Source organism: Gottfriedia sp. OAE603 (assembly GCF_040543965.1).
GTDB lineage: Bacteria > Bacillota > Bacilli > Bacillales > Bacillaceae_G > Gottfriedia > Gottfriedia solisilvae.
In genome coordinates, this window is the sequence record NZ_JBEUNN010000001.1 from 230,686 (window position 1) to 640,000 (window position 409,315).

The following is a 409,315-nucleotide window of genomic DNA, read 5'->3' on the forward strand; positions in this document are numbered from 1 at the left end:
ATTGATCACAAAAGACGGTGCCCCGGTTAAGAATCTAACATTTGGTTACTTAGCAGGATATGCTCTTGAATCAACAACAAATAGCCAAGGTATTGCTTATGTACCACAAGATGGTGAAGTAAGTGATCTTTCTTTAACTCTATTAAAAATGGCAGAAGGCTATCCAGTTCCATTTAAAATGAAACTTCCTTCAGTAGGAAACTATGAAATTAAAGTAGAGTTAGTAGACCACAAAGCAAATGATGCTGCAGTTGAGGGTGCTAGTTACAAATATGCTTTAAAGTAAATAAAAAAAGCTAAAGGAATGATGTTTCCTTTAGCTTCTTTTTTTAATTTATTGTGACTGATTGTTTGAATGTAAATCAGTTACATTAATCTCTGAACTAACCATATTAATCCAAGGGTCAAAATGAAAACTGAACCTATTTTTACATATTTTTGGTATTTTGATAGAGCTTGTAGCTTTAATAAGATTGGCACGATTAGAAGTGCAATACATAGTTGGATAAACTCAATTCCAAGATTGAAATTTAATAGTGCTGCTGCTAGATTGGATTTCGGAAGTTCCATTTCTTTTAAAATGCTAGCGAACCCCATTCCGTGAATTAATCCGAATATAAATGTTATTGCCCATCTATAGTTAATCTTTTCTTTGAATATATTTTCTATAGCAACATAACAAATACTTAGTGCGATGACTGATTCAACAAATTTAGAAGGTAGGTCAACAATTCCTAAAACTGCTAGGGTCAATGTAATACTATGAGCAATGGTGAAAGCAGTGATTGTTCCGATAAATTGTTTTATTGACTGCCTGCTTAGTAGTAATGCAAATAAAAATAATAAATGATCATAGCCAGTTAGTATATGAAGCATGCCTAGTTTGAAAAATGATAGCCAAGAAGAAGTATCTTCTTCAGATTTAGAATCAGTTACTTGTTTCGTATCTTGTGCTTGTCCATCGGTTGATTGTTGATCTTGCTGAACTTCTGTTAAAAGGATTGTCCATGTTCTGCTTTTACCTTGTAGGGCAGCTTGGCTCGTTTCAGATCCATAAGTAGCTGTTAATAGATTTACATAATTCGTTGTTCCTGAGTCACCTGTGTAGAATCCATCATTTAAGCTGATTGTGTCGCCAGGTGCAAATGCAGGAAAAAGAACTGTAAACTCTATATATTCTACATCCTCTTTTTTTATCTTCTTCATTTTTTCAACGGTTGGTGTTTGTTCTTCGTTGTTCTTATCAAGAGAAAGTTTTTCAGAAACGATTTCTTCTAAATGGTGTTCCTCTTTTTTTAATTCTGATTTTTCAAGTTTAAAATTATGATTCGGATCAATCCCATTAATTAATTCAATAAGAGACATTGAATCAATTGTGAATGTCAATTCAGTTTGTTCTTTTTCAAACTTAATATTTGTAAAACTAGCGCTATAATTATGTGCTGATGCGTTATGTGGTAGGGCAATAAATGATAGTAAAGCTATTGAGATAAGGCATAAAAATAAATTATTGGATTTCTTTCTTAGTTTAACTTTTTTTAGATTACCAAAAAAATGAAGCACGAAATATCCCCCTGTATTCTCTTCTTATATTAATCAATTGGGTCTGCTTTTAAAAAATGAAACAACTTAATATAAACATAGTATAATTGAATTTGTATAGTAGTAATAAATAATTTACAGAAAATGTAAATTAATTTTAAAATAAAGTTATTTCTTTACATTTAAAAATTTCATATAATATTCTAGGCAATATATCTTTATAAAATTTCTGATATATTACACGTTTGAAGAGGAAGGGAAAATACTGTTTTTTAGCAATAATTATTTCACCAAATTTATAAAAGGATGTTGATGAAATGAAGTTAAAAACAAGAAAGATTAAGCGCTGGACAAGCGTGGTCATGTCAGCCTTATTATTAACAAGCACGTTTTTGCCGAGTGGGTTAATAAATAGAGCTGAGGCAGCAATCGCAGACCATGTGGTAATTAGTCAAGTATATGGTGGCGGAGGAAACACAGGAGCAACATATACGAATGATTTTATTGAACTTTATAATCCAACAGACAGTGATGTTGTATTAGATAATTGGTCGGTTCAATATGCTAGCTCAACTGGAAGTGGTTGGACATTAACTACTTTAACTGGAACGATCAAAGCTCATGGTTATTTTTTAGTACAAGAAGCAGCAGGATCTACAGTAAAGGATAAACCTTTACCAACTCCTGATAATACTGGTTCTTTAACTATGGCAGGAGGAGCTGGAAAAGTAGCGTTAGTAAACAATAATAATGCACTTTCGGGTACAAATCCAACTGGATCAAATATCATTGATTTTGTAGGTTATGGAAGTGGCACAAATGCGTTTGAAGGGACTGGTCCAACAAATCCATCTCTTTTAAGCACTACAAGTGCACAACGTAGACCATATGCAAACGTTTCTCCAGGTGGTGGAAAAGGAAATGCATGGGATACTGACGATAATGCTAAGGACTTTGTTGCAGCAACGCCTGTACCAAAAAACACGGCAAGCCCAACTGAAGCTCCAATGGTTTCAAACACAAGCTTACAACCAATTGGGAACAATATTCAATTGAAGAAACAAGGTACTGAATGGAAAGTAAGTGGTCTTACTAGTGCTGTTCCAAGTGGTGCAACAGTAAATATATATGATAGTGTTACGAAAACTACTAAACTATCATCAATCGTTGCTTCTGCTGATGGCAGTTTTGAAGTAAATTTTTCTGCTGGGGAATTAACTTCAGTATTTGTAAGTGCTACTGAAACTGCTAAAGATGAAAGTGACGTAATAGAGATTTTAAAAGCAACTGAAAGCGCTTTAATTGATGGAACCAAATTAAGTTACATGGTAGACGGTAATGGTGTAGGTACACTAATTGGTAATAATGGTGCTGGCGTTGCATCTTCAATTATTAATATCTATCCAAATGCTAATGCTACTGTATCTGAAAGACTATTAAATGAAGAAGTAAAAGTAAGTGCAACAGGTGCTTTTACAGCTAAGATCAATAATGCGCCGAATACGATTTATGTAACACAGCAATCAAACAGTGCAAAAGGGATCAAACTTGAAAGTACGACAGTTTCAATTACTAAAACAGTTACAGATCAAGTTACACCAGTAAAAGATGTACGCGTATCTGATTCGACAACTGGGAAACCAGTTAATCTGAATAAGTATTATACAATTGAAGGTGTAGTAACTGTTGACAATGGAATTCTTGGGACACAGAAGCAAAACTTCTATCTTCAAGATGCAACAGGTGGAATTAATGTATTTAGTACTTCATACGATGTCTGGGTTTAATGTTGTAAAAGGTGACAAAGTCCGTGTGACAGGAAAGGTCATCTACTACAATGGGTTAACTGAATTTGATACGACTAGTATTGTAAAGTTAGATGAAGGTAATGCTTTACCAGTTGCAAAAGATGTATCAATTTTAGATTTAACAACTTTTGCTGTTGCAGAGCCACTTGAGGGTAGCTTAGTAACACTAACTGGAAAAGTATCTGCAACGACAAGTACACCACCAAATTACAATGTAACGTTAGTTGATGAAAATAATAAAGCAACTACTTTAAGAGTAATGAGTAATACGGGTATTACGCCGGATACTGATTTAGTTATCGGTAAAACATACACAATTACTGGGATTTTAGGGCAATATACGACAAATGCAAATGCGACAAATGGTTACCAATTGTATCCACGAGGTAAAGGCGATATTGCATCTGTTTTAAATATTTCACATACGCCTATTACGGAAGACTATAAAGATACTAATATAGAATTCGAGGCAACTGTTGATGGTGCAGAATCTGTGAAAGTTTACTATAGAGCAACAGGTGGTACAACTTATACAGCATTACCGATGATAAAAGGTAGTGAAGGTCGTTATACAGTTACGTTAGAAGCGAAAAACGTTCCTTCAAACGGATTTGAGTACTATATCGAGGCGATTGCAGGTGGAAGAACTGTAACTTCTGGTTCAAGTACTGCACCTCATAAAGTATCTTTAAAAGAAGACTTAGTAGGTCCATCTTTTAATGGAGAAACACCACAAGATCAAACGAAAGTGGAAACACCACAACCAGAAATTTCTGTATTAATGAATGACCCAAGTGGAGTAGATGTTGATACTGTTCATTTATGGGTTGATGGGATTGAAATTAAGTCTCCAGCAGCAACGATTAATAAGAGCCAAGTGAAATATGCAGTAACTCAAGATCTAGCAATCGGAAATCATACTGTAAAAGTATCGGCAAAAGATAGCAAAGGGAATAGTAGTGTAAAAGAATGGACTTTTGAAGTTGTTCAACGTTTTACTGGTGGTAAACATTATCGTGGAACAACACATAACCATACGAATATTTCACATGATGGAGCAGGGACACCAGAGGATGCTTTAAAAGCAGGTAAAGCACATAATTATGATTTCTTTGCATTTTCTGATCACTCGCATGATATTGATGCAAGTCTTTCAGGTACAGATAATGTTGACCGTAAAGGTATGACAGAACGTACAGGCGGAGAGCAATGGCAATTAACAAAGGATTTAGCAAAACAGTATACAAAAAATGGTGATTACGTAGTATTCCCGGCATTTGAAATGACTTCTACAACATGGGGACATTCAAATATTTTTGGAACTGAAAACTTTATTGACCGTAATATCAATGGAAAACAGTATCAAGATTTAAACAAGTATTATTCATGGGTACTAACTTATGATGATATTGTTGGTCAGTTTAACCATCCAGATATGTCAGCAAATGCTTTTAATAATTTTAAACCGTATGACGCTAAAGTAGATAAACTGTTCACAATGCTTGAAGTGGGTAATGGTTCAGGTCACTACGGATATGCAAATGCTGATAAAAAGTTCTATTCAACATTAGATTTAGGATGGCATGTTGCACCAACTTACGGTGAAGATAACCATGAAGGTTCATGGGGACAAACAAATGCGCGTACAGTTATTGTTGCGGATGATCTATCTCAAGATTCATTAATGCATTCAATGAGAAATATGCGTGTCTACATGGAAGAGGATCCTAACTTTACATTAGATGTGTTAGCAAATGGTTACTACATGGGATCAACAGTTGATAGCAAAACACTTAATTTTAATATTTCTGGTAGTGATTTAGTAACAGAATCACGTACAGATAGCGATTATAGTTATCTTTCATCAAGCTACCAATCTGATGATCGTGTTGCAAAAGTAGAATTAATTACAAATGGTGGTAAGGTAGTAGATTCAATTCAACCAATGACGAAGGATTTTACATGGAAACCAACATTTACTGTTCCAAGTGGACAACAATGGTTTGTTGTAAAAGTAACTCAAATGGATGGTGAGAGAATTTATTCTTCTCCAATTTGGTCAAAAGAACAATCAGTAGATGTAAAAGTGAGCGGAATTGATATTGTGGGCGATGTGATTGTTGGAGGGAATCCTGCGACTTTAAAAGCTACAGTTGCTAATAACGGAACACAAACAACCAACAATTTAAAAGTAGATTTTTACTATGATGAAGTAAAACAAGACAATTTTATTGGCACAAATAATATTTCATCAATCCTATCAAAAAGTTCAGCAACTGCAACAGCGACTTGGAATACTCCACTCGTCGGAGACCATCAAATAATCGCAGTTGTGACTTCACTAGATAATTTAGATGTTGGTGATGTTAAATTTAATTTACCAGTAAAAATAAAAGAACCATTAGGCATCAAGGTGTTAATAGATGCATATCACGGTAATGAAAATACGTCTGGTGATAGCGGAACGTATAGAGATAATTTAAAATCTTATACAGTTCAACTGCAAAAAGAAGGATACACAGTTGTAGAAAATAAACAAACATTAACAGATGCTGTGCTAAGTAATGTTCAAGTCCTAATGATTACTGCGACTAGAACAGCTTTATCAGCAGACGAAAGAACAGCTGTTGCTAATTTTGTGAAGAATGGTGGTTCTTTACTACTTACAAGTAAGAGTAATAACAGTTCTGATCCAACAATTAGTAATCCATTACTTGCAGACATTGGAACGAAAATTAGAATTAATAATGACGGAGTATTTGATGACAGTAAGTCAGGTAACTTCTGGAGCGACCCAAAAGTATCACCATATGCTGTCAGAATTCACCCAGGCTTAGTTTCAAATTATATTACAGACAGAGTCTCATTCCTTGATTATTATAGTGGAGTTAGTCTTGCCGGAGAAAATAACGGACCACTTGTTGAAGGTGGTAAAGTTGTCATCCTTGGTAAAGGAAATGAAACGACATATGAAGGAAATATTAAAGGTGGATACACATATGATAATATTTCCGATGAAACAGGTGGATCAGCAATTCCATTAATCGCATCTGAGGAAATCGGTGAAAAAGGTCGTATCATCGTTTCGGGAATGAATATCTTTAATGATAAACAAATGGATGAGTCATACGAACCTAAAGGTAATAATGAGTTTTCTCTAAATGCAATCAACTGGTTAGCTCATCGTGAAACGAAGGTTTCTAAAATTGGTGATGTACGTAAGCTTGAAGAGGATAAAGAAGCAGTGATTGAAGGAACAGTAACGACTGCTGCAGGTGTATTCTTCGATGCATTTTATGTACAAGATGAAACAGGTGGTATCATGGCATTTAAAGAAGCCCCAGAAGGATCTTTAGAAGTCGGTGATAAAGTCAGAATTTATGGCCATATCAAAACGTTTGAGAACAATAAAGAATTTGAGTTTAATAGTTTTGCTACAGATGTCATAAAAGTTGGTAAAACGACGCCGATTACACCTAAAGAAGTGACGACTGGTGCTGCTACATCAGAAGAAAACCAAGGACTTCTTGTTAAAGTGAAGGGTAAAGTAGTATCTAAGTATGACGCAAATTCTTATATCATTAATGATGGCTCAGGGGATACTCTTGTATTTACGGATGGATACATTACGAATCAAAGTGGACCTGTACCTGACTTAAAAGTAGGCGATACATTAGAAGCAGTCGGTTTGTCTGGTAAATTTACAGATGGTAGCCGAGTTCGTGTACGAGACACAAAGGAACTAGTAGGGTCAGATACAACTAGCCCAATCTTACAAGTTAATACTTTAAATGATAAAGATGTAACAATTAGCGGAACAACTGAAGCAGGAGCTAAAGTATCTGCAAAAGTAGAGGATTTAGAAATTGGTAAGGCTACAGCAGACAGTACGGGTAAATTCGAAATGAATATTACAAAGCTGGCTGCAGGTACAAAGGTTAAGGTAACAGCCGTTGACGAAAACGGTAATGCTAGCGACAGTGTAGATGTAATTGTAATTGACGTAACTCCACCTTCTGCACCAGTTGTAAATGATGTGAAAGATTTTGAAACAAATGTTTCAGGTAATGCAGAAGCAGGCTCAACAATTATCGCTTATGTTGGAGAGCAAATTCTTGGTCAAGGTGTAACAAACCAAGACGGACATTTCAACATTTCAATTGGCGAGAAACAAAAAGCAGGATTGGTAATCACTGTCGTTGCAGTTGATAAAGTAGGAAACAGAAGTACTCAGACTGAAGTAACTGTTATTGATGCTACTGCGCCATCTGCACCTGTTGTAACTGAGATTAAAGATTACAGTACAGTAATTGGAAAAGCAGAAGCAGGCTCAACAATCATTGTTTCAGTAGGAAATTCAATTCTTGGTCAAGGTATAGCAAATCAAGCAGGAAATTTCTCTATTATATTAAGTTCTAAACAAAAAATAGGAACAATTTTATCTATTGTATCTGTCGACGATGCAGGAAACAGAAGTTCTGTAACGCATGTAACAGTAGTTGACACGACTCCACCAGATTCACCGATTGTAAAGGGAGTTGTAAAAGATAATGATAAAAAAATCATGGGAACAGCTGAAGCGAATTCTTTAGTAGTAGTAAAAATTGGTGATGAAATCTTTAGTGCTGATACTGCGGATTCAAAAGGAAAGTTCACATTAGAGATTCCAAGACAAAAAATAGGAACAGTTCTATATGTAATTGCAATTGATGAACAAGGTAACGAAAGTACACCAGTAAAAGTAGTTGTACAGAAGTAAAATAGTCGATTTAAAAACCAGGTGCCATTATTGGCATCTGGTTTTTTTTATACTTAAAAATATTTTGATGATAATTGATATATTTGCTATTAAACATTAATTAGATTCATATAAATTAAGATAACAGTTACATAGAAATTTAAAGGAGAAGACTAAATGATTGATATACATTGTCATATTTTGCCTTACTTGGATGATGGGCCACAAATAATGGATGATGCACTTCAATTAGCAACAATAGCAGTAGACCAAGGTATCAAAAAAATTATTGCAACACCACATACGCAAAATGGAGAGTACTCTATTTCTGTTGCGCATGTAAAAGAAACAGTAGATCTATTTAATCAAGAACTAGCAAAGCATCAAATACCGTTAGTTGTATCTCCTGGCCATGAAATTCGAGTAACAAGTCAATTTGAAACTGACTTAACACAAGGTAAATATTTATTTTTAGATGACAAGCAAAAATATATTCTAATCGAATTTTCTTCAAGCTTTGTCCCATCAAATGCTAGTCAATTAGTTCATAATTTAGTTTGCAATGGAATTGTACCGATTATTGCACACCCTGAAAGAAATGCGGTTTTTCATCGGAATTCTAACCTTTTATACGAACTAGTTGAAAAAGGTGCGCTAACTCAAATTACTGCAAATAGTGTAGTCGGCAAATTTGGAAGCAAAATTCAAAAATACACTAATAAACTACTAAAAAACAATCTAACTCACTGTATAGCTTCAGATGCTCATAACACGAAAAATAGAGTCTTCTTCTTAAAAGAAGCCCACCAAGAAATAGAAAAAAGATTTGGTTCAAAAATGAATGGCTATTTATTAGAAAACAGCAAAAAGATCGCTGTAGGTGAAGATTTTCTAAAACGTTCACCATCCTATATAAAAAGTATATTCTTTCCGTTTCAATTTAAAAAATAGCATTTGTGACTGACATATATTTACGTTTACCTAATACATTTAATAATGAAAACAAATATATTATGTGTGGTAGGGTGTGAATTGATGAAAAAGAAAAACAATAAACAACTCGGCTTCTTATTAATGACCTCAGGACTACTCATCATGCTGATTAGCACAATTGCTTACTACACCTTTTCTTCCACTGTAAGTACAAGCCCGTACACAACTGTACAGTTGGATATGTCAAATAAAGAAATCACAAAAACAACGGATTTAATCTATGTGAGAGAAAAAGAAAAAAATGGCTCACTGTATGAAATCAAACACATACTGAAAAATACAGGTAGAAAAGATATCACGAGAATTACTTTGAAAGGGCTTTTATTGCAAAAAAAGAGGCAAAATGAAGCACAATATATTAACATTCAAATGATAAAATTTGGTGACCAAATATACACTCCTACATTCCTTATAGACCTTGGTTTTGATCTCAACAAAAATCAAAAAGTCTCATTAGACGAATTTTCAAAAGGTAGTTTCCCTTTGGGAAGTCTAGTAAAAAATAGAGAGAGAGAATTTACTCTGCAAGGTAAGTATGAAAAAGGATTAGCACCATTTAATAGTGATAATCCAGAATCTAGAATTATTATGGATATATCGTATCATTTAGAATAAAATTCATATAAGAGATAGACATTTTGACCGATAAAATGTCTATTTTTTTGGTTTTATGAACATGATAGAGTCGGATGCATACTATAATAGGACAGGAACTGGAATTGAATAAGTATAGTTGTAGTTTTTTTATAACAACTTCTTTAAAGAAGGTTGAGGGGATATGAAAGTATTTGGAAAGTTAATTAATATTCTATTGATTGTTATGCTACTCATAACGTCATTTATGATAGTAGAAGCAAAGATGAAAGATTTGCCTCCAACTATATTTGGCCATCAAGTTTATTATGTATTATCAGGTTCGATGGAACCTACTATAAAAACGGGTTCGATAATACTCGTAAAAAAGCGAACAAAACAGACAAAAATTACAACTGACGAGATTATTACTTTCAAAATGCCCTATAATGAACAAATTCTTGTGACACATAGAATTATTGGTATCATTAATAATAATGAACAACTGTTCTACACAACAAAAGGTGATGCAAATCCAGTAAAGGATCCATGGATCATTGATGAAAATAGTATTGTATCAGTATATAGTGGAGTAACAATTCCGTTTATAGGGCATATTTACAAAGAGATTCATAATAATTTCACTATTTACTTTTTACTCATTATTTTAAGTTTCATTCTAATATCTTATGGAATTAGGTTGATTAAAAAGCAATAATTGCGTAAAAAGGAATCTGCCAATTGGGTAGCCAGTGCAGACAATTTGAAGAAAATTAATTATAGGATAATTTTCTAAGAGGAGTTCTAACCGAGAATAAAAGAAAACCACTCCATATTAAATGAAGTGGTTTTTTTGTGTGCGAATATTTCCCAATCTAAGATGAGTTACATTTAGACTGATATCCCATATTCATTATTGATTTTTTGTTACCATTTGTTGAGGCTTTATCCTATTTCTTTGGCTGGCACTAACCCGATCTGCCAATGATCTTCCTAAGCGCATACTTGGAAGCTCAACAAATTTCCAGGCAATATAAGCTGCTAATATAGAGAATCCAATTGTAATTATAAAAATGCTCCAGAGTGGCAATGTGTAATAAAAAAGATGAATGGAACTTAAAAGAACTAAAGGGTGGTATAAGTAAAGGCTAAATGAAATTTTTCCAAGAAAAGAAATAGGCTTTTTCTTTAAGAATTTCTCGGCTCTTGCTGAACTGATTGCAATAATAAAGAATCCGATTGCTCCTAAGCCCATACCGTATTCTTGCATAATTAAAGCAAATTTTGAGAACGCAGTAAGTTTAGTTACTTCGTAAAGATCAAATAATGCTAACCCCGAGAAATTAAATAAAAGTATGGATATTATAAAGAATATCACTTTATTTATTTGTTTTAGTTTTTGAAAATAGCCTATGGCTTCAACCCTATGTTTTGCTAAAAGAATTCCCATAATAAAAAGTGAAAGGTAAGATAAAGTATCAATATAAGAAATATGAAACCCATTTGATTTTTCTAAATGAAATACAATGTCTAGTCCTTTTATGGTGGTTAAACCAAAGCAAATTAGAACACTTACTTTCCAGTTTAACCGTTTAATAAATATAACTATAAATGGAAAAATCAATGCTATTCTTAGTTCGTGTATTAGTGTCCATATGACACCGTTAAACGAATCAGCGTGGATATTTCCTATAAAGTAAATATGTTCTAGAATCAACTTTCCGTTAAGAACTGTTTTCCATTGACTATCAATATAACCACTGACATTTCCTATTTTATAAGATAGGAAGATTTGAGATAAGATAATTGCAAATGATATAGCAACAATATAAGGAACATAAATTCTAAATAGTCTTCTAATTATGTATGGGGTGTATTCAATCTTATCATTTTTTAAAAATGGAAGTGCCAGAACGAACCCGCTTAATACGAAAAATAACATTAGAAAACCATGCCCATTGAGAACGCCAGTTGCTTTAAGCAGTTTATCAGCTGTAAGGGGTATTGTTAGTAATGGGATTGCATGACATATTAATACGCTCATTGCTCCTATTCCACGAAAAGAGTCTAATTGTTCAATTCGATTTTTCATCATAATCTCCCCTAAAAATCTATTGTTATTAAAGTGTATTCTTTATTAAGAACGTAATTCCTCTTTTATAGACCTAATATTTTAGTACTTAGATTATTAGATTCATTTTATCTAGTATTTTTTATATAAAATAATTAGCAGAATAAGTGATACTGTTCAGCATTAGCAAGCAAAAAATATTGTATTTAATTGTCAGAAAAAACAGAAAAGTTGATTTGACTTGTTCGTTATAAAGAATTATCATTTAAACATACACTGTTATTACTATTATTATTCAAACAGACATTATTTTTATATCTGTCTGTTCGTTAAAAAGAACAAAATAAAAGAACAAAATAAAAAAAAAGTGGTGGGAAATGTGGAGAATGAATTAAGTTTAAAAAAGATTTTAGAACTTATAAAAAAACGAATTTGGCTCATCATTTTATTTTCTTTCTTTTTTTCTACACTAGGTGGAGGATATAGTTTATTTTTTACCAAGACGCAATATGAGACATCTTCTAAATTAATAGTTAATGCAACCTCACCTGAAATGATGAATACACTTTTGGTCATGATAAAAGAACCGTCATTATTGCAAAATGTCGTTGATGATCTTGATCTAAACGTATCTGCAGAAGAGTTAAGTAAACAAATATTTCCTGAAAGTATTGGAGGTTCTTCAATTGTAAGAATTTCGGTAGTTTATTCAGATCCTAAATTAGCGGTTGAAATTGCTAATTCCACAGCCAATGCTTTTGTGAGCCAGATACCACAAATATTAGGATTTAAAGATACAAGGCTGTTATCAGAAGCACATATGAATAATATCCCTATAAACGATGATTTATTGAAAAATATACTTCTTGGATTATTAGTAGGTTTAATTGCAGGCCTTGGTTATGTATTTTTACTAGATTTCCTGGACGATTCAGTGAGGTCAGAACAGGATGTTGAAGTCTTAATCGGAATTCCAGTTTTAGGAGTTATTCCTAAAATGAATAAAAAAAATACAACACTTAAAAAGAGTGACGTGTTAAGAGTAGAAGCTAGGGAGGATTCTTATGCGAATAATGAACAGAAAGTCATCTCACTTAACTAACAAAGTAAACTTAGTAACAGCTAATAATAAAAGATCCAAAGTTTCAGAGGAATACCGTTCAATCCGTACAAATTTCCTCTCATTAATTAAGGATAAAGAAAGCCAAACATTTATCATAACTTCACCTAATCGACGTGAAGGGAAAACGACTACAGTTGCAAACCTTGCTATATCCTTAGCACAACTAGGAAAAAAAGTACTTTTAATTGATGCAAATTTAAGAAAAGCAACTTTGCATTTTTCATTTAAAGTGAGCAATTATGTGGGACTAAGTAGCATGTTGTTAAGTAAAACAGTGTTTGAGGATGCCATAATAGAAACTGAAATACAAGGTTTAGACTTGTTAACTAGTGGCCCGGATACTTATAATCCAGCAGATTTACTCGGATCAAAAGTAATGAAGTCAATAATCGAGTCAGCGACCGAAAAATACGACGTGATCTTGATTGACTCTCCTTCAGTATTAGAATACACGGATTCAAAAATCATTGCTAGTCACTGTGATGGACTAATATTAGTGATTCAATGGGGAAAAACAAAAAGCAATGATGTTATTCTTGCACAAAAAATCATATCTGATAGTACTCAGTTGGTTGGAGTAATTTTAAATGATAGAAAGTAATAGGTTTATTTGAAAAAATAGAGGGAAATTATAATGTTTTGTTCTTAATTAAGAATTATAGGTTTTCTTATATAATATTGGGTGATGTCTTCTTACCTTTATCAATGAAGGCACTCGGTTATGCTGTGGGTTGAAAGAAACCTTAGACGCAAGTCGTCGGAAGTGTGATGTGAGGGCAGGTTAGATGCCTATCTTTAATTAAATTCTTTAACTATATTGTTTTTAATAAGACAGCATAGTTAAGGACTTTAATTTTTACTGGGAATTAAGGTTTCTAATATTTAAAAAGTGGTGAGCGATTTATAGTACAAAATTTTAAAAAAAGTTAGTTAAGTATATGCTTAAAGATTCGAAAATTTTAAAAGTGATTGAGTAGAAAGGAAGGAGATTTATGACATTCAGGCAGAGAGTTTCTTTTATTATTTGTATGGATTCCTTTATTGTTTTAACATCCATTTACTTTAGTCGATTTTTAGTAAATGCAACGATTGATATTATAACTACCCCGATAGTCATTAGCTCCATTACATTATTATTAAGCCATCATTTATTTTCATTTATATTTAAGCTATATAAAAAGGCATGGGAATATGCGAGTATCGGAGAACTTATCATTATATTAAAATCTATAACTTATTCAATTATTTGCACAGCTATAGTACAGGAAATTACGATTTCTGATACATACTATCGTTTACTTACCGTTACATGGTTTTTACATATTTTGTTAATTGGTGGAGCACGATTATGTTGGAGAATATATAGGGACTCATCTCATAACAGTGGTTTAAACAAAAAGCCAACACTTATTATTGGTGCCGGTGCTGCAGGTACTATGGTAGCTAGACAATTACTAAACAATATTGACTCAGAGCTTCTTCCTGTTGCATTTATTGATGATAATGTCAGAAAGCAAAATCTCCATATTTTAGGGATTCCAGTAGTAGGTGGAGTTGAACAGATTGAAACAACAGTTAAAAAATTAAATATCGAAAACATAATTATAGCAATTCCTTCACTTCGTAAAAAAGAATTAAATATGATTTTACAAGAATGTACGAAGACAAAAGCTAAAACAAAGATTCTTCCTATGTTAGAGGATCTTGTAACTGGAAAAGTATCAGTAAACCAATTCAGAGAAGTGCAAGTTGATGATTTATTAGGTCGTGAAGCAATTGAATTAGATATTGAAATGATATCAGATTCAATTACAAATAAGGTCGTATTAGTAACTGGTGCAGGGGGGTCAATCGGCTCAGAGATATGTCGCCAAGTTTCAAAATTCAACCCAAAAACTTTAGTGTTACTGGGTCATGGTGAAAACAGTATCTATACAATTGAAATGAATCTAAAAGAACAGTATGGAAACTGTCAGATTGAATTTGTTACTGAAATTGCTGATTTACAAGATGAGATGAAAATGAGATTGGTTATGGAAAAGTATCGACCAACTGTAATATATCATACCGCAGCTCATAAACACGTACCATTAATGGAGCGAAATCCTGAAGAAGCGGTTAAAAATAACTTGATTGGAACAGTAAATGTTGCAAATGCAGCTAAATTATCTGGTGTTGAAACGTTTGTGATGATTTCAACAGATAAAGCGGTTAATCCAACAAGTGTCATGGGAGCAACAAAGAGATTAGCGGAAATGATGATTCAAGATATGAATAAAAATAGTAGTACAAAATTCGTTGCTGTTCGCTTTGGTAATGTATTAGGAAGCCGTGGTAGTGTGATTCCCCTTTTCAAAAAACAAATTGAAAAAGGTGGTCCGGTAACTGTAACCCATCCCGATATGGTCAGATATTTTATGACAATTCCAGAGGCCTCAAGATTAGTTATCCAGGCTGGGGCATTAGCTAGAGGAGGAGAAATCTTCATTTTAGATATGGGTGAGCCAGTCAAAATCGTAGAGCTTGCCAAAAATTTAATAAAACTTTCTGGTAACTCAATTGAAGAGGTTGGGATTGAATTTACTGGAATTCGTCCAGGAGAGAAACTATTTGAAGAACTGTTAAATAAAGATGAAGTACATGAAAAGCAAGTATATCCAAAAATCTATATTGGAAAAACGGCAAATCTATTAGTTGAAGAAATTAATGAACTAATTTTAACTTATGCGACTGAAGATAAAGAAGTACTTAAGAATAGACTGCTAAACATTGCGAATAATCGAGTGGAATCTCGTAAACTGATCTCAATTTCTAGTTAATGATTAAGGAGGAATTGTTCATGAAAGTTAAAAAGGCTATCATTCCAGCAGCAGGGTTAGGAACTAGATTCCTTCCGGCAACAAAAGCAATGCCAAAAGAAATGTTGCCAATTGTAGACAAACCGACGATTCAATATATTATCGAAGAAGCAATTGAATCAGGGATAGAGGATATTATTATTGTGACAGGAAAAGGGAAAAGAGCAATTGAAGACCATTTTGATCATTCGTTTGAGTTAGAGCAAAATTTGTTTGATAATGGAAAATTTGATTTATTAACAGAAGTTCAAAAGTCGTCTCAAATGGTTGATATTCATTATATTCGTCAGAAAGAGCCTAAGGGATTGGGTCATGCGATATGGTGTGCACGTAAGTTTATAGGCGATGAGCCATTTGCGGTTTTATTAGGCGATGATATTGTTCAAGCAAAAAAACCTTGTTTAAAGCAATTGATTGACCAATATGACCAGTATAACTCGTCAATTATCGGTGTCAAAACGGTCCCAAACGATGATGTTGCTAGATATGGAATTGTTGATGGAAAACTAGTTAGCGATGGTTTTTATAAGGTTAGTAATCTAGTAGAAAAACCAAAAAAAGAGGAAGCACCATCAAATCTTGCAATTATGGGTCGCTATATACTTAATCCAAGAATTTTTGAAATACTAACTAATCAGAAACCTGGAGCTGGGGGAGAGATACAACTTACCGATGCCATTAAAGGGCTCAACCAATATGAAGATGTTTATGCATACGACTTCGAGGGTATCAGATATGATGTAGGAGAAAAAATTGGATTTATTAAAACGGTAACAGAATTTGCACTACAGCGTGAAGAACTAAAAGGTGATTTATTGAAATATTTAACTGACTTAGTGGAAAAAAACAAAGTAAGTATATTTTAATATTTAGCAAAGCTGGTGAATATTATGAAAAAAATACTATATATAACGACTCTAAGCAGAACGATAAACGCTTTTTTAGTTCCACATATAGAAAAACTTATTAAAGAGGGGAATATTGTAGACTGTGCCTGTTCAGAAGATGTAATAGTTGATAAGAATCTTACTGACAAGGGTGTTAAAATTTTTGATATCCCGTTTACAAGGAACCCATTACATCCTATAAACATTAAAGCCTTTAAAGAACTGTTAAGAATACAGGCAGAGAATAACTATGATATTGTTCATGTCCATACTCCTATAGCATCATTGTATGGAAGGCTTTTGAAAGTGAAGTTTCCTAAATTAAAAACGATCTATACGGTTCATGGATTTCACTTTTATAAAGGAGCTCCAATTGTAAACTGGGGTATCTATTATCCAATCGAAAAGATTATGGCTAATCTTACTGATACGATGATTACAATGAACTCTGAAGATTATGAGAGAGCTAGAAAGTTTAAGGTAAAGAACACTCAAAAGATAAATGGTGTTGGTGTGGATTTAAAAACATATAATCTTGAATTATTCGATAAGAATGAGGCAAGAAAAAAACTGAATTTAGCAAAAGATGATTTTGTAATTCTCATGATTGCTGAATTAAATCAAAATAAAAATCACAAACAGATGGTTAACGCTCTAGATATTCTTAAAAAGAGAGGAATAAATGTCAAGGTGATCTGTGCCGGTGATGGGCCATTAATGGAGGATTTAAATAAAGATATTACAAATAGAAAGTTAAATGAAAATATACGGTTCCTAGGTAATAGAAGAGATATAAATGAATTGATAATTGCTTGTGACATCGGAATACTAACTTCTTTTAGAGAAGGTTTACCAAGAAATATTATGGAATTAATGGCTTGTGAAAAGCCAGTTATAGGTACAAATATACGTGGGATAAGAGATCTTATAAATGATAGTTTTAATGGATATCTAGTGAATGTTAATGATTCAACTGAAACTGCTAAAAAAATAGAAGTTCTTTTTAAAAACAGAGAGCTATTAGAAAGTATGGGAAGTAACGCTTATAAATTTATTAAAGATTATGATGTTGATAATGTGATAGAAAGTCTAGTCGAAGTTTATGTATAAGGTAAAATATAATTCGTATATGGAAAATAAATTAATACTACAGAAGGATATTACATTTAATTTTCAAAATATATTAATCTTGGTAATGTTACTGTTTTTTGGTTTTACTTCACTAAGATTTGGTATGTTTGGAGTTGGTGAAATTATCTTACTGTTTTTTTGCATTCTTCAGCTAAATAACCAACAAACTATACTCCTATCAATACGTAATCACATGTTCACTCTATTTTGGTTCTATTACATAAGTATAATTATGATAGGCTATAGTTTTAATACTTTTTTCAAAATTAAATCACAATTAATACATTTTGATCTGATGGCGTATATCGTGATCTTATTTTTATGTTTTACTTTTGAATTAGCCTTTAAAGGGAGTAGTTTTTCTTATCTATATAGGTTAATACGGTTTATTTATTTTGGTGGTTTATTTGCAGTAGGATTCTTGTATTTCCTTTACTTATGTGGCCTGAGAAATTTTTCTGTTTTCTCTTTAGCATATGGAGGAGCGGATATATTTTCTCCATTTGCCAATGACTATCATCAGTTTGCCTATTTTGTAGCACCTTTACCATTTATTGGACTGTTTATATTTGGAAAAGAAAGAAGAAAAATAGTTAAATTTCTTTCTCTCCTTTGTATTTTGTTATGTATAAAAATTGGGCTAGCCACTACATCCTCCACTTTAGTTTCATCATGGGCAATTTCAGCCTTTTTATTTTGCACTTTGAAGGTTTTAGAATTTTTGAATAAATTAAATAGATCAAGGAGTATCATTCTAGCTTTCTTTTGTCTAATTCTTATTATTTTTATTTTCAATTACGAAAGTTTTTTGACTTTAATCAGTAATTTTTTTAAAGGTGATTCGAACGGAGAAAATAGGCTAGTAATTTGGAGTAACGCTATAAAAGCATGGGGATATTCGCCAATCGTAGGGTTAGGACCTGGTTCATTTAGTGGAACTAAAGTATTTTTCGGCTACGAAGCTCATAATACTTTTCTTCAAATTTTAACGCAAGGAGGCATTTTGGGAGGTACCGCATATATACTATTAATTTCAAAATTAACTAAGTCCATTTCTGTAAATGTTTATATATTATGTGCTGTCATTGCACTAGTTATATACGGATTAGGAATAAATGATTTAAGAAGAACGGTTTTGTGGTTTTATTATATTTTATTTTACTTTCTTAACCTCAAAGGCGAAGAAGAAAAAAGTGAAGGAACCACTGTTAATACAGTAATAAAGCCAGCTTTACGGGCTAAAAAGTCAATAAATTAAGCTAGAAAATGGTTTAGACTGATCTATTTCTTGAGTTTGTAAAAAAAGGAGAAAATTGAATGCATGTTCCATTTCTTTCAATAGTAATCCCGGTATACAATGCTGAACATACAATTAGCCGTGCGATAAAAAGTATTACCTCTCAAGAATTTGATAATCTTGAAATTATTATTGTTAATGATGGTTCAACTGATCAAAGCTTTCAAATTTGTAAGAAACTTTCATTAAATAATCAAATAATAAGACTTTTCCATAGAGAGAATGCTGGTGTGAGCACCGCAAGAAATTACGGTATTGAACAGGCTAGAGGAAAGTATATTACATTCCTAGATGCTGATGATTATTACAGTGAAAACTTTTTTAAAATAATTACATCTGAAATAGAAGAGAATACTCAATTGCTTTTATATGGATATAACATAGTTCGCAACGGAGTACCAATGGTTAGTAGACTTCCATTAAAAGAAAATGTTCAGTTTAGTAATAAATATGAATTTAGGGAAACTGCAGTGACTCTTATTAGTAATGAAATGATAAATGCTCCATGGAATAAGATTTACCTAACAAGTTATATAAAAAATAATCAATTTGAATTTCCTACTGATATAGATATTGGTGAGGATTTAAGCTTTAATTTATTAGTCATAAAGGGGGTAAAATTTGTAAAAGTATGTAATCAAACTTTGGTAAATTACACGGTGAAAAAAGGAGAAGGTCTAGTATCTCGGTTTAGACCTAATCGATTAGAAATACGCATATCACTTTTAGATCAAATAAAAGGGACGTTAGATTGCTGGAATATATTATCTGAAAACCAATCTATGTTGGATCGATTGATGATCAGGGACTATATGGCAAGTTTTATTGATCTATACAAAAAAACTTGTAAGTTCTCAAATAAAGAAAAATTGAATTTTATTAAAAATGTTTTGATAAGAGAAGATATTAAATTGAAGAAATGCAGCACGCCAGATTTAAGTACTTATATTCTGAAAGTAATATTAAGAACAAAAAATAGTGTGATCATTTTATTCTTTGCAAAACTATTGAGCTTGAAAAGAGGGTTTAGATGAAAATAAGTTTAATAATAGCAGCATATAATGTTGAAAACCATATAGAAAAATGTCTAGAATCTATTATTTCACAAACACACAAAGATTTAGAAATAGTGGTAGTCAATGATGGTTCAACAGATAATACTCTTAAATTAATCAAAAACTTTTCTGAAATTGACAATAGAATTATTATAATTGATAAGGCAAATGGAGGGCTAAGTTCGGCTAGAAATGCAGGGTTAGACATAGTAACGGGTGATTATATTGGATTTATTGATGGTGATGATTATATTAAAGAGGAAATGTATGAAAAGTTACATGAATTATGCAATGTATCACAATGTGATATAGCAGTGTGTGGATACATTAGAAAATATTCAAATAGAGAAGTTTTATCAAATACTAAAAAAATAATTCATTATTCTTCTCAACAAGCATTAGAGGAATTGATCGCGAGCAAGAACCTACATGATTATGCATGGGATAAACTATATAAAAAAGAATTGTTTGAAGACATTAGATATCCTATCGGGAAGATGTATGAAGATGTATTTACGACTTATAAATTGTTCTTTAAGGCTAATAAAGTTGTATATATCGATGAACCTTTATATTATTACATTCAGCGTGATGGTAGTATTTTAAGAAAGGGTTTTAGCGAAAAACAGTTTGATCAACTTGAAGCATTAGAAGAAATTAAAAAGTTTTTTAAAGAAAAACAACTAACAATTTACAATGAAATAATAGAATCAAGAATTTTAAATGTAAAATGTAGGATGTTATTCGATATCAGCGCTGGAAATGCATTAAACAAAACATCGCTTCACAAGAGTACTGCAACAGTTCTAGCTAAAAGTATTCAAAAAAAATCAATTCATAAATTACTGAACCAAAGAATTACATTGCTAAGTAAAATAATCATCATTTTATCACTACCTGGTAATTGGTTAGTTCGCCTGACCATGGGTTTTTATCCAGTTAAAAACCTAATTGAAAGAAGGGTAGGCTTAAAGTAATGAAAAAGAAGGTATTATTTGTACTTGATCGTATGGTAATGGGTGGTGTTGAAATACTCTTACTCGATATATTAAATAGTTTAGATACAAAGAAATACAGTGTAACCGTAATGACATTATTTGATGGTGGAGAGCTTAAACATGAATTACCTAAGACGGTAAAGCATGTTTTTTTATTTGCAAAACAATATAAAGGTATTTATAGAGTTTTACGATTCATTAATCCAAGTCTCATTTATAACAAATTGATTCGTGAGGAGTATGACATCGAAATATCGTTTAAAACAGGAATGCCTGAAAAAATTGTAGCAGCCTCCCGCAATCCTCAGTCAAAAAAATTAGCATGGATTCATGGTGATATGGAATATCAGAATTTTGGACTAGAGAGCCATTTAACCACATTTAAACAAAGAGAATGCTATAACAAATATGACCGTATCATTACTGTATCTGATAAATGTAAAAAGGCATTTTTAAATGTAACGAAAACAGAAACGCCCGTTGAAAAAATCTATAATGCAATTAAGTCTGAAAAAATAGTTATGAAGTTGAAAGAAGATCCAGATATATGTATGGATAAAAGTATGATAAACCTAATAACTATTGCTCGATTGCATGAGGATAAAGGGATTGATAGATTATTAAGAGCATTTGCTGAGGGTTATAAGATTAATAATAAGATACGATTGCATATTATTGGTCATGGACCTGAAGAAGATAAGCTTAAAAAACTTGTAAAAGAGCTAAATGTGAACGATGTAGTCTATTTTCTTGGAAAACAATTGAACCCGTATGTTTATTTAAGAGAGGCAAGTATTTATATACACTCCGCTATTAGTGAACCTTTTGGCATCGTATTACTTGAAGCACTATATTTAGGCCTTCCAGTAGTATCGACAAAATGTGGAGGACCAGAGGAAATATTGGATAACGGAACCTATGGATTACTAACCGAAAATTCCCAAGAAGGCTTAAATAAAATACTAATAAAAATTGCACAGGATCATGAACAACTCTTAAAGTTTAGCAAAATATCAAAATTACGAGCGAATGATTTCGGTATGGATGTCATGATGGAACGGGTTCTTAGTTTAATAGATGAAGTATAGAATCTTCATCTAAAAATATTATTAAGGGAAGAAAGCTATGAAATATAATATTTTAGTAACTGTAATTATCCCTATTTACAATGCTGAAACGTACTTATCAAGATGTATTGAAAGTATTCTAAACCAATCACTCACTTCGTTTGAGGTCATTCTTATAAACGATGGCTCAACTGATAACAGTGTTGAAATTTGTAATGCTTATGCTGCTAAAGATAAAAGATTAAGAGTATTACAATTAGATAATCATGGACCAGGTTATGCGCGCAATATTGGCCTGCAAAATGCAAAGGGGAAATATATTCAGTTTACGGATAGTGATGATACGTTGCCTGTTAACTTTTTAGAAGCAATGCTATATCGGATTGAAGATGAAAATGCTGATTTGGTCGTTTGTGGTATTAAAAATGTAAAAAATAATAATACGATAAACGAACTTACAGTTAAAGAAGAATTGGCTGATCCTAAAAAAATGTATATTGAGTTGTTTGTTAGTTTGCTAGAAAAAGGTCTGGCTTATTCACCATGCAACAAATTATATCGAAACGAAATTATTAAAAGTAACAATATTAGTTTCGGCACGGAGTTTAACATAGGTGAAGATGCAATATTTAACCTATCATATATAAAACAATCAAAAAGGATTTCTTTTGAGGAAAGTGTATTTTATGAATACCATCAAAACGATGGAAGCCTCATTCATAGCTATTTTCAAAAAAAGTTTGAAATACAAACTTTACTATATGAAAACCTAAAAAAACTAGTCAAAGAAGTGACGAATACCAATTCGATTGAAAGCATGTATCTTTATTATCAATATGAATTTGCCTTTGTATTCATAAATTATTATTTGCCAGATTGCCCAATGAGTTCATTAGATCGAAAAAAAATGATCAGTAAAATTATACAAAATGAATTAGTACAAGAAGTTTACGAAATACCTAATCGCCGTAGTAATTTACAAAAAATAATAAGAATACTAGTTCGTTTTAAAAGTGTAACTATAATGGATGCATTTTTAAGAACATTTAGAAGGAGATATTTATAATGCAATTTATAAATAAACCCCTAATAACGATTATTATTCCTGTTTATAATGCTGAGAAATACCTTAAACGATGTGTAGATTCTATTTTAAACCAAAGTTTCAAGGACTTGGAATTAATTCTTGTAAATGATGGTTCGACCGATGGTAGCGGTGAAATTTGTGACTTTTACAGTGAGTATGATAAACGCGTTCAAGTTCACCATTTGTTAAATGGAGGACCTTCACGTGCTCGTAACCACGGTTTGAATCAAGCAGTCGGAAAATACGTAACGTTTATTGATGCAGATGATTATATTAACAATTATTTTTCAGATGCTGCAAATAAAGTTAGTATAAATGATTATGACTTAATCGTAGTGCCTTTTAACGTTGTAAATACTGAACTAGAACCACTAAACCATAACCATTATAAAGAAAAATCATTCCTGAAGAATGAAAAAAAGGATGATTTTTTGAGGGGAATTTGGTTAGGTGAGCCCTTGTTTGGTAGTTGCGGAAATAAATGGTTTAAAAATACGGTTATCAAGAAATATAATTTTAGTTTTAATAATGATTTTTATATCGCCGAAGATTACTTATTTAATTTGCATTTTTATCGTGAATGCCAATCTGCAGTTTTAGTTGATTTTCCGTATTATAATTACGTCCAATATGAAAATAGTTTAACTTCTAGAATCTTTTATAATCGATTTGAAATTGCTAAAACGGTCTATGTAGAGTCATTAAGACTAATAAAATCTTTAAATATAAACGATTCTTATTCTCGGAATTTTGTAGAGGAATCTTATCTTAGTGGTGTTTTAAGAGCTATGTTTGAGATAGCGAAGAAAGGAAATAAACTAACACTAAAAGATAAAATTATGGAGTTAAAGCGATATATATCTGATAAGGATGTTCGTAAGTTATTAAGAAGCAATAATAGATATAAATTCAATCGTTTGGCTTTTTACTGTTTAAAATATCAGTGGCCAATTGTATATTATACAGTTTTTAAACTTAGATACTTATTGAAAGGTTGGTTGTATGAATAGTCCAAAGATTAGTCTAATTGTCACAATCTATCAAGTGGAACAGTATCTAGAGCGGTGTATCCAGTCGGTTCTTAATCAAACATTTAAAGATTTTGAATTAATCTTAGTTGATAATGGATCTACTGATGGTTCTACTGAAATTTGCAAAAATTACAAGGAAAAAGATGAGAGGATTAAATTTTTCCAAAAAAGTCATGGATCGATTGCATCTGGACGAAATTTTGGATTAAAAAATGCTACAGGACAGTTTATCCAGTTTATGGATGCTGATGACTTAATAGCTCCGAACATGTTACAGAAAATGTATTCAATTTACATTCAAAGTAATTCAGATTTAATAACATGTGGATATCAAAAAATGTATTTAAATGAAAAAGATGAAGAGTACTTTGTTAAATGTGAAGTTGAAGATCAAACGTATAGCAAAAAGGACTTTTTATTAGTTTGTGCAAAGTATTGTCAAAACTTTATACTTTATTTTGTATGGAATAAACTGTATCGAGCTGATGTGATAAGAAATAAGGGTATTTGGTTCGATGAAAGTATTACAAGAAGTGAAGATGTTCTTTTTAATTTAGAATATATAAAACACGCGAATAGTTTTAGTTTTATAAAGGAACCACTCTATATTTATAACCGTTCAAATGTTAACTCAATAACTAAGGGCTTTGAAATGAAAGATGTAGAAATGCAGAATATAACCTATGGGCGATTTCGCGATTACTTATATGAACAAGGGGTATACCATAGTAACGAGCAGTATTTAGAACACCAATATGCAGTTACAATGTTTTCGCTAGTTGCCCAAGCTTATATGACTAGTAAGGATGTACCGAATAAAGTTAGAAAGGCATATTTAAAAAGTATCTTAGATAATCAATGGACACAAAAAGCATTGAGATATTTCTCTTATAGTGGACTTTTAACAAATATAATTAAATATAAAATATATAAATCGATCAATACAACAGATTCTATTTTTAGAGTCTATTTTTATTTAAAGAGAGGTAAGCTTGTTGACTAACCTTTCTTTTTTTTATCTAAATTGTGATCTCATTTGAAAGAGACCCTAACATTTCATAGATGTTAAGAATGGAGGAACTAGCATGAAAGTTGTCATTTTAGCGGGTGGTTTTGGAACTAGGATTAGTGAAGAAAGTCATTTAAAGCCTAAACCAATGATTGAAATAGGAGGAAAGCCTATTCTTTGGCATATTATGAAATACTATTCTTCATTTGGCTATAATGATTTCGTCGTTTGTTGTGGCTATAAACAGTATGTAATAAAAGAGTTTTTTGCTGATTATTACCTACATATGTCTGATGTAACGTTTGACTTTACTGCTGAAAATAAAATGATTATTCATAATAATAATACTGAACCATGGAAAGTTACTCTAGTGAACACTGGACTTAATACAATGACAGGCGGTCGTATTAAAAGAGTTAAAGAATATATTGGAAATGAGCCTTTTATGCTTACTTATGGTGATGGAGTAGCAAATGTTGATATTCAAGGATTAGTACAATTTCATAAATCTAGTGGGAAAATGGCTACAATTACTGCGATACAACCAGGTGGTCGCTTTGGGATGCTAGATATTGATAAAGAAGAACAGATTAATAAATTTAAAGAAAAATCAAAAGAAGATGGTGGTTGGATTAACGGAGGATTTATGGTGTTAAATCCTGAGGTTATTGATTATATTGATGGAGATTCCACGGTTTTTGAAAACGAACCATTGGAGACATTAGCCATCATAGGAGAATTAAAGGCTTACAGACATTATGGTTTTTGGCAATGTATGGATACGTTACGTGATAAAGAGCTCTTAGAACGTTTGTGGGAAAATGGGAAAGCCCCGTGGAAAGTGTGGGATATTTATGCTGGATTTTTACAAAGGTAAAAAAGTATTTGTTACCGGTCATACAGGTTTTAAAGGAACATGGCTATGTAAAATGCTTATTAATGCAGGGGCAGAAGTAACGGGTTATTCCTTAAAACCACCAACTGATCCGAATTTATTTTCACTTAGTGGAATAGAGAGCCAAATGAATTCAATAATAGGTGATGTAAGAAATTTACAATTACTAAAGCAGACGTTCCTTGAAGCAGAACCAGAAATAGCTATTCATCTTGCCGCACAACCCATTGTAAGAGATTCTTATAGCGATCCTCACTTAACTTATGAGACAAATGTGATGGGTACAGTAAATTTTCTTGAATGTATAAGGGAAAGCACAACTGTAAAATCCGTATTAAACGTAACAACAGATAAAGTTTATCAGAACAATGAATGGGATTGGGGATACAGAGAAATAGATGTATTGAACGGATATGATCCATATTCTAATAGTAAATCATGTTCTGAAATCATAACACAATGCTATAAAAACTCTTTCTTTCTAAATACAGATATTTCAATATCGACTGCGAGGGCAGGTAATGTAATTGGAGGAGGGGACTTCGCAAATGATCGCGTAATCCCTGATTGTATAAGGGCAGCAACGAATAAAGAATATATCATTTTAAGAAATCCTTTATCTATTAGACCATATCAACATGTTTTGGAGCCACTTAATGCTTATTTACTAATCTGCGAAAAGCAGTTTCAAAACAAAAATTATGAAGGCTACTATAATGTTGGGCCTAATGAAAATGACTGTGTTACAACCGAGAGATTAACAGAGTTATTTTGTGAGACTTGGGGTGAGGGTTTATTTTGGGTAAATCAGTCCGATAGTGGGGTACATGAAGCCAATTTCTTAAAGTTAGATTGCTCCAAAATAAAAAATACATTTAGATGGGAACCGAGATGGAATATAGAAAAAGCAATTGAGAAGACGATTGAATGGACAAGAGCATACCTTAGTAAAGGTAATATAGCTCTTACGATGGAAGAGCAAATAGAAGAGTTTATGACAAATCGCGATTATATAAAAATTAAGAATAGGTGATTCATATGAAAAAAGCTATCGTTACAGGGGCAAATGGTTATATAGGAACATGGCTTATTAAAGAATTACAAAAAAATAATGTAGAAGTTATTGCTGTAGTAAGAAACAGAGATTCAAAGATTGATACTCTTCCAGAAAACGTAAAAATTCTATATGTTGAGCTAAATTCTATTTCAACTTTAGTAGATTTAGTAGTAGATAGAGATATTGACGTTTTTTACCACTTAGCTTGGGATGGAATAAATGGTAGTGATCGAGCAGATTATCAATTACAGTTGTTAAATGCCCGATATGCTTGTGATAGTGCCGTAGTTGCAAAAAAATTAAATTGTAAAAAATTCATATGTACAGGAACAATAACAGAAGAAATAGCAAAGAATATTCTAAATCTCGATATAAATGCAATGAATTCTATTTATGGTGTTGCCAAACATACTACGCACTGTTTATTAGAAATTTTATGTAAAAATCTAGATTTACCATTTGTATGGGCCAGGTTGTCAAATATTTATGGTGGCAATAACCTTACGGGTAATATCATTAGTTACACTCTCAAAGAACTACAACAAGGTAACAAGCCTTCTTTCTCTAAGGCCGAGCAGCCATACGATTTAATGTACATTAAAGATGCAGCCAAAGCTTTATACCTTATAGGTAAGGAAAATACAAATGAATCTTGTTATTTTATCGGAAGCGGCTCTCCTCGTATTTTGAAAGAGTATCTTCTAACTATTAAAGAAATTTATGGTAGTAATGCTGAAATTGGTCTAGGAGAAAGGCCTGAAGATGGTCTGGAGTATGATATGGAATGGTTCGATACAACCAGTTTAAAAAGAGATACTGGATTTACAATTAAAAATACTTTTAAACAAAATATCCAGGAAACTATTAATGCTTTGCAGGAAGTAAAAATGTAAACAAATTTGAAGGGGGTTAATCGAATGATTCAACAGTTTCAATTTGAGGAGTTAGATTTAAAAGGTGCATATATAATTAAGCCCTTTGTAGCAAAAGATGAAAGAGGCGATTTTATTAAAGATTATTCCGAAGAAGTGTTTAAAGAAAACGGGTTTGACCATGAGTTAAAAGAAGTATTTTATACTAGCTCAGAAAAGGGTGTTATGAGAGCAATACATTTCCAAAGAGTAAAGGAACAAGCTAAATTAGTTCGTTGCTTAACAGGGAAAATATTTGATGTAATTGTCGATTTAAGAAAAACCTCGCCAACTTTTGGAAAGTGGAGAGGTTTTTATCTTTCTGGAGATCGAAAAGAATCTCTATATGTCCCTGAACATTTTGGGCACGGGTATTTGGTCATTGAACCATCAATTGTTTCTTATAAGTGTTCAGAAAAATTTTATGGAGACTTAGACGATGGAATCATTTGGAATGACCCAGATTTAGGAATTACTTGGCCATTAGAGTTGGTAGATCATAAAATTATTCTTTCTGAAAAGGATAAGAATCTTCAGAGTCTTGGAAAGTTTATAGGGAAAATTACTACGAATATTTAAAGTCTATATTAGATCGAACCTTACATTTTGCTAAATGAAAATAATATTTATAAAAATGCACCTTAATTAGATAACTAAGTGAGATGCATTTTTATATATGATTAATATTTTATGTATTCCATAGAAATAAACTGTTGAAACCTAAAGGGGACAGAATAATGAAAATTTTAATAACAGGTGGATCAGGCTATATTGGTAGTCATACTTGTGTAGAGCTGTTAAATGCAGGTTATGAAATAGTGGTGGTAGATAATTTTTTAAATAGTAAAGCAGAATCTTTGAGTCGCGTTCGAACAATTACCGGTAAGGACTTTAAATATTATGAAGCGGATTTATTAAATAAAGATGCTTTAGATGTTATTTTTTCTGAAAATAAAATAAGTGCTGTTATTCATTTTGCTGGGCTTAAAGCAGTTGGGGAATCTAATAATTTCCCTCTTAAGTATTATCAAAATAATGTAACTGGCACAATTAACCTATGCGAAATAATGAAAAAATATGGAGTAAAGAAACTTGTATTTAGCTCATCAGCTACGGTATATGGATCAACAAATCAGATTCCAATTAGTGAAGAAACAGTTTTAGGAGCTGAGAATCCATATGGTCGCACGAAACTGATGATTGAGGAAATCTTAAGAGACTTATATCATTCGGATCAGTCTTGGAGTATTGCTTTATTACGATATTTTAATCCGATTGGAGCCCATGAAAGTGGTCTTATTGGAGAAGATCCAAAAGGAATTCCAAATAATCTTATGCCGTATATTGCACAGGTGGCAGTGGGGAGGTTATTGAGTTTGAGTGTATATGGAAACGATTATCCTACGATAGACGGAACAGGAATAAGAGATTATATACATGTGGTTGACTTGGCGATTGGTCACCTCAGAGCTTTAGAGAAAGTGCAGTGTATCCATGGTATAAATGCTTATAATCTCGGTACAGGGATGGGATATAGTGTGTTAGAGATGGTAAAAGCATTTGAAAAAGCTTCTGGTATAAATATTCCATATGTAATGAAGGATCGCCGTCCAGGTGACGTGGCAATATGTTTTGCTGATGTTACAAAGGCAAGAATTCAACTCGGTTGGAAAGCTAGTAGAGGAATTGAAGCAATGTGTAGAGATATATGGAGATGGCAAAAGAACAATCCTAACGGATATAACGAAGAGTTGGAAAATCAACATAGTGAGAAACAACCGGTTCTAACTAAAGCAGCGGATTTTTAGTTTTTTTTAAGTGAGGGGTACCATTGGAATCGATTAATTTAACCCAAAAGCAGTTTCAAGAATTACTTGAAGATTTTTATAAAAAAGGAAATGAGCAGAGTGAGATAAAAACTAAAGAGTTTTTAAACGAGATGATTAAGTATATACAAACAACTTGTTCTACTAACAGGTAAATACTAAATAGCCTAAAAATAGGGGTAAAGTTTATATGAAACGAGTAATAGATTTATTCATTTCTCTGACTCTCTTAATATTGTTTTCTCCAATTTTAGTTGTAGTATCCTTATTGGTGAGATTCAAAATGGGGGCACCAGTACTTTTTACTCAACAGCGACCTGGATTGCATGGAGAGTCATTTTATCTATACAAATTTCGTACAATGAAAAATATACAAGATGAACATGGAAATCAACTTTCAGATGATTTACGCTTAACCAAATTTGGAGAATTTCTAAGAAAATATAGTGTAGATGAATTTCCCCAACTGGTTAACGTAGTAAAAGGCGAGATGAGTTTAGTAGGTCCTAGACCTTTCTTAATGGAATATTTACCTCTGTATACGAAAGAACAAATGGCTCGTCATAATGTGAAGCCGGGAATCACTGGTTGGGCTCAAGTAAATGGTAGAAATGCACTTACATGGGAGGAGAAATTTAAAATGGACGTATGGTATGCAGAAAATCATAATCTACTTTTAGATTTAAAAATCCTTACGATGACTGCTAAAAAAGTTTTAAAGAAAGAAGGAATATCGCAGCAAGGCCAAGTAACAATGGAAAAATTCACGGGATCTAATGAAGTGATGTAAGATGAGAATTATTATTTTAGGTAATGGTGGACATAGCAAGGTCATCCAAGATATGATTTCTTCTTTAAAGAACCATGAAATTTTAGCAGTTTTAGATGAAAAGTATACAGATGAAAAACAAGAAAATGGAATCATCTATGCGCCTATCTCTTACTTACAAAAATTTTTAGATGATGATGTCAAAGTTGTAATTGCTGTAGGTGATAATAAGATAAGAAAACAAATCGTTTATACAATCAATTTAAAAAATGAAAAATATGTTACTGTAGTTCACCCATCGGCAATTGTAAGCTCTTCATCCAAAATTGGAAATGGAACAGTTGTCATGCCAAATGCAATCATCAATGCAGATGCGACAATTGGTGAGCACTGCATTATTAATACTGGTGCAATTATAGAGCATGACAATAATATCGGTCATTATACGCATCTCTCACCAAATACGACATTAACCGGTAATGTTTTAGTAGAAGAAGGAGCCCATATCGGGGCTTCGGCGACAATCATACCTGGAATAAAGGTTGGAAATTGGTCGATTGTTGGGGCAGGTTCAACGGTCATTCATCATATTCCTTCATATAGTACAGCGGTCGGGAGTCCTGCAAGAATTATAAAAAATATAGATTTGGGTATAGAAATCTCCTAAAAAGGTGGTCATATTGAAGTGTCTTTATCAAGAATCTATTTATCTCCGCCACATATGAGTGGTAACGAACAAAAGTATATACAAGATGCGTTTGATACAAATTGGGTTGCTCCTTTAGGACCTAATGTAGATGAATTTGAGAAAGAAATTATAAACTATTTGGGAGCCAGTGAAGCCATTGCCGTCAGTTCAGGAACGGCTGCTATTCATTTGGCTCTTTCTTTATTAGGAGTTTCAAAAGGTGATAAAGTATTTTGCTCAAGTCTTACTTTCGTAGCAAGTGCTAATCCTATTATTTACCAGGGCGCAGAACCGGTTTTCATTGATTCAGAACCAGATACATGGAACATGTCCCCACCAGCACTTGAAAGAGCACTAAGGGAAGCTTACTTAGAAAGAAATTTACCAAAAGCTGTCATAGTTGTGAACCTTTATGGTCAAGTAGCAAAGATGGATGAGATATTATCTTTGTGTACTGAATATGGCGTTCCAATGATTGAGGATGCAGCTGAATCATTGGGCTCTACATATAAAGGAAGACCAAGTGGTACATTTGGTGAATTTAGTATCTTTTCTTTTAATGGTAATAAAATTATTACGACTTCTGGTGGAGGAGCGCTTATATCTGAAAATGCAGAGGCTATAAAAAGAGCTAGATTTTTAGCAACCCAAGCTAGAGATCCTGCTCAACATTATCAGCATAGTGTTACAGGTTATAATTACCGACTGAGCAATATATTAGCTGGAATTGGAAGAGCTCAATTGCAAGTTTTAGAAGAGCGCGTAGAAGCAAGAAGAAGAATATTCAAACGTTATTATCAAGAATTAGTACATTTACCAGGTGTTACATTTATGCCTGAGTTAGAGAATACACGTAGTAATCGGTGGCTAACTACTTTAACGATAAATGAAGGGCAGTCAGGAGTTTCTGCAAAAGAACTGATTGAAATGTTTAATGAAAATAATATTGAAGCTCGACATGTGTGGAAACCGCTTCATCTTCAACCTATCTTTCTAAATACCCGTTATTATTCCCATTCGAAAGGCGAGCATGTTGCTGAGCAATTGTTTGAAACAGGGATCTGTCTTCCTTCCGGTTCTAATCTATTGGAAGACGAACAAAACAAAGTCATTAGTTGTCTTAAACATACAATACAAAGTATGAGTAAACAAGGCGTTGAGTGACGGAAAGAATGAGGTATAGAAAAATGATTGGAAAAAACATTTATGAGATTCGTAAAAAAAAGGGACTTACACTGACCGAACTCGCTGAACAAGCCAATATCTCCAAGTCTTACTTGAGCAACATTGAACGTGAAATAAATCATAATCCTTCAATACAAGTAATGGGGAAAATATCCAAGGTTCTAGGAGTAGATTTGAAAAACTTGTTAGCCAATAAACCCGAAAATCCAATACTTCCAGAAAGCGATTGGCTTGATTTAGTAAAGGAACTAAAAAAATCAGGAATTGAAATTGAAAAACTACATGAATATAGGTCAGTTTTTGAATTTATAAAATGGCAAAATAATGAACATAAAAGAGAATAAAAAGACCAAAGCGGACATTTAGAAGGAAAAGGTGAATAAAATGATTGATAATACCAAAAAAGTGCTTTTGTTATTTAACAAAGGAGAAAAGAAAAAATTATTACTCATATTTTTTATGATGATCGTTTCCGCCCTATTTGAAACTTTTGGTATAGGGGTCATTGTTCCTTTTGTGGGGATAGTAACAAATCCATCTATGATAACTGAACAAGCTAGCATCAATTATTTATACAAATTCTTCAATTTTCAATCTACAACTACTTTTATGATTTTTGCAGTAATCGCTTTACTTTTTATTTTTATTGTTAAAAATCTCTATATTCTCCTCTTTCTATATGTGCAAAATAGGATCGTTTTAAATCAACAAGTTAAACTATCAAAAAGACTATTTGAAACATATTTATCCAAACCCTATACCTTTCATCTACAAAGAAATACAGCAGATCTACTTCGAAATGTAAATATAGAAGTACCGAATTTGTTTCAAGGAATTATTATGTCAGCATTTATGTTAATAACAGAAATCTTAGTAATTGCATGCATAATGGGTTTGTTGTTATATACGACATCTATATCAACAATTATAGCTTCAGGCCTTTTAGGAGGAAGCGTATTCCTATTTTTTAAAATTTTTCGTAAAAAAATTAATAAATTAGCAAAACAGCAACAAGTTGTTGATGGAATGATGATTAAATGGGTCAATCAAGGGCTTGGTGCGTGCAAGGAAGTTAAGGTCACTGGTAAAGAAAGTTATTTTGTTAGTGCCTACACTAGTAAGAGTCAGATAAACGCAAATATTAAGCGATATAGAATGATGCTAGAACAATCTCCAAGGCTTTTTATCGAAACAATACTAGTAATGATCGTACTAATAATGGTATTAATCATTATTTTTCAAGGGAAAAATACAGCCAATATAGTATCTACAATGGCATTATTTGGAATGGCAGCATTTCGCCTGATGCCATCAATTAATCGTGTAATGAATATGATAACAGCTATCCGTTTTAGTAAGCCTGCATTAACAGTTGTTTACGAGGATTTGTTTACAAATAATGAAACTTATTCAAATAAAGGGACAATAGAATCGGCTGTAAATAAGAGTGATATTGGAAAGTTTACGGATTCTATAAAGTTAAATGAAATCTCTTTTCGTTATCCAAATCAAAAAGAGTATTCTTTAAAGGATATTTCTTTAACAATACCAATCGGTCAATCAGTAGCATTCATTGGAGAGTCGGGTGCTGGGAAGACTACATTGGTTGATATGATACTTGGACTATTTCAACCAGAAAAAGGTAGTATTTTAGTAGATGGTGAAAATATAAGTGAAATTAAATCTATATGGCAACAAAAAATAGGATATATCCCCCAATCTATTTTTCTTACAGATGATTCGATCAGAGAAAACGTTGCATTTGGCGTACCGAAGGATCAGATTGACGATCATGCAGTGTGGAATGCTTTAGAACAAGCTCAGTTAAAAGACTTTATAGAAGGCCAACCAAATCAGTTAGACACAACGGTAGGAGAAAGGGGAATTAGACTTTCTGGAGGTCAACGTCAACGGATTGGAATTGCTAGGGCTTTATATCATAATCCTGAAATTATTTTTATGGATGAAGCTACATCAGCTCTAGATAATGAAACTGAAAAGGACATTATGAGTGCTATTGATGATTTGAAAGGTGAAAAGACTTTAATCATTATAGCTCACAGATTAAGTACGATTAAAAATTGCGATAAGGTATTCAAAATTAATAAAGGTAGATTAGTATCTGTTGAGGATAAATTAGGGATGCCTGCAATCTAAAGAATTAAAATAAATGAATAGTGAGGAATCAAATGAGAGTACTAATTAAAGAATATCTTAGGGAGCGTATTTCAACATATTATAAAAGGAAGTTTTGGAAAAGGTTAATCAAAGATATTAATAAAAGTTCTAATATGCACATACAAAGTGAAGACAAATACATTCCATATATTAATAAACCTGGTATAGCATTTTCATTTGATGATAGCTTTAGAATAAATGATTGGTACAAATATGGAAAAGATTTATTTGGATTTTACGATGTAAAGGTTACTTTTAATATCAATGCTTTTCATCACTTTGAAGGACAGCGGGAACATACTCAAAAAGAAATAGATATGTTGATTGATTTACAGTCAAATGGCCATGAAATTGCACATCATGGATTTAAACATGAGAATGCTGTTAATTACGCAAAAGAGTTTGGATTAAATAACTGGGTAGAACATGAAATTAAACCATTATTTAAATGGATAGAAAAGCAAAGCCATTCTAAAACAAAAGAAAAATTCAAGAAACCCGTTACTTATTCTTTCCCTTATGTTAATTACACTGAAAGCCACATTTTAGAATTGGTTTCTAAATATTTTAAAGTTGTGAGAGGTGGATTTAGCGATAAAAATAATTTAGTCGAATTTAATCAAACAGGTTATGTACCTTCTATTGGAATTGATGAAATTGTATTAAGTGATGTAGAGTACGTAAAAAAAATATTGAGAATCGCTAAAGAATCAGGTACGAATGTAATCTTTATGTGCCATTCTATTTTACCTGATGAGATAGATTGGAGTGATTTTGGTTGGGAAGAACAGTCTTTGGAAAGTGGTAAATATAGAATCTCGCCTGAAACGATTCAAGACATTATTGATGAGGCAAAAAATATCGATTTAGAATTCTATACTACAGCTGAAATTGCTGGGGTGGCTACATTTATTGATCGTAATATGGAAAGTTCGATTAGAGAAATAATCTCGAATCCACTTGAACAATGGATATCTATTTCAGAACTAAGTAAAATAACAGAATTAGACTTAAGTGGGAAAAATATTTCAAATTTAGACGGTTTACAATATTTTTTGAATCTAGAAAAACTCAACTTAAGTAATAATAATATTACAGATTTTAGACTTTTAGAAAAGCTTCCAAAGTTAAAAAAGATAGATCTTAGTAATAACTTAGAAAGTAAAAATGAAACATTCTATCATTCTAAAAAGATTGCAGAATGAGAAAGAATTTTCACTAAAAAGGTAAAAGTTTTTAATTAAAAGAGGTGATAAATAGTGACATTAATCAATACTTTAAGCAAAAATAAATTCACACACTTTTTTATTTACCATATAAGTAGAACAAAATCTAATATTCGATTTCACTTGATTCCAAGGATTTATTTCAATATAAATAAGTTCTTTCGTGTAATGAACATTAATAAAAGCAGCCAATATGAAAAAATGAAATTATTTAAAAATACACATAAAGGCCAAAGATGCTTTATTGTTGCTACAGGACCGAGTTTAACAATTGATGACCTTAAAAAATTAAAAAATGAAACAACCATTAGTATGAATTCAATCTGTTTATCTTTTGATGAAACTGATTGGAGACCCACCTACTATGGTATACAAGATGTAAAGGTCTTTAATTTACTAGAAAATTCAATTGAAAAGTATGATTTAAAAAATAAATTTATTAGTGACTCGATTTCAAAAGAAAAGAATATTTCAGATGGTTATTTTGTATTTCCGTTAAATTATTTAAACCATAATACTTTTCATAAAAATTATCGTACAAAATTTAGTAATGATTCATATTCAGTGGTCTATGATGGTTATTCAATTACGTATTCAATGATTCAGTTAGCAGTTTATATGGGATTTAGTGAAATTTATTTAGTGGGTGTTGACTGTAATTACTCAATTAATGGTGCACAGCATTTTAAAGATTATGGATTAATAGAACAGTCATCGGAAGCTGTAAAAAGAATGATTAGTGCTTTTAAGGAAGCAAAGAAATTTTCAGATCGGAGTCAAATCAAAATTTATAATGCTACAAGAGGCGGGATGCTCGAAGTATTTGAGAGAGTAAATCTTGACGAAGTATTATCAATAAATAAAGAGTTAGAAGAATTAATGGAAAGAACTATATAAGTTATTAAAATAAATGGTTGGTTACAGCAAATTTATGCAATTTATAAGATTGTTTTAAATTCTGAAAATTCTATTTTATTTAATTGACACACTTATTAATAAGTGTTAGTTTTATTTTATAGTTCGTTCGTTATTACGAACGCATAAGGGATTTTACCTTGTACTCTCAGTTTAATTTTGTTAAATAATTAGTGTTATGAATAGAAATAACTCTATTTTTTTATATTTCCGTTCGTTATAAGAAACAAATATTCGTTAAATAGGAGGAAACGCTATGAAAATTGTTGGAGTTATTCCAGCTAGGTTTAATTCTTCAAGATTTAAAGGGAAACCATTAGCAGATATATGTGGGAAACCAATGATATGGTGGGTACACCAGCAGTTGAAACTGGTAAATGAACTTTTTGAGGTTTATGTAGCTACAGATGATGTAAGAATTAAAAATGTCTGCGAAGAATATGGGATTAAAACTGTAATGACCTCCGAAAGTCACAAAACACATCTAGATCGACTACATGAAGTTTCTACAAAGATTGACGCAGATTTTTACGTGAATGTAAATGGAGATGAGCCTTTAATTGAGTCTCAAGCGATTTCTAAAATATTACCAAAAGACGTTGATCCAAACTCAATTTATATATCAAATCTTATGACAGTGTTAAAGAATCCATTAGAAGCAGTTGATTTTTCGAAAATAAAAATTGCGACAGATGTATTTGGGTATGGACTATATATGGCTAGAAGTCCAATTCCTTATCCAAAGGGAACTTATGAATTTAACTATAAAAAATTTGTTGGTGTGCAATGTTTTACTAAAAGTGCACTTGAATTTTGCAATAAGTCTAAAAGGGGACCAATTGAAGAAGCAGAGGATATTGATGAATTTAGATTTTTGGAGAATGGACAAAAAATTAAATTTATCGAAGCTGATGTAAATACTTTATCTGTTGATACACCAAAAGATCTTGAAAAAGTCAAAATGATCATAAAAAATCGACTTGAATGCGTGGTGTAAACGTGAATAATATTAGGTTGCTCGATTGTACGTTACGAGATGGTGGGTATATTAATAATTGGAATTTTGGACAAAAAAGCATTAAGAAGATCATTGAAAAGTTAGCAATATCTAACATTGATATTATCGAATGTGGATTTGTTAGAGATGTTGAATTTACTAATAATAAGTCGATTTTTAATGATGTCGAGACTATTAAAGAATTTATTAGCTCGAAGAATAGAAATATTACTTATGTAGGTATGATTGATCAACCGTATATTCCAATTGATAGAATTAAAGAGTACGATGGAACTTCTATTGACGGATTTCGACTAACCTTTCACGAGAATGAAAAAGAAATTGAAGAGGCATTAGCCTATGGCAAAATATTAATGGAGAAAGGCTATAAAGTCTTTATTCAACCGGTTGGAACTACAAGCTATTCAGATGAAAGCCTCCTAGAACTTATTAAAAAAGTTAATAAGTTAAAACCATACGCTTTTTATTTGGTGGATACTCTTGGACTCATGTATAAAAATGATCTTTTAAGAATGTATCATCTGATTGACCACAATCTGGATGAATCAATCAGTATAGGATTTCATTCACATAATAATCTCCAATTATCATTTTCAAATGCTCAAGAGTTATTAATGCTACACACTAAGAGAAATATAATCATAGATTCTTCCGTATTTGGAATGGGAAGAGGTGCAGGCAATCTATGTACAGAGCTTGTAACTCAATATATTAATGAAAACATAGAAGAAAAATATAATGTGGTTCCATTATTAGAAATCATTGATGAGCATCTAAGTAAATTTTCATCTGAATCTCAATGGGGTTATTCAGTTCCATATTTTATTGCAGCGATCAATTATTGTCACCCTAATTACGCTTCTTTTTTAATGAATAAACAAACGATATCAGTAAAATCCATTAATACGATATTAAAACAGCTTCCATTGAAAAAAAGGGATATTTACGATGAGTTATATATTGAGGATTTATATATTAATCATCAAATCCATTTAATTGATGATGCAGAAAATCTTGATGCATTAAATCGGCTTATTGCTAATCAAAAAGTACTTATAATCGCACCTGGAAAATCTGTTGAAACACAAGTAGAAAAAATAAGGGAGTTTATAAAAGGGTATAATCCTTTTATTGTTAGTGTGAATTTTAACCCAGATAGTTATAAGAGTGATGCTATATTTATTAGCAATTTAAAAAGATTCGATGGTATAGCAGATACCATTAAAGAAATTACAGATAATACATTATTAATAACTACATCAAATATTACTAAATCAAAGGTGAATAATTCTTTAGTCGTAAATTACTCTGATTTACTTCTAGATAATCCAACAATATCGGATAATGCCGGTTTAATGTTATTAAATCTTCTGAACCGTTTATCTGTAAAACAGGTGTATCTAGCTGGATTTGATGGCTTTAGTCTCGATAAATCGACAAACTACTACTCTACTGAATTGATTAATAATATTGAAATGGAAGAACTTGTGAAGAAAAACGAAGTGATTAGAAAGCAATTAGCTTTCCTTGAGAAAAACATGGAAATAAATTTTGTAACGACTACTATTTATCATGATTTAGATCCAAATGATAAAACTTCATCATTAATTGAGCTGGAGGCAAAATGAAATATTCCACTGTAATTTTTGACTTAGATGGAACATTATTAGATACTTCCGAGGGAATAATGGTAGGTGCTAGTTATACAGCTAGTAAAATGGGAGTTTCAGAATTAACAAGCGAACAACAAAGAAGTTTTATTGGTCCGTCACCTTATCATTCTTTTATTCGCGAATGTGGTTTTACTGAGAGTAAAGCGAGAGAAGCTGTTGAAATTTATAGACAAAGATATAAAGAAAAAGGTCTTTATGAGGCAAAATATTATGGTTTTGTAAAGGAGTTATTAAAAGCATTAAAAGACAAAGAATATAAAACCGGAGTAGCAACTTTAAAAAGAGATGATTTAGCGAAAGATATTTTAATGAATTTCGAATTATCGATGTACTTTGACTCGATAAATGGAATTGATGACATGGATACGCTTAGTAAATCTGACATTATATTAATGTGTTTGAACGAATTAAGACAGGATGATTTATCTAAAGTAGTCTTAATCGGTGATAGTGTGCATGATGCGATTGGTGCTGAACAGGTGGGGATTGACTTTATTGCTGTAACGTATGGATACGGGTTTAAAAATAAAGAAGAAGTAAGCGCAAGTAAAAATGTATTTATCGCGGAAAGTGTTGAAGAGATCATAAAATACTTAAATTTATAAATAAAAATACATTCACTTACACATCTCTGTTCTTAATAAAGAATAAATTTCTAATGATAATACCACTTATTTAATAAAAGAGTGGTTATTTTCATTTGCAAATTTTAAGTGAAAAAGGGGCATAGGATCGTGAATTGGAAAAAAATCTTGTTAAAAGCGGGTTTAACTTTACTCAGTCTAGCTTTAATCGTTGGAGTACTTGGAATGTATATATATCATGAGGTAGTCAGTACATCTAAAGTGATTTATCAACCAATTAAGAAGTCAGTTAGACGAGTTGAACCGATTAATGTAGTGGAAAAAGATCCGTTTTCTGTATTGCTTTTGGGTGTTGATAAACGCGAAGGTGATAGAGGACGTTCTGATTCTTTAATGTTATTAACAGTTAATCCTAACAATGACACAACAAAGATAATTAGTATTCCGCGTGATACGAGAACCCTTATAGTTGGTAAAAATCGTATAGATAAAATTAATCATGCATATGCATTTGGTGGCGTACAAATGACGGTTAATACGGTCGAAAAATTCTTAAATATACCAATTGACTACTATATGGAAGTTAATATGGAAGGGTTCAAGGATGTGGTAGATGCAATTGGTGGTGTAAAGGTTAATAATACGTTGGATTTTACAAATGATGGTGTTCATTTTAAAAAAGGAAGCCTTTTTCTTGATGGTAGCGATGCACTTAGTTTTACTCGTATGCGATACGATGATCCGAATGGTGATTTTGGAAGAGAAGCTAGACAACGTCAAATTATTGAAGCTGTCATTACGCAAGGAGCAAAGATAGAAAATTTAATAGGTTATGATGAGATATTAAAATCGATTAAAAACAATTTAGTAACAAATTTTACAATACAAGAAATTTATAAAATTCAAAGAGAGTACCGTCAAGCAAGTGGAAATATTGAACAAGAACAACTACAAGGAAGTGGAAAACTAATCAAAGGTATTTATTATTACCAAGTGCCAGAAAAAAACCGTCTTACACTTTCACATGAGTTACGTAAACAACTTTCATTAGAATGAAAATAGAAAATCCTATTATTACGAATGGTCATTAATACTAAATAGTCCATAAAAACCTACCATTACATTTTTAGTAGGTTTTTTTGGACTATTTTTTTACCAATTTATTAATTTTTCATTTTCCTTGTTTAAACTTATTGAATTCAATAAATTTTTTTAACTCCTCTTTTGGAATTCCTGAATCAATAGCCTCCTGCAATATAGTCATCCATTCCGAATCTATTACATTGATTACATCATCATCTTCTTTAAGTAGGTTTTCTGCTGTTGTATTAAAAACTTCTGATATTTTATCTAGTACTTGAATAGAAGGGTTAGTTTGAAGCTGACGTTCGATTGAACTAATATAAGACTTAGCAACACCTGCTCGTTCGGCAAGCTCCGTTAAAGATATTCCATGTTGTAAACGTAGTTTTTTAATCCGTTCTCCGATCATACATGTTACCCCACATCTGTTAGCTATAATAAAAAAGTATATCATATAAGTTTCGAGTAAATTAAATAAATTTCTGTGAATTAAAATGAAAACAAGCGAATCAATTTAGGATTCGCTTGTTCTTTGAAATGAAGTGATTGCTAAACTGAAAGATAAAAGGTACGAGGCTTGTCTTATTTGTTTGTTAATTGAAGATATTATTTTTAACATAAGGAAGTAATACACTTGGTACAGTAATCTTATTAACAACGTTTGCAGTTAACGTATTATTAGTAATTGATACATTTGTTGGGATCGTAGAGTTTTTGTTTAATTCAACTGCTGCACCAGTATGCCATGTGTCACCTGGATCAGTAGTGTTTGAAATGCGATTTCCTGTAATCAATAAACCATTTAAGGAGCCTTTTGTACCGCTCGAAGTTTGGAAAATACCATTTTTTCCACCTGAAATCGTATTATTTGTAATGGATATGTTCGCCATAGGTCCATCTTGTACAGTAATGAAAACACCGGAAGAATTAGTGATGGTGTTTTGATCTACTGTCACATTTTTTGTCGTCCCTTTTATATAAAGAGAATAGTAACTAGTGTTCTTAAACGTATTGCCGCGAACAAGTAATCCATCTATTTTTAGAACGTCATAATAATCCGTAATAATTCCGACTTCGAAATTTGTAAACGTATTATCAATGAAAGACGTATCTTTGATATCAGTTACAGTAGCAAAAATATAAGCGGCTGCCCCTTGACCATTACCTGTAAATGCGTTTCTTGAAAAAGTTGTTTTTTCTGCTCCAGCTATAATAGAAACGGCGTCCCCAGTTGCCGAAACAGTGTTATCGTAAATCTGTGTATTAATGGAATTTATTCCCCAAGTGCCCTCGATTTTAAATCCGTCTACTGAATTGATTGTATTTCTGTAGATTTCGAGATCCTTATTTTTAATCCAAACAAATATTTGACTAACATTTAATTTATTATCAAAAATTTTCGCACCATTTGTCTCCATCACTAGGAATCTGCCTGTTGGACAATTGACGGTATTATTATTGAACTCTACATGATTAAAATAATTGTTATCATTTTTTCCGCCTTCAAGTTGGACGCAGTAGTCACCATTGGATGCATTTGATGTAAAAGTGTTATTGTAAATTTTCGCATCATCAAAATTCATTTCTTCCCATGGCTCGAAGTGTAGAGCTGGGCGTCCCAAAGTATTTGTACTAATATTATTGTAGATTTTTAAATGATTTACTTGTTCTATAACAATATTAGAACGTCCATTATTTTCTAAAATATTGTTTGAAATTGTTACATTATCACTTGCTGCAGTAGATCCTGAAATTGAGATACCATCTGCAACCGCATTTTTTAATCGATTGTTATCAATTACAATACGATCCGCATCGAATGCAAAGATACAATGCATATGCTCGATTCCATCTGGATGTTTAAGCGCATTGCCATCACATGTGATATTTTGTATTTTTGTATCATTTGCCATATTAATGACGCGATAGTAACCTGAGCCACTTGTATCAGATAGTTTTAGTGTAACAGTATCACGATTTTCACCGACTATATTTACAAATGGTTTTAGATAGATTGGACGTAAACTGTACGTTCCCGCAGGAATATACACATTCCCTCCACCTCTAGAACCTAGATAATCGATAGCTGATTGAAAAGCAGCTGTGTCATCTGAGCTACCGTTACCGACTGCGCCAAAATTTTTGACATTCACTTGATTTGTTTCTAAAGCTGTTACAGTTACTAATACAGATTGTGTTTTTCCTCCATAGCTAGTTGAAATTGTAGCAGAACCAGGATTGATGGCTGTTATGACACCATTAACATTAATTGATGCAATATTTGGATTTGAGGAAGAATATTGGCTGTTAGTTGTAACATTTGCAACCGATTGATCAGAATAATTCGCTTGAACTGCTAGAGCTTTGGACTCATTGGTTTTTAAGTCAATTGAATTAGGTATAACAGTTAAAGAGACAAGTTCTTTGACTGGAGAACTGTTGACCGTAATCGTGCTAGTGGCTTTTACACCATTTAGAGTAGCTGAAACTGTAGCTAAACCATTATTTTTAGCTGTAATGATACCTGAATTACTAATCGTTGCAATTGTATTGTTTGAGATAGAATATGTTACTAAATTTGTTACATCTTTTTTCGTTAGGTTTGTATAAGTAGCTGTTACTTTCACTTGTGTGGTTTGGTTGATATTGCTGAAACTATAATTTGGTAAATTAAACGAGAGGGACTTAATACTACTTAACTTAGATTTAGCAATTTTAGAGGTTTTTGGTGTGAAATTTAGGGGATCTTTAATTGCAACTACTTGAACTACAACAACAGCTATTAATAATAAAGTGCTTATGAAGAGTAGAAGCATTTTTTTCAACTAATAAACATCTCCAATTGTATTTAATTATTTATATAGTATAGTATGGGACAAGTCTATCAATGTGATAGTAGAAAAGTGGAAGTTTTAAAAATTGAATAATTTAAAGTAATTAAATAAAAAAACCCATCAATGTTTCCATTCTTAGGAAACGTTGATAGGGTTTGCTATTTCATGTTTTATTATGTAATTACTTTCAGCTAGACTTGTTTTACAGAAGAAGATGATTGTGTTAGAAATGCTTGAACTTCAGATGGCGAGATACCCGCATCAATACAGTCTAATATTAAATCTAACCAGCTGGGTTCATTTGAACTGTCTAGTAAACTTTCTTTCATACAATCTTCCTCCTAAAAATATAAATATGAGCCTACATAATTCAATCATATTTTAAATAAGAATGGACAAGTATTGACCCATAGTTTATTTATACGTTGAATGATTATAAATCATTCTTAGAAAATGTGGGGAAATTGATTCAATATGCATTCAGTAGGATATAAAAAAACGATTGCAGGTGTGGACCTATGATGAAGGAACTTTATTTTTTTAGGTCCCATACAAAGCCAATTATATGAGGACTTTCGCCTATATTAAGAGAGGTTAAATCTTGTACAATTAGCCTAGGACGGTCTCTTTTTTTATCAATTTTCAACAAAGAATGATTCGAAAAAGTCGATATTTGTTTTATTTTATTTGGAATAAAGGTGTTGTAATTAGGAAATTCGTTCTATATAATGAAGCTTGTGAGGTTGTTCATTATAAAGAACAGAATGTGATGAAAGGGGTAAATACTAAATGATTACCCGGAAGAAAAAATATAAAAAACAATCAAAGAAAACTAAAATTATTGTTAGTATGATAGCAGCTGGTGCAATTGTAGTATCATCCACAAGTATTGCTTTTGGTGAAGCTGATGTATCTACTTTACTATCTAACTGGTACCAAACAAAAATAACAGAAGAAAAAAACAAGATTACCGAGGCAGCTATCGTAAAAACTGAAGTGGAGAAAGCGAAGTTAATAGAACAAATTCGAACTGATATTGAAACTTCTGCTTCGGAAATCGTTCTTTATTCAGAACGAAAGAGTGCAGAAATTCAACTGGCGATTGAGCAAAAAAGGAAAGAGCTAGAAGAAGAAATGATCAAAAAGAATAGTGAAGATAAAAATAAGGTAAAAGAAGAAATTGAACAATCTACCGAAGCTCAAATTGAAAGAAATAAAAAAAGACAATGATAATAAAAAATCAGATGATCAGTTAAATGATTCAAAAAATGAGAATGAACAATCCATTGACGATTCAAAAGAACAAGATGATCATTCGAAGGATAAACCAAAAAATTAAGAAGAACACGCCATAGAGTATTCAAATAAAGACAATCAATAAAATTAAACAAATAGGAGAACCATATGAGCCAGATTAATATGAGTAGTGTTCAATTAAATAAAAGTACTGAAAAATTTACTAGTAAACTAGTAAGCTGGATTAAATATATTATTATATTAATATTTGTGTTTTTTATCTTCCATAATGTAATTGGATTAACGAAAGTAAGTGGCAATTCAATGAATCCTACTTTTCAAGATGGTGGATTGATATTGGTAAATAAAATAGCAAAACTATATAAAGAGCCAAAGCTTGGAGATATTGCTATTATAAGTCAACCGGATCAAGGAATTGATATTGTAAAACGAATTATTGGTGTAGCTGGTGATGTAGTGAAAATTCAAGAAGGTATTGTATATGTGAATAATGAGCCAATACCGGAAGTAATAGCATTAGGCAAATCCACTGATTTGGCAGAGCAGACTATACCTGATGGTTCAGTATTTGTTATGGGGGATAATCGTACACCGGGAGAAAGCCTAGATAGTAGAGACCCAAGTGTTGGACCAATCTCAGTTAACTTCATTAAAGGATATGTTGTTTATTCATTACTACCATTCCATAGTATTCCTAGACCATTGGTACTCCAATAATATTGATTAAGAGGTGGGAATATGAAGAGGCTACTAAATTATAAAAGAGCTTTTGCTTGTGTATTCATTGGACTTGCCATGGCAATAAGTATGGGAAGTGTGTATGCTAACACAGATGTAAAAACACTGTTTACTCAATGGGCTGATAGAAAAATTAATCTAGTCAAAAGTAAACTAAATGTTGAACAAGAGAAAGCTTTAAATAAAGAACAAGAAGCAATCATTAAGCAAGTAACTGGTTTAAACGTAAACACTTTAAAAGAAATTGAAAACTCTCAATCTAAAATTCAAAAAGAAGTAATATCTGATATTCAGAAAGAACTTTCATCTCTTGAATCAAGATTAGATAATTCATATAAAGTGAAAAAACAAAAAGTAACTGGAGATTTTGACTTAGCTGTTGAGGAAGTAACTGGTAAAATTCATAATGAATTAAATACAATTTATGAAGATCCACAATTAGTTCCAAGTGATAATACTCATAAAGTTGATTTTCCTTCATATGAAGACGCTCATTTATTAGTAAACGAAGAAATAGAAAAGACGAAGAAAACAATTAATCAATTGAAAAGTATGGCTGACCAATCACAAGACAGTCATGTGAAAAAATATTTATTTGATAAAGCATTGGTATTAGAAATCATCATTCAAAATATCGAAAAAAGTGAACACTGATATGTTTCGTCGTTCGTTATAAAGAACGGTACTAATATATAAAATACATAAATAAGGAGAGTTCGCAATGAAAAAAGTACTTACATTAAAAGGGAAAATTGCAGTAGGCTTAGCATCAGCTACATTATTAGGTTCTACAGGAGTTGCATTTGCAAGTAGTAACGCAGGTACACAATTTGGTATTTGGGCAGATGCACGTATCCAAGCAGCACAAACAACGATTACAACAGCATTAGGATTATCGAAAGCAAGTGCACTTACTACACTTCAAAATGAAACTAATGCAAAGAAAACGAGTGCAGTAACTGAAGTGAATACAGCAGCTCAAACTGAATCAAACGCAACTCAAGCTGCAATTCAAGCTAAACTTGATGAGCATGTAGCTAGTTTGCAAACTGCTTTCAACTCATATTCATCAACTCTTGGTTCTAAATTCGATACATTCGTATCACAACAAAATGCTGCAACTCAGTCATCATTTACTCAAAAAATAGCTGATTTAACAACTCAATTAACAAGTGCAATCTCAACAGCGCAAAATGCTGGCGTAAATAAAATTACTGAGGAGGCACTGTTAAAGAAAAGCCAAGCAACTACTGATTTAATTTCAAAAATTAATCAAGTAAAAGCAGATCTTCAAGCAATTATTACGTATGAACAAAATATCGCCCAAGGTGAAGTAAACGCATTTTTAGCTGCTCAACTAACAGAAGCAACGAATACGCTAAACGCTTTAATTAACACATTAAAAACAAATGCGATTAATGTGATTAATCAAACTGGCGATCCAATCGTTACGCAAGCAGAAGCAGATTTACAAGCAATTGTAAATGGAATTCCAAACAATTAAGTAGTAATTGGTATTTTGTGTAAAATCCATATAATGCCATTCTTAATAGAGAACAAAAATAAAAAATATAAATTTTAGGGAGAGATTATTTATGAAAAACGCACTATCATTAAAAGGGAAAATCGCAGTTGGTCTTGCAGCAGCAACATTATTAAGCTCTACTGGAGTAGCATTTGCAAACAGTAATGCAGGAACACAATTTGGAGTATGGGCAGATGCTAGAATTCAAGCAGCTCAAAACGCAGTTGGACTTGCATTAGGTTTATCAAAAGCAAACGCATTAAACACGCTTCAAAATGAAACGAACACAAAGAAAAATACAGCTGTAAGTGAAGTAAATACAGCAGCTCAAACTGAATCAAACGCAACTCAAGCTGCAATTCAAGCTAAGCTTGATGAGCATGTAGCTAGCTTACAAAGTGCATTTAACTCATATTCATCAACTCTTGGTGCAAAGTTTGATGCATTCGTAGCGCTACAAAATGCTGCAACTCAATCTTCATTTAGTCAAAAAGTAGCTGAGTTAACTGGTCAATTAACTACAGCAATTACATCGGCACAAGCTGCAGGAGTTGAAAAAGTAACTGAAGAGTCTTTATTAAAGAAGAGCCAAGCAACTTCTGACTTAATTGCAAAAATCAATAAAGTAAAAGCAGATTTACAAGCATTAATTAATGCTGAGCAAAATACAGCTACAACAGAAGTAAATGCATTTTTAACTTCACAAGTTAATGGAGCAAATACTGCATTAAATAACACGATTGAAACTTTAAAAGCTAATGCAGTTGCGGCATTCGCAGTAGCTGGTCAAGATGTTGAAGATAGTGCAATCTTAAACTTCGATAAAGTAATTAGTCGTTTAGATAAAGAAACACCAATTAAAGTTGATGTACAAAAGTTAAAAGTTATTGATCTTGGAATTATCGATGGCAACAGAACTTATAAAGTTGAAAATACAAATGAATTTGACGTCGTTTACAAATGGAAATTAACTTTCACAAACGCTGATGGTGTAAGTGAAACTAAATCTAAAGAAGGTAGTGCGGCTATGGGTGTAAGTTACTTTAATACACCAGTACTTGGTGGGGTTGTATTAATTCAATGGCAAAATGAAAATGGTGATTGGGTAACTGGATCTATTTATAACTAATATAAAATCAAAAATGCAATGGCAATTAGCCATTGCATTTTTTTATTGTGTCACAGTAAAACTTTTACTTCCAAAGCTACCAACTACTCCTTCTTTATATGCTTTAATGAGGACCAAATAATTACCTATTTCAGAAGTTTGATATCCAGTATAACTTTGTAGGGTAATAGTAGCCAGTCCTTGACGGTTTGTCGTAGATGTTACAATACTCATCATTCCAGTAGAAGGAGCTTGTGAGTTGAAATAAATCGAAGCATTGCTAACTGGTTTATTAGATTGGTCAGTTACTTTTATTGTAAATGAAATAATATCTTTCGGTTTAATGATTTCACTACTTTTCGTAACAGTTAACTTCGTTTTTAAAGGCAGCGTTACTGAACCATCATTACCATAGATAGGTAAACCATATCCATAGAAAGCATCCACACCTGAATTGCCTAAATCGAAGGCTAAATTTGTTAAACGGTTGCGAATTGCTTGTACAGTATCAGTTGGATATTTTTGTTTTAAAAGACTTAGTTCTCCAACAATATATGGTGATGCCATAGAAGTCCCACTAAGTGTTGTATAGCTATTATTAAGATAAGTACTGTAAACATCCACCCCAGGTGCAGCAACATCTACTTCTGGTCCAGTGCTTGAGAAATCAGCACGTAAATAATAACGATCCATTGCTGCAACTGCAATTACATTTTCATATTCGGCCGGATATGAAACAGTGAAAGGAAAACCAGTATAGTTTCCACTATTTCCAGCAGCTGCAACTACTAGGATTCCTTTACCAACTGCATTGTTAATAGCAGCTTCAAGTGCAGGTGAATCATAATAAAATCCTAAGCTCATATTGACGATGTCCATTTTATTCGTAATCGCCCAATCAAGACCTTTAATAATATCAGAAACATAACCACTTCCTGTATTATCTAATACCTTTACTGCATAAATGCTTGTATCAGGCGCTACACCGACAACGCCAAGACTATTATTCTCTGCACTGATCATACCAGCTACATGTGTGCCATGGCCGTTATCATCTGCATAAGAAGTTGTATAAGGTACAAAGGATATTCCACCTGAAACAATAACATCTTCATGAGGACCCACTCCTGTATCAATCACAGCAACTTTCACCCCTTTACCTGTCAAGCAAGAACTCCAAGCAGAAGGTGCTTTTACTTTATCAATACCCCAGTCACGAGATTGAGCCATAGCTTGTACACTTTTCATATCTATAGAAGAAACTACTGAAATTTGAACTTTTTGATCCTTTTCAATAGATGCAACTTGATCATTTTTTGCCAAAGTCTCAATTTGATTTTTAGAAAGTGAAGCTGTTACGACAGATGAATCTTTTAAAGAGTTCACTTTTTCATTTTTTAATGAACTAATTTTACGAATAGATGTTTTTTTCTTAAATGTAATAATTACCTTAATTTCATCTTGTTTTAATTGGTCCATTTTGAAATTTGTTAGTTTATAAGCTGAAGGGTTAGCGGTAGTAGAATAAAGAGGAATATAGATAGCAAGTAATATAATCGCACTTAAGAGAAATCTAGTTATCTTTTTCAAATCTTTTATCATCTCCAGATAGTTAATTTTGCGTACAAATCATCATATGGAATATGTGGTGCTTTTGAAAGGGGGGTTAGTGGAATTTGCTAGGATAAAAGATCTATTTAATAGATTTGCTTTTTAATAACAACAAAAATCCATCAAACTAGATATAAGTTCTATATCTAAATTTGATGGATTATTTACCTTGTTTATACTTATTAAACTCTATAAACTTCATTAATTCTTCTTTTGGAATACCAGAATTAATTGCTTCTTGAAGGATATTCATCCATTCAGAATCAATCGTCTTTGTTGGTGAAATATCATCTTCTTTTAAAAGGTTTTCGGCCGTCGTGTTAAAGACACCAGCTATTTTCTCTAGCACTTGAATTGAAGGGTTACTTTGTAAGCCTCGTTCAATTGAACTGATGTAAGATTTTGCGATGCCTGCGCGTTCTGCAAGCTCAGTTAAAGACATTCCATGTTGTAAACGTAGTTTTTTTATGCGTTCTCCGATCATATTTCTACTCCATATCTTTTGACTATTACAAAAAGTATATCATAGTAGAGAGTAGATCACCTAGTTTTGACATGAATCCTTAATGCAATTGTAAAGAAATGTGCGAACTTCTTCAGGTGTAATTCCTGCTTCAATACATTCTAATAATAAATCCGTCCAGCTTGATTCAATATGATATTCCTTTAACTCTACTTGCATTGAATTAAACCTCCCAAAATTAAGGTATATGATACCCAGGTAACCCTGCCATCTTTGTTCAGTAAAATATATATAATATTAGATCGTTTATATCATGTTTGAACAGAAGATCAGTGGTTTTGCGTCCCAATTTTTCAAGTGGTTTGCCTTTTTCTGGGGGATAATTTCTTGACTTTTTAATATATTCTTAGTTCTAGTAGAAATTATATACTGAATTACATTCACAGATTGTAGGAATTTGTAACTACACAATAAATTAAAATAATTTCAATAATATTATTTTCATGTGATAAATAAAGGGAAATTTGTTAATTACGTAATAAAATTTGAAATTTTCACAAAAAATCTTTTCGACATCTAGTAAAAAGATACTCGAATAAAGGAAATCTAGTAATATATAGTGAATTTAATGGTTTTAAGTAGTAGGTAAGAAGCATCATATTTAATTTTTGAAATTTTTAAAATTCCTGAAAAGCTGCCGATATAATACTTAGAAGATATATGGGGTTAAAAATAGGATAAAAGTTTTATATAAAGGAGACAATTATGAGCGATTCAATGATCATTACCAAATTGTTAAATAGTGCAGTTCAATCAATTAAAACTGTTATCCCATTAGCGTTTACAATAGGCGAACCGAAAAAGCTTAATGGAAATGTTGTAGAAGCGCATTTAGGTGTACTTGTTGGAATGACTGGAGATTGTAAGGGGCAAACGATTTTAAAGGGACCAACGAATACATTTAGCCAACTAGCACTAGCCATGTTCGGAATGCCAGTAGAAAATGAAATATTGATCTCATTTACGGGTGAGTTAGGTAATATGATTGCTGGTAATTTAAGTACGTTTGCATCAGAGCAAGGAGTTGAGATGGATATCACACCACCAACTGTTTGGGAAGGAAATACAACGCTACATAATATTAAAACACCAATCGAATTAACAATGAATTTCGAAGGTGCCGGAGAAATGTCTTTAATCATTTCTGTTGCGTAAGTAAAAGAGTAATCATATGATTACTCTTTTTTTTATGCTAACTTAACCCTGTGTTTTTTGTTTCCTTAATCTTTTTAAAGCATAAAGATAACTTGATCGAACGCTAGCTTCTGGCATATTACATCTAATTGCAATCTCACTAAACGATTTACTCAAATAAAAGCGATCTACTAATATTTGTTTTTGTAGTGGAGAAACGCCGTCTAAGTGGCTCATAAATTGCTCAAATAGGAATGCTTCGTCAAAATAATGTACTTCTTCCTGGTACGAATCTACTACAACAAAACGTTGATCATACTTACTTTGTTTTGTCATTTCGTTTAATAAATGGCCACGAACAGTTGTATAAGCATGATTAGAAAAACTGCCTTTTTTCTCCTCAAAATGTTCATATGCGTGCCACAAAGCAACTAAGCCAACTTGATAATAATCCTCGTAGTTTTTATAGATCCTAAGTGTTTTGATGAGTGATTTAACCATAGGTGAGTATTGAATCAAGCAGTCCTCAAATGATTTAGGCTTGATTCTTCCTGAATTCGTTTGTTTTAGAGTTTTCATTTTTTCGCCCTTTTTAGGCGCGCCAATTGTTATTCCGCGGTGATGTAACTATATAAAATAAAATTGTATACCTCATCTGAGTAAACTTTAAAAATCAAATAGAAATAATATGTAAGTTTATATTTTGAGGATGAAACTTAATGTTTGAGTGGAATTATTTGAGAAAAATTGATAAATGAAGTGATTTTTTGAAAGAAATTGTTTTCTTCCCTAGAAGGATTTTCTTTGGTCAAGAGAACTGTCATAAATTAAATGACATGATTTTGATATAATTTTAAGTAAGGAAATACAATTAAAGGGAGGTAAAAATGTCAAAGTTAGATTACGTTATTTCATATGAAACAATGTTACTTGAACCTGCAGACCACCCAGAATATTTAACGAAAATTACAGATAAAAACAAAGGAATCATTTATTCAAAACGAACAGCAAAATCACTTATTAATGAATCAGCACTTACGTATCATTACTCAGTAAAAGGTCATTTAGAGATAGTGAAAAATAAGTATCCAACAATGAAAAAAATTCCTCTCATGGTTAATCCCACATTATCTATTCTAATGATTCCTACAACATCACCAAATCAGTCTTCCTGTAAATGGTTAAACTTTATTCAAATTGATCAATATCGACCGACGAAAAAGCAAACGAAAATAAGATTTCGAAATGGAGAAGATGTTATTCTTCCAATTTCTTATTAAACATTTGATCAGCAGATGAGTAAAGCAGCAAAATTAATTGGAATATATATTCATCAAAAAGTGGAATGCGAATTGAAGTCAGAAGAAGAAAAGTTGCTATTAATAAAAGAGCTAGTAGACAATTATTATGAGACAAAAAAAAGCTAGAGAACAAGTATACTGTTCTCTAGCTTATACTTTATATCATTTGTTGGTTTGGAATTCTTACACTCCATTTAGTAAATTCTTGCTTTTCAACTAAGCTAGCAGGGAAGATAAACGTCCATGGCTTGCTTGTATTCGGCAAAATAGTAAGAGGGGCAAGTGTAAATGAACCGCGTGCGATGATTTCAAAGTTCTCATCAAATAATTCTAATGGTAATACTTCAAGATTTACTGCTTGTTTTGATCCATTTCGAATTAATAATGTTGCAGCTAAGTTTCCATCCTCTTTTAAACTAGCAGAAATTGAATGCAAACTAAGTTCGTTTTCACCAAGCTTAGGTAATGAAGCAACAAGTTTCGTTAATTCCTCTTTTTGCACATCTGATAGTTGTGCTTCCCAAGTTGGTTCTAGGTCTAACTTATGCTCATTTTTTGTTAAATCAAATGCTAATTGGAATCCTGATTTAGGAAGTTCTTCTTTTAATAGTGTTTCACGCTCAAAGTAGAAACGCCAAGGACGACTACTAGAAGCAGGTAATTCCCCAAGCTCTTCTAAGCTAAATTCTTTTCTAGCTAATAGCTCTCTTTCTTCGCTTAAAAGCAATAAGTTAACATCTTGTAATAGAATAGATTTTGCCAAGCTATTTCGAATGAATGCCGTTACCATTGCACCTTCTTCATCAACTTCAATATCAATGGCTGACAATGACAATTGGTTAGGTTGTAATGGCGGCAATTCATTATTTAAAAATTGATAAACATAGCGAGTTTCATCCTCAATATACATTAATGGATGAAATGAGATTTTAGGAAAAATTTCTTCCACTGCTTCATGTTCAGTTTGTTCAGGCAGAGCATTAGAAGAATCGTGTAATAAATCATTCGAAGAAACAGTTGAGTCTTTACCTTTTTGTAATAAACGCTTAATCGATGAAAACATGTTCTTCTTCCTCCTCAATAGCTGGGTTACTTAAATCTTGAAAAGTTGAAGCAAGATTTACAGAAATTTCTCGTTGAATATGATAAAAAGTTGTTTCAAATAATTTGAAACCATCGAACTCATATAGACGAATTGGATCCTCTTGTTGATATTGTCTTAAATGAATTCCTTCTATTAGATTTTGTAAATGGTCTAAATGCTCAGTCCAATATTGATCAACAATCTCTAATGCTGAATATTTCATTAAACTCACAACAGCTTCTTTTGATTCTTCATCAAGATTATTTAGAAGGTCTTTATAAACAGCAAGCGCTTCGCTAACAACTTGCCAAGCATCTTGTTCATCTTCTAAATGCTCAGTATCAATACGAAGTGGTGGAATTAGTTGTTCAAGAGCAGTTTTACCTTCCAATTGATCCCATTCTTCCATAACACTATTTTCTGGATAGTAGATCTTCAGTGACTTTTCAATTGTTTGGTCTACTTGCTTTGTTAACCATTCTAAATCGATATCGTTAATTAGTAGATTGTTACGGAATTCGTACATAACACGACGATGTTCATTTGCAACGCCATCTAATTTAAGCTGCCATTCACGAATAGAGTATTGATTTCCTTCACATAAACGTTGTGTTGTAGAAACAAACTCTTGAATCGTAGAATTTAGTACTTTTCCATTTTCATCTACTTTTACTTGTTTCACATATTTTTCTAGTTTTTCATGATTGTAACGGACAAATAATTCATCCTCTAATGATAAGTAGAATTGTGATGAACCAGGATCGCCTTGACGACCAGCACGGCCTTTTAATTGAAGATCAATACGTTCACTTTCATGACGCTCTGTCCCAATAACATGTAATCCGCCTAGCTCTGCTACACCTTCACCAAGTGAAATGTCAGTACCACGACCAGCCATATTTGTAGAAATGGTAATCATTCCTTTTTGACCAGCCAGTGCAATCATCTCTGCTTCTTTTTCAACGTGCTTAGCATTTAGTAATTGGAATGAGATACTTTCCTTTTCTAATAACTCAGCAACAATTTCAGATTGGCGAATAGATGTTGTCCCAATTAATATTGGTTGTCCTTTTGCATGACGTGTTTTCACATCTGTAATAACAGCTTTCAGCTTTTGCTCTGTTTTCGCAAAAATCGCATCTTCATGATCGATACGAATAACCGGGCGATTTGTTGGAATTTGAATAACTTCCATATTATAAACTTGTAAAAATTCTTTCGCTTCTGTTTTACCAGTTCCTGTCATACCAGAAAGGATCGGATACATACGGAAGTAATTTTGAATTGTTACAGAAGCAACAGTATGGTTTTCTTCAGTTGATTCTAATCCTTCCTTTGCTTCGATCGCTTGATGTAATCCATTGCTTAGTGAACGACCTTCCATAATTCGTCCAGTGAATAAATCAATTAATTGAATTTCTCCATCACGAACAATATAGTCAACATCACGTTCAAACAATACTTCAGCACGTAAAGCATTATGAACATAATGGAAAAGAGTCATATGTTCTAAGTCATATAAGTTATCAATTGAGAAAGCTCTTTCTACTTTTGATATTCCATCCTCTGTTAAAGCAATTGCTTTTGACTCTTCATCATATAAATAATCCGTATCTTTTTTAAAAGTACGAATAAATCTGGCACATAGTAAATATAAATGTGATTGTGCTGATTTTTTACCAGCAATAATTAATGGTGTTTTTGCTTCATCTATTAATACGGAATCAATTTCATCAATGATTGCATAATTGAACGGGCGTTGTACTTGTTCCTCAGGTGAACTCACCATATTGTCACGTAAATAGTCAAATCCAAATTCGGTACCGATACCATATGTAATATCAGCGTTATATGCAGATTTTTTTTCTTCTATTGAAAGGTCTGGAATATTTAATCCAACAGTTAGTCCTAAAAATTCATGAATTTGGCCAATTTGCTCAGAATCACGACGAGCTAAATATTCATTTACAGTAATAATGTGAACGCCTTTTCCTTCAAGTGCACGAGTATACGCTGGTAATGAAGAAACTAATGTTTTTCCTTCACCAGTCGGCATTTCAGAAATGTTTCCATCTAATAATGAAAGTCCACCGATTAACTGTACATCATAGTGACGCATGCCAAGTACTCGTTTTGAAGCTTCACGTACTAAAGCAAATGCTTCAACTTTCAAATCATGAATCGTTGCTTCATTATTAGTAATTTTTTGTTTCCATGTATAAGTAAGTTCACGTAAAGCTTCATCAGTTTGATCTTCATAGAATGATTCAAGTGCATTTATATCAGAAACTAATTTTTCATATTCTTTTAATTTTCGATTGCCAATTATTTTTTGCAATGATTGGATCAAGGATGTTCCCTCCTAAGATGGTAATCTATATCGTTTCTATTCTATTAATGTAACATAAGTTCTGCTCTTCTCGAACTAGAAAAAATTTGAATTCGGTGAAAATAGTGAAAAAGGGAACTGATTTCACAAATATTTTTCGACAAAAGTAGGAGAATGGACTTATCTTTTAGAATTTAATAAAAAAGTTTAAAAAAAGACTACAAATATGACTATTAATGACGATGTATTAAGTGTACAGCAAAGTGTTTGTAACAAAACTGAAAAGTTTGTAATGTAAAATTATTACTAATATTTAAAATTTTTTGTACAAATTTCGAATTAATTGTTGTATACTAGCGTTGTTAACCATTTAGTAAATTATGTCAAAATCTTACATAATTTGTAAATTTGGCAGTAGGGGATAGAGATATTGACCTACAATTGAGTTAATACCTAGAGTAGGAGAATGCATCTTTTATTCTAGTAAAATACTACATAAGATCACAGGGAGGAACACTAGAATGGCATTTAACAAAAACAAAAAAATCGTTACTACAGCTTTAACAGCTGCAATGGTAGCATCTGCTGTAGCTCCTGTAGCTGCTGCAACAAAAGCTGTAACACCAGTTCAAGCTGCAACGAAAGCAGTTGACGCTTACTACAAATTATCAGTAAAAACTAAAGCGGACGTACAAAACTCTGCTAAAGTTAAAAAGGTTGCTTTAACTGCAATCGCTAAATTAGGCAAAAAAGACGCTAAAGTAAAAGCTTCTTTAACTGCTAAAGTAGCTAAGAAATCTGCTGCTATCAACAAATACTACCAAACAGTAATCGTTGCTGCTGAAAACGAAGCGAAAGCAATCGCTGCTGTAGAAGCTTTCATTAAATTAGCTTCTTCAACTCCAGTAACTGCTGAAACTACTAAAGAACAAGTAGAGCAAGCTTATGCTCAAGCACTTGCTTTAATCGCTAAAGTTAAAACAGAAGCTAAGAAAACTGAATTCAAAGCTGCTGCTGACAAAATGAAAGCTGACGCTTTAGCTAAAATTGAAGAATTAGCTACTCCAAAAGTTGCTAGTGTAACTGCAATTAACGCTAAACAATTAGTTGTTACATTTAATAAAGAACTTCAAGCTGGTTTAGCAACTGGTGGTGCAGAAGTTGTAACAAACTATACACTTGGTTCTGCTAACCCATCTCGTGTAACTTTAAACGAAGATAAAAAATCAGTAACTTTAACTTTTGCTGCTGGATTTGTTGCAGACTTAAACAAATATGTTGAATTCAAAGTTGAAAACGTTAAAGATGCTAAAGGTGTTGCAGTTCCAAAATACCAAGCACCTTTATATTTAGAAGATAAAGTAGTTCCTGCTGCTTCAGTTTCATTCAGTGCTCCAGTAGCATCTGTTAAATTCTCTGAGCCAGTAAACCTTGCTTCAGCTACAGTTTCTTTAGATGGCGTAGCAAAAACTGCTGGTGCTGACTTTACAGTAACTGAAGATTCAGTTGACGCATTAAAAGGAGCAGTTAAATTAGCATTTAGCGGATTAGCAACAGGTACTCATAATATTGCTATCGTTGGTGCTAAAGATTTAGCTGGTAACTTCTTACCTGACACAGTATTAACAGTAACTGTAGGTTCTGATAATGTTGCTCCAGAAGTAACTTCTGTTGTTGCTGAAGGATCAAATGTTCGTGTAACTTTCAGCGAGTCAGTTGATCAAGCAGTATTAAAAGATGGTGTAACTACTGTTGGTACTGTATTAAAAGCAGCTTCAGTTGATGGAGCTGGAAAAGAATTTGTAATTGATGCAAGTGCACTAATCACAGGTTCTAATACTTTTGTTACAAAAGAATTAACTGTTGCTGCTGGTTCAGCTGATGCTAGTGGTAATACTAGTAAAGAATTAAAGAAAACTTTAACTCTTACTTTAGATAAAGTTGCTCCTAAAGTAACTTCAACAACAATTAAAAGTGATAAAATCATCGTTAAACTTGATGAAGCTATCGTAGCTGGCGATACTCCAATTGCTGCAAGTGTTGATTATGATTTCACGACTGCTGACGGTATTGTAAAACCTACTGCTGCACTAGCTTTAGATGGTGTTGCATATGTTTATGATGCTAATAATGATGGAGACACTACTGATGCTGGTGAAAACCAATATTTAGTACTTGATGCTTCAGCTGCACTTGCTGCTGGTAAATATAAAGTATCAGTTCCTGAAAAAGCAATTAAAGATACAAAAGGAAATAATATTGGAGCAACTACATTAACATTCGAAGTATCTCCTACTTCAAATGTTCTTGAAACGTTAAATGCAACTCCAACTCAAGTTTCACCTGGTGTATTACAGTTTGTTTTCAGTGCAGAAGTAACTGATGCTGCATTAAATCCAAATAACTTTACAATCAATGGAGCTACAGTTCCTGCAGGATCTAAAATTTACTTCTATGGTGATAAAACTACTGTACGTGTTGAATTACCAGAAGGATTTGTTGCTGTTGATGGAAGCAGAACAGTAGCAGTTAAAGATATTAAAGATAAAAATGGAAATCTTTTAACTACAGCTGCTAAAAATGGTTCATTAGTTGTACTTAAAGAAAACATTAAAATCGCTGCAACAAAAGTTACTTTAACAAGCAGCAAAACTCTAGAAGTAAGTTTCTCTGAAGCTATTAAAGCTGGATTAACACTTTCTGGAATTGAAGTTAAGAAAAATGGTGTAGTAATTCCTACAGCTGATGTAGCGATCACTTACACTGGAAGTACTGTTACATTAACAACAACTTCTGCATCATTTGATTTAGCTGATACAATCACTGTTGGATTTGTTTCTTCAAATGTTCAAGATGCTAATGGAAATACAATTAAAGATGTTGTAGTTTCAAAATAATAGCAAAAGGGTCTACTCCACTTGGAGTAGACCCTTTTTTTGTATCTAAATCAATTTATAAGAAATTAATATTGTTACGCGGTATAAAATAGGCTTTTATAAGAGCTTACTTATAAAGATTAAAATAATAAAAAAAATTTTCAACTTCATGCATACATATTTAAATGCTTCTTTGAAATACTAATTTTGTTTTATTTATAAATAAATCTTATTACTAATCTAGTTAAGTTAAAGAATTGTAACTTATTAATTTATAAAAGAGGTGTGATTTTAGAATATGCCAGTTATAGGTATTAGTTATTGTAGAAAGTCTATAACAGTCAAAGAAGCACATTTAGGCCAAAGTGTGAGTTATCAGCAATCAACAATTGAAGAGTATGCAAAAAGAAATAAGATAGAAATAGTTAAAACATATAATGATATTGGTTCTTAAGTAAAACAATTGATAAATCAGATTTACAAGAGATGTAAATGGATTTGAAAAATAAAATGATCGATGTTTTAGTCGTTTGTGATAAGTGTGTTCAAAATTTTAGGCAACACACAGACCATTAGTGAAATTGTGAAAAAATACACTTAAACTAACTGGCAGTATAGTTGAACAAGGAATTATAAATTAATATCATCTCTTCTTTTGTTTTAACTTCATATACATAATTCAAAGGTTGCAAATAATTGTTAAATTATTCCAAAATTATCCGATACCTAATGTGAGGTGATCATAAATGAATATAACCACACAAATTGGGATTCGCTCGAGTATTACTATCGAAAACGAAAACGTAAGTAAACCATTCGGCGAAATAAACGTGCAACCATCCCCAGCGATCGACCAACTAACGATCGAAGAATCTGTTACAAAAAGTGTTCTACACGATATCAAAGGAATGGAAACCTACTTACTAAAATACACCACAACGAATGACTTAACCGTTGACACCACAAACTTGGTCGTAAAACATGCCTATTTACGCGATCAAATACTGCGTCATTTTGAAGGCGACGAACAAACAAAACGACTAGACAAATTAGAACAAATACTCACGAAACGAATTTCGTCCATCTCGGAGTCAAAGGCAGAATATATGGGGAATCTGTTGAATTTACAATCAGATAATCTTTACGAGGATGGCTATGTTTGTGAAGCATTAAACGGGAGTATCGAGGCGTATGTTGAAGAAGAAAAGAAAAAACAATCAGGAGAAATCGTTGTAGACAAAAATGACTTGAAAACAAAAATAGCACAAGGCATACGAGACCAGATTGCTTCTTTCCAAAATGTCATCGAAACAAACCAAAAAGAGTGGCAAAAGGTCTTGGAAACTGGTGGGGCGGGCATGGATCCCTTCTATCAAACTGTATTAGACAATATCAAGTCAAAAAGTACTCCATCGAATTCAATTGAAGACTTAGGATTTAACGAAATTAATACATTAAGCGAAGCGCTCGATACCATGCGAAAAGGCATTTATATTGTTGGCTCAGCTGATCAGGTACTTGCTTATTTGGGCTTTGCGAAAGCAAAACTAAACGTATTCTTGGAACATAAAGAAATGCCTGATTTTTTACGGAACACTATACGTGAAAAAATGAACGAAGCAGCTACTATCAAAAAGAAGAGTGTGCTAGAGGGTGAGTCACTATGGCAAAGTCTACGTAGCTGGTCGATCGAAAATAGTGCGCGAGAGCGAAATGGTATGCCGAAACTTTCCATCGACGACCTTCGCATCAATCAAACGGATACACAAAAAGCGGATACCAAAAAGATGCTAGCTTTTCAGCAGGCATTTGAAGACTTAGGGAACGTCAAAAGTGCGCTATTTAGTCAAACGTTCCTTGCTTTATTGGACTCATTCAACGATTATCTATCAAACAAATACAAACAGGTTGATCCAGGACCAGAACCAATCGAAAGAGCGAAGAGGGCTCGTCAACATGCTAAAGAGTCTATGATCAATGATTGGAATGCATTTGCCGAAAAACTCTTTTCATCTAACGAGCAATTAAAGAAAGACTATACGGTACAAGTCAATCCGGGGGACAAAATCGATCGAACGGTGTGACATTATAGTGATATTAAACAATATCTATCAGATATAGCAAGTTTAATTGCAAACCAGTAAAAAAAAGACTAGTACATAATAAAGTACAACTAACTGGCGCGTTAGTTGAATAATCGGAATTGATTTTGGAAGCATGAATGAAAAACTTAATGGAATCTGCATATAGATTAAGATGGAGGAAGTCATGGGTTATCTAATAGAGGTTTGTATATTTTATTGGCCAATTACACTTTTAGTAATAATAGGCTTAATATTATTCATGAAGTTTAAACCGAAAGATTGGTATTAATACAGGTACATATCTTGCGAAATTAGATCATACAATCTACTCTTCTAAAAAATAGGGATATATAGTTAATTATATAGGTCTTGTTCAACTAAAGTATGCGTTAGTTGGACTACAAGAAGGCTACTTTGGTAGCCTTTTTATTATGGAAAATGGATAAATGATTATGGTTTTAAATTAAAAAAAATTATTAATTTAATCGATATATAGTTAAAAGAATATTTCAAATTTGCTAATGCTGGTACTGACTTGGAGGTATTCCAAGGAACTAGTACAACTGCTTTAGGTGAAGTATCTGAAACAATTTCAGGTAATAAAGAAATAATCGAACTTACTACTCCACTAACTTCATTAAGTGGACTTCAAGTTAAAGCTCATAGCACAATTGATTTAGTAGATCTTAACAACAACGCTATTAACTTCACTGGCGTTGCTGTACAATAATATTTCTGAATACTAGTATTTTCTAAGAAAATACATTGCTATTAAGCCCTGTTGAGAGAAATCTCAACAGGGCTTTTATTATTCAGTGAATAATGTTAATGATTATTTGCTTATATAAGAAAATTTTTAAATGGTTAATTTTTAATATTTATTACTATTCAGGTCCAAAAACCGTTAGTAATTTGTTAATATTTACCATGTATTTTTATGGTAAAATTTTCCTACACTGAGTTAATTTAACCTTAACTCATATAATCAAATTCTAATATCCTAAGAATCTCTGTTTATATCATAAGGTTACTGTGCTCTTACATAGGAGGAAAGAAATGAAAAAACTGTTAATGATTTGTGTTTGTGCATTATTGTTTAGTTTTTCTGTTTTTTCACCACAGGCTTCTGCAGCAGGTATTAAATTAACAATGAAACAAACGAAGTATAGTTTGGAAGTTGGTAAGAGTGTTAAAGTTGGTCTTTTTGTTTCGGGGACAAAGCTTTCTAAAGTCAAATGGAAGTCTAGTTCGAGTGCAATCATAACGGTGAATCAATCTGGTACTGTTAAGGGGATGAAAGAAGGTTCTGCAAAGGTTACTGCATATCTTCCTAATACAAAATATAGTGCAGTGACAAATGTAACTGTATCTAAGAAAGCTATGACTACACAAGCGGTATTCCAAAAGGTAAATCCTTCTATTGTGTATATTGAGCTATATGATGCGAAAGATAAGTTATTAAAAACAGGTAGTGGTGTCATTACAACATCCGATGGTGTTGTTGTAACAAATCACCATGTTATTACTAATATTGTTGAACCAAGTTACGTCGTAATTGTATTAAGTGATGGAAGAAAGTTTAAAACGAACCAAGTGATTGGGTTTGATGCCGATCGAGATTTAGCTGTATTGAAGATTAATGGCGTTTCTAATTTAAAAGCAGTTACATTAGGTGATTCAAGTTCAATTAAGACAGGTGAAAAGAGTTTTGCTTTAGGTAGTCCTTTAGGAATTAGTAATACAATTACTGAGGGAATCATTAGTAATAAATCTGTGAAATTGGATGGCGATTCAACACCATATATTCAAAGTACTGCACCAATTAGTAGTGGAAATAGTGGTGGTGCACTTGTGAATAAGTACGGTGAGGTAATTGGTATTAATGTAGCCACTTTAGTTGAGGGTCAGAATATGAACCTTGCGATACCAATCAATTACTATAAGAAGATAAAATTAACATCTCCGAATACATTGTTGTCTGTGAATCGTTTGTATTATGTTCCATTAAGTGGTGAAGGGACTATAGAAGAGGAAGAACCAAATGATTTACCGAAGGATTCTGATCTACTAGAGTTTAAGAAAAATCACATTAAAGCTACGATTAGTAATAATGATGATTTTGATTATTATGCGTTCCTTTTAACTGAAGAGTCTACAGTAAAAATAGAATCATATGCACTAGATGCTAATTTACAGGGAGAATATTCTTTTGAAATATATGATGTAAATGGTGAAACAGTTGATTGGGGAGAAGAAGAAAGAGACACAACGGGGAAAATCGTTTCAAAATCTGAGACTAAATTGCCTCCTGGGATTTATATCATAGAATTTGCAACGTATTTAGATACTACTCAAGTGTTCTCAAACTCTGCCTATAACACAACGGTTGAAGTGATTACTCAATAATTGTAGGTTTATTATTTAACAAAGCCTGTTCTTAAACATAGAACAGGCTTTGTTTATTTTTAATTAATATGAATAATTATCATAATAGTAATCTTCATCGATTACATCTTCTGAATCTTCATCAGTATATTCATCGTCTTCATATCCATCATATTGCTCAACAATATAATAAAGTGTCTCATTTAAATATTCTTCAGCTTCAGCTACGTTATTAAGTTCACTTACAAGTTTATAGTATAATTTAACTTGTTCATTTCTAATTTTTAAAGCTGAGTCAAATTTTTTCGCTTTCACTTCAGCTACGTATTTTTTTTCATATTCATTTATTTTTGCATTTATTTTATTCGTATTCGAGTTTGTTTTTGCTACGTCATCAATGTAAGTTGAAAGTTCATCAATTTCATAAGATTCTAAGTAATCTTCTAGACCACTATTATCAGCTGTTAAATCTGAAATATGCTTTAGATAAAATGTTACTAATTCATCCTCAGTTAGATCAATTGTTTCTTCCTCAAATAGACTTCCGAACATTTCTGCATTTGCTGAGCGATACTCAGTAATATAAGCATTCCATTCTTTAACATATTGCTTATACTCTTTAATTGTTCTACCTAATTCTGCTACTTTTTTGTTAAATTCTTGTTGTGTAAGTGGTTTTTGTTTTTTAGCTTCTGCAACGTTTGATTGGCCGATTAGCTTTGATATACTTGTTGAAACTGGTGCTAAAGTTAGACCAAGGCTCATCGTAGCAACAATCAGCAAATTTGTTTTTTTCAATTTTCCCACCATCACTTCCAGGTATTTTTGTCATGTCCTTAGTTAAAAAGAATTAGACTCATACTTATATCGGTAATATATAATCAAATTTTAATTGTTTTTTAACTAGTTTAGGATTATGGGTCTAGAAAAACATGATTTAAATGATCCGTTTTAATGCCTTTTTACATGTTTACGAGTTCATTAAAATGATAAGATGGTAGACGATAATGGGTAAAATTAAATCTATTAAATTATCTTAATTTAACTTAAAATAGTACCGAAAGAAAAAATTTCAGAATATCAACAAAGGGAGAGTACAACGTGAAGAAATTATTATCTTATGTAACTGCTTTTGCACTTGCTTTGTCTGCCTTTGGTGGGTTTGCTACAGTCGGATCTGCTGAAACAACAGAAGTAGAACAAAATGGGACAAAGGAAACTGCAACAAATATTAGTTTTTCATCAACTGGAGATGAACTATATCCATATGAGACTTACGGTACTGGAACATTTGAAACAGCTGAGGATGTTGATACTTATAAGTTTACATTAAGCAAAGCTGGTGGAATTAAAGTACAAACATCAGTATTAAGAACTGCTGTTACTTCAATAGAGCTTTACAATGAACAGGATGAAACGCTGCAAAGCTGGTCTTTAGCAGAGGGTGAAGAATCAATTGATGCGTTTTATGAGGGGTTACCTGCTGGAACATACTATATTAAAATGTCAGTTGAAAGTGGAACTGTAGATAATAATTCAAATATGTATAGTATGCGAGTTCTATACTGGACTGATAACTATTTAGAAAAAGAATCAAATAATGATCCAACTACTGCAACACCAATGACGCTAAATAAATATTACACTGGTTTTACTGATATTGAAACGGATGATATTTTTAAAATTACGACTCCGTCAACTGGTAAATTAACAATCCGTGGAAGCTATTCTCCAAACGTAGCTTTAAATTACTTATTAGTAAATTCTAAGTATGAAGTTGTTGAAGATTGGACGATTGAACCGAATGAAACTGATGAAGTTGATGATATCTTTACAGTTGGTGTAGCCGCAGGAACTTATTATGTGGTAGTTACACATGATCCTGAAGATGAAGACGCAAACGAGTATTACATGACACAAGCGAAGTTTGTTGCTGATAATTACACAGAAAAAGAGAATAACGAAACAACAACTACTGCAACACCAGTCGCATTAAAACGTGCTTATAATGGGATTTTATCTTGGAAATCTGATGTTGATACGTACAAGTTAAATATGCCAGCAACAGCAAATGTAACATTAAACATGTCACAAGCTCCAAACACTGCATTTAAAGCAGTTTTAGTAGATAGTAAAAACAAAGTAGTAAAAACATTCTATACAAAAACTGGTAAATCTAATAATGTTTCACTTGGAAATATCAATTTAGCAAAAGGAACTTACTTCTTAAAGGTTTCACACTACAAAGGTGACTATGAGCAAGTGCCTTATAAATTAAATCTTCAACCAAAAGTAATGTGGGGTAAGATTGAATACAAACCAGGTATGACAGGTAAAACTGTTGCTGTGGCAACAACGAAAATCTACAAGCTAAAATCTGGTAAATTAGTTTATTATAAAACAATCGCAAAAGGCACTGAAAATGGTGTTTATGGTACTGACAAATATGGATACAAATTAGGTAATAGTTTGTATATCAAGAAAAGTACGACTGTTAAGTACTATACAGTACCTACTTCAATTAAAACTAGTTATACATTAGTAAATAAATAAGAGAATGACGAAGCCTTTAAAAGAGGTTTCGTCTTTTTTTTGTACTTCAATTATCTTTTCAAATAAGTCATTTAAGTGCGATTGTAAGTAGTAGTAACAACAAAAGTAGTAAATGATAAAAATTATATATTACAAAAGATTTTATTAAAAATTTTAATCATCAGGTTTAAATTATTAGTAAATGTTTCACTTATATTACTATAAACATTACAACCGGTTGATTATGTTTAAATAAATTTAAGGAGAGGATTGCATGCCAGTACCAGGAGAGACGTTTTTTGTTGAAACTATAAGTAATATTGACAAGACATATAAACAATTAAATAACGAATTTATTAGAGTAAATTCTGGAGGGTATAAAGATATCGTTTCTGCACTTAGTTCAGGAGCAACTGGAATAGTTTTGACAATAATAGGTCTATTCTATGCAGGTGCTATTTGCGCAATTTCAGGAATAGTACTAACAGCAGCAACCGTAGCAAGTCAAGTAAAAAAAGAATTGCAAAATGCAAATTATGTCTCAAATATGTCTAAGCTAAAAAGTGGAACATATAAATATTTAAGAATTAAAACTAGTGTTTATAAGACTTTTACAGGTTCTGCATCAGGTAATATGTGGAGCTATACATCAAAACAAACTGCACAATTTATTTAAGGATTAAGAAATGTCATTGAATTAATTCAATGACATTTTTTTGACGAAATTTTAGTAAAATTTAATTATAAAATCATAGTAAAATAATAGTATTAATAAAATATGGGAGGTATTTATGAGAAGTTTTGAGAAAGAATTTACTAGTATTGGGCTTGAAGATTATGATTTTAAATTAGTTGAAAAATTTCACAGTCTAAACTTTGAAGTTATAGGCAACTTTAATGTCTATAATGGTAAGGTAATAGTTATTGAAAAGTTTTTATATTCATTAGGGTGTAAATTGGTATCTACAATAGTAATAACTACACAGAAAAACTTAACAAAAGTTAATGTGGTAACGGCCGGGGGGAAAGTACGTGAGTTTCTTGATCTTGGTGCAAATAAAAACACTCATAATGAAGTAATAATGAACATTGAAGAATTATTTAGAGAAGAGATTTTGTAGTAACATAGTAGGAAGAAAGGAATTTAACTTAACAAAAAAAGTTTGGTCCAATATAAAAAGTTAAGGATCAAACTCGATAAAACCATTATTTTACTTTATAAATGCAATTTGAAGAGATTGTTCAAATTCTATCTTTCCACTTTTATCTTCAGTTTTATACACACATAGATTATATTTTAAGTATCCTCTACTTTTGATAAATTTTAGCTTATTATATAATTCTTTATCTTTTAGCGTATAATAGAAAATTGAGATTATACCATCTAAATTAGATATTTTTAATTCCTGATACATATTAAAATTACATTTTGCTCCAAGTAATTTTGAAAATATCTGGATGATTCTTTCTTCTCCAAAGATATCAATATCTTTAACTAAATCTCTAGTTTCAGGAGAAATTTTTAAAAAAATATGGTATAGCTCTTGTAAATTATTATAATTTAGATAAACTGTTGGGAATTTTTTATAAAGACTTCTAGTTATCTCCATGCAATATCTCCTTATAATTTTTGGATAATTACTTCTTTTATTTGGTCTATTGATTTAGTTAAGAACTCTATTTTTTTTTCAAATCTATATAATAAATAAACGGTTACTGCTATTGGAAACCCAAAATTATTAATTATATTTATAAATTCCGTCATAAACTTTCCTCCATAGAACACTTAGATTTACTCTTCTTCATTAAAAAAGTCAAAAAAGCCTGGTGGCTCAGCAATAATATTGTCTATATCTAAATATTTTTCATAAATTAATATCTTTATTTCTTGTTCTAAATCGTCTTGGTAAACTATTGGTAGTTTTTTCACATTTCTATAAATATAGGGCTCTAGTTCCTTTAATAAGGCATGAAATTCCTTCTGGCTATTATTTTCATTCATGTTATCCCCTTCTAGCTTAATGATGAAATATAATATTTTTTTATTTGGTTTAACGCATTTTTATGAATTTTATTAATATTTTGAGGTGTAGAGCCTATTTTTAAAGCTATTTCAGTTTGTGATAGGTTATGAAAATACATAAGTCTAATGACTAATCGTTGTTTTGAGGTTAAAATTTTTAATGCTTTTTGCAATCCATCATTTTCGATATTTTCCATTGGATCGCCTACTTGAAATGAAACAACATCTTCACTAATTAGAAGTTCTTTTGAAGTTAATGAAGTATCAACAAATTTTAGGGGAGCATCTAAAGTTAGAGGATAACGCTTATTTAATTTATAATAGCGTTTACTAAAGTCTATAGATTTTAAGCGTACTAATTTAGAAAAATAACATTTTTTTCTAAATTTTAATAGAAAGCTTTTAAAGGCTGTATCTAATAATTTTTGTTTTTCAAAATCAGGATAATTAAGATATGATTTCAATAATATTAGATTTTCATCCTCCTCTAAAAATTTATTAATAATAAATCTTTTCTGTACCTGCACATTATTGACGTATTGTTTAACTAAGTCATTTTCGTATTCCATACAAAAATACCATCCTTCTTTAGTAATAAAATCATTTTTGCTCTATTAATATAGTGATATCATTCTTAAGAAATTAAACCTGATATAAGAATTGTTGAAAAGTGTTGGAAATTTTTATGACTGTTTTAAAGAAAAATATCAATAAAAAAGAAGCGTAGAAGGTAAGAACCTGGCAATTACCAATATAGTTAGAGTTTAGGGGATTTAAAATTTGGAGTATAAAATGCTTGAGGGTACGGTAAAAAAAATTTAGAAGAAGAATAATAAATATCCCAGAATCATAGTTTGATTCTGGGATTTAATATATCAACTATTTTTACTAATCTTCTCAACAAATTCCTCAGAATACATCTTACTAATCGCAGTAGTCAAAACACCCATTACCGTAAACAAAAGAAACACAGTAAGTGCAGTCCCAGCAACTTTTCTGCCGATATTCTTTTCTTTAAATAGTGGTAGTTTATTGCGGATGTCTTTTATGTTTGTAATCAGAATAAACGGAAGGATAATCATACATAAAACTACAACGAAATTGTTAATGCCTAAAAGAATGCCATCACGAGCTGAGGCTACGTGATTCATTTGGTAACTCATGTAAACATAAGATAGTACGAAAAGAATGGGGTATCCAATTAAAGCGGCAAGTTGTTTCCAAGGTGTGCTAGTTCGAAATCCAGGCATTTGAGTTGCTAACTTGGATGAAGCTAAGAAAAACTGAATTTGTTTTAACATATGTTCTCCTCCGAATACTTGTATAGATTACTAGATAAGTATAGTATACAACCTTGAGTATGCGCTTACAATCTGGCATGGGAAACATTTCAATTTTAAACGTGATTTCCAATATAAAAGTAGGAAAAAATAAATATTACATTTTGTAATATTTGTATTTATTTTGTAACAATTATGTAATATAATTCATATTGTGGTTTATTTGGAATATTTTAGAAGAAAATTAATCGGTTGAAGGAGGGGGATGGTCAGCAGAATACATCAGAGGTTTCTTTTAAATATATCTATTTCCTAGTTTATTAATGCGACTTATTTTCAAATATTCTCAGGTTTTATAAAACCCTTACTTTAAAATCCTTAAATAATACAAATATATATAACTACTAAATGTTCTTGTACTTTCCACAAAAAATTAACCCAAAATAAAGGAGACCAATACAAAATGAAGAAAATCCTATGTGCTTTTTTAGCAGCAGCACTGACTTTTGCTTTAGTTAAGCCATTACCTATGAGTGCAAAAGAGAAAATGAGTAGTAATACACAAGTAGTAGTGAAACCTGTAACTGTAACGAAAGTAAAAATTAAGAACAAACCAGTTACATATCCACAAATTAGTAAAGTGAAAGATCAAAATGCTCGTAAGAAAATTAATGAGTTTTTAAAAACGAAAGGTTTAAATGCTGCGAAAGCTTATATTAAATTTAAGGCAACAGAAGCAAAGGATAAAGCAGAGTGGGATGACAGCCTTGGTGATTGGTGGGGCTATGAATACGATTATTCTTATAAGGTGAAATACAACGAGAATAATCAATTAAGTATTATTTTTTATACTTACACTTACTTAGGTGGAGCACACGGAATGACAACAGGTCAAAGTTATAATTTTGATGTAAAAACAGGGAAATTATATAAATTATCATCAACTATCAATGGTAAGATGGCATCAGTAAAAGATGCTGCTTTTAATACTTTATCCGAAGAATACGGAGATGGTTTATTTATTTCGAAAGCTAGTGAGATTGTATTGAATGATCGTAGCACACTATGGACTTTTGATAAAAAAGGAATCAGACTTATTTTTAGTCAATATGAAGTTTTACCTTATGCAGCGGGAATGCCAGAAGTGGTTATTCCATCTAGCGTATATTTAAATTAAAGGCTCGGAAATGTTAGAGTATGAAAAGAGAATAGTTGGTTCGAGAGTAATTGGAATGGAAGGTGCGAAGACTCCTATGGAAGATGCGGGAAACTTGAGACCCCGCAGGCTTGCCGAGAAGGCTCAGGGTCACGCCCCATGGAAAGCGAAGTACCTGAAATGGAAATCAACATTCTTTTTTAACAAGCCAAATTAAAAAGAAAAAGTAGAGTCTACATGACTCTACTTTTTTTATGTAGTTACTTCATTCCACGCTAAGTTTTAACTCCGGTCCGTCTACCACATTTTTCAACGTATCACTCATGTAAACTTTAATTGAAATATCCTCGGCTTGCTGAAAATATTTCTTTGTAATAAAGAATTGAATTTTTGTTGGCGTTCGGGAAGATAAACCAACCGTTTGGTTATTGACTTTCACTTTAGTTAAGTTTGAAAAGCCTGTCCCTGTAATTGTAACTAATTGCTTACTTTCTTTAGCTTTGAGTTTTTTAGGTGAAACATCTTTTACCGTGAAATTTGGGTTTCCTAAAAAATAGGATAGATTCTTTAACTTGTTTTCATTTTGATACAAATACTGCTTACCCTTTAGAATATCGTATTGTAAAATCTCATAATTCGTTAAAAACTTCTTTGATTCCTTCGATTTCTTTTGGAACTTTGAAGGGAGTATTTTTGTTTGTCCATTCTGAATAGAATCGGCTAAATATGAGAAATTCGTATTCATTTTGATATTTGCTAAGTCAAAAACGTATGGCGTTAAGAAATTACTACTAATCTCAATAGGTGACTGTTTTTGTAGCGTATTACTCCATATTAGTAATGGAACTGTATGCATTTTGATATAATCAGACTTTGATTCAGCATTCTTAATATAATTAGCATCCAAATATACACTCATCTCATCACCAAGCATAGGCAGGTGATCTCCATAAAATACAACAATCGTAGGTTCATCTAATTTTTTTAGCGATTCAATTAATAATTTCAGCGCATGATCGATGTTTACTAAATTATGGGCATACGTATTTAAAATGTTCTTATTTCCTTCTTCTAATGGTAAATTCGTAGCGTAATCATTAAACTGCTTTTTCGGTTGATCGTAAGGGCCATGATTTTCCATTGTAACTGAATAGATATAGTCAGGCGTTGGTGTGTCTTTTATCGTTTGAATGATACGTTTACTAATTTCAGTATCCGATATGAATTTTGTTGTATCAGAAAGCTGTGCTTTCGTGAATGTTTCTCTTGTCTGAAACGAATTGAAGCCTAGCTTTTGATAAAGTTCATCCCTGTGATAAAACCATGAATGATAAGTGTGAATACTCGTAGCTGTATAACCTTGGTCACGTACGATTCTTGCTGCGGAGTTTACTGGTTTATCAATGTAATTTTGAAATCCTAACGAGACAGAAGGAATAAAGTTTGTTGAAAGTCCTGTTAAAATTTCCAATTCGGTATTAATTGTTCCTCCACCATATACTGGTGTAATCATCTGTCCAGTTGTGTGTTCCTTTTGTAGTGAATGGAAATACGGCAAAGGATCATTCTTAAACACATTCTCACCTAATACGGTCGGGTCAAAAAATGCTTCACTTTGGATAAATAAAATATTTGGTTTCTGCTCGTTAGTCTCATCTGATTTAGAGCTTTTAGTAGATTCCATAATTGAATCAATTGTTTTCTTTGTATAACTTGATGGTTCCTTAATAGATGAATTAATACTATTTAAAACGAATCCAAGCACACTGCCGTTTGTCAGTGAATTTACTTTTTGGCTCCAGCCGATTGATTCTATTTTTAAATGAGAATACAGATTGAATGGAATACCACCAATTAAAAAGCAGGCCAAAAGGATAGATATAATAGAAGAAATAAAATTTACTTTCTTACTTTCTTTATCTTTTTTAAGTAAAAAACTGAAAATGAATCCGATGAAAGTGATGATCAAGAGTATTCCAATTGTGAAGTATAATCCTTCAATTGAAATATACTGCGATATGTTCAGTGCTTCATTACGTAATAAGAAATCACTTGGAACAATAGGTTCACCACGTTTTTGTGTTTTTACTAAGCTAGCAAGCGCGAAAAAACTAAAGATCAAAAACAATATGGATTGCATGAACAGATAAGCTCTTTTTTTCAAAAAATAAAAGCTATTCATACATACAAATAAAATTAAATATTCAAAAGTAAAGTTCAGTGGAAATTCTTTTATCCAAATCCATACTTTTAGTAGTTGTTCTCTATATATACTCTCAATAAATAGTAGCGTCAGTAATGGCACAAAAATTGCTAGAATTATTTTACTATTTAATGTAAATTTTTTTCTCGAACTGTTCATTAAATCCCCCATCAATCCAATCGAAATCCTTTTCATTAATTTATTAATATAATTTACACTTAATTAACATTCCTATTATACCAAATAAAAACGCTTTAATTGACTGCACATTTATTTTTAGGAATTAGGTTACAACACGCTATATGGAATCGAGCATCCAAGAGCGAAAACCTTTGTGTTGCCTTTTTATAAAAAGGTTCCTATTATATTAACGAAATTGCATATTTATATTGCATATCTTTCTAAACTTTAGGAACTTACTAAAAAATTTCAATATAATGAATAATGATTGTATAGCAGATTTAATGCATGATAGAATGGAGATGGTAAAATTTTCTTCTTTTTGGAAAGGTTTTTGATATGAATGTTAGCTTTTCGTAAACTGTTTAAAGGTATTAAAATTGTGGGTATTAGTTGTATGGCACTTACGTCTGTTTTTTACATAGCAGAAAAAGTATCAGGTTCTAGTAGCTTCAGCTTTCTATCTTCGCAAGTACCTCAAAGTCAAATCAAACAAAGAGGCGGAGTCATCCGTTTTGATCCTGATGGGATCTATCTTCACGCAAATGAAACTCATCATAGTGTCGGCATCATTAACGCATACATAAATCATAAGGGTGATTTAGAAATTGTCACTGAATCAGTCGCTCCAATTATTACAGCTAGTGCAAATCCAGATGAAACATTAGCTGCAAGGGGAATTTATGCAGGCTTAAGTGTAGGAAACCAGAAGACGATTGTCTCGTTTTCACAAAATGGAAGAAGATTAAATTTAAATAGCCCAAATGATTATGAGAAGATATCTGGTTCTAGTTCAAATGTTTGGGTTAGTTGGACTAGTAAACAAGGTTCATAGAAAAAAAGGATATGAGAAATCATATCCTTTTTACTTGTTTAATAGTTTTAATATCTCTGTAGCTTCATAATATTTTGCAAAATCTTTGATCGTATCCCCATCGTCGTTCACAATCATTAAATTCGCGCCTTTGTCTTCTAAGTGCTTAAACGTTACTGCATTGTCTTCATAAATTGTTTCGAAAATTGGCGTCTGTCCGTAAGAATCTTTTATATTAATATCAGCTTTGTATTCTAGTAATAAATCGATTGCATCCATATCTGACATAGAGGCAGCCGCATGTAGCACTGTATAACCATCTTCATCTCCAATAGCTGGATCTGCTCCATTTTCAAGTAACAGTTTTAACATATCTAAATCAATATAGTCTGTGCCAAGATAAGTTGTTGCAATGATTGGTGATTCACCCAAGACATTTTTCTCGTTGACGTCTGCACCTTCGTCGATTAATTTTTTAGCTTTTTTAAGGTCATTATCTAAAACAGCAAGTGTTAATGGAGTTTCTTCATCTGGATCTATTTCGGTTTCGATTAAACCTTCCTCTTCAGCAGTTATTTCTTGTGACACTTCTTCAAAAAATGTAACAATTTTATCTACTGAAAGTGTAATGAGTACAACTCCTCCAATTGCTACAGAAACAGCCAGTATGCCAACTGCCATCACTCGTTTAGGCGTTTTAAAAACGACGTTATTTTCAATATTATTAAAATGATATAGTGCCGAAATTCGTTTCGGTAATGTCGGGTGTGACATTAGTCTTTCACTTAACCAAATAAAAAATCCTTTTTCTCTACTGCTTTGGTGCATATATTCCTGAATATCAATTGTATTGTAATACTTTCTACCAACTGCAAGCATTGATAAAGCACGAGTAGATGCCTCAAAATCATTTATATAATGATTTGCCATGCGGTCACATGTATATTCGCATGCGCGAGAATAAGCAGAACCTAAAAAAGGAATCCAATTCCCTGGTAAAATTAAAGAGTTTTTAATGACATGACTTCGTTTAATATGAGTAAGTTCATGTGCGATTACAAAATCAACTACTTTTGGATCTGTTTCTTTCATTTCAAATAGGTCAGCATATAATACAATCATATTTCGTCCAAAAAATCTTGTGGCAAAAGCATTTAGAAAGCCACCAGACTCCATTACATAAATATCAGGAAGTATATAAAAGCCCATTTCTTTTGCAATTTCCTTCGTTCGTTCAAATATCTCAGGAAACTGCTTTTCAGTAATTCTTACACCATTTGTTCGGATATGAGCAGTGTAAATTAAGTGTGCAATAATAGGGATGATTACTAAAAATCCTAAAACAAAAATACCTATAATGCTCACGAATAGCATAATATACATTGGTATACTCGCTAGTAATAATAATATAAAATAGATGGTTTCTTTACGATTAACTAATGACTTCAAGCCACTTCCTCCTTTATTCACCATTCTTTAAGTTTACCAAGCAACAGTCAGCCTGTCATTGAATTATTAAATTTTGATTAGACCAATTACTACCAAAGTCAAAATTACATCAAAAAAGATAAAGATTTCTTTTTACCATGCTTATAAAATCTAGTATGATAGTTAATAGCTTTTTAAAAATATGAACTATTTCTACGGTTCTTAAAATATAACTCAATGAAAAGAAATTTAACTTGCGAATTAAGGGGAAAGTATAATAAATGAATAATCAACTAAGAGAGCAGGAAAAGAATTCGATTTCTCGAACGAGTATTCGGAATCATAAAATTAAAAAATCGTTGCCTCAAAATAAGAAAAAATGGATGATCTCGATTGCAGCATTCATTATCATTTTGATTAGTGGGCATTTGATCGTAAAATCAATGTTTACACCTGAACGAATGGTTAAATCATTCGAAAAAGCCGTTTCTGAACATAATTATAAAGAAGTTTCACATATTTTAGAGGAAGGTGGTACACGTGCCACACTTAATGAAGATTCAGTAAAAGCATTTATGGAGTATATGAATAGTTCTGAATTGATTAACCAAGTAGATGATTTAGTAAAAGATGGTGCAATTCAAAATGCTCAGTTAGTTGATAAACACGGTAATCACGTGCTGACAATTGCTAAAGGAAATAAATTTTTAGGAATCTATCAAACTTATACGATTAGTGCGGAGCCATTTGAGTTAACAGTAACGTCTCCAATTGATGAGTTAGAGCTTCAGTTAAATAATGAAACGACTCGTTTAAATAAAGACGAGTATGAAAAATCATATCAGAAAATTTTGCCTGGTAAATATTCATTATCTGCAATTTACCAAGGTGAATATAGTGAGGTAGAAGAAACAGTAGACTTAGATTTTTCTAAAGCTACTAAAAATAAATTAGAACAAGAGTTAACATTTAATGTTAGTTATGTACAAGTTTATTCGAATGAGCCGAATGCAAAGCTGTTCGTAAACGGGAAAGATACTGGTAAAAAAATAAGTGAAGTTGAGAAGTTTGGTCCGTTTTTATTAAATGGACAAACGATCGTGCATGCAGAAATAGAATTAAATGGTGAAGTAATCAAAACAGATGAAGTGCCGATTAATGGTAAATACATCGATTTATTGTTCAATACACCTACACAAAATGAAGAAAAGACCGAGGAAGATGGTGGATTTTTTGCAGGTATTAAAGACTTTTTTGATCGATACTTACCTGAAACAAAACCATCAACAAATAATTTAGAAGAGAAGCAATTCATTGACGGATTATTTAACCAAAATGGTCAGGCCTTTTTAGAATCAGAAGAATATCAGAAAAAAATTAAAAAGAAAAATACAACACAAAAGCTTGTTAGCTTTGCGATGAAAAACTCAAAGCAAGACGATTCGGGTATGGTGATCGTGACAAATGAAACATATGAGATAACTGATAAAAAAGGAAAAACAAAAACGAAGTCATTTGAAATTACGTATCATTTTTCAAGAGTGGATGATGAATTAAAAATGGATCGTATTGAAGAAGTTAAGGAAATTAAATCATAAAATTATATTTTTGACATAATAGTTTCTCCAGGGAAACCTTTCAAAAATATGCTGAATGGCAACTAATTAGACTGTTAATTAGTTGCCATTTTTTATTAACCATAAAGACATTAGTATGTAGAAAGAATGAAATGTATATATATTTTCAAAGGATAAATATGCAATTTTAATCAATGTTCACTTGTAAAAATAGTGAGATTGGAGCGAGGGTTATTTTGTGGAAGTGAGAAAGGTGAGAGCACGCGGAAATCGTATAGCTGGATTCAAAATGTAAGAATTTCTTTTGAAAAATGGCTCTTTTTTCTGTATAGTGTCAATTATTAATAAATACCAATATACAGATAGTACATTTTACTGATATATTACTAATATGTAATGTAACTTTTTTCTCAATTCGATTTCATTTTTATGTAGTTTTCTAACATAGCTTTTTAATATGAAAATATACGTTATAATGAATAAAAAGACAGTAAATGGAGGTATTGAATTAGGGTTATAATGTTGAAATTTCTTAAGAATCTTTTATTATTAACATTTCTATTAACGGTCGTTGGATCGTTTGCTATATATCGTTATTACTTTCATGATGTTTTGAAATATGAAACACAAATCTATTCAGAGCTGCAGTCTGTTGGCTTGGAGCAGTATACCCCATTACTACTAGGTCTTATGATGCAGGAAACAAAGGGGAAAGGAACTGATCCAATGCAGGCTTCCGAATCACTTGGGCTAGCTAAGGACAGTATTAAAAGCTCCTCAAAAAGTATTCAGCAAGGTGTCATTCATTTTGCAGATGTTTATCAATATGGGAAAAAACAAGGTGTAGATTTAGAGACAATTATACAAAGCTATAATATGGGGATATCTTATATTGATTTTGTAAAAGGGCACGGAGGGAAACATTCGGTACCACTTGCGAAGTCGTACTCGCTTTCAATGGTCGATACAAATCCGGAGCTATACACATGTAATAATGATAAGGAAAATTTCAGATATCCATATTGTTATGGAGATTTTACTTATAGTGACAAAGTATTAAAGAAAATAAAGTACTTTGAACTGTACGAAGCATTAAAGCATAGAGAAGCATAGTTCTAATGGTAAGAAATGAGATCTTACTATTAGAGCTATTTTTTTATGTAAACAGTATGTCAAATTGATTACATTTTGTGATAAGCCAAAACATTTTTCGATTTTTTCCGATATAATTGGTAAATATACATAATTTATCCAATTTTTTTTTGTAAAAGTCAACTTTGTAGATTTAACTGTTATTCTATAAAACTACTAACATGAATCTCAACTTTACTTAATTTTTTAAAGTAAAAAGGCTTTTATTTCTTAATGACGGTTGGAGAAAGGGGAGAGTGATTACATGAAAAATATTAGTAAAGCACTGATTGTGTCAGCGGGTATATTAGTGGGCACTTCTAGCATTCCTTTTCCTACAATGGGAATCGAAAAAACAGAGGCAAGTACTACGATTGAAAAAATGAATGGAAAGTTCCAAAATACTTCCAATCTAGTAATGAGAGAAAAACCAGGTACAAATTATAAAAAACTTCTAACAATACCAAAGGGCGCTATTTTAACAGTTACGTTAAAACAAGATAGATGGTATAAAGTTTCTTATACGTACCAATACAAAGGTAAAAATACAACTAAAACTGGTTGGGTAGATGGTACATATTTAAAGGAATATAATAAGTACACAACTCAGCCAACGAAGTATTATTTTACTAATAAAACAGCCAAGCTTTATTCGACTCCAGACACAAAGAAAAAAGAAGTCTACACGGTCGCTAGTAATAATGGATTTAGTAGCACACAAGTAGTCCTAAATAGTAGCGGACAAACTTGGTACCGTGTTTATTACAAAGGTAAATACTTATACATCAACAATACTGATGTTGTTAATAACGCGTTTACTACATTTAAGAATACAAAATATAAAGCAACGAAAGACACATACGTATATCAATATTACGGTACAATTTTCACGAAACTTGTAAACGTACCAAAAAACACAATTATTTCAACAAGTAAAAAAATCGGACATTTTTATTATGTATCCTATGGTGGCAAAAAAGGGTATATCAATATTGCTGATTTTACAAACAACATCAATGAAGTGAAATATGAAACGACACCTACGACCTACTACTTCACAAAAAATCTTACTAAATACTATACTGCTCCTGGAGATACGCAGGAAGTAGCCTCTATCGAAGGAAATAACGGATTTGCTTCTACACAAAAAGCAACTGATCAATTAGGGAAAGTGTGGTACCGCATTTCTTATAATGGACAAGATTACTATATTAATAGTGTAGATGTAACCGTAAATACTTTCTCGACTTTTACAAATACAAATTATAAAGCTACAAAAGAAACATATGTATACGAATCGTTCGGTAGCCAGTTTAGAAAGCTAGTAACAATTCCAATAGATACTGTAGTGGCATCAAGCAAAAAAATCGGAAATTGGTATAGCGTTACTTACAATGGCCAAACAGGATATATCAATATAGGTGACTTTATTAAAAGTGACGGTGTTACAGTAACAGATATTCCAGATAAGAACTTTACAACAACAGCTGAATTAAATCTAAGAGCTTCATATGATGCATCATCTGCGATCCTGACAGTTATTCCAAAGTCAGCGACAGTTGTTGCGACACATAAAGCTTCAAATAACTGGTACAAAGTTAATTATAATGGTCAAACGGGATTTGTATCTGGTGCGTATTTAAAAGAAGTCACAACTGATCCGGGAATCAATCGTGATACTTACCAGTTTGTTGATTTACGAACTCAGTCATCTGTTACAGCAAAGCAAATTAATGATTATATAGCTGCCTATGTTAACTTAAAAGGTAAGAAAAGTGTGCTAACTGGCCAAGGACAATTATTTATTGACGCTGGAAAGCAATACGGTGTAAATGCACTTTACTTAGCTGCTCACGCCATCCATGAAAGTGGGTACGGTACTTCAGCGATCTCTTTAGGTAAATCAAATTTATTTGGATTTGGATCGTATGATGCCACTGCGTACATTGCTTCATACAAATTTACTTCAGTTAAAGAGAATATAGCTTATATTGCTCGTGAAATGAAAACGACTTATTTGAACCCGAATAACTGGAAGTATAATGGCGCGTATCTTGGATATACGACAAAAGATGCAAATGGGAAAAGAATTGACGCTAAAAGTGAAGGTATGAATTTTTATTATGCTAGTGACTCAAACTGGGGAAAAGCAATTTCACAGCATATGGAAAAAATCCTTCCTTATGATAAGAACTATTATAAATCAGCACAAATTAATACAACGATTCCTTCAGCTCCAGTAAAACCTGAAGGCAGTGATGTATTCCCAGTCGGTATACAAGCAGTAGCAGACAGCAGTCTAAACCTATTCGCCAATAAAGGGGATACAACAAAAGTAACTGCAATCACAACAGGAACAAGCTTCATTCTTTTAGAAAAAACGAACGACTACTGGGTTAAATTGATGATAGATGATACTGTCTATTGGACAAACTCAATTAAATTTGATGTATATAATAGATACGTTTCAGTTAAAAACCTAGGCAGGATTCTAATAGATGGACTAAATGTTCGCTCAGCTCCATCAACCTCAGGAAATAACATTATTGCACAATTTAGTCTAAATGATTATGTAAACATAGTGACATTACCAAATGGAAGTCTAGAAATGGACTACACAAAAAGCTGGTATAAAGTCCAAATCGGAAATGGAATGATGGGCTGGATTTCAACTAGCTATGTGGCGCAAGAATTGAAATAAAGGAATCTTATTAAGATCGATGGTTCGTAGATTTCCACTCCAGGATACTCGCTTTCCGCGGGGTGGGCGCTGAGCCTCCTCGGCACATTCGTACCTGTGGGGTCTCAGCTGTCCCACAGTTCCCGCAGGAGTCTCGCACCTTCCGTTCCAATCAATTTCTTTTACAATTAATGTGAAGAAACAGTAAAAAAGTATAAGTAATCGAGTATAAAACAGCGAAGTTTTTGTACTCGATTTTTATTTGTTTAAAAAAATATTTTCTGTCGAGGTGAATCCTTTGTTATTCAATGTATTGTTAGGAATTGAAGAACTAAATAAACAGAAAGTTAGTATGAAATATAGAGAAGCCGTCAGGGCTGTTATTATTCAGGATCATAAGATTCTTCTCATCCATTCAAATTTGGGGGATTATAAATTCCCAGGAGGAGGATTGGAAAAGAATGAAAGTCATAACGATGGACTTATACGAGAAGTGGCAGAAGAAACTGGGTACATAAACTGTAAATTGAAAGAAAAAATGGGTGTTGTGATCGAAAGGCACATAGATGAGTATGATGAAAATGTTTATTTCGAAATGGCCTCTCACTATTATTTATGTGAATTAACCAACAGTAAAAAAATTGCTCAGCAATTAGATGATTATGAAGCTATTCAAGAATTTATGCCCAAATGGCTGACAATTGATGAGGCCATAAAGCAAAATCAAAACGTATTAAATCGATCCGAGAAGAATAGATGGATCCATCGTGAAAATTTTGTTTTAAAAGAACTGAAGAAATTCATTAAATAAATATAGTTTAAACATAAAACACTCAGAGATTACTCCCCTGAGCTTTTTTTTTTGAAGATATCTTTTTGAAAACAAACCTAACAACGTTGAATTCACTTTTCCCTATTTTTAGTGATGAAATAAAAATTACATGATACTATTAAAATTGGAAACTTAAAGACTAAAAAATATGGTAAAATTTTCTTATTATTTACTATTTTAATAGATTGGAGAAAGTGTCATGAAATCGTTCTTACTAAAAGTAGGTATCTTATCAGCTTTAACCGTTAGTCTATTTAATGGAACAGCCTCAGCTGAAACAGCTTCTGTTGATACAACATGGTCATCAAAGTGTTCTACTCTTGGTCAATTAAAACAAAATGTTAATCCTTCATTTCAACATATCAATTGTTTATTAACGAATGCTGCGATTAATGCGGATATTCCACCAGAAGTAGTAAAGGCAATTGCTTGGAAAGAATCAGGTTGGAAACAGTTTGTAGGTGACAAACCACTTATTTCTGATGACAATGGAATTGGAATCATGCAAGTGACAGATGGTGGCTATGACACAGAAAGATTAAAAAATGATATTGCCTATAATATTCAGATTGGTGTTAACATTTTAAACAGCAAATACAGTTTAAAAACACTGCCGAAAATTAAAGGTGCAAATCGTCATATGATTGAAAACTGGTACTTCTCAGTGATGGCTTATAATGGAATTAAACCGGTGAATAGCCCACTACACCAAGATACTGGGGAGATTAATAATGAAGCTTATCAAGAGGAAGTCTTTAGAATCATCGAAGAGCAAAGCTTTATAAATGAAACGAAATTAGCTCGTTATCCATTCAAAACTACAGACTTTGATTATGTACCAACGAGCGATGAAAATATTAAATTCTTAAATTTAGAATATACTTTAACTAGTGAACTTCATCAATCGGCTTATTTTTATAAATTGGGTGAAAAGGTACTGATAGCTGGAGATAAAGTGAATTTGAGATCTTTACCAACTAAAACTCCTACTAGTCTAAAACAATTCGTAAATCACACACCTGTGATAATGAATGGTGCATTTGAATACGATAAAACAAGTACTTCTAATCAATTTGTATGGATTCCAGTTAAAACAGTTGATAGGAAAGTAGGTTATGTTGCTTCTCCTTATATCTATAAGATGAGTCCCGTCGTTAGTGGTGTCACAGATGGTAAGTCTTATGGTAAAGCTGTAACAGTTCGTTTTAACGAAGGAACTGCAACATTAAACGGTAAAGCTTTTGCAAATGGTGGAGTTGTCAATAAAGCAGATAGCTATACTTTAATTGTAAGAGACGCAGCGGGGAAAACAACGACTGTTAAATTTACAATTGATTTAACACCACCAGCACTTCCAACTGTAAACAAAGTTACAAGTAAAACCATCAAAGTAACTGGAAAAGCTGAAAAATATTCAACTGTTGAAGTTTATAGAGGTAGTTCACTTATTGGTACTGCTACAACTAAATCAACAGGAAGCTTTACAGTAAAAATAACAAAAGCTCAAAAAAAATCAACTATTTTAAAAGTCTACGTAAAAGATAAAGCAGGCAATGTAAGCAAAAAAGCCATTACAGTTTTATAAAAAATAGAAATGCGATGTAAAAGTGAATGTGCACTTTACATCGCATTTTTTTGTCATAAAGTGTAACCAGCGGAGAGAACAAAAAAAGAGAAGGTTGTTAACCTTCTCTTTTTCATATTACTGCTTTTTAATTAATAATTGATACTCGTCGAAGTCAGCAACACCGTTTGCTTCTTCTACTTTGAAGTAATAATTACCTTTTTTAAGAGCGATTTGTCCAACTTCAGCATCGTTAAATGTGTAGCGGTCAAAAGTTGCAAGACGTTTTCCTTTGCTATCATAGATTGATAGTTTTCCATTCATGCCAGGAGCCGGCATGTCTAATGTGAATGAAACAGTACGTGCTTTATCGTTTACAAATCTAAAGAAATCTTTATCTCCATTTGCTACATTCGCATTTAAATAGCCATAACCTGCATATGTGCTAGAGCCAGCATATTTTAACGGAAGCACAATAGATGGTAAACCATTGCGATATTTTGCTTTAGCATCTTCATCAGCTCTTGTCATTGAATAGAAGCGGAATCCATATTCATGAATGTTTGGAATATCAGTGTAAGCATTCGCTACTTCTATAAAGTAACCATGGTTTGGTTTTGCTTGGAATGAACCTTTCGTAAAGTCACCGTAGTTTTGATAGAAATTACCTTTTTCTTGTTCAGTTCCATCTAATTTTTTATTACCATTTGAATCTTCGTAAACAGTGATATTAATTGGTAAATCTTCTGTTAATACTTTTGGTATTGTCCCTGATTCGTCTTCAGAAAGAGCGAATGCCATAAATTCGAAGCCTTTTAACACTGTACTTGTACTAGTATTTTTAAAGTAGTAATAATCAACATCATTTGATGACGAGAAGTTTCCAGTTAGTTCATTATAGCTTTTAATTGAACGGGCAGTTTCAAAGCTGTTGTTTGGTTCAAAATCATCATCAGCAACTTCACCATGTGGTTTAAATGACAGTTTATAAGATAAGTCAGTAACACCATTAAATGATGAAACTCGAACATAATACGTTACACCATTACCAAGTCCAGTAAATATGTCTTGATTATTTTCATTATAAGTACGATCTGTGAAGTAGTTATTTGAAGATGAAATATACTCAAACACTTTCTTTTCTGCGTTATATGCATATAAAGATGCAGTTAATTGCTGTTCTTTTTTTGCATTTAAATTTAATTGTACAAATTGATTTTTTGTAGTCGTGAATTTATACCAATCGGCATCGTTATCTGATTGAATATATGCTGTTTGAGATGCGTTTTGGCTAATCGTACGAGCATTCTCTACTATTTGTCCTACATCGCTTGAGTCCACGAAACCAACATTTTGAGTTAAGAAGTTTGTATCATCAACATTCACACTGTTTGTTAATCCGTCTTCATCATTTGGAAGTGATAAATTAGACATTGTAAAATGAACATTTTCTAATGAACCCGTAAATGGAACAACTGAATCAGGTTGCTCATCATATTTTGGTAAAGTAAATACAGTACTTGATGCACTTGATAATTCAATTACATAAGATGTATCTTTTGAGAATGAATAAGCTGCTTTTTCTCCATCGCTTTTTCCGTTATTATCGATTGAAAATAAAGGTAATGGTTGTACTGTAGCAGACGAAGCAACATAATCATCCCAAGTTGATTTTTCATATACATTAATTGAGCTATTTACACCAGGAATTGCATCAAGACCCATTAAGACCGATTGATCATCAGTTGGTTGGAATGCAAGATATTTAGTGCCTGTTGCGCCTTTATTAAATAGTTGAAGTGATAAGTTATCCGTATTGAATGGTAACTGCGTAACAGGTAAAGGATTCGTTTTTGTTGCAGTATCTTCATTCGTATTAGCTTTTTGTTTAATGCCTAAAGTAAATGTAGATTTACCTTGAAGACTATATCTAGCATTTTTATCACTAACTTCGATAACTAGCGTACCATCCTTAGTTGCTTCATAAACTGTTCCTTCAGTTTTTCCAGCAAGTACTTCATCAATTACGATTGGTTTTGACGATTTTGTACTTGTGCCTTCATAAAAACGAAGTGAAAGCTGATCATCATAATCATTCGCCATTTTTAAAGTTAGTCCAATCGCATCGCCACTCTTAACGTTTACTTTATAGCGATTTGTTTGATGTGGTTTTGTAATTGAACCGTTAAATGTTGCTACATCGCTTCCTGTTAAAGTAACATTTGATGCACTTGATAAAATCCCTGCATCAGATATTTTTTTATAAGAAACTAAATTCTTTATATTATAAGACAATGCTTTTACAGGATCGATTAAACCATACCCGTACTTAATATCATATCCAGTTGTGCCACGGTCAGTAGCAGTTTCTTCTAATATTTGCTCTACATCATAAGATGATAGATTTGGATATTTAGTTTTTAATAGAGATGCAATTCCACTGACAACTGGAGTTGCCATTGAAGTACCACTTAAATAGTAATATGTGCTACCTAGTGTTGGGTCGTAAATTGTACTATAAATAAACTCCCCAGGAGCAACAACATCTACACCAGGGCCAAAAGTAGAAAATGAAGCTAGCTTGCGTTGGTCATTAGTAGCACCGACTGAAATGACACCGTCATAAGAAGCAGGATAGCTATATTCATTAATTCCACTATTACCAGCGGCAGCAACGACTACTACACCTTTGCTAACTGCGTATTGGATTGTATCATCAAGTAATTGGCTGTACATTGATCCACCAAGACTCATATTAATGACTTTAGCGCCCTTAGAAACTGCGTACAGTATTCCCTCTGAAATTGTATAATCCGATACATACTCATTTCCATCAAATACATTCACAGAAAGAATTTTTGCATTTGGGTTCACGCCATATGCACCTAATTTATTGTCCTTAGTTGCGGCAATAATACCAGCGACATGTGTACCATGATATTCTCTAGCTCCAACTGTAGCAGGATTCACTACATTATAAGACCCTTGAATTCTACCTGCTAAGTCAGGATGTTTCGTATCGACACCTTGGTCAATAACAGCTACTGTTATAGGCTTCTTCGCTACTAGCTTTTGAGCAGAAGATATTTTAAGCTGCGATAAATGATAAGCTTCACTTTCTTTTGGATTAGCAGTAGTAGACATAGCTTTATATTGTACACTTGGTGAAACAGACGTAACATTTTCATATTTATTATAGACTGATAGAGCAGTAGCTAGTTTTTTGCCATTTTGAATCTTCACAATATCATAGCCAAGTGATGGGAATGATTTAACAACATTCATCCCTGCACTTCTATGTATAGATGAAGAAACAGCACTTTTATATTTAACGACATATGTTGTTTCACTAGTTTGGTTTTTGTTATTTAAAAAAGGTAGTGGAGCGCTTTTTTTAACGAAGTTTGCTTTAAATGGTTCTTTTTTTGTAGCTGCATAGATTGAGTTAGTTGAAAGTAAACTAGCTGCAAGTGTAAATGCAGTAGTATACTTAAGGATTTTTCTCAAACATACCCCTCATTTCAAATTTTTTCTAATATAAGAATTAGTAGACTTAATTATACTAAATTATTTGATAAAGCCGTTATACTTTTATGAAATAATTTTTTTAATGATTGTAATGATAGAGTTTGAGTTTTATGGCAATAAGGGGATAGAAACAAAGAAAAGATAGCTGTAAACATAATGATGATGGATATGTGGATAAAAATGTGGATAAATAAAGTGGATAAGTAATGATAACAGTGGATAGGTCTAATGTAGTTTATTTAGTGAAAACATCTGAAAATTCGTCAAAATAATCTGAAGTAAACATGACGTTAGAACTATCATTGGATTTACATAACCAGGATTGAACTTTTTGATCAATAAGAGAAAGATCAACTTGTTAACATTTTACAAACTTATAAACAATTTACTTGTGGATAAACTGTACTATTTATCCACATAATGTGTATAACTGTGGAAAAATGTATCAGAATTGTGGAAAACATATTTTAGGCAAATTAAAAAGAGAGCATTTATGCTCTCTTTTTGTCTAATCATGTCAATTTTAAAAATTATACTGTTTTAACTATCTTGCACCTTCGCCAGTTAAAACGACTTTAATTGTTTTAAACATAATTCTAATGTCTAACAAAATTGATTGGTGTTCGATATAGTATAAATCTAAATCTAATTTTTCTTTTGGTGTTAACTCATAACCACCATTCACTTGTGCCCAACCTGTTAGACCTGGTTTAACAGCTAAACGATTAGTGAATCCAGGTACTTCGTGATTGAATTTCACTAAAAAGAAAGCTCGTTCCGGTCTAGGTCCAACAAGACTCATATCCCCAAGGATTACGTTCACAAATTGAGGTAGTTCATCAATGCGTGTCTTTCTAAGAAAGTGACCTAATTTAGTGATTCGAGGATCATCTGTACTTGCCCATTGTGGCCCATTAACTTCTGCATCTAAACGCATCGTTCTTAATTTGTATATTTTAAAGATTTTACCGTTTAATCCAACTCGTTCTTGAATGAAAAGAGCAGGTCCTGGTGAATCAATTTTAATTAATGCAATAAAGAACAAAACGAATGGAGCAGTAATGATAAATGCCATTAATGCAAGGATTAGATCCATTGATCTTTTTATAAATGAATAAACAATACTTTTTCTTTTAATGGATTCAAATACTTGAAATGAATAACCTGTTTCAAGTTTTTGCTGAGTATTCTGTAAGGCCATATAAACACCCCAGTTAATAATTTAGGCCATCTTTTGCAAATGTGTGCAACCTGTCCTAATGTATAACGTCACATATATTTAACATCATACCAATTATATAGGTTAACAGAAAAAAATCAATTGTTTTTCTGTTACAACTTTATTACTATGCCTCAAAAAGCTAACACAAGGGTACCTTACAGCCATAGTGTGTCCATTAACTGTAGTACTCAGCATGTCATTTTATAGAAATTGTTGAATGGCGACTTTTTGGATAGTATTACTATCTTTACATACAATAATGTAAATCATACATCAATGATGAAATTTCTAATAAAGTCGATAGCTTGACACATCACTACCTTTTGACTCAAAAAAGTCTAAAATGCCCATGTAAATGGCTTCAGCTGCAATTTGTCTCCAATATGGAGAGCCTAATTTATTAGCATCATTTTTATTCGTAATGAATCCCAATTCTGTTAATACTGCAGGTAAATTGTTTGATCGAATGACTTGGAAATTACCGTGCTTTGCACCGCGATCTTGTAATTGATAGGATGCAACCATTCGCTTTTGGATAAAATTTGCTAATGATTTACTATCAGTAATATACGGGTTTGTTTTAGAAGCTGCTGGTTCAAGTACCGATGTGATTGAGCTTTCTTTTGAAAAGAAAGTAGGGTAATTCGTCTTTGATGCATTTATATTTGTTTTGTTGATAGCTGATGATTTAATACCGTAATAGTATGTTTCAAGGCCACTTGCAGAAGAGCTACCTGCATTAGCGTGAATGCTCACAAATGCATGTGCTTTTTTTGAAATCGCAAGAGCTGGACGCTGATTCAAAGGGATGAAAATATCCTTTGATCTAGTTAAATAAACATTGTAAGGGGTCAAATCATTAAATAATGTCTCAACTCGCTGACTAACATCTAAAACAACATCCTTTTCCTTTAATCCGCCAATTCCAATCGCACCAGTATCCTTACCTCCATGACCAGGATCAATTACAATCGTTTTTATTTGTGTATCTGGACTCTCAATAGAAGGTTTGAATGACAGAAATAAGTCTTGTGGGCTTTTTCGGTTATAAGTACGAACTGTCAGTTGATGTATATCCTTTGAATTTGAATAGAGCGTATCATTACTTACATTAACTGAGAGCTTTCTTAAAGGTTTCTTGCCATCTTTCCATTCATATGCAATTTGCTTACCATCCAGCCAAACACCAACCCCTTCGCCTGATTTATATTCTAGATGATAAGTTCCTGCTGGCAATCTTTTATATGTAATATACCTAGCACTATAATAATTTTTGGCAACGACACTTGGAATCGTACTACTGCTCTCATTATTAGCCTTTAATAGTATATTTGGACTTTGACTGGTAATGACTTGCTTACTTACAGGTAATCCAATTGAGCTTGTATTGTTAAAATAATAAGCGACCCAATTAGAAAATGGTGTTATTGCTGAGTGAATAGCGGCTTCACCACCGTTAGAGTCAGCATAGTTCGTTTTCACAATATGTTCTCCAACGGATACATTTTCAATAACTGCATTATTAAGCATATTAGTGCTTGTTGGATTTGATTCTAAAATTTTTTGTTCATCGAAAAATATGCTTGCAAGATCTTCTGTATAAAGTGTTGCAAAATAGTCTCCTTGTTTATACATACTTGAATGAATAAAATTCAGATGAAAAAAGTCGAATGCTTGACCAATTGGAGAATAATAGCCCCAATTATATGAAATATCTTTTTCATTTAAATTAACAGTTTGCTGTATAGGTTTAAGTGTGAAGTTTAAAGTAGGAATGCTTTGAAAATTTGAATGAACTAATTGAATTGTATGGATATCACGTGATGTGGGTTTATTTAAAAGCTCTGTAATCAATATTGATTTCTTAATTTTCTTTGAGGTTGATATAGCTTCGTCTTTAAGGAATAATTTATTATCGACATAAATTTCTAATGTTCCTAGGAATTCTCCCGATACATAATATTTACCACTATGGATCTTGGTGGTTGTAGTAGATTGAATTGATTTCAAATTGTTCAATTGTGACTGATCAAATTTAGGATACGAAAATTTGATTGGAGATGCAGCAGTCGTTGTAGTCGAAGATTTTATTGTATTCCCATTGTTTAACAATAAAATATCCCAATTAGCTAAAGGTGCTTCAGTTACCTTATTGCTAGCTATAGGTTCTTCATATTCTAAAGGACTAGCTTTGGATGGAAGTGGATAATTAATGAAACATAAACAGACTAAAAGCGTTAAAAACCCGTAATTTCGAAGCTGTAAAAAAATCATTTTTATATCTACGTATTTCTTCATTTTACTTTTTCAAATGACTCCCTTCGTTTATTTTTTAGAATCTTCTTACTATTATGTTACTGTATCAAACCTTGTCAGTAAATACTAAGATTTGTCGATTATTAGTGTTTTTTAAGGAAGGGAATCAATAATTGTAGTAATATAATGAAGTGTGCCGATGGTTTGCGAATATGTATGCTTTTTTATCAGGTTAATTTGAAAGGTTTGGTGTTTAAATGCTACCGAATTATTTTACAGTCCGTGGCTTTGGTAGTCATGAAATTGAAATCGAAAAATCTAGATTTATTTGTTATATAAATGAAGCAAAGACTGAACAAGATGCTCAACAATTTATTTTAGAAATTAAGAAAAAGCATTCGGATGCAAATCACAATTGTTCTGCCTATTTAATTGGTGAGAAAGATGAAATCCAAAAGGCAAGTGATGATGGTGAACCTAGTGGAACAGCAGGAGTACCAATGCTAGAGGTTTTAAAAAAACGAGGATTAAAAGATACAGTCGTAGTAGTAACGAGATATTTTGGTGGTAAAAAACTAGGTGCTGGTGGACTAATAAGAGCTTATGGTCAATCAGTTAGTGAAGGTTTAAACGAAATTGGAATTGTAGAACGTACTTTAGTAAAGGTTATTAATGTAAGAGTAAGTTATAAATTATTAGGAAAAGTAGAACATGCTCTGCGTAACTCAAACTACCATTTAGAAAAAGTTAATCATCTTGAAGAAGTTGAGTTTGAACTTTGGATAAAGATTAATGAAGTGAATACTTTTACCGATTGGATGGTTGAACTCACAAATGGTAGTTGCCATATATCTGAAAGTATTGTTAAATACATGTAGAAGTTTTCACATTTTGATCAATTATGACAATTTATGACTTTAATCTATATCGTACATTTATATTATCGTTAAAGGAGGTCTATTCGTAAGATGAATCAGTCTCGAAAAATGACCAAAAAAAGAAGGAAACGTAAAAAAAGCTTTATAGGTAGATTATTTTTATTGATTTTGATTGCTGCATTAGCATTTATTGGATATCAAGGCGTTAAAACATATCTTGAATTAAATAAAGCTACAAATGGTGAAGATATTAGTTCAAAATTACGAGATAAGGAAGTAAAAATATCAAAGGATCCAATCTCGATTCTATTTTTAGGTATTGAAAATTATTCTACTGGAGGAAAAGGTGGACGTACTGACTCAATGATTCTTGCTACCTTTAATCCGAAAGAAGAAACGATTAAAACGATGAGTATACCACGTGATACGTATGTGAATATCCCTGGTTATAGTGAAAAAACGAAAATCAATCACGCGTATTCTTATGGTGGATTACAGCTTACAGTTGAAACAGTTGAGGATTTCTTAAATGTTCCAATCGACTACTATGTAACGGTTGATTTTAAAGGATTTAAAAATATTGTTGATGCTGTTGGTGGTATTGATGTTGAAGTACCATTCGATTTCTGGGAATATACAGATACGAATCCACGTCAGAAGCTTTATTTCGAAAAAGGGATGATGCACTTAAATGGACAAGAAGCTTTAGCGTACTCTCGTATGCGTAAGCGTGATCCACGTGGTGATTTTGGACGTGAAGAGCGTCAACAACAAGTGATTAAATCGATTTTAAGTGAAATAAAATCACCTGAAACAATTGTTAAAATGGATGATTATGCAAAAGTGTTTAGTGATAACATTAGCACAAATATGAAAATTTCTGGTGGGATTTCATTAGCGAAACACTTACCAAACATAAATGATAAAGACTTCGAAACGTTAAAAATTGAAGGGTACGATGATACAATAAATGGAATCTATTACTATGTTCCTTATGAAGATAACATCAATGAGGTATCAAGTAAGTTCCGAGTTCATCTCGATTTAGATAAACCTTCGCCAAATAATTCAGTTGATGATAGTAGTTCTTCAGAAAATACAAATCAATAAGTGAGAAAAGGACCAGATTCATTTTTGAATCTGGTCCTTTTTGCACTTGCCTATGTAATACTTTTGTAATCTTTGTGAATCATTTGTTAAAAATGTCATGATGAACCTTGTATTTTTTAAAACTTATTATAAAATAACAATGTTAGGTAGCAGAGAATAAAGTATAATCAAAATATATTTAAATTTTTGTTTAGTTTAAATTTTTGTACAATTATATTAAAGATTGCATTATAATGAATACATATACATAAATTAGCAGGGCTCAATGTTTTGGCTAATGGGGGATTTGTAAATGACAACAAGAAAAATGGACAAGCAAACGCTAGATGAAGTTATGAATAATATGATTACAACTGTTATTGATAGTAAGTCACAGGTGTTTGATATTGTTGAAGACACTCGGTCAGAATATGAGAGATTGAGGATTGAACTTGAGGAAGTAAAAGTACAGGTAGTAGAAAAAATTGAGAACACTGCAAGATTGGATAATCTTGTAAGAGCTGCAAGGCATAAGTTAATGGAAGTAGATGGAGATTTTAAGAGATATACAGAGTCACAAGTAAAAGACGCTTATGAAATGGCTCAAAATATTCAAGAACAACACATTCTTTCGTTAAAAGAAGAAAAAGTGTTAATCCATCGCCGAAATGAATTGGAGCGCAGACTACAAACTTTACTTGAACAGTTAAGAAGAGCGGAGTTATTAGTTGCACGTATTTCAATTATCTTAAACTATTTAAAAACAGACTTCCAACAAGTAAGTCAAATGCTTGAAGATGCAAAACAAAAGCAAGCTTTTGGTTTCCAGCTGATCCAAGCGCAGGAAGAAGAGCGCTTAAAACTTTCTCGTGAGATTCATGATGGTCCTGCTCAAATGTTAGCCAATATATTAATGAGATCAGACTTTTTAATTAAAACTTATCGTCAAAGACCGGAAGAAGATGCGATTAAAGAATTAAGAGATATGAAGGAACAAGTACGTAGTGCTTTAGGTGAAGTACGACGAATTATCTATGATTTACGTCCAATGGCATTAGATGATTTAGGCTTAATTCCAACTTTAAGTAAATATTTGAAATCACTAGAAGACTATAACCATATATCAATACAGTTCGATTATTGTGGCAATAATGAAAGAAGACTTGATACCAAGTTAGAAGTAGCTATTTTCAGATTGATCCAAGAAGCAGTTCAAAATGCTTGTAAACATGCGAGTCCATCAACCGTCATTGTTAAAATAGAATTTTTAAAAAATAAAATTAATGTGCTAGTAAGAGATGATGGAGTTGGCTTTAATATTGAAAGTGGTGAAAAAGAAAATTCTTTTGGTTTAGTCGGAATGAAAGAACGCGTAGAACTGTTAAATGGTGATTTTAAAATTGACTCAAAATTAAATTTCGGTACAACAATTCGAATCACTTTAGAAATCGAAATAGATGCAGAACAAAAGATAGAAGTATAAGAAGAAACGTCTGAAAATTTATAAAAGTGAATTTTCAGATCGAACATTTTGCAGATTTAAGTCGAATAATTTGTAAATATATGTTAAAATATACTATATTTTAGAAATAATTACCAAAATTACCATATAAACAAACTAGAATAATAGCAGAGGAGTAATAAAATGAAAACTAGAATCGCCATAGTGGATGATCATAAACTATTTCGTGAAGGAATTAAAAGAATTCTAGATTTTGAAGAAAGTTTTGATGTTATTGCAGAAGGTTCTGATGGTACTGAGGTTGTCGCAATTATGGACGATCATCAAGTAGATGTATTTATTATCGACATCAACATGCCAAATATGAATGGTGTAACAGCAACAAAAGCTTTATTAGAAAAATACCCTGATGCTAAAGTAATCATTCTTTCAATTCATGATGATGAATCATATGTAACTCATGTTCTTAAAGTAGGAGCTAGAGGTTATTTATTAAAAGAAATGGATTCGGATACGCTTATTGAGGCAATTAAAGTTGTAACAAAAGGTGGATGCTACTTGCATCCGAAAATTACTCATAACTTAGTTGAAGAATTTCGTCGTCTTTCATTAAAAGAGCAATTATTTAAATCACGTGAGGTAGAGGTTCGTCGACCATTACATTTACTTACAAGAAGAGAATGTGAAGTTCTTCAAATGTTAGCTGATGGAAAAAGTAATCGTGCAATTGGTGAAGCGTTATTTATTAGTGAGAAAACTGTAAAAAACCACGTAAGTAATATTTTACAGAAACTAGAAGTAAATGATCGTACACATGCTGTAGTTACGGCGATCCGTAACTCATGGGTTGAAGTGAAATAGTTTGAATAAGAAAATATGTAAAGCAGAGTATCGTTATGGTGCTCTGTTTTTATTTTCATCATTTATCGTGTTAAAGTATAATAAGTACTTCTGATCAAGTGAGTTGTCGAAATGACTCATAGTAAAGAGAATAAATTACAATGATTTTACATACTAAATTGTGTAAAATGAAACTATTAAATACATAGTGCTAGATTACATTCGCAAGAAAGGATATAACAATGAGAACTGCAATCGTTACAGATAGTACGGCGTATATACCTCAAGAGCTGAGGGATTCTTTAGATATTCACATGCTTCCTCTTAACGTTATTTTTGGTGATGCATCTTACCAAGAAGAAGTTGAGATTACAGCAGAACAATTCTTTTTAAAAGTTCGAGAACAAGAAGAGTTACCCAAAACCTCTCAACCAGCATATGGTGAGATTATTAATAAATTTGAACAACTTTCAAAGGAATATGATGCAGTTGTAGCAATCAGCTTATCAAGTGGGATTAGTGGTACATATCAAAGCTTTGTATCAGCTGGTTCAATGTTTGATAACTTAGAAGTAGTAGCTTATGATTCTGAAATTAGCTGCATGGTTCAAGGTTTTTATGTAATTGAAGCTGCACAGATGGCGGCTAAAGGTGCAGGGCCAACTGAAATCATTGAGCGATTGGACGAAATGAAAAAAACAATTAATGCTTATTTCATGGTAAATGATTTAGGTCATCTCCAAAGAGGCGGACGCCTTTCAAGTGCACAAGCATTTGTTGGTAGTCTACTCCAGGTAAAACCTGTCCTTACATTTGAAAATAAACAAATCGTTGCTTTTGAAAAGATACGTACAGAAAAGAAAGCGATGAAACGGATATTTGAATTGTTCGGTGAGGTTGCCTCAAAGGGTGAAAAAATGAAAGCTGTTGTTATTCATTCAAGTCGTGAAGCAGACGCTAAGGAGATTGCCGAACAGCTTCAAGAACAATACCCAAATGTCGAAATTGAAATTTCATATTTTGGACCAGTTATTGGAACGCATCTTGGAGAGGGTTCGTTAGGACTAGGCTGGTACGTAATCTGATTTATTTTACTTAATTTGGAATGCCCCTTAAATAGGGGCATTTTTTTATTGTAAAAATTAAATTTAGTTCTTCATCTTCTTCTGATTACGAATGCGTGTTACAGTTCAACTAATTTCTAAGAAAGAAGGCGAACGAATGAACCAAGAAACTGCTCAAAATCAATACCAATATGTCGGAAGAAAGCTCCCTTATCCTCAAATGATGAATCCACAAGAAATTCCTTCAACAAGTAAGATTATCCAAGCTGTTCAAAAAAATAAGACGACATATCAATGCTTTCGATGTGGAAATCGTGATCAAAACTATTTTTATCGTACTTTTTGTGCAAAATGCTCTTCAATGTGTACATACTGTCGAAAGTGTATCGTGATGGGCAAAATGACAACTTGTACAAGATTGATCGTAAACGAATTAGATATGAAAAAGGAAGATAAAAGAGGTGGCTTAGAATGGGAAGGAAAACTATCCCCGCAGCAAAAAGAAGCATCACTTAAAGTGATGGAAGCAGTAAAGGGACATACAGATTTACTGTTATGGGCAGTATGTGGAGCAGGGAAAACAGAGATGCTATTTGAAGCGATTGATGTTGCCTTAAAAGAAGGGAAATTTGTTTGTATTGCAACTCCTCGTGTAGACGTTTTAATAGAATTAACGAAAAGAATTCAAATGGCATTTCCGAATACTTCTATAGCGACACTTTATGGTGGGAGTGAAGATAAATGGGATGGGCAACGAATCACAATTAGTACAGTTCATCAATTGATGAATTTTAGATATACATTTCATCTCCTCATAATCGATGAGGTTGACGCTTTCCCATATAATATTGAAGAACATCTGCACTGGGTAGCTGATGAAGCAAGAACGAAAATCGGTTCAACTATTCAATTGACAGCAACGCCCTCAACGAAACAACAACACTTGGCGCTTCACCAAAAAATCGAATGCGTTATGGTCCCCGCTAGATATCATCGACAGCCACTACCTGTTCCCGACTTTCAATGGATTGGTAATTGGCGAAAAACAATTCAAAAAAACAATAAATTACCAACTCCATTAATGAAGTGGCTCCAAAGAATATTGAAAGGAAATTCCTCTATTTTTTTATTTATTCCAACGATAGATATAAGTAGTGCTGTTGAAGAAGCTGTGAAAAAGTTAACGGTTAAAACATCATCAGTTCATAGTCAAGATCCACTTAGACATGAAAAAGTCAGTGCGTTTCGAAAGGGAGATGTCAGCGTTTTAATTACAACAACCATTTTAGAGCGTGGCGTAACAATTAAGAACAGCCAGATAGCTGTACTAGGTTCTGATGAAGAAATTTTTACGGAAAGCGCACTAGTCCAAATTTCGGGAAGAGCAGGACGACATATTGATTATCCCTCTGGGGAAATCATGTTTTTTCATAATGGCATTAGTGAAGAAATGGTACGAGCAAAAAAACAAATATTGCAAATGAATCAAATTGGATTTGAAAAAGGATGGTTAGATAAAAAATGATTTGTATCTACTGTGATCGTAAATTTACAGAAACATTTGCTCTACATCAATTATTCTTCAAGCGTAAAGAGACTGCTTGTATTCAATGTTTAGCTAAATTTGAAAAAATAGTTGGAGCTGTTTGTGAAAAGTGTGGTACTGTTACAGACCATGAGAAGATATGTGAGCAATGTCAGGAATTTGTAAAAAGTAAATTTCATCTATCTTTAACATCAAATCGTTCAATTTTTCTATACAATCCTGAAATGAAAATTTGGATGAACCGTTATAAATTTTACGGTGATGTTACATTAGCAACAATGTTTATTACAGATTTGCAAGAATACTATGAAAAGTATTTTAAACGGTTTAAAATAATAGTTCCTATTCCTCTTAGTGAGGAAAGGTTACAAGAAAGAGGCTTTAATCAAGTTGAAGTGCTTGCGGAGCTTGCAGGGTTCACATTAACGAAATGTCTTCAGAGGGTTCATACAGAAAGGCAAAGTAAGCTGAATCGAACTGAGCGATTGAACCGTGAACAAATTTTTTCATTCTGCGGAGGGGAAAAATTTCAAAATGTGCCGATATTACTTTTAGATGATGTCTATACAACTGGGAAAACAGTCGGAGATGCTGCAATCGTTTTGTTACAAAATGGTGCTAGCGAGGTATTTTCACTCACATTAATTCGTGCGTAAAAATTGGTAATTTGTCATGTGAAAAATGACTTAATTTTGGATTCAGTTTGCCGATATAAATAATGATACATCGAAAAACGAGGTGAAATAAATGGGAGATTTACGTAATTGCCCAACTTGTAATAGCATATTTGTAAAAACAAATTTAAGAGATGTATGTGAAAATTGTTATAAGGCTGAATCGAAACAATTTGATACAGTATATAGTTTTATTCGCAAAAGTGAAAATCGAAAAGCAACCATAGATGAAATTGTAACTGCTACAGGAGTAGTGGAAGAATTAATTATGAAATGGATTCGAAACGGTAAACTACGTGTTACTGGTTTCCCAAATTTAGGATATCCATGTGAAAAATGTGGAATACTAATTCAAAAAGGATCTATTTGCACAGACTGTTCGACGGGATTAAAAAAAGATTTATTTAAAGTCGAAGAAGAAAAAAGAAGAATTCAAGAATTACGAAAAAGAGATAAATCAACTTATTTCTTAGATGATAAGAAGAAATAGGATTAAAAGAGGGTATGAAACGATTGACAATGAGGTGAAAAAAATGAAGATTAACTCAAACTCTACAGGTATTGATCGAATTCAATTATATCAAAATCAAATAAACAAGATTGAAAATGACAAACCGAAACAAAAAAGTGCGGACAAACTAGAAATTTCCTCTCAGGCAAAAGATCTTCAATTAGCTGCTCAGTTAAAGTCAGAACGTGAAGAGCGCGTTCAACAAATTCAAAAGCAAATTGAAGAAGGCTCCTACAAAGTACAACCATCACTTGTAGCCGAGAAGATGCTTCAATATTTCAGCAAGAACTAACAACTAGAAGGAAGAAGGATCGGCATGAATACATCTTTTTTACTTACTACACTCCAACAACAATTAGAAGAATACACAGAATTATATCAATTATCAGTTGCAAAAACTGATTTAATTAAGAAAAATGACATATTAAATTTAAATGAAATCATTAATAAAGAAGCGAAATATTTACTATCACTTGATGTTTTAGAGAAGAAAAGAGTTGAAGCAGTTTACGCTGTTTTAAGTGGACATGAATGGAGTGGGGATCTCCCTACTCTTTCGGATTGTCTGAATGTTGTTTCTGATGAGGAAGCTACTAAGCTACTAAATATTCAATCTGAATTAAAAGTAATCATAGAAGAACTTAAAGAAAGAAATTATTTAAATCAAGAGCTTATCTATCAATCTATGCAGTTTGTATCTATGTCGTTGTCTATGATAAAGCCAAAACAACCGGCACCAAATTACGGTCCAACTTCTAAACAACAATCACCAAAGATAGATACATTATTTGACTCACAGATATAGATAAAATTAGGGGGTTCCAAATCTATGCGCCCAACATTTATGGGATTAGAAACTGCGAAAAGGGGTATGTATACCCAACAAAGCGCCTTAAGCGTATTAGGACATAACATAGCAAATGCAAACACTGAAGGTTATACTCGTCAACGTGCGAATATGCAACAAACTTCACCTTTTCCAGGTCCAGGAATGGAAAGACCATATATACCAGGTCAAATTGGAACAGGTTCTGAAGTCACTTCAATACAACGAATTAGAGAATCATTTTTAGATATTCAATATCGTAATGATAATAGTCAATTAGGATATTATGCTAGTCGTAATGATGCTCTACAAAAAATGGAAGATATTATGAATGAACCTTCTGAACAAGGTCTTTCAAAAACATTAGACCGTTTTTGGCAATCTCTTCAGGATTTATCGTTAAACCCATCTAACTCAGGGGCAAGAGCAGTAGTTTTAGAACGAGGTAAAGCCGTTGCTGAAACATTTAACTATTTATCAACTTCTTTAAAAACTGTTCAAAACGATCAAAAAAATCAAATAGAAGTTGAAACAAAAAATATTAATTCGCTTCTAAATCAAATTCAAAACGTAAACCGCCAAATTGCTGACGTGGAACCTCATGGTATGCTACCTAATGATTTATACGATGAGCGTGATCGCTTAATCGATAAATTATCTAATTTAGTAAATATCAAAGTTACGTATTCTTCAAGCGGAGGACATTCATTACCAACAGCTGAAGGAAAAGCAACGATTGATTTAGTTGCTGAGGACGGAACGGTTATTGAATCTGGTCGTGTAATTGATGGAATAGATATAAAAACAGATCCAAAATTCCTAAAGGTAAACTATGATTCAATGACGGGATTAGTGGACACTGTTTCAATTGGGAATAATACAATTGAGGTTGAAAAATTTAATGGGATAGGTAAGCTTAACAGTTTAATTAAATCATTCGGATATTTGGATAGCACGAATGCACAAGTAGGTTTATACCCTGAAATGTTAAAAAATTTAGACGATATTGCAAATACATTTGCTACTACATTTAATACAGTCCATTCAGGTGGAATTACATTAGGTGATGTAAATGGTGGAAACTTCTTTGGTTCAAGCGCTGGTCCAATTAATGCAAGTAATATTAAGGTTCTAATCACAAATATCAATGATATCGCTGCCGGATCATCTACTAGTGATGGCGATGGAAAAAACGCTTCATTATTAGCTGATGTAATGAGAAGAACGGACTTATCAATCGGTACAACGACTAATACTAGTATTACAGCTTATTACCAAGGTATTATTGGTGGAATGGGTGTACAATCTCAAGAAGCAAATAGATTAATGACAAATAGCGGCATCTTAGTTGACTCGGTTGATCAACATCGAAAATCTGTAAGTAGTGTTTCACTTGATGAGGAAATGACTGATATGGTGAAATTCCAACATGCATATAATGCTGCTGCACGAAACATCACTGTAATTGATGAAATGCTTGATAAAATAATTAATGGTATGGGTATAGTTGGGAGGTAATGATTAATGCGCGTTACGCAGACGATGATTAGTAATAATATGCTTCGTAATTTAGGCTCAAGTTACTCAAAGCTTGATAAATATAATGAACAACTTGCATCAGGTAAAAAAATTAGCCGTCCTTCAGATGACCCAGTAATTGCTATGAAGGGTATTTATTATCGTTCAGATGTTACGCAAGTTGAACAATATAAACGTAATTTATCAGAAGGCTATATGTGGATTGAATCGAGTGATGATGCTCTTGATAAAGTAACGCAGTCACTTCAACGAGTAAGGGAGCTAGCCGTTAATGGGGCGAATGAAACAAATAGTGTTGGTTCACGCCAAGCTTTAGCCGCAGAGGTAAAACAATTAATTACACATATAGGTTCACTTGGTAATACGCAAGTTGGAGATAAATATATTTTTAATGGTTTAAATACGACGCAGGAACCTATTGATATGACCGTTAATACAGCGGCAGATGGTCAAATTACAATCACAGGTACATACCCTGATGGAACAACATATAGTCCTTTTAATGTGGAGGTTTCAAGAGGGGTAAGTGTTTCCGTAAATACTGATCCTAATAATATATTCGATCAAGCAACATTGAACAAATTAGTTGCTCTTCATAATGGGTTACAGACCAATAATACAGCAGCTATCAATACTTCTATTCAAGATTTAGATAGTATCCTAAATAGTGTTCTAACTGCTCGAACAAAAATTGGTGCCACTGAAAATCGAGTAGAGATGATTGATGACCGATTAGGAACACAAGAAATAATCGCAAATCGCGTCATGTCAGATAACGAAGATGCTGATATTGAAAAAGTTATTACAGATTTAAAAACACAAGAGAGTGTGCATAATGCAGCATTAGGCGTTGGTGCACGTATTATTCAACCATCTTTATTAGACTTCTTACGTTAAGCTATCAATTATGATAGCTTTTCTTTTAGAAAAATTAAAGAATAAGAATGAGAGGAAGAGGAGTATGCATTTCCCTCAAATACGTTTACAGTCTACTTTTGCAAAAATAGGTTTACAATCTGAAAATCCAATACTGGATTTTCAACAACCAAAAGCAGAAATAAAAATCCACCAGGAAAATGCAGAAATGGATATCCAAAGAGTTGCACCTACATTAGAAATGGACTCCTATGAAGCAAGAGCAGATATCGATATGAAAAGTGTTCGCCGTCGAATTGAAGATGCCTTTAACGATGGTTATCAAGCTTGGCTAGATGGTCTTGCAAGAGTATCGCAACAAGGTGACCAAATGATGAAAGTACAACATAATAAGAATGCAATAGCTGATATCGCAAAATCAAATAGTTCGAACCCAGTTTATGATGTTAATATTAGTTTTTTACCTAGATGGGGTAGTTTTAAGATGTCCTATGATCCAGGTAGTTTAGAGATTAATTGGACAACACATGAAAAGCCTGAAATTGAGGTTAATCCTCAAAAAGCAACTACGAATATTACTCCTGGTAAAGTAAGTGCTTATATGGATACATGGAATGATTTAAAAATAGATTATACTGGCATTACAATAGATCAAAAAGGATAAGGTGGAAGTTATGAATATTCAAACGAAATATCACGGAGAGTTAGTTGTTCAGCAAGAAGATATAGTAACCTTTCCTAATGGAATTCCTGCATTTGAAGATGAAACGAAGTTTATTAATTTACCTCTTCAAAATGGAACGCCTTTTTCAATTCTTCAATCTGTTCAAACGCCAACTTTAGCATTTGTTATTGGTGATGTGTTTACTCTATTCCCAGACTATGAAATTGAATTAACCCAAAATGCGATTGATGTATTAAAAGTAGATGAACCAAAAGATACCATAGTATATTGTATCATTACGGTTAAGGAACCATTTGTAAATTCAACTGCAAATTTACAAGGACCGATTGTAATCAATTCATCAAATAATATTGGTAAGCAAGTCGTATTAAACCAACCAAACTATAAAACGAAACATGAACTAGTTGGATCTCCGGCTTTCGCTCAGGAGGGCTAATTGTATGTTAATACTTACAAGAAAACTCAAAGAAGCGATAAAGATCGGTGATGATATTGAAATTTCAATTGCGTCAATTGAAGGAGATCAAGTTAAACTTGCAATTTCTGCGCCGAAACACATTGAAATTCATCGGAAAGAAATCTATTTATCTATTAAAAAGGAAAATGAGGAAGCTGCAACTGGTTTAGTCGATATAAATAATATTTTTAATCAAAAAGAGTAGAGACAATTAAAAGTTTCTACTCTTTTTCTAATTAAATTTGTTAAATTATTTTTTTAAAAAGTTCTTAATATCCTCTGCAACAAATTCAACTTTCGTACCGATAATTACTTGTAAACTAGATGAACCAAGTCTTAGTACACCAAGTGCACCTGTTTTTTTAATAGCTACTTCATCTATTTTACTTGTGTCTACGAGCTCCAATCGTAATCTTGTCGCACAATTATCAACAGATACTATATTTTCAGTACCACCTAAGGCAATTACATATGATTCAGCATTTCCTGTTCCATTAGAAATAATTTCTTCGATAGCTGAATCTTCGTCTTCTCGTCCAGGTGTTTTTAAATCAAACTTCTTTATAAAGAAAACAAAGACAAAGTAATAGATGACTCCATAGACCAAGCCTTGGAGTAAAAGGAGTAATGGTTTTGTGGCGATGCCATAATTTAATAGATAATCTATAGCTCCAGCTGAAAAAGTGAAACCATCATGAATGTCTAAAAGATTCGCAATATAAAGTGAGCTTCCGGTTAAAATAGCATGGATAAAGTATAAAACAGGTGATAAAAACATGAATGAGAACTCAATCGGTTCAGTGATACCAGTTAAGAATGAAGTGAACGCTAAACTAATCATTGCTCCTAATACAACTTTACTGTTTTCTTTTTTAGCAGTTGTTGCAATTGCAAGTGCTGCTGCAGGTAGTCCGAACATCATAATAGGGAAAAATCCCGCCATATAAATTCCTGCGCTAGGATCATTGGCAAAGAAACGATTCAAGTCGCCAGTTACACCATTAAAGTCACCGAAAACAAACCAGAAAATATTATTTAATACATGATGCAAGCCGAGTGGAATTAATAATCTATTAAAGAATCCAAATAACCCAGCTCCAACCGCACCTAAATCAATCATATTATTTCCAAATGTATTTAACGCATCTTGAATTGGTGGCCAAACATAGCCAAATAATCCAGCTAGTATAAACATTACTGCTGCTGTCACGATTGGAACGAATCTGCGACCACTAAAGAATCCTAAAAAGTCCGGTAGTTTAAATTCTTTATAACGATTATATAAAAGTCCAGCAATCACCCCGGATAAAATACCTCCGAGTACACTCATATTAATATCTTTATTGATAACTTTTGCACCTTCAACTAAAATAAAATATCCAATTGCACCTGATAGACCCGCAGCCCCGTTTTGATCTTTTGCTAATCCTACCGCAACACCAATCGCAAATAAAAGTGCTAAATTAGCGAATACTGCATTTCCTGCAGCCGCCATAAAAGGAATGTCGAGTAAATCTCCTTGCCCAAATCTAAGTAATAAACCAGCTGCAGGAAGTACTGCAATCGGAAGCATCAATGCCTTCCCAATTCGTTGCAGGAACTTTAACAAAGTAATTCCCCCTTTTTAATAACATAGTAGAAACAAAACGATTATTTGCTTCATAACAAGTCTATGAGACAAAAAGGTAGTTAGTACAAAAAAGAGGGAGAATGAGTAAGTGGAAATACCTATTTTTTAGAAGAGGTATATCAAGAAATACCATAAAATGTTGTTAAATGAAGGTTTATTTGGATTGAGGTGTAGGTCAAAAGTACCGATATTCATTTTGTCGAAAAATCTATTAATAAAAATGACTAAAGTTTATAAAAATTTCGTCGATATAATTTGTGTAAGGAACTTAAAATGAAAAGCTCGAGATTTTCTATTAAGTTTCAATAAAAATGGTGTTCACAAGGAAGTGGACCGACACATTCAAGGAGGAAAAATAAAATGAGAATTAATCACAATATCGCTGCTTTAAACTCACACCGTCAATTAACTGCTAACAATGCAAATGCTAGCAAAAACATGGAGAAATTATCATCTGGTTTACGCATCAACCGTGCTGGTGATGACGCTGCAGGTCTTTCAATTTCTGAAAAAATGCGTGGACAAATCCGTGGTTTAGATCAAGCATCTCGTAACTCACAAGATGGTATCTCTATGATTCAAACTGCTGAAGGTTCATTAAATGAAGTACACTCAATCTTACAACGTATGCGTGAACTAGCTGTACAATCTTCAAATGATACAAACGTACAAGCTGACCGCGATGCTCTTGATTTAGAGTTCAAACAATTAGGTTCAGAAGTTAAACGTATTTCAACTGATACAGAATTCAATACTCAAAAATTACTAAATGGTGCTGCTGGTGCTGCTGGTAAAGTTGAAATTCAAGTTGGTGCTAACCAAGGCCAATCATTCCAATTAGACTTTAAACAAGCTGGAATCGATTTAACAGCTACTAACACTGCTCTTGGTGCAATGGACATTAAGTCTCAAACAAATGCAGATAGTGCAATTGGTAACTTAGATACAGAAATCGCTAATGTTTCAACTGGTCGTTCAACACTTGGTTCTTGGCAAAACCGCTTAGAGCATACTGTTGCTAACTTAAATAATGCTTCAGAAAACTTAACAGCTTCTGAATCTCGTATTCGTGACGTTGATATGGCTAAAGAAATGATGGAGTTTACTAAAAACAACATCTTAACTCAAGCATCTCAAGCTATGCTTGCTCAAGCAAACCAACAACCACAAGGCGTACTACAACTTCTTCGTTAATACTTAAAAATGAGCGAGTATCCTAGTTAGGATACTCGCTTTTTTAAATACATTATATAGGTATATTTTCATATTTGAATTTTGTATTTATGACATTTATAAATATTAAGAAACAAGACAAATTACTATGGAGGATTCAAATGAGTAAAATAATAAAGTTTAGTACAATACTATTCTTTTTAATTAGTATATTACTACCAGTAAATACAAAAGCTGCCTCATTTAACTTTATTAATGCTTCGAGAACTATAGCACCTAGTACAATTTTAACAGATGAAGAAACAGAAGTTACCTTAAACGTAACAGGTACTCCACCTGTAAATGTTGTAAAACCAAACGATATTATTCTGGTGCTCGATAAATCTGGAAGTATGCAAACAGATAATCGTTTTAATTCGATGATTAGTGCTGCAAAAAGTTTTGTTGATTTAATCGATTTAACGAAGCATTCAGTTGGTATTGTTGATTTCAGTACAAGTACAAGCACTTTTCCTTTAAGTACTGATGCGAATGCCGTTAAAGGATATATAGACCAAGTTAGGTTAGGCGGAAATACAAATACTGCTCAAGCATTAAATGAAGCTACTAACTTACTAGCTAATCATCGTCCAGATGCTCAACCAGTAATCGTTTTATTAACAGATGGACAAGCAAATGATTCAGAAGCTGCAAAAACAGCTGCAATGGCTGCGAAAGATGCAGGGATTGTATTTTACACAATCGCTTTATTAGGTCCTAATGAAGATCCGACATCAAGTCCTCCTAATCTATTGTTAGAAGATATGGCAACAACAGCACACCACCATCACTTTGTATTAGGCTCAGTTGGACTGCAACAAGTATATGAAGCAATTGTTGAAGAAATAGGTTTAGCTAGTGCGTACGATGTAACTATTACTGAGACAGTTGACCCAAATTTTGAAATTGTACCTGGCTCATATGATAGTAATATACCCCAACCGACTGTAACAGGAAATAAACTTGTATGGAATATTGAGGAATTAAAAGCAAATACCTTGCAATTACATTATAAAATTCGATTGAAGCAAGGAGCTAAAGCGGGTGCATATAATACTGCTACAGGATTTATAACTTATAAAGATTATACAGGTTCATTAAGATCATATAATGTTGGAAATACAGGGATATTTGTAAAAAATCATGCACCAGTTATTGATTCGATAACTGATTCAAAAAGTAATGTAATTGGTGGAGAGACAGTAACAATTAAGGGGAAATACTTCCTTCCAGGTGTAAAGGTATTCTTTAATGATGTTGAAGTTACAACAGCACAATTAGTAGATAGTCAAACGATTACCTTAACAACGCCTGCTGGTAAGCAAGGAGATATAGTGGTAAAAGTTGAAAATAATGATTCTCAATTCGCAACTACTAACTTTAATTACTGGGCTAAACCTGAGTTGGCGCAAATAACGCCTAATTCTGGACCTTTTGAAGGTGGGAATAGAGTTTCAATTAGTGGTAAATTTTTCTTGAATGGTGCGAAAGTTAAGTTCGGTGATAAATATGCAAATGTAAACTTTGTTAATTCAGAAAATTTAAATGTAGTTGTACCACAAGCGACTAAACAAGGGATTGTTGACGTTGTAATAGAAAATCCAGATGGAACTAATACTACGTTAACAAATGCTTATACCTATGCTTCTCCTGTTGTTGTAGATGTACAAGTATCTCCAAGTAATTTAACAATGACTCCAGGAGAGTCAAAACAATTAGCTATTACTGGTGTGCTTAGTGATAGCACAATAAAAGATATTACTAACCAAACTGATGGAACGATTTATAAAAGTAGCTCAATTTCAACAGCGTTAGTAAGCCAAGATGGTTTAGTTACAATTCCAAACGATGCAAAAGATGGCTGGAAAACTACGATTCTAGTTACGAACAATGGAATTCAAAAATTAATAAACGTGACAGTTAAAGATACCAGTGTAATACTAACAGACCTAGTAGTAAACCCAATGAATTTGGATTTATCTCCAGGAAATACAAAACAATTGTCTGTAAGTGCAGTCTATAGTGATGGAAGTACAAAAGATGTTACGTTCGCAACTGAAGGAACAAGTTACACAAGTGGTTCAAGTCAAACAGCAACAGTTGACGCAAACGGTTTGATTACAATTCCAAGTGCGGCTAAATATGGATATAACACTACAGTAAAAGTACAATATAACGGGATTTTAAAGGTTGTAACTGTAAACGTTGTTGATCCAAGACCTAAGGTTACCTCGTTAACAGTCACTCCAGATGCTATCACTGTTGAACCTGGACAAACTATTCAATTGTCTGTAGTTGGAAACTTAGAAGATGGAACTACGAGAGATGTGACTTCATCAACAGAAGGAACTAAATATGAAAGTAAAGCGGTTTCAACAGCGACTGTTAGTCCTGAAGGAAATATTACAGTTTCAACTCATGCTACTACGGGAACAAATGTAGTTATAGCAGTTACAAACAATGGAATCATTAAAAATGTAACTCTGACAGTTGTAGATCCAGCACCTAAACTAACAAAGTTAGATGTTACACCTTTAGCACCAACTATCGATATTGGAAAAACTCAAAAACTAACAATTTTAGGAACATACAGTGACGGAAGTACAAAGGATATTACTCTTGGTAGCGAAGGGACAATTTACAAAAGTAATACACTTTCAATTGCAACTGTTGACGCTGATGGGTTAATTACAATCTCTACAAGCGCTAAGGAAAATGATGTTGCTAGTATCGTAATTAGTAATGGCTCTGTTAGCAAAATAATAACAGTTACTGTTACAGATCCATCACCAAAAGTAACTGGATTAACAGTAAATCCTTCTTCACTTATAATGGCACCAGGAGAACAAAAACAGTTAATCGTTACAGCAACATTGAGTGATGGAAGTACAAAAGATATAAGTTCAGTAAGCCAAGGTACAGTATATTTAACTGGTGGCTCTTCATTTATGAATGTAAATTCTACAGGTTTAGTTTCTGTTTCAAATAGTGCAATTGATGGCTCAAAGGCATATATTACTGTTTCTAATAATGGATTTAATAAAGTAATTGTACTAAATGTTGTAGATCCTACTCCTAAGGTACAGTCAATTTCTAGTAATCCTGCAAGTGTTACTATTGCTCCTGGAGGAACATTCCAACTTTCTTTAACCGGTACTTTCACCGATGGAAGTACAAAAGATATTACTTTAGGAAGTACAGGTACTTTATATAATAGTAATAATAAAAGTGCAGTTACTGTTGATGCTAACGGATTATTATCTGCACCAAGTAATGCTACAGACGGGGCAACAGCGTCTATATTTATATCTAATAATGGTGTCGGTCTTTATGTTATCGTTAATGTAGTAGACCCATCCATAAAAGTTACTAATTTTACAGTTACTCCTTCGACATTCACTATGGTAACTGGAACAACTAAACAATTAAGTGTTCTTGGAACATTCAGTGATGGAAGTACTAAGGATATAACTCATGGTAGTGATAAAACTACGTATTCAAGTAATTCAAGTTATGCAACAGTGAGCGCGGATGGATTAATTACATTATCTAGTAGTGCTAAAGATGCAATCGTAATACAGATTGCAGTTCGAAATAATGGAATTACTAAATATGTATCGATTAATGTGACTACTAATCCTAATAAGTTAATTGCATTAGAATCAGTTCCTACAACTATTTCATTAAAAGCTGGGACATCTGGACAATTAACGATTATGGGCACATTGGTTGATGGTACGCAAAAAGATGTTACTCAATCATCTAATGGAACTACTTACAGTTCAAATAATCTGTCTACGGCGACAGTAACCGCGAATGGACTTGTAACAATCCCATCTTCAGCAAAAGTTGGTTATACAACGAATATAAGGGTAGTATGTGATGGAATTACAATTCTTGTTGCGGTAAGAGTAATAAGTTAATAATAAAAAGTAAAAAGGAGTAACTATTGTTACTCCTTTTTATACTTTATTTATTGATTAAATTTTAAAAATTAGCAATTTAATAAAATGACTACGGATGCTAAATCGTTCATTTGATTGTCCTTAGCATATTCTAAAATACTGTTTACATAAGACTTTCTGTGTAATGATGATCGAACATAGAGGTATACTGCATTTATTATGTCTTCATCTTCTAGTGAGCTAGTTTCACTAATAATACTCATAAAGTGAACTTTTATGATTGTATAATGGAAAATTAAAGATAAATAATGGTCCCACATAGTATTTTTTCCAAATGGGAACCAATCTTTGAAAATTTCGTTTACTAGGAAATTTTCAAGTATATATTCTTTGGAATTAATTAGTTTATCGGATTTATGCTTTATGGTTGTATAACTGGATGTCCAATCACTAATTTGACCGTTAAGCCATTCGAAATTATTTAATAAATTTGATACTAATAGCTTATATTCTTTATAAATATTCTCAATATCGTTTCTAGTTGAGAAATAAGCTTGAATAAAACCTACAAATCGAGATTCATTTCCTTTTGTACCATCTAATAAAGTATCTATAGTACCAGATTTTATATGAGCTGAGTAAGTGGTAATGAAACTAGCCCACTCTTCTTTTAGGTCAGAATCGGATAAAGTTATATTCTCTAATTTTTCTAATCTTTGAATCCAAAATCCTAATAATAATAATCTAGTTTTTAAATCCCATGTACGCTCTTGCATTAGTTCAATTGCAAATGAACGCAACTGAAAGAAATGTGGTGACAAATTACTCAAATGACTAATGTCATTAGTCTTCTTTGAGATTGAATTTAAGATAACACGATCTGATGTTTCAATATCGAATTCCATAGGATTTGGATCTAATAAAGCAATTCTAGCGGCTTCAGGACACGAAAGGTAGAGTGATTGTTCCAACACATCGTTATATATGTTTTTTACACGTGGAAAAACGGAACAAACTGAACTAAGCATTTCTTCACCATATTTTGCATGAATATAACATAGTCCATTCTCTGTTAAAAATGGGCAAGTTCCACATTCTTTCATCTTTATAGTTGCATAAGGCATACCTTTATCATTACCCTTATACCTCTTTAAATTTTTTGCCAAGGCAGGGTCATTAGAATTTTGGTATTTTTTATATGTTTTTTTATCAATAGATACTACCCATCCTTGGCAACAGTGATTCTCACAATCACTTCCAATACATGAGAATTTCTTATAATGACTCGGAACTAGTTGTGTAGAAGTCATGTTTTATCCTCCGGTTAAAAGAAAATTTTTGAATTAAAATAAAAAAAATATTTAGTTAATTACATTAATAGATTCTTAACTTACTATCTTGATTTATTTCGGAGATTACTAAATGAATTTGAATAAATTGTATTAAATTCATTAAATTTAACTTTAATTTAATATTATTAAATATAAAAAGTGATTTAAATAAGTAGCTAATAAAATAATTAAAAGTAAATAGGAACTTCACTTAGTTAATTTCCATCTACACTTTTTATTTTTTTTACCGATATATTAATAGAAGAGGATTAATTATTTAAAGGGAGGAAGTCGAATGATAAACAATATATCTACTTCGACTTTGGCTAAGAATGTCCCAAACATCCCTGTACAACAACAAGGCCAAGAAGTTAAAGATTATGGTGAAAAAGTCTCTGTTAATGAGAATGGAGATTTTAAAGTTTCAAAAAAAGATTTAGAAAAAGTTATTGATGGAATGAACAAGTTATTAGAACCATCACAAACATCCTTAGAATTTAAATTACATGATAAAACTCATAGTTATTATGCGGTTTTAGTAGATAAAGATACAAAAGAAGTTGTTAAAGAAATTCCTTCAAAAAAACTATTAGACTTTTATGCAGCGATGAAAGAATTTATAGGTTTAATGTTTGATAAAAAAATTTAAGGGTGATATTTTATGGTAAACCGTATAACAGGTTTTTCTGGCGCACTTGATATTGATGCTACAGTCAAAAAATTAATGGATGCTGAAAAACTACCGTTAAATAAATTAAAAGCCCAAAAGCAAATAAATGAATGGCAAACACAACAATATCGCGATTTAAATTTGCTGATGGAAAATTTCCGAAAACAAGTTACTGATGGTGTAGGTTTAGTTTCAACTTTTAATGCTAAGTCAGTATCTAGTTCGAATGAAAGTGTAGTAACTGCAACTTCGACTAATACAACTAGTAATGTAGTAAATTCAATCGATGAAATTACTTCATTAGCAACAAGTGTAAGATGGACATCAAATGCAGTTTTAAATAGTGGTGGAGGATCAATTGATCCTACTGCAAAATTAAATACAATTACATTTAATGGTGGCTACCAGCTATCCGGTACACAAAAATTGCAATTTGATGTAACATCACCCGATGGGGTAAGCTCAACAGTATCGATTGATATTGATGGTTCGACGGACTCACTTAATGATGTTATTAAGAAAATTAACAATTCTAGTGTTGGAGTATCAGCATTTTATGATTCTGCAACACAAAAAATGGTTATTACAAATAAAGCAACAGGTTCAGGAGCGGGTATTAAAATCAATGAGTCTGGTACAGGGGCGGGAACTAAGAGCTTTATGCAAGCAATAGGATTTTCTGCTGACGGTTCCAATAACCTAATACCTTCATCAAATGGTTCCGATGCGAGTTTTAAAATCAATGGTCTTACAACAACACGTAAATCAAACACTTTCACAGTTGGCGATGTTACTTATACTTTAAAACAAACTTCAGCAACCCCAGTTACTATTTCAACTACTACTGATGCTAATAAAGTGTTTGAAAGTGTAAAATCGTTCGTTGACTCATACAATGAATTAATTGCTAATATTAGTAATAAAGTAACTCAAAAACGTTATCGCGACTTTCAGCCTTTAACAGACGAACAAAAAGAATCAATGAAAGATGATCAAATTAAACAATGGGAAGATAAGGCCCAAAGTGGATTACTTCGAGGAGATAGCGTTTTACGTGATGTTTTAAATAAAATGCGATCAAATTTAGGGAATCCGGTTTCAGGTTCAGCTACTAAATTGTTAAGCAGTATTGGAATAACTACAAGTGATGACTACCTAAATGGCGGAAAACTAATTATCAACGAAGCAAAGTTAAAACAATCGATTCAAGACGATCCAAATAAAGTTGCAAATTTATTTATACAACCTGGAACTGATCCAAAGGTTACTAGTGATCAAGGGTTAGCTGTTCGATTAAAAAATACATTGAAAAATGCAGTTGATGATATTACAAAAAAAGCAGGAAAGTCATATAATACTTCCAATCAATTTACTTTAGGTAAAAATTTACTAGACTTAAATAAACGTATAGGAAATTTTGAAGATCGATTAATAAAAATAGAAGATCGTTATTATCGTCAATTTAATGCAATGGAAAGTGCAGTGCAAAGAGCAAATGCTCAAAGTGCACAATTAATGCAATCCTTTGGTGGACAATAATCGTTGAGGTGGACAAAAAAATGGCAATGAAAAACCCTTATGAACAATACCAACAAAACTCAGTAAACACAGCATCTCCAGGTGAATTAACGTTGATGTTATATAATGGTTGTCTTAAATTTATTCACTTAGCGAAAGGTGCAATTGCACAAAAGAACTTTGCAGAACGAAATAAGAATATCATAAAAGCACAAGATATCATTCGTGAATTAATGGTCACTTTAGATATGGAACAAGAAGTTTCCCAAAATTTAATGCAGCTTTATGATTATTTGAATCGTCAATTGATTCAAGCGAATATTAAAAATGATGTTTCAATTCTTGAAGAAGTGGAAGGATTCGTGACAGAATTCCGTGATACATGGAAAGAAGTTATTCAAATCAATCGCCAAAAAACGTTTGCTAATGGCGGACAAGCATAATGGATGTGAACCAAACACTTTTTTCGGTTACTACACAGCTTGCAGAACTAACATCAGAAGTTCCGTCTCAGGAAAAACGTGATGAAATCATAGAAAAAATCTTTTCTTTATTAGATGAAAGAGATGGGTTGCTACCGAGTGTGCAGCCACCTAAAGATGAGAATGAACGACAATTGATGAAGAAGATTGTTGATTTAAATGTTCGAATTAATCATTCAATGAATATCATTTTATCTGATATTAAGAAAGATCTTTCAGGATTAAAAGAACAAAAAAAGGTACACACCCAGTATATTAATCCGTATAAATCATTAAATAATCTTTCAGCTTTTTTCGATAAAACGGAATAAAAATCAAAGTATCCCGTGGGAACGGGATACTTTTTTGTTTTGTAGTATTTTATTTAAGAATAGAGGTAACTTAATAGTAATTAATTTACGTAAAGTGTAATAAATATTGGTATTATTTTCATGAATTTAACACAATTTTTGCCATTTTTGTGATAAACTCAAATGGTTTAGTTTCATACTTATTATGTAGAGGTGTACTTATGTTATCGATCTTAAAACGATACTTAATCGGTAAGCCACTTAAGACAACAGAGTTAGGGGAGCAAAAGCTCTCGAACACAAAGGCATTGGCAATTTTATCGTCAGATGCATTATCTTCTGTTGCTTATGGACCAGAGCAAATATTAATTGTGCTAGCAACTGTTGGTGCTGTCGCATATTGGTATTCAATTCCAATCGGTATTGGCGTACTTATTTTATTGTTAGCTTTAATTTTGTCTTATCGCCAGATTATTTATAGCTATCCACATGGTGGTGGAGCTTATGTAGTATCTAAGCAAAATCTCGGTGTTATTCCAGGTTTAGTTGCTGGTGGTTCATTACTTGTCGATTATATTTTGACTGTAGCAGTTAGTGTGTCTGCTGGAACGGATGCGATCACGTCAGCAATCCCAATCTTACATAGTCATACAGTGTTTATATCAGTTTTACTTGTTATTTTTATTACGATTCTAAATTTACGTGGATTGACTGAATCAGCATCTATTTTAGCGTATCCAGTTTATTTATTCGTGGTTGCACTTGTCATTATCATAGTTGTGGGACTCTTTAATGTCATAACTGGTCATGGACCACAAGTAACTCATGCATCAAGTGGACCTATTCCTGGTGGGATTGCATTATTTTTACTATTAAAAGCATTCTCGTCGGGTTGTTCAGCGTTAACAGGGGTAGAAGCGATTTCGAATGCCATTCCAAACTTTAAAGAACCATCTGAACGTAATGCAGCAAAAACATTAACGATGATGGGTCTAATACTAGCGGTTCTATTTTCAGGTATTATGTTCTTAGCTTATTGGTATAGCATCACGCCGAATGCAGAAGAAACAGTTATGTCTCAACTAGGATCAGAAATTTTTGGCCGTAATATTATTTACTACTTCATTCAAGGAACAACAGCTTTAATTCTTGTTTTAGCAGCAAATACAGGTTTCTCAGCATTCCCATTACTTGCTTACAACTTAGCAAGTGATAAGTTTATGCCAAGAATGTATTTACTTCGTGGAGACCGTTTAGGTTATTCAAATGGAATAATCACACTTGGTGTTGCATCAATTCTTTTAATCATTGCTTTCCAAGGGAAAACAGAGCAATTGATTCCATTATATGCAGTCGGTGTATTTATACCATTTACGCTTTCTCAAACAGGTATGGTTATTAAATGGTTAAGAGAAAAACCGGCAAATTGGTTCCCAAAATTAATCACAAATTTAATTGGTGCATTAATTTCTGCATTAGTTTCAATTATTTTCTTAACAACTAAATTCAGTCAAGTTTGGTCAATTCTTATTTTCTTACCAATCATCGTGTATCTATTCTTGAGAATTAGAAGTCATTATGAGGCAGTGGGAGATCAGCTTAGATTAAATAATGATATTCCTGATAAAATTAAAGGGAATATCATGATTGTACCAGTTGCTGGTATTACAAAAGTTGTAGAGCGTACGATGCAGTATGCACAGGGTATTGCAGATGAGGTTTACGCAGTTTATATTTCATTTGATAAAGAAAGTGAACAGCAAATGAGAGATAAATGGGAAGCTTGGAATCCAAATGTAAAGCTAATTGTTGTTCATTCTGAGTATCGAGAAATTACTAGACCGTTATTAAAAGTAATTGATCAAATGGAAACAAAAGCACATGAAAATGGGTTTGAAATCACAGTTTTAATTCCACAATTTATTACAAAGAAAAACTGGCATAATGTTTTGCATAATCAATCTAGTTTATTACTTCGTGCATATTTACTGCACAAACGAAGTGTAATTGTAACGACAGTACCTTATCGATTTAAAGTGTAAAATGCTTGTCAAATAAAGGGTTAAGGGAAATATAAGGTCGGAAATTACTTGTTTCAACCCTCATCCCCTTAACCCTTTTATCTTGAATTTAGAATTTGTCGAATTGTCGGAAAAAAAGGCGACAAGACATTTTTGACTTGCCCCACTTTTTTGATGTATAGTTGAATTGTGGAGAAGATTCACAAGTTTTCGACTGAAGGGAATGGATTTGAATGCAAGGTAAAGTAAAATGGTTTAATGCAGAAAAAGGTTTTGGATTTATCGAGCGCGAAGATGGAGACGATGTATTCGTGCATTTCTCAGCGATCAATGCTGATGGTTACAAATCTTTAGAAGAAGGCCAAGCAGTTAGCTTCGAAATCGTTGAAGGTAACCGTGGACCTCAAGCTGCTAACGTAACTAAAATCTAATATCCGTTAATAAGTAAATATTTGCTTATATAGATTCGGAACACAAAGGCTTACTCAATTGAGTAAGTCTTTGTTTGTTTTTATCTTGTTTCCTGTGCCTAGTCCCTTGAAGTTATTGGACAGTTTGGATAAGTTTCTTCTATATTTACTAATTGGAAAAAAATACAGTGAATCTTTAACGAAATCTTTAAATATAATCTCTTGTAAAGATAAAAAAGTTCTGATATTGGACAAATATTCTTTGAAGGAATATATCAATCTAGTGTAGAATATAAGTATAGACAGCTTTCATTTTTGGAGCTTGATGAAGGAGGAAACCCATATGATGCTAAACATCCGAGGCGAAAATATTGAAATTACTCCAGCAATTCGTGAATACGTAGAAAAGAAATTATCACGTTTTGATCGTCACTTTAATGAGGATCTAACAGCTCGAGTAAACGCAAAGGTATTCCACGACAAGCAAAGAATTGAAGTCACTATTCCAGGTACGTATATGTTATTACGTGCAGAAGAAGAACATGCTGATCTTTATGCAGCTGTTGATCTAGTCATTGATAAGCTAGATCGTCAAATTAGAAAGCATAAAACAAAAGTAAACCGCAAACTTCGTGAAAAAGGATCTTTAAAATATATGTTTGCGACATCTTCTGAAGCTGCAGTTGCAGTTGAGGATCAAGAACATGAAATTGAATTGGTTCGTACGAAACAATTTGATTTAAAACCAATGGATGCAGAGGAAGCAGTATTACAAATGAATATGTTAGGTCATAACTTCTTCGTATTCTTAAATGGTGAAACGAACAAAACGAACATCGTGTATTCAAGAAAAGATGGTCGTTATGGATTGATTGAAGCTAAATAATAGAATAATAGAGTGAAAAGGACTAAGCAGAATTTTCTTGCTTAGTCCTTTTTTGTTTAAAGATTTGATATGTTTATTGGATAAATTTTAATTATTATTTTTATCTAGAAGATTGTTGTTTATAAAGAGGGTTTCTATAAGTAAACTAACGACTTATTAAGAAGTTGATTGGAACGGAAGGTGCTCGACTCCTGTGAGAGTAGCGGGACAGGTGAGACCCCTCAGACGCGAAGGCGTCGAGTAGGCTCAGCGCATGCCCCACGGAAAGCGAGCATCTTGAAGTGGAAATAACCCCCTTTTTTAACAGAGTTTCTCATCATAATTAGGCGAAAATACTAATAAAAACGATTATTTTCGAAAGAATTAAACAATTCTAATGGTACATTGTGTCCATAAGGTTGTCACTTGTCTTCATTTAATGATAAAATTAGAAATAGTATCTAAATCTAATCAATTAAGACATTTGTTTATGACTTTAAAATAGAGGAGCGTTACGAATGCTTGGAATGTTAAAAAAGGTGTTTGACCTTAATCAACGACAATTAAATAAAATGCAAAAGCAGGTTGATCAAGTAGTAGCATTACAGGATCAGTATGCAAAGTTATCAGATGATGAATTAAGAGCAAAAACAGAAGAGTTTAAAGCACGTGTTCAAAAAGGTGAAACGCTTGATGATATTCTGGTTGAAGCTTTTGCGGTAGTTCGTGAAGGTGCAACTCGTGTGCTTGGTATGACACCTTATCCAGTTCAGGTATTAGGTGGAATTTCATTACACGAAGGTAATATCTCAGAAATGAAAACTGGGGAAGGTAAAACATTAACGTCTACTTTACCAGTTTACTTAAATGCATTAAGTGGTTTAGGTGTTCACGTTGTTACAGTAAATGAATACTTAGCGAGCCGTGATGCGCGTGAAATGGGTCAATTATATGAATTTTTAGGTCTATCTGTAGGCTTAAATTTAAATAGTATGGAGTCAGATGAAAAACGTGAAGCATATGCATGTGACATTACGTACAGTACAAACAATGAACTAGGTTTTGACTACTTACGTGATAACATGGTTGTTTACGCTGAGCAACGAGTTCAACGTCCTTTAAACTATGCAATTATTGATGAGGTTGACTCAATCTTAATCGATGAAGCACGTACTCCTTTAATTATTTCTGGACAAGCAAAACAATCAGCTCAAGCTTATATCGCAGCGAATGCTTTTGTTGGGATGCTTCAAAAGGATCAAGATTTTACGTATGATGTAAAAACGAAATCTGTATTATTAACTGAAGAAGGTATTTCTCGTGCTGAGCGTTCGTTTGGCGTTGAAAACCTATTCGATTTAAAAAATGTAAACTTAAACCATCATATTAATCAAGCGCTACGTGCACACGTTACGATGACAAATGATGTTGATTATGTTGTTCAAGACGGTGAAATTGTAATCGTTGACCAATTTACTGGACGATTAATGAAAGGTCGTCGATACAGTGAAGGTCTTCACCAAGCAATTGAAGCAAAAGAAGGTTTAAAAATTCAGAATGAAAGTATGACTCTTGCTACGATTACTTTCCAAAACTATTTCCGTATGTACAAAAAGTTATCTGGTATGACTGGTACTGCGAAAACAGAAGAAGAAGAGTTCCGCAATATTTACAATATGAACGTACTAGTTATTCCGACAAACCGTCCGATTGCTCGTAATGATAAGCCGGATTTAGTTTATAAATCTATGACTGGTAAATTTAATGCTGTAGCTGAAGAGATTGCAGAGCGTCACAAAGCTGGCCAACCAGTTCTTGTTGGTACTGTTGCGATTGAAACTTCTGAATTAATTTCTCAGTTATTAAAGCGTAAAGGGATTAAGCATGAAGTATTAAATGCAAAAAACCATGAGCGTGAAGCAGATATTATCGCATTAGCAGGTCATAAAGGTGCTGTTACAATTGCGACGAACATGGCTGGTCGTGGTACGGATATTAAATTAGGTGAAGGTGTTCGTGAACTTGGTGGATTAGCAGTAATTGGTACTGAACGCCATGAAAGCCGTCGTATTGATAATCAGTTACGTGGACGTTCTGGTCGTCAAGGAGATCCAGGGGTTACAACTTTCTATCTTTCTATGGAAGATGAATTAATGCGCCGATTTGGCTCAGATAATTTATCAATTATGATGGACCGTTTAGGTTTAGATGATTCTCAACCAATTGAAAGTAAAATGGTTTCTCGTGCAGTAGAATCTGCACAAAAACGAGTTGAGGGTAATAACTTTGATGCTCGTAAACAATTATTACAATATGATGATGTATTACGTCAGCAACGTGAAGTAATTTATGCTCAACGTTCTGAAGTAATCGATTCAGATGATTTACAACCAATAGTGAAGAGCATGATCGAAGGAACGATTAATCGTGTCGTTTCAGCCCATACACCAAATGAACAACTTCAAGAAGAGTGGAACTTAGAGGGTATTGTAGACTTCGTAGAAGCTACATTACTAAATGAAGATGAAATTAGTGTTGAACAATTACGTTTAATCGAGCCGGATGAAATGGTTGAACTAATTCAAAAGGCAGTATTTGAACGTTACGATGAAAAACAAGAACTTTTACCAGTTGAACAAATGCGTGAGTTTGAAAAAGTTGTCTTATTACGTACTGTTGATAGCAAGTGGATGGCTCATATTGATGCAATGGATCAACTGCGTGAAGGTATTCATTTACGTGCATATGCACAAATTGATCCTCTTCGCGAATATCAAATGGAAGGCTTCGCAATGTTTGAAGAAATGATTGCTTCTATTGAAGAAGAAGTTTCTCGTATTATTATGAAGGCTGAAATTGAAGCAGATGTTGAACGTGAAGCAGTTCAAGGTGAAGCAATTCATGTAGGAACTGATGAAGGTGAAGTTAAGAAAAAACCAGTTGTAAAAGGCGAAGAAATTGGCCGAAATGACGATTGTCCTTGTGGTTCAGGTAAGAAGTATAAAAACTGCCACGGAAAAGGAATCTAATAGTATAGAAACTGTATGAAAAAGGGGCAAGGGCAAGTAGTTATTAGGGAATCAGTGACTTCCTAATTACTTGTCTTTACCTGCTTTTTATTGTTCATAAAATTTTAATTGAGGTGTAAGTAATGGAATTAGTAGAAGTAAAGCAAGAATTAGAAAAGATGGCGAAACGCCTTCAAGCATTTAGGGGGTCTCTTTGACGTAGAAACAAAGCAAGGTAGATTAGACGAGCTTGAGGCATTTATGTCAGAACCGACATTCTGGGATGACCAAAAAGCAGCTCAAGTCGTAATTAGTGAAGTAAGTGGATTAAAAGAAGTCATTAATGAATTCAATGATTTAAATGACGGCTATGAAAATCTTGAATTAACATATGAGTTAGTGAAAGAAGAAAACGATGACGAACTTTTTGAAGAGTTAGTTTCTGAAGTAAAAGTATTAACGGTTAAACTAAATGATTTTGAACTTCAATTATTATTAAGTGAACCTTATGATAAAAATAATGCAATATTAGAACTTCACCCAGGTGCAGGTGGTACTGAGTCACAAGATTGGGGCTCAATGTTATTACGTATGTATACTAGATGGGCTGAAAAACGTGGCTTCAAAGTGGAAACTTTAGATTACTTACCAGGTGATGAAGCTGGAATTAAAAGTGTTACTTTAGCGATCAAAGGTCACAATGCTTATGGTTATTTAAAAGCGGAAAAAGGTGTTCATCGTTTAGTGCGTATCTCTCCATTTGACTCTTCTGGTCGCCGCCATACTTCATTCGTGTCATGTGAAGTTATGCCTGAATTCAATGAAGAAATTGAAATTGAAGTTCGTACAGAAGACTTGAAAATTGATACGTATCGTGCAAGTGGAGCGGGTGGTCAGCATATTAATACGACTGATTCAGCAGTTCGTATTACTCATACACCAACGAACACTGTTGTTACATGTCAATCTGAGCGTTCACAGATTAAAAACCGTGAAGCAGCGATGAAAATGTTGAAAGCTAAGTTATATCAACGTAAATTAGATGAGCAACAAGCTCAACTAGATGAAATTCGTGGTGAGCAAAAAGAAATTGGTTGGGGTAGCCAAATACGTTCATACGTATTCCACCCATATTCAATGGTTAAAGATCATCGAACAAGTGCTGAAGTAGGTAATGTACAAGCAGTAATGGATGGTGGACTTGATCCATTTATCGATGCTTACTTACGTTCAAAAATTTAATATAAATAGATAAGTCTTGTAGAAATTCTGATATGACTAAAAAAATTGGCTGTTAAGAATACAGGGGAAAGTTTGCGTTCTTAACAGCCATTTTATTGAGGTTTAACTGAAGTCTTCAAAGTAAACATCTTCTTATTGAAGATGTTCTCTTTATGATGTTTTCTCTCTCGGGAGATAGCAACTAGCTATATTGGGGATTATTTAAATATTATTGCAATTATATTTTTTAAACAAAAATTAAAAAGTAAATTTTCATTCATTAAGTTAGATCGCTTTTAGTCTTTTTGATTAATAAAAAATAGAGATATAGACCTTATAAAAGGTTACAAAATTTAAAATTATCAACTAGAGAAAGTTTGGGGGATTACATTGAGGAAAGTAAAGTATGGAACCACTTTATACGTAGGGTGGGGGAAGACGGTTATCGATTATCTTTTAGTTTTATTAGGTTCAGCAATTATTGCCGTAGCATTTAGCGTCTTTTTATTACCAAATAATATCGCTTCAGGTGGAGTAAGTGGTATTTCAACAATTCTAAAAAGTACACTTGGATTTAAACCAGCAATTGTACAATGGGCTTTTAATATTCCATTATTTATTGCAGGTGTTGTATTATTAGGTCGCCAATTTGGCATAAAAACATTAGCAGGTACAATTTTCTTACCACTTGTCGTGCTTTTAACGGAAGATTTAAGCCCTGCTACAGATAATCCATTACTAGCAGCAATTTTTGGAGGTCTTTGTATTGGATTAGGTCTAGGGATTGTATTCCGTGGAAAAGCATCAACGGGTGGTACAGACTTAGCAGCTCAGATTGTTCATAAATATTCAGGATTATCACTTGGTATTTGTGTAGCGTTTATCGATGGATTAATCGTATTAACAGCCGCAATCGTATTTGATTTAGAAAGTGGTATGTACGCATTAATCGCATTGTTTGTAACGAGTAAAACAATCGACTTAGTACAAATCGGTCTTGCTAGATCGAAAATGACATTAATTATTACTTCGGAAGAAGAACTAGTTACAAATGCTATCGTACATGAATTAGATAGAGGTGTAACAAAATTAAGTGGGGTTGGTGGTTACACGAATGAAAACCGCCCTGTATTAATGTGTGTTTTAGACCAATCAGAATTTATAACATTACGAGATATTGTACAATCAATTGATAGAAATGCCTTTATAACTGTAGTCGATGCAACTGAAGTACTTGGCGAAGGTTTCACAAATTTGACATAAAAAGGAAAAGTTGTGACATCCTATCAGTAGTACACTAAAAGTATAAGACTTTATTGGGTTTATTAAAGGGGCGATTTTTGTGAAAAAGCTATTGCTTGCTTTTGTCACTGGTGGAATGCTGTTAACAGTAGCAGCTTGTGGTTCAAATAATAATGCTGGAAATAAGGACTCGGGTGAGCCTGTATCAGCAAGTGCTGGAGAGAAACTTTTCAAACAAAACTGCTCAAGCTGTCACGGTGGACAACTTGAAGGTGGAATTGGACCATCATTAAAGACGGTTGGTGCAAAGTACTCTGAAAAGGAAATTGAAACCATCATTCATGAGGGCAGGGGACAGATGCCTGATGGTATAGTTCAAGGAAATGATGCAAAAAGTGTTGCAAAATGGTTAGCAACTAAGAAATAAATAAAAAACAGACCAATTATCTAATTACTTAGAATTGGTCTGTTTTTTTCATTTATATTACAAATACCACTATTGTTAAAAGAGTGGTTAGAAATAGGTCGAAATAAATATTGACTATTAAACAAAATGTAACATAAATTTATCAGTAGTGACAATTTTTAAGTGGTATAATAGAGGAGCTTAGCAGAAAAATATCGAATTATGTAGATTAGAACAGATTTGAGATTATGGTTCAGTAGGCATGAAAGCTCGTGAAAAGTGAAGTTAAGACATCAATAAAATCGATCTTATCCGATCCAATCTATAAATAATAAGGAACAATTACTATAAGGAGAATGTCATGATTGAATTAAAAGAAGTTTATAAGACGTATCCTAATGGTGTTCTTGCGGTAAATGGTATTAATGTAAAAATTCGCCAAGGTGAATTTGTATATGTCGTTGGACCTAGTGGAGCTGGGAAATCGACTTTCATTAAAATGATGTATCGTGAAGAAAAACCATCAAAAGGAACGATATTAATTAATGGTATTGATTTAGCACAAATGAAGGATAGCAAAGTACCTATATTACGAAGAAATATAGGAGTTGTTTTCCAAGATTATAAATTATTACCGACTTTAACTGTTTATGAAAATATTGCATTCGCACTTGAAGTTATAGAAGAAAATCCGAAAACAATAAAGAAGAGAGTTATGGAAGTACTTGATCTTGTAAAGTTAAAGCATAAAGCTCGATTCTTACCAACAGAACTATCTGGTGGTGAGCAACAACGTGTTTCGATCGCTCGTTCAATCGTTAATAAACCAAAAGTTGTTATTGCCGATGAGCCTACAGGTAACCTTGACCCTGAAACTACTTGGGAGATCATGGATATTTTTAAAGAGATTAATGATCGTGGCACAACTATTGTAATGGCCACACACAATAAGGATATAGTGAACAACTTAAAGAGACGTGTTATTGCAATTGAAGGCGGAAAAATTGTACGCGACCAAGCGAGAGGAGTGTACGGTTATGAAAGCTAGAACTGCGAGAAGACATGTTCGTGAAGGACTACGAAATTTAAGACGTAATGGCTGGATGACATTTGCATCTGTTAGTGCTGTTGCGGTTACTCTAATGCTTGTTGGTGTATTTTTAACTGTAATTTTAAACGTTAACCATATTGGTACAACACTAGAAAAAGATGTTGAAATACGTGTTTTAGTAGATTTAACGGCTACTAAAGAACAACAAAGAGCATTAAAAGATGAAATTAAAAAAATTGATCATGTAACGACAGTTAAATTCTCGTCAAAAGATCAAGAATTAGATAATTTGATTAAGAGTATGGGTCAAGATGGACAAGCGTTTGAGCTTTTCGAACAAGAAAACCCATTAAATGATACGTATATTGTAAAAACAGATTCACCTGATAAAATCGCACCAGTTGCGAAAAAAATTGAAGGTTTCCATTATATCGATGAAGTAATATACGGTAAAAAACAAGTTCAAAAACTGTTTAATGCAGTTTCAGTTGGTCGAAATATTGGTTTAGTACTAATTGTTGGTCTACTGTTCACTGCAATGTTCTTAATTTCAAACACAATCAAAATTACAATTATGGCAAGAAGACGTGAAATTGAGATTATGAGATTAGTAGGTGCAACTAATAACTTTATTCGTTGGCCATTCCTTTTAGAGGGATTATTACTAGGCGTTATGGGAGCGATACTACCAATCGCATTAATCTTAACTGGCTATAATGTTGTTTATAATATGTTAATGCCAAAATTAGCAGGAACAATGTTTACATTACTTCCATTCTCACCATTTGTTTATCAAATTGCTGCCATTCTAATTGGAATCGGCGCAGTTATTGGTATGTGGGGTAGTGTCATGTCAATTCGAAAATTCTTACGTAAATAATATAAATGCATTGAAAAGTTTTATTGTTTTAATAGAGTAATGAAATGATGAGCTTTAGTGTCTATTTTTAACGTCTAGCTGAGTTGATTAAGGTACTAAAGCTTTTCTATATACATAAGGAGGGATCTTAGATGAAAGAGAATAAAAAATCGAAAGTAATGATTATGGTGTTAAGCAGTACTTTCATCATCGGGGCCATCCCATCCGTTTCTTTTGCTGAGAGTAAATACCAAACACAAATTGACAGTATCGAAAAGAAACGTAGTGAGGTTAAAGAAAAGTCAGAAGCAACAAAAGACAAGATTGATGATTTACAACAAGATCAAGCAAATGTTGTTAAAAAACTTGAACAGCTTGACGTAAAAATGAAAGAAACAAAACGTCAAGTTAACCAAACACAGGATGCAGTTGAGAGTGGTAAAAAAGAAATTAGCAAATTGAAGGAAGAAATAAAGTTTATTGAGAAACGCATTGAGTCTCGACAAGAATTATTAAAAGATAGAATGCGATCCCTTCAAAAGTCTGGCGGAATGCTATCTTACATCGATGTTATTTTAGGATCTAATAGTTTCGGAGATTTAATTCAAAGAATGAGTGCTGTACAAGTAATCATGGAAGCAGATGAAGATATTATTAAACAGCAAAACTTAGATTTAAAGATTGTAAACAGTAAAAAAGATGAAATGACAGTCAAACAAGCAAAAATAGAGCGAGATTTAGCGAATTTAGAAAGCTTAAATAAACAGCTATCAAATCAAGTCAATGAACAAAACAATTTAATGGCGTCTCTAAAAGAACAAGAAAAAGAAGCACATGAAGATGTTTTAAATTTAAAAGAGCAGGATGAGTTATTAGCCAGCCAGCAAATTGCGCTGAAAAAAGCAGCAGAAGAAGCAAAACGAAAAGCTGCAGAAGAAGCAAGATTAAAAGTTGAAAGAGAAAAAGAGAAAAATGACAATAAACCATCAAATGGTGGTTCTGGTAATTCAGGAAACTCTGGGAACTCTGGAGGGGGAAGTACGCCACCTATTTCAAGTGGAAACTTTACAAGACCAGCTGCAGGTTATATTTCTTCAGGATTTGGTAACAGATCTTTTGATGGTGGAGGATTCCATGATGGAGTTGATATAGCAGGTAGTGGAACAGTCCCTGTTGTTTCAGCGGGTGATGGCGTTGTAATCAGAGCATATACTTCTTCATCATATGGTAACTGCGTATTTATTACACATAATATTGATGGACAAGTATGGACAACGGTATATGCGCATTTAGATAGCTTTAACGTGTCAACTGGACAATCTGTCTCAAAAGGTACAAAAATTGGTTTTATGGGTAACACTGGTCATTCTTTTGGTCAGCATTTACACTTTGAACTTCATAAAGGTGAGTGGAATGCTAGCAAATCAAATGCCGTTGATCCACAAAAATATATTAATTTCTAATATATATTCTATGAACCTATCTCCAAAACATCGGAGATAGGTTTTTTTGTGTTCATTTAAGTTCTCATTAATTTCTTATGCTAAAAAATAAACCAATGAAATAGATATAAATAGACAGGGTTCCTTGTAGGCAGAAATAAGCATTTAGTAATGTTGATACATAGTAAAGAGGTGGTGGAAACTCCTAAAATTTTCCTAGTTTATAATAATTATAGTTTAATATTGATTTTCATTCTAAATTACATTATCATATAATTAATACTAAATAATAATAATTCTAATTAAGGAGACAAAATATGACAAATAATCGCTTAACAACAAATCAAGGTGTACCAATTGGAGATAACCAAAATTCGTTAACTGCAGGACGAAGAGGTCCAACTCTTTTAGAAGATTATCAACTGATTGAAAAGTTAGCTCATTTCGACCGCGAGAGAGTACCTGAGCGTGTAGTTCATGCACGCGGGGCAGGTGCACATGGTGTGTTTATTACAAAAAATAGTATGAAGAAATATACGAAAGCAAAATTCTTACAGGATGCTGGAACAGAAACACCAGTATTTGCACGTTTCTCAACAGTAGTCCATGGTATGCATTCTCCTGAAACATTACGTGATCCACGTGGATTTGCAGTGAAATTCTATACTGAAGATGGAAATTACGATTTCGTTGGTAATAACTTACCTGTATTCTTTATTCGTGATGCTATGAAATTCCCTGATATGGTTCATGCATTAAAACCAGATCCAAGAACAAACCTTCAAACAGGTAATCGTTACTGGGATTTCTGGTCTTTAACGCCAGAAACAACAAATATGTTAGTACATTTATTCTCTGACGAAGGAATTCCAGCAAACTACCGTCAAATGAGAGGTTCAAGTGTTCATTCATTTAAATGGGTTAATGAATACGGAAACACAGTATATGTAAAACTTCGTTGGGTTCCTAAGCAAGGTGTTAAGAATCTTTCAATGGAAGAAGCAAGTGAAATTCAAGCGAATGATTTTAACCATGCTAGTCGTGATTTATTTGATTCAATCGAAAATGGAGATTACCCAGAATGGGATTTATATGTGCAAGTCCTGAATCCAGCTGATATGGATGATTTTGATTTTGACCCACTAGATCCTACAAAGGATTGGTTTGAAGATGTGATTCCACGTCAATTAGTAGGAACAATGATCTTAAATCGTAACCCTGAAAATGTTTTTGCTGAAACAGAATCTGTTGGTTTCAATCCAGGCGTATTAGTTCCTGGTATGCTACCATCTGAAGATAAATTATTACAAGGAAGATTATTCTCTTATTCTGATACACAAAGATACCGTATTGGAGCAAATTATCAACAGTTACCAATTAACTGCCCATTTGCAAAAGTAGCGAACAATCAACGTGATGGACATATGCCATTTGGCCAACAAACGCATCCAATTAATTTTGAGCCAAACAGCTATTCAGATACTCCTAAAGAAGATCCAGCTTATGTAGAAGTTGATCAACCACTTGTTGGTGTGTCAGCTCGTAAGAAAATCGAAAAAACAAACGACTTTGGGCAAGCAGGAGAAGTTTGGAATAGATATAGTAAAGAAGAGCAAGATTCTGTCATTAAAAACATTAGTGCAGATATTGCGTCTGTTGATGAAAAGATTAAGCTTCGTGCAGTATGCAACTTCTACCGTGCGAATGTACAATTAGGTGAAAGACTTGCAAATGAGTTAGGTTTGGATTTATCTCCATATTTACAACACCTTACGACAAAATAATTAAAACCTTTTAATAAAATTTTATTAATTAGTGTTCTACTTGCAAACATAAGTGATACAGGCTTATCATATAATAGAACAGAAAAGGCATCGCACGTCTGTGTGATGCTTTTTCAATACATACACTAAATAGTAGATTGATACGTTCAAGCATGAACGGATAGGAGGTTCTATATGAATCGTAAAACATCAGCACTACTTGCATCAGCAACATTTGTTGTTGGAATTGGAGTGGGCTCATTAGCATTTAATAATAGTACAAGTTCAATTGTTTCAAACTTAACACAAAGCAAAGAAATAAAAGCGTCTGAGGACGAAAATATTGCGAAAATACAAAAAGCTTACGAGATTATTGCAAATCAATATGTGAAAAAAATTGATCCTGATAAATTAACTGAAGGTGCAATTCAAGGAATGGTGACGACATTAGATGATCCATTCTCGTCTTATATGGATGGGAAAACTGCGCAGCAATTCCATGAATCATTAGGTTCATCGTTTGAAGGAATTGGAGCCGAAGTATCGAAGGATGGAGAAAAACTAATCATCGTATCACCTATTAAAAATTCTCCAGCTGAAAAAGCAGGCATTAAACCAAAAGATGAAATCCTGACAGTTGATGGGAAAAGTATTAAAGGGTTATCACAATATGATGCTGTATTAAAAATTCGTGGTAAAAAAGGAACAAATGTAACACTAGAGATTAAACGACCAGGTGTTGCAGATCCGATCACATTTAACATTAAGCGTGATGATATTCCAATGTACACAGTTTTTGGGTCAGTTAAGAATGTAAATAACGAAAAAATTGGATATATTCATATCACCTCATTTAATGAAAAGACTGCTGATGAATTTAAAAAGGAATTAGATAAACTAGAGTCTCAAAATATCGAAGGCTTAACAATAGATGTGCGTGGTAATCCTGGTGGCTACTTACAAGCTGTCGAAGGTGTACTAGAAGAATTAGTTGTTAAAAATGAACCATATTTACAAGTTGAAAATAGAGAAGGTCAACGTGAGAAGTATTATACAAAATTAAACAAAGCGAAACCTTATCCTATTAATGTATTAATAGATAAAGGAAGTGCATCAGCAGCAGAAATCCTAGCAGCAGCATTAAGTGAAGCTGGAGATTATCAACTAATTGGTGAAAAATCATTTGGTAAAGGTACAGTACAGTCGACACTTGACTTTAAAGATGGTAGTAACATTAAGTTAACGCAGTTTAAATGGTTAACACCAGATGGTACTTGGATTCATAAAAAAGGAATTAAGCCAGATATAAAAATAAAACAACCTGATTATTTCTATGTAACACCAATTGATAAAACGAAGACATTTAAATATGACGACAATAACGAAAATATTAAATCAGCTCAAATTATGCTAAAAGGATTAGGGTATGATCCTGGACGTGAAGATGGATATTTTAGTGAAGACACAGAAGCTGCAATTAAAAAATATCAAAAAGCAGTTGGTATTACTGTAAATGGTAAACTTGATCAACTAACTTCTGAAAAATTAGAAGCATCTTTAATTGAAAAAATACGTGATGAGAAGAACGACACTCAATTAGAGGAAGCTTTAAAATTAGTATCTGAATAAGGATTTTGTGAAAGAGGACGATGAATTTCGTCCTCTTTTGACATAATTCCCGGGAAATAGCTACTATGCTACATACTAGGCAGGAGAATGGAAGATGTTTGTCGAAAAGTACACTTTAGGGGAAAGTGTGCTTTTTTAGTTGTATATTATATATTCCCCTTTGAAAAAAATGATATAAACCGATAACATAAATATATATGAATCTATTAAATCTTATAAAAGGTGGTGAAAGTTATGTGGTCAAATGTAATATCGGAATTACTAATTGGTTTTGCTAAATTATTTTTACATCCATTTGTTTATTTGTTTTTTATCGCTGCATTATTTAGCGGGTATTTACGTGTGAAAAGAGAACGAAAACATTTTTCTACACGTATTTTTAATGTTTCGTTTGAATGGAAGACATCTTTATTGTATGGGTTATCTTTAGGTGCAATATTATCAGTCGTTTCATTACTTGTGGGTATCAGTATTCCATTTGAGATGGTTACCTTAATTAGTACCATAACAATTATATGTACAATAACTTTACAATTTCGTTGGATGTCGCCTGCATATACAATTGGACTAGCACTGATTGCTATTCCATTGCTAAATAAAGGCGTATCATCACTGTCAATATTAGAAAATGTTGTTCCAAAAGATATGAATGGAATGCTATCAGCAGTTACAATTTTATTAAGCTTGTTATTGTTAGCTGAAGGTGTTTTAGTACAAAGGAATGCTGCGAATTATACATCACCCTTATTTGTAGAAAGTAAACGTGGTAAAAGAGTTGGTGCGCATGAAGCGAATAAACTTTGGATCGTACCATTATTTTTACTGATTCCAAATGGAACAATAATGAGTGATTTTGCATGGTGGCCAATCCTATCATTAGGAGATAGTGGTTATTCAATTTTATGTGTACCTTTTGGAATTGGTTTCTACCAACTAATTAAAGGAATGGTTCCAAAAGAATCAATTAAACTGGTTGGCAAACAAATTGTTACACTATCATTATTAATTTGTATTGGTGGAGTTGTAAGCTACTTTGTTGGATTTGTCGCATTCGTCACAGTTGCATTAGCAATTGTTGGACGTGAAGCTATTTCCTATATTCATAAAAATAGAGACTTCAATACACCATCATACTTTACATCAAAAGCTGTTGGTCTAATTGTATTAGGCATTTTACCAAACTCAGTAGCGGATAAAATGGACATACATGTTGGCGAAAGCATAACAAAAGTAAACGGGCAAAGCGTATCCACCGTTGATGAATTCTACAATGCACTCCAAATCAACCGAGCATACTGCAAGGTTGAAGTAATCGACTTCAACGCAGAAATCCGTATTACACAATGTGCAGTATACGAAGGAGAACACCATGAACTAGGCTTCATCTTCCCTGAGGAAGAAACGAAGTATAGTGGTGAGGTTGGATAGAAGCGTGATTTTGCATATTAAACAGAACTTAGAATAAGAAAGAAAAAGTGACTGATTCATTTAATTTTTGAATCAGTCTTTTCCATTCTTCCACGGTATTATATTCTGTTTCAAGAGCGTGCACCTTCCCTACAAGTACTCCTATTAAAATAAATTATTGAAGATGTGTAAAGCAATTATTCCTCTTTCAACTTCCTTTAACCCTTCGTTTACCAAAATTTTTTACTTTATCCAAACGTCTGGAGTTTTGTCAAAAAATTGGGTTAGTATGACCGTAAATATTCCTTTCAGTTGCCGCATCTGCTTTTGTTACATGGACGGTACCAAATGGATGATTAGGTGGCGCATAAATTGAGTAAAGTTTTAATGGTATATTACCGGTATTTATTACATTGTGCCAAGTTCCTGCAGGGACCATTATTGCCGTATCATGAGTAATGTTTCTTTGGAAGTTTAATTTTTCTTTATTTTTTCCCATTTGAACTATACCTTGCCCCTGTTCAATCCGTAAGAATTGGTCAACGTTAGGATGAATTTCTAAACCAATATCTTCACCAACATTAATACTCATTAAAGTAACTTGCAAATGTTTTCCTGTCCATAATGCAGTTCGATACGTATTGTTTTGCGTAGTAGCGTCATGAATATTAATGACAAACGGTTCTGTACCATAATCTCTTATTAAGACTCTGTTTGCATATTCAAACCTACTAGGAGTAGTAAAGTAGACAGGCTGTCTGTAATAGTTATAGGGTGCATTAGAATAGTATAAATAAGGATTTTGATATGGATATAAATTAGCTCTATAATACATTCATTTCAATCCCTTCAAATCTTACTAAAAATATACTATGCACTTTATTAGATGAATGTACTTAGTAACACTTGAATTCATATGAATAATAAGCAATTCATTTAATCGACATTTAAAAGCAAAAAGGAACGTATTTTTCATAATTGCAATATGTTCCTTTCTTTATGATTTCTCATTAAAAGAAATGGCAGTCTTGTGGAATAAGAATAATCATTGGAAGAAAACTATAATGTCGATCACATTAATTTAGAATGCGTATCGAAAGGCTTTGGTTAATAAGGAAAGGATGATTTAACGATGGATATGGACATTCCGAAAGATGATGATATTGAAATGGAAGAAACGGTGGAGCTAAGTGGCAGTATTGATAAAATAACAGAGCATAAAGTTTGGGGCGCACAAGGTTTCATTGATATTCCAGATCAAAGCAAGTCGTACAGGAAAAGATATTTAGGAAATCGATATCAATAAGAAAGTATAGTCTGTGTCATGGATTATCAAGTAATCTATGACACATGCTCAGTAATTAATTGTACTTAGATAATTTGTCACCAGCTGACTTAAAAGTCGCTAAATAAAAAACTTAATTAGATTGTATAAGTTAATACTAATAAATCTGAGGTTCTTTCTATTATTGTTTGTAAGTATCATTCATTTTAAGAATGATTCTACCTGTACCATGACCTGTTTCACTTAATTTGTGTGCCTCTCTGGCTTCATGTAAAGAAAACCTTTTAAATATTGTTGATTTATATTTCTTTTGAGCGATTAAATTAGCTATTTTAGAAAACACCTCTTTCGAAGGTAGTTGTGATGGTTTAATTGCTTGAACACCTAATTGCTCTGCCTTTTTTGCATTTGGAATTTCAACGATCGATACAATTTTCCCACCAGGCTTAACAACGGACCATGATCGTTCTAATGTTTTTCCGCCGACAGTATCAAAAACAAAGTCCACTTCATTTAGTTCATTTTCAAACTGAGTTTTTGTATAATCAATTACTTGATTTGCACCTAAGTTTTTTACAAATTCTATATTTTTTGTAGAGGCAGTTCCAATTACTTCGGCACCGATCTGTTTAGCAATTTGAATAGCGTATTGTCCTACTCCGCCAGCAGCGCCATGGATTAATACTTTCTGACCACTTTTTATATGTCCCTCAGTTATTAATGCATTCCAAGCAGTTGCAGCTCCTCCTGAGATTGTCACAGCATCTTCGAAAGATAGTCCATTCGGTAATGGAATTAATTCTTTCTCAGAAATCGTTAAATATTCCGTGTAAGTACCTTTAGTGCTTCTACCAAAAACAAATTGACCAATTTCATATTCTTTTACTGATTCGCCTACAGCAATGACTTCACCCGAAAATGAAGAACCTGGAGTATATGGGAAACTGACTGGAAAAAAGGATTTAAATAATCCCTTTCTAATCTTCCACTCAATGGGAAGTACTGCAGAAGCATAAACTCGAACTAATACTTCTTTTTCATTAGGAACTGGCACAATCACTTCTTCGTATTTTAAAACATCAATATCACCATATTCATAGACTTGTATAGTCTTCATTAATTTAGGTTTCATGATTTACTCCTTATACTTAAATTTTTTACAAAGTATATATAAATTGTGTAAACTCAGTAAATAAAGAAACTTAATAAAATAATGAGTATGCTCACTAATTATTATTGAGTATACTCAGTAAAAAAACGAATCGTCAAGGAGTTTAATAATGATGCGCAAAAATAAATCAGGTGAAGTATTAGAAACATTGTTTAAAACAACACACCAGTTACATCGTTTGTTTGAGAATAATTTAAGTAAATATGAAACACCAGTTGTATTAACTGGACCTAGACTAAGATTACTAGTTACTGTATTAGAAGCCGGAGAAATAAGAATGAGTGATATAGCGTTAAAATTAGGCATTCAACCAAGGACTGTCACTCAATTTGTAGATGCATTGGAAAAAGAAAAGTATTTAATAAGAATGCCTGACCCAGTGGATCGACGTGCAACCTTATTAAAGGTGGCTGATCATGCCATTAATGATATAAATCAAGCAAGAGCCTCAATGAGTCTTGCAGCTGAGGAAACGTTAAAAAATATATCACAAGAAGATCAGGAGCAAATTTTAAATATACTTAAATTGATAGGGAACATAGAGGATATTAATTAGTTAAAAAAATGTTAGTTTAACACCATATGGCTGCTTATGCAGTCATTTTTTATAATGCGAAAAGGCATGATATACTTTTTACGCTCGCCTTTAGCACTCTCTATGTTTGGTAAAGCTTATTGATGTATATGTTTTGATATTTGTTTCAATTAATGGACTTAAGAAAAATTTAAGATTTACCCTACTCTTTTTTTAAATAGTTTTTCCTATCATATATGAAAATACCGCTTGTTGGGAACATCCGAAGAAGAAATGAGAGTGTATTGATTACAACTAGACGTACATTGAGTTTTAGATATAGCCGAAGTGAAAAAGCATTGTTTCAGGGTGTTGTGGCAAGAATCGGAGGAAAAACTATTGGGAAATAAAAAATTGACATTCGTATTATTCATAATCTATTTATTAGCACTTAATTGGTTAGTCCTATTTAAGTTACATTTTTCTTTTGATCAAATAGACAGAGTGCGAGTAATTAATATGATTCCACTTAATGATTTTGTCTTTTCAGAGGTGTATAACAATATTAGGATTTTTGTGCCATTAGGTATCTATATTTGCATTTTTAAAAGTAAGTGGTCTTTTAGTAAAAAACTTCTTTCAATTTTCGGTATAACTCTGGCATTTGAGACGACACAATTTGTTTTAGCGATTGGAAGAAGTGACATTACTGATATACTGGCCAATACACTTGGAGGTGCAATTGGTATTGGAATTTATGAGCTTTTATTCAAAATTCTAAAACACAGAACAAATACATTTATAAATTTATTTGCTGGAGTGTTAACTTTTTGTGCATTATTTTTTATTATCTTTATTTTTAATAGACTCGTGATACTTAATTTATAGAGATTAGTAAGCGAATATAGTTACAATAAGTAAAAAATAAGCCCCGGCCAAATTTTGGAAGGGGCTTGTTTGATATCGTTTAATTGTAAATTTATATAGTTTAAAGACTTAAGCTAACATAAAGCATAAGTGAGAAAATGAGATATGGAAAGAGGATTAAAAACCATACAAAAGGCTTTTTCCACTTATCGATATTATCATAGATTGCTATAGTGATTAATAAGATAACCCCAAATGGAATTAATAAGAAGCTATACATACCAGTATAGGGGAATTTCTCTAAAATAAAGGATAAAAATAATAGTGCAGTACAGCTAAAAAGCTTAAAGACTGTACTTTTATTGATAATCAGTTTAGTAACAATAGATGTAATCAGCAAGATTGCAATAAAAAATCAAATAGATTGTAAAGTAAAAAGATCCTGATAAATCATTACCAGCCTCAGTACCGTCGGCGTCAGTAGACATCCCAAATAAAAAAAACAACATTGGAAAGATAAACGGACTTGTTACGAGTATTGTAAAACCAATTGATGCAGATACTTTCTTAAATAATTCTTTCAAGATGAACACTCCTAGTTTAATTCTCTAGTTTCATCTTACGAGATGGAATAAAAAAATATATAGGAGAAATGAACTCTACATTCTTCAGCGATCTTATTTTATTACTTTTAAAGTAGAATATAGAAGACTATTTTAGGTGAAGAGATGAATTTTCATTGGATGTAGTGACGTTGGTTAATTTAGGATTAAGTATAATATTTTTATTTATTCCAATTTTCTTTATTGAAAAGGATTTAAAGAGAAATTTTCAGTAACATAAAATTGAACAACATGGTCGACTGCATAGTCGATTTTTTAATTGATGTAACTGTGCATCAATCATAATGATGAAAATTGCTTTAGAAAGTTTCATTTTATGTAGGGAATTTACTTACTTAACTAGAAATAAATAGGTTGGACTAAAATGAGAGGGGTTACAACGATGATTGATACGAACAATATTTTATTAGTTGGGGAACAAGAAGGAGTTAAAGGCGATTTTAATACATTAAAGTCAATGATGATATACGTAAGATATACAACGCTGGAAGCTATCAAAGATATTACTGTAGAGGAGCTAGATTATCTGCATTCTCCAACTGGTAATACAATAGGAATGCTGCTTACCCATATGGCAGGAGTTGAATATTGGTATCAACTTAATACTTTCGAAAATAGAGATTTAAACAAAGAGGAAGAAGTGATATGGTTACCTGGTTTAGATTTAGATGAACAGGCAAGAGAAAAAATTAAAGGTAATGATGCAGATTATTATATTAATCTTTTAGATACGATTCGAGAAGATACATTTGAAAAATTTAATACACTATCAGATGAGTGGTTATATGAGAGGTCAAAGTTTGGAAGGAATTTAGCGACAAATTACTTTAAATGGTTTCATGTATTTGAAGATGAAATTAATCATCGAGGTCAAATAAGAATGATTCGTAAGTTATATGAAAATAGTTTGAAATAGTGTGAGTTCCTACGTGCTCTTGAATAAAAAAGTCATCCAACATTGGATGACTTTTACTCATTTTATACGTTGAAACGTTTTACAGTGTCTTGTAACTCAACTGCCATTTTACTAAGTATATCTGCAGATGCTGACATTTCTTCCATTGATGCATTTTGTTGCTCTGCTGCTGTTGCAACTCCTTCTGCTTGTCCAGATGCTTCAGAAGAAATTTCTGAAGTTGTTCGAACGATTGAAATGATACTATGTGAGTTAGCATTAATTTGTTCGAATATCGCGGATACTTCTTTCGTTTGAGCAGAAACCTCTTCGATCATTTTAACGATATGGTTGAAGTTCTCTCCAGATTCTGAAACTAATTCGATGCCATTTTGAATTTCTTTTGAGCCTTCATCCATTGAGATGATTACATTTTGAACTTCCTTCTGGATGAAATCAATTAGTCCAGAAATTTGATTAGCGGCTGATCTTGATTGGGTTGCTAGCTTTTTCACTTCATCTGCGACCACAGCAAATCCTTTTCCTTGCTCACCAGCTCTTGCTGCTTCAATTGCTGCATTTAATGCTAATAAGTTTGTTTGCTCCGAAATATCAGTGATAATCGTAACAATTTTACCAATTTCATCTGACTTTTCACCAAGTGAATTTACAATATCCGATGTATTATTAACTGTCTCATGAATCATATTCATTTGCTTAACTGTTTTTTCAATTACTTTATTACCATATAAAGCTTTTTCTGTTGTTGAAAGTGAATTCTCGGCAACAGTATGGATAGATGCAGCTGCTTGTTCCATACCATTTGAGATCTCTTTTACAACTGTAAATGCCTCTAAACTACTTTTTTCTTGTTTATTAGCACCTTCAGCAATACTAATAATAGATGATGTAATTTGTTCAGAGGAACGGCTTGTTTCTTCTGCACTTGCTGATAATTCTTCAGAAGTCGAAGCAACTAATTGAGAATTATAAATAACGTTTTCAATTAATTCTTTTAAATTCGTTGTCATCCTGTTAAAGCTGTCTGTTAATTCGCCAATTTCGTCTTTATTTTTAATGAAAAGGGGATCTAATACTAAATTCCCTTCCGCTACTTCTTTTACTTGAGCGGATAATCTTATTAAAGGTGTACGAATATTTTTTATTAAAACATACGCAATGAGGATTGTTAAAACAATACCTAATCCAATACTAATAAATGTTAATAAAGTAACATTTTTAAATTCCTTTTCACCACTTTTTGAGATTGACTCGGCTTCTTTATTATGTAATTTACTTAATGCATCAAGATCCTTATGCATTTTGTCAAAAAGTGCAGCCGAACTAAAAGTTGCCAGTACAGCATTTTTTGTATCCATTTGATTACTTAAAACGATTACTTCAGCATTCTTTTTAACGTAATCTCTCCATTCAGTATACAGATTTTCATAAATTTGTTTCTCTTTTTTAGTAGTTAATAGTTTACTATACTTTTCAAAAGCATAATTTATTTGCAGATACTCTCCAGCCAATTCATTTTCATACTTTTGCTTGTAAGTTGAATCATCTGTAAGCATATGTTTTTGTGTTGTTGAAAGAACATGCTCTGCAATATAATTAATTTCTCCAATCGTTTCAACTTTTGGTAATACTACTTTACTTACTTCATTCGTATTGTTATTTAGTCTATTAGTACTAGTAATAGAAAATGCACTAAGTATTAATATGATTACTAATATTAGAATAAATGACATAGTAAACTTACGACCAATTGTCCATTTCATAGAAATCCTCCTAGGTAAACTGATACATTACTACTATATATTTCCAAGGTTTTTATCGGTATTTTTTCAGAATATTGAAGTAATTTTTGCTTCTATTAAGAAAAAATTTATTTTTTAACGCTTAATTTCATGACTTTTTACCTACAAGGCCTCACGTACTCATTTAATACTGATTTATGTATAGATCCTACGTGTTTAAAAAGGATTCCAACGTGAATAAACTGAATATTATGAGGAGAATAACTATAATCAAGTTTTAGAATGGAAACAATGGAGGGAATTTAAATGGTTTTTTTGATTTCGACTATAGGTGGTGTCATAGGATTTGGTGCTTTGATTTGGTACTATGCAGCTTTAGGAAAAAGAATTCATCAAGAAGAAAAAGATGCTGGAAGAGATTTAAGCTATGAAATTAACCCCTTTACGGGATCAGCAAAAGGTACTTTTAATCAAGATAAAAAATGATTAACTCGTAAGTAAACTAAACTACTCCATTCATTGAAATATATCCTTGACTTGCCAACTAACGTTTATACGACATGATCGACTTTATAGTCGATTTTTTTAATTACGTTAAGCGGTAGATTTTAGTTAATTGAAGAACTTGGACCCAAATCTAATATATAATTTAGGACATCAATCAATTTTTTATTGCTTTACCCATAAAAATTAAAATAATTAATTCGTTAATTAATAATATTAAGGTTAATATTAAATATTTTAAAAATTAAGTGTTTACTTTTTTAATTTATCATCATATAATCTAATCAAATGAAAGAAAGGATTTGATTATGGCTTATCCAGTAATTACAAATTGCCCTGTTTGCAGCAAGACTTTAAAAATTACAAAACTAAATTGCACTCACTGCCACACAACAATTGAAAATGAGTTTGAGCTATCACCTTTTTCCTCTCTGTCGAAGGAACAACTTCATTTTGTTGAAGTATTCCTGGTATGTAGGGGAAACATCAAAGAGGTAGAAAAAGAGCTTGGGATTTCTTATCCAACTGTTAGAGGTAAACTCACTGACATTATCACATCACTTGGCTACGAGACAAAGAAGAAAAGTGAAGTAGATGAGAAAAAAGTTGTTGCAATGCTAGAAAATGGAGAAATTTCTACAGAAGAAGCAATTAGGTTGTTAAAAGAGGAATAGGAGGAATTTATGATGAAAGAAGAAATCGCAAAAGTATTAACGATGGTGAAAGACGGAAAAATTGATGCAGAAAAAGCATCGGAACTAATTGATGTGCTAAAAGAAAAAGAAGCAGGAAGCAATCAAACTGATAAATCATCTAATTATGCAGAAAAAATATTGAAAATTCGTGTTGTATCTGCTGAAAATGATAACGTTAAAATCAATGTTCCAATAAAACTTGTTAAGGCCCTATTAGTTGCGGGAAATAGCATCTTAGCAAGTATTCCTGAATCAGAAAAATATGTAAAGGATATTGACATTAATCTTATAGTTGAAGCAATTGAAAACGAATTGGATGGTCAACTTGTTGATATTCAGACTGGAAATGGCGATATCGTTTCTGTCATCATTGAATAGGGATTGCTTATGCTAAAGCTAAAAGTGAAAACTAAAGAAGTTCGTTTCACGATCCCAGTTCCATATGCCATTTTACATTTAGGTATTTCTATTCTTTCTTCTAAAATTCTTCATAATCAAATGAATAAATGGTTAAATCATCAAGACGGATACACGGATGATAAAAAGTTTACTTTGACCATTCCACAAATAGACAAAAAACTTCTCAAATTAGTGGTTAAAGAATTACGAAAACATAAAGGGCTTGTGCTAGTGGATGTCAAAGCTAATGATGGTACTGAAGTTTTAGTAAAGGTTTAATTGAACTACACTCACAATGTTAGATATAAAATAAATCTAAGCTACTTTCGAGGATTGAACCCTTTATTGCACAGGGCTTAATCCTTTTTAATTTGTCTTTATTTTTGTGATGACAATAGTGAATGTATTTTTCTAGCTCAAAAGTGAAGAAGGTTCATTCAAAATGTTATAAAATCATAACTTTAAGTATATAATCGGTACGCTTCTTTAAAAGAGGGTTTAAATATAATATGAAAATAAATATAAACCATCATTGGGAATACGCTTCATTCCCAATGATGGTTATTTTTGACGTTTAAGGTGAATCAGAATCTAGTTCTAATTACTGATTCATTTTGTGTTTGATTTTTTTGCTAAATTCTGTAGCTCACTTTTAGGCTCAGTTGAAAATTCAACGTCTTTTCCATAACCTTGTGGGTTTACACTTGGAGCTTTTTGTCCTCTTCCACTTGATTTTTTACTCATAGCGTCTTCACCTCCAAAGATAGTATTTCCGATCATAATCGATTTATGAAATTCAATAATAATTGTTAGCGTTTTGTTATCGATGTGCTATTGAGTGAAAAACCGTGTAGGTATACCATGATATGAGTGAAACATTTTCACTTATATTCTACATATGATAAGGGATTTAACCTATGGGTACTGGTTAGTCAATCTATGGTTACTCGAATGAACATCAAAAAAGGCTCATGTAATTAAAGCAGATGAATGATTAAAATCTAAAATGATAAGGGGGTATTTTAATTGATTTTTTTATTAATAATCGTTGGAACATTACTAGTTTATCTACTTTCAAACTTACCAGAATATGCAAGTGCAATGATTCTTTTAGGAGGCGTATTAAGTACTCTAATTGGGATATATATTGAATTAATAATTATAGAGAAAAAGTTAAAAGCGACGCTTTCGTAAGTTCAGTCTAGAACATAAAAATAACATAAAAAGAGTGTAGAATATGAAAATATATCTACACTCTTTTGCTATTTTATATAATTTATTCACCTAATTATTATAAATTAAAGTCGGTACAATTCTCTTGTTGTAATTATTAAAAGCAGATTACATGCGTTCTAGATCTAACATATACCCAAATCGAGGGACAGAAATGATACATTGTCCGTATTTACCTAACTTCTTCCGTAATCTATATACAAGAGTATTAATTTCTTCACGACCTACATCTGGCTGGTCCGATTCATTTGTAAGACGTTCTGGCCATACATCTACTTTAATTTCGTTATAACTAACTGCACTATTGGCTTTTTCGTATAACAATAGAAATAATTCTGTGTCTTTACTTGTAAGGTGAATTTTAACACCATCAATTAATACTTCTCTTCTAACAACATTCACAGTTAGGCCATTCAATTCGTTTAAATGCTTATCTATAAATAATGGCATATCAAGTGTGTCTCCGAAGTTCTTTTCAGAAGGGTTATGAAAGGTGAGTACTGCAGCACCACTTGCAAGACTAATAATATCCCCATCACGAAGGAAAACGGGTTTGTTTTTTTCTATGAAAGTATGATTGAGCTGAGTACCATGTTTACTCATAAGATCAACTATAGTGTAATTTTCATTATCAAACTGAATTAAGGCATGCTTTCTAGAAATATATTGATTTGTAAAAGGAATATCGGGGATGACATTACCCCAAGTGCGTCCTATCAAAGTTTCCTTATAGGAAATAGGTATTCTATCTTTTTTCGTAGCTGTTTCTCCCTGTTTTATAGAAAGGTACACATCTTGAATCATCATGTGGTTACTCCTTTGATCACTAATCTAGTAATTAACCAAGAAGAGTATAACATACGAAACCGATTTGTAAAGAGACACATAAACTGTTGTTTCTATTTTTCTTTCGACTTCAATTTAAAATATTTTACCGATATGAATTGAATATATTTTTATATGATCTCATACATTATTAACTTCATTAGCAGTACGTACACCTGATTCAATTGCCCCTTGAATCCATCCAGGAGTATACGATGTATGAGAACCTCCAAAGTGAATTCTATCCTCAGGTGTCATAATATATGGACCGAGTTCTCTTTGCTGATTTGGTTTATACATAATAAATGCGCCACCTGAAAATGAGAAATGTGTCCAGCTTTGAGAATATCCTACTAAAAATTCTTTATAAACTACATCACCAAAAATAACTGAAAGATTAGCTAACGCTTTATCAATACGAGTATTATTTTTCATATTTTCCCAAATAGCGGCATCGTCTTCCCAAGTATAGCTTGCTATGATTACGCCAGTTTCATATCCAAAATCATGACTTGGAAAATATGAAAATTTAATAGGTAAGTCTGTTGTTAATTTTCCGCCAAACAAGCCTAACTTTTCCCAAAATTTTGTTCTAAATTGTATAGCGATTTTTGTAGAATCAGCATAATGTAACTCTCTAATTACTTTCTAAAGTGATGCACTTACTAATCCAGAGATTCCTCCACCAATTATAATGATTCGCTTGGGTGAATTCGTCTTCGTTAATCCATTTTGAATGAAATAAATCATTTGTTCCATCGAGAGGACTTCCCGAGCCAAAGAATACCACCTCATCTAGTAAAAATAAACTATCTTTAAAATTAGTATTCAATAGTAAGTAGAAGTAGAATTTTAACTTAGTTTTTTCCATAAAGTGTTCAATTGAATTAGCTCCTGAAACAAGTCATCTACAAAAATATAATGATAATATTTTATAAATTGGAAAACAATAACATAGGAAAGGAGGGATTGTATGTCTGTGAGAAAGTGGTTAAATGGAGTGGTGGTTTTATTAGCGATGATTATGGCGGTGACAACTACAGGATCACTTAATGTTTTCGCTGCATCTAGCCTTGCAAAACAGCCTCTTATTGCGAATACGATTGAGGTCCAGTTGAACGATGATTACTTTAATCCAAAAGTCATCACTATTCCGAATGGAAAAATGACAACGTTGCTATTAAAAAATGTGGGTAGCAAAGAGCATACATTCACAGTGGCAAAGCTCAACATTGATACCGAAGTACAACCTGGTCAAACCAAAACAATTACCGTGCAACCGAAAATGTCGGGTACATATGAACTGACTTGTCGATACCATTACAATGAAGGAATGGTAGGAAATGTAATAGTCAAATAAAAGGCAAGGCCAATCGGCCTTGTCTTTTTATTATGTTAATTTACATTGATATTTGAATAAGTTACTTATTAAATGATTACTGTGCTTATCTAATGTTACATGAACAAAAAAGAGGGTATTTTGTTCACTAGGGTGAATTAAAGTGATAAAAGTAAGAAAGAAAGGCTACAAATTAAATAGTAAAAATAATTATTGGAGGAGTAAATTGATGAATAATAGTCCTATTGTAAAAGAATATGCTAGTGAATATCAGGACCAAGTCGTAGATTTAATTCTCAATATACAACAAAAAGAGTACAATATTCCGATTACAAAAAGTGACCAGCCGGATTTGTTTTCTATAGGGGATTTTTATCAAAAAGGTAAAGGTAATTTTTGGGTGGCTCTTATTGGCGATAAAGTAGTCGGCACAATCAGTTTTTTAGACATTGGTAATCAACAAGTTGCGTTGAGAAAGATGTTTGTCGATCAAGATTACCGAGGTGCAAAATATAATACTGCAAGTCTCTTATTAAATAATGCAATCAAGTGGGCACAGGATAATGAAATTAAAGCAATATATCTAGGAACGACCCCACAATTTCTAGCTGCTCATAGATTTTATGAAAAGAACGGATTTACAAAAATTGAAATCACAGAGCTACCTGAGAATTTTCCAGTTTTACAGGTTGATAAAAAATTCTATCAGTATTTGGTAGAGTAGATATTTACATATTTATTAATTGTTGCAATAAAATAATGAGGTTGAAACTCTAGTCAATACTTTGAATTATTTTCGTTTTTACTAATGAAGTGAAGGCAGTTGGATTTGTAGAATGATAAACTAATTACTTTAAAAAATGTTAGTAGGAAAAGACTAAAAACTATTGACAATGAGATTGAAAATCATTATCATTTAAAGTGTAGTAATAATCAATACAAAAACACCCTAGTATTGATTAATGATGTAATGAAACCTAACTGGACTATTTTGTTGAAAATTCCCCATTCCCTTTAATACTTTTACACACAAACAGAGCTTGATTAGTCCCCAAGCTTTTTTTGTGTTTATAGGGTGAATTTTCAGAGAATGTGAAAAGAAATTTTAGTTCTGCCACACTGATTTATAAAGCAATAAAATTTAATTCATAAACTAGAGTAAATGCAGCTCTAGTTTTTTTGTTCTATTCTGCTTGTGGGAATGTATACAATTTAGATAGAGATACGTATCTTATATAGCTGATCTAGAGTAGTTTTTACAGCAATTAGAAATTGCCAAGAAAGCGGTAGAAGCAGGTGGAACTAATGAATGATAAAGGTTTTTTATTTGTAACCTGTGTTAACAATCCGGAAGAATATCAATATTGCAGGGCCCATATTGACTTATTACAAGTTCCAGCAGATTACGAAATCGATTTTTTATGCATTGATGATGCCAAAAGTATGGCAGAGGGATACAATAGGGCTTTACAACATCCATTTAGATATAAAATATATCTCCATCAAGACACCTATCTTATTAATCGAACTATTTTATTTGATATTATTAATTTATTTTCAAACCATCCTAAACTTGGAATGGTCGGTGTAGTAGGTTGTAAACAACTTCCGGATCACGGAAAATGGTGGGAAGGCGATAATTTATATGGGAAGGTTATCGATATACCAGAAACATACCGACTTTTATCCTTTAATCAAGCTGACGAGCATGAGTCATATACGTCAGTAGATGCAATTGACGGATTGTTGATGATTACTCAAACAGATATTCCTTGGAGAGAAGATCTATTTAAAGGTTTTCATTTCTACGATATATCTCATTCGTTTGAAATGAAGCGGAATGGTTTTGAGGTTGGCGTACCTCAAATGGAAGATCTATGGTGTATTCACAATAGTGGTAGATACTTGGACGTAGAGGCTTTTGAAAAAGCTCGCACAACATTTCTTGAGGAATATATGACAGAAAATAAGGAGTTATTGAAGGAGAGTAGGATGGATAAAGACTCTTATGAAGGCTTATACGAAAATAAACACTCAGACTATTTTAAAGGTCTAAACGTTAAGCTATTCCAAAAGATATCCCCAAATAGCACGACTATATTAGAAGTGGGTTGTTCAGAAGGAAAACTGGGAGCCTACATACAACAACAATATAATGCAAAAGTATATGGTATTGAGTTATTTCCAGAAGCTGCAATTCAGGCTAAGCAAAAATTAACTGATGTAATAATCGGTGATATTGAAAAAATTGACCTTCCTTATCCAGAACAATTTTTTGATCATATTATTTTTGGAGATGTATTAGAGCATCTAAAAAGTCCATGGGCTGTACTTGAAAAGTTGAAACCTTATTTAAAGAAAAATGGTACCATCTTAGCATGTATACCTCACATTGGACATATTTCAGCACTAGTAGAATTAATAGGCGGGTAATTGGAATTATACGAAAAATGGACTTCTCGATCAGACTCATCTTCGCTTTTTCACTCGCAGCACAATTTTAGAACTATTTAATAGCACAGGATATCATATAGAAGAAATTGACTCAATTACCAGTACAAATCAATATTGTGAACAATGGATTTCACATTTATTTCCTTTGCGTAAGTTGCTACTGATGGGAGATGAGCCTTTCGCTACTGATATTAGAACGTACCAATTTATTGTTACTGCATCGATCAAAGAATAGTTCATATGAGTCGCTACCTGCGGCTATTTTTTTTGAAGATAAGTGCATGTTCTAGAGTAGTAATAATTCAAATAGAAAAACAAAAAAGTGTACCTGAAGAGGTCCTAAACTTTTATCGGATTCATTAACAAGAGGTGAGGAAATGAAGCGATTCAAAATAAAAATGTTAATCATCCTCTCAGCTGTTGTTATTTTGTCTGGGTGTGGAAAAGTAGATACTACATATAAACCGAAAGAGAGCTCAGAACTGACAAAAGAGCAAAAAGTAGTAGAAGAACGAATGGTAATTCAAATCGCAAAAAACTATGTAAAAAAAACATATGGCGAGTTTACGGATAATCAGCATTTTGATGCAAAAAAAGAAAAGGATGGAACATACACCGTCCATGTCTATCGTGATTTAGGTAACTTTAATGAAGGAATTGCTTGGTTAAATGTGAATCCAAAAACGAAAAAAGTCATTGATGGAGTACATTAATTAAGCTTTTAACTAACTACAAGAGCTATTCGCAAGTCCTTTTTCTAAAGAGGATTGATCGCCAATTAAACTTTACTATTTACTGAATTTTTTATGAGGGGATATGTAAAATCAGTTCATTAGGTGAATATTACAAAGTATAAGCTATCAACTTTTAATAAGTAGTAACACTAGGGACTGAGAACTAAATATTATTATTTAATTCATGCCCCTAGCCTACTTATTGAAAAAATTGACTTGACTATGAAGTCATGGGTTTATGAAAAGCTGATCGGACATAAATCATCGCACATCCAATTGATAGAATGACGATGATTGTTTGGCCCCAATAGATATTACTGTATGCGTGGGCTAATGGTAAGTTCTTTTGCCAGCTTAGAGCGCTTGCCGATATAGCAACTCCGAATGCACCACTGAAAAATTGAAGAAGCTGAAATAGTCCAAGTCCAGAACCAATTTGTGCTGGTAATAGTAATCTTGACATTTCATTCGATATGCTGCTCGATAAGACCGTAAAGCTAATACTCATTAACATGTAAATGAACATGATTGCAAGAAATGATACTCCTTCAAAAAGAGCAAATAAAATGACTGATGTCAAAAGAAGAAACGGGATATATCTAATGATCGAACTGTTTCCTTTTGAATCAATGATTCGTCCTACCTTTTGAGAGACAAGCATCGCTAAAAATGAACCTGGAAAAATCACAAGCCCGGCTTGAATCGCGCTAAGGCTATATTGTTTAACAAGGATTTGTGGCATTAAAAATAGCGTTGAAAAACTACAGATATATGCCGCAATACCAACTGCCCCTAAAATTAGATATTTTCGATTTTGGAATAGTGATGGGAGTACGAAAGGTTCTTTTGCTGATCGTATACGTACGATGAATAGAAAAAGCGCAATTAGACCAGCTCCTAGCAGGATCCAGGAATGATTCGTTAAGAAAAGCAGAAGTCCCGTATTACCAACGCCAATAAATAGTGCACCTAAAACATCGAAAGACCCTTTTTTCGGATTCTCTTTTGGAATTAAAATCGCAAAAAAAGGAACTAACAGTATAGTTATCGAAGTTACGACAAACAAAATATGCCAGCCCAAATATTCTACGATTGCTCCTCCAATGACAGGTCCTAGACCTAGACCGAGCGATACTGAAGACAAAATCATAGCCATCGCTTTTCCACGACGCTCAATTGGAACATAACGGGAAATTAAGATCAGTGACAATGCTGGGATTGAACCAGCTCCAGATGCTTGAAAAATACGGATAATTAGCAACATAATAAAGCTATTACTGAATAATCCAATAATTGCCGCAAGACTAAGAGATAAAATTCCAATTTTGAAAAGTCTTCGGATTGGAATAAAATCTGCTAGTCGACTATACGTAATGGATGAAATCGCAAATACAATTGAATAACTAGTCACGATCCAAGAGGTTGTTGATGCGGTTAACTGATATGCTGCCGCAACGTCTGGCAGAGCCAAATTGAACATCATTGTATTCATGATAACAAGTACAATCGATATACCAAGCAGTAGAGTAACCACTCCTTCGTTCATAACACGCGTTTCTTTACCCTTTATGGAATTAATTGTAGTTTCAGATATCATTTTTCCCCTCGCTTTAAGTTCTATATTTCGATGTTTATCGAACAATAGAAATATATCATGCGTTATGATATGATGCAATCATAAAACTCAATAAAATTGTAAGGAGGTATATTGTGAAGATTTTATTTCACCCCGATCGCGCTGATATTCATTTGTCTAACGTTCTGTCTGCTTTAAGCGATCCTGTTCGTTTATTAATCGTTTCAAATGTTAACAATGCAGGTGAAAGATCTTGTGGAGATATTGGAGTGCCCGTTGCAAAATCCACTTTTTCACATCATACTCGTACCTTAAGGGAAGCGGGTATACTATATGTTCGTGTACAAGGAACCCAGCGTATACTTTCTTTAAGAAAGGATGATTTGGAAAACCGTTTTCCAGGGCTACTTTCATCAATTTTAAACGCATTTGAAACCTCAGAAGAGAAGAAGCAGTTACTAAATCCAGAACAATAATGTCATGTACCCTATACCGTAAGAAATAGCCACTAAGTCTTGATATAAAAAGGATTGGTGGCTATTTGATGTAGACTAATGATTCATTAGATTTTAAAGGAATTGTTCGTTCTATTTTTTAAAAAATATAATGAAGATTCACGTTAAATTTATAAATAACCAACATAAACAATACATATGTTAGAATAGGGAAAAAAAGGTTTATAGGAGTGGGAAAATGTCACCAGGCGGGGATTTTATGTTTACGTTCGGTCCTATTTTTATTGGAATCGTATTTGTAATCGTTATATCCATATTTGTATTTGCAATTATAAAAGGTGTTACTCAGTGGAGTCAAAATAACAATTCACCAAAATTAAATGTAAACGCGAGAGTTGTTTCTAAAAGAACAGCAGTACATGGCGGTGGAGAAAGCTCGTCATATAGCAGCTATTTTGTAACATTCGAAGTGGAAAGCGGAGACAGGCTAGAATTTATGGTAAAGGATACTGAATACGGCATGCTCGTTGAAGGAGACAAAGGCGAGCTTGCATTTCAGGGAACAAGATATCTAGGTTTTAATAGATCTCGATAGAATCGAAAGTGATGTATTTACTATATTTAAAAAATGAAGACACTCTCAGAGTGTCTTCATTTTTTAAAGGTACTTTTTTATAAGATTATATGCTCTTTAGTTTGAAAAACTACAGGCAGAAGTTGTAATCAACTAAAGCATTCTTCTCTTATTCGCACCCTCATTTCTATCAAATATTCTTCTTTTTGATTAAGAGAGTAATGATTGTATATTAATGATTCATATATATCGCTAATAACTTGTAATTGGTGGTGTTCCACATAGTGAATTAGTTTTTGTAAGTTTAAAAAATAATCATCTATTGAAACAGATTTAAATGTGATACATACGTATTTTCCTTTTGGAATGATGGCAACATCTGTATCACTAGTAAGCAATGATATCTGTTTATTCGTTAGAACAGGTGTAAATAAATATTGATAACTTACCTCATCAATATGTTTGTATGGTCGGTAGGAAAAAATCACTCCGTAACCATTATTTCTAAATCCTTCTGTTGATGCAGCAAATTTCTTTAATTTACTATATGACGCATTTAAGATATTTTTCGGATCAATTCCGTAAGCTTTGGTTTGTAAAATTTTTAATTCATCCTCATATAAAATAAACGCCTCACCAAGTGAAGGATATTCCATTTGCCTTTGCAATCCCTTTTTTGCATTAGCAATAATTTTTTCGATTTCTACTAGTGATTCAATTTTCTTTCTTACAATTTGTTCTTGTTCGCTTAAAAAAGCGAAAAAATCATCTCTTTGTAAACCTTGTACTTCCTTCATTTCTTCTAGTGGCGTACCAATATATTTTAATGATTTGATTAAATCTAGAAGGTGAAGTTGTGAGTCTTTATAGTACCGATAATTAGTGTCCGGGTCGACATATGCAGGTTTAAATAAGTTGATTTTATCGTAATAACGAAGGGCCTTAATTGAAATGTTCACCAGTTTTGAGACTTCTCCAATGGTGTAAAGCTTTTCCTTCATTGCTTTCACCTCCTTAGTAAAAGAAACGTCTTCTAGTTTTCATTATAATGAATACTCTTTTTGATTGCTTAAGCTTTTTCGATCTGCAGGTTCCTTCCATGCAAGGGTTAACCCAATACCAATCGCTAATAAAACTGTTGCAAAATAATACGGATAGTTTAAATCGATGTCGAATAAAATTCCACCAATAATTGGACCGATTATATTACCGATACTAGTAAACATCGAGTTCATGCCACCAACAAATCCTTGTTCATTCCCTGCTATTTTCGATAAATAAGTTGTCAATGCCGGTCGCATTAAATCAAATCCTAAAAATACAGTAACCGTAACAAATAAAATCATAACGTATGAGTTAACAAGAGTCATTAGAAACACAAGAATCGTTGAGAGAATCAGACTATACCGTATCAAACGAATTTCGCCGATCCATTTTGTAAGACGATCGAATAATAAAACTTGGAAAATCGCTCCAAAAATACCTCCGCCTGCGATCATGATGGCAATATCCTTTGGTGTGAAACCGAATTTATGATCAGCAAATAATGAGAATAAAGATTCAAATGCTGCTAATCCAAACTGTGAAATGAAGATAACCATAAAAGAGATAAAAAATATTGGGTCAAAAATTCGTTTTAGTCCTTCTTTTTTCCCCATTACTTCTATATTTTCAAGATTTCTTTCTGGCTCTTGAACGAATAAAATGGATAAAATGGCTGCTAATACAGCAAAGGCTGAAGCAAAGAAGAACGGTAAGCGTGAGCTAATCTCTGCTAAAAACCCACCAACCCCAGGTCCAATAATAAATCCTGTTGAAATAGCTGCCGACATATAGCCAAGTGCTTTTGCACGTGTCTCAACCGTTGTGATATCTGCAATAAATGCCGTTACTGCTGGCATAATGAATGCTGCACTTACACCACCAAGCATACGCGAAATAAATAAAACCTCAACAGTTTTTCCAATCCCAAATAATAGTTCTGAAAAACTAAAAATAATTAATCCTATAATAATCATTCTTTTTCGTCCAAAAAGGTCTACCCAGCGACCTGAAATCGGCGAGATGATTAGCTGAGTGATAGCAAATGCAGCTACCATATAGCCCACAACCGAACCAGATATATTCAACTCATTCATAATAGAAGGAGTAACCGGGATGACAAGGCCAATTCCTAAAAAGACAATAAATAAATTTGTTAGTACAATCGCTAACATCATGTTTTGTTTTTTCATGTTGTTTTACTCCCTTCAAAAGCTTACAAAACATAATGTAAAGCCTCCCATTAGGGGAGAGTCAACAGTTTTATTATGTATATCTTAATAAAAATTAATAATGCTATCAGAATTTACCTATTCTCTTAACCATATGGAAATTTAAATAAGGTAAAAAATAGACATGGAAAACTCAAATTAAGCAATAAGCTTAAGTACCTATAACAGAAGGCCTGTGCATTGTAACCTCAAATAAAAAAACCTTGAATATTCAAGGTTTTTTTATTTTGTTCCAACAGCTAAAATCCTCATGAAAAAGGGGAGATAAAGCGTGATTTAGCCTTTATTCTGCCTTTTCATGTAATTTAAATTTTACTTTATGTAAACTTTTCTTTACATCATGCATACAATTCTATACACGATGTAAAATTGCGTTTACAGGGGGTGTAAATAAATGACTTATCAAGAAAAGAAAAGTATCGTCTTGTTAATTAGCACCATCATCATTTTTGTATCATATTGCCTGTACATGTACCCTGGGTACCCTAAAGGTGCTTTGGATTTAAACGAAAGCTTTCGCTACTGGGGTTCCTTTGTACTAATCTTGACTATAGTTTCAATCGTTGCGCACATCATTATTAGTATTATTTTTAATATTATCTATAGAATTACAACTAGAGAAAGGGAACCATCATTTGCAGATGAACTAGATCAATTAATAGAACTGAAAGCACACCGTAATTCATTTTTTGTATTTATCATTGGCTTTCTTCTTGCAATGGGATCGCTGATTCTTTTTCAGCCCTCACAAGTGATGTTTATAATTTTAATTTTTTCAGGATTTCTTTCCGATGTGACAGGTTCTGTTACGAAACTCTACCATTATAGGAGAGGAGTTTAAAATGGGAAAAAATCTTGTTGGCAATCACATTCGTAAATTACGTTTCAACCATGATGAAATGACCCAACAGCAATTAGCTGACAAGGTTGGCGTAACAAGACAAACCATTGTGGCACTCGAAAAGGGAAATTATTCCCCATCTCTAGAACTTGCTTTTCGCATTGCTGATGCATTTAACTTACCGTTGGAAGAAGTATTTTTCTATGGGGAAAACACCAAGTAGCAAGAATGGTGATGAAATGCTTTACCGTTTTTAAACTTAATAAAAGGTGGAGATGAAAATGAATTCATATAGAAAATCTGCAAAAATAGTGGGAGTACTGTTTCTACTTGCAGCCGTTACGGCGATAATTGGTCTAAAACTGTATGATCCAATCCTCAAAGACCCCGATTACTTGATTAAAGGCTCGGAACACGCCAACCAAGTGGTACTGGGAGCACTAATGGAGTTACTTCTGGTCGTTTCAGCTGTTGGAACTGCAACAACAATGTTTCCAATTTTACGAAAGTATAATGAAACAATCGCTCTTTGGCATGTCTGCTTCAGGTTTCTTGAGGCGATTATCATTACAGTAGGTGTAATCAGTGTCCTTTCATTGTTAACATTAAGCAGGGAATTTGTAGCAGCAGGTGCACCAGAAATAGCAGCATATCAAACTTCAGGCATTCTATTAATAGCGGTACATGATTGGACATTTATGCTTGGTCCATTATTCATGTTGGGTATAAATACGTTGATGTACAGTTATATATTTTATCAATCAAATCTCGTACCTAGATTTATATCATGCCTAGGTATTACAGGGGCAATTGTAGTTTTTATCTATGCATTGTTAGTAATGTTCGGCTTCATTCAACAAATTTCTGTTTTGGGTGCTATTATGGCACTGCCAGTTGCAGCGAATGAAATCATTTTAGCTATATGGTTGATTGTTAAAGGATTCAATGAATCTGCTCTTGCTGATATCTCGATAAAAAAGTAGGTAACGAGATCATTCTACACACTCAATAATGCGTAGGGCACTATATAACTTTAAATAAAAAACTCCAAGATTTAGAAAATATAAAACCTCTAATGCTAACATTAGAGGTTTATGCTACGAATTCTAAAAAACTAAGTACTAGGTTAATTGTAATAGTACTTATACTACTGTGAATCAGTTTAAATCAATTATTCCTTTGACTCTCTTCCGTATATGGCGTAATCAGTTAATAATCCAAATATCTGGAGAACTACACCAATAAGAGCTACTTGTATATTTTTATCTATGAAAGCCATCATTAAACAAAATACTGATATGGGTAATAAAATCAACTTTATGTAATGCTTAAACTTATTTTGCTCCATAAAATCACCTTACATGTCCGTTTTTATTTCTATGTTCATTATATTTTGCTATTTTGAATTGACTTATTCATAGACTGATAAAAATGTTAATAAGATTAATTTCAAAACAGTAACTTTTTTGGTGCAAAACGGATTTTTTACAATTAAATTGTTTTTTTTATCTTTTAAAAAGGTAAAAAAAAACGTGGTAATATAGTCGGAACTATTTTATATTTTACTTGTGATGAGACTCATAACTAGCTAGTTTGGAATGACAGTTTTTTACCATTTTGACAATAGTATTCAATCATTATGAATTAGTAACTGTCAGGAGTGAACAATGAGACTCATTTTTTTAAGATAATTTGTGAAGGAAAGCACAAATGGATAACAAATGAATTAGAAGAACGAGTACTTGACATATTGAATGTTAAAAAATATGAAGTAAAAGAAGTATAAATTATAAGGAGTGATATCAGCGATACAACTAAACTTGTGATTTATTTCACAAAAAAACAGAAAATCATTTTATCGCGATTTATATTTATCCAATAATATAGTGAATAGAAAATTTGAATGAATCACAAAAGGAGTGACAGTTATGCTAGCAACTAAGTCAGACTTCATTAATCGAAAAAATAATACTGTTATATTTGTGGAGAGTTTACTGTTTCTTTCAGGAATTTGTAGAATATTAGAATATTATCAAATAGTGGTTGAAAGATTACCGACTTTTGATGATTTGTTTCAAACAGATTGTCTAAATTCTATATTTATTTGTGAAGTAGCCAGTAAAGACATGGAAATAAAAGCTAAATCGATCTTAAAAAATGATAGTTCAACTAAAGTAATCATCATAAAAGATGAACTCAAGGTGAATGAAATCGAAGCATTTGTTGATTTAGGAGTAAAGGGATGTTTGCAATCTGATTTAGATGAAGTTTATTTAGTGATGACAGTAAAACAAGTTCATTTAGGGAATTTATTTATTGATTACCGTTTTACGAATGAAATTTTCAGAGAATACAAGTCGTATAAAAAAATACATAAACAAAGATATACAGTTGATCTTGAATCAATTAATACCTTATTAACAAGAAGAGAATATGAAATATTAACGCTTTTAGCTGAAGGTTGTACAAACAACCAAATCTCCGAAAGATTATATATTTCTGAGAAAACAGTAAAAAATTATGTATCTAATATTCTAGCAAAGATGCAGGTTCAAGATCGCTTAAATGCTGTTATTAAAGGGTTAAGACATAATTGGATAAAAATTGATGCTTGTTAGGTAATAATGTTTTCAGAACTTGTAGGGCTATTATATTGAAATGCATAGAAAATTAATGGAAGGAGTGATTTCTTCTATAAATCCGCACTAGTTGAGATTTGAATAAAAGAAACTTTTAAATTTTCGATAAAGGGGGAAGCAAGTGATAACCAAAGTAATAACTAATCATATTTCTAAACATAATACTGTAATACTAGTCGAGAATTCATTAATTGTGCTTGGAGTCTGTAGAATTTTAGATTGCTATAACTTAAAAGTAGAGATGATAGAATTTGAAAATTTAATGGAGAAACAGTATCAAAACACAATATTTATCACAAAGGTTTCAAAAGAATCAATGCTGCATAAGGTAAAACTGCTTTTATCTACGGATGGCTCAACTAGAATTATGACGATTAAAAATAAGATAGAAATAAATGAAATTAAGAAACTAGTAGAATTAGGTGTGAAGGGAATATTATCGAATAAGCTGGAAGAGGATGAACTTGTTCAAGCAATTAAACAAGTTGTATTAGGATATATATTCATCGAAAATCGGTATTTAAAATTATTAATACAAGATTATAGTAGATTAAAAATAAATTCACTTCAAAATAAACCTGTAAAAGCATTAAATATAAAGAAATTATTAACAAATAAAGAATACGAGGTCATAAATTTAGTTGCAGAAGGTTTATCATGTAAACAAATAGCTGATAAGCTTGCTATTTCAGAAAGATCAACTAGATTACATATTTCTAAAATCATAAAGAAAATGGAAGTAAACGATAAATTAAATGCTGTTATAAAATTTTTAAAGATTAAGTGGGGAAAAATGTAAAGCGCTAATAATAAATATTAAAGCAAAACAACTTCGATAAGCTAAATTGCTATGTTAGGAGTTTTCATATGAACGAATTACTATTAAATATACATTTATTTTATACAATTATTATATTCATATTGTGTTTTATTATTGTTAATAAACAAAGTTCGTAAGTTTTAATTTCGGCACTATTTTTTGATAAATCATATTTACCAAAGTTTGAGCAATATTTAGTATTCTAAAATGAGAATATAACCAATAAAAAAACGAGTAGCTATTTTTGCGACTCGTTTTTTATTTATGTCTTTTGCATTAAAACATATTCTAATCAGTAATCTTCAGTCCCATCAAGCTCGCAAACTGAATCGCTTGATATGAAGATACTTTACATCCATTTAAACTTTCTATAGAAACAGTTAATACATTAAATGTTGAAGAACTAATATCAATACCCTTTAACGATGTTTGTTCAAAATTAGCTTCATCAAGATTACATCTATTAAAATCAACTTTTTTAAAATTACAATCATAAAAATCTGTACTTTTTAACGAAGCATCTTGAAAAACTACTTTCTCTAGCTTGGAATCTCCAAGTGATGCCAAATTTAAGACTGATTGATCAAATAGAACATTTCCAAAGCTAGAATCCGTAAAATTTACACCTAATAATTTACAATTCTTAAATATGACTCTGTGAATGGAAGACTTGCTCATATTGCAATTTGAAAAATCACAGTCTTCAAAATGTACATCAATTATATCAATTTTACTAAAATCTGTATTGTTGAACCTACAATTTCTAATCACCATTTTTGATAATCTTGCTCTTTCAACAACTTCATTTTCAAAAACAGAGTCGTTTATTTCGCACATTTCAAGTTCAGGATCCTCTTCATAGTAAATATCATTAAAGTTTCTCAGTTGTAATTCTCTTGGGATATTGGGTGAATCAATTTTCATATTAATTCCTCTCTTATATATAAATTGGGACGGTACTTAAAAAAACGCTAGATTATTAACTTAACTATAAAGAAATTTAGGTTAAAAAAAAGGCTTATAATTTTTAAGAATTTGTGTACAAAACAACTAATTAATGAACAATTCCATAAAAATAAGCCGCAATTGCGGCTTTTCGATTTTCCCAATGAGAATCACTTTTTTTCATTTTCCTTTTCATGAATAAGAGTTCTCCAATTTAAATCTCCACGCTCTAAACCATGTATTAATATTTCTGCAGTTCCCATATTCGTCGCCAAAGGTATTGAATAAACATCGCATAAGCGAAGTAACGCTAAAATATCAGGCTCATGTGGTTGCGGTGTCAGCGGATCTCTAAAGAAAATAACGATATCCATTAAATTTTTTGCGATTAATGCTCCTATTTCTTGATCTCCACCAAGTGGACCTGATTTAAAACGATGTAACTGTAATTTTGTCTGTTCCATAATTCTTGTACCAGTTGTACCAGTAGAATATAGCTCATGCTTAGACAAAATCGATTCATATGCTTTTGCGAAATTTACTAAGTCAGCTTTCTTACCATCATGTGCAATAAATGCGATCTTCAATAAAAACAGTCCCTTCAAAAGTTATGATTAACACAACTACTGTAATTTGATAAAACGGATCTTAACTAATTATAATATTATGTTCAAAAAAAGACTCTTCCAAATATAGAAAATTTAAATTTATTCATATTTAACCCACTAGATGTTAGAGAAGCTAAAATACGGGCATTTGAATGAACAAGGAATGTTAAGGATCGCTATAGAATAGTAATCAATTATTAAGATTACTTTTTTAAAACACCATAAATGAAGATACGTAAAAAATAAAATATTATGCTCTTTTCTAAAACAGCTAAACATTGTGAGGGGTATATTATTAAGGCAAAGGATGTTTGAGAATGTTTCCTATACTAGAAACTGAACGGTTAATATTGAGAGAACTAAATGAAAATGATGCTACTGGAATATTAAATTGTTTTTCAAATAATGAAGTATTGCGTTATTATGGGCAAAAAGCATTAACAAGCACAGACCAAGTAAAACAAATCATTCGTAATTTTTCAATGAATTTCAATGAAAAACGTGGGATAAAATGGGGTATTGAATTGAAAGGGAAGGAAGGTATTATCGGAACAATTGGATTTCAGGAGTGGTCACAAGAGCACAAGAGAGCAGATCTAAGCTATGCACTTTTCCCAGAGAATTGGGGTAATGGTTACGCATCTGAGGCTGTAAGCAAAGTGGTTTCTTATGGCTTTGGAGAGCTAGATTTAAAGCGAATTGGCGCAGTCGTTTTTTCTGAAAATAAAGCTTCAATAAAGTTATTGACTAAACTGGGCTTTCAAAAAGAAGGGGTATTGAGAAATTATCTATACCAAAATGGTGTGCCGTTTGATACAAATATATATTCTTTATTAAAGTAATATCTGTGAATATCAAAAAAGTCCCTGTATGCCAGGGACTTAAATAATAGTTAGAAATGTTTATAGTTTTTCGCCGTTTGAAGCAATGACATCTTTATACCAGAAGAAGGACTTTTTCTTTTTGCGTTCTAATGTACCACTTCTATCGTCTTGTTTATCAACGTAAATAAATCCATAACGTTTAGAGAATTCACCAGATGATGCACTTACTAAATCAATACAACCCCAGCTAGTATAACCCATTAAATTTACGCCATCTTCAATAGATTCAGCCATTGCTTTAATGTGTTCGCGAAGATAATCAATTCGATAATGATCGTTGATTGATCCATCTTCCTCTACTTTGTCGTAAGCTCCTAATCCGTTTTCTACAACAAATAATGGAACTTGGTAACGGTCATATAATTGATTTAAGCTAATACGTAAACCTTCTGGGTCGATTTCCCAACCCCAATCACTTGCTTTTAGGAATGGATTTTTTACACCGCCAATTAGATTTCCTTGTGAATTTTCTAAATCTGATTTATCTTTGATCTCTGTTCTAGACATGTAATAACTGAATCCAATATAATCGACAGTTCCTTCTTTAATTAATTCAAGATCACCGTCCTGCATTTCAATCTCGATATTATGTTCTTTGAAGAAACGATTAATAAAAGCAGGATATTCACCTCTAAGCTGGACATCTGCACAGAAGTAGTTAAAGAAACGTTCTTCTTGCAGGGCATACATCACGTTTTTAGGATTAGAATCATAAGAATAGACTGGTGCATATAAAATCATACAACCAATTTGAGCATCTGGAATCATTTCGTGACAAGCTTTAACTGCGATGCTACTTGCAACAAATTGATGATGAAATGCTTGGAATGTAGGTTGGTATTTATCTTCTTCTTTTTGGATTGAGAAACCAAGACCCATAATTGGCATGATTAAACCACTATTGATCTCATTGAATGTCATCCAATATTTCACTTTATTTTTGTACCGATTAAAGATTGCATTCACGTATCTTTCAAAGAATGTAACAACTTCGCGGTTTCTCCAACCACCGAATTCTTTTACAAGATTTACAGGCATTTCATAGTGGGAAATTGTTACTACAGGTTCAATCCCATATTTGTGTAACTCGTCAAACACACGGTCATAAAAAGCTAATCCTTCTTCATTTGCAGTTAATTCATTTCCATTTGGAAAGATTCTCGTCCATGCAATTGACATACGGAACACTTTAAAACCCATTTCTGCAAATAGAGCAATGTCTTCCTTGTATCGATGATAAAAGTCGATTCCTTCATGGTTAGGGTAACTATATTTGTCTCGATCAATTTCGAAATTAAAGCCAGGGGATTGTAAAATGCTAAGTCTTTCTTTTCCTCCGGGAAGAACGTCGGCAATATTTAGGCCTTTATTTCCTTCATAAAAGCCGCCTTCCATTTGATTGGCAGCAGTTGCACCACCCCATAAAAAACCTTCAGGAAATTTAAACTGTTTCATTTCATTACCTCCCAATATTTGTTCATATCATCTAGTGTTTTTGATTTATTATTGTTTGAGTAGTCTACAATGGAATCATAACGACATTAAGCTAGATAGTAAACAAGTCAACAGAATCTAGTTTTTAATAACAATAGAAAATAATTGTGACGAAAATGTAACACCATGTTTCATAAGGGTGATTTATGTTAAATTAGTGGTATAAGCAATTTAAAATAATGCCTATTACATAGAGGGAGAAACATACGAAATGTTTTCAAATGATAGTATTGCTTCTTTTAATGAGTTAGAAACATCATTATATAATTATATTTCGCAAAACATGGATAAGGTTGCTTACATGCGAATTCGTGAGTTGGCAGATGAAACTCATGTATCAACAGCAACGATATTACGCTTTTGTAGAAAACTAAATTGCGAGGGATTTTCTGAATTTAAAGTAAAGCTTAAAATGTATTTAGAAGAAGATAAACGAACTTATATAAAAAGTGCCCATCATTCAATTGTTGAGTTTTTCGAGCGGACAATTAAAGGTGATCTAGATGAAAAAATTAGTGAGGCCGCAATTTTAATACAAAATGCAGAAAATGTAATCTTTATTGGAATAGGAAGCTCTGGAATTCTTGCTGAATATGGAGCAAGGTATTTCTCAAGTTTAGGAAAATTTTCACTATATATAAAGGATCCGCATTTTCCAATCCATTCTAAATTTCGGAATAATAGCGTAACGATAGCATTATCAGTCTCTGGAGAAAATCCTTTCACTGTTAATCATCTGAATTTGCTTAAACAAGAAGGAAGTAACATTATTAGTATTACGAATAACAAACTGTCAACGATTGCAAAAATCTCTAATATTAACATTCCATACTACGTAACAGAGGAGTATTTTGAAGAGGCTAATATTACTACACAAGTACCGGTAGTTTATATTATTGAATCGATTGCGCGCCAAATTTACAGACTTAACCAATAGGTTGGTTACAATGTAAATTCTTATTCTTTTAGTTAATGACTACATGTTAACTTATTTATTTATGGAAATAATAGGTAAATGTCAGTTTACTGTAGAAATAAGTAATATGAAAAAAACACCATAAAGGAGAAAAAGAATGAGTAAATTTGGATTGTTCGGTAAGTTTTCAGTAAAAGAGGGAGAACGTGAATCTTTAGTCAATATTTTATTGGAAGCGGCGGAATCAATGGAGAATTTGGATGAATGTGAAATGTATCATGTAAGCATTTGCGAGGATGAGCCAAATTCAGTATTTGTATATGAAGTATGGTGTAGCGAGCAAGCTCATCAAGAGTCGCTAACTCTTGAATCGACACAAATATTAATTAAACGTGCAAAACCAATCATGACAGGAATGGAAAGAATTGCAACTCTCAAGCCAGAGGGTGGGAAGGGCATTTCAGCTTAAATGAAATGTCTACTTTTACTAAAAACTTCATATTTAAAAAACCTACCTACAATTCGTTCTGAGGTAGGTTTTTTCATATTATAGAATATTACATTTATTAACTTAACCACCACAATTCAACAGGGTTTAACTCATATAAACTATTTTCACGATACATATATTGACACATAATGAGTTCGCGTCGAAGTGTAGCATAGTCCTCATGGTATTGTTTCAAATATTCATTAATCTCTTTTTCTTGATAAACTCTTCCAAACTCTAATCCTTTTATCATATGGGCAAGGACTACTAGTTTTTTCTTCCTTTGTGCAGGGTAAATCTTTAATTTTCCATCTTTTGTGAAGAAATTATTGATAATGGCCGAACGTTCTTCTTCCGTTACTGACATTTCCATATTTGTATCCCCTCCTGTACCGACGGTCATTATTGATTTTGCACTCATTTCTAATATTTTTAGATTAATAGAAAAATAGATAGTGTTCTTATCTCTGCGTTCTTTAATTAAGCCAACTTCTCTAAGCTTCGAAATATGATGTGTGATTGTCGGTGGTTTAAGCCCTAACTTTCCGGCAATCTCTTGCCCACTCAATTGACCTTGCTGAAGCAAAGCGATTATACGAACGCGGTTAAGATCACCTAGTGCTTTATGAAACTCGACAATCTTATTTAACTGCATTATTGATCACCTACTTTTATAAGTATCTAATTAGATAATAGTCTAATTAGAATTAATTTGCAAGATTTAAAAGGAAAAATGTGGTATTTATTGAATACTTATCATGAAAAGTAAATTGTATTTTGAAGTGCTTGATGTGAAAGGTTTAACAAATAAAGAGAGATTCACTAAAAATAATAGATCAAATTAATAGTAATAACGTGTTAGGTTATTTTCAGAAATTTTAGAAATATGTTATTCTAGATTGAGAGGAAGTTAACATATAGAAAATATGGAAGATAGACAATACATATTGGGTTCCTCAACAGTCTCTTCCGTTCTTTCTTAGTATCTACGTTGGTATTCTATAGGTGAGGAGGCCAATCTTAATGGAATCATTAGAAAATATGTCTTTTCTAGACGAGAAAAGACTAATTAAACACGTAGACATGCAAGATGTACTAATGAATATGGTCAAAGGGTGTTATTACCTAAACTCAAAAATGGAATTTGTATTTATTAACAAAGCTGCGGAAGCGATGATTGAGAAGCCTAAAGCAGAGTTATTAGGCGCATGTATGTGGGATGTTCTACCTAACTATATCGGAACTGATGTTTATAAATATTATAATAAAGCGTATGATGAACAGGAAATACAGACATTTGAAATTGTTACAGAATACTCTAAAAGAGATGTAGAAATTAGAGTTATCCCTGATAAAAATGGGATTTTATCCATATTTACGGATATAACAGAGAAGAAAAAGTATGAAGAAGAACAGATGTATATAGAGAAAATTAGAATTATTGGTGAGATGGCAGCGGGCGTCGCTCATGAAGTAAGGAATCCACTTACAATTGTAAAAGGCTTTTTGCAAGTAATCTCAGAAAATGATGATTTGAGTGACTATAAGGATATTTTTGCGTTAATGATTGACGAGATGAACCGCGTAAATAACATCATTTCGGAATTTCTTGATATAGCTAAAGTTAAGCCAAATAAAATTGAGTTTAATGATTTAAATGGCATCATAAAAACATTAAATCCATTGCTTGAAACGAGAGCATTAAAAGAAAATAAGTTCATTCATTTAGAATTGTCTAGTATTCCAACTATAAAAATTGATCAAAATGAGATTCGCCAGCTTCTTTTGAATATGGTTAGTAATTCTTTAGATGCGATGAAACCACATGATTCGGTTGTTATAAAAACGTATATAAAAGAAGGTACGGTTGTATTATCAATTATAGATAGTGGAAAAGGGATTCCTCCTGAAATAAATGATCGAATATCTACTCCGTTTGTCACTTCAAAGGAGAATGGTACAGGTCTAGGATTGGCAATCTGTTATGCAATCGCAAAAAGAAATAATGCCACGATTGATTTTGTATCAAGTCCTGATGGAACGACGTTTAATATTAGGTTTACTCATTAAAATAATTACATAAGAATAGTAAAACGAAAGATCTGTTGAAACAGATCTTTTTTATTTGTCTGAATGCTGTGTAAAACATGTTTGACACATGTCTTGTACTTTATTAAAATTTAGGTGTAAAACATATTTTACATATATTTGTGAAGGTGAAGTCATTATGATAAATAGAATCAAAGAATATCGAGAAAAATTAGAGATTTCTCAAGGGAAATTAGCAGACTTATGTTATGTAAGTAGACAGACAATCAATGCAATCGAGAATAATAAATATGATCCAAGTTTACAACTCGCATTTCATATTGCTAAAAACTTAGGCATTAAAGTAGATGATTTATTTTGTTTTGAGGGGATGAGTGAATCATGAGGACTCGAGGTATAACAGCATTATTATCTGGTATAGCTTCATTAATTGTAGTGGGATTTACTATTTATAAAATTTGGATTGGAAAAGATGTTGGGTTTAATGAAGTCAGTTCAATAGGTGGTTTATTAATATTGTTTTTAACAACGATTACTTGGGGATCGAAAGAAGAGAAAGATGGTATTTTACAAGAGGAAGAATTAGGACAAAGAATCATAGAAAAAAGCTCTAAAATTAGTTATTTTCTATTAATGGTGTTCGTGTTTCTAGCGGCAGTTATTGATAAATTAATTTCAGGTTCTATTAATATAATGCTGCTATTATTATTAATATTATCAATGATTACATTACCTTTTGTAGAGTTTCTTGTTGCCAAGAAATATCAATAAAACCAGTTGGAAAATGGTTATCTGACTAATATATTTTCGTAATTTATCGACAAAAAACGTTTATCGCGCTCGAATAATATTTTAATAATTTTATTTTCTAGTCATTGACTTTTTTTTTATCACATATTAGTATTAGGACAATTAAATTTTAACTTAGCGTTGACGAAGAGTAGTAACAATTACGGAAACTAAAGAGAGCTGATGGTTGGTGAGAATCAGTGTGAAAGTAATTGCGAATGGACTTCCGAGCTTCCAAACCGAACCGTTCGTTTAGTAGTAGGCTTTGGCGAGTAGCCTCCTCGTTACAAGAGGCGAGTATTCATCAAAATTTGGATACTGACAAAGCGAGCTGTTAATCAGCTAATGAAGGTGGCACCACGGGTCTCTCGTCCTTTTTAAGACGGGGGGCCCTTTTTGTATTTATTTTTAAAATCATATTGTTAAATCGCTAAGTAAGAAGAGTAAATATTGGTGAATGTCACAGAGAGTTAGACAATGGTGAAAGTCTAATACAGGAACCTATATCGAATGGGCTTACGAGAGGCATCTTGAAATTTATAGTAGGGATGCCCGGACTTCCACCGTTAAAAGGATAGGATATCGGATTGTTACAAACAACATTTCCCGTATCTGAAAAGTGGGATTAGACCTTTTCTAATCCAATCGAGGTGGTACCGCGGTATAAAATAATCGTCCTCTATATGTACAGTTTTCTGTGCGTATAGGGGACTTTTTTTATTCACTTGGTTCAATTAGAACCATCTATAAACAAGTAAATTTTTAGGAGGTTAATGACATGTCATCATTGAAAAACAAAGTTGAAATCATATTTGAAGCATTGCAAGGAGATACATTTACACCAATATCCCTTTTTAACAAATTATCTGGAACAAAAAAGTTTTTATTCGAAAGCTCATTTAAACATCAGGACGCTGGAAGATATTCATTTATTGGCCGCAGTCCAGTATTTGAGTTAATTGGGACGAATCAACAAGGAGAAGTTTTATATAGAAATGGTCACAAAGAAGAGTTCAACGGTAATCCAATTTTAAAGTTAAATGAGCTAATACCTACCCAAAAAGCAATTGAAGAATACAAAATACCCTTCATAGGCGGAGGAATTGGATATGTTGGTTATGATATCGTTCGACAGTTTGAAGAAATTGGAGAAGTTTTAGAAGATACAATCGGATTGCCGGATATTCATCTCATGTTTTTTGAGGTTGTTATTGTTTTCGATCATTTAGAGCAACAAATATCAATTGTCGGGATCAAGCTTTCGAAAGAAACAACTACTGAAATGCTTGAAAGGGAAATTCAAGATCTTAAAAAAGAAATTTTGAATGAAAAGATACAGATGAAGCAAATGCCTTTCAGATTTTCACCCTTCGAATCTGAAGTAACGAAGGAGCAATATATGACGAAAGTCGAGAAGGCAAAGGGGTATATTCAATCAGGAGATATATTTCAAGTCGTATTATCACAGAGAATGAAAGCAAGTTTTGAAGGGAATCCGTTTGATTATTACCGAAAGTTACGAATCCAAAACCCTTCACCATATATGTACTATATAGATTTTGGAAGTAGCGTGGTGGCTGGTACATCACCAGAAAGCTTAATAAAAGTGAGAGATAGTCAAGTGATAACAAACCCAATTGCTGGCACAAAGGGCAGAGGGCAGACTGTCGAACAAGATGAGATGATTGAGAAACAATTGATTCAAGATGAAAAGGAATTAGCAGAACATAAAATGCTCGTCGATTTAGGGAGAAATGATCTTGGGAAAGTTTGTGAGTTTGGTTCGGTAAGATTAGAAAAATTTATGGACGTTGAAAAATACAAATATGTCATGCATTTAGTATCTGAGGTTAGTGGGACTTTAAAGAAACCATTTACAGCACTTGATGCATTTATATCATGCTTGCCAGCGGGGACTGTTTCAGGTGCACCGAAAATTAGGGCAATGGAAATCATTAATGAATTAGAGGAGTCAAAAAGAGGTGTATACTCCGGGGCAGTTGGTTATATTTCAGCAAATGGTCATCTGGACTTTGCTTTAGCGATTCGAACAATCGTTTTTAAAAACAATGAAGCCTTTATTCAAGCAGGTGCGGGGATTGTTTATGACAGTTCACCTGAACTAGAGTATGAGGAAACCATTCATAAAATGAAAGCTTTTCTGGAGGGAAATCATGATATTACTAATTGATCATTATGACTCATTTACCTACAATCTTTATCAATTTTTAGGAGAACTTGGAGAAGAAGTATACGTAGCTCGTTATGACAAAATCAGCATAAATGAAATAGAACAGTTAAAGCCAAAAGCAATTGTACTTTCACCGGGACCAGGTAAACCAGAGGAAAAACATGAAACGCTTCATTTGATCCGAAGGTTTTATGAATCAATTCCAATGCTTGGTATTTGTTTAGGTCATCAAGCAATTGGTTATGTATTCGGTGCCACTATTCAAAAAGCAAGGATGATTAAGCATGGAAAAACCTCAAATATTACTCACCAGGGAAGTAATTTATTTGAATACTTACATCAACCTTTGGAGGTAATGAGGTACCATTCCTTGGTGATTAAAAAAGACAGTTTACCACATTATTTTGAAACATTAGCAACATCAATGGATGATCAAGAAATTATGGCAATTAAGCATAGAAGATATCCAATCTATGGAATGCAGTTTCACCCAGAGTCGATCGGTACAAAGCAAGGTAAGCAGTTATTACTAAATTTTTTAAATGAAATTAAGGAGGAGTTTAGCAATGAAAGAATATCTTCAAAGATTAGCAAATAAAGAATCCTTTTCGTCTGAAGAAATGCAATTAGCAGTTGGACAAATGCTTTTGGATGAAGAGATATCTGATAGTGAGATTGCTGCATTTTTAATAGCTTTAAAAACGAAGGGTGAAACAGTTGATGAAATTGCAGGGCTTGTAAATGCAATAAGGAACAATACGATTGGGTTTTCACGAAAGTTTCAGAACGTCATTGATAATTGCGGAACTGGAGGAGATCGATCACTTAGCTTTAACGTGAGTACCACTTCAGCATTCGTTATTGCCGGTTCTGGAATTCCAGTGGCAAAGCATGGGAACAGAAGTATGTCTAGTAAAACCGGAAGTGCGGATGTTTTAGAAGAGCTTGGTGTTCACTTATCAATTCCATCTCATTATGCAGAAGAATTATTAGAAAAGATTGGGATCGCTTTTTTATTCGCTCCTCATGTTCATCCGAAGTTGAAAAAAGTGATGAAAGTAAGACGTGAATTGAAAATTCCTACCATTTTTAATTTAATCGGACCTTTGACAAATCCAATTGAGTTAGAAACGCAATTATTAGGTATTTATCGACGGGACTATTTAGAAATGTTTGCTGAGGTCTTAAAAAAACTTGGACGAAAAAGAGCAATTGTAATCAATGGCGCAGGACATCTAGATGAAGCTTCTCTTGAAGGACAAAATCACTTAGTCCTATTGGAAAATGGCAACCTGAAAAAAATGACTCTACATCCGGAAGAAGTTGGCCTAACCTGCTACCCTAATACATCAATTATTGGGGGAGATTCGAAAGTGAATGCAGACATACTTTTAGGCGTTTTGAAAGGAGAAAGAGGAGCATTTCGTGAGACAGTCTTATTAAATGCAGGTCTTGCAATCTATACATCGGGTGCTGTACAAAACATTTCAGATGGAATCAAAAAAGCGCAAGAGAGTATAGACTCTGGAGCAGCCTATGAAAAATTATGTCTGTTAGTTGAACAAACGACTAAATTCAAAAAAGAGGTGATTTAAATGGAAACGATTTTGGAGCGAATTCTCTTGGAAAAAAGGAAAGAAATAAAAGGCTTAAAAGAGTTAAAAAGAAAAGAGAAGCAGAAAGAAACAACATATTCCCTCATCCAACAGCTTGAACAGGCTAACACAGTATCAGTGATCGCAGAGTTTAAACGGGCTTCGCCCTCTAAAGGAGATATAAATATTCACTTAAACCCAGCAGAACAAGCCAAACATTATTCGGAAAATGGTGCAGCAGCAATATCGGTTTTAACAGATGCTACCTTTTTTAAAGGATCGTTTCATGATTTGAGACTTGTTAGAGAATCTGTTGATATTCCGATTTTATGTAAGGATTTCATTATTGATCAAGTCCAAATAGATTTAGCAAAAGAAAATGGTGCAAATATTATTCTATTAATCGCAGCTGCCCTGACTCTCTCTGAACTCAGTGAGTTATATGAATATGCTATACAACAAAATTTGGAAGTGTTATTGGAAGTTCATGATGAAGCTGATTTAGAAAAAGCATTTAAAGTTGGTCCTAAGATAATTGGAATTAATAATCGAAACTTAAGAACATTTGAAGTGGATTTAGCAATAACTGAAAGATTGGCACCATCTATTAGGTCATTTGGAAGTTATGTCATAAGTGAAAGTGGGATCTTTACGAATACGGATGCGAAAAGAGTCAGTGATGCAGGTGCGAGCGGTGTACTTGTAGGAGAAGCATTAATGAGAAGCGGAGACTTGGCTACTAGTATGAATGAATTAAAGGTTCCTAATTTGAAGGGGGCAAAACAGTGAATGTAAAAATCTGTGGGATAACGGATTGTAAAACAGCTCAATTCGCTATTGAAGCAGGTGCTGATGCAATCGGCTTTGTTTTTGCTGAAAGTAAACGTCAAATTAGTGTATCTAAAGCTAAGGAAATCATTCAAACACTCCCAAAACATATTCTCAAAATAGGTGTGTTTGTAAATGAAACAAAGGAGAATTTAGAATCGATTTTTGAAGAGGTTGGATTGACCCACTTACAACTTCATGGAGACGAATCTCCATCGTTTTGCCAATCATTGCGATATCCAGTCATAAAGGCTATTCGAATTGACTCTGAGTCAGATATTAATCAAATCGCTGCGTATTCATGTGATTATATTTTAGTAGATAGTCCGCTTGGACCGTATAGAGGCGGAAATGGAACAACATTTGATTGGAATCTCCTTATTAATAAAAACATTGAAAGAAAGTTGATTTTAGCAGGTGGGCTGACGATTGATAATGTTTTATTAGCAAGTGAAATTGTAAGTCCAGTGATGGTTGATGTAAGTAGTGGAGTAGAAACAGATGGCAAGAAGGATGAAAAGAAAATAGAAGCTTTTATTAAAACAGTAAAAAGAGGAGGAATTTGAGATGAAAAGTTATGTCATGCCTGATTTGAAGGGGCACTTCGGAATATATGGTGGAAAATATATACCAGAAACACTTGTTCAAGCCGTTACAGAATTAGAGGAAGCATATGCAAACGTAAAGAATGACCCAAGTTTTTTTGCTGAAGTGGAAAAACTATTAAAAGATTATGTTGGTCGTGAAACACCCCTTTATTATGCTGAGAATTTATCAAAGTACGCAAATGGCGCACAAATTTATTTGAAACGGGAAGATTTAAATCATACTGGAGCTCACAAAATCAATAATACAATTGGTCAAGCACTACTTGCAGTCAAAATGGGTAAACGAAAAATAGTAGCAGAAACTGGGGCGGGGCAGCATGGAGTAGCGACTGCGACAGTCTGTGCCTTGCTAAATCTTGATTGTGTCATATTCATGGGCGCTGAAGATGTTAGAAGACAAGAGCTAAATGTTTTCCGTATGGAACTACTAGGTGCAAAGGTAATCAGTGTTGAATCAGGAAGTGCAACCCTAAAGGATGCTGTCAATGAAGCATTACGTTATTGGGTTGCAAATGTGGATGATACGCACTATTTACTAGGTTCTGTAATGGGACCACATCCATTTCCTATGATGGTTCGAGATTTTCAGAGTGTGATTGGAAAAGAGACAAAGAAGCAGTTTTTAGCTAGAAACAATAGACTACCAGATGCAGTTGTCGCTTGCATTGGTGGAGGTAGTAATGCGATTGGCATGTTCCATCCATTTATTGAAGATCATACTGTGCAACTTTTTGGTGTTGAAGCAGCAGGTCATGGTGTGAATACAGATAAACAAGCAGCTTCATTAACAAAAGGAGTTCCTGGCGTGTTACATGGAGCGCTAATGTATCTTCTACAGGATGAACACGGCCAAATACAAGAAGCACATTCAATTTCGGCTGGACTTGATTATCCAGGTGTTGGTCCGGAGCATTGTTACTTAAAGGATATTGGTAGAGTTCAGTACGAATCAATCACTGATCAAGAAGCATTAGACGCGTTTCAACTGCTTGCGAAATTAGAAGGAATCATTCCCGCATTAGAAAGTGCTCATGCAGTTGCATTTGCGATAAAACAAGCAGCAAGTATGAAGGAGGATGAAAGTCTAGTCATTTGTTTGTCCGGTAGAGGTGATAAAGATGTTCATACTGTTCGAGAAATTTTAAAGGGGGAAGCTTAAAGTGAACCGAATTGAACAGCAATTTTCAAAGCGACTTTCAAACGGAGAAAAGCTTTTTATTCCATATATAATGGCAGGTGATGGTGGATTAGATGTGCTTGGAGAGCGACTTGCTTTACTTGAAGAGTTTGGGGCATCTGCAATTGAAATTGGTATCCCGTTTTCAGATCCCGTTGCTGATGGTCCAACAATACAAAAAGCAGGTATTCGTGCTTTACAAGTAGGAACTACATTACGAGATGTACTAGATGAATTGAAAGAAGTTCGCTCAATGATTTCAATACCACTCATCATGATGACATATATGAATCCAATTATGGCTTATGGTATAGAGAAGTTTGTCTCAAATTGTAAGTTAGCAGGAATAGATGGATGTATTATACCTGACTTACCGATTGAGGAAGAAGGGATGCTTGTCAATCAACTTGAGGGTGCTGGAATTGAATTAATTCGATTAGTGACTATGACGACTCCAAAAGAAAGAATACAGAAAATCGCTCAAAGAGGCAGAGGTTTTCTCTATACTGTTACAGTAAAAGGAATAACTGGAGTCCGAAATGAATTTAATGGAGATCTGTCTGCATTTTTAAAAAGTGTAAAGGAACTAAGTAGTATACCAGTACTCGCTGGATTTGGTGTTTCTACTCCTGAACAAGTAAAAAAATTAAGTCGAGATTGTGATGGTGTAGTTGTTGGTAGTAAAATTGTCGAATTGTTGGATGAAGAGAAAGTTTCTGAGATTAAACAATTGATTCAATCAATAAAAGAAATAGAAATAATGAAGTAATATTGACGGAGGATCTTCTATATTGAAGATCCTTTTATTATGTACTTTTAGGACATATGTCCTTTCCAAGATATATGTAGATATCTTTTAATAAATAGAGAAAATAAAATTAGGGAGAGAACGGAAATGAAAGGGAGTTTATTTGCTTTTTTTGGTGGCGCATTTATAACGCTACAAGGTGTAGCTAACGCTCATATTAGTCAGGATATAGGTACTTGGCAAACAGCAACGATTACGCAATTTGCTGGGTTTGTATTAGCACTTATTATTTTATTATTTGTGAAAGACGGAAAATGGCAAATGCTAACAAAAGTAAAGCCATTATATTTGACTAGCGGCGCGTTGGGTGCAATCATTATTTTCAGTAATGTTACATCTATTCATAAGATTGGTGTAACAATTTCGATTTCTGCTTTATTAATTGCACAGCTATGTATGACATATTTAGTGGATTTGACGGGATGGTTCGATGTCGTAAAGCAGAAAAAAAGACCATTACAATTTATAGGTATCTCAATGATGATTGCTGGAGTTGTAATCCTAGGCTATTAAGATAAATGAACTGTGAAAGTGTGGAGGTGAACAAAATTATGAAGGAATTGAAGGATCAAGAGCTGTTAAGCTACTATTTAAAAAATCATCAAATCGAATCCATTTTTAATGATCAGTTAATGCCACACTTAATTTTGTATAGCTTTGATCAAGGAGAGCTTATTTGTTCTCAAGGAGATTCTCCACAGTATTTATACTTCCTCGTCAAAGGAAAACTGAAGATTTATACGACTTCTGTAGATGGAAGAACATTAATTCTTTCATTTAAGAAGCCAGTAGAGGTAATTGGTGATATTGAGTACGTTCGGGGTACAGATTTTCTCAATACAGCTGAGGCAGTTTCTTCAGTTCACATGATTGGCGTTCATCATCAATGGCTAAAAAAATACGGTAAAGATTTTTCACCATTGCTACAGTTTTTACTAGAAATCATTACAGAAAAATTTTATATAAAATCAAATTCTTTAAGCTTCAATTTAATGCATCCTGTAGAAGTCCGTTTAGCTAGTTATCTATTATCGGTATCGTTCGATGAATCAGATTCGCTACTGGAAGATCAAATAAGTTCAGCTTCTTTAAAAGATGTAGCAAATTTTATCGGAACGAGTTACCGACATTTGAATCGTGTCATCCAACAGTTTTGTAAGGATGATTTAGTCGAGCGTAAGGATGGTTTTATCCTTATAAAGGATAGAGAAGGATTAGTGTCTCTTTCAGGTCATAGCATTTATGAATAGTTATGAAGACAAACGAAATTAGGGGTGTTATCACAATGGTTATCGGGTTATTTTTGGCAATCCTTGCAGGTTCGTTAGTCGGCCTTCAAAATATATTTAACAGTAAAGTAAACGAAAAATCTGGGTCTCAGACCACTACAACACTTGTTTTAGGAATGGGATTTTTAGCATCTTTAGTCATAGGTCTAATCATTGAAGGAACGAGTTTGTTTGATTTTCAGAATATGAAACCATGGTACTGGTTTAGTGGTTTTATTGGTGTCGGTGTCGTTACTTGTTTAGTGCAAGGGGTCAAACATCTAGGGCCTACGTATGCAATATCAATTGCATTAGCCTCTCAATTGCTCTTTGCAGTCTTATTTGACTCTTTCGGGATTTTTGGACTTGAGAAAGTACCATTTACCATGAAAGAATGTATTGGCGTAATAGTTATTATGTTTGGTATGATTTTATTTAAATTGAGCGGAGAGAGTGAAAAACAGAAATCACAGGCTGCTTAATATTTATGGAATGAATCTATGATCATATCATTTTTGATACGATTAAACGGGGAGATAAACATGAATAAGTATAAAACTTTATTATTTGATGTAGATGATACACTGCTAGATTTTGGTGCAGCTGAGAAAGTTGCTTTACGTTTACTTTTTGAAGAGCATCAATTGAATTTAACACCAGAAATTGAGTCACATTATAGAGTCATCAATCAGGGTCTTTGGAAGCAATTTGAAGATGGGACTATTGAACGCTCTGAAGTATTAAATACTCGCTTTTCAACTTTATTAAAAGCGTATGGACATATTGTTGACGGAACATTACTAGAAAATAGTTATCGCCGTTATTTAGAAGATGGTAAACAACTTGTTGATGGTGCTTTTGAATTAGTAAAAAATCTACAAAATCATTTCGATCTGTATATCGTGACGAATGGGGATTCACTGACGCAATATAAGCGATTAAGTGCGTCGGGTTTACAGCCGATCTTTAAAGACATTTTTGTTTCTGAGGACACTGGTTTCCAGAAACCTATGAAGGAATATTTTGATTATGTTTTTGAGAGAATCCCAAATTTTAATGTGAACACAGGGTTAATAATAGGGGATTCCTTAAACGCTGATATTAAAGGCGGTCAACAAGCGGGATTAGATACTTGCTGGTTTAATCCTCACAAGAAGCAAAATGATACTGATCTAATTCCAACCTTTGAAATACAAAATCTTGATGAACTTTATCATATCTTAGATGTTAATAAAAAAGTACTGGTTTGATGAAAGCGAAATAGTAAAAAGTAAGTGGAAAGCCCTGGGTTTTTCGCTTTTTTTTATAGTCATTTAGAAAAATTTTATTTAGCTATGCAAGGGCATAAGGTGGGTCTATTTCTCATCATGAGTTTCTCAGTCCTCCTCATCCAGATAGATTATATCTCGATCAAATAAAGAAGAAAATGGACTGCATATTATTAAAGAAATACGGAATAGCTCTCAGCAAATTCATATATGCTAAATAAATTTTATAATTAAAGTTGAATCCTCAGCTTTTTTATTTATTTTAATTTCCTTGATTATGGAATTAGTTTTAAAATAATATTTTAATATATTTTATTAAGTGAATATTAGTTCATATTCATCACATTTTTTTTAGTACACATTAATTTAAACCTTATCAAGTGATTAAAATGTTAAATTTTAACAGTGGTTTATAAATATTAATCTTTATGAGTATTTATAGTTAGTCTAGATAAAAAATATCTTTGACTATCTAACTAATTAAGTATATAGTCTATTTGAAAATGATTATCATTCGTGTTTAAGGGGAATGAAAATGAAGAAAAATTTAACGAAATTAATTTTACCATTACTACTTTGTTTATTACTTGTTCCATCTAAAATCTTTGCAGCAAGTCCTGAAGAAGATTTAACTAATGCAAATGCATTTATTGAAAGTGCTATTCAAGCATCTCAGAAAGGAGACTTTGCTTCTGCTGAGAAGGACTATAAAAAATTCAATGATGAATGGTTAGCCAAAGAAGATGGGATTAAAAATAAGTCAATTGAAGCATATGGCAAAATTGAGGAAGCGATGGGAATGGTTCAATTCTCATTAGCTCAAAAGACAATCAATCAAGATACACTTGTTACTTCTTTAAAAGAATTGGAAGCAGTAAATGAAAAGTTCATTACACATCAGTTCGCTGAATCCAAAATTAATATAAAGAATACGGGTAGTGTTGAAGATTTAATACAAATATTAAACAATGCATTATCAAACTTAAAAGAAAATGATGTATCTGGAGCAAAATCAGAGATAGATCAATTTAGAAAATCTTGGATTAGTATTGAAGGGGTAGTATTGACACAATCCCAAAAAGTTTATACAGATGCAGAAAGAGATATGGTTACTTCATACGCAATGCTGTCTGCTAAAACACCTGACATTAAAGCAGCAACTAAAACGATAAAAGATATGCGAGATTATCTTTCACCTTTAGCAGCTAAAACTAGTTATACAATGTTAGATGCAATCACAATTTTATTAAGAGAAGGATTAGAGGCCTTACTTGTTGTGGTAGCTTTATTAGGATTTATAAGAAAGTCTGGTCATGAGAAAAAAACTAAGTGGATCTGGTTTGGAGTCGGAGCTGGATTAGGTGTAAGTATAATATTAGGCGTTATCGTGAACTTACTATTTTCAGCAGGTGCTTTTGGAAGTAATAATTTCTTAATTGCAGGATGGACCGGAGTATTTGCTGCAGTCATGTTGCTTTATATGAGTTATTGGCTTCACAGTAAATCGAATTTAAAACAATGGCAATCTTATATTCAAACCCAGAGTACGAAAGCTTTAAACACTGGCAGTTTATTATCACTTTCAATTCTTTCATTTTTAGCAGTATTTCGTGAAGGAACTGAAACAGTCTTGTTCTTTATTGGTATGGCTTCATCTATAAAATTAACAAGTTTATTAACGGGCATTGTATTGGGGGTTCTCATATTAGCGATTCTAAGTTACTTAATTTTAAAAGTTGGTTTAAAAGTTCCGATGAGACCATTTTTCCTTATATCTAGTCTTCTTATGTTCTATTTATGTTTCAAATTTACGGGTATGGGCGTTCACGGTTTACAATTATCTGGATTATTACCAGCGACGCAGGCACCAATACCAACAGTGGATTTCTTTGCCATATATTCTACTTGGGAGAGTTTCATACCACAAATTATACTATTACTTATTGCATGTATCGTTGCAATTTTTAATAGATTTTCTAATAAAAAAAATGAAAAAAAACAAAATTCGGGGGAAATTGAACATGTTATCTAACAAAAAATTAGTTTTATCAATGACTTTAGCACTATCATTAACTTTATCTGCATGTGGCACAAAAGAAGATAAATCGATTAAAAGTGGATCAGATGATATGATTCAAACACTTACAGATTTAAAATCGCAAGTTGCTGATAATGATGAATCAAAAGCAAAAGAAAGTGGAGAGGCACTTGAAGAGTCTTGGGAAAAATTTGAAGACTCAGTAAAAGATAAAGATGCAGATCTTTATGAAAAGGTTGAAACTCCTCTACACATTATTGAAGCCGGTGTAAAAGTTTCTCCACTTGACGCAGATACTCTTAACGAAGCTGCAGATGATTTAAATGATGTTCTTAATGAAGTTAAGGACTTAAAATAATACTAAAGCACCCCAAAGGGTAGATTCTTTATCGATGGTCTACTCAATGGGGAGTAAGCCTGTAACTATCCTTTCAAAAGTTTTTATTTAGAATGGAATAAATAAGTCTAACTACTTGAATTTAGTAATAGTATTAATTAATATGATATAGAATTACAATTTGATATTTTGAATAGTACTAGGGGTGCCGTAAATGGTCGGCTGAGATTAAGACACAATTGTCTTTGACCCTTTAACCTGATCTGGATAATGCCAGCGTAGGAAAGTGAGCGAGTAAATGCATATTTTTATGTATTTATAACATTGATTTGTTCGAGCACAAGTCCCTATGGGGATTTGTGCTTTTTTGTTTTCTAAATCAATCCACAACTTCTATCTGTTAGATCAAAAAAGTCTATTCATTAAATAGGAGGAAAGAAATTGAAAAAAGTACTGACAATTGCGGGGTCCGACTCGAGTGGTGGAGCTGGAATTCAAGCAGATTTAAAAACGTTTTCAGCTCATGGTGTGTTTGGTATGAGCGTAATTACCGCAGTGACAGCTCAAAATACACAAGGGGTATTTGCAGTTCAAGACATTACACCAGAAATGATTGCAAATCAGCTAGACGCAATCTTTACTGATATTGAAGTTGATGCAGTAAAGATTGGGATGGTATCACAAATTGATACAATTAAAGTCATTGCTGAGAAACTAAGACAATATAAGCCGAAGCACATTGTTGTTGATCCAGTTATGGTTTCTAAAAGCGGCTATGATTTATTAAGTCCAGATGCGAAAGAAGCTTTAATTCAAGAACTGATTCCATTGGCAACTGTCATAACACCTAATCTTCCGGAGGCAGAAGTTATAACAGGTAGAAACATTTCAACGATTAAAGAGATGGAAGAGGCTGCTATTTTAATTCACTCATTAGGTGCTAGCGCTGTTCTTGTAAAAGGTGGTCACTTAGAGAACGATGCAACAGATATTAGCTATGATGGATACGAATTTACTTATTATAAGGGTACTAGAATAGTAACTAACAATACTCATGGTACTGGGTGTACTTTGTCATCAAGCATAGCTTCTAATCTAGCGAATGAATGTCCATTAAACGAAGCGATTAGTAAAGCAAAAGAGTACATACAACTAGCAATTCAACATTCATTCTCTATCGGAAAAGGTGTAGGTCCAGTACATCATTTTTATTCGATGTATCAAAAGGCGGGGATACAGCATGTATAAACTAACTGGAAAGTTAACAAAATGGAACTTCGCAACACTTTGGTTCGGAGCAGCAGTTTCAATCGCTGAAATTATGACAGGTGCGCTTATTGCACCTTTAGGTTTTTCAAAAGGATTGACTGCTATATTAATCGGTCATCTACTAGGTACGCTACTTCTTGTATTAGGTGGTGTCATTGGTTCAAGAGAGCGTTTAACAGCAATGGAGTCTACTAAAATATCATTTGGACGTTATGGTAGTTATTTATTTTCTATATTAAATGTATTACAGCTGCTAGGCTGGACAGCAATTATGATTGTGACAGGAGCCAGGTCTATTAATGTAGTAACTACATCTGATTTTCATTTTAACCAACCTTGGGTTTGGTGTCTTGTAGTTGGACTATTAATTTGTACATGGTTATATTTTGGTCAAAATGCTTGGAAGAAGTTAAATAGTGTAGCAGTAACACTATTATTTTTACTAACGATTGTATTGTGCTTTGTCATTTTTAAGCATAGTGAATTACTTTTTGAACCAGGTACTTCAGAGATGTCTTTTGGTGCCGCAGTTGAATTATCCGTTATCATGCCATTATCATGGCTACCGTTAATAAGTGACTATACTCGCTTTGCTAAGTCAACTCGTGAAGGTGCAATTGGAAGTTTTGTTGGTTATATGGTTGGTAGTTCATGGATGTATGCAATTGGACTTGGAGCTGCGCTAGCATTTAATGAATTTGATCCAGTAGCAGTCTTAATGAGTGCAAATCTTGGTTTGTTTGCAGTTGGGATCGTTGTGTTAGCAACAGTTACGACCACTTTTATGGATGCATATTCTGGTGGTATTTCATTGACAACTGTATTTCCTAAATTAAATGGAAAGCATGTCGCAATCGTACTAACAATCATAGGAACAATACTGGCCACCGTATTTCCGATTGAAAAGTATGAAGGATTTCTATATTTGATTGGTTCTTTCTTTGCACCCTTGTATGCAATTTTGTTAACTGACTATTTTATTTTAAAGCGTACAAAGATTAGAAAAACCCTAAGGGTAGACGGGGTTGCAATGCTTATATGGGTAATTGGGATATGTATCTATCGTAAGTTTGTACAATTTGATAGTTTTCTAGGTGCAACTGTTCCTAGTATGGTTGTCATTGGTGTGATTTATATTGTCGTTCAATTTGTTATAAATAAATTTGCTAATCAGCAAGTAGGGGGAAATAAACATGTCAGTTCTTAATGAAATCAGTCAGTTAATTGAACAAGTAAAGGATAAAAAACCATTAGTACATCATATTACAAACTATGTAACGGTTAATGATTGTGCAAATATGGTTCTTGCGATTGGTGGTTCACCCGTAATGGCAGATGATTTAGCAGAAGTAGAGGAAATGTTGGCCTTTGCATCAGCACTTGTCATCAATATTGGTACGTTAAACGAAAGAACAATTCAATCAATGATCACGGCAGGTAAAAAAGCAAATCAACTAGGAGTCCCAGTTATTTTGGATCCAGTTGGTGTAGGAGCTACTACTCTTCGAACAGAGACAGCCGCAATTTTATTAAAAGAAGTTCGTTTCGCGGTCATACGTGGAAATATGTCTGAAATAAAAATGATTGCAGGATTAAACGTGCAGATTAAAGGCGTTGATTCAATTGCGAGTGAAGAAAATGGTATTGAAATTGCAAAAGCTTTGGCAGTGAAATTAGGATCAGTAGTAGCGATTACTGGTGCTGTTGACATTGTTGCATCATTAGATCATGTTTGCAAAATTTCAAATGGTGATAAAATGCTTGCGGATGTAACAGGAACAGGCTGCATGAGTACATCGCTGATTGGAACATTCGCTGGTGTAACAAAAGACTATTTCCTTGCTGCTATTGCAGGTATTACAATCATGGGGTTAAGTGGTGAGTTGGCAAAAGAACGATTAACAAAGGACAAAGGAATTGGAACATTTAAAGTAAATTTATTTGATGAAATCTCTAAAATGTCAGCAGAAACATTGCTAAATGGAGGTAAAGTTAAATGAGTCTATTGAGAAATAAAGTTGATTATAAGCTCTACCTGGTTACAGATCGTGATGTATTAGGAAAAAGAGATTTAATCCAGTCAGTTGAAGCTGCAATTAAAGGTGGCACGACGATTGTTCAGCTAAGAGAGAAAAACTGCAGTAGCTTAGATTTTTATGAACTAGCTCTTAAGGTGAAAGAAGTAACATTAAAATATAATGTACCACTTATTATCAATGATCGATTAGATATTGCACTCGCAATTAAAGCTGATGGTCTACATATTGGTCAAGAGGATTTACCAATCACGGTAGCAAGGGAAATCGTCGGAAAAGATATGATCATCGGAGTGTCCGCTACGACTTTAGAAGAAGCACTTCTTGCACAAAAACAAGGTGCTGATTATGTTGGCATAGGGTCTGTATATCCTACAAATACAAAACTAGATACAAAGCCTGTTTCATTAGAAGAACTACATGTAATCCGTGAAGCAATTTCGATTCCAATTGTTGGGATTGGCGGAATTAATGAAGGCAATGTAACAGATCTGATGGAAACGAAAATAGATGGTGTTGCAATTGTATCTGCCATTTTAGGAAAAGAAGATATTAAAGCAGCTGCAGAAAATTTCATCATTAAAATGAATGATTAATCGTAAAAACTATCTTATCTTTATGGTAAGGTAGTTTTTTTATTAGTAAATATTAATCGAAATGAGGTAGTCATGAATAAGTTTTTCTTATCATACCTCATAATAAAACGCTATTTTTAAACCAATCTTTCAAATTGTAAAATGAAGGCAAAGGTTATAGAAGAGGTGATTAGCGTGAAGGCAGTTGTTGTAACTGAGTTCGGGAAACCAGAAGTACTAAAGTATGTTGATTTAGAAATCCCTACATTCAACTCAAAGCAAGTGTTAATTAAGGTAGAAAAAGCCAGTGTTAATTTTGCAGATATAAAATCAAGATACGGAAAAAAAGGGCAAGGCAAACTTCCATTTATTCCAGGATTAGATGCTGCTGGTGTTATTATTGCTGTTGGAAACGAAGTAACACAATTTAAAATCGGAGAGAAAGTAGCGGCATTTCCAGTTGGTGGCTCATATGCCGAATACGTAGTAGCAAATGAAAATTTAACATTTCATATACCAGAAACAGTCGGATTTGATATAGCTGCAGCGTGTCCAACTGTTTCTTTACTTTCATATAAATTATTAGCAGATTTAGCCAGAATTGAAAAAGGTGAGACGGTCCTTATCCATTCTGCAGCTGGAGGAGTAGGAACTACAGCTATACAGATTGCTAAGATTTTAGGTGCAGGTAAAATCATAGGAACGGTTGGAAACGAAAAGAAAGCTACAGTTGCACAAGCTGCTGGTGCTGATCAAGTTATTTGTTATGAAAATGAAGACTTTGCTAAAAAAGTAAATGAACTAACAGACGGCAAGGGCGCAAATATTATACTAGATTCAATAGCCGGTAGAATATCTGAGCAAAGCTTACATTGTTTAGCTCCATATGGCCGACTCATTCATTTTGGAAATTCAAGTGGGGAAGTAGGACATTTTAATACACAACAGTTGCATTCAAGTTGTCGATCGATTTTAGGGTTTAGTTTAGGCACAACTAGAAAAGAACGCCCTGAATTATTGAATGATACGGCTAAACAAGTTATCAACTTCATTGAAAAAGGCCAATTAACGATTAAAATTGGTCATCAATTTTCTTTAGAAGACGCCGAGAGTGCTCATAGATTACTAGAAAGTCGTCAAAGTATTGGTAAGATTTTATTGAATGTGAGGAATAAATGAATAAAGATTTATTGTAGCGGAAGTTGTAAATAGGGGAACGGATGAGACCTGTATATATTGTTATGATCAGGCTATCCAGGGGGGGGCCAACAATTTTTATGCAGGGACAAAATAAATGGAATATCCATATTACTAGCTTCATATATATATCAAGTAAACACTACTCTAGGGTAGTGTTTTTGTTTTGTAGAAAAAGATTATTGATATTTAATACCTTGTACTAAGTACTTGTATTAATTTGTCGAAATTATAAGAATTTTGTATAAAGGAAATTGATAAAAAATATCGAATATTATCAATTGTAAGACTATATTATTTTTTAATATAGATATAAACTGACTCCACTGAGAATACCGACAGTTGGAGGCATTCTTACGTTTTTTTAAACGTACCTTACTATTAAAAGGAGAGTGACTAGCACATGGATTTTTTATTATCTAAAGAACAGCAATTGATTCAAGAAATGGTACGAAGCTTTGCAGAGAAGGAAATTGAGCCTTTTGCAGAAGAAAATGACCGCGATAGTAGATTCCCAATTGAAACATTCCAAAAAATGGGCGAATTAGGTTTGTTAGGTATTCCTTTTCCTGAAGAATACGGTGGAAGCGGAAGCGATACAATTAGTTATGCAATAGCTGTAGAAGAAATAGGACGTGCATGTGGTGGAACTGGATTAAGTTTTGCAGCCACAATTTCACTTGGAGCTTCTCCTATTTATTATTTTGGTACGGAAGAACAAAAGCAAAAGTACTTAGTTCCAATGGCACAAGGAAAAACACTTGGAGCGTTTGGTTTAACAGAACCTAATGCTGGCTCAGATGCTGGGGGAACTCAAACAAGAGCAGTATTAGATGGTGATGAGTACGTAATTACAGGAGAGAAATGCTGGATTACGAATGCTCAGTATTCAAACACAATTATTGTTACTGCTTATACTTCAATTGATGAAAGAGGAAAGAAAAATATTTGTGCATTTATTGTACCGACGGATTCTGAAGGTTTAACGATTACAGATCCTTACGACAAGATGGGTGTACGAGCATCAAATACGACTCAAATCGTTTTAAATGAAGTACGAGTACCAAAAGAAAATATTCTAGGCAATCCAGATAAAGGATTTGGCCAGTTCTTATATACATTAGATGGTGGAAGAATTTCAATTGCAGCTCTTGCTGTAGGTATTGCACAAAAGGCTTTTGATAAAGCATTAGCTTATTCAAAAGAACGTAAACAATTTAACCAGCCTCTTTCTAGCTTCCAAGCAATCCAATTTAAGCTAGCAGATATGGCAATGGGAATTGAATTAGCTCGAAATATGGTACACAAAGCTGCATGGTTAAAAGATAATGGAAAACCTTTTACAAAAGAAGCGGCGTTCGCTAAGTTATACGCTTCTGAAATCGCTTCCAAAATTGCGAATGAGTCATTACAAATTCATGGCGGATACGGATACATGAAGGAATATGGTATTGAACGTTTAGTACGTGATGCTAAGTTACTTGAAATTGGTGAAGGAACTTCTGAAATTCAACGTATCGTTATTGCAAGACAATTAGGATGCCGATAAGGAGCGAGAATATGATCAAAATACTGATTGCAAACCGCGGAGAAATCGCATGCAGAATTATCCAAACATGTAAAAAAATGCGTTATCAAACTGTTGCTATCTATTCAGAGGCTGATAAGGAAAGTTTGCATGTTAAGTTAAGTGATGAGGCTTTCCCTCTTAAAGGAAATCATACGAAAGATACGTATTTAAATGGTGAATATATCATTCAATTGGCTAAAGAAAACAACGTAACTGCAATTCATCCAGGTTACGGTTTCTTATCAGAAAATAGTGATTTTGCTAAAAAATGTGCAGAAGCTGGGATCTTATTCGTTGGCCCAAAGCCTGAACATTTAGAAATGATGGGTGAAAAAATTAGAGCTAGACAACTGATGGAGCAATTAAATATTCCTGTTATCAAAGGGAACTCTCATCCAATTCAATCGGTAGAAGAAGCAAAAGAAATTGCATTCGATATTGGTTATCCAGTCATGTTAAAAGCCTCCAGTGGTGGCGGTGGAATTGGTATGAAATTAATTGAGAATCAAGAACAACTTGAAAAGGAATTTGTTGCAACTCAAACTAGAGCGCTTCAATTCTTCGCAAATGATGATGTATTTATTGAAAAAGCAATCTTAAAACCAAGACATATAGAAGCACAAATTGCAGCAGATACACTTGGCAATATCGTATTCTTGTTCGAAAGAGACTGCTCAATTCAAAGAAGAAACCAAAAGGTTGTTGAAGAGGCACCATCACCGTTTCTTTCTTCACATGGTCGTAAGAAGCTTGAAGAATATGCACTAACAATTGCAAAGAAAATGAAATATATAAATGTAGGTACGATTGAATTTTTAGTAGATGAAAATGAAAATATTTATTTCTTAGAAATGAATACTAGATTACAAGTAGAACACGGAGTTACTGAGGGAATTACAGGAATTGACTTAGTTGAATGGCAATTCCGCATTACATTTGGTGAAATTCTTCCAATTCGTCCACATCATGTTGAGATGAATGGACACTCGATTGAAGTAAGGGTTTATGCGGAGGATCCTAAAACATTTTTCCCATCACCTGGAACTGTTCAACATTGTAGTTTTCCAGAAGTTGAAGGTGTGAGAGTTGATACACATCTTTACGATGGCTGGGTTGTATCTCCATTTTATGATCCACTTTTAGCAAAAGTAATTGTTACTTCAAAAACTAGAAAAGACGCAGTTCAACAACTACAGTCGTATTTATCAAGTGTACGTATTGAAGGAATTAAAACGAATGTACCATTTTTAATTGATATTCTTTCTACGAAAGGCTTCCAAGAGGGCGATTATGCGACTAATTTTATCAGTGAATATCAAAAAGTAAAGTGAGGTTTATATAATGGAAATTTTAACGGCAATGATGGCAGGTAGTGTATGGAAATTACTAGTAGCAGTTGGTGACGAAATTAGTAGTGACGGAGAATATATTATCTTGGAATCTATGAAAATGGAAATTCCACATGCAGCACCGTATAAATGTAAGGTTGTAAATGTATTTGTGCAAGAAGGCGATTTTGTAAATGAAGGCGACTCATTAATCCAAGTTGAAAAACTAGGTTAGGAGTAAATAGATGAAGCTACCTCAATCAGTTATTTTAAGGGAAGTTGGACCACGTGATGGGTTACAAAATGAGAAACAATTTGTTCCAACAGAAAAGAAGCTTGAATGGATCGATTTATTGGTAGAAAGTGGTTTATCTTATATTGAAGTTTCTTCATTTGTTAGGCCAGACTGGATTCCTCAACTTAGTGACTCTGTTGATCTATTCGCAAAACTTAACAAAAAAGAAGGGGTTACTTATGCAGCACTTGTCCCAAATAAAAGAGGACTAATTAGTGCGTTTGAAGCTAATGCAGATGAGATTAACTTTTTCGTTTCTGCAAGTGAAACACATAATTTGAAAAATAAAAATGCCAATATTGAGCATTCAATGAATGAAATACGTTCGATGATCACTGAATGTAAACAACATAAAAAAACAACAAGAGCATATATATCAACAGTATTTGGTTGTCCTTATGAAGGTAATATCAATACTGTTCAGGTTATTAAGATGGCCAATCAATTAGTTGAGTGCGGTGTAGATGAAATTTCTTTTGGAGACACAATTGGAATTGCTACACCATATCAAGTAAATGAATTTCTGGAAGACTTATTAAAAGAAATATCTGTTGACCAGATTGCAATGCATTTTCATGATACATACGGTCGTGCAATGGCAAATCTTTATACTTCGTTGTTATTTGGAATTGAAAGATTCGATTCGTCAACTGGAGGATTAGGTGGCTGCCCATATGCACCTGGTGCAAGCGGAAATGTAGCAACTGAAGATATTGTTTCATTACTTCATCGATTAGGTATTTCAACTGGCGTTGATGATAAGAAACTTCACCATGCGACTAATTATATTTCTGAGGCGATGAACTTGACGCCAGTTAGTAAATTATTTTCCGTATGGAATGGTTCAAAGGAGAGTATTTAAATGGAATCCTGTTTACTTGTAAATGATATTGGTCATGTAAGAGTATTTACGCTTAACCGAACGAAACAAGCAAATTCCTTATCTCGCGAGTTACTAGAAGCTCTTCATGATGAAGTGGATAAATTATCAAAAGCATCAGAGATTCGTGCAGTTTTATTTACAGGCAGTGGTTCTTCTTATTTTTGCAGTGGAGCTGATTTAAAGGAAAGAAGAGGCATGACTGAAAACGAAGCTAGGGAAACAGTTGCTATGATTGGATCCCTATTCTTTAAAATTGAAAAGCTTCCAATGCCAGCTATTGCAGCTATTAATGGCGTTGCATTAGGCGGAGGCTTGGAACTTGCTTTAGCTTGCGATATTCGACTTGCTCATAAAGACGCAATTGTTGGCTTACCAGAAACATCTTTAGCGATTATTCCTGGAGCAGGTGGAACGCAAAGACTACCACGCTTAGTTGGACTTGGAAAAGCTAAAGAATTGATCTATACAGGGAAACGATTAAATGCACAAGAAGCTGAGCAAATTGGAATTTTGGAGCATGTTGTTGAATTAGATGAATTACAAAATAAAGCATTAGAAATTTGTGAAGCAATTGCAAGCAAAGGACCTCTTGCAATACGTGCAGCAAAAAAAGCGATTCAATCTGGTTTCGATCTACCATTAGATTTAGGTTTAAGATTAGAAACTTACGAGTATGAAAGATTACTACATACTGAAGACCGTATGGAAGGTTTAAATGCGTTTCAAGAAAAACGTCAACCACAATACAAAGGAGAGTAACTCACATGTCAAACGAAGCAACATATCAAGCTCGAAAAGACCAAATACTTTCTGGTGGGAAAGAAAAGTATCATGAGAGCAATGCTAAAATTGGGAAGCTTTTTGCTAGGGAGAGAATTAATCAGCTAGTAGATAAAGATAGTTTTGTGGAAGATGGTTTATTTGCCAATTGTGTAAATGATGAGTTTCCAGCAGACGGAATTATAACAGGAATCGGTAAGATTAATGGTCGCACAGTTTGTGTAATGGCAAATGATTCTACTGTAAAAGCAGGATCTTGGGGTGAAAAGACGGTAGAAAAAATTATTCGTATCCAAGAAACTTGCCAAAAAATGCTGTGCCCACTAATTTACCTTGTAGATTCAGCTGGTGCGCGTATTACTGACCAAGTATTCATGTTCCCGGGAAGACGTGGAGCAGGGCGAATATTCCATAATCAAATAAAGCTATCTGGCCAAGTACCTCAAGTCTGCTTATTATTTGGCCCATCGGCTGCCGGTGGCGCGTATATACCAGCATTTTGTGATGCAGTATTCATGGTTGAAGGCAACTCTTCTATGTATTTGGGATCACCTCGTATGGCTGAGATGGTAATCGGCGAAAAAGTATCGCTTGAAGAAATGGGCGGAGCGAGAATGCACTGTTCAGTTTCAGGGTGTGGGGATGTTTTATGTGAATCTGAAGAAGATGCAATTCGACAAGTAAAAGAGTATTTATCATTTTTACCAGCAAACTTTAAACAAGGGTCTCCTGTTGTAGAAGCAAAGAACCCAGTTGTTAAAGAAAAATCATTAGCTGAAATTATCCCAGGTAATCAAAACGTACCATTTTCAATTTATGAATTTATCGATCGAGTAGTAGATGAAAATTCATTCTTTGAAATTAAAAAATTATTCGCGCCTGAGTTAGTAACTGGTTTTGCTAGAATTGATGGACGAAGTGTTGGTATTGTAGCGAATCAGCCTAAAGTTAAAGGTGGCGTATTATTCCCAGATTCAGCGGATAAAGCAGCTAAATTTATCAATTTATGCGATGCTTATCATATTCCTTTATTATTCTTAATGGATGTACCAGGATTTATGATTGGTACAAAAGTAGAACGAGCAGGAATCATCCGACACGGTGCGAAAATGCTATACAGCATGAGTAACGCGACAGTGCCAAAAATTTCAGTTATCGTTCGTAAAGCATATGGTGCAGGTTTATACGCAATGGCTGGTCCTGCATTTGAAACGGACTGTGTAATTGCTTTCCCATCAGCTCAAATTGCGGTAATGGGTCCAGAAGCTGCCGTAAACGCAGTATATGCAAACAAAATTGCAAGCTTACCGAAAGAAGAACAAGCTGCATTCATCCAAGAAAAACGTAAGGAGTATTCTGAGGATATTGATATTTATCGATTAGCTTCAGAATTAGTTGTTGATGTTGTCATTCAACCAGAAGAGCTACGTTCTGAACTAATTAAACGATTTGAATACTACTCGGAATCATACGAAACGCCAAGCACCAAAAAGCATGGAGTATACCCGGTATAATAATGAGAGCAGTCCTCCAAAGAGGGCTGTTTTTTTATGAGTAGTAACTTACAATTGGTTTAAGTTGAGGATAGTTTTTGCTTGTCTTTAATGTGTATCAGTTATCATTAGCGGGGGAACATAAAACAAAATATTGTTTGAAAGTGACAATATCGTCACGTTAGTTCATGTTAAATCGATGGTTATGAAAAACAAATCAGATTATATTTAACATGAATAGGAGGTCATCAATATGAAAACAGTAATCCGAACAAAGAATTTATCTAAAAACTATGGAAAAACAAACGTTTTAAAAAATATTGATTTGGTGGTTAGTTTAGGAGAGTTTACAGCAATAATGGGTCCATCTGGATCAGGTAAGTCTACACTAATGAATGTATTATCTACAATCGACCAATTCACTGGCGGAGAAGTATGGTTAGAAGAGCAATCCTTATTAGATTTAAATAAAAAGGCGTTAAGAAAATTTAGGCAAGAACATATGGGATTTATTTTTCAGGATTATAACTTACTAGATACACTAAATGTAAAAGAAAATATATTATTACCTCTTTCTCTACGTAATGTTTCATCAAAAGAAATGGAAGAGCGTTTAAGTCCGATCATTCAGGCTTTAAATATTGAAGATATCCTTCTTAAATATCCTAATGAAATCTCAGGGGGACAAAAGCAACGAGCTGCTTCTGCTCGCGCTATTATAACAAATCCTGCAATTGTTTTTGCAGATGAGCCAACGGGAGCACTTGATTCACGTTCCGCAACTCAATTATTGGAACAACTTGTGAACTTAAATGAGACTTTTCAAACTACTATCTTAATGGTCTCCCATGACCCATATGCAGCAAGTTATTGTAAACGAGTTATTTTTTTAAGAGACGGAAAGATTGTGAATGAGCTTTATAAAGGAGATCAAGATCAAAAGACTTTTTATGATCGCATTTTAGATACTCAAAGCTTGATGGGAGGTAATTAACAATGAGCCTTCTTGAGCTAACTTGGCGGAATATTAAGCAGAATTTTCGATTATATACAATTTACCTAGTTTCAATGATTATCGGTGTTATTATTCAATTTACATTCTCGGCTTTAATGTATAACGAAGATATTATTAATGCACTTAAGAATAAGGAAAATTTCCAAATGGGTGTGACGATCGCGACCGTTGTCATATTCTTGTTTATCATTTTCTTTATTTTATATGCTAATTCATTCTTTATGAAACAAAGAAAAAAAGAGTTTGGAATGTATCTACTATTTGGAATGAGTGAAGCTCAAATCACCTTAATGATATTCTATGAAAATCTAATGATCGGTGGCTTTTCTTTAGTAAGTGGTATGATAATAGGGGGATTACTTTCAAAATTCTTTGGCATGTTACTAATGAATTTGATGGAATATACGAACGTAATTTCTTTAAACTTTCCAATTGAAGCGATTTGTTCTACTGTTTTACTATTCTTTTTACTAACAGTAATTATCAGTATTCAAAGTTTCTTTATGATTCGAAGAGTTCAATTAATTGAACTTTTTCATGCTCATTCAAAAATGGAAAAAGCGTTTAAATCATCACCATTTTTAGCGTTATTATCAATCTTGTTATTAGGTATATCAATTTATTGTATTAGTCGTGGTTTAGAGTCTGTTTTATGGCAGGAGCATGCAAAAATAGTATTAGTGACTGTAACAGTCGGTATGATAGGCGGAACATATTTATTCTTCCGTCAGTTTACTGGATGGTTACTTGAATTTATTAGTAGTAGAAAAAATTATCGCGAAGGCAACACAGTACTTTGGGCGTCTTCGTTAAAGTTTCAAATAAGAAGTAATACGTTAAACCTAACGTTTATTACTTTATTTAGTGCCATTTTAATCTTATTAATCGGTTTTGTAACGATTAATTACAAAGTACAATTTGAAGCAGTTGATATGAACCTACCGAACGATATTTCTTACCAATCAATTAATAGTGAAACTAATGATAAAATTGAACGTCTAATAAAAAAATCAAAACATAAAATTGAAGATCACAAAACAATTGAAGGGATAGTATCTAAAGCTAATTCAGACCGTAAAATAGCATTTGAGAACCCTTCATATTTCTCGAAAGAAATTTTTCTATTTTCGGAAACTACTTACAATCAAATCGTCTCAAATCGAGGCGATGATCAAAAAGTCAAACTGAAGGGAACAGAGGCAGTCTCGCTTTCTCAAGGAACCGACTTTGGAGCAGTTTATGAGCAAAATAAACGACCGAATTTTAGTATTATGACTAATCAAGAAAAGTCCTTCAGTCTGGTAGAAAAGAAGGACTATGCCTTACTTGGTTGGGCAACGAATCCATATGGGTCAATGGACAAAAAGCCAGCAGTTCTTGTCATTTCAGATGAAGCCTACTTAGAGTTAAAGGACAATGCAGTCAAACAGCAGTATGAAATTTATACAATCAAAAATGCCCAAAATGCTGAATCACTTTCAAAAGAAATCCATTCAGTAGTTACGAAAACACCAAAACCCTATTATTCATCCTTTGCTGACGTATATTCAAAGCAAATTGAAAGCTCTTCACTATTACTGTTTTCAGCATGCTTCCTTGCAATCATAGCTTTGTTCGCACTAGCTAGTGTCATTTACTTTAAACAATTACGCGAGGCAACTGAGGAGCAAAAACAATACGCTATCCTACGTAAGATTGGTGTAAATAATAAGGTCATGAAGAGTGTCATTCGTAAACAATTACTATTCGTTTTCATGCCACCACTTGTACTAGGTATCATTCATAGCTGGTTAATCCTAAAATACTATATCCTAGACTCAGTTCAAGACTTTCCAGAACTATCTAATGTGATTATAGGAGTTCTTCTAGTCTACACGTTGATTTACTGTTTATTTTATTTATCCTCTACAAGCATTTACTATAAAATAGTGAACCAAAGACGCTAAGTGACATAAAAACACAATGACAATACATTTAATAGAATCAGCTTAAGAATATAAAATTACAATTAGATAATTAATAAGAGGACTAAATCACATAGGATTTGGTCCTCTTATTTTTATAGTAAATTATTTAATAGTTGCTTACTACAATCATTTATTTTCGTTTCAGAAATAGATTGAGAAATCGTCGGATTCGTTTTTCATTTTATAATCAAGATGGGGAAGAAGAAGAAACATTCTCTTAGAGTCCCCTCATTAACTCACAATGATTGGAACGGAAGGTGCTCGACTCCTATGGGAGCTGCGGGACAGCTGAGACCCCGGAGGTTCGCCGAGGAGGCTCAGCGCCCGCCCCATGGAAAGCGAGCATCCTGAAGTGGAAATCAACGAACTAATTTAATAAACAAAAGGGCGTTTTGAAATTTTATTACTATATTCCTAAGGTATTTCCTTTATCGTCTCTAAATAAGGATCACTATTTTTAGGAAAGTGAATCACAAATTTCGTAAAAACATTTTCTTCAGAAGTACAAGTTATATAATGCCCGAGTTTATTTGAAAGCTCCTGTGCTAAATAAAGACCCATGCCAGTTGATTTTGTAAAAATACGTCCATTTTTACCTGTAAAACCACGATTAAAAATCCGAGGAAGATCCTGCTGATCAATACCAATACCTGTATCTTGTATGATTAAACGTTTTTCTTTCACCGTATCCTCAGTAGAAATGATGATTTCTCCATGATTACTAGTGTATTTTAAACTATTGCTAATCAACTGATTTACTATAAATTGTAGCCATTTTGAATCACTTTGAACAACCGTAGAATGTAACGATAAGTGTAAGCGGATTTTTTTAGCAATAAACGCCTTAGAGTTGTTCTTAACAACTTCTTTTACGATACGTCCCACATTACAATTTACGATTTCATAATCCTGATGAAAGTTTTCTAACTTTGCATAGTAAAGAGCTTGGTCTACATAATGCTCGATTTTAGCTATTTCTTCACCTAAGCTTTTCTCATCAAACTCAGTTTGCTGCATTAAACTTAAAACTGAAATAGGCGTTTTGATTTCATGAAACCACGATATGATAAAATCATGATACTCTTTCTGCTTAAATTGTATTTCATTTATTGTTCGAATTTGATTTTTTTTTAAGTCCTCTAAATGCTGCTGATAATAGTAACCTTCAAATGATAAATTCTCGTGATCTTCTTCATCTATTTGACGAACTATTTGAATGTTTTTCTGAAAACGATAAAGTAAAAAACCTGCTAAAATAAGTAAATTTAATGTTGTCGCATATATGAATGTTTGCCATTTCAAAGAAATTGTTGGATCTGTATAAAACAACGCACCTAATACAATGTTGCTAATAATGAACATATAAAGATAAGATTTCTCGAACTTTAAAAATATCCAAAACTTCTTCATATAAGATAGCCTAAGCCTTTACGTGTAATGATAAATTCATCAAGACCAAGTCCAGCTATTTTTCTTCTTAAACGATTTACATTTACAGTTAAAGTATTATCATCCACAAATTGTTCATCATTCCACAAAGCTTGCATTAAATCCTCACGTGATACGATTTTACCTATGTTTCGCATTAAAATCTGCATAATAATAAACTCATTTCGTGATAATTCTACTGAGTTGTTTTGATATTCAATTGATGAGTTATTTAAATGAAACTTTAAGTCTCGGTGAATTAATTGCATATTACTTTCATCTTGATATGTATAATTTCTTCTTAATAATGCACTTACTTTCGCTACTAAAACACCTAAATCAAATGGTTTTTGTACAAAATCATCGCCACCCATGTTAATTGCCATTATGACGTCCATATTTTGATTTCTTGAAGAAAGAAATATAATTGGAACCTTAGATACCGTCCGAATTTGTTGACACCAATAAAAGCCATCCAAAGATGGTAGATTAATATCTAATAATACTAAATGAGGTTGAGCCTTCTCGAACTCAGTAAGTACTTGATCAAACTGATTGATTTCAATTACTTCAAACTGCCATTTCTGTAAGGTTTCAGAGACTATTTTTCTAATTTTCTCATCATCTTCTACAATCATGATCTTGAACATTTTTACCTCCATATTGAAAAGAATATTCAGTATTTCCTCGTCATGAAAAGACTATCATACGAAAGGAGAATCTACAATAAATGCAGAAATTATAAAATAGTTCACTTTAACAGGAACGTTAGTTCGCATTTTGAGTTAAATAATGGTATAATTTACTAATAATAAATAGGAGGGATTTTAATGAATCAAATCGATTTAATTGTACTAAATTTTGAAGAAATAAGACGTAGAAGTATTAAGGTTTGGCAGTCAATTCCTAAGAATATGTTAAATTGGAAGCCTGATGAAAAAGCTTTAACTTGTGCGGAAATGGTTCGACATGTACTAGAAAGTGAATATATATATCTTCAAATTTTACAAAATAGAAAAAGTATTTCACACCCTGAAAATCCATACGACCTTGTTGAATTTACGAATGTACAAGATGATTTAGATAGAGCAATACCTCTTCGACATGAATTTATTAACTACATTAAATCTATAGAAGTGTCTGATCTTGAGAATGTAAAAATAGATCGTTCAGACGTGGGATATATCCGTACCTTAGGAGATATGTTACTAAGAGTGGCTTATCATGAATCTGTACATACTGGCCAATTATTGGACTATATGCGAACGATGAATATTGAACGACCGAATATTTGGGATTAATAGATTAAAAGATATAGAGAATAGTGAAAAATAGAGAAAGACATGTATGTGAAGCATTCCAGAAATGGGGGGCTTTTCTTTTTTATCTAAATAGTTAAACAAACGTTTGATTCATTCTCCTAATCATCTAAAACTATGAACTATTTATACTAGAAACAGTATTTGGTGCTTATAATGATAGTGAGCATTTAAAGTTTCATAAAACGTCGATATATTTTGATGTGAAAGTAGCCTATTTATTTTGCACTACAAACAGGGGGTAAACAATGAATAAAATTGATGAAAAACTAAAAGAGTGGCGGTCTCATGAGTTAATAGATGACGAGACTGTGAGCAGAATTTTAACTTATGAAAATCATAGGAATAGAAGTGAGAAGCAATCATTTTTAACGAATATCGTACCCTTTCTTATTGCTTTACTAGTTGCATTTTCAATACTAGCGCTCGTCGGAAGCAACTGGAATAATTATGATCAAACAGTAAGATTAGTCATTATTTTTGTTACATTAATAATTTTTCATTCAGCGGCATTTATTAGTTATCAAAAGGGAAAAGAGCTTTTCGGAAATTGTTTAAATTTCATAAATGTAATTGGATATGCGTGTGCTTTCGTTTTAATTGTACAAATGTATCAATTTTCTAGCGATAGCCCAATATTTCTTATTACTTGGACATTATTAGCCTTTCTTTATTATTACTTTTTAAGGCATGATCTGTTTTATTATTTATTCTTAGGAATTGGATTATTTAGTTTAAACTATAGCGCTAGTAATGGAACATCTTATGTATATCTTTTACAGCTACCATTATTACTTTGTTCAATTTATTTTCTATTGAAAATGAAAACTCGTTGGAATGCGAGCTTCAACTATACATTTTTAGGATATATACTCATCGTGTTTTTTGAGACGATTTCTGATGGTCAGAATATTACTCCGATCATCGCGGTAATATTTGCTCTGTGGCTACTTAATGAGTGGGGATTGATTGATTATGTACTACTTCCTTTCATTACTCCATTTATTTGGATTGCTACCTTTATTACGACGACAATGGGCGTAACTTATGATGTAATTCATGAAATTCAAAAAGAATTATCGTTTCCAGTTTTCAATATTCTAATGTTATTGTTCATTTTATTAGCTGTTTATACTGTTTATAGAAAATGGAGAAGTAATGAGCAAATCAAAAATTATCTTTGGATTTACCTATTCATTTTCTTATTACCAATCTTGGGTATGCAAGACGAATTAGCTAATATGATTGTTGGTGTCTTCATTTTATTTGCTTATTCTTGTATTCGTTTATTCTTTGGTGTTTCTCATCAAGAAAAAAGAAGCATGATCATCGGCTTTATTACCTTTATTATTCTTGTAATTGGTATTTACACAGGATTATCTGTTACTTTCATAGGTAAATCAATCGTATTCATCATACTTGCAGCTATACTCTTTATCGTCTTTATTCAATCGAAAAAAGCAAGAGGTGATGAATATGCAAAATAAAATGAAACTAATATTATTGTCATTCATACAGTTAATTTTGCTGCTTTCATTACTTGGAAGCATAATGTACTTTAAACAAACTGCTGACACTTTTAAGATTGAGGCAGAAAGCTTAGATCCAATTGAGCCATTATTCGGTCACTATGCAGCACTATCATATAAATTCGATGAAATTACCGATAAGGATTGGAAGGGTGAAGCGAAGCCGAAAGAAGGGCAGAAGATTTTCATAGTTTTCAAGAAGAGTGAAAAGGGACTCTACATTTTTGATTTTGTAACTGATCAACGCCCTGACAAATTTAAATATATTAGCGCTGAAATATCATATGTATATGATACATATGATAATGGCGAAAAAGTAATCAATATCAACCATAATCTAGATCGATTTTATATTCCAGAGCATCAAATGAATGAGTATAATCAACCGGGTCAAGATTATATTGTAACCATAAAACACAAAAAGGACCGTGCAGTTGTTCAAACTGTTGATGTCTCAAATTAACTAAACCACTCTAGAGTGGTTTTTCTTTTGATAACGACTTATTTATCAAGAAATAAATAGGGGAGAGGAGTATAGGGAAATAACCAAACAAACGTTTAATTAAAAAGATGAAAATAAAAAAAGAACCCTATTAAAGGGTTCTTTTTATTATTAAGCTGAAATATTGCTTTCTACTTTTAATAAATTAGCTTTCTCAAGACGCTTTCTTACAATTACGCCAATTGTAGAAGCTAAGTATGCTTTAACAAGACCTAAAATGATAAACGGGTAAAATCCTCCTGTTAGTGCTGCTTTCCAACCTAAATCCAGAGAGATTTTTAACCAAATTGTTCCGAATAGTAATGTAACTAGCATTCCAATCGTATTTGCTACGAATACTTGTAAGACTGTGAAACTAGATTTTTCTATATAGTAAGCAATGATCAATACAGTAGGTAAAAATCCAATTAAATAGCCACCTGTTGGCCCAATAAGTGCACTAAATCCAGCTGAAAACTCCGCATATACAGGTACTCCGATCGCACCAATTGCTAAATAGATTAGTACTGAAATTGTTCCATATTTTCTACCTAAAATTGTTGCAGCAAGTCCGATTGCTAGTGTTTGACCTGTAATTGGTACCGGAGAAAATGGTAAAGGAATAGATATTTGTGCAAGTATACCAATAATCGATGCAAATAAAGCTGCAGTAATAAGCATTTTCAATCTTTCTGGATGCATTTAAAATCCCCCATTCTTAATGTTAACTTATTTATATTTTTAGTTAACATATGATAAGTTAATTATATTTTATAAGGAAAAATATTGTCAATAACTAAATACGATATAAAAAAAGAGAAAACCATCAGTTTGGTTTTCTCTTTTATCTGCTCAAAAGGGTTACAAGTTACAATTTTATATCCAAATAAATTGCGATAAGTAAAAAAATAATATACATAAATAATTTTAAATAGTTTACCAATCAAGTATCCTCCATCAAAATCGCATAGTTAGGCATGTGAATATCGATCATCAGTTGATACTATTTCATTTAGGAGCATTACGTATTGAATTGTGTTAAATCGTATGGCAAATTGTTTAAAAATATGTTTCAAGAACGAGCTGTGTCTAATTTTATGTTAAGCTCCAATAATCTCTATTTGTACTTCTTTATGGTATAGACTTAATGTGAGGCCTTTTTTTTGTCTATGAACTTATAAAAATTAGCTCACTGTTCCATTTGTATATTATATTACGCTTGTTTCATTTTTGATTGTACAATCTGATTTTTTATCTAGATTAAGTGCCTAAAATATACAATAGAGTTCACATATCATTATAAAAAAAGGAAAAATTTAACATTTTTAAAGGATTTCTAATAATTTAATAGAATAAGATGTATGGTGGATTTATTTTATTTTGAAATACTGTTAAACAGCTTAAAAGGAGGACAACATGGGAAAATCGATTGTACAAATGAAAGGTTTAACGAAAGTAATCAAAAATAAGAAAATAGTTTCTGATTTAAGTTTTGATATTTATGAAGGAGAAGTTTTTGGCTTTTTAGGTCCAAATGGTGCTGGTAAGACAACGACTATTAGAATGATGGTTGGACTAATGAGTATTACTGAAGGTGATGTAATAATCAACGGAAATAGCATAAAAACGGACTTTGAAAAAGCTGTTGCGAATATTGGTGCGATCGTTGAAAATCCAGAGTTATATAAATTCCTAAGCGGATACGATAATTTAATGCAATATGCAAGAATGGTAAAAGGAATCACAAAAGAGAAAATTGATGAGGTCGTAGAGCTTGTAGGTTTAACGAGTGCGATTCGCAATAAAGTCAAAACATATTCACTTGGTATGAGGCAGCGTTTGGGACTAGCTCAATGCTTATTGCATGATCCAAAAGTTCTTATTTTAGATGAGCCAACAAATGGACTTGACCCAGCTGGTATTCGTGAGATGAGGGATTATTTACAGAAATTAACACGAGAAAAAGGGATGGCTGTCATTGTATCTAGTCATCTTTTATCTGAGATGGAAATGATGTGTGATCGAATTGGTATTATTCAAAAAGGTCAGCTCGTTGGTGTTCAAACGGTAAATGAGCTGATTAACGAAGAATTTCAAACATATATTGTTGAAGTTAGTGATGTAAGTGCTGCTCAAAAAGTACTGTCTAAATATAGTGTTGAGATTAATGAAAATGATATTTATGTTCAAGCATCTAGAGAAGACGTTCCAGAAATTATTGAAAAATTAGTTCATGCAGGCATAAAAATATATGGAATTAAGGTGAATTCAAAAACATTGGAAGACCGTTTCCTTGAAATAACGAATGTTTAATTCAACGATGTAAGATAGTGAAATTAACTGTAAATACATACTTTGAGTATTTCTAAGAGAAGGGAATATGACCATGATAAAATTGATACAAAATGAATGGATAAAAATTATAAAAAGACCAGGAACGCTTGTCATGATTGCTCTTGTTATTATTTTAGTAGGAGTGGTTGGTGCTTTTACAAAATATTCAGAAGGTAAATCTCAACTAGTAACCGATGATAAATGGAAACAAGTACTACAACAAGAAACGGATTCACTGAAAAAGGATTTAAAAGAAGCCCGTAAAAACGATCCAAATAAAAAATTTATTGAAAAAAACATAGCTGTCAATGAATATAGAATAAAACATAATATAGCTCCGAATGAGGAGAGAAATGTTTGGACATTTATTGATAGCACATCAGATGTGATTGTACTAGTTGGTTTATTCACAATTATTATAGCCGCAAATATTGTAGCAAGTGAATTTAACTGGGGAACGATTAAATTATTATTAATTAGACCATATTCTAGAAGTAAAATTATTTTATCAAAATATTTAACTAGTATTCTGTTTGGTCTTGTATTTTTAGCAGTTTTATTTTGTGCGTCTCTAATAATAGGATTAATACTTTTTGGACCGGCTGATGGGAATCCATCTTACTTAGCGTATGTTGATGGACATGTTGAAGAGCAAAGTCGTTTACTATATTCTGCAAAGCTATATTTATTAAGTTTCATTGAGACATTTATGCTTGCTACGATGGCTTTTATGGTCTCAACAATCTTTAGAAACAATACGATCGCAATTGGTTTATCTATATTTTTATTATTTATGGGTAATGTGATTACTACGATCGTTGCAACGAAATATGAATGGGCAAAATACATACTTTTTGCAAACACGAATCTCATGCAATATATGGATGGAGCACCTCTTGTTGAAGGGATGACGATGGTTTTCTCATGCATCGTACTCGTATGTTATTTAGTTGTTTTCCTATTCCTAGCTTTTTATGTATTTTCAAAACGAGATGTAACTGCATAAATAATTTTATGAGCACAATCTATCAAGATTGTGCTTTTTCTATTGATTTTGTGTAGTTTGGTTAAAGATAAAGTTAGAATTATTTTTGCAAGAATAAAACGAAAAACTATAACAATATAATATTTAGGGAAGCTGGATTGAGCTGTTACTTAAGGTTGTGTGGAGTAGAAATTTTGTGAGACAACTTAGTAAAGTAATTACTGAGAAAGATTGTTGTTCGGTACATGTGTAAACTGACCGTGTTTGTATGAAATGAAAACAATTATATATCTTGCTTAAGTATAAATTCAGCCAGTCCTGTTAGCTGCTCAATTGATAAAATTTATTTTTTTGTACTTTAATTTGAGTGGAATAAATAAATTTAAGTATATTGATATAATTTTATGCTTGATTAAAAAAATGTTGACATTTGTTTCGTTTAGGAATAAAGTTGTTATTAATCAAATGACGAAAAGCAATGATAGGAACTCGAGTAGTGGTGTTTTCCCTGTAACAGAGAGCTGATGGTGGTGCAAATCAGTACAAAAAACAACATGAATTACAATCCTTGAGCATCTTCCTCGAAGCAAATAGTGAGGGGAAGACGGTGAATAGCCGTTATGAAATGAAGATATTAGTATACTAATTTACATACTAATAATTTAGGGTGGTACCGCGAATTTAACCATTTCGTCCCTACTGTGTAGACAGTAGGGACTTTTTTTATTTTTAGAAGAAAATCAATTGAATAGTGTAAAGCAATGAAAGGCACAAAGTAGTGATGTTTTCCCTGTAACAGAGAGCTGATGGTTGGTGCAAATCAGTACAAAAAACAACATGAATTACAGTCCTGGAGCATCTTCTTCGAAACGAATCTGTGAGGGGAAGACGGCGAAGAGCCGTTATGAAATGAAGATATTAGTACAGTATATTTTTGTACTAATAACTAGGGTGGTACCGCGACTTGAATGTTCGTCCCTACTGTGAAAACAGTAGGGATTTTTTTATTTTTGGCCTTAGTGATATAGACAGTTTTTAAAAGTCGGTCCTGACCAAGGCGGTTCCACTTTTCGTGATGTCTAGTTCCACCGCCTAGTCCCTCGAGGTCATAAGCCAAAGCCCAGCAAAGGTTAAAGAGCAACCTTCACTGGACTTTGTCTTATGCTTGTCGGTCCTGAGCGAGGCGGTTCCACTTTTCGTGATGTCTAGTTCCACCGCCTAGTCCCTCGAGGTCATAAGCCAAAGCCCAGCAAAGGTTAAAGAGCAACCTTCACTGAACTTTGTCTTATGCTTGTCGGTCCTGAGCGAGGCGGTTCCACTTTTCGTGATGTTTAGTTCCACCGCCTAGTCCCTCGAGGTCATAAGCCAAAGCCCAGCAAAGGTTAAAGAGCAACCTTCACTGAACTTTGTCTTATGCTTGTCGGTCCTGAGCGAGGCGGTTCCACTTTTCGTGATGTCTAGTTCCACCGCCTAGTCCCTCGAGGTCATAAGCCAAAGCCCAGCAAAGGTTAAAGAGCAACCTTCACTGAACTTTGTCTTATGCTTGTCGGTCCTGAGCGAGGCGGTTCCACTTTTCTATTTTGAAAGGAGTGATGTTTTTGATTGATGAGTATGACTATTTATACAGAATAAAAAAAGATTATAGGGAAAGAAGGAGTAATTTGGAATAAGTAGAAATGGTTTAATGATGAACACTTGCTTAGAAATGCTCGAAAAAAGCTTTAGCAAGAATAGATGGAACGGGTATTTTTAAGAAAGTAAGGTAATAGATTATTATGTGAAAAACAAAAAAAGGGGAACTGAGAAATGAAAGAAGCTGCTTTTGAAACAAAAATAATACCACCTCATTTAAAACAATATTTGTCGGAACAAAATTATGATCTGTACACACCGATTGATCATGCTGTGTGGCGTTATGTTATGCGACAAAATCATCATGCTTTAAAAGATAAGGCGCACGCTGCATTTGTTGATGGATTAAAACAATCCGGAATTGAAACGGAAAAAATTCCAAATGTAGCTGAAATGAACGAGTGCCTTTCTAAAATTGGATGGGGTGCTGGAATTGTAAATGGATTAATTCCTGGGGCTGCATTTTTTGAATTATTGGCAAATGGAATTTTACCAATCGCTACTGAGATCCGAAAGATTACAAACATCGAATACACACCTGCACCAGATATTATTCATGAGGCAGCTGGGCATGCTCCAATCTTATTTGACCCAGTTTTTAGAGAGTATGTACAAAAAATTGGTTCAATTGGTGCAAAAGCATTTGCTACAAAAGAAAAGCAGGAATTATTTGAAGCAGTTAGAAACTTAACAATTGTGATGGAAGATCCGAAATCAACTGCTGAAGAAAAAGCAGCAGCTCAAAGATTGGTTGAGGAAAAACAAAACGCAATTGTAGGAATTTCAGAAGCTGAAAAAATTTCACGCGTATTTTGGAGAACAGTTGAATATGGTTTAATAGGCGATGTTGATCAACCAAAAATTTACGGAGCAGGTTTATTATCTTCGGTTGGTGAAAGTACACATTGCTTTACAGATGCTGTAGAGAGATTACCTTTCACTGTAGAAGCTGCTACGTTGCAACCAAAAAATGTAACGGAAATGCAATCACAGCTATTTGTATGTAAAAGCTTTGAAGAGCTAATGGAGGGTGCTGAAGAACTAGCAAATACAATGGCATTCCGCGTTGGTGGTACTGAAAGCTTAGATAAGGCTTTAAAATCGAAAAGTGTTGCAACATTTGAATTAAATTCAGGCTTAAGTGTAACAGGAATTGTTCACGCAATTTTAAAAGATGAAAATGGTGAAGCGATTTATGTTAATACAACTGGAGAGACTGCATTATCAGTTAATCATCAACAATTAGAGGGACACGGTAAGGATTACCATGCAAAAGGTTTTGGTACACCAATCGGACTTCTTAAAGGAAATATAGAATTAGAAGAATGTGACGATGACATGCTTAAAAATTTAGGTATTGTTGTAGGAAACTATGTTGATTTAGAATTCTTGAGCAATGTAAGCGCTTCCGGCAGAATTGTGAATATCATCAAAAATAATAATAAAGTCGCTTTAATTTCTTTTGAGGACTGCACAGTTACTTATGAAGGTAAGGAATTGTTTAAGAAGGAATGGGGCACTTTTGATATGGCTGTTGGTTCTAAAGTTACATCAGCTTACCCAGGTGCAGCTGATCCAGCTACTTACTTTAATGATTCACTAAAAGAGGTAGAAGTTGTTGAGGAAACGCCAGCACCTTTAACTGAATTAGAAAAACTATACAAACAAGTTAGAGTCATTAGAGAGAAGAATACATTCTGTGATGATTGCATTAAAAAGCTAATTGATACGTATGATGAACTAAATCGTTCGCATAAAGAAGATTGGTTATTACGTTTGGAATTACTTGAATTATCAATTGTAAATCCAAAATTAAACCATTTAGTATTACCTCTTAAAAAGGATTTAGAAGAATTAAGTAAAGTTAATTCACTGAAAAATCTGATTACAAATGGTTTGAAATTAATTTAATCGTTCATTATGGGAAGCATTACTTCAATAAGGAGTAATGCTTTTCGTTGTGATATCCTAAAGATGTAAAATAATTTAATGTGGTAAAACGATGAATGAAGAGGTGGATTAAATGGGTTTTGAAATAAATGGGATTGATCATATTCAAATTACTTCACCCAAGGGTGGGGAAGATAGAGCAAGGGAATTTTACCGCGACACTCTTGGAATGAAGGAAATACCGAAACCAGAAAACTTAAAAGGTAGAGGTGGCTGTTGGTTTAGTTGTGGTCATCAAGAAATTCATATTAGTATCCAAGAAGATCATATTCCTCCTAAAAAAGCTCATCCTGGTTTAATCGTTACAAATATTGAAAAGTTAAGAGAAAGATTGATTTCACTTAAAATGGAGATAAAAGAAGAACCACCAATAGAAGGTCGAACAAGATTTTTTGTGAATGATCCATTCGGAAATCGAATTGAGTTCTTAGAATATCATTAAGAAATGTCATGTTAGAAGGTAAAACCACTGAGTACATATTCAGTGGTTTTTTATGTGTATCAAATATGAATTTTTTGAAATGGTTGGACTAGCTTTATACCTTCAATGCATATGTTATTTACCTTACTATCATCATAGTGCATAGCATAGACTTTTTCCTTGTCCTCATTCTGTAACTTTTCAAAATCTCGAACACTAGCATGTACTGGAATTGGAAATGGATAGAAATGAATATCATAAAAGACTTTCTTCACTTTTGGAAGTAAGCTTTGTAATAACGGGTGATTATATACGCTATCTGCTGAATAGAAAAATTCGTCTTCAACAAAGAGACCGAAAACAGGCATGTTTGGAACATGTTGACTTTGAATTAAGTTAAATAGTACGCCGTCGATTTGAAAGGTGTCAGTTACGGTATATATATTAAAGTAGTCCTCTAATTTTTTTTCACCGTCATTTGTGAATTTTAATCCATTTTTTACACTTTCCCATAAACCGTCTATCAATGTTTCATGTATGTATAGATTAATCTTTTTCACAGTTTTATCTTTTTGCTCTAATGGAGAGATAAATTTTCTAAAGTATGCTAATTTCTCAAGACCATTAATATGATCTCCATGCAAGTGAGTGATATATAGGTTATCAATATCACTATAAGATAAGCCCATTTTATCTATTCGATAGTAGTTCGAATCTGGAATATCAATTAATAAATTTGTCTGATTAATAGTAAGCAAGGCACTATTATGCCCTAATACTTTGCTAAATGCATCGCCACTACCAATAAATGTAATATCCATATTTAACACTCTTTTCAATTGGTTTTTGAGTATTATAACATAGTGAGTAAAACTGTTAAAAATTAGCTGGTTTTTTTATCTAAAGAAATGTGTTTGATAGAGATTAGTAGAATATATTTTATAAGGCAATTGTCAATTTTGCGATGATTGATATGATTAAGTTAACAATGGAAAAGGTAGGTGTATCATGGTGAAAAGTTTAGAAATACCGAAAGAATTGTTAAACTTCAAGGATCTAATAGAGTCGACAGTGAAGGACTCAGTAGTCATTCATCCTGATGTTCGAAAGACGAGTTTAACAGAAAGTAAGTTTTGTGGTGATCCGTACTTTCCTAAACAAATGGAATATCCAAAGGATGAAAATGGGGAACCAATGAAGCTCCTTGCACAAATAAATTTTTCAGAGATACCACAATTGAACGAGTTTCCAAACTCGGGTTTGCTACAATTTTACATATCAGCTGATGATGACGTTTATGGTATTGATTTCGATGAACCAGCTAAACAGAATAACTTTAAACTGGTTTACCATGAGCAATTAAATGGAACAGATTTAATTGAAGATTTCTCATTTGTGACGGATGATAGAGAAATAGAGTTTCCTATTGGAAAAGAGGCAGGTATGACATTTGATTTGGTAGTTCAACCTGTGTCAGCTTTTTCAGTTGATTTTGATATAATAGAAGAAAATATTCCACTCGATCAAAAAATAGAGCATGAAAATTGTAATGATTTACATGAATTATTTATTGAAAAGTTTGTAGGAGACGGTCATCGAATCGGTGGCTATCCATACTTTACACAAGCCGATCCTAGAGATAAAGACGAGTACCCTATATTACTTTTACAAATTGATTCGGATGATCTAATTGACTGTATGTTTGGTGATGTTGGAGTTGCAAACTTCTTTATTTCTAGAGAAGATTTGTTAAATAAAAATTTTACGAATGTCCTATACAACTGGGATTGTTGCTAGTTATGTCAGTATAAAAAAGAGCATTACTTCTTTTGCAGGAAGTAGTGCTCTTTTTATTGAAGTTAATAGAGTCGAAAGAAATACACTCTTTTTTTTGTTTTGGAGGTTTATGATGAAAATTGTAGAGTTTAAACATTCTTATATAGATGATGCAGCAAGTTTACTTGCGGTAAGGCATCAAAATGAGAGAAAAGTAAATAAAGAATTGCCAGTTAAGTTTGAAGAAATAGCGTATGCAAAGAAAGCAATTGAATCATTGGTTGAGAAGAATTGGATTGGCGTAGCAGCAATAAAAGACGATCTGTTAGTTGGTTATATAATTGGTACAATTCAAACTGATAAAAACCGTGAACGCCATACATGGATTCAGTATGCAGGAGTAGCAATTGCTCAAGGGGAAAATGAAGAATTATACCGAGAGTTGTACGCTGTATTCGCAAGCGAAATGGTCAATAATGGTTCATTCCATCATTACGTGATGGTACCAAGCGGTGATGCAAATATGTTGAATGCTTGGTTTCGTTTAGGATTTGCATATGAACAAGTCCACGGAATTCGTGACATTTCAGAGGGGATAGAGCCATATCGTATTCATCCAGAACTTCAAATCCGTTTAGCAACCAAAGCTGATGAAAAAGATATTCGATCATTGGCTACGGTTATCATGGAACATCAAGCTAAATCTCCAGTATTCGCACCTGGTTTTATAGAAGAAAGAGTTGATTATCAAGATGGTTACGCTGAATTAATAGAAGATGAAACAGTTACATTTTGGTTAGCCATTCACCAAGGTGAAGTCGTTGGTTTTCAAGTTTATATGCCAGCAGAAGCATCAGATGAAAATATGCTAATACCAGATTCATGTGTAAGTTTGGTGGTTGGTGCCACAGTAGAGTCTGCTAGAGGAATGGGTGTAGGCTCAGCTTTATTACAAAATGGTCTTACTCATGCAAAGGAATCAGGTTATATTAGTTGCGAGACTGACTGGAGAATGACAAATCTAGAATCTTCAAGATTTTGGTCAAAAAATGAATTTAAACCGACGGTACATCGTTTAGTTCGTCATATTGATTCAAGGGTTTTATGGGCTAAGGGTAAATAGACAAGCTTTTTACTTTTGAAAGGCAATTTATAAGGTATTATAATAATAGATAGAAAATTTACATAATAATATAGTTGGTTTGTTTGAGGGGGATATAATCGTGAAATTAGTAGGGAATAATGTTTATTTAAGAATGCTAGATGTTAATGATGCAGAAGAGCTTTTAAATTTTGAAGTGAAAAATAGAGTATTCTTTAAGCCCTTTACGTATATAAAAGACGAGAGTTTTTATACAGTAGAGTTTCAACGAGAACGCATTAAATCAAATAAAGAGAAAAGTGATAATGATCAGTACTATTTTTTCGGTATCTACTTGAAAGAAACTGATGAATTGATTGGAAATACGATGCTAGCTGAAGTTTTAAGAGGGGATTTACAAAGTTGTTTTGTTGGCTATTCTTTAGATGAGCAACAAAATGGTAAAGGTTATACGACTGAAGCAGTTAAGCTTGTAGTTGATTATGCTTTTACTGAATTAAAGCTTCACCGTATTGAGGCTGGCGTAATGCCACATAATATTGGCTCTATTAGAGTATTAGAAAAATCAGGTTTCCATAAAGAAGGAATTGCCAAGAAAAACGTTAGAATTAATGGGAACTGGGAAGATCATCAAGTGCTTGCTATTATTAATGAAAATGAATAATGAAAGCCTATAAATATCTGGAGGTATTAAGATGGAAATCATTAGTTACCCTAATCTTTCGAATAGACCGTATAGCTTGCAGGTTGAACGGGAAATGGAAGTGTCAATAGACGTTTTATATCATGCTTGGACTGAAGGTTTTGGTATTTGGTTTGCAGCACCGGATTCCGTCATTATGGAAGCAAAAGTGAATTCTGTCTTTTTCTTTGAAACCGAATTTAATGAGATGCGTCATCCACATTATGGGCGGTTCTTAAAACTAGAGAAAAATCGACAAGTTGAAATTACATGGATTACAGCTGGAACGAAAGCTGAAACAGTTGTTACAGTAGAATTCATTTCAAAAAATAATGGCGTTTTGATTAAATTAACACATGCCGGTTTCACTGATGAATTATCGAGAGATCAGCATGAAGAAGCGTGGCCTTATGTACTAGAACAGCTTGATAAACGTATGAAGGAAACAATAAAGTAATGAGAAAAAAATCTTTTCTTTTAGAATTACAAGTATTAAAAGAGATTGCAGAAATATTAAACGAGGGTACTGACTTACACAGTACCCTTGATTGTGCATTAGCAAAGTTAATTCAAATTACAGGCTTAGAAACTGGTTGGATTTTCTTAATAGATAAAAATGGTAGCTATGAATTAGTCGCCTCACATGAGCTACCACCAGCGTTAACAAATGAGGAAGTTAAGCCGATGTGTTGTGGAGATTGCTGGTGCGTGAGCAAATACGTACAAGGAAGACTCAATAAAGCATCAAATATTATGGAATGTAAAAGATTAGAAGAATCTGTGATTCATAATTGGGGTGATACAAATGGTGTAACTCACCATGCGACAGTACCACTTCAAGCTGGAGAGGAATCATTTGGATTATTAAATGTAGCAGCATCAAATAAATTACAATTTGATCAAGAAGAGTTAGACCTCTTAGGAGCGGTAGCATTACAAATTGGAACAGCAATTAAAAGAATTCAACTAACAGAAAAAGTGAAGGAAATTCAAGTTATTGAAGAAAGAAATCGTTTAGCTAAAGACTTACACGATTCAGTCAGCCAGTTGCTCTTTTCTATTAACGTAACAGCTAAAGCTGGGGGCAATGTATCAGATAACAAAAATGTAAAAGATACATTTAACCATATTCAACAAATTGCTCAAGAAGCGCAGGCAGAAATGAAAGCATTAATTTGGCAACTTCGTCCGCAAGGAATAGAAAAGGGAATCGTTAGCGCTTTAATTAACTATGGTGAAATGCTAGGTTTAAAAGTACATAGCCAAGTCAAGGGGGTCAATGTTCTCCCTTCTAAAATAGAAGAGACACTATGGCGAATAGGCCAAGAAGCATTTAATAACTGTAGAAAACATTCTGGGCAAACGGAGATTTATCTGCAACTATCAAGTAATGGTAAAAATATTAAAATGGTGGTTGAAGATAGAGGCGCGGGTTTTGTGTATCTAGAAAATGTAAGCATACCTACATTAGGGTTAAAAAGTATGAGAGAACGAATAGAAGTATTAGAAGGATCGTTTATCGTGGAAAGTGAAATAAATAAAGGAACAAAAATAATAATAAATATTCCTTTTTAAAGAGGAGAAATAGTAATGACTATAAAATTAGTAATTGCTGACGACCATCATGTTGTCAGAAGAGGACTAATCTTTTTTTTAAATACTCAACAAGATATCGAGGTTATTGGTGAAGCATCAAATGGGGAAGAGGCAATACAGTTAATAAAAGAACTGCATCCCGATATAGTGATTATGGATTTATCAATGCCAAAGTTAAATGGAATTGAAGCAACAGAGCAAATTAAAAATGAGGGATTGCCTGTTAAAGTAATGATATTAACAAGTTTTTATGATCAAGATCATATTTTACCGGCAATTGAGGCAGGAGCGGCTGGCTATTATGTAAAAGATAGTGATCCAGATGAACTTGTCACAGCAATACGGAAAATCCATGACGGAGAAAAACAATTTCATTCAAAGGTTACTACACAGTTGGTCTCTGCATTAACGAGTAAAAGTGAATCGAAATCTGAACAGACTATTCACGACAAACTAACGAAACGTGAAATGGATGTATTAAAGGAAATTACACGAGGTAAGAGTAATAAAGAAATTGCTTCTTCTTTATTTATTACTGAGAAAACAGCGAAAACTCATGTATCAAATATATTAGCAAAGTTACAACTTCAGGATCGTACGCAGCTTGCTCTTTATGCGATTCGAAATGGAATATCAGATTAATAAGTTGATAAAAGGTTTATTTCAGGAGCGGTCGATATTTTTTCGTGAGGTTGTTGATAACGTAAACAATATACTGATAGAAAGGAAGATTTGATGCGAATTCTTGTTTTAGGTGCTGGAGGAGTAGGCGGATACTTTGGCGGCCGTTTAGTAGAAAAAGGGGAAGATGTTACTTTTTTAGTACGACCAAATCGAAAAAAACAGTTAGAGGAAAAAGGATTAGTGATCAGTAGTGTGCACGGTGATATGATAGTACAACCTAAAATGATCACAGCGAGTGAGAATGCCGGTACGTTCGATTTAGTGCTTTTTTCAACTAAATCCTATCATTTGCATGATGCCATTAAAGATGTAAAGCCATTTGTAGGTGAACATACAGTCATTTTACCACTACTAAATGGTATCTCACATGTAACAACTTTAAAAGAAGCGTTTGGAGAAAGAAACTTAATTGGCGGTTTATGTTTTATTGAAACGACTTTTAAATCATGACGGAGAAGTTGTTCAGACAAGTAAGGCAGCAAGACTTGTATATGGTGAATTTATGAATAAAGACACTGATCGCATCCATAAAATTAAGAAAGCATTTAGTGGTACGAAAGCTGATTTTGTATTAAGTGAGCAGATTGAGCGAGATATGTGGCATAAATTTATGTTCATTACGGTCATGTCGGGTGTAACCTCCCTTATGCGAGCACCAATTGGACCAATCAGAGAAAGTGAAGGCGGCAGGTCGATCATCCGTCAATTATTTGAAGAATGTGCTAACATAATGCATGCCCACGATGCTCCGATCCACGAGAATATTGTTGATGAACATATGAAATCAATTGATGCTCTTGGATATGATATGAAATCTTCAATGCAGAGAGATATGGAAAAAGGTTCTTCTATTGAAAGCGATCATTTGCAAGGATACTTGCTCAAACTTGCGAAAGCGAAACATCTTTCAGTTCAATTGCTTGAGGTAATTTATCAAAACCTCAAAGTATACGAAAAAATGCATGTGGAAAATCATTTTTGACCTTAATTTTGGTAGGAGGAGTTGCTTTTGACGGTAATGAGCACCCAAAACAAGCGAAACAACGAAGAAAGCAAGCGTTCGGTAACAGTCTTTAACCTACAACTTTAGTTGTAGGTTTTTTATTTTGTTGATACACCAAAACGTGTAGTAAAGTTCTACCAAACGACTGACGATTACACTCTATTTATTGACTATACTAAAAGTACTTATAAAAGAGGAGTGGGACTTATGAATATTGTCATTGTTAATGGTAGTCCAAGAAAAGAAGGACGTACTGGTAAACTGTCAGCTATTATTTCTAAAAAATATAATATCAAGACGATCGATTTAAGTGAATTAACTTTACCAATTTATAACGGACAAGAAGATCAAAATGAATTAGCTAATATTAAAATGTTAAGGGCTGAATTAGAAAATGCAGATGCAATGATTGTCGCGACACCAGAATATCACGGTGGAATGAGTGGGGCATTAAAAAATGCATTGGATTTCTTAGGTAGTAAGCATTTTAAAGATAAACCTGTAGCTTTAATGGCTGTTTCTGGTGGTGGTAAGGGAGGGATTAATGCACTGAATAATATGCGAATTGTACTTAGAGCACTATATGCAAATGTATTATCTAAACAACTAGTCATTGATCCAACTGATTTTATCCAAGGTGGCGTTGCTTTGGCTGAAGAATCATCTTACTTAGTAAATGGTTTAATTCAAGAATTGAAAATCTATACTCAATTAACAAAAAAGTTAAACGAAGAGTGGAGTGCTTCAAACTATTAAGATAGGAGTCCAAAGTAAAATGAAAAATTGGGTGCAATTCAGAATCGCAAGACCAACAGATCAGTTAGATGAAATTAAGAAGTTTTATGGCGAAGGACTAGGATTAAAGCGTGTAGCTGGATTTGAAAATCATGATGGGTATGATGGAGTCATGTATGGCTTACCCGATGTAGAGTATCACCTAGAATTTACTCAATATATTGGTGGAAGTCCATGTCCTGCACCAACAAAAGATAATCTCCTTGTATTCTATATACCGAATAAAAATGAGATACATGAGATAAAAAACAGATTACAATTAATGGGATATGAAGAAGTTGAACCAGAAAATCCTTACTGGCTTGGTAAAAGTGTTACAGTAGAGGACCCTGATGGTTGGAGAATCGTATTAATGAATACTGAAGGATTGAAGAAATAAAACGTGTTAATGTTATTGTCAAACTGAACTAATAAATATTTGCTATTTAAACTCGAACTACTTCATCAATGAAGTAGTTTTTTAATTAAAATAATATTGAATCACCTTCATAAAATAAGTTAATATATAATAAAACTTATAAAAAGAAGGTATTTAATGATGGATACTTATGATTTGAAGATTATAAATCAGTTGTTGGATAATTCAAGAATAAAATGGGCTGATCTAGCTGCTGAAATCGGTTTGTCTGCACCAGCTACTGCAGAAAGGGTAAACCGACTGGTAGAGCAAGGCGTAATAAAAAATTATGGTGTATTAATTGATGCAGAAAAGGTTGGGAGTGAGCTTACTGCTTTTGTTGCAGTATCACTTGAACGCCCCGAAAACAGAGCACCATTTTTAGAACTTATTAATCAATTAGAAGAGGTACAGGAATGTCATCACATTGCAGGTGAAGACGATTACTTATTAAAAATAAGAAGTAAAAATACGAAAGATTTAGATCGAGTCATTAGTCATGAAATAAAAGGCCTTAAAGGAGTCATTAGAACAAAAACAACAATTGTGATGGATACAACGAAAGAAACGTTTAGAATTCCATTACAAAATCATAAATTTTCAATTGAGTAGGGAGGGTTAGTATGGAATTGGCGATTTTTTTAAAAGGCTTGATAATCGGTTTATCAATTGCTGCTCCTGTTGGTCCAATTGGTGTGTTATGTATCCGTAGAACACTAGCGCATGGCAGAGTCGTAGGTTTAGTTTCCGGTCTAGGGGCCGCAACAGCGGATGGGATTTATGGTTTAATTGCTGGGTTTGGGTTGACGGTTATTACAAATTTTTTAATTGGACAACATTTTTGGATTCAATTAATTGGTGGCATTTTTCTCTGTTATCTAGGTGTAAAAACACTGATGTCAAAAGCAAGCTTTACTCAAACTGAAACTCAAAAGAAAAATATGTGGAATGCTTTTTTATCAGTTTTGTTTCTAACACTAACAAATCCAATGACAATTTTATCATTTATCGCAATTTTTGCAGGTCTGGGGATTTCTAATTCAAACAGTAATTTGTTATCCGCGATAGTTTTAGTTATAGGTGTATTCTGTGGATCAACTTTATGGTGGGTCATTTTAAGTAGTGGAGTAGGGTTATTTAGAAAAAAGATCACAAATAAATCGTTAACAGTTATCAACCGTTTATCTGGATTTATCATTCTTATATTTGGCGGTATTGCTTTATATGAGTTAATTAAATAAAGCTTCTTCTGGAAGATTAGAGTGTCTAATAAAAGGAATCAACATAAAAAGCTAGACTGTGAGGAACGTCTCAATGCTATTATTAAAGAGTTTTATTTTGGGTTTTTCAGTCTCGGCTCCTGTTGGCCCAATTGGTTTATTGTGTATACAAAGAATCCTGACTAGAGGAAGAGCGGCAGGTTTCGTGACAGGTTTTGGTGCAGCAACTGCCAATTTAATTTATGCAAGCATCGCCGCGTTTGGATTTTCAGTTGTTTCTTCATTTTTAGTTGAACAGCAATTGATATTCAGAGTGATTGGTGGCGTATTTTTATTCTACTTAGGGCTAAAAACATTTATGAAAAAACCTTCTAATACTGCAGCAAATTTAGAAGGTGAGAGTATATTTGCAATGTTTCTTTCAACGTTTGTCTTAATGATCACGAATCCAGTGACCATTTTAAACTTTGTCGCGATGTTTGCAGGTTTAGGTTTTGAACAAAGCTCCTCCTCTAGTTTAGTCGCAGTAACTTTAATTGTTGGGGTATTTTTAGGAGCTATTTCTTGGTGGATCATTTTAAGCAATGTTGTAAGCTTATTTAGGAATAAAATTCGACCTCATTTAAGTAGGGTCAACAAAATAGCTGGACTACTTATAATAATTTTAGGTATCTTAGCCTTTATAGAAACATAAAAAAGGAGCCTAGCGCTCCTTTATACAATTTATATAATATGGAATTGATTTGATGTAACTATAATGATTACATCAGGAGGTTGAATCCTATGAAGATCAGTAGTCGTTTTACCGTCGCTGTCCATATTTTATCCTTAGTTACGATTGAGAATAGTGCACTTTGCACTTCTGAGTGGATTGCAGAAAGTGTCAATACGAATCCAGTTGTAATCAGAAGAGTGATGGGAAAACTTAAAAATGCTGGCTTAATTCAAGTTCGTCGAGGAACAGGAGGGGCTTCACTTCTAAGGCCTTTAAAAGATATTTCTCTTCTAGATGTATACCATGCAGTAGATGTAGTGGAAGAGGGAGAACTTTTTCAATTTCATGAAAATCCGAATCCAAATTGTCCTGTTGGGGCAAATATTCAAGCAGTGCTTGAATTGATTTTAAACCGAGCTCAAGAAGCGATGGAACGTATTTTGGATGAGGTCACGATGGAAGAATTAGTGACAGTATTAACTAAAAAAATTGGATAAACAGTTCAATTTTTTTTGATAAAGTTGTAACTTAGTTAGTTACACCTATTGATCTTGTTTCAGAAGCTGAATAATGAAAAAAGAGGTTCTTCTTTTGAAGAACCTCTTTTTATTTCAATTAGATACTTTTCTTTTTGTAGACATAAAAATACATACTTAATGGCCACCATATCACTGCGAAGATTGGGTAAACAGCCCATACTGTATCAGGAGAGGATACGATATTAACGCTAATAAAGAATACGCTGATTAATAAACTTGAAGTGAATGAAAAGAACACAAAGCTTCTTCGTTTTGCATGGTATATTGCTAATGGCCACCAAATGACGGCAAAGGAAGGATAGATTGCCCAAGGATAATCTGGGGAACCGAAAAAATTAAAACTAGAATAGTAGAGTATAGTTGTTAAGCTTCCGATGATTGCAACACGTAATGAACCTTTTTTTACTCCAAGGTGCATTAATATAGGCCACCAAATAATTGGATAAGCTGCATAGAAAAACCATAAATAATCTGGTGAATGAATTAAGTTTTCAGTAATAAGGAATGCAATTAGTACTATGCTACAAAATAATGAAAGCTGTTTTGCAGATTTTTTAAATACAAAATATAAACTAATAGGCCATAATAACAGGAAAAAACAAGGATATATAAACCAAAGTGTATTAGGTGAGGTAATATAATTTACGATCATAAAAAATATCATACTCATAATACAACCAGCAGTGGCGAATCCAACATAATTTTTCATCATTTACACCTCACTTATTTCGTTGCCAATAAAAGTACATAGAAAGTGGCCACCAAAGTAGACCAAATGTGGGATAAACAAACCAAATCGTATTTGGTGTATAGTAAAAATTAATAAATAGGAAAAGTGCAATTAAAAGTCCACTACCGCAAAGTGAATAAGCTAAGTTTAGTCTTGCTAATTTACTCTTTTTTTGATCGGGGTTTTTAACGCCTAGCTCTTTTTTTAGTTCATCTATATCTCCGAATTCAACAATTGCTTTATTTATTGCATCTTCTTCTTCCTTACCATTTTCCATTAAATAGATTACTTTTTCTTCTAAGTTTTGAATAATTTCTTGTTTTACTAGTTCCGATTCTTGTGTTCTTGGAATTTCTTTAAATAATTCTTCAATATGATTTTTGATTTTTTTCATCACAAGTCCTCCATAAATAAATCAATAATTTCTTTTACTTCCTGCCATTCTTTTGCTAATTCATTTAAATATGCTTTACCTAATGATGTAATTTTGTAATACTTTCGTTTTCCACCGTGAGTAATGTCACCGAAATAAGCCTCGACTAGTTCTTTTTTCTCTAAGCGTTGAAAAACGGCATATAGAGTAGCTTCTTTAATTTGGAATCGATTATTTGTCCGTAAGCCGATTTCTTGAGAAATTTCGTAACCATATCGATCCTTCTCAAAAATAAGCCTCAATATAATTGAGTCTAAATGACCACGTATGATATCACTTCTAACCATAATTCACCTTCTAAAACATATTATTCTATCTGATAGAGTAATACTAACAATAATTACTCTATCTGTCAAAGTAATTCCAAATAAAAATTTCGTCATTCTTTTTATTTCTGTTTTGTCACAAATTCCTCGTGCTATTCGTCTTAAGTAATGAGATAAGAGGAAAGGGTGAAGAAATATGTATTCAACAGAAGATATTACTGGCGTAAAATGGGATGTTGTCATATTAGGTGGAGGAATAGCTGGATTAACAGCATCTATTTTGTTAGCGCAAAAGGGGAAAAAGGTATTGGTACTAGAAAAAGGAGGGAATTTAGGGGGAAGGGGCATCTCGAGTAATTTAGGAAAAGCTCATGTGAATTTAGGCCCACATGCACTTTTTTCAGATACACTTGAGGTATTTAATGAGGTTGGAGTCAATATTACAGGTAAATCGCCAAAATTAAGCGGTGCATTTGTGTTTGGAAAAGATAATGAAAAAATGAACGTAGTAGATATAGTGAATTTATTTCTTGGTAGCCATTTGAAGTGGAAAGAGAAAATGGAATTTATCCGTTTTTATCGTCATATACGTAAAATGGAGTTAGACCCTTTAAATGGAATAAGTTTAAAGCAGTATCTATCTACTGCGCTATCAAGTAACAAGGTGAAAGACTTAATTTATACATTTGTTCGGTTATCCACATATTCAAATAATCCTGAACTAATCAGTGCTCGGGTAGCTATTGGTCAATTAAGAGGAACAAGTGTATTGTATTTGAATGAAGGTTGGCAAACAATTGTTAATAAACTGATCAGTAGGGCGAAAGAAGTAGGGGTCACAATCCAAAAGAATGCAGTGGCTAGTAAAATTTCAGGTGAATATCCCGAATTAACAATTTCGTTAAAAGATGGGCAAATGATGAAATCACGTAGTATAGTTTCAACGATTAATCCACATGACCTAATGAGACTTGTAGGTGAGAAGGCCTCGGAATCTTTTCATAAAAAAGTAGATCAAATGATACCGGTTCGTGCAGCATGTTTAGATCTTGTCATGTCTGGTCTTCCAAATCCTAAAACGAATTTTGCATTAGGTGTGGAAAATCCTTGGTATTTTTCAAATCATTCAACAGTAGCAAAGCTTTCAGATGAGCCTGGTCAAATTGTAGTACATGTTATGAAATATTTAGATTCTATGACTGAAACTGAAGCACAAAATGATGAATATGAACTAGAATGTTTTCTAGATGCAATCCAACCTGGGTGGAGAAATTATATTGTGACGCGTCGTTTTCTTCCTAAGATAGTCGTTTCCAATGCAATAAAAAAACCAAGTGAAAATATAGTAGAAGCAGATGAAATAGGAATAAAGGGCTTGTATATTGCAGGAGATTGGGTAGGAGATAAAGAAATTCTTTTGAGTGCATCACTAAGTAGTGTTAAAAATGCTACGAAACTACTAGAAATGAAATTAGCATTTCAACATTTATAGAACAGAAGGGAAGAGACTTCGTGGATATAGATATACTATATTCTGAATATAAACCACTTTTATTTTCAATTGGTTATCATATGCTGGGATCAGTCGAGGATTCTGAGGATTTAGTACAGGATACTTTTGTTGCCATTCACCAACTGAGTAAAACTTCAAACGAAGAACCGAATAATATAAAAGCTTTTTTATGTAAAGTTATGACAAACAGATGCTTGGACTTATTAAAATCTTCAAGAAAGAAAAGGGAAGTATATGTTGGACCATGGTTACCTGAACCAATTCTTCAATTAAAATTAGAAGGCACACATGAAGATCCAGCGGAAAAAGTCATTTTAGATGAAACGATTTCATATGCACTATTAGTACTACTTGAACAACTAACTCCTGTTGAAAGAGCAGTTTTTCTTCTTCGAGAGGTTTTTGAATTTGATTATAAAAATATTGCAGACATTTTAAGTAAGACAGAAATGAATTGCCGCAAAATCTTTAGTAGAATGAAAGAAAAAATTCAAGCTAATCATCAAAATACGAAACCAAATATTAGAGAAGATTTCTTATTAGCAAAACGTTTTATCGAAGCTGTTGGGACTGGAAATTTAGAGGTTTTAATCTCACTTTTAACAGACGATATTGTTCTTATTTCTGATGGTGGTGGCAAAGTTAAAGCAGCCTTGCGTCCTTTATCCAACAAGAATCATGTTATTGCATTCTTAATAGGTGTAGCGAAGAAAGAAGCCGACTCTGCGGAAGTCAAACTAGTCATGGTAAATGGACAAATTGGAATATTAGTAGATGGCAAAGATCCTACAATCATTTGCTTTGAAAGAGCAGGAGATTGCTATAAGAGAATTTACCTAGTTAGAAACCCAGATAAAATAAGGATAAAGTAAGTGATTCTAATAAAAAGGTTCCTTATATAATGATTTTCTTACTATTTAATGAAGGTGTACATTAGTCTTTCAAAACCATAAGCCGCTATAGCGGCTTTTTTTGTTGGAGAAAAGTATGGACAAAACTATGACGAATGTATTGGACACAATATGAATATAGTTTAATTAGTTCTCAAAATTTACAAGAATGGAGTTTCTAATTTTAATAGTTTTTTTGTTAGGAGGTCAGGGATGATTGTATTTAATCAAGTGAATAAGTTTTACGGGGATTTTCAAGTCCTAAAAGATATCAACCTAACAATTAATAAAGGTGAGGTGGTTGTCATAATTGGTCCGTCCGGATCAGGGAAGAGTACTTTGTTACGCTGTATAAATCATTTGGAATCAATTTCAGAAGGAACTCTCACCGTAAATGGAATTTCAGTAGGGGATAAAAAAGCAGATGTTAATAAGCTTAGACGTAATATTGGAATGGTTTTTCAGCACTTTTATTTATATCCCCATAAAACTGTGCTTGAAAATATTACGCTTGCTCCAATGAAAGTTTTGGGCCAATCCGAAAAAGAAGCTAAGGAAACTGCAAGTCGTTACCTTAATAAGGTAGGTATATTAGATAAAGCTGAATCTTATCCTTCCCAACTTTCTGGAGGTCAACAACAGCGTGTAGCAATTGCCCGCGGACTTGCCATGAAACCAGATATCATGCTGTTTGATGAACCAACTTCCGCACTTGATCCCGAAATGATTGGAGAGGTTCTTGATGTGATGAAAGCCCTGGCAAGAGAAGGTATGACAATGGTCGTAGTAACCCATGAAATGGGATTTGCAAGAGAGGTTGCCGACCGTATTGTGTTTATTGATGAAGGACGAATATTGGAAGAAGCAGTTCCGGCTGAATTTTATGAGAATCCACGTGAAGAACGAGCTCGATTATTTCTCAGCCGTATATTAAATCATTAATTGGAGGGAAATGGATATGTTTAAAGCAAAAAATTTCATGAAATTAGCGCTAGTATCAATTACGGCGGCCAGTTTGCTTGCTGGTTGCGGCGGGGACAAGGACTCTAAAGGAAACAGCAAGGATGTATTTGCTCAAATCAAAGAAGATAAAAAAATTGTGTTTGGCGTAAAACATGACACTCGTTTATTTGGATTGAAAAATCCATCAACGGGTGATGTAGAAGGGTTTGACATCGATCTTTCAAAAGCATTAACAGAAGAAATGTTTGGCGACGATGTTAAGCCAGAGTACATAGAGGTTACTTCTAAAACAAGAGTAGGCCTTTTGAATAATGGAAAGGTTGATGCTGTTGTTGCAACAATGACAATTAATGAAGAACGTAAGAAGGAAGTAGATTTTACTGATGTCTATTTTGATGCTGGTCAATCGTTGCTTGTGAAAAAAGGAAGTAAAGTGAAAAGCATTGAAGATTTAAAAAAAGGAACGAAGGTGCTTGCTGTAAAAGGCTCGACATCTGCAATCAATATTCGTGAGAAGGCTCCTGAAACAACAGTCCTTGAATTCGAAAATTATGCTGAAGCCTTTACAGCCTTAAAGTCTGGGAAGGGTGATGCACTCACGACAGATGATGCAATTCTATATGGTATGGCAGAAGAAGATCCTTCTTTTGAATTAGTAGGGGGAACATTCACTGAAGAGCCTTATGGAATTGCTGTAAAGAAAGGCAATAAAGAGCTTGTCGATGAGTTAAATAAAGCATTAAAAAGTCTAAAGGATTCAGGAAAGTACGATGAAATAAAGGATAAGTGGATTAAAAACTAATTTATAACTATCGGGATTCTCGTCAGGATGTGCAGTGGTCCATGCAAGCTTCGGACCTGCTCATCCTGATTAATTAGGAGGAGATCGTTTGCTAGATTTCTCGATACTAACGAATTATATGGATTTATTTTTGGAAGGTTTAAAAGTAACGATTATTACTAGTTTAATTGCTTTAATAGCTAGCTTTATTTTTGGAACACTAATTGCTGTCATGAGAATTGCTCCAATTAAGCTACTTAACTGGGTTGGCACGGCATATGTAGAATTTATTCGTAATATACCTGTACTGGTTATCGTGTTTTTCACTTTCTTAGTTGGGAACTTTGGAGGAATGACTGCAGGAACAATAGGATTGACCATCTACACAGCGGCATTTATTGCTGAGGCCATTCGTGCCGGGATTTTGTCGGTTCCAAAAGGGCAAATGGAAGCTGCCCGATCGACAGGTTTGACATACGGACAGGCAATGAGAATGGTTATACTACCGCAGGCGATTAAAATCGTCATCCCGCCTCTTGGCAATCAATTTATCAATTTAGTTAAGAATTCTTCATTATTAGCAGTCGTAGCAGGAGGAGATTTAATGTATCAAGGAGATCTCATATCTGCAATGACTTATGCAACCTTTGATACCTATATTTTTGTTGGGTTATTTTATTTAATTATAACGATTCCTTTAAGTTTAGGCGTTGCCTTTTTAGAAAAACGCTTGGCTAGAAGTAATTAAGGAGGTGCATAGATGGATTTTCTAACGCCGTTCATAGAAGTATATACAACTGACCATTTAAGATTTCTGCTAGAAGGATTTTGGGTTACTCTAAAGGTTGCTGCGATTTCAATTGTACTAAGTTTCATAATTGGCGGTATTGTAGGTACACTTCGATATGCAAAAATTCCGGTTGTTTCTCATTTGCTAGCCGTGGTCGTTGAGACGATTCGTAACCTTCCTTTATTACTACTTATTTTCTTTACTTATTTTGCACTTCCTGAAATCGGAATCGAAATGGAAATTACAGCAGCCGCAATCGCAGCATTGACGGTTTTTGAATCAGCTATGATTTCAGAAATCATTCGTAGTGGCTTAAACTCAATTGAAAAAGGACAGATTGAAGCAGGACGTGCTTCGGGACTAAATTATATTCAGACATTACGCTATATCATCATGCCCCAAGCGTTAAGAAGAATGGTACCGCCTCTTGTAAGTCAATTTATCTCTTTGCTAAAAGATACATCACTAGCTGTCGTAATCGCGCTGCCTGATGTATTGCATAATGGACAAATTATATATGCACAAAAAGGCTCATATGTAGTACCCGTACTGGTCATTGTATCGTTCATGTATTTCATCGTTAACTATGCTTTGTCAATGATCGCGAGAAGATTAGAATTAAAACAGATATAAAAATCCAACTGATAGAACCCTATAGAGTAGACACTTATAAAGTCTATTTTATAGGGCTTTTTTGTGGATATTAAAGCAAAGTACGATTCTTTCCAACATATAAAGTAGTTATGCTATTAATAAACAGTACATTTGATTAAAGAAACCAAATATTTTACATTTACTGAGAAAGCATATGATCTAAGTAAGCCTTTATAGCTTCAATATTTCTAGATATATTTTCTTCTCTTAATTCGTCTTTTCTCAATTTATCTAATGATTTCTCCAATATATTTTGTGCTTCGGATTGAGGTATTACCACTACACCATCAGCATCACCAACTATGATATCCCCAGGACTAACCGAGGTGCCACCGCAAGAAATTGGAATATTGATTTCACCAACTCCAGTTTTTCCGCTAGCCGCTACGGCTGTTCCTCTAGAGAATACTGGAAAGTTTAATTTTTTAATTCCAATGATATCACGAATAACTCCATCTACAACGATAGCGCTAACGCCAAGTGTCTGAGCCATGCCAACTACAAAGTCACCTGCGATAGCTCGGTATTGATCACCTTTAGCATCGATCACAATTACATCACCAGTCTTGGCTTCTCTAATAGCTCTTAATACAGCTAGATTATCACCTACTGGAATCTGAACAGTTAAAGCTCTTCCAACAAACTTATGCTCCTCCTTTAAAGGTTTAATTGCTGGATGCATATTATTTAATCCATTCATTACATCTGATATACAAGTTGTTGGTATGTTATTAAATAGATGAATAATAGATGTCATATGATTCTCCTTTATATAGTTCTCTTGATAAAATTATATAAATTTATGTTTTAGATGAGTAATACATAAAAGTTATTGGATGTCATAAACAAATATTATTGGGTTATAGAGCAACCTCTTTATTTATATGACTTGTTCGTATAATAGCAACAACATATTTATATAGAGCACGTATGAAAGTTTGGGAATGTAATAATGTTTAATTAAAAAATTGGTCACTCATTTCGAAAAAGAGTGACCAATTTTTATATTATGCTTATATAGGTGTTATTCAAATTGCTTGGAATATAGTTGTTTATATACCCCGCCATTTGTTAACAATTCATCGTGTGTACCTTGTTCAGTAATACCTTCATCTGTTAAAACGAGAATCCGTCCGGCATTACGAATAGTGGAAAGTCGATGGGCAATAACAATCGTTGTACGTCCTTTCGCGAGCGACTCTAGTGACTCCTTAATGAAGGTCTCACTCTCGTTATCAAGTGCACTTGTTGCCTCATCTAAAATGAGAATTGGTGGATTTTTTAAGAATACGCGAGCGATACTTAGTCGTTGTTTTTGACCTCCTGAAAGTTTAACGCCTCGTTGTCCAATCTCAGTGTGATAACCATTTGGTAAACTCATAATAAAATCATGTGCAAAGGCATGTTTTGCAGCAGTTATGATTTCTTTTTCACTAGCAGTTGGATTTCCATAACGGATATTTTCTATCACTGTGCCTGCAAATAAATAAACATCTTGTTGAACAATACCGATTACATTTCTTAATGAATGTAGGTCGATATCACGAATATTGATACCATCTAAAAGTAATTCACCATCAGTCACATCGTAAAAACGAGGAATGAGAGAGCATAATGTTGTTTTTCCTGCTCCAGACGCCCCAACTAAAGCAACGTATTCACCAGGCTGAACTTGGAGTGAAATATTGACTAAGACATGGTCCAGATTATCATCATACTGGAAATAAACATCCTTAAACTCAATTTTCCCTTGCACTTCATCAAAGATAATCGCATTTGGACTGTTTTCAATCACAGGCCTTAGATTCATGATTTCCATAAATCGTTGGAAACCAGTAATACCTTCTTGAAATTGAGTGCTCATATGCGTAAGTCGCTGAATTGGTTCAATCATGAAGTTGATATACATTAAAAAAGTAATCAAATCTGCTAAATCGATCTCGTTACCTGCGATTTTGGTACTACCGAAAATTATCACCGTAATGGTAATTAGTTGGAGCAATGTTTCAACGCCATTGTAAAAGTAGGCTTCTGCCTTGTATGTTTCTTTTCGACTATCTAGGAAACGATTATTCTCTCTATTAAACTTTTCAATCTCTACATTTTCATTTGCAAATGATTTAACAACTCGGATTCCAGATAGACTATCTTCTACCTGTGCGTTTATATCTCCAATTCGTTCTTTGTTTCTTTTTAATGCCAGATTCAAAACCTTATTAAAATACAATGTAAAAGCACCTAATAAAGGTAAAAAGCAGAATACTGCGATTGTTAATGGTGCGTTAATAGAAAACAAAATAGCAAACGCCCCAATAAAGCGGACGAGATATTTGATGTAGTCTTCTGGACCATGATGGTACAACTCAGAAAGAAGTAACAAATCATTCGTTATTCGAGACATGAGCTGGCCGGTTTTTTCCTGATCGTAAAAACTAAAGGAAAGCTTTTGCATATGTGAAAATAGCTCACTACGCATATCACGTTCCATACGTGCGCCGACTACATGACCTTTGTAGTCCACAAAAAAATTGCCTAGATTCTGAATTGTCACTAGGACTAACATCAATCCTCCAATCCAGTAAACATCAGTTAATGCACTGGACATGTTGCCTTCCAAAACATCTTTTGTAATATATCGAACGAACAGTGGAAATATCAAAGTTATTGTGGATACGAAAAAGGCACAGACTAATATGGAAAGATACAACTTTAAGTACGGTTTGTAATATGAGAAAAACTTTTTAACTGGAAAATGCATAAATTACCCCTTTATTGTGTTATTTACATTAACACATATATGGGGGCACACCGTTTACATGTTAAGAAAGTGTTCCACCCTTATATGTTTGTACGGTTTGTTTCACGAAGTTTCTCATGTTTTTTCCTCCTTTTTCATGATTACTTTTATTTTATACACAATAACATAAAGAGAGAACTGTAAATCAGTCGGTGAAAGGACTGTATTTTACATGAAGAGGGTAAAATTTCTGCGCCATACGAAAAATGATGTAGAACCTTAAAAAAGGGAACGTAATTATATGTTTTTTAAAGATAACATGAATTTCCTTTTGAAAAATTGAAGAAGAAAATAAACCCTGTATCTTTTCCGAATTCAGGGTTTGTTTTTTACATACTAAAGTAGCTTTACTATGGAATGAACGTATAGTTAACTTAAATAAAGTAGAGGTAAAGTACATTGAACCTCGAACTATATACGAATATGAAATTTATCAAAAAAGGTAATGAATATGAAAATTTTAAGATTTTAGGGAGAATGAAATGCTTGAAAAAATGAAGAAATGGGCTAAGAAAATAAAGCGACAAATATTTGTTCTTTACTTTGCATGTAAAGATGAAAGAGTACCAATATATGCCAAAGTATTTTCGGCTTGTGTAGTTGCGTATGCATTCAGTCCAATCGACTTAATTCCGGATTTTATCCCCATTCTTGGTTACTTAGACGATGTCATTCTGATTCCACTAGGGATCATACTGGCATTAAAGATGATACCAAAGAATGTTCTACTAGAATGTGAAGAGAAGGCAGAGAAGATGATGAAGAAAGGTAAGCCAAAGAATTGGTTTGTCGGTGTAGTCATCGTTATCATATGGATTTTGGTTTTTATTTTTGGTGTTTTTAAAATTTATCATTTAGTTTACTAACACCTTTCTTTTTAAGCTAGTCAGGTGATAAATCGTTAAATTAGAGGAAATAAAAGTCAAATAGAAAGGTATATATTTGAGAAAATATATAGGAGGGTAAGTTTGTGATACCTATTTTAAATCAGGTTGGAGCCATTTTTATTCCTGTCAACAATATTGAGGAAGCGAGTGATTGGTATTGTGAAATATTAGGGTTACCAAGAGATGGAGAGATATTGTATGGTCATTTATATATCCTACCAATGAATGGTACGGGAATTGTATTAGACAGCAAGATTTTTTCAGAAGATAACATCATAAAGACCCCACTTTTTCATTTTAATACGGACAACATTGAAAGTGCATATGAATATATGAAAAGTATGAATGTCCACTTAACAACAGAAATAGAACATAACCATTATTTTAATTTCAGAGATCCTGATGGAAATCATTTAATGGTTTGTAAATGTTAAGCTTTTGATAAAATGTGCGATGAATATGCCGCTTTTAAATTGTCATAAAATAAAAAACGCTTGAACGTAGACATGTATCCAAGCGTTTTCGTTTATATAATCATTGTTATTCATTTGTTTCATTTGTTTTTTTCCTTAGATAAAAACCAACCGCCTAAAGCAATCAGAAGCATTACTGACCAAAAAATTGTATTCCATATTGGTCCTTCGACGAAGTCATGAGAAAGAATGTGTACTGCAGGGTGCGCTAGAGTATGCATGACTAATTTAACTCCCACCCAACCAACCAATAACATTGCGGCTGTTTCAAGTTTAGGTCGTTTCGTTAAGATCTTAACGAAGAAACCGGCAGCAAATCGAATAACAATTAAACCTGCAATTGCACCAATGATAATAACGATAAATTTTGCACCATCCATACCACCAATTTCACCCATTTTTGTATCAGGCAGATCAATTACAAGTGCAACTGCAGCTAAAATAGAATCGATTGCGAATGCGATATCTGCTAATGATATCTGAGCAATGGTCATTCTATAGCTTTTTCCTTTTTGGTCTTTTCCATCATCATGTTTTTTTAGTAAATGTTTTAAAGCAATAAAGATTAAATATGCAGCGCCGATCGCTTGAACCTGCCAAACATGAAAAAGAAACGAAATAATAAATATAGCACCGATTCTAAAGATAAACGCTAAAAGCAACCCAATATTAATAGCCTTTTTTTGTTGATCCTCTGGTAGATGCTTAGCCATTACTGCTAAAACTAATGCATTATCTGCAGATAACAATCCTTCTAACAGAATCAAAATTAGTAAAACCCATCCATACTCTAATAATAAAGACAGTTCCATATATTCCTCCTAACTAATCAATCTTTTTATATAAATGTAAAATTATTTTAAACTCCTTCCCCAATATAATTCCTTAATAAATCTTTACTTATCCAACTTTAGATTTTGAAGGTAAACAATTTTTATTTATTGAAATTCGAGGGCTCTGAAATCAAGATTCCACTCGGGGGTGTTATTTGTTTTTTGAGGATTTGTGGTGTGCGTTTAATTAAAAAAACTCCTATTATAAATTATATTCAATTTGAATTAATTATTATTCTATAATTGAAGTTGAATAAGTCTTTTTCAAAAATTCTCTTCTAAAAGATTGTTGTTTTTTGATTTTAATCAACTAACGCATTCTTTTATAGCAACAATGTGTACAAAAACAGCCTTTTCAAAAAAATAAAATAACCTCTGGTTCATTTACTTTGTATTGAACAAAGCTTTATAGTGATACTATATTAGTCGGAATGATAGGAGATTTTATGGAAAATAAAGAGTATTTATTAGCACAACTAAAAGAAATTGAAAAGTGGGAAAAAGATCAAAAGAACTTATTTTTTTGGGAAAAAATAGGCAGAATTCCATTTATGATATTAGATAAGATCACACCAAAATTTATTCACGATAAAATCGGTAGTATTTTAGATGAACTTTCAAAATATGTAAATGCTGGTGGGCAATATTTAGTTAGTGTTCCGTCTACACTTGCTAAAATGAGTAAAGAACTTTCCGTCGAAGAGTTAACGGAATTAGAAAAAGTGAATCATTTATCAATTGAACAAATGGAAAAAGCTGCAAGTGCATTTGTTATGAGTCGGAAACAATTTGCAAAAGTACAAGGAGCTACAACTGGTTTTGGTGGAATCTTCACACTTGCAATCGATGTCCCTATATTGTTAGGGCTTACATTAAAAACACTTCAAGAAATTGCAATTTCTTATGGATATGATCCGAATGATCAGGAAGAGAGAATTTTCATCATTAAGTGTCTTCAATTTACTTCTTCTGATATTGTTGGTAAGAAAGCAATATTAGAAGAATTAACATTTGTCGAAGGGAAAAAGGCCTTTTCTCAAATTGAAGGATGGAGAGAAGTGTTTTTTACTTATCGAGATAATATGGGATGGAAGAAGTTATTTCAAATGGTTCCAATTGCGGGATTAGTATTCGGAGCATATGTAAATAAACAGGCAATAGAAGATGTTGGTGAAGTAGGAAGAATGTTATATAAAAAGAGAAGAATAATGGAGAGAATGAAAAGTCTATAAAGACAACAAAAGATGAATCCGAAAAAAGGGGTTCATCTTTTGTTTGCTCAGTCTTTAATCAAACGTTTGTTTAGTTTTTGAACTTCTTCGGAAATTGCTTGATAATGCCTTCAGATAGTACATCAGACAATTTGTAAATGTGATTCAAGCCATGGTCGAAGGCTCTTACATTTCCTTCCCAATCCATTTTCAGTCTTGTAATTAAATCTTCAGTAACCATTTTTAAATGGGTATGCAACAGATCTTTTAATTCTTTATTGTTCCAATGTGGATTTGCTTTGCTTAAAAAATTAGCAATATCGTCTGCATTTTTAAACCATTCAGCATTTAAGCTATTTAAGGTATTCATATCATTTTTCTTTCCAGCTTCAACTATTTTACCAGCTATAAGAATATGGTCAGTTAATAACTTTGCAAGTTGATCGCCAGCTGCAACTCCGTAGTAAGGTTTAATTGCATTGCCGATATCTTTTTGGTTTTGTAATAATCTTGCTAAAACTGTTGCTTGATCGGGTGCTCCGGCAACAGCACTAGTGATGTAGTTACTAGTCCAAATAACATGATCCGTCCAAAGTTTTCGCATATCGCCTTTCAGTTGAACGGCTGACATACTCATACATTTTGATTGAACTCGAGACTCAGTTTCTGCGTATGATTTTAAAGGTGCTAATATTAAACTAAAACATAGAAACATTGCTGCCATTTTAAGGAATTGTTTTTTCACTTTGTTATCTCCTTTTTAATAAATATCTATAAAGCTCAAATATTATTTTGGATTTTTTTAGTAATTTCATTCATAATTAAAATTATATAAATTTTCTAAATAATCTAATGTAACTTATTGGGAGTAACATGCATGAAAAATATGCCGAAAAGAATTCATATAATTGGCTCAGTAGGTAGTGGAAAGACAACTTTAGCAAAAAATATATCAAATATTTTATCTATTTCTTATTACGAATTGGATAACATAGTTTGGAAAAGAACTAGTAATGGAGATATAAGAAATAGTATGGACGATCGAGATGCTATTTTTCAGAATATCATTGGTCAAGATTATTGGATTGTTGAAGGGGTCCATTATGAATGGGTTAAAAAGAGCTTCGAACTTGCAGACATGATTTTGCTTTTAGATGTTTCAAAGAAGAAAAGGAAGTATAGAATTCTCAAAAGATTTATCTTACAAAGATTAAATATAGAGAAAGCGAACTATAAGCCGACATTGAAAATGTTAAGGAAAATGTATAAGTGGAATCATAATTTTGAACTGCTATATAAACCAGATATATTAAATATGCTTAAGCAGTACAACCATAAGGTGTACCTACTAAAGGACAATAAGGATATAGATAAATTATTACATTAATAAATGAAGCGTAATAAACAAAAAAAGCAAAAAGACATAATCTTTTTGCTTTTTTTGTTTATTTATTAAATCTGTTAAAAAAGAATGGTGGTTTCCATTACATGTACTTCGTTTTCCATGGGGCGTAACGACTTGAGCCTCGGGTCCACACCATGCATGCGGCGTTACGACAGGACGTCGTGGTTTTAGCATGCCAACCTTGCTTGGCCTCCGGGGTCTCCTTTTATAACACTATTAATAGTTTTAATTAACTTTCTGAGAGAATTCCTTTTTATAGTGAATTTTATCAAATAAAAAAGCAAAAAGAGTTATCTTTTTGCTTTCTGTCTGTAAACAAAGTAAGAGATAATGATTTATATTGTAGCATCTTGTCTCTAAAAACCGTGGTTTGCGATATCTTCAATACTTTGTGTATTTGTTCCAGTGAGCTCTGCTTCAAACAAGTCTATAATTTGTAAAAATCTCTCAGCTTCCCTAAACACATGGTCTGCTAAAAGTGGATGTATAATACTTTTAATTTTACATGCTTCAATTAGATCACGAGCGGATTTCTTAAAGTCTCTAAGAGACTTTACTGAAACTCGATTTTCATCAAGTAATTTATCGATTAGTGGAACAGTCTCAGATTGCGGTTGCATCGCTTCTAAATCAACTGCTTGAAATAGTAATTGATCAAAATCATGACTAAAATCTCGTGCTTGTTCTACTAGTTTTCTTTCTGAAGGATCTAAAAGATGTCCAATAAACTTTGCATGATCTGCCATAATTCTTAGGAAGAATACATTCTCTCTAATAATGGCTGCAGGCTGTGGTTTTAGTTTCCCTTCATTTAATTCTTTTAAACGAGTTGCGAAGTATGCAGCTTCTCTACTTGTGTGGTCAACTAGCAGGGGGAAATTATTACCTGATATTTTACAAGTTATAATGAGCCCCAGTATTTTTCGCTTAAAGGCCCATATCATGGAAGCGGCATTATGAACTTCTATATTAAATTGTTGTATTTGTTGAGGATCTGATTGCATGGTGAAATTTTGAGCTTTAGTTTCAATTGCTTCAAATAATTTATAAAAGTGATCTGCTTCATTTATGAGTTCGGTATCATCACAATTAAATCCAAGCTTGAGAAATAATGAATGCTCTTTCATAATTCTTGACCAAAAAAGAATTTCATCTAATGAACGTGAAACAAAAAGGTTGGACATGACATCACCTCTACTAAGTATTTACCACTTCCATTTATATGTATTTTAATGTGTACCCGAACATTACAAGTCATAATAATAAAAGGAAACAAACATAATAAATTCATAAAACATTTTACTTGATTTTTTATCAGTTTAATATTAAACTGATAACAAGATCGATCTTAGAGGTGGTTACTATGCAAGATAATCATGAATTTTCTTCAAATAAATCAAAAAATTTAGCTATATTATTATGGTTCCGCTTAGCGCGTTTCTATCTTAAAAATGTTAGAGAGTCTAATCAACACCTAAAGAAGTGGGACTTAACGACTGCTCAATTTGATGTAATCGTACATGTTGGCAGAAATAAGAGAATTACACAGCAAGAATTAGCAGATAAATTAGTCGTAACAAAGGGAAACGTAACTCATTTGTTGAAAAAGATGGAAGAGATGAACTGGATTCAGAGGGAGGTTGAATGGAAGAATAAATATCTTTCATTAACTGAACTTGGTGAAAAAATGTATGAAGAAATTGTTCCAACGCAAGAACAATTTCAGCAAAACCAATTTAGCAAACTTACCGAAGATGAACAAAAACAATTGCTTAACTTATTAAGAAAACTAAATAAATGATCACAATGTAGAAAGGGAGAGAAAAAATGGAAAAAATGAAAGGGATACACCATATAACTGCCATTGTTGGCGATCCACAGGAAAACATGGATTTCTATGCTGGTATTTTAGGATTACGTTTTGTAAAGAAAACGATTAACTTTGATGATCCGGGAACATACCATTTTTACTTTGGTAATGAAGATGCAGATCCAGGAACGATTATGACGTTTTTTCCCTGGGCAAACGCATATAAAGGGAAAGTAGGAAGCGGCCAGGTAGGGATTACCACATTTTTAATTCCAACAAACTCATTAGATTTTTGGGAAAACCGATTAAAATCCTTTCATATTGATACGAAAAAAGTAACAAGATTTGGTGAAACTTTTCTACAGTTCGAAGATGTACACGGCTTACATTTAGAGCTAGTTGAAAGAGAAACAGATGCATCAAACACATGGGAGTTTAACGGTGTAACGAAAGAGGTTGCAATAAAAGGTTTTGGAGGAGCGGTTTTATATTCTGGTGCTCCACATAAAACTGCCGAGTTATTAGAAGATGTAATGGAATTAGAGAGCTTAGGCCAAGAAGGAAATTACTTGCGTTTTAAAGCAAGTGGCGAAATTGGTAATATCATAGATATCGAGCTTGCACCAGTTGGAAGGGGTGTGATGGGTGTTGGAACAGTACATCATATCGCTTGGCGTGCAAGTAATGATGAAGAACATGTAAATTGGCAGCATAAGATTCATGATCATCAATATGGCGTAACTGAAATAAAAGATAGAAATTATTTTCATGCAATTTATTTCCGTGAGCATGGAGGACTATTATTTGAAATTGCAACTGATCCTCCAGGCTTTATGATTGATGAACCGAAAGATAGCTTAGGAGAAAAGCTAATGCTTCCTAAATGGCAGGAAGTAAACCGTGAACTAATCGAAAATCATTTGCAACCAATTAATATAAGAGAAGTGAAGGGAGAAATTTAAATGAAACACTTATTCATTAAAGGGTCGAATCCGAGTAAGCCAACTTTTTTATTACTACATGGTACAGGAGGAAATGAACATGACCTGCTTCCAATTGCTGGTATGATTGATGATGAGGCTTCAATTCTATCAGTTAGAGGAAATGTAAGTGAAAATGGTATGCCAAGATTTTTTAAGCGATTAGCTGAAGGTGTATTTGATGAAGAGGATTTAGTATTCCGTACAAAAGAGCTAAAAGAATTTATCGATCAAGCTTCAACTGACTATGATTTTAATCCGAATCATGTCATTGCGATCGGTTACTCTAATGGAGCCAACATAGCTGGTAGCTTACTATTCCATTATGAGGATGTATTGAAGGGTGCTATGTTGTTACATCCGATGGTACCGATTAGAAACTTAGATTTACCACAAATGAAGAGTCTTTCAGTCTTTATTGGTGCAGGTAAAAATGATCCAATTTGTCTACCTCAAGAAACAGAAGAGTTAGCTTCTTTATTACAAGGAGCAGGTGCTACAGTAGAAACGCATTGGGAAAATAATGGTCATAGCTTAACAAGGACTGAAATCGAAAAAGCAACAGAATGGTACGAAAAAAACTTTTAAGAGGTGAATTCATGAAATCTTTTTCTCCAACAGATTTGAGTGAACGTGATAATTACAAGTTTTTAATTGGTGGTATTATTCCGAGACCGATTGCTTTTGTCACAACAGAATCAAGTGAAGGGATCTTAAATGGTGCACCATTCAGTTATTTCAACATCATAACGGCAAATCCACCTATGATATCTATTTCAGTACAAAGGCAAGCGGGTAAACAAAAGGATACTGCAAGAAATGCTATAGAGAAAAACGAATTCGTAGTTCACATTGTTGATGAATTAAATGTGGAAGCAATCAACAAAACAGCTGCAGCATTACCTGCTAACGAAAGTGAAATACAATTAGCGGGCTTAACGCCAGTAGATAGTGTAAAAATATCAGTGCCAGGTGTCAAAGAAGCGAAAATTCGTTTAGAATGCAAACTAGAACAAGCAATTCCTTTAGGAATGAATAATGAAGCCTGCGATTTATTAATTGGTAAAATTGTACATTATCATATCGATGAAGCTATTTATGAAAATGGACGAATTGACTCAAATGGTTTAAAGGCAGTCAGCCGTTTAGCTGGGGATCATTATGCTAAAATTGGTGAAATTTTTACAATTGAACGACCAAAATAATCTTATAATAAAAATGAAACCTTATCTAACAATAGATAGGGTTTTATTTTTTGTTGCAAAAACACTACTTGTTCTAGATTTTTCGCTGGCCAGTTGAGACCTCTAGAGCCTAATCTCAAGTTAAAAAGAACAATGTTAACGAATCTCAAAAAAAATTTAAAAAGAAAAATGAACGATTTGTAGAAGATAAACGTATAACCTATGTAATCAAATTAAACATGAATCATCTATTGCTTGGTGGAAGGAGGAAGGAATGGATTCTTTCGAAGAATTAGAAGTCGTCAAACTCGCCCAAGAGGGCAATCAGGAAGCATTTGCAGAGTTATTTCAAACATACTATTCCTTTTTATATAAATATATCTTAAAAATGACACTCGATCCACAAACAGCTGAAGACCTCGTTCAGGATACCATGTTAAAGGGTTTCGATCATATTCAAAAATATAACGCTCAGTCTAAGTTCTCTACATGGTTAATTACAATTGCCACGAGACTTTATTTAGATCAGCAAAGAAGAAAAAAGCGCGAGTGGTTTTGGCAAAAAACTGAAATAGAGAAATTGTCCCGTTCATTAAAATGGCAGCTTTCCTATAAAGGTTTTGAATGGGGTGATGTAATGGAAGGATTTAATAAATTAAAATCTGAAGTTCGAACTGCAATTTTATTAAAGCACTACTACGGATACACAAATGAAGAAATCGCCAAAATGATGAACATACGTGAAGGTACGGTTAAATCAAGAATTCATAATGGTATGAAGGAATTAAGAAAGGAGCTAATGCAGGATGAGTAAAGAAACAGATGAACTGTTATCAGCAATGAAGCAAATCGATGAAATAACTGAAGTTGAGATTCCATCGTTAAATACCATCACTCAAAAGATTTCTTTGCATCAGCAACAAAAAAGGTCGTCTTACGTGAAGGAATTAATTTTGTTTATTTGTGTAGCTTGTAGTCTTTTTGTCGGAGCAATCCTTCTTTCACTTCAAACACCAATGAATCTAATTATCATACAAGTGCTGGGTTTTATAGCAATACCATTAATTTTTATGAGAGACAAAAAGAAAATCGAAAGCGAGTGGTAGTTCAATGGAATGGACAGTTGAAAATAGTATTATATTGGTTTTAGTTTTCATCATTTTAATATCACAAAGTATCCTATTGTTTACGAATGCTAAAAAGAGAAATCGTTCTTCTTGGCTTTGGGGACTAGTTGGAATGATTCAGTTTCCTTTCCCTAGTATTTTCTTCTACTTTTTAGTCGTCAGGAAGGATCGGAATGCAAATAGAATATAAATAGTGAACGAAAGAGAGGGACTAAACATGGAGAGTAGACCAAGGTTAAATATACAAAGAACGCCTCTGCAAAATTGGATTAATATTATTTCAGTTTTTATAATTGGGGGAACGGCAATATATTTACTAATTAATTATGTGAAATTACCAGATCAAATACCGATGCATTTTAACTATATAGGAGAAGTTGATTATTGGGGACCAAAAGAAAGTATCTTCATACTTTTGGCAGTCAGCATCTTAATTTATATACTAAATACAAGAACTCAGCACATACCACATAAATTTAATTATATTGTAGAAATTACTGAAGAAAATGCAGAGAAACAATATCAAATGGCTGTCAGAATGATGTCTATTATGAACTTAGAGATTATGCTCATCACCTCGTATATAAGCTGGGTAATTGTTGAAAATATACAATTGAATTCATATGTCATGATCTTATTTTTAATCATATTGTTCAGTACCTTAATAATGTATTTAGTGAATTCAAGGAAATATAGATAACTTAGGATTGATAGAATACCAACCTTTTTAGAAGCATTTCTAAATAAGGTTGGTATTTTTTTGAATTTTTGTTTGACAAGTTTAGTGTATTAACTGTATAGTACACGTATAAGGTGTATGAACCAAGTAGTACACACACTAAAAATTGGAATGATGATTATAGGAGGTGGGCTGATGGAGTTTATTGTGAACAATAGAGAGCCAGTATATTTACAGGTAGTTAGGCATTTTAAACAACAAATTGCTAAGAGACTACTAGAAGCTGGACAAGAAATACCATCACGAAGAGAACTCGCTGTTCAATTTAATATAAATCCAAATACTGTACAAAAAGCGTACAAGGAAATGGAGGAACAAGGATTGATAACGACTGAAAAAAATTACCCAAGTAAAATAACGACAGATGTTGAAATACTTAAGGGAATACGAAATGAGTTAATTATGGAAGCAGTTAATGAGTTTGTTGATTCGATTAAAGTCATCAATGTCCCAGTTGAGGAATTACTAGAAATGGTTAAGAAAAATTATGAATTGAAGCAGACTAACCATGAGGAAGGAGGGTCTAAATGATAAAAGTAAGTAATGTTTCTAAAAAGTTCGGACGAAAACATGTACTAAGAAATATTAATTTTACTGCTAATAAAGGTGAGATTACATGTTTAATTGGAATAAATGGAGTAGGTAAGTCTACAACGATGAAAGCAATTATGGGTTTAACCCCAATTGATCAAGGTGAAATCTTAATAGATGAAAAGAAGATTCATCATTCAATGTATGAAAATATTACATTTATTCCTGATACTTTAACGATGCTTCCAAGTTTTACAGTTGGCGAAGCAATCCAATTCATGCAGGACTTTTATGTAAATTGGAATCAGGAACGTGCAAAAGAATTACTTGGATTTTTCAGATTAAATTTAGATGAAAAATTAGGTGAATTATCAAAAGGGAATGCAGCAAAAGCAAATTTATTATTTGGACTTGGGTTAGACGTAGATTATGTTCTAATGGATGAGCCATTCTCAGGTATTGATATGTTTAGTAGAGAGCAAATTGCCAAAGTGTTCACGAGTCATTTAATAGAAGATCGTGGTGTTATTATTACAACTCATGAAATTAATGATATTGAACACTTATTAGATAAAGTCATCTTATTGGACAATGGTGAAATCTTAAAAGAATTTTATACAGAAGAATTACGATCGGAAGAAGGAAAGTCAGTGATTGACGTAATGAGAGAGGTGTATCAATCATGAATCGATTTATCAAATTAGTAAATTTTGAAATGAACCGTTTTATCAAATTATATATTGGATTACTAGTTTTGACTGCAATTTCACAGTTTGTGAGTATTTTCATCGCAAAATCTGATTACTTAAATCGAGCAGAACAAGCAAAATATGCTAGTTCAAGCAAAGCGTTAGAAGAATTTATTTCGGTAAATGGCACTATTAGTTTTCATCATGTGACAAATAATATTTTCTTCGTAGCACCTATAGCAATTTGTGTGGCGTTAATGCTCCTTTATATTTTTATGATTTGGTATAGAGATTATTTTGGTAAAAACACGTTTATTTATCGACTATTTATGGTCCCAACATCAAGAATGACAATCTATTATGCAAAGGCAATCACAATTTTAATCATGATATTAAGCTTAATCGCTTACCAATTTATTTTACTTCCAATTGAAATAACAATATTTGAAAATAGTGTTCCTAGTGAATTACTAAGTAAGGTTAGTACATTAGATTTAATCTTAAATAATATGTTGTTTACAACAGTATTACCTAGTAACTTTATTCAGTTTCTATTATCGTATGGTGTCGGTTTAGTATCAATATTTGCGATTTTTACCGTTATTTTATTGGAGCGTAGCTTTAGGTGGAAAGGAATTGTGTTGGGGATTCTATATGCAGCCTTTATTGTGATTGTTCTTATATCACCTATTCTAATTAATGAGCTAGTTTTAATGCCTAATAATGGCTTTTCACTTTATCCAAAAGAAGTATTTTATATTGAGTTAGGTTTAATCGGTTTGATCACAGCTATTTCAATCATGTTAAGTAAGTACTTGCTACAGAATAAAGTTTCGGTGTAAGGGGGAGTAAAAATGAAACGATATCGAAATCTGGCTGTTATTGCAGCCGTAACAACAATCAGCCTTGGCGTGTTTTATACAAAGGTTGCCACATCAGAAAGTAATCTTCCCGTATTCTATATTAGTACAGAGCAAGGGGAAACGAGCGCTGCTAATAATTTAGAGGTTCAGGGGAATCTATATGAAAATAATATTAATAGATCTGTAACCATTACGACAAAAGGTAATGAGTACAAAAATGATAATTCAATATTTGATGAAATTAATCGCAAAACATTTGGTCTAGAAAAACTAAATACTTTGCAAAATGAAGAGAAAAATTTTATGCGTGGGAAAAATAATGAGACTAACTTTTATTTAGATAAAGATTATGTTTGGTATGCAGATGTAAGAGGAAAGAATTTAAATTTTCAAGCGAGAAATAATGATTACAAATTATATATAGACGGTTTAGATTTACAAAGTAAAGATCGCTTTAAATTTCAAGTAGATATTCCTAATGAAGAAGAGTACTCATATATAGGAATTGAAGATGTTCAGCTAGTCGGCAAAGAATTAGTTGTTACTACATTTCAAAACAAGAATTATGGAGAAAATGAACGTTACATTTATCGAATTAGTATAAATAAAAAACAAATGAATGATCGTAAACAGATTACGATAGACAAAGAAGAATCTACTATTCATACAGAATATACTAACCCATCTGAAATAGATTTAACAAAATCAAAAAAGTATTATGTTTATAAACAAGTAAAAATGAAAGACACCCATGAAGAAAACGGAGAAGTATTAAGCGAAGAACTTCATAGTGCAATGCACATATGGAATTTAGAAACAGGTAAGGAAGACAAACTAAATTTAACAAAAGAACAATTGCAAATAAGCAAGCAAAGCGAATTATTTCAGAGTGATAATATGCTTTACTTGATCAATCATAATGATCAAAACGTAACGGTATTAAAATATAGTTTAGAACGTAAAAAAATTGAAGGCGAGCCAACTGTTATTTCGAAAGAAAGTGGAGTCTCTTTTTCTGGCAATAAAATAATCGATGGCAAGTTGTATACGATTGCGAATAGAGAAAATGGAGAAAATCGTTCAATATATATTTTTGATTTAGTTACTGGAAAAACAATCTATGAAGGTGCAATTAAAGTTAAAAATACGCAAGAAAATAAAAAACAGCTTCTGAAAAAGTTAGAGTTATATGAATTTAATCTGCGCTAGTAGACTAACCTAGATCCGTAATGGACTAGGTTAGTTTTTTTATTTGCTTTCACAATCAAAGTAGCTTATAAATAAAATGAATGAAGGAATGTACGTTCTAGTTTAAAAGGTTTGTATTTTACATTTTGAGGACAATCATGAATATTAATTGAAAATATAAAGTACATTTGTTCTGTTTTTGATTGATTTTTGAAAAAATGTGGTAAAATAGAAGGATAGGTTTGTTTTGGAAATGGAGGCGGGGACGATGGAGCAGCAAAATTTTGAAGTAGTTTCTAATTATACACCTCAAGGCGATCAGCCAAATGCAATTAAAGAGCTTGTAGAAGGGGTTAGAAATGGTAAAAAGCATCAAGTGTTACTAGGTGCAACAGGTACGGGAAAAACATTTACGATTTCAAATGTTATTAAAGAAATTGGAAAACCAACATTAGTGTTTGCTCATAATAAAACACTTGCGGGTCAATTATATAGTGAGTTAAAGGAATTTTTTCCGAATAATGCTGTTGAATATTTTGTTAGTTACTATGATTACTTTCAACCGGAAGCGTATGTACCTCAAACAGATACTTACATTGAAAAAGATTCAAGTATTAATGATGAAATTGATAAACTACGTCACTCAGCCACATCTTCATTATTTGAACGGAATGATGTCATTATCGTAGCAAGTGTTTCTTGTATTTACGGTTTAGGTTCTCCAGAGGAATATCGAGAGTTAGTTTGTTCTCTTCGTACTGGCATGGAAATCAGTAGAGATGAGTTATTGCATAAATTAGTAGATATTCAATATGCGAGAAATGATATTGACTTCTCTCGTGGTACATTTCGAGTTCGTGGTGACGTTGTGGAAATATTCCCTGCGTCAAGGGATGAACATTGTATTCGAGTGGAGTTTTTTGGTGATGAAATTGAGAGAATTAGAGAAGTGGATGCACTGACTGGTGAAATTTTAGGTGATCGAGATCATGTAGCAATTTTCCCTGCATCTCACTTCGTAACGCGTGAAGAAAAAATGAAGATTGCTATTAAAAATATTGAAGCTGAATTAGAAGAGCGCTTAAAAGTAATGAGGGAGAACGGTAAATTACTTGAAGCGCAAAGATTAGAGCAAAGAACAAGATACGATTTAGAAATGATGAATGAAATGGGCTTCTGTTCAGGAATAGAAAACTATTCACGTCATTTAACATTAAGGCCACCAGGTTCAACACCGTATACTTTATTAGATTACTTCCCAGAAGATTTCTTAATGGTAATAGATGAGTCACATGTAACTGTGCCTCAAATCAGAGGTATGTTTAATGGAGACCAGGCGCGTAAGCAAGTTTTAGTTGACCATGGATTCCGTCTTCCATCTGCACTTGATAATCGTCCTTTACGATTCCAAGAGTTTGAAGATAAGGTTCAGCAAACAATTTATGTTACGGCAACACCTGGACCATATGAACTTGATTTATGCCCAGAAAAAGTAGAACAAATTATTCGCCCTACTGGACTATTAGATCCGACAATTGATGTTCGTCCAATAGAAGGTCAAATTGACGATTTAATTGAAGAAGTAAACCAACGAATCGCAAAAAATGAGAGAGTACTTATTACAACTCTTACGAAAAAAATGAGTGAAGATTTAACTGATTATCTGAAAGAAATCGGGATCAAAGTAAATTATTTACATTCAGAAATCAAAACATTGGAGCGAATTGAGATTATTCGTGACCTTCGATTAGGTAAATACGATGTATTAATCGGGATCAACTTATTGCGAGAAGGTATTGATATTCCAGAGGTTTCTTTAGTTGTGATTTTAGATGCAGATAAAGAAGGGTTCCTTCGTTCTGAACGTTCATTGATTCAGACAATTGGTCGTGCTGCGAGGAACTCAAATGGTCATGTTATTATGTACGCGGATAAGATGACAAATTCAATGAATATTGCCATTACAGAAACAAAACGTAGACGTGAAATTCAAGAAGATTACAATAAAAAACATGGCATTACGCCAAAAACAATTATTAAAAAAGTACGTGATGTCATTCGAGCAACTTCTGTCGCAGAGGATGAAGAAGTATATGAAAATGGTATTCAAGCTAAGTACTCGAAAATGAACAAAAAAGAACGTCATCTATTCATTCAATCTATAGAAATGGAAATGAAAGATGCTGCAAAGGCGCTTGATTTCGAAAGAGCAACTGAGCTACGTGACTTAATACTAGAGTTAAAGGCTGAGAGGTGAGGAACTTGAAGAATATGAATGAAATTATTATTAAAGGGGCTCGGGCACACAATCTTAAAAACATTGATGTGACGATTCCGCGTAATCAACTTGTTGTCGTAACTGGATTATCTGGATCGGGAAAATCCTCACTAGCTTTTGACACAATATACGCAGAAGGACAACGAAGATATGTAGAGTCATTATCTGCATATGCTCGTCAATTTTTAGGCCAAATGGATAAACCGGATGTAGACTCGATTGAGGGTCTATCTCCGGCCATTTCGATTGATCAAAAGACGACAAGTAGAAATCCCCGTTCAACAGTTGGTACTGTAACGGAGATTTATGATTATTTACGTCTACTATATGCTCGAATTGGTACACCAATCTGTCCAACTCATGGAATTGAAATTACATCTCAAACAGTAGAACAAATGGTTGATCGTGTGATGGAATATCCTGATCGTACAAAAATACAAGTGCTTTCTCCAGTTATTTCTGGACGTAAAGGTACACATGTAAAAGTATTTGAAGAGATTAAAAAAGAAGGCTTTGTTCGTGTACGTGTAGATGGGGAACTTTATGACGTATCGGATGAAATAGAATTAGAAAAAAATAAGAAGCATTCAATAGAAGTTGTAATTGATCGAATTGTGATTAAAGATGGAGTAGCATCTCGACTAGCTGATTCACTTGAAACTGCATTAAAGCTAGGAGAAGGCCGAGTTATTATTGATGTGATTGGAGAAGAAGAGCTTCTTTTCAGTGAACATCATGCATGTCCACATTGTGGTTTTTCAATTGGAGAGCTTGAGCCAAGAATGTTCTCATTCAATAGCCCATTTGGAGCGTGTCATTCATGTGATGGCTTAGGTACAAAATTGGAAGTTGATTTAAGTTTAGTCATTCCTAATGAAGAACTTACATTAAAAGAAAATGCAATTGCACCGTGGGAATCAATCAGTTCTATGTATTATCCACAACTTCTTGAAAGTGTATGTAATCACTATGGAATCAATATGGATATCCCATATAAAGATATACCGAAACACCAAAGAGACAAAATATTATATGGAAGCGATGGAGAACAAATCTATTTCAGATATGATAATGAACAAGGTCATGTTCGTGAAGCAATGATTGAATTTGAAGGTGTTATTTCAAATGTTGAAAGACGTTACAAAGAAACAACTTCTGATTATATTCGTGAGCAAATGGAAAAATACATGGGTGTGCAAAGCTGCCCAACATGTAAAGGACATCGATTAAGAAAAGAAGCACTTGCTGTATTTATTGGTGAGTTACATGTAGGTGAAGTAACAAAGATGTCTGTTAAAGAGGCGTTTGATTTCTTTGATACGCTAAACTTAACTCCGAAACAAGAACAAATTGCTACCTTAATCCTTAGAGAAATTAAGGAGAGATTAGGATTTCTTGTTAATGTAGGATTAGACTACTTAACTTTAAATCGAGCAGCTGGAACATTATCCGGTGGTGAAGCACAACGTATTCGTTTGGCAACGCAAATCGGTTCAAGATTAACAGGTGTTCTTTATATTTTAGACGAGCCTTCAATTGGATTACATCAACGAGATAATGATCGCTTAATTTCTACACTATTAAATATGCGCGATATTGGAAATACACTGATTGTAGTTGAACATGATGAAGATACAATGTTAGCGGCAGATTATTTAATTGATGTTGGACCAGGTGCTGGTGTTCATGGTGGACAAATCATTTCTCAAGGTACACCAAGAGAAGTAATGGAAGATAAAAACTCATTAACTGGTAAATATTTATCAGGTGAAAAGTTTATTCCCGTACCACTTGAACGAAGAAAAGGTGACGGCCGTGAAATTAAAATCGTGGGTGCAAAAGAAAATAATTTAAAAAACGTTTCAACTTCATTCCCATTAGGCACATTTGTTGCTGTAACAGGAGTGTCTGGTTCTGGAAAGAGTACTTTAATTAATGAAATATTATATAAATCATTAGCTCAAAAATTAAATGGTTCAAAGGTTCGTCCTGGAGAACATAAAGAAATTAAAGGGATTGAGCAATTAGAAAAAGTAATTGATATTGATCAGTCACCGATTGGTCGTACTCCTCGTTCGAATCCAGCAACATATACTGGCGTATTTGATGATATTCGCGATGTATATGCGTCTACGAATGAATCAAAAGTTAGAGGATATAAAAAAGGTCGATTCAGCTTCAACGTAAAAGGTGGAAGATGTGAAGCTTGTCGCGGAGATGGAATCATTAAAATTGAGATGCATTTCCTACCGGATGTCTATGTACCATGTGAAGTATGTCATGGGAAACGATACAACCGAGAAACATTAGAAGTGAAATATAAAGATAAATCTGTATCTGAAGTATTAGATATGACTGTTGAAGATGCAGTTGTATTTTTCGAGAATATCCCAAAAATTAAACGAAAACTTCAGACATTGAATGATGTAGGTTTAGGTTATATTACACTTGGACAACCGGCGACAACGTTATCAGGAGGGGAAGCACAACGTGTAAAACTTGCTTCCGAGCTTCATAAGCGTACCAATGGTCGAACATTATATATTTTGGATGAACCGACAACAGGATTACATGTAGATGATATTTCACGACTACTAGTCGTACTACAAAGATTAGTAGAAAATGGAGATACGGTTCTTGTAATTGAACATAACTTAGATGTCATTAAAGCAGCCGATCATCTGATTGACTTGGGCCCAGAAGGTGGAGACAAAGGTGGAACGATTGTTGCAACTGGTACACCAGAGGAACTTTGGCAAGGTAGAAGCTTCTCATACAGGGAAGTATTTAAAAGCAGTTCTTGATCGAGACAAAAGCCGAATGGAACAAAGAATGGCGTTAATGGAATCATAAAAATATGTTGAAAAACAAAGAGGGGAAACTACATTCTCCTCTTTGTTTTTGTATGTGTAAGTGAGCATTTTTCTGATAAAAAGAACCCAAAATGGATTTGATATGCTAGTTTTCGTTTTTTTGGACATTCTTTTTGTTTGTTTTGGCATAGAATAAATTATAAAGTATTTATTATAATAATTTTTATATAAATAGAGGCTGGATAGTTAGAGAGGAGATTACTGTGAGAAAATTATATCGATCTTCTAAAGACTCAATGCTTGCAGGAGTATGCGGTGGTTTGGGTCAATATTTTAATTTTGATAGTACATTGATACGATTACTCTTTGTTTTATTATTTTTTATCGGATTTGGTGCTATATTTTTAGTTTACTTAGTTTGGATTTTTATTGTTCCAAAAGAAGGCGAAGTGTAAATTTTATGAGATGGTTATTTTCATTAGCAATTAATAGTTTAGTTTTTATTGTAGTAGCTGGTTTTCTTCAACCAGATTTTTATGTAGCTAATATTCCAACAGCAGTCGTTGCTGCACTAGTTTTATCTATATTAAATACAATCATTAGACCCATATTAATTTTTATCACATTACCTGTGACGATTTTTACACTTGGTTTATTCCTGTTTATTATCAATGCGATTACATTAGAAATGACGGATTATATCCTTGGAGATGCAATCAGGGTTAATGGATTTGGTACGGCTATTTTAGCTTCAATTTTGATTAGTACATTTAGTATGTTAATACAGTATTTTGTTTTTGATCCAAAAAACAAAAAAACAACTGAACGCAAATAAAAGCTCCCTTTTGGGAGCTTTTTACTTTGTCACTCATTGCTGCTTGTTTTAGAGTACGGCTTGGGCTAGTGCTCCTTTATAGCAACAATTTTTCAATAAAGAGTTTTTTTCAAATTTAATGGAAATCATTATTTACCATGTTTACCTTTATGATGATTGTCGTCGTCATGCTTCTTATCATCGTCATCATGCTTCTTTTTTTTCTCAACGACAACAGTAATATTCGCTGAAAAATTTTGATAGCTAGCTTTTATGCTTGTAGCCCCTTTACCTTTTGCGACAATTTTGCCGTCTGAGAAGGTAACAATTTTTGTATTTCCAATTTTATATTTTACATCTTTAGTAATATCTTTTTTAGTTCCATCTGTATAAACTGCAAAAATTGTAATAGACTGCTTATCACCTTGCTGTAATTTCAATTTTGAAGGGTTAGCAATAATGTTCTTGATTTTAACTGGTGATTGTACAAAAACTTTACCTTCTGATTTTGCACTAAACTCCGCATATGAAACAGTAATGATTACATTGCTTTTTCCTTCCTTCAATGCTGTTACAATTCCATCTTTAACAGTAGCAACTGAAGTATTAGAGCTTTGCCAAGTCAAATTATCTTTTATAACTTCCTTGGAACCGTCCGAATAATATCCATAAACTTTTAATGGAAGAGTTTTCCCTACTGCTAGCTTAAACTCTTGTAGATCAATTTTGATCTTTTCTAATTCGACTGTGTCTTCAACGTTTATCGTTAATAAAACAATAAAATCTTTATAAGAAAATTGTAATTCTGTTGTGCCAAAATCTTCCCCAGCAGTAATAAGACCGTTTTCGAATTTTACAAGTTCATCATTATTTTCAACTTTCAATTCAGGACTCTTTGTCACGTCTTCTTTTTCGCCAAGATCATTTATATAAGTAAGGGTAATTTCTTTGGATTCACCAGGTGTGATTGCTATTTCGTTTTCAGATAGTGTTAATCGATCTTCAACGAGATTTACTTCTTCTGCATGAGCTACTACGTTAGTAAAAAACGGCATAAAAAAAGTAATTGCAAGTAGGAAAGAACATACTGCATTAGTCCATTTCTTAAACATAATTCCACCTCTATCATTTTATTCTGTTAACAATATTAATATCGGCATCGTTTTATTGTTTTTGTATATGAACAAAGGCAATTAGCGTACTTATTTTTTTCAATTAGGCTATTGTTAAAAAAATAAACATTAACAGCTCCTTCATTTAAAAAGTAGAAAATTCCTACACAACTTTGCTTTATAAAAATATAACTACTATTTCTCGACATTTTCCCACCAACTTTAAAAATGGTACAATATGAAAAGATAAATTTATAAAATGAAATGAAAAAAGAAAATTATAATCTAGGAGGCTCATGAATGGGTAAGTTACGTACGAAAGATATAGTTGAGCATTTTAAATTAGATGTAATAAGTGGTAGCGCAGGATTAAAAAGGTCCATTAATACGACTGATTTATCTCGACCTGGAATTGAAGTTGCAGGTTTTTTTACATACTACCCGTCTGATCGTGTACAGTTATTGGGGATGACTGAGCTAACGTTTTATGAAAGTTTAACGGATGAGCAAAAAGAAGACAGATTAAAAAAACTTTGTGCAGAGGACACACCTTGTATTATCGTGTCCCGTGGGCTTGAGATTCCTACAGAATTAATTGAAGCAGGTGAAGAAACAGGGGTTCCAATCTTACGTTCTGGTAGTAAGACGACTAAGTTATATAGCAGACTGACTAGTTATTTAGAAGCTAAATTAGCACCAACAACAGCTTTACACGGTGTATTAGTTGATATTTATGGTGTTGGTGTATTAATTACTGGTAAAAGTGGTGTTGGTAAAAGTGAAACCGCACTAGAATTAGTAAAACGAGGTCATCGCTTAGTTGCTGATGATTCAGTTGAAATCCGTCAAACTGATGAAGATACTTTAATCGGTTCTTCTCCGGAATTAATTGAGCACTTATTAGAGATTCGTGGATTAGGTATTATTAATGTGATGACACTATTTGGAGCAGGTTCAGTCCGTACTTATAAACGAATAACGTTAAATATTGATTTAGAAATATGGGATTCACAAAAAGTATATGATAGAGTCGGTTTAGATGATGAAAAGCTAAGAATATTAGATACAGACATTTCAAAAATTACATTACCAGTTCGTCCTGGTCGAAACTTAGCTGTTATTATTGAGGTTGCAGCAATGAATTTCAGATTGAAAAATATGGGTGTTAATGCAGCTCAACAATTTGCTGATCGCTTAGAAAAGGTAATAAAGGGCGGTAATAATACAAATTTAGATGATCTAAACGATTTAATATAAAAAATGAAGTGGGGAAAAATAGATGGAATCAAATATACAGCCATTAGATAAGGTGTTTTTTGAGCTAGGACCTCTTTCTATTAAGTGGTATGGGGTATTAATAGGTATAGGTGTCTTATTAGGTTTATGGTTAGCCATTCGTGAAGGGAAACGCCGCGGGGTTCATGAAGAAACTTTTATGGATATCGTACTAATTGCAGTTCCATCCGCAATTTTAGGGGCAAGAATTTACTACGTATTATTTGAATTCGATTATTATTCTAAGCATTTAAATGAAATTCCACAAATATGGAATGGTGGATTAGCTATACATGGTGGCTTAATTGGTGCATTTATTGCTAGTTATATTTTCTCAAAGAAAAAAGGTATATCATTCTGGAAATTAGCTGATATTGCAGCTCCAAGCATTCTTGTTGGACAAATGCTTGGACGCTGGGGAAATTTTATGAATCAAGAGGCTCATGGTGGAGAAGTTACTCGTTCATTCTTAGAGGGTTTACATTTACCAACTTGGATTATTAATCAAATGTATATTGATGGTGCATACTACCACCCAACTTTCTTATATGAATCAATGTGGAGCTTGCTAGGAATTATCTTATTATTGTCTTTAAGAAAGGTAAATCTTAGACGTGGAGAAATGTTCTTAACTTATTTAATTTGGTATTCAGTTGGTCGATACTTTATTGAAGGGCTTCGTACAGATAGTTTAATGTTAACAGATACTATTAGAATGGCTCAGTTTATTTCTGTATTAATTATTGTGTTTGCGATTATTGTTCTTGTTTATCGCAGGGTTAAAGGATTATCTAATGATCGTTATTTAGATGCATAATCAATAGAATTAACGGGTGAGGGGGGATTCGTTTTGGAAACATTGAAAAATGGGTTAAAAGTAGGTTTGTTGACATCTTGGAAGATGGGAAAAATTATCTTTCCAATTTCATTCATTTTAACGATCGTGAAAGAGACGAGTCTCATGGACTGGTTTGTTAACCTTCTTGAACCATTAATGAGTTTTATCGGTTTAAAAGGTGATGCAGCAATCGTTTTAGTTTTAGGTAATGTACTAAATTTATATGCCGCGATTGGCGCGATGCTTCCAATGGATTTAACGATGAAGGAAGCCTTAATTTTGGCAGTTATGCTAAGTTTCTCTCATAATTTATTCATAGAAACAAGTGTAGCAACCGCGGTAGGGATTCGAGCTTCCTTTGTAGTTTTTGTGAGGGTAGGTTTCGCAATCATATCTGCATTATGTTTGCATTTCTTTTGGCCAGGTGGAACTGAAATTGTTCATAAGGGTATAGCCGTTGCAGAGGCAACGAACATTAGTGGCTTGGAGTTAATAAAAACAGCCATTATTGCATCTGCTCTTGGCATTTATAAGTTAGTTATTATCGTTATTCCTTTGATGGTAGTGATCCAATTTGCAAAAGATTTAGGCTGGATGAACTACATTACAAAATTTTTATCACCTTTTACAAAATTACTAGGTGTAGAATCTAAGGCTGGTGTTACATTAGCAGCAGGTTTATTTTTCGGGTTAGCTTTTGGTGCGGGTGTTATGATTCAAGCGGTAAAAGAAGATGGCGTTTCAAAGAAGGATTTATATTTAGTATTCTTGTTTTTAGTGGCTTGTCATGCGGTAATTGAAGATACACTGATCTTTATCCCCTTAGGCATTCCAGTTTGGTATTTATTTGCCATTAGATTCTTTGTTGCATTAATTGTTACATGCTTTGTAGCAAGAATAATAGGTAAGGTTAGTAAGAAATCCGAAACTAGCTTAAACGCAGAAATGAAATAGTAGCAGTTAGAGAGGGAAATCTAATGAAAATTACAACATTATTATTTGACTTAGATGGTACATTGATTAACACAAACGAACTAATTATTGCGTCATTCATGCATACATTAGAGAAGTTTTATCCTGGTAAATATAAACGTGAGCATGTTATACCATTTATGGGTCCAACATTAACGGAATCTTTTTCAACAGTTGATGCAAATCGTGTAGATGAGCTAATTACAGAATATCGTCGCTTTAATGTTGAGATGCACGATGAATTTGTAGAAGAATATGAGACTGTTTATGAAACGATTGAAACATTACACGAACAAGGTTATAAGATTGGTATTGTCACGACGAAGGCAAGAAATGTAGTAGAAATGGGTTTAAGCTATAGTCGTTTGAAACAATTTTTTGATGTTGTTATTACAATCGACGATGTTCAAAATGCGAAGCCACATCCAGAGCCGATACAATTAGCTTTGAAAAAGCTAAATGCTACGCCTGAGGAAACTATTATGATAGGCGACAACTACCATGATATAGAGGGTGGCAAAAATGCTGGAACGAAAACGGCAGGCGTTGTATGGTCACTTAAAGGAAAAGAATTTTTAGAATCGTATCATCCAGACTATATGTTAGAAAAAATGAGCGATATCTTAACAATAATAGGAAGCGAAGAAAAGTGAGAAATACTAAAAGATACAATATTGAGGGGAAAAACTCACTTTGGCAGCTTTACAAGACAGTATCATTTTGGAAAACTTTTCGAAATGTAATCGTAATTGAAGCTGCACGATATATTCCATTTTTTAGTGTGAAAAACTGGATGTATAGACGATTAATTGGTATGAAAGTTGGTAATTACACTGCATTTGCTTTTAAAGTTACTCCAGACTTAATGTTTCCAGAGCTAATCTCAGTAGGGAATAATTCAATCATTGGTTATAATACTACGATTTTAGCACATGAATATTTAATAGATGAATATCGTTTAGGAGAAGTAGTAATTGGGGATAATGTGTTAGTTGGAGCAAATACTACAATATTACCTGGTGTAGTAATTGGTGATGGAGCGAAAATTTCTGCAGCAACTTTAGTCAATAAAGATGTACCAGCAGGAGCATTTGTTGGCGGTAATCCAATGACAATCATTTCGTTACCTGATGCTAAAAGTAGTATTAGTAAGTAAGGTAATATTTGTAAAATAAAAAAAGTGGTTCCATTATTCATTGATTTATGTAAAATAATGAATTGGACTACTTTTGAATTTTTTAAAGGTGGAAATTGTTCGTCGTATACAAATTCTTATAATTTGGACGACGACTATTTCCTCTTTTTGTATGATATACTGTGATAAGCTGGAAAAACTGGAGGATCGAATGTCTGAAAATTTGGGGAATCAAACAAATCAATTTCATAATGTCGTTTCGTTCTCGTTACCGAAAGATTATTTCTACGAAAAAGGTATGAAAGCTTATAATAGTAACGATACTGACCAAGCGATTTATTATTTAAAGAAAGCTGCTGAAAACGAAGAAAATCAAACTGTACTAGTTGATATCTCTCGTAAGCTTTTATCAATGCATCAATACCAAACGTCTATTACAATTTTAGAATATATATTAGATAAATTTCCTGCAAATGAAGATGTGTATTATTTATTAGCATTTGCATTTTTTGAGTTGGGATTATTTCAAAAAGCTAATCTTTACGCCCAAAAGTACTTAGAAGTAGGTACTGATGAAGACCAGTTAGATGAACTGGAAGATTACTTAGATATTATCCATAGTGAAGAAGATGATGATCTAAGCATAAATGATGATTTGCTTGTTCTTCAAGAAAGAGTAACAAGTTATTTAGCTAACCATGATTGGAAATCTGCCAAAACGACTTTACTGAATATAGTGGATAAATACCAAGAATTTTGGCCAGCTTACAATAACTTGGCTTTAGTTGAACTACATTTAGGGAATCATGAAGAATCCGAAAGAGTACTTCATTATGTATTAGAACAAAATCCTGGAAACCTTTCAGCACTTATTCATTTAACAATGCTAAAAAGAATTCTAAATGAACAAGAGGCTGCTCAAGAATACTTGATGAGTTTGTCTAATATTGTTCCGATATCTGAGGAACATCGCCATAAACTTGGTGTATTGTTTTATCAATTTGAACAATTTGAACAGGCATTTAAGCTATTTCACTTACTTTATATGGATAGACCGAATCGAGAGGTCCAATTTTATTATATGTATAGTGATGCAGCATACAGATCTGGTCGAATTGAACTTGCAGAGCGCATCTGGAATTTAGAAATGTCAGAAGCTTTTGATGACCATGAGGAACTGGCTCCTTGGGTCGAGAAAAAACACTCAACGAATGAAATTGAAAAACTAATGTCAGAAACTGAGTATCAAGCAAAATACTCTAATTCGAATAGTGAGCGTTGGGGTTTAATCTATTTTATGAAGGAATATTATTACGATCAAAAATTTAGTTCAATCCTTCAAGATTTAGAACCGTTAGATCATATCGGTATCGATGAACAAATAGAGCAAGTATTGTTAAATAATATGTGCTATATGGAACCACATCCATCATTAAAAATTGTCATAGATGGTGCGAAAAAAATTCAAACTCATTGGGAAGATGACTATGTACTTCTACGAAATCAGCTTCAATTATGGTTTTTTTCAATTTGTGAATTAACGTTGAAGTATAAAGAATTACCAGTAAATGAAAATGTTTTATTAGCAGCTACACATTATCTTGTAGAAAATGAAGAAAAACGTGTATCACAAAAGAATATTGCAGCAAACTATAATATATCTACTTATTTGTTAAATAAAGGCATTAGCGCCATTCGAAGCTTGTTTTAATACCAAATGGTGTTAGGCAAGCTTTCTTTATTTTACATGAGCATATGATTTGTCGTTTTCTGTGGTTTAGTTATAGGATAGTGTTAGTTAATAATCTAGGTAAAAGCGTTATTCAAGTACAAGGAGTGGAAAAGTAATGGAAGAAAAAATTTATGACGTTATTATCATTGGTGCAGGACCAGCGGGGATGACTGCAGCGGTTTACACATCTCGTGCAAATCTGTCTACTTTAATGATGGAACGTGGAGTGCCAGGTGGCCAAATGGCTAATACAGAAGAAATTGAAAACTATCCTGGTTTCGATAGTATTTTAGGACCGGATTTATCAAACAAGATGTTTGATCATGCAAAAAAATTTGGTGCTGAATATGCTTATGGTGATATAAAAGAAATCGTTGATGGTAAAGAATATAAAACTGTTATTGCAGGTAAAAAAGAGTATAAAGCGCGCGCAATTATTATTACAACAGGTGCAGAATATAAGAAAATCGGTGTTCCTGGTGAGCAAGAACTAGGCGGTCGCGGAGTATCTTACTGTGCTGTTTGTGATGGCGCGTTCTTTAGAGACAAAGAATTAGTAGTAGTAGGTGGAGGAGATTCAGCTGTTGAAGAAGGCGTGTATTTAACTCGTTTTGCTTCAAAAGTGACAATTGTGCACCGTCGTGATGAACTACGTGCACAAAAAATCCTTCAAGATCGTGCATTTGCAAATGAAAAAATTTCATTTATTTGGAATACGACATTAAAGCAAATTAATGGTACAGATGGGAAAGTAAGTGGTGTTACATTAGTAAATACACAAAGCGGTGAAGAATCTGAGTTTAAAACAGATGGTGTATTTATCTATATTGGAATGCTTCCACTTACAAAACCATTTGTTAACTTAGGTATTACAAATGAAAATGGATATATTGAAACAAATGATGTAATGGAAACAAAAGTTCCTGGAATTTTTGCAGCTGGCGATGTACGTGAAAAAACATTACGTCAAGTTGTTACAGCTACTGGTGATGGAAGTATTGCAGCTCAAGCAGTTCAACACTATGTTGAAGAACTAAAAGAAGAGTTAACGAAAACAAATTAATTTCCAACAAACAGTTTAATTTTTTTTCCGAATGGTAGGAACGTTAAAATGTAAATGGAATTGTAATATTCTGAAATTTATATGTAATTAGGGTGTAACTTTCTTGCAATATAAATACTGTATTATAGATAACAACCAGAGAGCCCCCTAATATATATGGAACATGGATATGCGCTTGTCCATGTTCCCTTTTTTTGTTTATCGAAAATATTGCCTAATTTAAATCCTAGATTGGAACATAACATTATGTTTTAACTAGGATTTTCGTATGTCCATTTTCCTTTCAGTATTTCAGTGATCATTCATGGTTACAAGTTGTTGTTGTAGGTGTTTAAAGGTATAATATAGATTGGGCAGTTACAACTAACTGTAAGAAGATTGTAAGTGAGGTATAGAAAATGCAAAGAGTTACACATTGTGTTTTGTTAAAAGAAAATAACATCCTCCTGTTACAAAAGCCTAGAAGAAACTGGTGGGTTGCTCCTGGCGGAAAGATGGAGCCAGGTGAAAATATTCGAGAAGCAGTTGTTCGCGAATATCGAGAGGAAACCGGTGTCTATTTAAAAAATCCGAAATTAAAAGGTGTTTTTACAATTATTATAGAAGAAAATGCAAAAGTAGTTAATGAGTGGATGATGTTTTCATTTTTAGCTACTGAATTTGACGGTGAAAACCAAGATGAATGTGAAGAAGGGATTCTTCGTTGGCATTCAATTGATGATGTAAAAAACCTTCAAATGGCTGAAGGGGATTTTCATATTATAGACTATCTACTAAAAGGTACTGAAATTCTACACGGTACATTTGTATATACACCAGATTTTGAACTATTACGATATCGATTAAATCCAAGTTAATGATTAAATCTTAGAAAGGGTGGAATTAGATTGGCTACAAGATCGCATGTAAACATGGTCATTATTACCGGAATGTCAGGTGCAGGTAAAACAGTAGTTGTGCAAGCATTAGAAGATATAGGATATTTCTGTGTTGATAATCTTCCGCCAGCATTACTTCCTAAGTTTGTAGAATTATTGAAAGATCCAGATCATCATACAACAGATAAAGTTGCGCTTGTAATGGATCTTCGTGGACGAGAATTTTTTGATCAATTAGGAAGTTCATTAGATCAGTTAATGACAACTCCTTCAATCATCCCACAAATATTATTTTTGGATGCTACAGATTCTGCATTAGTTACAAGATATAAAGAAACTCGTCGTTCGCATCCACTATCTCCAACTGGATCTCCTTTAAAAGGAATTGAGATGGAACGAGCATTATTAGCTCAAGTGAAGGGGCGCGCGCAGTTAATATATGATACGTCAGATTTAAAGCCTAAAGCTTTAAGAGAAAAGATTATTAAGCAATTCCGTCAGAATGAACAAGAAGGTTTTTCAGTAAATATTGAGTCATTTGGATTTAAATATGGCATTCCAATTGATGCTGATTTAGTATTCGATGTTCGTTTCTTACCAAATCCTTTTTACATTGAATCGATGAGACCTTTGACTGGCCTTGATAAAGAGGTTTCCTCATACGTATTGAAATTTAACGAGACAACTGAATTTATGTTGAAATTAATTGATTTAGTTAGTTTCATGTTACCTCAATATAAAAGAGAAGGTAAAAGACAATTAATCATAGCGATTGGTTGTACAGGTGGTCAACACCGATCAGTTACACTAGCAGAATACTTAGCCAACTACTTTAAAGACCAATATGATACAAACGTTAGTCATCGTGATGTTGAGAAAAGGAGTCATAAATAATGCCGAGCGAACAATCAAAAATCGTCATTATTGGAGGCGGTACGGGCCTATCTGTTTTAGTACGTGGTTTAAAAAAACATCCGGTTGATATAACTGCAATTGTAACAGTAGCTGATGATGGTGGAAGTTCAGGACGTTTAAGAGATGAACTGAAAATTCCACCTCCTGGAGATGTTCGTAATGTACTGGCAGCGTTGTCAGACGTGGAACCAATGCTAGAAGAATTATTCCAACATCGTTTTACAACAACAGGAGATTTATCTGGTCACTCACTTGGGAATTTAATGTTAAGTGCGATGACAGATATTACTGGGGACTTTTATCGCGCAATTATAGAGATGAGAAAAGTATTAAATGTAAGAGGTAAGGTCATCCCGGCTGCGAATCAGAGCGTTGTTTTAAAAGCAGAGCTTGAAGATGGAACGATTGTTTCTGGTGAGTCGAAGATACCTTATTCTGGTAAGAAGATTGAAAAAGTCTTCCTATCTCCTAGTAATGTAGAACCGATAAATGAGGCTATTGTTGAAATAGAGAAGGCTGATTTAATTGTGATCGGTCCAGGTAGTTTATATACAAGTATTCTACCTAATTTATTAGTAACTGACATTGGTAAGGCTGTAATGTCTGCTAAAGCGAAAAAGGTATATGTATGTAATGTAATGACGCAGGCTGGCGAAACATTACATTATAGTGCAAGTGATCATGTAAAAGCTTTAAATGATCACATGGATTCAAGCTTTATTGACACCATTATCGTTAATGAAGGGAAAATCCCAAATAAAATTTTAAAACGATATAACGAAGAATTATCACAACAAGTATTGTTTGATTTAGATCAACTAAAGGAACTAAATCTCGAAGTCGTTACGAAACCAATCATTAAATATGATGATAATGTCATTAGACATGACACTGTAAAATTGGCGGAAATACTATGTGACTTAATTCCAACTAAAATTAAAGTTAAAAAAGGTAAAATGAAATAAATTTTTAAAATGTGTTAAAAGGAGGGGGTGATTCAAATGTCCTTTGCATCCGAGACAAAGAAAGAATTAACAACTATTGAAATTAAGGATTGTTGTTCTAAATCTGAACTATCTTCATTAATTCGAATGAATGGTTCTTTATCATTTGCAAATCGCCAATTTATTGTAGATGTTGTAACTGAAAACGCTGCGATTGCCAGAAGAATATATGTATTAATTAAACGTGTTTACGATGTGGACGTTGAATTACTCGTTCGTAAAAAGATGCGTTTAAAAAAGAATAATGTGTACATTGTTCGCATTAAAGAAGAAGCTAAACACATTTTAAATGACCTGTATATTACAGGTGAAGGGTTTACATTTACGAATGAAATTGCGAAAGAATTAATTGAAAAGAAATGTTGTAAACGCTCATATTTAAGAGGGGCATTTTTAGCTGGAGGATCGGTAAATAATCCAGAGACATCTTCTTACCACTTAGAAATTTTTTCATTATACAAAGAACACACAGAAGCAATTTGTCGTTTAATGAATGAATTTGGTTTAAATGCAAAGACTTTAGAACGTCGAAAAGGATATATTACTTATTTAAAAGAAGCAGAAAAAATTACAGAGTTTTTAAATATTGTTGGTGCTCACTCGGCTTTATTACGATTTGAAGATATCCGAATTGTGAGAGATATGAGAAACAGTGTTAACCGTCTAGTTAATTGTGAAACTGCGAACTTAAATAAAACAATTAGTGCTGCATTCCGCCAAATTGAAAATATTAGATATATTCAAAGCTCAGTTGGTTTAGATATTTTACCTCCTAAATTACGTGAAATTGCAGAACTACGTGTAGAGTACGAGGATGTAACCTTAAAAGAATTAGGTGAAATGGTATCAAGCGGATCAATTAGTAAATCAGGTATAAATCATCGACTAAGAAAAATAGATGAAATTGCTGATAAACTACGAGCTGGTGAGCCGATAAAAATAAAATAAAGAAGATAGGGAGGGACGTATTTTGTTAGAAAAAAGAGGGAAAGTATTACTGGAAACTGGTATTCAAGCTCGTCCAGCAGCACAATTTGTACAAATAGCAACAAGATTTCGTTCAGAAGTATTGTTAGCCTATAAAGGTAAGCAAGTTAACGTAAAAAGCATTATGGGCGTAATGAGTTTAGCTGTACCATTTGGTGAAGAAGTAGTCATTACTGTAACTGGCGACGATGAGATCGAAGCAATGCAAGAAGTGATTAAGTTTATTGGGGAAGAAGTATAAACTGGAAGGACATTCATTTAATGGAATGTCCTTTTTTAGCGTCTAATGTTTAATGTATAAACCTCTTTGTTTAATAGTAATTATGATAAAAACAGGCATGTAATTGGATTGAAACAGAATGATAAATTTTTTTGTAGAAGAATTTTAGTAGCGAATTAAATACAATTCAACAATTTACAAAAACCCAAAAAAAGGAGAGCTTCTCACTATGTATGAACCAAAAACGAAAGAAACGAATAATAGTGTCATTGAGTTTATTGAAGACGTTGAAAATCCTAAAAAACGTGAAGATGCATATAAATTATTAGATCTTTTTTCTGAAGTAACAGGTTATGAAGCGAAGATGTGGGGACAAAGTATTATTGGATTTGGTGCATATCATTATAAATATAAAACTGGCCACGAAGGTGATGCTCCATTAGTTGCCTTTTCTCCACGTAAGGCAAAAGTTAGTTTATATTTTGCACCTGATGATCCGCATCGAGAGTCATTATTAATGAATTTAGGTAAGCATACAACTGGGAAATCATGTGTGTACATAAACAAATTAGCAGATGTTGATGTTAATGTCTTGAGGTCTTTAATTGAGAATACAGTAAAGTTTATGAAGGAATGCTATCCGGACCATAATTAGTTCTTCTTACTTATTTAATACATAACTTTTCTTATATACGATGAAAAGATTGTGAAGAAGGAGGTGTTGAAATGAGTGATGTAAAAGTAATCGAAGCCTTCAAAAACGCCCTTCAAAACTATACTTTAGAGGAACTAAGATATATTTCAGCAGATGGGGTATGGTCCATTTGTCAAATGTACGACCATTTAATTCTTGTTGCACTCGAATACCTTGAAAAAGTAGAAGCATGTGCACTATCAAAGGAAGAGCAAAAGCTCGGGAAATCAGAGTTTGGTGAGAACTTGTTTAAGAACGGAGGATTTCCTCTAATTAAAATTAAGTTACCCGACGAGTTAAATGCACCACCAAATAATTTAGATAGTAACGAAGTCCTTTTAACTCGGCTAGAACAAGTTGAGAAAAAAATGCAAAATTGGGAGTCTACTATAGATCGAATAAATCCAAATTACAAGGTTAAACATGGTGGTTTCGGCTGGCTCAATGGGAGGGAATGGTATGATTTGATCGGCATGCATTTCCGTCATCATCTACGTCAGAAATCAGAATTAGAAAATAGAATTGCATTTCTGAGAAACTGACAAAAATCCCCCAAACTGTTCATTGGAGGATTCTTGTTTATAAATTGTTATTTTGTTGTTTAATTTCCTCGCCAGCTAAAATGATATTTGCCGTTTCAATGGTTCGATGTTCATTAACGGACTCTCCTGGTTCAAGATTGTTTAAATCCGCAGTGATTTTTTGTTGCTCCTCAAGATGAAGGGGCTTCTTTTTTTTTGCCATGCTGTTTAGACCTCCAAATTAAATTGAAATGTAAGAGACGATTCTCTAACGTTAGTCTTAACGAATTTTCGAGCTTCATTCAAGTTTTAACAAATTGGAAAGTGACATGATGAAACAACATAAAAAGAATATAAAAAAACTAGCCGAAAAAAATCGACTAGTTTCTATTCTTATTACTTAATTGTTGCAGTGCTAGATATTACTTTATCAATTAAACCGTACTCTAACGCACGTTCAGATGTCATGAAGTTATCACGTTCTGTGTCACGCTCGATCGTTTCTAAAGGTTGACCAGTACGCTCTGCAAGAATACCGTTTAACTTATCACGTAAGAATAAGATACGTTTTGCAGCAATTTCAATTTCTGTTGCTTGACCTTGAGCTCCACCTAATGGTTGGTGAATCATTACTTCCGCATTTGGAAGAGCAAATCTTTTGCCTTTTTCACCAGCAGCCAATAAGAATGCACCCATTGAAGCAGCCATACCAATACAGATAGTAGATACTTGTGGCTTAATAAAATTCATTGTGTCATAAATAGCCATACCAGCAGTAATACTTCCACCAGGACTATTTATGTAAAGGGAAATATCTTTGTCTGGATCTTCAGCAGCTAAGAATAAAAGCTGAGAGACAATCGAGTTAGCTACGTTATCATCTATTGCACTACCTAACATGATGATACGGTCTTTTAACAGACGAGAGTAAATATCATACGCACGCTCACCACGACTTGTTTGTTCAATAACTGTAGGAATTAAATTCATTTTTTCTCCTCCTTCTTAGAAACAAAAGATTGATTAATTCAATAATACCTTTAAGGTCAGAAAAGGTCAAATAAAAGAGATGCTACATTCAGTGTATTCTTTCGACTAAAAAATATTAACGACTTTAAAAAATATTCATTAAGTAATACTTCAACATCATTAACGACTTTTCCTATTTTTAAACGAAAGATTATGTAGTTTTTCTTATGATTAATTTATATTCTAAAGATTCGCTAATTTGAGTTGTGTTTTCTAGTTTTTCATAGATACTTTTAAATGCATTTTCTGCTTGCTGCTTGATTGGATTATGTATTGTAGTAATGTCTAAAACTCTGGACATTAAGTGATTATCAAAACCAACGACAGCCAAATCAAAGGGGATATTCATACCTTTTCGTTTCGCCTCTGAAACAATACCAGCTGCTACGAAGTCATTGGCACAAATGATGGCATCAGGTCTATCTTTTAATTTACATAAATGATTTACGACTTCTTCACCATCAGCGGTAGAATACACTTCAGTAAAGGTATACTCTTTCCTAATTGGCATTTTATTGAGTTTTAATAGATCGTTATAGGCTTGAATTCTTCTAATTGTATTTAATCCATTCATTCTTCCAAAGGCATTTCCAATTTTTCGATAACCTTTTTGAATTAAATATTCCAATGCCATGTAATAACCGATATATTGGTCTAAATAAACAGAAGGGACAAAGTCTGAATCGACTCTTTCTAACGCAACAATCGGTCCATATTTACAATATCTTTCAATATCACGCCATTCCGAAGCCCTAACAGTAATAACTAGAGCATCTATCTCTTTTCTTCGTAAAGCCTCTAACGCTTCTATTTCACCTGTTTTTTCATAACTTGTATTATACGTAATTGTTTTAAAACCATGTTCGTTTGCAATGGAAATAAAACTATTGATGTATGGTAAGCTGATCTCATTAATTTCAGGGGTAATGATACCGATTAAAAAGTTTCTTCCTCTTTTTAATTTTACGGCATTTAAATTTGGGACGTAATCAAATTGTTCAATAATGTTTAGGACTCTTCTTTTTGTCTCTTCGTTCACGTGAGGATGGTTGTTTAATACACGAGAAACTGTGCTTGGTGATACGTTTGATATTTTAGCAATCTCTTTTATATTTAACATTAACTCAAACTCCTAACATGAAAAACTGAATTACTCCTATTATTACTACATTATCATAAATGGAGTTACGACTCTTGTTTGAAAATTTTAAAATTATCTTTGGAAAGGGATTGACCTGAAATGCATTTCAGAAATTTATGATATCGGTGTAAGCAGAATATAAAAATAAGAATCTAGTAGGAGGACATTAAGTATGCGTACTAATCAAACGAGATTTCCAGAGAACTTTCTTTGGGGTGGTGCAATAGCTGCTAATCAAGCTGAAGGTGCATATTTAGAAGGTGGAAAAGGATTAACTACAGTCGATTTACTTCCAATTGGAAAGGATCGCTTTTCACTGATGTTAGGAAATGTCGACTCATTGGAGTTAAAAAATGGGGTTTATTATCCCTCACATGAAGCAATTGATTTCTACCATCGATTTAAAGAGGATATTGCTTTATTTGCAGAAATGGGATTTAAATGTTTACGACTTTCGATTGCATGGGCAAGGATTTTTCCAAACGGAGACGATTCAACTCCAAATGAAGAGGGACTACAATTTTATGATCATGTCTTTGATGAACTATTAAAATATAATATTGAACCAGTCGTTACCACTTGTCATTTTGATGTACCAATCAATCTTGTTGAGAAGTACGGAAGCTGGAAAAATAGAAAAATGATTGAGTTTTATGAGAAATACACAAGAACAATATTTGAAAGATATAAAGATAAGGTTAAGTACTGGATGACGTTTAATGAAATTAATATGTTATTACACGCCCCTTTTATCGGAGCTGGTATTGTATTGAAAGATGATGAGGATAAAAAGCAAGTTCTTTACCAAGCCGCTCATCACCAGTTGGTAGCAAGTGCATTAGCAGTTAAGGCATGCCATGAGATAATTCCAAATGGACAGATTGGATGTATGTTAGCTGCTGGGGCAACGTATCCTTATACTTGCCATCCAAATGACATATGGGAAGCAATCGATAAAGACCGCGAATCATATTTCTTCATTGATGTACAATCAAGGGGTGAATATCCAGGCTATGCAAAGAGGTACTTTAAAGAAAACAATTTACAAATTAGAATGGAAAAAGAAGATGAAGAAATCCTAAAAAATCACACAGTTGATTATATCGGATTTAGTTATTATGCTAGTCGATGTGCTAGTACTGACCCTGAAGTGCTAAGTCAATTAGCTGAAGGTAATATATTTGCATCAATAAAAAATCCATATTTAAATGCATCAGAGTGGGGATGGCAAATTGATCCAAAGGGATTGCGTGTCACTTGTAATCAACTACATGACCGATACCAAAAACCATTATTTATAGTAGAAAACGGATTAGGAGCAAATGACGTTTTAAGTGATGAAGGTTCAATAAACGATGACTATCGCATTGAATACTTAAAATCACACTTTATCGAAATGGCAGAAGCCATAGAAGACGGAGTAGACATTCTTGGCTACACAAGCTGGGGACCAATCGACCTAGTTAGTGCAGGAACTGGAGAAATGAAAAAAAGATACGGATATATTTACGTAGATAAAGACAATGAAGGTAACGGAACACTAAAAAGAATTAAGAAAAAAAGCTTCTACTGGTATCAAGATATCATTCGATCGAACGGTAAAAATTTATAATTTATAAAATTAAAAGTAGGTGCTTATAATCTTTTATCAATGCACCTACTTTTTTGTTGATTATACAAAAGTTTCCAAGCTAAAAAGCTTAAACCGTTGCGGTAAGAAACTTCAAACGATATAATTATTCTTAAGGCATAGCTCAGTCGAACAACTGCTATATGCGTAATCCTACTGAGACTGGGGTGACGGTTTTAAATTTGAGTAATTCCTATAACAATATGCGTTCGTAGCTCAGGGGATAGAGCACGGATGAATTAACTTCATCGAATCATCTTCGAGCGCACCAGTCGAGCCACTACTTGCGTAAACTTACTGAGACTGGGGTGACGGTTTTAAATTTGAGTAATTCCTATAACAATATGCGTTCGTAGCTCAGGGGATAGAGCAACGGTTTCCGGTACCGTGTGTCGCAGGTTCGATTCCTGTCGAGCGCGCTAATTTTATGAAAGCCACGTGAAATAGATATCTTGGTTGAATATTTGACTCAGATGACTAACACGTGGTTTTTTATTACGGCAAATTTTCTGTTAGCTAGCCTTTCCAAAAACGTGACCACCTATAGTGTAAAAGACACTGCATCAAATAAAATACAATACTGATCTGAAAAACTGTTATAATGAATCTTTCGCAATATGTGTAATCGAATGTTTGAACGTTCGTATATCAAAACGAAATGAAATAGTCTAGTTTGGTTAAAATTAAGTTATGAGAAATGATTAAATAGAATTATGAGGTGTATAAATGAGTAAAGCTAAAGGTAAGGGCGGAACAGGAAGAGGTACTGATAAAAAAGGTTGGAATCGTTGGCAAGCAAAGGCTAAGAAAAAAGCGAATGCGAAACCTTATGTAAGTAAAGGTACTAAGAATAAAGGAACATCGAATTCAACTAGTGATTCATAATATGTAGTTTAAAAACGATACTGCGTAATTTTAAGGTCTTTATGTCATTGATTTATACAGTATGGATAATTTACCAGTTATGATTTTATTGCTTTCTGCATTTTATCATGTTATAGTTTTATTTGCGATGAGCTAATTTGAGTAAGTCGAGAGATATGCGTAAGCTAAACGCGCGAATGTGGTCGCCCGGTCTCTTGCCTCAAACGCATCAAGACGTCTGCTGCGGCAGGCGTCTTTCTTTTTGTTTCTTTTTTTGTATATAATAGTAAATATTACAATTGAAGGGAATGTTTGTGTGTTAACTATTAAAGAATACACTGTAGAAGAAATCAAAGATCCATTTGGAATTATCGAAGGTGACAGATATGAGTTTATCCTATTCATTGATGTGCCTGAGGATGATGAATTATACAATGAAAAAGGTATATACATAAAAGCGTTATTTGGTGTTAATGGCGAAGAATCTAAAGTAATTAAGTATGATTTATTTGAAGTTGAAACAAATCAATATTTAGACTTTGATTTAGAGGAAGATGAAGAAGTAGAATTAAAAGAATTTTGTAAAACACATTTAACTGTCGAAGATTAATTCATTTATGATTATTGTGTCATTAGAAACACACATAGTAGTCGAAATATGAAAAATGAGACGAAATCACAACACACTAAGTAAATTGTATTAACACAGTGTTTGGTGTATTACACACTGATAATACACTAGCCGAATCCATAAATATATTTCATAATTAAAACCTTGATTTTTCAAGGTTTTTTTATTTGTTTAAAAATAATAATAAGATTTTTTAGAAAATTGGCACAGTAATTGCAATATTAAAATTGATGAATCACTTGTTTTTGTAACGAGTCAATTCTTTTGTCTTTATATGTAAAAATGTAAGCGTTACAAAAATAAGTAAATTTAAGTTTGGAGGTGGAGAATGAATATCTTATTGGTATGTTCCGCAGGGATGTCTACTAGCTTGCTTGTTACGAAAATGGAACAAGCAGCACAGGCGAAAGGAATTCAAGCTAAGATTTGGGCTGTTGCAGGTGATGCAGCAAAGGAAAATTTAGAAAAAGCAGATGTATTACTACTAGGACCTCAGGTTCGTTATCTTGCCTCAGAAATGAAGAAGCTAGCTGAACCTAAGGGAATACCAGTGGATGTTATTAACCCAGTTCATTATGGTCTTATGAACGGTGAAGCGGTATTGGAAATGGCATTAAATTTGAAGAAATAACGGGGCGTTTAAAAATTAAATAGAAAAGAAGGTGTATTCAAGATGATGCGTTTTGCTGAAAAGTATATTATGCCGGCAGCGGCGAAGTTCGGAAACCAACGTCATTTATTAGCAATTCGTGATGCGTTAATTGGTATGATCGCAATCACGATGATTGGAGCATTTGCAACTCTAATCAATAACTTAGGTGGAGCTATTAAAGGCTACGACAATATGATGGAAGCAATTTTTGGTGCAAATTGGAAAACACTAGGTGGCGACATTTGGTGGGGAACATTTGCATTCATGACAGTATTTGCTGTTGTTGGTATAGCCCATAAGCTAGCACGTTCTTATGGTGATGAAGGTTTTGAAGCGATGTTAGTTGCTTTGGCATCTTACTTCGTATTAGTTCCTCAATCTTTAGCGGCTGTGTCGGTTACGCTTGAAGGTGGAGATACAGCAACTGGTGGTGCTTGGGGATTCATTAGCTGGAATTCATTAAATACTACTGCACTATTTACGGGTATCATTGTAGCGATTGTTGCGACCGAGATATTTGTTAGATTAGCAAAAGTAAAACAACTAGTAATTAAATTACCGGATGGTGTTCCGCCAGCGGTTTCAAAAGCATTTGCAAAATTACTACCAGGTATGTTAACAATTTTCATCGTAGCTTTAGTTGGATTATTATTTAGATTATATATTTCTGACGGCGTATTCTTTAACGACTGGTTAAATTCAGTACTTGTAAAACCATTAACAAATGCTGCAGATTCATTAGGCTTTGCAGTAGCAATCGCATTCTTTGTTCACTTCTTCTGGGCATTAGGTTTACACGGTCCAAATATTTTAGGTGGAATTACAACACCATTATTAACAGCATTAGGTAACCAAAATATCGATTTATACGCAAAAAATGTAACAGACTTAGATAAATATGCAGTACTAGCTGGCCCATTCTTAGATGCATTCGTTTATATGGGTGGATCTGGTACGACAATTGGATTACTGATCGCGATGTTTATTGTTAACCGTAGACGTAATAAACAAATGATCGCATTAGGTACTCCACCATCATTGTTCAATATTAATGAACCAATCATTTTCGGATTACCAATCGTATTAAACCCAGTTTGGTTAATTCCATTTATTTTAACACCAATTTTATTAACAATTATTTCTTATTTAGCAGTTGCTTCACATTTAGTATACCCAGTTGTTTCAACAATTCCTTGGGTAACTCCTCCGATAATTGGTGGTTATTTAGCAACAGGTGGTCATGTATCAGGTGCTGTTTTAGCAGCAGTGAACGTAGTTATTTCGATCATCGTTTATTTACCATTCGTTGTTGTAGCTGAGCGTATGGAAGTTAGAAAAGCAACAGAAACTTCTAATAATAACTCATTAAATCTTTAATAGATGTGAAGGGAAGAGTGCAAATGACTACTGACACGAATATAGAACAAATTGCATTCCAACTAATATTACATGCTGGAAACGCTAAAAGTTTATTAATGGAAGCAATGTACATTGCAAGAGAAGGAAAATTTAGTGAAGCGCGAGAAAAGGTAACTGAAGCAAATGCCGAACTAAGAAAAGCTCATCATTCTCAAACAACTTTAATTCAAAGTGAGGCGAATGGGGAGAAATTTCCAATTAATATTTTGCTTGTACATGCACAGGATCATTTGATGAACTGTTTAACAACTAGGGATTTAGTTGAAGAAATTATTTTTCTACATGAAAAAACTTCACATCTATAACATAAGAAAGGTGGTATAGCATTGGGCTATACCACCTTTCTTATGTTAAAGTGTATAATTTAGTAAATTTACCTTTTAATTTCAGTTAAACAATAAAACACTATTATAAGTAGTGTGTTTTAAAAACGACACACTACTTATAGATATAACACACTAAAGATATATTTGTGAAATATCACAGTAGCATCACAACACACTAATAACCGTCGCTAAAATGACTTGCATGATCAATGAAATATTTTAAATGATGAACTACTGCTGTAATAGGCTTCTTTTAATATTTTCAAATAATAATTAGTTTTTTTAAAAGACTTGGCATGGTAATTGCAATATAAAAGAGTGTAAACACAAATTAAATAGTTTGTAGTCAGTTTATTATATTAGATGAGTATTTTAATCTACTTTGTAAGCGCTACAAATAATATCAAACTTAGGAGGAATCGTAATGAATATTTTATTAGCTTGTTCTGCGGGAATGTCTACTAGTTTACTAGTAACAAAAATGGAAAATGCGGCAAAAGAAAAAGGTATTGAAGCAAAAATTTGGGCTGTTTCAGGAGATGCTGCAAAGGAAAATTTAGAAAAAGCAGATGTTCTTTTATTGGGTCCTCAAGTACGTTACTTAGCAGCAGAAATGAAAAAGATTGCGGAACCAAAAGGAATTCCTGTAGATGTTATTAATCCAGTACATTATGGATTAATGAACGGAGAAGCTGTATTGGAATTAGCTCTAAGTCTAAAAAAATAATATTTGAATTATTAATTGAAATAAAGGAGCTCTATGAAAATGATGAATTTTATAGAAAAGTATATTATGCCAACTGCTGGAAAAATTGGTAGCCAACGTCATTTATTAGCGATCCGTGATGCGTTAATCGGAATGATTGCAATAACAATGGTCGGTTCGTTTGCAGTATTAATAAACAATTTAGGTGGTGCTATTAAAGGCTACGATAAAATGATGGAAGCGGTTTTCGGAGTAAACTGGAAAACCTTAGGTGGAGACATTTGGTGGGGTACTTTTGCATTCATGACTGTATTTGCAGTAGTGGGGATCGCAAATAAACTTGCACGTTCATACGGAGATGAAGGTTTCGAAGCAATGCTAGTTGCACTGGCTTCATACTTTGTATTAGTACCACAATCTTTAAGCGCAGTAACTGTAACGCTTGAAAATGGTGAAAAAGCAACTGGTGGTGTATGGGGTCTAGTAAACTCTACTTATACTAACTCAACTGCATTATTTACAGGTATTATCGTAGCGATTATAGCAACTGAAATATTTGTTCGTCTATCCAAAGTAAAACAATTAGTTATTAAATTACCTGATGGTGTTCCACCAGCAGTATCTAAGGCGTTCGCAAAATTGATTCCAGGTATGTTAACAATTTTCGTAATCGCATTAGTAGGATTAGTATTCAGATTATACTTATCAGATGGAGTATATTTCAATGATTGGTTAAACTCTGTACTTGTTAAACCATTAACGAATGCAGCGGATTCATTACCATTCGCAATTGGAATCGCATTCTTCATTCACTTCTTCTGGGTGTTGGGATTACATGGTCCAAACATTTTAGGTGGAATTACAACACCATTATTTACAGCACTAGGAAATGAAAATATTGATTTAGCTGCAAAAGGTGTACAAGATTGGGATAAGTACAATGTTATGGCAGGACCATTCTTTGATGCATTCGTATTTTTAGGTGGATCTGGTGCAACACTGGGATTAATTATCTCAATGATATTAGTAAATAGAAAACGTAATAAACAAATGATAGCACTTGGTGGTGCGCCTGGTATTTTCCAAATTAACGAACCAGTACTTTTCGGTATGCCAATCGTATTAAATCCAATGTGGTTTATTCCATTTATCGGAACGCCAATTGTATTAACAATCACTTCATATTTATCGATTTCTTGGGGATTAGTTCATCCTGTTACAACAAATATTCCTTGGGTTACACCGGCAATTGTTGGTGGTTGGTTATCAACAGGTGGTCACATTTCTGGTGCCATCTTAGCAGCCGCTAACTTAGTAATCTCAATATTAATTTATATTCCTTTTGTTGTAATGCAAGAGAGAATTGACATCAGAAAAATTAAAGAGGCATCGAATAATCAAAGTGCTTCAATGTAATAGATTGAGGGGGATACGAAATGAGTACTATAGTGAATGTTGAGCAAACAGCGTTTCAATTAATCTTACATGCTGGAAATGCTAAAAGTTCATTAATGGAAGCAATGCAAGCTGCTCGTGCAGGAAATTTAGATGAAGCACATAGTAAGATTGAAGAAGCAAAAGTAGAATTAAATCATGCACATCATGCTCAAACTTCGCTGATTCAGGGTGAAGCTCGTGGAGAGAAAGTAGAATTAAATATTCTATTGATTCACGCACAAGATCACTTGATGAATGCTTTGACAATGAGAGAGTTAGTAACTGAGATTATTCATCTACATGAAAAAATAAATAAATAATAGAATAATAATGAAATAGAAAAGTAGTGAATCAAATTGAACTAGCTACTTTTCTTTTATAAAAGTTGTATAGAAAACTAGGTATGAATGCGATACAAAACAGAGTGTAAGGAGTGGGGACAATGAGTAATGGTATTAAAATTGTAACTATTGGTGGCGGTTCTAGTTATACTCCTGAGTTAGTTGAGGGGTTTATTAAGCGATATGATGAGCTTCCTGTAAGAGAATTATGGTTAGTTGATATTGAAGCTGGAAAAGAAAAGCTTGAGATTGTGGGTAATCTAGCGAAACGCATGGTTGCAAAAGCAGGAGTACCAATGGAAATTCACTTAACTCTTGATCGCCGTGAAGCTTTAAAAGACGCTGATTTTGTTACTACTCAATTCCGTGTTGGTTTACTTGAGGCACGTATGAAAGACGAAAGAATTCCTTTAAAACATGGAGTAATCGGTCAAGAAACAAACGGTCCAGGTGGTTTATTTAAAGCCCTTCGTACAATCCCAGTTATTTTAGATGTCGTAAAAGATATGGAAGAACTTTGTCCAAATGCTTGGTTAGTAAACTTTACAAATCCAACTGGTATCTTAACAGAAGCTATTTTACGTTATACGAATTTCCGTAAAGTAGTTGGTTTATGTAATGTTCCAATTCATATTCATATGAATATTGCAAAAGGATTAGGTGTAGAGCCTGAACGTGTTCATATTGATTTCATGGGCTTAAATCACATGGTTTATGGAACAAAAGTATTATTAGACGGTGAAGATGTTACAAGTAGAGTAATTAGTGAATTCGCTCGTCCGACCGAAAGTATGACGATGCAAAATATAAAAGCAATGGATTGGAATCCTGACTTTATTGAAGCGTTAGGTGCAATCCCTTGTCCTTACCACCGTTACTATTATCAATCAAAAGTAATGTTGGAAGAAGAATTGGAAGCAGCGAAAAAAGACGGAACGCGTGCAGAAGTCGTTAAAAAATTAGAAGATGATTTATTCGAACTTTATAAAGATCCAAACTTAAATATAAAACCACCTCAATTAGAAAAACGTGGTGGAGCTTATTATAGTGATGCAGCATGTCGTTTAATTTCCTCTTTATATAACAATAAATGTGATATACAGCCGGTTAATACAATGAATAATGGTGCGATTGCTTCTATTCCTGATGATTGCGCGGTTGAAGTAAGTGCTGTTATAACGAAAGACGGACCAAAACCATTAACAATGGGTGATTTACCAGTCGCAGCTCGCGGATTAGTTCAACAGATTAAATCGTTTGAACGAGTTGCAGCAGAAGCGGGCGTAACAGGGGACTACAAAACAGCATTACTTGCAATGTGCATTAATCCACTCGTTGGTTCTGATAACTTAGCAAAACAAATTTTAGATGAGATGTTAGAAGCACATAAAGAATACTTACCACAGTTCTTTAAAAATGAAACAGTAACTGCTAATTAATAGGTAACACGATGTTTGCAAAAAAGGATGTAACTCATCTATTAGAGTATCATCCTTTTTTTATCCTAAGTACAGTAAAGGAGCAATCTTATGACGAAAATAATTGTTAATGCAGATGATTTTGGTTATTCAAAGGGAGTTAACTTAGGCATAATTGAGGCTCATTTAAATGGAATTGTGAATTCAGCAACTATGATGATGAATATGTATGCGGTAGAGCATGGCGTTGAATTAGCAAAAAGATATCCAACATTAGGACTTGGTGTTCATTTAGTACTAACTGCCGGAAAGCCTTTACTTGAGGATTTAGAAGGTATAGTAGATGAAAATGGGGTGTTCCTAAAACAAACATACTGGTATGGAAATCCAACAGAGGCAAGCGTTGATGAAGTTGAACAAGAATGGGACGCTCAAATTCAAAGATTCCTGTCTTTTGGGCTAACACCAACGCATATTGATAGTCATCACCATGTACACATGATTCCTGTTCTTCAACCAGTTATTGCTAAATTGTCTCAAAAGTATGATTTGCCTGTTCGTATTTCAGAACAGCATGCAATTGATGGAATCAAACCTTTTACGGATCAATTATTAACTGACTTTTACGGAAGTGACATTCCACTAGATTACTTTGAAACTATTACTGAAAGAATTAAAAGTGGAGTGGAATCAGTCGAGGTTATGGTGCATCCAGCTTTAGTAGACAATCACTTGAAAAATGGTACATCCTATTGTTTTGAAAGATTAACTGAATTAGATATTTTAACAACTGCAAAACTTCCAAGTGAGATTGAATTAGTAAAGTTTTAAGATAAAGGCTCTATTAATGTTTAGTGTTGAAATATTAACAAAATCTTTTTTTCTATATAATTGTTGTTTTTATACGGATGGTTTATTAAGAAAATCAACAATCTTCTTTAACAGAGCCAAATAAAAAGCCACTGTTCTCTATATTAATATAGAAGAAAGTGGCTTTTTTCTAGTTGGTTATTGGGACTTCATTGCGGGAATAAAATTCTAGTAAATAACATATTTCATCATCTGGAATGATGATATCGCATGCTTCTTCAATTTGTTGAAGTATTTTCTTCATTTTTAAATAAAGCATGTAGTGACTATTGATTTTATCTTCTTTGTTTTTAAATGGGGTTAGTGGTTCTTCGTTTTGAACGCGATTGATCATACAACTCATATGAAGAACGATTCCCATTAAATCTTCATTTTTAAAGAATCTACCTGTTTGTACCTGGATATCATTTAATGAACGGCGGATGACACTAATAACGTTCTTAGCATTTTTTAAAGAAATTGTATCTTGCAAGGTTTCAGCCATTTTTAAATATGTTTCCTCATAAGTGATTAACTCTTGTATCCGTTTAGTTGCTTTCATATTTAGGACATCCTGTAAGTGGAATGTATTATAAGGAACGTGAATGTCAAAATTGGAAACAATACAAACAATATTCCGTTCTTTTGATATATCATTTAACATTTTCTGTAATTCTTCCTTATTTAAAAGGCTAATTGGCACAATTTCTATCATCTCTTTATCATAGAACAAGTTATTACTTAGTATATTTTTAATGGCGATAGCACTTCCTTGACCAGTCAAGCATGCAGTTAGAATAACAGAGCGGTAAAACTCAGTTGGTTTCTTCTTACTTGAATGTGCATTAATAAAGAAAGTAGTAAGATTACGAACATCTTGATAAAGTTCATCTAAACTATAACCTAAAGTAGCTTTTCTAGATGCTTCGATTACATGTGCAGTACTAACCATTTGAATAACACGAACTGGAATGGAACACTCTGCTTCTATAATGTCTCCGATATATGCCAATGAACCCATATCAATGCATAATAAAATGCCATTTAATTTACCTAATGATTTTATATACTCTTTAACTCTGATTAGAAAATCTTGAGGTGGTTCACTTAATGGCATATCGATTCCAATGACTTCATCATTTTCTAATAACTCATTTGTAACAGATGCCATTTCTCTGGCGATTCCATTACCATGAGCTAGAACGATTACCTTTACGTTTGAATTTTGTTCCTTGAAATCTTCATTTCCATATACGAAAAACATCGTAATAAAAGCAACTTCATCAAATGGGATAGAGACATTTGTATAATCTTCAATCATTTTCACACATTCAATTGAAATCGAAAATTCATTTTTATACTGATCACGAATTTGCGTTATATTTGGATGGTAAATCTTCTTGTTTGACTGAATACGTTGTAAGAGAGTCTGTATATGCAAACTGAATGCGACAAGAATTTTCTCGCTAAATTTTTTATTTAATTTATCTTCAGCCAATTTTAAAACTTTTTCAGTTAAAGTTACTATTTCTGGTTGCATGATTTTTTGAATGTTTTCTTTACTTGAGAGTTTACGATTAATTGAAGTTAAGTAGTGTGTAAAATAACTTTCAATATCGTTTTCCATTAGTAAAGATAGTTCATCTTGTGCGACTCCTCGCTGTTTCAATTCTTCATATTTCGTATCTATACGGTCATAAATTGTATCAGTATCATCCATTTGCGGATTACTAATCATGCCTTTTGTTGGTGAAAATTCAAAATGCTCGTTTAAAAGAGTAATTGAATGCTTCACTTTTTTCTCAATAAACAACCCTTCCTTCACATACCAATTTAAATCTGTACTGTAAATTCGGATTTTATCGTTTTGATTTGTAATAAAGTCTGCATACGCTTTCGCACACGCTAATTGAATATCAGCTTTTAATTGTCCAATATTGTTTTGGCATGGATAGAAAAGAAAAGAACGGATCGTATTTGCACTGACAACAATTTCTTTACCAAGACGAAGACTTTCCTCTGAGAAAAATCTTTTAATAAGCGTAAATCTTTCCTCATAAGTTCTGTCTCGTAAAGCTGGTAATTTAATGACCATCGGAATTCGACGAGTAAATGTAGATAATAAAGTTGAGCTTGGATCTTCGGTTGTAGCAGAAATGATGAGTACGTTTGATGTACGTTCGTTCTCAGTCTCTCCTAGTCGTCTATACAACTTATAGTCGATGAAAGTAAATAACATTTCTTGCCCTTCAGGTGTAAGACGATGAATCTCATCTAAAAATAAAATACCGTTATTTGCCTTTTCAAGTAACCCTTTTTGTTCTGTTGCTCCCGTGTATGCGCCTTTTCTTACCCCAAAAAGTTGACCTAATAAAAGCTGAGGATTATTTGCATAATCGGCACAGTTAAATATAATGAAAGGGGAATCCTTACTTAAAATATTGGATCGTATTGCAAACTCATGCATTTTAGCTGCGAAAGCAGATTTACCGACTCCTGTTTCACCTAAAATTAAAGTATGCATTCCATTAGGAGGATATAGTATGGCTGACCTTGCTTTTTCAATTGCAGGTCTTAAACTAATATTCTCATCATAAAAATATTCGTGCTTATATTCAGAGGAAGGTTTCTCTCCTGATACAGCAACCTGATGTTTTATTTTTGAGTTCGTATTAGATTGGAGTTTAAATAAAACGGGTCTAGAATTTGTTTTGTCTAATAGACCTTCTTTTACTAATTTATTTAAATCACTGCTAACGTTTGCACGATCTAAATTTAACATTGTAGCAATTTCATTTGCAGTATAGCCTTGTGAATTACTTTGTTGGACAAAAACTTCATAAATTTGGTTTTTTCTATTCATATTAGCCCACCCGTAATTTGAAGTTGTATACTTTTACTATACAGGAAATAGTAAACGTTTTCACTATATTTTAATATTGAAACAATTCGTCAAGTACTATGAAAAAGTTTAATTTCGAGTAAAATAGTCTTAAGGGAGTGAAGTAGTATGGAAATGAATTTAATGCAAAAACAAACATTAAAACTAGCTATGACCCAAGAACTGCGACAAGCCATTACAATGCTTCAGTATAATGCCCAAGAGCTAACTGATTTTTTATTTGAGCAATCTTTAGAAAATCCATTAATTGAAGTTGAAACTCCTTATAGCAATTATTTATCTACAAAAGTCAGTAAGCAAACTACTACTCACGATCATGGTATGGAACTGTATACACGTAAGACAGAAAGTTTGCAGGAAGAACTAATTAGTCAACTGAATGAGTTAAAATTGGATCATGATGAATATCGGATTATAAAATATTTAATATATAACATAGATAAGAACGGATTTTTAATGGAAACAGATGAAGAGCTTATTCATGAACTAGGGATTCCATATTCACAATTACAGATTTGTATCGAAATTCTACAAAAGTTTGAACCAGCCGGTGTTGGTGCTAGATCTGTAAAAGAGTGTTTATCCATTCAATTAAACGGACTTGATCGTGAAACTTCAATTGCAAAACAAATTATAAATGAATACTTTGATATGTTTGTAAATAAAAATTGGAAAGAAATTGCGAAGAAGTTAAAGATGAGTTTAGGAGAATTACAAAAAGAAATTGATCTAATTTTAACATTACAACCTAGACCTGGATTGAATTACTATCAAGATCAAGTAAATTATGTTGCGCCTGATTTATCTGTTGAAAAAATTGGTGAAGAATTTGTTGTACTGCTCAATGATAAAATTATGCCAAGGTTAAAAGTATTAAATGAATATTCATCCATTTTAAACGGTCAACATGAAAAGGAAGTATCTGCCTATTTAAAGGATAAAAATACACAAGTTAACTGGTTAATGAAAAGTCTTGAGGAACGAAAATCAACAATGCTATCAGTAATGAATTGTATCCTTCATAAACAGTTAGCATTCTTTGACAAAGGACCAGCATTTTTAAAAACATTAACTTTGAAAGAAATTGCTGAAGAGCTTTCACTACATGAATCTACAATAAGTCGTACTTGCAAAAATAAGTATGTACAAACACCTTTTGGATTGTTTGAAATGAAACAATTTTTTCATCAAGGCGTAAGTGCCGATGGGGAAGAACTTGCTTCTACGAGTGTGCAGGTGTTTATTAAACAACTAGTTGATGAAGAAAATAAAGAAAAGCCTTTATCAGATCAAAAGTTAGTAGAACTACTATCACAAAAGCATGGCGTTGAGATTTCTAGACGAACAGTTGCTAAATATAGAGATATATTGAGGATACCTGGATCTTCAAAACGAAAGCGCTTTAGTTAAAAGGAGAAAAATTGCATGTCAATCAAGTTAACATTTTTCACAAAAGAAAATTGCGGCTTATGTAATGAAGCAAAAGAAATAATTAAGTCGATTAGATTAGAACATGAAATTGAAGTAACTGAAATAGATATCTATTCATATGATGAATTATTAGAGAAATATCAGTTGATGATTCCTGTCATTCAAATCAATGGCCAAACCATTGCTTATGGGAAAATTCATAAAAACGACATATTAAATGCCATTAAATAGGTGCTTATCTATTGAAAGAAATAGATAACCCTGTTACAATGTAAATGTAGCAGGGTTATTTCATTTCTGGAGTATATCTTGTATCGAAAAACAACGTTGAAAAACGCTGTAATTTTTTTAAAACAAGTGGGACATAATACGTCATAGTGGGACTTATTCCGTCCATCAGAAATACTCTGCGAAAGAGGAGATGAAAATGAACCATATTTTAAAGCTACAACACAAATTGTTACCCGATCTAATTCCGGTTATTCAAAAAAGATTCCTGATCCTACAATACATTCGAATTATGCAACCGATTGGTCGCAGAAACTTGTCCGTTAGCGTAGGGATCACAGAAAGAGTACTTAGATCAGAAGTTGCTCTTTTAAAGGAGCAGAGATTAATTAATGTTGCTTCCTCAGGCATGACATTAACGGATGAAGGATTAAGCTTACTACTCGATTTAGAAGAACCAATGCGTGAACTATTTGGCTTGAAAAACATCGAAGATCAATTAAAGGATATGTTTAACCTAAAAGAAGTCATAGTTGTTTCAGGCGATAGTGATGAGTTGGCTTGGGTTAAAAAAGAGATGGGGCGCGCAACTGTTGGCTGTATAAACCAAAGGATAGATACAAATAATATTGTTGCTGTTACTGGTGGTTCCACTTTAGCTGCCGTAGCTGAAATGATGAATGCAGATTCGAAAGAACTTAATCCTTTATTTGTACCAGCTAGAGGCGGTTTAGGGGAAGAAGTACGAAATCAAGCAAATACAATTTGTGCAAAAATGGCCGAAATGGCAAAAGGTAATTATCGTTTATTACATTTACCAGATGAATTAAGTGAGGATGCATATCTCACAATGATGGAAGAACCGAAAGTAAAAGAGGTTTTAAATTTAATTCGTTCTTCTTCAATCGTGATTCATGGTATCGGTGAAGCATTTACAATGGCGAAACGAAGGCAATCATCTTCTGAACAATTAGAAACCTTGATTGAATCTGAAGCTGTTGGAGAAGCATTTGGATATTATTTTAATGAAAATGGCGAAGATGTATATAAGGTACGAACAATAGGTTTGCAGCTTGATGAATTAAAAAATATTCCATATGTATTAGCAGTGGCTGGAGGATCTTCAAAAGCGAAATCTATTGCTTCTTTCTTGAAGAAAGGGCACGTAAACATTCTCGTTACAGATGAAGGCGCAGCAAGAGAGTTAATTAAAGGAAGTACCCTTTAACTATAATAAAAATTAGATTCTACCTACTATAAGGAGGAAATTATAATGGCAACTAAAATTGGTATTAATGGATTTGGACGTATTGGACGTATGGTTTTCCGTGCAGCTTTAAATAACCCTAATGTAGAGGTTGTTGCAATCAATGATTTAACAGATGCTCAAACATTAGCACACTTATTAAAATATGATTCAGTACACGGTGGAGTTAACGCTGAAGTAACTGTAAATGGTGATTCTATCGTTGTTAACGGTAACGAAATCAAAGTTATTGCTGAGCGTGACCCAGCAGTTTTACCTTGGAGCGATTACGGAGTAGAAGTAGTAGTTGAATCTACTGGACGTTTCACAGATAAAAAAGACGCTGAAAAACATTTAGGTGGATCAGTTAAAAAAGTAATTATCTCTGCACCAGCTTCTAACGAAGATATCACAATCGTTATGGGTGTAAACGAAGATAAGTATGATGCGGCTAGCCACAACGTACTTTCAAATGCTTCTTGTACAACTAACTGTTTAGCTCCTTTCGCTAAAGTATTAGACGAAAAATTTGGTATCAAACGTGGTATGATGACAACTATTCACTCTTACACAAATGACCAACAAATCTTAGATTTACCACATAAAGATTTACGTCGTGCACGTGCTGCTGCAATGAGCATGATTCCTACAACAACTGGTGCTGCTAAAGCTGTATCATTAGTATTACCACAATTAAAAGGTAAATTAAACGGTGGAGCTGTTCGTGTTCCAACTGCTAACGTATCATTAGTTGACCTTGTTGTAGAATTAAATGCTGAAGTTACAGCTGAAGAAGTAAATGCTGCATTCAAAGCTGCTGCTGAAGGCGAATTAAAAGGTATCTTAGGATACTCTGAAGAGCCATTAGTATCAATCGATTATAACGGATGTTCTAACTCTTCAACAATCGACGCATTATCTACAATGACTATGGAAGGTAACATGGTTAAAATCCTTTCTTGGTACGATAACGAAACTGGTTACTCTACACGTGTAGTTGACTTAGTAGATTACATCGCTTCTAAAGGCCTATAATTTTAATAGAAAAATAAATACGAGGGCGAGGATATTCCTCCCCTCTTTTATATGAAATAAATCTTCTATAGGTCAATCACCCAACAAAAATGTAAAAAATACTCAAGAAATAAATTCCAACAATATACATAATCTGTTAAAATTGCGGTGACAATATCACAGAATAGAAGACGTATTTGTAGAAATATGAATAGTTTCGTCAGTTCTGAGAAGAAAAGTTTCAATATCTGATTGGCTTTTTTACAATTCAATGGATAGTGGAATGAATATGAAAAACGTACTGGAGGCACCTAAAATGAACAAAAAGTCTTTACGTGACATTGATGTAAAGGGTAAACGCGTATTTTGCCGTGTAGATTTTAACGTACCAATGGCAAATGGTGAAGTAACAGATGAGACACGTATTCGTGCTGCACTTCCTACTATTCAATATTTAGTAGAAAACGGAGCAAAAGTAATTTTAGCTTCTCATTTAGGACGTCCAAAAGGGCAAGTAAATGAAGAATTACGCTTAAATGCTGTTGCAAAACGTTTAGGTGAAAAATTAGGTAAAGAAGTTCTTAAATCTGATGAAGCATACGGACCAAAAGTTCAAGAAGAAATCAGCAAAATGAACGAAGGCGATGTTTTATTATTAGAAAACGTTCGTTTCTACCCAGGTGAAGAGAAGAATGATGAAGTTCTAGCCAAAGAATTTGCTGCGCTTGCTGATGTATATGTAAATGATGCATTTGGTGCTGCTCATCGTGCACATGCTACAACTGCTGGAATCGCTAAACATATCCCTGCAGTAGCTGGTTTCCTTATGGAAAAAGAAATCAATGTATTAGGTAAGGCACTTTCAAACCCAGAACGTCCTTTCACTGCAATCATTGGTGGAGCAAAAGTTCGCGATAAAATAGGTGTAATTGAAAACTTATTAGAAAAAGTAGATCACTTAATTATCGGTGGAGGCCTTGCTTACACATTCTTAAAAGCAAAAGGATTTGAAATTGGTAAATCACTTTTAGAAGAAGATAAAATTGACTTAGCAAATGAATTTATGCAAAAAGCAGAAGCAAAAGGCGTTAAATTCCACATGCCAATTGATGTAGTAATTGCTGATAAATTCGGTGAAGATGCTAACACAAAAGTTGTTGATATCGATCAAATTCCTGCGGACTGGGAAGCTCTTGATATTGGACCAAAAACAACAGCTCTTTATGCTGATGTGATCAAAAACTCTAAATTAGTTATTTGGAATGGACCAATGGGAGTATTTGAAATCGATAAATTTGCTCAAGGTACAAAAGGTGTTGCTCAAGCATTAGCTGACTCTGACGCTTACTCTATCATTGGTGGAGGAGATTCAGCTGCAGCTGCAGAAAAATTTGGTTTAGCAGATCAAATGAGCCATATTTCTACTGGCGGCGGTGCTTCATTGGAGTTTATGGAAGGTAAAGAACTTCCAGGCGTAGCACTTTTAAATGATAAATAAGATCACAAGAATAGAATTATTTTAGAATATACAGTAAGATAGAATGTCTTACTAACCGTAAGGATGGTGTTTCACATGCGTAAACCGATTATCGCAGGTAACTGGAAAATGAATAAAACGCTTAGCGAAGCAATGTCATTCGTTGAGGAAGTAAAAAATAGTGTCCCAGCATCTGATAAAGTAGATGCAGCTGTTTGTGCGTCAGCACTATTTCTAGCACCAATGGTAGAAGCAGTAAAAGGGACTGATTTAAAAATTGGTTCACAAAATGTAAGTGACAAAGATAGCGGTGCATATACGGGAGAAATTAGTCCTGTTGCATTAAAAGACTTAAACGTAACTTATGCTATCATTGGTCATTCAGAGCGCCGTGAGTACTACAGCGAGACGGATGAATTCATTAACAGCAAAACTAAAAAAGCATTTGAACATGGTTTAACACCAATTCTATGCTGTGGTGAAACGCTAGAGGAACGTGAAGGTGGTAAATTTGAGGAAGTAATTCGTACTCAATTAACTGCTGATCTAGCTGGCCTTACTGAAGATCAAGTTAGTAATTTAGTAATTGCTTATGAACCTATTTGGGCGATTGGTACTGGTAAATCTGCAACTGAAAAAGATGCACAAGAATCATGTAAGTTTGTTCGTGATGTTGTTGCTAGTCTTTACAATGAAAATGTTGCAGAAGCTGTACGAGTGCAATATGGTGGAAGTGTAAAACCAGAAAACATTAAAGAATATATGGCACAACCAGACATAGACGGTGCTTTAGTTGGTGGTGCAAGTCTAGAACCAGCTTCTTTCCTTGCTTTATTGGAGGCTGTTAAGTAATGAGTAAAAAACCAGTAGCTCTAATCATCCTTGATGGATTTGGTTTGCGTGAAGAAACATTTGGTAATGCTGTTGCGCAAGCAAAAAAACCAAACTATGATAGATATTGGAATCAGTATCCACATGCACAATTAACTGCATCTGGTGAAGCAGTTGGACTTCCAGAAGGACAAATGGGTAATTCTGAAGTGGGACATTTAAATATCGGAGCTGGACGTATCGTTTATCAAAGCTTAACGCGTGTGAATAAAGCTATTCGTGAAGGTGAATTTGAAAAAAATGACACTTTTATTGATGCTATGAAGAGCGCGAAAGAAAAAGGTAAAGGACTTCATATTTTTGGTTTATTGTCTGACGGAGGTATACATAGTCACATTAACCACATGTTTGCTTTATTAAAATTAGCTGCTGAAGAAGGCTTAGAAAAAGTATATGTTCATGCTTTTCTTGATGGAAGAGATGTTGGGCCAACAACAGCTAAAAAGTATATTGATCAAACAGAAGCAAAATTTAAAGAAATTGGTGTAGGTGAATTTGCAACAATTTCAGGTCGTTACTACTCTATGGACCGTGATAAACGTTGGGATCGCGTTGAAAAATGCTATCGTGCAATGGTCTATGGTGAAGGTCCGACCTACTCAAATCCATATGAATTAATTGAAGATTCATATGCAAATGGGATCCATGATGAGTTCGTTTTACCTTCTGTTATCGTAAAAGAAGATGGTAAACCAGTTGCAACTGTTGAAGATGAAGATTCTATTATCTTCTACAACTTCCGACCAGATCGTGCCATTCAAATTTCAAATGTGTTCACAAATGAAGATTTCCGTGATTTTGATCGTGGAACAGAGTTTCCAAAGAATGTTCATTTTGTGTGCTTAACACATTTTAGTGAAACGGTTCAAGGTTATGTTGCATTTAAACCAACTAACTTAGATAACACTTTAGGTGAAGTTCTAGCTCAAAATAATTTAAATCAATTACGTATTGCTGAAACTGAAAAGTATCCACATGTTACATTTTTCTTCAGTGGCGGTCGTGAAGCACAGTTCCCTGGTGAAGAGCGTATCTTAATTAATTCACCTAAGGTTGCTACTTACGATTTAAAACCTGAAATGAGTGCTTATGAAGTGAAAGATGCTCTTTTAAAAGAGATTGCTGCCGATAAGCATGATGTAATTATTTTAAACTTTGCAAATCCAGATATGGTTGGGCATTCAGGGAAACTTGAGCCAACGATTAAAGCGATTGAAGCTGTGGATGAATGCTTAGGAGAAGTGGTAGATGCAATCATTGCTAAAGGTGGAAAAGCGATTATCACTGCAGACCATGGGAATGCTGATGAAGAAATTACACCAGAAGGTCAACCAATGACAGCTCATACTACTAACCCAGTACCTGTAATCGTAACTTTAGAAGGTATTACTTTACGTGAAGATGGAATTTTAGGAGACTTAGCTCCTACTGTTTTAGATTTATTAAAAGTAACACAACCAAACGAAATGACTGGTAAATCACTTATTAATAAGTGAACAGTTAATATAAAAGATTTACAATAAGCGTATAGCGCATTTAAAGGAGAGATTTTATTATGTCAATGATTATTGATGTTTACGCTCGCGAAGTATTAGATTCTCGTGGTAATCCTACTGTTGAAGTAGAAGTTTACACTGAAGATGGTGGCTTTGGCCGTGCATTAGTTCCAAGTGGTGCTTCAACTGGTGAATATGAAGCAGTTGAATTACGTGATGGAGACAAATCACGTTACCTTGGTAAAGGTGTAGAAAAAGCAGTTTCAAACGTAAATGATATCTTAGCAGAAGAAATCGTAGGATACGAAGTAACTGAACAAACTGCAATCGACTTACGTATGATTGAATTAGATGGTACAGAAAATAAAGGTAAATTAGGTGCAAATGCTATTCTTGGTGTATCTATGGCAGTAGCTCGTGCAGCAGCTGACGAATTAGGTTTACCATTATACCAATACCTTGGTGGATTCAACGCTAAACAATTACCAGTACCAATGATGAACATCATTAATGGTGGATCTCATGCTGATAACAACGTAGACTTCCAAGAGTTTATGGTCTTACCTGTTGGAGCTAGCAGCTTTAAAGAAGCAATCCGTATGGGTACTGAAATCTTCCACAACCTTAAAGCTGTATTAAGTTCTAAAGGCTTAAACACTGCTGTAGGTGATGAAGGTGGATTTGCTCCAAACCTTGGTTCAAACCGTGAAGCTTTAGAAGTAATTATGGAAGCAATCGAAAAAGCTGGTTACAAAGCTGGCGAAGAAGTATTCTTAGGTATGGACGTTGCGTCTTCTGAGTTCTATAACAAAGAAACTGGTAAATACGATCTTGCAGGTGAAGGCCGTACTGGCGTATCTTCAGCTGAAATGGTTGATTTCTACGAGCAGCTTTGCAACGACTTCCCAATCCTTTCAATTGAAGATGGCTTAGACGAAAATGACTGGGATGGACATAAATTATTAACTGACCGTTTAGGAAAAAAAGTACAATTAGTTGGTGACGACTTATTCGTTACAAACACTAAAAAGCTTTCTGAAGGTATTGAAAAAGGTATCTCTAACTCAATCCTGATCAAAGTTAACCAAATTGGTACATTAACTGAAACTTTCGAAGCAATCGAAATGGCTAAACGTGCTGGTTACACAGCTGTAGTTTCTCACCGTTCTGGTGAAACTGAAGATAGCACAATTGCTGATATCGCAGTTGCAACAAACGCTGGTCAAATCAAAACTGGTTCTGCATCTCGTACAGACCGTATTGCTAAATACAACCAATTATTACGTATTGAAGACGAGCTAGGCGAAAGCGCAGTATACCAAGGCTTAAAATCTTTCTACAACTTACGTAAATAATTTTAAAAATACAACATAGACACAACAAAGTAAAAATGTATGTTAAGTAAAACAAAACATAATCCATTATAGACACTAAAAAGAGAAGGCCCCTTACCTTCTCTTTTTTTGTGTTTATTTTTATAAAAAGCATCTTTTCTAGTCCTCGTCTTATGCTTGTCGAGGCTGAAACTAGCGATTCCACTTTTCGATCACTTAATCGTCTTAACTTTCGATTTCCTAGCGACCCAAATTGCGATGATTAGTGCACCTACTGTGTCTGCTACTAGGTCTGTCATTGTGTCAAAGTTTCCTCCACCTTGGGTTGTTGTTCCGAGGAATTGGTCTGCGCTAAATTCATAAATTTCCCAAAGTACTCCTCCAAAAACACCAAAAGAGAGTACGTAGAAAAATATAAACCAAGCAGACATTTCACTCCTTGATTGATCAGTCGTAAACTTTTCCATTAAATCGACGGCTAAGAAGGATATTAAAGCACCACTTAATAAGTGAAGAAAGGGTGTGTCCCACCAACCTAATGAATAAAGGCCTAACATCGAACCAAGGCATTGTGAAGCGATTAAGAAAGCAAAATATGAAATAATGAATGGTAAGGTAAATCGGATTTTTAAAAATTTATCTAAAGCAAATGGAATGAGACCACATATAATACCGCCGATGGCAATTTGATATCGATACGTATCTCCTTTTAAGAAAAAGATGACAAATAGTGCAACCATTAATATGGTATAACCAAGACTTAATATCGTTTGTAAACCTCTTTTCATTTTCCACACCTCTTTTATTCCATTTAAAAACTAAGAAATATTCATTACTAACAATTTTCCCTAATTGATAAATTCTAAGCAAAATGACATGAACTAAACTGCTTAATTAAATGATGGGAAGGAATCAATAAAGGATTTCTCGAATACTTAAAAGGTTACTTTTGGTATACTATTAAAATGATTGTATTGTATATATACTGATTAATCTGCGGTTTTATCAGTGCTAAAAAGATCATATAATAACATACGATAAATTGAACAGTTATTTATTACATATGAAATGAAGGGGTTAAGATGAAAAACTGGGAAGGGTTAATTTCCGCCGAAGATAGAACGAAAATTTATGTTAGAAAATTTATTCCAGATCATCCGATTGCAGTCGTTCAAATTGTACATGGTATGGCTGAACATGGGGGAGCATACGAAAAATTCATTGAATACTTAGTTCACCAAAACTTTGCAGTCTATATACATGATCAAAGAGGACATGGAAAAACGGCCATGAATGAGGATGACTTAGGTTATTTTGGAGATAAAATTGGATGGGACCAAATTGCAAAAGATATTATTTATTTAACGAAAATTATAAAAGAAGAATTGAGTGTTCCGCTTATTTTATTTGGTCATAGTATGGGTTCTTACTTAAGCAGACGAGTTGTTCAATTAGATGGAGAACTATGCGATGGGCTAATTTTATCAGGTACCGGCTTTGATCCTGGCATTTTAAGAAAGTTAGGGGTATTTTTATCAGGTTCGGAATCATTTATCATGGGTGAAAAAGGAAGAAGTAAGATATTGGATTTTTTAACATTTGGTAATTTTAATAATCATTTTAAATTTCCAAGAACTAAATATGATTGGTTAACGCGTGATGAAGCCGAAATCGATCGTTATATCAAAGATCCTTTTTGTGGATTTATTTGTTCACCGAGTTTTTATCGTGAGCTTTTAAGTGGGGTTGGGATTATCCATAGAAAAGAAGAAGTAAGAAAAACGCCAACAAATTTACCTATTTATATTTTTTCTGGAAGTAAAGATCCTGTCGGTCAAAATGGTGATGGAGTGAAAAGAGTATACGAGCTCTATAAAAATTTAGGTTGTAATGATTTAACAATGAAACTCTACGATGAGGGTCGTCACGAAATGCTACATGAAATAAATAAAGAGGATGTTTACCTAGATGTTAAAACATGGATAGAACAACATGTACTCTCATCTTGAAGTAAACTGTTCTTCATAGTAGAATAATAAGTAACAGTGTTTACTGTGGAGGTGAAGAAATGCATACGTTTTTATCTGTTTTATTAATTATCGTTTCAGTTCTTATGATTGTTCTTGTTTTACTTCAATCAAGTAAAAGTAATGGATTATCAGGTGCGATTTCTGGTGGAGCTGAACAGCTTTTCGGAAAGCAAAAAGCACGTGGTTTCGAATTAGTTTTACAAAGAATAACAGTTGTTGTAGCAGTATTATTCTTCATTTTAACAATTGCTGTAACTTATTTAAAACTGTAATAAACTAGCTGCCTGCTAAAGGTGGCTTTTTTATTTAGGTTTGGATCAAAAGACGGGGTAGTACATATGAATTTCCTAAACAAATTTTATGCAGTCATCTTATCCGCGATCATGATTAGTGGAACATGGGGATTGTTTTCTAGTACGCCAGAAGAAGAGAGAGTTTATGATTGCTGTTACACAGGAGTTTTTGAAGGATTTGTGATATCACTGTCAATTACATTTACCTGCTATGTGATTTTTGGACTGGGGTTTGCCTATATAATTGAAGAGTTAACAAGAATGTTTCATATTAATAAGTTCATTTACTTGTTTCAATTAATAATGTATATAATTGCTGGCCTTGTTGTAGCGATGATGTTTGCTTTTACTCAGAGTATTGAACTAACGATGTTCTACGCATTATTCAGTGTTCCAGCATCTCTTCTATATTTTCATGTATTATTTTTTATAAAACTACCTAGAAATATAGTCAGCACAAAAAGAAAGAGACAACCTTAAATTGGTTGTCTCTTCTACTTTTTAATTACTTCTTCATTTGAGCCCATTCTTCTCTACTTGGACCATAAATTCCTGGTACGACTAATCCAGCTTGTCTCATTAGAACAGTCATTTGACCCCTATGATGGATTTGGTGATTTAGCGTCATACGAAGGATTGCAAAAACAGGCATATCAAAACCAAAGCAATTTTTTATTTCTTTTAAACTTTCGTCATTCCACTGTGCCTTAGCAGCTTCCACTACTGCATTACTAACATTTTTATATGTTTCAGCGATTTCTTTTGCTGATCCAGGCATTTCGTCTTGAATTGTTAGATCAATTTTTAATCCAGATTGTGAGACGATTCCTTTAGCAGCTGTAGTGACGTGCCAAGCTAGTTCTCCAAGCGAAAAATGATCTTCTTCAATTGCTTGATCAAGTGAATCGTCAGTCAACACGTTTAAATATTTTAAAGTACCTTCTGCTTCATGTGTCCACTCATTAATAAATTGGTCAATGCTAATAAACATAAAATGCCTCCTAATGTTTCTTACGTAAATACAAAGATATTATAGCCTCAATTATCATTAAATCATAAGCATAAAGAGAAAAAAACTCTTTATTGGTAAATAATGCAAATGAAAGGTAAAATAAAAGAACGCTTCCTATTAAGGGTAATCTAAGAAGGAAGAGTAATGCAAGTTTGGTTCAAAGATGTATTTTAGAATGAATATTGAGACTCATTAGTATATAAGATGTAAAAACAAATGAATCTAATGAAAAAAGGATAGAACAGTTTTGGAGTGAGTATAAATGAAAGTAACAATGCCTAAGCCTTTCACATTTGAGGGTGGAGAGCGAGGAGTTTTATTATTACATGGTTTTACAGGGCATTCAGCCGACGTTAGAATGCTAGGCCGCTTTTTAGAAAAACGTGGTTATACATGTCATGCACCGCATTATAAGGGGCATGGTGTACCACCAGAGGAGCTTGTTCATACTGGACCAGAGGATTGGTGGCAGGATGTGACGGAAGCTTACCAATTTTTAAAGGACCGTGGTCATGAAAAAATTGCTGCAGTAGGTTTATCTCTAGGTGGAGTTTTTGCACTGAAACTAGGCTACACAGTTCCATTAAATGGTATTGTGACAATGTGTTCCCCAATGTACATAAAAAGTGAAGAAATAATGTACGAAGGTGTTCTTGCATACGCTGCTGAGTTTAAGAAACGAGAAGGTAAAGCACCTGAACAAATTGAAATAGAAATGGAAGAGTTCAAAAAAGCACCAATGAAAACATTAATAGAACTTCAAGGGCTAATCAAAGAAGTTCGTGAAAATGTAGACACTGTTTACGCACCTACATTTGTAGTGCAATCCAGAGTTGATGGAATGATTAATACAGATAGTGCAAATATTATTTTTAATGAAGTTCAATCTGATCAGAAAAAATTAAAATGGTATGAAAATTCAACACATGTCATTACGCTTGGGCAAGAGAAGGATCAATTGCATGAAGACGTCTTAGCCTTTCTTGATGATTTGGATTGGTAGAATCCTGTTATTCTGGACAAACTTAAAATAAAAGACCCTTAACCGGATTGGTGAGAAAAGGAGGGAAATGTATATGCAAGATTTTCAACAATGGAAAGATAAGTTATTAACTTTAATGAAAAGTGAAGACTATAAGCCTTTAAATATTCAAGGGCTAGAAGACGAATTACAATTAACTGATGCTGTAGATTTTCGTGAAGTGGTTAAAGCGCTTGTCACATTAGAAGATGAGGGGTTCATTGTCCGTTCACGAAATAATAAATACAGTTTACCTGAACAATCAAATTTAGTAAGAGGTAAACTTACTGGTCACGCACGTGGTTTTGCATTTGTAATTCCAGAAGAAGCGGGAGCAGAGGATGTATTTATTTCACCTTCTGACTTAAATGGTGCACTACACGGAGATGTTGTTTTAGCAAGAATTACGAAAGAAAAAAGTGATGCACGTCGTGAAGGCACAATCGTAAAAATTCTTGAACGTGGTCAAACGAAAATGGTTGGTACATTCCAAGCACAGAAAAACTTTGGCTTCGTGATTCCTGACGATAAACGTTTTGGTAGTGACATTTTTATTACGAGAAGCAATTCACAAGGTGCAGTTGAAGGGCACAAAGTAGTTGTAGAACTAACTCAATTCCCTGAAAACGGCAAAAATGCAGAAGGAATCATTGTTCAAATCCTTGGGCATAAAAACGATCCAGGTGTAGATATTCTTTCAGTCATTCATAAGTTTGGATTACCACAGGAATTTCCTAAAGAAGCAATGGATCAAGCAAATGCTGTTCCTGAAGATATTGATGAAGCGGATATTGGTACTCGACGTGATTTACGAGATCAACAAATTGTCACGATTGATGGAGCGGATGCAAAAGATTTAGATGATGCGGTTACAGTAACAAAACTTGATAATGGCCATTATAAGCTTGGTGTACATATTGCTGACGTTTCTTATTATGTAACGGAGAATTCTGCAATTGACCAAGAAGCTTATGATCGTGGAACAAGTATTTATTTAGTTGATCGAGTGATTCCTATGATTCCTCACCGATTATCAAATGGTATTTGTTCTTTAAATCCGCAAGTTAATCGATTTACACTTTCTTGTGAAATGGAAATTGACCAAAAAGGTGATGTCGTTAAACACGAAATCTTCGAAAGTATCATTAAGACAACTGAACGTATGACATATAGTGATGTTAACAAAATTCTAGATGAAGCAGATGTCGAGTTACGTGAGCGTTATGAGCCATTGGTACCTATGTTTGAAGAGATGGCACACTTAGCAAGCGTTTTACGTAAACGAAGAATGAATCGCGGAGCAATCGATTTTGACTTTAAAGAAGCGAAAGTTCTTGTAGACGCTGAAGGACATCCTGAAGACATCGTTATTAGGGAACGTTCAACAGCAGAGAAATTAATTGAAGAGTTTATGCTTGTTGCGAATGAGACAGTAGCAGAACATTTCCACTGGTTAAATGTTCCGTTCATGTATCGTGTTCACGAAGATCCTAAAGAAGAAAAACTACAACGCTTCTTTGAGTTTATTTCAACATTTGGTTATACAGTAAAAGGTGCAGCTAATGAAATTCATCCAAGAGCATTACAGCAAGTTCTTGAAATGGTACATGGCCAACCAGAGGAAACAGTCATTTCAACCGTTATGCTTCGTTCAATGAAGCAGGCAAAGTACGAAGCAGATAATTTAGGTCACTTTGGTTTAGCAGCAGAGTTCTACACGCATTTTACTTCACCAATTCGCCGTTACCCAGATTTAATTGTACATCGTTTAATCCGTACTTACTTAATTCAGGGTCAAATGAATGATGATACGAAGCGTGAATGGGATGATAAACTGCCAGCAATTGCTGAACACGCATCAAATATGGAGCGTCGTTCTGTAGAAGCTGAACGCGAAACCGATGATTTGAAAAAAGCAGAATTTATGCTTGATAAAATTGGCGAAGAGTATGAAGGAATTATTAGCTCAGTTACAAACTTCGGTATGTTTATTGAATTGCCAAATACGATTGAGGGTCTTGTTCGTGTAGCTGATTTATCGGATGACTACTACAATTATGATGAACGTCATTACGCGATGGTTGGGGAAAGAACTGGTAAAATCTTTAGAATTGGCGATGAGGTTTCTATTCGAGTAGTCAATGTAAATAAAGAAGAGCGTGCAATTGATTTTGAAATTGTAGGCATGAAATCAAATAAACCTCGTCGAACTGGTGGAAGAGGACCGGTGAATCGAGATGGTGGCCCTTCCGGAGGCCGAGGTAGAGGCCGTGGAAGAGGACCAACAGATCGAAGTACTGATCGCAATAGAGGTGGTAGTTCACGCGGTAGACGTGGAGGAGATAGTACTACAACTTCACCAAGTGAAGAAAAAGACAATGGCAGAAACGGGAAACCTCGTAATAAACGAGATGATCGTTTTAACCCAACAAAAAGTAAAAGTAAAAAGAAAAAACCTTTCTATGATAAAGTAGCAAAAGGGAATAAGAAGAGATAATAAAAACATGCTCTTTTCTTAAAGATTGTTGTTTTGAAAGACAGAAGTTGATTACAACGGAAGGTGCGAGACTCCTGTGGGAGATACAGGAAGGCTGAGACCCCGCAGGGCACCGAGGAGGCTCAGCTCACGCCCCACGGAAAGGGAGCGACCTGGAGTTGTAATCAACTAACGCATACATAAATAGCAATAATGGGTAAGAAAACAATCAAAAAATAAAGCAGTGGACAGATGAAATGTTCACTGTTTTATTCTTTTTGATTACGACCAAGAGCGGTCCTATGTACATAGAATATCGTTTCATTTTATGGTAAAATAAGTAAGGATAGTGAGGTGTTTTAAACATGCCAAAAGGTGAAGGTAAGGTTATCGCGCAAAATAAAAAAGCTTATCATGATTATTTTATTGAAGAAACGTATGAGACGGGTATCGTACTACAAGGTACTGAAATAAAATCATTACGTGCTGGAAAGGCTAATTTAAAGGATTCATTTGCCCGAGTTCAAAACGGTGAAGTATGGCTACATAATATGCATATTAGTCCGTATGAACAAGGTAATCGATATAATCATGAACCACTACGAACAAGAAAATTGTTACTTCATAATAAAGAAATTGTTAAGTTAATTGGTTATACAAAAGAAACTGGTTACACATTAGTTCCTTTAAAAATCTATTTGAAAAATGGATATGCGAAGTTATTACTTGGTTTAGGTAAAGGTAAGAAGCAATTTGATAAACGCGATGATCTAAAGAAAAAAGAAGCCAAACGTGAGGTTGAACGAGCGTTCCGAGACCGTCAAAAAAGTTAATTGGATAATAGTTGAAGCTTTTCCATTCTCTTTTGCTATTAACAACAATTGTTAATTGCAACTGATGTCGAATGTGCTATAATAAGTTTGTAAGTTAATGAAACACATAAATGAGCACGATGAAGTGCAGATTTTATAGATTATGAAGCTAAGCTTTTGTTTAGTGCTTCGTAAGTCACTCATAGCCACGAAGACTGAAATAATGTCGAGTGTGCATTTTATATGGGGACGTTACGGATTCGACAGGGGTAGTTCGAGCTTAAGTCGCGAGTCGAGGGGTCGGCCTCGTTAAAACGCAAAAGCCTATAACTGGCAAAAACAACAATTTCTCTTTAGCTGCTTAATTGCACTAAAGGCTCCTCCTATGTATCGCCCATGTGCATAGCTTAGAGGGGTTCACTCATTAGTGGGCTACGCCGGACCTCACCGTCTGAGGGGAAAGGAAGAGACTAACCAGACTAGCTACTAGGAAGCCTGTCAATGGGCTGAATAGTATGCGAAATACGAATATATTGACTACACTCGTAGAAGCTTAAGTGCCGATATTTCTGGACGTGGGTTCGACTCCCACCGTCTCCACCAATACATACTGTTGGTGGTTTTTTTATGTCAAAAACAAGGTTTTATTAGTTGAAAGCTAGTTTAAAATTCTTTAATGAATAAATATATGGTAGATAAATGGGCTAACCGTAAAATGAAAATTTACGATAGCTCAATTTTTTTGGGATAAAAAACATTTTTACTTATCTACTTTACAACTTCACTACTTAGTGTTACGATATACAGGTACTAAGTAATACAGAATATCTGTAATACTAAATAGTTGTTAATGTTTATAAAATTTTTTTAAAAATAGGTTCACATTTTAGCTACTCAGTAATACAATATACTATTACTAAGTAACACAGAATATCAGTAATGCTAAATAGCTGAAAAGAGTTATAAAAAGGTGACTTATGAAACCCTGGCTCCGTAAGTTATTTAGAGTTTTATTAATCGCTACTGAGTGATACTGAATATCTGTGTTACTAAATAGCTATACTAAAAAGAATTTTAATTTATATATATAAGGAGGTGTATACCATGGAAAATTTAACAGAAATGCTTAAAGGTTCATTAGAAGGTTGTGTATTGGAAATCATCAGTCGAGGTGATACTTACGGCTATGAGATTACTCGCCGCCTTAATGACCTAGGATTTACTGAGGTTGTCGAAGGTACGGTCTATACCATTTTAGTAAGGCTGGAAAAGAAAAAGCTGGTGAATATTGAAAAAAAACCATCTGAAATGGGACCGCCTCGTAAGTTTTATTCATTAAACGATGATGGACATGAGGAATTAAAACAATTTTGGGGAAAATGGGATTTTCTTTCATCAAAAATTAATATCTTAAAGGGGGAGAAATAATTGAAAAAATTTATTGAGTTAATCATTGGAGATTTAGAAAGTAAGAAGGAATACAAAGCATTTATGAAAAAAGTAAATTCACTACCGAAGGATTATGCTTTTGTGTTCAAAAAGATTCAAAAGTACATGTGGAATTTCGGATATGGATTTGGTGAAGAAATCATCAATTTGTATGAATTGTTTGAAGCTAGTGCAGCAGAAGGTAAGCATGTATTAGATGTTACTGGGGAAGACGTGGCAGCATTTGCCGACGAGTTAATGTCTCTCTCAAAGTTAGATGAAGAATCTGGGATTAAATTAGGAGAGCAAGTAGAGTTGAAAAAAGAAATTGAGAGTAGAGTAGAACAGCAAGTAAAAATATGGACGAATAAAAATAAATAGGGGGTTAATACAATGGTAAATTTCATCAAAAAGATACTAAATGACAAAAAAGAATATAAAGAAATGATGGCGCGTGTCGAAGCTTTGCCAGGCGACTATCCAGAAGCCTATAAAAAAATCTGCAATTATATGTGGACTTTCTCTGCCGGTAGCGGCATGGATATGCTGAGAATCCAATATGATCTTATCGACTTGTTTGAAGATGGTGCGGCAGAAGGCAAAGAAGTTTTGGAAATAACAGGTGAAGACGTGACAGCATTCGCTGATGGACTGATCGAACAAGCGAAAAGATGGGATGATAAGTTACGTAATAATTTAAACAAAAGCATTTTAGATCGTGTGGGTAAGAAAAAATAAGCGTAGAAGAATCTATGTAGAGAAAACCAGTTGTTGGTGCTACCGCGCTTTTAAGCACGCGCCTTCAGCATAAAATAGGGAGGGGAACAATATGAGTAATACAGCAATTTCAGTGAAAGGGCTTGAAAAATCTTTTAAAGATCATGAAGTTTTAAAAGGTGTAGATTTTGAAGTGAAAAAAGGCAGTGTTTTTGCACTTCTAGGATCAAACGGCGCCGGTAAAACAACTATCATTAAAATTTTAACTACTTTACTCAAAACTAATAAAGGTGAGATTGAAGTATGCGGTGCGAATCTTCGAACAAATCCAGAGCAAGTGCGTGAGAAAATCAGCCTGACGGGGCAAAATGTGGCCGTAGATGATATTTTAAGCGGTCGAGAAAATCTTGACTTAGTTGCAAAACTTCGCCATTTACCAAATCGAAAAGAAGCAGTAGAAGATAGTCTGCGTCGCTTTGATCTTTTGGAAGCAGGTGATCGAGCTCTTGCCACTTATTCAGGTGGGATGAAAAGACGATTGGATTTGGCTATGACTGTGCTTGGCTCACCTGAACTTGTTTTTCTTGATGAGCCGTCTGTAGGACTTGACCCTGAAGCACGTTTGGCTTTATGGGATGTAATTCGTGATCTGGTTAAAGCTGGTATTACTGTTTTTCTGACTACTCAATATTTAGAAGAAGCCGAACAATTAGCAGACCGCATTGCCATTTTGCATGAAGGAAAAATTATCGTCCAAGGAACAATGGAAGAACTAAAAGCAATTCTTCCTCCTAAAAAAGTAGAATATGTGGAAAAACAGCCGACACTTGAGGAAATTTTCCTGGCTGTCACTGTCAAGAAAGGGGCGGAATAACATGAGTAAAGAACATTTAATCAGTGATACAATGACCATGAGCGGAAGGGTGATGAAGCATTCTCTCCGCAGTGTAGATACGATTATTACTACGATCCTTACACCTATTATGTTGATGCTGGCTTTTGTCTACATTTTCGGTAGTGCCATGACAATGGATAAAGCGGAGTATGTTAATTTTATCGTACCAGGTGTACTGCTTATGTGTATTGGAATGGGGATTTCCTACACTGCGGTCCGGGTGAACATGGATATGACAAGAGGGATTTTTGATCGGTTCCATTCCATGCCAATCGCCAAATCTTCAATTCTAGGAGGGCATGTAATCTCAACTTTGCTATTAAACTTATTATCAGTTGCTGCTGTGATTCTCATTTCTTTTCTGATGGGATTCCGTCCTCACGCTAATTTTGTGGAATGGTTATTAGCAGTAGGTATGATTCTAATTACTATTTTCGCTTTCACTTGGATGGCGGTAGCTTTCGGACTTATGGCTAAGTCTTATGAAGGTGCAAGCGTGTTTTCTTATCTGTTAATGGGTCTAATGTTTGTCAGTTCAGCCTTTGTTCCAACAAATAACATGGGTAGCAAGCTTCGAGCTTTTGCCGAAAATCAACCGATGACACCACTTGCCGAAAGTGTGCGCTCGCTTTTAGCTGGGCAGCCTAATTATGGTGACCTTTTAACAGCAGTAATATGGTTAGTGGGAATTGGGATTTTGTTTTACTTGATTTCGATGAAGGTCTACAAAAAACGAATGAAATAGATTGCTTAAGTACGGGTTGGAGATTTCATTCAGTCTGTACTTTTTTATTTCGAATAAATTATTATTTTTGTATATCTTTATCCTATTAGTAATATCACCGGAATACGCAGTAAAGTCTAATAGATATAAAAAACCATCATTCGTAGTTTGAATACTACGCAATGATGGTTTTTTCAAATACATTATCCGATTTGTTTATTAGCTTCTTTTTCATCAACCCAAGCTTCTAAATGTTCACGACCTGGTAGTTCAGAAATTGAATCTGCATGGAAAACTGGATCTAAACCTTTTTTCTTTTGAGCTATATAGTCCAATAATAGAGCTTTAGCAACTTTAGATAGACGCGTAATTGCATATAAGTTCACTAAAACCATTAGTCCCATAAAGATATCAGCTAAAGACCAAATTAATTCGGCACTATATAATGCTCCGAATAATACCATTCCAATTACAGCAAAGCGATATAGGTAAATTGTTTTTTTACTATTCTTCATAAAACTAATATTTGATTCACCATAGTAGTAGTTACCCATAATTGTACTTAAAGCAAATAAGAATACAGAAATAGATACAAATGTTGCTGCAAAGTCACCTAGACTTACACGTAATGATTCTTGTGTTAAAGGAATACCTGTTAACTCAGAAGTTTTGTAAACACCTGAAACTAATACGATCATAGCAGTAGATGAACAGATGATAAATGTATCTACAATTACGCCTAAAGCTTGGATAAAGCCTTGCTTTACAGGGTGAGTAACATCAGCTGTAGCTGCTGCGTTTGGCGCTGAACCCATACCTGCTTCGTTCGAGAATAATCCACGACGAATTCCATGAAGTACAGCAGCACCCATTACACCGCCAAACATTTGTTTGAAAGTAAATACACCCTCAGAGAAAATTGCACCGAAAACGTTAGGTAAGATATCAAAATTAGCAATCATTACCCATAATGCTAAAACTATGTAAACACCAGCTTTAATTGGTACTAATACTGTAGAGAATTTTGCGACTGAATGTACTCCACCAAAAATAATGATAGCAGTAATAATAGCAAGTACAATTGCAGTAGTTGACGTACTGATGCCAAATTCATTGTCAATTGAAGCAGCGATTGTATTGGCTTGTACAGCATTAAAAATAAGACCAAAAGATAAAGTAATTAAAATACTAAAGATAATGCCAAGCTTTCTATTTCCTAAAGCTTTTTCCATGTAATAAGCAGGTCCACCACGCCAAGAATCACCATCTTTAACTTTGTAAACCTGAGCTAGCGTACTTTCTACGAAAGCAGAAGCAGAACCAATCAGTGCGATTAGCCACATCCAAAATACTGCACCAGGACCACCTAATGCTACTGCTGTTGCAACACCGGCAATATTACCAGTACCAATACGAGCAGCCATCCCAATCATGAATGCCTGTAATGATGAAACAGTTTTTTTGTCTTTGTCTTTATTCTTACGACCATCCCCTAATAGACGAAGCATTTCAGGGAAAAATCTAATTTGTAAGAAGCCTAAATACACTGTTAAGAATAAGCCGATTGCAACTAAGAAAATTACAATTAATTTGGCCCATAAATAGTCATTTAGTACTGAAATAAATTCTGTCATGAATTTCATCTCCTTGTTGTAAAATTTTTGCAAAAATAGCAATACTAATGATTATAAAATAAGTTAGAGCATTCTGTAAAATGAATTTTGTGAAAAAATGCTGATATATCAACGATAAATTTAATCAGAAGGGAAATGAAATAGCAGTTTTTTTAGTATATCCCTATAACATATCTTGTGCAAAAAAGAAAATAATCTACTAAGTCTAAAAAATAAAATATTTATTTAATATTGAACATAAGAAGTCCTCGATATCTCAATTCTCTTAAAAAAGAGCTATCCATGTATAATGGAAGAGCTCTTTTTTGTTGTGTATAAAAAAGAATGATAAATAAATGAAATGTGATAATATAATGATAGCAATCAATACTGATATTTTAATGATATATCAGAAGTGGAAAATAAATAATTCTAGGAATATAGGCTTAACAAAAAGTTTGTTTTAACATCTAATAATTAGCTAAATAATTATAAACTTGGTATAGTTTTTTAAATAAAACACTCAATTCAATTTATACAGATGGAGTAAATAAGGATGCCTCATGAATTATTATTTTATGTACTGATTATTATATTTGCAGGTTCATTAAGTTTATTTTTATCTTTATATGCTCATCTAAATCTAAAAAATGCGCCAGGTGTGAAGCCATATATTGGGGTAACCATTTTATCTACTATTTTTACATACTCGTATGTATTTGAGTTATGTAGTAAGTCTTTAGAACAAATAAAATTTTGGTTAAAGATTGAGTATTTAGCAATGCCATTTATTCCAGTTTTTATCTTGTTGATGTGTTTAGAGTACATAGGAATCAGGCTAAAGAATTGGATTTACTATATTCTATTTATACCCCCAATTGTTACAATCTTTATGCATGATACAAATGATCTTCATCATTTATATTACAAATCGGTTAGTTTAAATAGTGAAATTCCTTTTCCAATCGTAAAACTAGAGTATGGTCCATTTTTTTATGTCCATTCAATTTTTCTATTTTTATGTCTAATGATTAGTATGATTATGTTATTTGTTCGTTTAAGAAAAGCTGCTGTTTTTCGGTTTAAATTACAAATATTTATGATGATAGCTGGTTTGATCATGCCAATAGTTGCAAATCACTTCTATTTAAATGGATTAAGCCCTTATGGAATAGATTTAGGTCCAGTTTCAATGAGTATTTCTTTTTTATTTCATGGTTCAGCTCTGCTAACATTTCAAATGTTTAATGTAGCTCCAATAGCGAGAGATACGGTATTTGAAAGTATGAAAGACGGGGTAATCGTTTTAAGTCAAAATAATAGATTGGTGGACTATAATCATGCAATGAAGGATGTTTTACCTATTCTAAATAAACACATGATTGGCAAACCGATTGATGACATTTTATGTGACCATCATTATTTATTTGAGCTAATTCAAAAAGGACAATCTTGTGATTGTGAATTGTTAATAAATAGGCAAAACATACATTACAATATTCGTTTTGCACCTGTTCTGAATGAAAACGGCATCACTGTTGGACAGATTCTTACCTTCACTAATATAACGGAAAGAATCTATTTACTAAAAAAATTAAAACGTCTAGCAAGTATAGATGGATTAACTCAAGTATTTAATAAATCATTTTTTATGAATAGATATGAAGAGGTTTTTAATGAGCTCAAAGCTATGGGAGAGAATATTGCAGTCATAATGTTTGACATAGATTATTTTAAAAATGTTAACGATACTTTTGGTCATGAAGTGGGAGATATTGTATTATCGGGTGTTGCTAGATTAGCAAAAGATCATTTAAGGAGTTCAGATCTTATAGGACGATATGGCGGAGAGGAATTTGTTATTTGTTTGCCAAATACAAATATTCTTGAAGCATATAAAATAGCTGATCATATTCGAGAGAAAATTGCTGAATGGAAGACAAGCATAGATGATAAAGAAATAGAGGTAACCTCAAGTTTTGGGGTAACGTCTACGCAATTTTTGATCGGAGACGAGAATAAAACGATGCAATCTTTGATTAGAGAGGCAGACCAAGCACTTTATGTTGCAAAAAATGGTGGCAGGGATCGTGTTGAGATTTTTGAAATAGTTCATGAATATTCACATTAGTTCAAACAGTTCAAACAAGAACTAATCATTAGAGAAGTACTACCTTTAGAAAAGGTAGTACTTTTTTGATATAGACTCTTATGGCCGCAGATAAATGTCGTAATGCAATGTTTCAAGCAGAATGGGGTAGTGGAATCACCGTCTTTATACACAGAGGCTAAGGTTTAAAATTACTATTTGACAGAAAAAAGTGATTCATGATATATTTATCTCGAATTCAAGATATCTTGAATTCGAGATATTTTTTACAACCCGTATTTAAGTATGAATAATGAAACAAAATATAAATGAATCGAACGTAATGTTCAGTAGGAGGAAAAATATGAACGGTTTAAAAGGAATCCATCATGTAACAGCCATTACAAGTAGTGCAGAAAAAAACTACGAATTTTTTACGTATGTATTAGGAATGAGATTAGTTAAAAAAACAGTAAATCAAGATGATATTCAAACATACCATTTATTCTTTGCAGACGATAAAGGTAGCGCAGGAACAGATATGACATTCTTTGATTTTCCAGGTATTCCAAAAGGAGTGCATGGAACAAACGAAATTTCAAAAACATCATTCCGTGTACCAAGTGATGAAGCAATTGAATATTGGTTAAAACGTTTTGATCGACTAGAAGTAAAACATACTGGGATTAAAACACAATTTGGTAAAAAGACTTTATCTTTTGTTGATTTTGATGATCAACAATATCAATTAATATCAGATGAAGACAATACAGGTGTTGAATCTGGTACACCATGGCAAAATGGTCCAATTCCTTTAGAGTATGCGATTACTGGATTAGGACCAATCTTTGTACGAACTGCCCATTTCGACTATTTTAAAGAAGTACTAGAAAAAGTTATGTTATTTAAAGAGATTGAAAAAGACGGTTCAGTTCATTTATTCGAAGTAGGAGAAGGTGGAAATGGTGCACAGGTAATCGTTGAGTATAATACAGTTTTACCTCAAGCGATCCAAGGTTTCGGAACTGTACATCACACTGCATTCCGTGTAGACGATCGATCTGTTCTTGAAGAGTGGATTAAACGCTTCGAATCTTTCAAATTCCCAACTTCTGGGTATGTAGATCGTCACTTCTTTGAATCATTATATGTAAGAGTTGCACCACAAATTTTATTTGAATTTGCAACAGATGGCCCAGGATTCATGGGGGATGAACCTTATGAAACGCTAGGTGAAAAATTATCATTACCTCCATTTTTAGAATCAAAACGAACTGAAATTGAAAGTATGGTTCGTCCAATTGATACTGTTAGAAGTACGAAGGAATTTGTAAAAGAATAATTTCATTAATAGATAAAAAAGAAAACACTCATTAATATTTGAGTGTTTTTTTGTTTTTTGAACAATGAAATCTTGATTTTGATTTTCCAATAGTTCACTATTTTGAATCATATAGTTTTCAATAATTTTCGCTTCCTACGTAGCCAAAGATGAGACTGTTCAATTAGTGCAAAAACAATAAATATGAAAAGTATTAAAAACAATATAACAAGTCCACTATAGACAAATCGTTAACTGCCCTTGCGTTCGTTTAAAGACATTCTTCTCTCCGTTATTTCGAAAACCGGGTAAAAAGGAAAGAAGCTTAGTTTTCAAATTTATACCCTATCCCTCTAATAGCGACTCTTGTTTTCCGAGATTATCTAATTTCTTTCGAAGTAATTTAACAGTTGCATCAATTGTTTTCATTGATACATCTGAATCATATCCCCATATGCGTTCCAGGAGTAGGGTTGCAAAGTATAAATGAATTAGATTCATACACTCGACAAAATCAATTAAATCTTTCAGAAGAAGAGACAGAAGGAGTAGTCTTTTAAATGCCAATGCAAAATCAATTGATGATGTAATCAAAAAACTGAAAAAAAGTGAAAATGTTGAAATCAAAGATAAAGAACTGAAACAAGAACGATCTACAGAAGAAACCGAATAAAATAAGTAATAACGAAAAATACCTTTTGAGAAAGAGTCCTCAAAAGGTGTTTTTTTCTATAGTTCACTTAGACGGCACATTTAAAGGTACTTTCAAGCTCTACAAAGAAATAAATATAGTATAAGGAGGGATCATATGATTTTTTATAAAGCATTAAAATATTTAGCGTTTCTAATCTTATTGTTCGGAGTTACAATAGGCTGTTTATATATTAATAATCATATACAGAAAATTGCAGCTGAGACATATGACTACTCAAACTATATATTAATATTATCATTCTTATATGTTCCGATTGGCTTATGTCTTGGATTGCCACAATTATTGGCTGAGTGGAAGAAAACAGGGAGCTGGAACATTAATGTAACGAAACTGATTGTCTTAGGAATCCCCGCTTTATATATTTCTGGATATACGTATATACATTACAACATACCTTCTTTACAATTATGGAATTCTGTAGCGGTGGAGCTTCTACAAGTAAAAGCGACAGTACTTTCGAATGTAATATTAGGTTATATTTTTATAACAAGTTTTCATAAGTAACTTCTTCTAGTGGTGAAAGGCAGTACCTATATGGTATGGCCTTTTTTATTGCTCAAAAAATCATCTTTTTATATGCAATGTAATAAATTTTTATTATTCACCTCGTTTTTGTTAGAAAAAGTAAACATTTTTAATGAATATTGTAAAAAAACCTTCTATTGAAATATTTTAGTGAATAAGATTCTTTTGAACTAAATTATTTTTTAGGAGAGAAGACATGAATCGTACATCTAAGAAGGTTATGTCAAAAGAAGAGATGCTATTTTGTATTCAACACGGTTTAGAAAAAACAACCAATCCTAAAAGAATTGTTATTGTAGGAGCAGGAATTGCGGGGCTAGTATCTGCTTCTTTACTAGAGGAAGCTGGTCATGATGTTGTTATTTTAGAAGCAAATGGGAGAGCAGGGGGACGCATTTATACGAAAAGAAATCCATTTATTAATGACCAATATCTTGAGCTAGGAGCAATGAGAATACCATCTACCCATCATCTTGTTTTGGCGTATATAGAAAAATTCGGCCTAGAAATCAATGAATTTATTAATGGTAAATCAGATGATGTTATTTATGCGAATGGCATAAAAACGATACAAAAAAAGTATGAAAAAAATCCAGATATGCTAGGTTATCATGTGAATGAAAATGAAAAAGGAATAAATGTAGATTCTTTAATTGAAAGATCAATTAAACCGGTAATCGATTATATTAATCAAAATCCTGAAGAGAATTGGGAGAAAGTCATTGAGGAGTTAGATCGTTATTCGATGGACTCTTTTTTACGTTATAATCCCGTAGGCGAGTCTCTTTCTCCAGGAGCGGTAGAAAAAGTTAAAGTGCTGGTAGGGCTGGAAGGATTTCCAGAGCTTGCATTTACAGCAATATTAAGAGAATTTATCGTTTTGCTTACGAAAGAGATTAAGTTTTATGAAATTACTGGTGGAAACGATAAATTGGCACATAAATTTCATGAGAAATTAAAAAAACATATATATTTTGGCCAAAAAGTGAATAAAATCGTGCAAGAAAATCACCAAGTTACGATTCATTCAGAACATTATACTAGCCATATTCCTTTTGAAACTTCGGGTGATTATGCGATTATGACAATTCCGTTCTCCTTGCTAAACTTTATTGAAGTGTGCCCACGTGATTCATTTTCATATAGCAAATGGAAAGCAATTCGAGAGCTTCATTATGTAGCCTCTACAAAGATAGGTTTGCAATTTAAGACAAGGTTTTGGGAGAAGGAAGGAATACTTGGTGGGAAACTTACGACGGATTTACCAATTCGATTCGCTTATTATCCTAGTAATCATAATGGAGTTAATGGTTCCGGTATCATATTAGCTAGCTATACATGGGAAGATGATGCATTAATTTGGGATAGTATGTCAGAACAAGATCGTATTATGAATGCGTTGAGAGATTTGGCAACGATTCACGGAGACCAAGTATATACAGAATATATTACGGGTTACACACATAGTTGGGCATTGTACCCATATGCTGGTGGTGCATTTTCAATGTTTAAACCAGAACAAAATAAAGAGCTCTCACCTCATGTTTACACACCAGAGGGAAGAGTTCACTTTGCTGGAGAACATACTTCAACAGCACCTGCTTGGATCGAAGGAGCTGTTGAATCAGGTATACGAGCTGCCTATGAGATAAATAAAAGGTCATTTCATGAATAGCCCATTTCTTTCTCATTAATTTGATAAGTTATGAATATAGTGAAATAGTTGATGTTTTTACTTTCAAAGGAGTGATCACTTTGAACGATAATCAAAAAGATAATAATCTCCAGTTTACCCATGTTAAAGCATATAGTGTTTATCACGGACCAAATGATCCTTGTCCACCAATTGGACAGAAATACTATTCAACTCCACCACAACTTTATCTAGGGTTTCAACCACCAAATTTAGAACAATTTCCTTATAAGGAAGCACTGCAAAAAGGAACACTTTGGAAAGTTTTCTATGATTTTTATGACAATCCTTATAAAGCAAGGGGGTAAAAAAGATGACGCGTTCATTACCGCCGGAATACTATCAAGAACTAGAAGAACTGCAAGCAGTTGATTTTGTATTAGTTGAATTGACATTATACTTAGATACTCACCCAGATGATGCGAATGCAATTAACCAGTTTAACCAGTATGCACAGTATAAGAAACAAATTGAAGCTAATTTCGAATCCAAATATGGTCCACTTTTTCAATATGGCAATAGTTACTCTGACGAGAATTGGGGCTGGGGCAAAGGCCCATGGCCATGGCAAGTTTAGAAGGAGGGGAATCAGATGTGGATTTATGAAAAGAAATTACAATATCCAGTTAAAGTAAGTACTTGTAACCCAATGTTAGCTAAATTTTTAGTAGAACAATATGGTGGGGCAGATGGAGAGCTTGCTGCTGCTTTAAGATATTTAAACCAACGATATACAATACCTGACAAAGTAATAGGACTATTAACTGATATTGGTACGGAAGAATTTGCACATTTGGAAATGATTGCTACGATGATTTATAAATTAACAAAAGATGCTACTCCTGATCAAATGAAAGCAGCAGGGTTAGATGCTCACTATGCATCACATGATAGCGCTTTGTTTTACCATAATTCTGACGGTGTTCCATTTACTGCAGCATATATCCAAGCAAAAGGGGATCCAATTGCAGATTTATACGAGGATATTGCAGCTGAAGAAAAAGCACGGGCTACATATCAATGGATTATTGATATGTCAGATGATCCGGATTTAAATGATTCTTTAAGATTTTTAAGAGAGCGTGAAATCATCCATTCACAAAGATTCAGAGAAGCAGTAGAAATCGTAAAAGACGATCGCCAGCAAAGAAAAATATTTTAAATATATATGACAAACCTCTAGTGTATTATGGGACATTAGAGGTTTATTTCATAAGTGAAGAATAAAAAACCACAAGCCATTAAACTGAGAAAAATGTATGTTATTGAGAAGAATGATGAATTGTGTCGATTTAATTTTCAGATAAAAATGATGAAAAGGTATTTTGGATTTGAAAAAGAGGTGATATACTATCATCAACTGGTAATGACGTCATTACTATCACTAGGAGGTGCTGTTCATATATTAAAATTGTAGTTACTGTAAGACATTTTTGAAAGCCTTTACAATACAACTGGTAATAACATCATGATGAGATGTGTTTTATTAGGTTGGAAATCTATTAAACTTTCAGAAGAAGGAAGGGAAAAGAGATGAAAAAATGGCTTATCATGATTTTAACCTTGGGGCTGGGATTACTAGGGTTAGCAGGATGTAGTTCTAGTGATGAAACATCAAGTGATGGAAAAGTCGAGATTACTTATGGATTTTGGGATAAGAAGCAAGTACCTGCAATTGAAGAAATTATAAAATTATTTAATGAAAAAAATCCTGATATTAAAGTGAAGACTGAGCTGACTCCTTACGCACAGTATTTCCAAAAGCTTGAAACAGCTGCTACGGGTGGGGCGCTACCCGATGTGTTATGGATGAATGGTCCGCATGTTGTTCAATATGCAAAAGGTAAAGTCATTCTTCCACTTAGTGACATGGCTAAAAAAGATGATTATAGCTTTGATAATTACCCGAAGTCATTAATTGATCTTTATACAGTTGATGAAGAAGTATATGGAATTCCTAAAGATTTTGACACGACAGGTTTATGGTATAACAAAAAGATTTTTGATGAAGCAGGAGTACCGTATCCAGACGATACTTGGGACTGGAACAAGTTAAAAGAAGTAGCTACTAAGCTAACAAATAAAGATAAGGGTATTTGGGGCTATGCTGCTTTAATGGGTAACCAAGGTGGATATTATGATTTCATTTGGCAAAATGGAGGTCATATTATCTCAGAGGATGGTAAGTCTGTTGGATTTGATCAACCCGAAGCGATCGAGGCACTAAAATATAATATTAGCTTTATTGAAGACGGGCTTTCTCCAACCCAAGCTCAAATGACGGAAACAGCGGCTTCTGAACTATTCTCTTCAGGTAAAATCGCTATGATGTTTGATGGACCTTGGATGGTTCCAGAATATAAGAAAAATCCTGACTTAAATGTCGCGGTTGTACCAAAAGGAAAGCAACGTGCTGTTGCGATTCATGGATTATCTAATGTTATTGCGGCGAATACAAAGCATAAAGAAGCAGCTTGGAAGTTTGTACAATTTTTAGGCTCTAAAGAAGCAGCGGAAGTATATGCGAAAACAGGAACAGTTATTCCTGCTTACAATGGTACACAAGATGCTTGGTTACAATCTGTCCCAAATTTGAATCTTAAAGCATTTATTGATGGTGTTGATTATTCTGTACCTCTACCAAGCGTGGAAAATACAGGGGAAATTTGGCAGTACGAAACTGATATTTTGAAAAAGGCTTGGAGCGAGGAAGAAAGTGTAGAAGATGCTGTAAAAGAGTTAACGAAAAAAGCAAATGAGGCACTATCTAAGAACTAGAAAAAATGAAGAGGAGAAGTAGTTTCTTCTCTTTATTTTCCTTAAAAGGAGGGAGTATAGTGAAGGAAATTCCTCTACAAGTTGAAGTAAACGCGAAAAGAAGAAAATTGAAGGTACCAAACTTAAGCAAAACAAGAAAACGTTCCGATTTCTTTTGGGCGTATCTGATGATTGCTCCTACCATGCTAGGCTTATTGGTTTTTTACCTGTGGCCAATACTTCAAACGATTTACTTTAGTTTTACAGAATGGGGAGCATTTGGGCAGTATGAGTGGACGGGGTTAGACAACTATAAACGAATGGTAGATGATGCTAATCTTTTACAGTCATTCAAGAATACTGGCATTTATATTTTATTTACAGTTCCAATTGGAATTTTCCTTTCGATTCTAGTAGCTGTTCTCTTAAACCAGAAAATTAAGGGGAAATCCGTTTATCGAACGTTATATTTTTTACCAGTAATTACAATGCCAGCTGCGATCGCAATGGTGTGGAGATGGCTCTATAATTCAGATTATGGACTCCTTAATTATCTTTTATCTCTTATTGGGATAAAGGGTCCACAATGGGTAAGTGATCCGAAAATTGCATTGTATTCAATCGTAGTAGTAGCAATTTGGAGTGGAATTGGCTATAACGTAGTCATTTTCTTATCAGGTTTGCAGGGAATACCGAAGACGTATTACGAAGCAGCGGAAATTGATGGTGCAGGTCCAATCAAGGTGTTCTTTAAAATAACCCTACCATTACTATCTCCAGTCATTTTCTTCGTTACGATTATGTCCTTTATTGGGGCATTTCAAGTGTTTGATTTAATTTTCATGATGATTGGAAAAGGCAGTACAGCATTGGAAAAGACGCAATCTATTGTGTATTTATTTTATCAGCATGCATTCGTGTTAAACGATAAGGGCTATGCAGCCGCAATCGCTGTTCTATTACTCATTATTATTCTCATCATTACTGCGATTCAAATGGTTTTACAGAAAAAATGGGTTCATTATGATTAAAGGAGGAGTAACCATTGGAAAAAACGAGACAGCTTGTTACAAGTAAAACACTATTAATCCATATCATCCTAATAGTCGGCGCCGTTGCGATGGTACTACCTTTTATTTGGATGTTCCTCACTTCATTAAAGACTTATGCGGAGTCAATTCATGTTCCACCTGTAATCATTCCAAAGGATTTTCAATGGGAAAACTATAAAGAAGTTTTTACATTACTTCCTTTTTTTAAATTTATGCTTAACACCTTAATCGTTACTGTTCTTCGGACAGCTGGCCAATTATTTTTATGTTCACTAGCTGCCTATGCATTTGCGAGGATAGAATTTCCAGGTAGAAATGTTCTGTTTTTAGTAGCATTATCTGTTTTAATGGTACCAGGGCAAGTTTTTTTACTACCGCAATATATGATTATGGTGAAATTAGGATGGTTAAACACTTTACAGGCTGTGGTAGTTCCTGGTTTATTTAGTGCATTTGGTACATTCTTATTACGTCAGTTTTTTATGGGGCTTCCAAAGGAGTTAGAGGAAGCCGCTAGATTGGATGGGTGTAATCATTTTCAAATTTACTGGCGCGTTATGCTACCTCTAGCAAAACCAGGTTTAGTTGCTTTAGGAATTTTTACAACTCTTTGGAGCTGGAATGAGTTAATGTGGCCAATGATTGTTAATAGTTCACCAGAATCTATGACCCTATCAGTAGGTTTGTCTTCGTTGCAAGGCCAATATTTAACAAACTATCCGGTATTAATGGCAGGATCTTTTTTAGCAATCGTACCAATGCTTATCTTATTTATGATTCTGCAAAAGCAATTTATTGAAGGAATTGCCATAACAGGCGGAAAATAAAGGATTTAATAAAGCTAGGAGGAAACTGATGATGAAAGCAGCATTAATCGGAGCGGGAAGCAGGGGTTTTTATGCATACGGATCGTATGCTCTTCAATATCCACATGAAATTCAATTCATTGCGGTAGCTGAACCAAATAAAGAAAAGCGAGAGAAATTTGCCGAAGCACATAATATTCCAGAGAATATGAGATTTGAAGATTGGACGGAGCTTTTAGAAAAAGAACAGCTTTGTGAGGCTCTCTTAATATGCAGTCCAGATCGGAACCATTTTAAACCGGTTATGAAAGCAATTGAAAAAGGATATAGTATTTTACTAGAGAAACCAATGTCACCGGTTCCACATGAGACATTAAAAATTGCCGAAGCAGCTAGCAAAAACAATACATTATTAACGGTTTGTCATGTGATGCGATATGCTCCATTTTATCAAGCATTAAAAGAAATCATTGACCAAAAAGCAATCGGAGAAATTGTATCTATTCAATGGAATGAGAATGTTGGATATTTTCATCAAGCACATAGCTTTGTTCGTGGTAACTGGCGCAATTCAGGGGAATCAAGCCCGATGATCCTTCAAAAAAGCTGTCATGATATGGATATGCTAGCCTGGTTAATAGGTAAGGAATGTCAAAGTGTTTCTTCTTACGGAAGTTTATCTTATTTTAAAAAGGAAAATGCTCCAGAAGGTTCAACATATCGCTGTTTGGATGGATGCAAGGTGGAAAAAGAATGTCCATATTCAGCTGCTAAATGGTATTTACACGATCGTGATGTTTGGCCAGCTAATGTCATTTCGGCAGATTCAAGTATAGAAAGTAGATTAAAGGCGATTCAAGAAGGTCCATATGGTCGCTGTGTGTATCATTGTGATAATGATGTAGTTGACCATCAAGTAGTTAATTTATTGTTTGATAATGATGTGACAGTTGCCTTCACCATGACTGCTTTTACAAAGGAAACCTTCCGAAACTTTAAAATCATGGGTACAAAAGGCGAAATTAATGGTAATGACGCAAAAAATGAGCTCGAGATCAATTATTTTTCAGGGAAAAAAGAAATAATCCATCCTGAAACAGTAGATGGAGGGCATATGGGTGCAGATACAAGTATAATGGCGGACTTTATTTATAGTGTAAAACAGAAAAGTAATCGCAGTTTAACATCCGCAATTGTTTCTGCGCAAAGTCACATGATTGCCTATGCAGCTGAGGAATCAAGAGTTACAGGTGCAATCGTATCATTAAAAGAATATGTGGAAAATTTGAAAGAGATAAAAGAGGAAGTTTTATAAAAAATCTACTGCTGCAAAATGTGGTAACTTTTTCAATATTATGTATAATATACTTATTAATAACTGGTTATGACAAAGATACCACCTAAAGGAGCATATCATGGTAGAAAAGGATTCTCGACTTCCTCTGTATTATCAATTAATGGACATTTTATTAGAAAAAATCGAATCAGGTGAACTTGTTGAAAACGATCAACTTCCATCTGAACGAGAATTATGTGATTCCTACCGAGTGAGCCGGACAACTGTTAGGCAAACAATGCAGGAATTGGAAAAACAGGGGTTTATTTATAAGGTTCATGGTAAAGGTACGTATGTCTCACCAAGAACCCATAATCAAAGTCTTGTTAAGTTTTATAGTTTTACAGAAGAGATGAAAAAAGTCGGAAAACTTCCAACCACTCAGGTCGTTTCATTTGAGAAAGTATTTTGTGATATTAAAATTGCAAAAGTCATGGATCTACCGGTTGAAGAAGAAGTATTTAAGATTGTTCGGTTAAGGCTTGCTGACCAGGATCCAATGTTATACGAAACATCGTATGTTCCAGTCAAAGATTTTAAAAATCTTTCTAGTCAGGAATTAGAGATGACACCAATGTATGAAATTTTTCGTTCCCAGTATAATGTGAAAATTTCTAGAGCATTGGAGAGCTTTATGGCAGTTAGTGCAAATAATGTGGAATCAGACATGTTAAACATAAATGAAGGTGCACCATGTCTTATGTTAAAACGTATTACCTATGACCAAAGCAAAGTGATTGAATACACGATTTCTATTGCTAGAGGTGACAAATTTACTTATACAGTAGAACTGAAATAGATACTTTATGTATCTATTTTAACCTAACTGGTAATGACGACATTAACTGTTTAATAGGAGGAGAAAAATGGAGCTATTAAAATCAAGTGAATTCGAGAGAATGAATGTAGGTGCCAGCCATACAGCAAAAGAAATAGCCCAGCAGCCTAGATTATGGAACGAGACAAAGGAAATTATTTTATATCATAGAGATCGAATTCTTTCATTTTTAACAAGTATTAAAAATAAGCATGATCAATTACGTATCATTTTGACTGGTGCTGGAACTTCAGCTTTTGTAGGTGATACCATCCTTCCGCATCTAAAAGGAATTGTGAATAACAAAAAAATAGTGGTAGAAAGTATTGCTACAACGAATATTGTTTCAAATCCCGATTCGTTTTTAGATGAAAACTTTCCAACAATTATGATTTCCTTTGCACGTTCTGGAAATAGCCCAGAGAGTTTAGCAGCGGTTAACTTAGGTGAGCAAATCATAAAAGATTTTTATGGCATTATTTTTACATGTAATCCAGATGGACTTTTAGCTGAGAAAAAGAAAAATGATCCAAATCACTTAGTCATTTATATGCCAACTGAAGCAAATGACCAAGGCTTTGCGATGACAAGCAGTTTTACAACTATGCTTCTATCTGTTTTACTTCTATCTCATGTTAAACATATTCATACATTGGAGAAAACGCTTGATGATCTTGTTCAAGCAGGAAATTCCATTATCAGTGAAAGTGAAAAAAGTGTAAAAGAACTAGCTGCCTCTACATTTTCAAAGGTTGTTTATTTAGGGTCTGGTGTATTTGAAGGATTAGCAAGAGAAGCTTCTTTAAAATTATTGGAACTAACAGGTGGAACGATTCCATCTACCTTTGATACATCCTTAGGTTTCCGTCATGGTCCAAAATCAATTTTAGATAAAGAAACAATTGTATTCGTGTTCTTATCAAGTCACCCCTATACAAGACAATACGATTTGGATATTTTAGAAGAAATCTATCGAGAAACAGATCGAGGAAAGGTTGTGGCGATATCTTCCATTAAGGATGAAATGTCTGTAAATCATTGTGATCTTTTCTATCATGTGGATCTTCCGAAGATAAATAATGATATTTTACTTACTTTCCCATATATCTTATATGCTCAAACATTTGCTATGTATAAATCTATTAATCTTGGATTTTCTCCAGATAATCCATCTCCATCAGGCGTTGTTAATAGAGTTGTGAAAGGCGTTACCATCCACCCTTATGCTAAAGATCCGAATAATGGAGGAGATTTATCATGATTACTTCAAGAAGTGCGATTCTATTAGATGCACAGTCAAAGGGCTACGCAGTACCAGCTTTTAATATTCATAACTTAGAGACGATGAAAACTGTTTTAGAAACTGCACAAGAGCTACGATCCCCAGTTATGATCGCTGCTACACCAAGTACTGTGCGCTACATTGGTCAGGATTTTTTAATTGGTATGATGGAAGCCTCTAAAAAAAGCTACGATATTCCAATCTGTTTCCACCTCGATCATCATGAAAAAGTGGAGGATATTAAGACTTTGATCCAAATGGGCATTTCATCTGTCATGATAGATGCATCGCATTATGACTTTGAGGAAAATGTTAGAATCGTCCATGAAGTTGTGGAGTACGCAGCTCCATTTGGCGTAGCCGTTGAAGCGGAGCTTGGCAGACTTAGTGGGATAGAAGATGACTTGGAAGTGGATGAAAGGGATCAGATTTACACTAATCCGATGCAGGCTCAGGAGTTTGTTTCTCGAACTGGAATTGATTCACTGGCCGTCGCAATAGGTACTGCTCATGGACTTTATAAAGGGGAACCAAAATTAGATATCGATCGTTTAGCAGCCATTCAAAGGGAAGTTAATATTCCGCTTGTTCTCCATGGCGCTTCAGGTTTGTCAGATGACTTAGTTCAAAGAACAATCGAGAGAGGTATCTGCAAAGTAAATATTGCTACTGAATTAAAAATGGCTTTCGTAAAAGGACTTCGTAGATATTTACAAGAACACCCAGATGCAAATGACCCAAGATATTATTTTCAAGAAGCAGTTATTGAAATGAAAAAAGTCGTTGCAGATAAAATCAAAATGTGTGGTAGTGTGAATCGAGGTTAGTAGAATGATTGCAACAGTTACATTAAACCCAGCCATAGATATTAGATACAATCTTCCAGTTTTTCAGCTGGATGAGGTGAACCGTGTTTCCATAGTGGATAAAACTGCAGGAGGAAAGGGATTAAACGTTTCTCGTGTACTATCACAATTAGGAGTTAAAGTAACCTGCACAGGATTTCTAGGAGGAAAAAGCGGTGAATGGATCGCTGATCAATTTCCAAAATGGGAATTGATCAATCAATTTGTACCAATCCAGGGTAACACAAGATTCTGTTTAGCAATTGAATCAAGTGAAAGTCATACAGAAATTCTTGAACAAGGTCCTTTGATAGAGGAAAATGAAAGAGAAGAGTTTTTGGAGAATTTTGATAGGCTCCTTGATACGAATCAATACATTGTTGTTTCTGGCAGTCTGCCATGTGGATTGACGTCGGATTTTTATCGACAGTTGGCAGCGAAGGCGAAACAAAAAGGGAAGTACTTGCTTTTAGATACAAGCAATGAGGCCTTAGAAAAGGGGATTCAAGGTAATCCCTTCTTAATAAAACCCAATAGGGAAGAACTTTGTAAGTTGATTGGAAAAAAGGATGCTACCTTAGAGGAAATGCTCCTACATGCTCGGGCCATTTGTCAGAAGGGAATAAAATTCGTCCTTCTTTCATTAGGTAAACAAGGTGCACTATTAATAAGTAGTGGCAGAGTTCTTCAGGCAAATATTCCGACCTTGACGTCAGTTCATCAAGTAGGTTCAGGAGATAGTATGCTCGCCGGATTCACATACGCCCATTCAAAAGGAGATTCAATTGAAGAAGTGCTCAAGTGGGCATGTGCCTGCGGAATGTCAAATGCATCATCTGAGAGAACAGGGGAAATTGATTTATCGCAAGTACATTACTTTTTGAACTTCATCGAGGTGAAGGAATTAATAGGGGGTGTATAGGTTGGACTATATTATTTGTTTTGATATCGGTGGTACATTTATCAAATATGGTCTAATCGACCAAAAAGGTCAAATGATGTTTAAAGATAAAGCGATAACACCTAAACATGATACTCAAACGTTACTTCCTGAACTGATTATTGAGAAGGTAAAATTACTTCAAAATGATTTTGCAATAACTGGAATCGGAATTTCCTCTTGTGGTCTTGTAAATCATGAAAAGGGCGAAATTCTCTTTTCTAATAATTTACCAGGCTATTCTGGAATGAAATTAGCTGAAACTCTATTTAAGTCAATTGAATTACCAGTAGTCGTTGAAAACGATGTGAAAAGCGCTTGCTTAGGTGAAATGTGGAAGGGTGCCATTCAAGGGAAGCAAAACGTGATGTTTTTAACATTAGGAACTGGAATAGGTAGTTCGATTATTATAGACGGGAATATTGTTAATGGATCCCATCAATTAGCGGGTGAATTAGGTCATACGGTTATTGTCGCAAATGGACGGACTTGCGGATGTGGTCGAAGAGGCTGCTATGAACGCTATGCTGCTACGTCTGCTTTTGTAAATGATTATATAGAGGAAAAAAAGAAACAAGGGGTCATATTGGAAAATGTTTCTGGTGAGCAAATTCTCCAGTTGGTAAATGAAAAAGATCCAGTTGCTTCAATGGTATATAAGAGATTTGTTTCATATATAAGTATAGGCTTGGTAAACATAGTACATCTACTTAATCCAGAGGCAATCATAATCGGCGGCGGTATTGCTGAGCAAAATGATCAATTTTTAAAAGACATCAACACTGAGATTAAAAAGGAAATGATGCCAATTTATCATAATCAGGACGACATAGTATTTCCTTCAGCTTTAGGAAATGACGCGGGAATGTATGGTGCATGTTACTTAACATTAAAAAGACTAAGTCACTTACAAGTATAATTTTAATCAGTTAAAAGGCAGCATCGCTAGAGGTGTTGCCTTTAGTCTGTAATTGTTTTTTATAGATGGGAGGCAATGAAATGAAAGCGATTAAGGCAAAAGAAATTTATGCACATCAGCAAGTAATCGATACCGGTTATCTATTAATTGAAGATGGAAAAATAATTAACATTACAACAAAAAAGCCTTCTTGTGAGATTTTGGACTACTCTGGATATGCAGCCATCCCGGGCATGATTGACCTTCATATTCATGGACTTGCTGGTAATGACACAATGGATGGAAGTATCAATTCTTTACAAGAAATGTCTACGTCACTTGTCCGACATGGGGTAACAGGATTTTTACCAACGACGCTCACCCATGATTTTGAAAAGATTAAGAATGCGGTAAAGATTGTCAGTGAAGCGATTGGTCAAACAAGAGGCGCTGAAATCATTGGTTCATATGTAGAGGGACCATATATTACACCTGAATATCGTGGAGCACATCCAACTAAATTTATGCGAGATCTTTCTTTGAGTGAGCTGACTGAGTTAATTGAGGTTTCAAACAATACGATTAAAGTCATGACAATTGCTCCAGAAAAAAAACTAGCAATTGACGCAATACAGTTTTTAACAGAAAAAGGAATTCATGTTTCGATTGGTCATACGAATGCGGACTATGATATAACAAATAAGGCAATTGAACAGGGGGCAAGGATCGCTGTTCATACTTATAATGGAATGAGAGGATTTAATCATCGTGATCCGGGGTGCGTTGGAGCTGTCCTTACGAATGATCATTGTTATTGTGAGTGTATTGCTGATTTGCAGCATGTTCATCCTGGTGCAATAAAGCTACTCTATAAGTCTAAAGGGAATGATCACATATTATTAATTAGCGACTCCATGGCCGCAGCTGATTTACCAGATGGTCAATATTCCCTTGGAACTTTAGCGGTAAAAGTAGAAAATAAAATCGCAAGGACAGTAGAAACAGGTTCTTTAGCTGGGAGTACAACTAATTTAATGGAATGTCTCAAGAATGTAAAAGATGTTTTAGAAATTCCACTTGAAAGGATTTTACCTATGGTCAGTCTTAACCAAGCAAAACTGCTAAAAATTGACCATGAAGTTGGTAGCTTAGAGAGTGGTAAAAAAGCAAACATTGTTCTGGTAGACAAAGAATTAAACGTTAAAGTTACGTTTGTGAATGGAGAAATCGTTTATAGTGACTGATCCAATAATAAAGCGGAGTTTGACTAGTAATTAATTAAATAATTAAGTATTTTATTGATAGGCTCTGTTAATGTTAATTGTTGATATTTTACAAAAGACATATTCGAAAAATATCTTATAGAATTTTAAGTTTAGAATATTTAAAGAGATTGATTGGAGTGGAAGGTGCGAGGCTCCTATGGGAGTAGCGGGAAGGGTGAGACCCCTCACAAGTAGGGTAGGCATGCTAAAAACACGACGTCCTGTCGTAACGCATGCATGATCCATATCGTGTGGACCAAAGAGGCTAAAGCTCTCGCCCCATGGAAAGCGAGCATCCTGAAACGGAAATCAACATTCCTTCTTAACAGAGCCTCTCGATAAGGAATCGTAGAACCAATAAATAGGTATCTTTTTTTAAAAATTACAAAAAAGTCTTGTTTATATAATTAGATTTTAATAGAATCAACTAAAAGCAAATAGGTGATTCTATGATTAAATATCCGTTTTTTGAGAAGAATTCAAAGATTGGTGTAACAGCTCCATCATCTGGAGTACCGTTAGATTTACATAATATATTTAAGCAAGCTTGTCGTCGGATGGAAGACTATGGCTACAAAGTAATTTGTGGTGATACGGTTTGGACGCAGGATAAAGCTACATCCGCAATTGCTGAAAAAAGGGCAATTGAGTTTAATCATATGATGAAAGATGATGAGATTGATTTGATTATTCCGCCTTGGGGTGGGGAATTAGCAATTGAGATGATTGATCAAATTGATTACGATCATGTAAAAGAGAAGTGGATATTAGGCTATTCCGATACGAGCAGCATTCTTTTAGCAATTACATTGAAAACAGGTATGGCTACTGCACATGGTACCAACTTATTAGATTTAAGAGGACAATTTGCTGATGATACGACAGCGATGTGGGAATCTGTTTTATCAACAAAAAAAGAAGGTGCTATTACACAATACTCTTCTGAACGATACCAAAAAGAATGGAATCATGCTGATCCTTCTCCATGTGTCTTTCATTTAACTGAGGAAACATATTGGAAAACAGTTTCACATAAAAAAGAAATGATTCAAGGCCGTTTACTTGGTGGTTGTATTGATATCATTAGACATTTAATTGGAACTCCATATGGAGATGTTCAAGCATTTAAAGAAAAATTCATACCAGATGAGGCAGTTATTTGGTATTTAGAAAACTGTGATTTAAATACAACAGACTTAAGAAGATCCTTGGTACAGATGAAATTAGCAGGTTGGTTTGAGAATTGTTCAGGAATTTTATTCGGACGTAGTTCAGCAAATCAATCAGTAGAAAATTACATGATAGAAGATGTTTACAACGAACTTAGTGAAGAATTAGGTATCCCAGTTGTGTTTGATATTGATTGTGGTCATGAACCTCCACAAATTACTTTCATCAATGGTGCTTATGCTGAGATAGAAGTTGATGAAGGCAAAGGGAAAGTGATTCAATATTTTAAAATAAAAGCTTGGTTTATATTTAATAAGGAGAGATTCTTCTGAAGCAAATCTATTGTGATAAGTGTTTAAAAGAAATAAAAGTACGAGATGATTTAGTAACCGCAACAATATTTTTTGAAGTGATTCCATATCATGAAGATTGCTATGCAAAGGATTTAAAAGGCGTTAAGACATTATTTTTAAATAATCAACCAGTTAATGGATTTTCAGGTAATATACTCGCTTTTTTTGCCTTAATCGTTTTGATTGTTAGTTTTTTTATTAAAGAGGATACGATGATCTTTTTAGCTGTTTTTATGGTGTTTCCAATTTTATATCGATTGTATTCGTATTTAGTTTATGAGAGACATATAGAAAAATAAAGGATACCTTGAAGAACGGTTCTTGCTATAAGAATCGTTTTTGTTTTTAAAATTAAGGCTCTGTTAATGTTTATATTTAAATAAGGTTTTGTAAACTTTATTGCTATTAAACAAAGATATGTGTTGATTTCCACTCCAGGATGCTCGCTTTCCTTGGGGCGTGCGCTGAGCCTCCTCGTCGCATTCACTCCTGTTGGGTCTCACCTGTCCCGCTACTCCCACACAGGAGTCGAGCACCTTCCGCTCCTACTGTTTATGTAAAAACAGTATGCTTCATAAAAGATTATCAAAAGAAATCCTTTAGAAAGAATCTGACTAAAAAAGTATCTTGAAATTAAATAGTGAGACTTTGTTTAAGAAAACGTGGATCTGCTACTCCATTTGTAACGAGCGAAGATGTCGATTATTCATACGTGGAAAAACGCAGTCAATTTAATCGTATATCCATATCCATATTATTCTTATAAAGAAAACCTTAAAAAGAGAGGGTGACACTCCTTTTTAAAAATGCCAATCGAGACTGAATTTGGATTTTATACAGGTGATACAGGTATTCACCTTATAGAGTTAAATGAAAAAGGTAGATATATACGCTTTTTAAATGATACGAATCATATTAAAAAATCCTAAAAGGAGACAATAAAATGAAGAATGTGAATGTCGTTTATTCTCTTATTTATAATGAAGACGATCAAACTGTATTAATGGTTCAAAATGAAAATCTAATTTGGACATTGCCTGGTGGTGCGGTGGAGCCAAACGAAACGTTAAAACAAGCAGCTGTTAGGGAAACTTTAGAGGAAACAGGGTTAGAGGTTGAAGTAGATTATGTAGTCGCCATTAATGAAGCGTTTTTCCCAGAAAGGGATCATCATGCTTTATTAATTACTTTTTCTGCAAAGATAATTGGTGGTGATATTTCTATCAAATATCCTGATGAGATATTACAAATTAAATGGATAGATATTGAAACAGCAGATCAATTAATGCCGTTTCATAAACTAGGAATAAAAAGCTTATTAAAGTCGTCTGTACCATATACATTCCAAGGTTAATCTAATATAAATTTGAAGAGAGTCTCAAGCCATTTTGAGACTCTTTCAACTGTTTATCAAAACTATTTTTCAGTAATTTTTTACATCAAAATTGAAATAAATTCATTGTATAAGTAATCAAAAAACTATAACATAGTAATATTATGGCATAATAATGGGTAGACAAATTTCAATAACGAATCAGGAGTAAAAATATAATGATTATAAATAATGAACAAGAACTAGAAGCTTTACGAAAAATCGGCCGCATTGTTGCTTTAGCTAGAGAAGAGATGAAAGAAAAAGCGAAGGCAGGAATGACTACTAAAGAACTAGATGAAATCGGCAAAAAAGTATTAGATGAACATGGTGCAACTTCAGCACCTCAAAAAGAATATGATTTTCCAGGAACTACATGTATCAGTGTTAATGAAGAAGTTGCACATGGTATTCCGAGTGATCGCGTACTTAGGGAAGGTGACTTAGTGAATATTGATGTATCAGCAGCATTAGATGGATTTTATGCTGATACTGGAATTTCATTTGTGATTGGAAAAGGTGATCTTTTAAAGGAAAAACTTTGTAAAGCTGCAGAAGATGCATTTTGGGCTGCAATGAAAAAAACAAAGGCAGGATCTAAACAAAATCAAATTGGCCGAGCGGTATTTAATGAGGCAAGTAAATATGGATTTAATGTCATTGAAAACTTAACTGGGCATGGAATTGGTAAAAGTCTTCACGAAAAACCACAGCATATTTTAAATTATTTTGATCCTATGGACGGGGCATTACTGAAAGATGGTTTAGTGTTAGCAGTTGAGCCATTTGTATCAGCAAATGCTGATCATATTATTGAATCAGGTGATGGTTGGACATTTGTAACACCTGATAAAAGTTTAGTGGCACAATGTGAGCATACAATTGTTGTTACAAAAGGTGAACCAATTATATTAACACAACTTTAAAACAAAAAAGCGAAAATCTAATCGTAGGTTTTCGCTTTTTTTATTTATCATTCTGAGGCATGTACTTTACTTAAATTTAACTCCCAAGTTAATCCGAATTGATCTGTTACAACTGCATATCTTGCACCCCAGAATGTATCTTGAAGTTCCATTTTAATTTCACCATTTTTTGATAATGTTTGATAAATAGAATGAATCTCTTCTTCAGAACTCATTTCAAGCATAGTCCAAATATTATTTCCTTTTGTTAGAGGAGTAAAAACATCTGCAAAATACATAACGCAATCTTCATTTATATGGAGTTCAGCATGAATGTATTTTCCTTCATGGCCTTTAAACATCTCCATTCCATCACCTGTTTGTGTATTTTTAATTTCTCCACCAAAAACTTGCTGATAGTATTCAATTACTTCTTTACAATTCTCAATATAAATATGCGGTAATAACTTTTTCATTTCATTTCTCCTCTTTAATTATCTAGTTTTATTAATATTTTGGTTAATTTTCAAAATTATGTAAATACTAATGCACAAAATAAGTATAACCAAATAAATTAAGTATTGTACAAAATGCTAAGTTATTTTATAATTTAGATAAATTTAGGACGAAAAGGGGGTGCAGGAAAGATGTTACGTTTTCAAATGGTGTGCGCGCAAATGGTAGAATTTTTATATTTTTGTCGTGCGAAATTTGCGTTTTTAACTGTTAACGGGATACGTGTGTCCTTTTTTAACAATTTATCAACTCAAATAAAGAAACGTACTCTTTCCTACGACTTCATAAAATAAGTTTAATGTGTGATCGCACTTTAATGAATCATTATTGAGAGCCATGGATGAGTTTATTGACCCATGGCTTTTTTCTATGGAATTTGTACGGTGAATAGAATGGAGAATCATAATGATTGCATGTAGTATAGAAAAAATTTCAAAAATGTTTGGTGGAAACACACTTTTTACCGATTTATCTTTTCAAATAAACCAAGGTAGTCGAGTGGGACTAGTTGGAGCGAACGGTAGCGGAAAAACAAGTATATTTAAACTATTAACAGGAATTGAAGCACCAGATAGCGGGGCTATTCATTTTAAGAAAGGATTAAAGGCTGGTTATTTAGCTCAAATTCCTTCTTTCCCAGAAGAAATGACAAGTCGTGATGTGTTATTAACAGTGTTTGAGGACTTAAGAAAAATTGAAAGTGACATGAAACAACTAGAAATCGAGATGGCAAATATATCAGATGATCGTTCGCTTAATCAATTGCTAAGTAACTACGGTGTATTACAAGAAAAATTCGCCTTAAATGGTGGATATGAAATGGAAGCAGAGCTTTCAAAGATTGTTAATGGTTTAGGGATTAATGATTTATTATCTAAGAAATTTGCTTCTTTAAGTGGAGGAGAAAAAACCAAGATAGGACTAGGAATTGTATTATTACAAAAACCTGATCTTTTATTGCTTGATGAACCAACAAATCACTTAGATTTATCTGCGATTGAGTGGTTAGGAGCATTTTTAAAAGAATATGAAGGTACGATTATGACAATTTCTCATGACCGTTACTTTTTAGACGAGGTTGTAACGAGTATTTTGGAATTAGAAGATGGAGAAATATCAGTATACCATTCTAATTACTCACAATTCGTAATTCAAAAAGAAGAGAGACTCTTAAAAGAATTCCAAGCTTATGAAGAACAACAAAAGAAAATTCAAAAAATGAAAGAAACAATTAAGCGGTTGAGAGAGTGGGCAAATCAGGCTAATCCACCTAATGCTGGACTGCATAGACGCGCAAGAAGTATGGAAAAAGCATTAGAAAGAATTGAAAGACTGAAACGACCTATTTTACAAAAAAAGAAAATGGCATTTCAATTAGAAGAAGCTGGTAGAAGTGGTAAAGATGTTGTAATAGCTGAGAAATTATCAAAAGCATTTCAGGATAAAGTATTGTTTAAGGATATTAATTTTTCTTTATATTATGGAGAAAGAGCGGTTATTGTTGGTGATAATGGGACTGGAAAATCGACCTTATTAAAAATGTTACTTGGTGAGGCTTCTGTAGATGAAGGAAAACTGAGAATAGGAAGCAATGTCAAAATTGGTTACTTATCACAACATTATGAGGCAATCAATTCAGAGCATACAGTACTTGAAGAGTTCAGAGAAGAAGTCCATGTTACAGAGGGAGAGGCTCGAAATATATTAGCAGGCTTTTTGTTTTATGGTTATATGGTTTATAGAAAAGTTGGCCAGCTAAGTGGAGGAGAGCGAATGAGACTAAGATTAGCTCAACTCATGTATCAGGATATTAATTTATTAGTAGTGGACGAACCAACGAATCATCTGGACATTGAGTCAAGAGAAGTGTTAGAAGATGCACTTGAAAAATTTAAAGGTACAATTTTATCTGTTTCTCATGATCGTTACTTTATTAATATGTTATTTTCTAAGATTTATTGGTTAGCTGATGGCGCAATCCATGAATTTATTGAAGACTATCAGCATGCAAAAGAAAAAATGAGTTTACGTAAAAATAAAAAAGAAAAATATCCCAAACCGGAAGTACCTAAAGAAGAAAAACCAATTAAGAAAGAAAAACAAAGAAGTATTGATGAACTTGAAAAAGACATTGCATTATTTGAACAAAAAATTAGTGAGTTAAATAGATTAATGATGGAAGAAAGTAGTATTGATACACTACAAGAACTCCATGTGGAGAAAGAAAGCTTAGAAGAAAAATGCCAGGAATTATATGTTCAATATGAAGCTTGGTGTGATTGATAATTGTAGACAACATGAAAATTTGAGTTAGATGACAATAGCAAAATTACAAAGTACATGCTCATTACCAAAATTAAATCATAGGATATAAAGATTTAATTTCTAATTTAGGTGGTGAGCATATGAGCGACTATTTATATGAACGTTATCCTAGCCCACCAGGTCAAGGACACGGTGGACCTGGAAGTGGACACGGTGGACCTGGAGGTGGACACGGTGGACCTGGAGGTGGACACGGCGGACATGGAGGTGGACACGGCGGTCACGGAGGCGGACACGGTGGACATGGAGGTGGACACGGCGGACACGGCGGCGGACACGGACATGGAGGTGGACACGGACATGGTGGACATGGATATCCGTGGCCAGGACCTGGAGGTTATTGGTCAGGTGGATTTTACATCTTCCAAGGTAGAAGATGGTACTTTATACCAGGATTTGGTTGGGTTTTTGTATAATTGAAAACTATAAAAGCTGATCAATATAAACTATATTGATCAGCTTTTTCTTATTTTTGTTCACTTAATAACGATAATAATGGAAATTCAGGCTACCAAATTTTAACCAATAAATTATACATATGTTTAGTATATAGATATGTTAAACTTGTAATATATTAGAAAAGCTTATTGCCTTTATTTTTCAGATAGGATAAGTAATGAGGTGTCAATGTGATAGGGAAAAAAGTATCTCAAGGGACTGTAAATAAATCAGTTCTTGATCAATATAAAGAAATTTATTCAATGTATCATCACGCAACAAGATTAATTAAAGAAGATAACTTAGATAGTGCTGAACTCATTTTACAAGAAATTTTTAATGCTCATAAAGACATACAGGTACCAATTGAAATGTATAAAACATATATACTATTGCTACTGACGAATAAGAAAGAAAAACAAGCACGTCTATTTCTTTCAAATGCGCCAGATGAGATAAAATATGCAGGTGAGATTTTACAAATTCAACAAAAGTATCAATTAGTTGTTGTAGAAAAAGATCAAAAACAAAGAAACTATATGTCTAAAAAAATGATGTATTCTTTAATCAGTATTTTGATCCTTTGTATGATTGGAATTGGTTTGAAAAAATTTGATGTTTTAAACCGTCCAGAAAAAGCAAGTAAAGATGTGAATGTATTAAAGGCACAAATAAAGGATTTAGAAGATAAAAATAAAACAATGGAAATGCAGGTTAATGAGGCAAATAAAAAGATGACGGAAGCCTCAGCTTCTAAACAAACTGAACAACAGGAAAATCAATCAGAACTAGAAACCTCTAAAACAAATTCTTTAAAGCCAGACACAGTAGTGAAAGAATCTGTAGAATCCTATGAAAAAGGTTTTAAACATTTTCAGAATAAAAACTACGAGCAAGCTATAGAACAATTAAAATTAAGTTATACTTTAGATTCTACTAATTACAGTAGCGATGACGCTCTATACTATTTAATTTTATCTGAACAAAGAATGAATAAAAAGACGAATGTGAGACCTTATATTTCAGAATTTGTTAACCAGAAAAATGAGTTTTTTAAAAAGTCACCGTATTATGATGATGTCATTTTAATGCAAGCTAGGTGGTTCATAACTGATGGGAAGAATAAAGAAGCTGAGAAACTTCTAACTGAAATTGTGAGCAAATATAAAAAAGAATGGACTGCAAATACCGCTGCCAGATTATTAAAATCACTTAATAAATAAATACCATCACCTCTTAGAGAATATAGTATCTCTAATGGGTGATGGTATTTTTGGTTTTTCCTATAAGATTACTGTATATAAATTCCTGGTATGGAAATCAGCTAATCTTGCTATAAGCAACTCAAAAAAAATTAATTTTTTTCTGCACCGAATACAATTCCACTTTGCTTACGAGCAGTTTCTGTAATTGTTAATACGATCGAACTCATCTCTTTTAAACGTTTGTAATCTTCAACTAAATGATCTTGAATGATTTTCGTGATATTTTGTATTTCATACAGCATATCATTTTTTACTTGAGATACTTCTAATGATGTTGTTTCATGTGTTTTATTGTTAATCAGTGTGATCTTAGAAATTGGTGAAGGTTTATCAAGTACGAATGTGCCAACTTCTCCAGTGATTTCACTTTGAATATAGGATTGAGAAATTTTAGAGCATTGAATACTACAAATGAAATCCTTATAATTCAACACTAAATTTCCACTACCATCAATACCATTTCTCAACTTTACAGGAGCGTAATCCACACTAGTAGGTTGGCCGAATAATCCAATCGCTACATAAAGAGGATATACACCAAGATCTACTAGTGCTCCACCAGAAAATTCAGGTGAAAATACATTTGGATTTTCTCCTCTTAAGAATGAATCGTAGCGAGATGAATATTGTAGATAATGAAGATTAGCACTTCTAATCTGACCTATTTTATGTAGATTATCTTTTAACACTGTAAAGTTTGGAGAATGGTAGTTTCGAATTGCTTCAAATAGGAATACGCCATTTTCTTCAGCAACTTGGTAGGCATGTTCTAATTCTTTTGTTGTCGAGAAAATTGGTTTTTCACAGATAACATGTTTTTTATTTTTTAAAAACATGATTGTTTGTTCGTAATGTAATGAATTAGGAGATGCAATATAGACTACTTCAATCTTTGTACTTTTTGCCATTTCCTCTATATTTGTAAAGTATGTACTTGCTTCATGTTTTTTTGCAAATGCTTGTGCAGAGTCTTCATTTCTTGAATAAACAGCTGCTAAAGTAAGAAGCTTACTATCTTTTGATGCCTCAATAAAACTTTCAGTAATCCAGCTTGTACCAATGGTTCCTAACTTCATTAAACTCAACTCCTAAACAGGTTGTTAACTCTATCTTTACAATCCTAATCGAAACATATGATAAAATAAAGTAAAATACATCAAAGGAAGTGATAATGTATGAGAAAAATTTGTGTGTATGCAGGTTCTAATCTTGGAAACAGAGACTCTTATCGTTTAGAAGCAAAAAAACTAGGTAGAATATTTGCAAAAAAAAATATAGATTTAATATATGGTGGATCAAAGTTAGGGATTATGGCAGAGATTGCAAACGAAGTTCTTAAACAAGGTGGAAATGCGATTGGAATTATGCCAAGTGGATTATTCAAGGGTGAAATTGCACATCAAGGTTTATCTGAATTTATTGAAACTGAGTCAATGCACGAGCGTAAAGCATTAATGAATGAATTATCAGATGGATTTATTGCTTTACCGGGTGGTATTGGTACGTTTGATGAGTTATTTGAAATCATCTGTTGGGCACAAATTGGTATTCATACTAAGCCAATTGGATTATTAAATGTAGATGAATTTTTTACGCCAGTTCTAAATTTATTAAACCATGCGGTTAAAGAAGGATTCATGAATGAAAATACATTATCATTGTTCGTCGTATCTGATGATGCAGCAGAATTATTAGATTTAATGGAAAATTTCACTGCACCTGTTATGCAAAATAAATGGAAGCAATTAGACGGTAAATAATTGATTATACAAAAATGGCTCATTGAGTAAGAGGTTTATTCTCTTTTCCCAATGGGCCATTTAGTTTTCGTTCTTTTCAGTTCTATTTTTATTTTTAAACCATTTTGCTGGATTGAACTTCTTTCGATAAGCAGCCATGGCTTCTTTGCCAACTAATATTCCACCAATCCAAAACATAACTTCACCAAGAATAACTAGGATTGGAATGAGACCAGCTTTTACACCGCCAGAAACAGGTAAAAATGGTAATGCGAATATTAATAGGTAAGGAATAAATGAACCAAATACTAAGTAATATGGTATTCTTTTCATAAAGTTCTCCTTTCAATTCCATCTTGAGGATAGCATTATTTAAGTAGAATTGAAAGAGAAGAATCGTTTTCACTACTGTTCATTACAAGTATGAATGTGCTGATGATAAATTGTAGGAGGAAGTCAAAATGAAACAAGAAGTTGTTCTTGAGCTTTGTCATGTAAAAAAAATAATTAAGAATAAAGAAATTATAAAGGACATTAGCTTTGAGTTATGTAAAGGTGAGGTTTTAGGATTACTAGGTCCGAATGGATCTGGTAAAACAACGACAATGCGTATGATTGTTGGATTAATGGGTTTATCTGATGGAGAGATTTACATCAAGGGGAATTCCATTAACCAAAACTTTAGTGAGTCTATAAAGCATGTTGGTGCAATGATTGAGACACCAGCATTTTATCCATTCTATAGTGGGTTTAAAAATTTAATGTATTTTTCACGTATGCTTGAAGGTGTAACAAAGGATCGAGTGTTGGAAGTGATCGATTTACTAGGACTTTCTAGTGCGATTCATAAAAAGTTTTCAACGTATTCGTTAGGAATGAAGCAAAGGTTAGGGATAGCTCAAGCATTGTTACATAATCCAGCTATCTTAATATTGGACGAGCCTACGAATGGTTTGGATCCAGCTGGAGTAAGAGAAATACGTGATTATTTAAAAAGAATAGCAGAAGTTGAAGATACTGCGATCCTGTTATCAAGTCATTTACTATCGGAAATTGAATTAATTTGTGACCGGGCAATCATTATCCAAAATGGACAATTCGTTGAAGCAATCGATATGAATGAAAAAGCAAATGGGAGACTAGTAATCGAGATTATCGTTAATCAAACAAATGATATAGAAACTATATTACAGCAAAAAGATTACAAATTTGAAATCATTAACGAGCGTACGATTATTTTTGAAATTGATGAAGAAAAAATCCCTAGTTTAAATAAGGAGTTAGTATTGGGAGGAATAGAAGTATTCTATATTTCACGGAAAAAAGAGAGTTTAGAGGACTTGTTTATTCAATTGACAGGAGGGAATGTCATTGAGTAATTTTATTCGTCTAATTGGCAATGAATGTCGTAAAATTTTTGTTCAAAAGTCATTTACCATATGCTTAGTGATCTTATTAATTCCAATCATCGTACTTGGAAGATGGGAATTTGTTGGAAAGGAATTAGGGGCTTCTAAAGAGGCTGATTGGAAAGAAGAAATAATGATAGATAATGAAAATATTGAGAAGGAACTAAAATCTGCAGATATCTCAGAACCTGCCGACCAGCAACTAGAGAAACTAGCGATAAATAATTATCGCCTTCAACATAATATCTCACATTATGAACAACATTCAGTAATAGACTTTATGAATAAAGGTGCGTCTATCACAAACTTTATCGGTATTCTATTACTATATTTTGCAAGTAATATGATGTCAAAAGAACATCAATGGAAAACAATTAATTTCCTATTAGTTAAACCTTCGACAAGAAGAATGATCTATTATGCGAAATTTACAACTCTTTCATTACTGTATTTCATCTTTTCATTAGCAATCCTAATTTACTCCTTTGTAATCGGATGCGTTATAAATGGTTTTGATTTTAGCGCACAACCAGTTTTAACTTACGCTAATAATCATGTAATAGAACAAAGCGTTCTTACGAGTCTAGTATATAATTATTTAATAAACTTATTACCTTTCCTACTATTCGTATCAATTGCTTATTTCTTATCAACAATTTTAAAAACGAGTAGTATTTCTTTACTAATTAGTATCATCTTATTTGCAACATCAGATCCTATCGCAGCACTATTAAGCTCAAAAAGCTGGTCGAAGTATTTACCATTTATGCACACAGATTTAACAGTGTATGCACAAGGCATTAATATCGTAAATGACATGCATATAGGATTTTCAATATTTATGTTACTACTCTATACGGCACTGTTTCTCGTTAGTGCGGGTGAAGTGTTTAAAAAGAGAGATGTGTTGTAATTAAAAAACAGAGAGTTCGGTTAAAGGGTACGAAATATTACTAGATAAATAAGTAGAGGACCAAATCGCATATGATTTGGTCCTCTTTATTTTTTAAAAAAAGAATGTGTTGATTTCCACTCCAGGATACTCGCTTTCCATGGGGCGTGCGCTGAGCCTCCTGGAAATAGGTAGGCATGCTAAAAACACGACGTCCTGTCGTAACGCATGCATGACCCACATCGTGTGGGCCTCCTGTGGGGTCTCAGCTGTCCCGCATCTCCCATAGGAGTCGAGCACCTTCCGTTCCAATTATTATGTGTTATTACGAGGACTCTAAAAGAACCTTTCTTAATACCACAATTTATAAAAAGCTATACTCTTAAATTGTGAAAATCTACTTCTCATATTTTACAGCGCTTATGTTTCTCTTTACTTAAAATTTCGCTACCTTTAACGAACATTCCAATTCATTTATTTTATATTAAGATTCCTGTTTTAACATTCCGTATAGGAATAAGTTCATAATTTCATCGATTACTTCTTTTTGCTGAATGTATTGAGATGTAGTCGCATCCATGTTCATAAAGGCCTGACTAAGTACTTGAATATAAATTTGCAGGGTTTTCGGACTGAATTCATTTCGAATGACACCTAATGTTCGCCCTTCATCGATTAGTCCAAGTAATAACTTAAAAGATTTGTTCATCGAAAAGTCTAATACAATGGCATGAAGCTCTTCATCCTTTTGAATTAGGGACGTAAATGTTTCTAGATTGACAATATCTATTCCATCTTTCTTTCTTAGTAGCATCTCTTTTATCTTTTCTTCAAAGGCTTTATCACTTGAAAGAAGCTTTTTATATTCTTCATATTGCTGGTCCATTAATCTTAGAAATGCCGCTTTAAGCAATGCTTCCTTACTTCCATAATAGTTATAAATTGTAACCTGGGATACATTTGCCAATTTTGCAATATCCATAATTTTTATATCATTGATCGGTAATGATAATAATTTTATTGTACTCAGTTCAATTTTTTCCATTTTTAGTTGTGTTCTTTTTTGATAGCCGTCCAAAATGTTTACCTCCCATTATATCTATTACTATTGTATCATGTTTTGAAATATTTTATAAAAATTATTTCAAAAAGTATTCTCATTTTAGAAAAAGAGGTATATACTGATTTTGTAATATTAAGTGTAGGATATTACAAAACTATGCGGGAGGCGCAACAATGTATGCGATCGAAATAAACAATCTAACCAAAGCTTACGGGAATTCAAGAGGGATTAAGGATGTTAGTTTTTCCATAGAAGAGGGAGAAATATTTGGATTTATTGGCCCAAATGGTGCTGGGAAGTCAACGACAATTCGAACATTACTGTCCCTAATATACCCAACGAGTGGTAGTGCTAAAATCTTTGGGAAGGATTGTATTGAGTTTGCCCCAGAAATAAAAAAAGAAATCGGTTATTTACCGTCGGAAGTTTTTTATTATGACAATATGAAGGTAATTGACCTATTGAAATATTCAGCTAGTTTTTATAAAAAAGACTGCACGAAAAGAATAAAAGAATTAGCGGAGATAATGGATCTAGACTTAACAAAGAAAATTGATGATCTATCTTTAGGAAATAAGAAAAAAGTAGGAATCGTTCAAGGACTTTTACATGAGCCTAAACTAATTATCTTAGATGAACCAACTAGCGGATTAGATCCACTTATGCAACAAAGATTTTTTGAGCTACTAGAGGAAGAAAATAAAAAAGGTGCGACGATTTTATTTTCATCTCATATTTTAAGTGAAGTTCAGCGATTATGTAATCGAGTTGCTATTATAAAAGAAGGTAGAATTGTAACGGTCGAAAAGATTAGTACATTAAAGGAGAACAATTATAAGCGTTTCAAAATGGAAACTGCTGATATAGTCGATCAGAATTTCTTTCAAATGATAGGTGTAAATAATCTTGAAGTGAAAGGTAAGGAAGTTAGTTTTTTGTTCAAAGGAAATATAAATATAGTATTGAGAAAACTAGCTGAAATAGATATAAGAAATCTATGGATAGAGGAGCCGGATTTAGAGGAGATATTTATGCATTATTATGAAAAGGAGAACGAATAAGCTATGAATATATTTTTACACGAATTAAAGGCTTATCGGAAATCCACGATTATTTGGACCAGTTCTTTAATGGGGATTGTCATCTTCTTTTTATTAATGTTTCCTGCAATTTCTAAAGATTACTTGGAATTTTCAAAAGTGTTGGAGGGATATCCAGAGGGGGTAAGAAAAGCACTTGGACTTGAGCTTGAGAGTTTTGGATCTATTCTAGGTTTCTATTCTTATATCTTTTTATATATCTCCCTTTGTGGAGCGATTCAAGCAATGGTATTAGGAACATCAATTGTTTCAAAGGAAATTCGTGAAAAGACAGCAGATTTTCTTTTAACAAAGCCCGTTACCCGCACGAAAGTATTAACGTCAAAACTATTAGCGGGAATCACTTCATTAGCTATTACGAATGTATTTTACTTCGCAACAGTTTATATAATGGCGGGGCAAGTTTCGGAAGCATCTTTTAGTAGTAAACTATTATTTTTAGTATCAATCACTTTATTTTTTCTTCAATTCATATTTTTGACATTGGGTATTTTAATCTCAGTTATCTTTTCTAAAATAAAAGCAGTATTATCGGTTTCACTAGGTACAGTATTCGCATTTTTTGTAATTGGAATGGTTGTTTCTAGTGATAGCAGTCAGGCTAAACGTTATTTATCACCTTTTAAATATTTTGATACAAAGTATATTATTGCTCATTCAAAGTTTGAATTAGCATATTTAATTGTTACGGTCGGAATCATACTTGTTTCAATCATTGTTAGTTATCTCATTTATACGAAAAAAGATGTACACGCGGTATAAATGATCTTAAAAGGAAGGGTAGACATGAATATATTTCTTAGAGAAATGAAGGCTTATCGAAAATCTATTATCTTTTGGAGTATTGGAATTATTTTCTTATTAGCGAGTGGGATGGCAAAATATAAAGCTACAGCGTCTAATGGTGAAATAAATGAATTGTTTGCTGAAATGCCGAAATCATTTCAAGCAATTGTAGGTTCGGGGGCATTTGATTTATCAAAAGCAAGTGGTTATTTTGGATTACTAGTACTCTATTTATTTTTAATGGCAACAATTCACGCGGCGATGCTTGGAGCTAGTATCATTGCAAAAGAAGAACGAGATAAAACAGCGGAATTTATATTTGCAAAACCGATTTCTAGAACAAGTGTCATCTTGTATAAATTGTTAAGTGCTCTAATGAATGTATTGATCTTTAATGTTGTTTCTTGGATTTCAAGTGTGCTGTTTGTTGGGAAATATAGTAATGGTGAACAAGTAAATGGGGATATTGCGATCGTAATGGTTGGAATGTTTATTTTACAATTATTATTTTTAGTCATCGGCACTGCGATTGCATCAGTAAGCAAAAATACTAAAAAGGCAGCCTCATACTCTACTGGAATTCTCTTATTAACATTTATTTTATCGATTGCAATTGACTTGAATGAAAAAATAGACAGTTTGAAATACCTGTCACCATTTAAATATTTTGAAGCGAAAAATATTATGTATGGTGGAGGATTTGATATAGCATTCGTTACAATTTCATTTGTTTTGATCATTACATTAACTTTTGTTACCTTCTTATTTTATAATAAGCGCGATTTACATGTATAAGACGAGCGGGTAACAAATAATATTTTGTATGAAGTTGTCTAGAACTATTGTGAACACACAAAGAGTTCTAGACACTTATTTTTTTATTAGAAATTATATTCAGAAAATATTGACATCAGTTATCAAACTACAATACCTTTAGTATATAAGGCATTTAATTGTTAGGAGGTAAAGAGGATGTTTCAAGCAACAAAAGAATTCGCTGAGATTCTAGATCAAAAAGATTCTTTAGCTAACTATCGTAATGAATTTTATCTACAACCTAATACAATTTACTTAGATGGAAATTCTCTTGGACTTCTTTCAAGAAGAGCAGAGCAAAGTTTACTAGATTTACTAGCTTCTTGGAAAACATTAGCCATCGATGGCTGGATGCAAGGGGAGCACCCTTGGTATTATTTTGCAGAAAAACTAGGTGCTTTAAGTGGACCTTTAGTTGGAGCAAAAGAAGATGAAGTAATCGTAACAGGTTCTACGACTACAAATCTACATCAATTGATTGCAACATTTTATCAACCAAAGGGGAATAAAAAGAAAATATTAGCTGATGAATTAAATTTTCCATCTGATATTTATGCGATTCAAAGTCAATTAAAGTTAAAAGGTTTCGATCCGGAAACACACTTAATTCAAGTGAAGAGCCGTGATGGAAGAACAATTAATGAAGAAGATATTATCAACGAGATGACTGAAGAAGTGGCGTTAATTATTTTGCCAACAGTTTTATATCGAAGCGGTCAATTGCTGGATATAGAGCGCTTAACAAAAGCAGCACATGACCGTGGAATATTGATTGGGTTTGATGGCTGTCATTCAGTCGGAGCAATCCCACATCAGTTTCATGATTGGGATGTAGATTTTGCATATTGGTGTAATTATAAATATTTAAACAGTGGCCCAGGTGGGGTTGGCAGTTTATTTGTACATGAAAAACATTTAGGTAAAATGCCTGGATTAACGGGTTGGTTTGGTTCAGATAAGGAAAAACAGTTTGATATGAAGCATGAGTTTTCACCTTCTCAAACAGCTGGCGCTTATCAAATTGGAACACCACATATATTAAGTATGGCGCCTTTAGCGGGTTCACTTGAACTATTTAATGAAGTGACAATTGAAAGAATTCGAGAAAAATCATTACAAAGTACAGCATATTTAATGGACTTAATTAACGAAGAATTAAGTGAGTTTGAATTTACGATTGGAAATCCACTCGATGATGTTTCACGCGGTGGTCATGTTTGTCTTGAGCATGAGGACGCAGCAAGAATTTGTAAAGCATTAAAATTGAATGGAATTGTTCCAGATTTTCGTGCACCAAATGTTATTAGACTAGCTCCAATTGCATTCTATACTTCCTATGTTGATATTTGGAATAGTGTACAAATATTAAAGAAAATCATGGTGGAAAAGCAATATGAACAATTCCAAAATGAACGAGAAATTATTGCTTAGGAGTTGTATGAAATGTCTTTAATTGATATCTCAAGAAGATTACAAAACGGAATGCCTGTATGGCCAGGTGATACTAATTTCTCATTTGAACTGAGTTGGACTAAAGAGGAAAGTGGTTCAGTGAATGTTGGTAAATTAACATTAAGTACACATACAGGAACACATATCGATGCGCCTTTTCATTTTGATGAAAATGGAATAAAGGTAATCGACCTAGATCCAAATCTTTACGTAGGTGAAGCGAGAGTTATTGAATTACTAGATGTTGAAAGTATTAAAAAAGTAGATGTAGAGGCATTTTCATTAAATGGAGTAAAACGTTTATTAATTAAAACAAATTCATGGAAAAATGATAACGCTTTCCCAGAGAGAATACCTCATATCGAAAAAGATGTAGCAGAATTTTTAAAAGAAAATGGAATTAAATTATTAGGGATAGATGTACCATCAGTAGATCCGCTTGATAGTAAGGAATTAGTTGCACATCATGCGCTACATGAAAATGGAATCCATATATTAGAGTCGATTGACTTACGAAGTGTTAGTGAAGGTGATTATGAGCTTATTGCTTTACCTTTACCATTAACCGATGCAGATGGAAGTCCAGTTCGTGCAGTTTTACGTAAATATGTTTAGGGGGATTTGAAAATGACACAAGAGCAAAAGAAACTAACTGATTATGAGAAATACATCCGCACAGAAGAGTTATTAAGTTTACAAAAACCAGACAATGAATTATTTTGTCCTGATGAACTAACATTTCAAACAATCCATCAAATTGCTGAGTTGCATTTTAAATTAATCATTCAATCAATTCATGCTGCAGATAAACATATGCGTGCAAAGGAAGTAACTAGAGCGATCCATCATCTTGGTCGAATTAATAATCACCTAAAACATTTACCGGCAGTTTTTGATATGGTGAAGGCTGTAAGTCCAAGTGATTACCATATTATTCGTCTAGCATTAGGCAGAGGTAGCGGTCAGGATTCACCTGGATTTAATGAAATCTTAAAATTGGGACCAACGCTTTGGCAGCCTTTTGTAGATTTATTAAATGAAAACTTACTTACACCAGTTCAATTACATCAAAATGCGTCGACTCACTTTGAATTATTCCAGCTGATGCAAGAACTGACTGCTTTTGATGAAAGCTTCCAAACTTTCCGCAGACAGCATATCCAGCTTGTTAGAAGAATGATTGGAATGAATACGAAGAGCTTAAAAGGTGTACCTGCTGAAGCTTTAGAGCGTGCAGTTCGATTTGAATTTTATCCTGAGTTATGGCAAGCAGTTTGTGATTTAACGGATTTAACTGGATCAAGCTATAACCCAAAACCACTATAATAAATTAACTTTAATGACTTTATGAACGAAACAAACCAGATTCTATGTGTATATATTACATAGAGTCTGGTTTTATTTTTTCTAGTTACTAAACGATGGAAAAAATCATTTATGGGAATGATAATTGAATGAGAAAAATTAAGATGTAAGTTTCAAAGTAGAGCGGAGTGTTTAGATGGATAAAAGTCTTCAAAAACAACTAGATACGGCAGCTTTTTTAAGTATTCTAGCTTATTTAATTCTGGCTGCGATTAAAGTAATTGTTAGTTTTAGAACAAATTCAAGTGCGTTACTTGCAGATGGTCTTAACAATGTGACCGATATCGGTGCATCATTAGCAGTGTTTATTGGGATTAAAATTGCAAGAAAGCCAAGGGATTTAGATCATCCATATGGTCATTCAAGAGCGGAGCAAATTGCGACTTTAATAGCTTCCTTCATCATGATGTCCGTAGGTTTACAAGTCATTATAGAAAATGTAAGACTTTTAATAAAGGGTGAATTTGAAACGCCGAATAGTATAGCGGCGATTGTTGCTTTTGCTTCTGGAATATTTATGATTGGAATTTATTTTTATAATAATAAAATTGCTAAAAAAACTAAAAGTAAAGGACTTGAAGCTTCTGCAAAGGATAATCTATCAGATGCATTGGTCAGCTTTGGAACGACAATAGGTGTATTAGGAGCATCTTTTGGCTATCCAATTATCGATCCAATTGTGGCGATCATTGTCGGTGGAATCATATGCAAAACGGCTTGGGAGATTTTTTATGAAGCTTCCCATTCATTAACCGATGGCTTTGATCCAGATGAAATGGTGCTGTTTACTGAAACGGTGGAAAAAGTACCGGGTGTATATAAAGTAGTCGATTTAAGAGCAAGGATGTATGGGAATACAACAATAGCAGATGTAGTCATAGAAGTAGATGGTGGAATCGACGTAAGTAAAAGTCATAGCATTACTGATCAAATTGAAATGATTTTACACGAGCAACATAGTATTCAATATACTCATATTCATGTAGAACCTAAGAGTAAATTTAGGTGAGCATAATAAGAAAAGGTGACACTAAAAATCGTGTCACCTTCAGACTGCCCGCCAAACGCTCGCTTTCTTCGTTGCTTCGCCTGCTTGCGGTGCTCATTACCGATAAAAAAGGTAACTCCGCTCCTCATCCGGCTCCTGAGCCTCGAAAGACAAGCGTTTTCAATCAGTCGGAATCTCTTAGTTATTGTACTTCGTCTACAAACATTAAGATTGCCAGTCTTCTATTTAACCTAACATGTCTTGTTTAATAAACGTAATGAATGCAATGATTAAAGCAGCTATTCCCCAAACTGATAGATTAATCAGAGAGAATTGCATATTCAGTCCTTCTATTGAAGGTAATTGACCTTGTAAATAATCAGTTAGACCGAGGTTTACACTAAAGAAGTATTTAGCACCAGACCATGAAGTTGCAAGTCCACTCAAAACACTTCCTGTAATTAAAGCCGCTAGCATAATCCCCATCGCTGCAGGTGTCGTTCGTACAAGTACAGACACCATAAACGATAATGTTCCAATAATGATACAGACAAACCATGCTAGTCCAAATGCCATAATGACATATTTCCATTGAGGTATGAGTTGAACTGAATCTGTTATTAAATTGTTATTTTTTATAATAAATCCAGTCAATACAGGAACAGTCCAACCTTTAAAGCTAAATACAAATCCAGAAACTATAAAAGCCATCAAACCGTATAAAACGATTAGAAATGAAATTAATAAATAAATTGAAATACATTTACTTAATAAGACCTTCCATCGTTTAACAGGCCTAGTGAGTAACAGTTTGATTGTTCCATCACTTCTTTCACCAGAGACAATATCGATTGTAATGACCATTACGAGTAAAGGTAGGAGTAACCATCCGATACTTTGTTCAATTAGCTCTCGAATGAATGTGGGAGCACCAGGTGTTGTAGGGTTAATATTATTATCTAAGTAATATTGTTCTTGATCAATTTGGACTTTTAGCCAGCTTTTCCATTCTTCAGGAATACCGGATGAATTCAAGCGGTTTTGTTGATCAACAATTTTTTGTTGGAGAGCAACCTTCCAATCATCAGTCCCCAATCGTTTAACAGTTTCTTGCGTTTGCTGTAACTGAGCATAGACAAAAATTGGAATTAAGACAGACAGTATTAGAAAAATGACTAGTATTCTTTTTTTACGTACCATTTTTTCAATTTCATTAAAGACGAGTCTTATTAATTCAGCCAAGTGCTTCGCCTCCTGTCATTTCCATGAATAAATCTTCTAATGTTACGGACATCGTACGAACGCCATTTACTTGTATTGATTCATTCATAAAAAGCTGAATATAATCATGGATTTTTTCAGGTGACATGCGACATTGTATAACATCATCTTTTTGAACAAGGTCTTGAATTGAGGAATCCTTAGTCAGTAATTCTTGTGCACTACTTAAAGGAGATACTTTCCATTCAACTCGTTCTGCAGCTTCTTCTACAAGTTCTTTTACTGTAGATACTCTAACCATTTTTCCCTTATTGATAATGCCTACTCGGTCACAAATCATTTCAATTTCACTAAGTAGGTGGCTTGAAATAAACACACTGATATTATGTTGTTTTACAAGCATATGTATAAATTCTCTTAATTCACGTATACCAGCTGGGTCTAAACCATTTGTTGGTTCATCTAAAATAAGTAGCTTTGGATCTCCTAATAAAGCTTGAGCGATTCCAAGTCTTTGCTTCATACCAAGCGAATAATTTCTTACTTTTTCATGAATTCTTTCATCTAATTTTACTAGTTTTACTACTTCGTTGATTTTAAGTTCGTCAGAAATATGTAACATTCTAGCGAACTGTACTAGATTTTCCCATCCAGTTAAGTACCCATAAAGCTCAGGATTTTCAACAATACAACCAATTTCCTCCATCGCTTGTTTGAAGTGAGTTTTGACTTGATAGCCCGCAACCTCAATCTTACCTTTTGTTGGAGAAATTAACCCAACCAACATTCGAATGGTCGTTGTTTTACCAGCTCCATTTGGTCCTAAAAATCCAAAGACCTCTCCTTCGTTTACTTCGAATGAAATTTGGTCAACTAGTACTTTGCCTTTTATGATTTTTGAAACATTTTCAACTTTTAATACTTTATTCATTTTTCTCACCTCGAAGCTGGCTTCCTATTTTTTTAGATAAGCGATTTGCCATCTCAATGTATCCCGCTTTGTTTGGATGGAAGTGATCAGTGTATAAATATTTTTCTTCTTCGTTATAAAATAAATCAAAAGTAGGAATTACATATGCATTATCAAGCTGAAGTACAGTCTGTTCTAATATTTCATTCCATTTTGAAACAAAGCTTGAAGAGGCATCTAAGCCTTCTACATTATGGAAAGGGTTGTAATACCCTAATGCATAAATAGGAGCAGATTGATTTTGTTTCCGTATTTGTTGAAAGATCATTTGAAGATTTTTTTGAAATGTTTTTTCGTCAGGTCGATATGATTTTAGGAATTGTTGATTTAGTTGATCTGCTCCAGGAAATAAATCATTACCGCCAATGGATAACATAATTGTATCGGCAGTACGAATGGCTTCTTGTACGCTTTTATTATTAAGTTGAGTAACTAAATCTGATGTTTTTGCGCCACTTACTGCTAAATTAGAGATTGTTGAGATTTGATTGTAGTCTTTTTCAAGTGTTTCTTTTACTCTTCTTACATAACCTTGTCCTTCATCATCACCAACTCCACGCGTAATCGAATCGCCCAATGAAACAATCATGATCGAATCTTTTTTATGAATACTTTGTTCTGTGCTATTCTCTTGGCTAACGATCAGTTTGCTTTTCTGAGGATTTAAAATTGTGTATGCACCTTTTATAAATCCAAATGTTAGAAGTAAAAAACACAAAAATGAACTGATCATGATAAAATAAACGAATTTATTGTATTTCAAATTTGTCACCACCAAAAAGGTAAATTTTTCATATATATTCACATTATTACCATATTAAATATAGATTTGCACGAAAAAACCTGTCCAGTTAGTTTTCAGACAGGTTACGTTAAAAAATCATGAAATCTGTTTTAATTTTTTAGGATTAACATGGTTCCGACTGTTTAAATAATAATAACTAACACCTACACCGACAGAACCACCAACAATATTACCTAATGTAACAGGAACTAAATTGTGTAAAACATTACTAAAAGTAAACGCTATATCATGAGGCATAATTGATGCTAAAGTAAAGACGGCAATATTTGCAACACTATGTTCATAACCGGAAAAAAAGAAAGTAAATACTAATAAGAAAATCATGACCATTTTTGCAATATCATCTTTACATCTTGTTGGTAAAAAACAAGCAAGACATACTAGCCAGTTACATAAAACACCTTTAAAAAACAATTGAATAAAAGAAGCGTGTATTTTATGATCTACCACATTTGTTAAGAAATGATCCGTTGGAAATTCCTTTGATAAACCAGTAAAATAATACAAAATAGCGAAGACAAAACATCCTAAAATATTCCCCAAGTAACAAGCAGTCCAGTTTTTGATTAAATCAATTTTACTAGTTTTTTTAGCCAAAGTAGAGAACGTAAAATACATCGTATTACTAGTAAAAAGTTCTCCACCACCATAAATTATCATGACGAGTGCAGTGGCGAAAACAAAAGGATAAGCTACTGAAGTGAATAGTGATTCTTTAAGTCGGAAAATCTCTGCTAATTTTAAGCACACAATTAAAATAAAACTGATGTAAATAGAAGCCAAAGCTGCACGAGTTAGATATTTATTAATATTTTGATCCAATACATTCTTTTTTTTAAGTGCCAATTCAATACAATACTGTATACTTTCTCGTTCCAAGATGATCACTCCAATACATGCTTAAATAAATGAATACACCATTTAGTATAAGGACATATATGAAAGGAAAGATTGTGAAGGTATGAACAATGTGTGAAAAAAGAAAATGCTCGTAATCGTAAAAATAATGAACTACTCGCATCATCTATTTTTATTATTTGTGAATGTATAATATAATTTCGTGTATCAGAATAAACATTTTAAAAAAGTTGTGCAGTATGATGGAGGGGTAATTTTATGCAGAAGGAATTTGAACAAAAATTTGAAGCGCTATTAAAAAAATATACAGAGTTAATGCTTGGAGAATGGTCAGAGGAAAAGCAAGAAAAAGTTGAGAAATGGATTATGTACACGTATATATCTAAATCTATGCCGCCATTGACGAAGCATTGGAATGAAACATATCCAGATGCGAAGGATGAAATGATTCAATTAATTAAAGAAATTAAAACGTTAAACGAACAACATCGAGAAGAAATGGCAAGCAAGAAAAAATAGGTAATAAGATTTAGGGCGTCGTATGGATGACTGATGACTAAAATTATGATAATATAATATTTAGTAAGCGTTTTATTGTTTGTACAAAATTCGACAATTCGCTAAAAAAATGTTTTAACGATATTCATTAAATGATACATTAGTATTATATAGAGAGAGAAGTACTATTTAGAAATTGGGGGTTAAGAGATGGAACAACTGATGAAAAATACTTTTTTATTCATGTCAAAAAATAAGTTTTTAACGAAGATGGCTAAGAAATACGGTCTTCGTTTTGGTGCAGCTCGATTCGTTGCAGGTGAAACAATCGATTTAGCAACTAGAGTAATCCAAGATTTAAATAAAAAAGATTTAAAAGTTACAATTGATTATTTAGGTGAATTCGTTGATACGGTTGAAGAAGCAAACGAAATGACTGATCATTGTATCGAAGCAATTGAAGCAATCGGAAAAAATAAGTTGAATTCACAACTTTCATTAAAGATGACTTCAATGGGTCTTGATATTTCGGACGAGCTTGTATTAGGAAACATGCGCCGAATTCTTGAAGTTGCTACAAAACACAATGTGTTTGTAACGATTGATATGGAAGACTTTACTCGTTGTGAAAAAACAATTCGCATTTTTAAACAATTAAAATCTGAGTACGAAAATATCGGTACTGTAATCCAAGCTTATTTATACAGAACTGAAAACGATATCAATGATTTAAATAGTTTAAATCCAAACTTACGTCTTGTTAAGGGTGCTTATAAAGAGCCTGCAGAGGTTGCATTCCCAGATAAAAAAGATGTGGATGAGAATTTCAAAAAAATCATTAAAATGCACTTATTAAACGGTAACTTTACTGCAATTGCTTCTCATGATGAAGCGATGATTGAATATACTAAACAATTAGTAAAAGAACATAATATTCCTAACGATCAGTTCGAATTCCAAATGTTATATGGTATTCGTGTTGAACGCCAATTAGAGCTTGTTAAAGAAGGCTATAACATGCGTGTTTACGTTCCTTATGGTACTGACTGGTATGGATACTTTATGCGTCGTTTAGCTGAACGTCCAGCTAACGTAGCTTTCGTATTAAAGGGTATGTTCAGTAAATAATGAATTGAAAGAGACTACTGAAAAGAGGATTGTCCGAGATCCTTATTTCAACAGTCTCTTTTTTTCTTTTTATACAGGATTATTTGTGAATCGACCTTAATATAAATTCAAAAACAAAACAACATTATTTTAATGATTTCATCGTCCTAGTCTATGAACAACCTTAGAACAAAAAACTAATCTTATTGACCCATATTTTCTCGTCCGTACTGTTGGTTGTTACTTTGTTTTCCTTTTTCCTGCTTTTGATCTCCATGGCCTGCATTCCCTTGTACACTTGCTGCACTGACCCCACCCTTAGATGGATTTCTCTTCCGTCGCATAGTAATCACCTCCATTCATTAGACTAACCTAATACAGTAATCTTATTAGTAAAAATAAGGTTGGTTAAAATAAAAAATTATTAATTTGAACTTTTTGTTTATTGCGAAAAATTAGAATTTAGCATATAGTGAAAGTAGAGCTCATTTGCGATGGGGAAATTCTATCTTGAAAGTGAATGAGTATTCATTCAAGAAACAAGGAGGAGAAATGCATATGATCCAAAGAATTAAAAAAGCCGCTGTACTCGGCTCGGGTGTGATGGGTTCAGGTATTGCTGCACACTTAGCGAATATAGGTATTCCAACATTACTTCTTGATATTGTCCCAAGAGAATTATCTGAGGAAGATACTGCAAAAGGTCTTACTATTGAATCAAAAGAATTTCGTAATCGTTTTAGTCAATCGGCTATTCAGAAATTATTAAAACAAAAACCAGCTCCTCTAGCCTCAAAGAAAAATTTAGCTTTAATTGAAGCTGGAAATTTTGAAGATGACATGAGTCGTTTAAGTGAAGTTGACTGGGTCATTGAGGTAGTAGTTGAAAATTTAGCGATAAAAAAACAAGTGTTAGCAAAAGTTGATGCTGTTCGTAAACCGGGATCAATCATAAGCTCTAACACATCAGGAATTTCAATTGAAGCGATGTCTGAAGATTGTTCTGAAGACTTTAAAAAACATTTCTTAGGCACACACTTTTTTAATCCACCAAGATACTTAAAATTATTAGAAGTAATTCCTACACAACATACATCTCATGAAGTACTTACATTTATGAAAAAATTTGGTGAAGATGTTTTAGGTAAAGGAGTTGTACTTGCGAAAGATACACCTAACTTTATCGGTAACAGAATCGGAACTTACGGATTGCTTGTAACAGTTCGTGAGATGCTTAAAGGTGGATATAGCGTTGGGGAAGCAGATTCAATTACTGGTCCGATGATCGGTCGTCCATCTAGTGCTACTTTCCGTACTTTAGATGTAGTTGGATTAGATACATTTATCCACGTTGCAAATAATGTTTATGACTTAGTAGAAGGCGAAGAAAAAGAAGTATTCAAAGTTCCTGAATTTATGAAGGAAATGGCGGATCGTAAATGGTTAGGGAGTAAGAGCGGTCAAGGATTTTTCTTGAAGCAAGGTAAAGAAATTTTAGAACTTGATCCAGCTACTTTTGAATATGGTACAAGAAAAAAATTAACGACTGTATCTACAGAAACTGTTAAACAAGTAAAAGGTTTATCAAATAAGTTGAAAGCGCTTGTATACGCTGATGACAGAGCTGGAAACTTCCTATGGAGTATTATTAGTCCAGTATTAGCATACTCTGCAGAATTAACTGGTGAAATTTCAGATAATATTGTTGGAATAGACCAAGCGATGAAATGGGGATTTGGATGGGATTTAGGTCCTTTTGAGATTTGGGATGCAATTGGTGTATCTAAATCAGTAGTCCGCATGGAAAGCGAAGGCATTTCTGTTCCTGGTTGGGTTAAGGATCTGTTAGATAACGGTAATGATAGCTTCTACAAACAAGATAATGGAGCTATTAGTTTCTATCATAATGGAGAATATGTTCAATTAGATCGAAATGAAAAAGAAATTAAACTTAGTGCTTTAAAGGAACAAGGTCGTATCATTAAGAAAAATTCTGGTGCAAGTTTAATTGACCTTGGTGATGGTGTTGCTTGCTTAGAGTTCCATACAAAGAGCAACGCAATCGGTATGGATATTACACAAATGATTAACTTCGCAGTCGAGGAAGTATCTAAAAATTACAAAGGGTTAGTCATTGGAAATCAAGCTAAGAATTTCTGTGTTGGTGCAAACTTAGCAATGATTTTAATGGAAGCTCAAGATGATAACTACTTTGAAATTGAAATGGTTGTTAAAGGCTTCCAAAACGCAATGATGAAAATCAAATACTCTGATAAACCAGTAGTAGTAGCACCATATGGAATGACACTTGGTGGAGGTACAGAGATTTGTTTACCGGCCTCTAGTATTGTTGCATCTTCAGAGACTTATATGGGCTTAGTTGAAGTTGGCGTAGGATTAATTCCTGGCGGTGGCGGTAGCAAAGAGCTTTATATGAAACAATTAAAACAATTCCCAGAAGGCGTGCAGTTTGACTTGCAAACATTAGCAAACCGAGTGTTTGAAACAGTTGCTATGGCAAAAGTTTCTACATCTGCTCAAGAAGCATTTGAAAACGGATTCTTAAATCACAATGATCGCAAAGTGTTTAATGCGGATCATTTAATCTATGAAGCAAAACAACGAGTTCTTGAATTATATGAAGCTGGTTACAGTGCACCAGTACGTGAGAAAGTACCTGTTGTTGGTGAAACAGGCTATGCAACATTATTATTAGGTGCCCAAGCTATGTATCAATCTGGATATATTAGTGAGCATGATTTAACAATTGCTAAGAAATTAGCTTATGTAATTGCTGGTGGTAAAGTTCCATTCGGTACAAAAGTTGATGAGCAATATCTATTAGACATTGAGCGTGAAGCATTCTTAAGCTTAATCACTGAAATGAAGTCTCAAGCTCGTATGCAGCACATGCTTGTAAAAGGAAAACCGTTACGTAACTAATCGGAGATGGAGGGAAGAACATGAGAGAAGCTGTCATTGTAGCAGGTGCAAGAACACCTGTAGGCAAATCGAAAAAAGGTTCACTTGCAACAGTTCGACCAGATGATTTAGGAGCATTAGTAGTAAAAGAAACATTAAAACGTGCTGGTAATTATGATGGTCCAATTGATGATTTAATTTTTGGATGTGCAATGCCTGAAGCTGAACAAGGCTTAAATATGGCAAGAAATATTGGAGCACTTGCTGGATTACCAAATACAGTTCCGGCTATCACAATCAATCGTTATTGTTCTTCAGGTTTACAAAGTATAGCGTATGCTGCAGAGCGAATTATGTTAGGTCACTCAGAAGCTGCGATTGCTGGTGGTGCTGAATCTATGAGTTTAGTACCAATGTCAGGACATGTAATTCGTCCAAATAGTAGACTAGTAGAAAATGCGCCTGAATATTATATGGGTATGGGGCACACTGCTGAGCAAGTAGCAAATCGCTATGGAATTTCTCGTGAAGACCAAGATGCATTTGCGGTTCGAAGCCATCAAAAAGCAGCTGCTGCAATTCGTGAAGGTCGCTTTGTAGATGAAATTGTACCAGTTGATGTTGCGCTACGTTCAATTAATTCAAATAACAAATTAGAGGAGAAAAAATTTACTTTTTCTCAAGATGAGGGCGTACGTGAGGGTACAACTTCTGAAATTTTAGCAAAATTACGTCCAGCATTTAATGTGAGAGGATCAGTGACTGCTGGTAACTCTTCACAAACAAGTGATGGCGCAGCAGCGGTACTAGTAATGGATCGTGAAAAAGCTGAAGCGGAAGGATTAAGTCCACTTTTAAAATTCCGTTCATTTGCAGTTGCTGGTGTAGCACCAGAAGTGATGGGGATTGGTCCAGTTGAAGCAATTCCAAAAGCTCTTAAACTAGCAGGTTTAAGTTTATCTGATATCGGATTATTTGAGTTAAACGAAGCATTTGCTTCACAGTCAATTCAAGTCATGCGTCACTTAGGTTTAGATGAAAACAAAGTAAACGTAAACGGTGGTGCAATTGCATTAGGACATCCACTTGGCTGTACTGGTGCAAAATTAACACTATCTTTATTACATGAGATGAAACGTCGTGGAGAGCAATTCGGTGTAGTAACAATGTGTATCGGTGGCGGAATGGGAGCTGCTGGGGTATTTGAATTAATTTAATAAAAAAAACAAATACAAAATAAATGAAAACGAAATAGGAGGAAGAAATAATGGAAAAAACAATCGGTAGTGTCATTAAAGGCGGAAGCTTTTTAACAGAAGAAATTACTTTTGATAAAATTTTTACTCCAGAGGATTATACTGACGAGCATAAATTAATTGCGAAAACAACTGAAGAGTTTGTTGTAAATGAAGTGTTACCAGAATTAGAGTATTTAGAGAAGCATGAATTCGAGCGTTCTGTTCGTTTATTAAAACAAGCTGGTGAGCTAGGCTTACTTGCTGCAGATATTCCAGAAGAATATGGTGGCATTGCATTAGATAAAATTAGTTCGTCACTAATTTCAGAGAAGTTTTCTTTAGCTGGTGGATTTGCAATTACTCATGGAGCGCATGTTGGAATTGGGTCACTTCCAATCGTTTTATTCGGTAATGAAGATCAAAAGAAACGCTATTTACCAGATTTAGCTACTGGTGAAAAATTAGCTGCATACGCGTTAACAGAGCCAGGTTCAGGTTCAGATGCATTAGGAGCGAAAACAACAGCGAAATTAAATGCTGAAGGTACACATTATATTTTAAATGGTGAAAAACAATGGATCACTAACTCTGCATTTGCAGATGTATTCGTTGTATATGCAAAAATCGATGGTGAGCATTTCTCTACATTTATCGTTGAAAGAAACTATCCAGGCGTTTCAACTAGCCCAGAAGAAAAGAAAATGGGTATCAAATCATCTTCTACTCGTACTTTAATTTTAGAAGATGTTGCAGTACCAGTAGAAAATCTTTTAGGTGAAGTAGGAAAAGGCCATGTCATTGCATTCAACATTTTAAATATTGGTCGATACAAATTAGCTGTCGGGACAGTTGGATCTTCTAAACGTGCTTTAGAATTATCTGCAACTTATGCAAACCAACGTCAACAGTTTAAAACACCAATCGCTAAATTTAGCTTAATTCAAGAAAAATTGGCGAACATGGCTACGAAAATTTATGCAAATGAAAGTTCAGTTTACCGTACTGTAGGATTATTTGAAGACCGCTTTAGTCAATTAACTGAGGAACAAGCAAAAGATCCAAAAGCAGTAGCGGCAGCTGTTTCTGAATATGCGATTGAGTGTTCATTAAATAAATTCTTCGGTTCAGAAGTATTAGACTATGTAGCTGACGAAGGTGTTCAAATTCACGGTGGTTATGGTTTCATGGCAGAATATGAAATTGAGCGCATTTATCGTGACTCTCGTATCAACCGTATCTTTGAAGGTACAAATGAAATTAACCGATTAATCGTACCAGGTACTTTCTTACGTAAAGCTATGAAAGGTGAATTACCTTTACTTCAACAAGCTCAAGCAATTCAAGAAGAGCTTATGATGTTTATGCCTTCAGAAGTAGGAGATGCTCCATTAGAGCAAGAAAAGCATTTACTACGTAACGCGAAGAAAATTGGTATCATGATTGCAGGATTAGCTGCTCAAAAATTCGGTAAAGCATTAGAAAGAGAGCAAGAAATCTTAGTAAACATTGCTGATATTGCAAGCAATATTTATGCAATGGAATCTGCAATTCTTCGTACAGAAAAAGCAATCAACAAAGTAGGCGTAGAAAAATCAAACCAAAAACTACTTTATACTCAAGTATTCTGTCAAGAAGCGTTCAATGATATTGAGGCTCATGCAAAAGAAACTTTAGTAGCTGTTGAGTCAGGGGATTCTTTACGTATGATGACTTCTGCGCTTCGTAAATTTACTCGTCACACGCCGATTAACGTAATTGCTAAAAAGCGTGAAATCGCAGCTGGTGTATTAGCTGCTGAGCGTTATACAGTATAAGATTTTAGAAAAACTGCCTTTCTTAAGAGATTGGCAGTTTTTCTATGAAAGGAATTACTACTTTCTGCCCTAATAAATATTTAATGATATGGTAAAAATAGGATAATCTAACTTCAGATATGACATACTAATATAGGTTATTCTAAAAAATAAATCAGATTAAATCATTTCTGATAGTATAATTTGGTCTTGAAAATACGAATGATGGTTAGGATATGAAAAAAATATCGTAATAAATTGAAAAATAACCGAACGTTTAACTAGTTAATATTGTCTAATGTTGTTATAATATTTATAAATGACAATTTATAACAGAATTTTCTAACCGAACTATTTTAACTCACTTATTTACTGTGATAAAATAGAAAATGGGAGGAGTTGCTAATATGAGTATCATTTTTTATACATATCCAAAGTGTGGAACTTGTCGAAAAGCTGCTTCTTGGCTTAAAGAACATAATGTAACTGTGGAAGCAGTTGATATTACATTAAATCCGCCTTCAAAGGAATTACTTGCTGATGTTTTAAAAGTAAGTGGAATTTCTATTAATAAATTATTTAATACAAGTGGTGTAAAATACCGAGAGCTTGGCTTGAAGGATGTTATTCCAACTAAAACTGAAGAAGAGCTTCTAGAACTTCTAAGTTCTGATGGCAAACTGATCAAAAGACCGCTTCTATTCAATGGAGATCAAGCGACAGTTGGTTTTAACGAAGAAGTATTTGAAAAAGTTTGGTTATAAAATAACATAAATTATGGTAATTAATCGAGGAGGATTCACAATGTCAATTCCAAAAGAATTACGTTATTCAGAAGAACATGAGTGGGTAAGAGTTGAAGGTAATAAGTACTATATCGGTATTACTCATTTTGCACAATCAGAGCTTGGAGATATCGTATTTGTTGAGTTACCAGAAGTAGGCGATGATATTACAGTAAACGAGCCGTTTGGTAGCGTTGAGTCTGTTAAAACAGTTTCTGAACTTTATGCTCCTATTAGTGGAAAAGTTGTTGAAGTAAACTCAAGCCTAGATGATAATCCAGAATTCGTAAACGAATCTCCATACGAAAAAGCATGGATGGTAGTTGTTGAAGCTTCTAACACTTCTGAATATGAAGAGTTAATGTCTGCTGAAAAATACGAAGAAATGATTAATCAAGATTAATTATCTATTAAGAGCGTCCAATTATGGGCGCTTTTCTTAATTTATGTGTATACTGTTAAATACAAAATACTATTTTTATGTTATTTTTTGTCTTGTTTTTGGGTTAGTTTATTTTCCTTTTATGAAAAAAAGGAAACAACAAACGAAAATAGAATATACTATATATATGAATTAAGCTTTAGAGTCCTTTACATTAGGTGATGCCCAGTGAATATTGAAGATCAAAGAAAAGTAATCATTGTCGAAGGTACTACTGATAAAAGAAAGATTCAGTCTATTATAAAAGAACCTGTAGATATCATTTGTACAAATGGAACTGTAGGGACAACTAAATTAGATGAACTAGCCGAAATGTTAGATTATAGAGAAATCTACGTGCTAGTTGATGCTGATGAGGCTGGAGAAACAACTGAGAAGATTATTAAAAAGAGAATTTCCTCAAGCGGAGCATTTGTATATCGACAGAAGTTATCGTGAAGTTGCAACAGCTCCAAGTCAACATTTAGCAAGTGTATTATTAGGAGCGGACATTTCCGTTTTTACAGACTATTTAAGAACAATTTAAGAGGATTAATGATATGTACCAGTGGACAAAGAATGAATTAATGCAACGTATAGAATCAAAAGAAACAACAATTTTATATATATATACCGCTATGTGTGGTACTTGCCAAGTAGCATCTAAAATGTTAGAAATCGTTAATGAAATACTCCCGAATTTACCATTATCTAAGCAAAATATTAATGATCTAACACAAGAAGCTCAGCACTGGAAAATTGAAAGTGTACCTTGTCTAATTATTTTCGACAAAGGAGAAATCAAACAAAAGATATACGCTTTCCAATCTGTTCCGTATTTACATGACTTATTAAAAAAATACAATCTGTATATTAAACGATGAATATTGAGAGACCGTGAAGTCCTCTTGATAATGAAAAATGACGACTAATTGACAAGTGATTAGTTGTCATTTTTTTATGTTTTTAAAAGGTTTTTTCTAATAGAATTTTGCTTTTTGGTTAAATAGAACTATATATACAAAAGTTGATTACAACGGAAGGTGCGAGACTCCTGTGGGAGATGCGGAAAGGCTGAGACCCCGGAGGTTAGCCGAGGAGGCTCAGCTTTCGCCCCACGGAAAGCGAGCAACCTGGAGTTGTAATCAACTAACACATTCTTAAGCCCGGAAATTTCAAAATTGTTTTATCAATGACTATATTTTATTACCCAACTTCTGACATATTTCTTGGGAAATAAGGTGAATGTTGTAGAATGACATGCGTTTATCCATGGTAATTGTCGAGCGAAAAGTAAAGAACATAACATCTATCTATGAGAAAATAGTTTTAAAGAATTCGGGAGAGGTGTAAACGATATGGAAATTAAGGAGTGGGTTGGACAAGCTAGAAATTTATTTATTAATAAAGAATATTTACAAATAATTTTACCGATTGAAGATCGAATTTTCGAACTAAATTGTCTTAATGAGAAGTCATATATCAAATTCAGTAAAAAAGCTCCATATATTGAAATATTAGATCGAGCTATTCCACAGTTAAGAATTAATTTAACGAAAGATGGTTGGAAATCGTTAAATTTAGGTAGGGAACGCTTAGGACTATTATTAAAGTTAAATGACGCTTCTTATGAGGGGAATTATCGATTATTATTACTCATTGAAACAATTTTTCAATATACGAGTGTGGAGAATGAGAAAAAACTTTTAGAAAATTGTTGACAACTTATGTCTAAGTTTGTAGAATGAAAACTACATTAAACAACCGAATATTTGATACGTTAACTCTTATCGAGAGAGGTGGAGGGACTGAGCCCTGTGAAACCCAGCAACCGTCAATGCTTGTCATTGAAATGGTGCTAATTCCTGCAAAGCAATTGCTTTGAGAGATGAGAGAAAGGATTACTTTTTATGTTAAACCTTTCTGCTCATGCGAGTAGAAAGGTTTTTTTGTTTTTTAAGACTAAAAAAGATATTTCTTACAAAAAATTGAAAAGAGTGTTGTTAGAATGTTTGAGAGGAGAAATCATGAATGATTCAAATAAATAATGTAAGTAAGATATATAGGAGTAAAAAGGGCACTGTAACCGCGGTAAAGGATGTTTCACTAACAATTGAAGCAGGCGAAATCTTTGGCATGATCGGATATAGCGGTGCTGGGAAAAGTACGTTATTACGAATGCTAAACGGACTTGAAATTCCAACAGATGGTGACGTAATCGTAAATGGAAAATCAATCACAAAGTGTTCATCAGCAGAGCTTCGAAAATCAAGACAGAAAATCGGGATGATATTCCAACACTTTAACTTATTATGGTCTAGAACAGTTTTAGACAATATACTTTTCCCGCTTGAAATTGCAAATGTTTCAAAAAAGGAACGTGTAGAGCGCGCAAAAGAATTAATCAAGCTTGTTGGCCTTGAAGGAAGAGAAAATGCATATCCTTCAGAACTAAGTGGTGGTCAAAAACAACGTGTTGGTATCGCAAGAGCATTAGCAAATAATCCAGATGTTTTATTATGTGATGAGGCTACTTCTGCATTAGATCCAGAAACAACTGACTCAATACTTTCACTACTAACAAGTATTAATAAACAACTTGGTATTACAATCGTTATGATTACACATGAAATGCATGTTATTCAGAAAGTTTGTCAGCGAGTAGCTGTAATGGAAAATGGAAAAGTCGTTGAAGAGGGTCATGTAGTAGATGTGTTCACTCATCCACAACAAGAAATTACGAAGAAATTCGTAAAGCAGGTTAGAGGAACAGATGAAGAGTTTAATCAACAAGTAATTATAGAAAGCAATGGGAATGATAAAACTTACAGGCTAACGTTTAAAAATGGACAAGCTAATCAACCCCATATATCTGAAGTAGTAAAGCACTTTGATATTGAAATCAATATTTTGCAAGGAAAAATTGTTCAAACCGCTGAAGGGTCATACGGAACACTAACTATTCAACTTGTAGGAGATTTAAATAACATCAAAGAAGCAATTTCTTACTTAGAATCAAAGCAAGTTGAAGTGGAGGTAGCGTAATATGACACAAATTTTTCCGAATGTTGATTGGGAAACAATGATCTTAGCAACACAAGAAACATTATTTATGACAGTAATAGCAGCATTAGCTACTTTTATTTTAGGGTTAATTATTGGTTTGCTATTATTTTTAACAAGTAAAGACCAGCTGTTAGAAAACAAATTGATCAACATGATTTTAGCTGGATTTGTAAATATATTCAGATCAATACCTTTTATTATTCTAATCATTTTATTAATTCCGTTTACAATGTTTATTCTGGGGTCAATGCTTGGTGCGAAAGCTGCATTACCTGCTCTAATTATCGGAGCTGCACCATTTTATGCAAGAATGGTTGAAATCGGATTACGTGAAATTGATAAGGGTGTAATCGAAGCAGCAAGAGCAATGGGAGCAAGCACTTTAACAATTATTTTAAAAGTTCTTATACCAGAAGCGTTACCTGCTATTATCTCAGGCTTAACAGTTACAACAATTGCGATAGTTGGTTATACAGCAATGGCTGGAGTTGTAGGTGGCGGTGGACTTGGTAACTTAGCATTTATGGAAGGTTACCAAAGATCAAATAATGAAGTAACTTTAGTGGCAACAGTCATCATCTTAATCATTGTATTTATACTTCAATTTATTGGAGATTTAATAACAACAAAAATAGATAAAAGAACTTAATTCAAATTAGGGAGGAAAAAGAACATGAATTTCAAAAAGATTACAGGTTTATTAGGAGCAGGCGTATTAGCTTTATCGTTAGCTGCATGTGGTAATGGAGAAAACGAAGCTGGTGGAAAAGGAAATAAAGAATTAGTAGTAGGTGCTTCAAATGTACCTCACGCAGTAATTTTAGAAGAAGCAAAACCTTTACTGAAAAAAGAAGGTATTGATTTAAAAATCGTAAAATTCCAAGATTATGTTTTACCGAATAAAGCTTTAGAATCAAAAGAATTAGATGCTAACTATTTCCAACATATTCCTTACTTAGAATCACAAATGAAAGAAAATGGATATAAATTTGAAAATGCTGGTGGAATTCATATTGAGCCAATCGGTGTTTACTCTAAAAAATATAAAAGCTTAGATGAACTACCAAAAGGTGGAACAATTATCATGAGTAGTTCGGTTGCGGATCACGGTCGTATGTTAAGCCTGTTACAACAAGAAGGTTTAATTAAAATTGCGGAAGGCGTAGACCCAACAACTGCTACAATTAAAGATATTGCTGAAAACCCTAAAAACTTAAAATTCAAAGCTGACGTTGAAGCTGGTTTACTTCCAAAAGTATATCAAAACAAAGAAGGCGATGCTGTTTTAATCAATACAAACTATGCGATTGATGCAGGCTTAAATCCGATGAAGGATGCAATTGCTTTAGAAGGTAAAGAATCTCCATATGTAAACATCATTGCAGTTCGCGAAGGTGACAAAGACAAAAAAGAGATCAAAGCATTAGTAAAAGTATTACACTCTAAAGAAATTCAAGATTTCATCATTGAAAAATATGAAGGTGCTGTAGTACCTGTAAGTGAATAAGTAGTCAAAAGGAAAACTCTTAGCAATTTAGCTAAGAGTTTTTTTGTTTTAGCAAATATCTTCTATTAATAATAACATGGTATTGTACTGATTAGTTTTTAACAAATATTTCATTTACAGCAGAAATAGGATTTCGTCCATTTATTACTTCTATAATATTTTTAGCCGCTACTTCAGACATTGCTTCACGAGTTTCATAAGTAGCATTTCCAATATGAGGTGTTAGAACAACATTCGATAATGTTTTTAATTCTTCCGTAATGGTTGGTTCAAATTCAAAAACATCCAAAGCTGCACCTGTAATCACACCATTTTTTAAAGCATTTACTAACTCTGCTTCATTTACGAGAGTTCCTCTTGCTGCATTTATAAAGAAGGCAGTTTTTTTCATTTTTGCAAATTCTACTTCTCCAAATAGATGATGCAGTTCAGGCTTATATGGAGAGTGAAGTGAAATGAAATCAGATTCTTTAAGTAAGTCCTCAAATGAAACATATGTTGCGTTAAATTGTTGTTCAATCTCTGGGCTTAACCTTCTAGGTTGAGTATATAATACCTTCATATTAAAAGAATTTGCACGCTTTGCAACTGCTTGTCCAATGTTACCGAAACCAAAGATTCCAATTGTTTTCCCTGAAACTTCAGTGCCTCTAAAGAATAATGGTGCCCATCCATCAAAACCAGTCGTACGGCATAACTCATCGCCTTCTACTACTCTTCTCGAAACTGCTAATAGGATAGCAAGCGTTAATTCTGCTGTTGCATCTGTAGAAACAAATGGAGTATTTGTTACGTGAATGCCTTTGCTAGTAGCATACTCAACATCAATATTGTTAAATCCAGCTCCATAATTTGCAATAATCTTCACATTTTTCGCTGCATCGATTACATTCTTTGTAATTGGGGTAGATAGTAAACTTAGAATTGCATCAGCATTTTTTACACTTTCGCAAAGCTCTTCTTCAGTGATTAGTCCTTCACCATTAAAAATGGTTAAATCGTACCCTTTTAAAAGTTCTTCTGCTTTTTCAGGTATTTTGCCTGTTACAAATATATTCGCCATTTTATATCCCACTTTCTGAATAAAATCTTCTATTATGTATCTTTTTATTATAATTGATTTGATTGTAATTATTAAATTTGAATGCATTTAGAAGGTAAATGTCGAATATCAATAAAGGATAAATCAAGCAGTAATTAAATATTGGAAGAAAATGCAGATCCTTATATAAGGATCTGCATTTTTTTATGAGCTTGATAGAAAGTGAATCTAGAATCGGATAATTGTGAAGGTAATAAATCTATCCGTAATTTCTCATACTAAAGGTAATATTTGGTTAAGGGGATCAAAGATGAAAAAAGTTATTGGATTATTAATTACTTGTATCATGACAAGCTCTATTATGATACCGACTAATTCACAAGCAGCGGTCAAACAAAACAGTAAACTTGTACAATTGTCGCCTGCTACTGTACAAAAAGCGCAAGTATATGAAGTTAAAATGAGAAATACACCAATTAAATATCCACAAGTAAAAGGATTAAGTAGCAAAAAAGCCGAGCATAAAATAAATGCAACTTTACAAAAAGGTGCGAAAGTAGCTAATCAGCATCGATTAAAATTACTTGCAGACGAAAAAGAAGCGAAGGCAAAATGGACTTCAAGTCAAGGTCCATGGAGACCTTATGAGTACGTATTTACTTATAAAGTTCCTTTTAATAATGCTGGAAAATTAAGTGTTGTCTATTATGAATATGTTTATACTGGCGGCGCACATGGGATGACAACTGGGACAGTCTTTAATTTTGATTTAAAAACAGGTGATCTCATTCAGTTATCAAGCCTAATAAAAGGAAAGGAAAAAGCTATACAAGATTATACTTATCAACAATTACAAAATAAATATAGTGGATATGTTTTAATTAAGTCACCAAATGAAATATCTCTAAGTGATAAAAATAGATTATGGGTATTTGATCAGGAAGGCATTAAATTAATTTTTAGTGAATATGAAGTAGCTGCATATGCGGCGGGTATGCCGGAAATCGTTGTACCTTATAAAATATTCCAACAGTAAAATTAGATAATGTAAATGCAGAAGAACCTTCAAAATAAGGTTCTTTTGAATTTAATAACATATAAAATTATTTTATGAAAAATTGGGTTTTTGTTAATAATGAAAGAGTGCGAATCTTATTAAATATATGAGTAATTTTTAAGTGCGTATCACCCAATTTAACTCGAACAACTATATTAGTATTGAATAAGCTAAATTGAATATGATTAAAAAATTGTTTTAAGAAAACATTAGGATTCAAGATCTTTTTTTAACAATAATGCGTAAAGGTCTTCTACACGCTCTGACATAAATTTCTGAGATTCTTCAATACCTTTCTTAAAATACAAGGGACCAAGCTTTGTAGTGATAAAGTCAATTAGTAAAAATGCGCTTAACTCTCTAAGTACTTAATCTCTTTCGTATAAGAAAAAGCTTTGAAGTTGATTAATTGCATACTTTTGTTGTTCAGATGAGAGTTTAGTTAATTTTGACATGGAAATTATTATTTCCTATATATATAGTATCTTTATTAATTTCTATTTTCACAAAAAATTAAGCGTGACAATAAAACTTTTTTAATAAAATAGTACACTGCTTGAAAATACTTTTTAATTGCTTTAAGATTAGAATGAGAATAAAATGAGAATGAACTAAAATAGCCATTTTCTATTTTATAGAAATTTTATTTGTTAAGATTATGGAGGGTAAACAATGGGAGCTTCTACATTAAAAATACAAGACCTTCAAGTTGCTATTGAAGGTAAGCAAATTTTAAAAGGTGTAAACCTTGAAGTAAAAGGTGGAGAAATCCACGCAATCATGGGACCAAATGGTACAGGTAAATCTACTTTATCTTCAGCTATTATGGGTCATCCAAAATATGAAGTTACTGGTGGAAGCATCGAGCTTGATGGCAACGATGTATTAGAAATGGAAGTTGATGAGCGCGCTCAAGCAGGTCTTTTCCTTGCTATGCAATATCCAAGTGAAATCAGTGGTGTTACAAATGCCGATTTCTTACGTTCAGCTGTAAACGCTCGTCGTGAAGAAGGCGATGAAATTTCATTAATGAAATTTATCCGTTCTTTAGATAAAAACATGGAATTCCTTGAAATGGATCCAGAAATGGCACAACGTTATTTAAATGAAGGTTTCTCAGGCGGAGAGAAAAAACGTAATGAGATTCTTCAAATGATGATGATTCAACCAAAAATTGCAATCCTTGATGAGATTGATTCAGGGTTAGATATTGATGCATTAAAAGTAGTATCTAAAGGTGTTAACGAAATGCGTGGAGAAGAGTTCGGTTGCTTAATCATCACTCACTACCAGCGCTTATTAAATTATATTACGCCTGATTTCGTTCACGTAATGATGCAAGGTCGTATTGTAAAATCAGGTGGTCCTGAGTTAGCAGCTCGTTTAGAAGCTGAAGGATATGACTGGATTAAACAAGAGTTAGGTATCGAAGACGAGACAGTTGGGCAAGAAGCTTAATCGGATAGGAGGGGATTCTCATGACAACTGGTACTACAATTCCATTTAGTCAAGAAACAGTAAAGCAGCTTTCTGCATTGCGTAATGAACCAGCTTACTTCACAGAGTTCCGTTTAAACGCACTTGCTAAAGCTGAAACACTTTCTCTACCAAAACCAGATAAAACGAATATCTCTAAATGGGATTTCTTTGGTAAAGAATTTGATGTAACTACTGGCAATGTTCCAACGAAGGATCAATTACCAGAATCAGTTACATCTTTAATGAACGAAGATGCTGATCAATCAGTATACGTACAATACAATGGTTCACCTGTATATCACGCGCTTTCAACAGAAGCAAAAGAAAAAGGTGTTCTATTTATTGACTTACACACAGCTATTAAAGATCATGAAGACCTTGTTAAAAAGTATTTCATGACAGAAGCTGTAAAAGTAGACGAAAACAAATTAATCGCATTACATGCTGCATTAGTAAATGGTGGTGCATTCTTATACATTCCGAAAAATGTTGTTCTTGAAAAACCAATTCAAGCAATTTTCGTAGTGGATGGAGAAACAGTACCTGCTTACAATCACGTGTTAGTTGTAGCGGACGCTAACAGTGAAGTAACTTATGTAGAAAACTATGTTTCAACTTCACAAGACTTAAACGGCGCTGTTGTAAATGTAGTAACTGAGGTAATTACTTTAGATAATGCTAAAGTACGTTACGGTGCAGTTGATACATTAGCAAAAGGTGTAACTGCTTATGTTGTACGTCGTGGTCACGCTGGTCGTGATAGTAAAATTGAGTGGGCACTTGGTCTAATGAACGATGGAAACTCAGTATTTGAAAACGTTACGAACCTAATTGGCGACGGATCATTTGGAGATATGAAAATGGTAACTGTTGGTCGTGGTGAGCAAACGCAAAACTTTACGACGAGCATTATCCATTTTGGTAAAGGTTCAGAAGGTTGGATCTTAAAGCATGGTGTATCTAAAGATGCAGCAACTTCAATCTTTAATGGGATCGGAAAAATTGAGCACGGTGCTTCTAAATCTAATGCACAACAAACTTCTCGTGTGTTAATGCTTAGTGAAAAAGCTCGTGGAGATGCAAACCCAATTCTATTAATTGATGAAAATGATGTAATGGCAGGACACGCAGCTTCAGTTGGTAAAGTAGATCCTACTCAACTTTACTACCTAATGAGTCGTGGTATTCCGAAGAAGGAAGCAGAGCGCTTAGTTATTCACGGATTCTTAGCACCTGTAGTTTCGGAATTACCGGTTGATGAAGTTAAAAAAATGCTTGTTGATGTAATTGAGAGGAAGGTTAAGTAATGGATGTTAAATCAATCCGTGAAGCCTTTCCTATTCTAAATCAAGAAGTAAATGGACATCCTTTAGTGTATCTGGATAGTGCAGCAACTTCACAAAAACCTGTACAGGTAATTGAGGCAGTTTCTAACTATTATCGAGAAATTAATTCCAATGTTCATAGAGGTGTGCATACGCTAGGAACAAAAGCGACAGATGCATATGAAGGAGCTCGTGAAAAAGTTCGTAAATTCATTAATGCCTCTTCGATGGAAGAAATTATTTTCACTAGAGGAACAACAACGGCAATCAATACAGTCGCTGCTAGTTACGGCAGAGCGAACCTGAAAGCTGGGGATGAAATAGTGATCTCTTATATGGAGCATCATAGTAATATCATTCCATGGCAGCAGGTGGCAAAAGCAACTGGCGCAACGCTTAAATATATACCTTTAGAAGAAGATGGCTCGATTAGTATCGAGCAAGCAAAAGCTACAATTAATTCTAATACGAAAATTGTTGCTATCATGTATGTTTCAAATGTACTTGGTTCAATTAATCCCGTAAAAGAAATTGCAGCAATTGCACACCAAAATGGAGCAGTTATGCTTGTCGATGGTGCACAAAGTACGCCGCATATGAAAGTGGATGTACAAGACTTAGATTGTGATTTCTATGCATTATCTGGTCATAAAATGTGTGCTCCTACAGGTATTGGTGCACTTTATGGTAAAAAACATCTTCTTGAAAACATGGAACCAATTGAATTTGGTGGAGAAATGATTGATTTCGTTGACTTACAAGATTCAACTTGGAAGGAGCTACCTTGGAAGTTTGAAGGTGGTACACCAATCATTGCTGGTGCTGTTGGATTAGGTGCAGCTATTGATTTCTTAAACGACATCGGTATGGACAATATCGAAAAACATGAGCATGAGATTGTAGATTATGCACTGGAACAGTTATCTTCTGTAGAAGGTATCACAATCTATGGTCCAAAACATCGTGCGGGTCTTGTAACATTTAATATTGATGATGTTCACCCACATGATTTAGCGACTGTTTTAGATGTTGAAGGCATAGCAATACGTGCAGGTCATCATTGTGCACAACCATTAATGAGATGGTTAAAAGTATCTGCAACTGCTCGAGCAAGTTTTTATTTGTATAATACAAAAGAAGATGTAGATGCTTTTGTAAGAGGACTAGTAAAAACGAAGGAGTACTTTAGTGATGTCTATTAATCGAAATATAGATCTGGATGCATTGTATCGTCGAGTGATTATGGACCATTATAAAAACCCTCGTAATAAGGGTGTTGGGGCTATCTCTGATGGTGACTTAACTGTTAACATGAATAACCCAACTTGTGGTGATCGAATTGAATTGCGTTTAAAAGTTGAAGATGGAATCGTATATGATGCTCGTTTTGACGGTGAAGGTTGTTCCATTTCAATGGCATCTGCTTCAATGATGACACACGCAATAAAAGGTAAGAAAATTGAGGAAGCATTAAATCTTTCTCATATATTTTCTGACATGATGCTTGGAAAAGAATATGATGATTCAGTTGAATTAGATGATATTGAAGCATTGCAAGGTGTTTCGAAATTTCCTGCACGAATTAAATGTGCAACACTTGCATGGAAAGCGATGGAGAAGGGGTTAAAATCAGAAGAATAATCTTCTGAGCTTTAATCCTCTCTTCTATTAGAAGGGAGTATGAATGATGTCTACGAATTTACCAGATATTAGTGATTATAAATATGGGTTTCATGACCGTGACGTATCAATCTTCCGTTCAGAGCGTGGTTTAACAAAGGAAATCGTTGAAGAAATTTCACGTATGAAAAATGAACCACAATGGATGTTAGATTTTCGTTTAAAATCTTTACAATATTTCTATGATATGCCAATGCCTCAGTGGGGTGGAGACATGTCTGATTTACGCTTTGATGAAATTACTTATTATGTAAAGCCATCAGAGAAAACAGAAAAATCTTGGGATGAAGTACCTGAAGAAATCAAAAATACATTTGATAAACTTGGTATCCCTGAAGCAGAGCAAAAGTATTTAGCGGGTGTTTCTGCTCAGTATGAATCTGAGGTAGTTTACCACAGCATGAAACAAGATTTAACTGATCTTGGTATTCTTTTTACTGATACAGATACAGCTTTACGTGAGCATGAAGAAATCTTCAAAGAGCACTTTGGTAAAGTAATCCCACCAACAGATAACAAATTCTCAGCATTAAACTCTGCGGTTTGGTCAGGTGGATCGTTTATTTATGTACCAAAAGGCGTAAAAGTAGATACGCCACTACAAGCATATTTCCGTATTAACTCTGAAAATATGGGACAATTTGAACGTACACTAATTATTGCTGACGAAGGTTCAAGCGTACACTATGTTGAGGGTTGTACAGCTCCTGTTTATACAACAAACTCACTTCACTCTGCAGTAGTTGAAATCATCATTAAAAAAGATGCTTACTGCCGTTACACTACAATTCAAAACTGGGCGAATAATGTATTCAACTTAGTTACGAAGCGTGCTGTTTGTGAAGCAAATGCAACAATGGAATGGATTGATGGTAACATCGGTTCTAAGCTTACGATGAAATATCCTGCAGTTATTTTAAAAGGTGAAGGTGCTCGTGGACTTACACTTTCTATCGCAATTGCTGGTAAAGGTCAACACCAAGATGCTGGTGCAAAAATGATTCACTTAGCACCAAATACTTCTTCTACAATTGTTTCGAAGTCAATTTCAAAACACGGTGGTAAAGTAACATATCGCGGTATTGTTCACTTTGGTCGTAAAGCTGCTGGATCTCGTTCAAACATTGAATGTGATACATTAATTATGGATAATGCGTCAACTTCTGATACAATTCCATACAATGAAATCTTAAACGACAATATTTCTCTTGAGCATGAAGCGAAAGTTTCAAAAGTGTCTGAAGAGCAATTATTCTACTTAATGAGCCGCGGTATTTCTGAGCAAGAAGCTACAGAAATGATCGTTATGGGATTCATTGAGCCATTTACAAAAGAATTACCTATGGAATATGCTGTTGAAATGAACCGTCTGATTAAGTTCGAGATGGAAGGATCAATTGGCTAATATTCTTTAAAGATAAGAAGGCGGACTGCTTAGGTTCGTCTTCTTTTTTTTCGGTAATATCGAGATAAATATTATCTGTTATTTTAATTGTATGATGACCTAGGCAGTTTTGCACGTATCTAATACTTACTCCTGATTCAAGTAGCAGAACAGCATGAGTATGTCAAAAACATGTGTCCTTTTTTGTACCCTAGACCAGCTTTTTTGCAGTAATCACGAATGGAATTTCTAACTTTAAAGGTGTTAGATAATACCCATGACAGTTCTGAAATACAATACCATCTTCATTTCGATGAAACCTCTCGTTTCCTATTATCAATTCATTTTGCTTTTAGTTTAAACTTCTTTAATTCACTCAATAATTTCTTCCATTTTTCAAGGGCTCTCAACCAATTTGGTTGGGGGTCTTTTTTATACAAAAAATGCTTTTGTCTACACAAGATGTTATGTATACGCATAGTCTTTATAGAAATCCTTAATCCCTATTAACTAGATTCTGGAGGGGAAACTTAATATGCAAAATAGAAACAATAGTTCCATTTATATTATTTCAGGTCCATATGGAGTTGGTAAAACGACAGTTACAAATGCACTTGCCCAGGAGATAGAAGAAGCTGCATTAATAGAAGGTGACTTAATCAAATTAATGTTCAGAGGAAAAATACAACCTCCGAGGGAAGAAATGAGAGCTATTATATGGAAAAATATTCTCTCATTAACAAGGAACTTCCTTGAAAATAACATTAATGTAATTATAGATTATGTTGTTTACAGTGAGTTAGAGTGGTTAGATAAGCACTTATCGGATTTAAATGTAAAAATTCATTATGTCGTATTACGGGCAGATGATGAAATGATTATTAGACGATTAAATCAAAGAGGGGATGATTATTTAATAGAAGGATCTTTATATTTATTAGACAAACTTGAAAACTTTTTACCAAACAAAAACTATCTCTATGACACAACAAATAAACAGCCCGATGAAATTATTCATGATTTAATAAGCCGGTTCGATCAATTTTGTCTATAACTTTGACTACACTTTCATTTGGATGTCAATTTTCCCTAGCTCTCTCCTGTCCTTCTTAAATACTTTTCCGTTTCAAGTAAGCCTCATTTTAACTTTCCTTTCTTAAATACATTTGAATGTTGGATATGCCTAAACAATTTTAAAAATTAAGAATATGTTATTAAGAAATGGACACGGCAACTAATCGATGTTTATTCAAAGAAGCAGAATGTCTCGAAAGGAGAGAAAAATGTGAAGGTCATAATTTTAGCTGGGGGGTTTGGCACAAGAATAAGTGAAGAAACCCATTTAAAGCCGAAACCTATGATAGAGATTGGCGAAAAGCCCATCTTATGGCATATCATGAAGCTTTACTCTAGTTATGGATATAACGACTTTATTATCTGTTTAGGGTATAAGAGCCATGTAATCAAGGAGTATTTTTTAAATTATTACTTATATAATTCTGATTTAACACTTGATTTTCAGAAGGGAAATGAATTTATTATTCACCAGCATTCGGTTGAACCTTGGAGGGTTACATTGGTTGACACTGGTTTAAATACAATGACTGGTGGCCGAATTAAGAAAGTGCAGGATTATGTTGGTAATGAATCTTTTATGTTGACTTATGGTGACGGAGTAAGTGATGTAAATATTAAGGAATTAGTAGAATTCCATCGCTCACATGGGAAGTTGGCTACATTAACAACTACACAGCCTCAGGGCAGATTTGGAGTTTTATCCTTGTCCAATGATCAGAAAGTAGAGAAGTTTCAGGAGAAAATACCAGGAGATGGCGGTTGGATAAATGCTGGCTTTTTTGTATTGCAGCCAGAAGTATTTAATTACCTGAATAACGGTGAACAAACCATATTTGAAAAGGAGCCGTTAGAAAACCTTGCTAAAGATGGTCAATTAATGGCATATAAACATAATAGTTTTTGGTATCCAATGGATACTTTACGGGATAAGAAATATTTACAAGAAATGTGGGAGTCCAGTAAAGCTCCTTGGAAAATATGGGATAAAAATAATTAAGAACAACAGTTTTTAGTTTATGCCTCTGTAATTGGTGCAATTGTTTTATTTAAAAGAATGAATGTGGAGGTAGATAACTTGGATTTAAATGAAAAACACAATATCTATCAGTCAGATCTTCAATATATATTTAATAATCTTGATCAGACAGAAATAGAAAAACTTAAGGATTCAACAATCCTCATTACGGGTTGCGCCGGATTCTTAGGCTATTATTTCATGTCATTTTTATCTGATTATTCATCGCAGCTTGGTATTAAAAAGATTATTGGAATTGACAATTTTAAACTAGGGAAACCCAAATGGATTAAAGATTTAAAGAAATTAAATCCAAAGATTGGATTATACATGTTTGATATTACTGAGTTTTCATTATTTGATACTAATAAAATTAATGATGTAGATTTTATTATCCACATGGCTTCGATTGCCTCGCCAACCTTTTATAGAAAATATCCTCTTGAAACCTTAGATGCTAATGTAATAGGACTAAGAGCTTTGTTAGATTTTTATAAGGATAAAAACATTAAAGGGTTCTTGTTTTTCTCCAGCAGTGAAGTTTATGGTGATCCATTTCCGGATTACATTCCGACTTCCGAGGAGTATAGAGGAAATGTGGCTATGATAGGACCGCGCGCATGCTATGATGAGGCAAAACGATTCGGAGAGACGTTATGTTACTTATATGCCGAAAAATTTGGTATGCCCATTTCAATTGTCAGACCATTTAATAATTATGGACCCGGAATGAGGCTTAATGATAAAAGGGTGCCAGCTGATTTTGCAAAAGCCATTATTGAAAATAAAAAACTGATTATGCACTCCGACGGAAAACCAACTCGAACATTTTGTTATGTTACAGATGCCATCACTGGTTATTTAAAGGCGCTACTATATGAACCATTTGACTACTTTAATATAGGAATAGATACACCTGAAATTTCAATCAAAGAATTAGCTCAGATTTATAAGGATGCAGGCTCAGAAAATTTTGGTTTTAATCAGTCAATAGAATTTAAAGAATCGGAAGAAAAGAGTTATCTAACACATAACCCATTAAGAAGATGTCCTGATATTTCAAAGGCAAGAAAACTTTTAAACTATTCCCCTGCAATATCAATAGTTGAAGGTGTCAATCGCTTTTTATGCTTTTTGAAGGAAGAAGGTGAAATTCATTGATTACTGTAATTGGCCTTGGATTTGTTGGATTGACTACGGCTTTAGGATTTAGCGAGAAAGGGTATCATGTTTACGGTTTTGATATTGATCAAAAGAAGAAGGACCAATTAAGAAATGGTAAGATTCCCTTTTATGAACCAAATCTTAATGAAAAATTAAATGAGCACTTAAATAAAGGTTTTACGATTACAGATGATTTACAGGAAGCTGTAATAAACAGTGAAGTTATCTTTCTTTGCGTAGGAACACCGAGCAAAACAGATGGTAGTGCGGATTTGGGATATATCTTGGAAGCAATTAAAAATGTTGCAGGCTATATAAAAAAGCCAGAGTTTAAAGTATTAGTGATCAAATCGACTATTCCTCCATCCACAACAAGTGAAAGGATTAAACCCTATCTGGAAATTTTAGGTTTTAAGGTTGGAGTTGAAATTGGCCTAACCAATAATCCTGAATTTTTAAGAGAAGGATATGCTTGGGACGATTTTATGAATCCAGATCGTATTGTTATTGGCCAGGATGATGATAAAAGTGGACGGATAGTCGAAACGATATACCAAACTTTTAATGCTCCGATTTACCGGGTTTCTTTAAATACTGCTGAATTTATTAAGTATTTATCTAACACGATGCTGGCAACTCTTATCAGTTTTGCAAATGAACAGTCACTAATCGCCAGGTCCATCGGAAATATTGATATAAAAAAAGCATTTCAGGTCTTACATCTCGATAGAAGATGGAGTGGCGCACCCGCTAATATGACATCTTATGTATTCCCTGGTTGTGGATTTGGCGGCTACTGTCTTCCTAAAGATACGATGGCTTTAGTTAGTCAGGCCTTAAAGAATTCTTACACACCAGAACTATTAACAAGTACCCTAAAAGTAAATGAAGCCATTAAAGAATTTGTTGTCAGTGATGTAGAAAGAATAGTTGAAAAGAATGAAAATATAGGAATCCTCGGGTTAGCATTTAAGCCAAATTCAAATGACATTCGGGATACACCGGCAAAAGCTATTATTCAAGGTTTGCTTCAAAAAGGGTACAAAAATATCATCGCCTATGATCCTATGGCAAACGAAGAGTTTAAAGAGGTATATGGATTTCCGATTCAATATTCTCCTAACCTATCATCACTGCTTTCAATGGTTAATCATGTTGTAATTTTAACAGCTTGGGATGAATTTATTAAAAATGAAGAGTCGATAAAGAAAAAGAATGTTTTCGATTATCGTTTTATTTACTAATAGTTAACGATTAAAGGAATACCTAAGCGCTGCAGACTAAATTTAAAACTTGAAAGGAGTTTGAACAGTTGAAACATTATTACTGCTCAACCTTTAGTAAGGATTACGCCTATAAAGGTTTATTATTATACAACTCAATTGAACAACATGATAAAGATTTTCATTTTTTTATGATATGTCTTCATGAAGAAGCAAAAAAATTATTTGAGAAAATGAACCTAACTAATGCAACCATAATAAGTTTGGAAGAGATTGAAAAGGAAGACAAAGAATTACTTTCGGTAAAAAGCTCTCGAAATGACAAGGAATATATTTGGACCTGTAAAGCGTCGGTATGTATATATCTATTAAACCAATTCGAAGAAATCGATCATATTGTATGGCTGGACGGAGATACCTTCTTTTTTTCGAATCCGGAACCTATTTTTACCGAATGGGGAGAATACTCTGTTACGCTAACAGCTGAAAAATGGCTTGAGGAACATAGTATATTAGGCGAAACGAACGGCATCTATAATACCGGTTTTATGGGTTTTAAAAGAGATGAATATTCGATGGTATGCCTTCATTGGTTTAGAGAGAAGCTGATAGAATGGTGTTTTGACAGATGGGAAAAAGGACGTTGGAGCGACCAGGTATATGCAAATGATTGGCCATTAAGATTTCAGAATGTTGGTATTATTGAGAATGTAGGTGTCAATCTTACTCCTTATATCATAAATTACAGGTTAATAGAAAGTCCAGTTATTAAAAAAGACAAAGATATATTTATAAATAATGAAAAAATAATATTTTTCCATTTTTATGGGTTTAAATACTATGATGGCAATGTCTTTGATATTTGTAATTATGTAATGAATTGCAGAGATGACGTCACTAAGCATATTTATATTCCCTATATAAATGCCTCAATAGCAATAATGAATAAAATAAAAGAAGTGGACAGTAACTTCGTTCAAGAAAAGAGTATAAAAGATAATCATATAAGAAATTATTTTAACCTTGAAATAAACTTGTCAGCTGATAAAGGAAAAAATAACCTATGTACAATTATTGGGAAAGAATCTCTTGAACAAGGTTTAGCACTTTTTAACTCCCTAAAGAAGAATACACCCAATTTTCAACTATGGATTTGCTGTCTAGATGAGAGCACCTATTCCTTCTTTTACAAATTGAATTTAGATCATGTCATTCTTATCAACTTAACAAATCTTGAAGGCAACGAGTTATTAAGTATCAAAGATACTCGAAACCCTGAGGAATATAACCGGACATTAAAACCTTCCTTTATTTCATATATTTTTAAAAATAATTATCAAGTAAATTCTCTTGTTTATACCGACGTTGATAACAGCCGCCTTTATACAGATTTTAATAACTTATTTGATGAATTGAAGCGTGGGAATTCTCTTTTAATTTTCACGAGGCCAGTTACTACTGAAGAAGAAAAGAATTATGGTGTGTATGATGCCGGACTAATAGGATTTAACAGAGATGAAATCGCACTAGAATGCCTGTACAAATGGAAGAAGGATTGTATTAATTGGTGTTTTAACAAAGTGGAAGTAGAGCTATGGTTAGACCAAAAGTATTTAGACCAATGGCCGAATCAGTTTTCAGGTTTAAAAGTCATGGAGAGTCCCACTAGAACTCTTGATCCAGAAAAATAACTTTGGAGGAATTTATGGCAGAGACTAATTATTTTTATAATCAAAAGGTTTTAATTACTGGAGCAAATGGATTCATTGGATCTCATGTCGTGCAAAAAATGGTAAATGAAAAAGCTGATGTATCCATTATAGTTAGGGAATCATCCGATTTATGGAGAATTGAAGAATTAAAAAAGCATATTGACATCCATCTGATTGATTTAAGAGATTCCGTTTCAATAGACAATTTAGTAAAACAGATTAAGCCAGAATATATTTTTCATGTTGGTGCGTATGGGGTAGATTCTAGACAAAAGGATTATTTAACTGCAGTTAACACCAATATCATAGGGACTATGAATTTGTTAAATTCTTTAAAAGGTGTAGGGTGCAAGAAATTTATTAATGTAGGTACTTGTATGGAGTACGGTGATAAAAAGGATATTATCAAAGAGAACTCTCATTTAGAGCCCGATAGTATATACGGAAGTACTAAAGCCTCATCCTCCATTATTTCCCATCAAATTGCTGCGGAAAATGAAATAGATATTGTAACTCTGAGGCCTTTTGGTGTATTTGGAGAGAAAGAGGGAAGTCATAAATTCTTTCCTTATATTATTTTATCTAATTTAGAAGGCAAAGATGTTAATTTAACTCCGTGTGAACAATATCGGGATTATTGTTATATAGAAAATATTATTGAAGGTTTTATTTTGGCTGCCCAAAATGAAACTATTAAAAACGAAATATTTAATATCGGCAGTGGTACTATTTATAAGCTAAAGCACTATGTTGACATGATTTACAAGGAAATGAGCCCAAATAAAGAACCAAATTATGGTGCACTTACTTATAGGGAAAATGAAGTTTGGAGACAACAGCCTGATACCACTAAAATAAAAAACATTTTAAAATGGGAACCTAAAATAAGCCTCCATGATGGCATAAAACGAACCATTGATTGGTATACAAGAAATAAAGAAAAATTTATAGGAACAGGTAGATAAAAGAAGATGGTAATGGGGTGGGAAGGAGTTGTTATAATGGGGAGAGGATTTGAATTAATTTCCATTCAACCTTTTGAAGATAAGCGAGGAAGTCTAAAAAAAATTGTAATGAAAAGTCAGTTAGAGGAAGATATCCAAATTGAAGAGGTGTACTTACTGTATTCTGAAAAGGGAAGTGTTAGAGGGAACCACTATCATAAAAAAACTTTAGAGTATTTTGTGATTGTTAGTGGGAAGGCGAAGGTTGCACTGAAGAATCTTGATACAGGAACATTGGAAGAAATCAATATTTCATCAAGTGATAATTTGATTTTAAAAGTTACACCTTATGTAGTGCATGCTTTTAAAAACGAAGGGGATCTGCCGTTAGTCATGCTTGCCGTTTCATCCAAGGAATATAATAAACTTGATACAGATACATTCAATATGGAAATCTTACAATAAATAATTTTCATCTAAGGCCTGGAAATTACAAAAACTACCATCACCAGCGGTTGGGAATCTTATTTTTTATGTAATAGTTTGTGACCATATTTTGATTATATATTTTTTTTGATTATATTTGACCACAAATTAATCTCAATGTACTTTTGAAATTTTAGTAGCTGTTTGTTCTTTGAGTTACGAAGGTGTAGATATTCAAAATCAATGGTTTTATTAATAAATCTTTTTCTATTTTATTTTGTCTGCGAATTTGTTTGTTTATATATGAGTGACTTTCGTGCCGATCACTTGCCGTTTTCGGTATAGTTTATATTATCGAATATTGACGAGTATATTTTTGAAACATTGATTTAAAGCCTTTATTTGTTTTATATTTAATTCTACTTTATTTATAATTAATGAAATTCGAGATGGAAGGATCAATTGGCTAATATTCTTTAATGATAAGAAGGCGAACTACTTTAGTTCGTCTTCTTTTTTGATCTAATCTACCTAATGTAATAAAAGGGATGATCGAATTTATGTTTTATTTGTGACAATTAAAATCTATAATTAATTAAGTTTGTTTAGTTTTTATCAAAGAATGGAGTGGTTAGATGAATTTTAATCTGAATGAAGCAATTGAGGTTTTAGAACGCACCCCACTAACATTAGAATATTTTTTATCAGGTCTTTCCAATAGATGGTTACAAAGTGATGAAGGTGAAGGAACTTGGAATGTTTCTGAAGTAATTGATCACCTAATAGAAGCAGAGGAAACAAATTGGATGGCAAGAATTGAATGCATTCTAGGTGAAGATGAAAATAAACATTTTCCTTTATTTGATCGTTTTTCGCACTTAAATAAAGAACAGACTATGCCGATTGAAGAGAGATTGCTTAAATTTAAGTCAATTAGGGCTCAAAATATCGCAAAAATACAACTTCTAATAGCCCCTGAAGATCATCTTGAGTTAACTGGTATTCATCCTGAATTTGGCATTGTTAAACTTAGAGAATTGTTGTCTACTTGGGTTGTCCATGATTTGACACATATCAGTCAAATAGTCAGGGTAATGTCAAAGAGTTACTCAGAAGATGTTGGACCATGGAAAGAATATTTAAGTATACTTAAAAAGTAGAATTTCATCATGATAGTATCAATGAGAATCCGATCAACAGTACTCGAAGAAATTCGAGTTTTTTTGTGTTAAACTATTACTTATTATAAAGAGAGATTAATTCAATAAACGTTTCATAAGGGGAGAATTAACGGTTGGACATTATATTACAAGTTCTTATACTACTTAGTATAGGATTGGCAGCAGGAACAGTTGGTTCGCTTATTGGTCTAGGCGGAGGAATTATTATTGTTCCAATGCTTTTAAATATAGATCGGTTTTTATCTGCTTTTCATACGGTACCAATTCATGTTGCAGTTGGTACGTCTTTAATTACAATTGTATTTTCCTCACTTTCATCTACGCTTGCTTACCATAAACAAAGAAGAATTGATTTTAAGAGTGGTCTTTTATTTTTAATCGGAAGCGTTCCTGGGAGTTTGCTGGGTACTTATATAAATTCGCTTTTAAATACTGAACGTTTTACATTATTTTTTGGGATTCTTTTAGTTTGTATTTCAGCATTTCTATTTGTTTCAACTAAACTGAATAAAAAATCCAAAGAATTACATAAAGGTGTTATTCGAACATATACAAATGATAAAGGTGAAGCATATACATATAGTTATAGTCTACCATTGGCTATCACGTTATCTATGTTGATTGGTTTAATCTCAGGTATATTTGGGATTGGTGGAGGAATTATGTTGGTCCCTATGATGGCCTTTTTATTTGGTTTTCCTCCACAAATGGCTGTCGCAACATCGATGTTTGTTGTGATGTTTACGACTCTTGGTAGCTCTATTTCGTATTTAGCAATAGGAGAAGTAAACTTTTATTATGCACTTTTATTAATACCAGGCGCATGGTTTGGTGGGAAAATTGGGGCACTAATCAATCGAAAATTAAAAACGGAAACAATTGCATTACTGTTAAGACTAGTCGTTTTATTTTATGGAATAAAATTAATGATAGAAAATATTTAACGAAGGAGTGGAACAATGGATTCAAATAATCAAAATATAAATATTCGATTGTTCCATACAAATGACATTCATAGTCACTTTGAAACTTGGCCTACAATTGTGGGGCTATTAAAATCGAAAAGAGAACTTGCTAGAACAAATGGTGAAGAATATCTAACCTTTGATATTGGAGACTTCGTCGACCGATTTCATCCGATTTCTGAAGCAACTATAGGAAAAGGGAATGTAAATCTATTAAATGAAGCAGAGTATGATGCTGTTACGATTGGTAATAATGAAGGAATAACTTTAGCTAAAGAGGATTTACTAAAATTATATGAGCATGCAAGTTTTGACGTTTTAGTAGGTAACTTATCGATCAATGAGGAAAATTCGAAAGCATTCAGTAAGCCATATGAAATCTATGAGAGAAATGGCTTGAAAATTGGCGTTATTGGATTAACGATTTCTTATCCAGTTTTTTATGAATGTCTTGGTTGGAGTATTCAAGACCCTATAGAAAGTCTAGAACAAATACTCCCGATCGTTACTGAACAGTCAGATATCGTTATCGTACTTTCACATTTGGGGTTAAAATTCGATCAAATGATTGCAGAACAATTTAAGGGAATCGATGTGATTCTCGGTGCCCATACACATCATTTGCTACCGAACGGTGAGTATGTAGAAAATACATTATTATGTGGAACTGGCAAATATGGAAATTATCTTGGTGAAGTATTGTTGACTGTGAACAAGCAGACGAAACAAATAATCAATAAAACTGCATCGGTTATAGAAATACATAATATACCGAAACATTACCAAGATGAATCTACAAGCCATTATTTAGCGTATTTAATGAGAATGAGCGAAGAAATTCTTAGTGAACCTATTGCTCTAATTCAAAAAAACTTAACAACAAACTGGTTTAAAGAAAGTTTACTACCAAAAATTTTGGCTAATTCTTTAAAGCAGTGGACTGAAGCTGATATTAGTTTGATTAATGCTGGAATTCTACTAGATGGCCTAAACAAAGGTATAGTAACGAAAGGTCATATTCATCGTATTTGTCCACATCCGATCAATCCATGTACAGTTTATTTAACAGGAGCTGAATTACTAGAAGTAATCAATCTTGGAGAAGAAAAAGAGCTGGTACATTTAAAAATGAAGGGTTTAGGTTTCAGGGGTAAAGTGATTGGGATGATGGTATACGATGGGGTCACAATCATAAATAGGCATGTAAAACGCCATTTTTACCGTGAAGACATTTTTATTAATGGTGAAATGTTAGAGTTATCGAGAAACTACAGTATTGGCACATTAGATTTATTTACATTCGGAAAATTATTTCCTCAAATAAGTGCAGCGAAAAATAAGAAATACTATATGCCTGAATTTATCCGAGATGTATTACTTTGGGCTGTAAAAAGTATGTAAATTTGTATGGTAGACAGGTTCATTTATTAAATTTTTCTCATATTTTAGAATGAGAAAGGAGCGGTGAACTTGATTCAATTAACACCTATTAAGATTGAGGATCATACATTTAATGCGGTAACTGTCCTTCTTCCAAAAACAACTTTATTAGTCGTTATGAATGATAAAGGGTATATCATGTGTGGGGCTTTAGATGTCGCTCTTTTAAATGAGAGGCTTCTTGATCGCAAAATTATTGCCGGCCGTGCAGTCGGAGTCAAAACAATTGAAGAGTTATTAAATGCCCCATTAGAATCAATTACTGTTGAAGCCGAAAGACTCGGGATTCAAAAAGGTATGATTGGAAGGGAAGCATTACTAAAAATGTTATAAAATCGGCCACTAAATTTCGTTTAGTGGCTTAATTTTTTCAGAATTTAACCGTTATAAATAGTATAATAAAATAAAATATAGTCAGAAAAAGTAGAAAAATCTATTCAGGTGCTAAAAATCAACTAGAATCTTAAAAAGAAATGACATCACGAATTTACTCATCTGAGGAACCATATATTTAATAAAAAGTATATCAGGGAGAAAACTATGAGAATTGTCGTGACTTCAACTCTTGTTCCAGGCACACTTTTAGGGAAGCCAATTTATAATGAACAGGGAAAAATTTTAGTTAATGCTAATGTTCCTTTAACAGTGATGATGATTAATCGTCTGCATAAGTTAGGTATATCCTATGTCTTCATTCACGATCCTCTTTCTGATGGCTTAGAATTAGACTCTACTATTTCAGACGAGCTTAGAATTGAGAGTACCAAAAAAATTGAAGATGCTTTTGTAAAATTTAAAAATGAAGAGCTTCATCTTAGATGGCTTTCACTAGAAAAGTCTGCTCCTGAATTAAAAGGCATAATTGAATCATTGTTAAAAGAATTAAAGAATAACAATGATATGCTTTCACTATTAACAGACGTATTTTCTTATGATGAGTATATATTTACTCACTCATTAAATGTAACAATGTACTCACTAGCAATTGGAACGAAATTAGGGTTAAATAAAAGTCAATTAGATTTATTAGGTCTTGGGGCACTGTTACATGATGTAGGTAAAATGGTGGTGCCGAATCAAATTTTAGATAAACCAGAACGTTTAACTGAAGAAGAGTATGAATTAATTAAAAAACATACGACTGCTGGATATGCAATTCTTAGAGAAGTTCCTAATATTCATTCAGTTGTGGCGATTTGTGCACTACAACATCATGAACGTATAAATGGAAGCGGTTATCCAAAAGGGATATCTGGAGAAGAAATGCATCTGTACTCTAAAATTATAGCAATTTCAGATGTTTTTGACGCGGTTACTTCTAACAGAGTATATAGAAAAGCAATGCTACCTCACGAAGGATTAGAGCTCTTATACAGCGGTAGTCATAAGTTATTTGACGCAAAATTAGTCCGATTATTCAGAGATTCATTATCGATTTATCCTACAGGCTTAACTGTTCAATTAAATGATGGTCGTCGTGGAATTGTTGCTAGACAAAATGCAGCATCAACTGACCGTCCAATTATCCGAATTATTGAAGAAAATGGATATGAAGTAAGTATTCCATACGAAGTGAATTTATTTGATGATCTGCATTTATTGATTACAGAATGTGATACAACTTTAAAGCAAAGAGTATTTCAATAAAAAGATGTTCCATGTAAGATGGAACATCTTTTTTGTATGGAAGAGAAGATGAATGAACATGCCATGACATGCATACCCATTTAATAGGGGGGCATGGAAACGGATGAAAAAATTTAAACACAAACGTGTTCCAGGAAATAGATTTATTACAAAAAAAAAATCACAGGGTGTTTTTAAATCCAATTCTTTTAAATCAATTCCAGTTTTACAATCATTTCGAAAAAAGTTACCTAATAAGTATGTCGTTATTATTTTGTTACTACTTATTTTTGGGTGTTATGGTTTTTGGAAAATTGATAAGATTTTTTCTCCTACAATTTTAAAGTATTCAGAAAAGCAAACGAAAAGAATTGCAAATCTTGTCATTAATGAAGCTTATGAATCTGCTTCAAAAGAGCTAGAAGGGCAGGATATTATAATTCGTGATGTTGATCAAAATGGTAAAACAGTCATTAGTACAAATACTTATTTAATCAATAAAATAATCGGTTCAACGACAAGTAATGTTGAAGAGAACATTAGAAGAGTTGAACAAGGAGATCTTTCATTTCTATCTTTATCCAAATCTGAATTAAAGAAGATGAAAAGTGATAATGAAGGATTTTATATAGACGTGCCAATTGGGGTCATGACAAACACCGTATTGTTAGGAAGACTTGGCCCGACAATTCCTGTACGATTCTCTGTAGTAGGTGATGCAGTTGCAAATGTGTCACAAAAGGTAAAGCCATTTGGATTTGATAATTCAGTTGTAGAAATTATCATGAATGTAGAAGTAAATATGAATGTCATTATTCCATTTACGTCCAAATCGACAAAGGTTAAAGTACAAGTGCCAATTGCGTCTGAGATTATTGACGGGGAAGTTCCAAGCTATATTCCTTTTGCCCCAAATCAAACGACGCCTAATACGACTAATAAAAAATAGGATCTGATGTATTTAGCTAAATAAACAATTATATTAACAGAGTCAAAAAATAAAAAGCAGACACTACAATGTCTGCTTTTTATTTTGATCAGCTACTTCTTCGTGCTAAGCGATCTTGCCTTTCCCATAATCGAAGCCTTGGAAATGGATCATAAGACCATTCTGAATAACCATTATCCTTGTAAATTCCGTAATGTAGATGTGGAGGGAATTTGCCTGATGTTCCAGGAGGACCGTATCCAGTACTGCCTACATAACCAATAATTGTTCCCGGCTCTACTACCTGACCCTTTAGTATTTCTTTATTAAATCCACCTAAATGTGCATAGTAATGATAGTTATTATTTAAGTCGCGAATTCCAATTCTCCACCCACCAATACGGTTCCAACCTTTTGTTTCAATAACGCCATAGCAGGTTGCTCTAACCGGTGTACCATAGTTTGCGAAAATATCTGTCCCTTCATGTACTCTTCGTCCTCCAAAGCTACGAGGAGCACCCCAAGTACTTCTATAACTATGTTCACTACGGATTGGTAGCGGGAAAGCATTTCCTGTAATATTGAGTTTTCCATAGTATTGATATATACGTGCATATTCATCGATTATATCTACAGTAATCGCTCTTTGGTAATAATCCCATAACATCATTCTAATGTACTGCCTTGAAGGTCCATAGAAATGTAAACGATGTATGAATGCAAATAATAAGTCTTCGTCATCTTGGATTGAAGCTTTACCATCGTTATTACCATCCATTCCTATTCCACCAAATAAATGAATGGTTGGAAGGTAAGAGTCTTCTTTAACTGGATTGACTAATCCGCTCCAGTCTTCAGGCTTAATATAAATTGAAAGTACGCCCTTTTCACGTTTAGGAATATCATTTCTTACACTTCGAACGTTTCGCTCATATGTATCAATTGCTGCGAAATAGTACCATGGAATAAAAGTTAATGCTTCACCTTTTTTATATAATGACATTCGTTCCAGGTCTAACTTTGCCTGGTCAATTTCCTCAGCACCTGCAAATGATGGTGTTATGAAGATAACCACCATACAAAAGAGTACAATTATTTTTTTCAAAACCATCATCCCTTAATTAGATTTTCTTCTTTAGTTTGGTTAAAGGAGCGACTTTCATAGATGGAAATTATAGGGAGATACAGACGAAAGTTTTTCATCTCTGTGAAAAATGTAGTAATATATAGTAATATTGGAATTGATATTGAAATATGTCGTAAACGATAAACGTTGGAGGAATTTCAAATGGCATCAAAAAAAGAAGATTATTTGAGAAAGCCTGAATGGCTAAAAATAAAATTAAACACGAATGAATCGTATACTGATTTAAAAAAGATGATGCGTTCAAAAAATCTTCACACAGTATGTGAAGAAGCTCGTTGTCCAAATATCCATGAATGCTGGGCAGTAAGAAAAACTGCTACATTTATGATTTTAGGAGCAATTTGTACACGAGCTTGCCGTTTCTGTGCTGTTAAAACAGGCTTACCAACTGAACTGGATTTACAAGAGCCAGTACGTGTTGCAGAATCAGTTACACAAATGAATTTAAAACACGTAGTTATTACTGCAGTTGCACGTGATGATCTAAGAGATGGTGGAGCGGCGGTATTTGCTGAAACCGTTAAAGAAGTAAGAAAAGCAAATCCTTTTACTACGATTGAAGTATTACCTTCTGATATGGGTGGTAAATTTGAAAACCTAAAAATGTTAATGGACGCTAAGCCTGATATTATGAATCATAATATCGAAACTGTACGTGAATTAACACCACGTGTGCGTGCAAGAGCAACTTATGAAAGATCTCTTGAATTTTTACGTAGAGCAAAAGAAATTAATCCGGATATTCCAACTAAATCAAGTATCATGCTTGGTCTAGGAGAAACAAATGAACAACTTTATGAAGCGATGGATGATTTACGCGCTGCAGGTGTAAACATTATTACGCTTGGACAATATTTACAACCAACGAAAAACCATTTACCAGTTAAAAAATATTACACTCCTGACGAATTTGCAGCGCTTAAAGAGGTTGCACTAGGAAAAGGATTCTCACACTGTGAATCTGGACCATTAGTTCGTTCATCTTACCATGCTGATGAGCAAGTTCAATCAGCTAAACAGGCACAATAATTAAAATAAAAAGCACTAGCTAAGCTAGTGCTTTTTCAAATTGATATTAATGTGGATCATTAGCCATTTTATCGAAATGTAAGCTTTGTTTATCAACGTCGAAACCTTCTGCTAAGAATTTAATTTTTTCCTCTAATTGTGCGTCAGTTAAATCACCATATTTTTGAAGTTCTTCAATATTATTAAAATTTTCTACTCTATTTGAAGTGTAAATATGATAGTAACTAGGTAAAGCAGAGCGGGCAGTTTTTTCAACTTGATGTCTAACTTTGTTTTGATCATCATGTGTACTATAAGCGATAAAGACTTCTTGATCAGTTACAAATGTAGCAGCATCATCAACTGAAGGAAGTTTAACTTCTAAATAAGAAATAAATTTTGCTACTTCCTGTTTATCGATTTTTAAAGTATATTCGCCATCTCTACCTGAAACCTCTTGCTTTTGTAGCCTAGAAAAGCCATAATCTTTGTAAGAAGATTCTTCTTTATTGTTCACATCACCTAGTTCCATTGGTGCTGTATTTAACTTTTTAGGCGTATTTGTTCTTTTCTCATCTTTATAAGATGTATCCTCATATTCAAATTGTCTAGATTGACTTGGACCAAATGAACAACCACCTAAAAATGATAAAGTGATAAAACAAACTAAAATTTTGCGCATACGTAAAACCACCTTTTATTAGGATTGTAAAATTAGTATGCCAAATAAGTTGATTACATATTTATGGGAGTATAAGGAAGGAGAAATAATATGGTTTGCATTCAAAATACTTGTTATGAAATTGTTGAAGACTATCGTGAAGGCTTTAATGAAGAAGCTTTTAAAGCGAGATATGCAGAAATCCTTTCGAAGTACGATTATATCGTAGGCGATTGGGGATATGAGCAATTGCGCTTAAGAGGATTTTTTGATGACTCGCAAAAAAATGTACCATATGATTCTAAAATTAGTACATTGCGTGAATATATTTATGAATATTGCAATTTTGGATGTAAATATTTTGTCGTGAAAAAGATTAAAAACTAATTGGTGGGTAGGACCCATCAATTTTTTTTATTTCATTTTTGTGGATAATTATTTTTAGATTTTTTTAAATAGTAAAAAACCATGTGGATAAGTGTGAAAAATGAGATTAGTTTGTGAATAAGTTAGAACTTAATCACAAAAAGAGTGGACAACTTCAATTGTTATCCACTCTTTTTCAATTCGACTAAGGTTATCCACAAAAACATTTAAATTAATAAATTATTTCACTAAGGAAATCTAATAGCTCTGCAGCTTTTTCTTCTGTGATTCCAAAAGCAAATTCTAAATAACCTTCTTCTTTTAAATCATCTGATCCAATAATTGCAAAACGGTTACTTTGAATGTCTAATACAATAACTTTTCCGTAGTGACGATCAGAATAAATTAAGGCAAGGTCATGCCTTTCTTCATCTCCCATAAAGCTCAGAAATCTTGTTTTCGCTTGAGTTACATCATCATATAAGAAAAAACGTTCACCCATTATTTGTTACCCCCTAATAGTATCATTCAATATATTTTCTTAAAATATTTACATTTTTGATGGGATTTTCAATTTGAGTAAACATATATGATGTTGTTTTAACTACAAAGTTCCCAATCATTTACCTATCTACTATATCAAATATCGAGCAGAAACGCTTTCATTGATGTCGATTTTTTTCGAATTTAGCTATAAAATAAATATATGTTCATAAAATGTAGAAGATAGAACTTAGAAGGAAGTGTACATATGTACTTTATTAATCGTCAAAGTATTATTGATCGAATAGAAGTAATCAACTCAATGCTTAATTATTATGATTCAAATTGTAAACCAATTAATCAAACTGAGGTGCTTGCATTTGAAAGAATGGCGCAGCTTTTTATCGACAGTATTTTAGACATTGGTAATGCAATGATTGACGGATTCATTATGAGGGATCCTGGTAGTTATGATGATATTGTTGATATATTAATGGACGAAAAAGTAATTACGAAAGAATTAGGAGAAGCAATTAAAAAACTAATACCAATTCGTAAGCATTTATTACAGGATTATACAACAACAATTACCGAAACAATCATGTCTACTTTTTCAGAAAATATTAGTGCATATAAAGAATTTCCAATTGCAGTAGATACTTATTTGAATAAAGAGCTTGGTGTCGTAAATGCTTTTAGTAGCGACAAAGAGAAATAAAAGGGATTAAAAGGATTGAAGGAGTGTCAACATGAAGCAGTATAAAGGATATTTAATTGACTTAGACGGTACCATGTATCGTGGTGAAGAACAAATTGAAGAGGCTAGTCGATTTATAGAAGCACTAAAAGAAAAAGGGATTCCTTATTTATTTGTAACAAATAACTCAACACGTAAACCAGAACAAGTTGCAGATAAGCTTAATCGCTTTAATATTCCTACGACAAAGGAACAAGTATTTACAACAAGTAATGCAACAGCTAATTATATAAAAGAACAGAAAGAAAATGCATCAGTTTATATGATAGGTGAAGAGGGGCTTACATTTGCTTTGGAGGAGGTTGGCTTAAGAATCACTGATAATCAACCAGATTTTGTTGTAAGTGGTCTAGATCGAGATATCAATTATGAGAAATTAGCGAAAGCATGCCTTGCAGTTAGAAATGGTGCCACATTTATTTCTACAAATGGTGATATTGCACTTCCAACTGAAAGAGGACTATTACCTGGCAATGGATCATTAACATCTGTGATTGCAGTTTCTACGACAGTTAAACCAATTTTTATTGGTAAACCTGAATCAATTATTATGGAACAAGCATTAAAAGTACTAGGAGTGCCAAAAGAAGATACGCTAATGGTTGGTGATTATTATGATACCGATATTTTAGCTGGAATTAATACTGGTATAGATACTTTACTTGTACATACGGGTGTAACGACGAAAGAAATGTTAGCTGATTATGAAAAGCAACCTACTTATTCAGTTCACTCATTAGAAGAATGGTTACAATATATTTAATAAAAAAGAAAACGACCGTAGCAAAATGAAAAAGCACTCAGCTTATTAGCCGAGTGCTTTTTATATTTTTTATTTATCATCTTTACGTTCATCTGAGTTTTTATGTGCTGCACGATGAGCCAATCTGCTAGATGCTGCAGCTGCAATTGCACCAACAATGTCATCTAGAAACGTATGAACCATACCAGTCGACTTATCATTTAATCTTTCTAAAATGCCAGGCTTCATTTTATCGATATAACCATAATTGGTAAAACCAATCGAGCCATAAACATTTACGATCGAAAGGGCAATGATTTCGTCTATTCCGTATAAGCCTTCATCTCTCTTAATGATGGATAATAAAGGCTCCTGCAATTTATTTTGCTCACCTAATATATCTAACTCAATACCGGTAATGATGGCATTTTGTATTTCACGCTTTGTTAAGACCCTTTTAACATTGTGTAAACACTCTTCCATCGACAAATCATCATGATATTTACTTTGTAAAAAATAAACTAAATCGGCAATATCATCAAGCGTTACACCTCTTTTTTCTAATAATGATAGTGCAGTCTTCTCTAGATCGTGATTTAAAAATTCCATGTCATCACCTTTTCCTTATCAATTAATTTATTTAGTGGGAATGTAACTAAAATTGAATGAACTACTGAAACGATTAGAAATATGCAAGGATATAGAGCCAAATATTTAATTAAACAGAGGTTTAAATATATATGATTCTAGATTGAATATAATTCCCCTTTATAAAAATATGTTAATCAGTAAAATGTACTCAATTTATAAAAAAAAATTACCTTTTAGGGGCTCCAACCATATTTCAAAATCACTTAAATAAACAAATTTCGAATAGTTTATTCCTAATCTAACTCTAGATATGTTTTCAAGTTTTAAGAATATTTATAGCTTTTTTTCTATGTTAGTTCTTACCAATACTTTATGAAAAATGTAGTAAATGTTTTCTTGGTAAGGAAGAACAAGCTGTTTTTCGTCTTGCTTATTGGAGCAAACCAGTCGCCTCCACCTTTCGAATTGTCTAGTTCCGGCTCCTAGCTCCTCGAGGTCATATGTCAAACCCCAGTAAAGGTAAAAAGCACCATTACTGGTTTTTGTCTTATGCTTGTCGGAGCAAACCAGTCGCCTCCACCTTTCTATATTTATACGTCATTTTCACCTTTTTTGTGAAGGGTCATTCGGTTTATGTTTTAAAGTGAAAGTATGGGTACAGGTTTTGGAGTTTGTGACATATACATTAATAAGTAGTAATTTAAAGGATGTGAGTGATGATGTTTATTAGAAATCAAAACATCATTCAAGATTTGTTTCATCATTATCAAATTCAACCAGCTGAGCTTCTTTCAGTTCAGTCATATTACATGTTTTGGCAGAGGAATAGAGTGTATTTTCTTGTGCCAATTGGAAATTTAAAAGAAGATGATTTACAGGAAATGAAAAGACTGAGTGATTTTATGAGTACAACGGGTGATCAAACAGTTGCAACATTTGTTCAAAATGTTCAAGGGTATTATGTAAGTAAGATTGGTGGTAGTAATTATTCTTTATTTAAAAGTTTTCGTCAAAGTGATAGAGGAACAAGCACGAACTTTGGAGAAGAATTAGCAGTTTTTCATTTGCGTGGTAAGAAGTATAGCGAGGATTTAAAGCAGTTAAAGAGAATTGGTCAATGGAAGTCTTTATGGGAGAAACGCTTAGAGCAGTTAGAAAGATTTTGGCAAAAGAAGGTGAATAGTCATCCTGAAAATTATTTTGAACAAATCTTCATCGAATCTTTTCCATACTATCTTGGAATGACGGAGAATGCGATTCAATATGTTGTGGATACGGAATTAGATGACACCCCTCAAATTGTTGATTCCGCGACGATTTGTCATCAAAAAATGGCTGAAAGAAAAATGAAAGAAATACATTTTGCAAAAATACCTTCAGAATGGATTTATGATCATCCTTCTAGGGATCTAGCGGAGTGGGTTAGAGATGAATATTTAGAAAACAGCGGCGGGAATTATCGAAAAAAAATACTCTCATTTTTGTATAGTTATGAAAAGAAAAGTCCTTTATCAACATTTTCTTGGCGATTATTATATGCAAGACTTCTATTCCCAGTACATTATTTTGAAACGATTGAGGGCTATTATTTATCTAAGACAGATGCGGATCGAAAAAGGCATGAGCGTAAGCTAGTTACTTATTTGGAAACAACAAGTGAGTTTGAATCGTTTTTAGGTAACTTCTATGAAATGATTGGTCTGCCAATCGTTAAATTAGGAATTAGAGAAATTAATTGGTTAAAGTAAAAAAGAGAAGGGATCTCCCTTCTCTCACGTTTCTTCACCTACTTGCGATGCTCATTACCGTATAGGTAAATCCGCTCCTAATTCGGCTTGCGCTCGAAAGACAAGTGTTTACAATCAGTCTGATTCTCTTGTTTTTAGAACTTTGCGAACAAATTAAAAAAGAGAAGGGAATCTCCCTTCTCTTTAATGAATTGAATTAGAATACTTGCTCTACTTCAATTACACCAGGTACCTCTTCTAATAGAGCACGTTCAATACCAGCTTTTAAAGTAATTGTTGAACTTGGGCAGCTTCCACATGCACCTAAAAGGCGTAGTTTAACAATGCCATCCTCAATATCAACTAAATCAACGTCTCCACCATCGCGAAGAAGAAATGGTCTTAATTTATCTAATACTTCTTGTACTTGTTCTTTCATGTCCATACTTATCGACTCCTTTCACTAATTTTATTATAATCAGTTAAGAGGAAAAAATCTATTACAGAGTACTTTGAGTTGTGTAATTTTTAGGACACACAGTTATTGTATGCTAGGAGGAGAAAATGAGTAATAAAATTTTAGTGGAAGTTTTTGGGGCTGAAGTAATTTGTGCAAGTTGTGTAGGAATGCCATCTTCAATCGAAACATTTGAATGGCTTCAAGCAGCACTACAAAGAAAGTACCCTGACATAGCATTTGATTTTCAATATATCGATATTTTTAATGTTGATAATAATGAAAAAGAAGATTTTGCAGAAAGAGTTAGAAATGATGAATTTTTCTACCCAGTCGTGTTAGTAAATGGAACAGTTGTTGGAGAAGGTAATCCAAAACTGAAAGACGTATATCAAGCAATTGAACAATAATGTTGGTACCTCTTTATGCAAATAAGGAGGTTTTTTTTAATGTAGTTTTAATAATGTTCAAGATTTCTATGTAAAATGGACTAATTTACATGTTAAAATAGAAGTGGAAGATAAATTACAAAATTTGGCATATATATAGACTGGGAGGAGGGGTGGTATGGTCGCAATTAGCTTATTTGTAATTGGCGTTATATTAGTTATTATTGAAATGTTTTCAATTACTTTTGTTTTTTTATGGATTGGAATAGCGTGTATTTTAGCAGCAATCGTAAGCTATTTAACTGGCTCGAACATCTTAACTTTTATTACTTTTATAATATGTGCACTTATTCTTTGGTTAAGTACAAAGAATTTTGCCAAGAGAATACATCAACATAAAACGATAGAAAATGGTGTAAATTCTTTAATTGGTAAGGAAGTAATTGTATCATCCATTGAATTGACAGATGATACATTAGGCACTACAAAGGTTTATGGAGATGAGTGGACTATTCGCTCGACCGAACCACTAGTATTAAGTGAAAAGGTTGTTGTAACAAAAATAGAAGGTGCAACATTATACGTAACAAATATTTAGTCAGGGGAGAAGTGGGTTATGTCTGAAATTCCATACGGTCCAATTATTATAGGGATTATTGTATTATTCGTCGTATTACTGTTATTATCGAGCATTCGAATTGTACGTCAATCTGAAGTTTATCTAGTTGAACGCTTAGGTAAATTTCATCGTAAATTAGAGAGTGGTATTCATATTGTCGTTCCATTTATTGAAAGAGTTGCAAGTAAAAAAACATTACGTGAAACAGTTGTGGATTTTCCACCACAATCAATGATTACGAAAGATAATGTAAGTATTCAAGTGGACTCAGTTGTGTTTTACCAAGTTACTGACGTTGTTCGACATGAGTATGAAATTGCAAACCCTCTTTCAGCGATTTCTAATCTAACTGCAACAACACTGCGTAACTTAATTGGGGAATTAGATTTAGATGAAACGTTAACAAGCCGTGATACGGTTAATAATAAATTACGTGCAATACTTGATCAAGCAACAGATAAATGGGGAATGAAAGTTAATCGTGTTGAGATTCGAAATATCATTCCACCGATTGATATTCAAAATGCAATGGAACGTCAAATGCAAGCAGAACGTACTCGTCGTGAAAAAGTTCTAAACGCCCAAGGTGAAAAGGAATCGAAAATTCTTAAAGCTGAAGGGGAAAAACAATCTCAAATTCTTGAAGCTGAAGGGCAACGTTTGAGCCAGATCGAAAGAGCGCGTGGAGATAAAGAGTCACAAGTGTTACGTGCAGAAGGGGAAGCAGAAGCAATCATTAAGCTTGCAGAAGCAAAAGCCCGCGGTGAACAAGTAGTATTAGATGTTTGGAGAGCTGCTTCACCTACAAAAGAAATGGTCCAATTACGTTCAATGGAAGCATTAGAAAAAGTAGCAAATGGAACTGCATCAAAACTTGTTATTCCGACGGATGCTACAAAGCTTTTAGGTATGGTTGAAAGTGTAAAAGAAGTTATGCGTTCAGATAGAACTGAACAATAAAATGAATGAAACAAAGACCCTTAGTGTTAGCTAAGGGTCTTTTGCTGTTTAAACGTTAGACATACAGTCACTATTAAAAATATCAAATGAATAGTTTAATTACTTTTTATCATAATAAGTGCAAGGAGGGATTAAGTTGAGACATGTAAAAGCACTAATCATAAAATTTATAGCTAGTTTTGCTTTATTATATATAGTTCTGGCTGTATTATACGATATGTCGTTTGGAACTGTGTTCTTAATAACCCTAGTTGTTGGGGTTAGCTCTTATTTGCTTGGTGATATGCTAATTTTACCTAGATCAAATAACATTGTTGCTACGATTGCAGATGTTGGATTATCATTTTTTTTCATTTATTATATAGGGTCAGTGTTAACTTATGATGGCAATCTGTTTTATCCATCATTAATTTCCGCAATTGGAATAGGTTTATTTGAATTCTTTTTCCATAAATATGTTAATACTCATGTAATCCATAATGAAAATGTTTCAGAGGACATCTCCACTAGGAATTTAAGATTTCAAACTGAGGCATCTGAAGAACTGACTCCTGATTTTAAGAATCAAAAGCATTATAAAAAGAAAAAGAAAAAAAAGTAACTCGGATTTAAGAGTTACTTTTTTTCTGGAACAGAAATTAAATTAGTATTTTATTCGAATCAACCGTTATGATATTTGTATAACCATAGGATACCTGACTTAATCAGTCTTGGTACACGCCCTAACAGAGGACGTTCATTAAATAAGCCGAAGCCATGTTTCTTACCAAGAGATCCCATAATACCTTTTAGTTTAATTTGTGGCATTTCATCTGGTAGCTGTTCGCCATTCCATTTTTTTTGTAAGATGGTAACAATTTGCTCTGCTTGTGCTTCGGCAAGCTGTGCAGACGGTGCATATGGTAATGCTGCACAATCACCAACTACATAAACATGTTCATCTGTTGGAATATGGTGATATTTTGTAATCACAATTCTTCCACTGTTGTCTTTTTCAACATCTAGGTTTCGAACAACTTCAACTGGTTGAATGCCCGCTGTCCAAATTACAGCATCACAATGAATTTCATCATCATGGTTGAATAATGTATTCTCTTCAACCTTTGTAATATTTGAATTACTAATGATTTTTACATCATGCTCATCAAACCATTTTTGAACGTAATGGCTGAGCTTTTCTGGGAACATGGATAGAATTCTACTTCCGCGATCGAATAGCAAAATCTTTAAATCGCTTCTGCTTTCTCTTAATTCACTTGCAACTTCTACACCACTTAAACCAGCACCTACAACACCAACTACAGAGTTAGGAGGGAGACTATTTACATTTTCATAAGCAATTCTTGTGTTTTCAATAGTTTGAATACTATAAGTATGCTCTTGTGCACCTGGTACGTTGTGATATTTATCTTCACAACCTAAACCAATCACTAAATCATCATATGATACTGTTTTACCATTGTTTAATATCACTTGTTTCTTTGATGTATCAATTGTTGTAATATCCCCATATACAACAGTTAATTTTTCATGAGTTGGAAATGGAATTCGGATATGCTGCTCTGGTACTGTACCAGCAACTAATGCATAGTATTCAGTCTTAAAGCAGTGAAAAGAATTCCGATCAATTAGTGTGATATGAACGTCCTCAGGTAAGGCCGATGTTAATAATCGAGATAAAACACGAACATTTCCGTATCCGCCACCTAGTAATACGAGGTTTTTCATAGTTGTTGTTCCCCTTTTGTTTTATTAGCAATAAATAAAAAAATTTTTCTAATTTTCGACAATTATATTATATATATTTTGAGATGAAATAACAACGCCCTACTTTGTAAAATAAAGCTTGTTCCAAATAAATATAAATGATTGACCTTTTTTAAAAAAAAGAGTAACTTTATGAGGAGCAAGGAGTGAAAATAATTGAGACCATTAGTTGAATTTTGTATAAAAAACCTAGCAAACGGTGCCCAAAAAGCATTAGAGCAGCTTGAACGTGATCCGAATCTAGATGTATTGGAATACGGATGCCTGGGATACTGTGGAAAATGTAGTTTATCACTTTTTGCATTGGTTGAAGGGGAAGTTATTACTGGGGAGACTCCGACAGAACTAGTTGATAATATATATAATTTTCTAGAAGAAAATTTACTCATATAAAAAGACATCACTTTATAAAAGTGATGTCTTTTTTTTTGGTTAGCTAACTAAAGAAGAATATTATATTTATCATAAATTACATAATTATGGAAAGAATATTTTTTAAAGACCGCTAAGGAGTAACATTATGAGATTTACTAGAGATGCATCATCCCTTAATATGTCGACAACTAATGAAAATATATTAACAAAGGATATGAAAAATAATATAGAGAAAGTACATATTTATCTATGTAATACAGAAGATCTGATCATTACAGAAATAAATAAAAACAATCAAAAGTTTACGATTTTGTACTTAGATACATTGATAAAAAAAGAGTTGTTACTTACCTATGTTCTTGAGCCGCTATTAAAGGGACATTCAGGTGATTTAGAAAATATAAGTACGCTAGAAATGAAAAAAACCTCTAGAGTATCAACGATCGGTAAAAGGTTATTAGATGGTTATTGTGTGATTTTAAAAGAGGATTGTGCTGAAGGCTATTTGGCTGAAGCTGCAGACGCACAAGGTCGGTCGATCAGTGAACCAAATACTGAACAAAATATTAATGGGTCACACGATGGATTTATTGAAAGTATTAGCACAAATATTCAACTATTAAGAAAAAGGATAAGATATCCAGATTTTAAAGTAGAATATTTTACAATTGGAACCATTACAAATACAAAGATTGCTATGGTTTATATTGATTCACTTGCAAACAGAATTCTTGTTGGAGAAATAAAAAAAAGAATTTCATGTATTCAGGTTGATCAGCTTCAGTCTACGGGGAATTTAGAAGAATTAATAGAAGATAATCCATATTCGCCATTTCCTCAGGTGCTAAATACAGAACGACCAGACAGGGCTACTTCGTATTTATTAGATGGTAAAATAGCTTTAATTGTTGATGGTAGTCCCATGGTGTCAATCGTTCCTATTACATTTTTTTCATTTTATCAAGCACCTGATGACTATAATCATCGTTGGTTAATAGGTTCTTTTTTTCGAATTATTAGAGTTTTTAGCTTTATAGTGGCAATTAGTTTACCTGCAATTTATATCGCAATTGTATCATTTAATTCAGAAATTTTGCCCATTGGGATTCTCTACTCAATTCGAGTATCTTTAGAATTTGTTCCTTTCCTTCCGCTTATCGAAGCAATTGCAATGCAAATTATTTTAGAATTATTAAAAGAAGCTTCAATTCGACTTCCATCTCCAATTGCTCAGACAATTGGTATCGTAGGTGGACTTGTTATTGGGACAGCGGTGGTAGAGGCACACTTAGTTTCCAATACGATGATTGTAGTAATTGGATTTACAGCTATTGCCTCATTTATTGCGCCTATAAGCGAAATGGGGACAAGCGCTAGATTATTAGGCTTTCCAACAATGATCGCTGCATCAATACTTGGTTTTTTTGGAATCGTTTTAACGCTAATGTTTATATTCATGCATATGAGTAAACTGCAATCATTTGGAATTCCATATTTTTCTCCAATGGCTCCTTTCAAGAAAGAAGACTTAAAGGATACATTTATTAGACTACCTGTTTGGAAATTAAATACTAGGCCATCTGATGCAGAACCAAAAAACATTAGTACAGCAAGGAATGTCTAGGATGTGGAAGAAAAAATGATCACGAAAAAGACATCTATTACTAAATTTCAATTGTACTTCTTTCTTATTCAAAGCCAAATTGGCATTGGTTTACTATCATTGCCCAATGTTGTTCAAAGTACAGCAAAAGGTGATGGATGGATTTCTACAATCGTTGCAGGTGTAATTGTCCAAGCAACACTTCTTATTTATTGGTTTTTATTTAAGCAATTCCCAAACCAAAATTATGCACAGATAACGAAAATCATATTTGGAAAATATATAGGTAAGCTATTAAACTTAATCATCTATTTTTACTTTATTTTGACAGGAAGTTTGGCTCTGATCCTATTTATTAATTGTATTAATCTTTGGTTGTTACCTTTGACCCCTTTATGGGTATTATCTTTGGTCATAATTTTAGCAAGTATTTATTTAACGATTAGTGAATTAAAAGTGATTGCAAGGTTCTTTGTTATTGCTTCCTTTTTGTTAGTATTATTAATATTTCTTTCTTTTTTTACTTACAGTTTACCGAAAGAACTTCAATTTATTTTACCTATAGGAAATTCAGGTGTAAAAAATATTATTATGGGGAGTAATAAGTCACTGATCTCAATGTTAGGGTTCGAAGGTGTGCTAGTCATCTTTCCTTTTATATTTGATAAAGAAAAAGGAGTACTTAAAACAGTATCATTTGCTAATTTATCTGTCACTGCTTTGTATTCATACTTCCTCTTTCTTTGTCTAATTAGTTTTAGCCCTAATCAGCTAAAGCAAGTTCGAGAACCTGTATTGTATTTATTTAAAGCACTAAGCTTTAAAATGTTAGATCGAATTGATCTAATATTCTTATCTAGTTGGATTGTTCCTATGACTACATCAATCATAGCTTATTTGTATTTATCGAGTAAGAGTTTTAGTAGGAAAGAAAAGTCTTTTAAAAGTATTGTAATGCTAAATGGAATAATCATATTTGTTATATCAATCCTTCCAATTGATGAAAAAATGGTTGGACAATTGAGTAAGTATGTTACGTATTTAAGCTATGTTGTAGTATTTTTGATACCTGTTATACTCCTTGCTTTGTCCCTCGTTTTTAAAACATTAAAAAGGAGTGGAAATCATTGAGAAAAAGAATTATTTTTTTGAATATATGTTTAATCTCAATGTTTTTATCGGGCTGTTGGGATCAAAGTCTTTTAGTCAGTAGAACGCTCATTAATGGTGTTAGCTTCGATTTAGAAGAGAATGGTGATATTGCAGCAGCCGCAAGGGCATTAAATATAGAGAGTAAAGGCGCAGGTCAATTTGAGCTTAAAGATGAGTTGGTCGCAACCAAAAGTCGATTTTCATCTGAAGTTGGCCCATTTATTAATTATAAAATGCCAGGTAAAATAGATGTTAGTAAAGCGCATATAATTCTGATTGGTGAGGAATTAGCAAAAAAAGGTATCCATCCATTTCTAGAACTATTTTACCGGCCAAAAGATGCATATGTCACTTCGAGAGTTGTCATCACAAAAGGCAAAGCATCTGATGTACTATCTATTGAACCACAAAAAAGTCCGATTGCGTTTGAAATATTAAGAGGTTTGGAAGCTGCCGAGCTTTCAACAAATATTCCTAGGGAAACTGTATTTTCAACATGGTCACACGTAGTAGATATAGGGGAAGATATAATTTTACCTTATATAGAGAAGGTTGAAAAAGATAGAGCCTCAATCGGTGGGGTATATCTATTTCATAAAGATAAGTATACAGGTTTTAGCATTCCCAAAGATCGAAGCACTTTATTATTGCTGTTAATGGATGGTTTATCAAAGGAAGGGATAATGGCGTTACATTTAGAACGTGACCGTTCAATTGCTTTCAGAGTTACAGACGAAAAAAGAAAATTGGACCTTGTAATTGACAAGTCAAATCGGATTACTTGTAAGATAAATTTAGAAATAGATATTAATGTAGTGAGTTATTCGAACAATTTTAAAGAAAAGTTTAATACTGATTCACTAAATAAAGATCTTTCAGTTCTTCTTACGAAAGATGCAAAAAAACTGACGAATACATTATTAGAAGCTAATTGTGACGCCTTTGGGGTTGGAAGGAAGCTTGCTAGTTCTCATCAGGATTTATGGAAAAAGTTAGATTGGGAAAAGGATTATAAAAATATTCAATTTGAACCAAAGGTAAAAGTAAACGTAGAAAAAACTGGTACAGTATTTTGAGAAAAAATGAAAACTAAACATTTTAGTAAGGTTTCTTATATATTGATGGATTTAAAAAACACCTCCTTGTATTAGGAGGTATTTTTTGTTATGTTTTTATATCCTTCGCGTCATCTCTTGTTAGTTGCCATTGTTGACGCGCTTTTTCTACAATCCCTTTTTCTAGGAGTGCATTTGAATGAGCTACAATTTTTGAAAAATGACTAATAGCTTCCTCATATAGCTTACATCTCCTAGAAAGTTCTCCTATTAAAAACAACACTCTAATTTCAGACATTTCACTTCCAACATAGTCTGCTATGTCATAGCTTTTTTTATAGGCTTCAACTGCTTTTAACATAAATCTTTCTTCTTCAACTTGATTGTTCAACTTACGATATAACCAGCTAACTCTTAATAATAAGCCAGCTAAAATATAATATTTTTCATTTTTAAGTATTGAGCAATAGATTGCTAGCTTGTAACATGTAATGGCATCCTGAACCGATCGGATATCTCCAAAGCTACGAGGTCGCCACTTTTCAGAAACTTCCCTTTGAATGATTTCTTTAGAAATTGAGGAAATCGAACCACTATTCTTAGTAAAGGCGTAACCACATAGGTTACAAACGTTTACGTAATATAAATAAGGGGAATTGACTTCATCTTGATACGTTACACAGAAATCAGTACTTACTTCGACAGTTTTTGGGTATGAAATTCTAACGTTGACAGTAGAAAAAGAATTTGAACAACACGGGCATTTCAAAGTACGGGAAAAAGTCGGTGTTATAGTCATAATTTCACTTAGCTCCATTTTCAGCTGATTTAAATGTTCTATATATCCTATATCGGCAGTGAGTCGTAAGAATGTTTATTTTATAAAGAAATATAATAAAATAATTCAAAAGTAACAAAGTAAGCATGAATTATCGTTTATAAGATAAAATCGTAGTTTCTGTCTTTAAAGGGATTGTAAGACAGACATTTTGGTATGAGCAATCAACTATTTCGCGGCGTACAATAACAAAAAAAGAGTATTTTTAGTATTAATAAAGATTGAAAAAATAGACAAAAAAAATGAGCAATCACATGTTAGTGATCACTCAAAAAATGTTTCTATATCGAGAAACGGGGGATGTTCTTATTGTGCTCAGTTCATTAAAAATTTATACTTGTATTATTAAAAATAGTAAGGAGTCATGAAAATGAATTCTTTTCGTTATACAAAAATGCATGGTTTAGGTAATAATTATATATATGTAAATATGTTTGAAGAAAATTTGAAGGAAGAAGAACTTTCTTCAATTGCTATTAGCGTTTCAAATATTCATACAGGTATCGGTAGTGATGGGATGATTTTAATTTGCCCGTCTGATGTAGCTGATGTGAAAATGAGAGTATTTAACAATGACGGCTCTGAAGCAAAAAATTGTGGAAATGGTTTAAGATGTGTTGCTAAATATGCTTTTGAACATGGAATAGTGAAGGATACTAGTTTTAGGATCGAGACGATTAGCAATATAGTAAAGGCTATTGTGCATCTTGAAAATGATGCTGTTAGTTTGGTTACTATTAATATGGGAGAACCAATATTCCAGCGCTCCTTAATTCCTATTAGCGGAGAGGAACAGGAATTTGCAAGAGATCAAATTTTATTTGAAGATGAGCTTCATTCATTCATTGGTGTTTCGATGGGAAACCCACATGCAGTCTTTGAAGTCAGAGATATTAAAAATGCTCCGCTAACTACACTTGGTCCATATGTAGAAAAGCATGAATTGTTTCCTGAAAGCGTAAATGTTGAATTTATCGAATGTTTACCCCATAATGAAATCAATTTTGTAGTATGGGAACGTGGTTCTGGCGTTACCCAAGCATGTGGAACAGGGGCATGCGCAGCTGCAGTAGCAATGATACAAGAAGGTAAATATAATAAAGACGAGCCAATTACTGTACACTTGCAAGGTGGAGATTTACAAATTACATGGTCTTCCGATGGAGATGTATGGATGAAAGGCCCAGCAGTTACAATAACAGAAGGCATATATTATTTATAAAGAGGAGTGAATGATATGATTACAGTGACTGAACAAGCAGGATTAAAAATTAAAGAAATGCTTGAAAATGAAGAAGATCAAAACGTTTATGTACGTTTAGGTGTAAAAGGTGGGGGCTGTTCTGGTCTTTCATATGGTCTAGGATTCGATCCTGAAAAAAATGATAATGACACTGAACTAGAATTTCAAAATATCAAGTTTCTAATTGATAATGAAAGTGCGCCGATTTTAAAAGGTGTTGAAATCGATTTTAAAGAATCATTACTTGGTGGCGGATTTACAATTGAAAATCCAAATGCGATTGCATCATGTGGATGTGGCTCAAGCTTTAGAACTGCTACGAATGCAGGTACGCCTGAAGACTGTTAATAGTAAAAACCTTCTTAACAGTTAGTGTAACTACTACTGTAAGAAGGTTTTATTTTGAGATTGGCTAGGGTTCTAAAACGTTTGTTAATATTTTTACAAAATATAGTTAAAATAACGAATCATTTTTCTAAATTGATACTATTATATAGTGTAATCAATTATTTTAGTTTGCATTTTGTTGTGAAGTTTTTCACTATGTATGTTATTGTATGTTCAGTACATCACATACTTAGTGAGAAAAAGACCGTCCATTATATGGACAGTCTGATGTACTCTATTTTAGAACATTGATGAGCTGTGACCTGGTTGTAATTTTGCACTTGGATCAATATATGCTTTTGCGTTATTGATCGCTGTAGGACGCTTCACCGAATCCAGATGCAATTAGTTTTACTTTTCCATCATAAGTACAAATGTCACCAGCAGCATAAATACCTTGAATATTTGTTTCCATGCGAGAATTAACAACGATATTATTTTTTTCGATTGTTAAGCCCCAATCTTTAATTGGTCCTAATGAAGATACGAAACCGTAGTTTACAATTACATCGTCGATTTCGATTTCTTCGCGCTCTTCAGTTTTTGCATTTTGAAGAACTACTTTTTCGATACGATCAGTACCAATGATTTCAACAGGAATCCAAGGAGTTTTTACTTCAACTTTTGAGTTCATTAAGTTTTCTACACTGTGTTCATGAGCTCTAAATTTATCACGACGGTGAATTAGTGTTACTTTTTCAGCGATTGGTTCTAGCATTAATGACCAGTCTACTGCAGAGTCACCACCACCAAATACAACTACACGTTTGCCAGCAAATTTATTCATATCATCTACGAAGTAATGTAAGTTTGCTTTTTCAAATCGTTCAGAACCAGGAATTTCTAACTTACGAGGTTGGAACGCACCATTTCCAGCAGTAATGATGATTGCTTTTGTATAATGTTCAAAGCCATCATTACAGACTAAATGAAATACGCCGTCATCGTTTTTAGTAATTTGTTGTACAGATTGCTCTAAGCAAACAGTTGGTTCAAATTTTTTCATTTGCTCTTTTAAGTTATCGATTAATTCTTGAGCACGTACTTTTGGAAAACCTGCAACATCATAAATATATTTTTCAGGGTAAAGTGCTGATAATTGCCCACCTAACTGTGGTAAGCTTTCAATGATTTTTACACTAGCTTGTCTCATTCCACCATAAAAAGCAGTGAATAAACCAATTGGTCCTCCACCTATAATTGTAATATCATATACTTTTTCGTCTTTCATAAACGGAATATCCCCCTTGTGTATATATGCATTAACGCATGTCTTCTATAGAATAATATCATATTTTATAGAGATATAAGAAAAAAACGAATAAAAATGGTATAGAATTTTTTCAAATGTAAAATTTAAAAATACGTATTTTAAAGTAAATTTTCTAAATAATAAGACTTAATGTTTTGAGAATTCAAGCGTTTAGTTTATACTTGAAATCTTTAAGAAAAAACTTTAATATTGTAATAGGCTAATTGTTAACATTTTGTGACAATTATTACGAAATAATTTGACAAATTTCCCTATATAATAGTTTGCTCACTAATGTACTAAGTTATGTCGCATAGAAAAGTTTGCTCACTATTGTACTAAGTTATCTCGTTTAGGTAACAGTAGGAAAGTACTTAATATAATTAAAAGGATGGTTAGTATCATGAATAAGCCTAAGATTGTAATCCTTGGAGCTGGGTACGGTGGTATTATTACTGCAACTCGACTTCAAAAAACATTATCTGCAAATGAGGCAGAAATTACTTTAGTAAATAAAAATAGCTACCATTACCAAACTACGTGGTTACATGAAAATGCAGCAGGTACATTACACCATGACCGTACACGTCTAGATATTAAAGATGTGATTAATCCAAGTAAAATTAACTTCATTCAAGATACAGTAACAGAAATTAAACCAGAAGATAAGAAAGTTGTTCTTACTCACGGTGAATTAAATTATGACTATTTAGTAATTGGACTTGGTTTCGAATCTGAAACGTTCGGAATTAAAGGATTAAAAGAACATGCATTTTCAATTGCAAGTATTAACGCTGCACGTCAAATTCGTGAGCATATTGATTATAGTTTTTCAAAATACCATAACACACCAGCTGAAAAACGTGATGAGTTATTAACAATCATTGTTGGTGGTGCTGGATTTACTGGTATTGAATTTGTTGGTGAATTAGCAAATCGTGTGCCAGAATTATGTAAAGAATACGATATCGACCGTGATTTAGTACGTATTGTATGTGTTGAAGCTGCTCCAATGGTATTACCTGGTTTTGATCCAGAATTGGTTGACTACGCTGTATCTCAATTAGAGAAAAAAAGGCGTTGAGTTCAAAATTGGTACAGCTATTAAAGAATGTACTGAAGAAGGAATCATCGTTGCTAAAGGTGAAGAAACTGAAGAAATTAAATCTGCAACAGTAGTATGGGCTGCAGGTGTTCGTGGTAATGCTTTAGTTGAGCAAGCTGGCTTTGAAGCAATGCGTGGACGTGTAAAAGTTACAAAAGACATGCGTGTTCCAGGATATGACGATGTATTTATCGTAGGTGATTCTGCTTTATTAATTGATGAAGTAAATAACCGTCCATATCCACCAACTGCACAAATTGCAATTCAACAAGGTTTCAATGTTGCACACAACTTAGCAGTATTAGTTCGTGGAAAAGGCGAGTTAGAAGAATTCACTCCAGATATTAAAGGTACTGTATGTTCATTAGGACATGATGATGCAATTGGTGTAGTATTCGGTAAAAAATTAACTGGTTGGAAAGCTTCATTTATGAAAAAAGTAATTGATAATCGTTACTTATTCGTACTTGGTGGCCCAATGCTAGTTCTTAAAAAAGGTAAATTAAATCTCCTTTAAGAAAATATAGCTCGACAATAGTCGGGCTTTCATTGTGTATAAGAAATTTTTTCAAACTGATTAAACGCTTGATTTTCTAGGTGCATGGCCGAGTGGAAGCAAGGTTACGATAGATGGTAGAATGCACCACTAGCAGGCGAAGCAACGGAGAAAGCGAGCGTTTGTCAATAGTCTGAAAGCTCGACAGTAGTCGGGCTTTTTTTTGTAGAAAAGGTGGGATTAAAGCAATGAGTAAAAGAGGTAAAGTATGGTTAGCTGTTGCAGGTTTAGTTAAAGACTCTGCTGGTAGATGGTTAGTTGTAAAGAAGAAATATAGTGGACTTAAGGATCTTTGGTCATTACCTGCTGGCTTTGTAAATGAAGGTGAGACTGTTGATCAGGCTGTTTTAAGAGAGGTAACAGAGGAAACAGGTGTGAATGCTACATGTATCGGATTAATAGGAGTTAGAACCGGTGTCATTCGCGAAGAAATCAGTGATAATATGTTAATTTTCTTATTACAAGCGAATGATACGAAAATTACGATACAAGAGAAAGAACTATCAGATGCCAAATTTATCTCTGAAGAGGAATTGCTCGAAGATCCTGCCTCTTCATTATTAATTAAATATTTAATACAAAATCCACCAAATGAACCAATGGCTGTACATGATGGATTGAATCCTGGAGATCAGTTTCAGTATACTACATATCATTTTATCAAATGATTAAGAATATACAAAAAATTGACGTTAAGAACAGAAGGTTTTACACTGTAAGTAGATTAATTGTGGGGTGTTTTGGATGGGAATGAGTATTCCAGTTTTACTAATTTCAATTTTATTATTTTTTGTCTTAGCTTTTGGAATTGGTTTTTTAGCAAATATGTTGTTTAGGACAACCTGGTTCATGGTTGTTATTTATCCAATTATTATTGTGATGATTGTAGATAAAATTAATACAATGAAATATTTTACACAAACTTCAAATGCATTTTCGATTTTAAAAACAAATCTATTAGCAGTTGGCATGGGTGATGTAATTATTTTATCAAGTGGCTTAGTTGGTGCGATTATGTCCGGTGTAGTCATTCTTAGTTTAAGAAAAAATGGATATCAAATGTTTTAACTTTCTCATCAATGAGGAAGTTTTTTTTATATTTTTTTTATTTTTGGGAATGATGAAAGAATGAAAAGGAGTGAAATGATTCATTGCGTATAAATAAAAAATTGTTTAGTCAATTGATCATTACTATATTATTCATTCTTGCACTAGTCTCAACAGCTAAAATCGTTTCTAATGCACAATTAGTGAATATTACGAAGTGGTTCAAACATTCTGCACAACTTCACCATGTGTATGCAGAGGAAAATTCAAAACAAATCATTAACGAAAATACAATGGCAACTATTGCGAAAAATATTGAAAAAAATACAAACTGGAGTAGCTATAAGCAAATAACTGTAACTGCTACAGGCTACACCGCAGGAAAGGAATCTACGGGTAAGAATCCAAGTGATCAATCTTATGGAATTACGTATTCAGGTGTAGGTGTAAAACGGGACGTATTTTCAACTATCGCAGCGGATTTAAATGTATTTCCAATCGGAACCATCTTATTTATTCCGGGCTATGGATATGGTGTTGTAGCTGATAAAGGTGCAGCGGTAAAAGGACATCATTTGGATTTGTATTATCATACTGTAGGAGATGTCTTTGAGCATTGGGGAAAGAAGAGACTAACGGTTTATGTTATTAAAAAAGGGTCAGGAAAGTTTACTGAGACTGAATTAAAGACTTTAAATGAGCAAAATGCATTACAAGTATTTAGACAACAAACGAGGAATTAATTTGGATGGAGAATGATGAAGTATGAAAAAAACAGTCTATAGCCAAGTAATTAAAGCACCAATTAATACTGTTTTTGAAGTAGTGAATTCAGATGAACATATAAAAAAATGGCTGGAAGGCTTTGTAGAAAATATTTACGAGGATGATTTCGATTATGAAAATCCTGTTGGTAAAAAGTTTATCCAACGTTTAAAAGAAGATGGGAAAATTCAAGAATACGATGGAGAAGTCCTTTCGTATAATCGACCAAAAGAGCTTGGAATTCGTTTAAAGCACTCATCATTTCAAGTTGACGTTTATTATCGGTTTTCTTCAGTTGAAACAAATCAAACGCGTTTAGATTATGAGTGCAATGTTGAAATGTATTCTTCAATGGCGAAGATGATGGGCTTCCTTTATAGTTGGTTCACAAAACGAATTCTTACTAAACAAATGAACGATTTAAAGGCATACGCTGAAAAAAGATTTGACGGTGTGTATTAAATAAGTAATCCCTCTAACTGTAAACAGTTAGAGGGATTACTTATGTAAAGGAAATAAAGTTCATTATGTAGAATGTATTGTAAGTGAATTATTTTTAATAAGAGAGAAAGAGCAGTATGATAGGAGTGAGAACATGAGAGGCGGAGAAGTAATGGAAGACAAAATGACTTTAATGAAGGCTTTAGGCATGTCGATTGAATCAGTAGAAGAAGGTAAAGTTGTCATGAAGATGGAAGTAACAGAAAATGTACATCAACCATTTGGTTACTTACATGGTGGGGCATCAGTGGCGTTAGCAGAATCAGTTGCTAGTGTTGGTACATTCTCTATGATTGATCAAGAAAATCAATTAGCATTCGGACTTGAAATTAATGCAAATCATTTGCGTTCAGTACGTGATGGATTTGTCACTGCGGTTGGTACTGCTGTACATACAGGAAAAACAACAATGGTTTGGGATATTAAAATCTACGATGAAGACGAACAGTTAATCTGTATCTCTAGATGTACAGTCGCTATTAAAGATAAGCGTAAATAGTAAATGAAAGGATGCTTTTCACAAGATGTGAAATAGCATCCTTTTTCTTTTTTATACTTTTTAGAATAAAGAAATATAATAAACAAGTCTAAATTTCTATAAACTTATGGTAAAATAATTACTGTTGTGTATAAAAGGTTTCATAAGTAACGCGAGACATCCTCTACAAAAGGGATTCTTCCTTTAGTAGATAAGAAAGGAGACAATTAATGAAAAATATTTATTACACAAGTTACTTTGCGTTTTTATCTATTATTTTGTTTACAGTCGCCATTACATTGAATTTATTCCAATTGACTATAAACTTCTTATCAGTATCAGGTATACTTCAACCACTTACTGATATTATGCCTGAAAAGGAAATTAGAATATTAACATTTTTAGGTATTTCATTTATTATCTTTTTAGTTTTATGTGGGTTAAAACTAATTACGGATCTATTTTGGCAGTTTGCCTTACTTTTCTTCTCAAAGGATCGTGAGGGTTTAGACCTATTGGCAAGTAAAAAATTCTCATATGTATTTATTTTAGGTGGACTATTAGCAGTTTTCTTAAATAGCTCATTATTGTATATTACAATTGTTCTTCTTGTAACGATTATTGCGTTTATCATCTTATTTCTTATTAAGCAGTCTGTTAACTTTACAGTGCTTGGTATGATTGGTTTTATTGTTTTTCAATTAGCGATTTGGTCGGTAATAGGAAGTGGCGTAATATATGCTTACTTTACATTATTTGCTGAATTTTTCACGGCATTACCATTCTAAAAAAAGAATGCGTTAGTTGTTTACAACTCCGGGATGCTTTAGAAAATAGCCTAAATAAAAAAGTAGCACTTTTGATATTCGTCAAAAGTGCTACTTTTTTTTGTGACTTATTTTAAGTTTGTATCTTGTATAATGTTTCTCCAAATAATTTGTGGAGGTGGAACAGTGTAATTTTTAGGGATTGGTTGGCTTGGACGTTTATTCCCAATCCAAGTTCCAATTGTATAATTTGAAGTTAATCCCATAAACCATAAATTCGTATTATCATTTGTCGTACCAGTTTTACCACCAATATAATCTAGAGGCATATTAATACGACGTGCAGTACCGTTTTGAACGACAGAGTGTAACATACTTCTCATCGTGTTCGTTGTATTTGAACTATACACTCTGACAGAGGACGGATTATTTTCATAAACAACTGTACCATCTCTCAATGTAATCCTTTGAATTGCACTATTTTCATAATATACACCATCATTACCGAATGTTGTATAAGCACTTGTCATTTCTAGTGGAGACATACCAATATCGTATCCACCAAGAGCACGGCCATATTCGTATCGGTCTTTAGCTGATATCTTTTCAAATTTATATTTGTCTAAATAACGATAAGCAACACCTGGTGTAAGCTGTTCATATAATCGAACTGCTGCTGTATTATATGAATTCTGCATTGCAGTTCGTAAGGATACATCCCCATATTCTTTTCCGCTATCATTCTTCGGACAATAAGTCCCTTTACAATATTCATCAGCACTTACTTTTGTATCTGGTGTAGCGCCTAGATAGTCAATATAAGGTGCATACACAAGTAATGGTTTGATCGTAGAACCTGGTTGTCTAAAATCCTGATACGCTCGATTTAGATTTTGAGATTCATAGTTTCTACCACCAGAAAGGGCTATTATTTCGTGACTATTATTTCTTATTACGACTGCTGCTCCATCAGTATTAGTAGATAAGGTACCTTGGTTTACAGCTTTGACAGTCGCTTCTTGTACATATGGATTTAAGCTCGTATAAATACTTAACCCTTGGTTTTGTAAATAAGTGACTCTTTCATCAACGGTCTTAAGTTTTCTTAATTCTGCTTGTTGTGCAGCAGTTAATTTAGAAGTTAGGAATTTACCTTTTCGTCCAGAAAGTATTTTCTTTAATTCATAATCTACATATGAATAATAATCTGGGTATTCTTGTACTCTACTATCAGTTTTTAACTTAATTTTTTCTTTAATTGCTACGTCATATTGTTTAGCTGTTATAATTCCTTGTTCTTTTAAAATACCAAGAATTCTTTCCTGACGTTTCTTTGAATGATCAAAATTTTTAAATGGATCATACAGAGTTGGGTTATTCGGAATTGTACAAACAAAAGCAGTTTGAGCCAAGCTTAAATCTTTTACTGATTTACTAAAATATGCTTTACTTGCTGCTTCAATTCCATAATTGCGATTTGCAAAGTAAATTGTATTAATGTACATCGTTAATATTTGATCTTTAGAAAATTGCTTTTCTAGTTGAAGTGAAATTTCAATTTCTTTTACTTTTCGTTCAACTGATCGTTCATGTGTTAAATATAGATTACGAGCAAGCTGCTGTGTAATTGTACTAGCTCCTTGTTCTATTCCACTATTTGAGACATTTACCATCATTGCCCTTGCGACACCAAAAAGATCTACCCCTTTGTGAGAATAAAAGTATCGATCTTCTGTTGAAATAAAAATATCTTTAACAAGTTGAGGAATTTCACTACTTTTTAAATTAATTCTATTCTCACCAGAACCTGGAATGTAAAAAGGTTTGTTATTTCGGTCGTAAAAAATACTATTTTGCGACAGTGAAATGACTGGCAGTTCTTCAACTGTTTTCTTAGGAATATTTTTGGAGTTCTCGTATGCAAACAAGGCTTTCTCAGATGTGAAATAAAAGACAAGAAAGCTTATTATAATAAAGATAAAACCAATAATTTTTCTCATAATAGCCCTCTATATACTTTCGTGTTTTTTGATTCGCTAAATACTATTTAAACGAACGTATATTATTTTAACATGAAATTTCATTTAGTTGGTCACTCTTTGTTATTTTTTACACAATGCTGATATATTAATTTAATAAGCAAATATTATGAAAAATAGATATCATACTTGAATAATCACTTAGCATATAAGACAATAGTAAAAAATCAGAAAATATTTATTTTTTCAGGAGGTGAGGAAATGAAAGAGCAGTTCTTGTTTATTGATTTTGAATTTACAATGCCAGATGGTCGATCTAAGGGAATCAAATTTTATCCTGAAATTATTGAAGTAGGTTTTGTAAGTGTCGTTAATGAAGAAATCAACCAGACCTATTCCTCATTTGTGAAACCGATTCAATTTCCGACCTTATCCTCAAGATGTAAAAGATTTTTAAATATTTCACAGAAAAATGTTGATCAAGGTATCCAGCTTAAGGAGCTTGCAGAAAAACTAAATGATGCAACTAGTAGGTACAATACGACCGTTATTACTTGGGGGAATATGGATATGAGAGTACTAAAGCATAACTGTGATGCTGCTAATATTCCATTTCCAATTAAAGGAGAATTAAGAGACCTTTGTCTGGAGTATAAGACCTTTTTTGGTAATCAAAATCAAACAGGATTATGGAATGCTATGAAGGAATACGGGAAAGATGGAACAGGGAATCATCATAAAGCATTAGATGATGCACTAACAACTTATCATATTTTTAAATTAGTAGAAAAAGATAAACAATATATGAAGAAGCCTGCACCTGCTACTATTGGTGATATCGTTGATTTTTCTTCATTTAAAAAAAGAATATCTTCCTATTAAAAACCAATTGAAAATCAATCAATTGGTTTTTATTTTGGTTATTACTATGCTTATGTTCCATAAATAAGTATAATTGGCAGTGGGAGTGATATAGCTATGATGGAATTCTTGTATTTTCCAGAGGATAAAACAGAGTATATACCTGCTGTTATTTCTCTAATTATTTTTATGATTGGTGCCTTTGCAACTTTTTATTTAATTAAAAGAGCATCTTTAAAAGAAGAGAAACGATTAATGGAAATTGATGAAAAAAACAAGTCAAACGAATAAATTCTTTTAAAATGGAGACTTACTATATAAGGTCTCTTTTTTTTGAATGACATATCACATTTTCATCACATTTATCTGTTAATCTTTTTATGGAAGAAATTTAGGAGGCAATACATATGAAAAAAGTACTTAGTGTATTAATTGCATGTATGATGATTACAGTCGGATGTTCAAATGGGAAAGAAAAAGAGCAAGAAGTTGAAAAACCATTAGATGTTTCTATTCTTTTACCAACGGCTGATATAAATGTTAATAAAGAGATCACGTTCCGAGCGGAAGTTACACAAAATAAAAAAGTTGTTTCAGATGCAGACGAAGTTCAATTCGAAATTGGTAAGCAAGGCGAAGATAGTTTAGCAATGCTTGAAGCAGAAAATGGTGCTGATGGCATTTACTCAGCTAAATATAAATTTACTGAGCCAGGTGATTTTTATGTTGTTGCTCATATTACTGCAAGGGATCAACATTCAATGCCTAAAAAAGACTTTAAAGTAACTGATGCTACGGCTTCTAATGATAATAATAGTACAAAAGATGACCATAGTGCTCATACAGAAGGGCATCATCACGGCGAAGTCATGATTCATTTAATGGGAACAGAAAAGATTCAAGTAAATAAAAAAAATAAATATACAATTCACATTCAAACGGATGAAGGTGAAGCATTAGACAAAGCAAATGTGCGTATTGAAACATGGAAAGACGCAAAGGGTAAACATGATTACACTGATGCAAAAGAAGTATCACCTGGTGAATACGAAGTGCAATATACGTTTAAAACGAACGGAAAGAACTTTATGAAAGTCCATGTTGAAAAAGGTGAACTACACGATCATATTGAAAAAGAAGTAATCGTTAACTAAATAAAAGACTAATGCTATCCTTTAATTATAGAATTCAATAAGGATAGCTTCTTTTTTAGATAGAAGATTAGTTGATATAAGCTTAAGTTGATATAAGGTTAAGTAATGGTGGTGATGGGCTTGAAGAAAGTATGGATCTGTATGATTGCACTATTTTGTAGCTTCGTGCTGTCGAGCTGTATGAATCATAAATTAGTTGCGATTAGTGAGAAGAAGGACTTAATTATCTCAGTAAATAAAAAAGTAGGAAGTTTAACATTTCTAAATCAAATAAACTTAAAAAAGATTACTGATTGGAATTTAAATAGAGATGTAAGTGGAGCAGCCTTACTGAATAATGGAAAGGTAATTGCTGTTTACCATCCTGAAGATCCAATTATTGATTTATATCAACTTTCATCCGGGGAGAAAATGAATAATTGGCAAAGTGAAAAAGGGATTACGAATATGCTTTCTTTAAATAGTAAAAACATGGTTGCGGTTTCTAATGGTGAAGAAAATACTATTACGTTTTTTAGCCAAAAAGGAAAAGTAGTAAAAAAACTAAAAGTAGGTAATAATCCTACATCAATGATTGAAGATCAAGTTCATAATAAGCTATTTGTGAGTTTATTTAATGAAAAAAGAGTAGTAGGAATAAATCTAGATAGCTTAAAAATAGATCAAACAATCGAGGTGCCATTAACGTCAAATGGATTATATTTAAATGAGGATTCTTCTGAGCTTTATATTGGGGGACATGGAAATGGTGAAGTTGAAAACGAAGATGTGAGAATTTTTTCTACTGTCAGTGGTGAGTTTATAAAAGCTCTTCATACACCATTAATGCCGATTTCATTCTTTCAAAATAATGATGGGGTATTTACAATTGCTCACGGAACGAATCAAATTTATAAGTTAAATCCGAATATGACAAATCAGAAAGAATTCCTAGAAGTAGGTTCTAATCCATATTCAGCAATCGGATATCAACATACAGCTTACGTGGCGAGTTATGATTTAAACAAATTGTATGAGATAAATACTTCAACAATGAAGATCACTAAAGAAGCCGCAGTGGGAAGAGGGCCTTTTCAATTATTATTAAGAGAGGGTAATCATCAATGAGTGAAAGAAAAATATTAATCGTAGATGATGAACAAGAAATTTGCCAATTAGTTGGAATGTATTTAGAGAATAATGGGTATAGCTGGCACCAGGCAAACAATGGAGAAGATGCATTAAAATTAATCAATCAATATAACTATGAACTATTAATATTAGATATTATGATGCCTATTATGGATGGGTGGACTCTTTGTAAGAAAATAAGAGAGACACGGGAAGTTCCAGTCATTTTTTTAACTGCAAAAGGGGAAGAATGGGATAAAGTGAATGGATTAAAAATGGGAGCAGATGATTATATTGTAAAGCCATTTAGTCCAGGAGAGTTAATTGCAAGAGTAGACGCCGTTCTTAGAAGAACAAAGAATCATGACGGAAGTTCGACTTTATTAAAAATAGGAAACATAGAGATTAACGAAAAAGCAAGAAGTGTTTTTGTCAATAACAAAGAACTATCACTTACCTTAAAGGAATATGATTTACTACACTTTTTTAGTAAACATCAAGATTATGTTTTCAGTCGTGAACAGATTTTAGAGAAGGTGTGGGGAATCGACTATTTTGGAACTGCTCGAACGGTTGATACTCATATTAAAACGTTAAGAATTAAACTTGGACAAGATGCGGATTATATTTCTACGGTTTGGGGTGTAGGATATAAGTTTGGGATGAATGGATGAAAAACATCATATATTCTTTTTCATTTTTACAAAAGCTATGGTTAACAATTTGTATAATCGTCATTTGCACAACAATTTTCTTTTTTCTAATGTTTCAGTTTGCATATAAACAATTATACGTTTCATATGTAAGATCTACGTTGATTCAAGAAGGTAAAAATATAGTACAGCACTATCACGAGAGTAATATAAAAGATTTTGAGAGTTTTGTATCAGAATTCGATAAGGTGTCAAATGCGAATGTATTATATGTAAGTAATCCTCGAGATTTAAGTGCATGTATTCCTTATAATGTAAGTCACCAGTCATTTATTACAGAAGATGATAGAGAAACATTATTACAAGGGAAAGTTATTACAAAAACAGGTTTTGAAGAAAGATTTAAACGCCAAATTATTGGAGTTGTTGTGCCTGTTGTGAAAAAAGAAAAGCTTGAAGGAATTATCTATTTACATTTGCCTTTAAGAAGTATTACCGATTTAATTCAGCAATCGAAATGGATCTTTTTTGTGAGTGCACTTATATTTGCAGTAATTGTACTAATCATAGGCAGGAGAATTATTCAGCAAATGATTAAACCATTGTCACGTATGGAACAAATTTCTTATAAAATGGCAAAAGGTGATTATACTGAACGAATACAGCATGATAGTGGGGATGAAGTTGGTAAATTAGCGATCGCATTTAATTCAATGTCAGAATCCTTACAAAAAGAAGATGAAAATAGAAAAGAATTTTTAGCAAACGTGTCTCATGAATTAAGAACTCCGCTAAGTTATGTTAAAGGCTATAGTGAAGCGATTCTTGATGGAGTAGTGAAACAAGAACAGCAAATGAAATATGTAGGCATCATTCAAAAGGAAGCGGGACGCATGCAAAGACTCGTTCGTGACTTATTAGATTTGGCAACTTTAGATGGTCAAAATATTCCTTTAAGACAAGAGCCGAATGTACTTGCCCAATTAATTGAAGATACACTCGAAACTTATACACAGATACTGAAAGATAAAAACATAATTGTGTATAAACATTTAGATGAATCAATTATTGCGAGTGTTGACCCTGATCGTTTTCAACAGGTTATTCACAATTTACTAGATAATTCAATTCGTTATACTCCTTTTGGTAAATCAATTACGATTACATTAAGACAAAGTAAAAAAGTTGTACTAGAAATTGTAGATGAAGGTAAAGGTGTTCCAGAACAGGAAATTTCTCACTTAGGTGAAAGATTTTATAGAGTAGATAAAGCAAGATCAAGAAATGAAGGTGGAACAGGCCTAGGGCTAGCGATTGTTAAGCAAATCATTGAACAACATAATGGGGACATCACTTTTATGAATATTGAGGGGCAAGGATTAAAAACAATTGTCTCTTTACCATTATTTGAATTATAAACAAACCTGAGCAAATTAGCTTCAGGTTTGTTTTTTTATTATGCAGATTAAACAAAGTTAGCGATTCGATCATAAATATGCTCCGGAATTTCTTCTGGAATTAAGTGACCAGCTTCTGGATAAGTGACTAAAATAGATTGTTTTAAATCTTGATGTAATCTTTTTCCAATTTCAAGCGGTACAACCTTATCTTTTTCTCCCCAAATTAGAAGAGTTGGAACTGAGATGTTTTGCAAATCAGTTGGACTTAAGTCCCCTTCACGATCCCGTATCATTTTCGTTAGTGCTCTAAAAATTTCATCTTGTAAAAAAGGTTCCTTGTAGCCGTTTATCATTTCTTCGTCAATTAAATTTTGATTATGAACAACTGAGTTTAGTGAATTCATAATTCCTTGCTTGGTAATTGTTCTCTTTACGTATAGATGGAAAAAAGGAAAATAAGATGAAAGTATTAAATGAGGGTTTGCTTTACCTAAATACCCCGAGCTACAAAGTAAAATGACTTTATTTACAAATTCAGGTTTCTTCTTAGCAACATAAAGGCATATTTGACCACCCATAGAATGTCCTACTAAGTTAACTTTATCTAGCTTAAGATGATCTACAAGTGAAATAACCACATTAGCAAAATTATCGTAGGAGTAAGTAAAGTTAAGGTGCTTTCCACTTTTACCAAACGGAGGTAAATCAATAACGAGTACAATATGGTCCTTTGCGATAAAAGGTATCAGTCTGCGGAAACTAAAACATGATGATAAAAAACCATGGATACATACGAACACCTTAGAATCTTTCTTATCGATATTTTGATACCCATAAAGTTCATAATAGACATCCAGTCCAAAGACTTTATAAGTAGATTGGATTGTTTCAGAATGACTCATCATCAAAACTCCTTTCTTAGATTTTGGATTATTATGTCCAAATGAAAGGAGAAAATGCTTATTTTTAATTGAGACTCTTTATATTGGACGTTAGATGAGTCTTTTCAAAGAGTATTTACCTTAAAAAATTGGTGCTCGAAAAAGAGATTTATCAAAATGTTCCTATTTTCAACGCTTTTATTTTTTTAGTTTTTCGTCAATTCTAAATAAAGAAGGAAATTTTTAAATAATAGATATAGCCCAACCTTTAAAATGACTATAATACAATAAGGGTAAATAACAAATTTATTAGAAAGTGCCATGAAGTGTTTATGTAGTTGCTTTAAAAGTTGGACTGTGTGTGCTAAAATTTATTTGGATTGAACGAAAATAGGAGTGTTTTTAATGGCACAAAACTACAATATTGGGAAAGTCTACACTGGAAAAGTAACTGGAATTCAGACGTATGGTGCCTTTATATCACTTGATCACCAAACACAAGGACTAGTGCATATATCCGAAATTATTAATGGCTATGTTCGTGATATTCGAGATTATATCTCTGTCGGGCAAACGGTGAATGTACGTGTACTGTCTATTGACGAGATGACCGGGAAAATTAGTTTATCTTTAAAAGGAGCAAGTCTTGATCAAGGGATAAATGGTGATGAGAATTTAAAACATGCGGCAAGGCTGTTAAGAGAATTAAAACCAGATGGGTTTAGTACATTGCACAAAAAGTTAAATGAATGGATCCATGTTGAAATGAAAAAAGAGAATATGACAAATTAAAAAGGAAGGGGTTTCCCTTCCTTTTTAATTTATAAATGTATTATCTAACATCGTTAGTTTCAGGATGTGTACCTAGCTCTTCAGAAGGTTTAAATAACAAGCCAAGGTTAATTAAACCTGAAATACCAACGATACCGTATATTATTCGAGCAAAGGCAGAATCTGCTCCGCCAAATATAGCTGCAACTAAGTCAAATTGGAAAAAACCAATTAATCCCCAATTTATTGCTCCAATAATTGTGAAGATAAGTGCAATACGTTGTAGAGTACTCATTAAAGTTTACCTCCTTTTTCATTACCTTCTAACATATTTTCTCTCATTCTTTTGAGATTATGTAATGAACAAAAAAATAATTTGCAATACGAATAAGTGAATGTTAAAAAATTCACAAATTTTTAAGTGTAGATACTTGCTTTGAATATTATAATTCTGTACATTGTAAAGTATAAATTATTTTAGGAGGTTTCAAATGACTTCTCATATCAAATTTGATTATTCAAAAGCGAAATCATTTTTTCAAGAACATGAACTTACATATTTAAGAGATGCAGTAAAATTATTTCATCATACGATTCATGAAAAAACAGGTGCTGGTAATGACTACTTAGGTTGGGTAGACTTACCGAATGAATATGATCAAGATGAATTTTCTCGTATTCAAAAAGCTGCGAATAAAATTAAATCAGATTCAGACGTACTTTTAGTCATTGGAATCGGTGGGTCTTATTTAGGTGCTCGAGCTGCAATCGAAATGCTTCAAAATTCATTTTTCAATATAACATCGAAGGAAGAAAGAAAAGCTCCACAAGTGTTCTTCGTTGGTAATAATATTAGTTCTACATATATGCATGATTTAATTGAACTGTTAAAAGACAAAGACTTTTCGATTAATGTTATATCTAAGTCAGGAACAACTACTGAGCCTGCAATTGCATTCCGTATCTTTAGAAAATTATTAGAAGAAAAATATGGAGCGGAAGAAGCAAAAGCACGTATTTATGCAACAACAGATAAAGCTAGAGGTGCATTAAAAACAGTAGCAGATGAAAAAGGATATGAAACATTTGTAATTCCAGATGATGTTGGCGGAAGATATTCTGTCTTAACAGCAGTAGGTTTATTACCGATTGCTGCAGCTGGATTAGATATTGAACAAATGATGAAAGGTGCCCAAAGTGCACTAAATGAATATAATTCTTCTGAGTTAGAAGATAACCAAGCGTATCAATATGCGGTAGTACGAAATGTATTATATAGCAAAGGTAAAACAATTGAGATGCTTGTGAATTATGAGCCTTCACTTCAATATTTTGGTGAATGGTGGAAGCAGCTGTTTGGAGAAAGTGAAGGAAAAGATCAAAAAGGAATTTTCCCATCTTCAGCAAACTTCTCAACTGATTTACATTCTTTAGGACAATATATTCAAGAAGGTCGTCGTGACTTGTTTGAAACAGTCATTAATGTTGAAAGTGCTCGTCATGAATTAACGATTGAACTTGAAGATAACGATTCAGATGGTTTAAACTATCTGGCAGGTAAATCTGTGGACTTCGTTAACAAAAAAGCTTTTGAAGGCACAATTTTAGCGCATGCAGATGGTGGTGTACCAAGTTTAGTTGTCAATTTACCTAAATTAGACGAGTATACTTTTGGTTATACGGTTTATTTCTTTGAATTAGCGTGTGCGATGAGCGGTTACTTGTTAGGTGTGAATCCATTTGATCAACCAGGTGTAGAAGCATATAAGAAAAACATGTTTGCACTTTTAGGTAAGCCTGGATTTGAAGAATTAAAAATGCAATTAGAAGAGCGATTAAAGTAATATAGAAGAAACCGTTGTTAATTTTTTAACAGCGGTTTTTTTATTTTCTTCCTACTAAAAGTGATAAGTTATTCAAAATTTGCTTTAATTTAACGTTCATGTTTTTTCGTTATTGGAAAATACTATCTATAAAAAGGAGGAGAAAAAGAATGTATCCTTTAGAATCAAAGATAGAAAATCAAACATTTGTATTGAACCATATCGAAGAAAAACTAAAAAGTCATGGGTTTGTTATTGGACCTAATTGGGATTTTGATCATGGTAGTTTTGATTTGTTAATGGCAAATGATCATGGTTATCAATATTTGCGTTTACCTTTTAAAGTATCATCTGGATCATTAGATATGGATGGTGCTGTTATTCAATTTAAAACACCTTACTTATTAACCCATGTTTATAATAAAGGTTTAGATGATAACATTGGGCTTGAAGGAAATGCAACAGCTTCGATCAATCAGTTCCAGGAGCCAATTGAGGCAGATGCAAATGTACCAGGAAAGTATCAAAAAAAGGGTAGGGAAATTCTCAAATTAGTTGAATCTTACTTAACTTAAGTAAAAAAAGAGCCATCCTTAGGTGAAATGGCTCTTTTTTGTATACATATGTAATTCAAACTAGAGAAATAAGTAAATCATTTTCTTCAATCTTCAACGTATTATCAGGTCTAATCATCGTGTTTTTATTTCTGACAACGCCGATAATAATTTTGTTATTGTTCATCTCTTCTATTACAATGTCATAAAAGAATTGGCCAATCATGTGTCGATCTACTTCAATCATTTTAACAGTAAAATTTTCAAGTTGGTTTGATAGTTTAAGGAGTACATCTGAATACCCTTTATGAACGATTGAACCTGCCATGACAAATGATGTTAATAAATTTACCTCAATAATTTCATCTGCTCCAGCTCTAGTTGCATTGATAACTTGATTTTTTGTTAGGATTTCAGCAATACAATTTATTGATGATGTCACACCTTTAGCTGCTATGATTGTTAAGATCGTTTGCATGTCGGCATCATGTTCATTTTTATTTTGATCAGCGGTAATTAGTATGGTATGTGCTGATCGTATATTTGCTTTTTCTAAAATAGGGTCGCTTGCTGCACTTCCCTTTACAAAATGTACTTTTTCTAAATCAGGCGGTAATAATTCTAAAGTTTCATCGATTAGTACAATATGTGTGGAGTTTGACGTCTCCCGTAATTGTTTTATGACATTTTTAACGCGTTCATTCCATCCGACTATTATGATGTGATTTTTTTTAGAAAATGTAAGTGTTCCTTTAAAATCGGCATCCTGATTTCTAAATGCCTGTGCTGAAAAAGAAATCATGTAATAGGATCCTAGTCCTGTACCAAGTAGAATTAAGACAACTGCAAAAAAACGACCGACAGGGGAGAATGGTACATAATCACCATAACCAACTGTAAATGTTGTCACTAATGACCACCAGAGTCCATCCCAAACTGTTGGGAAAGTAAATGGTTCTGCAAAGTGAATAATAACACCAAAAACAACAATCAGTGTAATTAGAATGAATGTAACTTTTAAAAGAGTATAGGATTTAAAATAGGTAGGTGTGTTACGAAATACTTTCAAATGCATTCCTCCATCACTATCTCGTAACACTTATTTTTACCAATTAAATGTAAGTTATCACTATTAAATACTTTCTATTTCAATTCCTCGAACGTTGTCGATTTGTTCAATATCGTAATAAATTTCAGTAGTTCTTCGTTTATTGAAAACTAAAAGCTTCATTTGGACAAAATGCTCGTCATTACTTAATCCTTTAATTTTAATATTTTTCACTGTAATTTCTTGTGCATTAATTTGATCAATTACAGTATTAATGTTCTCTATCCCATTAACAATCATCTTTAAAATGATATCTCGTTCTTTTAATCTCTTTGGTCCGAGTTTACTAATTAAATATGGAATCAACTCCACACTTATAATAAGTAAGCCTACGCCAGCTAAGGCCTCTAAATAAAAACCTGCCCCTACGATAATTCCAATTCCAGAAGCGCCCCAAATCATTGCAGCTGTCGTTAAACCTGCAATCGTATCATTACCTCTGCGCAAGATTACTCCCGCACCGACAAAACCAATCCCTGATACAATTTGAGCAGGTAATCGTAATGGATCCATTGTGATGTTTAAAAAATCACTACTTGGAAAATTATAAGCTGAGCTTATTGATACTATTGTTAAAAGACAACTCATAATAGAAATAACAAGACATGTCTTTAATCCAAGTGGTTTTCTTTTTAATTCTCTTTCTAGACCGATAATGGAACCTAACATGGCTGAAATGAGTAATTTAATTAAAATGTCTGGGTGTAGCTCCATAATGAAAACTCCTTTTTCTATATAGTTTATGCGTAATTCGACATCTCTTATTACTCTTCCTTTCTTAAATGAAAAAAAAATTACCTTTTTTTTAAAAAAATAGTAAAAAAGACTTGTCACGAAGAAAACATGATGTTATATTAATATACGTCGCCAAGATGACGCGACAAATTAACAAAAAGAAGTTGTAAAAATACTTCAAAAATAATATTGACTCTCAAATGTAGAGATGTTAATATAAGAAAGTCGCCAATGACGCGACAATGTGAACTTTGAAAACTAAACAAAACATGAAGTAAAACGTCAATTATTAGTTTTTTGAGCAATACAAGATTTAAACTTAACTATTATGGAGAGTTTGATCCTGGCTCAGGACGAACGCTGGCGGCGTGCCTAATACATGCAAGTCGAGCGGACTTGTAGGAGCTTGCTCCTGCAGGTTAGCGGCGGACGGGTGAGTAACACGTGGGCAACCTACCTGTAAGACTGGGATAACTTCGGGAAACCGGAGCTAATACCGGATGACATAAAGGAACTCCTGTTCCTTTATTGAAAGATGGCTTCGGCTATCACTTACAGATGGGCCCGCGGCGCATTAGCTAGTTGGTGAGGTAACGGCTCACCAAGGCGACGATGCGTAGCCGACCTGAGAGGGTGATCGGCCACACTGGGACTGAGACACGGCCCAGACTCCTACGGGAGGCAGCAGTAGGGAATCTTCCGCAATGGACGAAAGTCTGACGGAGCAACGCCGCGTGAACGATGAAGGCCTTCGGGTCGTAAAGTTCTGTTGTTAGGGAAGAACAAGTGCTAGTTAAATAAGCTGGCACCTTGAC

General features: G+C 33.3%; 408 protein-coding genes, 1 tRNA gene, 1 rRNA gene, 1 other RNA gene, 7 pseudogenes, 3 riboswitches and 4 other annotated features (2 of these 425 running past the window's edge). Of the genes and pseudogenes, 334 read left to right on the forward strand and 84 right to left on the reverse strand.

Annotation, left to right across the window (positions count from 1 at the left end):
• A protein-coding gene (locus ABID96_RS01060) for a hypothetical protein (protein ID WP_192603543.1) crosses the window boundary here: on the forward strand, window positions 1–286 show its end. The gene continues 821 nt to the left of window position 1, outside the view; the window shows 286 of its 1,107 coding nt (coding positions 822–1,107); its start codon lies off the left edge, out of view; the stop codon is at window positions 284–286.
• 80 nt (window positions 287–366) lie between these two features.
• On the opposite strand, the gene ABID96_RS01065 is transcribed toward ABID96_RS01060, so the two are convergent.
• Complete coding sequence (locus ABID96_RS01065) at window positions 367–1,563, reverse strand: HupE/UreJ family protein (protein ID WP_192603542.1); 1,197 nt, start codon at window positions 1,561–1,563, stop codon at window positions 367–369.
• A 296-nt stretch (window positions 1,564–1,859) separates the two neighbouring features.
• On the opposite strand from ABID96_RS01065, the gene ABID96_RS01070 reads away from it, so the two are divergent.
• From ABID96_RS01070 to ABID96_RS01090, 5 genes are all read left to right on the forward strand, one after another.
• Entirely contained in the window at window positions 1,860–3,329 is a 1,470-nt protein-coding gene (locus ABID96_RS01070) for a lamin tail domain-containing protein (protein WP_377896533.1), read from the forward strand.
• On the forward strand, window positions 3,295–8,109 hold the full coding sequence (locus ABID96_RS01075; RefSeq protein ID WP_377896534.1) for an Ig-like domain-containing protein: 4,815 nt from the start codon (window positions 3,295–3,297) through the stop codon (window positions 8,107–8,109). Before ABID96_RS01070 ends, ABID96_RS01075 begins: the two co-directional genes overlap by 35 nt.
• Before the next feature lie 156 nt (window positions 8,110–8,265).
• Window positions 8,266–9,039 (forward strand): tyrosine-protein phosphatase, encoded by a 774-nt coding sequence (locus ABID96_RS01080; protein WP_192603540.1) that lies wholly within the window; start codon window positions 8,266–8,268, stop codon window positions 9,037–9,039.
• A gap of 84 nt (window positions 9,040–9,123) precedes the next feature.
• Window positions 9,124–9,696, forward strand: a complete 573-nt coding sequence (locus ABID96_RS01085; RefSeq protein WP_192603539.1) for a hypothetical protein — start codon at window positions 9,124–9,126, stop codon at window positions 9,694–9,696.
• A gap of 163 nt (window positions 9,697–9,859) precedes the next feature.
• Window positions 9,860–10,372 carry a signal peptidase I gene (locus tag ABID96_RS01090; RefSeq protein ID WP_192603538.1) on the forward strand — a complete coding sequence of 171 codons (513 nt, stop codon included), beginning with the start codon at window positions 9,860–9,862 and terminating at the stop codon, window positions 10,370–10,372.
• A 195-nt stretch (window positions 10,373–10,567) separates the two neighbouring features.
• Here ABID96_RS01090 and ABID96_RS01095 read toward each other — a convergent pair whose 3' ends face one another.
• Complete coding sequence (locus ABID96_RS01095) at window positions 10,568–11,746, reverse strand: acyltransferase family protein (RefSeq protein ID WP_192603537.1); 1,179 nt, start codon at window positions 11,744–11,746, stop codon at window positions 10,568–10,570.
• 358 nt (window positions 11,747–12,104) lie between these two features.
• On the opposite strand from ABID96_RS01095, the gene ABID96_RS01100 reads away from it, so the two are divergent.
• From ABID96_RS01100 to ABID96_RS01235, 29 genes are all read left to right on the forward strand, one after another.
• A complete protein-coding gene (locus tag ABID96_RS01100) occupies window positions 12,105–12,827 on the forward strand; it encodes a YveK family protein (protein ID WP_192603536.1) in 723 nt (240 codons plus the stop codon).
• Window positions 12,790–13,449 (forward strand): CpsD/CapB family tyrosine-protein kinase, encoded by a 660-nt coding sequence (locus ABID96_RS01105; RefSeq protein WP_192603535.1) that lies wholly within the window; start codon window positions 12,790–12,792, stop codon window positions 13,447–13,449. Before ABID96_RS01100 ends, ABID96_RS01105 begins: the two co-directional genes overlap by 38 nt.
• 391 nt (window positions 13,450–13,840) lie before the next feature.
• Window positions 13,841–15,667 carry a polysaccharide biosynthesis protein gene (locus ABID96_RS01110; RefSeq protein ID WP_192603534.1) on the forward strand — a complete coding sequence of 609 codons (1,827 nt, stop codon included), beginning with the start codon at window positions 13,841–13,843 and terminating at the stop codon, window positions 15,665–15,667.
• A gap of 20 nt (window positions 15,668–15,687) precedes the next feature.
• The gene (galU, locus tag ABID96_RS01115; RefSeq protein ID WP_192603533.1) at window positions 15,688–16,572 is read left to right on the forward strand and encodes a UTP--glucose-1-phosphate uridylyltransferase GalU; all 885 of its coding nucleotides are present in this window, start codon (window positions 15,688–15,690) and stop codon (window positions 16,570–16,572) included.
• A gap of 24 nt (window positions 16,573–16,596) precedes the next feature.
• Window positions 16,597–17,703 carry a glycosyltransferase family 4 protein gene (locus tag ABID96_RS01120; protein WP_192603532.1) on the forward strand — a complete coding sequence of 369 codons (1,107 nt, stop codon included), beginning with the start codon at window positions 16,597–16,599 and terminating at the stop codon, window positions 17,701–17,703.
• Between the two features lie 328 nt (window positions 17,704–18,031).
• Window positions 18,032–18,982: an O-antigen ligase family protein gene (locus ABID96_RS01125; RefSeq protein ID WP_192603531.1), complete on the forward strand. Its 951-nt coding sequence runs from the start codon at window positions 18,032–18,034 to the stop codon at window positions 18,980–18,982.
• A 59-nt stretch (window positions 18,983–19,041) separates the two neighbouring features.
• Complete coding sequence (locus ABID96_RS01130; RefSeq protein ID WP_192603530.1) at window positions 19,042–20,055, forward strand: glycosyltransferase family 2 protein; 1,014 nt, start codon at window positions 19,042–19,044, stop codon at window positions 20,053–20,055.
• Complete coding sequence (locus tag ABID96_RS01135; protein ID WP_192603529.1) at window positions 20,052–21,053, forward strand: glycosyltransferase family 2 protein; 1,002 nt, start codon at window positions 20,052–20,054, stop codon at window positions 21,051–21,053. Before ABID96_RS01130 ends, ABID96_RS01135 begins: the two co-directional genes overlap by 4 nt.
• Window positions 21,053–22,162: a glycosyltransferase gene (locus tag ABID96_RS01140; protein ID WP_192603528.1), complete on the forward strand. Its 1,110-nt coding sequence runs from the start codon at window positions 21,053–21,055 to the stop codon at window positions 22,160–22,162. The genes ABID96_RS01135 and ABID96_RS01140 overlap by 1 nt, the downstream gene beginning before the upstream one ends.
• Window positions 22,163–22,199: 37 nt before the next feature.
• The gene (locus ABID96_RS01145; RefSeq protein ID WP_192603527.1) at window positions 22,200–23,207 is read left to right on the forward strand and encodes a glycosyltransferase family 2 protein; all 1,008 of its coding nucleotides are present in this window, start codon (window positions 22,200–22,202) and stop codon (window positions 23,205–23,207) included.
• Window positions 23,207–24,238, forward strand: a complete 1,032-nt coding sequence (locus ABID96_RS01150) for a glycosyltransferase family 2 protein (RefSeq protein ID WP_192603526.1) — start codon at window positions 23,207–23,209, stop codon at window positions 24,236–24,238. The genes ABID96_RS01145 and ABID96_RS01150 overlap by 1 nt, the downstream gene beginning before the upstream one ends.
• Window positions 24,231–25,262 carry a glycosyltransferase family 2 protein gene (locus tag ABID96_RS01155; RefSeq protein ID WP_192603525.1) on the forward strand — a complete coding sequence of 344 codons (1,032 nt, stop codon included), beginning with the start codon at window positions 24,231–24,233 and terminating at the stop codon, window positions 25,260–25,262. Before ABID96_RS01150 ends, ABID96_RS01155 begins: the two co-directional genes overlap by 8 nt.
• 82 nt (window positions 25,263–25,344) lie before the next feature.
• Complete coding sequence (gene rfbF, locus ABID96_RS01160) at window positions 25,345–26,145, forward strand: glucose-1-phosphate cytidylyltransferase (RefSeq protein WP_192603524.1); 801 nt, start codon at window positions 25,345–25,347, stop codon at window positions 26,143–26,145.
• Complete coding sequence (gene rfbG, locus ABID96_RS01165) at window positions 26,123–27,196, forward strand: CDP-glucose 4,6-dehydratase (RefSeq protein ID WP_192603523.1); 1,074 nt, start codon at window positions 26,123–26,125, stop codon at window positions 27,194–27,196. The genes rfbF (ABID96_RS01160) and rfbG overlap by 23 nt, the downstream gene beginning before the upstream one ends.
• A gap of 5 nt (window positions 27,197–27,201) precedes the next feature.
• Entirely contained in the window at window positions 27,202–28,113 is a 912-nt protein-coding gene (locus tag ABID96_RS01170) for an NAD-dependent epimerase/dehydratase family protein (RefSeq protein ID WP_192603522.1), read from the forward strand.
• 24 nt (window positions 28,114–28,137) lie between these two features.
• Window positions 28,138–28,710 carry a dTDP-4-dehydrorhamnose 3,5-epimerase gene (rfbC, locus tag ABID96_RS01175; RefSeq protein ID WP_192603521.1) on the forward strand — a complete coding sequence of 191 codons (573 nt, stop codon included), beginning with the start codon at window positions 28,138–28,140 and terminating at the stop codon, window positions 28,708–28,710.
• Window positions 28,711–28,868: 158 nt separating this feature from the next.
• Window positions 28,869–29,939 carry a UDP-glucose 4-epimerase GalE gene (gene galE, locus ABID96_RS01180; protein WP_192603520.1) on the forward strand — a complete coding sequence of 357 codons (1,071 nt, stop codon included), beginning with the start codon at window positions 28,869–28,871 and terminating at the stop codon, window positions 29,937–29,939.
• 23 nt (window positions 29,940–29,962) lie between these two features.
• Complete coding sequence (locus tag ABID96_RS20775) at window positions 29,963–30,112, forward strand: YwzD family small protein (protein ID WP_192603519.1); 150 nt, start codon at window positions 29,963–29,965, stop codon at window positions 30,110–30,112.
• 35 nt (window positions 30,113–30,147) lie between these two features.
• Entirely contained in the window at window positions 30,148–30,747 is a 600-nt protein-coding gene (locus tag ABID96_RS01185; RefSeq protein ID WP_192603518.1) for a sugar transferase, read from the forward strand.
• A 1-nt stretch (window position 30,748) separates the two neighbouring features.
• Complete coding sequence (locus ABID96_RS01190; protein ID WP_088001259.1) at window positions 30,749–31,393, forward strand: acetyltransferase; 645 nt, start codon at window positions 30,749–30,751, stop codon at window positions 31,391–31,393.
• Window positions 31,394–31,447: 54 nt separating this feature from the next.
• On the forward strand, window positions 31,448–32,578 hold the full coding sequence (locus ABID96_RS01195) for a DegT/DnrJ/EryC1/StrS family aminotransferase (protein ID WP_192603695.1): 1,131 nt from the start codon (window positions 31,448–31,450) through the stop codon (window positions 32,576–32,578).
• Window positions 32,579–32,601: 23 nt separating this feature from the next.
• A complete protein-coding gene (locus ABID96_RS01200; protein ID WP_192603517.1) occupies window positions 32,602–32,943 on the forward strand; it encodes a helix-turn-helix domain-containing protein in 342 nt (113 codons plus the stop codon).
• 40 nt (window positions 32,944–32,983) lie between these two features.
• On the forward strand, window positions 32,984–34,756 hold the full coding sequence (locus ABID96_RS01205; protein ID WP_192603694.1) for an ABC transporter ATP-binding protein: 1,773 nt from the start codon (window positions 32,984–32,986) through the stop codon (window positions 34,754–34,756).
• 32 nt (window positions 34,757–34,788) lie between these two features.
• On the forward strand, window positions 34,789–35,982 hold the full coding sequence (locus ABID96_RS01210; RefSeq protein ID WP_192603516.1) for a leucine-rich repeat domain-containing protein: 1,194 nt from the start codon (window positions 34,789–34,791) through the stop codon (window positions 35,980–35,982).
• Between the two features lie 189 nt (window positions 35,983–36,171).
• Window positions 36,172–36,900: a 6-hydroxymethylpterin diphosphokinase MptE-like protein gene (locus ABID96_RS01215; protein WP_192603515.1), complete on the forward strand. Its 729-nt coding sequence runs from the start codon at window positions 36,172–36,174 to the stop codon at window positions 36,898–36,900.
• A 274-nt stretch (window positions 36,901–37,174) separates the two neighbouring features.
• Complete coding sequence (locus tag ABID96_RS01220) at window positions 37,175–37,915, forward strand: 3-deoxy-manno-octulosonate cytidylyltransferase (protein ID WP_192603514.1); 741 nt, start codon at window positions 37,175–37,177, stop codon at window positions 37,913–37,915.
• A 2-nt stretch (window positions 37,916–37,917) separates the two neighbouring features.
• Window positions 37,918–39,564: an aldolase catalytic domain-containing protein gene (locus tag ABID96_RS01225; protein ID WP_192603513.1), complete on the forward strand. Its 1,647-nt coding sequence runs from the start codon at window positions 37,918–37,920 to the stop codon at window positions 39,562–39,564.
• Complete coding sequence (locus tag ABID96_RS01230; protein WP_192603512.1) at window positions 39,561–40,214, forward strand: HAD hydrolase-like protein; 654 nt, start codon at window positions 39,561–39,563, stop codon at window positions 40,212–40,214. The genes ABID96_RS01225 and ABID96_RS01230 overlap by 4 nt, the downstream gene beginning before the upstream one ends.
• Window positions 40,215–40,343: 129 nt before the next feature.
• Complete coding sequence (locus ABID96_RS01235) at window positions 40,344–41,249, forward strand: LCP family glycopolymer transferase (RefSeq protein WP_377896542.1); 906 nt, start codon at window positions 40,344–40,346, stop codon at window positions 41,247–41,249.
• A 115-nt stretch (window positions 41,250–41,364) separates the two neighbouring features.
• Here ABID96_RS01235 and ABID96_RS01240 read toward each other — a convergent pair whose 3' ends face one another.
• The 3 genes from ABID96_RS01240 to ABID96_RS01250 form a co-directional block, all read right to left on the reverse strand.
• Window positions 41,365–41,685 (reverse strand): helix-turn-helix domain-containing protein, encoded by a 321-nt coding sequence (locus tag ABID96_RS01240; RefSeq protein ID WP_192603511.1) that lies wholly within the window; start codon window positions 41,683–41,685, stop codon window positions 41,365–41,367.
• A 184-nt stretch (window positions 41,686–41,869) separates the two neighbouring features.
• A complete protein-coding gene (locus ABID96_RS01245) occupies window positions 41,870–44,092 on the reverse strand; it encodes a right-handed parallel beta-helix repeat-containing protein (protein ID WP_377897018.1) in 2,223 nt (740 codons plus the stop codon).
• A gap of 209 nt (window positions 44,093–44,301) precedes the next feature.
• Window positions 44,302–44,439, reverse strand: a complete 138-nt coding sequence (locus tag ABID96_RS01250) for a hypothetical protein (protein WP_192603509.1) — start codon at window positions 44,437–44,439, stop codon at window positions 44,302–44,304.
• Window positions 44,440–44,899: 460 nt separating this feature from the next.
• Between ABID96_RS01250 and ABID96_RS01255 the strand changes: the two genes are divergently transcribed.
• The 6 genes from ABID96_RS01255 (at window position 44,900) to ABID96_RS01280 (ending at window position 48,759) form a co-directional block, all read left to right on the forward strand.
• On the forward strand, window positions 44,900–45,340 hold the full coding sequence (locus ABID96_RS01255) for a hypothetical protein (protein WP_377896544.1): 441 nt from the start codon (window positions 44,900–44,902) through the stop codon (window positions 45,338–45,340).
• Window positions 45,315–45,449 (forward strand): hypothetical protein, encoded by a 135-nt coding sequence (locus ABID96_RS01260; RefSeq protein WP_377896545.1) that lies wholly within the window; start codon window positions 45,315–45,317, stop codon window positions 45,447–45,449. Before ABID96_RS01255 ends, ABID96_RS01260 begins: the two co-directional genes overlap by 26 nt.
• Window positions 45,450–45,514: 65 nt before the next feature.
• On the forward strand, window positions 45,515–46,084 hold the full coding sequence (gene lepB, locus ABID96_RS01265; RefSeq protein ID WP_192603507.1) for a signal peptidase I: 570 nt from the start codon (window positions 45,515–45,517) through the stop codon (window positions 46,082–46,084).
• A gap of 21 nt (window positions 46,085–46,105) precedes the next feature.
• Window positions 46,106–46,759 carry a hypothetical protein gene (locus tag ABID96_RS01270; RefSeq protein WP_192603506.1) on the forward strand — a complete coding sequence of 218 codons (654 nt, stop codon included), beginning with the start codon at window positions 46,106–46,108 and terminating at the stop codon, window positions 46,757–46,759.
• 67 nt (window positions 46,760–46,826) lie between these two features.
• Entirely contained in the window at window positions 46,827–47,609 is a 783-nt protein-coding gene (locus ABID96_RS01275) for a hypothetical protein (protein ID WP_192603505.1), read from the forward strand.
• 91 nt (window positions 47,610–47,700) lie between these two features.
• A complete protein-coding gene (locus tag ABID96_RS01280) occupies window positions 47,701–48,759 on the forward strand; it encodes a hypothetical protein (RefSeq protein WP_192603504.1) in 1,059 nt (352 codons plus the stop codon).
• Window positions 48,760–48,801: 42 nt separating this feature from the next.
• On the opposite strand, the gene ABID96_RS01285 is transcribed toward ABID96_RS01280, so the two are convergent.
• From ABID96_RS01285 to ABID96_RS01295, 3 genes are all read right to left on the reverse strand, one after another.
• Window positions 48,802–50,328, reverse strand: coding sequence for a S8 family serine peptidase (locus ABID96_RS01285; protein WP_192603503.1), 1,527 nt, complete (start codon window positions 50,326–50,328; stop codon window positions 48,802–48,804).
• A 181-nt stretch (window positions 50,329–50,509) separates the two neighbouring features.
• A complete protein-coding gene (locus tag ABID96_RS01290; protein ID WP_192603502.1) occupies window positions 50,510–50,833 on the reverse strand; it encodes a helix-turn-helix domain-containing protein in 324 nt (107 codons plus the stop codon).
• A 60-nt stretch (window positions 50,834–50,893) separates the two neighbouring features.
• Window positions 50,894–51,031 carry a hypothetical protein gene (locus ABID96_RS01295; RefSeq protein ID WP_158093288.1) on the reverse strand — a complete coding sequence of 46 codons (138 nt, stop codon included), beginning with the start codon at window positions 51,029–51,031 and terminating at the stop codon, window positions 50,894–50,896.
• Window positions 51,032–51,066: 35 nt separating this feature from the next.
• Window positions 51,067–51,189, reverse strand: a riboswitch (cyclic di-GMP riboswitch).
• Between the two features lie 388 nt (window positions 51,190–51,577).
• On the opposite strand from ABID96_RS01295, the gene ABID96_RS01300 reads away from it, so the two are divergent.
• On the forward strand, window positions 51,578–52,027 hold the full coding sequence (locus ABID96_RS01300) for a chemotaxis protein CheX (protein WP_192603501.1): 450 nt from the start codon (window positions 51,578–51,580) through the stop codon (window positions 52,025–52,027).
• A 42-nt stretch (window positions 52,028–52,069) separates the two neighbouring features.
• Here ABID96_RS01300 and ABID96_RS01305 read toward each other — a convergent pair whose 3' ends face one another.
• Window positions 52,070–52,585 carry a sigma-70 family RNA polymerase sigma factor gene (locus ABID96_RS01305; RefSeq protein WP_192603500.1) on the reverse strand — a complete coding sequence of 172 codons (516 nt, stop codon included), beginning with the start codon at window positions 52,583–52,585 and terminating at the stop codon, window positions 52,070–52,072.
• Between the two features lie 308 nt (window positions 52,586–52,893).
• On the opposite strand from ABID96_RS01305, the gene ABID96_RS01310 reads away from it, so the two are divergent.
• Window positions 52,894–53,286 carry a competence protein ComK gene (locus ABID96_RS01310; RefSeq protein ID WP_192603499.1) on the forward strand — a complete coding sequence of 131 codons (393 nt, stop codon included), beginning with the start codon at window positions 52,894–52,896 and terminating at the stop codon, window positions 53,284–53,286.
• A 178-nt stretch (window positions 53,287–53,464) separates the two neighbouring features.
• On the opposite strand, the gene ABID96_RS01315 is transcribed toward ABID96_RS01310, so the two are convergent.
• Together ABID96_RS01315 and secA2 are read right to left on the reverse strand one after the other, a co-directional pair.
• Window positions 53,465–54,370 (reverse strand): accessory Sec system S-layer assembly protein, encoded by a 906-nt coding sequence (locus ABID96_RS01315; RefSeq protein ID WP_192603498.1) that lies wholly within the window; start codon window positions 54,368–54,370, stop codon window positions 53,465–53,467.
• A complete protein-coding gene (gene secA2 / locus ABID96_RS01320; RefSeq protein WP_192603497.1) occupies window positions 54,354–56,741 on the reverse strand; it encodes an accessory Sec system translocase SecA2 in 2,388 nt (795 codons plus the stop codon). Before secA2 ends, ABID96_RS01315 begins: the two co-directional genes overlap by 17 nt.
• Before the next feature lie 500 nt (window positions 56,742–57,241).
• Between secA2 and ABID96_RS01325 the strand changes: the two genes are divergently transcribed.
• The 4 genes from ABID96_RS01325 to ABID96_RS01340 all read left to right on the forward strand — a co-directional run bounded on the left by ABID96_RS01325 (window position 57,242) and on the right by ABID96_RS01340 (window position 64,086).
• Window positions 57,242–59,617: an Ig-like domain-containing protein gene (locus tag ABID96_RS01325; protein WP_192603496.1), complete on the forward strand. Its 2,376-nt coding sequence runs from the start codon at window positions 57,242–57,244 to the stop codon at window positions 59,615–59,617.
• A gap of 725 nt (window positions 59,618–60,342) precedes the next feature.
• A complete protein-coding gene (locus ABID96_RS01330) occupies window positions 60,343–61,680 on the forward strand; it encodes a hypothetical protein (protein ID WP_192603494.1) in 1,338 nt (445 codons plus the stop codon).
• Between the two features lie 535 nt (window positions 61,681–62,215).
• A complete protein-coding gene (locus ABID96_RS01335) occupies window positions 62,216–62,410 on the forward strand; it encodes a hypothetical protein (protein WP_192603493.1) in 195 nt (64 codons plus the stop codon).
• Between the two features lie 326 nt (window positions 62,411–62,736).
• The gene (locus tag ABID96_RS01340) at window positions 62,737–64,086 is read left to right on the forward strand and encodes a S1C family serine protease (protein ID WP_192603492.1); all 1,350 of its coding nucleotides are present in this window, start codon (window positions 62,737–62,739) and stop codon (window positions 64,084–64,086) included.
• 63 nt (window positions 64,087–64,149) lie between these two features.
• On the opposite strand, the gene ABID96_RS01345 is transcribed toward ABID96_RS01340, so the two are convergent.
• A complete protein-coding gene (locus ABID96_RS01345) occupies window positions 64,150–64,863 on the reverse strand; it encodes a hypothetical protein (protein ID WP_192603491.1) in 714 nt (237 codons plus the stop codon).
• Between the two features lie 303 nt (window positions 64,864–65,166).
• Here ABID96_RS01345 and ABID96_RS01350 point away from each other — a divergent pair, with 303 nt between their 5' ends.
• The 3 genes from ABID96_RS01350 (at window position 65,167) to ABID96_RS01360 (ending at window position 67,718) form a co-directional block, all read left to right on the forward strand.
• The gene (locus ABID96_RS01350; RefSeq protein ID WP_192603490.1) at window positions 65,167–66,618 is read left to right on the forward strand and encodes a hypothetical protein; all 1,452 of its coding nucleotides are present in this window, start codon (window positions 65,167–65,169) and stop codon (window positions 66,616–66,618) included.
• A 253-nt stretch (window positions 66,619–66,871) separates the two neighbouring features.
• Window positions 66,872–67,273, forward strand: a complete 402-nt coding sequence (locus ABID96_RS01355) for a hypothetical protein (RefSeq protein WP_192603489.1) — start codon at window positions 66,872–66,874, stop codon at window positions 67,271–67,273.
• Window positions 67,274–67,388: 115 nt separating this feature from the next.
• The gene (locus ABID96_RS01360; protein WP_192603488.1) at window positions 67,389–67,718 is read left to right on the forward strand and encodes a hypothetical protein; all 330 of its coding nucleotides are present in this window, start codon (window positions 67,389–67,391) and stop codon (window positions 67,716–67,718) included.
• Window positions 67,719–67,808: 90 nt separating this feature from the next.
• Here ABID96_RS01360 and ABID96_RS01365 read toward each other — a convergent pair whose 3' ends face one another.
• The 5 genes from ABID96_RS01365 to ABID96_RS01385 all read right to left on the reverse strand — a co-directional run bounded on the left by ABID96_RS01365 (window position 67,809) and on the right by ABID96_RS01385 (window position 69,921).
• Window positions 67,809–68,207, reverse strand: coding sequence for a hypothetical protein (locus tag ABID96_RS01365; protein WP_192603487.1), 399 nt, complete (start codon window positions 68,205–68,207; stop codon window positions 67,809–67,811).
• 11 nt (window positions 68,208–68,218) lie between these two features.
• On the reverse strand, window positions 68,219–68,362 hold the full coding sequence (locus ABID96_RS01370; RefSeq protein WP_192603486.1) for a YvrJ family protein: 144 nt from the start codon (window positions 68,360–68,362) through the stop codon (window positions 68,219–68,221).
• Between the two features lie 27 nt (window positions 68,363–68,389).
• Window positions 68,390–68,599, reverse strand: coding sequence for a hypothetical protein (locus ABID96_RS01375; protein WP_192603485.1), 210 nt, complete (start codon window positions 68,597–68,599; stop codon window positions 68,390–68,392).
• An 11-nt stretch (window positions 68,600–68,610) separates the two neighbouring features.
• Window positions 68,611–69,189 (reverse strand): sigma-70 family RNA polymerase sigma factor, encoded by a 579-nt coding sequence (locus ABID96_RS01380; protein ID WP_192603484.1) that lies wholly within the window; start codon window positions 69,187–69,189, stop codon window positions 68,611–68,613.
• A gap of 306 nt (window positions 69,190–69,495) precedes the next feature.
• Complete coding sequence (locus tag ABID96_RS01385) at window positions 69,496–69,921, reverse strand: hypothetical protein (protein ID WP_192603483.1); 426 nt, start codon at window positions 69,919–69,921, stop codon at window positions 69,496–69,498.
• 442 nt (window positions 69,922–70,363) lie between these two features.
• Between ABID96_RS01385 and ABID96_RS01390 the strand changes: the two genes are divergently transcribed.
• Complete coding sequence (locus ABID96_RS01390; protein ID WP_192603482.1) at window positions 70,364–71,077, forward strand: DUF3298 and DUF4163 domain-containing protein; 714 nt, start codon at window positions 70,364–70,366, stop codon at window positions 71,075–71,077.
• 244 nt (window positions 71,078–71,321) lie between these two features.
• On the opposite strand, the gene ABID96_RS01395 is transcribed toward ABID96_RS01390, so the two are convergent.
• Window positions 71,322–73,418 carry a sulfatase-like hydrolase/transferase gene (locus ABID96_RS01395; protein WP_192603481.1) on the reverse strand — a complete coding sequence of 699 codons (2,097 nt, stop codon included), beginning with the start codon at window positions 73,416–73,418 and terminating at the stop codon, window positions 71,322–71,324.
• Between the two features lie 364 nt (window positions 73,419–73,782).
• Between ABID96_RS01395 and ABID96_RS01400 the strand changes: the two genes are divergently transcribed.
• On the forward strand, window positions 73,783–74,274 hold the full coding sequence (locus tag ABID96_RS01400; RefSeq protein ID WP_088001176.1) for a hypothetical protein: 492 nt from the start codon (window positions 73,783–73,785) through the stop codon (window positions 74,272–74,274).
• Window positions 74,275–74,304: 30 nt separating this feature from the next.
• Here ABID96_RS01400 and ABID96_RS01405 read toward each other — a convergent pair whose 3' ends face one another.
• Window positions 74,305–75,702, reverse strand: a complete 1,398-nt coding sequence (locus ABID96_RS01405) for a M48 family metallopeptidase (protein ID WP_192603480.1) — start codon at window positions 75,700–75,702, stop codon at window positions 74,305–74,307.
• 260 nt (window positions 75,703–75,962) lie between these two features.
• Here ABID96_RS01405 and ABID96_RS01410 point away from each other — a divergent pair, with 260 nt between their 5' ends.
• From ABID96_RS01410 to ABID96_RS01430, 5 genes are all read left to right on the forward strand, one after another.
• Window positions 75,963–77,279: a TcaA 3rd/4th domain-containing protein gene (locus ABID96_RS01410; protein ID WP_192603479.1), complete on the forward strand. Its 1,317-nt coding sequence runs from the start codon at window positions 75,963–75,965 to the stop codon at window positions 77,277–77,279.
• A gap of 498 nt (window positions 77,280–77,777) precedes the next feature.
• Window positions 77,778–78,371 carry a lysozyme family protein gene (locus tag ABID96_RS01415; RefSeq protein WP_192603478.1) on the forward strand — a complete coding sequence of 198 codons (594 nt, stop codon included), beginning with the start codon at window positions 77,778–77,780 and terminating at the stop codon, window positions 78,369–78,371.
• 283 nt (window positions 78,372–78,654) lie between these two features.
• The gene (locus tag ABID96_RS01420) at window positions 78,655–81,090 is read left to right on the forward strand and encodes an SH3 domain-containing protein (protein ID WP_192603477.1); all 2,436 of its coding nucleotides are present in this window, start codon (window positions 78,655–78,657) and stop codon (window positions 81,088–81,090) included.
• Window positions 81,091–81,367: 277 nt separating this feature from the next.
• Window positions 81,368–81,880, forward strand: a complete 513-nt coding sequence (locus ABID96_RS01425; RefSeq protein ID WP_192603476.1) for an NUDIX domain-containing protein — start codon at window positions 81,368–81,370, stop codon at window positions 81,878–81,880.
• Between the two features lie 220 nt (window positions 81,881–82,100).
• Complete coding sequence (locus ABID96_RS01430; RefSeq protein WP_192603475.1) at window positions 82,101–83,486, forward strand: Ig-like domain-containing protein; 1,386 nt, start codon at window positions 82,101–82,103, stop codon at window positions 83,484–83,486.
• Window positions 83,487–83,603: 117 nt separating this feature from the next.
• Here the strand turns inward: ABID96_RS01430 and ABID96_RS01435 are convergent, their stop codons facing one another.
• The 3 genes from ABID96_RS01435 to ABID96_RS01445 form a co-directional block, all read right to left on the reverse strand.
• The gene (locus ABID96_RS01435) at window positions 83,604–86,972 is read right to left on the reverse strand and encodes a S8 family peptidase (RefSeq protein ID WP_192603474.1); all 3,369 of its coding nucleotides are present in this window, start codon (window positions 86,970–86,972) and stop codon (window positions 83,604–83,606) included.
• Between the two features lie 565 nt (window positions 86,973–87,537).
• Window positions 87,538–88,194 (reverse strand): sugar transferase, encoded by a 657-nt coding sequence (locus tag ABID96_RS01440; RefSeq protein WP_192603473.1) that lies wholly within the window; start codon window positions 88,192–88,194, stop codon window positions 87,538–87,540.
• A gap of 309 nt (window positions 88,195–88,503) precedes the next feature.
• Window positions 88,504–90,513, reverse strand: coding sequence for an N-acetylmuramoyl-L-alanine amidase (locus ABID96_RS01445; RefSeq protein WP_192603472.1), 2,010 nt, complete (start codon window positions 90,511–90,513; stop codon window positions 88,504–88,506).
• A 215-nt stretch (window positions 90,514–90,728) separates the two neighbouring features.
• On the opposite strand from ABID96_RS01445, the gene ABID96_RS01450 reads away from it, so the two are divergent.
• From ABID96_RS01450 to csrA, 15 genes are all read left to right on the forward strand, one after another.
• Window positions 90,729–91,349, forward strand: coding sequence for a YigZ family protein (locus ABID96_RS01450; protein WP_192603471.1), 621 nt, complete (start codon window positions 90,729–90,731; stop codon window positions 91,347–91,349).
• Window positions 91,350–91,439: 90 nt separating this feature from the next.
• Window positions 91,440–92,459: an LCP family protein gene (locus tag ABID96_RS01455; protein ID WP_192603470.1), complete on the forward strand. Its 1,020-nt coding sequence runs from the start codon at window positions 91,440–91,442 to the stop codon at window positions 92,457–92,459.
• A 292-nt stretch (window positions 92,460–92,751) separates the two neighbouring features.
• Entirely contained in the window at window positions 92,752–93,921 is a 1,170-nt protein-coding gene (locus ABID96_RS01460) for a sensor histidine kinase (RefSeq protein WP_192603469.1), read from the forward strand.
• A gap of 162 nt (window positions 93,922–94,083) precedes the next feature.
• Window positions 94,084–94,761, forward strand: a complete 678-nt coding sequence (locus tag ABID96_RS01465) for a response regulator (protein ID WP_188483382.1) — start codon at window positions 94,084–94,086, stop codon at window positions 94,759–94,761.
• A 221-nt stretch (window positions 94,762–94,982) separates the two neighbouring features.
• On the forward strand, window positions 94,983–95,825 hold the full coding sequence (locus ABID96_RS01470; RefSeq protein ID WP_192603468.1) for a DegV family protein: 843 nt from the start codon (window positions 94,983–94,985) through the stop codon (window positions 95,823–95,825).
• 136 nt (window positions 95,826–95,961) lie between these two features.
• On the forward strand, window positions 95,962–97,329 hold the full coding sequence (locus ABID96_RS01475) for an ATP-dependent helicase ComFA (protein WP_192603467.1): 1,368 nt from the start codon (window positions 95,962–95,964) through the stop codon (window positions 97,327–97,329).
• Window positions 97,326–98,006, forward strand: a complete 681-nt coding sequence (locus tag ABID96_RS01480; RefSeq protein ID WP_192603466.1) for a ComF family protein — start codon at window positions 97,326–97,328, stop codon at window positions 98,004–98,006. Before ABID96_RS01475 ends, ABID96_RS01480 begins: the two co-directional genes overlap by 4 nt.
• A 91-nt stretch (window positions 98,007–98,097) precedes the next feature.
• Window positions 98,098–98,514, forward strand: a complete 417-nt coding sequence (locus tag ABID96_RS01485) for a TIGR03826 family flagellar region protein (RefSeq protein WP_192603465.1) — start codon at window positions 98,098–98,100, stop codon at window positions 98,512–98,514.
• Between the two features lie 43 nt (window positions 98,515–98,557).
• Complete coding sequence (flgM, locus tag ABID96_RS01490) at window positions 98,558–98,827, forward strand: flagellar biosynthesis anti-sigma factor FlgM (RefSeq protein ID WP_192603464.1); 270 nt, start codon at window positions 98,558–98,560, stop codon at window positions 98,825–98,827.
• A gap of 24 nt (window positions 98,828–98,851) precedes the next feature.
• Window positions 98,852–99,340, forward strand: coding sequence for a flagellar protein FlgN (locus ABID96_RS01495; protein ID WP_192603463.1), 489 nt, complete (start codon window positions 98,852–98,854; stop codon window positions 99,338–99,340).
• A gap of 24 nt (window positions 99,341–99,364) precedes the next feature.
• Window positions 99,365–100,879 carry a flagellar hook-associated protein FlgK gene (gene flgK, locus ABID96_RS01500; protein ID WP_192603462.1) on the forward strand — a complete coding sequence of 505 codons (1,515 nt, stop codon included), beginning with the start codon at window positions 99,365–99,367 and terminating at the stop codon, window positions 100,877–100,879.
• A gap of 6 nt (window positions 100,880–100,885) precedes the next feature.
• Window positions 100,886–101,797 carry a flagellar hook-associated protein FlgL gene (gene flgL / locus ABID96_RS01505; RefSeq protein ID WP_192603461.1) on the forward strand — a complete coding sequence of 304 codons (912 nt, stop codon included), beginning with the start codon at window positions 100,886–100,888 and terminating at the stop codon, window positions 101,795–101,797.
• Between the two features lie 64 nt (window positions 101,798–101,861).
• The gene (locus tag ABID96_RS01510) at window positions 101,862–102,440 is read left to right on the forward strand and encodes a DUF6470 family protein (RefSeq protein ID WP_192603460.1); all 579 of its coding nucleotides are present in this window, start codon (window positions 101,862–101,864) and stop codon (window positions 102,438–102,440) included.
• Window positions 102,441–102,450: 10 nt separating this feature from the next.
• Window positions 102,451–102,897 (forward strand): flagellar assembly protein FliW, encoded by a 447-nt coding sequence (fliW, locus tag ABID96_RS01515; RefSeq protein WP_192603459.1) that lies wholly within the window; start codon window positions 102,451–102,453, stop codon window positions 102,895–102,897.
• Window positions 102,898–102,901: 4 nt separating this feature from the next.
• Window positions 102,902–103,123 carry a carbon storage regulator CsrA gene (csrA, locus tag ABID96_RS01520; protein WP_192603458.1) on the forward strand — a complete coding sequence of 74 codons (222 nt, stop codon included), beginning with the start codon at window positions 102,902–102,904 and terminating at the stop codon, window positions 103,121–103,123.
• A 45-nt stretch (window positions 103,124–103,168) separates the two neighbouring features.
• Here the strand turns inward: csrA and nagE are convergent, their stop codons facing one another.
• A complete protein-coding gene (nagE, locus tag ABID96_RS01525; protein WP_192603457.1) occupies window positions 103,169–104,527 on the reverse strand; it encodes an N-acetylglucosamine-specific PTS transporter subunit IIBC in 1,359 nt (452 codons plus the stop codon).
• 381 nt (window positions 104,528–104,908) lie between these two features.
• Between nagE and ABID96_RS01530 the strand changes: the two genes are divergently transcribed.
• A complete protein-coding gene (locus ABID96_RS01530; protein WP_192603456.1) occupies window positions 104,909–105,742 on the forward strand; it encodes a flagellin N-terminal helical domain-containing protein in 834 nt (277 codons plus the stop codon).
• Window positions 105,743–105,882: 140 nt separating this feature from the next.
• Window positions 105,883–109,683 (forward strand): Ig-like domain-containing protein, encoded by a 3,801-nt coding sequence (locus ABID96_RS01535; RefSeq protein WP_192603455.1) that lies wholly within the window; start codon window positions 105,883–105,885, stop codon window positions 109,681–109,683.
• A gap of 71 nt (window positions 109,684–109,754) precedes the next feature.
• On the opposite strand, the gene fliB is transcribed toward ABID96_RS01535, so the two are convergent.
• Window positions 109,755–110,975: a flagellin lysine-N-methylase gene (fliB, locus tag ABID96_RS01540; protein ID WP_192603454.1), complete on the reverse strand. Its 1,221-nt coding sequence runs from the start codon at window positions 110,973–110,975 to the stop codon at window positions 109,755–109,757.
• 316 nt (window positions 110,976–111,291) lie between these two features.
• Between fliB and flaG the strand changes: the two genes are divergently transcribed.
• The 17 genes from flaG to ABID96_RS01625 all read left to right on the forward strand — a co-directional run bounded on the left by flaG (window position 111,292) and on the right by ABID96_RS01625 (window position 131,301).
• Window positions 111,292–111,645 carry a flagellar protein FlaG gene (gene flaG, locus ABID96_RS01545; RefSeq protein ID WP_192603453.1) on the forward strand — a complete coding sequence of 118 codons (354 nt, stop codon included), beginning with the start codon at window positions 111,292–111,294 and terminating at the stop codon, window positions 111,643–111,645.
• Window positions 111,646–111,657: 12 nt separating this feature from the next.
• Complete coding sequence (locus tag ABID96_RS01550; protein WP_192603452.1) at window positions 111,658–113,205, forward strand: flagellar hook-associated protein 2; 1,548 nt, start codon at window positions 111,658–111,660, stop codon at window positions 113,203–113,205.
• A 20-nt stretch (window positions 113,206–113,225) separates the two neighbouring features.
• Complete coding sequence (gene fliS, locus ABID96_RS01555; RefSeq protein ID WP_192603451.1) at window positions 113,226–113,627, forward strand: flagellar export chaperone FliS; 402 nt, start codon at window positions 113,226–113,228, stop codon at window positions 113,625–113,627.
• Complete coding sequence (gene fliT / locus ABID96_RS01560; RefSeq protein WP_192603450.1) at window positions 113,627–113,977, forward strand: flagellar protein FliT; 351 nt, start codon at window positions 113,627–113,629, stop codon at window positions 113,975–113,977. The genes fliS and fliT overlap by 1 nt, the downstream gene beginning before the upstream one ends.
• A gap of 200 nt (window positions 113,978–114,177) precedes the next feature.
• Window positions 114,178–115,998, forward strand: a complete 1,821-nt coding sequence (locus ABID96_RS01565) for an APC family permease (RefSeq protein WP_192603449.1) — start codon at window positions 114,178–114,180, stop codon at window positions 115,996–115,998.
• A gap of 212 nt (window positions 115,999–116,210) precedes the next feature.
• The gene (cspD, locus tag ABID96_RS01570; RefSeq protein WP_088001105.1) at window positions 116,211–116,408 is read left to right on the forward strand and encodes a cold-shock protein CspD; all 198 of its coding nucleotides are present in this window, start codon (window positions 116,211–116,213) and stop codon (window positions 116,406–116,408) included.
• 322 nt (window positions 116,409–116,730) lie between these two features.
• Entirely contained in the window at window positions 116,731–117,273 is a 543-nt protein-coding gene (gene hpf, locus ABID96_RS01575) for a ribosome hibernation-promoting factor, HPF/YfiA family (protein ID WP_088001103.1), read from the forward strand.
• A gap of 497 nt (window positions 117,274–117,770) precedes the next feature.
• Window positions 117,771–120,281: a preprotein translocase subunit SecA gene (gene secA, locus ABID96_RS01580; RefSeq protein WP_192603448.1), complete on the forward strand. Its 2,511-nt coding sequence runs from the start codon at window positions 117,771–117,773 to the stop codon at window positions 120,279–120,281.
• Between the two features lie 122 nt (window positions 120,282–120,403).
• Window positions 120,404–121,502, forward strand: a protein-coding gene (gene prfB / locus ABID96_RS01585; protein WP_188483378.1) for a peptide chain release factor 2 whose coding sequence is annotated in 2 segments (ribosomal slippage) — window positions 120,404–120,475 and window positions 120,477–121,502 — 1,098 coding nt in all. Because the reading frame shifts where the segments join, the coding sequence is not laid out codon by codon here.
• A 369-nt stretch (window positions 121,503–121,871) separates the two neighbouring features.
• The gene (locus ABID96_RS01590) at window positions 121,872–122,744 is read left to right on the forward strand and encodes a YitT family protein (protein WP_192603447.1); all 873 of its coding nucleotides are present in this window, start codon (window positions 121,872–121,874) and stop codon (window positions 122,742–122,744) included.
• Window positions 122,745–122,823: 79 nt separating this feature from the next.
• Entirely contained in the window at window positions 122,824–123,150 is a 327-nt protein-coding gene (cccB, locus tag ABID96_RS01595; RefSeq protein ID WP_377896556.1) for a cytochrome c551, read from the forward strand.
• Between the two features lie 340 nt (window positions 123,151–123,490).
• Entirely contained in the window at window positions 123,491–124,177 is a 687-nt protein-coding gene (gene ftsE / locus ABID96_RS01600) for a cell division ATP-binding protein FtsE (RefSeq protein WP_192603446.1), read from the forward strand.
• On the forward strand, window positions 124,167–125,060 hold the full coding sequence (ftsX, locus tag ABID96_RS01605) for a permease-like cell division protein FtsX (protein ID WP_192603445.1): 894 nt from the start codon (window positions 124,167–124,169) through the stop codon (window positions 125,058–125,060). The genes ftsE and ftsX overlap by 11 nt, the downstream gene beginning before the upstream one ends.
• A 131-nt stretch (window positions 125,061–125,191) precedes the next feature.
• Window positions 125,192–126,502, forward strand: coding sequence for a murein hydrolase activator EnvC family protein (locus ABID96_RS01610; protein ID WP_192603444.1), 1,311 nt, complete (start codon window positions 125,192–125,194; stop codon window positions 126,500–126,502).
• Between the two features lie 296 nt (window positions 126,503–126,798).
• The gene (locus tag ABID96_RS01615) at window positions 126,799–128,265 is read left to right on the forward strand and encodes a catalase (RefSeq protein WP_192603443.1); all 1,467 of its coding nucleotides are present in this window, start codon (window positions 126,799–126,801) and stop codon (window positions 128,263–128,265) included.
• Window positions 128,266–128,439: 174 nt separating this feature from the next.
• Window positions 128,440–129,873, forward strand: a complete 1,434-nt coding sequence (locus ABID96_RS01620; RefSeq protein WP_192603442.1) for a S41 family peptidase — start codon at window positions 128,440–128,442, stop codon at window positions 129,871–129,873.
• Between the two features lie 234 nt (window positions 129,874–130,107).
• Window positions 130,108–131,301, forward strand: a complete 1,194-nt coding sequence (locus ABID96_RS01625; RefSeq protein ID WP_192603441.1) for a PDZ domain-containing protein — start codon at window positions 130,108–130,110, stop codon at window positions 131,299–131,301.
• 250 nt (window positions 131,302–131,551) lie between these two features.
• On the opposite strand, the gene ABID96_RS01630 is transcribed toward ABID96_RS01625, so the two are convergent.
• The gene (locus tag ABID96_RS01630) at window positions 131,552–132,115 is read right to left on the reverse strand and encodes a cupin domain-containing protein (RefSeq protein WP_192603440.1); all 564 of its coding nucleotides are present in this window, start codon (window positions 132,113–132,115) and stop codon (window positions 131,552–131,554) included.
• Between the two features lie 297 nt (window positions 132,116–132,412).
• On the opposite strand from ABID96_RS01630, the gene ABID96_RS01635 reads away from it, so the two are divergent.
• Window positions 132,413–132,586 carry a hypothetical protein gene (locus ABID96_RS01635; protein ID WP_192603439.1) on the forward strand — a complete coding sequence of 58 codons (174 nt, stop codon included), beginning with the start codon at window positions 132,413–132,415 and terminating at the stop codon, window positions 132,584–132,586.
• Between the two features lie 160 nt (window positions 132,587–132,746).
• Here the strand turns inward: ABID96_RS01635 and ABID96_RS01640 are convergent, their stop codons facing one another.
• A complete protein-coding gene (locus ABID96_RS01640) occupies window positions 132,747–133,697 on the reverse strand; it encodes an NADP-dependent oxidoreductase (RefSeq protein WP_192603438.1) in 951 nt (316 codons plus the stop codon).
• Window positions 133,698–133,845: 148 nt separating this feature from the next.
• Here ABID96_RS01640 and ABID96_RS01645 point away from each other — a divergent pair, with 148 nt between their 5' ends.
• Both ABID96_RS01645 and ABID96_RS01650 read left to right on the forward strand, forming a co-directional pair.
• Complete coding sequence (locus ABID96_RS01645; protein ID WP_192603437.1) at window positions 133,846–134,292, forward strand: MarR family winged helix-turn-helix transcriptional regulator; 447 nt, start codon at window positions 133,846–133,848, stop codon at window positions 134,290–134,292.
• 357 nt (window positions 134,293–134,649) lie between these two features.
• Window positions 134,650–135,138: a VanZ family protein gene (locus tag ABID96_RS01650; protein ID WP_192603436.1), complete on the forward strand. Its 489-nt coding sequence runs from the start codon at window positions 134,650–134,652 to the stop codon at window positions 135,136–135,138.
• A gap of 353 nt (window positions 135,139–135,491) precedes the next feature.
• On the opposite strand, the gene ABID96_RS01655 is transcribed toward ABID96_RS01650, so the two are convergent.
• Entirely contained in the window at window positions 135,492–135,701 is a 210-nt protein-coding gene (locus ABID96_RS01655; RefSeq protein WP_192603435.1) for a hypothetical protein, read from the reverse strand.
• Window positions 135,702–136,122: 421 nt separating this feature from the next.
• Between ABID96_RS01655 and ABID96_RS01660 the strand changes: the two genes are divergently transcribed.
• Window positions 136,123–136,656 carry a DinB family protein gene (locus ABID96_RS01660; RefSeq protein ID WP_377896561.1) on the forward strand — a complete coding sequence of 178 codons (534 nt, stop codon included), beginning with the start codon at window positions 136,123–136,125 and terminating at the stop codon, window positions 136,654–136,656.
• 62 nt (window positions 136,657–136,718) lie between these two features.
• On the opposite strand, the gene ABID96_RS01665 is transcribed toward ABID96_RS01660, so the two are convergent.
• On the reverse strand, window positions 136,719–138,419 hold the full coding sequence (locus tag ABID96_RS01665; RefSeq protein ID WP_192603434.1) for a methyl-accepting chemotaxis protein: 1,701 nt from the start codon (window positions 138,417–138,419) through the stop codon (window positions 136,719–136,721).
• 285 nt (window positions 138,420–138,704) lie between these two features.
• On the opposite strand from ABID96_RS01665, the gene ABID96_RS01670 reads away from it, so the two are divergent.
• The 4 genes from ABID96_RS01670 (at window position 138,705) to ABID96_RS01685 (ending at window position 140,275) form a co-directional block, all read left to right on the forward strand.
• Window positions 138,705–138,884, forward strand: coding sequence for a hypothetical protein (locus tag ABID96_RS01670; protein WP_192603433.1), 180 nt, complete (start codon window positions 138,705–138,707; stop codon window positions 138,882–138,884).
• Window positions 138,885–139,210: 326 nt separating this feature from the next.
• A complete protein-coding gene (locus ABID96_RS01675) occupies window positions 139,211–139,576 on the forward strand; it encodes a DUF2089 domain-containing protein (protein ID WP_192603432.1) in 366 nt (121 codons plus the stop codon).
• Between the two features lie 12 nt (window positions 139,577–139,588).
• Entirely contained in the window at window positions 139,589–139,975 is a 387-nt protein-coding gene (locus ABID96_RS01680; RefSeq protein WP_192603431.1) for an SHOCT-like domain-containing protein, read from the forward strand.
• A gap of 9 nt (window positions 139,976–139,984) precedes the next feature.
• Window positions 139,985–140,275 (forward strand): hypothetical protein, encoded by a 291-nt coding sequence (locus ABID96_RS01685; protein WP_192603430.1) that lies wholly within the window; start codon window positions 139,985–139,987, stop codon window positions 140,273–140,275.
• Window positions 140,276–140,605: 330 nt separating this feature from the next.
• On the opposite strand, the gene sspL is transcribed toward ABID96_RS01685, so the two are convergent.
• Window positions 140,606–140,740, reverse strand: a complete 135-nt coding sequence (gene sspL / locus ABID96_RS01690) for a small, acid-soluble spore protein L (protein ID WP_088071561.1) — start codon at window positions 140,738–140,740, stop codon at window positions 140,606–140,608.
• Window positions 140,741–141,022: 282 nt separating this feature from the next.
• Between sspL and ABID96_RS01695 the strand changes: the two genes are divergently transcribed.
• A complete protein-coding gene (locus ABID96_RS01695; RefSeq protein WP_192603429.1) occupies window positions 141,023–141,190 on the forward strand; it encodes a hypothetical protein in 168 nt (55 codons plus the stop codon).
• A gap of 147 nt (window positions 141,191–141,337) precedes the next feature.
• On the opposite strand, the gene ABID96_RS01700 is transcribed toward ABID96_RS01695, so the two are convergent.
• Both ABID96_RS01700 and ABID96_RS01705 read right to left on the reverse strand, forming a co-directional pair.
• Window positions 141,338–142,036 (reverse strand): FHA domain-containing protein, encoded by a 699-nt coding sequence (locus tag ABID96_RS01700; RefSeq protein ID WP_192603428.1) that lies wholly within the window; start codon window positions 142,034–142,036, stop codon window positions 141,338–141,340.
• A 159-nt stretch (window positions 142,037–142,195) separates the two neighbouring features.
• On the reverse strand, window positions 142,196–142,696 hold the full coding sequence (locus ABID96_RS01705; RefSeq protein WP_192603690.1) for a flavin monoamine oxidase family protein: 501 nt from the start codon (window positions 142,694–142,696) through the stop codon (window positions 142,196–142,198).
• Window positions 142,697–143,027: 331 nt separating this feature from the next.
• Here ABID96_RS01705 and ABID96_RS01710 point away from each other — a divergent pair, with 331 nt between their 5' ends.
• From ABID96_RS01710 to ABID96_RS01725, 4 genes are all read left to right on the forward strand, one after another.
• Window positions 143,028–143,414, forward strand: coding sequence for a cupredoxin domain-containing protein (locus ABID96_RS01710; RefSeq protein WP_192603427.1), 387 nt, complete (start codon window positions 143,028–143,030; stop codon window positions 143,412–143,414).
• A gap of 208 nt (window positions 143,415–143,622) precedes the next feature.
• Complete coding sequence (locus tag ABID96_RS01715) at window positions 143,623–144,117, forward strand: GNAT family N-acetyltransferase (protein ID WP_192603426.1); 495 nt, start codon at window positions 143,623–143,625, stop codon at window positions 144,115–144,117.
• Between the two features lie 581 nt (window positions 144,118–144,698).
• Entirely contained in the window at window positions 144,699–145,826 is a 1,128-nt protein-coding gene (locus tag ABID96_RS01720) for a glycosyltransferase (protein WP_377896563.1), read from the forward strand.
• Between the two features lie 398 nt (window positions 145,827–146,224).
• A complete protein-coding gene (locus ABID96_RS01725; protein ID WP_192603424.1) occupies window positions 146,225–146,560 on the forward strand; it encodes a hypothetical protein in 336 nt (111 codons plus the stop codon).
• A 241-nt stretch (window positions 146,561–146,801) separates the two neighbouring features.
• Here the strand turns inward: ABID96_RS01725 and ABID96_RS01730 are convergent, their stop codons facing one another.
• On the reverse strand, window positions 146,802–148,178 hold the full coding sequence (locus ABID96_RS01730) for an MFS transporter (protein WP_192603423.1): 1,377 nt from the start codon (window positions 148,176–148,178) through the stop codon (window positions 146,802–146,804).
• 113 nt (window positions 148,179–148,291) lie between these two features.
• On the opposite strand from ABID96_RS01730, the gene ABID96_RS01735 reads away from it, so the two are divergent.
• Window positions 148,292–148,633, forward strand: coding sequence for an ArsR/SmtB family transcription factor (locus tag ABID96_RS01735; RefSeq protein WP_192603422.1), 342 nt, complete (start codon window positions 148,292–148,294; stop codon window positions 148,631–148,633).
• A 217-nt stretch (window positions 148,634–148,850) separates the two neighbouring features.
• Window positions 148,851–149,207: a DUF2500 domain-containing protein gene (locus ABID96_RS01740; protein WP_192603421.1), complete on the forward strand. Its 357-nt coding sequence runs from the start codon at window positions 148,851–148,853 to the stop codon at window positions 149,205–149,207.
• A 128-nt stretch (window positions 149,208–149,335) separates the two neighbouring features.
• Here ABID96_RS01740 and ABID96_RS01745 read toward each other — a convergent pair whose 3' ends face one another.
• Together ABID96_RS01745 and norA are read right to left on the reverse strand one after the other, a co-directional pair.
• Complete coding sequence (locus tag ABID96_RS01745) at window positions 149,336–150,187, reverse strand: MerR family transcriptional regulator (RefSeq protein ID WP_192603420.1); 852 nt, start codon at window positions 150,185–150,187, stop codon at window positions 149,336–149,338.
• A gap of 42 nt (window positions 150,188–150,229) precedes the next feature.
• On the reverse strand, window positions 150,230–151,420 hold the full coding sequence (norA, locus tag ABID96_RS01750) for a multidrug efflux MFS transporter NorA (RefSeq protein WP_192603419.1): 1,191 nt from the start codon (window positions 151,418–151,420) through the stop codon (window positions 150,230–150,232).
• Window positions 151,421–151,853: 433 nt separating this feature from the next.
• On the opposite strand from norA, the gene ABID96_RS01755 reads away from it, so the two are divergent.
• The 5 genes from ABID96_RS01755 (at window position 151,854) to ABID96_RS01775 (ending at window position 155,738) form a co-directional block, all read left to right on the forward strand.
• The gene (locus tag ABID96_RS01755; protein ID WP_192603418.1) at window positions 151,854–152,300 is read left to right on the forward strand and encodes a hypothetical protein; all 447 of its coding nucleotides are present in this window, start codon (window positions 151,854–151,856) and stop codon (window positions 152,298–152,300) included.
• Window position 152,301: 1 nt separating this feature from the next.
• Entirely contained in the window at window positions 152,302–152,523 is a 222-nt protein-coding gene (locus ABID96_RS01760) for a helix-turn-helix transcriptional regulator (protein ID WP_192603417.1), read from the forward strand.
• 58 nt (window positions 152,524–152,581) lie between these two features.
• Window positions 152,582–153,283, forward strand: coding sequence for a DUF4386 domain-containing protein (locus tag ABID96_RS01765; RefSeq protein ID WP_192603416.1), 702 nt, complete (start codon window positions 152,582–152,584; stop codon window positions 153,281–153,283).
• Window positions 153,284–154,228: 945 nt separating this feature from the next.
• Window positions 154,229–154,918, forward strand: coding sequence for a response regulator transcription factor (locus tag ABID96_RS01770; protein ID WP_192603415.1), 690 nt, complete (start codon window positions 154,229–154,231; stop codon window positions 154,916–154,918).
• 142 nt (window positions 154,919–155,060) lie between these two features.
• The gene (locus tag ABID96_RS01775; protein ID WP_192603414.1) at window positions 155,061–155,738 is read left to right on the forward strand and encodes a response regulator transcription factor; all 678 of its coding nucleotides are present in this window, start codon (window positions 155,061–155,063) and stop codon (window positions 155,736–155,738) included.
• Window positions 155,739–156,047: 309 nt separating this feature from the next.
• Here ABID96_RS01775 and ABID96_RS01780 read toward each other — a convergent pair whose 3' ends face one another.
• Together ABID96_RS01780 and ABID96_RS01785 are read right to left on the reverse strand one after the other, a co-directional pair.
• Window positions 156,048–156,683 (reverse strand): pentapeptide repeat-containing protein, encoded by a 636-nt coding sequence (locus tag ABID96_RS01780; RefSeq protein WP_192603413.1) that lies wholly within the window; start codon window positions 156,681–156,683, stop codon window positions 156,048–156,050.
• A gap of 191 nt (window positions 156,684–156,874) precedes the next feature.
• Window positions 156,875–157,291 carry a methylglyoxal synthase gene (locus ABID96_RS01785; RefSeq protein WP_192603412.1) on the reverse strand — a complete coding sequence of 139 codons (417 nt, stop codon included), beginning with the start codon at window positions 157,289–157,291 and terminating at the stop codon, window positions 156,875–156,877.
• A gap of 338 nt (window positions 157,292–157,629) precedes the next feature.
• Here ABID96_RS01785 and ABID96_RS01790 point away from each other — a divergent pair, with 338 nt between their 5' ends.
• Window positions 157,630–158,154, forward strand: a complete 525-nt coding sequence (locus ABID96_RS01790) for a GNAT family N-acetyltransferase (RefSeq protein ID WP_192603411.1) — start codon at window positions 157,630–157,632, stop codon at window positions 158,152–158,154.
• Between the two features lie 60 nt (window positions 158,155–158,214).
• Here the strand turns inward: ABID96_RS01790 and ABID96_RS01795 are convergent, their stop codons facing one another.
• Window positions 158,215–159,651: a glycoside hydrolase family 1 protein gene (locus ABID96_RS01795; RefSeq protein WP_192603410.1), complete on the reverse strand. Its 1,437-nt coding sequence runs from the start codon at window positions 159,649–159,651 to the stop codon at window positions 158,215–158,217.
• Between the two features lie 250 nt (window positions 159,652–159,901).
• Here ABID96_RS01795 and ABID96_RS01800 point away from each other — a divergent pair, with 250 nt between their 5' ends.
• The gene (locus ABID96_RS01800) at window positions 159,902–160,627 is read left to right on the forward strand and encodes a MurR/RpiR family transcriptional regulator (RefSeq protein ID WP_192603409.1); all 726 of its coding nucleotides are present in this window, start codon (window positions 159,902–159,904) and stop codon (window positions 160,625–160,627) included.
• 136 nt (window positions 160,628–160,763) lie between these two features.
• Entirely contained in the window at window positions 160,764–161,075 is a 312-nt protein-coding gene (locus tag ABID96_RS01805) for a putative quinol monooxygenase (protein WP_192603408.1), read from the forward strand.
• A 97-nt stretch (window positions 161,076–161,172) separates the two neighbouring features.
• On the opposite strand, the gene ABID96_RS01810 is transcribed toward ABID96_RS01805, so the two are convergent.
• On the reverse strand, window positions 161,173–161,751 hold the full coding sequence (locus ABID96_RS01810; protein WP_192603407.1) for a DUF2087 domain-containing protein: 579 nt from the start codon (window positions 161,749–161,751) through the stop codon (window positions 161,173–161,175).
• Between the two features lie 368 nt (window positions 161,752–162,119).
• Between ABID96_RS01810 and ABID96_RS01815 the strand changes: the two genes are divergently transcribed.
• The 29 genes from ABID96_RS01815 to ABID96_RS01960 all read left to right on the forward strand — a co-directional run bounded on the left by ABID96_RS01815 (window position 162,120) and on the right by ABID96_RS01960 (window position 190,439).
• A complete protein-coding gene (locus ABID96_RS01815; protein ID WP_192603406.1) occupies window positions 162,120–163,166 on the forward strand; it encodes a two-component system sensor histidine kinase NtrB in 1,047 nt (348 codons plus the stop codon).
• Window positions 163,167–163,323: 157 nt separating this feature from the next.
• Entirely contained in the window at window positions 163,324–163,530 is a 207-nt protein-coding gene (locus ABID96_RS01820; RefSeq protein ID WP_377896566.1) for a helix-turn-helix transcriptional regulator, read from the forward strand.
• Window positions 163,527–163,916 carry a hypothetical protein gene (locus ABID96_RS01825; protein ID WP_192603405.1) on the forward strand — a complete coding sequence of 130 codons (390 nt, stop codon included), beginning with the start codon at window positions 163,527–163,529 and terminating at the stop codon, window positions 163,914–163,916. Before ABID96_RS01820 ends, ABID96_RS01825 begins: the two co-directional genes overlap by 4 nt.
• A 150-nt stretch (window positions 163,917–164,066) precedes the next feature.
• Window positions 164,067–164,313: a binding site (T-box leader), on the forward strand.
• Between the two features lie 42 nt (window positions 164,314–164,355).
• Window positions 164,356–164,617, forward strand: a binding site (T-box leader).
• Window positions 164,618–164,712: 95 nt separating this feature from the next.
• Window positions 164,713–166,125, forward strand: coding sequence for an anthranilate synthase component I (gene trpE, locus ABID96_RS01830; protein WP_192603404.1), 1,413 nt, complete (start codon window positions 164,713–164,715; stop codon window positions 166,123–166,125).
• A complete protein-coding gene (locus ABID96_RS01835; protein WP_192603403.1) occupies window positions 166,109–166,723 on the forward strand; it encodes an anthranilate synthase component II in 615 nt (204 codons plus the stop codon). The genes trpE and ABID96_RS01835 overlap by 17 nt, the downstream gene beginning before the upstream one ends.
• A complete protein-coding gene (gene trpD, locus ABID96_RS01840; protein WP_192603402.1) occupies window positions 166,692–167,720 on the forward strand; it encodes an anthranilate phosphoribosyltransferase in 1,029 nt (342 codons plus the stop codon). The genes ABID96_RS01835 and trpD overlap by 32 nt, the downstream gene beginning before the upstream one ends.
• On the forward strand, window positions 167,721–168,509 hold the full coding sequence (trpC, locus tag ABID96_RS01845) for an indole-3-glycerol phosphate synthase TrpC (RefSeq protein ID WP_192603401.1): 789 nt from the start codon (window positions 167,721–167,723) through the stop codon (window positions 168,507–168,509).
• Complete coding sequence (locus ABID96_RS01850; protein ID WP_192603400.1) at window positions 168,506–169,114, forward strand: phosphoribosylanthranilate isomerase; 609 nt, start codon at window positions 168,506–168,508, stop codon at window positions 169,112–169,114. The genes trpC and ABID96_RS01850 overlap by 4 nt, the downstream gene beginning before the upstream one ends.
• A gap of 1 nt (window position 169,115) precedes the next feature.
• On the forward strand, window positions 169,116–170,315 hold the full coding sequence (trpB, locus tag ABID96_RS01855; RefSeq protein WP_192603399.1) for a tryptophan synthase subunit beta: 1,200 nt from the start codon (window positions 169,116–169,118) through the stop codon (window positions 170,313–170,315).
• A 1-nt stretch (window position 170,316) separates the two neighbouring features.
• On the forward strand, window positions 170,317–171,102 hold the full coding sequence (gene trpA, locus ABID96_RS01860) for a tryptophan synthase subunit alpha (RefSeq protein ID WP_192603398.1): 786 nt from the start codon (window positions 170,317–170,319) through the stop codon (window positions 171,100–171,102).
• A 126-nt stretch (window positions 171,103–171,228) separates the two neighbouring features.
• Complete coding sequence (locus tag ABID96_RS01865) at window positions 171,229–171,654, forward strand: DMT family transporter (RefSeq protein ID WP_192603397.1); 426 nt, start codon at window positions 171,229–171,231, stop codon at window positions 171,652–171,654.
• Window positions 171,655–171,692: 38 nt separating this feature from the next.
• On the forward strand, window positions 171,693–172,391 hold the full coding sequence (locus ABID96_RS01870; RefSeq protein ID WP_192603396.1) for a Crp/Fnr family transcriptional regulator: 699 nt from the start codon (window positions 171,693–171,695) through the stop codon (window positions 172,389–172,391).
• A 35-nt stretch (window positions 172,392–172,426) separates the two neighbouring features.
• On the forward strand, window positions 172,427–172,891 hold the full coding sequence (locus ABID96_RS01875) for a DMT family transporter (protein WP_192603395.1): 465 nt from the start codon (window positions 172,427–172,429) through the stop codon (window positions 172,889–172,891).
• Window positions 172,892–172,951: 60 nt separating this feature from the next.
• Entirely contained in the window at window positions 172,952–173,659 is a 708-nt protein-coding gene (locus ABID96_RS01880) for a YjjG family noncanonical pyrimidine nucleotidase (RefSeq protein ID WP_192603394.1), read from the forward strand.
• A 553-nt stretch (window positions 173,660–174,212) separates the two neighbouring features.
• A complete protein-coding gene (locus ABID96_RS01890) occupies window positions 174,213–175,709 on the forward strand; it encodes an FTR1 family iron permease (RefSeq protein WP_192603393.1) in 1,497 nt (498 codons plus the stop codon).
• Window positions 175,699–176,073, forward strand: coding sequence for a hypothetical protein (locus ABID96_RS01895; RefSeq protein WP_192603392.1), 375 nt, complete (start codon window positions 175,699–175,701; stop codon window positions 176,071–176,073). Before ABID96_RS01890 ends, ABID96_RS01895 begins: the two co-directional genes overlap by 11 nt.
• Window positions 176,074–176,243: 170 nt before the next feature.
• A riboswitch (TPP riboswitch) is annotated at window positions 176,244–176,354 on the forward strand.
• Between the two features lie 139 nt (window positions 176,355–176,493).
• Entirely contained in the window at window positions 176,494–177,300 is an 807-nt protein-coding gene (gene thiD / locus ABID96_RS01900) for a bifunctional hydroxymethylpyrimidine kinase/phosphomethylpyrimidine kinase (RefSeq protein WP_192603391.1), read from the forward strand.
• Window positions 177,293–178,528: a putative hydroxymethylpyrimidine transporter CytX gene (gene cytX, locus ABID96_RS01905; RefSeq protein WP_192603390.1), complete on the forward strand. Its 1,236-nt coding sequence runs from the start codon at window positions 177,293–177,295 to the stop codon at window positions 178,526–178,528. Before thiD ends, cytX begins: the two co-directional genes overlap by 8 nt.
• A complete protein-coding gene (gene thiM / locus ABID96_RS01910) occupies window positions 178,515–179,321 on the forward strand; it encodes a hydroxyethylthiazole kinase (RefSeq protein WP_192603389.1) in 807 nt (268 codons plus the stop codon). Before cytX ends, thiM begins: the two co-directional genes overlap by 14 nt.
• Complete coding sequence (gene thiE, locus ABID96_RS01915) at window positions 179,318–179,953, forward strand: thiamine phosphate synthase (RefSeq protein ID WP_192603388.1); 636 nt, start codon at window positions 179,318–179,320, stop codon at window positions 179,951–179,953. Before thiM ends, thiE begins: the two co-directional genes overlap by 4 nt.
• A 174-nt stretch (window positions 179,954–180,127) precedes the next feature.
• The gene (locus ABID96_RS01920) at window positions 180,128–181,111 is read left to right on the forward strand and encodes a quinone oxidoreductase family protein (RefSeq protein ID WP_192603387.1); all 984 of its coding nucleotides are present in this window, start codon (window positions 180,128–180,130) and stop codon (window positions 181,109–181,111) included.
• 421 nt (window positions 181,112–181,532) lie between these two features.
• Complete coding sequence (locus tag ABID96_RS01925; protein WP_088000952.1) at window positions 181,533–182,678, forward strand: acyl-CoA dehydrogenase family protein; 1,146 nt, start codon at window positions 181,533–181,535, stop codon at window positions 182,676–182,678.
• Between the two features lie 11 nt (window positions 182,679–182,689).
• Window positions 182,690–184,030 carry an acetyl-CoA carboxylase biotin carboxylase subunit gene (locus ABID96_RS01930; protein ID WP_192603386.1) on the forward strand — a complete coding sequence of 447 codons (1,341 nt, stop codon included), beginning with the start codon at window positions 182,690–182,692 and terminating at the stop codon, window positions 184,028–184,030.
• A gap of 10 nt (window positions 184,031–184,040) precedes the next feature.
• The gene (locus tag ABID96_RS01935; protein WP_192603385.1) at window positions 184,041–184,262 is read left to right on the forward strand and encodes a biotin/lipoyl-containing protein; all 222 of its coding nucleotides are present in this window, start codon (window positions 184,041–184,043) and stop codon (window positions 184,260–184,262) included.
• Between the two features lie 10 nt (window positions 184,263–184,272).
• Entirely contained in the window at window positions 184,273–185,184 is a 912-nt protein-coding gene (locus tag ABID96_RS01940) for a hydroxymethylglutaryl-CoA lyase (protein ID WP_192603384.1), read from the forward strand.
• A complete protein-coding gene (locus tag ABID96_RS01945; protein WP_192603383.1) occupies window positions 185,185–185,964 on the forward strand; it encodes an enoyl-CoA hydratase-related protein in 780 nt (259 codons plus the stop codon).
• Window positions 185,965–185,969: 5 nt separating this feature from the next.
• A complete protein-coding gene (locus tag ABID96_RS01950) occupies window positions 185,970–187,499 on the forward strand; it encodes an acyl-CoA carboxylase subunit beta (protein WP_192603382.1) in 1,530 nt (509 codons plus the stop codon).
• A 232-nt stretch (window positions 187,500–187,731) separates the two neighbouring features.
• Window positions 187,732–188,472, forward strand: a complete 741-nt coding sequence (locus ABID96_RS01955; protein ID WP_192603381.1) for an ABC transporter ATP-binding protein — start codon at window positions 187,732–187,734, stop codon at window positions 188,470–188,472.
• Between the two features lie 2 nt (window positions 188,473–188,474).
• Window positions 188,475–190,439 carry an ABC transporter permease gene (locus ABID96_RS01960; RefSeq protein WP_192603380.1) on the forward strand — a complete coding sequence of 655 codons (1,965 nt, stop codon included), beginning with the start codon at window positions 188,475–188,477 and terminating at the stop codon, window positions 190,437–190,439.
• Window positions 190,440–190,874: 435 nt separating this feature from the next.
• Here ABID96_RS01960 and ABID96_RS01965 read toward each other — a convergent pair whose 3' ends face one another.
• Window positions 190,875–191,870, reverse strand: coding sequence for a sensor histidine kinase (locus ABID96_RS01965; RefSeq protein WP_192603379.1), 996 nt, complete (start codon window positions 191,868–191,870; stop codon window positions 190,875–190,877).
• Window positions 191,867–192,538: a response regulator transcription factor gene (locus ABID96_RS01970; RefSeq protein WP_192603378.1), complete on the reverse strand. Its 672-nt coding sequence runs from the start codon at window positions 192,536–192,538 to the stop codon at window positions 191,867–191,869. Before ABID96_RS01970 ends, ABID96_RS01965 begins: the two co-directional genes overlap by 4 nt.
• Window positions 192,539–192,718: 180 nt before the next feature.
• On the opposite strand from ABID96_RS01970, the gene ABID96_RS01975 reads away from it, so the two are divergent.
• From ABID96_RS01975 to ABID96_RS01985, 3 genes are all read left to right on the forward strand, one after another.
• Window positions 192,719–193,189, forward strand: coding sequence for a DinB family protein (locus tag ABID96_RS01975; RefSeq protein WP_192603377.1), 471 nt, complete (start codon window positions 192,719–192,721; stop codon window positions 193,187–193,189).
• Between the two features lie 266 nt (window positions 193,190–193,455).
• Window positions 193,456–194,694 (forward strand): DUF2157 domain-containing protein, encoded by a 1,239-nt coding sequence (locus ABID96_RS01980; RefSeq protein ID WP_192603376.1) that lies wholly within the window; start codon window positions 193,456–193,458, stop codon window positions 194,692–194,694.
• Window positions 194,684–195,199 carry a GDYXXLXY domain-containing protein gene (locus ABID96_RS01985; RefSeq protein WP_192603375.1) on the forward strand — a complete coding sequence of 172 codons (516 nt, stop codon included), beginning with the start codon at window positions 194,684–194,686 and terminating at the stop codon, window positions 195,197–195,199. Before ABID96_RS01980 ends, ABID96_RS01985 begins: the two co-directional genes overlap by 11 nt.
• A gap of 150 nt (window positions 195,200–195,349) precedes the next feature.
• Here ABID96_RS01985 and ABID96_RS01990 read toward each other — a convergent pair whose 3' ends face one another.
• Entirely contained in the window at window positions 195,350–195,919 is a 570-nt protein-coding gene (locus tag ABID96_RS01990; RefSeq protein WP_192603374.1) for a biotin transporter BioY, read from the reverse strand.
• Between the two features lie 714 nt (window positions 195,920–196,633).
• Here ABID96_RS01990 and ABID96_RS01995 point away from each other — a divergent pair.
• From ABID96_RS01995 to ABID96_RS02010, 4 genes are all read left to right on the forward strand, one after another.
• Window positions 196,634–197,530: an ABC transporter ATP-binding protein gene (locus ABID96_RS01995; RefSeq protein ID WP_192603373.1), complete on the forward strand. Its 897-nt coding sequence runs from the start codon at window positions 196,634–196,636 to the stop codon at window positions 197,528–197,530.
• 73 nt (window positions 197,531–197,603) lie between these two features.
• Window positions 197,604–198,557, forward strand: a complete 954-nt coding sequence (locus tag ABID96_RS02000; protein ID WP_192603372.1) for an ABC transporter permease — start codon at window positions 197,604–197,606, stop codon at window positions 198,555–198,557.
• Between the two features lie 448 nt (window positions 198,558–199,005).
• Window positions 199,006–199,237: a binding site (T-box leader), on the forward strand.
• Between the two features lie 51 nt (window positions 199,238–199,288).
• Window positions 199,289–199,519 (forward strand) — a binding site (T-box leader).
• A gap of 823 nt (window positions 199,520–200,342) precedes the next feature.
• A complete protein-coding gene (locus tag ABID96_RS02005) occupies window positions 200,343–202,079 on the forward strand; it encodes an aromatic amino acid hydroxylase (protein ID WP_192603371.1) in 1,737 nt (578 codons plus the stop codon).
• 112 nt (window positions 202,080–202,191) lie between these two features.
• Window positions 202,192–202,560, forward strand: a complete 369-nt coding sequence (locus tag ABID96_RS02010; protein WP_192603370.1) for a VOC family protein — start codon at window positions 202,192–202,194, stop codon at window positions 202,558–202,560.
• Window positions 202,561–202,619: 59 nt separating this feature from the next.
• Here ABID96_RS02010 and ABID96_RS02015 read toward each other — a convergent pair whose 3' ends face one another.
• Entirely contained in the window at window positions 202,620–203,360 is a 741-nt protein-coding gene (locus ABID96_RS02015; RefSeq protein WP_192603369.1) for an MBL fold metallo-hydrolase, read from the reverse strand.
• Between the two features lie 187 nt (window positions 203,361–203,547).
• Between ABID96_RS02015 and ABID96_RS02020 the strand changes: the two genes are divergently transcribed.
• The 13 genes and pseudogenes from ABID96_RS02020 to ABID96_RS02080 all read left to right on the forward strand — a co-directional run bounded on the left by ABID96_RS02020 (window position 203,548) and on the right by ABID96_RS02080 (window position 213,006).
• A complete protein-coding gene (locus ABID96_RS02020) occupies window positions 203,548–204,336 on the forward strand; it encodes a YwqG family protein (protein ID WP_377896573.1) in 789 nt (262 codons plus the stop codon).
• Window positions 204,337–204,448: 112 nt separating this feature from the next.
• A complete protein-coding gene (locus ABID96_RS02025; RefSeq protein WP_192603368.1) occupies window positions 204,449–205,438 on the forward strand; it encodes a GNAT family N-acetyltransferase in 990 nt (329 codons plus the stop codon).
• Between the two features lie 100 nt (window positions 205,439–205,538).
• The gene (locus tag ABID96_RS02030) at window positions 205,539–206,081 is read left to right on the forward strand and encodes a GNAT family N-acetyltransferase (protein WP_192603367.1); all 543 of its coding nucleotides are present in this window, start codon (window positions 205,539–205,541) and stop codon (window positions 206,079–206,081) included.
• A gap of 31 nt (window positions 206,082–206,112) precedes the next feature.
• Window positions 206,113–206,556: an SRPBCC family protein gene (locus ABID96_RS02035; protein ID WP_192603366.1), complete on the forward strand. Its 444-nt coding sequence runs from the start codon at window positions 206,113–206,115 to the stop codon at window positions 206,554–206,556.
• A complete protein-coding gene (locus ABID96_RS02040) occupies window positions 206,556–207,674 on the forward strand; it encodes a GAF domain-containing sensor histidine kinase (protein ID WP_192603365.1) in 1,119 nt (372 codons plus the stop codon). Before ABID96_RS02035 ends, ABID96_RS02040 begins: the two co-directional genes overlap by 1 nt.
• A 15-nt stretch (window positions 207,675–207,689) precedes the next feature.
• Window positions 207,690–208,337 (forward strand): response regulator transcription factor, encoded by a 648-nt coding sequence (locus ABID96_RS02045; RefSeq protein WP_088000911.1) that lies wholly within the window; start codon window positions 207,690–207,692, stop codon window positions 208,335–208,337.
• A gap of 93 nt (window positions 208,338–208,430) precedes the next feature.
• Window positions 208,431–209,361: pseudogene (panE, locus tag ABID96_RS02050) on the forward strand (2-dehydropantoate 2-reductase).
• Between the two features lie 228 nt (window positions 209,362–209,589).
• Entirely contained in the window at window positions 209,590–210,138 is a 549-nt protein-coding gene (locus tag ABID96_RS02055) for an NADPH-dependent FMN reductase (RefSeq protein WP_192603363.1), read from the forward strand.
• 19 nt (window positions 210,139–210,157) lie between these two features.
• Window positions 210,158–210,556, forward strand: coding sequence for a VOC family protein (locus ABID96_RS02060; protein WP_192603362.1), 399 nt, complete (start codon window positions 210,158–210,160; stop codon window positions 210,554–210,556).
• Window positions 210,557–210,715: 159 nt separating this feature from the next.
• A complete protein-coding gene (locus tag ABID96_RS02065) occupies window positions 210,716–211,186 on the forward strand; it encodes an Lrp/AsnC family transcriptional regulator (RefSeq protein ID WP_192603361.1) in 471 nt (156 codons plus the stop codon).
• 11 nt (window positions 211,187–211,197) lie between these two features.
• A complete protein-coding gene (locus ABID96_RS02070) occupies window positions 211,198–211,815 on the forward strand; it encodes a LysE family translocator (protein ID WP_192603360.1) in 618 nt (205 codons plus the stop codon).
• A 73-nt stretch (window positions 211,816–211,888) separates the two neighbouring features.
• Window positions 211,889–212,488, forward strand: a complete 600-nt coding sequence (locus tag ABID96_RS02075) for a LysE family translocator (RefSeq protein ID WP_192603359.1) — start codon at window positions 211,889–211,891, stop codon at window positions 212,486–212,488.
• Between the two features lie 89 nt (window positions 212,489–212,577).
• The gene (locus tag ABID96_RS02080; RefSeq protein WP_192603358.1) at window positions 212,578–213,006 is read left to right on the forward strand and encodes an Rrf2 family transcriptional regulator; all 429 of its coding nucleotides are present in this window, start codon (window positions 212,578–212,580) and stop codon (window positions 213,004–213,006) included.
• Between the two features lie 118 nt (window positions 213,007–213,124).
• Here ABID96_RS02080 and ABID96_RS02085 read toward each other — a convergent pair whose 3' ends face one another.
• The 3 genes from ABID96_RS02085 to ABID96_RS02095 are packed head-to-tail and all read right to left on the reverse strand — an operon-like array spanning window position 213,125 to window position 214,498.
• Window positions 213,125–213,757 (reverse strand): hypothetical protein, encoded by a 633-nt coding sequence (locus ABID96_RS02085; RefSeq protein ID WP_192603357.1) that lies wholly within the window; start codon window positions 213,755–213,757, stop codon window positions 213,125–213,127.
• A 10-nt stretch (window positions 213,758–213,767) separates the two neighbouring features.
• The gene (locus ABID96_RS02090) at window positions 213,768–214,172 is read right to left on the reverse strand and encodes a permease prefix domain 1-containing protein (protein WP_192603356.1); all 405 of its coding nucleotides are present in this window, start codon (window positions 214,170–214,172) and stop codon (window positions 213,768–213,770) included.
• On the reverse strand, window positions 214,172–214,498 hold the full coding sequence (locus ABID96_RS02095) for a PadR family transcriptional regulator (RefSeq protein ID WP_192603355.1): 327 nt from the start codon (window positions 214,496–214,498) through the stop codon (window positions 214,172–214,174). The genes ABID96_RS02090 and ABID96_RS02095 overlap by 1 nt, the downstream gene beginning before the upstream one ends.
• Before the next feature lie 175 nt (window positions 214,499–214,673).
• Here ABID96_RS02095 and ABID96_RS02100 point away from each other — a divergent pair, with 175 nt between their 5' ends.
• The 6 genes from ABID96_RS02100 to ABID96_RS02125 all read left to right on the forward strand — a co-directional run bounded on the left by ABID96_RS02100 (window position 214,674) and on the right by ABID96_RS02125 (window position 220,047).
• A complete protein-coding gene (locus tag ABID96_RS02100) occupies window positions 214,674–215,969 on the forward strand; it encodes a phytoene desaturase family protein (RefSeq protein ID WP_192603354.1) in 1,296 nt (431 codons plus the stop codon).
• A gap of 20 nt (window positions 215,970–215,989) precedes the next feature.
• Window positions 215,990–216,862, forward strand: coding sequence for an RNA polymerase sigma factor SigJ (gene sigJ / locus ABID96_RS02105; RefSeq protein ID WP_192603353.1), 873 nt, complete (start codon window positions 215,990–215,992; stop codon window positions 216,860–216,862).
• 231 nt (window positions 216,863–217,093) lie between these two features.
• Complete coding sequence (locus ABID96_RS02110; protein ID WP_192603352.1) at window positions 217,094–217,822, forward strand: amino acid ABC transporter ATP-binding protein; 729 nt, start codon at window positions 217,094–217,096, stop codon at window positions 217,820–217,822.
• 16 nt (window positions 217,823–217,838) lie between these two features.
• The gene (locus ABID96_RS02115) at window positions 217,839–218,645 is read left to right on the forward strand and encodes a transporter substrate-binding domain-containing protein (protein ID WP_192603351.1); all 807 of its coding nucleotides are present in this window, start codon (window positions 217,839–217,841) and stop codon (window positions 218,643–218,645) included.
• Window positions 218,646–218,733: 88 nt separating this feature from the next.
• Entirely contained in the window at window positions 218,734–219,372 is a 639-nt protein-coding gene (locus ABID96_RS02120) for an amino acid ABC transporter permease (protein ID WP_377896578.1), read from the forward strand.
• Between the two features lie 12 nt (window positions 219,373–219,384).
• Complete coding sequence (locus ABID96_RS02125; protein WP_192603350.1) at window positions 219,385–220,047, forward strand: amino acid ABC transporter permease; 663 nt, start codon at window positions 219,385–219,387, stop codon at window positions 220,045–220,047.
• A 160-nt stretch (window positions 220,048–220,207) separates the two neighbouring features.
• Here ABID96_RS02125 and ABID96_RS02130 read toward each other — a convergent pair whose 3' ends face one another.
• Window positions 220,208–220,825, reverse strand: a complete 618-nt coding sequence (locus ABID96_RS02130) for an RraA family protein (RefSeq protein WP_192603349.1) — start codon at window positions 220,823–220,825, stop codon at window positions 220,208–220,210.
• 267 nt (window positions 220,826–221,092) lie between these two features.
• Complete coding sequence (locus ABID96_RS02135) at window positions 221,093–222,826, reverse strand: ABC transporter ATP-binding protein (protein WP_192603348.1); 1,734 nt, start codon at window positions 222,824–222,826, stop codon at window positions 221,093–221,095.
• A gap of 521 nt (window positions 222,827–223,347) precedes the next feature.
• On the opposite strand from ABID96_RS02135, the gene ABID96_RS02140 reads away from it, so the two are divergent.
• Together ABID96_RS02140 and ABID96_RS02145 are read left to right on the forward strand one after the other, a co-directional pair.
• Window positions 223,348–223,731: a YkvA family protein gene (locus ABID96_RS02140; RefSeq protein WP_192603347.1), complete on the forward strand. Its 384-nt coding sequence runs from the start codon at window positions 223,348–223,350 to the stop codon at window positions 223,729–223,731.
• 104 nt (window positions 223,732–223,835) lie between these two features.
• Window positions 223,836–224,186 carry a VOC family protein gene (locus ABID96_RS02145; RefSeq protein ID WP_192603346.1) on the forward strand — a complete coding sequence of 117 codons (351 nt, stop codon included), beginning with the start codon at window positions 223,836–223,838 and terminating at the stop codon, window positions 224,184–224,186.
• Between the two features lie 119 nt (window positions 224,187–224,305).
• On the opposite strand, the gene ABID96_RS02150 is transcribed toward ABID96_RS02145, so the two are convergent.
• On the reverse strand, window positions 224,306–225,037 hold the full coding sequence (locus ABID96_RS02150; RefSeq protein ID WP_377896580.1) for a TerC family protein: 732 nt from the start codon (window positions 225,035–225,037) through the stop codon (window positions 224,306–224,308).
• Window positions 225,038–225,504: 467 nt separating this feature from the next.
• On the opposite strand from ABID96_RS02150, the gene ABID96_RS02155 reads away from it, so the two are divergent.
• A complete protein-coding gene (locus ABID96_RS02155) occupies window positions 225,505–226,290 on the forward strand; it encodes an EcsC family protein (RefSeq protein ID WP_192603344.1) in 786 nt (261 codons plus the stop codon).
• A 70-nt stretch (window positions 226,291–226,360) separates the two neighbouring features.
• Here ABID96_RS02155 and ABID96_RS02160 read toward each other — a convergent pair whose 3' ends face one another.
• Window positions 226,361–227,014 (reverse strand): glycosyltransferase, encoded by a 654-nt coding sequence (locus ABID96_RS02160; protein ID WP_192603343.1) that lies wholly within the window; start codon window positions 227,012–227,014, stop codon window positions 226,361–226,363.
• Window positions 227,015–227,146: 132 nt separating this feature from the next.
• Between ABID96_RS02160 and ABID96_RS02165 the strand changes: the two genes are divergently transcribed.
• On the forward strand, window positions 227,147–227,656 hold the full coding sequence (locus tag ABID96_RS02165; RefSeq protein ID WP_192603342.1) for a P-loop NTPase family protein: 510 nt from the start codon (window positions 227,147–227,149) through the stop codon (window positions 227,654–227,656).
• A gap of 374 nt (window positions 227,657–228,030) precedes the next feature.
• On the opposite strand, the gene ABID96_RS02170 is transcribed toward ABID96_RS02165, so the two are convergent.
• Window positions 228,031–228,858: a DUF2935 domain-containing protein gene (locus ABID96_RS02170; protein WP_192603340.1), complete on the reverse strand. Its 828-nt coding sequence runs from the start codon at window positions 228,856–228,858 to the stop codon at window positions 228,031–228,033.
• 179 nt (window positions 228,859–229,037) lie between these two features.
• On the opposite strand from ABID96_RS02170, the gene ABID96_RS02175 reads away from it, so the two are divergent.
• The 16 genes and pseudogenes from ABID96_RS02175 to ABID96_RS02250 all read left to right on the forward strand — a co-directional run bounded on the left by ABID96_RS02175 (window position 229,038) and on the right by ABID96_RS02250 (window position 242,711).
• Entirely contained in the window at window positions 229,038–229,475 is a 438-nt protein-coding gene (locus ABID96_RS02175; protein WP_192603339.1) for a MarR family winged helix-turn-helix transcriptional regulator, read from the forward strand.
• A gap of 26 nt (window positions 229,476–229,501) precedes the next feature.
• On the forward strand, window positions 229,502–230,446 hold the full coding sequence (locus ABID96_RS02180; RefSeq protein ID WP_192603338.1) for a ring-cleaving dioxygenase: 945 nt from the start codon (window positions 229,502–229,504) through the stop codon (window positions 230,444–230,446).
• On the forward strand, window positions 230,447–231,052 hold the full coding sequence (locus ABID96_RS02185) for an alpha/beta hydrolase (protein WP_192603337.1): 606 nt from the start codon (window positions 230,447–230,449) through the stop codon (window positions 231,050–231,052).
• Window positions 231,053–231,063: 11 nt separating this feature from the next.
• Complete coding sequence (locus ABID96_RS02190) at window positions 231,064–231,669, forward strand: flavin reductase family protein (protein ID WP_192603336.1); 606 nt, start codon at window positions 231,064–231,066, stop codon at window positions 231,667–231,669.
• 253 nt (window positions 231,670–231,922) lie between these two features.
• A complete protein-coding gene (gene sigY / locus ABID96_RS02195; RefSeq protein ID WP_192603335.1) occupies window positions 231,923–232,462 on the forward strand; it encodes an RNA polymerase sigma factor SigY in 540 nt (179 codons plus the stop codon).
• Window positions 232,455–232,754 (forward strand): YxlC family protein, encoded by a 300-nt coding sequence (locus ABID96_RS02200; protein ID WP_192603334.1) that lies wholly within the window; start codon window positions 232,455–232,457, stop codon window positions 232,752–232,754. The genes sigY and ABID96_RS02200 overlap by 8 nt, the downstream gene beginning before the upstream one ends.
• A 4-nt stretch (window positions 232,755–232,758) precedes the next feature.
• The gene (locus ABID96_RS02205; RefSeq protein ID WP_192603333.1) at window positions 232,759–232,965 is read left to right on the forward strand and encodes a transcriptional regulator; all 207 of its coding nucleotides are present in this window, start codon (window positions 232,759–232,761) and stop codon (window positions 232,963–232,965) included.
• Between the two features lie 27 nt (window positions 232,966–232,992).
• A complete protein-coding gene (locus ABID96_RS02210; RefSeq protein ID WP_192603332.1) occupies window positions 232,993–233,475 on the forward strand; it encodes a DUF1648 domain-containing protein in 483 nt (160 codons plus the stop codon).
• 174 nt (window positions 233,476–233,649) lie between these two features.
• On the forward strand, window positions 233,650–234,045 hold the full coding sequence (locus ABID96_RS02215; protein ID WP_192603331.1) for a GntR family transcriptional regulator: 396 nt from the start codon (window positions 233,650–233,652) through the stop codon (window positions 234,043–234,045).
• Window positions 234,042–234,731, forward strand: a complete 690-nt coding sequence (locus ABID96_RS02220) for an ABC transporter ATP-binding protein (RefSeq protein ID WP_192603330.1) — start codon at window positions 234,042–234,044, stop codon at window positions 234,729–234,731. The genes ABID96_RS02215 and ABID96_RS02220 overlap by 4 nt, the downstream gene beginning before the upstream one ends.
• Window positions 234,728–235,576 carry a hypothetical protein gene (locus ABID96_RS02225; protein ID WP_192603329.1) on the forward strand — a complete coding sequence of 283 codons (849 nt, stop codon included), beginning with the start codon at window positions 234,728–234,730 and terminating at the stop codon, window positions 235,574–235,576. The genes ABID96_RS02220 and ABID96_RS02225 overlap by 4 nt, the downstream gene beginning before the upstream one ends.
• A gap of 12 nt (window positions 235,577–235,588) precedes the next feature.
• Entirely contained in the window at window positions 235,589–236,806 is a 1,218-nt protein-coding gene (locus tag ABID96_RS02230) for a hypothetical protein (RefSeq protein WP_192603328.1), read from the forward strand.
• Between the two features lie 247 nt (window positions 236,807–237,053).
• A complete protein-coding gene (gene uvrB, locus ABID96_RS02235) occupies window positions 237,054–239,042 on the forward strand; it encodes an excinuclease ABC subunit UvrB (RefSeq protein ID WP_192603327.1) in 1,989 nt (662 codons plus the stop codon).
• 14 nt (window positions 239,043–239,056) lie between these two features.
• Window positions 239,057–241,916 (forward strand): annotated as a pseudogene (uvrA, locus tag ABID96_RS02240) (excinuclease ABC subunit UvrA).
• Window positions 241,917–242,139: 223 nt separating this feature from the next.
• Window positions 242,140–242,331, forward strand: coding sequence for a PspC domain-containing protein (locus ABID96_RS02245; protein ID WP_088000825.1), 192 nt, complete (start codon window positions 242,140–242,142; stop codon window positions 242,329–242,331).
• A 5-nt stretch (window positions 242,332–242,336) separates the two neighbouring features.
• Window positions 242,337–242,711 (forward strand): phage holin family protein, encoded by a 375-nt coding sequence (locus ABID96_RS02250; protein WP_192603326.1) that lies wholly within the window; start codon window positions 242,337–242,339, stop codon window positions 242,709–242,711.
• A 128-nt stretch (window positions 242,712–242,839) separates the two neighbouring features.
• On the opposite strand, the gene ABID96_RS02255 is transcribed toward ABID96_RS02250, so the two are convergent.
• Window positions 242,840–243,802, reverse strand: a complete 963-nt coding sequence (locus ABID96_RS02255; RefSeq protein WP_192603325.1) for an Ig-like domain-containing protein — start codon at window positions 243,800–243,802, stop codon at window positions 242,840–242,842.
• Window positions 243,803–244,102: 300 nt separating this feature from the next.
• On the opposite strand from ABID96_RS02255, the gene hprK reads away from it, so the two are divergent.
• From hprK to ABID96_RS02325, 14 genes are all read left to right on the forward strand, one after another.
• The gene (gene hprK / locus ABID96_RS02260; protein ID WP_088000818.1) at window positions 244,103–245,059 is read left to right on the forward strand and encodes an HPr(Ser) kinase/phosphatase; all 957 of its coding nucleotides are present in this window, start codon (window positions 244,103–244,105) and stop codon (window positions 245,057–245,059) included.
• A 22-nt stretch (window positions 245,060–245,081) separates the two neighbouring features.
• On the forward strand, window positions 245,082–245,894 hold the full coding sequence (lgt, locus tag ABID96_RS02265; RefSeq protein ID WP_088000814.1) for a prolipoprotein diacylglyceryl transferase: 813 nt from the start codon (window positions 245,082–245,084) through the stop codon (window positions 245,892–245,894).
• 33 nt (window positions 245,895–245,927) lie between these two features.
• Window positions 245,928–246,869 carry a nucleoside recognition domain-containing protein gene (locus ABID96_RS02270; protein WP_377896586.1) on the forward strand — a complete coding sequence of 314 codons (942 nt, stop codon included), beginning with the start codon at window positions 245,928–245,930 and terminating at the stop codon, window positions 246,867–246,869.
• Between the two features lie 23 nt (window positions 246,870–246,892).
• Window positions 246,893–247,540 (forward strand): pyrophosphatase PpaX, encoded by a 648-nt coding sequence (ppaX, locus tag ABID96_RS02275; RefSeq protein ID WP_192603324.1) that lies wholly within the window; start codon window positions 246,893–246,895, stop codon window positions 247,538–247,540.
• Window positions 247,537–248,043 carry an acyltransferase gene (locus ABID96_RS02280; RefSeq protein ID WP_192603323.1) on the forward strand — a complete coding sequence of 169 codons (507 nt, stop codon included), beginning with the start codon at window positions 247,537–247,539 and terminating at the stop codon, window positions 248,041–248,043. Before ppaX ends, ABID96_RS02280 begins: the two co-directional genes overlap by 4 nt.
• Window positions 248,044–248,233: 190 nt before the next feature.
• Entirely contained in the window at window positions 248,234–249,733 is a 1,500-nt protein-coding gene (locus tag ABID96_RS02285) for a tetratricopeptide repeat protein (protein WP_192603322.1), read from the forward strand.
• 136 nt (window positions 249,734–249,869) lie between these two features.
• On the forward strand, window positions 249,870–250,817 hold the full coding sequence (trxB, locus tag ABID96_RS02290; RefSeq protein WP_192603321.1) for a thioredoxin-disulfide reductase: 948 nt from the start codon (window positions 249,870–249,872) through the stop codon (window positions 250,815–250,817).
• 398 nt (window positions 250,818–251,215) lie between these two features.
• Window positions 251,216–251,674 (forward strand): NUDIX hydrolase, encoded by a 459-nt coding sequence (locus ABID96_RS02295; RefSeq protein WP_088000804.1) that lies wholly within the window; start codon window positions 251,216–251,218, stop codon window positions 251,672–251,674.
• 54 nt (window positions 251,675–251,728) lie between these two features.
• Entirely contained in the window at window positions 251,729–252,589 is an 861-nt protein-coding gene (gene rapZ / locus ABID96_RS02300) for an RNase adapter RapZ (protein ID WP_088001696.1), read from the forward strand.
• Window positions 252,589–253,575, forward strand: coding sequence for a gluconeogenesis factor YvcK family protein (locus tag ABID96_RS02305; RefSeq protein ID WP_192603320.1), 987 nt, complete (start codon window positions 252,589–252,591; stop codon window positions 253,573–253,575). The genes rapZ and ABID96_RS02305 overlap by 1 nt, the downstream gene beginning before the upstream one ends.
• A 36-nt stretch (window positions 253,576–253,611) precedes the next feature.
• A complete protein-coding gene (whiA, locus tag ABID96_RS02310; protein ID WP_088000800.1) occupies window positions 253,612–254,562 on the forward strand; it encodes a DNA-binding protein WhiA in 951 nt (316 codons plus the stop codon).
• Window positions 254,563–254,584: 22 nt separating this feature from the next.
• Complete coding sequence (locus ABID96_RS02315) at window positions 254,585–254,842, forward strand: HPr family phosphocarrier protein (RefSeq protein WP_088000798.1); 258 nt, start codon at window positions 254,585–254,587, stop codon at window positions 254,840–254,842.
• Between the two features lie 208 nt (window positions 254,843–255,050).
• Window positions 255,051–255,476, forward strand: a complete 426-nt coding sequence (locus ABID96_RS02320; RefSeq protein ID WP_192603319.1) for a DUF1801 domain-containing protein — start codon at window positions 255,051–255,053, stop codon at window positions 255,474–255,476.
• Window positions 255,477–255,547: 71 nt separating this feature from the next.
• The gene (locus tag ABID96_RS02325; RefSeq protein ID WP_192603318.1) at window positions 255,548–256,057 is read left to right on the forward strand and encodes a DinB family protein; all 510 of its coding nucleotides are present in this window, start codon (window positions 255,548–255,550) and stop codon (window positions 256,055–256,057) included.
• 37 nt (window positions 256,058–256,094) lie between these two features.
• Here ABID96_RS02325 and ABID96_RS02330 read toward each other — a convergent pair whose 3' ends face one another.
• The 3 genes from ABID96_RS02330 to ABID96_RS02340 form a co-directional block, all read right to left on the reverse strand.
• Window positions 256,095–256,259: a hypothetical protein gene (locus ABID96_RS02330; RefSeq protein ID WP_192603317.1), complete on the reverse strand. Its 165-nt coding sequence runs from the start codon at window positions 256,257–256,259 to the stop codon at window positions 256,095–256,097.
• Window positions 256,260–256,432: 173 nt separating this feature from the next.
• Window positions 256,433–257,026, reverse strand: coding sequence for an ATP-dependent Clp endopeptidase proteolytic subunit ClpP (gene clpP, locus ABID96_RS02335; RefSeq protein WP_088000792.1), 594 nt, complete (start codon window positions 257,024–257,026; stop codon window positions 256,433–256,435).
• A 190-nt stretch (window positions 257,027–257,216) separates the two neighbouring features.
• Window positions 257,217–258,185, reverse strand: coding sequence for a LacI family DNA-binding transcriptional regulator (locus ABID96_RS02340; protein WP_192603316.1), 969 nt, complete (start codon window positions 258,183–258,185; stop codon window positions 257,217–257,219).
• 193 nt (window positions 258,186–258,378) lie between these two features.
• On the opposite strand from ABID96_RS02340, the gene ABID96_RS02345 reads away from it, so the two are divergent.
• The 12 genes from ABID96_RS02345 (at window position 258,379) to chbG (ending at window position 268,461) form a co-directional block, all read left to right on the forward strand.
• Window positions 258,379–259,818: a 6-phospho-beta-glucosidase gene (locus ABID96_RS02345; protein ID WP_192603315.1), complete on the forward strand. Its 1,440-nt coding sequence runs from the start codon at window positions 258,379–258,381 to the stop codon at window positions 259,816–259,818.
• A 364-nt stretch (window positions 259,819–260,182) separates the two neighbouring features.
• A tRNA-Arg gene (locus ABID96_RS02350) sits at window positions 260,183–260,255 on the forward strand.
• A 307-nt stretch (window positions 260,256–260,562) separates the two neighbouring features.
• Complete coding sequence (locus tag ABID96_RS02355) at window positions 260,563–260,721, forward strand: DUF3934 family protein (RefSeq protein WP_192603314.1); 159 nt, start codon at window positions 260,563–260,565, stop codon at window positions 260,719–260,721.
• A gap of 295 nt (window positions 260,722–261,016) precedes the next feature.
• Entirely contained in the window at window positions 261,017–261,310 is a 294-nt protein-coding gene (locus ABID96_RS02360; protein WP_192603313.1) for a DUF6509 family protein, read from the forward strand.
• Window positions 261,311–261,659: 349 nt separating this feature from the next.
• The gene (locus tag ABID96_RS02365; protein ID WP_088000782.1) at window positions 261,660–261,962 is read left to right on the forward strand and encodes a PTS sugar transporter subunit IIB; all 303 of its coding nucleotides are present in this window, start codon (window positions 261,660–261,662) and stop codon (window positions 261,960–261,962) included.
• A 42-nt stretch (window positions 261,963–262,004) separates the two neighbouring features.
• Window positions 262,005–263,360 (forward strand): PTS sugar transporter subunit IIC, encoded by a 1,356-nt coding sequence (locus ABID96_RS02370; RefSeq protein ID WP_192603312.1) that lies wholly within the window; start codon window positions 262,005–262,007, stop codon window positions 263,358–263,360.
• A gap of 23 nt (window positions 263,361–263,383) precedes the next feature.
• Window positions 263,384–263,707, forward strand: coding sequence for a PTS lactose/cellobiose transporter subunit IIA (locus tag ABID96_RS02375; RefSeq protein ID WP_192603311.1), 324 nt, complete (start codon window positions 263,384–263,386; stop codon window positions 263,705–263,707).
• A 445-nt stretch (window positions 263,708–264,152) separates the two neighbouring features.
• Window positions 264,153–264,455: a PTS sugar transporter subunit IIB gene (locus ABID96_RS02380; RefSeq protein ID WP_192603310.1), complete on the forward strand. Its 303-nt coding sequence runs from the start codon at window positions 264,153–264,155 to the stop codon at window positions 264,453–264,455.
• A 39-nt stretch (window positions 264,456–264,494) separates the two neighbouring features.
• Window positions 264,495–265,850 (forward strand): PTS sugar transporter subunit IIC, encoded by a 1,356-nt coding sequence (locus tag ABID96_RS02385; protein WP_192603309.1) that lies wholly within the window; start codon window positions 264,495–264,497, stop codon window positions 265,848–265,850.
• 20 nt (window positions 265,851–265,870) lie between these two features.
• Complete coding sequence (locus ABID96_RS02390) at window positions 265,871–266,191, forward strand: PTS lactose/cellobiose transporter subunit IIA (RefSeq protein WP_192603308.1); 321 nt, start codon at window positions 265,871–265,873, stop codon at window positions 266,189–266,191.
• 122 nt (window positions 266,192–266,313) lie between these two features.
• Entirely contained in the window at window positions 266,314–267,651 is a 1,338-nt protein-coding gene (locus ABID96_RS02395) for a 6-phospho-beta-glucosidase (RefSeq protein ID WP_192603307.1), read from the forward strand.
• 90 nt (window positions 267,652–267,741) lie between these two features.
• Window positions 267,742–268,461 (forward strand): chitin disaccharide deacetylase, encoded by a 720-nt coding sequence (chbG, locus tag ABID96_RS02400; RefSeq protein WP_192603306.1) that lies wholly within the window; start codon window positions 267,742–267,744, stop codon window positions 268,459–268,461.
• 169 nt (window positions 268,462–268,630) lie between these two features.
• Here chbG and ABID96_RS02405 read toward each other — a convergent pair whose 3' ends face one another.
• Complete coding sequence (locus ABID96_RS02405; protein WP_192603305.1) at window positions 268,631–271,342, reverse strand: sigma-54-dependent transcriptional regulator; 2,712 nt, start codon at window positions 271,340–271,342, stop codon at window positions 268,631–268,633.
• Between the two features lie 147 nt (window positions 271,343–271,489).
• Between ABID96_RS02405 and rpoN the strand changes: the two genes are divergently transcribed.
• The 8 genes from rpoN to eno all read left to right on the forward strand — a co-directional run bounded on the left by rpoN (window position 271,490) and on the right by eno (window position 280,519).
• Window positions 271,490–272,791, forward strand: a complete 1,302-nt coding sequence (gene rpoN, locus ABID96_RS02410) for an RNA polymerase factor sigma-54 (RefSeq protein WP_192603304.1) — start codon at window positions 271,490–271,492, stop codon at window positions 272,789–272,791.
• Between the two features lie 21 nt (window positions 272,792–272,812).
• Window positions 272,813–273,043, forward strand: coding sequence for a glutaredoxin family protein (locus ABID96_RS02415; protein ID WP_192603684.1), 231 nt, complete (start codon window positions 272,813–272,815; stop codon window positions 273,041–273,043).
• Window positions 273,044–273,239: 196 nt separating this feature from the next.
• A complete protein-coding gene (locus ABID96_RS02420; RefSeq protein ID WP_192603303.1) occupies window positions 273,240–274,268 on the forward strand; it encodes a sugar-binding transcriptional regulator in 1,029 nt (342 codons plus the stop codon).
• A gap of 45 nt (window positions 274,269–274,313) precedes the next feature.
• A complete protein-coding gene (gap, locus tag ABID96_RS02425) occupies window positions 274,314–275,321 on the forward strand; it encodes a type I glyceraldehyde-3-phosphate dehydrogenase (protein ID WP_192603302.1) in 1,008 nt (335 codons plus the stop codon).
• Between the two features lie 295 nt (window positions 275,322–275,616).
• Window positions 275,617–276,798 carry a phosphoglycerate kinase gene (locus tag ABID96_RS02430; RefSeq protein ID WP_088000755.1) on the forward strand — a complete coding sequence of 394 codons (1,182 nt, stop codon included), beginning with the start codon at window positions 275,617–275,619 and terminating at the stop codon, window positions 276,796–276,798.
• A gap of 75 nt (window positions 276,799–276,873) precedes the next feature.
• Complete coding sequence (tpiA, locus tag ABID96_RS02435; RefSeq protein WP_192603301.1) at window positions 276,874–277,629, forward strand: triose-phosphate isomerase; 756 nt, start codon at window positions 276,874–276,876, stop codon at window positions 277,627–277,629.
• Window positions 277,629–279,164, forward strand: a complete 1,536-nt coding sequence (gene gpmI / locus ABID96_RS02440; RefSeq protein ID WP_192603300.1) for a 2,3-bisphosphoglycerate-independent phosphoglycerate mutase — start codon at window positions 277,629–277,631, stop codon at window positions 279,162–279,164. The genes tpiA and gpmI overlap by 1 nt, the downstream gene beginning before the upstream one ends.
• Before the next feature lie 59 nt (window positions 279,165–279,223).
• A complete protein-coding gene (eno, locus tag ABID96_RS02445) occupies window positions 279,224–280,519 on the forward strand; it encodes a phosphopyruvate hydratase (RefSeq protein ID WP_088000749.1) in 1,296 nt (431 codons plus the stop codon).
• Between the two features lie 191 nt (window positions 280,520–280,710).
• On the opposite strand, the gene ABID96_RS02450 is transcribed toward eno, so the two are convergent.
• Complete coding sequence (locus tag ABID96_RS02450) at window positions 280,711–281,286, reverse strand: DUF2238 domain-containing protein (protein WP_192603299.1); 576 nt, start codon at window positions 281,284–281,286, stop codon at window positions 280,711–280,713.
• 294 nt (window positions 281,287–281,580) lie between these two features.
• On the opposite strand from ABID96_RS02450, the gene ABID96_RS02455 reads away from it, so the two are divergent.
• The 3 genes from ABID96_RS02455 (at window position 281,581) to ABID96_RS02465 (ending at window position 283,301) form a co-directional block, all read left to right on the forward strand.
• Window positions 281,581–282,507 carry an alpha/beta hydrolase gene (locus tag ABID96_RS02455; RefSeq protein ID WP_192603298.1) on the forward strand — a complete coding sequence of 309 codons (927 nt, stop codon included), beginning with the start codon at window positions 281,581–281,583 and terminating at the stop codon, window positions 282,505–282,507.
• 59 nt (window positions 282,508–282,566) lie between these two features.
• Complete coding sequence (gene secG, locus ABID96_RS02460; protein WP_088000739.1) at window positions 282,567–282,800, forward strand: preprotein translocase subunit SecG; 234 nt, start codon at window positions 282,567–282,569, stop codon at window positions 282,798–282,800.
• 66 nt (window positions 282,801–282,866) lie between these two features.
• Window positions 282,867–283,301, forward strand: a complete 435-nt coding sequence (locus tag ABID96_RS02465) for a hypothetical protein (protein ID WP_192603297.1) — start codon at window positions 282,867–282,869, stop codon at window positions 283,299–283,301.
• A 25-nt stretch (window positions 283,302–283,326) separates the two neighbouring features.
• On the opposite strand, the gene ABID96_RS02470 is transcribed toward ABID96_RS02465, so the two are convergent.
• Complete coding sequence (locus tag ABID96_RS02470) at window positions 283,327–283,812, reverse strand: DinB family protein (protein ID WP_192603296.1); 486 nt, start codon at window positions 283,810–283,812, stop codon at window positions 283,327–283,329.
• A gap of 283 nt (window positions 283,813–284,095) precedes the next feature.
• On the opposite strand from ABID96_RS02470, the gene ABID96_RS02475 reads away from it, so the two are divergent.
• The 9 genes from ABID96_RS02475 (at window position 284,096) to ABID96_RS02515 (ending at window position 291,927) form a co-directional block, all read left to right on the forward strand.
• Entirely contained in the window at window positions 284,096–284,836 is a 741-nt protein-coding gene (locus ABID96_RS02475) for an alpha/beta hydrolase (protein WP_192603295.1), read from the forward strand.
• A 73-nt stretch (window positions 284,837–284,909) separates the two neighbouring features.
• Window positions 284,910–287,351 (forward strand): ribonuclease R, encoded by a 2,442-nt coding sequence (rnr, locus tag ABID96_RS02480; protein ID WP_192603294.1) that lies wholly within the window; start codon window positions 284,910–284,912, stop codon window positions 287,349–287,351.
• Window positions 287,352–287,695: 344 nt separating this feature from the next.
• Window positions 287,696–288,163, forward strand: a complete 468-nt coding sequence (gene smpB / locus ABID96_RS02485; RefSeq protein WP_192603293.1) for an SsrA-binding protein SmpB — start codon at window positions 287,696–287,698, stop codon at window positions 288,161–288,163.
• Window positions 288,164–288,387: 224 nt separating this feature from the next.
• Window positions 288,388–288,745, forward strand: a transfer-messenger RNA (tmRNA) gene (gene ssrA, locus ABID96_RS02490).
• Between the two features lie 501 nt (window positions 288,746–289,246).
• Window positions 289,247–289,570: a PadR family transcriptional regulator gene (locus ABID96_RS02495; RefSeq protein WP_192603292.1), complete on the forward strand. Its 324-nt coding sequence runs from the start codon at window positions 289,247–289,249 to the stop codon at window positions 289,568–289,570.
• Complete coding sequence (locus ABID96_RS02500) at window positions 289,571–289,951, forward strand: DUF1048 domain-containing protein (protein WP_192603291.1); 381 nt, start codon at window positions 289,571–289,573, stop codon at window positions 289,949–289,951. It begins immediately after the preceding gene.
• Window positions 289,952–289,963: 12 nt separating this feature from the next.
• Entirely contained in the window at window positions 289,964–290,308 is a 345-nt protein-coding gene (locus ABID96_RS02505) for a DUF1048 domain-containing protein (RefSeq protein ID WP_192603290.1), read from the forward strand.
• Between the two features lie 91 nt (window positions 290,309–290,399).
• Entirely contained in the window at window positions 290,400–291,161 is a 762-nt protein-coding gene (locus tag ABID96_RS02510; protein WP_192603289.1) for an ABC transporter ATP-binding protein, read from the forward strand.
• A gap of 1 nt (window position 291,162) precedes the next feature.
• A complete protein-coding gene (locus tag ABID96_RS02515; RefSeq protein WP_192603288.1) occupies window positions 291,163–291,927 on the forward strand; it encodes an ABC transporter permease in 765 nt (254 codons plus the stop codon).
• 182 nt (window positions 291,928–292,109) lie between these two features.
• On the opposite strand, the gene ABID96_RS02520 is transcribed toward ABID96_RS02515, so the two are convergent.
• Window positions 292,110–293,549: an alanine/glycine:cation symporter family protein gene (locus ABID96_RS02520; RefSeq protein ID WP_192603287.1), complete on the reverse strand. Its 1,440-nt coding sequence runs from the start codon at window positions 293,547–293,549 to the stop codon at window positions 292,110–292,112.
• 526 nt (window positions 293,550–294,075) lie between these two features.
• On the opposite strand from ABID96_RS02520, the gene ABID96_RS02525 reads away from it, so the two are divergent.
• Together ABID96_RS02525 and ABID96_RS02530 are read left to right on the forward strand one after the other, a co-directional pair.
• Entirely contained in the window at window positions 294,076–295,650 is a 1,575-nt protein-coding gene (locus ABID96_RS02525) for a histidine kinase N-terminal 7TM domain-containing diguanylate cyclase (RefSeq protein WP_192603286.1), read from the forward strand.
• 322 nt (window positions 295,651–295,972) lie between these two features.
• Window positions 295,973–296,950, forward strand: coding sequence for a ring-cleaving dioxygenase (locus tag ABID96_RS02530; protein WP_192603285.1), 978 nt, complete (start codon window positions 295,973–295,975; stop codon window positions 296,948–296,950).
• Between the two features lie 304 nt (window positions 296,951–297,254).
• Here ABID96_RS02530 and ABID96_RS02535 read toward each other — a convergent pair.
• Window positions 297,255–297,400, reverse strand: a pseudogene (locus ABID96_RS02535) (winged helix-turn-helix domain-containing protein); the annotation flags it as partial.
• Between the two features lie 337 nt (window positions 297,401–297,737).
• Here ABID96_RS02535 and ABID96_RS02540 point away from each other — a divergent pair.
• The 19 genes from ABID96_RS02540 to map all read left to right on the forward strand — a co-directional run bounded on the left by ABID96_RS02540 (window position 297,738) and on the right by map (window position 315,681).
• Window positions 297,738–298,148, forward strand: coding sequence for a hypothetical protein (locus tag ABID96_RS02540; RefSeq protein WP_192603283.1), 411 nt, complete (start codon window positions 297,738–297,740; stop codon window positions 298,146–298,148).
• Window positions 298,149–298,365: 217 nt separating this feature from the next.
• The gene (locus ABID96_RS02545) at window positions 298,366–299,844 is read left to right on the forward strand and encodes a flavin monoamine oxidase family protein (protein ID WP_192603282.1); all 1,479 of its coding nucleotides are present in this window, start codon (window positions 298,366–298,368) and stop codon (window positions 299,842–299,844) included.
• 80 nt (window positions 299,845–299,924) lie between these two features.
• Window positions 299,925–300,170 carry a spore coat associated protein CotJA gene (locus ABID96_RS02550; protein ID WP_192603281.1) on the forward strand — a complete coding sequence of 82 codons (246 nt, stop codon included), beginning with the start codon at window positions 299,925–299,927 and terminating at the stop codon, window positions 300,168–300,170.
• A 5-nt stretch (window positions 300,171–300,175) separates the two neighbouring features.
• Complete coding sequence (locus ABID96_RS02555) at window positions 300,176–300,439, forward strand: spore coat protein CotJB (protein WP_192603280.1); 264 nt, start codon at window positions 300,176–300,178, stop codon at window positions 300,437–300,439.
• Window positions 300,440–300,454: 15 nt separating this feature from the next.
• Window positions 300,455–301,024 (forward strand): manganese catalase family protein, encoded by a 570-nt coding sequence (locus ABID96_RS02560; protein ID WP_088000701.1) that lies wholly within the window; start codon window positions 300,455–300,457, stop codon window positions 301,022–301,024.
• A gap of 371 nt (window positions 301,025–301,395) precedes the next feature.
• Window positions 301,396–302,640: an ABC transporter substrate-binding protein gene (locus tag ABID96_RS02565; RefSeq protein ID WP_192603279.1), complete on the forward strand. Its 1,245-nt coding sequence runs from the start codon at window positions 301,396–301,398 to the stop codon at window positions 302,638–302,640.
• Between the two features lie 59 nt (window positions 302,641–302,699).
• The gene (locus ABID96_RS02570; protein ID WP_377896597.1) at window positions 302,700–303,650 is read left to right on the forward strand and encodes a carbohydrate ABC transporter permease; all 951 of its coding nucleotides are present in this window, start codon (window positions 302,700–302,702) and stop codon (window positions 303,648–303,650) included.
• Between the two features lie 89 nt (window positions 303,651–303,739).
• Window positions 303,740–304,498, forward strand: a complete 759-nt coding sequence (locus ABID96_RS02575; protein WP_088001692.1) for a carbohydrate ABC transporter permease — start codon at window positions 303,740–303,742, stop codon at window positions 304,496–304,498.
• Window positions 304,499–304,526: 28 nt separating this feature from the next.
• Window positions 304,527–305,792: a Gfo/Idh/MocA family protein gene (locus tag ABID96_RS02580; protein ID WP_192603277.1), complete on the forward strand. Its 1,266-nt coding sequence runs from the start codon at window positions 304,527–304,529 to the stop codon at window positions 305,790–305,792.
• Between the two features lie 100 nt (window positions 305,793–305,892).
• Complete coding sequence (locus ABID96_RS02585; protein WP_192603276.1) at window positions 305,893–306,612, forward strand: GntR family transcriptional regulator; 720 nt, start codon at window positions 305,893–305,895, stop codon at window positions 306,610–306,612.
• Window positions 306,613–306,679: 67 nt separating this feature from the next.
• Complete coding sequence (locus ABID96_RS02590; RefSeq protein WP_192603275.1) at window positions 306,680–307,891, forward strand: SIS domain-containing protein; 1,212 nt, start codon at window positions 306,680–306,682, stop codon at window positions 307,889–307,891.
• Entirely contained in the window at window positions 307,888–308,739 is an 852-nt protein-coding gene (gatY, locus tag ABID96_RS02595; protein ID WP_192603274.1) for a tagatose-bisphosphate aldolase subunit GatY, read from the forward strand. Before ABID96_RS02590 ends, gatY begins: the two co-directional genes overlap by 4 nt.
• Before the next feature lie 4 nt (window positions 308,740–308,743).
• A complete protein-coding gene (pfkB, locus tag ABID96_RS02600) occupies window positions 308,744–309,679 on the forward strand; it encodes a 1-phosphofructokinase (RefSeq protein ID WP_192603273.1) in 936 nt (311 codons plus the stop codon).
• Window position 309,680: 1 nt separating this feature from the next.
• Complete coding sequence (locus tag ABID96_RS02605; RefSeq protein WP_192603272.1) at window positions 309,681–310,616, forward strand: ROK family protein; 936 nt, start codon at window positions 309,681–309,683, stop codon at window positions 310,614–310,616.
• An 80-nt stretch (window positions 310,617–310,696) separates the two neighbouring features.
• A complete protein-coding gene (nagA, locus tag ABID96_RS02610; protein ID WP_192603271.1) occupies window positions 310,697–311,839 on the forward strand; it encodes an N-acetylglucosamine-6-phosphate deacetylase in 1,143 nt (380 codons plus the stop codon).
• A 470-nt stretch (window positions 311,840–312,309) separates the two neighbouring features.
• Window positions 312,310–313,362, forward strand: a complete 1,053-nt coding sequence (locus ABID96_RS02615; RefSeq protein WP_377896600.1) for a S66 family peptidase — start codon at window positions 312,310–312,312, stop codon at window positions 313,360–313,362.
• A 77-nt stretch (window positions 313,363–313,439) separates the two neighbouring features.
• Window positions 313,440–313,682: a hypothetical protein gene (locus tag ABID96_RS02620; protein ID WP_088000674.1), complete on the forward strand. Its 243-nt coding sequence runs from the start codon at window positions 313,440–313,442 to the stop codon at window positions 313,680–313,682.
• Between the two features lie 644 nt (window positions 313,683–314,326).
• Window positions 314,327–314,737 (forward strand): NUDIX hydrolase, encoded by a 411-nt coding sequence (locus ABID96_RS02625; RefSeq protein ID WP_192603269.1) that lies wholly within the window; start codon window positions 314,327–314,329, stop codon window positions 314,735–314,737.
• Between the two features lie 197 nt (window positions 314,738–314,934).
• Complete coding sequence (gene map, locus ABID96_RS02630; RefSeq protein WP_192603268.1) at window positions 314,935–315,681, forward strand: type I methionyl aminopeptidase; 747 nt, start codon at window positions 314,935–314,937, stop codon at window positions 315,679–315,681.
• Window positions 315,682–315,728: 47 nt separating this feature from the next.
• Here the strand turns inward: map and ABID96_RS02635 are convergent, their stop codons facing one another.
• Window positions 315,729–316,136, reverse strand: coding sequence for a VOC family protein (locus ABID96_RS02635; protein ID WP_192603267.1), 408 nt, complete (start codon window positions 316,134–316,136; stop codon window positions 315,729–315,731).
• 201 nt (window positions 316,137–316,337) lie between these two features.
• On the opposite strand from ABID96_RS02635, the gene ABID96_RS02640 reads away from it, so the two are divergent.
• The 4 genes from ABID96_RS02640 (at window position 316,338) to ABID96_RS02655 (ending at window position 320,162) form a co-directional block, all read left to right on the forward strand.
• A complete protein-coding gene (locus tag ABID96_RS02640) occupies window positions 316,338–316,469 on the forward strand; it encodes an RAxF-45 family protein (RefSeq protein WP_483301315.1) in 132 nt (43 codons plus the stop codon).
• 112 nt (window positions 316,470–316,581) lie between these two features.
• Window positions 316,582–318,459, forward strand: coding sequence for a ribosomal protection-like ABC-F family protein (gene abc-f, locus ABID96_RS02645; protein ID WP_192603266.1), 1,878 nt, complete (start codon window positions 316,582–316,584; stop codon window positions 318,457–318,459).
• Window positions 318,460–318,581: 122 nt separating this feature from the next.
• Window positions 318,582–318,917: a hypothetical protein gene (locus ABID96_RS02650; RefSeq protein WP_192603265.1), complete on the forward strand. Its 336-nt coding sequence runs from the start codon at window positions 318,582–318,584 to the stop codon at window positions 318,915–318,917.
• Window positions 318,918–319,130: 213 nt separating this feature from the next.
• Window positions 319,131–320,162 (forward strand): tetratricopeptide repeat protein, encoded by a 1,032-nt coding sequence (locus tag ABID96_RS02655; protein WP_192603264.1) that lies wholly within the window; start codon window positions 319,131–319,133, stop codon window positions 320,160–320,162.
• Window positions 320,163–320,293: 131 nt separating this feature from the next.
• On the opposite strand, the gene ABID96_RS02660 is transcribed toward ABID96_RS02655, so the two are convergent.
• Window positions 320,294–321,280, reverse strand: a complete 987-nt coding sequence (locus tag ABID96_RS02660) for a Gfo/Idh/MocA family protein (RefSeq protein ID WP_192603263.1) — start codon at window positions 321,278–321,280, stop codon at window positions 320,294–320,296.
• A 99-nt stretch (window positions 321,281–321,379) separates the two neighbouring features.
• On the opposite strand from ABID96_RS02660, the gene ABID96_RS02665 reads away from it, so the two are divergent.
• Complete coding sequence (locus ABID96_RS02665; protein ID WP_192603262.1) at window positions 321,380–321,964, forward strand: LOG family protein; 585 nt, start codon at window positions 321,380–321,382, stop codon at window positions 321,962–321,964.
• Between the two features lie 60 nt (window positions 321,965–322,024).
• On the opposite strand, the gene ABID96_RS02670 is transcribed toward ABID96_RS02665, so the two are convergent.
• A complete protein-coding gene (locus ABID96_RS02670) occupies window positions 322,025–322,276 on the reverse strand; it encodes a transporter suffix domain-containing protein (RefSeq protein WP_088000647.1) in 252 nt (83 codons plus the stop codon).
• A 128-nt stretch (window positions 322,277–322,404) separates the two neighbouring features.
• Between ABID96_RS02670 and ABID96_RS02675 the strand changes: the two genes are divergently transcribed.
• Together ABID96_RS02675 and ABID96_RS02680 are read left to right on the forward strand one after the other, a co-directional pair.
• Window positions 322,405–323,322 carry an ABC transporter ATP-binding protein gene (locus ABID96_RS02675; protein WP_192603261.1) on the forward strand — a complete coding sequence of 306 codons (918 nt, stop codon included), beginning with the start codon at window positions 322,405–322,407 and terminating at the stop codon, window positions 323,320–323,322.
• Window positions 323,315–324,265, forward strand: a complete 951-nt coding sequence (locus ABID96_RS02680; RefSeq protein WP_192603260.1) for an ABC transporter permease — start codon at window positions 323,315–323,317, stop codon at window positions 324,263–324,265. Before ABID96_RS02675 ends, ABID96_RS02680 begins: the two co-directional genes overlap by 8 nt.
• A gap of 463 nt (window positions 324,266–324,728) precedes the next feature.
• On the opposite strand, the gene ABID96_RS02685 is transcribed toward ABID96_RS02680, so the two are convergent.
• The gene (locus ABID96_RS02685) at window positions 324,729–325,322 is read right to left on the reverse strand and encodes a TetR/AcrR family transcriptional regulator (RefSeq protein WP_192603259.1); all 594 of its coding nucleotides are present in this window, start codon (window positions 325,320–325,322) and stop codon (window positions 324,729–324,731) included.
• 158 nt (window positions 325,323–325,480) lie between these two features.
• Here ABID96_RS02685 and ABID96_RS02690 point away from each other — a divergent pair, with 158 nt between their 5' ends.
• The 7 genes from ABID96_RS02690 to ABID96_RS02720 all read left to right on the forward strand — a co-directional run bounded on the left by ABID96_RS02690 (window position 325,481) and on the right by ABID96_RS02720 (window position 331,835).
• Complete coding sequence (locus ABID96_RS02690) at window positions 325,481–326,368, forward strand: ABC transporter ATP-binding protein (RefSeq protein WP_192603258.1); 888 nt, start codon at window positions 325,481–325,483, stop codon at window positions 326,366–326,368.
• 3 nt (window positions 326,369–326,371) lie between these two features.
• Complete coding sequence (locus ABID96_RS02695; RefSeq protein ID WP_192603257.1) at window positions 326,372–327,169, forward strand: ABC transporter permease subunit; 798 nt, start codon at window positions 326,372–326,374, stop codon at window positions 327,167–327,169.
• A gap of 24 nt (window positions 327,170–327,193) precedes the next feature.
• Entirely contained in the window at window positions 327,194–327,988 is a 795-nt protein-coding gene (locus ABID96_RS02700; RefSeq protein WP_192603256.1) for an ABC transporter permease subunit, read from the forward strand.
• A 177-nt stretch (window positions 327,989–328,165) separates the two neighbouring features.
• Window positions 328,166–329,440 carry a kynureninase gene (gene kynU, locus ABID96_RS02705; RefSeq protein ID WP_192603255.1) on the forward strand — a complete coding sequence of 425 codons (1,275 nt, stop codon included), beginning with the start codon at window positions 328,166–328,168 and terminating at the stop codon, window positions 329,438–329,440.
• A gap of 12 nt (window positions 329,441–329,452) precedes the next feature.
• Window positions 329,453–330,076: an arylformamidase gene (gene kynB / locus ABID96_RS02710; protein WP_192603254.1), complete on the forward strand. Its 624-nt coding sequence runs from the start codon at window positions 329,453–329,455 to the stop codon at window positions 330,074–330,076.
• 12 nt (window positions 330,077–330,088) lie between these two features.
• A complete protein-coding gene (locus tag ABID96_RS02715) occupies window positions 330,089–330,787 on the forward strand; it encodes a tryptophan 2,3-dioxygenase family protein (protein WP_192603253.1) in 699 nt (232 codons plus the stop codon).
• A 175-nt stretch (window positions 330,788–330,962) separates the two neighbouring features.
• The gene (locus ABID96_RS02720; RefSeq protein ID WP_192603252.1) at window positions 330,963–331,835 is read left to right on the forward strand and encodes a cation diffusion facilitator family transporter; all 873 of its coding nucleotides are present in this window, start codon (window positions 330,963–330,965) and stop codon (window positions 331,833–331,835) included.
• A gap of 225 nt (window positions 331,836–332,060) precedes the next feature.
• Here ABID96_RS02720 and ABID96_RS02725 read toward each other — a convergent pair whose 3' ends face one another.
• The 4 genes from ABID96_RS02725 to ABID96_RS02740 form a co-directional block, all read right to left on the reverse strand.
• Window positions 332,061–333,056, reverse strand: a complete 996-nt coding sequence (locus tag ABID96_RS02725; RefSeq protein WP_192603251.1) for an ABC transporter permease subunit — start codon at window positions 333,054–333,056, stop codon at window positions 332,061–332,063.
• Window positions 333,049–333,966 carry an ABC transporter ATP-binding protein gene (locus ABID96_RS02730; protein WP_192603250.1) on the reverse strand — a complete coding sequence of 306 codons (918 nt, stop codon included), beginning with the start codon at window positions 333,964–333,966 and terminating at the stop codon, window positions 333,049–333,051. The genes ABID96_RS02725 and ABID96_RS02730 overlap by 8 nt, the downstream gene beginning before the upstream one ends.
• Window positions 333,959–334,768: a GDSL-type esterase/lipase family protein gene (locus ABID96_RS02735; protein ID WP_192603249.1), complete on the reverse strand. Its 810-nt coding sequence runs from the start codon at window positions 334,766–334,768 to the stop codon at window positions 333,959–333,961. The genes ABID96_RS02730 and ABID96_RS02735 overlap by 8 nt, the downstream gene beginning before the upstream one ends.
• Before the next feature lie 117 nt (window positions 334,769–334,885).
• The gene (locus tag ABID96_RS02740) at window positions 334,886–335,689 is read right to left on the reverse strand and encodes a formate/nitrite transporter family protein (RefSeq protein ID WP_192603248.1); all 804 of its coding nucleotides are present in this window, start codon (window positions 335,687–335,689) and stop codon (window positions 334,886–334,888) included.
• A 237-nt stretch (window positions 335,690–335,926) separates the two neighbouring features.
• Here ABID96_RS02740 and ABID96_RS02745 point away from each other — a divergent pair, with 237 nt between their 5' ends.
• Window positions 335,927–336,187: a DUF2573 family protein gene (locus ABID96_RS02745; protein WP_192603247.1), complete on the forward strand. Its 261-nt coding sequence runs from the start codon at window positions 335,927–335,929 to the stop codon at window positions 336,185–336,187.
• A 189-nt stretch (window positions 336,188–336,376) separates the two neighbouring features.
• Window positions 336,377–337,294: a proline dehydrogenase family protein gene (locus ABID96_RS02750; RefSeq protein WP_088000617.1), complete on the forward strand. Its 918-nt coding sequence runs from the start codon at window positions 336,377–336,379 to the stop codon at window positions 337,292–337,294.
• Window positions 337,295–337,476: 182 nt separating this feature from the next.
• Here the strand turns inward: ABID96_RS02750 and ABID96_RS02755 are convergent, their stop codons facing one another.
• Entirely contained in the window at window positions 337,477–337,617 is a 141-nt protein-coding gene (locus tag ABID96_RS02755) for a YuzL family protein (protein WP_088000615.1), read from the reverse strand.
• 217 nt (window positions 337,618–337,834) lie between these two features.
• On the opposite strand from ABID96_RS02755, the gene ABID96_RS02760 reads away from it, so the two are divergent.
• From ABID96_RS02760 to ABID96_RS02810, 11 genes and pseudogenes are all read left to right on the forward strand, one after another.
• A complete protein-coding gene (locus tag ABID96_RS02760) occupies window positions 337,835–340,216 on the forward strand; it encodes a 3-hydroxyacyl-CoA dehydrogenase/enoyl-CoA hydratase family protein (RefSeq protein ID WP_192603683.1) in 2,382 nt (793 codons plus the stop codon).
• A gap of 20 nt (window positions 340,217–340,236) precedes the next feature.
• Window positions 340,237–341,412, forward strand: coding sequence for an acetyl-CoA C-acetyltransferase (locus ABID96_RS02765; RefSeq protein WP_088000613.1), 1,176 nt, complete (start codon window positions 340,237–340,239; stop codon window positions 341,410–341,412).
• Between the two features lie 50 nt (window positions 341,413–341,462).
• Entirely contained in the window at window positions 341,463–343,247 is a 1,785-nt protein-coding gene (locus tag ABID96_RS02770; RefSeq protein ID WP_192603246.1) for an acyl-CoA dehydrogenase family protein, read from the forward strand.
• A 386-nt stretch (window positions 343,248–343,633) separates the two neighbouring features.
• The gene (locus ABID96_RS02775; protein ID WP_088000609.1) at window positions 343,634–343,990 is read left to right on the forward strand and encodes an arsenate reductase family protein; all 357 of its coding nucleotides are present in this window, start codon (window positions 343,634–343,636) and stop codon (window positions 343,988–343,990) included.
• A 40-nt stretch (window positions 343,991–344,030) separates the two neighbouring features.
• Entirely contained in the window at window positions 344,031–344,414 is a 384-nt protein-coding gene (gene gcvH, locus ABID96_RS02780) for a glycine cleavage system protein GcvH (protein ID WP_088000607.1), read from the forward strand.
• A gap of 213 nt (window positions 344,415–344,627) precedes the next feature.
• Window positions 344,628–344,979 (forward strand): annotated as a pseudogene (locus ABID96_RS02785) (toprim domain-containing protein).
• A 13-nt stretch (window positions 344,980–344,992) separates the two neighbouring features.
• On the forward strand, window positions 344,993–345,316 hold the full coding sequence (locus ABID96_RS02790) for a thioredoxin family protein (protein ID WP_192603245.1): 324 nt from the start codon (window positions 344,993–344,995) through the stop codon (window positions 345,314–345,316).
• A gap of 474 nt (window positions 345,317–345,790) precedes the next feature.
• Entirely contained in the window at window positions 345,791–346,153 is a 363-nt protein-coding gene (locus tag ABID96_RS02795; protein WP_192603244.1) for a hypothetical protein, read from the forward strand.
• 63 nt (window positions 346,154–346,216) lie between these two features.
• A riboswitch (SAM riboswitch) is annotated at window positions 346,217–346,327 on the forward strand.
• A gap of 136 nt (window positions 346,328–346,463) precedes the next feature.
• Window positions 346,464–347,477 (forward strand): methionine ABC transporter ATP-binding protein, encoded by a 1,014-nt coding sequence (locus ABID96_RS02800; protein WP_192603243.1) that lies wholly within the window; start codon window positions 346,464–346,466, stop codon window positions 347,475–347,477.
• A 1-nt stretch (window position 347,478) separates the two neighbouring features.
• A complete protein-coding gene (locus ABID96_RS02805; protein WP_192603242.1) occupies window positions 347,479–348,147 on the forward strand; it encodes a methionine ABC transporter permease in 669 nt (222 codons plus the stop codon).
• Between the two features lie 24 nt (window positions 348,148–348,171).
• Entirely contained in the window at window positions 348,172–349,005 is an 834-nt protein-coding gene (locus tag ABID96_RS02810; protein ID WP_192603241.1) for a MetQ/NlpA family ABC transporter substrate-binding protein, read from the forward strand.
• Between the two features lie 91 nt (window positions 349,006–349,096).
• Here the strand turns inward: ABID96_RS02810 and ABID96_RS02815 are convergent, their stop codons facing one another.
• On the reverse strand, window positions 349,097–350,068 hold the full coding sequence (locus ABID96_RS02815; protein WP_192603240.1) for a 2-hydroxyacid dehydrogenase family protein: 972 nt from the start codon (window positions 350,066–350,068) through the stop codon (window positions 349,097–349,099).
• Window positions 350,069–350,357: 289 nt separating this feature from the next.
• Here ABID96_RS02815 and ABID96_RS02820 point away from each other — a divergent pair, with 289 nt between their 5' ends.
• Complete coding sequence (locus ABID96_RS02820; protein WP_192603239.1) at window positions 350,358–351,083, forward strand: DUF3298 and DUF4163 domain-containing protein; 726 nt, start codon at window positions 350,358–350,360, stop codon at window positions 351,081–351,083.
• A 230-nt stretch (window positions 351,084–351,313) separates the two neighbouring features.
• Here ABID96_RS02820 and ABID96_RS02825 read toward each other — a convergent pair.
• Window positions 351,314–351,454: pseudogene (locus tag ABID96_RS02825) on the reverse strand (DUF2164 family protein); the annotation flags it as partial.
• 322 nt (window positions 351,455–351,776) lie between these two features.
• On the opposite strand from ABID96_RS02825, the gene sufC reads away from it, so the two are divergent.
• The 5 genes from sufC to sufB are packed head-to-tail and all read left to right on the forward strand — an operon-like array spanning window position 351,777 to window position 356,993.
• Window positions 351,777–352,562, forward strand: a complete 786-nt coding sequence (gene sufC, locus ABID96_RS02830; RefSeq protein ID WP_192603238.1) for a Fe-S cluster assembly ATPase SufC — start codon at window positions 351,777–351,779, stop codon at window positions 352,560–352,562.
• A 20-nt stretch (window positions 352,563–352,582) separates the two neighbouring features.
• Window positions 352,583–353,890 (forward strand): Fe-S cluster assembly protein SufD, encoded by a 1,308-nt coding sequence (gene sufD / locus ABID96_RS02835; RefSeq protein WP_088000585.1) that lies wholly within the window; start codon window positions 352,583–352,585, stop codon window positions 353,888–353,890.
• Window positions 353,890–355,110, forward strand: coding sequence for a cysteine desulfurase (locus ABID96_RS02840; RefSeq protein ID WP_088000583.1), 1,221 nt, complete (start codon window positions 353,890–353,892; stop codon window positions 355,108–355,110). The genes sufD and ABID96_RS02840 overlap by 1 nt, the downstream gene beginning before the upstream one ends.
• Window positions 355,100–355,549: a Fe-S cluster assembly sulfur transfer protein SufU gene (gene sufU, locus ABID96_RS02845; protein ID WP_192603237.1), complete on the forward strand. Its 450-nt coding sequence runs from the start codon at window positions 355,100–355,102 to the stop codon at window positions 355,547–355,549. The genes ABID96_RS02840 and sufU overlap by 11 nt, the downstream gene beginning before the upstream one ends.
• Before the next feature lie 46 nt (window positions 355,550–355,595).
• Window positions 355,596–356,993: a Fe-S cluster assembly protein SufB gene (sufB, locus tag ABID96_RS02850; RefSeq protein ID WP_088000579.1), complete on the forward strand. Its 1,398-nt coding sequence runs from the start codon at window positions 355,596–355,598 to the stop codon at window positions 356,991–356,993.
• On the opposite strand, the gene ABID96_RS02855 is transcribed toward sufB, so the two are convergent.
• Window positions 356,962–357,108 (reverse strand): hypothetical protein, encoded by a 147-nt coding sequence (locus ABID96_RS02855; protein ID WP_377896609.1) that lies wholly within the window; start codon window positions 357,106–357,108, stop codon window positions 356,962–356,964. The two genes, sufB and ABID96_RS02855, sit on opposite strands and share 32 nt — an antisense overlap.
• Before the next feature lie 399 nt (window positions 357,109–357,507).
• On the opposite strand from ABID96_RS02855, the gene ABID96_RS02860 reads away from it, so the two are divergent.
• The 13 genes from ABID96_RS02860 (at window position 357,508) to yunB (ending at window position 370,694) form a co-directional block, all read left to right on the forward strand.
• Entirely contained in the window at window positions 357,508–358,026 is a 519-nt protein-coding gene (locus ABID96_RS02860) for a P-loop nucleotide/nucleoside kinase family protein (protein ID WP_192603236.1), read from the forward strand.
• Between the two features lie 231 nt (window positions 358,027–358,257).
• Window positions 358,258–359,046: a glucose-1-phosphate cytidylyltransferase gene (rfbF, locus tag ABID96_RS02865; RefSeq protein ID WP_088000573.1), complete on the forward strand. Its 789-nt coding sequence runs from the start codon at window positions 358,258–358,260 to the stop codon at window positions 359,044–359,046.
• Window positions 359,047–359,124: 78 nt separating this feature from the next.
• Window positions 359,125–360,225 (forward strand): NAD-dependent epimerase/dehydratase family protein, encoded by a 1,101-nt coding sequence (locus ABID96_RS02870; protein WP_377896610.1) that lies wholly within the window; start codon window positions 359,125–359,127, stop codon window positions 360,223–360,225.
• The gene (locus ABID96_RS02875; protein WP_192603234.1) at window positions 360,222–361,472 is read left to right on the forward strand and encodes a UDP-glucose dehydrogenase family protein; all 1,251 of its coding nucleotides are present in this window, start codon (window positions 360,222–360,224) and stop codon (window positions 361,470–361,472) included. The genes ABID96_RS02870 and ABID96_RS02875 overlap by 4 nt, the downstream gene beginning before the upstream one ends.
• Before the next feature lie 68 nt (window positions 361,473–361,540).
• On the forward strand, window positions 361,541–363,142 hold the full coding sequence (locus ABID96_RS02880; protein ID WP_192603233.1) for a glycosyltransferase: 1,602 nt from the start codon (window positions 361,541–361,543) through the stop codon (window positions 363,140–363,142).
• A 14-nt stretch (window positions 363,143–363,156) separates the two neighbouring features.
• Window positions 363,157–364,128 (forward strand): NAD-dependent epimerase/dehydratase family protein, encoded by a 972-nt coding sequence (locus ABID96_RS02885; protein WP_192603232.1) that lies wholly within the window; start codon window positions 363,157–363,159, stop codon window positions 364,126–364,128.
• A gap of 36 nt (window positions 364,129–364,164) precedes the next feature.
• Window positions 364,165–364,572: a polysaccharide biosynthesis C-terminal domain-containing protein gene (locus ABID96_RS02890; protein WP_192603231.1), complete on the forward strand. Its 408-nt coding sequence runs from the start codon at window positions 364,165–364,167 to the stop codon at window positions 364,570–364,572.
• Window positions 364,573–365,168: 596 nt separating this feature from the next.
• On the forward strand, window positions 365,169–365,693 hold the full coding sequence (locus ABID96_RS02895) for a DinB family protein (protein ID WP_192603230.1): 525 nt from the start codon (window positions 365,169–365,171) through the stop codon (window positions 365,691–365,693).
• Between the two features lie 134 nt (window positions 365,694–365,827).
• Window positions 365,828–366,658: a sulfite exporter TauE/SafE family protein gene (locus ABID96_RS02900; protein ID WP_377896614.1), complete on the forward strand. Its 831-nt coding sequence runs from the start codon at window positions 365,828–365,830 to the stop codon at window positions 366,656–366,658.
• 15 nt (window positions 366,659–366,673) lie between these two features.
• Complete coding sequence (locus tag ABID96_RS02905; RefSeq protein ID WP_192603229.1) at window positions 366,674–368,080, forward strand: bifunctional metallophosphatase/5'-nucleotidase; 1,407 nt, start codon at window positions 366,674–366,676, stop codon at window positions 368,078–368,080.
• Window positions 368,081–368,149: 69 nt separating this feature from the next.
• Window positions 368,150–368,452 carry a YunC family protein gene (locus ABID96_RS02910; RefSeq protein WP_088000554.1) on the forward strand — a complete coding sequence of 101 codons (303 nt, stop codon included), beginning with the start codon at window positions 368,150–368,152 and terminating at the stop codon, window positions 368,450–368,452.
• A 207-nt stretch (window positions 368,453–368,659) separates the two neighbouring features.
• On the forward strand, window positions 368,660–369,766 hold the full coding sequence (locus ABID96_RS02915; protein ID WP_192603228.1) for an HD-GYP domain-containing protein: 1,107 nt from the start codon (window positions 368,660–368,662) through the stop codon (window positions 369,764–369,766).
• 103 nt (window positions 369,767–369,869) lie between these two features.
• Window positions 369,870–370,694: a sporulation protein YunB gene (gene yunB / locus ABID96_RS02920; protein WP_192603227.1), complete on the forward strand. Its 825-nt coding sequence runs from the start codon at window positions 369,870–369,872 to the stop codon at window positions 370,692–370,694.
• Window positions 370,695–370,782: 88 nt separating this feature from the next.
• On the opposite strand, the gene ABID96_RS02925 is transcribed toward yunB, so the two are convergent.
• The gene (locus tag ABID96_RS02925) at window positions 370,783–371,784 is read right to left on the reverse strand and encodes a M23 family metallopeptidase (RefSeq protein WP_192603226.1); all 1,002 of its coding nucleotides are present in this window, start codon (window positions 371,782–371,784) and stop codon (window positions 370,783–370,785) included.
• A 177-nt stretch (window positions 371,785–371,961) separates the two neighbouring features.
• Here ABID96_RS02925 and lipA point away from each other — a divergent pair, with 177 nt between their 5' ends.
• Window positions 371,962–372,849: a lipoyl synthase gene (lipA, locus tag ABID96_RS02930; protein ID WP_192603225.1), complete on the forward strand. Its 888-nt coding sequence runs from the start codon at window positions 371,962–371,964 to the stop codon at window positions 372,847–372,849.
• Window positions 372,850–372,895: 46 nt separating this feature from the next.
• On the opposite strand, the gene ABID96_RS02935 is transcribed toward lipA, so the two are convergent.
• Window positions 372,896–373,510, reverse strand: coding sequence for a YhcN/YlaJ family sporulation lipoprotein (locus ABID96_RS02935; protein WP_192603224.1), 615 nt, complete (start codon window positions 373,508–373,510; stop codon window positions 372,896–372,898).
• Window positions 373,511–373,600: 90 nt separating this feature from the next.
• On the opposite strand from ABID96_RS02935, the gene ABID96_RS02940 reads away from it, so the two are divergent.
• Window positions 373,601–373,876 carry a YutD family protein gene (locus ABID96_RS02940; RefSeq protein WP_192603223.1) on the forward strand — a complete coding sequence of 92 codons (276 nt, stop codon included), beginning with the start codon at window positions 373,601–373,603 and terminating at the stop codon, window positions 373,874–373,876.
• A 211-nt stretch (window positions 373,877–374,087) separates the two neighbouring features.
• Here ABID96_RS02940 and ABID96_RS02945 read toward each other — a convergent pair whose 3' ends face one another.
• A complete protein-coding gene (locus ABID96_RS02945) occupies window positions 374,088–374,357 on the reverse strand; it encodes a DUF3055 domain-containing protein (RefSeq protein ID WP_192603222.1) in 270 nt (89 codons plus the stop codon).
• A 249-nt stretch (window positions 374,358–374,606) separates the two neighbouring features.
• On the opposite strand from ABID96_RS02945, the gene ABID96_RS02950 reads away from it, so the two are divergent.
• Window positions 374,607–375,056 carry a DUF86 domain-containing protein gene (locus ABID96_RS02950; RefSeq protein WP_192603221.1) on the forward strand — a complete coding sequence of 150 codons (450 nt, stop codon included), beginning with the start codon at window positions 374,607–374,609 and terminating at the stop codon, window positions 375,054–375,056.
• Window positions 375,057–375,087: 31 nt separating this feature from the next.
• The gene (locus ABID96_RS02955; protein ID WP_192603220.1) at window positions 375,088–375,858 is read left to right on the forward strand and encodes a TIGR01457 family HAD-type hydrolase; all 771 of its coding nucleotides are present in this window, start codon (window positions 375,088–375,090) and stop codon (window positions 375,856–375,858) included.
• Between the two features lie 69 nt (window positions 375,859–375,927).
• Here the strand turns inward: ABID96_RS02955 and ABID96_RS02960 are convergent, their stop codons facing one another.
• Window positions 375,928–376,446 carry a phosphatidylglycerophosphatase A family protein gene (locus ABID96_RS02960; RefSeq protein ID WP_192603219.1) on the reverse strand — a complete coding sequence of 173 codons (519 nt, stop codon included), beginning with the start codon at window positions 376,444–376,446 and terminating at the stop codon, window positions 375,928–375,930.
• A gap of 698 nt (window positions 376,447–377,144) precedes the next feature.
• Between ABID96_RS02960 and yutH the strand changes: the two genes are divergently transcribed.
• Window positions 377,145–378,176 carry a spore coat putative kinase YutH gene (gene yutH, locus ABID96_RS02965; protein WP_377896617.1) on the forward strand — a complete coding sequence of 344 codons (1,032 nt, stop codon included), beginning with the start codon at window positions 377,145–377,147 and terminating at the stop codon, window positions 378,174–378,176.
• 196 nt (window positions 378,177–378,372) lie between these two features.
• On the opposite strand, the gene ABID96_RS02970 is transcribed toward yutH, so the two are convergent.
• The gene (locus ABID96_RS02970; protein ID WP_025671774.1) at window positions 378,373–378,600 is read right to left on the reverse strand and encodes a NifU family protein; all 228 of its coding nucleotides are present in this window, start codon (window positions 378,598–378,600) and stop codon (window positions 378,373–378,375) included.
• A 119-nt stretch (window positions 378,601–378,719) separates the two neighbouring features.
• On the opposite strand from ABID96_RS02970, the gene ABID96_RS02975 reads away from it, so the two are divergent.
• From ABID96_RS02975 to ABID96_RS02990, 4 genes are all read left to right on the forward strand, one after another.
• Window positions 378,720–379,022 carry a YuzD family protein gene (locus ABID96_RS02975; protein WP_192603218.1) on the forward strand — a complete coding sequence of 101 codons (303 nt, stop codon included), beginning with the start codon at window positions 378,720–378,722 and terminating at the stop codon, window positions 379,020–379,022.
• Between the two features lie 157 nt (window positions 379,023–379,179).
• Window positions 379,180–379,599 (forward strand): NfeD family protein, encoded by a 420-nt coding sequence (locus tag ABID96_RS02980; RefSeq protein WP_192603217.1) that lies wholly within the window; start codon window positions 379,180–379,182, stop codon window positions 379,597–379,599.
• A gap of 18 nt (window positions 379,600–379,617) precedes the next feature.
• Complete coding sequence (locus ABID96_RS02985) at window positions 379,618–380,580, forward strand: SPFH domain-containing protein (protein WP_192603216.1); 963 nt, start codon at window positions 379,618–379,620, stop codon at window positions 380,578–380,580.
• A gap of 136 nt (window positions 380,581–380,716) precedes the next feature.
• The gene (locus ABID96_RS02990) at window positions 380,717–381,181 is read left to right on the forward strand and encodes a YndM family protein (RefSeq protein WP_192603215.1); all 465 of its coding nucleotides are present in this window, start codon (window positions 380,717–380,719) and stop codon (window positions 381,179–381,181) included.
• Window positions 381,182–381,240: 59 nt separating this feature from the next.
• Here the strand turns inward: ABID96_RS02990 and ABID96_RS02995 are convergent, their stop codons facing one another.
• Window positions 381,241–382,308, reverse strand: a complete 1,068-nt coding sequence (locus ABID96_RS02995) for an NAD(P)/FAD-dependent oxidoreductase (protein WP_192603214.1) — start codon at window positions 382,306–382,308, stop codon at window positions 381,241–381,243.
• Window positions 382,309–382,503: 195 nt separating this feature from the next.
• On the opposite strand from ABID96_RS02995, the gene ABID96_RS03000 reads away from it, so the two are divergent.
• From ABID96_RS03000 to ABID96_RS03015, 4 genes are all read left to right on the forward strand, one after another.
• Window positions 382,504–382,740, forward strand: coding sequence for a YuzB family protein (locus ABID96_RS03000; protein ID WP_088000521.1), 237 nt, complete (start codon window positions 382,504–382,506; stop codon window positions 382,738–382,740).
• Window positions 382,741–382,867: 127 nt separating this feature from the next.
• The gene (locus ABID96_RS03005) at window positions 382,868–384,346 is read left to right on the forward strand and encodes a spore germination protein (protein ID WP_377896618.1); all 1,479 of its coding nucleotides are present in this window, start codon (window positions 382,868–382,870) and stop codon (window positions 384,344–384,346) included.
• A 15-nt stretch (window positions 384,347–384,361) separates the two neighbouring features.
• On the forward strand, window positions 384,362–385,456 hold the full coding sequence (locus ABID96_RS03010; RefSeq protein ID WP_192603212.1) for a GerAB/ArcD/ProY family transporter: 1,095 nt from the start codon (window positions 384,362–384,364) through the stop codon (window positions 385,454–385,456).
• Window positions 385,453–386,553, forward strand: a complete 1,101-nt coding sequence (locus tag ABID96_RS03015) for a Ger(x)C family spore germination protein (protein ID WP_192603211.1) — start codon at window positions 385,453–385,455, stop codon at window positions 386,551–386,553. The genes ABID96_RS03010 and ABID96_RS03015 overlap by 4 nt, the downstream gene beginning before the upstream one ends.
• An 88-nt stretch (window positions 386,554–386,641) precedes the next feature.
• On the opposite strand, the gene ABID96_RS03020 is transcribed toward ABID96_RS03015, so the two are convergent.
• Entirely contained in the window at window positions 386,642–387,331 is a 690-nt protein-coding gene (locus ABID96_RS03020) for a DUF2225 domain-containing protein (protein WP_192603210.1), read from the reverse strand.
• A 409-nt stretch (window positions 387,332–387,740) separates the two neighbouring features.
• Between ABID96_RS03020 and dapF the strand changes: the two genes are divergently transcribed.
• Complete coding sequence (dapF, locus tag ABID96_RS03025; protein ID WP_192603209.1) at window positions 387,741–388,592, forward strand: diaminopimelate epimerase; 852 nt, start codon at window positions 387,741–387,743, stop codon at window positions 388,590–388,592.
• Window positions 388,593–388,607: 15 nt separating this feature from the next.
• Window positions 388,608–388,961 (forward strand): HesB/IscA family protein, encoded by a 354-nt coding sequence (locus tag ABID96_RS03030; RefSeq protein ID WP_192603208.1) that lies wholly within the window; start codon window positions 388,608–388,610, stop codon window positions 388,959–388,961.
• 279 nt (window positions 388,962–389,240) lie between these two features.
• On the opposite strand, the pseudogene ABID96_RS03035 reads toward ABID96_RS03030, so the two are convergent.
• Window positions 389,241–390,231 (reverse strand): annotated as a pseudogene (locus ABID96_RS03035) (NAD(P)/FAD-dependent oxidoreductase).
• Window positions 390,232–390,655: 424 nt separating this feature from the next.
• On the opposite strand from ABID96_RS03035, the pseudogene ABID96_RS03040 reads away from it, so the two are divergent.
• The 7 genes and pseudogenes from ABID96_RS03040 (at window position 390,656) to ABID96_RS03070 (ending at window position 395,492) form a co-directional block, all read left to right on the forward strand.
• Window positions 390,656–391,874 (forward strand): annotated as a pseudogene (locus tag ABID96_RS03040) (NAD(P)/FAD-dependent oxidoreductase).
• A gap of 227 nt (window positions 391,875–392,101) precedes the next feature.
• Window positions 392,102–392,581 carry an NUDIX domain-containing protein gene (locus ABID96_RS03045; RefSeq protein WP_192603206.1) on the forward strand — a complete coding sequence of 160 codons (480 nt, stop codon included), beginning with the start codon at window positions 392,102–392,104 and terminating at the stop codon, window positions 392,579–392,581.
• A gap of 82 nt (window positions 392,582–392,663) precedes the next feature.
• Window positions 392,664–392,981, forward strand: a complete 318-nt coding sequence (locus ABID96_RS03050; protein ID WP_192603678.1) for a YuiB family protein — start codon at window positions 392,664–392,666, stop codon at window positions 392,979–392,981.
• Window positions 392,982–393,070: 89 nt separating this feature from the next.
• A complete protein-coding gene (locus ABID96_RS03055; protein ID WP_192603677.1) occupies window positions 393,071–393,703 on the forward strand; it encodes a 3D domain-containing protein in 633 nt (210 codons plus the stop codon).
• Between the two features lie 22 nt (window positions 393,704–393,725).
• Window positions 393,726–394,187: an SRPBCC family protein gene (locus ABID96_RS03060; protein WP_192603205.1), complete on the forward strand. Its 462-nt coding sequence runs from the start codon at window positions 393,726–393,728 to the stop codon at window positions 394,185–394,187.
• Between the two features lie 163 nt (window positions 394,188–394,350).
• On the forward strand, window positions 394,351–394,725 hold the full coding sequence (locus tag ABID96_RS03065) for a PaaI family thioesterase (RefSeq protein ID WP_483301318.1): 375 nt from the start codon (window positions 394,351–394,353) through the stop codon (window positions 394,723–394,725).
• A gap of 209 nt (window positions 394,726–394,934) precedes the next feature.
• Complete coding sequence (locus ABID96_RS03070) at window positions 394,935–395,492, forward strand: DUF5366 family protein (protein WP_192603203.1); 558 nt, start codon at window positions 394,935–394,937, stop codon at window positions 395,490–395,492.
• A gap of 107 nt (window positions 395,493–395,599) precedes the next feature.
• Here the strand turns inward: ABID96_RS03070 and ABID96_RS03075 are convergent, their stop codons facing one another.
• Complete coding sequence (locus ABID96_RS03075; RefSeq protein WP_192603202.1) at window positions 395,600–397,471, reverse strand: transglycosylase domain-containing protein; 1,872 nt, start codon at window positions 397,469–397,471, stop codon at window positions 395,600–395,602.
• Window positions 397,472–397,711: 240 nt separating this feature from the next.
• On the opposite strand from ABID96_RS03075, the gene kapD reads away from it, so the two are divergent.
• The 6 genes from kapD (at window position 397,712) to ABID96_RS03105 (ending at window position 402,646) form a co-directional block, all read left to right on the forward strand.
• The gene (gene kapD / locus ABID96_RS03080; protein WP_192603201.1) at window positions 397,712–398,332 is read left to right on the forward strand and encodes a 3'-5' exonuclease KapD; all 621 of its coding nucleotides are present in this window, start codon (window positions 397,712–397,714) and stop codon (window positions 398,330–398,332) included.
• A gap of 96 nt (window positions 398,333–398,428) precedes the next feature.
• The gene (locus tag ABID96_RS03085) at window positions 398,429–398,602 is read left to right on the forward strand and encodes a hypothetical protein (RefSeq protein WP_167374471.1); all 174 of its coding nucleotides are present in this window, start codon (window positions 398,429–398,431) and stop codon (window positions 398,600–398,602) included.
• 116 nt (window positions 398,603–398,718) lie between these two features.
• Window positions 398,719–399,465: a FixH family protein gene (locus ABID96_RS03090; RefSeq protein ID WP_192603200.1), complete on the forward strand. Its 747-nt coding sequence runs from the start codon at window positions 398,719–398,721 to the stop codon at window positions 399,463–399,465.
• Window positions 399,466–399,585: 120 nt separating this feature from the next.
• Window positions 399,586–400,572 (forward strand): YncE family protein, encoded by a 987-nt coding sequence (locus tag ABID96_RS03095; protein WP_192603199.1) that lies wholly within the window; start codon window positions 399,586–399,588, stop codon window positions 400,570–400,572.
• The gene (locus ABID96_RS03100) at window positions 400,569–401,249 is read left to right on the forward strand and encodes a response regulator transcription factor (RefSeq protein ID WP_192603198.1); all 681 of its coding nucleotides are present in this window, start codon (window positions 400,569–400,571) and stop codon (window positions 401,247–401,249) included. Before ABID96_RS03095 ends, ABID96_RS03100 begins: the two co-directional genes overlap by 4 nt.
• The gene (locus ABID96_RS03105) at window positions 401,246–402,646 is read left to right on the forward strand and encodes a sensor histidine kinase (protein ID WP_377896622.1); all 1,401 of its coding nucleotides are present in this window, start codon (window positions 401,246–401,248) and stop codon (window positions 402,644–402,646) included. Before ABID96_RS03100 ends, ABID96_RS03105 begins: the two co-directional genes overlap by 4 nt.
• Before the next feature lie 47 nt (window positions 402,647–402,693).
• Here ABID96_RS03105 and ABID96_RS03110 read toward each other — a convergent pair whose 3' ends face one another.
• A complete protein-coding gene (locus ABID96_RS03110) occupies window positions 402,694–403,530 on the reverse strand; it encodes an alpha/beta fold hydrolase (protein ID WP_235821490.1) in 837 nt (278 codons plus the stop codon).
• Window positions 403,531–403,914: 384 nt separating this feature from the next.
• On the opposite strand from ABID96_RS03110, the gene ABID96_RS03115 reads away from it, so the two are divergent.
• Window positions 403,915–404,301, forward strand: coding sequence for a CvfD/Ygs/GSP13 family RNA-binding post-transcriptional regulator (locus ABID96_RS03115; RefSeq protein WP_088000481.1), 387 nt, complete (start codon window positions 403,915–403,917; stop codon window positions 404,299–404,301).
• A gap of 40 nt (window positions 404,302–404,341) precedes the next feature.
• Here the strand turns inward: ABID96_RS03115 and ABID96_RS03120 are convergent, their stop codons facing one another.
• Complete coding sequence (locus tag ABID96_RS03120; protein ID WP_088000479.1) at window positions 404,342–404,575, reverse strand: DUF378 domain-containing protein; 234 nt, start codon at window positions 404,573–404,575, stop codon at window positions 404,342–404,344.
• Between the two features lie 196 nt (window positions 404,576–404,771).
• Here ABID96_RS03120 and ABID96_RS03125 point away from each other — a divergent pair, with 196 nt between their 5' ends.
• Together ABID96_RS03125 and ABID96_RS03130 are read left to right on the forward strand one after the other, a co-directional pair.
• Complete coding sequence (locus tag ABID96_RS03125) at window positions 404,772–406,124, forward strand: glucose-6-phosphate isomerase (protein WP_192603196.1); 1,353 nt, start codon at window positions 404,772–404,774, stop codon at window positions 406,122–406,124.
• Between the two features lie 149 nt (window positions 406,125–406,273).
• On the forward strand, window positions 406,274–406,678 hold the full coding sequence (locus tag ABID96_RS03130; protein WP_088000475.1) for a YugN-like family protein: 405 nt from the start codon (window positions 406,274–406,276) through the stop codon (window positions 406,676–406,678).
• Between the two features lie 55 nt (window positions 406,679–406,733).
• Here ABID96_RS03130 and ABID96_RS03135 read toward each other — a convergent pair whose 3' ends face one another.
• Together ABID96_RS03135 and ABID96_RS03140 are read right to left on the reverse strand one after the other, a co-directional pair.
• Window positions 406,734–407,726, reverse strand: coding sequence for a potassium channel family protein (locus ABID96_RS03135; protein WP_192603195.1), 993 nt, complete (start codon window positions 407,724–407,726; stop codon window positions 406,734–406,736).
• Between the two features lie 63 nt (window positions 407,727–407,789).
• Window positions 407,790–408,479, reverse strand: a complete 690-nt coding sequence (locus tag ABID96_RS03140) for an MgtC/SapB family protein (RefSeq protein WP_088000471.1) — start codon at window positions 408,477–408,479, stop codon at window positions 407,790–407,792.
• 346 nt (window positions 408,480–408,825) lie between these two features.
• Between ABID96_RS03140 and ABID96_RS03145 the strand changes: the two genes are divergently transcribed.
• A 16S ribosomal RNA gene (locus tag ABID96_RS03145) occupies window positions 408,826–409,315 on the forward strand; it runs 1,060 nt beyond the window's last position.

What these genes read in the sequence shown, in the direction of transcription:
- ABID96_RS02715 (WP_192603253.1), top strand. Translation starts at nt 330,089, where the DNA reads ATGACACAAGAGCAAAAGAAACTAACTGATTATGAGAAATACATCCGC.
- ABID96_RS02390 (WP_192603308.1), top strand. Translation starts at nt 265,871, where the DNA reads ATGAGTACTATAGTGAATGTTGAGCAAACAGCGTTTCAATTAATCTTA.
- ABID96_RS01535 (WP_192603455.1), top strand. Translation starts at nt 105,883, where the DNA reads ATGAGTAAAATAATAAAGTTTAGTACAATACTATTCTTTTTAATTAGT.
- ABID96_RS02505 (WP_192603290.1), top strand. Translation starts at nt 289,964, where the DNA reads ATGGTAAATTTCATCAAAAAGATACTAAATGACAAAAAAGAATATAAA.
- ABID96_RS02475 (WP_192603295.1), top strand. Translation starts at nt 284,096, where the DNA reads ATGAAAGTAACAATGCCTAAGCCTTTCACATTTGAGGGTGGAGAGCGA.
- ABID96_RS02305 (WP_192603320.1), top strand. Translation starts at nt 252,589, where the DNA reads ATGCCGAGCGAACAATCAAAAATCGTCATTATTGGAGGCGGTACGGGC.
- ABID96_RS01975 (WP_192603377.1), top strand. Translation starts at nt 192,719, where the DNA reads ATGAATCAAATCGATTTAATTGTACTAAATTTTGAAGAAATAAGACGT.
- ABID96_RS01725 (WP_192603424.1), top strand. Translation starts at nt 146,225, where the DNA reads ATGAAGCGATTCAAAATAAAAATGTTAATCATCCTCTCAGCTGTTGTT.
- ABID96_RS02700 (WP_192603256.1), top strand. Translation starts at nt 327,194, where the DNA reads ATGAATATATTTCTTAGAGAAATGAAGGCTTATCGAAAATCTATTATC.
- ABID96_RS03105 (WP_377896622.1), top strand. Translation starts at nt 401,246, where the DNA reads ATGAAAAACATCATATATTCTTTTTCATTTTTACAAAAGCTATGGTTA.
- ABID96_RS02420 (WP_192603303.1), top strand. Translation starts at nt 273,240, where the DNA reads ATGAACCATATTTTAAAGCTACAACACAAATTGTTACCCGATCTAATT.
- ABID96_RS01385 (WP_192603483.1), bottom strand. Translation starts at nt 69,921, where the DNA reads ATGTTAAAACAAATTCAGTTTTTCTTAGCTTCATCCAAGTTAGCAACT.
- ABID96_RS02230 (WP_192603328.1), top strand. Translation starts at nt 235,589, where the DNA reads ATGAAACGATATCGAAATCTGGCTGTTATTGCAGCCGTAACAACAATC.
- ABID96_RS01720 (WP_377896563.1), top strand. Translation starts at nt 144,699, where the DNA reads ATGAATGATAAAGGTTTTTTATTTGTAACCTGTGTTAACAATCCGGAA.
- ABID96_RS01995 (WP_192603373.1), top strand. Translation starts at nt 196,634, where the DNA reads ATGGGAAAATCGATTGTACAAATGAAAGGTTTAACGAAAGTAATCAAA.
- ABID96_RS03060 (WP_192603205.1), top strand. Translation starts at nt 393,726, where the DNA reads ATGAAAAAAACAGTCTATAGCCAAGTAATTAAAGCACCAATTAATACT.
- ABID96_RS03005 (WP_377896618.1), top strand. Translation starts at nt 382,868, where the DNA reads ATGAGATTTACTAGAGATGCATCATCCCTTAATATGTCGACAACTAAT.
- ABID96_RS01730 (WP_192603423.1), bottom strand. Translation starts at nt 148,178, where the DNA reads ATGATATCTGAAACTACAATTAATTCCATAAAGGGTAAAGAAACGCGT.
- ABID96_RS02130 (WP_192603349.1), bottom strand. Translation starts at nt 220,825, where the DNA reads ATGACATCTATTATTCATCTATTTAATAACATACCAACAACTTGTATA.
- fliW (WP_192603459.1), top strand. Translation starts at nt 102,451, where the DNA reads ATGAATATTCAAACGAAATATCACGGAGAGTTAGTTGTTCAGCAAGAA.
- sigY (WP_192603335.1), top strand. Translation starts at nt 231,923, where the DNA reads ATGGATTCTTTCGAAGAATTAGAAGTCGTCAAACTCGCCCAAGAGGGC.
- ABID96_RS02890 (WP_192603231.1), top strand. Translation starts at nt 364,165, where the DNA reads ATGGGGAGAGGATTTGAATTAATTTCCATTCAACCTTTTGAAGATAAG.
- flgK (WP_192603462.1), top strand. Translation starts at nt 99,365, where the DNA reads ATGCGCCCAACATTTATGGGATTAGAAACTGCGAAAAGGGGTATGTAT.
- ABID96_RS01295 (WP_158093288.1), bottom strand. Translation starts at nt 51,031, where the DNA reads ATGCAAGTAGAGTTAAAGGAATATCATATTGAATCAAGCTGGACGGAT.
- ABID96_RS02010 (WP_192603370.1), top strand. Translation starts at nt 202,192, where the DNA reads ATGGGTTTTGAAATAAATGGGATTGATCATATTCAAATTACTTCACCC.
- fliS (WP_192603451.1), top strand. Translation starts at nt 113,226, where the DNA reads ATGGCAATGAAAAACCCTTATGAACAATACCAACAAAACTCAGTAAAC.
- ABID96_RS01895 (WP_192603392.1), top strand. Translation starts at nt 175,699, where the DNA reads ATGTTATCTAACAAAAAATTAGTTTTATCAATGACTTTAGCACTATCA.
- ABID96_RS01760 (WP_192603417.1), top strand. Translation starts at nt 152,302, where the DNA reads ATGGGAAAAAATCTTGTTGGCAATCACATTCGTAAATTACGTTTCAAC.
- ABID96_RS02375 (WP_192603311.1), top strand. Translation starts at nt 263,384, where the DNA reads ATGACTACTGACACGAATATAGAACAAATTGCATTCCAACTAATATTA.
- ABID96_RS01220 (WP_192603514.1), top strand. Translation starts at nt 37,175, where the DNA reads ATGAAAATTGTTGGAGTTATTCCAGCTAGGTTTAATTCTTCAAGATTT.
- ABID96_RS02660 (WP_192603263.1), bottom strand. Translation starts at nt 321,280, where the DNA reads ATGAAGTTAGGAACCATTGGTACAAGCTGGATTACTGAAAGTTTTATT.
- ABID96_RS02750 (WP_088000617.1), top strand. Translation starts at nt 336,377, where the DNA reads ATGGAACAACTGATGAAAAATACTTTTTTATTCATGTCAAAAAATAAG.
- ABID96_RS02555 (WP_192603280.1), top strand. Translation starts at nt 300,176, where the DNA reads ATGACGCGTTCATTACCGCCGGAATACTATCAAGAACTAGAAGAACTG.
- ABID96_RS02220 (WP_192603330.1), top strand. Translation starts at nt 234,042, where the DNA reads ATGATAAAAGTAAGTAATGTTTCTAAAAAGTTCGGACGAAAACATGTA.
- ABID96_RS01480 (WP_192603466.1), top strand. Translation starts at nt 97,326, where the DNA reads ATGATTTGTATCTACTGTGATCGTAAATTTACAGAAACATTTGCTCTA.
- ABID96_RS02950 (WP_192603221.1), top strand. Translation starts at nt 374,607, where the DNA reads ATGTACTTTATTAATCGTCAAAGTATTATTGATCGAATAGAAGTAATC.
- flgL (WP_192603461.1), top strand. Translation starts at nt 100,886, where the DNA reads ATGCGCGTTACGCAGACGATGATTAGTAATAATATGCTTCGTAATTTA.
- ABID96_RS01080 (WP_192603540.1), top strand. Translation starts at nt 8,266, where the DNA reads ATGATTGATATACATTGTCATATTTTGCCTTACTTGGATGATGGGCCA.
- ftsE (WP_192603446.1), top strand. Translation starts at nt 123,491, where the DNA reads ATGATTGAATTAAAAGAAGTTTATAAGACGTATCCTAATGGTGTTCTT.
- fliT (WP_192603450.1), top strand. Translation starts at nt 113,627, where the DNA reads ATGGATGTGAACCAAACACTTTTTTCGGTTACTACACAGCTTGCAGAA.
- ABID96_RS01980 (WP_192603376.1), top strand. Translation starts at nt 193,456, where the DNA reads ATGAATAAAATTGATGAAAAACTAAAAGAGTGGCGGTCTCATGAGTTA.
- ABID96_RS01825 (WP_192603405.1), top strand. Translation starts at nt 163,527, where the DNA reads ATGAGGACTCGAGGTATAACAGCATTATTATCTGGTATAGCTTCATTA.
- ABID96_RS02790 (WP_192603245.1), top strand. Translation starts at nt 344,993, where the DNA reads ATGTACCAGTGGACAAAGAATGAATTAATGCAACGTATAGAATCAAAA.
- ABID96_RS02530 (WP_192603285.1), top strand. Translation starts at nt 295,973, where the DNA reads ATGAACGGTTTAAAAGGAATCCATCATGTAACAGCCATTACAAGTAGT.
- gcvH (WP_088000607.1), top strand. Translation starts at nt 344,031, where the DNA reads ATGTCAATTCCAAAAGAATTACGTTATTCAGAAGAACATGAGTGGGTA.
- ABID96_RS02915 (WP_192603228.1), top strand. Translation starts at nt 368,660, where the DNA reads ATGAGAATTGTCGTGACTTCAACTCTTGTTCCAGGCACACTTTTAGGG.
- ABID96_RS01710 (WP_192603427.1), top strand. Translation starts at nt 143,028, where the DNA reads ATGTCTGTGAGAAAGTGGTTAAATGGAGTGGTGGTTTTATTAGCGATG.
- ABID96_RS02225 (WP_192603329.1), top strand. Translation starts at nt 234,728, where the DNA reads ATGAATCGATTTATCAAATTAGTAAATTTTGAAATGAACCGTTTTATC.
- ABID96_RS02285 (WP_192603322.1), top strand. Translation starts at nt 248,234, where the DNA reads ATGTCTGAAAATTTGGGGAATCAAACAAATCAATTTCATAATGTCGTT.
- ABID96_RS01375 (WP_192603485.1), bottom strand. Translation starts at nt 68,599, where the DNA reads ATGAATGAAAATAATAGCCAGAAGGAATTTCATGCCTTATTAAAGGAA.
- ABID96_RS01820 (WP_377896566.1), top strand. Translation starts at nt 163,324, where the DNA reads ATGATAAATAGAATCAAAGAATATCGAGAAAAATTAGAGATTTCTCAA.
- ABID96_RS01305 (WP_192603500.1), bottom strand. Translation starts at nt 52,585, where the DNA reads ATGAAAACTCTAAAACAAACGAATTCAGGAAGAATCAAGCCTAAATCA.
- ABID96_RS01625 (WP_192603441.1), top strand. Translation starts at nt 130,108, where the DNA reads ATGTGGTCAAATGTAATATCGGAATTACTAATTGGTTTTGCTAAATTA.
- ABID96_RS01475 (WP_192603467.1), top strand. Translation starts at nt 95,962, where the DNA reads ATGAACCAAGAAACTGCTCAAAATCAATACCAATATGTCGGAAGAAAG.
- ABID96_RS01415 (WP_192603478.1), top strand. Translation starts at nt 77,778, where the DNA reads ATGTTGAAATTTCTTAAGAATCTTTTATTATTAACATTTCTATTAACG.
- ABID96_RS02945 (WP_192603222.1), bottom strand. Translation starts at nt 374,357, where the DNA reads ATGGGTGAACGTTTTTTCTTATATGATGATGTAACTCAAGCGAAAACA.
- sufU (WP_192603237.1), top strand. Translation starts at nt 355,100, where the DNA reads ATGTCTATTAATCGAAATATAGATCTGGATGCATTGTATCGTCGAGTG.
- ABID96_RS02455 (WP_192603298.1), top strand. Translation starts at nt 281,581, where the DNA reads ATGAAAAACTGGGAAGGGTTAATTTCCGCCGAAGATAGAACGAAAATT.
- ABID96_RS01960 (WP_192603380.1), top strand. Translation starts at nt 188,475, where the DNA reads ATGAGCCTTCTTGAGCTAACTTGGCGGAATATTAAGCAGAATTTTCGA.
- ABID96_RS02970 (WP_025671774.1), bottom strand. Translation starts at nt 378,600, where the DNA reads ATGGACATGAAAGAACAAGTACAAGAAGTATTAGATAAATTAAGACCA.
- ABID96_RS03065 (WP_483301318.1), top strand. Translation starts at nt 394,351, where the DNA reads ATGACTTTAATGAAGGCTTTAGGCATGTCGATTGAATCAGTAGAAGAA.
- ABID96_RS02040 (WP_192603365.1), top strand. Translation starts at nt 206,556, where the DNA reads ATGAGAAAAAAATCTTTTCTTTTAGAATTACAAGTATTAAAAGAGATT.
- ABID96_RS02940 (WP_192603223.1), top strand. Translation starts at nt 373,601, where the DNA reads ATGGTTTGCATTCAAAATACTTGTTATGAAATTGTTGAAGACTATCGT.
- rfbC (WP_192603521.1), top strand. Translation starts at nt 28,138, where the DNA reads ATGATTCAACAGTTTCAATTTGAGGAGTTAGATTTAAAAGGTGCATAT.
- ABID96_RS01470 (WP_192603468.1), top strand. Translation starts at nt 94,983, where the DNA reads ATGAGAACTGCAATCGTTACAGATAGTACGGCGTATATACCTCAAGAG.
- ABID96_RS01990 (WP_192603374.1), bottom strand. Translation starts at nt 195,919, where the DNA reads ATGCATCCAGAAAGATTGAAAATGCTTATTACTGCAGCTTTATTTGCA.
- ABID96_RS01460 (WP_192603469.1), top strand. Translation starts at nt 92,752, where the DNA reads ATGACAACAAGAAAAATGGACAAGCAAACGCTAGATGAAGTTATGAAT.
- ABID96_RS01190 (WP_088001259.1), top strand. Translation starts at nt 30,749, where the DNA reads ATGAGAATTATTATTTTAGGTAATGGTGGACATAGCAAGGTCATCCAA.
- ABID96_RS01835 (WP_192603403.1), top strand. Translation starts at nt 166,109, where the DNA reads ATGATATTACTAATTGATCATTATGACTCATTTACCTACAATCTTTAT.
- ABID96_RS01340 (WP_192603492.1), top strand. Translation starts at nt 62,737, where the DNA reads ATGAAAAAACTGTTAATGATTTGTGTTTGTGCATTATTGTTTAGTTTT.
- clpP (WP_088000792.1), bottom strand. Translation starts at nt 257,026, where the DNA reads ATGAATTTAATTCCTACAGTTATTGAACAAACAAGTCGTGGTGAGCGT.
- sufB (WP_088000579.1), top strand. Translation starts at nt 355,596, where the DNA reads ATGTCTACGAATTTACCAGATATTAGTGATTATAAATATGGGTTTCAT.
- ABID96_RS02015 (WP_192603369.1), bottom strand. Translation starts at nt 203,360, where the DNA reads ATGGATATTACATTTATTGGTAGTGGCGATGCATTTAGCAAAGTATTA.
- rpoN (WP_192603304.1), top strand. Translation starts at nt 271,490, where the DNA reads ATGGAAATGAATTTAATGCAAAAACAAACATTAAAACTAGCTATGACC.
- ABID96_RS01280 (WP_192603504.1), top strand. Translation starts at nt 47,701, where the DNA reads ATGAAAAACGCACTATCATTAAAAGGGAAAATCGCAGTTGGTCTTGCA.
- ABID96_RS02155 (WP_192603344.1), top strand. Translation starts at nt 225,505, where the DNA reads ATGGAAAATAAAGAGTATTTATTAGCACAACTAAAAGAAATTGAAAAG.
- ABID96_RS01880 (WP_192603394.1), top strand. Translation starts at nt 172,952, where the DNA reads ATGAATAAGTATAAAACTTTATTATTTGATGTAGATGATACACTGCTA.
- ABID96_RS02955 (WP_192603220.1), top strand. Translation starts at nt 375,088, where the DNA reads ATGAAGCAGTATAAAGGATATTTAATTGACTTAGACGGTACCATGTAT.
- ABID96_RS03100 (WP_192603198.1), top strand. Translation starts at nt 400,569, where the DNA reads ATGAGTGAAAGAAAAATATTAATCGTAGATGATGAACAAGAAATTTGC.
- ABID96_RS02525 (WP_192603286.1), top strand. Translation starts at nt 294,076, where the DNA reads ATGCCTCATGAATTATTATTTTATGTACTGATTATTATATTTGCAGGT.
- ABID96_RS02205 (WP_192603333.1), top strand. Translation starts at nt 232,759, where the DNA reads ATGGAATGGACAGTTGAAAATAGTATTATATTGGTTTTAGTTTTCATC.
- ABID96_RS02560 (WP_088000701.1), top strand. Translation starts at nt 300,455, where the DNA reads ATGTGGATTTATGAAAAGAAATTACAATATCCAGTTAAAGTAAGTACT.
- ABID96_RS01805 (WP_192603408.1), top strand. Translation starts at nt 160,764, where the DNA reads ATGAGTAAATTTGGATTGTTCGGTAAGTTTTCAGTAAAAGAGGGAGAA.
- ABID96_RS01685 (WP_192603430.1), top strand. Translation starts at nt 139,985, where the DNA reads ATGCTAAAGCTAAAAGTGAAAACTAAAGAAGTTCGTTTCACGATCCCA.
- ABID96_RS01120 (WP_192603532.1), top strand. Translation starts at nt 16,597, where the DNA reads ATGAAAAAAATACTATATATAACGACTCTAAGCAGAACGATAAACGCT.
- ABID96_RS01205 (WP_192603694.1), top strand. Translation starts at nt 32,984, where the DNA reads ATGATTGATAATACCAAAAAAGTGCTTTTGTTATTTAACAAAGGAGAA.
- ABID96_RS02470 (WP_192603296.1), bottom strand. Translation starts at nt 283,812, where the DNA reads ATGTTTATTAGCATTGACCAATTTATTAATGAGTGGACACATGAAGCA.
- ABID96_RS02730 (WP_192603250.1), bottom strand. Translation starts at nt 333,966, where the DNA reads ATGAATAAAGTATTAAAAGTTGAAAATGTTTCAAAAATCATAAAAGGC.
- kynU (WP_192603255.1), top strand. Translation starts at nt 328,166, where the DNA reads ATGTTTCAAGCAACAAAAGAATTCGCTGAGATTCTAGATCAAAAAGAT.
- ABID96_RS01145 (WP_192603527.1), top strand. Translation starts at nt 22,200, where the DNA reads ATGAAATATAATATTTTAGTAACTGTAATTATCCCTATTTACAATGCT.
- ABID96_RS02330 (WP_192603317.1), bottom strand. Translation starts at nt 256,259, where the DNA reads ATGGCAAAAAAAAAGAAGCCCCTTCATCTTGAGGAGCAACAAAAAATC.
- gpmI (WP_192603300.1), top strand. Translation starts at nt 277,629, where the DNA reads ATGAGTAAAAAACCAGTAGCTCTAATCATCCTTGATGGATTTGGTTTG.
- ftsX (WP_192603445.1), top strand. Translation starts at nt 124,167, where the DNA reads ATGAAAGCTAGAACTGCGAGAAGACATGTTCGTGAAGGACTACGAAAT.
- rapZ (WP_088001696.1), top strand. Translation starts at nt 251,729, where the DNA reads ATGGTCATTATTACCGGAATGTCAGGTGCAGGTAAAACAGTAGTTGTG.
- ABID96_RS01875 (WP_192603395.1), top strand. Translation starts at nt 172,427, where the DNA reads ATGGTTATCGGGTTATTTTTGGCAATCCTTGCAGGTTCGTTAGTCGGC.
- ABID96_RS02765 (WP_088000613.1), top strand. Translation starts at nt 340,237, where the DNA reads ATGAGAGAAGCTGTCATTGTAGCAGGTGCAAGAACACCTGTAGGCAAA.
- ABID96_RS02070 (WP_192603360.1), top strand. Translation starts at nt 211,198, where the DNA reads ATGGAATTGGCGATTTTTTTAAAAGGCTTGATAATCGGTTTATCAATT.
- ABID96_RS01970 (WP_192603378.1), bottom strand. Translation starts at nt 192,538, where the DNA reads ATGTTCAAGATCATGATTGTAGAAGATGATGAGAAAATTAGAAAAATA.
- ABID96_RS01255 (WP_377896544.1), top strand. Translation starts at nt 44,900, where the DNA reads ATGATTACCCGGAAGAAAAAATATAAAAAACAATCAAAGAAAACTAAA.
- ABID96_RS02075 (WP_192603359.1), top strand. Translation starts at nt 211,889, where the DNA reads ATGCTATTATTAAAGAGTTTTATTTTGGGTTTTTCAGTCTCGGCTCCT.
- ABID96_RS01290 (WP_192603502.1), bottom strand. Translation starts at nt 50,833, where the DNA reads ATGATCGGAGAACGCATAAAAAAACTACGTTTACAACATGGAATGTCT.
- ABID96_RS01930 (WP_192603386.1), top strand. Translation starts at nt 182,690, where the DNA reads ATGATCAAAATACTGATTGCAAACCGCGGAGAAATCGCATGCAGAATT.
- gap (WP_192603302.1), top strand. Translation starts at nt 274,314, where the DNA reads ATGGCAACTAAAATTGGTATTAATGGATTTGGACGTATTGGACGTATG.
- ABID96_RS01890 (WP_192603393.1), top strand. Translation starts at nt 174,213, where the DNA reads ATGAAGAAAAATTTAACGAAATTAATTTTACCATTACTACTTTGTTTA.
- ABID96_RS01215 (WP_192603515.1), top strand. Translation starts at nt 36,172, where the DNA reads ATGAACATTAATAAAAGCAGCCAATATGAAAAAATGAAATTATTTAAA.
- eno (WP_088000749.1), top strand. Translation starts at nt 279,224, where the DNA reads ATGTCAATGATTATTGATGTTTACGCTCGCGAAGTATTAGATTCTCGT.
- ABID96_RS01430 (WP_192603475.1), top strand. Translation starts at nt 82,101, where the DNA reads ATGAAATCGTTCTTACTAAAAGTAGGTATCTTATCAGCTTTAACCGTT.
- ABID96_RS01645 (WP_192603437.1), top strand. Translation starts at nt 133,846, where the DNA reads ATGATGCGCAAAAATAAATCAGGTGAAGTATTAGAAACATTGTTTAAA.
- ABID96_RS01675 (WP_192603432.1), top strand. Translation starts at nt 139,211, where the DNA reads ATGGCTTATCCAGTAATTACAAATTGCCCTGTTTGCAGCAAGACTTTA.
- ABID96_RS02540 (WP_192603283.1), top strand. Translation starts at nt 297,738, where the DNA reads ATGATTTTTTATAAAGCATTAAAATATTTAGCGTTTCTAATCTTATTG.
- ABID96_RS01965 (WP_192603379.1), bottom strand. Translation starts at nt 191,870, where the DNA reads ATGAAGAAGTTTTGGATATTTTTAAAGTTCGAGAAATCTTATCTTTAT.
- ABID96_RS01925 (WP_088000952.1), top strand. Translation starts at nt 181,533, where the DNA reads ATGGATTTTTTATTATCTAAAGAACAGCAATTGATTCAAGAAATGGTA.
- ABID96_RS03050 (WP_192603678.1), top strand. Translation starts at nt 392,664, where the DNA reads ATGAGTATTCCAGTTTTACTAATTTCAATTTTATTATTTTTTGTCTTA.
- ABID96_RS02150 (WP_377896580.1), bottom strand. Translation starts at nt 225,037, where the DNA reads ATGGAACTGTCTTTATTATTAGAGTATGGATGGGTTTTACTAATTTTG.
- ABID96_RS02860 (WP_192603236.1), top strand. Translation starts at nt 357,508, where the DNA reads ATGCAAAATAGAAACAATAGTTCCATTTATATTATTTCAGGTCCATAT.
- ABID96_RS02810 (WP_192603241.1), top strand. Translation starts at nt 348,172, where the DNA reads ATGAATTTCAAAAAGATTACAGGTTTATTAGGAGCAGGCGTATTAGCT.
- kynB (WP_192603254.1), top strand. Translation starts at nt 329,453, where the DNA reads ATGTCTTTAATTGATATCTCAAGAAGATTACAAAACGGAATGCCTGTA.
- ABID96_RS01150 (WP_192603526.1), top strand. Translation starts at nt 23,207, where the DNA reads ATGCAATTTATAAATAAACCCCTAATAACGATTATTATTCCTGTTTAT.
- ABID96_RS01945 (WP_192603383.1), top strand. Translation starts at nt 185,185, where the DNA reads ATGGAATCCTGTTTACTTGTAAATGATATTGGTCATGTAAGAGTATTT.
- ABID96_RS01110 (WP_192603534.1), top strand. Translation starts at nt 13,841, where the DNA reads ATGACATTCAGGCAGAGAGTTTCTTTTATTATTTGTATGGATTCCTTT.
- ABID96_RS02745 (WP_192603247.1), top strand. Translation starts at nt 335,927, where the DNA reads ATGCAGAAGGAATTTGAACAAAAATTTGAAGCGCTATTAAAAAAATAT.
- ABID96_RS02580 (WP_192603277.1), top strand. Translation starts at nt 304,527, where the DNA reads ATGATGAAAGCAGCATTAATCGGAGCGGGAAGCAGGGGTTTTTATGCA.
- ABID96_RS01950 (WP_192603382.1), top strand. Translation starts at nt 185,970, where the DNA reads ATGTCAAACGAAGCAACATATCAAGCTCGAAAAGACCAAATACTTTCT.
- ABID96_RS01360 (WP_192603488.1), top strand. Translation starts at nt 67,389, where the DNA reads ATGAGAAGTTTTGAGAAAGAATTTACTAGTATTGGGCTTGAAGATTAT.
- ABID96_RS02985 (WP_192603216.1), top strand. Translation starts at nt 379,618, where the DNA reads ATGTCTGAAATTCCATACGGTCCAATTATTATAGGGATTATTGTATTA.
- ABID96_RS02065 (WP_192603361.1), top strand. Translation starts at nt 210,716, where the DNA reads ATGGATACTTATGATTTGAAGATTATAAATCAGTTGTTGGATAATTCA.
- ABID96_RS01365 (WP_192603487.1), bottom strand. Translation starts at nt 68,207, where the DNA reads ATGGAGATAACTAGAAGTCTTTATAAAAAATTCCCAACAGTTTATCTA.
- nagA (WP_192603271.1), top strand. Translation starts at nt 310,697, where the DNA reads ATGAAAGCGATTAAGGCAAAAGAAATTTATGCACATCAGCAAGTAATC.
- ABID96_RS01420 (WP_192603477.1), top strand. Translation starts at nt 78,655, where the DNA reads ATGAAAAATATTAGTAAAGCACTGATTGTGTCAGCGGGTATATTAGTG.
- ABID96_RS01245 (WP_377897018.1), bottom strand. Translation starts at nt 44,092, where the DNA reads ATGCTTCTACTCTTCATAAGCACTTTATTATTAATAGCTGTTGTTGTA.
- ABID96_RS01170 (WP_192603522.1), top strand. Translation starts at nt 27,202, where the DNA reads ATGAAAAAAGCTATCGTTACAGGGGCAAATGGTTATATAGGAACATGG.
- ABID96_RS01355 (WP_192603489.1), top strand. Translation starts at nt 66,872, where the DNA reads ATGCCAGTACCAGGAGAGACGTTTTTTGTTGAAACTATAAGTAATATT.
- ABID96_RS02980 (WP_192603217.1), top strand. Translation starts at nt 379,180, where the DNA reads ATGGTCGCAATTAGCTTATTTGTAATTGGCGTTATATTAGTTATTATT.
- ABID96_RS03070 (WP_192603203.1), top strand. Translation starts at nt 394,935, where the DNA reads ATGAAAAATATTTATTACACAAGTTACTTTGCGTTTTTATCTATTATT.
- ABID96_RS02180 (WP_192603338.1), top strand. Translation starts at nt 229,502, where the DNA reads ATGGAAAAAATGAAAGGGATACACCATATAACTGCCATTGTTGGCGAT.
- ABID96_RS03075 (WP_192603202.1), bottom strand. Translation starts at nt 397,471, where the DNA reads ATGAGAAAAATTATTGGTTTTATCTTTATTATAATAAGCTTTCTTGTC.
- ABID96_RS02590 (WP_192603275.1), top strand. Translation starts at nt 306,680, where the DNA reads ATGGAGCTATTAAAATCAAGTGAATTCGAGAGAATGAATGTAGGTGCC.
- ABID96_RS02510 (WP_192603289.1), top strand. Translation starts at nt 290,400, where the DNA reads ATGAGTAATACAGCAATTTCAGTGAAAGGGCTTGAAAAATCTTTTAAA.
- ABID96_RS02170 (WP_192603340.1), bottom strand. Translation starts at nt 228,858, where the DNA reads ATGTCCAACCTTTTTGTTTCACGTTCATTAGATGAAATTCTTTTTTGG.
- ABID96_RS02405 (WP_192603305.1), bottom strand. Translation starts at nt 271,342, where the DNA reads ATGAATAGAAAAAACCAAATTTATGAAGTTTTTGTCCAACAAAGTAAT.
- ABID96_RS01440 (WP_192603473.1), bottom strand. Translation starts at nt 88,194, where the DNA reads ATGGCCTTACAGAATACTCAGCAAAAACTTGAAACAGGTTATTCATTT.
- ABID96_RS02095 (WP_192603355.1), bottom strand. Translation starts at nt 214,498, where the DNA reads ATGGTTAGAAGTGATATCATACGTGGTCATTTAGACTCAATTATATTG.
- ABID96_RS01795 (WP_192603410.1), bottom strand. Translation starts at nt 159,651, where the DNA reads ATGAAACAGTTTAAATTTCCTGAAGGTTTTTTATGGGGTGGTGCAACT.
- ABID96_RS01455 (WP_192603470.1), top strand. Translation starts at nt 91,440, where the DNA reads ATGAATCAGTCTCGAAAAATGACCAAAAAAAGAAGGAAACGTAAAAAA.
- ABID96_RS02665 (WP_192603262.1), top strand. Translation starts at nt 321,380, where the DNA reads ATGAGAAAAATTTGTGTGTATGCAGGTTCTAATCTTGGAAACAGAGAC.
- ABID96_RS02960 (WP_192603219.1), bottom strand. Translation starts at nt 376,446, where the DNA reads ATGGAATTTTTAAATCACGATCTAGAGAAGACTGCACTATCATTATTA.
- galU (WP_192603533.1), top strand. Translation starts at nt 15,688, where the DNA reads ATGAAAGTTAAAAAGGCTATCATTCCAGCAGCAGGGTTAGGAACTAGA.
- cytX (WP_192603390.1), top strand. Translation starts at nt 177,293, where the DNA reads ATGTATAAACTAACTGGAAAGTTAACAAAATGGAACTTCGCAACACTT.
- ABID96_RS02775 (WP_088000609.1), top strand. Translation starts at nt 343,634, where the DNA reads ATGAGTATCATTTTTTATACATATCCAAAGTGTGGAACTTGTCGAAAA.
- lgt (WP_088000814.1), top strand. Translation starts at nt 245,082, where the DNA reads ATGGAATCAAATATACAGCCATTAGATAAGGTGTTTTTTGAGCTAGGA.
- ABID96_RS02045 (WP_088000911.1), top strand. Translation starts at nt 207,690, where the DNA reads ATGACTATAAAATTAGTAATTGCTGACGACCATCATGTTGTCAGAAGA.
- ABID96_RS02625 (WP_192603269.1), top strand. Translation starts at nt 314,327, where the DNA reads ATGAAGAATGTGAATGTCGTTTATTCTCTTATTTATAATGAAGACGAT.
- ABID96_RS02215 (WP_192603331.1), top strand. Translation starts at nt 233,650, where the DNA reads ATGGAGTTTATTGTGAACAATAGAGAGCCAGTATATTTACAGGTAGTT.
- ABID96_RS01510 (WP_192603460.1), top strand. Translation starts at nt 101,862, where the DNA reads ATGCATTTCCCTCAAATACGTTTACAGTCTACTTTTGCAAAAATAGGT.
- ABID96_RS02615 (WP_377896600.1), top strand. Translation starts at nt 312,310, where the DNA reads ATGATTAAATATCCGTTTTTTGAGAAGAATTCAAAGATTGGTGTAACA.
- ABID96_RS01530 (WP_192603456.1), top strand. Translation starts at nt 104,909, where the DNA reads ATGAGAATTAATCACAATATCGCTGCTTTAAACTCACACCGTCAATTA.
- ABID96_RS02060 (WP_192603362.1), top strand. Translation starts at nt 210,158, where the DNA reads ATGAAAAATTGGGTGCAATTCAGAATCGCAAGACCAACAGATCAGTTA.
- ABID96_RS02165 (WP_192603342.1), top strand. Translation starts at nt 227,147, where the DNA reads ATGAAAAATATGCCGAAAAGAATTCATATAATTGGCTCAGTAGGTAGT.
- ABID96_RS01250 (WP_192603509.1), bottom strand. Translation starts at nt 44,439, where the DNA reads ATGAAAGAAAGTTTACTAGACAGTTCAAATGAACCCAGCTGGTTAGAT.
- ABID96_RS01275 (WP_192603505.1), top strand. Translation starts at nt 46,827, where the DNA reads ATGAAAAAAGTACTTACATTAAAAGGGAAAATTGCAGTAGGCTTAGCA.
- ABID96_RS02805 (WP_192603242.1), top strand. Translation starts at nt 347,479, where the DNA reads ATGACACAAATTTTTCCGAATGTTGATTGGGAAACAATGATCTTAGCA.
- ABID96_RS02935 (WP_192603224.1), bottom strand. Translation starts at nt 373,510, where the DNA reads ATGCGCAAAATTTTAGTTTGTTTTATCACTTTATCATTTTTAGGTGGT.
- ABID96_RS02055 (WP_192603363.1), top strand. Translation starts at nt 209,590, where the DNA reads ATGAATATTGTCATTGTTAATGGTAGTCCAAGAAAAGAAGGACGTACT.
- ABID96_RS03125 (WP_192603196.1), top strand. Translation starts at nt 404,772, where the DNA reads ATGACTTCTCATATCAAATTTGATTATTCAAAAGCGAAATCATTTTTT.
- ABID96_RS02125 (WP_192603350.1), top strand. Translation starts at nt 219,385, where the DNA reads ATGGATTTTCTAACGCCGTTCATAGAAGTATATACAACTGACCATTTA.
- ABID96_RS03090 (WP_192603200.1), top strand. Translation starts at nt 398,719, where the DNA reads ATGAAAAAAGTACTTAGTGTATTAATTGCATGTATGATGATTACAGTC.
- ABID96_RS01370 (WP_192603486.1), bottom strand. Translation starts at nt 68,362, where the DNA reads ATGACGGAATTTATAAATATAATTAATAATTTTGGGTTTCCAATAGCA.
- sspL (WP_088071561.1), bottom strand. Translation starts at nt 140,740, where the DNA reads ATGAGTAAAAAATCAAGTGGAAGAGGACAAAAAGCTCCAAGTGTAAAC.
- ABID96_RS01700 (WP_192603428.1), bottom strand. Translation starts at nt 142,036, where the DNA reads ATGATGATTCAAGATGTGTACCTTTCTATAAAACAGGGAGAAACAGCT.
- ABID96_RS01870 (WP_192603396.1), top strand. Translation starts at nt 171,693, where the DNA reads ATGAAGGAATTGAAGGATCAAGAGCTGTTAAGCTACTATTTAAAAAAT.
- ABID96_RS01395 (WP_192603481.1), bottom strand. Translation starts at nt 73,418, where the DNA reads ATGAACAGTTCGAGAAAAAAATTTACATTAAATAGTAAAATAATTCTA.
- ABID96_RS02005 (WP_192603371.1), top strand. Translation starts at nt 200,343, where the DNA reads ATGAAAGAAGCTGCTTTTGAAACAAAAATAATACCACCTCATTTAAAA.
- ABID96_RS02650 (WP_192603265.1), top strand. Translation starts at nt 318,582, where the DNA reads ATGAGCGACTATTTATATGAACGTTATCCTAGCCCACCAGGTCAAGGA.
- ABID96_RS02640 (WP_483301315.1), top strand. Translation starts at nt 316,338, where the DNA reads ATGGTAGAATTTTTATATTTTTGTCGTGCGAAATTTGCGTTTTTAACT.
- ABID96_RS02975 (WP_192603218.1), top strand. Translation starts at nt 378,720, where the DNA reads ATGAGTAATAAAATTTTAGTGGAAGTTTTTGGGGCTGAAGTAATTTGT.
- norA (WP_192603419.1), bottom strand. Translation starts at nt 151,420, where the DNA reads ATGAAAAAACAAAACATGATGTTAGCGATTGTACTAACAAATTTATTT.
- ABID96_RS01940 (WP_192603384.1), top strand. Translation starts at nt 184,273, where the DNA reads ATGAAGCTACCTCAATCAGTTATTTTAAGGGAAGTTGGACCACGTGAT.
- lipA (WP_192603225.1), top strand. Translation starts at nt 371,962, where the DNA reads ATGGCATCAAAAAAAGAAGATTATTTGAGAAAGCCTGAATGGCTAAAA.
- ABID96_RS02770 (WP_192603246.1), top strand. Translation starts at nt 341,463, where the DNA reads ATGGAAAAAACAATCGGTAGTGTCATTAAAGGCGGAAGCTTTTTAACA.
- yunB (WP_192603227.1), top strand. Translation starts at nt 369,870, where the DNA reads ATGAAAAAATTTAAACACAAACGTGTTCCAGGAAATAGATTTATTACA.
- ABID96_RS02025 (WP_192603368.1), top strand. Translation starts at nt 204,449, where the DNA reads ATGAAAATTGTAGAGTTTAAACATTCTTATATAGATGATGCAGCAAGT.
- smpB (WP_192603293.1), top strand. Translation starts at nt 287,696, where the DNA reads ATGCCAAAAGGTGAAGGTAAGGTTATCGCGCAAAATAAAAAAGCTTAT.
- ABID96_RS02090 (WP_192603356.1), bottom strand. Translation starts at nt 214,172, where the DNA reads ATGAAAAAAATCAAAAATCATATTGAAGAATTATTTAAAGAAATTCCA.
- csrA (WP_192603458.1), top strand. Translation starts at nt 102,902, where the DNA reads ATGTTAATACTTACAAGAAAACTCAAAGAAGCGATAAAGATCGGTGAT.
- ABID96_RS01755 (WP_192603418.1), top strand. Translation starts at nt 151,854, where the DNA reads ATGACTTATCAAGAAAAGAAAAGTATCGTCTTGTTAATTAGCACCATC.
- ABID96_RS02085 (WP_192603357.1), bottom strand. Translation starts at nt 213,757, where the DNA reads ATGAAAAATTATGTTGGATTCGCCACTGCTGGTTGTATTATGAGTATG.
- ABID96_RS03140 (WP_088000471.1), bottom strand. Translation starts at nt 408,479, where the DNA reads ATGGAGCTACACCCAGACATTTTAATTAAATTACTCATTTCAGCCATG.
- ABID96_RS01715 (WP_192603426.1), top strand. Translation starts at nt 143,623, where the DNA reads ATGAATAATAGTCCTATTGTAAAAGAATATGCTAGTGAATATCAGGAC.
- abc-f (WP_192603266.1), top strand. Translation starts at nt 316,582, where the DNA reads ATGATTGCATGTAGTATAGAAAAAATTTCAAAAATGTTTGGTGGAAAC.
- ABID96_RS01325 (WP_192603496.1), top strand. Translation starts at nt 57,242, where the DNA reads ATGGCATTTAACAAAAACAAAAAAATCGTTACTACAGCTTTAACAGCT.
- ABID96_RS02395 (WP_192603307.1), top strand. Translation starts at nt 266,314, where the DNA reads ATGAGTAATGGTATTAAAATTGTAACTATTGGTGGCGGTTCTAGTTAT.
- ABID96_RS01400 (WP_088001176.1), top strand. Translation starts at nt 73,783, where the DNA reads ATGTTAGCTTTTCGTAAACTGTTTAAAGGTATTAAAATTGTGGGTATT.
- ABID96_RS01550 (WP_192603452.1), top strand. Translation starts at nt 111,658, where the DNA reads ATGGTAAACCGTATAACAGGTTTTTCTGGCGCACTTGATATTGATGCT.
- rnr (WP_192603294.1), top strand. Translation starts at nt 284,910, where the DNA reads ATGCAAGATTTTCAACAATGGAAAGATAAGTTATTAACTTTAATGAAA.
- ABID96_RS01810 (WP_192603407.1), bottom strand. Translation starts at nt 161,751, where the DNA reads ATGCAGTTAAATAAGATTGTCGAGTTTCATAAAGCACTAGGTGATCTT.
- ABID96_RS02365 (WP_088000782.1), top strand. Translation starts at nt 261,660, where the DNA reads ATGAATATCTTATTGGTATGTTCCGCAGGGATGTCTACTAGCTTGCTT.
- ABID96_RS02815 (WP_192603240.1), bottom strand. Translation starts at nt 350,068, where the DNA reads ATGGCGAATATATTTGTAACAGGCAAAATACCTGAAAAAGCAGAAGAA.
- ABID96_RS01140 (WP_192603528.1), top strand. Translation starts at nt 21,053, where the DNA reads ATGAAAAAGAAGGTATTATTTGTACTTGATCGTATGGTAATGGGTGGT.
- ABID96_RS02495 (WP_192603292.1), top strand. Translation starts at nt 289,247, where the DNA reads ATGGAAAATTTAACAGAAATGCTTAAAGGTTCATTAGAAGGTTGTGTA.
- ABID96_RS02820 (WP_192603239.1), top strand. Translation starts at nt 350,358, where the DNA reads ATGAAAAAAGTTATTGGATTATTAATTACTTGTATCATGACAAGCTCT.
- rfbG (WP_192603523.1), top strand. Translation starts at nt 26,123, where the DNA reads ATGCTGGATTTTTACAAAGGTAAAAAAGTATTTGTTACCGGTCATACA.
- ABID96_RS01135 (WP_192603529.1), top strand. Translation starts at nt 20,052, where the DNA reads ATGAAAATAAGTTTAATAATAGCAGCATATAATGTTGAAAACCATATA.
- ABID96_RS02320 (WP_192603319.1), top strand. Translation starts at nt 255,051, where the DNA reads ATGTATGAACCAAAAACGAAAGAAACGAATAATAGTGTCATTGAGTTT.
- ABID96_RS02135 (WP_192603348.1), bottom strand. Translation starts at nt 222,826, where the DNA reads ATGCATTTTCCAGTTAAAAAGTTTTTCTCATATTACAAACCGTACTTA.
- map (WP_192603268.1), top strand. Translation starts at nt 314,935, where the DNA reads ATGATTATAAATAATGAACAAGAACTAGAAGCTTTACGAAAAATCGGC.
- ABID96_RS01270 (WP_192603506.1), top strand. Translation starts at nt 46,106, where the DNA reads ATGAAGAGGCTACTAAATTATAAAAGAGCTTTTGCTTGTGTATTCATT.
- ABID96_RS02140 (WP_192603347.1), top strand. Translation starts at nt 223,348, where the DNA reads ATGCTTGAAAAAATGAAGAAATGGGCTAAGAAAATAAAGCGACAAATA.
- ABID96_RS01445 (WP_192603472.1), bottom strand. Translation starts at nt 90,513, where the DNA reads ATGAAGAAATACGTAGATATAAAAATGATTTTTTTACAGCTTCGAAAT.
- ABID96_RS01155 (WP_192603525.1), top strand. Translation starts at nt 24,231, where the DNA reads ATGAATAGTCCAAAGATTAGTCTAATTGTCACAATCTATCAAGTGGAA.
- thiE (WP_192603388.1), top strand. Translation starts at nt 179,318, where the DNA reads ATGAGTCTATTGAGAAATAAAGTTGATTATAAGCTCTACCTGGTTACA.
- whiA (WP_088000800.1), top strand. Translation starts at nt 253,612, where the DNA reads ATGTCCTTTGCATCCGAGACAAAGAAAGAATTAACAACTATTGAAATT.
- rfbF (WP_192603524.1), top strand. Translation starts at nt 25,345, where the DNA reads ATGAAAGTTGTCATTTTAGCGGGTGGTTTTGGAACTAGGATTAGTGAA.
- ABID96_RS02885 (WP_192603232.1), top strand. Translation starts at nt 363,157, where the DNA reads ATGGCAGAGACTAATTATTTTTATAATCAAAAGGTTTTAATTACTGGA.
- ABID96_RS01780 (WP_192603413.1), bottom strand. Translation starts at nt 156,683, where the DNA reads ATGAAAATTGATTCACCCAATATCCCAAGAGAATTACAACTGAGAAAC.
- ABID96_RS03010 (WP_192603212.1), top strand. Translation starts at nt 384,362, where the DNA reads ATGATCACGAAAAAGACATCTATTACTAAATTTCAATTGTACTTCTTT.
- ABID96_RS01865 (WP_192603397.1), top strand. Translation starts at nt 171,229, where the DNA reads ATGAAAGGGAGTTTATTTGCTTTTTTTGGTGGCGCATTTATAACGCTA.
- cspD (WP_088001105.1), top strand. Translation starts at nt 116,211, where the DNA reads ATGCAAGGTAAAGTAAAATGGTTTAATGCAGAAAAAGGTTTTGGATTT.
- ABID96_RS02385 (WP_192603309.1), top strand. Translation starts at nt 264,495, where the DNA reads ATGATGAATTTTATAGAAAAGTATATTATGCCAACTGCTGGAAAAATT.
- tpiA (WP_192603301.1), top strand. Translation starts at nt 276,874, where the DNA reads ATGCGTAAACCGATTATCGCAGGTAACTGGAAAATGAATAAAACGCTT.
- dapF (WP_192603209.1), top strand. Translation starts at nt 387,741, where the DNA reads ATGAATTCTTTTCGTTATACAAAAATGCATGGTTTAGGTAATAATTAT.
- galE (WP_192603520.1), top strand. Translation starts at nt 28,869, where the DNA reads ATGAAAATTTTAATAACAGGTGGATCAGGCTATATTGGTAGTCATACT.
- ABID96_RS01230 (WP_192603512.1), top strand. Translation starts at nt 39,561, where the DNA reads ATGAAATATTCCACTGTAATTTTTGACTTAGATGGAACATTATTAGAT.
- ABID96_RS03115 (WP_088000481.1), top strand. Translation starts at nt 403,915, where the DNA reads ATGGCACAAAACTACAATATTGGGAAAGTCTACACTGGAAAAGTAACT.
- ABID96_RS02325 (WP_192603318.1), top strand. Translation starts at nt 255,548, where the DNA reads ATGAGTGATGTAAAAGTAATCGAAGCCTTCAAAAACGCCCTTCAAAAC.
- ABID96_RS01315 (WP_192603498.1), bottom strand. Translation starts at nt 54,370, where the DNA reads ATGTTTTCATCGATTAAGCGTTTATTACAAAAAGGTAAAGACTCAACT.
- ABID96_RS01620 (WP_192603442.1), top strand. Translation starts at nt 128,440, where the DNA reads ATGAATCGTAAAACATCAGCACTACTTGCATCAGCAACATTTGTTGTT.
- chbG (WP_192603306.1), top strand. Translation starts at nt 267,742, where the DNA reads ATGACGAAAATAATTGTTAATGCAGATGATTTTGGTTATTCAAAGGGA.
- ABID96_RS01630 (WP_192603440.1), bottom strand. Translation starts at nt 132,115, where the DNA reads ATGTATTATAGAGCTAATTTATATCCATATCAAAATCCTTATTTATAC.
- thiM (WP_192603389.1), top strand. Translation starts at nt 178,515, where the DNA reads ATGTCAGTTCTTAATGAAATCAGTCAGTTAATTGAACAAGTAAAGGAT.
- ABID96_RS01640 (WP_192603438.1), bottom strand. Translation starts at nt 133,697, where the DNA reads ATGAAACCTAAATTAATGAAGACTATACAAGTCTATGAATATGGTGAT.
- ABID96_RS01800 (WP_192603409.1), top strand. Translation starts at nt 159,902, where the DNA reads ATGTTTTCAAATGATAGTATTGCTTCTTTTAATGAGTTAGAAACATCA.
- ABID96_RS01610 (WP_192603444.1), top strand. Translation starts at nt 125,192, where the DNA reads ATGAAAGAGAATAAAAAATCGAAAGTAATGATTATGGTGTTAAGCAGT.
- ABID96_RS02250 (WP_192603326.1), top strand. Translation starts at nt 242,337, where the DNA reads ATGAGATGGTTATTTTCATTAGCAATTAATAGTTTAGTTTTTATTGTA.
- ABID96_RS02185 (WP_192603337.1), top strand. Translation starts at nt 230,447, where the DNA reads ATGAAACACTTATTCATTAAAGGGTCGAATCCGAGTAAGCCAACTTTT.
- gatY (WP_192603274.1), top strand. Translation starts at nt 307,888, where the DNA reads ATGATTACTTCAAGAAGTGCGATTCTATTAGATGCACAGTCAAAGGGC.
- ABID96_RS02200 (WP_192603334.1), top strand. Translation starts at nt 232,455, where the DNA reads ATGAGTAAAGAAACAGATGAACTGTTATCAGCAATGAAGCAAATCGAT.
- flaG (WP_192603453.1), top strand. Translation starts at nt 111,292, where the DNA reads ATGATAAACAATATATCTACTTCGACTTTGGCTAAGAATGTCCCAAAC.
- ABID96_RS01765 (WP_192603416.1), top strand. Translation starts at nt 152,582, where the DNA reads ATGAATTCATATAGAAAATCTGCAAAAATAGTGGGAGTACTGTTTCTA.
- ABID96_RS03130 (WP_088000475.1), top strand. Translation starts at nt 406,274, where the DNA reads ATGTATCCTTTAGAATCAAAGATAGAAAATCAAACATTTGTATTGAAC.
- lepB (WP_192603507.1), top strand. Translation starts at nt 45,515, where the DNA reads ATGAGCCAGATTAATATGAGTAGTGTTCAATTAAATAAAAGTACTGAA.
- ABID96_RS02515 (WP_192603288.1), top strand. Translation starts at nt 291,163, where the DNA reads ATGAGTAAAGAACATTTAATCAGTGATACAATGACCATGAGCGGAAGG.
- ABID96_RS01200 (WP_192603517.1), top strand. Translation starts at nt 32,602, where the DNA reads ATGATTGGAAAAAACATTTATGAGATTCGTAAAAAAAAGGGACTTACA.
- sufC (WP_192603238.1), top strand. Translation starts at nt 351,777, where the DNA reads ATGGGAGCTTCTACATTAAAAATACAAGACCTTCAAGTTGCTATTGAA.
- ABID96_RS02175 (WP_192603339.1), top strand. Translation starts at nt 229,038, where the DNA reads ATGCAAGATAATCATGAATTTTCTTCAAATAAATCAAAAAATTTAGCT.
- ABID96_RS02545 (WP_192603282.1), top strand. Translation starts at nt 298,366, where the DNA reads ATGAATCGTACATCTAAGAAGGTTATGTCAAAAGAAGAGATGCTATTT.
- ABID96_RS02575 (WP_088001692.1), top strand. Translation starts at nt 303,740, where the DNA reads ATGGTACTACCTTTTATTTGGATGTTCCTCACTTCATTAAAGACTTAT.
- fliB (WP_192603454.1), bottom strand. Translation starts at nt 110,975, where the DNA reads ATGACTTCTACACAACTAGTTCCGAGTCATTATAAGAAATTCTCATGT.
- ABID96_RS02635 (WP_192603267.1), bottom strand. Translation starts at nt 316,136, where the DNA reads ATGAAAAAGTTATTACCGCATATTTATATTGAGAATTGTAAAGAAGTA.
- ABID96_RS01450 (WP_192603471.1), top strand. Translation starts at nt 90,729, where the DNA reads ATGCTACCGAATTATTTTACAGTCCGTGGCTTTGGTAGTCATGAAATT.
- ABID96_RS01770 (WP_192603415.1), top strand. Translation starts at nt 154,229, where the DNA reads ATGCTAGCAACTAAGTCAGACTTCATTAATCGAAAAAATAATACTGTT.
- yutH (WP_377896617.1), top strand. Translation starts at nt 377,145, where the DNA reads ATGATGTTTATTAGAAATCAAAACATCATTCAAGATTTGTTTCATCAT.
- ABID96_RS01670 (WP_192603433.1), top strand. Translation starts at nt 138,705, where the DNA reads ATGGTTTTTTTGATTTCGACTATAGGTGGTGTCATAGGATTTGGTGCT.
- ABID96_RS03110 (WP_235821490.1), bottom strand. Translation starts at nt 403,530, where the DNA reads ATGAGTCATTCTGAAACAATCCAATCTACTTATAAAGTCTTTGGACTG.
- ABID96_RS02755 (WP_088000615.1), bottom strand. Translation starts at nt 337,617, where the DNA reads ATGCGACGGAAGAGAAATCCATCTAAGGGTGGGGTCAGTGCAGCAAGT.
- ABID96_RS02800 (WP_192603243.1), top strand. Translation starts at nt 346,464, where the DNA reads ATGATTCAAATAAATAATGTAAGTAAGATATATAGGAGTAAAAAGGGC.
- ABID96_RS01815 (WP_192603406.1), top strand. Translation starts at nt 162,120, where the DNA reads ATGGAATCATTAGAAAATATGTCTTTTCTAGACGAGAAAAGACTAATT.
- ABID96_RS01615 (WP_192603443.1), top strand. Translation starts at nt 126,799, where the DNA reads ATGACAAATAATCGCTTAACAACAAATCAAGGTGTACCAATTGGAGAT.
- ABID96_RS03120 (WP_088000479.1), bottom strand. Translation starts at nt 404,575, where the DNA reads ATGAGTACTCTACAACGTATTGCACTTATCTTCACAATTATTGGAGCA.
- ABID96_RS01465 (WP_188483382.1), top strand. Translation starts at nt 94,084, where the DNA reads ATGAAAACTAGAATCGCCATAGTGGATGATCATAAACTATTTCGTGAA.
- ABID96_RS01085 (WP_192603539.1), top strand. Translation starts at nt 9,124, where the DNA reads ATGAAAAAGAAAAACAATAAACAACTCGGCTTCTTATTAATGACCTCA.
- ABID96_RS01485 (WP_192603465.1), top strand. Translation starts at nt 98,098, where the DNA reads ATGGGAGATTTACGTAATTGCCCAACTTGTAATAGCATATTTGTAAAA.
- flgM (WP_192603464.1), top strand. Translation starts at nt 98,558, where the DNA reads ATGAAGATTAACTCAAACTCTACAGGTATTGATCGAATTCAATTATAT.
- ABID96_RS02795 (WP_192603244.1), top strand. Translation starts at nt 345,791, where the DNA reads ATGGAAATTAAGGAGTGGGTTGGACAAGCTAGAAATTTATTTATTAAT.
- ABID96_RS02430 (WP_088000755.1), top strand. Translation starts at nt 275,617, where the DNA reads ATGAACAAAAAGTCTTTACGTGACATTGATGTAAAGGGTAAACGCGTA.
- ABID96_RS02345 (WP_192603315.1), top strand. Translation starts at nt 258,379, where the DNA reads ATGCGTACTAATCAAACGAGATTTCCAGAGAACTTTCTTTGGGGTGGT.
- ABID96_RS02695 (WP_192603257.1), top strand. Translation starts at nt 326,372, where the DNA reads ATGAATATATTTTTACACGAATTAAAGGCTTATCGGAAATCCACGATT.
- ABID96_RS01740 (WP_192603421.1), top strand. Translation starts at nt 148,851, where the DNA reads ATGTCACCAGGCGGGGATTTTATGTTTACGTTCGGTCCTATTTTTATT.
- ABID96_RS01130 (WP_192603530.1), top strand. Translation starts at nt 19,042, where the DNA reads ATGCATGTTCCATTTCTTTCAATAGTAATCCCGGTATACAATGCTGAA.
- ABID96_RS02520 (WP_192603287.1), bottom strand. Translation starts at nt 293,549, where the DNA reads ATGAAATTCATGACAGAATTTATTTCAGTACTAAATGACTATTTATGG.
- ppaX (WP_192603324.1), top strand. Translation starts at nt 246,893, where the DNA reads ATGAAAATTACAACATTATTATTTGACTTAGATGGTACATTGATTAAC.
- ABID96_RS01070 (WP_377896533.1), top strand. Translation starts at nt 1,860, where the DNA reads ATGAAGTTAAAAACAAGAAAGATTAAGCGCTGGACAAGCGTGGTCATG.
- ABID96_RS03030 (WP_192603208.1), top strand. Translation starts at nt 388,608, where the DNA reads ATGATTACAGTGACTGAACAAGCAGGATTAAAAATTAAAGAAATGCTT.
- ABID96_RS01390 (WP_192603482.1), top strand. Translation starts at nt 70,364, where the DNA reads ATGAAGAAAATCCTATGTGCTTTTTTAGCAGCAGCACTGACTTTTGCT.
- ABID96_RS01075 (WP_377896534.1), top strand. Translation starts at nt 3,295, where the DNA reads ATGTATTTAGTACTTCATACGATGTCTGGGTTTAATGTTGTAAAAGGT.
- ABID96_RS02000 (WP_192603372.1), top strand. Translation starts at nt 197,604, where the DNA reads ATGATAAAATTGATACAAAATGAATGGATAAAAATTATAAAAAGACCA.
- ABID96_RS01495 (WP_192603463.1), top strand. Translation starts at nt 98,852, where the DNA reads ATGAATACATCTTTTTTACTTACTACACTCCAACAACAATTAGAAGAA.
- uvrB (WP_192603327.1), top strand. Translation starts at nt 237,054, where the DNA reads ATGGAGCAGCAAAATTTTGAAGTAGTTTCTAATTATACACCTCAAGGC.
- ABID96_RS01410 (WP_192603479.1), top strand. Translation starts at nt 75,963, where the DNA reads ATGAATAATCAACTAAGAGAGCAGGAAAAGAATTCGATTTCTCGAACG.
- ABID96_RS01185 (WP_192603518.1), top strand. Translation starts at nt 30,148, where the DNA reads ATGAAACGAGTAATAGATTTATTCATTTCTCTGACTCTCTTAATATTG.
- ABID96_RS02210 (WP_192603332.1), top strand. Translation starts at nt 232,993, where the DNA reads ATGGAGAGTAGACCAAGGTTAAATATACAAAGAACGCCTCTGCAAAAT.
- ABID96_RS02840 (WP_088000583.1), top strand. Translation starts at nt 353,890, where the DNA reads ATGGATGTTAAATCAATCCGTGAAGCCTTTCCTATTCTAAATCAAGAA.
- ABID96_RS01935 (WP_192603385.1), top strand. Translation starts at nt 184,041, where the DNA reads ATGGAAATTTTAACGGCAATGATGGCAGGTAGTGTATGGAAATTACTA.
- ABID96_RS01665 (WP_192603434.1), bottom strand. Translation starts at nt 138,419, where the DNA reads ATGAAATGGACAATTGGTCGTAAGTTTACTATGTCATTTATTCTAATA.
- ABID96_RS01310 (WP_192603499.1), top strand. Translation starts at nt 52,894, where the DNA reads ATGTCAAAGTTAGATTACGTTATTTCATATGAAACAATGTTACTTGAA.
- ABID96_RS01380 (WP_192603484.1), bottom strand. Translation starts at nt 69,189, where the DNA reads ATGGAATACGAAAATGACTTAGTTAAACAATACGTCAATAATGTGCAG.
- pfkB (WP_192603273.1), top strand. Translation starts at nt 308,744, where the DNA reads ATGATTGCAACAGTTACATTAAACCCAGCCATAGATATTAGATACAAT.
- trpE (WP_192603404.1), top strand. Translation starts at nt 164,713, where the DNA reads ATGTCATCATTGAAAAACAAAGTTGAAATCATATTTGAAGCATTGCAA.
- ABID96_RS02565 (WP_192603279.1), top strand. Translation starts at nt 301,396, where the DNA reads ATGAAAAAATGGCTTATCATGATTTTAACCTTGGGGCTGGGATTACTA.
- ABID96_RS02115 (WP_192603351.1), top strand. Translation starts at nt 217,839, where the DNA reads ATGTTTAAAGCAAAAAATTTCATGAAATTAGCGCTAGTATCAATTACG.
- ABID96_RS02585 (WP_192603276.1), top strand. Translation starts at nt 305,893, where the DNA reads ATGGTAGAAAAGGATTCTCGACTTCCTCTGTATTATCAATTAATGGAC.
- ABID96_RS03045 (WP_192603206.1), top strand. Translation starts at nt 392,102, where the DNA reads ATGAGTAAAAGAGGTAAAGTATGGTTAGCTGTTGCAGGTTTAGTTAAA.
- ABID96_RS01955 (WP_192603381.1), top strand. Translation starts at nt 187,732, where the DNA reads ATGAAAACAGTAATCCGAACAAAGAATTTATCTAAAAACTATGGAAAA.
- ABID96_RS01105 (WP_192603535.1), top strand. Translation starts at nt 12,790, where the DNA reads ATGCGAATAATGAACAGAAAGTCATCTCACTTAACTAACAAAGTAAAC.
- ABID96_RS01090 (WP_192603538.1), top strand. Translation starts at nt 9,860, where the DNA reads ATGAAAGTATTTGGAAAGTTAATTAATATTCTATTGATTGTTATGCTA.
- kapD (WP_192603201.1), top strand. Translation starts at nt 397,712, where the DNA reads ATGAAAGAGCAGTTCTTGTTTATTGATTTTGAATTTACAATGCCAGAT.
- ABID96_RS03020 (WP_192603210.1), bottom strand. Translation starts at nt 387,331, where the DNA reads ATGACTATAACACCGACTTTTTCCCGTACTTTGAAATGCCCGTGTTGT.
- ABID96_RS01635 (WP_192603439.1), top strand. Translation starts at nt 132,413, where the DNA reads ATGGATATGGACATTCCGAAAGATGATGATATTGAAATGGAAGAAACG.
- trpC (WP_192603401.1), top strand. Translation starts at nt 167,721, where the DNA reads ATGGAAACGATTTTGGAGCGAATTCTCTTGGAAAAAAGGAAAGAAATA.
- trpB (WP_192603399.1), top strand. Translation starts at nt 169,116, where the DNA reads ATGAAAAGTTATGTCATGCCTGATTTGAAGGGGCACTTCGGAATATAT.
- ABID96_RS01745 (WP_192603420.1), bottom strand. Translation starts at nt 150,187, where the DNA reads ATGAAGGAAAAGCTTTACACCATTGGAGAAGTCTCAAAACTGGTGAAC.
- ABID96_RS02110 (WP_192603352.1), top strand. Translation starts at nt 217,094, where the DNA reads ATGATTGTATTTAATCAAGTGAATAAGTTTTACGGGGATTTTCAAGTC.
- ABID96_RS01330 (WP_192603494.1), top strand. Translation starts at nt 60,343, where the DNA reads ATGAATATAACCACACAAATTGGGATTCGCTCGAGTATTACTATCGAA.
- ABID96_RS02670 (WP_088000647.1), bottom strand. Translation starts at nt 322,276, where the DNA reads ATGAAAAGAATACCATATTACTTAGTATTTGGTTCATTTATTCCTTAC.
- ABID96_RS02340 (WP_192603316.1), bottom strand. Translation starts at nt 258,185, where the DNA reads ATGTTAAATATAAAAGAGATTGCTAAAATATCAAACGTATCACCAAGC.
- ABID96_RS02035 (WP_192603366.1), top strand. Translation starts at nt 206,113, where the DNA reads ATGGAAATCATTAGTTACCCTAATCTTTCGAATAGACCGTATAGCTTG.
- ABID96_RS02380 (WP_192603310.1), top strand. Translation starts at nt 264,153, where the DNA reads ATGAATATTTTATTAGCTTGTTCTGCGGGAATGTCTACTAGTTTACTA.
- hprK (WP_088000818.1), top strand. Translation starts at nt 244,103, where the DNA reads ATGGGTAAGTTACGTACGAAAGATATAGTTGAGCATTTTAAATTAGAT.
- ABID96_RS01680 (WP_192603431.1), top strand. Translation starts at nt 139,589, where the DNA reads ATGAAAGAAGAAATCGCAAAAGTATTAACGATGGTGAAAGACGGAAAA.
- ABID96_RS02995 (WP_192603214.1), bottom strand. Translation starts at nt 382,308, where the DNA reads ATGAAAAACCTCGTATTACTAGGTGGCGGATACGGAAATGTTCGTGTT.
- ABID96_RS01565 (WP_192603449.1), top strand. Translation starts at nt 114,178, where the DNA reads ATGTTATCGATCTTAAAACGATACTTAATCGGTAAGCCACTTAAGACA.
- secA (WP_192603448.1), top strand. Translation starts at nt 117,771, where the DNA reads ATGCTTGGAATGTTAAAAAAGGTGTTTGACCTTAATCAACGACAATTA.
- ABID96_RS01300 (WP_192603501.1), top strand. Translation starts at nt 51,578, where the DNA reads ATGAGCGATTCAATGATCATTACCAAATTGTTAAATAGTGCAGTTCAA.
- sufD (WP_088000585.1), top strand. Translation starts at nt 352,583, where the DNA reads ATGACAACTGGTACTACAATTCCATTTAGTCAAGAAACAGTAAAGCAG.
- ABID96_RS02720 (WP_192603252.1), top strand. Translation starts at nt 330,963, where the DNA reads ATGGATAAAAGTCTTCAAAAACAACTAGATACGGCAGCTTTTTTAAGT.
- ABID96_RS01790 (WP_192603411.1), top strand. Translation starts at nt 157,630, where the DNA reads ATGTTTCCTATACTAGAAACTGAACGGTTAATATTGAGAGAACTAAAT.
- secG (WP_088000739.1), top strand. Translation starts at nt 282,567, where the DNA reads ATGCATACGTTTTTATCTGTTTTATTAATTATCGTTTCAGTTCTTATG.
- ABID96_RS02675 (WP_192603261.1), top strand. Translation starts at nt 322,405, where the DNA reads ATGAAACAAGAAGTTGTTCTTGAGCTTTGTCATGTAAAAAAAATAATT.
- ABID96_RS02465 (WP_192603297.1), top strand. Translation starts at nt 282,867, where the DNA reads ATGAATTTCCTAAACAAATTTTATGCAGTCATCTTATCCGCGATCATG.
- trxB (WP_192603321.1), top strand. Translation starts at nt 249,870, where the DNA reads ATGGAAGAAAAAATTTATGACGTTATTATCATTGGTGCAGGACCAGCG.
- ABID96_RS02355 (WP_192603314.1), top strand. Translation starts at nt 260,563, where the DNA reads ATGAGTAAAGCTAAAGGTAAGGGCGGAACAGGAAGAGGTACTGATAAA.
- ABID96_RS02190 (WP_192603336.1), top strand. Translation starts at nt 231,064, where the DNA reads ATGAAATCTTTTTCTCCAACAGATTTGAGTGAACGTGATAATTACAAG.
- ABID96_RS02255 (WP_192603325.1), bottom strand. Translation starts at nt 243,802, where the DNA reads ATGTTTAAGAAATGGACTAATGCAGTATGTTCTTTCCTACTTGCAATT.
- ABID96_RS02020 (WP_377896573.1), top strand. Translation starts at nt 203,548, where the DNA reads ATGGTGAAAAGTTTAGAAATACCGAAAGAATTGTTAAACTTCAAGGAT.
- ABID96_RS01095 (WP_192603537.1), bottom strand. Translation starts at nt 11,746, where the DNA reads ATGAAAAATCGAATTGAACAATTAGACTCTTTTCGTGGAATAGGAGCA.
- ABID96_RS02080 (WP_192603358.1), top strand. Translation starts at nt 212,578, where the DNA reads ATGAAGATCAGTAGTCGTTTTACCGTCGCTGTCCATATTTTATCCTTA.
- ABID96_RS02370 (WP_192603312.1), top strand. Translation starts at nt 262,005, where the DNA reads ATGATGCGTTTTGCTGAAAAGTATATTATGCCGGCAGCGGCGAAGTTC.
- ABID96_RS02895 (WP_192603230.1), top strand. Translation starts at nt 365,169, where the DNA reads ATGAATTTTAATCTGAATGAAGCAATTGAGGTTTTAGAACGCACCCCA.
- ABID96_RS02295 (WP_088000804.1), top strand. Translation starts at nt 251,216, where the DNA reads ATGCAAAGAGTTACACATTGTGTTTTGTTAAAAGAAAATAACATCCTC.
- trpD (WP_192603402.1), top strand. Translation starts at nt 166,692, where the DNA reads ATGAAAGAATATCTTCAAAGATTAGCAAATAAAGAATCCTTTTCGTCT.
- ABID96_RS01240 (WP_192603511.1), bottom strand. Translation starts at nt 41,685, where the DNA reads ATGATCGGAGAACGGATTAAAAAACTACGTTTACAACATGGAATATCT.
- ABID96_RS01985 (WP_192603375.1), top strand. Translation starts at nt 194,684, where the DNA reads ATGCAAAATAAAATGAAACTAATATTATTGTCATTCATACAGTTAATT.
- ABID96_RS02905 (WP_192603229.1), top strand. Translation starts at nt 366,674, where the DNA reads ATGGATTCAAATAATCAAAATATAAATATTCGATTGTTCCATACAAAT.
- ABID96_RS02450 (WP_192603299.1), bottom strand. Translation starts at nt 281,286, where the DNA reads ATGAAAAGAGGTTTACAAACGATATTAAGTCTTGGTTATACCATATTA.
- ABID96_RS01210 (WP_192603516.1), top strand. Translation starts at nt 34,789, where the DNA reads ATGAGAGTACTAATTAAAGAATATCTTAGGGAGCGTATTTCAACATAT.
- ABID96_RS02690 (WP_192603258.1), top strand. Translation starts at nt 325,481, where the DNA reads ATGTATGCGATCGAAATAAACAATCTAACCAAAGCTTACGGGAATTCA.
- ABID96_RS01660 (WP_377896561.1), top strand. Translation starts at nt 136,123, where the DNA reads ATGATTGATACGAACAATATTTTATTAGTTGGGGAACAAGAAGGAGTT.
- ABID96_RS02100 (WP_192603354.1), top strand. Translation starts at nt 214,674, where the DNA reads ATGTATTCAACAGAAGATATTACTGGCGTAAAATGGGATGTTGTCATA.
- ABID96_RS01195 (WP_192603695.1), top strand. Translation starts at nt 31,448, where the DNA reads ATGAGTGGTAACGAACAAAAGTATATACAAGATGCGTTTGATACAAAT.
- ABID96_RS03085 (WP_167374471.1), top strand. Translation starts at nt 398,429, where the DNA reads ATGATGGAATTCTTGTATTTTCCAGAGGATAAAACAGAGTATATACCT.
- ABID96_RS02925 (WP_192603226.1), bottom strand. Translation starts at nt 371,784, where the DNA reads ATGGTTTTGAAAAAAATAATTGTACTCTTTTGTATGGTGGTTATCTTC.
- hpf (WP_088001103.1), top strand. Translation starts at nt 116,731, where the DNA reads ATGATGCTAAACATCCGAGGCGAAAATATTGAAATTACTCCAGCAATT.